This is a genomic window from Paenibacillus sp. AK002 (assembly GCF_053903045.1).
This window is the reverse complement of the sequence record NZ_CP096377.1, coordinates 1802501-2263873: the sequence shown is the minus strand read 5'-3', so window position 1 is coordinate 2263873 and position 461373 is coordinate 1802501. Positions and strand designations below refer to the sequence as shown.

General features: G+C 51.7%; 430 protein-coding genes, 11 tRNA genes, 1 other RNA gene, 3 pseudogenes and 1 other annotated feature (2 of these 446 only partly in view). Of the genes and pseudogenes, 72 read left to right on the top strand and 373 right to left on the bottom strand.

The window, feature by feature from the left end; genetic code table 11:
- Window positions 1–487, top strand: partial view of a 30S ribosomal protein S4 gene (gene rpsD / locus M1D70_RS09890; protein ID WP_009589567.1) — the 3' portion only. The gene continues 116 nt to the left of window position 1, outside the view; 487 of the gene's 603 nt are visible here — the last part of the coding sequence; its start codon lies off the left edge, out of view; the stop codon is at window positions 485–487.
- A 262-nt stretch (window positions 488–749) separates the two neighbouring features.
- The gene (locus M1D70_RS09885; RefSeq protein WP_009589670.1) at window positions 750–3857 is read left to right on the top strand and encodes a transglycosylase domain-containing protein; all 3108 of its coding nucleotides are present in this window, start codon (window positions 750–752) and stop codon (window positions 3855–3857) included.
- 211 nt (window positions 3858–4068) lie between these two features.
- On the opposite strand, the gene acsA is transcribed toward M1D70_RS09885, so the two are convergent.
- A complete protein-coding gene (acsA, locus tag M1D70_RS09880; RefSeq protein ID WP_456289772.1) occupies window positions 4069–5793 on the bottom strand; it encodes an acetate--CoA ligase in 1725 nt (574 codons plus the stop codon).
- A gap of 286 nt (window positions 5794–6079) precedes the next feature.
- On the opposite strand from acsA, the gene M1D70_RS09875 reads away from it, so the two are divergent.
- Complete coding sequence (locus tag M1D70_RS09875) at window positions 6080–6712, top strand: GNAT family N-acetyltransferase (protein WP_009589652.1); 633 nt, start codon at window positions 6080–6082, stop codon at window positions 6710–6712.
- A 104-nt stretch (window positions 6713–6816) separates the two neighbouring features.
- Here M1D70_RS09875 and M1D70_RS09870 read toward each other — a convergent pair whose 3' ends face one another.
- The 4 genes from M1D70_RS09870 to M1D70_RS09855 form a co-directional block, all read right to left on the bottom strand.
- Window positions 6817–7518: a 5'-methylthioadenosine/adenosylhomocysteine nucleosidase gene (locus M1D70_RS09870; protein WP_192569177.1), complete on the bottom strand. Its 702-nt coding sequence runs from the start codon at window positions 7516–7518 to the stop codon at window positions 6817–6819.
- Between the two features lie 118 nt (window positions 7519–7636).
- Entirely contained in the window at window positions 7637–8647 is a 1011-nt protein-coding gene (ccpA, locus tag M1D70_RS09865; RefSeq protein WP_015734310.1) for a catabolite control protein A, read from the bottom strand.
- 93 nt (window positions 8648–8740) lie between these two features.
- Window positions 8741–9088, bottom strand: a complete 348-nt coding sequence (ytxJ, locus tag M1D70_RS09860) for a bacillithiol system redox-active protein YtxJ (protein WP_009589575.1) — start codon at window positions 9086–9088, stop codon at window positions 8741–8743.
- A gap of 95 nt (window positions 9089–9183) precedes the next feature.
- Window positions 9184–9684: a hypothetical protein gene (locus M1D70_RS09855; protein WP_456289771.1), complete on the bottom strand. Its 501-nt coding sequence runs from the start codon at window positions 9682–9684 to the stop codon at window positions 9184–9186.
- A gap of 227 nt (window positions 9685–9911) precedes the next feature.
- Between M1D70_RS09855 and M1D70_RS09850 the strand changes: the two genes are divergently transcribed.
- Window positions 9912–10442 (top strand): type 1 glutamine amidotransferase domain-containing protein, encoded by a 531-nt coding sequence (locus M1D70_RS09850; RefSeq protein WP_456289770.1) that lies wholly within the window; start codon window positions 9912–9914, stop codon window positions 10440–10442.
- A 142-nt stretch (window positions 10443–10584) separates the two neighbouring features.
- Here M1D70_RS09850 and ptsP (M1D70_RS09845) read toward each other — a convergent pair whose 3' ends face one another.
- From ptsP (M1D70_RS09845) to aroA, 4 genes are all read right to left on the bottom strand, one after another.
- A complete protein-coding gene (ptsP, locus tag M1D70_RS09845) occupies window positions 10585–12348 on the bottom strand; it encodes a phosphoenolpyruvate--protein phosphotransferase (protein ID WP_009589643.1) in 1764 nt (587 codons plus the stop codon).
- Entirely contained in the window at window positions 12345–14228 is a 1884-nt protein-coding gene (locus M1D70_RS09840) for a glucose PTS transporter subunit IIA (protein WP_009589653.1), read from the bottom strand. The genes ptsP (M1D70_RS09845) and M1D70_RS09840 overlap by 4 nt, the downstream gene beginning before the upstream one ends.
- Window positions 14229–14417: 189 nt before the next feature.
- Entirely contained in the window at window positions 14418–14840 is a 423-nt protein-coding gene (locus M1D70_RS09835; protein ID WP_009589621.1) for a CoA-binding protein, read from the bottom strand.
- Between the two features lie 52 nt (window positions 14841–14892).
- Window positions 14893–16185 (bottom strand): 3-phosphoshikimate 1-carboxyvinyltransferase, encoded by a 1293-nt coding sequence (aroA, locus tag M1D70_RS09830; RefSeq protein WP_009589640.1) that lies wholly within the window; start codon window positions 16183–16185, stop codon window positions 14893–14895.
- A 165-nt stretch (window positions 16186–16350) separates the two neighbouring features.
- On the opposite strand from aroA, the gene M1D70_RS09825 reads away from it, so the two are divergent.
- Window positions 16351–16659 (top strand): rhodanese-like domain-containing protein, encoded by a 309-nt coding sequence (locus tag M1D70_RS09825; RefSeq protein WP_175320732.1) that lies wholly within the window; start codon window positions 16351–16353, stop codon window positions 16657–16659.
- A 152-nt stretch (window positions 16660–16811) separates the two neighbouring features.
- Here M1D70_RS09825 and M1D70_RS09820 read toward each other — a convergent pair whose 3' ends face one another.
- Window positions 16812–17330, bottom strand: a complete 519-nt coding sequence (locus M1D70_RS09820) for a shikimate kinase (RefSeq protein WP_456289769.1) — start codon at window positions 17328–17330, stop codon at window positions 16812–16814.
- Between the two features lie 190 nt (window positions 17331–17520).
- Between M1D70_RS09820 and M1D70_RS09815 the strand changes: the two genes are divergently transcribed.
- Complete coding sequence (locus M1D70_RS09815) at window positions 17521–17913, top strand: hypothetical protein (RefSeq protein ID WP_009589662.1); 393 nt, start codon at window positions 17521–17523, stop codon at window positions 17911–17913.
- 46 nt (window positions 17914–17959) lie between these two features.
- Here the strand turns inward: M1D70_RS09815 and gndA are convergent, their stop codons facing one another.
- Together gndA and M1D70_RS09805 are read right to left on the bottom strand one after the other, a co-directional pair.
- Complete coding sequence (gene gndA / locus M1D70_RS09810) at window positions 17960–19369, bottom strand: NADP-dependent phosphogluconate dehydrogenase (protein WP_175320731.1); 1410 nt, start codon at window positions 19367–19369, stop codon at window positions 17960–17962.
- 192 nt (window positions 19370–19561) lie between these two features.
- Complete coding sequence (locus M1D70_RS09805; protein WP_009589606.1) at window positions 19562–20158, bottom strand: hypothetical protein; 597 nt, start codon at window positions 20156–20158, stop codon at window positions 19562–19564.
- A gap of 267 nt (window positions 20159–20425) precedes the next feature.
- Here M1D70_RS09805 and M1D70_RS09800 point away from each other — a divergent pair, with 267 nt between their 5' ends.
- Both M1D70_RS09800 and M1D70_RS09795 read left to right on the top strand, forming a co-directional pair.
- Window positions 20426–21049 (top strand): DUF1054 domain-containing protein, encoded by a 624-nt coding sequence (locus tag M1D70_RS09800; RefSeq protein ID WP_009589608.1) that lies wholly within the window; start codon window positions 20426–20428, stop codon window positions 21047–21049.
- A 375-nt stretch (window positions 21050–21424) separates the two neighbouring features.
- Window positions 21425–22900 (top strand): aminotransferase class I/II-fold pyridoxal phosphate-dependent enzyme, encoded by a 1476-nt coding sequence (locus M1D70_RS09795; protein WP_456290410.1) that lies wholly within the window; start codon window positions 21425–21427, stop codon window positions 22898–22900.
- 60 nt (window positions 22901–22960) lie between these two features.
- On the opposite strand, the gene M1D70_RS09790 is transcribed toward M1D70_RS09795, so the two are convergent.
- Together M1D70_RS09790 and M1D70_RS09785 are read right to left on the bottom strand one after the other, a co-directional pair.
- Complete coding sequence (locus tag M1D70_RS09790) at window positions 22961–23284, bottom strand: DUF1292 domain-containing protein (protein ID WP_009589641.1); 324 nt, start codon at window positions 23282–23284, stop codon at window positions 22961–22963.
- Between the two features lie 94 nt (window positions 23285–23378).
- On the bottom strand, window positions 23379–23933 hold the full coding sequence (locus M1D70_RS09785; protein WP_015734300.1) for a copper amine oxidase: 555 nt from the start codon (window positions 23931–23933) through the stop codon (window positions 23379–23381).
- 251 nt (window positions 23934–24184) lie between these two features.
- On the opposite strand from M1D70_RS09785, the gene M1D70_RS09780 reads away from it, so the two are divergent.
- Both M1D70_RS09780 and M1D70_RS09775 read left to right on the top strand, forming a co-directional pair.
- Window positions 24185–24922 (top strand): MBL fold metallo-hydrolase, encoded by a 738-nt coding sequence (locus M1D70_RS09780; RefSeq protein ID WP_009589688.1) that lies wholly within the window; start codon window positions 24185–24187, stop codon window positions 24920–24922.
- Between the two features lie 66 nt (window positions 24923–24988).
- On the top strand, window positions 24989–25222 hold the full coding sequence (locus M1D70_RS09775; protein WP_036665947.1) for a DUF3892 domain-containing protein: 234 nt from the start codon (window positions 24989–24991) through the stop codon (window positions 25220–25222).
- 100 nt (window positions 25223–25322) lie between these two features.
- On the opposite strand, the gene M1D70_RS09770 is transcribed toward M1D70_RS09775, so the two are convergent.
- Entirely contained in the window at window positions 25323–25766 is a 444-nt protein-coding gene (locus tag M1D70_RS09770) for a GNAT family N-acetyltransferase (protein ID WP_009589627.1), read from the bottom strand.
- Window positions 25767–26120: 354 nt separating this feature from the next.
- Complete coding sequence (locus M1D70_RS09765; RefSeq protein ID WP_009589568.1) at window positions 26121–26384, bottom strand: hypothetical protein; 264 nt, start codon at window positions 26382–26384, stop codon at window positions 26121–26123.
- 136 nt (window positions 26385–26520) lie between these two features.
- Between M1D70_RS09765 and M1D70_RS09760 the strand changes: the two genes are divergently transcribed.
- Window positions 26521–26593 (top strand) — tRNA-Val (locus M1D70_RS09760).
- A gap of 144 nt (window positions 26594–26737) precedes the next feature.
- Here the strand turns inward: M1D70_RS09760 and M1D70_RS09755 are convergent.
- From M1D70_RS09755 to M1D70_RS09710, 10 genes are all read right to left on the bottom strand, one after another.
- On the bottom strand, window positions 26738–27151 hold the full coding sequence (locus M1D70_RS09755; RefSeq protein ID WP_456289768.1) for a hypothetical protein: 414 nt from the start codon (window positions 27149–27151) through the stop codon (window positions 26738–26740).
- Between the two features lie 19 nt (window positions 27152–27170).
- Entirely contained in the window at window positions 27171–27434 is a 264-nt protein-coding gene (locus M1D70_RS09750) for a helix-turn-helix domain-containing protein (protein ID WP_015734291.1), read from the bottom strand.
- The gene (locus M1D70_RS09745) at window positions 27424–27630 is read right to left on the bottom strand and encodes a hypothetical protein (protein WP_009589586.1); all 207 of its coding nucleotides are present in this window, start codon (window positions 27628–27630) and stop codon (window positions 27424–27426) included. The genes M1D70_RS09750 and M1D70_RS09745 overlap by 11 nt, the downstream gene beginning before the upstream one ends.
- A gap of 287 nt (window positions 27631–27917) precedes the next feature.
- Window positions 27918–28058, bottom strand: coding sequence for a cyclic lactone autoinducer peptide (locus tag M1D70_RS09740; protein WP_009589655.1), 141 nt, complete (start codon window positions 28056–28058; stop codon window positions 27918–27920).
- Window positions 28042–28584, bottom strand: coding sequence for an accessory gene regulator ArgB-like protein (locus tag M1D70_RS09735; protein WP_433939092.1), 543 nt, complete (start codon window positions 28582–28584; stop codon window positions 28042–28044). Before M1D70_RS09735 ends, M1D70_RS09740 begins: the two co-directional genes overlap by 17 nt.
- On the bottom strand, window positions 28526–29203 hold the full coding sequence (locus M1D70_RS09730; RefSeq protein ID WP_009589614.1) for a hypothetical protein: 678 nt from the start codon (window positions 29201–29203) through the stop codon (window positions 28526–28528). The genes M1D70_RS09735 and M1D70_RS09730 overlap by 59 nt, the downstream gene beginning before the upstream one ends.
- 782 nt (window positions 29204–29985) lie before the next feature.
- Window positions 29986–31617, bottom strand: a complete 1632-nt coding sequence (locus tag M1D70_RS09725; protein ID WP_456289767.1) for a hypothetical protein — start codon at window positions 31615–31617, stop codon at window positions 29986–29988.
- Between the two features lies 1 nt (window position 31618).
- On the bottom strand, window positions 31619–32404 hold the full coding sequence (locus M1D70_RS09720) for an ABC transporter ATP-binding protein (RefSeq protein ID WP_009589665.1): 786 nt from the start codon (window positions 32402–32404) through the stop codon (window positions 31619–31621).
- Window positions 32405–32466: 62 nt separating this feature from the next.
- The gene (locus tag M1D70_RS09715; protein ID WP_456289766.1) at window positions 32467–33006 is read right to left on the bottom strand and encodes a GNAT family N-acetyltransferase; all 540 of its coding nucleotides are present in this window, start codon (window positions 33004–33006) and stop codon (window positions 32467–32469) included.
- A 22-nt stretch (window positions 33007–33028) separates the two neighbouring features.
- A complete protein-coding gene (locus M1D70_RS09710; protein WP_456289765.1) occupies window positions 33029–33655 on the bottom strand; it encodes a TetR family transcriptional regulator in 627 nt (208 codons plus the stop codon).
- A gap of 305 nt (window positions 33656–33960) precedes the next feature.
- Here M1D70_RS09710 and M1D70_RS09705 point away from each other — a divergent pair, with 305 nt between their 5' ends.
- A complete protein-coding gene (locus M1D70_RS09705; RefSeq protein WP_306436885.1) occupies window positions 33961–34467 on the top strand; it encodes a L,D-transpeptidase in 507 nt (168 codons plus the stop codon).
- Between the two features lie 60 nt (window positions 34468–34527).
- On the opposite strand, the gene M1D70_RS09700 is transcribed toward M1D70_RS09705, so the two are convergent.
- Window positions 34528–34911: a VOC family protein gene (locus tag M1D70_RS09700; RefSeq protein ID WP_009589646.1), complete on the bottom strand. Its 384-nt coding sequence runs from the start codon at window positions 34909–34911 to the stop codon at window positions 34528–34530.
- Between the two features lie 88 nt (window positions 34912–34999).
- On the opposite strand from M1D70_RS09700, the gene M1D70_RS09695 reads away from it, so the two are divergent.
- A complete protein-coding gene (locus M1D70_RS09695; protein ID WP_192569190.1) occupies window positions 35000–35161 on the top strand; it encodes a hypothetical protein in 162 nt (53 codons plus the stop codon).
- Between the two features lie 67 nt (window positions 35162–35228).
- Here the strand turns inward: M1D70_RS09695 and M1D70_RS09690 are convergent, their stop codons facing one another.
- The 11 genes from M1D70_RS09690 to M1D70_RS09640 all read right to left on the bottom strand — a co-directional run bounded on the left by M1D70_RS09690 (window position 35229) and on the right by M1D70_RS09640 (window position 56909).
- Window positions 35229–37145, bottom strand: coding sequence for a family 20 glycosylhydrolase (locus M1D70_RS09690; RefSeq protein ID WP_456289764.1), 1917 nt, complete (start codon window positions 37143–37145; stop codon window positions 35229–35231).
- A gap of 135 nt (window positions 37146–37280) precedes the next feature.
- Window positions 37281–40016, bottom strand: a complete 2736-nt coding sequence (locus M1D70_RS09685; RefSeq protein WP_456289763.1) for an alpha-mannosidase — start codon at window positions 40014–40016, stop codon at window positions 37281–37283.
- Window positions 40017–40037: 21 nt separating this feature from the next.
- A complete protein-coding gene (locus M1D70_RS09680; RefSeq protein WP_456289762.1) occupies window positions 40038–43178 on the bottom strand; it encodes a beta-galactosidase in 3141 nt (1046 codons plus the stop codon).
- Complete coding sequence (locus tag M1D70_RS09675) at window positions 43175–44494, bottom strand: glycoside hydrolase family 125 protein (protein WP_433939082.1); 1320 nt, start codon at window positions 44492–44494, stop codon at window positions 43175–43177. Before M1D70_RS09675 ends, M1D70_RS09680 begins: the two co-directional genes overlap by 4 nt.
- 21 nt (window positions 44495–44515) lie before the next feature.
- A complete protein-coding gene (locus M1D70_RS09670) occupies window positions 44516–47629 on the bottom strand; it encodes an alpha-mannosidase (protein WP_456289761.1) in 3114 nt (1037 codons plus the stop codon).
- 3 nt (window positions 47630–47632) lie between these two features.
- Entirely contained in the window at window positions 47633–49930 is a 2298-nt protein-coding gene (locus tag M1D70_RS09665; protein ID WP_456289760.1) for a glycoside hydrolase family 3 N-terminal domain-containing protein, read from the bottom strand.
- Window positions 49931–49956: 26 nt separating this feature from the next.
- Window positions 49957–50853, bottom strand: coding sequence for a carbohydrate ABC transporter permease (locus tag M1D70_RS09660; protein ID WP_036666173.1), 897 nt, complete (start codon window positions 50851–50853; stop codon window positions 49957–49959).
- 52 nt (window positions 50854–50905) lie between these two features.
- Window positions 50906–51835: an ABC transporter permease gene (locus M1D70_RS09655; protein ID WP_175320733.1), complete on the bottom strand. Its 930-nt coding sequence runs from the start codon at window positions 51833–51835 to the stop codon at window positions 50906–50908.
- Window positions 51836–51975: 140 nt separating this feature from the next.
- Window positions 51976–53454, bottom strand: a complete 1479-nt coding sequence (locus M1D70_RS09650) for an ABC transporter substrate-binding protein (protein ID WP_009589669.1) — start codon at window positions 53452–53454, stop codon at window positions 51976–51978.
- 127 nt (window positions 53455–53581) lie between these two features.
- Window positions 53582–55093, bottom strand: coding sequence for a response regulator transcription factor (locus M1D70_RS09645; RefSeq protein WP_009589604.1), 1512 nt, complete (start codon window positions 55091–55093; stop codon window positions 53582–53584).
- Entirely contained in the window at window positions 55086–56909 is a 1824-nt protein-coding gene (locus M1D70_RS09640; protein ID WP_456289759.1) for a sensor histidine kinase, read from the bottom strand. The genes M1D70_RS09645 and M1D70_RS09640 overlap by 8 nt, the downstream gene beginning before the upstream one ends.
- 183 nt (window positions 56910–57092) lie before the next feature.
- On the opposite strand from M1D70_RS09640, the gene M1D70_RS09635 reads away from it, so the two are divergent.
- Both M1D70_RS09635 and M1D70_RS09630 read left to right on the top strand, forming a co-directional pair.
- Entirely contained in the window at window positions 57093–57431 is a 339-nt protein-coding gene (locus M1D70_RS09635; RefSeq protein ID WP_036671045.1) for a L,D-transpeptidase, read from the top strand.
- Between the two features lie 101 nt (window positions 57432–57532).
- Window positions 57533–58609 carry an AI-2E family transporter gene (locus M1D70_RS09630; RefSeq protein WP_009589679.1) on the top strand — a complete coding sequence of 359 codons (1077 nt, stop codon included), beginning with the start codon at window positions 57533–57535 and terminating at the stop codon, window positions 58607–58609.
- Window positions 58610–58683: 74 nt separating this feature from the next.
- On the opposite strand, the gene M1D70_RS09625 is transcribed toward M1D70_RS09630, so the two are convergent.
- From M1D70_RS09625 to M1D70_RS09615, 3 genes and pseudogenes are all read right to left on the bottom strand, one after another.
- A complete protein-coding gene (locus M1D70_RS09625; RefSeq protein ID WP_456289758.1) occupies window positions 58684–59106 on the bottom strand; it encodes a hypothetical protein in 423 nt (140 codons plus the stop codon).
- Window positions 59099–59784 (bottom strand): annotated as a pseudogene (locus M1D70_RS09620) (uracil-DNA glycosylase). The gene M1D70_RS09625 and the pseudogene M1D70_RS09620 overlap by 8 nt, the downstream one beginning before the upstream one ends.
- Window positions 59785–59984: 200 nt before the next feature.
- Window positions 59985–60070 (bottom strand) — tRNA-Leu (locus M1D70_RS09615).
- Window positions 60071–60474: 404 nt separating this feature from the next.
- Here M1D70_RS09615 and M1D70_RS09610 point away from each other — a divergent pair.
- The 3 genes from M1D70_RS09610 (at window position 60475) to M1D70_RS09600 (ending at window position 63345) form a co-directional block, all read left to right on the top strand.
- On the top strand, window positions 60475–61245 hold the full coding sequence (locus M1D70_RS09610; protein ID WP_456289757.1) for a polysaccharide deacetylase family protein: 771 nt from the start codon (window positions 60475–60477) through the stop codon (window positions 61243–61245).
- 190 nt (window positions 61246–61435) lie between these two features.
- Window positions 61436–62035: a TetR/AcrR family transcriptional regulator gene (locus M1D70_RS09605; RefSeq protein ID WP_009589588.1), complete on the top strand. Its 600-nt coding sequence runs from the start codon at window positions 61436–61438 to the stop codon at window positions 62033–62035.
- 104 nt (window positions 62036–62139) lie between these two features.
- Window positions 62140–63345: an MFS transporter gene (locus M1D70_RS09600; RefSeq protein WP_456289756.1), complete on the top strand. Its 1206-nt coding sequence runs from the start codon at window positions 62140–62142 to the stop codon at window positions 63343–63345.
- A 101-nt stretch (window positions 63346–63446) separates the two neighbouring features.
- Here the strand turns inward: M1D70_RS09600 and M1D70_RS09595 are convergent, their stop codons facing one another.
- The gene (locus M1D70_RS09595) at window positions 63447–63704 is read right to left on the bottom strand and encodes a hypothetical protein (protein WP_433939071.1); all 258 of its coding nucleotides are present in this window, start codon (window positions 63702–63704) and stop codon (window positions 63447–63449) included.
- 195 nt (window positions 63705–63899) lie between these two features.
- On the opposite strand from M1D70_RS09595, the gene M1D70_RS09590 reads away from it, so the two are divergent.
- Window positions 63900–65510: a GMC family oxidoreductase gene (locus M1D70_RS09590; RefSeq protein ID WP_456289755.1), complete on the top strand. Its 1611-nt coding sequence runs from the start codon at window positions 63900–63902 to the stop codon at window positions 65508–65510.
- A 109-nt stretch (window positions 65511–65619) separates the two neighbouring features.
- Here the strand turns inward: M1D70_RS09590 and M1D70_RS09585 are convergent, their stop codons facing one another.
- From M1D70_RS09585 to M1D70_RS09570, 4 genes and pseudogenes are all read right to left on the bottom strand, one after another.
- Window positions 65620–66204, bottom strand: coding sequence for a hypothetical protein (locus tag M1D70_RS09585; RefSeq protein ID WP_009589616.1), 585 nt, complete (start codon window positions 66202–66204; stop codon window positions 65620–65622).
- A gap of 270 nt (window positions 66205–66474) precedes the next feature.
- Entirely contained in the window at window positions 66475–66579 is a 105-nt protein-coding gene (locus tag M1D70_RS09580) for a YjcZ family sporulation protein (RefSeq protein ID WP_254663984.1), read from the bottom strand.
- 228 nt (window positions 66580–66807) lie between these two features.
- Window positions 66808–67517 (bottom strand): annotated as a pseudogene (locus tag M1D70_RS09575) (DUF421 domain-containing protein).
- A 180-nt stretch (window positions 67518–67697) separates the two neighbouring features.
- Window positions 67698–67768, bottom strand: a tRNA-Ile gene (locus M1D70_RS09570).
- Window positions 67769–68050: 282 nt separating this feature from the next.
- Between M1D70_RS09570 and M1D70_RS09565 the strand changes: the two genes are divergently transcribed.
- Window positions 68051–68698: a DUF4367 domain-containing protein gene (locus tag M1D70_RS09565; protein ID WP_456289754.1), complete on the top strand. Its 648-nt coding sequence runs from the start codon at window positions 68051–68053 to the stop codon at window positions 68696–68698.
- Between the two features lie 80 nt (window positions 68699–68778).
- Here M1D70_RS09565 and M1D70_RS09560 read toward each other — a convergent pair whose 3' ends face one another.
- The 3 genes from M1D70_RS09560 to M1D70_RS09550 all read right to left on the bottom strand — a co-directional run bounded on the left by M1D70_RS09560 (window position 68779) and on the right by M1D70_RS09550 (window position 72058).
- Complete coding sequence (locus M1D70_RS09560) at window positions 68779–69120, bottom strand: YolD-like family protein (protein WP_456289753.1); 342 nt, start codon at window positions 69118–69120, stop codon at window positions 68779–68781.
- Complete coding sequence (locus M1D70_RS09555) at window positions 69117–70388, bottom strand: DNA polymerase IV (RefSeq protein ID WP_456289752.1); 1272 nt, start codon at window positions 70386–70388, stop codon at window positions 69117–69119. The genes M1D70_RS09560 and M1D70_RS09555 overlap by 4 nt, the downstream gene beginning before the upstream one ends.
- A 932-nt stretch (window positions 70389–71320) precedes the next feature.
- Window positions 71321–72058, bottom strand: a complete 738-nt coding sequence (locus M1D70_RS09550; RefSeq protein ID WP_456289751.1) for a hypothetical protein — start codon at window positions 72056–72058, stop codon at window positions 71321–71323.
- Between the two features lie 177 nt (window positions 72059–72235).
- On the opposite strand from M1D70_RS09550, the gene M1D70_RS09545 reads away from it, so the two are divergent.
- The 3 genes from M1D70_RS09545 (at window position 72236) to M1D70_RS09535 (ending at window position 74680) form a co-directional block, all read left to right on the top strand.
- On the top strand, window positions 72236–73084 hold the full coding sequence (locus tag M1D70_RS09545) for an ATP-dependent DNA ligase (protein WP_456289750.1): 849 nt from the start codon (window positions 72236–72238) through the stop codon (window positions 73082–73084).
- A 135-nt stretch (window positions 73085–73219) separates the two neighbouring features.
- Window positions 73220–73420 (top strand): hypothetical protein, encoded by a 201-nt coding sequence (locus M1D70_RS09540; RefSeq protein WP_456289749.1) that lies wholly within the window; start codon window positions 73220–73222, stop codon window positions 73418–73420.
- Window positions 73421–73600: 180 nt separating this feature from the next.
- Complete coding sequence (locus M1D70_RS09535) at window positions 73601–74680, top strand: beta family protein (protein ID WP_456289748.1); 1080 nt, start codon at window positions 73601–73603, stop codon at window positions 74678–74680.
- Here the strand turns inward: M1D70_RS09535 and M1D70_RS09530 are convergent.
- From M1D70_RS09530 to terS, 33 genes are all read right to left on the bottom strand, one after another.
- On the bottom strand, window positions 74649–75224 hold the full coding sequence (locus M1D70_RS09530) for a sce7726 family protein (RefSeq protein WP_456289747.1): 576 nt from the start codon (window positions 75222–75224) through the stop codon (window positions 74649–74651). The genes M1D70_RS09535 and M1D70_RS09530 overlap by 32 nt on opposite strands.
- Window positions 75225–75375: 151 nt before the next feature.
- Window positions 75376–76104, bottom strand: coding sequence for an N-acetylmuramoyl-L-alanine amidase (locus M1D70_RS09525; protein WP_456289746.1), 729 nt, complete (start codon window positions 76102–76104; stop codon window positions 75376–75378).
- Window positions 76101–76367, bottom strand: a complete 267-nt coding sequence (locus M1D70_RS09520; protein WP_456289745.1) for a phage holin family protein — start codon at window positions 76365–76367, stop codon at window positions 76101–76103. The genes M1D70_RS09525 and M1D70_RS09520 overlap by 4 nt, the downstream gene beginning before the upstream one ends.
- Before the next feature lie 13 nt (window positions 76368–76380).
- On the bottom strand, window positions 76381–76668 hold the full coding sequence (locus tag M1D70_RS09515) for a hypothetical protein (RefSeq protein ID WP_456289744.1): 288 nt from the start codon (window positions 76666–76668) through the stop codon (window positions 76381–76383).
- 75 nt (window positions 76669–76743) lie between these two features.
- Complete coding sequence (locus M1D70_RS09510; RefSeq protein ID WP_456289743.1) at window positions 76744–78204, bottom strand: hypothetical protein; 1461 nt, start codon at window positions 78202–78204, stop codon at window positions 76744–76746.
- Complete coding sequence (locus tag M1D70_RS09505; RefSeq protein WP_456289742.1) at window positions 78205–78489, bottom strand: ketopantoate hydroxymethyltransferase; 285 nt, start codon at window positions 78487–78489, stop codon at window positions 78205–78207. It abuts the gene before it with no gap.
- Window positions 78486–79073, bottom strand: coding sequence for a putative phage tail protein (locus M1D70_RS09500; protein WP_456289741.1), 588 nt, complete (start codon window positions 79071–79073; stop codon window positions 78486–78488). The genes M1D70_RS09505 and M1D70_RS09500 overlap by 4 nt, the downstream gene beginning before the upstream one ends.
- A complete protein-coding gene (locus tag M1D70_RS09495; protein ID WP_456289740.1) occupies window positions 79066–80145 on the bottom strand; it encodes a baseplate J/gp47 family protein in 1080 nt (359 codons plus the stop codon). The genes M1D70_RS09500 and M1D70_RS09495 overlap by 8 nt, the downstream gene beginning before the upstream one ends.
- Window positions 80138–80542 carry a DUF2634 domain-containing protein gene (locus M1D70_RS09490; protein ID WP_456289739.1) on the bottom strand — a complete coding sequence of 135 codons (405 nt, stop codon included), beginning with the start codon at window positions 80540–80542 and terminating at the stop codon, window positions 80138–80140. Before M1D70_RS09490 ends, M1D70_RS09495 begins: the two co-directional genes overlap by 8 nt.
- Window positions 80539–80910, bottom strand: coding sequence for a DUF2577 domain-containing protein (locus tag M1D70_RS09485; protein WP_456289738.1), 372 nt, complete (start codon window positions 80908–80910; stop codon window positions 80539–80541). Before M1D70_RS09485 ends, M1D70_RS09490 begins: the two co-directional genes overlap by 4 nt.
- Before the next feature lies 1 nt (window position 80911).
- Window positions 80912–81877 (bottom strand): XkdQ/YqbQ family protein, encoded by a 966-nt coding sequence (locus tag M1D70_RS09480; RefSeq protein ID WP_456289737.1) that lies wholly within the window; start codon window positions 81875–81877, stop codon window positions 80912–80914.
- An 8-nt stretch (window positions 81878–81885) separates the two neighbouring features.
- A complete protein-coding gene (locus tag M1D70_RS09475; RefSeq protein WP_456289736.1) occupies window positions 81886–82551 on the bottom strand; it encodes a LysM peptidoglycan-binding domain-containing protein in 666 nt (221 codons plus the stop codon).
- 12 nt (window positions 82552–82563) lie between these two features.
- Window positions 82564–85110 (bottom strand): phage tail tape measure protein, encoded by a 2547-nt coding sequence (locus tag M1D70_RS09470; protein ID WP_456289735.1) that lies wholly within the window; start codon window positions 85108–85110, stop codon window positions 82564–82566.
- Between the two features lie 54 nt (window positions 85111–85164).
- Window positions 85165–85725: a hypothetical protein gene (locus M1D70_RS09465; RefSeq protein WP_456289734.1), complete on the bottom strand. Its 561-nt coding sequence runs from the start codon at window positions 85723–85725 to the stop codon at window positions 85165–85167.
- 238 nt (window positions 85726–85963) lie between these two features.
- Window positions 85964–86371, bottom strand: a complete 408-nt coding sequence (locus M1D70_RS09460; protein WP_456289733.1) for a phage tail assembly chaperone — start codon at window positions 86369–86371, stop codon at window positions 85964–85966.
- Between the two features lie 63 nt (window positions 86372–86434).
- On the bottom strand, window positions 86435–86902 hold the full coding sequence (locus tag M1D70_RS09455; protein ID WP_456289732.1) for a phage tail tube protein: 468 nt from the start codon (window positions 86900–86902) through the stop codon (window positions 86435–86437).
- Window position 86903: 1 nt separating this feature from the next.
- Window positions 86904–88235, bottom strand: a complete 1332-nt coding sequence (locus M1D70_RS09450) for a phage tail sheath family protein (RefSeq protein ID WP_456289731.1) — start codon at window positions 88233–88235, stop codon at window positions 86904–86906.
- 1 nt (window position 88236) lies between these two features.
- The gene (locus M1D70_RS09445; RefSeq protein WP_456289730.1) at window positions 88237–88428 is read right to left on the bottom strand and encodes a hypothetical protein; all 192 of its coding nucleotides are present in this window, start codon (window positions 88426–88428) and stop codon (window positions 88237–88239) included.
- On the bottom strand, window positions 88409–88849 hold the full coding sequence (locus M1D70_RS09440; RefSeq protein WP_456289729.1) for a phage tail terminator family protein: 441 nt from the start codon (window positions 88847–88849) through the stop codon (window positions 88409–88411). The genes M1D70_RS09445 and M1D70_RS09440 overlap by 20 nt, the downstream gene beginning before the upstream one ends.
- Before the next feature lie 4 nt (window positions 88850–88853).
- On the bottom strand, window positions 88854–89198 hold the full coding sequence (locus tag M1D70_RS09435; protein ID WP_456289728.1) for an HK97 gp10 family phage protein: 345 nt from the start codon (window positions 89196–89198) through the stop codon (window positions 88854–88856).
- Between the two features lie 62 nt (window positions 89199–89260).
- A complete protein-coding gene (locus M1D70_RS09430) occupies window positions 89261–89632 on the bottom strand; it encodes an ABC transporter ATP-binding protein (RefSeq protein WP_456289727.1) in 372 nt (123 codons plus the stop codon).
- Window positions 89629–90024, bottom strand: coding sequence for a DNA-packaging protein (locus M1D70_RS09425; protein WP_456289726.1), 396 nt, complete (start codon window positions 90022–90024; stop codon window positions 89629–89631). Before M1D70_RS09425 ends, M1D70_RS09430 begins: the two co-directional genes overlap by 4 nt.
- An 11-nt stretch (window positions 90025–90035) precedes the next feature.
- Window positions 90036–90473: a hypothetical protein gene (locus tag M1D70_RS09420; RefSeq protein WP_456289725.1), complete on the bottom strand. Its 438-nt coding sequence runs from the start codon at window positions 90471–90473 to the stop codon at window positions 90036–90038.
- A gap of 52 nt (window positions 90474–90525) precedes the next feature.
- Complete coding sequence (locus tag M1D70_RS09415) at window positions 90526–90846, bottom strand: hypothetical protein (RefSeq protein ID WP_456289724.1); 321 nt, start codon at window positions 90844–90846, stop codon at window positions 90526–90528.
- A 43-nt stretch (window positions 90847–90889) separates the two neighbouring features.
- Complete coding sequence (locus tag M1D70_RS09410) at window positions 90890–91939, bottom strand: major capsid protein (RefSeq protein WP_456289723.1); 1050 nt, start codon at window positions 91937–91939, stop codon at window positions 90890–90892.
- 25 nt (window positions 91940–91964) lie between these two features.
- Window positions 91965–92324 carry a hypothetical protein gene (locus M1D70_RS09405; RefSeq protein WP_456289722.1) on the bottom strand — a complete coding sequence of 120 codons (360 nt, stop codon included), beginning with the start codon at window positions 92322–92324 and terminating at the stop codon, window positions 91965–91967.
- Window positions 92325–92330: 6 nt separating this feature from the next.
- Window positions 92331–92978 (bottom strand): phage scaffolding protein, encoded by a 648-nt coding sequence (locus M1D70_RS09400; protein ID WP_456289721.1) that lies wholly within the window; start codon window positions 92976–92978, stop codon window positions 92331–92333.
- A 110-nt stretch (window positions 92979–93088) separates the two neighbouring features.
- Window positions 93089–93364 carry a hypothetical protein gene (locus tag M1D70_RS09395; protein WP_456289720.1) on the bottom strand — a complete coding sequence of 92 codons (276 nt, stop codon included), beginning with the start codon at window positions 93362–93364 and terminating at the stop codon, window positions 93089–93091.
- Between the two features lie 58 nt (window positions 93365–93422).
- Complete coding sequence (locus tag M1D70_RS09390; RefSeq protein ID WP_456289719.1) at window positions 93423–93587, bottom strand: hypothetical protein; 165 nt, start codon at window positions 93585–93587, stop codon at window positions 93423–93425.
- Entirely contained in the window at window positions 93584–95236 is a 1653-nt protein-coding gene (locus M1D70_RS09385; RefSeq protein ID WP_456289718.1) for a minor capsid protein, read from the bottom strand. Before M1D70_RS09385 ends, M1D70_RS09390 begins: the two co-directional genes overlap by 4 nt.
- Entirely contained in the window at window positions 95233–96726 is a 1494-nt protein-coding gene (locus M1D70_RS09380) for a phage portal protein (RefSeq protein ID WP_456289717.1), read from the bottom strand. The genes M1D70_RS09385 and M1D70_RS09380 overlap by 4 nt, the downstream gene beginning before the upstream one ends.
- Before the next feature lie 13 nt (window positions 96727–96739).
- On the bottom strand, window positions 96740–98023 hold the full coding sequence (locus tag M1D70_RS09375; protein WP_456289716.1) for a PBSX family phage terminase large subunit: 1284 nt from the start codon (window positions 98021–98023) through the stop codon (window positions 96740–96742).
- Window positions 98004–98885, bottom strand: a complete 882-nt coding sequence (terS, locus tag M1D70_RS09370) for a phage terminase small subunit (RefSeq protein WP_456289715.1) — start codon at window positions 98883–98885, stop codon at window positions 98004–98006. Before terS ends, M1D70_RS09375 begins: the two co-directional genes overlap by 20 nt.
- Window positions 98886–98965: 80 nt before the next feature.
- Between terS and M1D70_RS09365 the strand changes: the two genes are divergently transcribed.
- On the top strand, window positions 98966–99391 hold the full coding sequence (locus tag M1D70_RS09365; RefSeq protein ID WP_456289714.1) for a hypothetical protein: 426 nt from the start codon (window positions 98966–98968) through the stop codon (window positions 99389–99391).
- Window positions 99392–99393: 2 nt separating this feature from the next.
- Here the strand turns inward: M1D70_RS09365 and M1D70_RS09360 are convergent, their stop codons facing one another.
- The 6 genes from M1D70_RS09360 to M1D70_RS09335 all read right to left on the bottom strand — a co-directional run bounded on the left by M1D70_RS09360 (window position 99394) and on the right by M1D70_RS09335 (window position 104704).
- On the bottom strand, window positions 99394–99609 hold the full coding sequence (locus M1D70_RS09360) for a hypothetical protein (RefSeq protein WP_456289713.1): 216 nt from the start codon (window positions 99607–99609) through the stop codon (window positions 99394–99396).
- Window positions 99610–99779: 170 nt separating this feature from the next.
- Window positions 99780–99956, bottom strand: a complete 177-nt coding sequence (locus M1D70_RS09355) for a hypothetical protein (protein WP_339292716.1) — start codon at window positions 99954–99956, stop codon at window positions 99780–99782.
- A 73-nt stretch (window positions 99957–100029) separates the two neighbouring features.
- Entirely contained in the window at window positions 100030–101328 is a 1299-nt protein-coding gene (locus tag M1D70_RS09350) for a site-specific DNA-methyltransferase (protein ID WP_456289712.1), read from the bottom strand.
- A 64-nt stretch (window positions 101329–101392) separates the two neighbouring features.
- A complete protein-coding gene (locus M1D70_RS09345; RefSeq protein WP_456289711.1) occupies window positions 101393–102127 on the bottom strand; it encodes a hypothetical protein in 735 nt (244 codons plus the stop codon).
- A gap of 593 nt (window positions 102128–102720) precedes the next feature.
- Window positions 102721–103065, bottom strand: coding sequence for a hypothetical protein (locus M1D70_RS09340; protein WP_456289710.1), 345 nt, complete (start codon window positions 103063–103065; stop codon window positions 102721–102723).
- Window positions 103066–103606: 541 nt separating this feature from the next.
- A complete protein-coding gene (locus M1D70_RS09335; protein ID WP_456289709.1) occupies window positions 103607–104704 on the bottom strand; it encodes a RelA/SpoT domain-containing protein in 1098 nt (365 codons plus the stop codon).
- 759 nt (window positions 104705–105463) lie between these two features.
- Between M1D70_RS09335 and M1D70_RS09330 the strand changes: the two genes are divergently transcribed.
- Complete coding sequence (locus tag M1D70_RS09330) at window positions 105464–106255, top strand: hypothetical protein (RefSeq protein ID WP_456289708.1); 792 nt, start codon at window positions 105464–105466, stop codon at window positions 106253–106255.
- A gap of 125 nt (window positions 106256–106380) precedes the next feature.
- On the opposite strand, the gene M1D70_RS09325 is transcribed toward M1D70_RS09330, so the two are convergent.
- From M1D70_RS09325 to M1D70_RS09220, 22 genes are all read right to left on the bottom strand, one after another.
- Window positions 106381–106872 carry a hypothetical protein gene (locus tag M1D70_RS09325; RefSeq protein WP_456289707.1) on the bottom strand — a complete coding sequence of 164 codons (492 nt, stop codon included), beginning with the start codon at window positions 106870–106872 and terminating at the stop codon, window positions 106381–106383.
- 274 nt (window positions 106873–107146) lie between these two features.
- Entirely contained in the window at window positions 107147–107923 is a 777-nt protein-coding gene (locus M1D70_RS09320; protein ID WP_456289706.1) for a hypothetical protein, read from the bottom strand.
- Window positions 107924–107925: 2 nt separating this feature from the next.
- Entirely contained in the window at window positions 107926–108192 is a 267-nt protein-coding gene (locus M1D70_RS09315) for a hypothetical protein (RefSeq protein ID WP_456289705.1), read from the bottom strand.
- 96 nt (window positions 108193–108288) lie between these two features.
- A complete protein-coding gene (locus M1D70_RS09310; protein WP_456289704.1) occupies window positions 108289–109113 on the bottom strand; it encodes a hypothetical protein in 825 nt (274 codons plus the stop codon).
- A gap of 27 nt (window positions 109114–109140) precedes the next feature.
- The gene (locus M1D70_RS09305) at window positions 109141–109554 is read right to left on the bottom strand and encodes a RusA family crossover junction endodeoxyribonuclease (protein WP_456289702.1); all 414 of its coding nucleotides are present in this window, start codon (window positions 109552–109554) and stop codon (window positions 109141–109143) included.
- Window positions 109555–109661: 107 nt separating this feature from the next.
- Window positions 109662–109829 carry a hypothetical protein gene (locus M1D70_RS09300; protein WP_456289701.1) on the bottom strand — a complete coding sequence of 56 codons (168 nt, stop codon included), beginning with the start codon at window positions 109827–109829 and terminating at the stop codon, window positions 109662–109664.
- 38 nt (window positions 109830–109867) lie between these two features.
- Entirely contained in the window at window positions 109868–110035 is a 168-nt protein-coding gene (locus M1D70_RS09295; protein ID WP_456289700.1) for a DUF6906 family protein, read from the bottom strand.
- A gap of 13 nt (window positions 110036–110048) precedes the next feature.
- Window positions 110049–111482, bottom strand: a complete 1434-nt coding sequence (gene dnaB, locus M1D70_RS09290; RefSeq protein ID WP_456289698.1) for a replicative DNA helicase — start codon at window positions 111480–111482, stop codon at window positions 110049–110051.
- Window positions 111460–111795 (bottom strand): hypothetical protein, encoded by a 336-nt coding sequence (locus M1D70_RS09285; RefSeq protein WP_456289696.1) that lies wholly within the window; start codon window positions 111793–111795, stop codon window positions 111460–111462. The genes dnaB and M1D70_RS09285 overlap by 23 nt, the downstream gene beginning before the upstream one ends.
- On the bottom strand, window positions 111782–112711 hold the full coding sequence (locus M1D70_RS09280; protein WP_456289695.1) for a hypothetical protein: 930 nt from the start codon (window positions 112709–112711) through the stop codon (window positions 111782–111784). Before M1D70_RS09280 ends, M1D70_RS09285 begins: the two co-directional genes overlap by 14 nt.
- A gap of 23 nt (window positions 112712–112734) precedes the next feature.
- Window positions 112735–113007 (bottom strand): hypothetical protein, encoded by a 273-nt coding sequence (locus tag M1D70_RS09275; protein WP_456289694.1) that lies wholly within the window; start codon window positions 113005–113007, stop codon window positions 112735–112737.
- Between the two features lie 5 nt (window positions 113008–113012).
- The gene (locus tag M1D70_RS09270; RefSeq protein WP_456289693.1) at window positions 113013–113207 is read right to left on the bottom strand and encodes a hypothetical protein; all 195 of its coding nucleotides are present in this window, start codon (window positions 113205–113207) and stop codon (window positions 113013–113015) included.
- Between the two features lie 181 nt (window positions 113208–113388).
- Window positions 113389–114096: an MBL fold metallo-hydrolase gene (locus M1D70_RS09265; RefSeq protein WP_456289692.1), complete on the bottom strand. Its 708-nt coding sequence runs from the start codon at window positions 114094–114096 to the stop codon at window positions 113389–113391.
- Window positions 114093–115175 (bottom strand): recombinational DNA repair protein (RecE pathway), encoded by a 1083-nt coding sequence (locus M1D70_RS09260; protein WP_456289691.1) that lies wholly within the window; start codon window positions 115173–115175, stop codon window positions 114093–114095. Before M1D70_RS09260 ends, M1D70_RS09265 begins: the two co-directional genes overlap by 4 nt.
- On the bottom strand, window positions 115176–117167 hold the full coding sequence (locus tag M1D70_RS09255; RefSeq protein WP_456289690.1) for an AAA family ATPase: 1992 nt from the start codon (window positions 117165–117167) through the stop codon (window positions 115176–115178).
- Window positions 117164–117433 carry a hypothetical protein gene (locus M1D70_RS09250; RefSeq protein WP_456289689.1) on the bottom strand — a complete coding sequence of 90 codons (270 nt, stop codon included), beginning with the start codon at window positions 117431–117433 and terminating at the stop codon, window positions 117164–117166. The genes M1D70_RS09255 and M1D70_RS09250 overlap by 4 nt, the downstream gene beginning before the upstream one ends.
- A 49-nt stretch (window positions 117434–117482) precedes the next feature.
- Window positions 117483–117746: a hypothetical protein gene (locus M1D70_RS09245; protein WP_456289688.1), complete on the bottom strand. Its 264-nt coding sequence runs from the start codon at window positions 117744–117746 to the stop codon at window positions 117483–117485.
- A 148-nt stretch (window positions 117747–117894) separates the two neighbouring features.
- Entirely contained in the window at window positions 117895–118260 is a 366-nt protein-coding gene (locus M1D70_RS09240) for a hypothetical protein (RefSeq protein WP_456289687.1), read from the bottom strand.
- Window positions 118261–118541: 281 nt separating this feature from the next.
- Entirely contained in the window at window positions 118542–119057 is a 516-nt protein-coding gene (locus tag M1D70_RS09235) for an XRE family transcriptional regulator (RefSeq protein WP_456289686.1), read from the bottom strand.
- 342 nt (window positions 119058–119399) lie between these two features.
- Entirely contained in the window at window positions 119400–119693 is a 294-nt protein-coding gene (locus M1D70_RS09230; protein WP_456289685.1) for a hypothetical protein, read from the bottom strand.
- A 15-nt stretch (window positions 119694–119708) separates the two neighbouring features.
- Window positions 119709–119852: a hypothetical protein gene (locus M1D70_RS09225; protein ID WP_456289684.1), complete on the bottom strand. Its 144-nt coding sequence runs from the start codon at window positions 119850–119852 to the stop codon at window positions 119709–119711.
- Window positions 119853–120107 carry a helix-turn-helix transcriptional regulator gene (locus tag M1D70_RS09220; protein ID WP_456289683.1) on the bottom strand — a complete coding sequence of 85 codons (255 nt, stop codon included), beginning with the start codon at window positions 120105–120107 and terminating at the stop codon, window positions 119853–119855.
- A 169-nt stretch (window positions 120108–120276) separates the two neighbouring features.
- Here M1D70_RS09220 and M1D70_RS09215 point away from each other — a divergent pair, with 169 nt between their 5' ends.
- The 3 genes from M1D70_RS09215 (at window position 120277) to M1D70_RS09205 (ending at window position 122768) form a co-directional block, all read left to right on the top strand.
- Window positions 120277–120639 carry a helix-turn-helix domain-containing protein gene (locus M1D70_RS09215; protein WP_456289682.1) on the top strand — a complete coding sequence of 121 codons (363 nt, stop codon included), beginning with the start codon at window positions 120277–120279 and terminating at the stop codon, window positions 120637–120639.
- A 70-nt stretch (window positions 120640–120709) separates the two neighbouring features.
- Window positions 120710–121594 (top strand): ImmA/IrrE family metallo-endopeptidase, encoded by an 885-nt coding sequence (locus M1D70_RS09210; protein ID WP_456289681.1) that lies wholly within the window; start codon window positions 120710–120712, stop codon window positions 121592–121594.
- 13 nt (window positions 121595–121607) lie between these two features.
- Complete coding sequence (locus M1D70_RS09205; protein ID WP_456289680.1) at window positions 121608–122768, top strand: site-specific integrase; 1161 nt, start codon at window positions 121608–121610, stop codon at window positions 122766–122768.
- A gap of 119 nt (window positions 122769–122887) precedes the next feature.
- Here the strand turns inward: M1D70_RS09205 and M1D70_RS09200 are convergent.
- The 21 genes from M1D70_RS09200 to lspA form a co-directional block, all read right to left on the bottom strand.
- A tRNA-Ile gene (locus tag M1D70_RS09200) sits at window positions 122888–122961 on the bottom strand.
- Between the two features lie 55 nt (window positions 122962–123016).
- Window positions 123017–123093: transfer RNA gene (locus tag M1D70_RS09195), tRNA-Met, on the bottom strand.
- An 82-nt stretch (window positions 123094–123175) separates the two neighbouring features.
- On the bottom strand, window positions 123176–123340 hold the full coding sequence (locus M1D70_RS09190; RefSeq protein ID WP_009589607.1) for a hypothetical protein: 165 nt from the start codon (window positions 123338–123340) through the stop codon (window positions 123176–123178).
- Between the two features lie 183 nt (window positions 123341–123523).
- Window positions 123524–123796, bottom strand: coding sequence for a WXG100 family type VII secretion target (locus tag M1D70_RS09185; RefSeq protein WP_456289679.1), 273 nt, complete (start codon window positions 123794–123796; stop codon window positions 123524–123526).
- A 38-nt stretch (window positions 123797–123834) separates the two neighbouring features.
- A complete protein-coding gene (locus M1D70_RS09180) occupies window positions 123835–124110 on the bottom strand; it encodes a DUF4176 domain-containing protein (RefSeq protein WP_456289678.1) in 276 nt (91 codons plus the stop codon).
- Window positions 124110–124877 carry a membrane protein gene (locus M1D70_RS09175; RefSeq protein WP_009589650.1) on the bottom strand — a complete coding sequence of 256 codons (768 nt, stop codon included), beginning with the start codon at window positions 124875–124877 and terminating at the stop codon, window positions 124110–124112. Before M1D70_RS09175 ends, M1D70_RS09180 begins: the two co-directional genes overlap by 1 nt.
- A 14-nt stretch (window positions 124878–124891) precedes the next feature.
- On the bottom strand, window positions 124892–125965 hold the full coding sequence (locus tag M1D70_RS09170) for a WXG100 family type VII secretion target (RefSeq protein ID WP_009589658.1): 1074 nt from the start codon (window positions 125963–125965) through the stop codon (window positions 124892–124894).
- Window positions 125966–126037: 72 nt separating this feature from the next.
- Window positions 126038–126823 (bottom strand): hypothetical protein, encoded by a 786-nt coding sequence (locus M1D70_RS09165; protein ID WP_456289677.1) that lies wholly within the window; start codon window positions 126821–126823, stop codon window positions 126038–126040.
- Between the two features lie 218 nt (window positions 126824–127041).
- Window positions 127042–127626 carry a TetR/AcrR family transcriptional regulator gene (locus M1D70_RS09160; RefSeq protein ID WP_456289676.1) on the bottom strand — a complete coding sequence of 195 codons (585 nt, stop codon included), beginning with the start codon at window positions 127624–127626 and terminating at the stop codon, window positions 127042–127044.
- A gap of 189 nt (window positions 127627–127815) precedes the next feature.
- Window positions 127816–128457 (bottom strand): orotate phosphoribosyltransferase, encoded by a 642-nt coding sequence (gene pyrE, locus M1D70_RS09155; protein ID WP_009589603.1) that lies wholly within the window; start codon window positions 128455–128457, stop codon window positions 127816–127818.
- Window positions 128454–129191 carry an orotidine-5'-phosphate decarboxylase gene (gene pyrF, locus M1D70_RS09150; RefSeq protein ID WP_456289675.1) on the bottom strand — a complete coding sequence of 246 codons (738 nt, stop codon included), beginning with the start codon at window positions 129189–129191 and terminating at the stop codon, window positions 128454–128456. The genes pyrE and pyrF overlap by 4 nt, the downstream gene beginning before the upstream one ends.
- Before the next feature lie 21 nt (window positions 129192–129212).
- Window positions 129213–132419, bottom strand: coding sequence for a carbamoyl-phosphate synthase large subunit (gene carB, locus M1D70_RS09145; protein ID WP_145035332.1), 3207 nt, complete (start codon window positions 132417–132419; stop codon window positions 129213–129215).
- A 1-nt stretch (window position 132420) separates the two neighbouring features.
- Window positions 132421–133557 (bottom strand): glutamine-hydrolyzing carbamoyl-phosphate synthase small subunit, encoded by a 1137-nt coding sequence (carA, locus tag M1D70_RS09140; RefSeq protein ID WP_009589632.1) that lies wholly within the window; start codon window positions 133555–133557, stop codon window positions 132421–132423.
- 60 nt (window positions 133558–133617) lie between these two features.
- Complete coding sequence (locus tag M1D70_RS09135; protein WP_009589657.1) at window positions 133618–134919, bottom strand: dihydroorotase; 1302 nt, start codon at window positions 134917–134919, stop codon at window positions 133618–133620.
- A 122-nt stretch (window positions 134920–135041) separates the two neighbouring features.
- A complete protein-coding gene (locus M1D70_RS09130; RefSeq protein ID WP_302621986.1) occupies window positions 135042–135953 on the bottom strand; it encodes an aspartate carbamoyltransferase catalytic subunit in 912 nt (303 codons plus the stop codon).
- On the bottom strand, window positions 135953–136513 hold the full coding sequence (pyrR, locus tag M1D70_RS09125) for a bifunctional pyr operon transcriptional regulator/uracil phosphoribosyltransferase PyrR (protein WP_009589585.1): 561 nt from the start codon (window positions 136511–136513) through the stop codon (window positions 135953–135955). Before pyrR ends, M1D70_RS09130 begins: the two co-directional genes overlap by 1 nt.
- 317 nt (window positions 136514–136830) lie before the next feature.
- Window positions 136831–138084: an LL-diaminopimelate aminotransferase gene (locus tag M1D70_RS09120; protein ID WP_456289674.1), complete on the bottom strand. Its 1254-nt coding sequence runs from the start codon at window positions 138082–138084 to the stop codon at window positions 136831–136833.
- Between the two features lie 150 nt (window positions 138085–138234).
- On the bottom strand, window positions 138235–140196 hold the full coding sequence (gene abc-f, locus M1D70_RS09115; RefSeq protein ID WP_456289673.1) for a ribosomal protection-like ABC-F family protein: 1962 nt from the start codon (window positions 140194–140196) through the stop codon (window positions 138235–138237).
- 144 nt (window positions 140197–140340) lie between these two features.
- The gene (locus tag M1D70_RS09110) at window positions 140341–140496 is read right to left on the bottom strand and encodes an RAxF-45 family protein (RefSeq protein WP_009589583.1); all 156 of its coding nucleotides are present in this window, start codon (window positions 140494–140496) and stop codon (window positions 140341–140343) included.
- A gap of 162 nt (window positions 140497–140658) precedes the next feature.
- Complete coding sequence (locus M1D70_RS09105) at window positions 140659–141633, bottom strand: RluA family pseudouridine synthase (RefSeq protein WP_050802777.1); 975 nt, start codon at window positions 141631–141633, stop codon at window positions 140659–140661.
- The gene (lspA, locus tag M1D70_RS09100) at window positions 141630–142130 is read right to left on the bottom strand and encodes a signal peptidase II (RefSeq protein ID WP_009589639.1); all 501 of its coding nucleotides are present in this window, start codon (window positions 142128–142130) and stop codon (window positions 141630–141632) included. The genes M1D70_RS09105 and lspA overlap by 4 nt, the downstream gene beginning before the upstream one ends.
- 212 nt (window positions 142131–142342) lie before the next feature.
- Here lspA and M1D70_RS09095 point away from each other — a divergent pair, with 212 nt between their 5' ends.
- Complete coding sequence (locus tag M1D70_RS09095; protein WP_009589648.1) at window positions 142343–143083, top strand: TraR/DksA C4-type zinc finger protein; 741 nt, start codon at window positions 142343–142345, stop codon at window positions 143081–143083.
- Between the two features lie 59 nt (window positions 143084–143142).
- On the opposite strand, the gene M1D70_RS09090 is transcribed toward M1D70_RS09095, so the two are convergent.
- The 38 genes from M1D70_RS09090 to M1D70_RS08905 all read right to left on the bottom strand — a co-directional run bounded on the left by M1D70_RS09090 (window position 143143) and on the right by M1D70_RS08905 (window position 185948).
- Complete coding sequence (locus tag M1D70_RS09090) at window positions 143143–143493, bottom strand: DUF5665 domain-containing protein (protein ID WP_456289672.1); 351 nt, start codon at window positions 143491–143493, stop codon at window positions 143143–143145.
- 228 nt (window positions 143494–143721) lie between these two features.
- Window positions 143722–146811, bottom strand: a complete 3090-nt coding sequence (gene ileS / locus M1D70_RS09085) for an isoleucine--tRNA ligase (RefSeq protein WP_456289671.1) — start codon at window positions 146809–146811, stop codon at window positions 143722–143724.
- A 576-nt stretch (window positions 146812–147387) separates the two neighbouring features.
- Window positions 147388–147882 (bottom strand): DivIVA domain-containing protein, encoded by a 495-nt coding sequence (locus M1D70_RS09080; RefSeq protein WP_009589591.1) that lies wholly within the window; start codon window positions 147880–147882, stop codon window positions 147388–147390.
- A gap of 171 nt (window positions 147883–148053) precedes the next feature.
- Window positions 148054–148839 carry a YlmH family RNA-binding protein gene (locus M1D70_RS09075; RefSeq protein WP_009589598.1) on the bottom strand — a complete coding sequence of 262 codons (786 nt, stop codon included), beginning with the start codon at window positions 148837–148839 and terminating at the stop codon, window positions 148054–148056.
- A gap of 11 nt (window positions 148840–148850) precedes the next feature.
- Window positions 148851–149120, bottom strand: coding sequence for a YggT family protein (locus M1D70_RS09070; protein ID WP_009589590.1), 270 nt, complete (start codon window positions 149118–149120; stop codon window positions 148851–148853).
- Between the two features lie 8 nt (window positions 149121–149128).
- Complete coding sequence (locus tag M1D70_RS09065; RefSeq protein ID WP_009589651.1) at window positions 149129–149575, bottom strand: cell division protein SepF; 447 nt, start codon at window positions 149573–149575, stop codon at window positions 149129–149131.
- A gap of 2 nt (window positions 149576–149577) precedes the next feature.
- Entirely contained in the window at window positions 149578–150267 is a 690-nt protein-coding gene (locus M1D70_RS09060; RefSeq protein WP_009589680.1) for a YggS family pyridoxal phosphate-dependent enzyme, read from the bottom strand.
- Between the two features lie 8 nt (window positions 150268–150275).
- Complete coding sequence (gene pgeF, locus M1D70_RS09055; RefSeq protein WP_456289670.1) at window positions 150276–151130, bottom strand: peptidoglycan editing factor PgeF; 855 nt, start codon at window positions 151128–151130, stop codon at window positions 150276–150278.
- A 67-nt stretch (window positions 151131–151197) separates the two neighbouring features.
- A complete protein-coding gene (locus M1D70_RS09050) occupies window positions 151198–151530 on the bottom strand; it encodes a YlmC/YmxH family sporulation protein (RefSeq protein WP_456289669.1) in 333 nt (110 codons plus the stop codon).
- A 163-nt stretch (window positions 151531–151693) separates the two neighbouring features.
- Entirely contained in the window at window positions 151694–152476 is a 783-nt protein-coding gene (sigG, locus tag M1D70_RS09045) for an RNA polymerase sporulation sigma factor SigG (protein WP_006209087.1), read from the bottom strand.
- A 77-nt stretch (window positions 152477–152553) separates the two neighbouring features.
- Window positions 152554–153276, bottom strand: a complete 723-nt coding sequence (gene sigE / locus M1D70_RS09040; protein WP_009589674.1) for an RNA polymerase sporulation sigma factor SigE — start codon at window positions 153274–153276, stop codon at window positions 152554–152556.
- Between the two features lie 169 nt (window positions 153277–153445).
- Entirely contained in the window at window positions 153446–154459 is a 1014-nt protein-coding gene (gene spoIIGA, locus M1D70_RS09035) for a sigma-E processing peptidase SpoIIGA (RefSeq protein WP_050802778.1), read from the bottom strand.
- 389 nt (window positions 154460–154848) lie between these two features.
- Window positions 154849–155976, bottom strand: a complete 1128-nt coding sequence (gene ftsZ, locus M1D70_RS09030) for a cell division protein FtsZ (protein WP_009589569.1) — start codon at window positions 155974–155976, stop codon at window positions 154849–154851.
- 57 nt (window positions 155977–156033) lie between these two features.
- Window positions 156034–157317: a cell division protein FtsA gene (gene ftsA, locus M1D70_RS09025; RefSeq protein ID WP_009589690.1), complete on the bottom strand. Its 1284-nt coding sequence runs from the start codon at window positions 157315–157317 to the stop codon at window positions 156034–156036.
- A gap of 215 nt (window positions 157318–157532) precedes the next feature.
- Window positions 157533–158288, bottom strand: coding sequence for a cell division protein FtsQ/DivIB (locus tag M1D70_RS09020; RefSeq protein WP_456289668.1), 756 nt, complete (start codon window positions 158286–158288; stop codon window positions 157533–157535).
- Between the two features lie 58 nt (window positions 158289–158346).
- Window positions 158347–159630 (bottom strand): UDP-N-acetylglucosamine 1-carboxyvinyltransferase, encoded by a 1284-nt coding sequence (murA, locus tag M1D70_RS09015; RefSeq protein ID WP_009589613.1) that lies wholly within the window; start codon window positions 159628–159630, stop codon window positions 158347–158349.
- A 16-nt stretch (window positions 159631–159646) separates the two neighbouring features.
- Window positions 159647–160552, bottom strand: coding sequence for a UDP-N-acetylmuramate dehydrogenase (gene murB / locus M1D70_RS09010; RefSeq protein ID WP_015734237.1), 906 nt, complete (start codon window positions 160550–160552; stop codon window positions 159647–159649).
- 157 nt (window positions 160553–160709) lie between these two features.
- A complete protein-coding gene (murG, locus tag M1D70_RS09005) occupies window positions 160710–161819 on the bottom strand; it encodes an undecaprenyldiphospho-muramoylpentapeptide beta-N-acetylglucosaminyltransferase (protein WP_009589637.1) in 1110 nt (369 codons plus the stop codon).
- Between the two features lie 5 nt (window positions 161820–161824).
- Window positions 161825–162922: a stage V sporulation protein E gene (spoVE, locus tag M1D70_RS09000; RefSeq protein ID WP_009589659.1), complete on the bottom strand. Its 1098-nt coding sequence runs from the start codon at window positions 162920–162922 to the stop codon at window positions 161825–161827.
- 49 nt (window positions 162923–162971) lie between these two features.
- On the bottom strand, window positions 162972–164405 hold the full coding sequence (murD, locus tag M1D70_RS08995) for a UDP-N-acetylmuramoyl-L-alanine--D-glutamate ligase (RefSeq protein WP_456289667.1): 1434 nt from the start codon (window positions 164403–164405) through the stop codon (window positions 162972–162974).
- Between the two features lie 3 nt (window positions 164406–164408).
- Window positions 164409–165374, bottom strand: a complete 966-nt coding sequence (gene mraY, locus M1D70_RS08990; protein ID WP_009590845.1) for a phospho-N-acetylmuramoyl-pentapeptide-transferase — start codon at window positions 165372–165374, stop codon at window positions 164409–164411.
- 4 nt (window positions 165375–165378) lie between these two features.
- Window positions 165379–166800: a UDP-N-acetylmuramoyl-tripeptide--D-alanyl-D-alanine ligase gene (locus M1D70_RS08985; protein ID WP_456289666.1), complete on the bottom strand. Its 1422-nt coding sequence runs from the start codon at window positions 166798–166800 to the stop codon at window positions 165379–165381.
- A complete protein-coding gene (locus tag M1D70_RS08980) occupies window positions 166800–168284 on the bottom strand; it encodes a UDP-N-acetylmuramoyl-L-alanyl-D-glutamate--2,6-diaminopimelate ligase (protein WP_456289665.1) in 1485 nt (494 codons plus the stop codon). Before M1D70_RS08980 ends, M1D70_RS08985 begins: the two co-directional genes overlap by 1 nt.
- 61 nt (window positions 168285–168345) lie before the next feature.
- Entirely contained in the window at window positions 168346–170289 is a 1944-nt protein-coding gene (locus M1D70_RS08975) for a stage V sporulation protein D (protein ID WP_015734232.1), read from the bottom strand.
- A gap of 86 nt (window positions 170290–170375) precedes the next feature.
- On the bottom strand, window positions 170376–172682 hold the full coding sequence (locus M1D70_RS08970) for a penicillin-binding transpeptidase domain-containing protein (protein WP_456289664.1): 2307 nt from the start codon (window positions 172680–172682) through the stop codon (window positions 170376–170378).
- A gap of 18 nt (window positions 172683–172700) precedes the next feature.
- A complete protein-coding gene (locus M1D70_RS08965; RefSeq protein WP_009590826.1) occupies window positions 172701–173114 on the bottom strand; it encodes a hypothetical protein in 414 nt (137 codons plus the stop codon).
- 33 nt (window positions 173115–173147) lie between these two features.
- Window positions 173148–174101 (bottom strand): 16S rRNA (cytosine(1402)-N(4))-methyltransferase RsmH, encoded by a 954-nt coding sequence (gene rsmH, locus M1D70_RS08960; protein WP_009590838.1) that lies wholly within the window; start codon window positions 174099–174101, stop codon window positions 173148–173150.
- A gap of 79 nt (window positions 174102–174180) precedes the next feature.
- A complete protein-coding gene (gene mraZ, locus M1D70_RS08955) occupies window positions 174181–174618 on the bottom strand; it encodes a division/cell wall cluster transcriptional repressor MraZ (protein ID WP_009590832.1) in 438 nt (145 codons plus the stop codon).
- A gap of 207 nt (window positions 174619–174825) precedes the next feature.
- A complete protein-coding gene (locus M1D70_RS08950; protein ID WP_009590835.1) occupies window positions 174826–176094 on the bottom strand; it encodes an adenosylhomocysteinase in 1269 nt (422 codons plus the stop codon).
- Window positions 176095–176134: 40 nt separating this feature from the next.
- Entirely contained in the window at window positions 176135–177766 is a 1632-nt protein-coding gene (bshC, locus tag M1D70_RS08945) for a bacillithiol biosynthesis cysteine-adding enzyme BshC (protein ID WP_456289663.1), read from the bottom strand.
- A gap of 188 nt (window positions 177767–177954) precedes the next feature.
- On the bottom strand, window positions 177955–178893 hold the full coding sequence (locus M1D70_RS08940; RefSeq protein WP_009590843.1) for an ABC transporter ATP-binding protein: 939 nt from the start codon (window positions 178891–178893) through the stop codon (window positions 177955–177957).
- Window positions 178890–179885, bottom strand: coding sequence for an ABC transporter ATP-binding protein (locus M1D70_RS08935; protein ID WP_009590828.1), 996 nt, complete (start codon window positions 179883–179885; stop codon window positions 178890–178892). The genes M1D70_RS08940 and M1D70_RS08935 overlap by 4 nt, the downstream gene beginning before the upstream one ends.
- 13 nt (window positions 179886–179898) lie before the next feature.
- Window positions 179899–180849 carry an ABC transporter permease gene (locus M1D70_RS08930; RefSeq protein WP_009590830.1) on the bottom strand — a complete coding sequence of 317 codons (951 nt, stop codon included), beginning with the start codon at window positions 180847–180849 and terminating at the stop codon, window positions 179899–179901.
- 2 nt (window positions 180850–180851) lie between these two features.
- Window positions 180852–181784: an ABC transporter permease gene (locus M1D70_RS08925; protein ID WP_009590847.1), complete on the bottom strand. Its 933-nt coding sequence runs from the start codon at window positions 181782–181784 to the stop codon at window positions 180852–180854.
- A 208-nt stretch (window positions 181785–181992) separates the two neighbouring features.
- A complete protein-coding gene (locus M1D70_RS08920) occupies window positions 181993–183651 on the bottom strand; it encodes a peptide ABC transporter substrate-binding protein (RefSeq protein WP_009590840.1) in 1659 nt (552 codons plus the stop codon).
- 149 nt (window positions 183652–183800) lie between these two features.
- Entirely contained in the window at window positions 183801–184187 is a 387-nt protein-coding gene (locus M1D70_RS08915; protein WP_009590849.1) for a DUF3397 domain-containing protein, read from the bottom strand.
- A gap of 11 nt (window positions 184188–184198) precedes the next feature.
- Window positions 184199–185158: a ketopantoate reductase family protein gene (locus M1D70_RS08910; RefSeq protein WP_456289662.1), complete on the bottom strand. Its 960-nt coding sequence runs from the start codon at window positions 185156–185158 to the stop codon at window positions 184199–184201.
- Window positions 185159–185297: 139 nt separating this feature from the next.
- A complete protein-coding gene (locus tag M1D70_RS08905) occupies window positions 185298–185948 on the bottom strand; it encodes an RsfA family transcriptional regulator (protein ID WP_009590829.1) in 651 nt (216 codons plus the stop codon).
- 341 nt (window positions 185949–186289) lie between these two features.
- Between M1D70_RS08905 and M1D70_RS08900 the strand changes: the two genes are divergently transcribed.
- Together M1D70_RS08900 and M1D70_RS08895 are read left to right on the top strand one after the other, a co-directional pair.
- Entirely contained in the window at window positions 186290–186526 is a 237-nt protein-coding gene (locus tag M1D70_RS08900) for a DUF2626 domain-containing protein (RefSeq protein ID WP_006209059.1), read from the top strand.
- A gap of 254 nt (window positions 186527–186780) precedes the next feature.
- Entirely contained in the window at window positions 186781–187893 is a 1113-nt protein-coding gene (locus tag M1D70_RS08895) for a coiled-coil domain-containing protein (protein WP_456289661.1), read from the top strand.
- Window positions 187894–187927: 34 nt separating this feature from the next.
- Here the strand turns inward: M1D70_RS08895 and M1D70_RS08890 are convergent, their stop codons facing one another.
- Both M1D70_RS08890 and M1D70_RS08885 read right to left on the bottom strand, forming a co-directional pair.
- Window positions 187928–189178, bottom strand: coding sequence for an extracellular solute-binding protein (locus tag M1D70_RS08890; RefSeq protein ID WP_456289660.1), 1251 nt, complete (start codon window positions 189176–189178; stop codon window positions 187928–187930).
- A 197-nt stretch (window positions 189179–189375) separates the two neighbouring features.
- Window positions 189376–190707, bottom strand: a complete 1332-nt coding sequence (locus M1D70_RS08885; protein WP_096773061.1) for a PhoH family protein — start codon at window positions 190705–190707, stop codon at window positions 189376–189378.
- A gap of 138 nt (window positions 190708–190845) precedes the next feature.
- Between M1D70_RS08885 and M1D70_RS08880 the strand changes: the two genes are divergently transcribed.
- Entirely contained in the window at window positions 190846–191523 is a 678-nt protein-coding gene (locus tag M1D70_RS08880; RefSeq protein ID WP_456289659.1) for a YhcN/YlaJ family sporulation lipoprotein, read from the top strand.
- A gap of 456 nt (window positions 191524–191979) precedes the next feature.
- Here M1D70_RS08880 and M1D70_RS08875 read toward each other — a convergent pair whose 3' ends face one another.
- The 5 genes from M1D70_RS08875 to M1D70_RS08855 all read right to left on the bottom strand — a co-directional run bounded on the left by M1D70_RS08875 (window position 191980) and on the right by M1D70_RS08855 (window position 197010).
- Window positions 191980–193086, bottom strand: coding sequence for an LCP family glycopolymer transferase (locus tag M1D70_RS08875; RefSeq protein ID WP_456289658.1), 1107 nt, complete (start codon window positions 193084–193086; stop codon window positions 191980–191982).
- A 163-nt stretch (window positions 193087–193249) separates the two neighbouring features.
- Window positions 193250–193543, bottom strand: coding sequence for a YlaH-like family protein (locus M1D70_RS08870; RefSeq protein ID WP_009592386.1), 294 nt, complete (start codon window positions 193541–193543; stop codon window positions 193250–193252).
- Between the two features lie 39 nt (window positions 193544–193582).
- Entirely contained in the window at window positions 193583–195424 is a 1842-nt protein-coding gene (typA, locus tag M1D70_RS08865; protein ID WP_456289657.1) for a translational GTPase TypA, read from the bottom strand.
- A gap of 152 nt (window positions 195425–195576) precedes the next feature.
- Window positions 195577–196089, bottom strand: a complete 513-nt coding sequence (locus M1D70_RS08860; RefSeq protein ID WP_009592385.1) for a hypothetical protein — start codon at window positions 196087–196089, stop codon at window positions 195577–195579.
- Between the two features lie 258 nt (window positions 196090–196347).
- Window positions 196348–197010: a TerC family protein gene (locus M1D70_RS08855; protein ID WP_456289656.1), complete on the bottom strand. Its 663-nt coding sequence runs from the start codon at window positions 197008–197010 to the stop codon at window positions 196348–196350.
- A gap of 128 nt (window positions 197011–197138) precedes the next feature.
- Between M1D70_RS08855 and M1D70_RS08850 the strand changes: the two genes are divergently transcribed.
- Window positions 197139–197831: a TerC family protein gene (locus M1D70_RS08850; protein WP_036666045.1), complete on the top strand. Its 693-nt coding sequence runs from the start codon at window positions 197139–197141 to the stop codon at window positions 197829–197831.
- Window positions 197832–197951: 120 nt separating this feature from the next.
- Here the strand turns inward: M1D70_RS08850 and thiI are convergent, their stop codons facing one another.
- The 6 genes from thiI to M1D70_RS08820 all read right to left on the bottom strand — a co-directional run bounded on the left by thiI (window position 197952) and on the right by M1D70_RS08820 (window position 202663).
- Window positions 197952–199190, bottom strand: a complete 1239-nt coding sequence (thiI, locus tag M1D70_RS08845) for a tRNA uracil 4-sulfurtransferase ThiI (protein ID WP_456289655.1) — start codon at window positions 199188–199190, stop codon at window positions 197952–197954.
- Window positions 199187–200347, bottom strand: coding sequence for a cysteine desulfurase family protein (locus tag M1D70_RS08840; protein ID WP_456289654.1), 1161 nt, complete (start codon window positions 200345–200347; stop codon window positions 199187–199189). The genes thiI and M1D70_RS08840 overlap by 4 nt, the downstream gene beginning before the upstream one ends.
- Before the next feature lie 168 nt (window positions 200348–200515).
- Window positions 200516–201205, bottom strand: coding sequence for a lytic transglycosylase domain-containing protein (locus M1D70_RS08835; protein WP_009592138.1), 690 nt, complete (start codon window positions 201203–201205; stop codon window positions 200516–200518).
- Window positions 201206–201361: 156 nt separating this feature from the next.
- Complete coding sequence (locus M1D70_RS08830; protein ID WP_009592139.1) at window positions 201362–201724, bottom strand: hypothetical protein; 363 nt, start codon at window positions 201722–201724, stop codon at window positions 201362–201364.
- A 69-nt stretch (window positions 201725–201793) separates the two neighbouring features.
- Window positions 201794–202018 carry a DUF1540 domain-containing protein gene (locus tag M1D70_RS08825; protein ID WP_006209042.1) on the bottom strand — a complete coding sequence of 75 codons (225 nt, stop codon included), beginning with the start codon at window positions 202016–202018 and terminating at the stop codon, window positions 201794–201796.
- Between the two features lie 138 nt (window positions 202019–202156).
- Window positions 202157–202663 carry a YpuI family protein gene (locus tag M1D70_RS08820; RefSeq protein ID WP_009592128.1) on the bottom strand — a complete coding sequence of 169 codons (507 nt, stop codon included), beginning with the start codon at window positions 202661–202663 and terminating at the stop codon, window positions 202157–202159.
- 256 nt (window positions 202664–202919) lie between these two features.
- On the opposite strand from M1D70_RS08820, the gene M1D70_RS08815 reads away from it, so the two are divergent.
- Window positions 202920–204848 (top strand): S8 family peptidase, encoded by a 1929-nt coding sequence (locus M1D70_RS08815; protein ID WP_456289653.1) that lies wholly within the window; start codon window positions 202920–202922, stop codon window positions 204846–204848.
- 68 nt (window positions 204849–204916) lie between these two features.
- Here M1D70_RS08815 and M1D70_RS08810 read toward each other — a convergent pair whose 3' ends face one another.
- The 30 genes from M1D70_RS08810 to M1D70_RS08665 all read right to left on the bottom strand — a co-directional run bounded on the left by M1D70_RS08810 (window position 204917) and on the right by M1D70_RS08665 (window position 242281).
- Window positions 204917–205195 (bottom strand): hypothetical protein, encoded by a 279-nt coding sequence (locus tag M1D70_RS08810; protein ID WP_015734209.1) that lies wholly within the window; start codon window positions 205193–205195, stop codon window positions 204917–204919.
- Window positions 205196–205513: 318 nt separating this feature from the next.
- Window positions 205514–205920, bottom strand: an RNA gene (gene rnpB, locus M1D70_RS08805) — RNase P RNA component class A.
- A gap of 88 nt (window positions 205921–206008) precedes the next feature.
- Window positions 206009–207124 carry a Nif3-like dinuclear metal center hexameric protein gene (locus M1D70_RS08800; protein WP_456289652.1) on the bottom strand — a complete coding sequence of 372 codons (1116 nt, stop codon included), beginning with the start codon at window positions 207122–207124 and terminating at the stop codon, window positions 206009–206011.
- Complete coding sequence (locus tag M1D70_RS08795; RefSeq protein WP_456290409.1) at window positions 207100–207858, bottom strand: tRNA (adenine(22)-N(1))-methyltransferase; 759 nt, start codon at window positions 207856–207858, stop codon at window positions 207100–207102. The genes M1D70_RS08800 and M1D70_RS08795 overlap by 25 nt, the downstream gene beginning before the upstream one ends.
- Window positions 207859–208120: 262 nt before the next feature.
- A complete protein-coding gene (gene rpoD, locus M1D70_RS08790; protein ID WP_036666181.1) occupies window positions 208121–209251 on the bottom strand; it encodes an RNA polymerase sigma factor RpoD in 1131 nt (376 codons plus the stop codon).
- A 42-nt stretch (window positions 209252–209293) separates the two neighbouring features.
- Window positions 209294–211111, bottom strand: a complete 1818-nt coding sequence (gene dnaG, locus M1D70_RS08785) for a DNA primase (RefSeq protein WP_009592131.1) — start codon at window positions 211109–211111, stop codon at window positions 209294–209296.
- Window positions 211112–211152: 41 nt separating this feature from the next.
- Window positions 211153–211629, bottom strand: a complete 477-nt coding sequence (locus M1D70_RS08780; RefSeq protein ID WP_009592134.1) for a YaiI/YqxD family protein — start codon at window positions 211627–211629, stop codon at window positions 211153–211155.
- 214 nt (window positions 211630–211843) lie between these two features.
- Window positions 211844–213919: a glycine--tRNA ligase subunit beta gene (glyS, locus tag M1D70_RS08775; RefSeq protein ID WP_456289651.1), complete on the bottom strand. Its 2076-nt coding sequence runs from the start codon at window positions 213917–213919 to the stop codon at window positions 211844–211846.
- A complete protein-coding gene (glyQ, locus tag M1D70_RS08770; protein ID WP_456289650.1) occupies window positions 213912–214799 on the bottom strand; it encodes a glycine--tRNA ligase subunit alpha in 888 nt (295 codons plus the stop codon). Before glyQ ends, glyS begins: the two co-directional genes overlap by 8 nt.
- A 361-nt stretch (window positions 214800–215160) precedes the next feature.
- On the bottom strand, window positions 215161–215916 hold the full coding sequence (gene recO, locus M1D70_RS08765) for a DNA repair protein RecO (protein ID WP_009590819.1): 756 nt from the start codon (window positions 215914–215916) through the stop codon (window positions 215161–215163).
- A gap of 36 nt (window positions 215917–215952) precedes the next feature.
- Window positions 215953–216093: a YqzL family protein gene (locus tag M1D70_RS08760; protein ID WP_009590824.1), complete on the bottom strand. Its 141-nt coding sequence runs from the start codon at window positions 216091–216093 to the stop codon at window positions 215953–215955.
- A gap of 138 nt (window positions 216094–216231) precedes the next feature.
- The gene (gene era / locus M1D70_RS08755; RefSeq protein WP_456289649.1) at window positions 216232–217134 is read right to left on the bottom strand and encodes a GTPase Era; all 903 of its coding nucleotides are present in this window, start codon (window positions 217132–217134) and stop codon (window positions 216232–216234) included.
- Between the two features lie 72 nt (window positions 217135–217206).
- A complete protein-coding gene (gene cdd, locus M1D70_RS08750; RefSeq protein ID WP_009590810.1) occupies window positions 217207–217614 on the bottom strand; it encodes a cytidine deaminase in 408 nt (135 codons plus the stop codon).
- A gap of 21 nt (window positions 217615–217635) precedes the next feature.
- Complete coding sequence (locus tag M1D70_RS08745) at window positions 217636–218019, bottom strand: diacylglycerol kinase family protein (protein WP_456289648.1); 384 nt, start codon at window positions 218017–218019, stop codon at window positions 217636–217638.
- The gene (gene ybeY, locus M1D70_RS08740; RefSeq protein ID WP_009590805.1) at window positions 218019–218516 is read right to left on the bottom strand and encodes an rRNA maturation RNase YbeY; all 498 of its coding nucleotides are present in this window, start codon (window positions 218514–218516) and stop codon (window positions 218019–218021) included. Before ybeY ends, M1D70_RS08745 begins: the two co-directional genes overlap by 1 nt.
- Window positions 218517–218518: 2 nt before the next feature.
- A complete protein-coding gene (locus M1D70_RS08735) occupies window positions 218519–220819 on the bottom strand; it encodes an HD family phosphohydrolase (protein WP_009590791.1) in 2301 nt (766 codons plus the stop codon).
- A 14-nt stretch (window positions 220820–220833) separates the two neighbouring features.
- Window positions 220834–221805 carry a PhoH family protein gene (locus M1D70_RS08730; protein ID WP_009590792.1) on the bottom strand — a complete coding sequence of 324 codons (972 nt, stop codon included), beginning with the start codon at window positions 221803–221805 and terminating at the stop codon, window positions 220834–220836.
- Between the two features lie 6 nt (window positions 221806–221811).
- Window positions 221812–223005 (bottom strand): sporulation protein YqfD, encoded by a 1194-nt coding sequence (yqfD, locus tag M1D70_RS08725; protein WP_456289647.1) that lies wholly within the window; start codon window positions 223003–223005, stop codon window positions 221812–221814.
- Window positions 223002–223295 carry a sporulation protein YqfC gene (gene yqfC, locus M1D70_RS08720; RefSeq protein WP_009590797.1) on the bottom strand — a complete coding sequence of 98 codons (294 nt, stop codon included), beginning with the start codon at window positions 223293–223295 and terminating at the stop codon, window positions 223002–223004. The genes yqfD and yqfC overlap by 4 nt, the downstream gene beginning before the upstream one ends.
- A gap of 193 nt (window positions 223296–223488) precedes the next feature.
- Window positions 223489–223956, bottom strand: coding sequence for a hypothetical protein (locus M1D70_RS08715; protein WP_433939028.1), 468 nt, complete (start codon window positions 223954–223956; stop codon window positions 223489–223491).
- Window positions 223957–224085: 129 nt separating this feature from the next.
- Window positions 224086–225093, bottom strand: a complete 1008-nt coding sequence (gene floA, locus M1D70_RS08710; protein ID WP_009590804.1) for a flotillin-like protein FloA — start codon at window positions 225091–225093, stop codon at window positions 224086–224088.
- A gap of 93 nt (window positions 225094–225186) precedes the next feature.
- Window positions 225187–226548, bottom strand: a complete 1362-nt coding sequence (locus tag M1D70_RS08705; RefSeq protein WP_456289646.1) for an NfeD family protein — start codon at window positions 226546–226548, stop codon at window positions 225187–225189.
- A 266-nt stretch (window positions 226549–226814) separates the two neighbouring features.
- The gene (locus tag M1D70_RS08700) at window positions 226815–227255 is read right to left on the bottom strand and encodes a GatB/YqeY domain-containing protein (RefSeq protein WP_006209020.1); all 441 of its coding nucleotides are present in this window, start codon (window positions 227253–227255) and stop codon (window positions 226815–226817) included.
- Between the two features lie 16 nt (window positions 227256–227271).
- Window positions 227272–227445: a 30S ribosomal protein S21 gene (gene rpsU, locus M1D70_RS08695; protein WP_005547957.1), complete on the bottom strand. Its 174-nt coding sequence runs from the start codon at window positions 227443–227445 to the stop codon at window positions 227272–227274.
- A 184-nt stretch (window positions 227446–227629) separates the two neighbouring features.
- The gene (locus M1D70_RS08690; protein ID WP_009590808.1) at window positions 227630–227989 is read right to left on the bottom strand and encodes a histidine triad nucleotide-binding protein; all 360 of its coding nucleotides are present in this window, start codon (window positions 227987–227989) and stop codon (window positions 227630–227632) included.
- 280 nt (window positions 227990–228269) lie between these two features.
- Complete coding sequence (locus M1D70_RS08685) at window positions 228270–231713, bottom strand: AAA family ATPase (protein WP_456289645.1); 3444 nt, start codon at window positions 231711–231713, stop codon at window positions 228270–228272.
- A 1-nt stretch (window position 231714) separates the two neighbouring features.
- Complete coding sequence (locus M1D70_RS08680; protein ID WP_009590799.1) at window positions 231715–232899, bottom strand: exonuclease SbcCD subunit D; 1185 nt, start codon at window positions 232897–232899, stop codon at window positions 231715–231717.
- A gap of 54 nt (window positions 232900–232953) precedes the next feature.
- Window positions 232954–237066, bottom strand: coding sequence for a helicase-exonuclease AddAB subunit AddA (addA, locus tag M1D70_RS08675; protein ID WP_456290408.1), 4113 nt, complete (start codon window positions 237064–237066; stop codon window positions 232954–232956).
- Between the two features lie 5 nt (window positions 237067–237071).
- Complete coding sequence (gene addB / locus M1D70_RS08670) at window positions 237072–240602, bottom strand: helicase-exonuclease AddAB subunit AddB (RefSeq protein ID WP_456289644.1); 3531 nt, start codon at window positions 240600–240602, stop codon at window positions 237072–237074.
- Between the two features lie 305 nt (window positions 240603–240907).
- Window positions 240908–242281 carry a class I SAM-dependent rRNA methyltransferase gene (locus tag M1D70_RS08665; RefSeq protein WP_456289643.1) on the bottom strand — a complete coding sequence of 458 codons (1374 nt, stop codon included), beginning with the start codon at window positions 242279–242281 and terminating at the stop codon, window positions 240908–240910.
- Window positions 242282–242490: 209 nt separating this feature from the next.
- Between M1D70_RS08665 and M1D70_RS08660 the strand changes: the two genes are divergently transcribed.
- On the top strand, window positions 242491–243462 hold the full coding sequence (locus M1D70_RS08660) for a Na/Pi cotransporter family protein (protein WP_009590802.1): 972 nt from the start codon (window positions 242491–242493) through the stop codon (window positions 243460–243462).
- Here M1D70_RS08660 and M1D70_RS08655 read toward each other — a convergent pair.
- The 18 genes from M1D70_RS08655 to gpr all read right to left on the bottom strand — a co-directional run bounded on the left by M1D70_RS08655 (window position 243459) and on the right by gpr (window position 262229).
- Window positions 243459–243914: an NUDIX hydrolase gene (locus M1D70_RS08655; protein WP_009590811.1), complete on the bottom strand. Its 456-nt coding sequence runs from the start codon at window positions 243912–243914 to the stop codon at window positions 243459–243461. The genes M1D70_RS08660 and M1D70_RS08655 overlap by 4 nt on opposite strands.
- 87 nt (window positions 243915–244001) lie before the next feature.
- On the bottom strand, window positions 244002–245345 hold the full coding sequence (gene mtaB / locus M1D70_RS08650; RefSeq protein WP_009590818.1) for a tRNA (N(6)-L-threonylcarbamoyladenosine(37)-C(2))-methylthiotransferase MtaB: 1344 nt from the start codon (window positions 245343–245345) through the stop codon (window positions 244002–244004).
- Window positions 245346–245347: 2 nt separating this feature from the next.
- The gene (locus tag M1D70_RS08645; RefSeq protein WP_009590785.1) at window positions 245348–246118 is read right to left on the bottom strand and encodes an RsmE family RNA methyltransferase; all 771 of its coding nucleotides are present in this window, start codon (window positions 246116–246118) and stop codon (window positions 245348–245350) included.
- A gap of 72 nt (window positions 246119–246190) precedes the next feature.
- Window positions 246191–246883 carry a site-2 protease family protein gene (locus M1D70_RS08640; RefSeq protein WP_009590815.1) on the bottom strand — a complete coding sequence of 231 codons (693 nt, stop codon included), beginning with the start codon at window positions 246881–246883 and terminating at the stop codon, window positions 246191–246193.
- 2 nt (window positions 246884–246885) lie between these two features.
- Window positions 246886–247863 carry a 50S ribosomal protein L11 methyltransferase gene (gene prmA / locus M1D70_RS08635; protein WP_009590801.1) on the bottom strand — a complete coding sequence of 326 codons (978 nt, stop codon included), beginning with the start codon at window positions 247861–247863 and terminating at the stop codon, window positions 246886–246888.
- A gap of 185 nt (window positions 247864–248048) precedes the next feature.
- Window positions 248049–248249: a YfhD family protein gene (locus tag M1D70_RS08630; RefSeq protein WP_009590798.1), complete on the bottom strand. Its 201-nt coding sequence runs from the start codon at window positions 248247–248249 to the stop codon at window positions 248049–248051.
- Between the two features lie 50 nt (window positions 248250–248299).
- The gene (locus tag M1D70_RS08625; protein WP_036666185.1) at window positions 248300–248671 is read right to left on the bottom strand and encodes a hypothetical protein; all 372 of its coding nucleotides are present in this window, start codon (window positions 248669–248671) and stop codon (window positions 248300–248302) included.
- Window positions 248672–248906: 235 nt separating this feature from the next.
- Complete coding sequence (gene dnaJ, locus M1D70_RS08620; protein ID WP_009590783.1) at window positions 248907–250025, bottom strand: molecular chaperone DnaJ; 1119 nt, start codon at window positions 250023–250025, stop codon at window positions 248907–248909.
- Window positions 250026–250117: 92 nt separating this feature from the next.
- Complete coding sequence (gene dnaK / locus M1D70_RS08615; protein ID WP_009590812.1) at window positions 250118–251956, bottom strand: molecular chaperone DnaK; 1839 nt, start codon at window positions 251954–251956, stop codon at window positions 250118–250120.
- 84 nt (window positions 251957–252040) lie between these two features.
- A complete protein-coding gene (gene grpE / locus M1D70_RS08610) occupies window positions 252041–252655 on the bottom strand; it encodes a nucleotide exchange factor GrpE (protein ID WP_009590786.1) in 615 nt (204 codons plus the stop codon).
- 59 nt (window positions 252656–252714) lie between these two features.
- A complete protein-coding gene (locus M1D70_RS08605; protein ID WP_456289642.1) occupies window positions 252715–254250 on the bottom strand; it encodes a TCP-1/cpn60 chaperonin family protein in 1536 nt (511 codons plus the stop codon).
- A 13-nt stretch (window positions 254251–254263) separates the two neighbouring features.
- Window positions 254264–255298, bottom strand: coding sequence for a heat-inducible transcriptional repressor HrcA (hrcA, locus tag M1D70_RS08600; protein ID WP_009590782.1), 1035 nt, complete (start codon window positions 255296–255298; stop codon window positions 254264–254266).
- 108 nt (window positions 255299–255406) lie between these two features.
- Window positions 255407–255868 (bottom strand): N-acetyltransferase, encoded by a 462-nt coding sequence (locus M1D70_RS08595; RefSeq protein ID WP_009590796.1) that lies wholly within the window; start codon window positions 255866–255868, stop codon window positions 255407–255409.
- 75 nt (window positions 255869–255943) lie between these two features.
- On the bottom strand, window positions 255944–257110 hold the full coding sequence (gene hemW, locus M1D70_RS08590; RefSeq protein ID WP_009590817.1) for a radical SAM family heme chaperone HemW: 1167 nt from the start codon (window positions 257108–257110) through the stop codon (window positions 255944–255946).
- 207 nt (window positions 257111–257317) lie between these two features.
- On the bottom strand, window positions 257318–259135 hold the full coding sequence (lepA, locus tag M1D70_RS08585; RefSeq protein WP_009590787.1) for a translation elongation factor 4: 1818 nt from the start codon (window positions 259133–259135) through the stop codon (window positions 257318–257320).
- An 89-nt stretch (window positions 259136–259224) separates the two neighbouring features.
- Entirely contained in the window at window positions 259225–259638 is a 414-nt protein-coding gene (locus M1D70_RS08580; RefSeq protein ID WP_433939015.1) for a hypothetical protein, read from the bottom strand.
- 53 nt (window positions 259639–259691) lie between these two features.
- Window positions 259692–261065, bottom strand: coding sequence for a stage II sporulation protein P (locus M1D70_RS08575; RefSeq protein WP_456289641.1), 1374 nt, complete (start codon window positions 261063–261065; stop codon window positions 259692–259694).
- A gap of 162 nt (window positions 261066–261227) precedes the next feature.
- Window positions 261228–262229: a GPR endopeptidase gene (gpr, locus tag M1D70_RS08570; RefSeq protein ID WP_009590794.1), complete on the bottom strand. Its 1002-nt coding sequence runs from the start codon at window positions 262227–262229 to the stop codon at window positions 261228–261230.
- A gap of 162 nt (window positions 262230–262391) precedes the next feature.
- On the opposite strand from gpr, the gene rpsT reads away from it, so the two are divergent.
- Complete coding sequence (rpsT, locus tag M1D70_RS08565) at window positions 262392–262664, top strand: 30S ribosomal protein S20 (RefSeq protein ID WP_009590780.1); 273 nt, start codon at window positions 262392–262394, stop codon at window positions 262662–262664.
- A 242-nt stretch (window positions 262665–262906) separates the two neighbouring features.
- On the opposite strand, the gene holA is transcribed toward rpsT, so the two are convergent.
- From holA to M1D70_RS08535, 6 genes are all read right to left on the bottom strand, one after another.
- Window positions 262907–263926 carry a DNA polymerase III subunit delta gene (holA, locus tag M1D70_RS08560; RefSeq protein ID WP_456289640.1) on the bottom strand — a complete coding sequence of 340 codons (1020 nt, stop codon included), beginning with the start codon at window positions 263924–263926 and terminating at the stop codon, window positions 262907–262909.
- Between the two features lie 287 nt (window positions 263927–264213).
- Window positions 264214–265488 carry a zf-HC2 domain-containing protein gene (locus M1D70_RS08555; RefSeq protein WP_456289639.1) on the bottom strand — a complete coding sequence of 425 codons (1275 nt, stop codon included), beginning with the start codon at window positions 265486–265488 and terminating at the stop codon, window positions 264214–264216.
- Entirely contained in the window at window positions 265485–266033 is a 549-nt protein-coding gene (locus M1D70_RS08550) for an RNA polymerase sigma factor (protein ID WP_009590814.1), read from the bottom strand. The genes M1D70_RS08555 and M1D70_RS08550 overlap by 4 nt, the downstream gene beginning before the upstream one ends.
- Window positions 266034–266217: 184 nt before the next feature.
- Window positions 266218–268935 carry a ComEC/Rec2 family competence protein gene (locus M1D70_RS08545; protein ID WP_456289638.1) on the bottom strand — a complete coding sequence of 906 codons (2718 nt, stop codon included), beginning with the start codon at window positions 268933–268935 and terminating at the stop codon, window positions 266218–266220.
- Window positions 268936–269050: 115 nt separating this feature from the next.
- Window positions 269051–269569: a deoxycytidylate deaminase gene (locus M1D70_RS08540; protein WP_009590851.1), complete on the bottom strand. Its 519-nt coding sequence runs from the start codon at window positions 269567–269569 to the stop codon at window positions 269051–269053.
- A 48-nt stretch (window positions 269570–269617) separates the two neighbouring features.
- Window positions 269618–270280: a ComEA family DNA-binding protein gene (locus M1D70_RS08535; protein ID WP_456289637.1), complete on the bottom strand. Its 663-nt coding sequence runs from the start codon at window positions 270278–270280 to the stop codon at window positions 269618–269620.
- A gap of 172 nt (window positions 270281–270452) precedes the next feature.
- Between M1D70_RS08535 and comER the strand changes: the two genes are divergently transcribed.
- On the top strand, window positions 270453–271295 hold the full coding sequence (gene comER / locus M1D70_RS08530) for a late competence protein ComER (RefSeq protein ID WP_009590853.1): 843 nt from the start codon (window positions 270453–270455) through the stop codon (window positions 271293–271295).
- Here the strand turns inward: comER and leuS are convergent.
- The 21 genes from leuS to M1D70_RS08425 form a co-directional block, all read right to left on the bottom strand.
- Complete coding sequence (gene leuS, locus M1D70_RS08525) at window positions 271276–273717, bottom strand: leucine--tRNA ligase (RefSeq protein ID WP_456289636.1); 2442 nt, start codon at window positions 273715–273717, stop codon at window positions 271276–271278. The genes comER and leuS overlap by 20 nt on opposite strands.
- 89 nt (window positions 273718–273806) lie before the next feature.
- Window positions 273807–274067 (bottom strand) — a binding site (T-box leader).
- Window positions 274068–274107: 40 nt separating this feature from the next.
- Window positions 274108–274989: an AraC family transcriptional regulator gene (locus tag M1D70_RS08520; RefSeq protein ID WP_009589236.1), complete on the bottom strand. Its 882-nt coding sequence runs from the start codon at window positions 274987–274989 to the stop codon at window positions 274108–274110.
- Between the two features lie 85 nt (window positions 274990–275074).
- Entirely contained in the window at window positions 275075–276148 is a 1074-nt protein-coding gene (locus tag M1D70_RS08515; RefSeq protein ID WP_009589239.1) for a Gfo/Idh/MocA family protein, read from the bottom strand.
- A gap of 23 nt (window positions 276149–276171) precedes the next feature.
- Window positions 276172–277341: a Gfo/Idh/MocA family protein gene (locus tag M1D70_RS08510; RefSeq protein ID WP_456289635.1), complete on the bottom strand. Its 1170-nt coding sequence runs from the start codon at window positions 277339–277341 to the stop codon at window positions 276172–276174.
- A gap of 25 nt (window positions 277342–277366) precedes the next feature.
- Window positions 277367–278233 carry a sugar phosphate isomerase/epimerase family protein gene (locus M1D70_RS08505; RefSeq protein ID WP_009589241.1) on the bottom strand — a complete coding sequence of 289 codons (867 nt, stop codon included), beginning with the start codon at window positions 278231–278233 and terminating at the stop codon, window positions 277367–277369.
- Window positions 278234–278667: 434 nt separating this feature from the next.
- Window positions 278668–279438, bottom strand: a complete 771-nt coding sequence (locus M1D70_RS08500; protein WP_009589238.1) for a class I SAM-dependent DNA methyltransferase — start codon at window positions 279436–279438, stop codon at window positions 278668–278670.
- 41 nt (window positions 279439–279479) lie between these two features.
- Entirely contained in the window at window positions 279480–280382 is a 903-nt protein-coding gene (locus M1D70_RS08495; protein ID WP_456289634.1) for a CvfB family protein, read from the bottom strand.
- On the bottom strand, window positions 280379–280726 hold the full coding sequence (rsfS, locus tag M1D70_RS08490) for a ribosome silencing factor (protein ID WP_009592160.1): 348 nt from the start codon (window positions 280724–280726) through the stop codon (window positions 280379–280381). The genes M1D70_RS08495 and rsfS overlap by 4 nt, the downstream gene beginning before the upstream one ends.
- Window positions 280723–281301 (bottom strand): bis(5'-nucleosyl)-tetraphosphatase (symmetrical) YqeK, encoded by a 579-nt coding sequence (gene yqeK, locus M1D70_RS08485; protein WP_009592200.1) that lies wholly within the window; start codon window positions 281299–281301, stop codon window positions 280723–280725. Before yqeK ends, rsfS begins: the two co-directional genes overlap by 4 nt.
- On the bottom strand, window positions 281285–281875 hold the full coding sequence (gene nadD, locus M1D70_RS08480) for a nicotinate-nucleotide adenylyltransferase (protein WP_456289633.1): 591 nt from the start codon (window positions 281873–281875) through the stop codon (window positions 281285–281287). Before nadD ends, yqeK begins: the two co-directional genes overlap by 17 nt.
- Before the next feature lie 64 nt (window positions 281876–281939).
- The gene (gene yhbY / locus M1D70_RS08475) at window positions 281940–282230 is read right to left on the bottom strand and encodes a ribosome assembly RNA-binding protein YhbY (RefSeq protein ID WP_009592173.1); all 291 of its coding nucleotides are present in this window, start codon (window positions 282228–282230) and stop codon (window positions 281940–281942) included.
- A gap of 100 nt (window positions 282231–282330) precedes the next feature.
- Window positions 282331–283197: a shikimate dehydrogenase gene (locus M1D70_RS08470; RefSeq protein ID WP_456289632.1), complete on the bottom strand. Its 867-nt coding sequence runs from the start codon at window positions 283195–283197 to the stop codon at window positions 282331–282333.
- A gap of 53 nt (window positions 283198–283250) precedes the next feature.
- Window positions 283251–284378 (bottom strand): ribosome biogenesis GTPase YqeH, encoded by a 1128-nt coding sequence (yqeH, locus tag M1D70_RS08465; RefSeq protein ID WP_456289631.1) that lies wholly within the window; start codon window positions 284376–284378, stop codon window positions 283251–283253.
- Window positions 284375–284905, bottom strand: a complete 531-nt coding sequence (locus tag M1D70_RS08460; RefSeq protein ID WP_009592142.1) for a YqeG family HAD IIIA-type phosphatase — start codon at window positions 284903–284905, stop codon at window positions 284375–284377. The genes yqeH and M1D70_RS08460 overlap by 4 nt, the downstream gene beginning before the upstream one ends.
- Before the next feature lie 235 nt (window positions 284906–285140).
- Entirely contained in the window at window positions 285141–287381 is a 2241-nt protein-coding gene (locus M1D70_RS08455; protein ID WP_456289630.1) for a DUF4129 domain-containing transglutaminase family protein, read from the bottom strand.
- Entirely contained in the window at window positions 287378–288625 is a 1248-nt protein-coding gene (locus M1D70_RS08450; RefSeq protein WP_009592159.1) for a DUF58 domain-containing protein, read from the bottom strand. Before M1D70_RS08450 ends, M1D70_RS08455 begins: the two co-directional genes overlap by 4 nt.
- 2 nt (window positions 288626–288627) lie before the next feature.
- A complete protein-coding gene (locus tag M1D70_RS08445) occupies window positions 288628–289584 on the bottom strand; it encodes an AAA family ATPase (RefSeq protein WP_009592163.1) in 957 nt (318 codons plus the stop codon).
- A gap of 178 nt (window positions 289585–289762) precedes the next feature.
- The gene (gene spoVAE, locus M1D70_RS08440) at window positions 289763–290113 is read right to left on the bottom strand and encodes a stage V sporulation protein AE (protein WP_015734153.1); all 351 of its coding nucleotides are present in this window, start codon (window positions 290111–290113) and stop codon (window positions 289763–289765) included.
- Between the two features lie 4 nt (window positions 290114–290117).
- A complete protein-coding gene (gene spoVAD / locus M1D70_RS08435; protein ID WP_009592199.1) occupies window positions 290118–291131 on the bottom strand; it encodes a stage V sporulation protein AD in 1014 nt (337 codons plus the stop codon).
- A gap of 7 nt (window positions 291132–291138) precedes the next feature.
- The gene (spoVAC, locus tag M1D70_RS08430) at window positions 291139–291627 is read right to left on the bottom strand and encodes a stage V sporulation protein AC (protein ID WP_015734151.1); all 489 of its coding nucleotides are present in this window, start codon (window positions 291625–291627) and stop codon (window positions 291139–291141) included.
- 243 nt (window positions 291628–291870) lie between these two features.
- Window positions 291871–292020 carry a hypothetical protein gene (locus tag M1D70_RS08425; RefSeq protein WP_456289628.1) on the bottom strand — a complete coding sequence of 50 codons (150 nt, stop codon included), beginning with the start codon at window positions 292018–292020 and terminating at the stop codon, window positions 291871–291873.
- A 162-nt stretch (window positions 292021–292182) separates the two neighbouring features.
- Between M1D70_RS08425 and M1D70_RS08420 the strand changes: the two genes are divergently transcribed.
- Window positions 292183–293256, top strand: a complete 1074-nt coding sequence (locus M1D70_RS08420) for a M42 family metallopeptidase (protein WP_456289626.1) — start codon at window positions 292183–292185, stop codon at window positions 293254–293256.
- Between the two features lie 73 nt (window positions 293257–293329).
- On the opposite strand, the gene M1D70_RS08415 is transcribed toward M1D70_RS08420, so the two are convergent.
- The 7 genes from M1D70_RS08415 to M1D70_RS08385 all read right to left on the bottom strand — a co-directional run bounded on the left by M1D70_RS08415 (window position 293330) and on the right by M1D70_RS08385 (window position 300090).
- The gene (locus M1D70_RS08415; RefSeq protein ID WP_456289625.1) at window positions 293330–294733 is read right to left on the bottom strand and encodes an MFS transporter; all 1404 of its coding nucleotides are present in this window, start codon (window positions 294731–294733) and stop codon (window positions 293330–293332) included.
- 100 nt (window positions 294734–294833) lie between these two features.
- Window positions 294834–295478: a cysteine hydrolase family protein gene (locus M1D70_RS08410; protein WP_456289624.1), complete on the bottom strand. Its 645-nt coding sequence runs from the start codon at window positions 295476–295478 to the stop codon at window positions 294834–294836.
- A gap of 47 nt (window positions 295479–295525) precedes the next feature.
- The gene (locus M1D70_RS08405) at window positions 295526–296569 is read right to left on the bottom strand and encodes an ABC transporter substrate-binding protein (protein ID WP_036666116.1); all 1044 of its coding nucleotides are present in this window, start codon (window positions 296567–296569) and stop codon (window positions 295526–295528) included.
- Between the two features lie 53 nt (window positions 296570–296622).
- Window positions 296623–297504, bottom strand: coding sequence for an ABC transporter permease (locus tag M1D70_RS08400; protein ID WP_456289622.1), 882 nt, complete (start codon window positions 297502–297504; stop codon window positions 296623–296625).
- Between the two features lie 27 nt (window positions 297505–297531).
- Entirely contained in the window at window positions 297532–298311 is a 780-nt protein-coding gene (locus tag M1D70_RS08395; RefSeq protein ID WP_009592193.1) for an ABC transporter ATP-binding protein, read from the bottom strand.
- 150 nt (window positions 298312–298461) lie between these two features.
- Entirely contained in the window at window positions 298462–298836 is a 375-nt protein-coding gene (locus tag M1D70_RS08390) for a DUF2294 domain-containing protein (RefSeq protein WP_009592183.1), read from the bottom strand.
- 288 nt (window positions 298837–299124) lie between these two features.
- A complete protein-coding gene (locus tag M1D70_RS08385; RefSeq protein ID WP_456289620.1) occupies window positions 299125–300090 on the bottom strand; it encodes an acetylxylan esterase in 966 nt (321 codons plus the stop codon).
- 301 nt (window positions 300091–300391) lie between these two features.
- Here M1D70_RS08385 and M1D70_RS08380 point away from each other — a divergent pair, with 301 nt between their 5' ends.
- The 3 genes from M1D70_RS08380 (at window position 300392) to M1D70_RS08370 (ending at window position 302084) form a co-directional block, all read left to right on the top strand.
- Window positions 300392–301228, top strand: coding sequence for a sugar phosphate isomerase/epimerase family protein (locus M1D70_RS08380; RefSeq protein ID WP_456290407.1), 837 nt, complete (start codon window positions 300392–300394; stop codon window positions 301226–301228).
- A 101-nt stretch (window positions 301229–301329) separates the two neighbouring features.
- Complete coding sequence (locus M1D70_RS08375; protein ID WP_456289619.1) at window positions 301330–301608, top strand: hypothetical protein; 279 nt, start codon at window positions 301330–301332, stop codon at window positions 301606–301608.
- A gap of 203 nt (window positions 301609–301811) precedes the next feature.
- The gene (locus M1D70_RS08370) at window positions 301812–302084 is read left to right on the top strand and encodes a hypothetical protein (protein ID WP_456289618.1); all 273 of its coding nucleotides are present in this window, start codon (window positions 301812–301814) and stop codon (window positions 302082–302084) included.
- A 178-nt stretch (window positions 302085–302262) separates the two neighbouring features.
- Here M1D70_RS08370 and sigK read toward each other — a convergent pair whose 3' ends face one another.
- Window positions 302263–302964 carry an RNA polymerase sporulation sigma factor SigK gene (gene sigK / locus M1D70_RS08365; RefSeq protein ID WP_006208952.1) on the bottom strand — a complete coding sequence of 234 codons (702 nt, stop codon included), beginning with the start codon at window positions 302962–302964 and terminating at the stop codon, window positions 302263–302265.
- A gap of 523 nt (window positions 302965–303487) precedes the next feature.
- On the opposite strand from sigK, the gene M1D70_RS08360 reads away from it, so the two are divergent.
- From M1D70_RS08360 to M1D70_RS08340, 5 genes are all read left to right on the top strand, one after another.
- Window positions 303488–304819 carry a glycoside hydrolase family 125 protein gene (locus M1D70_RS08360; protein WP_456289617.1) on the top strand — a complete coding sequence of 444 codons (1332 nt, stop codon included), beginning with the start codon at window positions 303488–303490 and terminating at the stop codon, window positions 304817–304819.
- The gene (locus tag M1D70_RS08355; protein ID WP_009592178.1) at window positions 304806–305696 is read left to right on the top strand and encodes a carbohydrate ABC transporter permease; all 891 of its coding nucleotides are present in this window, start codon (window positions 304806–304808) and stop codon (window positions 305694–305696) included. The genes M1D70_RS08360 and M1D70_RS08355 overlap by 14 nt, the downstream gene beginning before the upstream one ends.
- A gap of 14 nt (window positions 305697–305710) precedes the next feature.
- Window positions 305711–306610: a carbohydrate ABC transporter permease gene (locus M1D70_RS08350; RefSeq protein WP_009592205.1), complete on the top strand. Its 900-nt coding sequence runs from the start codon at window positions 305711–305713 to the stop codon at window positions 306608–306610.
- Between the two features lie 98 nt (window positions 306611–306708).
- The gene (locus M1D70_RS08345) at window positions 306709–308058 is read left to right on the top strand and encodes an extracellular solute-binding protein (protein WP_433938987.1); all 1350 of its coding nucleotides are present in this window, start codon (window positions 306709–306711) and stop codon (window positions 308056–308058) included.
- An 81-nt stretch (window positions 308059–308139) separates the two neighbouring features.
- Complete coding sequence (locus tag M1D70_RS08340; RefSeq protein ID WP_456289616.1) at window positions 308140–311391, top strand: carbohydrate-binding protein; 3252 nt, start codon at window positions 308140–308142, stop codon at window positions 311389–311391.
- Between the two features lie 175 nt (window positions 311392–311566).
- Here the strand turns inward: M1D70_RS08340 and M1D70_RS08335 are convergent, their stop codons facing one another.
- The 3 genes from M1D70_RS08335 to M1D70_RS08325 form a co-directional block, all read right to left on the bottom strand.
- The gene (locus M1D70_RS08335; protein WP_456290406.1) at window positions 311567–312598 is read right to left on the bottom strand and encodes a dienelactone hydrolase family protein; all 1032 of its coding nucleotides are present in this window, start codon (window positions 312596–312598) and stop codon (window positions 311567–311569) included.
- 89 nt (window positions 312599–312687) lie between these two features.
- Entirely contained in the window at window positions 312688–313584 is an 897-nt protein-coding gene (locus M1D70_RS08330) for an anti-sigma factor (protein WP_456289615.1), read from the bottom strand.
- A complete protein-coding gene (locus tag M1D70_RS08325) occupies window positions 313565–314164 on the bottom strand; it encodes a sigma-70 family RNA polymerase sigma factor (RefSeq protein ID WP_433938983.1) in 600 nt (199 codons plus the stop codon). Before M1D70_RS08325 ends, M1D70_RS08330 begins: the two co-directional genes overlap by 20 nt.
- Window positions 314165–314398: 234 nt before the next feature.
- Here M1D70_RS08325 and M1D70_RS08320 point away from each other — a divergent pair, with 234 nt between their 5' ends.
- The 3 genes from M1D70_RS08320 to M1D70_RS08310 are packed head-to-tail and all read left to right on the top strand — an operon-like array spanning window position 314399 to window position 317659.
- A complete protein-coding gene (locus M1D70_RS08320; protein ID WP_456289614.1) occupies window positions 314399–315562 on the top strand; it encodes an NEW3 domain-containing protein in 1164 nt (387 codons plus the stop codon).
- A 5-nt stretch (window positions 315563–315567) separates the two neighbouring features.
- Entirely contained in the window at window positions 315568–316590 is a 1023-nt protein-coding gene (locus M1D70_RS08315) for an ATP-binding cassette domain-containing protein (RefSeq protein ID WP_433938981.1), read from the top strand.
- Window positions 316556–317659 (top strand): ABC transporter permease subunit, encoded by a 1104-nt coding sequence (locus M1D70_RS08310; RefSeq protein WP_433938980.1) that lies wholly within the window; start codon window positions 316556–316558, stop codon window positions 317657–317659. The genes M1D70_RS08315 and M1D70_RS08310 overlap by 35 nt, the downstream gene beginning before the upstream one ends.
- 89 nt (window positions 317660–317748) lie before the next feature.
- Here M1D70_RS08310 and M1D70_RS08305 read toward each other — a convergent pair whose 3' ends face one another.
- The 8 genes from M1D70_RS08305 to M1D70_RS08270 form a co-directional block, all read right to left on the bottom strand.
- On the bottom strand, window positions 317749–318558 hold the full coding sequence (locus M1D70_RS08305) for an alpha/beta hydrolase (RefSeq protein WP_456289613.1): 810 nt from the start codon (window positions 318556–318558) through the stop codon (window positions 317749–317751).
- A 56-nt stretch (window positions 318559–318614) separates the two neighbouring features.
- Window positions 318615–318947: a cupin domain-containing protein gene (locus M1D70_RS08300; RefSeq protein ID WP_009592192.1), complete on the bottom strand. Its 333-nt coding sequence runs from the start codon at window positions 318945–318947 to the stop codon at window positions 318615–318617.
- Window positions 318948–319128: 181 nt separating this feature from the next.
- Window positions 319129–320247 carry a hypothetical protein gene (locus M1D70_RS08295; RefSeq protein WP_456289612.1) on the bottom strand — a complete coding sequence of 373 codons (1119 nt, stop codon included), beginning with the start codon at window positions 320245–320247 and terminating at the stop codon, window positions 319129–319131.
- A 14-nt stretch (window positions 320248–320261) separates the two neighbouring features.
- Entirely contained in the window at window positions 320262–321671 is a 1410-nt protein-coding gene (locus M1D70_RS08290; protein WP_456290405.1) for a family 43 glycosylhydrolase, read from the bottom strand.
- A 47-nt stretch (window positions 321672–321718) separates the two neighbouring features.
- On the bottom strand, window positions 321719–322597 hold the full coding sequence (locus tag M1D70_RS08285) for a carbohydrate ABC transporter permease (protein WP_009592190.1): 879 nt from the start codon (window positions 322595–322597) through the stop codon (window positions 321719–321721).
- A gap of 21 nt (window positions 322598–322618) precedes the next feature.
- Window positions 322619–323512 (bottom strand): ABC transporter permease subunit, encoded by an 894-nt coding sequence (locus M1D70_RS08280; RefSeq protein ID WP_397358998.1) that lies wholly within the window; start codon window positions 323510–323512, stop codon window positions 322619–322621.
- A gap of 150 nt (window positions 323513–323662) precedes the next feature.
- The gene (locus tag M1D70_RS08275; protein WP_036672196.1) at window positions 323663–325201 is read right to left on the bottom strand and encodes an extracellular solute-binding protein; all 1539 of its coding nucleotides are present in this window, start codon (window positions 325199–325201) and stop codon (window positions 323663–323665) included.
- Between the two features lie 211 nt (window positions 325202–325412).
- A complete protein-coding gene (locus M1D70_RS08270; protein ID WP_456289611.1) occupies window positions 325413–326951 on the bottom strand; it encodes an extracellular solute-binding protein in 1539 nt (512 codons plus the stop codon).
- Between the two features lie 198 nt (window positions 326952–327149).
- Between M1D70_RS08270 and M1D70_RS08265 the strand changes: the two genes are divergently transcribed.
- Window positions 327150–329462 carry a helix-turn-helix domain-containing protein gene (locus tag M1D70_RS08265; protein ID WP_456289609.1) on the top strand — a complete coding sequence of 771 codons (2313 nt, stop codon included), beginning with the start codon at window positions 327150–327152 and terminating at the stop codon, window positions 329460–329462.
- 145 nt (window positions 329463–329607) lie between these two features.
- Entirely contained in the window at window positions 329608–331182 is a 1575-nt protein-coding gene (locus tag M1D70_RS08260; RefSeq protein ID WP_456289608.1) for an FAD-dependent oxidoreductase, read from the top strand.
- A 78-nt stretch (window positions 331183–331260) separates the two neighbouring features.
- Here the strand turns inward: M1D70_RS08260 and M1D70_RS08255 are convergent, their stop codons facing one another.
- Complete coding sequence (locus tag M1D70_RS08255; protein WP_009592176.1) at window positions 331261–331968, bottom strand: 4'-phosphopantetheinyl transferase family protein; 708 nt, start codon at window positions 331966–331968, stop codon at window positions 331261–331263.
- A gap of 184 nt (window positions 331969–332152) precedes the next feature.
- Between M1D70_RS08255 and M1D70_RS08250 the strand changes: the two genes are divergently transcribed.
- Window positions 332153–332914 carry an aminoglycoside adenylyltransferase domain-containing protein gene (locus M1D70_RS08250; RefSeq protein ID WP_456289607.1) on the top strand — a complete coding sequence of 254 codons (762 nt, stop codon included), beginning with the start codon at window positions 332153–332155 and terminating at the stop codon, window positions 332912–332914.
- 23 nt (window positions 332915–332937) lie between these two features.
- On the opposite strand, the gene M1D70_RS08245 is transcribed toward M1D70_RS08250, so the two are convergent.
- The 11 genes from M1D70_RS08245 to M1D70_RS08195 form a co-directional block, all read right to left on the bottom strand.
- Entirely contained in the window at window positions 332938–333045 is a 108-nt protein-coding gene (locus M1D70_RS08245; protein ID WP_139083963.1) for a YjcZ family sporulation protein, read from the bottom strand.
- 908 nt (window positions 333046–333953) lie between these two features.
- Window positions 333954–338603 carry an S-layer homology domain-containing protein gene (locus M1D70_RS08240; RefSeq protein WP_456289606.1) on the bottom strand — a complete coding sequence of 1550 codons (4650 nt, stop codon included), beginning with the start codon at window positions 338601–338603 and terminating at the stop codon, window positions 333954–333956.
- Window positions 338604–338727: 124 nt separating this feature from the next.
- Complete coding sequence (locus M1D70_RS08235) at window positions 338728–340260, bottom strand: extracellular solute-binding protein (protein WP_456289605.1); 1533 nt, start codon at window positions 340258–340260, stop codon at window positions 338728–338730.
- Between the two features lie 287 nt (window positions 340261–340547).
- A complete protein-coding gene (locus M1D70_RS08230) occupies window positions 340548–341465 on the bottom strand; it encodes a carbohydrate ABC transporter permease (RefSeq protein WP_009592167.1) in 918 nt (305 codons plus the stop codon).
- A 16-nt stretch (window positions 341466–341481) separates the two neighbouring features.
- Window positions 341482–342450 (bottom strand): ABC transporter permease, encoded by a 969-nt coding sequence (locus tag M1D70_RS08225; protein WP_050802821.1) that lies wholly within the window; start codon window positions 342448–342450, stop codon window positions 341482–341484.
- 324 nt (window positions 342451–342774) lie between these two features.
- Window positions 342775–342942 (bottom strand): hypothetical protein, encoded by a 168-nt coding sequence (locus tag M1D70_RS08220; protein ID WP_456289604.1) that lies wholly within the window; start codon window positions 342940–342942, stop codon window positions 342775–342777.
- Window positions 342943–343386: 444 nt separating this feature from the next.
- A complete protein-coding gene (locus tag M1D70_RS08215; protein ID WP_009592150.1) occupies window positions 343387–344997 on the bottom strand; it encodes a response regulator transcription factor in 1611 nt (536 codons plus the stop codon).
- Window positions 344998–345038: 41 nt separating this feature from the next.
- On the bottom strand, window positions 345039–346874 hold the full coding sequence (locus M1D70_RS08210; RefSeq protein WP_456289603.1) for a sensor histidine kinase: 1836 nt from the start codon (window positions 346872–346874) through the stop codon (window positions 345039–345041).
- On the bottom strand, window positions 346856–348415 hold the full coding sequence (locus M1D70_RS08205; RefSeq protein ID WP_456289602.1) for an extracellular solute-binding protein: 1560 nt from the start codon (window positions 348413–348415) through the stop codon (window positions 346856–346858). The genes M1D70_RS08210 and M1D70_RS08205 overlap by 19 nt, the downstream gene beginning before the upstream one ends.
- A gap of 181 nt (window positions 348416–348596) precedes the next feature.
- Window positions 348597–349028 carry a hypothetical protein gene (locus tag M1D70_RS08200; protein ID WP_009591953.1) on the bottom strand — a complete coding sequence of 144 codons (432 nt, stop codon included), beginning with the start codon at window positions 349026–349028 and terminating at the stop codon, window positions 348597–348599.
- A 47-nt stretch (window positions 349029–349075) separates the two neighbouring features.
- Window positions 349076–349705: a stalk domain-containing protein gene (locus M1D70_RS08195; protein ID WP_433938966.1), complete on the bottom strand. Its 630-nt coding sequence runs from the start codon at window positions 349703–349705 to the stop codon at window positions 349076–349078.
- Between the two features lie 206 nt (window positions 349706–349911).
- On the opposite strand from M1D70_RS08195, the gene M1D70_RS08190 reads away from it, so the two are divergent.
- The 5 genes from M1D70_RS08190 (at window position 349912) to M1D70_RS08170 (ending at window position 353452) form a co-directional block, all read left to right on the top strand.
- Window positions 349912–350103 carry a hypothetical protein gene (locus M1D70_RS08190; RefSeq protein ID WP_009591956.1) on the top strand — a complete coding sequence of 64 codons (192 nt, stop codon included), beginning with the start codon at window positions 349912–349914 and terminating at the stop codon, window positions 350101–350103.
- 141 nt (window positions 350104–350244) lie between these two features.
- Window positions 350245–350589, top strand: coding sequence for a hypothetical protein (locus M1D70_RS08185; RefSeq protein WP_036672078.1), 345 nt, complete (start codon window positions 350245–350247; stop codon window positions 350587–350589).
- A gap of 236 nt (window positions 350590–350825) precedes the next feature.
- The gene (locus M1D70_RS08180) at window positions 350826–351317 is read left to right on the top strand and encodes a cation:proton antiporter regulatory subunit (protein ID WP_009591954.1); all 492 of its coding nucleotides are present in this window, start codon (window positions 350826–350828) and stop codon (window positions 351315–351317) included.
- A gap of 3 nt (window positions 351318–351320) precedes the next feature.
- A complete protein-coding gene (locus M1D70_RS08175; protein WP_096772978.1) occupies window positions 351321–352565 on the top strand; it encodes a cation:proton antiporter in 1245 nt (414 codons plus the stop codon).
- A gap of 17 nt (window positions 352566–352582) precedes the next feature.
- Window positions 352583–353452: a YitT family protein gene (locus M1D70_RS08170; protein ID WP_456290404.1), complete on the top strand. Its 870-nt coding sequence runs from the start codon at window positions 352583–352585 to the stop codon at window positions 353450–353452.
- Window positions 353453–353636: 184 nt separating this feature from the next.
- Here M1D70_RS08170 and M1D70_RS08165 read toward each other — a convergent pair whose 3' ends face one another.
- The 5 genes from M1D70_RS08165 to arfA form a co-directional block, all read right to left on the bottom strand.
- Entirely contained in the window at window positions 353637–353852 is a 216-nt protein-coding gene (locus M1D70_RS08165; protein WP_009591958.1) for a DUF2905 domain-containing protein, read from the bottom strand.
- Between the two features lie 105 nt (window positions 353853–353957).
- Window positions 353958–354791, bottom strand: a complete 834-nt coding sequence (locus tag M1D70_RS08160; RefSeq protein WP_009591962.1) for a carbohydrate ABC transporter permease — start codon at window positions 354789–354791, stop codon at window positions 353958–353960.
- 2 nt (window positions 354792–354793) lie between these two features.
- Window positions 354794–355687 (bottom strand): carbohydrate ABC transporter permease, encoded by an 894-nt coding sequence (locus M1D70_RS08155; protein WP_009591951.1) that lies wholly within the window; start codon window positions 355685–355687, stop codon window positions 354794–354796.
- 78 nt (window positions 355688–355765) lie between these two features.
- A complete protein-coding gene (locus M1D70_RS08150; RefSeq protein ID WP_433938963.1) occupies window positions 355766–357094 on the bottom strand; it encodes an extracellular solute-binding protein in 1329 nt (442 codons plus the stop codon).
- A 161-nt stretch (window positions 357095–357255) separates the two neighbouring features.
- A complete protein-coding gene (gene arfA, locus M1D70_RS08145) occupies window positions 357256–358755 on the bottom strand; it encodes an arabinosylfuranosidase ArfA (RefSeq protein ID WP_175320748.1) in 1500 nt (499 codons plus the stop codon).
- A 408-nt stretch (window positions 358756–359163) separates the two neighbouring features.
- Between arfA and M1D70_RS08140 the strand changes: the two genes are divergently transcribed.
- Entirely contained in the window at window positions 359164–360081 is a 918-nt protein-coding gene (locus M1D70_RS08140) for an ArsR/SmtB family transcription factor (RefSeq protein ID WP_009590874.1), read from the top strand.
- A gap of 278 nt (window positions 360082–360359) precedes the next feature.
- Here the strand turns inward: M1D70_RS08140 and M1D70_RS08135 are convergent, their stop codons facing one another.
- The 11 genes from M1D70_RS08135 to M1D70_RS08085 all read right to left on the bottom strand — a co-directional run bounded on the left by M1D70_RS08135 (window position 360360) and on the right by M1D70_RS08085 (window position 373141).
- The gene (locus M1D70_RS08135; protein ID WP_456289601.1) at window positions 360360–361565 is read right to left on the bottom strand and encodes a sn-glycerol-1-phosphate dehydrogenase; all 1206 of its coding nucleotides are present in this window, start codon (window positions 361563–361565) and stop codon (window positions 360360–360362) included.
- 133 nt (window positions 361566–361698) lie between these two features.
- Complete coding sequence (locus M1D70_RS08130; protein WP_456289600.1) at window positions 361699–363369, bottom strand: ribulokinase; 1671 nt, start codon at window positions 363367–363369, stop codon at window positions 361699–361701.
- 45 nt (window positions 363370–363414) lie between these two features.
- On the bottom strand, window positions 363415–364104 hold the full coding sequence (gene araD / locus M1D70_RS08125) for an L-ribulose-5-phosphate 4-epimerase (protein ID WP_009590875.1): 690 nt from the start codon (window positions 364102–364104) through the stop codon (window positions 363415–363417).
- Window positions 364105–364197: 93 nt separating this feature from the next.
- Complete coding sequence (locus tag M1D70_RS08120; RefSeq protein ID WP_456290403.1) at window positions 364198–365286, bottom strand: substrate-binding domain-containing protein; 1089 nt, start codon at window positions 365284–365286, stop codon at window positions 364198–364200.
- Between the two features lie 101 nt (window positions 365287–365387).
- Window positions 365388–366875, bottom strand: coding sequence for an L-arabinose isomerase (gene araA / locus M1D70_RS08115; protein ID WP_456289599.1), 1488 nt, complete (start codon window positions 366873–366875; stop codon window positions 365388–365390).
- A gap of 256 nt (window positions 366876–367131) precedes the next feature.
- A complete protein-coding gene (urtE, locus tag M1D70_RS08110; protein ID WP_009590880.1) occupies window positions 367132–367827 on the bottom strand; it encodes an urea ABC transporter ATP-binding subunit UrtE in 696 nt (231 codons plus the stop codon).
- Entirely contained in the window at window positions 367805–368644 is an 840-nt protein-coding gene (gene urtD / locus M1D70_RS08105; RefSeq protein ID WP_009590879.1) for an urea ABC transporter ATP-binding protein UrtD, read from the bottom strand. Before urtD ends, urtE begins: the two co-directional genes overlap by 23 nt.
- A complete protein-coding gene (gene urtC, locus M1D70_RS08100) occupies window positions 368619–369707 on the bottom strand; it encodes an urea ABC transporter permease subunit UrtC (RefSeq protein ID WP_456289598.1) in 1089 nt (362 codons plus the stop codon). Before urtC ends, urtD begins: the two co-directional genes overlap by 26 nt.
- A 15-nt stretch (window positions 369708–369722) precedes the next feature.
- On the bottom strand, window positions 369723–370628 hold the full coding sequence (urtB, locus tag M1D70_RS08095; RefSeq protein WP_009590878.1) for an urea ABC transporter permease subunit UrtB: 906 nt from the start codon (window positions 370626–370628) through the stop codon (window positions 369723–369725).
- A gap of 58 nt (window positions 370629–370686) precedes the next feature.
- Window positions 370687–371946 (bottom strand): urea ABC transporter substrate-binding protein, encoded by a 1260-nt coding sequence (urtA, locus tag M1D70_RS08090; RefSeq protein ID WP_456289597.1) that lies wholly within the window; start codon window positions 371944–371946, stop codon window positions 370687–370689.
- Between the two features lie 298 nt (window positions 371947–372244).
- A complete protein-coding gene (locus M1D70_RS08085; RefSeq protein ID WP_456289596.1) occupies window positions 372245–373141 on the bottom strand; it encodes a glycerophosphodiester phosphodiesterase in 897 nt (298 codons plus the stop codon).
- A 281-nt stretch (window positions 373142–373422) separates the two neighbouring features.
- Here M1D70_RS08085 and kduI point away from each other — a divergent pair, with 281 nt between their 5' ends.
- The 4 genes from kduI (at window position 373423) to M1D70_RS08065 (ending at window position 377037) form a co-directional block, all read left to right on the top strand.
- Entirely contained in the window at window positions 373423–374256 is an 834-nt protein-coding gene (kduI, locus tag M1D70_RS08080; RefSeq protein ID WP_009591835.1) for a 5-dehydro-4-deoxy-D-glucuronate isomerase, read from the top strand.
- Between the two features lie 40 nt (window positions 374257–374296).
- Window positions 374297–375046, top strand: a complete 750-nt coding sequence (locus M1D70_RS08075) for a DeoR/GlpR family DNA-binding transcription regulator (protein ID WP_009591827.1) — start codon at window positions 374297–374299, stop codon at window positions 375044–375046.
- A gap of 91 nt (window positions 375047–375137) precedes the next feature.
- Window positions 375138–375890 carry a 2-dehydro-3-deoxy-D-gluconate 5-dehydrogenase KduD gene (gene kduD / locus M1D70_RS08070; protein ID WP_009591832.1) on the top strand — a complete coding sequence of 251 codons (753 nt, stop codon included), beginning with the start codon at window positions 375138–375140 and terminating at the stop codon, window positions 375888–375890.
- Between the two features lie 262 nt (window positions 375891–376152).
- A complete protein-coding gene (locus M1D70_RS08065; protein WP_433938951.1) occupies window positions 376153–377037 on the top strand; it encodes a transporter substrate-binding domain-containing protein in 885 nt (294 codons plus the stop codon).
- Window positions 377038–377114: 77 nt separating this feature from the next.
- Here the strand turns inward: M1D70_RS08065 and M1D70_RS08060 are convergent, their stop codons facing one another.
- From M1D70_RS08060 to M1D70_RS08005, 12 genes are all read right to left on the bottom strand, one after another.
- Window positions 377115–377747: a 50S ribosomal protein L25 gene (locus M1D70_RS08060; protein WP_456289595.1), complete on the bottom strand. Its 633-nt coding sequence runs from the start codon at window positions 377745–377747 to the stop codon at window positions 377115–377117.
- A gap of 186 nt (window positions 377748–377933) precedes the next feature.
- Window positions 377934–380288, bottom strand: coding sequence for a type I pullulanase (pulA, locus tag M1D70_RS08055; protein ID WP_456290402.1), 2355 nt, complete (start codon window positions 380286–380288; stop codon window positions 377934–377936).
- 340 nt (window positions 380289–380628) lie between these two features.
- Window positions 380629–382350 carry a phosphoenolpyruvate--protein phosphotransferase gene (gene ptsP / locus M1D70_RS08050; protein WP_456289594.1) on the bottom strand — a complete coding sequence of 574 codons (1722 nt, stop codon included), beginning with the start codon at window positions 382348–382350 and terminating at the stop codon, window positions 380629–380631.
- A complete protein-coding gene (locus tag M1D70_RS08045; RefSeq protein WP_009591829.1) occupies window positions 382343–382618 on the bottom strand; it encodes an HPr family phosphocarrier protein in 276 nt (91 codons plus the stop codon). Before M1D70_RS08045 ends, ptsP (M1D70_RS08050) begins: the two co-directional genes overlap by 8 nt.
- 58 nt (window positions 382619–382676) lie before the next feature.
- On the bottom strand, window positions 382677–384749 hold the full coding sequence (gene ptsG / locus M1D70_RS08040; protein ID WP_456289593.1) for a glucose-specific PTS transporter subunit IIBC: 2073 nt from the start codon (window positions 384747–384749) through the stop codon (window positions 382677–382679).
- Window positions 384750–385031: 282 nt separating this feature from the next.
- Window positions 385032–385889: a glucose PTS transporter transcription antiterminator GlcT gene (gene glcT / locus M1D70_RS08035; RefSeq protein ID WP_456289592.1), complete on the bottom strand. Its 858-nt coding sequence runs from the start codon at window positions 385887–385889 to the stop codon at window positions 385032–385034.
- Window positions 385890–386037: 148 nt separating this feature from the next.
- Window positions 386038–387567 carry a flotillin family protein gene (locus M1D70_RS08030; RefSeq protein ID WP_009591831.1) on the bottom strand — a complete coding sequence of 510 codons (1530 nt, stop codon included), beginning with the start codon at window positions 387565–387567 and terminating at the stop codon, window positions 386038–386040.
- A 4-nt stretch (window positions 387568–387571) separates the two neighbouring features.
- Window positions 387572–388105, bottom strand: a complete 534-nt coding sequence (locus M1D70_RS08025) for a hypothetical protein (protein WP_009591830.1) — start codon at window positions 388103–388105, stop codon at window positions 387572–387574.
- 203 nt (window positions 388106–388308) lie between these two features.
- A complete protein-coding gene (locus tag M1D70_RS08020) occupies window positions 388309–389472 on the bottom strand; it encodes an iron-containing alcohol dehydrogenase (protein ID WP_096772960.1) in 1164 nt (387 codons plus the stop codon).
- Window positions 389473–389650: 178 nt separating this feature from the next.
- The gene (locus M1D70_RS08015; protein WP_456289591.1) at window positions 389651–391240 is read right to left on the bottom strand and encodes a UDP-glucose--hexose-1-phosphate uridylyltransferase; all 1590 of its coding nucleotides are present in this window, start codon (window positions 391238–391240) and stop codon (window positions 389651–389653) included.
- A 19-nt stretch (window positions 391241–391259) separates the two neighbouring features.
- Window positions 391260–392249, bottom strand: a complete 990-nt coding sequence (gene galE, locus M1D70_RS08010) for a UDP-glucose 4-epimerase GalE (protein ID WP_009592759.1) — start codon at window positions 392247–392249, stop codon at window positions 391260–391262.
- 1 nt (window position 392250) lies between these two features.
- Complete coding sequence (locus M1D70_RS08005; protein WP_009592765.1) at window positions 392251–393429, bottom strand: galactokinase; 1179 nt, start codon at window positions 393427–393429, stop codon at window positions 392251–392253.
- Window positions 393430–393616: 187 nt separating this feature from the next.
- On the opposite strand from M1D70_RS08005, the gene M1D70_RS08000 reads away from it, so the two are divergent.
- Complete coding sequence (locus M1D70_RS08000) at window positions 393617–394480, top strand: AraC family ligand binding domain-containing protein (RefSeq protein ID WP_456289590.1); 864 nt, start codon at window positions 393617–393619, stop codon at window positions 394478–394480.
- 115 nt (window positions 394481–394595) lie between these two features.
- Here the strand turns inward: M1D70_RS08000 and mgrA are convergent, their stop codons facing one another.
- The 3 genes from mgrA to M1D70_RS07985 all read right to left on the bottom strand — a co-directional run bounded on the left by mgrA (window position 394596) and on the right by M1D70_RS07985 (window position 397294).
- A complete protein-coding gene (gene mgrA, locus M1D70_RS07995; protein WP_009592780.1) occupies window positions 394596–395612 on the bottom strand; it encodes an L-glyceraldehyde 3-phosphate reductase in 1017 nt (338 codons plus the stop codon).
- A 124-nt stretch (window positions 395613–395736) separates the two neighbouring features.
- A complete protein-coding gene (locus tag M1D70_RS07990; protein WP_009592798.1) occupies window positions 395737–396489 on the bottom strand; it encodes an NAD-dependent protein deacylase in 753 nt (250 codons plus the stop codon).
- A 37-nt stretch (window positions 396490–396526) separates the two neighbouring features.
- Entirely contained in the window at window positions 396527–397294 is a 768-nt protein-coding gene (locus M1D70_RS07985; RefSeq protein WP_456289589.1) for an HAD family hydrolase, read from the bottom strand.
- A gap of 212 nt (window positions 397295–397506) precedes the next feature.
- On the opposite strand from M1D70_RS07985, the pseudogene M1D70_RS07980 reads away from it, so the two are divergent.
- Window positions 397507–397746: pseudogene (locus M1D70_RS07980) on the top strand (KGG domain-containing protein); the annotation flags it as partial.
- Window positions 397747–397983: 237 nt separating this feature from the next.
- Complete coding sequence (gene ilvD / locus M1D70_RS07975; protein WP_009592740.1) at window positions 397984–399672, top strand: dihydroxy-acid dehydratase; 1689 nt, start codon at window positions 397984–397986, stop codon at window positions 399670–399672.
- Window positions 399673–399803: 131 nt separating this feature from the next.
- Here the strand turns inward: ilvD and M1D70_RS07970 are convergent, their stop codons facing one another.
- Window positions 399804–401186, bottom strand: a complete 1383-nt coding sequence (locus M1D70_RS07970) for a polysaccharide deacetylase family protein (RefSeq protein ID WP_456289588.1) — start codon at window positions 401184–401186, stop codon at window positions 399804–399806.
- Window positions 401187–401328: 142 nt separating this feature from the next.
- On the opposite strand from M1D70_RS07970, the gene M1D70_RS07965 reads away from it, so the two are divergent.
- A complete protein-coding gene (locus M1D70_RS07965) occupies window positions 401329–402492 on the top strand; it encodes an AI-2E family transporter (RefSeq protein ID WP_015734070.1) in 1164 nt (387 codons plus the stop codon).
- On the opposite strand, the gene M1D70_RS07960 is transcribed toward M1D70_RS07965, so the two are convergent.
- From M1D70_RS07960 to cymR, 19 genes are all read right to left on the bottom strand, one after another.
- A complete protein-coding gene (locus tag M1D70_RS07960; RefSeq protein ID WP_456289587.1) occupies window positions 402441–404231 on the bottom strand; it encodes a peptidoglycan D,D-transpeptidase FtsI family protein in 1791 nt (596 codons plus the stop codon). The genes M1D70_RS07965 and M1D70_RS07960 overlap by 52 nt on opposite strands.
- 57 nt (window positions 404232–404288) lie before the next feature.
- Window positions 404289–404474: a hypothetical protein gene (locus M1D70_RS07955; RefSeq protein ID WP_456289586.1), complete on the bottom strand. Its 186-nt coding sequence runs from the start codon at window positions 404472–404474 to the stop codon at window positions 404289–404291.
- 13 nt (window positions 404475–404487) lie between these two features.
- Window positions 404488–405639 carry a Ger(x)C family spore germination protein gene (locus M1D70_RS07950; protein ID WP_009592764.1) on the bottom strand — a complete coding sequence of 384 codons (1152 nt, stop codon included), beginning with the start codon at window positions 405637–405639 and terminating at the stop codon, window positions 404488–404490.
- Complete coding sequence (locus M1D70_RS07945) at window positions 405632–406738, bottom strand: GerAB/ArcD/ProY family transporter (protein WP_456289585.1); 1107 nt, start codon at window positions 406736–406738, stop codon at window positions 405632–405634. Before M1D70_RS07945 ends, M1D70_RS07950 begins: the two co-directional genes overlap by 8 nt.
- Window positions 406739–406744: 6 nt before the next feature.
- Window positions 406745–408253: a spore germination protein gene (locus M1D70_RS07940; protein ID WP_009592808.1), complete on the bottom strand. Its 1509-nt coding sequence runs from the start codon at window positions 408251–408253 to the stop codon at window positions 406745–406747.
- 123 nt (window positions 408254–408376) lie between these two features.
- The gene (locus M1D70_RS07935) at window positions 408377–410551 is read right to left on the bottom strand and encodes a methyl-accepting chemotaxis protein (RefSeq protein WP_009592774.1); all 2175 of its coding nucleotides are present in this window, start codon (window positions 410549–410551) and stop codon (window positions 408377–408379) included.
- Window positions 410552–410766: 215 nt separating this feature from the next.
- Window positions 410767–412110, bottom strand: coding sequence for a peptidase U32 family protein (locus M1D70_RS07930; RefSeq protein WP_456289584.1), 1344 nt, complete (start codon window positions 412108–412110; stop codon window positions 410767–410769).
- 12 nt (window positions 412111–412122) lie between these two features.
- Entirely contained in the window at window positions 412123–413055 is a 933-nt protein-coding gene (locus M1D70_RS07925; RefSeq protein WP_456289583.1) for a peptidase U32 family protein, read from the bottom strand.
- Window positions 413056–413157: 102 nt separating this feature from the next.
- Window positions 413158–414201: an endolytic transglycosylase MltG gene (gene mltG / locus M1D70_RS07920; RefSeq protein WP_145036698.1), complete on the bottom strand. Its 1044-nt coding sequence runs from the start codon at window positions 414199–414201 to the stop codon at window positions 413158–413160.
- Between the two features lie 94 nt (window positions 414202–414295).
- Window positions 414296–414607: a DUF1292 domain-containing protein gene (locus M1D70_RS07915; protein WP_175320776.1), complete on the bottom strand. Its 312-nt coding sequence runs from the start codon at window positions 414605–414607 to the stop codon at window positions 414296–414298.
- The gene (locus M1D70_RS07910) at window positions 414607–414909 is read right to left on the bottom strand and encodes a DUF1292 domain-containing protein (protein WP_015734061.1); all 303 of its coding nucleotides are present in this window, start codon (window positions 414907–414909) and stop codon (window positions 414607–414609) included. Before M1D70_RS07910 ends, M1D70_RS07915 begins: the two co-directional genes overlap by 1 nt.
- A 17-nt stretch (window positions 414910–414926) precedes the next feature.
- The gene (gene ruvX, locus M1D70_RS07905; RefSeq protein WP_009592756.1) at window positions 414927–415340 is read right to left on the bottom strand and encodes a Holliday junction resolvase RuvX; all 414 of its coding nucleotides are present in this window, start codon (window positions 415338–415340) and stop codon (window positions 414927–414929) included.
- Between the two features lie 12 nt (window positions 415341–415352).
- A complete protein-coding gene (locus M1D70_RS07900; protein WP_006208869.1) occupies window positions 415353–415613 on the bottom strand; it encodes an IreB family regulatory phosphoprotein in 261 nt (86 codons plus the stop codon).
- A 218-nt stretch (window positions 415614–415831) separates the two neighbouring features.
- Complete coding sequence (gene alaS / locus M1D70_RS07895; RefSeq protein WP_456289582.1) at window positions 415832–418459, bottom strand: alanine--tRNA ligase; 2628 nt, start codon at window positions 418457–418459, stop codon at window positions 415832–415834.
- 419 nt (window positions 418460–418878) lie between these two features.
- Window positions 418879–419946 carry an AI-2E family transporter gene (locus tag M1D70_RS07890; RefSeq protein WP_009592785.1) on the bottom strand — a complete coding sequence of 356 codons (1068 nt, stop codon included), beginning with the start codon at window positions 419944–419946 and terminating at the stop codon, window positions 418879–418881.
- 159 nt (window positions 419947–420105) lie between these two features.
- Window positions 420106–420315: a hypothetical protein gene (locus M1D70_RS07885; RefSeq protein WP_015734058.1), complete on the bottom strand. Its 210-nt coding sequence runs from the start codon at window positions 420313–420315 to the stop codon at window positions 420106–420108.
- Between the two features lie 11 nt (window positions 420316–420326).
- Entirely contained in the window at window positions 420327–420848 is a 522-nt protein-coding gene (locus M1D70_RS07880) for a PRC-barrel domain-containing protein (protein WP_009592754.1), read from the bottom strand.
- Between the two features lie 138 nt (window positions 420849–420986).
- Window positions 420987–422132 carry a cysteine desulfurase family protein gene (locus M1D70_RS07875; protein ID WP_456289581.1) on the bottom strand — a complete coding sequence of 382 codons (1146 nt, stop codon included), beginning with the start codon at window positions 422130–422132 and terminating at the stop codon, window positions 420987–420989.
- 14 nt (window positions 422133–422146) lie between these two features.
- Entirely contained in the window at window positions 422147–422566 is a 420-nt protein-coding gene (gene cymR, locus M1D70_RS07870) for a cysteine metabolism transcriptional regulator CymR (protein WP_009592789.1), read from the bottom strand.
- A gap of 298 nt (window positions 422567–422864) precedes the next feature.
- Here cymR and mnmA point away from each other — a divergent pair, with 298 nt between their 5' ends.
- On the top strand, window positions 422865–423974 hold the full coding sequence (mnmA, locus tag M1D70_RS07865) for a tRNA 2-thiouridine(34) synthase MnmA (RefSeq protein WP_456289580.1): 1110 nt from the start codon (window positions 422865–422867) through the stop codon (window positions 423972–423974).
- 75 nt (window positions 423975–424049) lie between these two features.
- On the opposite strand, the gene nrdG is transcribed toward mnmA, so the two are convergent.
- The 4 genes from nrdG to M1D70_RS07845 form a co-directional block, all read right to left on the bottom strand.
- Window positions 424050–424553, bottom strand: a complete 504-nt coding sequence (nrdG, locus tag M1D70_RS07860; RefSeq protein ID WP_009592775.1) for an anaerobic ribonucleoside-triphosphate reductase activating protein — start codon at window positions 424551–424553, stop codon at window positions 424050–424052.
- Window positions 424550–426784 (bottom strand): anaerobic ribonucleoside triphosphate reductase, encoded by a 2235-nt coding sequence (locus tag M1D70_RS07855; protein WP_456289579.1) that lies wholly within the window; start codon window positions 426782–426784, stop codon window positions 424550–424552. Before M1D70_RS07855 ends, nrdG begins: the two co-directional genes overlap by 4 nt.
- A gap of 235 nt (window positions 426785–427019) precedes the next feature.
- Complete coding sequence (locus tag M1D70_RS07850) at window positions 427020–427559, bottom strand: PCYCGC domain-containing protein (protein ID WP_456289578.1); 540 nt, start codon at window positions 427557–427559, stop codon at window positions 427020–427022.
- Window positions 427560–427614: 55 nt separating this feature from the next.
- On the bottom strand, window positions 427615–428922 hold the full coding sequence (locus M1D70_RS07845; RefSeq protein ID WP_009592786.1) for a replication-associated recombination protein A: 1308 nt from the start codon (window positions 428920–428922) through the stop codon (window positions 427615–427617).
- Between the two features lie 241 nt (window positions 428923–429163).
- Between M1D70_RS07845 and M1D70_RS07840 the strand changes: the two genes are divergently transcribed.
- Window positions 429164–429445, top strand: coding sequence for a hypothetical protein (locus M1D70_RS07840; protein ID WP_009592779.1), 282 nt, complete (start codon window positions 429164–429166; stop codon window positions 429443–429445).
- Window positions 429446–429745: 300 nt separating this feature from the next.
- On the opposite strand, the gene M1D70_RS07835 is transcribed toward M1D70_RS07840, so the two are convergent.
- The 6 genes from M1D70_RS07835 to M1D70_RS07810 form a co-directional block, all read right to left on the bottom strand.
- The gene (locus M1D70_RS07835) at window positions 429746–431923 is read right to left on the bottom strand and encodes a HelD family protein (protein ID WP_456289577.1); all 2178 of its coding nucleotides are present in this window, start codon (window positions 431921–431923) and stop codon (window positions 429746–429748) included.
- Window positions 431924–432228: 305 nt separating this feature from the next.
- Complete coding sequence (locus M1D70_RS07830) at window positions 432229–432984, bottom strand: tRNA threonylcarbamoyladenosine dehydratase (protein ID WP_009592791.1); 756 nt, start codon at window positions 432982–432984, stop codon at window positions 432229–432231.
- Window positions 432985–433019: 35 nt separating this feature from the next.
- A complete protein-coding gene (gene aspS / locus M1D70_RS07825; RefSeq protein WP_009592809.1) occupies window positions 433020–434798 on the bottom strand; it encodes an aspartate--tRNA ligase in 1779 nt (592 codons plus the stop codon).
- A 44-nt stretch (window positions 434799–434842) separates the two neighbouring features.
- Window positions 434843–436096 (bottom strand): histidine--tRNA ligase, encoded by a 1254-nt coding sequence (gene hisS, locus M1D70_RS07820; RefSeq protein ID WP_009592773.1) that lies wholly within the window; start codon window positions 436094–436096, stop codon window positions 434843–434845.
- A 784-nt stretch (window positions 436097–436880) separates the two neighbouring features.
- Window positions 436881–437330: a hypothetical protein gene (locus M1D70_RS07815; RefSeq protein ID WP_009592790.1), complete on the bottom strand. Its 450-nt coding sequence runs from the start codon at window positions 437328–437330 to the stop codon at window positions 436881–436883.
- 77 nt (window positions 437331–437407) lie between these two features.
- Window positions 437408–437914 carry a type 1 glutamine amidotransferase domain-containing protein gene (locus M1D70_RS07810; protein WP_009592768.1) on the bottom strand — a complete coding sequence of 169 codons (507 nt, stop codon included), beginning with the start codon at window positions 437912–437914 and terminating at the stop codon, window positions 437408–437410.
- 74 nt (window positions 437915–437988) lie between these two features.
- Between M1D70_RS07810 and M1D70_RS07805 the strand changes: the two genes are divergently transcribed.
- A complete protein-coding gene (locus M1D70_RS07805) occupies window positions 437989–438126 on the top strand; it encodes a hypothetical protein (RefSeq protein WP_009592787.1) in 138 nt (45 codons plus the stop codon).
- A 20-nt stretch (window positions 438127–438146) separates the two neighbouring features.
- On the opposite strand, the gene M1D70_RS07800 is transcribed toward M1D70_RS07805, so the two are convergent.
- The 3 genes from M1D70_RS07800 to M1D70_RS07790 form a co-directional block, all read right to left on the bottom strand.
- Window positions 438147–438314, bottom strand: coding sequence for a hypothetical protein (locus M1D70_RS07800; protein ID WP_009592793.1), 168 nt, complete (start codon window positions 438312–438314; stop codon window positions 438147–438149).
- Window positions 438315–438414: 100 nt separating this feature from the next.
- On the bottom strand, window positions 438415–438858 hold the full coding sequence (gene dtd, locus M1D70_RS07795; RefSeq protein ID WP_036666281.1) for a D-aminoacyl-tRNA deacylase: 444 nt from the start codon (window positions 438856–438858) through the stop codon (window positions 438415–438417).
- Window positions 438859–438983: 125 nt separating this feature from the next.
- Complete coding sequence (locus M1D70_RS07790; protein WP_009592739.1) at window positions 438984–441161, bottom strand: RelA/SpoT family protein; 2178 nt, start codon at window positions 441159–441161, stop codon at window positions 438984–438986.
- A 302-nt stretch (window positions 441162–441463) separates the two neighbouring features.
- Here M1D70_RS07790 and uraA point away from each other — a divergent pair, with 302 nt between their 5' ends.
- The gene (gene uraA, locus M1D70_RS07785; protein ID WP_456289576.1) at window positions 441464–442762 is read left to right on the top strand and encodes a uracil permease; all 1299 of its coding nucleotides are present in this window, start codon (window positions 441464–441466) and stop codon (window positions 442760–442762) included.
- 94 nt (window positions 442763–442856) lie between these two features.
- Here the strand turns inward: uraA and M1D70_RS07780 are convergent, their stop codons facing one another.
- The 6 genes from M1D70_RS07780 to M1D70_RS07755 form a co-directional block, all read right to left on the bottom strand.
- The gene (locus M1D70_RS07780; protein WP_009592753.1) at window positions 442857–443372 is read right to left on the bottom strand and encodes an adenine phosphoribosyltransferase; all 516 of its coding nucleotides are present in this window, start codon (window positions 443370–443372) and stop codon (window positions 442857–442859) included.
- A 26-nt stretch (window positions 443373–443398) separates the two neighbouring features.
- On the bottom strand, window positions 443399–445801 hold the full coding sequence (gene recJ, locus M1D70_RS07775) for a single-stranded-DNA-specific exonuclease RecJ (RefSeq protein WP_456289575.1): 2403 nt from the start codon (window positions 445799–445801) through the stop codon (window positions 443399–443401).
- 55 nt (window positions 445802–445856) lie between these two features.
- Window positions 445857–446822 (bottom strand): cation diffusion facilitator family transporter, encoded by a 966-nt coding sequence (locus M1D70_RS07770; protein ID WP_009592801.1) that lies wholly within the window; start codon window positions 446820–446822, stop codon window positions 445857–445859.
- Window positions 446823–446971: 149 nt separating this feature from the next.
- Window positions 446972–447889 (bottom strand): protein translocase subunit SecF, encoded by a 918-nt coding sequence (gene secF, locus M1D70_RS07765; protein ID WP_456289574.1) that lies wholly within the window; start codon window positions 447887–447889, stop codon window positions 446972–446974.
- Window positions 447879–449129: a protein translocase subunit SecD gene (secD, locus tag M1D70_RS07760; protein ID WP_009592810.1), complete on the bottom strand. Its 1251-nt coding sequence runs from the start codon at window positions 449127–449129 to the stop codon at window positions 447879–447881. The genes secF and secD overlap by 11 nt, the downstream gene beginning before the upstream one ends.
- A 131-nt stretch (window positions 449130–449260) precedes the next feature.
- The gene (locus tag M1D70_RS07755; protein WP_009592794.1) at window positions 449261–449518 is read right to left on the bottom strand and encodes a post-transcriptional regulator; all 258 of its coding nucleotides are present in this window, start codon (window positions 449516–449518) and stop codon (window positions 449261–449263) included.
- A gap of 188 nt (window positions 449519–449706) precedes the next feature.
- Here M1D70_RS07755 and spoVB point away from each other — a divergent pair, with 188 nt between their 5' ends.
- Window positions 449707–451308 carry a stage V sporulation protein B gene (gene spoVB, locus M1D70_RS07750; protein ID WP_456289573.1) on the top strand — a complete coding sequence of 534 codons (1602 nt, stop codon included), beginning with the start codon at window positions 449707–449709 and terminating at the stop codon, window positions 451306–451308.
- Here the strand turns inward: spoVB and M1D70_RS07745 are convergent.
- Window positions 451305–452090, bottom strand: a complete 786-nt coding sequence (locus M1D70_RS07745; protein WP_009592807.1) for a DUF421 domain-containing protein — start codon at window positions 452088–452090, stop codon at window positions 451305–451307. The two genes, spoVB and M1D70_RS07745, sit on opposite strands and share 4 nt — an antisense overlap.
- Window positions 452091–452283: 193 nt before the next feature.
- On the opposite strand from M1D70_RS07745, the gene M1D70_RS07740 reads away from it, so the two are divergent.
- Entirely contained in the window at window positions 452284–452673 is a 390-nt protein-coding gene (locus tag M1D70_RS07740; RefSeq protein WP_015734038.1) for a TIGR04086 family membrane protein, read from the top strand.
- Between the two features lie 120 nt (window positions 452674–452793).
- Here the strand turns inward: M1D70_RS07740 and yajC are convergent, their stop codons facing one another.
- The 14 genes from yajC to M1D70_RS07670 all read right to left on the bottom strand — a co-directional run.
- The gene (yajC, locus tag M1D70_RS07735) at window positions 452794–453105 is read right to left on the bottom strand and encodes a preprotein translocase subunit YajC (RefSeq protein WP_009592738.1); all 312 of its coding nucleotides are present in this window, start codon (window positions 453103–453105) and stop codon (window positions 452794–452796) included.
- Between the two features lie 47 nt (window positions 453106–453152).
- Window positions 453153–454292 (bottom strand): tRNA guanosine(34) transglycosylase Tgt, encoded by a 1140-nt coding sequence (gene tgt, locus M1D70_RS07730; RefSeq protein WP_009592784.1) that lies wholly within the window; start codon window positions 454290–454292, stop codon window positions 453153–453155.
- A gap of 21 nt (window positions 454293–454313) precedes the next feature.
- Entirely contained in the window at window positions 454314–455345 is a 1032-nt protein-coding gene (gene queA, locus M1D70_RS07725) for a tRNA preQ1(34) S-adenosylmethionine ribosyltransferase-isomerase QueA (RefSeq protein WP_009592748.1), read from the bottom strand.
- 5 nt (window positions 455346–455350) lie between these two features.
- Window positions 455351–457441, bottom strand: a complete 2091-nt coding sequence (locus M1D70_RS07720; RefSeq protein ID WP_456289572.1) for a SpoIID/LytB domain-containing protein — start codon at window positions 457439–457441, stop codon at window positions 455351–455353.
- A gap of 64 nt (window positions 457442–457505) precedes the next feature.
- Complete coding sequence (ruvB, locus tag M1D70_RS07715; protein ID WP_009592741.1) at window positions 457506–458513, bottom strand: Holliday junction branch migration DNA helicase RuvB; 1008 nt, start codon at window positions 458511–458513, stop codon at window positions 457506–457508.
- Window positions 458514–458546: 33 nt separating this feature from the next.
- On the bottom strand, window positions 458547–459164 hold the full coding sequence (gene ruvA, locus M1D70_RS07710) for a Holliday junction branch migration protein RuvA (RefSeq protein ID WP_456289571.1): 618 nt from the start codon (window positions 459162–459164) through the stop codon (window positions 458547–458549).
- Complete coding sequence (ruvC, locus tag M1D70_RS07705) at window positions 459161–459664, bottom strand: crossover junction endodeoxyribonuclease RuvC (protein ID WP_009592782.1); 504 nt, start codon at window positions 459662–459664, stop codon at window positions 459161–459163. The genes ruvA and ruvC overlap by 4 nt, the downstream gene beginning before the upstream one ends.
- 212 nt (window positions 459665–459876) lie before the next feature.
- A complete protein-coding gene (locus M1D70_RS07700) occupies window positions 459877–460590 on the bottom strand; it encodes a BofC C-terminal domain-containing protein (protein ID WP_036672502.1) in 714 nt (237 codons plus the stop codon).
- Between the two features lie 138 nt (window positions 460591–460728).
- Window positions 460729–460802: transfer RNA gene (locus tag M1D70_RS07695), tRNA-Pro, on the bottom strand.
- A gap of 8 nt (window positions 460803–460810) precedes the next feature.
- Window positions 460811–460890, bottom strand: a tRNA-Leu gene (locus tag M1D70_RS07690).
- A gap of 39 nt (window positions 460891–460929) precedes the next feature.
- A tRNA-Arg gene (locus M1D70_RS07685) sits at window positions 460930–461006 on the bottom strand.
- A gap of 4 nt (window positions 461007–461010) precedes the next feature.
- Window positions 461011–461085 (bottom strand) — tRNA-Gly (locus M1D70_RS07680).
- A gap of 41 nt (window positions 461086–461126) precedes the next feature.
- Window positions 461127–461202 (bottom strand) — tRNA-Lys (locus M1D70_RS07675).
- Between the two features lie 132 nt (window positions 461203–461334).
- Window positions 461335–461373, bottom strand: a tRNA-Asp gene (locus M1D70_RS07670); it runs 38 nt beyond the window's last position.

Here is a 461373-nt window from a genome sequence, read left to right as displayed (position 1 = left end):
CCAACGGAGAAAAGTAAGCAACTACGGTATGCAGCTTCAAGAAAAGCAAAAGCTGCGTCACATGTACGGCTTGGGCGAGAAGCAATTCCGCACCCTGTTTAACAAAGCTACCAGCATGAAAGGTATCGCGGGTGAGAACTTCATGTTCCTGCTTGAGAGCCGTCTGGACAACCTGGTATACCGTCTTGGCTTCAGCAACTCCCGTGCGGGCGCTCGTCAATTGGTAGCTCACGGTCACGTGACTGTGAACGGCAAGAAAGTCGATATCGCTTCTTATGCTGTAAGCACTGGCGATGTAATCGGCCTTCGTGAAAGAAGCCGCAGCCTCTCTTCCATCAAGGAAGCTTTGGCTAACCGCGTGCATCTTCCAGCTTACCTCGAGTTTGACGAAGCAGCAATGGAAGGGAAATACATCCGTCTTCCAGAACGTTCCGAGCTTTCCCAAGACATCGACGAGAAACAAATCGTCGAATTCTACAACCGTTAAGATTCATTCGGAACCCAAAAAACCTGAAGGCCCCGGCCTTCAGGTTTTTTTTGTCGGTCGCGGCTCTCTCCGAAACGAAAGGCTCCGCCATAAACCAAGGGCCTTCAAAGCTTTTTTCCCCTATGAACTTGGCGTCATGTGTATTGAACCCTCCCCAAAAAAGTCATTCTTCCTCAAAAAAGGACACGCTATATAGGTACACATGATTCAAAACCTTCGATTTATGCTATAATAGGTGCGTTAAAAGGAGGAGTATACATTCATGGTTGAGGAGAAAAAACAAGAGCCTGAACAACAGAAAAAACCGCGAAAACGGTCCTTTCTGCGGGTACTGGGATCCGTCATCGGATGGCTCTTTGTGGTAGGTCTGATGGGCGTTTTGTTCGCCGGAGGAGCCGTAGCCGGTTATGTAACCTCTATTGTTGAGAATGAGCCGGTAAGATCACGTGCCCTCATCGAGAACACGGTGAACGATAATGCCATAACGGGCTTTGCCTACTTCGCGGATGGCTCACCGATCGGACAGCTTAGAACCGAAGAAGACAGACGACCTGTGGAGTTCAAGGAGATTCCCCAGCTTGTTAAAGATGCCGTCGTATCCATAGAAGACAACCGTTTTTATACACATAAGGGTGTTGACATAAAAGGTACCGCTCGCGCCGTGAAGGAACGCGTGTTGAATGAGCCGGTTCAAACCGGCGGCAGCACATTGACGCAGCAGCTGGCCAGGCTTACTTTTTTAAGTCGTGACAAAACGGATAACCGTAAGGTAAAAGAAATGCTGCTGGCGATGCGGATGGAGCGCTTCTTAAGTAAAGACCAGATATTGACGGCCTACTTGAACAAGGTTCCATACGGCAACGGCTCGAGCGGATACCAGCTGTTCGGGATCAAGGCAGCGGCAAGAGGAATATTCAACATCAACAATCTGAATGATCTGAATGTGGCCCAAGCTGCATACTTGGCAGGTCTTCCGCAGCTGCCTTCCTCCTACTCGGCCTTCAACGGCAAAGGGGAATTTGATGAGAAATCGTTCAACCGGGCCATAAACCGCCAGCACCGCGTGCTGGCAAGCATGCTGGATGAAGGTAAAATAACGCAAGCCGAATACGATGAGGCCAAAGCATTCGATATCAAAGAATCGCTGGCTCCTCGCACGCAGAAAGCCTATGTGACTTATCCTTATCTCATGATGGAAGTCGAACGTCAAGCATCGAACATTCTGATGCAGCTAAGCCAGGAAGCTGAAGAGAACGCAAAAGGCAAGCAAGCGAACTCCGATCTGATGGATGCTTCCCGTGCTCAGCTGAGCACCGGCGGTTACCGCGTGTACACCACCATCGACCGGACGCTCTACAAGACCATGCGTTCCATTGCAGAGGATGACAGCAACTACTTGCCTGACAGCGCCGAAAAAGGAATGGAGCAAACCGCCGCGATGATGATCGACAACAAAACCGGCGCCATTCTCGGCATGATTGAGGGCAGGGATTTCAACACGGAACAAATGAATTATGCTACGCAAATGAAACGGCAGCCCGGATCTGCCATGAAACCTATTGCCGCCTACTTACCGGCACTTGATACGGGGGCGATTCAGCCTGCCAGCGTGGTGGACGATTCACCGATCATCTTAAAGGACTACAGCAAAGTATTCCATATCCCTAAAAACTCGTACACCGGGTACAGAGGATTGATGACGGCAAGACAGGCGCTGAACGATTCGACCAATACGGTGGCACTCAAGCTGTTTAACAACACGGTCGGCATTGAGAAGGCCTGGGAGTTTTCCAAGAAGCTGGGCATCACTACCTTGGAGGAAGACGATTATAATGCTTCAACCGGCGTACTGGGCGGATTGCATTACGGCGTGACCGTGGAAGAGCTGACGAATGCCTACAGTTCCATCGGCAATCAAGGCAAATTCACGGATGCATTCATGATCGAGAAAATCGTGGACTCCAAAGGCAATATTGTTTACAAACACGAAGTAAAACCGGAGCAGGTATTCTCCGAGCAGACAGCGTATCTCATGACGGATATGCTGCGTACCGTCATTACGAACGGAACCGCCAGCAAGGTCCGGGATACGTACAAGAAATTCAATGAGGTTCCCGTCGTGGGTAAAACCGGCTCCACCCAGAACTACGGGGATGTTTGGTTCATGGGGTACTCGCCGGATGTTACGCTTGGCGTATGGGTCGGATACAAGGAGCAAAAAAATACGCTTGTTGGCGATCAGCGCAAGCACGCCCAGGCCATCTGGGCCAGAATCATGAACGAAGCGACGGACGTTAAGCCGGAGCTGTTCCCAACCAAAACGTTTGAAAAGCCGGAAGGCATAACGTCCAAGACGGTCTCCGCTTACAGCGGCAAGCTGCCGACTTCCTTAACGGATAAATTCGTAACGGATCTGTTCAACGCGAAGTTCGTGCCTACCGAAAGCGATGACGGCATCGCCAAAGCAAAATACATTACCTATCGTGGCGTAAATTATATTCCACAGGAAGCAACGCCTTTGGATATGTTGAGAGAACAAATCGTAATCAAGCGCGAAAAGCCGATTGACGAGCTGATTGTGGAACTCCAGAACGCCTTGAAGGTTATGAAAGGTGAAAAGAAAGCGCTGGAATCCTATCTCCCGCAGGATGCGAAAAAAGGAATGCCAAGCAAGGTCGACCCGAGAACGGACGACGGCAAGGCTCCTACTCCACCGAAAAACGTACACTATTCGGTGGGCAGCGGCTCCATCAGCTTTAATGCCAGCGGATCGCCTGATGTTGTCGGATACCGGCTCTTTAAGTCCGTGAACGGCAGCCCGTACACTCATCAAGGTCAGGTCATTCTTGGCGACGAGAGCCTTGTCTTCTCAGGTCTTGGAGCTGACGGTGTATTTACGACCTATTACGTCGTCGCCGTTGACGTAGCCGGCAAGACGTCTGAGCCAAGCGCTATTGTGGGCGGCACAACATCGGGATTCCCATTACCGGGCGACACTGAAACGAACCCGGATGACACCATCGATCAGCCAGATGACGGCATCACCGAGGAAGAGCCCGATATCGATCCCGGATTTGGGAATGAAGGCGCCACGACTGTACCGTCTGCACCAGGCCAGCCGACACTCACAGCTACTCCGGAGGGTTTCCAGGCCACTTGGAGCGGAAACGCCCCAGAAGAAGAGGTCATGGTCTACAATATCTATATCAGCCCGAACAGTGACGGGAACTACCAGATTCTGGGCTCCAGCAAGAGCACGGAGTTCTACTACACCTCGGGCAACCCGATTGGCGGCACCTTTAGAATAACTGCCGTCAATCCGATTGGTGAATCTGCAGCTTCGCCAGCCGTATATTTTGAGAAAAAATAGATTGTTTACGTAAAAAACAGCCCTTCTACAGACATTACTCTGTGGAAGGGCTGTTTTTATTTTTAGCTGGAGATGGGTCGATACGGTTGTTTATTCCTCTTGTTAAAAGAAAACGTTTAGGACGTACAGATAACGCTCTGAAATAAAAAAGAGCCGGCCACGAACATGGCGGTTAGCCATCTTCATTGCCAGCTCTGTTATGATCTGCTTATTAATCCTCGATCGTGGACAGATCGCCAGTCGGCAGATCCAGTTCCCAGGCTTTCAATACGCGCCGCATGATCTTACCGGAGCGCGTCTTCGGAAGTTTATCCTTAAACTCGATTTCACGCGGGGCGGCATGGGCGGATAGACCTTCCTTCACGAAACGATAGATTTCATCCTTGAGCTCCTGAGAAGGCGTATAGCCCTCACGCAGGGAGATAAAGGCCTTAATGATCTCGCCTCGTGTTACATCAGGCTTACCGATAACGCCGGCTTCGGCTACGGCCGGATGCTCAACAAGCTTGCTCTCCACCTCGAATGGGCCGATTCGCTCCCCGGACGAATTGATCACATCGTCGATTCTGCCCTGGAACCAGAAGTATCCATCCTCGTCCATATAGGCCGAGTCCCCGGAAATGTACCAGCCCGGAATACGGAAATATTCTTGATACTTCGCCTCGTTATTCCAGATGGTTCTCATCATGGACGGCCAAGGTGTCTTGATGGCCAGGTTCCCCATCGTATATGGAGCAACTTCTTTCCCGTGATCGTCCAGGATCGCCGCCGTAATGCCCGGCAGCGGACGCCCCATGGATCCCGGCTTGATCGCCATCCCCGGATAGTTACAGATCAGCTGCCCCCCGGTCTCCGTCATCCACCATGTATCATGGATACGCTGCTTGTAAGCCTTGTGTCCCCAACGCACCACCTCGGGGTTGAGCGGCTCGCCAACGGACAGTACATGCCGTACATGGCTCAAATCATATTGGTCGATAAGATCGGAACCTGCCCCCATCAACATCCGGAAGGCAGTCGGCGCGCTGTACCATACCGTTACTTTGTTGTTTACCAATGTGCTGTACCAGTCCTGCGGGCTAAAGCGGCCTCCGCGAATGACATTGGTCACGCCGTTCAACCATGGCGCAAAAATACCGTATGACGTACCGGTTACCCAACCCGGGTCCGCCGTACACCAATATATATCGTCTTCCCTTAAATCCAAAACAACCTTGCCTGTATAATAATGCTGCACCATAGCGTTCTGAACGTGATATACGCCCTTCGGTTTCCCGGTTGAGCCTGATGTATAGTGCATGATCAATCCGTCTTCCCGCTCGAGCCATTCAATCTCCAGCTCGCTGGATGCGGCTTCAACTTCCTCATGATAGTTTACTAGACGCGGATCCTCTTCTTCCACTTCGCCAACGACAAAGACATGCTTCAGTTCGGGGAGCTCATCCCGTTTCACGCGCGACAACAGCGCAGGCGTCGTAATCAGCGCAACCGCTCCGCTATCCTCCAAGCGATCCTTTACCGCCGTCTCCATGAACGCCTCGAACAATGGGCCTACCACGGCACCTACCTTCAAAATACCAAGCAAACCGGCATAGAGCTCAGGGCCGCGCGGCATAAAGATAAATACCCGATCGCCTTTGCCCACGCCATATTTGCGCAGCACATTGCCGAACTTGTCGGATTTCTCTTTCAATTGCGCAAAAGTAAGAGTCTCCTCGCGGGCGGCGTCACTGTACAAGAGTGCTACCTTGTCTCCTCGTCCCTCCGCTACATGACGATCGATTGCCTCGTACGCCATGTTTACTTTACCCGTCTCATACCAAGTAAAATGTCTCTCGATTTCGTCCCATGAAAACTCGGAGCGTGCTTGCTCGTAACTCTTCATATTGGAATGTGATACTTCACTTGGCAATATTTCGCTATGCGTTTGATTCATGATAACATCCTCCTCATTCTCAAATCGGTCTCCTCATAGTGGACAGCGCTTACAAAATGATTGAATGAAACATACATTTTACACATTGCGGCGGGTTATCACGTTGTCACAGTCATCGAGTCATTAACCCTTGGAATTCGCAAGGAAACATATCGTTAAGTACGATACAATTGTGAAGGTTTTATGTCGAAAAGATTATATCATAGCTTTTGTTTGCCTGTCATTGCTTTTCATTTTTTTATTTTTTTGCTATAAGTAGGGTATGGAATTGAAAGGAGCGTAACGGATGGAACACTGCAAGGTATACCAGTCTCATGTTTTGTTCCCTGAAGACCGCCGCCTGATCATCGAAGGACCTGTACCTCCCGAGCAGCTATCCGAACTGACCATGCACCCTGATCTCAAGGCTTTTCGTCGTCCTGCGGAGCAGCATGAGGCATTGGTGGAAATTGCAGGCCTGCCCGAAGGCAGAATCATCATCACGAGAGACCGAGATATGATCGTAGGATACGTAACGTTTCATCACCCGGATGAGCAGGAGCGCTGGTCTGAGGGCAATATGGAAGATTTGATCGAGCTAGGTGCCATCGAGGTAGCGAAAGATTACCGTTCCTTAGGCCTTGGGCAGCGGATGATCAAAACCGCATTCGAGGAAGGCCAGATGGAACGCTACATCGTGTTTACGACCGAATACTACTGGCATTGGGACCTAAAAGGCAGCGGCCTTAACGTGTGGGATTACCGCAAAATGATGGAGCGCTTAATGAAAGTCGTGGATATGGAATGGTACGCAACCGACGATCCGGAAATCTGCTCCCATCCCGCCAACTGCCTCATGGTCAGAATCGGTCGGCATGTGCCGCTTTCATCGCAAGAACAATTCGACCGGATCCGTTTCAGACAGCGGTTTATGTATTAATTCGATTCTCAATAAAACAAACTCCCCTGGGATTGCTCAGGGGAGTTTGTGTATCTTTCGCTTATGCCGGATTAAGCATAACGAGCGCTTCCTATCATTTGCTGCTAGAGTTTGCCCAGCATATAGTTCACGATTTCATGAGAACGCTTGGAAGCCTTTACTGTAAACTCGGGGAAGTTGACATGCGCAGAACCGTCGGCCTTATCCGACATGGATCGGATCACCACATAAGGCACGCCGTTCATGTAACATACCTGGGCAACGGCAGAGCCTTCCATTTCCGCGCAGGCCCCGTTCAATTCCTCGTAGAGCGTCTGCACCGTATCGCGGCTGGCAATGAACTGGTCCCCGGACAGAACCTTCCCTACGATGTAATGATTCACTGCCTGCTCTTTACAGGCCTCCTCCGCCAGCTGGATCAAAGAGGCGTCTGCGGGAAAATCGGACAGCTCCTGATACGGGATGACCCCGCGCGCAAAGCCTAACGGCGTCACGTCCATATCATGCTGCATGCATGAAGAGGAGATCACGATATCGCCGATGTTGAGCTCCGGATGCAGCGCGCCCGCTACGCCGGTAAATAATATTTTGGAAACGCCGAAGAAGTCGATCAAGATCTGCGTGGTGACCGCTGCATTGACCTTGCCCACCCCGCTCTTGCATACGACGACCTGCTTGCCATGGATCGTTCCCGATGCATAGGTAACACCTGCCCTAACGGTTGTTTCTTTATTCTCCAGTTGACCGAGCAGCAGCTCCACTTCTTCGTCCATAGCCCCGATAAGGCCGATCACCTGTGTTGTCATGTCGATATCCCCCCTGATTGTAAGAGCGCATAAAAAATCCCACCAGAAAAAAGCCCCTTAAAACCAGGAGCTTTTCTCGAATCCATCTTGTTCATCTAAACGTTTGGTTTCACGCAGCCTATTCGTTCACATGGCTGACCGAGAGGCGAAGAATCGTTTCATGCGGCAGAATCACGCGAGGATTCTCCACATTTTCCTTTTTCATCAGCTTGGTAAGCAAACGCATCGCTACGGCTCCCAGATCATACATTGGTTGGGCCACCGTTGTCAGCTGTGGACGAACCATCGAAGCCATCCGGATATTGTCTACGCTGATGATCGAGAAGTCATCCGGCACTTTATAGCCTTCATCCTGAATGCTATGAATAGCGCCAATCGCCATCTCGTCGGTAGCGGCAAATATAGCGGTTGGTTTCTTCTTGAGGCCCAGGAAGTACTTCATCGCTTCCACGCCGGACTCATAACGATAGTTACCGATCCGCACCAAATCCTCTTGATACTCGATGCCTGCTGCTTCCAGCGCTTTTTTGTAGCCTTGGAAACGAGCATAGCCGTTTGCCGGATCCTGCAGCGTGCCGCTGATCATAGCGATCTCGCGGTGTCCGTGCCGAATCAGCGTGTTGACCGCATCAAACGCAGCCTGTTCATGATCGATGTCGACCGAAGGATAAGAACCTCTCTCATCACTGGTCGCACAGAGAACAATCGGCACAGCCGATGTCTGGAACGCCTGGATATGCTCGTCCGTCACCGTTCCACCCATAAACAACAGCCCGTCCACTTGCTTCTCGAGCAAGGTGTTGATTACGCGGATTTCCTTTTCCTTACGTTTGTCGGCATTACACAAAATTATATTATAGTGATACATGTTAGCAATATCCTCAATACCACGGGCAATCTCCGCAAAGATCGAGTTTGAAATGTCAGGGATCACAACGCCGACGGTTGTGGTCTTCTTGCTGGCCAGGCCTCTGGCTACCGCATTCGGACGATACCCTAAACGTTCAATCGCTTCGTATACTTTTTTCCGGGTCTGAGGCTTAACGTTCGGGTTATTGTTTACAACCCGGGATACCGTCGCCATGGAAACGCCTGCTTCGCGCGCAACATCGTAAATGGTTACCGTCAAATTCCTTCTCTCCATTGCCAATAGATTTTCATTCGTTCAATACCAATTGAATTTATGATACGACAAATTACTGCTTTGTGCAACGACACGGCATCATATGCCGTCCAATTGAGCTTTCAGCGCTTCAGCCGTAATATGGGAATGGGATGTATGCCAGACTGGCGCTCCTTCTTTTACAAGTATAACTTGCGGCGATTCGTGTTGGATGTTCAGAGTTTCGGCAGCCTGACTCGACACCGGTCGGTCCGCAATGACATCGATCCACACATAGTCGATCCCCTCGTTCGGCTGGTCCTCAAGGTAAGCTTGCACTTCCCTGTAGGCTCCGGCACTAATTGGGCATCTGGTACTATGTTTGAACAAAAGCAAGTGCTTCCGATCGGAAGATTCCAGCGTGCTGCGCAGCTCTTCTATAGTAGTCATTTTCGTCAACGTCGCCATAGGATATACATTCCCTTCATTGTATTGAAGTTCCTATCCTCTATCCTAACAAAAAGTGCGTGAAAAATCCAACAACCACGAAAATTTTCTGAAAATTATCTTGCATAATTGCTCGAATTTTCAGGAATGAGAGATTTTATGGTGCTTAATTGCTCGAGACGCCCCTCCATTTGTCTCATCCAGTCGCCGTCGGCCAGGCTCTGGGCATAACGGAATAGATCCAACAGCATATTAATGCGCTCGTCAAATACTTCCATGCAGCGCGCCTGCCATTCTGCCGACGAATCATCATCGTATGTACGGAACACTTCACGAAGAACATATGCGGCTTCATTGACATCTGCGAACGAAACGCGTATTCGCTCGGTCTCATTGTTAATCGATGCGAGATAGCGAAGCAAATCCGGTTTAATAAGAGGCAGAAGCTCATACTTCTTGCAGGCCTGACAGGCATAAACAGGAACATCACATATCCGAGTTTTTCTTTCATGAATCAGCTTTCTTAATTCCAATTTCATACTTTGTCCGCAGTTGCAGGTTTTGAACAAAATGCCCACCCCAAATCCTATCACGTAATCTAAAACCAACAGTCCCATGTCACAAATCTGTCACCTGAATTAGTTCTATTCGACTATCATACCAGAGAATCCTGCAAATTTGTGATGATGCTTTATTTACCAGAAATGTTGTCAAATGTTCCTTCTTCGGACGCTTCCATGAAACTCCTCTCCATATTTGTTACAATGAATACAGTCTTAAAGGACCGAATGCGCAGCGTTACGGTTATATCAAAATTTTTGCGGAGAAAGGAGCTAGGCCAATTATGCGATTGACTGGAAAAAAGGTTATAGCGCTTGTTGATGAAGAATTCGAGGATTTGGAGCTATGGTATCCCGTTTACCGGGTCCGCGAGGAAGGAGCGGAAGTCCATCTCGCCGGGCTGGAAAAGGGTAAAACTTACACCGGCAAATATGGCGTTCCGGCTCAGGCCGAGTATTCGTTTGAAGAGCTGAACAGCAAGGATTATGACGGAATACTCGTACCGGGCGGTTGGGCGCCGGACAAGCTTCGCCGATATGATAAAGTGCTTCAACTGGTTAAAGAAATGAACGAGGACCTGAAGCCGATCGGACAGATCTGCCACGCAGGATGGGTGCTGATCTCCGCCAAAATCCTGGACGGAGTTACCGTTACTTCCACGCCGGGAATCCGCGACGATATGGAAAATGCCGGTGCGATCTGGAAGGATGAGGCGGTCGTGACCGACGGGCATATTATTTCCGCACGCCGGCCTCCCGATCTTCCGCCATACGGCAAAGCCTTCTGCGATGCGCTGGCACGGCAAGGCCAATAATTGCTCCTTGCCCCAATATACAGAAACAGCCGCCTTTGTCACCAGGGCTCCTGGTGAGATAGGCGGCTGTTTTTTTGTGCTCATATAGCTTGTCCTTTAAAAAAAGAAGCCTGAAAAAAGTCGATGATCCCTATCTTACCGGTTAAGACGCCGTGCTGTCCGTTCCGTTGGTTCCGTTCAGATAACTGCTCCGTTCGGCAAAAGCGCTAAGACGTTCTTCGACAGCGGAGCTGGTACGCAGCTTGAAGCAAGCCGCCGCCTCTCCTTTCGCTTCTGCCGCATTCGTATTCAAAATGCGATGCTTCACGCGGAGCAGGGATTGCGGAGACATGCTCAAATCCTTAACGCCGAGCTCAAGCCAAAGCGGAATCGCTCTTTCGTCTCCGGCCAGTTCTCCGCACACGCTGACTGGAATCCCTGCCCCATGGGCAGCCTCCACCGTCGTCCGGAGCATGCGCAAAATGGCAGGATGAAACGGATGATACATATGCGCGATCTGCTCGTTCATCCGGTCCACGGCCAGAACATACTGAACCAGGTCATTGGTCCCGATGCTGAAGAAATCGGCCTCTTCGGCCAGCAAATCCGAGATCGTGACCGCCGCAGGCACCTCGATCATGATGCCGACCTTGATGTTCGGATCATAGGCGATGCCGCGTCGGTCCAAATCGGCCATGGCACGCCGCAGCACGGCATTGGCCTGCTTGACTTCATCTACCGATGAAATCATCGGATACATGATTTTGACGCTGCCGTATGCGCTGGCTCTCAGAATCGCGGTAAGCTGGGTCTGGAACGGTTCGGTTCGGTCCAAGCTGATGCGGATGGCGCGGTACCCGAGGAAGGGGTTTTCTTCTTCCGGAAGCGCGAAATAATCCAGCTGCTTATCGCCGCCAATATCCAGCGTACGAATCACGACGGACGCCTTGCCTGCGTTCTCCGCAACCAGTTTATACACTTCGAACTGCTCTTCCTCCGTCGGGAAGTTGTGCCGGTCCATATACAAAAACTCCGTTCGGAACAATCCAACTCCCTGCGCGCCGTTCTTCAGCGCAATCTCCATTTCCTTAACGGAGTTCATGTTCGCGGCCAGGTTAAAGTATGTTCCGTCCTTCGTTACCGCATCAACGGCTGCCAGGAGCTGGAGCTGCTCTTTCTTTTTCCGCTGCTGGTCCCGAATGCCTTCATACCGCTCCACGATGAGCGTGTCAGGCTCCAAATAGAGCAACCCCTCATCTCCGTCCACCACCAGCTGCTGTCCGGTCTGGATCGGTTTATCCAGCTTGTTCTCGATTCCCGAAACGAGCGGTATGCCCAGCGCGCGGGCCATGATCGCCGAATGAGAGGTCTTGCCGCCGGTCATCGTCACGATACCAAGAACGTGGGAAGGGTTCAGATGAACGAGCTGCGACGGGGAGAGCTCCTTCGCAACCAATATATAAGGCTGCGTATCGGCCGGGAGCTTCACTTCGGGAGCACCAAGAAGATGCTTCAGCAGCCGATTGCCGACATCCTTAATATCAAGCGCCCGCTCCTTCATATACTCATCGTCCAGCAGATCGAACATGGATACGAAATGATCGATCGCCTCTTTTACCGCCACCTCGGCAGCCTTGTACTGGCGCTCGATGATCCCTTGAATTTCGTTCATGAACACGGGATCCTCCAGTATGGCCAGATGCGCGTCAAAAATCTGCGACTCCTCGTGCCCCACCATTTCCTTGAATTCGTTCTTGATGTATTCAATTTCATTCTTGGAGGTTCGTATGCCTTCATATAAGCGCTCGAACTCTTTGGCTAAATCGACAGCGTCCATTTCGGAATCCGGAAGATCCAGCTCCCAATGCGGCAGTACGAAAGCCTTACCGATAGCTACGCCTGTTGCTGCGCCAATGCCTTGTATCATGATTCTCTACCCCCAGCATTACTCTCATTTAATACGACGGACATGACAGATGACTGTCCTCTTTTCACGGTCTTGAACGGAGCATAGCTCCAGGCTCTTACTTTATCGGGATTGGTGATTACCATTGGCGTGGCCAGCGATGCGGCATGTGTCTTTAAATACGCCAAATCGAACTTGACCAGCAGTTGCCCCGGTTCAACGGTATCCCCTTCGCTGACCACAGCCGTAAACGGTCCTTTCAGCTGGGAAGTGTCGATCCCGATATGAATCAATACCTCAAGCCCTTCCGGCGTTGAAATCCCGATGGCATGCATCGTCGGATACACGTGCATGACCGTGCCGTATACCGGTGATACAAGCTCTCCTTTTTCCGGTATGAAGGCGACGCCGTTGCCGACCAGCTTCGCCGCAAAAATATCATCCGGCACTTCGTCAATCGGAAGCATGCGTCCCTGTACGGGCGCGCTGAACAGAACGCGCGGCAAATCCTGCTGCATCAGCTTGTTTATCTCTTCGCGGATGAGCTCGGAATACGTCCCGAACACCACTTGCACGTTCCCTCCGCCCAGCTTGATAATGCCGGCTGAACCGAGCAATTTCAGTGCGTCAGAATCAATCTGACGATCATTGTATACGGTCAATCGCAGACGCGTCATGCAGGACTGCACCTGAACGATGTTGTCTTTGCCTCCAAGCGCCTCCAGAATGAGCGGCGCCTGATAGGGAATATCGCCTGCCCGGCCTTCCAGCGCCGAGCCCTCCTCGCGCCCCGGCGTGGGGATTTCGAAGGTGCGTATCGCCCAGCGGAACAGAAAGTAGTAGACGATGCCATACACGGCCCCGATCGGTATGATGATCCAGGCGTTCTGCGATAAATGGAAGTTGAGCACGTAATCGATGAATCCAGCCGAATACGAAAAACCGTGATGGATGTCAAATGCATAGGTAAGGACCATCGCGAAACCGGCCATCAAGGCGTGGAGCACATACAGATATGGAGACGCAAATAAAAACGCGAACTCGATCTGCTCCGAAACCCCGGTCAAAAAACAGACAAGCGCGGACCGCATAAACGTCTTTTTCACTTTCGGTTTCAGATCTTCACGTGCTTCCTGGATAATGGCAAACGCGATCGCCGGCAGGGCAAACATCATGATCGGGAACAAACCGGCCATGAAGTCGCCAGCCGTGGGATCCCCCGCGAAGAACCGGGGCAGATCCCCCTGCACGACGGTACCATCCTCCGTCTCGTAGGAGCCCAGCTGAAACCAATACACATTGTTTAACAAATGATGCAGACCGAAGGCCGTGAGTACGCGGTACAAAATTCCGTATAGAAACAAACCGAAAGCTCCCATATGTACGGTAAGATCATAAAAAGCATCTAACCCGCGCTGCACAAGGGGTGCTGTCCCCAGCATGATCCAAGCGAATATCGTTGAGAACAATCCCATGAACAGCAGTACAAATCTGGAGCCTCCAAAAAACTGTATGGCTTCGGGAAGCTTAATATGTTTGAACCGGTTATACACGTAACCGGACATTACCCCAAATATAATACCGATCAAGGTCGAGGGCTGTACGCTCCCGTCTCCCAGACGGGATATGACCTGATCATAGATGAACATGCCGGCCAGGGCGGCGAGCCCGGCGGGACCTCCCTGATTCGAGAGTCCCCATGCGACGCCAATGGCAAATAAATACGGCATGTAATAAAACACCCCGTGCCCCGCTGCCTGAGCGATTTCGCCTAAGGTTCCGAAGCCCCACGCCGACCATGGCAAACTCCCCACGCTAAGCAGGAGAGCTGCCGCCGGAAGCGCCATTGTAGGGAGCATGACTGCTCTGCCCAGCTGTTGCAACGATCCCAACCAATTCAAGGCGAGCCCTCCTTTCTATCCTTGATGGTAAGCGCTGCGCCTGTTTTTGTCAAAAAGAATTAAGGTCAAATGCCCACAGCAAAAGCAAGCCCTGCAAACAGAACGGCGACAGAACCGGACCATGTCCAGTCTGCCACCGGCTGTTTTCTACGCAAGACTTGCCTATTCTTCCAATATGCGCTTTGAAGTTTAACGGCCGCCCAATGCGATGGAATCCTCGACCTTGATGCAGCGGTCCATAATCGCGATCATGCCGCTGCTTTCGGCGATGGCCGCCGCCTCCTCGCTGATAATTCCCTGCTGCAGCCAGAGCACCTTCGCACCGATCTCGGCGGCTTCCCGTGCTACATCGGCGCAGTATTCGCTGCGCCGGAACACATTGACGATATGGATCGGCTCGGGAATGTCCTTCAGGGAAGGGTAACTTTTCTCGCCGAGGATTTCGGCTGCACCAGGGTTTACCGGGATAATCCGGTATCCGCGTTGCTGCATCGCGGCAGAAACCATATGGGATGTGCGGTCCGGCCGATCGGACAGGCCAACGACAGCAATATTGCCCGCATTACGTAAAATATCCGCGATTTCTTCGCGCGTAGGATTTTCAAATGCCATGGTTCATGACCACCTTTCCGTTCCTTATCGATGAGAATCTTGGCCTATTCCTCTATTTTACCCATTCTACATCGGCGCCAAGCGCCTTCATGTGATCAAAATATTGCGGGTACGACTTGGCTACATGGTGGGCGTCCTTGATCCGGATCGGCTGTCCTGCGCGCAGCCCGACCACCGTGAGGGCCATGATCACCCGGTGATCGTAATGGGCATTGATCTCAACCCCGCCCTCGACGCCGTCCGGACGGCCATGAACGATAATCTCGGCCTGGCGCTCCTCCACGTTGGCCCCTGCTTTACGCAGTTCGGTCAAATAATCCGTAATCCGATCGCATTCCTTATAACGGAGATTCTCCACGTTGTAGAACCGGGAGGTCCCTTCGGCAAACACGGCTGCCGCCACCATCGCGAGCACCGCGTCCGTCGCCGCATCTCCGTCGAATTCCAGCGCCTTTAGCGTGCGGTTGCCCTGCACATGGACATTTCCGTTCTCATGCGTGAGCGGAACCTCCATCATTCGCAGAACGTCGATAATGGCGCGCTCGCCCTGCTTGCTGTCCTCCGACAGATTGCGGATCGTCACATCGGACTGCGTAACAGCGGCAGCCGCTAGCACGGCAGCAGAGCCCGGATAATCGCCTTGAACCGTATAGGTCTTGGCTTCGTAGGATTGCCCCCCGGGAACCCGGAAGAACGTATAGTCGTCCGCTGCGTGAATCGTAATGCCGGCCTGCTCCAGCACTTCCAGGGTCTGACCGATCACGACCTTGGATTTCAGATCTCCGGTAACGGTGATTTCGCTGTCTTCGGCAAGCAATGGGGTCAAGAACAACAGTGCGCTTAAATACTGCGAGCTTACTTCGCCTGAAACGGTGAGCTTGCCGCCCTTCGGCTGGCCGCCGCGAATCGTGATGGGCAGCCTGCCTTCGTTATGCTCCACTTCCACACCCAGTTGGCCAAGGGCCTCGATGAGATCGTCATGCGGACGCTTGCCCAGTGATTCCGGGTACGCATTGACGAAGGTAACCTCTTTAGATAATGCCGTTACGCCCATCAAGAAGCGGAGAACGGCACCGGCGTTGCCGACATTCAGCTCCTTCACATCCCGCGGCGATTTGCCAAAGCCCGTAATCACGGCTTTTTCCTCGTCCTCCTCGATCACGGCTCCGAGATCCCGGATACAGCGTCTCATCGCGTCGCTATCCTCGCTGTGGGCAGGGTAATAAATCGTGCTCGTTCCTTCCGCTAGGGCAGCCACAAGCAGGTAACGGGTGGTATAGTTCTTGGAGGACAGCGCTCCGATCTCCCCTTTTAAAATAGGCGTAGGCCTGACGATAACATCCATCGTATGAATCTCTCCCTTGTATATAGTGTTGCGATTACCAGCAATACAATCTCCCTAGGATAAATTGACAGGGAAAGAACCGCTTGGTTATCATAGTTCATGTGAACCGGAAAATCAGATCGTTTGCGATCTTACTCATTTATGATAAGAAAAGAGGTCTATATGATGAAACCGATCCCTCAGATGGAAACTTCGGAGCTTAGAAGCCGGCTTCAAAACGGCGAACAGGTGTACATGATTGATGTCCGCGAAGATGAAGAGGTTGCCGCCGGGATGATCAGCGGTGCCAAGCATATCCCGATGGGCGAGATTCCGAACCGCCTGGACGAAATTCCGCGCGACCAAGAGGTTGTCTTTATCTGCCGCAGCGGCGGACGCAGTCAACACGTATGCGAATTTCTCAATCACCAGGGCTTGAACAACGTGATCAACATGAAGGGCGGCATGCTGCAGTGGCATGACGATGAAGTATAGGCAAGCCGTAAAGAAGGTGCGGGATGAAGGTGATCCCCGCCTTTTTTTGCTTGTGCTTGTGCTTGTGCTTGAGTTGATCCCGCTCACAAGCTCCCTTGGTCAAACCCTCAGGTCTCATCTATCTCCATGCCAAGCCGGGTTCGCTTATCATCTTAGCCGCGGTAATGCGTTAAAATGTCAGCCGCCACTTCATCCGCGGATCGGCCAACCGTATCCACCATCACGTCCGCAAACCGGTATTTGTCCTTTCGCTCATCGAGGATGCGCCGAACCCTCTCTTCGACATCGCCCGCAAGCAGCGGCCGGTTGGCATCGCCCCGTACGCGTCCCACGATGCTGGCTGCATCCGCTGTGAGGGCAACGACCCAGCCGCCGCGTTTCATTACGTCGCAATTGTCGGAACGAAGGACAGCTCCGCCGCCGGATGCCAGGACGATTCCATCCCGGAGCAAAACGCTGCGCAATGCAGCGGATTCAGCCTCGCGGAAATACGGCTCTCCATCCTTTTCAAACATCTCGGAAATCGTTCTGCCTTCCATTCTCTCAATTTCCGCATCCAGATCTATCAAGTTGTAGCCGAGCGAGTCCGCCACGAGACGCCCCACGGTTGACTTGCCCGTACCCATCATCCCGATCAGAATGATGTTTCTACCCAGCTTATCCAATTTCACACCCCATTCGCTGCTTCACTGTAAAGGTTGTTCATATCATACCACAGCCCCAAATCTTTCGACAATGGACCCGACTCTCTAAATTGTAATCCAAATGCCTCAAGCCAAGCCCCTATTTATGGAGTCTATCTTGTTCCCAAGCATCATACACTGTTACAAGAATGCAAGATTAGAAGAAAGGAATGAACCCATGGTGCCATTTCATCCAACCGGACTCTCTTCCTCGGCCAAGCGGATCCGCCGGATGCTCGATCCATCTTACCCGCTATGCCGCGAGGACGTGATGTGGGTGCTTCATTTTGTCCAAAAAAAAGTGGCTCTGAAGGATCCTGCGCTGCAAGATCTTTCAAAGCCACGGTTGCTGCAAAATTTCAACAGTTATTGCGAAGCCGCGCTGCTCTTGCTCGGAAGCGGAAACCACTTTCACACAAAGAACGGCGACATCCGCACCTGTCTCTTAGAAGCCATGCACGGGCTTCCCGAGCTGGCGGAGGCTATCTCCCCTGCTCAAGCCCGCACGTTTGAATCGATGCCCTCGATCCCTGAGGACGGTATCCATCCTGCTGCAAGAGAGCAGAATTAGTCCATCCGGGAAGCGTCGAATTCACGCTGCTGATAAAAAAGCAGGATTACTCCATCCAGTTGTAGTGGAAGGTTCCTTCTTTGTCAACGCGTTTAAAGGTGTGCGCTCCGAAGTAGTCGCGCTGAGCCTGCAGCAGGTTCGCTGGCAGGTTCGCCGTACGGTAGCTGTCGTAGTATGCAAGCGCACTGGAGAATCCAGGCACCGGAATACCCAAGGATACCGCGGAAGCTACAACTTTACGCCATGCATCTTGATAGGATTCGATTATATCGGTAAAGAACGGATCCAGCAGCAGGTTCTTAAGCTCCGGATTGTTCTCATACGCATCGGTGATGTTCTGCAGGAAGCGGGAACGGATAATGCAGCCGCCGCGCCAGATTTTAGCGAGGTTGCCGTATTGCAGGTTCCAGCCGTATTCATCGGATGCTACGCGAAGCTGTGCGAAGCCTTGAGCGTAGGATACGATCTTGCTCGCAAACAGCGCTTTGCGCACATTTTCGATGAACTCGGCTTTGTCGCCGTCAAATGCAGCCGTTTTTGGACCATTCAGGATTTTGCTTGCCGCAACGCGCTCTTCTTTCATCGCGGAGAGGAAACGGGAGAATACGGATTCGGTGATCATGGAAAGCGGCACGCCCAGATCCAGGGAGCTTTGGCTTGTCCATTTGCCTGTTCCTTTTTGACCCGCCGTATCCAGGATGACGTCAACCATCGGCTTGCCGGTTTCTTCGTCGTATTTGGAGAAAATGTCAGCCGTGATCTCGATCAGGTAGCTGTCGAGCTCGCCTTGGTTCCACTCCGTGAAGATTCCGTGAAGATCCTTCGCATCGAGGCCGAGTACGTCTTTCAGCAATTGATACGCTTCGCAAATGAGCTGCATATCGCCGTATTCGATACCGTTGTGAACCATTTTTACATAATGGCCGGCACCGTCCGGTCCGATATATGTACAGCAAGGCTCTTCGTTAACCTTCGCGGAAATGGCCGTCAGAATAGGCTCAACCAGCTTATAAGCACTTTCTTGTCCGCCAGGCATGATCGATGGGCCTTTCAATGCGCCTTCTTCGCCGCCGGAAACGCCTGCACCGATAAAGTTAAAGCCTTTTTCAGCCAACTCTTTGCTGCGGCGCTGCGTATCAGGGAAATAAGCGTTACCTCCATCGATGATGATATCGCCTTGGTCCAAATGCGGAATCAGCTGTTCAATCGTAGCGTCCGTAGCTTGTCCTGCCTGTACCATGATCAGGATTTTGCGAGGAGTTTCAAGGGAATCCACGAATTCTTCGATCGAGAACGTTCCTTTCACTTGCTTGCCTTCGGTTTCCTTCAGCATATCTTCCGTTTTTTGCGGAGAGCGGTTATATACGGAAACGGTGAAGCCTTTGCTTTCGATGTTCAGGGCCAGGTTTTTTCCCATTACAGCAAGGCCAATCACACCGATTTGTTGTTTTGACATCTGGTTCTCCATCCTTTGCTCCAATATATTTTTAAACAACCCATCCCTACGAGATGATTTGCAATAATCTTATATTAACGTTTTTCATTTGACAAGTGAACCCCTGTCACAAAATGAGAACACGCGCGAAAACACCCCTTCGGTTTCGGAGTGTTGTTCGTGCTTTACTCTTGTATCGTTCGATGAAGTGAATTACCACTCCAGCCTCATCAGCTCCAAGGAAAGCTCGCGGAGTCTTTGCTTGCAGGCCGCGATTTTGTCCTGATTCCCCTCTTGCAGGGCGGCATGGAGCTTCTCAAGCTCATCATCGGTTTCCAGCCTGGATAGAAGGAGCCGCTGTTCCCCCTCATCCGATTCGAACAACCGCACCATTTCCTGCTCCGTCATCGGCGTCCCCTTCTGAAACAGCACCCGCTGCCGGTAACCGGATATTTCCACCAGCCTTATAACCTCGCCAAACAAAATATTCTCGATCAATATCTGCCGGTCCTTGAAACGTTTGACGACAGCGTGACCACGGGTATTCTCGATCAATTTCTCCATCCATTCCGCAAGCTTGGGATCGCGGATCATATAATCGCCTACCAGCTTAAAACCGCTTCCTGTCCGTTGAAACCGCAGCTTTACCAGCTTGCGTCCGGTTCGGATCGAAATGACAAACTGCGTATCATTCTCGCTCCAGTAAAGCGAATATCCTTCCTGGATCAATTCCTTGATTAGGTCCTGGATATGCCGGCGATCAAACCGGAGCTCCAGGTTGCAATACTCCACTTCCTCGCTCTTATTCACGGCACTCCCTCCTCCGGTTTACTACCGATCTGAAAAACGACGGTGAAGATTTCCCCCATGGCTGCTTTTGATGTTGTCTTATCTATATCTTATACTCCATCTTATGTAACGGTAACTTGGTTTATTGACTATTTTTAACCCGCATGAAAATACGGTGAAACTTTCCTGGGTCATGCCTGACGTCCACTCGCCTTATGGTATAATGGGTTATCCAAAAGCCGAGTTTAGTAAGTGTTCATCATAAACAACAGGGAGGCCATCACATTCATGACGGTTACCGGATTTAAAGATCAGGATTTCGACGTATTCTCCGTTCCAGGGCTCGAAGCCCGTATGGAGGTTCTCATTGAACGGGTAAGACCCAAGCTTGAGACGCTGGGGGCCGAGCTTGCCCCCTATGTGTCCGCGCTGGTCGGGGAAGAGATGTTCGTGCATGTGGCCAAGCATGCCAGACGAACCGTTAATCCCCCGATTGACACCTGGGTCGCATGGGCTGCCAGCAAACGGGGCTACAAAGCGCTGCCTCATTTTGAGGTGGGCATGTTCGGAACCCATCTGTTTGTTATCTTCGCGATTATTTACGAAAGCCCCAACAAAACCGTATTTGCCGGCAACCTGGAAGCCAAGCTGAAGAAAACAGCGAAGGCGCTGCCTAAACATTTCTATTGGTCCATGGATCATATGAATCCGGCCGGCACCCCTCACCAGGACATGAGCGAGGAGGATTTCGTTCGCCTCATTGAGAAGCTGAAACAGGTGAAAAAGGCTGAGGTCATGTGCGGACTGCGCATTCCGCGCGAGGAAGCCGTCAAGCTTGAAGGGGACGAGCTGGTGCAAAAGGTGCAGGAGACGTTTGAGACGCTGCTGCCGCTTTATAAAATGGCGTTTTAAACTGGCGTGGGATATTTACGAAAATGGGCTGCGGATGCAGCTCTTTTTTTAAGATTATAGAATTTATAAATTTTCAGCGAAGCTGAACAATTCTATAATCGCAAGAAAAACTTCCTTTAACCGCGGTCTGTCTTCTGAGAAAGTACGTCGATAGACGTTTATCTTATGGATGATATTTTAATGAAGGAACGATGAAGAACATATCCCTCCGCCTTTATATGTCTAAAGTATGAAGCGCTGCCGGGCCGTGCAAAAAAAGCCGGTCATTCTTCTTGCATTCCCCCCCTATTTTGCTATACTCAATTTTGTTTATATAAAAACAGAAATCGACAAACCATAAGAAAATAAACATAAGGAAAGGTTGTGACAACGTCCATGGACCACAGTCGTACACCGCTCTTCACCGCGCTTAAAGAACACGCGGCCAAAAACCCCGTGCAATTTCACATTCCGGGACATAAGAAGGGCCTCGGCACCGATGCCGAATTCAGGGAATTTATAGGGGATAACGCCTTTTCTATAGATTTGATCAATATTGCGCCGCTGGATGATTTGCATCAGCCTACAGGCGTCATTGAAGAAGCCCAGAAGCTGGCCGCCGACGCATTCGGTGCCGACCACACTTACTTCAGTGTCCAAGGGACAAGCGGAGCGATCATGACCATGATCATGTCGGTATGCTCGCCCGGCGATAAAATCATCGTACCGCGCAACGTTCATAAATCCGTGCTTTCCGCCATCATCTTCACCGGTGCCAAGCCTGTGTTCGTATCGCCTGCCCAGGATTCCAATGTGGGGATCGATCACGGGATCACGATCAGCTCCGTACGGAAAGCGCTAAAGCGTCACCCTGACGTCAAGGCCGTACTGGTCATCAATCCGACATACTTCGGGGTGAGCGCCAACCTGAAGGAAATCGTCGATTTGGCCCACAGCTACAACGTTCCCGTGCTTGTGGACGAAGCACACGGGGTTCTGATCCATTTTCATGAAGAACTTCCGATGTCGGCGATGGAAGCCGGTGCCGATATGGCTGCCACCAGCGTTCATAAACTCGGCGGATCGATGACCCAAAGCTCCGTGCTGAACGTGAACACCAAGAACGGATACATCAATCCTTACCGCGTGCAGACCATCATCAGTATGCTGACCACAACGTCGACCTCCTACATCCTGCTGGCATCGCTGGATACTTCTCGCCGGAGCCTGGCGCTGCATGGACGGGAAATGGCTGCAAGGACGATTGAATTGGCGCAATATGCACGAAACGAAGTCAATAAAATCGAAGGCCTGTACTGCTTCGGGCAGGAAATACTGGGCGGAGAAGCAACGCACTCCTATGATCCGACCAAGCTGACGGTTCATGTACGCCATCTTGGCATCACGGGATATGAAACCGAGAACTGGCTGCGGGACCACTACAATATTGAAGTGGAGCTCAGCGATATGTACAACATTTTGTGCCTCATTACACCGGGGGACAACCGGGAGACAATCGATATTTTGCTGACGGCGCTCCGCGAGCTTTCGGACCAGTACATGCACGTGAACGAAATTAATGAGCTGGTCGTGAAAACGCCGGAAATTCCGCAGCTGTCGCTCATTCCCCGCGATGCGTTTTATGGGGATACGGAGGTCGTGCCGTTCAAGGAATCGGCCGGACGCATTATTGCCGAATTCATCTATGTCTACCCGCCGGGGATTCCGATCTTGCTTCCGGGCGAAGTTATTTCCCAGGAAAACATCGATTACATTACCGATCATGTCGATGTCGGCCTTCCTGTCAAAGGTCCTGAGGACCGCAGCATTCAGAACGTGAAAGTTATCGTGGAAACGGATCCTATATTCTAAGGCAGCAACTACAAAAAACCCGGTGCGAGTGGTTCGCACCGGGTTTTTCGTTAGGGAGTGTTACTCCTGGTTTGCAGCAGCGACCAGTTCGTTGTAAACCGCCTCTACTTCATTCCATTCGTCTTCGTCCTCAATATTGTAAAGAACCATTTCCTCGTTCTCTTCTTCCATACGTAGAATGACGCCGTCCGCTTCCGGATTCTCGCGTTCAAGCAAAAGCGCGTAAAGCTTCTCGCCGACATCAAATGTCTCCACGAGAACCATCTCTACTTCTTTTCCTTCTTCATCCGTCAATGTCAGCACAAACTCTTCATGTTCGTGATCGTGGTCATGATCGTGACCGCAGCCGCAAGCATCTCCGTGTTCATGTTTGTGTTCGCTCATTGAAAAAACCTCACTTCGGTTAAATTATCATACTTTCGTATCGTATCACGGATAGCTTCTTCAGGTCAATTTTTGCCAAGCGGCTATGGACCCATCAATTTAGGGCGGTAATCACTTTCTCCGCAACCTTCACAAAACCGTCATCCGATTTGACTTTTACATAAAAGCCTACCGAGTATTTTCCGGCCGTTTTGAAATCATAAGTGAAATCATAGGTTCGGAACCAGAAGTTATCCTTGCGGTCCTTCACTTCCTGGGACTGGATGTCCTTGATATTGCCCGAAGGATCCTCAATCGCTACTTTCACGGCATGAATATTGTTGTTTAAGCTGTCTACCTGGCTAAATACATTGAATTTCAGCTTGCCTTTGTTTACGTTGCCGAATACAGTATCTCCTTTAAAGAGAAAAATATGCACATTCGGCTTGACGACCTGGACTTGTCCATTCGCCGAATTCCAGTCCACAGCCCCGTCAAATTCCCGGACCGGCACATAGGTTTTGCCATCAATCAAATATCCGCCATCCTTCAATTCGCGTCCGTTCAGCCAAACACGAACACGTTCATTGACGGAATCCGCAAACAAAAGGGTGCTGCCACCCATTAAAGAGAGCACTAGCATACATGCCATCACTTTTTTCCACTTCATTTCATACGTTCCCTCCATTGGCTCTTCTTGTTGTTATATGTGTATACTACATGTCAAAAAACAAGTTGCGGACAATTTTGCACTTTGTGGTAAAATTTTTTTCTCGTGCTTCAAGGCTTGATCCTATCACGATTTTTGCAGCATTACGGCTCCGTTTCGAGCATATACTCCGTGTAAATACACAAGAAATTCGTTAAAATACACATAAGCATACTTGGACTATACATCATTTCATCAGGAGGTTTCATCCATTGACACTGACATTGCAAATGCTTGGCACCGGCAGTGCGTTTGCCAAGAACTACTATAACAATAACGCACTGATACATGACGGAAATTTCACGTTGCTCATCGACTGCGGAATCACTGCACCGTTGGCGCTGCATCAGATGAACAAAACGTTTAACGATGTGGACGCCGTGCTCATTACGCATATCCATGCCGACCATGTTGGCGGGTTGGAGGAGCTTGCGTTTATTATGAAGATGAAATACAATCGCAAACTTCCGCTCTATATTGCTGACGCGCTGGTGGAACCGATATGGGAACATACACTCAAGGGCGGATTATATCAGCACGGGCATATCTCTTCCCTTCAGGATGTATTTGACGTGCATCCTTTGAAACCGGGCGTGAAGGCCGCTATTTCATCCGGAATCTCGGTGGAGCTGATTCATACGCAGCATATTCCGGGCAAAGACAGCTATTCGCTTTATTTGAACGATCGGATTTTTTACAGCGCGGACATGGTATTCGACCCCATCCTGCTGAAGCAATTGGTAAATGAACGGGATTGCGAAGTGATTCTGCATGAATGCCAGCTGCAGGGTCCGGGCGAGGTGCATACGACACTCGATGAACTGCTCAGCCTGCCTCAAGAAATTCAGGAGCGTACCTATCTGATGCATTACAGCGATGAGGTCGAAGCTTTCATCGGCAAGACCGGAAACATGGAATTCGTGGAGCAGCAGCGGGTATACGAATTGTAGTTCAATATGCGTCAATGCATAGTTTACGAGGGTTCCCGGGAATAATAAGGCCGGGAGGCGATTCATATGGATCAAGGACAACAAGAAGTTGTAGGCGTACGTAAAAATGGTGATGGCGACATCATCGAACTTAAGCTGGATAACGGCAGCGTCGTGGATTACAAGACGGCCCAACAGATGGCCAAGAATAAGGAAATCAAGAACCTGAACGTATTCCGTGGACGTGATGGAGACGAACATCTTCGTTCCAATGCGGATGGCGATCCCAGCAACAACCTGGACAATTTGCCGACGTTCTAATTTATGCGCAAAAAAGACCTCGAGGCGATGCTCTAGGTCTTTCCTTTTTTTGGGGACGATGCGTTAATGACCGGCATCTTATTTGGTTTGGTTTGCGGCCTTACAATTCCTTTTTCATGCGAACATGGGGAATGCCTGCATCATCAAACGGCTCGTCCGAAATCGTCTCATACCCCAGCTTGCGGTAAAAAGCCTCTGCCTGCACCTGTGCATCGAGCACGGAATATTGCAGCTTTAGTTCACGAGCCTGCGCTTCCAGCGCCATCATCAGCACACGGCCAATCCCTTTGGAACGGAACGGCTTCCGCACCGCGATCCGCTGCATTTTGGCGGAATCCTTATTGTAATAGGTAATACGCCCGGTTGCGGCGTACTGCCCCTCCGACTTGATCAAGACATGGTGTGCATCCGATTCCAGGCGGTCGTAAGCATCGATCTCCAAATCGATCGGCACCTTCTGTTCTAGGACAAACACATCCTTTCGGATATCCAGCGCCTGCTGCAACTGCTCTTCCGTTGATACATTGATGATTTCTGCTGCCATTTCAACACCTCTTTATGTAGAATCAATTCCTCGTGATATCGCAGGTCGAGATATTATACAAAATATTCGTTTTCCTGTATAGTAGTAGAAGCTAACGTCTTCATGAAAGGAGCATTGCCTTTATGAGCATGGGAGCCACGATATTTTGGGCTGTGGTCATTGCTGCCCTGATCATCTATCCCACCTTCTGGACGATCAAAAAAGGTTATTCCCGCAAATGGGATGAGGAATAGCATCGGCCGACTTACGACAAACCGCCAGCCTGCCAGCCGGCGGTTTGTTCTGCTCACTGTTCATGCAGAGATCATCATAATGGTTGGCGCCGCTTTAAGCACAAAGCCGTCCTGGAGCTCTTTATGGATGGAGATCCCTTAACGTGTCCTCCGCATCCATCGGGGATACCGGCTCCAGCACCCCGCTTCCCTGCTTGGAATATACGTCCTGATCCACGGAACGCCCGTACACATCCAGCATCACGGGCGCTGCAGGGGCATGCAGCGGCTCCAATTGCACCGATGTTCTTTCCGGGACACTGCAGCCGCCGCCCACAATAGATACCGCCAATAACGAGAGCACCAGTCCCGCTCGCTTGAAACGATGGGATATTCCACCTGTCATGCCATTCTCGCTCCTTCATTGGCAAATTCATGCTGTATTTAGTCTGAACCGGAACGTGATATTTTATAACGTAGAAAACCATTGACAGCCGCCTTGTCTGCTGGTAATATATGAATTACCTTTTTAAATATTTCATGATCTGTTAGCTCAGCTGGGAGAGCACTATCTTGACAGGGTAGGGGTCAGTGGTTCGAGCCCACTACAGATCATCACGAAGAGTCCTTGCGTAGCAAGGGCTCCTTTCTTTTTATGCTTTTGACTACCTTTGCGAGTTTCACCTTTTGGGGACGAATTGGGGGAAACTAAAGAGGGCCAAGTACCCACAATTTTGCCCTTCCCTAAGACGCAAAAAATCAATCGAATATCGGTGCTTGATCCCATTCCAACTTAAATTGAGAACCAAACTTTCTGACAGAGTCTATATCAGTAGTAAGCGTGAAGTCTTGATCAGACCCAAAAAAGCCCAACTCATAAATACCTTCCGATTGGCTTCTTTTCCAGCTTAATTGATAAAGATGTTTTTCGAATGACATATATAATCCATCTAATTTGAATCCATTCAGTGTGTCCAACGGAAATTCCGTAGTTACTGTAATATAATTATGAATCGTTAGATTCGTCCAACCGAAATTCAAATCATAGATGAATCGGTTGGAATCATAAAATTTAAAGTTGATTTGGCATCCTTCGTACTTTCCAGGGATACGGGATATAAAATGAAATTCGGCTCGTGTCCCCTCATCCGTGCAATCTCTAAGCACAGGCATTTCTATACCTCCTGCCGACTCAATGTGTCGTCCAGTAATCCGCAGCTCTTTCCACTCTTTGAACGGGCTGTGCCTCTTCCTTCAGCACAATCAGGCTCTGCAATTCCCGCTTGTTCTTAAACATAATATAGCCTTGTTCCTCCAATGAAGCTATGCCCTCCATAATTTCGTTCGGTTTACGTCCCGTTAGATACTTAAGTAACCGTAAGGTCGGGACACGGCTGCGATGCGCCGGATAGTTGATCAAAATTCGGAGCAGTTTTCGTTCCAGATCAGGAAGCATGCGAACCTCTTCCTTTCTGGGGCCTCCAGGACAGGATATTGTTTTCATTGAATACCCGAGGCTTTCCCGTCTCCAGGCACGTTGCCCGAATCCGCTGATCCTTAATGCTGTGTATCTGTATTTTGCGCTGGGTAATGTTGCCCTTACGGTCTTCGTATATGATTTCTACGGTTTGCTCCAGGTATTTCTCAAACATGATGCACCCACCTCTGATAAGAACGTTTGTTTGTATTATATGCGAACACCCGTTCTTTCATCAATGTCAATTTTACCCTAATTGGCTTGGCATCCATTACTAAAAAACTCGCAATCATTGGGGCATCGATGGAACCGACCGTTATGGGCTCAGCTGCAGCTTCCTTAGTCATAATAAAAACCGGCGCCAACAGGCACCGGCTACTACGGCCCATATCTCATTCAACAACCATGAACCTACCACAAATTTTTGGAGTACCCCAGTCCCCGTATCAATTGGATCAAGATTTATTTCAAAAGTTCTTCCGGCGTCTCTCCGCTGTACACAAATACGGGACTTGCAGTATTAACGACAAATACGGCTACCAACGTCAGTGCAGATGCGATGAACGAAAAAAAACGATGACGAATCTTATGGATCCATAACATGAGCTTGTCCTCCTTTCCAGCGTAATAAACTTATGGCCTGGATTAAAAATATGACAGCCAATGTTGGGGACTGAAGGACAAAATTGAACATCACGATGAAGCAGCTAATCAAGCGGAGTTTAGAGTAATGCTTGCTCGGTATCCGGGATTGTCTCTCGATACGGCTGGGAGCAAACAGCATAACCAGCAACAGACTAAGTGCATTCATAACGAGCACAGCTGCATTCCCCATATCAACAAAAGTCACCAAGGTGAACAGTGCTGTCGTGAATGCAATACAGCCGGCCCCCGTCTTAAGGTGATACCCTCCCGAGAATTGCCTCAGTACGGCGAAGCCCGTCAAGGCTATGACCGCCTCTCTCACGTTACCCGAGAAGATCGAAATCAGCAGCGTGAATACGACAATGAACATCACGTTGAATAGAATGGCGAGCGCGTGTTTCAAAACAGGAACGGAGGACGGATGATCAGGAACCTGACGTTTGATCCTCTCCGCTATCCGCTCTGACAGTCCTTCTATGATCATAAGACTCCCGCTCCTCTGTATTGATGGCATAATACAAGAAGATTCCAAATGTGATTCCAAAGAAGAGAAGATGCAGCCACAGGCGGTTGAGGTAAAACAGAATGGCAATTAATATCAGCACTACGATAATTAAAGCGATTAACAGAATATGTTCAAATTTAATGCGCAGCTTCTCCAGGTCGTACTTAAACCCAATACCGAACCTGTACATCAACCAGGATATCAGCAGTCCCGTCGCTCCTGACAGAACTTGAAGAATGTAACCTTTGGCAGGATCGGTCTGAATGGCATCGATCGATCCGAACACCGTTGTCAAATAGGCGGTTTGAATCAACGCGTAAAACATGTAGCCTATAATGGTGCAAATCGCCGACCAAATGACAGGGATTTTAATGATGGCCGAGAACAAGAACACAAAAATCATTACCGTAATAAGCGGGGCAAGAAAATCGAGCGAGAGTTCATTCCGCATGATGTAACTCTGTAGATTGGCAAGGATCATAACCAGCAGGGCCTGCCATATGTACTCCGTTGTTTTAAATCTAAGCAATGTCATGATCAGTGAATAAATCGCCAGTGTTTCAAAAGTCGAAAACACCATAAACCAAATAGCTTCCATTCAAAGATTTCCTCCCTACACCGTAAAGAAATGGTTTAATGTGTACAACGCCACTTCCCGATTCATCCTGATTGCGCTGAATGATTATAACGTCCATAAGAAACGTATATCTTCAGCCCCTCAGTTTCTATCGAGTCGTCCCTGAATGATGCATGTTCTTGAGGTCAATTCCGATGGCGCCTGCCATTTCTTATATGCCTGGAAGCTCTGATGAAAAATGCAATAACATCGAACGGCGTCAATAGCTCCGGCTTGTATACAACTACCAAGCACAACGGCCCGGAGCTTATAACGCCAAAGACGAAGCAAACCACTGCAACGTTCAATCCGCAAAACAAAAAACGAGCATCAATGATCAAGAATCCACGACCTTATGAACATGACTAAGCCAGAATAAACTCGTGTCGCACGATGCGTAACATCCTGACATCATCATCTATGTCGATTATATAAGGCCATGTAGCCATAACAACAGGTAATTAAATACATATGTGGGGGAATCCATCATGGATCTATGAAGTGTAGAGTTAATAAAAGGAGATAACTAGCTATAACTCTATTATATACGAACCTACGTTCCTGTTCAACTATTTAGGAAAGACAGTATTTATTTATTTCTGACATAAACCTTACGCGATTAGAAATTAAGATAGGATTAACTAATCTGTATTCCAAGAAGAGGCATCCGCCGGATGCCCCTTCCTATTTTCTATTCTTGTCCCCAACCCTTCAAAAGGATGAGACTTGTTAGACGGGAATGTTATTGTGTATAAGTAAAGCAGTCACTTATACAGCCTGGTCCAAGCCAAACCATTGGCGGCAAGCAGCGCGACGATATAGGCCGATATACCGTAGGTAACCGTGCTGCTAAAATAGTGCAAGCCGCATAGCCCGCCGACAACGATAATGAACAGCAGCACCCACCAGCCGTCTTTTTGCTGAGCCATATTAAAGGCTTGAGAGAACGGCGGATGGCGCAGCATTACCTTGGCCGACACAGGAATCAGCACCAAGCCGGTAAGAAGGATGATGAGAACGTCCGGGAGGATCCGAATACCGAATAAGATCAGGAATACGATCGCATTCACAGTGAACAACGGCAGGAACATTTTTATGGCAAAAGCCTTTAAAGCTCCTTGATATAAGGGACTCATGCTTGGCATCGGAGCCGCCCCAAACAGCCAGAAGGCCTTGGGTTTGCCGGAGAATTTCAACATCATCACGACGGTGACAATCATGATGAGCATGACGTGCAGCACATAGTAGGACGATCCCCTGCCGATTTCCGCCAGGGAGGAATTACGGATCGTGGAGAAAAAGAACAGGTAGGGCAGCAGAACGGACAACCCGAGCGTAGGATACACCTTCAGCTTGAATTCTCTCTCGTTCTTCAGCATGCTGGCAGATAAGCGGAAACATGCCTGTTCCGTGCGGGACCGGCATACGATTTTGGCCAAAAACCTGTCAAACCGACCGCGTTCCCGCCCTTTTCCCGCTTCGCTGTGCGCCAGCTTTTCCAGATACTGCTCGAAGGATGGAATATAACGAAGGTACACCACCATAAGCAGAATCGGAACGAGCACGGCCAGTAAGGAGAGGACAATCAGCCACCCGCTCCCCTCGCCGAACATCCATTCAAATGGAGCCGCAAACCATACGGGCGGAAGCAGAACCTGCCACCAGGCCGGCGTAAATACCAAATTGAAATCAATCAGATCAAACGAACGGATCACGAACTGATAGCCGATGGCCAGCGTGGCGGAAAGCCCAATCTGTACATAATTGATCAGATCCTTCAGTTTCTCTCCGTCCCAATATTTCAGCAGCACCAGATAAATCATGGAGGTGCCCACCAGTATGAGCATATTCATGAGAATAAGCTCAAGGATGCAGGTCAGAAAGAACAGCACGCCATGCTTAAACAGCCCCACGGCAAGTGAAGCAGCCGATAGCGCTCCGGTCAGCAGCAGCAAATAAATGCCGGCATGAATCGATCTGGCCACGCCGACCGTGCGGCCGTCGATCGGTTTCGTCATCAGAATGCTGCGGTCGCGCACATCCAAAAGCACGGATGAGAAATCCGAAATCATGGAGGTCATGATCAGGAACATGAGGATGGCGGACAGGATGCTCATCGGCATCAGATATTCCGGATCGCTCCAGAACACAAACGGCGTCAGGACAAGCCCGATTAAGCCATACAGCCAGAGGGAACTGACAAACAGGTTTTTGTCCTGCTCTTCAGCCTTCCGGCTGTTTGAAGATAATATGACGGGTGCCCGCCTCGAGTCCATCAGCAGCTTGACATGCAGGATCCGCCGCAGCGTTTCATAGTCGACGCCCATTCTCGAGATAACCCCTTGAAACCGATCCAGCAGCTTCAGCATTCGAAATGAAACTTCCGGGCCCGCCATATCAGCTTCCCTCCCGAACGATCGATACGAACCGCTCCGCGATGCTGGCATGGTCATTGAAGCCCGTCAGCTGATTGAACACCTCTTCCAGCGACCCTTCATGGGAATGCTGCTGCAGCTCTTTGAACGTTCCGTCCGCCACCACCCGGCTGTCTGCGAGCAGAACGATCCGGCTGCTGATTTTCTCGACGACGTCCATGATATGCGAGGAATAAAAAATCGTCTTGCCCTGTGCCGACAGCTGCGCCAGCACCTCCTTGACCACCATCACGCTGTTTGCATCCAGCCCGCTTAAGGGCTCATCAAGGAACAAAAGATCCGGATCATGCAGGAGACTCGAGATGAGCAGCACCTTTTGCCGCATTCCTTTTGAAAACGTGGCGATCCGAGCATGGTAAGCCTTTTCCAAGTCAAAGCAGTCCATCAAATGTTTGGCCTTATAATCCGCAGCATCGTATGTAAGTCCGTACAATTCGCCAATAAAAGTCAGATATTCCGCGGCCGTTAACTGATCGTATAATTCCGCCACCTCGGGCACATACCCGATTCTCCGTTTATAATCGATATTCCCGTCGGAAATATCCTGGCCGAATATGCGGACCGTTCCTGTATACCCTTCAACCAGCCCAAGCATAATTTTAACCGTCGTGCTCTTTCCCGCCCCGTTCGGACCGATATATCCTATCATCTCGCCGCGGTTGACCTTCAGATCGATCCCGTTCAATACATAACGGTTATCATATTTCATGCGCAGGTCTTCAATCGATAACACTTCATTTTCGGACATGATTGATTCTCCCATTCCCTCTTTTGTCGTCATACCTACCTTATTATGGAAGCGCGGGAAAATCAACCGTTGGCGGTATACTCGCTCTGCAAAAGCCCCATGTGCACAATGTCATGCCAGGCACCGTTCCGGTACAAGCTCTGTCTGGAGCTGCCTTCGTGGACGAAGCCGATTTTTTCATACAGCTTGATCGCTTTATGGTTAAAGGAGAACACCCGCAGGCTTACCCGGTGCAGATTCAGCTCCGAAAAGGCATAATCCAGCAGCAGCTCCATCGCTTCCGAGCCGTATCCCCTGCCCCAATAATTTTTATCGCCGATGTCGATGATGCACTCCGCATTGCGATTCTTGAAATCGATGCCGACCAACGACATGATGCCGATCGGTTGGCCTGATTCCTTCGCCTGGATCAGATAGCTCTTCGAGGACGGAGTGCCGAGGATCACATGCTGAACGAAGTCCTTGGTCTCCTCCATTTGGTAAGTATCCAAGCTGGGACTGGTGGATTGCATCACTTCCAGGTCATTTCGCCAGGTATGATACAGCTCCGCGTCATCCATGGTCATTTTTCGACAAGACAATCTAGCAGAATCAAACAGCATTGCTATGAGCCCCTTTCTGTCATCATGATTCAATGGTTATCGGATTTAGCATTTCGCCGAGAGAGTAGAGGAAAGACTCCAGCTGCTCCGGCACGCAAGTCACCCCAGCCCCAAGCTGGAAGGTATCCAGCATGAGTCCGTTGAGAAACGAGATCATGTACCGTGCGATGGCTTCCGGTTCCAGACGCGGCCGAAACTCCCCTTGCTCCTGCCCCTTCCGGATGACCCCGCACAGAGCCTCAACCGTAATCTGATAGCGCTCGGTAATATAGGGATCTCCTTGCTTCGCATGATCATAAGAGGAAGACAGGAAGTATTCCGCCCTGGCGAGTACAAGCGAGTGATGGATCAGCGAGATGTCCTCCTGCTGTTTCTTGATCCAGTCCAACATTTGCTTCCATATCGAATGTGGCGAATCCGGTTCAAAAAAACGGAGCGCCTCCTGATCGTCATAACGCAGAACCTCCAGAAAAACATGCTCCACATTGCCAAAATACGCGTACACGGCACCGCGGGACATGCCGGCTTCCTCCATGATGTCCTGCATCACGGTGCGGGTATAGCCCTTCCTAATAAAGACGCGCCTGGCTGCTCCCAAGATTTCAAGCTTTTTCTGCTGCTTGTATTCGTCGCTGACCCTTGGACACATAATCCTCCCCACCCTCGACCTTAAACTGACACTGGTGTCGTTTTTCACACCATATTATAAACGACACTCATGTCGTTTTCAAATACCATCCAGTAATTTACGCTGATCCCTTACAGCAAAGCCCTTTAAAAGGACAAATTGAGCGCAGCCATGACACTATCATTTTTTAGATGGAATGTCCCATAATGCCCCTGTCGCTTGATCTTTGAAAACAACTTGTTCTATTTTCCGGCAGCTGCACATTTCCGTCAACATTCGCGGATCCCCGCATATATATGGGGGAGAACGAAAAGAGGTGATCGGACATCATTAAGGGCATCGGCCGCATACTGGTCTTCGCCTTACTGCTCGTATTCTTTCTCCCCTCCGTTACCCAAGGCGCGGCAGCAGGACAGAAGCTGGACAGTAAGTACACCAAGTACGCACAGTTTATCGTCATTGACAAATCCACCAACAAGCTGACGTATTACGAAAAAGGCAAGGTCATAAAAACATTCCCCGTGGCCACCGGCAAAAAACCCTCCTATACGCCGGAAGGACTGTTCAAAATCCACGAAAAAGTGAAGAACAGACCGTACTACAAGGAAGGCATCAAGGGAGGAGATCCGCGCAACCCGCTTGGGGACCGCTGGCTCGGCATTAATGTGAAAGTGAACGGCCGAACCAGTTACGCTTATGCCATCCACGGCAACAACAACGCGAATTCGATCGGAAAGTACGTATCCGCGGGTTGTATCCGGATGCACAACAAGGACGTGCGATGGCTCTACGACAAAGTAAAAATGAACACCCCCGTCCTCATCCAAAAATAAGGCGCGACCATGAAAAAGCCAAACACTGCACAAGTGTTTGGCTTTTTTAGGTTTAACGTTTTACGAGCCGTACTCGGCTCCGAATTCAATAATGTTGCGGTCCGGATCGAGCACGAATATCTGGGCGAAGCCCGCTACGCTGTCGGGTTTGGCTACATACTCGACGTTCATCCGGTCCAGCCATTCCTTGGTTTCGCGGTAGCTCTTCACCCAGATCGAGAAATGTCCGTCCGTTGTATCGATGCCCCGTTCCCGCAGTGTATCGCTGATGGGATGCTCCAGCAGATGGAGCTGCTGGTTCCCGACGGCATACCATACCCCTTTCGAATCAAACGGCGGGCGCGGCAGCTCCCGAAACTTGAGAACGTCCGAGTAAAAAAACTTCGCCTTCTCCAAGTCGCGCACCGCCAAGCTCACATGGTGCAGTCCTTCAAATTGAATCATGAATCCCACCCCCAGGTATGTAACTGTATTGTAAAGGATACCTTATCATTATATAACATGAATTAACCAGCCAAGGGGGGAGTTCACCATGGATATCCATTCGAATGAATACAAAATCGCTGCGCTCAACGGAAATGAAGGCACTTTGAAGGCAATTGAAGACGCCGAAACCAAAATTGCCGAGCTGACGGGCAAAGAGATCACGCTGATTGCCTACGAGAAAGAACAAACACAAGGGGAGAAGCCATAACCAAGCCCCTTAGAAAAAAGGCTGCCCTCCACGCGTCTACAGTGACCTTGGAAGAGCAGCTTTTTCATTAGATGAAGCTCGACGCCGTCACGGCCGCCTGATAGGTTACATTAACCTCAAGCGGTCTGTCGGTTAGACCATTCTGGTCGAAGAGCATCCGGTCGGCTTCCAGTTCCTCGATTTCCTCGACTACGCCTCCCACATAATCCGAAAGGCGGTCCTGCGTAGAGGAGATTCGCGCGAGAAGCCCGCCGTAGCGGAGATCCAGCACTTCCCAGCCAAATGGCTTATACGTGCTCATCCAAAGCGCCCTGTGGGATAAACGCAATGTCTCGATGCGCCGCTTCAGGTCGTTTAACGGAGAATCCGCTGCGGAAGCAAGCTCAGCAAGCCGGTCTTTGTTGCCTGTGTCGTAGAGCCTTTTCAACTTAACGCCCAGGGTGCTCTTGATAACGAGGACCGAGGCCAATTTTTCATAGAAATCATAAAGGCGGTTAAACGGTGCCGGGTACTGTTCCTTGCAGTCCCGCCATCTCTGCTCCAGCTCGGCGTAATGTCCAGGCAGCACGGAGTCCGCTTCCCCCTCCACATGCTTGTCCAGCAGTCCCAGCAAAGGATCCTGCCACAACAAATACTTCGAGGGATTGGCCATCCAGTGATTTCCCTCCGACACGCCGGGAACCTCATCCATATATTTCAGCGCGTTCAGCGATCCGAACAAATCGATGCCCGTGCAAGCCGCGAGCCTTCTTGCCAGAAGCTCGTCGCTGATACCGTCTCCGTACCCATGCTCGGCAAACAGCTGGAGGCCCGCCAGGATGACCAGGTGATTGGTTTCGTTTCCGTTATCCCCCCAGGCGGTGGCGATGACTTCGCGGATCCCTTTCGTTTTGGCGGCGCGCAGGGCAGGATGGCTGGTCATCCAGGTCTTGCCGTTGTTCGGACTGATGCTGTTCCACATATGAATGCCGCCAGCAAAAATCGGCTTGGAGCCCAGCTTCATATGCTTATCATACAGCCGCTCATACCCCTCTTCATCCCTGCGTCCGTAATCCCAATATACGAATTGGACGCCTTGGGGAATGCGGCTCATATTGTCGTCGGAAAAATCCGCATCCAGATTGTACAGCGAACCTTGATAATCGTTGGCCAGCAAATTAAAATACATGTCGCTCCAGATCATCGGCCGGAGTCCGAGACGCTCGGTAATGGCAAGCACCCGGCTGACATGGTCATTCATAATCTGAAACCGGTCCTGGACCCCGTTCAATTTTAAATACTTGCCAAGGCCGACCTGAAACGCCTCGTCCATCCCGATGTGAATCCGCTTGGAACGGAACATCCGGGATGCGGTGGTGATCATCTGTTCGATGAAAGCATACGTCTTGGGCTCACCTGCGAGCAAAATATCCGCATGATCCTTCATATCCGCGGCATAGCCCCATTTCAACGCTTGCTGCAGATGCCCCAAGGTCTGGATGCACGGAATCATCTCGATGCCGAACAGGTCCGCGTAATCGTCGCATTCCCTCATTTCCGAAGCCGTGTACCGGCCGCGCATATAACCGAAATACGGCTGCTCTTTCACCTCGTACGTATCCTCGGTATACATCATCAGCCCGTTCAGCCCCATCAAAGCCATATAGCGGATAAACTGCTTGATCACCGGAACCTTAAGCACGCCATTGCGCGAAACGTCAAGCATCGTGCCGTTGAAGTCAAACCTGGGCTCCTCGGTCAGCTCGAACCGGTCACGCTCCCTCGCCTGCTCCAGAAACACCCCTAAAGCACGAAAAAAATGAATCTTCTCCTGGTATCGGATCGTCCCCTGCCCATCCTTTAATGATAACTGGATCGGTCCTGGAGCCTGTATGACCCGAATCTTTAGGCCCTCTCCCTCCGTAATTCGGATATCCAATATGTCCGAGAGCTCGCCAACCCCTTCAAGCAGCTTCTCCGGCAGGTTATCAAAATAAATCTTCATCTCCATACCTCCATCCCGTTTTTGAGATGATGCCTATCACATTGCAAGACAGCAAAGCCCGATCCCTGTCATTTCGGAATCGGGCTTTTGCTAGCCGGGATGGATCACCATGCCCGGCGTATATTTGATCGAAACTTACTCGGCCGAAACTTTAACGCCCAGCGTCAAGATCTCATAAGGTTTCACCGGCAGCGTAAAGCTTCCATGATTGTCAAAGCTTTGAACCGCTCCCTCTTCCTCCAGGATATTGCTCTTGTACACGCCCTGGGACGGAAGGGAAGATGTCAGCGCGAGCTCAGCATCTGTGCCTGCCAAATTGAACCAGCGCAGCATCAAGTCCCCAGTGTTCGGATTCACTTTCAGGGAAGAGAATGCAAGCTCTTCGCGGCTCCATGCCAGCGGCGCGGAGGTGGAAGCCACCTGTCCGGTATGAACGCCGGTCTGGGCAGCCGTCCATGGAATCTGGAACTGGTAAGCCTCGGCATAAGCGCCGGAAGCGATGCCGTCGCCCTGATGCGGAATGACCTCCATACGTACCGTATGAACGCCGATGCACTGGGCTTCAGGCGTCGGGAAGTAACCCCAATCGCCGAGCTCGCCTACGGAGCGAAGCAGCGTAACGGCAATCGTATTCCGACCGTCCCGCAGGACTTCGTACTCGTTTAAGCCCTGGTTGGCCACCGTCAGTCCTGCCGCAGCCGCCGTAACGTCCACGAAGGCCTGTTGATGAGCCGTGTAGCTCGGGTTCTCCCATTCGGCAGCCGGTTCATTATCCCGTTTCGCCACTTCGAACATGGAATCCACGTAATGGGAAGATGCCTCCAGATCGGTCGGGAACAAAGCACGCACCCGATGATCCTTCGCCTGATTATCCAACGTGGCTTCGATCTCCACGCCTTTGCCGCTGCGGTTCAAGCTGACCACGGTACGTATGCGCATCGGCACCATCTCGCTCGATCTTTGCGCTTTGCGGTTCGGATAATACACAAGCTCATGCTGCTCTTCATCCAGCTTACTGTCCGCCATAGCCGGAATGGACCAGTTATGAACGATTTCAACGGATGCCCGGTAAGGCGTGTCTTCCAGAACCGTAATTTCGGCGGTCAGTCCTTTGGTTGTCAATGGAACTTCACCGTCCGGCTGTTTGTACATATATTCGTTACCGATGTCTCCGGTATTTTCATAAACGCCCAGATCGCGGTATACTTGTCCGTTCTTTTTATCCGTCAGGGAGAAGGAACCGTCCGCTTGGATTTCGACCTTGATCAGGTCATTTTCCAACACGTTCGACTGGCTGATCAGGGATCCCGTCTCGGCAGGCTTCACTTCGCTCTTCACCCAAGCATAGGCAGTCAAGCCCATGGCAGGAATGTCGCTTGCCTCGAAAGTCAGTCTCACGCGGCGGCACATGTACGGCTGGCGGAAACGGTCGTCCGGCAGATCGTACCCGAACTGAAGTCCCAGGTCCTCTACGGTGCAAGGCACGGCTTGACCTTGAGCGTTAACCAGCACGCGGCCGGACAAGTCGACTTCCTTCATCCGGCGGCTGGTTTCCTCAAGCGAATAGCCTTCCCGGAAATAGAGGCGTTTCGCGTCCAGCTCGATGCTGACCGTACCGCTGCGTTCCCATCCGGTCGTATTGAATACGACCAGCGGCAGCGGATCGGTGCCCCATTGCTCGAATGCGGTTGTGTCCACCGCATCCGCGATGACGCGCACGCTGTCGTCCACGATATTTTCCGCCACGTGGGCGCTTTTCTCGAAGCGGGTGACCATCTCGCGGTGAACTTCGTCCACGCTGCAGCCGCAGATGCTGTCATGCGGATGATTCTGCATCAGCGTCTTCCACGCATAGGTGAACAGATGATGCGGATACTCCTTGCCAAGCAGGCTGGCGTAGGATGCCAGCGGCTCGGCCACTTTTTCCAGCAGAGTCTGGCCGCGCTGGTTCATCTGCTTCAGGTATACGCGCGCCGAAGCGGTGTTCACGAGCGTTCCCCATCCATCGGTGCGCTGGCTGCGGAGCTCTCCTTTGACGGAGGAAAGATCCTGCGGCAGCTTCTCGCGGACCGCTTTCAGGTAATCGTCGAAATTGGAGTGGATAAACTCCGTATCCGGATACAGCTTCTTCGCTGTACGAATGCCTTCCGGAAGATCGGTCTGAATCGGCTGATGATCGCAACCGTTCATGTACAGCAGCTCAGGCGTCGAAGCGTACTTCTCGGCATCCGCCAGCTTGCGGTCCCAGAACGCCTTCGCCTCGGCTTCATCCACGGGTACCTCGTTGCCGTTGCTGTACCAGTTGGCAAACAGGATGCCCAGCACCTTGGAGCCGTCCGGACCTTCCCACATCAGCTCGGAGAACGAAGATTCATAGCCGCTGTCGGAGACGGTATTGTTAAAGCCCGTCGGCTTCACGCCCCGTCCGAAAAAGGCGTTATCGATGCCGGACTGGAGCATCAGCTGCGGGATTTGGCCCGTAAGTCCAAACGTATCCGGGAAATACCCGATTTTGGCAACCGTGCCGTACCGCTTCGCATCCTGGTGCCCGATCTGCATATTTCTCACGTTGGCTTCGCTGCTCGTCAGGTACGCATCCTGCAGGATGTACCAAGGACCGATGATGATGCGGCCGTCCGTGATCAGCTTCTCCAGCTGTTCTTTTTTCTCAGGTCTTACCTGTAAATAATCTTCGATAATAATCGTCTGGCCATCAAGGAAAAAGCTGCGGTATTCCGAGTCCTTTTCCATCGTCTCAAGCAAGCTGTCCATCAGCTCGATTAACCGCACATGGTGCTTTTCGTACGGCAAATACCACTCGCGGTCCCAGTGAGTATGAGAAATGATATGTGCCTTTCTGGATTGGTCCATCTCTACTTAGTCCCCCTTATGTTAGCCTTTCGATACGGTGATTTCGACTTCATCCGGACGGTACACCGATAACAGGTCGCCGCTCGCATCCACTGCGAACAAGATCGAACGATCCGCCTCGAGCACGAATGAATAGATAAGGCCGGTTGAAGGATCCTTCACCTCGACGTTCGCATCCCACGATTGCTCTGAGCCGAAGACGAAGAGGGCTCCTTCTTCAAACGTTACTTTGCGCCCGTATACGCCGGAATGTTCTCCGCCTTGATTCCAGATCAGTCCCGTGTCGGCTGCGGACAACTCCAATGCATGCCGGTACAAAGCGGAAATGGCGTCGATCCGGTCGTTCAGTTCCACCGGAAGCGGGCTCCAGAGCAGACGTCCTTCTCCAAGCTTCACGTCCACGAGCGAGTCGCCGGCTGCGTCTGCCGGTTTAGCCCCGCTGCCTGCCGGAATTTCTTTGCTCAGCTCGGCAATCTTGCGATGACCATATGAAACGGGCCATGCACGATCCCCTAAGCGCAAGCTTTCTTCCCGGCGCACATTTGCCAGCTTGCGTTCGCCCAGCTCTGCGGCCATGCGATCAACCGGATGCCAGTAAGCATCCAGACCGATCGGACCGGTCAGGAGCAGCGTGGCTCCCGTTTCCTCTACGATCGTTATCAATTCGGCGAACGCCTGATCATCCACATTGTGGGCGCTCGGCAGAATGATGAATTTCGCCGGATTGCTGCGCAGCGAGCTTAAATCATATTCCCCAACGGCACGGAACGGCACGTTCAGCTCGTAAGCAAGCGCGCGCGTCGCCTTCGTCGTCGCTTCAAAAGCAAGCTTCCGGTTGGAGAAATCGTTGGAATAAGGGAAGATGACCGCGGTCTCTTCAAGCTTCCGGCCTGCAAACAAATCCCGGATGCCTTCCATGAAGGAGCCGAAATCATACGATACATCCGCTTCCGGTTTCTCCGTGCCATCGGCGCGGACAGCTCCGATATGCGATTCATTGGCATTATCCATGTAGAAGTTGGTGTTCCAGATCCAATGAATGGCTCCTGCGCCACCGGTAGAGAAGGCGTAAGCATATTTGCGCTCCAGCAGGTTCCGAAGCTCGGCTTCGCTCCGCTTCGCCCGGCCGTCCGGTGTTTCCACGTACATAATGCCCGTTTCCTGAATCAGGTTCGGTTTATCCGGCGTTTTGGCAAAGATGCCGTCCCAGATCAAATAGTCGTTGAACCACCAGGAGTGAACCGTCGTATAGTCCACGGCTTCGGCATAGAAGAACGGGGATGGACGCTGTGCGCCAAGCGCCTCGTCTTGTCCGACGGTCACCATATGGTCCGGGCACACCGCCTTGATATCTTCATATAATTCCTTGGCCCAGCGGTTATGAATATCCATGGAGAACAATACATAATCGAGCCATTGCCCGCCTTTTTTCCCCTGGTGCATGTCTTGAACGTCAAAATTAATGGCTTGAGGCTCCGGAGGAACCACGGAGTCAAAACCCGGCAGCTGATCGGCCGTCATGTTCCAGCGTTCCTGTAAACGCTCAATCGAGCCGTGACGCTTCTTCAGCCAATCGACATAAGCCTGCCGCTCGAACGGATCCTTCGCCGAACGCGGACCGTCCGAGAAAATTTGCGGCGGATCGAACATGGAAGGCTCGTTGATCAGGTCCCAGTCCACATTCTTTGTGTCTTTGTGCCTTGTCACGATGGAACGTATGAAACGCTTCTGCGCTTCCACGCTTCGCGGATCGAGGTAAGGATTCTGGCCTTCCCATGTCTCCGGCGTGAAGGAGAAGAAGGTAAACGTTACCTGCAGATCATGCTTCTTCGCCGTTAACAGGAAGGCGTCAATCGAACGCATAACCTCCTCGGATGCATGCCCGTCCACCTGCATAATATTGCGATAAGCGGTCCAAATGCCGGTGCGGATCCAGTTGATGCCGGCCCCCCGCATTTGCGCCATATCACGATCCCATACATCCGTATTCGGAAGGAACAGGAATTTACGCGCGACATCGGACGTCATGTACGTCATGCCGACAACCGGCAGCGGACGGCCGTCCTTGATGAAGTAATCCCGGTTGCAGGTTACGGGCGAGCCTGCCTGCAGCAGCTGCGGATCAGCTCCCCAGAAGCCTTGTCTCAGCCTGCGGATTTCTCCGTCCGGCCCTTCGGCTTCGCACACCACGCGATAAGCTCCCGGCTTGATATCGAGTGCAACCGGGATGCGCTGTACATAAAATTGCCCGTTCACGTCCACGGTAACGGTATGATTCCATTCGGAAGATTCATCCCCGTCGTGCTTGACAGAGATGCGGAACGTCCAGCTCTGCGGCTCATGAACCGGCAGGCCCCGGCCAAGCCTTTGCGCCTGCAGGGTCAGAATCGCGCGCTCGCCGGACTCGTAGGTCGCATAATTCGGCTTGATCCACAGCTCGGTAATCCCCTTCGCGCAGAATGCCGCCCAGCGGCGCACCTCTGCTCCTCCATCCTGTTCCCAGAAGGAAGCGGTGAGTGGCTGATTCACAAACAGCCAGCGTCCGCCCAAGAAAGGTCCGCCGACATTTTCCCATAGAACAACCGGAGCGGCGACCTCTCTCCCGTTCGCCGTGCTTCCCTTAAGGAGCGGATAAATCCGGGTATCCATCGGCCCGGCCGATCCCATTTGGTGAGGCAGATCACTGCTCTTGGTGACATGCGGAACCAAATTCCATGTATCGCTGACGGTTAACCGTTCCCGGCTGCTCTCCATCAGCGGTATAACGTCGCTTGCAATCAAATGATCGACACGCCCGCTGTCCACAGGCAGCACCTCATGAATATGAAGCTGCTGGTGATACGCCGTCTGTTCGTGCTCCACCACCCAAGCGCCGTCCTCTTTGCGGACAGGACGCTTGAAGGGTGCGCCGCCAACGCTGACCAGGCCGCCGCCGTTTCTCAGGAAGTCCAGAATCGCTCTCCAGGCGGATTTCGGAAAATAAGGCGCGTGCAAATTGACAAAGCTTGCACCTTGTCCGCCTGACGATGCCAGCGCTTCAGCGAGGTCCTCGGCGCTGCATACCGCATCAAATGCATTCAGAGCCGCGGCGCTAGCCGGCAAACCGGCAGCTTCTGCTGCCGGAAAGGACGGATCATAGAATACAATCAGGCGCCCGCTCATAGAATCCCTGCTTTCATCGCCTGATACACCAATTGCGAGAACAGGCTGTTGGACCAGGCAAACCACGATCTGGTGAAGACTTTCGGATCGTCGGCATGGAATCCTTCATGCATGAAGCCGGTATCGGCATCGGTCGCTTCCAGCAGCGCAATCATCTCCAGCTTCTCTTCTGCCGTCTGTGCCGTAATTCCCTGCATGGACAAGGCCATATGCCAGATATAATCCGGCGGCGTATGCGGACTGCCGATGCCTTTGGCAACAGCGCCCTCGTAGTAGAAAGGATTCTCTTTGCTGAGCGCGAACCGTCTGGTGTTTTGGTAGATTGGATCATCCGCGGAGCAATACCCCAGATAAGGAATGGACATCAATCCTGGAGTGCCCGCATCATCCATCAGGCAGTAATTTCCGTAACCGTCCGTTTCATAGGCGTAGATCGGTCCGAACTCCGGATGACGATAGATGCCGTACAGCTGAATTCCGTGATCCACGTCAGCTTCAAGTCGTTTCAATTCATCCAGCAGCTTCATGTCACGGAATACCCATTCCGCGAATTCCTGCATTTGACGAAGGGCCACAACGGCGAACATGTTCCCCGGAATGTTGTAGTGGAAATCACAGGCATCGTCGCTTGAACGGAAGCCCGACCAGATCATGCCCGTATAATTCACCGGCATGCCGAGACCGTTGTTGCGCAAGGAATCGGTTGGAATTCCGTTATCCCGCGTGAAACGGTAAGGCGATTTCTCGAAATGGTGCTGTTCGGTTTTAAACAGCTCGATGATTTTGATCATAGCCGACTTAAAGTTGGCGTCGAACACATCCGTCAGGCCGGTTTCCTTCCAGTACAGGTAGGCCAGGCGAACGGAGAAGCACAGCGAATCGATCTCGAATTTGCGCTCCCATACCCATGGCGACATGTCCGTTTCGTCGGTCGTGTTCCAGTGCCAGTCGTTGGCCGATTCATTGAAGGCATTGGCATAAGGATCGATATGAATATATTGAAAATGGCGTTTGATCAACCCGCTTAGAATCCGCTGAAGCTGCGGATCGTTCTTGGCAAACGGAATGTAATGGATCACTTGCTCTACCGAATCGCGCAGCCACATGGCCGGAATATCGCCGGTGATCACAAATGTCGTGCCATCCTCCATCAATTTGGTGGTTGTTTCCAGCGTGTTCGGGAACGTGTTCTTGAACAGCTGAAGCAGCTTGGGACGGTGCGCCAGCTTTTCTTCGGCCTCTTGCAAAACCGCCTGAATGGATTGCGGCAGCTCTAGCTCCGGCATTGGTATTTTGGGGAGTCTGAATTGTTCCATGATTTGTTCTGGCTCCTTTGACTAAGTATGTTGTGTGGTCAATTTGATGGTTTTGATCTCGTACGGCAGGAATTGAAGGGTTAGCCTTCCTTCCGCGATATCCAGTTGTTCGAGTTCTTCTTCCAAGGCGTTGGATCGATGGACCCTTTCGCAAGGATAAGGCCAGCTCACTGTTGCCGCATCCCGGCCGCCCGCGGACTCATACATCCGAAGGACGTACCCCGTGCCGTCTTCTGCCGGCTTAACGGTATCCAGGATAACGTGATCGCTCTCGAAAGGAATAAACGAATGCACGGCAGGCTGCGAACCCTTCTTCGAACCTGTTCTCACCCATGGCAGATCATGATTAAGCTCGGCTGCTTTGCGGACGATTCCGGCGCTTCTCCAGTCTCCGTTATGCGGATAGAGGGAATACGTGAACTCATGCTCTCCCAAATCCGCCGTGACATCCGGCCATTTCGGCGCGCGCAGCAGCGACAGCCGGATCGTGCTGTCCTGAACATCATATCCGTATTTGCAGTCGTTGATCAGGCTGACGCCGTATCCATGCTCCGACACATCCGCGAAGCGGTGTCCGCAGACTTCATATTGCGCCTGCTCCCAGCTCGTATTGCGATGAGTCGGTCTCTCAATGGTTCCGAACGGAATCTCGTAAGTGGCCTTCTCGGCAACGACGCCGATCGGGAAACCGACTTTCAGCAATTTATGCGATTCGTTCCAGCTGACAAACGTCTTGAAGTCGATCCGTCGGTCATGATGATAAAAAATCATATCCTGCGTGATCTCCGACTGATGAATGCGCCAGCGGAAACGCAGCACATCCTGGACTTCGCCCGCAGACACCAGCTTCTTCTCGATCAACTCGGCATCGCCGGCGGATTGCTCCTCGTAGCGGGTATCGATATCCCACGCATCCCACAGCGTCGGACGGTCATGGAAGAAGTGGAAACGATTCGCGGCTTCGCCCGGCTTGATTACTTCCCGTTGTGCTTCTTTATCCCACAGGCTCGTGATTTCGCCGCGCTCGTTAAAGCTGACCTTATAGAAATCCGTTTCCCAAGAATCTGCGAACACTGTAGTAGACTTCTCCGCTGCCTTTCCGTTTCCTGCCGAAGGCTTCAACCAGATGGTTGTGTATCCCAAAGCCGGGATGCCTTGAACATGAACGTTTAAGCGCTGCGAGGTTTCGCCGTTCTCTCCGGATAAGGCATCGAATGGCAGCGGCGAGCCATCCGAATCGTACGGTGTAAGACCATGCTCTACTTCTAGCGAGATGACGGCGTCTCTTCTCCATCCAAGTCCGTTAAAGATAACATACGGAACGCCTTCCCCTTCTGTATCGGCCTGGTCCGCCAATACCTGAAGCCCGAGATTCAGGCTATGATTTCCTTTTTGGAATACCTCTTTGTATTCCTTCTCGGAGGTCACGTAAGATTCCGTTATCGCGGAACCCGGAATAATATCGTGGAATTGATTCAGCAAAATCAGCTTCCAGCCGTCATGCAGCTCGCTGGCGATGCCCTGCTTCTTCTCGTTGTCCATCGACGGGAAAGCTACCGAGTTCCATAGCTCCGCCTCGCGGAACAGGATTTCCGCTTTCCGGTTATGGCGCTTGTTTCGTGCATGCGTCGTATAGGTGCCGCGATGAAGCTCCAGGTATAAATCCCCGCGCCATTTGGGCAGCTTCGGCTGAGCTGCGTCGATCCCGTCAAAAAACTCGGCAGCCGTGCTGTATTTGCTGGCAGGCTGGCCTACCATCAGCTCGGCCCGGTTGATGTATTCCAGCATCTCGCGAGTTACGCCTCCGCCGCCGTCGCCGTGTCCATACAGCAGCATCTGCTCCGGATGAACGGCCTTTTGACGGTACGACTGCCAATGCTCGTGAACGTCCTTCGGCAGCGTGTTCTCGTTCACGCCATGGTTCAGATAGGAGAGCATCGGCGTTCCATCGATCCCGACCCAATGGAATAGATCGTACGGGAACACATTCGTATCGTTCCAGCCAAGCTTGGTAGTCATGAAATAATGAATGCCGCCATGCTTCAAGATTTGAGGCAGGGATGCACAGTATCCGAACGTATCCGGCAGCCATTCGATTTGCGATGTCAGGCCAAACTCTTCTTGATAGAAGCGCTGCCCGTACAGCATTTGACGCATGAGGGATTCCCCGCTCGGAATGTTCAGGTCCGGTTCGACCCACATCCCGCCGACCAGCTCCCAGCGCCCTTCCTTGATTCTGGCCTTCACTCTCTCGTACAGCTCGGGATCGTGATCCTTCAGGAATTGGTACAGCAGCGGCTGACTCTGAGCGTACTTGAATTCGGGATATTCGTTCATCAGCGCATCCATCGTGGAGAAGGTGCGGCTTGTTTTTCGTACGGTTTCGCGAACGGGCCACAGCCAGGCGATGTCGATATGGGACTGGCCCACCATATGCTCGGTGCCTTCAGCATGGCCGCCTATGGCTGCGACCGACTGTTTCAGATCATGCTCAATCGCGGTTACCTCGGCACCATCCCGAATGGCAGCGTCATTCAAGCCTACGAAGCGATCCATGGCCTGATACAGCGCCTCCATCAAACGGATGCGCCGCATATCGGTATCCGGCAGCAGGATAAGCGAATCCCGGATCACGGTAGCGGTGTACATCAGGCTCTGGACAGGCACGTTTACGCGGACAAGCAAACTTTGTACGCGGGTAATCGGTGGCTGAATGACAGCCTGCTGATTCAGCGGGTCGACCGGCTCCGGAATCGGATCGAACAATTCGATCTCAAGCTCCATGTTCATTCCGGTGCGCTTCGGATCCAGCGTAACGAAAGTATGATTCCGGTCCAATCCCTGATAAGACGCGCCATTAATGCGCAGCAGCCCCTCGCCCCCGGATTGAAACACGAGCCCAAGCGCTCCATCTGCCCATTGCGGGAGTAACTCAAGATTCCTCCTAAAGAAATAGGTTGTCCCCTGCGTGCTCGGAAACCTGTTGAAGTTCTGCCCCTCCGGATAAGGGGCCGTCTCTTCGTACACGCCCGGAACCATGTAAGTGGACCGGGTAATGTTCCAATCTCGAAGCTCCGTCGATTCGAGCCACTGCCGCTCCGACAGTTCGCGTATAAAGCGTCGAATACGTTCCATTGATTAATCCTCCTGTACGGTCAGATCTGCACTAAGCGTATCGTTCACATGCCTGCCTAGCATAACACGGAACAGCCCGGGTTCAACCACCTGCCGGTAATCTTGACCGATATATTGAAGCTGTTCCGGACCGATAGTGAATTCCACCTTGCGCCGCTCTCCGGGCTGCAGGGAAATTTTCTGGAAGCCCTTCAGTTCACGGGCGGGTCTTGTATATTTGCTGGCGGCATCGCTTACGTATAATTGTACAACCTCGGACCCTTCACAGTCACCGCTATTTGTAACGTTCACGGAAACAACGGCCGTACCGTCCGTTCCGATCACTTCTGGAGTCATTTGAATATCCGAATAACTGAATTCGGTATAGCTTAGCCCGTATCCGAACGGATAACGCGGCTGGGAATCCTCTTCAAGGTAACGCTTACCGCGCGACCGCTTGCCGTTATAGTAAACCGGCAGCTGCCCGACATGCTTCGGTATCGACATCGTCAGCTTGCCGGACGGATTCACGTCCCCGAACAAAATGTCCGCTATCGCATGTCCGCCTTCCTGTCCAGGATACCATGCTTCCAGAATCGCATCGGCATGCTCGTCGATCCACGGCTCCGCGATCGGACGGCCGTTGATGTACACCACGATCATCCGCTTGCCAAGCTTATGGATCTCCTGCGCCAAATCCAATTGAACGCCGGATAGCTGCAGCGTCATCCGGTCAATGCCTTCGCCGCAATCCATGTCGCTTAAAGCATCGTCCGTGACCTTCGAGGCCCCTGTGCGCAAATCAATCGTGCCTTCGCCAAAATCGCGGGCGCTGGAACCGCCAAGCACCATAACCACGGTATCGGCCTGTTCCGCACAAGTCAATGCGAATTCAAAGCCCTCCCTGGAATCGTCCTTAATGCGGCATCCCGGAGCGTACAATACGCGCTGCGCTTCCTCTCCCAGTTTCGCGCGAATTCCGCCAAGCACGGTGGTCACGGCTGCCGGCGGCTGAGGAGAGGTGTAGTCTCCAAGCTGATTGTATCCCTGATCGGCATTAGGTCCAATGACGGCAATCACGCCGCCTTCCTTGGATAACGGCAGAGCCTTTGCTTCGTTCTTAAGGAGAACGATGCCTTCTGCCGCAAGCTGCCTGGCAAGCCCGACATGCTGCTCGCTGCCGATCACGTTCTCGGCTGTCTGGGGATCCACGTAAGGATTCTCGAACAATCCGAGCTTGAATTTTAACGTCAATACACGGCGTACGGCCTCGTCCAATACGGAGACCTCCAGCTTGTTTGACTCGACAGCCTTCTGAAGATGCTTGCCGAACATCTCGCCAGACATCTCCATATCGATGCCGGCGCGGATGGCCTGCACAGCGGCATCCATTCCGTCTTCGGCGGTATCGTGGCCGCTGGCCAGCATATCGATGGCGCCGCAGTCCGTGATTACCATGCCGTCAAAACCCCACTCCTTGCGGAGAATGCCGTCAAGCAGCTCCGTATTGACGGTGCATGGCACGCCGTCAATCTCGTTATAGGCGGGCATAATGGAGGCCGCTCCCGCTTCCACGGCCTTCTTGAACGGCAGCATGTCCACTTCCATCAGCTCACGCGTGCCCATGTGCACGGGTCCGGCATTTCTCCCGCCTTCCGAGCTGCCATAGCCAACGAAATGCTTCAAGGTCGCCGCAACGCTGCTAGGGCTGTCCAGGGACTCGCCCTGAAGGCCTTCAACCGATGCGACCGCATATTCGCTGATCAGGTACGGGTCTTCACCGAAGCATTCCTCGGTACGTCCCCATCTTGGATCGCGCACGACGTCGAGCACCGGCGAATAGGTGACCGCGCCGCCCTGGCTGCGTGTTTCCAGCGCGACGGCCCGGCACATGTCGCGGTATAAATCCAAGTTCCACGTGCTCCCGATGGACAACGGCACCGGAAAGACCGTGCCGCCGATGGCCATGTGACCATGCGAGCATTCTTCCCCGATCAGGATCGGAATGCCAAGTCGGGACTGCTCAATGGCGTACCGCTGGATGTGATTGACGGCTTCCGCTCCTTCACGCGGAGAAAGACCGGTCTCAAGTGTTACACCGGTCCATGGATCGGCGCGAAGGGTCCCGTAAAGGGATCCGACGCCGCCATTTTTAACTTGCTCTTTAAATGAATCCGTTAATGTAATCTGACCTTCATTCACCTCATAGGTCTTCCAGCCGAACGGCTGGATCAGCTGCCCCACCTTTTCCTCCAGGTTCATCAGGCCAAGCAGATGTTCCACTCTTTCCGCAATGGGTTTACGGGGATCTTTATAAGTCATCTTATACCCTCCGGTACTTGAAGAATTTATTCTTTAACCGCGCCGATGGTCAGACCTTGAATGAAGTAGCGCTGGAAGAACGGATAGGCCAGAATAATCGGACCGGTTGCCAGAACGACCATTGCCATCCGCGAAGTATCCTGCGGCATGCTCTGAAGAGCGGCCATGCTAAGGGATGAGTTCTGCGAGTTCTGCAGGATGAACTGCATGCTGGTTTCGATCCGCATGAGCATGGATTGCAGCGGAACCAGGTTCGGATCGTCGATGTAGAGCAATGCGTTGAACCAATCGTTCCAATACCCAAGCGTGCTGAACAAACCGATGGTAGCCAGACCCGGCAGGGATAGCGGCAATACCAGCTTGTAGAAAATCTTAAACTCGCTCGCACCGTCGATTTTACCGGATTCGATGATGGCGTCCGGAACGCTGGTGCTGTAGAACGTACGCAGAATCATGATATAGAAGGCATTGAGCGCCAAAGGCAGAATCAAAGCCCAGATGGAATCTTTCAGACCCAGCAATTGCGTTGCTACGATATAAGTCGGTACCAGACCCCCGTTGAACAGCATCGTGAAAAATGCGAAGAACGAGAAGAAGTTCCGGTATCTGAACCCTTTGCGGGAGATGGCATAAGCATAAAGCGAAATGATAAACAGACTGAGCAGCGTACCTACGACCGTGACAAAGATCGTTACGCCGTAAGAACGAAGAAGCGTGTCGCCTGTCTGGAATACGTATTTGTAAGCTTCAAGACTCCATTTCTCCGGCCAGATTTGGTATCCGTTTCGGGCCAGTGAGCCTTCGTCTGTAAATGAGATGATCATAACGAACAGGAACGGAAATACACACAGGAACGAGAAAATACCGGCAATCAGGTTGAATACGACATTCCACCCGGATGAAAGCTGATGGAAATCTTTCATCTTGCTTTTCGATTTGAACACATCACATACCCCCTTCTTGATGATTGATCGATTAGAACAATGCGTTATCCTTGTCGTATTTACGAACGATATAGTTGGATACCATAACCAGAATAAATCCGACAACCGACTGGTACAGACCCGCAGCCGTACTCATGCCGATCTCGCCCGTTGTTTTCAGACCGCGATATACATAGGTATCAATGACGTTCGTTACGGAATACAAGGTTCCCGAATCCCTTGGCACTTGATAGAAGAGACCAAAGTCAGCGTAGAAGATTTTACCGATCGCAAGAAGAGTCAAAATGGTCATCAGCGGTTTCAGCATCGGAAGCGTGATGGCTTTAATCTGCTGCCATTTGTTCGCTCCGTCAATCATCGCCGCCTCGTACAAGGATTTGTCGATCCCCATGATCGCCGCCAGGTAGACGACGCTGTTATAACCTACGGATTTCCACAAACTGATCAACGTCAGGAATATCGGCCAATACTTGGCTTCGGAATACCACTGAACCGGCTCCATGCCGAACCAGCCCAGAATCTGATTCAGCATCCCTTTATCCATGCTCAGGAAACTGAATGCGAAATAACCTACGATAACCCAGGACAGGAAGTACGGCAGAAACATGCCGGTTTGATAGACTTTCGCCAATTTCTTGTTCACGATTTCAGACAATACGATAGCCAGCGCTACGGATAGAATGAGACCTAATATGATGAACACGAAATTATAAAGAACGGTGTTGCGCGTAATGATGTAAGCATCGTTGGTACTGAACAGGAATTTAAAGTTTTGGAATCCTACCCATTCACTATTAACGATACTTGCCCAGAACCCGTCTCGGCTAAAGCGGTATTCCTTAAATGCAATAATGGTCCCGAACATGGGCAAATATGAGAATAAGAGAAACCACAGGGTCCCCGGCAAAACCATGAACAGCATGGCCTTATTCGTCATAATATTTTTGAAAAACTGTCCGATTGCTCTCACGCTTACCCCTCCTCGTGATGTGCATGAAATGAACAAAAGAAGGGCGGTGAACATCCGCCGCCCCGTCCTTGTTCATGCTGCAGCGGCATCTGCTGCCCCTTAGGGCAGGCAGGCCGCTTCATGCATTGTTATTACTTGCTTGCTTTCCAAGCATCAATTTGGCTTTGTGCTTCAGCGATGATCTTATCCAGACCAGCAGCTTTCAGCTTTTCATTCGCTTTTGGCAGGAACTCCTCAGGATTGACGGTACCTGTCATCAGCGGCGCCCAGAACTCTTCTTTTACGTTGTTGACAGCAGCGAGCTCTGTGGATACTTTGGTTGGATCGAAGTTGAAGCCGAGAAGCGGAGCAGGCTGGCCGGACTCGTTAAACTTCTTGAACTCTTCCCATTTGTTCTCAGGATCTTCAGGATTCAAGTAAGTCAGCATGACATTGCCAAGCGCAAAGGTAGGCATGTCGTAGTTTTTCGATTCTGGCAAGTTTTCCATTACGTTCTCGCTAAGCTTCTTGTAGTGCACGCCTTCGATGCCGGAGTCAACCAGGTTACGAAGATATACGTCGGTGTTCAGCAGGTTCAGGAACTCCATTGCTTTCTCAGGGTATTTCGAGTTTGCGGAAATCGCTTGCATCGAACCCATAACCGACCAGTTAAAGATGTTTGCATCGCCGGCAGGAGTAGATACGACCGGATAGCCGTAGCTTTGGCTCCACAGGTTGTCCGCGAATGGCTGTGTAGCCGCACGGTCCGTGAACCAGTTGCCGGATGTCATCAGATCTTGCGTCGAAGTTGTTGTTGCAGCTTCTGGGGAGATGTATCCCGCTTTGTAGTACTTGTTCATCAACTTAAGCATATCCAACGTTTCCGGCATTTCGAGGAAGTTCACGACTTTCAGTTCTTCCTTGTCGTCCAGGTATACGGCCATTGGCATTTTTTCGATGATGTAGTCAAATGGAAGCAATGGTCCGAAGTCTTTGCTGATGGCCAAAGGAACGACGTTCGGTTCGTTTTCCTTGATCGTTTTCAGCAGCGGCTCCAAGCTTTCCATCGATCTTACGTTCGAAATATCGAGATTGTATTTATCGAGCAATGTTTTGTTAAAGCGCCATGCTTCTTGAGCAGGAAGTTCTTTGTTGGCCGGAATCGCATAGTTGTGTCCGTCAACCTTGGAACCTTCCAGGAACGCCGGATCGATTGCTTCTTTAATGCCTTTTCCGTGGCTTTCGATCAGCTCGTCCAATTCCATGAATGCGCCTTTACGTGCGTTCTGCACATAATCGAACGCCCATGAGCTCGTGAACAGGATATCCATCGGTTCGCCGGAAGCTGCCATAACCTGCATCTTCTGGTTGTAATCCCCGAAGTCGATCATTTTCATGTCAACGGTTACACCAATCTTCTCAGCAGTGTATTTATTGATTTCTGCCTCAACCTTGTCAACATCCTTTTGAGGTGTTCCGATGGTGTACCAGATCAGCTCAACCGGTTTCTCGGCAGTTCCCCCGCCGTTTCCTGCACTCTCTTCTTTATTGCCTCCGCATGCAGACAACAGCATGGACGCGGACAATAAAAGCGTTAGCGGCAGGAGCCATTTCTTTTTCGATTTACTCATGTTTATCCTCCCTTTTGAATCCTTGTGTCTCTACACATATAAGGTTATCCCATGAAAGCAGTTTCACATAGGCGAAAAATTAAAGGTATTATGGTGAAAATAAAGAAAAAAACTCTGATTCTATCAATCAGAGCATTCCTCTAAAATCCCTCGGCGATACGCCGACGAATTTTTTGAACTGTTTATAGAAATAACCGGTTTCCCAATAACCGACATTTTTTGCGATATCCTGTACTTTTGTCGAAGAGTTCCGAAGCAGCTCCTTGGCCCGCTCAATCCGGTACCGGTTAATGTACTCCGTGAAGTTTTCTCCCGTCTCTTTATGGAACAGATGACCCAGATAGACCGGATGGATATGATAGTTAGCTCCCAGCACCTTCAACGACAAATCCTCGTTGTAATGGTGCTGGATATGATTCAGAATCTGCTGGATGACAGGACTCTTCACGTCATTGTTGAGCGAATCGACCAGCCCGCCGACCCCATCCTTTACCGCAGTGATCAGATCGTCGATCGATACGGAATCCATAATATCGGTAATTGTATTTTTCACGAAATCAGGGGCGGCCGTATACTGGATATCGTTCAGCTCCAGTTTCAGGCGAATGACCATTTCGACCGCGATGCTCTTCAAGGTTGTCGGGTTCATTCCCTGGGTGTGGCGAAGCCGGTCAAAATCGCTGTCGATCAGATCGAACAGCACCTGCTTGTCCCTTCCAGCGATGCCTTTGGCATACTCGGGCCACTGTACCGAATAGGATTCCGCCGCTTCTCCCTTTTTGGCCTGAACATCAACATAATCCACGTAGGAGGGCTGCTCCAGAACAAGATAGTATTCCTGGGCTTCCTTGGCATGGAGATAACTGTCCTTGTAATTCCCGCCGAGGCTCTCCACGCTGCCGAGCGAGATGCTCAGCTCTTCTTCATAGCACTGCTCCCGCACCTGCTGCAGCAGGCGGATTGCCCTCGCTTTTTCCGTATCCGGGTCTTTCATCATGAAGATGACCACATGGTCGCCGTCGTTGTCCCGGAAATACAGAACGCCCGGCTCCTGGTCCATTAATTGATACAGGCAGTTCTCCAGCGGCGTGAAGTCCGCTCTCAGGATAGATGCCATAACATAGGGCAAATTGAGATTCAATCCCAGAAGGGTCGCCCGCTCCTCCAGCTCCTCCGGCTCGATCCGGTCGGTGATCCAGCGATACAGGATGTTGCTCCGCAAAATATTGATGTCATACTCGTCCAGTCTCATTTCCCTTCTGGATTTGTTCATTTTATCCGTTGTGCTTGCAATCGTTTCTTCCAGCTCCTTGAGGTTGATCGGCTTGAGCAGATAATTCTCGATCCCGAGCCGCATGCCTTCCTTCAAATAGGCAAAGTCGTCGAAACCGCTCAGGATAATCACCTTCAGATTACGGTTTAATTTGCGTGCGCCCTCAATCAATTCAAGCCCCGTCATCACCGGCATCGATATATCCGTTATAAGAATGTCGACCGGAACGACCGCCATCTTCTCCAGTGCCTGACGGCCGTTCTCCGCATGACCGACCACCTCGATGCCATACTTCGACCAATCCACGACATCAACCAATCCCTCTATAATGAACGGCTCATCGTCCACGATAAATACCTTATACATCGTTATTCAGCTTCCTCTCTGTCACCGGAAATTTCACTGTCACCGTCGTTCCGTTACCCGGCTCACTCTGGATGTCCATTCCGTACGAACTTCCATATGTCAGCTTTAATCGCTCATTCACGCTCCGCAGACCAAACGATTCTCCGCTCGACTCGGCCACATCCAGCCGGGATTTGATTTCCTCGAGCCGCTGCGGCGGGATCCCTTTCCCGTTGTCCTTGATCTCGATATGAACCTCGTCATCCTCCTGCGTCGCGTTGATGGTCAGCCAGTTATCGTCCTGATCGCTGCGCAGGCCGTGAACGATATAATTCTCAATCAGCGGCTGCAGCGACATTTTGATCATCGGCACATGCTTGATTTGATCGTCGCAGTGCATTTTGTAAATATACTTGTCCTTATAGCGAATGCGAAACAGCTCCAGATAAAGCCTGCACGCTTCCAGCTCATCCTTCAGCGTATAGTGGGACTTATGCTGAACGATATTCTTGAACAGCATCGACAAGCTGTAGATCATATCGCCGACGTCCTGCGCCCCTTGCGAGAGAGCCCTCATTCGAATCACTTCAAGCGTGTTGTATAAAAAATGCGGGTTGATTCTCGCCTGCAGCGCGGACAGCTCCGCGTTCTTCTGGTTAATCTCCGCTTTATACACCTTATCGATGTAACGGGAAAGCTCATCCAGCATTTCATTGAAGCTGCCTGCGATTTGCCCCAGCTGATCGTCCTTGGTATCCTGCATCCGGGCCACGAACTCTCCCTTCTCGACCTTGCGCATAAAACGGATAATGTTATCGGTTCTTCTGGAGTAATTGACGATCATCAGGGAAGGGATGGACACCGCTATCACGATGCATAGCAGGGCCGCAATGATAATGGTGCTCTGCAAGCCATGGAACGATTCCGCGATTTCGCGCTTGGGCGTGATGCCCACCACCGTATAGCCTGCCTGATTATGGGCTGCCGTTGTAATATAGGATTCCTCATCGAGGGTCACCGTTTCCTTGGAATTCAGAAGCTGGTCGGCATACGGATACTTCTCGCCGTAATATTTGCCGGAGGAGTCAAACATCACGCGGCCGTCGCCCGACAACACCAGAACGGAGCCCTTCAGGGAATCGTCGCTGTTGTTCAGCACGGCATCCAGCGCATCCGTTCGATACAAAATAAGCAGCTGTCCCAAATTTTTGTAAGTGGTCATATCATTAATCGGGCTTCGGATCGAGAACAACGGCAATGTCACGTCTCCGGCCAGCTTGCGTATCCATAGATTCGGCAACGTGACGCTCTGGCTTTCGAGCGCCATCACGTCGGGAATGTAGGAATGCGTGGCATTCGCCTGATACAGCCTTGTCATGCTGCCCTGCTTGTACACGTAGACATACTGCTTCTCCGCGCTGTACAGCATGATGTTCTCTATATCCGGATCATCGTCAAGCCTCTGCTTGAAATAAGCGACTACGCTGTCCGAATTGGACTGCCCCCCGCCCGCGATCCGATTCATTCGCTTGGCCATATACTCGTTGAACGAGTTCATGAGAAAATAGGAAGTGTCAATGCCCAAAGAGCTGTTGCGGTATAAGTCGTTCACATAGGACTGGGCATTCTCGTATTTTTGATTCAGGTGTCGTTCCACCCGCTCCACCGCACTCCGCTGGATGTCCAGCTCGCTGCGGACGGCCGATTGAAACAAGAAGTAATACATAAGAAACGATAAGGTGACGATGGTAACTACTGCAATCAGGGCGATTAACAGCAGCATCTTGGTAAACATATTATTTTTAATATATTTTAGATATAGCCTTGCGGGAGACATCGGCTTCCCCTTCCTGGTGTAAACGTTGTAACTGCTTAACATATTAAATATAACATCGGCCGACCGTCCTCAACGGATGAAATTTCTACCAAGTCATGAAGGTGTAATTTGCCTATTTTAGACCATTTTGGGGCCGATCTCCCCCCTGTTTCATAGCATGAATCTTGAAGGAGATGGATGATCATGCCTCAATACCGCATTATTGTCGATTTGTCCGACTTTCAGCTGCACCTGCTCGACGGCAACATCGTGGTACGCACGTTCCCGGTCGCCATCGGCAAAATGGCTACGCAATCGCCGCCCGGCAATTACACCATTGTCAACAAACAACCGAATCCCGGCGGTCCTTTCGGGGCTTACTGGTTAGGTTTGTCCAAACCCCACTACGGCATCCATGGCACGAATGACCCTTCATCCATCGGACGCTCCGTTTCCCATGGCTGCATTCGGATGTATAACGAGGACGTGGTGGAGCTCGCTTCCCTCGTGCCCATCCATACCAGGGTCACCATACGAAACTAATAACATAAACTGGTGATTTCAAATCCCTCTAAATTGGTTAAATACAAATGTTACATGGTACCCGTGTATTTTACCTACTCGTTGTTATGGAGGGATTGCCCATGATGCAGAGCAAATATTTCAGGACATGCTTTGGCATAATCGCGCTGCTCTTAATCATCTACCTCGGAGCCGAAATCAGCTTTTTGTTTCGCCCCATCGTCTCCATGTTCAACATGCTGATCGTTCCGGTGGCCATGGCCGGCTTCTTCTATTATCTGCTCAGGCCGATCGTGGACTACCTGGAGCGACGCAAAATCAAACGATCCATCGGCGTCCTGATGCTGTATTTCGTGTTTGCCGGTCTCTGCGCGATCTTTGGCATCGTCGTATGGCCGACGCTCCGTGAACAGATCGAAAACTTCATCAGCAACGCCCCCTTCCTGGTTGAGGGCGTGGAGGAGCAGATCGACCAGCTTCAACAAAATCAATTCTGGTCCCGCTATATACCAACGGAATCCGAATTGTCGACCTCCCTGACGGAATACATGAACCGCATCATCACCTGGATCAGCAATTCCATCAATAATCTGATTTCCGTTGTATCCGGCGTCGTTGTCATTATCGCTACGATTCCGATCATTTTGTACTACATGCTGAAGGAAGGCAGCAAGCTCCCGCCAAGACTGCTCAGCGTCCTGCCCAGACGATACCGCCGCGACGGCCAGGAGGTGCTGGGCGAGATCGATACGGCACTCAGCAATTTTATTATCGGCAAAGTGATCCTGAATCTTATACTTAGCGTCATGATCTATATCGGATTTTTGATTATCGGACTGCCCTATTCCCTGCTCTTGACGGTGATTTCCTTCTTCTTGAATTTCATTCCGTACATCGGTGCGCTGCTGGCGACCATTCCAGTCGTCATCATCGGATTTATCGAATCGCCCTCCATCGCGATATGGTCCGTCGTGGTCATTGTCATCGCCCAGCAGATTCAAGATAATATCCTGACGCCCGTCATCTACGGGAAACAGCTGGATATTCACCCACTGACTACGGTTGTCCTCATTCTTGTAGGCGGCGACTTCTTCGGACTGCTCGGCATCCTGCTGGCCATTCCGGCCTACATGATCATCAAAATTATCGCGGTGCGAATTTACGAGCTGTTCCTCGCCGAAAAAGTAGAGGACGCATGATGGCGCCTCACAGCAAAAAGGATGTCCCCGCCAACTTTGCGATGGCTAGTGGGACATCCTTTATTTTAAAAGAATCACGCATTGCCGCGCAGGGACCGAACCACGAAATCATGCTCGTCCTTACGCAATATCGTGCCATTCGACAGTGTGACGGTATCCTCATCGTGAGATGTCAGGATGGCCTGGGAAGACACCAGCTGGTTGCCCCTCCATACCATGACGCAGGATCCAAAATAAACGGCATTATCGAATTGAATGGTATGACTCACGATATAACCGATGGAGTTCAGGGCCGGATAGGAGTTCCTCGGCATAATTCTATGAATGGCTCGAAACGGAATGATAAGCTCGCCCGGGCCTAGAACCACTTTTTCCTGAACGGGATCCCACCCTTTCAGCACACCTTCAACCGTGCTTTTCGCCCCGTCTAGACGCTGAATGACAACATGACGACCAATCCAATGCTTCATGAAGGTCACCTCTCGCGGATTATTCATCTCCATCGTCCGGCGTGTTCGGGATGTCCCACTTCACCGGATCCATACCCTCTTGCATTAAAAAAGCATTCGATGCTGAAAATGGACGGCTGCCGAAGAATCCTTTGTGCGCTGCAAACGGGCTCGGATGACTGGACTCAAGCACCTTGTGACGGCTTCGGTCTATGAAGGAACCTTTCTTCTGTGCATAACTGCCCCATAATATAAACACCATGGGCCTTTCACGTTCATTCAGTTTCGAGATGACCTTATCGGTGAAGGTCTCCCACCCGATGCCTTTATGCGAGTTCGGCTCGCCCTCGCGAACCGTCAGCACAGCATTGAGCAGCAGAACTCCCTGGTCCGCCCATGATTGCAAGGATCCATGATTCGGGGCCGAAATCCCCAGTCCGATGAAAGCTCCTTATGTATATTGCGTAAAGACGGAGGAATCGCAACCCCGGGCGAGACGGAGAAACTCAGTCCCTGCGCCTGCCGGCGACCGTGATAAGGGTCTTGCCCCAAAATAACGACCTTCGTCGATTGGTACGATGTTTGCTGCAGAGCCCGAAATATATCTTCCTTAGGAGGATACACCGTACTGCGCCGGTACTCTTCTTCCACCCGTTCCAACAAAGCTTGAAAATAAGGCTTATCCACTTCTCCCTGCAGGATAAGGTCCCAATCATTGTTAAACATCCGCATGTCTCCTCTCCCTTCTCCTCACGCAGGTCAGCATGGAATCATAAAAGAAATGCGATCACTTTAATCGGGACGCGGCATCTTCCGCTTAGGTCTGCAGGAACAACGCCCGCTGATGAATTTGCGTCGATTTAAAAAATAAGCCGGCACCCATACAGGGGCCGACTTATTTTGCATCATACCAGACGCCGTTATAATGCCGAGGACGGGGGTCGAACCCGTACGGTAGTCACCTACCGCAGGATTTTAAGTCCTGTGCGTCTGCCAATTCCGCCACCCCGGCATATTGTATCCGCGCATGTTCCTAGCGTCGTTCACGTTCACTTGAAAAGCCCGAAGGTACGCGTGGAATTCGCAATATTTTGCGAGATCATCCCGAAATCTAGGTGTGCACATTTCGTCTTAGCGACAAAATCGATAATACCATGTACAACCATATGATGTCAATATATGAAACTCATAATTTTTCGCATCACCCCGGGCCAAGCATTCATCTCGATGAACTAGCGCCATCGCTCTGCTTGTAGGTACTGACAGCAAATCAAGGGGCTCCTTCGCAATCGGCGCGCGTGCTTTCCCAGCTGGAGCTTCCTATAGAATAATTTCTCGGTTACCGTGCATCCTAAATGAAGCTCGCGTGCTTACATGCGGAGACTAGAACAACAGAAGAAAAGGAAACCCATCGACATGAAAAAACGAACATGCTCAGCCTTCTCATTGCTTGCCCTTGCGCTGATTCTTGGTTATCCCGGCCATGTGCATGCGGAGCACGCGCCTTCCGCCTCCAAAGGCAGAGATTATTATGAGGAGCGCGGCGAGATCGTGTGGGAAGTGCCCACGCAGAACAAGGTGATCGCCCTCACTTTTGACGACGGCCCGGACGAGCATAATACCGTTCAAATTCTGGATCTGTTAAAGCGGTATGACGCTAAAGCCACCTTCTTCGTTGTAGGCAGCCGGGTGGAGAAACATCCCGACATCGTCGCACGGGAGCTGCAGGAAGGACATGAAATCGGCAACCACTCCTATACGCATCCGCCCTTTCACAATATTAACGTCACGAAGTTATCAAGTGAACTGAATCAAACGCAGGATGCGATCTATCAAGCCACCGGCATGAAGACCGTACTGTTCCGCCCGCCCGGGGGCAGCTATAATGAAGCCATTGTGAGGACGAGCAAGGATTTGGGCATGCTGACCGTATTGTGGTCATGGCACCAGGATACCCTCGACTGGCGAAAGCCCGGCGTCAACCGCATCGTCCGAAAGGTACTGGATAACGCCCGGAACGGCGACATCGTACTTATGCACGATTTTGTACCCAGCAGTACGCAGACGGTTGAAGCCCTGAAGATGATTTTGCCGGAGCTGCAAAAAAGGGGTTATTCATTTGTTACCGTATCCGAGCTGATGTCCTACCATGAGAAATCACGCAAGTTCATCGAAGTCAACCATTAATAAGCCGTTCGCATGTAAGACAATGACCGCTGCCTTTTGGAGGTAACGGTTATTTTTTTAGGCAGGCTTCGATCCCGGAGCGCCGGATAGAATTTTCACTTGAATATTTTAAACCCATTTGTTAAGATACAGAACGAACGTTCAGTATATACAATTTTGACGATAGCCTAGGGGATAAGGGGGTGCATGCGTGAACAAAAAACAACAACAAACCGAAGATACCAAGCGACGCATTGCCGAAGCCGCCAAGGCGCTATTTATGCAGAAGGGATACAAATCAACGTCGATCGAGGAAATCGTCGAAGCCACCGGCAGCAGCAAAGGGAATATCTATTATCACTTTAAAAGCAAGGAAGGGCTGTTTCTGTATTTGATCGAGGAATGGGACCTCGAGTGGGAACAGAAATGGAGCAGTAAGGAGCAGCAATACACCACAACCGTTGATAAATTGTACGGAATTGCCGACCAACTGGTGTTTGATGATCTGAACCACCCCTTCTCCAAAGCTCTGGACGAATTCATGAACAACAATGGAGACGTGTCCGAGGAAGTAGAGCAGCGAATCGTCCGGATTATCCGAAGCCACCTGGAATTCAATCAGAAGTTGCTGCAGCAAGGGATTGATCAAGGGGAGTTTGAGAATCATAACGTGGAGCAGCTCTCCCTCATTTTTGAAAGCCTCATCGTGGGCTTAAGCCAGATGTCCCGCATTACGAAGGTAAAAAATCCGCTTGCCCTTTATCATACGGCCATTCAAGTATTCCTGCACGGCATCGAAAAGAAATCGTAAATGACACGTTCTCTTTTTTATGCTCTATTATAAACCGAACGTTCAGTATAGAAAGAAAACCGTACACCATCATTAAATCGTTGTTTATCTTTGGAGGAATCATCATGTCATTACTATTGCGAAACAATGGAGCCATTCTGCTCCTCATGTTCAATATATTTTTAGTTTTCACCGGCATCGGGCTTGTCATCCCCATTATGCCTACCTATATGACGGAGCTGCATATCAGCGGAAGCACGGTGGGCATGCTCGTTGCCGCCTTTTCATTAACGCAGCTGCTATTCTCTCCGCTTGCGGGGAGATTGTCCGATATCATGGGCCGCAAAAAAATCATCATCTCCGGCATGATTGTATTCGCCATATCGGAATGGTTATTCGGAGCGGCCAGCACGCCGACGCTGTTGTTCGCGGCAAGAATGCTTGGCGGCATCGGCGCCGCCCTCATCATGCCCGCCGTCATGGCCTATACGGCTGACGTCACTTCCAACGAGGAACGTGCCCGGGGCATGGGATTCATTAATGCAGCGATTACGACAGGCTTCATTATCGGACCCGGCATCGGGGGGTTCATCGCCGAGTTTGGCATTCGTGTTCCTTTCTACGCTGCAGCCGTAGCCGGGGGCATTGCCGCTTTGGTGACGCTGCTGCTGCTTCCGGAATCATCAGCCAAGCAAGAAGCACCTACCGTGCTGGGACGGAAACAGGAGAGCCTGGCGGTCCAGCTGGCCCGTTCGTTCAGGGAGCCGTATTTCCTTAGTCTGATCATCGTATTTGTTCTGTCGTTCGGTCTTGCCAATTATGAAACGGTGTTCGGCCTGTTCGTGGATCATAAATTCGGATTCACCCCTAAAGATATCGCCATGATCATTACGTTTGGCTCCATTGCGGGCGCTGTCGTGCAGGCAACGATATTCGGCTGGATCCTGAACCGGTTCGGCGAGAAAAGGGTCATTACGCTCAGCTTGCTCACAGCGGGAATCTGCATTCTGTTAACGCTGTTTGTGCATAAATATTGGCTAATCTTCCTTGTGACGTTCCTTGTCTTCCTGTCGATCGACATCCTGCGTCCTGCCATCGGCACGCAAATGTCCAAGCTGGCAAAGGATCAGCAAGGCTACGTCGCCGGCCTGAACTCGGCTTATACCAGTCTGGGGAACATCGCGGGGCCCCTTATCGCAGGTTATCTGTTTGATTTGGACATCAACTTCCCATACATCTCTGCATCGATCGTCCTCATCCTCTGCTTTTTCTTGGCCATGCGTGCCGGCAGAGCCTGGGCTGCTACGGAAGCTGTCACGAATGAGCGGTAATCATACGCTGAAACAACATACTCTCTCGTCTTAGACAATGACAGCACAAGACCCTGCCGGAAACTTCCGGCAGGGTCTTTAGGTTTCGTTGTTGTTATGTATTAATAAGCCACCAGGACAATAATCGCCAATAAAGCCACCAGCGCAAACAATAGGGCCCATCCCAGTTCAAAACGTCTTTTTTCTTGATATGCCTTAAAAGCTTTCCTTGACTCGAATACGAATACGATCACTAAGAAGGCAAGCAACACGGGCAGTCCCCAGGACTGATTCAATACCCACTCTGACACCTTGATCCCCCATCCTATGTAAGAAAATGAGCTGCATCCCACCAGCAGCCTCAGCGTTTGGAAGTACATGTCCCTAACGACTCCATTAAAATGTACCGTAAGTTGCTCCCGATTACAAATCTCGTTGATCGGGTCCTCTGATGGATCTTTTAGGCTCCTCTGGATTTGAGCCCCACTTGAATCATGATCATATTGCGGAATTAGGCACAGTTGTCAGAGCAAATTAATATTCTGAATTAGTTCATTTCCAAAAGGAGTGCTTTAATGGAGAAAAAATCAACTTATGATTACATCGTTGTAGGCACAGGTCCTGCTGGGGCCGTGATTGCGAAGACACTTACTGACGACATGCGAACCTCCGTGCTTGTTTTAGAATCGGGCGGAAACCATGACAAAGACAAACCGATTAAGGATTCAACCTTTGCACTTGAATTGGAAGAAAGTTTCTTTCCGAATTACTTTTGGCAGGGAGAAGGCATCCCCCAAGAGGAACTTGATGAACGCGCATTCGAATGGACAACAGGTCGACTCTCGGGAGGCGGTTCCTCAATCAACGGAGAACAATATGTTAGACCGACATCCGCCGTGCTCCGAAAGTGGGAACGGCTGCTTGGACCTCTATGGTCACCTGATAAAGCGATTCGACGATTCAAAGCATTGGAGAATTATAACGGAGAAACCACAGATATCAATGCACACGGGTATCGAGGAAGAATTAACATTCGGCAAGCACCCGAAACTCCAACGCCGATGGCTCACAAGCTGACAACTGCGATCGAGCGGGCAACAGGTTATCCGACCATTCTTGACTATAATGATCCGAATACTCCCATGGGACCGTTCACCCGTTGGCAATTATACCAACAGCCTGATGGTCGCAGGGAGAGCTCCTCCACGGCCTTCCTGTCTCGCGATATTATGACGGCAACAGGTCGGGGAGTGAATAACAGAAAACTAACTGTGAAGTTTCGAACAACGGTTCTCCGTATTCTTTTCTCCGGCAAGCGGGCCATTGGCGTTGAATATTTGAAGGATGGCAAGTGCTGCTATGCATATTCCCGTAAAAAGGTTATTATTTCGGCGGGGATCAACAGCCCTCAGTTGTTGATGTTGTCAGGAATCGGACCCGCCAAAATGCTGAAAAAGGCTGGAATCCCTGTCATCTTCGACAATCCAAACGTAGGGCAAAGGTTAAAAAACCATACGTTAAATTTCGCAGTATTTGCTACCAATTCACAAGATCGTCCCCTCCCTCCCTTAGACCCCAACGCTCTGTATACGGGAGGAGCTTTCTTGCCAGATCCATCTGGTATCGATCCGGATGAGCGGGCTGTTCAACTCGTTGGCATTGGATCCGATGAAGAATTGACAATAGCGATTCTGTACTTGCGACCCAAGAGCAATGGGACGATCCGCATACAAAGCAAAGATCCGCTGAATATCGTATTGGCAGATGAGGGTTTTCTCTCAAATCCGGACGACATGGAGGCGGTAAAAAGAATTTATAGAACGTATATCAAAGATATTGCCATAGAGTTGGAACAGATTGATTCTTCATATCGTCTCGTATCCCCTACATTTGATATTATCGATGACGATGACAGGCTTGAGGAATTTATTAAGGAAAATTTCGATCACAATCACCATCAGCAAGGATTTCTGCGGATGGCTCCTTTATCCGAAGGAGGAGTCGTTAACCGTAAAGGAAAGGTACACGGAGTTCAAGATTTGATCGTTGCAGATGCGTCCTTAGTTCCATATACAGTCGACGGAAACACCTCTTCTGCTGCATACCTTATCGGATACACCATCGCAAAGCAATTAAGTAAACGCAAAAAAAAGCAACGATCACATCCGGAATCGGGGGAAGAATGAAAACTCCCCGCGGTTCCGTTATGATGGAATGCTAATATAGCGAAAGGAGCTCATTGCCGCGCTCGACCGGCCGCTTCTCAGCCGGTGGATGCTTTGAGCTACTACCGGACTAATCTTCTAGTTCAATCTCGATACGGGCAAGGACGCCAGCTGGATTATCTCCGCTTCTGTTTGCATTGGACGGGAAGTTAAAAGCGGCGATCACGATATCGTTTGTACCTCTCCGAAGGAAGCGTCTGATATTAAAAGTTCTTCCCGGATTAAAGAATGAAACATTGCCCTGCGGGTTGTCGATAACGACCGGCCGTCCATTGATTAAAACGATGGCAAAGTTATCCACGGACAGGAACAAGCTGGCTCTCTCAATATTGTCTCTAATCGTAAATCTTCTGGCGACCACGGCAGCAGGACCGTTAGGGTCATTTCTTCCCCAAACGTACGATTCACCAGCTTGCGGCGCAACCCATGCCGGATTTCGCTCGATTTCTAGTGCATTTACCCAATTTCGATTCGTACTTATTCTTCTAGTTCGTTGGCTAATAACAACCGGATTTTGTGCATTCAATGATCTCTGTGCGGCAATCATCGTTCTCATTGCTTTTGCAACGCTACCCGCCCAGATTCCGCTATGTCTTCTAGGCTTTTGTTGTTTGACCGTATTTTTTGCCTTTCCTGATACTGTGCTTTTGTGCATTGTGCTTCCTCCTTTTTATCAACGAAATCCTTAACATATATATGAGTCCAGCGAATTAATGGATATGGACAATAGATTAGTCACAATCACTCAATTTTCTCACGGGTGTCGTTGTTTAATGTTCAGTTTATGTACAATGAAAAATGCTAAAAACGGGGACGGTAAGTTGCCGTCCCCGTTTATCGTAATTGGGGATACCACATGGGTGCAGTATCGTAATTTGATAAATTAAATTAAATCAATGAATGAATGCTTCATTAAGGAGCTTCGTTATATCCAAAACGTTCCCAAGATAATAACCAGGAGAATGAATAAAACCAGAACAGTTCCTACTGGACTACCGTATCCGTTGTAACCACCTTTTTCGCAGCTCACCGATTTAACCTCCTTGCTTTGTGGAATGGTACAGTTTATGTACATAGACGGTCTTAGTCTGGACATTTCGGCAATCATGATCAGATTGTGCTAATGCTAAGGGTATTACCCATGCTTTCAGTGCCTTCAGGCGTCTGCCAAACCGTCTTGTAAACAGCAAAAAACCCTTGCATCGCAAGGGTTTTAGCTTCTCCTATTATATAAATTCCGGCTGTATGTGATGCGTCATTACTCTACATCAACGGGATGCTGTATTTTATCCCGATACAGATCGATGTACAGCTGACCGTAGGTTCCTTTCACTGCATAAAAAACATCTGCAATTTCTTTGTTCCGGACTTTTAATTTTTCTTTAATCCACTCTGGGGACAGATCATTAATTTTTAGATTATTTTCTAAAAGTTGGCCATCCATGATAAGCTCAATCGGAAACTGCTGATTCCCTTTCAAGCCCTTTTTCATATCTTTTAAAGTTACATTCTGGTATTCCTTTTTCTTCATTACAGATATCTTTCCATTGATCTCTAATACGCCGTACTCCACTTCCGAGATGTCAAATATATCCTTTTGCCGCAACATCTGATTGATCGTATCTAAAGTTAACTTATTTTTCCTTAGATTCTCTTCCAGGATCTTGCCACCTTCTATAACTACGCTCGGCGTCCCTTCAGCCCACATGCGGAATTTACGATTCTTCACCACGATCTTTGATAAAAAATATGATGTAAATGTAAATACGGCAAGCGAGATTAGCAGGTGTATGACTTCCATTTTTTCATTGAAAGCAAAGTTCGCAGCAATTGCCCTAATATCACGGCCGTAACAAATTCATGAAAATTCATGTTAGACAACGTTTGTTTGCCCAAAAACCGCGTAATAATCAACAAAATGACGAATGCTGATATACTACGAAGTAAAATAACCATGTGCTCTAGCATGAAGGCCCATACCCTCCTTTCTACCGTATATCTTATGTATGGGCAATTTTTCTAAAAATAAACCGATAAGCTTAGATGCCTTCAGCAGCAATCCGACCTTATCATAAAATCTCATATCGTTCGGTCTAAACAGTCCTGTAAACAGCAAAAAACCCTTGCATCGCAAGGGTTTTCATAAAGTGGGCCCTGAGGGACTCGAACCCCCGACCAGTCGGTTATGAGCCGACCGCTCTAACCAACTGAGCTAAGGGAAACGTTTTTGTGGGGTATAGCCTGTTTAATTTCTTCATTATATATAGGTTTAGATCTGCACATGTTTTCCTGTGTTTTTAAGTTTTTGTTAGCAATTGCGTTAGCAATTTGTGACTTTCGAAAGACTTACTTTTCTCACAAAAAGCATATACAAAATCACAGTTCTTTACAACCCTCCAAAGAATTGAAATCCAGTAATGCTATTTTAATTTCCAACCTTTTTGTTTCTGTGGGGTTTTATATATGAGAGTAAAAATACAGAACAAAAGGATGATCAAAAAATGAAAAAACAAGTTGCTGTTACGGCCTTAGCTTGTGCGCTTGTTCTTGGTGGCGGAGGGTTTGCATACTATTCTTACGCTGCTGGTGCTGAACAAACCGTTATTCCGGTTGTTGCGTCGTCTTTAGAACCACAGCAAAATGAGGAAAGTCATGTGCTTGAAACTTCATCGCCAGACCAAGAAACGTTTGAAATAAAGCCAGAAACAACAGTGGGCCCTGGCGTTCAGGATCCTGAAAATATCGATTTAGCTGATGTACCGGAGGCAGATATACATATTCCGCTTTTAAAAGATAATGCTGCTGCATTACTCAGTTCCTTGGGACTAACTAAACAAAATATTCAAGCGTTGCAAAGGGAGTATGGACTTCACCTTAGATCCTTATTAACAACCACAGATGGTGATGAGATTCGTATAAATCAAGTCGATGCAAATATGGGAGTGTCAGATGCTATTGAGAGCCTGAAGACAGATTATTACCCTGAGACTTCTGAATTAACAGAGGTTAATGGTCTTAAAGCATTGTATGTTGATGGGGAAGTGAGAAAAGTTGTACATTTGATCTCTGATGATCACCTCTTTACTATTTCAGCTAATACGGCCTCGCTTGAAGAATTGATGGATATCGCAAAACAAATTCGTGAATAATGTCCATAATAAAAACAGCTCATAATTGAGCTGTTTTTATGTAGACTTATACACTGTTTTTCATTTGCTATTGTAAAACATCATCCAACTGATATTATTTCATCGATCTTAATCCATTGCCAGTCACCTTCAGCCATAGACAATTTGATCTCCCGTCTGAACGTGTGGATCAGCACGACAATACCCGTTAACTCTGTATCTTCATACTCATCAAACAGTCTTACTGTAACTACACGGTGTTCATGAAAAGACTCGGCCAACGCTTGTTCAATCAATTCCATTTCCTGCGGATCAAGCGTTGGACGGTCTTTTCTCCCCTCTTCGAGCTGCCGACGAATTATTGTCTCCTTATGTTCAGGCAGCATCATACGACTTGACTCCCAAAGGCCGTTACCCTCCAGTTTTTTTCGTGTTGTTGTCATTTATAATGACCTCCTATCTTAGCCGATCGATCGAGTGCCTGACCCGCTGCCGTCATTGAGACCGCCCGAATCAAAATTGAATTTCCATATTTGTTTTTTAGAGCATCAGTTGTCCGTTCTAATGCCATTTGTTTCTCACGGCCAGTATCAAACAGAGACATCTGGTATTCGTTATCGGGAGTGAGCTGCGTCAAGCTAATGCCAACCCGCCGGATCGGCAAGCCATCCCAATGCTCTTCCAGCAGCTTGGAGGCCCAGCGGTAAACTTGCATAGTGATGTTAGATGGGTCCTCCATCTTCATTTGCCTGGAGAAGCCGGTGGGGCGATCAAAGTCTGCTCCCATACACCCGACCGATACAACTTGACCCATGAAACCAAGTGACCTGCAACGCTGACAAACCAACTCTGTTAGTTCTAGCAGCACGACCTTAATCTCTTCGATGGTGCCGTAATCCCGCGGCAAGGTCATCATGTGGCCGACGGATTTAGGAGCGACCTGGTGCGTCCCCGGCAGTACAGGGCTGTCATCGATGCCGTTTGCGATCCTCCAGTATAACTCGGCCTGGATGTCTGAGTTTTTTCCAAACTTGCGCCGCATCATCTGCTTGAGCTTTCCAAGAGGCGTCTGAGCTATACTTCCGATCGTAGGCAATCCCATCACGGTGAAGTGACGAGTCATCCGGCGTCCCACCATGTACATTTCGCTCACCGGAAGCTTCCATAATGTTTCAGGCAACATCTCTTTTGTGAGAGTGTATATACCGGATGGATTTTTCTTGGCGTAATTGTCACAAGCAGTCTTCGCAAGTATCTTGTTCTCAGCAATCCCGAAGCGAATATATACCCCTGTCGCCGCCTTGACATGTGTTTGGATCAGATGAGCCAATTCCTCAGGAGTGTCAGCATGGAGATGCATAGACCCAGTTACGTCCAAAAACTGCTCATCAATACTGAACGTTTCTACAAGGTCGGTATACTGCTTGTAAATGTCCGTGATGAGCATCGCCACATCAATATACCTCTGCATGCGTGGTCGTATCACTACAAGCTCAGGGCACTTTGCATAAGCTTCACCCAGTCTATCCTCCGTCTTAACCCCTTTGGATTTGGCTATAGGGCATGCAGCCAGAACAACGCCTGAGCGCCTTTCTGGATCACCAGCAACCACCAAAGGACGGTTTTTATATTCCGGATGCTCGGCTTTTTCCACACTGGCATAAAAAGATTGGCAGTCCACCAACATAACAACACGCTGCCGTGACTTCAATCCATACCCCTCCTTCGATAAAACAGGAACATTTGTTTGTATTATATGCGAACACCCGTTCTTTTATCAATGTAAAATTAATGTAATGAAATGGGTTATACCTTATCACCGTCCGCGTAACAATGAATACGTGTTATGTTTGGCGGAAAGTTCAATCCAGACGGAGAGTATCGCGCAAAGCAGGAGCGCTTAACCTGACCGCATTGGAGTATCGGTTTGTCGATAAGACTGCTCAATCCAAAAACCTGAAGAGAAACGATCAGAACAAGCAAGATACTTCGTTAGGTAGTATAATTTGCTTGATCCCGGCGGCTTACGGAGTTTTTCATGCGATGTTTCGTATAGGAGAAAATTGCGACTGGAGTGTTGATTCAGTCATACAACAAGAGGAAACCTAATAATCATAATTCGATAAAATCACACGAACTAAGTATGGATGAGAAATACAGCGCACGTAATTCTTTGCCGAAGCAAAGGTATAGTGTACAATAGTGAAAATTAAATATTATAAATTTATACTGACCTGTAAAAACATATCAATTAGAATGGAAGAAAGCTCTTTTACCTCAAGAGAGGAGGAAGTTAATGTTTATTGATAAGTTGCTAGGAGTTTTCGGTGGATTGTGTAGCGTTGTGATTTATATTATCGTTTGTTTTTTCAGTCCTACCGAAATGTTGAATTGGGGTACTATTACGATCTTACTCTTTATGTTGTTTATCCCTGGTTGTTTGGCAGTTTTTTCAGCCATAGTACGTAGAAGAGGACTCATGCTAATTTCTATAGTTTGGTTATTACCTGTAGTTCTTTATTTCTCTGGGGGAAATGGAGTATATAGATATACGTGGATTATAATCGTGTTGTTATCTGTTAGCTTCATCTTAATGAACTTTAAGAAACCGACTACCCATAGTAGGTAGTCGGTCAATTTCACTTAATATATTTCGATTGTACTCCACAACAATAGTTCGCCTTCGCCAGTTATGTCCTGAATCGCATCATAGTCAAAAGCAGCATTGTTTTCTCCCCAAACGTAGACATTGTGAGTAACCCATGTTCCTTTATTATGGTCACCAAAATCATAATTATGAAAACTACCATACGCTGCTTGTCCTACTGCAGTGCCATCTTGCCTATCATTTCTCCATGATTGTTCAAGATCAACGTACCAATTAGTTTCGAGTGGAGAATTTTTAACAGCCCAAGTTGCAGATCCGCCAGTACTATACGCAGGATACCCATTCTGTGAATACCAGTATAGCAGAGCTTTTGTATAGACAATATCCCAATTCGCGGGATCTTTTGTTAACAACTTAATTTGCTTGTTCCACAAAGGAGCGAAAGGCTCAATCGTTTTTTGGTATCTGGGGTCATTAGACAGGTCAGTTCTAATAACGTTATATGTATTATTCTCGGAGTTCACTTTAATGTCTAATCGAACTGGGTTATCAGCAGCATTACCTGAGCCACTAAAAATCCTTCTCTGTGTTCCATCAGAAAGTTGTTGAATGGTCACCTTCAAACTCTCATTCTTTTCGACCGGTGACAGAATAGTCTCCTTAACAACAGCCTTAGGACTTTCTTTTACTTCTTCTGCAGACGCTACCCCAGAAAATAAACCAGCTACTAGTGTCAGAGAAAACAAAATACTTAATACTCTTCTTTTCTTCATTGTTACTCCCTCCCATTTATAGTGTTTAATTACCTTTATATAGTAATATATGTATATAAAAGATGTCTATGGATTCTAATAAATTATTTTTCATAATTGATAGAATATTCATATAATAGAATAAAACACTTCTCTTTACCTTACTAACTAGCTGTATAATTGATTAGAGGTGTTTTTATGTTTATTGATCCGATGTTACTCGCAACAGCGCCAGCTCCGTTTTCCGATCCCCATTATATCTTTGAACCAAAGATTGACGGACACAGGCTCCTTTTCTCCCAAAAGTCCGGTCGGATCCGACTCTATACTCGTCATGAGACAGAATGTACTCAACAATACCCTGAATTATTGGTTCCGTTTGATGATGACATTCTTCTGGATGGTGAAGTGGCATGTGCCGGGCCCGACGGCGTGGATTTTGAGGAAGTCATGATCCGGTTTAAAGCAAGTAAGGACCAACGCATCAAACAGCTGGTCATGTCTTCTCCAGTTACGTTTGTTGTGTTCGACATATTGCAATACAAAGGGCAAGACCTTCGGAAGATGCCATTGCTGAAGCGCAAAGAGATCCTTGCCGGCATAAAAATGCCAAATCAGAAATTTGGCATCATTCCCTTCGTCGAAGGTGTGGGAGAGGCGTTGTTTGAACAGATGGTATCCCGAAAGCTTGAAGGGATGGTCGGCAAGCGAAAGAATAGCCTTTATGTAAGCCGCCGATCGACAGCCTGGCAGAAGGTCATTAATTGGTCTTATACGGACGTGATCATAACTGGGTATCGTAAGGACGAATTCGGATGGCTCGCCGCTGTCCCTGATGAGTCCGGGCAGCTTCGTCCAGCTGGAATTGTGGAGTACGTAACACAAGCAGTTCGAAAAGAGTTTTATTCGAAGAGTCAATCCCTTGTAATAGGCGAGGACAAAAATTTTGTGCATTTGACGCCAGTTACCCGGGGGCGGGTGAAATTTAGAAACTGGTTCAAATCGGGGATGTTGCGAACGCCAGTATTAACGGAATTCATAAAATGAGAAAATGAGTTGAAATAAAAAAAGGACCTTGCATGCAATTAAGCGGCAGGGTCCTTTTACCGATGCTATCGGATTACTATATTGCAAAGGTTAGACCGAAATAATCAATAGATAAATCAAAAGGAGGAGAAACACATGTTAAAGGAACTAATGATTGCTATAGAAAAACACCAACAGGTAAGTGTCAAGACAAAAGACGGGAATATAACAGTGGGCCTACCTAAACATTCTACTGATCCAGGGAGAGTGAAAATTTATACAAAAAATGAGGTCGTATCTTTACCTTTAAATGATATAAATCATGTAATGAGGATCATAGGTTTTCCGACTAAATAACGAAGTTTAAATGAATCTGTATGAATGAATTTGGAACGAAGACCCAATACCACCTAACCGGTAAGGTCATATTTAATTTTCCACATATCGCCAAACCAGGGCATATGGTGTAATATTAAAAACATAAGACATAAGACCTAGGACTAATACTTCAGCCGATGAAGATATCAGGAGGTTAATATGCAAAGGGAGATCAAGTACACGCCTGTTTTAAAGTGGAAGCAAGGAGAGCAGAAGGCTATTGAGGAATTGGAAATATCTGTAAAACAAGATTTAACTCCAATGATAGAAATTCCTCCAATTGACTGGGATTTCGAAAATGAAGTACCTAAGAAAACGATTGACGAACATCTATCTAAAGTAGGAGAGTCACTTGAGAAATCATGGGGATTAGAAGATTATCCTGTTTTTGTTGATCTGAATTATATAGAAGCCACTGATCGATTACAAAATGGTCAACACCCTCTAAATTTTGTCCTAGAAGAAGCTAGAGCCCGTAATATAAATGTGATACCAGTTACTAGCAGTTCACGGGACCAGGCTTACCAAAATGAGATCAGATCAGCTCATGGTCAAGATAGAAACGGAATTTGTTTTAGATTAAAAGAGGACGACTTCTCAGACATACAGGCGAATATTGATAATTTGTTAAACGAACTAACTGTAAGCCCTGCTGAGGTAGATTTAGTACTTGATTATGAATATGTAAATCCTAATGATCAAACTAGGACTTTTTTATTTCTAACAAGCATTATTAACTCTACCCCTTATCTACATCAATGGAGGAACCTTGTGCTTATTGGGACATCGTTTCCTAGCGATTTATCGGCTGTTGGATCTAACTCAATAGATACAATCGAAAGAACAGAAAGGTTAATATGGAGGAGGCTACACTCATCATCAATTGGTAGAATCCCGTCTTATGGAGATTATGGGATATCCAATCCCGCACCATTTGAAGCTGATCCTCGCTTCATCAACATGAGTGCAAACATTCGATATACCGCAGCTGATAAATACATCATTTTTAAAGGTCGCATGATTAAAAGATACGGAGGAACCCAGTATTATCAATTAGCCAACCAAGTTGTTTCGCATCCGGAATATTCAGGTCATGGATTCAGCGCCGGGGACTTGTACATACGAGAAGTCGCTAGCAATAATGATGGTCCCGGCAATGCAACCAGTTGGCGCAAATCCGGGACCAATCATCATTTAACTTATGTAGTCAATGAACTCTCCAGTGTGTCCTTGCCTTAAGAGCTTTACGCACTTCATTCTGCAGTACATTAAGAGGTAAGTTTTTTGCCAATGCATCCCAAAGAACGTTTCGAGGCTTGCTCATTAAACCCTTTTGCAAGCCTTTTTCTTTTAGTATCAATAGAGCTTCATCTCTCCATAAAAGCTGTGCTACAGAAAGTGCATCTACTTCTTGATTTTTTTGAGGCTCTCTTAGAACAAAAAAATGGACCATGCCGTCCTCTTCTTTCTCCGCCTGTGTAATACCCCACCATTCAGGAATAATATCTTTTATACCATCTACAAATTTTGAGGCAGTTAATATCGTCACATTATCGAAGACTTTATTATAGAAGGATGACTGAATTGGCAGCCTTGAAAGGGTATCACTTTCACTTTTGATCTCATAGCCATTTATTGCTCCATTTACAACAGCAACATCTATTCGAGCATCACCTTGGCAAAGAGCAAGCTCATCCAAGATCAAAGTATCCGGCTCATCCTTGTGTTCATTATGGAGTGAAAAATGAAGAGATCTCCGGATATCGATATCCTTAGTTTTCATAATTGCACCTCCATTCAGTAAATAGAAAAATATAACTTAAACAAGTTTAGCACATGGTCATAGGTTGTCAAACAGAAAAAAACACCCCATTAGTATCAACTAACGGGGTGTTTTACATTACACTAATCCCAGTTAAAATCATCTATAGAGCTTATTTGGTTATAACTGTAGCTATTTTAGTCTTATTATCCCAGCCTATTTTTGCCCCCAGTGCCTCGCCAACAGCCCGGAGAGGTACATAGGTCACTCCGTCCATTAGCTTACCGTCTTTTATTTGCTTGCCGTTTACGATGACATTTACCTTGTCGCTCACCGTAGCTGCACTCCCCTTCTTTTTAAGGCCTAAGTATTTCGCGATTCCGGCGACATGCCCGGCAATCAAAGCATCAATGACTTCCTGACGTTTAAGCTTTGCCGCATCAGCAGCAACATCGATAAAAAGGTTTTCAGTCAGGACGGCAGGCATCTTAGATTCACGACACATGTGCAGATTCGCTGCCTTCTGGCCACGATCAATTACATTGAATGGCTTCAAGGCTGTCATGATCTCGGTGTGGAGCACGTTTTGCAGGGACCGTGAAGCAGTTGAAGCATTAGTATACCGGAAAGACTCAAAGCCACCAGCCCCGCCGCCGGCATTGCAATGGATGGAAACTAGGAGGTCCGCATCGGCTTTGTTGGCCGCGTCGGTCCGCTCTTTGAGCTCAAGGAATACATCTGATGACCTAGAGAGTTCTACCTGTACTCCAATGTAATCACGTTCCAGCTGCTTTTTGATTTCAAGTGAAAGAGTTAGAGCTAAATCCTTTTCTTGTAGCCCGTTCCCGCATGCTCCCGGATCCTTACCACCATGGCCGCCATCAATCCGTACCTTTTTCATGACTCAATTCCTTCCCTTGTCTGTTTCACTGCCTGGTGACCAAACACAGCAAAAGCGCCGGCGAGAATTCCCTGAATGACAGCCTCAACTGAAAAACCGAGAAGTCCAATAGTGAGCCACACAGCAATGGCAATGACAATATAGACGATGCTCCAATTTGCAACCCTTGGGGTTTTCTTCATAACCCACCCAACAACCCAACATGCCGCCACTACGATGAGCAGCCGAGGATCGATCAATTCAAAAATCACGTTCCATTCCATATACATTCATCTCCTATTCTTTCATCTCATCAATTCGTTTGTGCGCTTGCTTGGCCGACTCTTCGACTCGAGTCAAACGTTCGGCAAAACCATCCATACGCTGTCCTTGGATACGGACGTCTACCTTAATGTCATCGATACCACGCTTGATGTAAGACACATCGGTATGCAACGATGCGTCCGCTGTGGCTTCTTGTACCACCTCAGCCTTATAAGCCTTCGTCTTGCCAACCCAGCCAAGCACGATGCCGCTGATGGCTGCGGTGACAGAAATGATTGCTGTGAGCACGGTCCAGTCCACCCTTCTTCCCCCTGTCTTTGTGAAATGATCGAGAACCAAACCCAAGAGAAAAAAAGCCCCTCTAGGCATGGGGGCTTAGTTGTATTCGACTACCTGATAATGCCATAGTTCTGATGTCGTTACTCCCGGCTTGTTAGCTATCGAACCTTGAATAGCTATCGTGCTCTCAGTAAGAAACCAAATACGAGGATCAGCAACACCCCAATTCCAATCTTCGGCAGCGTCTGTTTCGTATGACCCAACCAGAAAACACTTTGTCATGTCCGTCACAGGGGTAGGAAGGTTAACGACCGTTGCTCCCGCACCTACCTCTCTGTTTGCGCTTCCTCGTATAATTTGTTTTACATTTTCGTACTCAACCACTTGATATTGCACAGTCACAGGAGTAGTAGAGGTTGGGGGATAATTAACACTGAAATTCACCCAAGATGGCCCATTAATAAACCCCCGAACCTTATTCCGTCGGGGTTTGTCCGTCAATCCCGTGACAGTAAAGAATAACACTGCTTTGTTCACATCCACGTCTGGGATTGGAGAGGTATATGAGTTGCTGCCTGTCATCGTTACTTGTCCTTTGGATATTCTCGATATTGACCCGCCTGGCATTGTTCCAGTCACGCCCAGTATTTTAACTCCTGACCTGATGTTCGATGGGATCATTGTTGGGACGGAAATGAATAATGAAGTGCGTGGATCGACAAACCCCCCTGCTGGAATATAAGCCTTGAAACTAGGTTCACCAAGAAAATTCTCGACACGCACCCCCGCATCGAACACCCGATTTCGATTGTCCGGCATTGATCCCGTTAGTTTTTTCCCTTTTACATACGCCGTTTTGTTTATCAACATATAATCAGCTTTCTGACCCGGAACCTCACCTAACGTTGCGTCGGAAGTGTCCACCACATTCGAGTCCCCATCCACACCAAAAACTTCAGCACCCGCTCGGATGTTTTTTGAATCAAGGTTTGGATCGTATGCCTGAATTGTCATCTGCGTTCCTGGCGGGTAATAACCACCGTCTATATTGACGTAAGTATCTACAAAGGCATCTCCGTCTGGGTTCGACCATAAACCGGATTTAAACTGATTTCCTTGTGTTGGTATGGTTCCTGTTACTATTCCCTCGTCCGTCCCGAACGTTTTAGGTGCTAATACGTCGGCCGCTGTAGCCGTACCATATTCACCCCCTTCACCCTGTAAGATAAAAGACGCTGCTGAGTAAACTGCCGTGTACACTCCATCCGCATCAAGTTTTACCGCACGTCCATTAGGTTTTTTCAGTGGTACAGCGCCTAAGACGTTAATTTGTAGGGTGGGGTTTGCTCCACTGGCTACATGTGCCCGAAAAGACACTCGCAACCCATCGAACAAACTCGACACTTTGTCGCTATCCACGGTGTATTCCGTTCCGGACCCCTCTGTCGTCCCAAGCCAAACCGTAGCTCTCAATTCTAGTTCGTTGATCTCCCGTCCAATTTCATTCATATCCGCTGGTTTAACCTCATCTTCAGGATCCCAGTCAGTTCTCGCCATTTATTGCGCCTCCTTTACCTCGATTGTTTGTAGCATCAAATGATCTGCTGTAATCGGGACATTAACCGGATCAGATGTCAGCACATTGTCGGAAGCGTCTTTCAGCTCGACAAGTGTGATCAAGGAAACCTCCGCCACCGGGACAATGTAATTAAGTGCCAGCACGTTGTCGGTAACAGCCTTAACCTCAAAATCCGTAATGGTATAGGTCCCGTTAATGACCACCTTTGCGATACGGTTATTTACGTATTCCGCCACACCATGCAAAAGTCCCGCTGTTATCATTTAATAGACACCTCCGGTCCATAAGAAAGAAATGGCTTTTCCCCGAGCTTCCAGGAACCGTCGAGCTTATAGTTCCAAATCATTTCTTTCATCTTCAAATAGCTTTGTATTTCAATCCCACCTTCAAGCGCAGTATTTTGCTGGTAGACCATGTTGGCCGGCTTGATCGTCTCGATGGTGTGAAGGACTTCCCGGAATACACTAGCGTTATCGATGTTTGCCGTCACCGTCAGCACACGGTTTTCGTAGTCCACCGAAACGATTGTCATCCCGGGACCCACGAGCATATCCAGCTGCTGCTGAAGGTAACGGATCGTAAACGGCGGCTTTGTTTGGTACCGGTTTAAGATCCGGCGCCGACGAAAATCAAGGATCTCCGTTGTCGGGTCCGCTTTGATATCTAGCATTTGCTCCCGCCGTTTAATCGCCTGCAGGCCGGATGTCTCTACAAACTGGTCGTCAAAGAGCTGATTAATCGCATCCCTCATCAGGTTAAGCTCGATGGTTTCGGTTTCAGCCAGTTCTTTAAAATCCTCGATACTTCCGTAATACTCTGGCAGGTGAATCAGGATCCGATCAGCCATGGATCGTCACCGTCCCTGGCTGCGGCACCTCGTCTGCCTCGAGGGTGAGGTTGGCCGCCGATCCGTTAACCGTCGTGCTTGCAACGTCCTCGATGCCGGTTACCGTCAGTATACGCGCATCGATCTGGGCAGTCCGGACGATCAGCTGCTGCTGATTGGCCCAATCCCGCCGAAGCTCAAGGAGGTAGGATGTGATCGCCGCCTCCACATCTGCCTGGACCTGTCCGGGCGTTATGCCGGCCGCCAGTGTCAGCGTCGTCTCGACGTTGATCGTAACCCCGGTCACGCCAAAGATCGTAACCTGATGATCGATCGGCGCCTGGCCGATTCCCTGCCCGCTGTTAACCGTAGGATCCATAATGGTCTGAACCTCATTGACGAGCGTCGTCGATGGCGGTTCCCAGTCCGCGGCAATAATGGTGCATTTGACGGTTCCGCCGCCCTTCCAGACCGGGTAAACCTTTGTTGCCCCAACGCCTGGTATAGCGTTGATCCGCTGCTTGTAGTCAGCGACATTGCCACCAAAGGCCGGCTCATTGACAGCAGCATAAAAACGCTGCCGGAGCTCGCCGTCTGGCTCCTCATCCTCACCAGGAACTAGAACTTCGGCCAAAACTGCCCTTGAGAGGTTCGCCACGTAATCGATCGGCAAAAGCGCTCCAAATTGCTCATTGCCGACAGTCCCTGGTGTCTCACAGGACAGTTTATATGTTCCGGTGCTGATCTTTTCTTTGGCGACAAAGCTCAGGTCTCCAATTGAATAGCGGCTACCAAGCGGCACGTCCATAAGCGCATTGGCGGAGTTGTAAAACAGCCCCTTACGTTCGGCAGGCGTCGCCCCGGCCCGGTTCACACCGAACTCGGCCGTCCTACGGCTGAGGTACTCGCCAGACGCGGTGTCCGCAAAATACAGGATATCGTTTATATCCAACTCGATATACATTTGCGCCAGCTCGGCCGCTGCCGGCGAACAGGCGTCGTAAATGACGCTACCCTCCCGTTTGTCGATCGTATCCGGCACCCGGGAAAGCATCCGCTGCAATATAAAGTCATAGGTCATGTGCTCATACATTTTGGCTCACCTCCTGCTCAAAACTGCCGTAGACCGTGACCACCGTGAACCGGATGGTGATCTGGTCACCGTTTATTTCGGCTTCCACGTTTTCTACGGAGTCGATCCGGTCATCCGGCAGCAGCGCCTCCTGAATCATCCGTGTTGCTTCGGATTGTACGAATTCCGGACTGCTGCCAAGCAACAACGTAAGCTCATGGCCGTAGTCGAAGCTGTAAATGTCATACCAGAACCGATCCGTCTGGAACACCTTAAATACGGCCTGTTGGATGGCGATAAGGCCATCGGTCTTACCGATGATCCTCCCTTTATCAAAATCGATATGCCAGGTCAAGGAGGGCTGTGGCTGATCCTCCAGCGACTCGTCCAGCAGGTTTTCGTCCGTTTCAGGTATCACGCGTCCACCACCCTATCTAAAATAATGTATTTCTGACCGCCCTGGACCCGAAGCATGAGCAGTTTGTCACCTTCCTCCAGCCCGCGGCGGATGACGATCGGCTTCACCGGCAGTGCAGGCTCGGTTTGCTTCGTGCTGGATCCGGTTCCGCTGTCATCCGTGTATTCGTGGGTATGGTGAAAATCGATTTCAAAATGAATCAGCGATTCCGGAATAACCAAAAAATCCGCAGGAAGGGTAAACCGTTGATCAACGATTACCTCTAGCGGATTCGCACTGCTCACCGTACCGAACATGACCGAGGTTGGATTCCCCGCAGCCACGGCAGCAACAGCAGCTTTTTTAAACGTATTCAGTAGATCAGCCATCTTACACCACCCTTAAATCCAATGACATGGTATGCGCAGCTCCATCGAAGTCGTGCGAACACTCATCGACCAATAGGGCCTGATCAACCCCGTACTCCGATATGACGATTCGGACACGCATGCCGGCACGCACACGAATATCACCCAAAGCGTTAACCTTGAGTGATTTCGTTTCCCGGTTTTTTAGCGTGGCCAGTTTACTTAGCAGGGCATTGATTTGGGCCTTGTTCATGTCCTCGTCCACGCCTTGATAGAGTTGCAGCAGGCCCCAGCGTTTGATATTCACACTGTCCTTGGCCAGATAAATCTCACGATTACCTGTGTCCTTGTTATCCTTATACAGCTTAATTTGGTTATACGTATCGCTGTCTATGGAACGCTTGATTTCATAGTCATACATTAAGCTGCCATCTCCAACGATCAAGTCCAACTGTACATCGTTAATCCCCCGGAGACACAGCGCGCCGAAGTCATCGTAAAGGCAATAGTCCCTGCCGGTGTTGGAGAAGGTTAACGTAATTCCTTTAGTGACGATATCGAGCAGCTTCTGACTATCCTCGGACATCGTCGGGATCTTGTATCCAGTATCCGCGACGGTGCCGAGCTTAAGGCCGAAGTCCTTGGCGATCCGCTGCAGAATCTCCGTTGCCGTAACGCCCTTAAAGACGTATGTGTCCACATTCATCAAGTAACGAATCTGATCGTATGCCGTGATGGTGACGGCCTCATCCCTGCCTTCGTCAATCGAGAAGATATAACCATGAAACATATTCGATTTATCCACTCGAACCCGAACGATATCACCGTTGTTGTACGTAAAATCGGACGACTCAAACGGGGATCCCTTCACCAGTTTGAAAGAAACACTGCCAGCCTTGCCGATCCGGGATGTCTTCCAGCTTAAACCCTCAACGATTTCGCTGACATCCCACTCCCCACCGGTGCCCTGCCGATTCAAGATTTTCACATCCAGCTTCATGGCAACTTCAACACCTTCCCAATCGGTAGCCGTTTGATTTCGGCGTCTTTGATTCCGTTCAGCTGCTGGATTTCCTTCCAGCGTGCTCCATTCCCGAGCTTCATCTGTGCGACTTTCCATAGGCTGTCGCCGGCAACCATGGTGTACGTCTTCGGCTGCTGTTTGTCATTTGGACGTGCCGCCGTTTTCTTCTTCTGCACGCGGCCACCTCCATTGGTGGATTCCTTGACGATCTTCCGCGCCGCGTAGAACACGTATTTCTTAAGCTGAAGCGAATACTCGATATCTCCACCGCCGCCGGCTACTTCTTTCCATGTGAAGGACTCTATACTGGCTGGCGTGTTGATGTCATAGGTGTCGGAAGTAAAAATGAAACGGATGGGCCGTTTGGTCGTCATCCACTTCTCAATCATCTTGATGTATTCCACCGGATGTAAGAGGTCATCCGTTGTTACAAACGGGTACCATTGCGCGGGAAACAAACCATTAAAGCTGTACGTAGTAAGCTGCCTATCCTTAATCACGTTGATCTCACCGAGGCCGACCACATCATACGTGTTTCCACGGCCAGTTTCATCAACTTCCATTTCGGAAGGGTTGATCGGCAGCTGGAGCACTTCTTCTTTATTGTTGAAGCTCAGCTCGACACCATAGACTCGCATGTCTAGCCCTCCTTACGTGTACGCAGCATCCACCGAGGAAGCAATGTCTTGCTCCAGTTTCTCGGTAATGTGTGCAACGATGGTATTAATATCGCTTTCCTTGCGGACGTGTGTATCGCCGAAGCTAATCGACGGTTGCAGAGTGACATTGTTCTGGATGTTCTTCATCTCAGCAAGTTCCCGCATCATCTTGAGGTCCTCGCTGGAGATATCCACCTTATCCTTGATCTTATCGACCTGGCCCACCTTGCCCACTTTGCCGATGTCCTTGTCACCAACACCAATGGTAGGCAACTTTGGCGTTGTTACCCTGTTTGGCAAGCTAGTACCTGCGCCTAGCATGCTGCCTGGTTGCTGGTTCCTTGCTGCATCTGCTGCTAGTTTAGCAGCTTCCTCTGCGGCTTTTAGCGACGCCTCCTGAGCAGCTTTTTCGGCAGCTTCTTTGGCGCGCTTGGATTGACGATCATCTAAAAACTTTTGCACCTGTGCTTCGCGCTCAGCTGCCTTTTCCGCAGCTCCTTGTCGCATCTCTTCTAAACTCGCTGCCCTAGCCTGCTTGGCTGCCTCAGCTTCTACTGCAGCGGAACCAGCTAAATTCAATTGATCTATCGCATTAATGCTCACTCCTGGTATCTTATTCAACTTATCGATTAACCAGTTAATCCGATGAATAACGCCGTTGGCCAACGAATCAACAATTTTGAGAGTTTCGACCTTCGCCCAGTCAAAGGCATTAGCAATTCCGTTGCCGACCCAGGTAAAAAAGATCGGAATCTGGTCGAAGAAATTTAGGATTCCATTCCAAGCTCTTAAGAAGCCAGCAGCAAACTGGTCATTCGTCTTCCATAGTGCGACTAAGGCAGTAATGATTCCGATGATTAGTGTGGCTACAAGAACATATGGATTCATGCTCATGGCTGCATTGAAAGCGATCTGAGCTACTTTGGCAATCTGCAGAGCAATTGAAACTCCACGAGTCATCAGCAAGTACGCACCCATAGCAGCAACAACACCCATAACAATCGGACTGATCCAGGACCAATTCTCAATTATCGTGTCTGAGAGCCATATGGCGTTCTCCACAAGGAAACTAATCAGCTCGGTTGTAAATGTTAAAGCGTTAGACAGCCCATCGAAAAACGGCTGAAACTTCCCAGCCTGGAAAGCTTCGTTAAGCATCGTAATTAAGGGGGCTAGCCCTTCGATAGAGCCTTGCCCAGCCTCAGCAAAGCCCAAAGCAAAGTTACGTTTAAACTGCTCAAATTGGAATACGAGTTTATTCTGCAACGCATCGGCTGCCCGCGCCGTTGCTCCTTCAAACTCACCAAGTCCAGCTTGCCCAGCTTGCATAGCCAGAACCACGCTATCTTCGAGATCCTCCCACATGGTTCCGAACAATTTAACCCCGACGGTGTTACGATCCGTGGCATTTTCCATATTTCCGAGCGCGAGTAATGTTGCCTGATATGCTCGATTAGCTGCATCGCCGCCGGCTGCGATATCTGCAGCTACCTGATTAGCATCCAAACCAAGCGCTTGAAGTCCTTCCCTGCTGGAATCGGAGAGATCTTGCAGGCGAATAAAGCTTTCTTTCGCAGCATCCCCTACTTTATCCAGATTCCAAGCCCCCTCCTCGCTGGCGGCAATCAGAGTGGCAAACATCTGCTCGGCACTCATTCCGAGACCGGAGAAATGAACAGCATACTCGTTAACAGTATCCAACAAGTCATTAGCGTAGTCCCCACCGCGCTGATAGCCTGTCGCGATTAGGTCTAGGGTTTGAATTTCACCAAGCCCCTCAAAATTAGCCATTAATGTTCGGGTTACTTTAGACAGCTCTCGGACATCCGTTTGCCCTTTTGCTACCTGCTGGACAGCATACGCTGATTGGGTATAGGCCTTGGTGGCATCTTGAGATAAACCACTAAGGTTTTGACGGACAGTAGCCATATCATTATTGACCATGGCAAGAGATTCGCCCCACCCTGAGGACCAAACGTCTTGCACCTGTTGCACCATAAAAGCTGCTTGCTGATCATCTATGCCAACTTGAGCTTGGAGGGATCCCTGAAGCTGTTGCTGTTCCATTGCTCCCCCAACAGTACCACTAACAAGAGCGCCGGTACCTAAAATCCCTGCTAAAGCAGTAACAAATCCGCCCGAGCCAAGGAGAAAACCACCACCGTCTGATCCTCCACTGCCTGATGACGGCTGATTCTGTGATTGTAAAACATCAGCTAACCGGTCAATTTCTGAGCGTACACGATTGATTGGACCGTCAAGCTGCCCGATGGCGTTAGTAACTTGAGTCGTTACTTCTAGTTCAACCTCACTCGTTATAGTTCCTAATCGTCTCTCTACTTCTTGGTTCAACTGACGTACTTCTTGCATGGCCTGCGAAGAGTCCAAAGTAACATCAATATCTGCATGTGTTGGACGCTCCACTACTCGCCTCAAATTTTCCATAGCTGAAATGGCTGTATTGGTCTGGCGAATCGCCGCCTTGAGAGGACCACTAAAGTTATTCATCATATTCAAATGTGTTGCAATAGTCGGCACTGGACAACCTCCTTCACCAACAAAAAAAGACGCCTTAGGAGGCGCCTTATCGAACTATAAGTCAATTACTTGACCGTACGATTGCGATGATAATTTATCATTAACCGTTTTTGTAAAAGAGGTGAGACGAGTTATGTTTAAATCATCCTGAAATGTTACTCCTTTTAATTCCCCACTAGCATCAACATAGTTAATGATTAAATAAAAACTTTTCCCACCCTTCTTTTTCTTTTTATTCTTCAATCCGGACATTCCACCAACAATAGTCCCCAATCCAGGAACCAATAAGGTACCCACAACAGCTCTTCCAACGACGCTCCTATCTACATCCTCAAATTCTTGTTGGCTTTTTGTGACAAAAGCTCTTACACGCTCAATCGGAATTCTAAACGAAGATTTATTAGCAGCCTCAATTTGAATTTCATTTTCAAAGGCTAGTATATTACATGATTTATCACCAATCCCTAGGCCTTCGATATGTTTACAAGCAACGCCATCGTATGCCCCACGGTCTATCGCTTCTTGTTTGATCTTCTTGTTGTTTCTTGCTTGATTCACAAGAACGACTATAGCCCCGATAAAAATTGCAACTATGAAAAGCAATAACCACACCATTACCACGCTCCTATTTATATGGGAATATTTACCCATATCGTACATCATAATGGTGAATAATTCTATTTTTTTCTTCTCATTCTCTGTTGTTCTTTTTTCTCCTTATCAATTCGAACCGAGATCATGGCATAAATCGTAGCCCGTTCTCGATCAGTCATAGCCATCAAATGGTGGGGAAGAATATGCAACTCATGGAGGGCGTAGTACGCATAATTCGCGTCAGCATCGCCCTCAATGATTAGTTTTTTACTTCTTCTACCAAATCGTTCATCGCTACATCAAAACCACTAAGTTCGTTGATTTTCTGTACGAGTGTTGACAACTCGCCGGCAAGCAGCACCTTTTGAACATAATCCTCAGGAGTGGCCAGACCAAGCTTCTTAATGGATTCGGCATTTCGGAAATCCGGGTTAACCGTATGATTAATCGCAATGCTGAGATTAAACAATTGATTATCAAATTCAACCTTTTTTCCTTTTTTAATTTGCGTGGATTTTTTTCGAATGTCCTCGAATTCAGCTGGAGACATCGCTCTAATAGTAAATTTCAAGGGATTGCCTTTCTCATCCTTAAATCGCGGAGAGATAGCCACTTCTTCAGTCAAGTTGTCCACCGGGTTAGCATTCAAAAAGTCCTGCAGGTTCATATATCATCATCCTCCATAGTTTTAGAATAAGAGTGGCGCAACCTTATCGGCTGCGCCTTATTGTCATCTACCTGTGATCAAATTGAACTGATCTTGCAGATCGTAATCATGGAAAGTGAACGGGATTTCTTCTTCCAGCATATCATCGCTGGTAGCATCGAATTGTGCAGCGACTACGCTGTCCACGTTGCAACCAAGCAGCATAGCCGTTTGCTTTCCTGTCGAGCTCCCTGGCTGCTCATTGGTGACCATCAAGTCAAACCAAAAGTCCTCGCCGGTCTGAATGTATGTGCGCATAAGTTGCCGGAATACAGAACTCACATAGTAAACAGTCATCGTTCCTGTTCCAGACCATCCTGCAGCTCGCTGCGGCGTATTGGTCTTGCCCAAGACCGGGACGTCCACCTTATTTTTTTCGATGGTCGCTTCAAGAGATTTTGCATAAAACAATTCCTCGACCCGACCATCGATCGTCGCATACGCCTTGGCATATTTGCCGCTAATTGCGTCCTGTTCACGGAAAAAGGCCATCTTATACCACCTCCACGGTCATGTAAATTTTCTCGATGCTGTCTACTGGCTTGATACTCAGCTCGACAAGAACGGAATCCACATCGTTGCCTGGGGCGACAGAGATATCGGTTTGACTGTCGAAGTTTTGAATCGCTCCGATCCCCTGCAGCGAAAGTAAATAGGAAACGACTTCCGCCTTCAACAGTGCCCGGCCGTCGTCGTTGTTGGACACCTTCCCAATGTAAAACTGGTCGAAGATCCGCTTAATATCGTTGCCGATGCTGTCCAGCACCCGAATGACCCGGTTCTTGCTAAAGGAACGGCTCCGATCCGGTGTGAAGCTCGTCAATGTGTTGATGTCCTGCTCAATGACCGCGGACCCGTTAACAGCCGTGATAACGAGCTCTCCGTTTTTGAGCGCTGCGATCGTTTCACTGTTGGTCAAGCGAGGATAGGCGTCGACGGCGTTCGGAATGACCGTATAGGTGAGGGACTCGTTCACGTTTGCCGCCGCCTCCATCGCCGCGATTTCCCAAAGCAGCATTTCAGGAGGAACCTTAAGACCGTCCGACGTGATGATGCTGTTTTTCAGACTGATGATCCCCTCGTAATCCGCCGACGAGTAATCCACGAGCACCGCCTGAACCTTCTTTCCTTCCTCTTCCCGTTGCCGGCGTACGTAAGCTGCGGCCAGCTGCTTGCTCGATGAATCGGTCAAAGGAACGCCCAAGACATTGAACTGATACGCTTCAAAGGCGCTAAGGGCCGCCGAGAAGTCTGCACCGCTCGCTGTACCGTCGGCCCCTGCGGTGAGCCTGATGCCGGCCGTCGTTGTCGGCGTGCCTGATCCGCTCCAATCGATAAAGGCGCTAGGTTGCAACTCCTCAATCACAGTGACCGTCTGCAGGTCGACCTCTTCCCCATCCAAAAGCGTGACCACGTCGAACGCTGCCGGATCATCGATATTGCTCTGCACCACGATCTGCAGATCGTTCCCGCGGGTGCCGCCCCACTTGGCCGTCGCCGTCAATGGTCCTTCCGTCGCCTTGGCTTTGACCGCTCCCGTCCCGCCGAGGCGGTACAGCAATACGGTGCTGGCATTGTTAACCGCCGCTGTTATATGGCGAATGCGTGGATCGGTCGGACGGAAGCCGATCAGTGCGAGGGACTTATCCATATATTCGGATGCCTCCACCACGATCACGCTGGCCGGGTCCCCCCACGGCAGCGCCGCAGGATACGCCGCGATTCCTCGGTCGCCCAGGGAGCCGAGCGGCTGCGGGCGTGCCTTGAAATTGATGTACGTGCCCGGTCTGACTTTGTTTTGAGCTGTCCATGTTCCACCGGCCATCTTACTTCACACTCCTTTTCAGGTATGCTTGCAGGGCCTTCTCGGCATCTGCAAACGTGTAGGTTTTACCGTCCTCCAGCACAGCGGCCAGGATATCCCTTTCGTGGCCCGGGCGCTGTCTGGACTTCAAAAATTGCTCCTTCGTAAAAGCCGGAACTGCAGGAGCCCGGCTTCTATCTGCCTTGTCTGTCATGCACATATCCCTCCTGTTCAAGCATCTGCATCTTCGGATCATCCGGCGGCAGCTCCCAGACAAGCAGGCTGTACGTCACGAAGAAATGCAGGACCTCATCAATAATCTTAAAATCCATCCCCTGCCCCGGCCATTTGCGACCGCCGACCGTGATCCATTTGAGGGCATCGGTCAGTTGCTCTGCCATATCGTACATGTCATCATTTGACCGTTCCGGCGCAAAGTAACGAACCACAAATGGATGGTCGCGGCGGTACCGGCGGCCGAGCTCCTGCGTATGGGCGGGCTCCAACAAGCGAACAAAAAAACGAGGTGGATCAAGATTCTGCTTGATCTCCTCGCCGGAAATGGGGATGGCCGGGAAGGCTTTGTCCAGGGCAGCCTGCACCGCATACCGCACGTCATTATAGGTAACCTGCACGGCACTACCTCCCAATGTATTTTTTGAGGAATTTATCAAGCTTGCGCTCCAAGATCCCAGGTATTTCACACTCCAACTTTTGAGCGGAAAGAGTCATCATGAACCTGCCTTCCACCCATCCTTGATGGTTCGGGGTCCGATGGCCGTACTCGATGTAAGCCGAGTAATACACAGGGTTGAACACCTCGAGCTCAGCCCCGCCATCAGCCTTCATCGTCACCTGCCCGATCGTCCAGCTGCGGCGAAGCTCCCCCTCCTGGACCGGTGTCCGAGGGACAACCTCGGCGAGCAAACGGTTCGCGAGCTCCTCCACGCATTCCTTGATGAATTTCGGCCATGCCTTTTTCATCGCCTTGAGCTGGTCCCTGAATTCCTCCATTTCCGAGAAATCGAATGAGCCGAAGCGACTCATTATGCCCAGTCCTTTGCCGTCAGGTTAATTTCCTGGTGGCTCGGATATGGCGGAAATGGTTCGCCCGCCGCGTATGTCTCCATACGCCCCGTAGCCTTTCTGGTGACGAAAATGGCGTCGCCCTGTCGGATCTCAAGCTCCGGGGCGATAAACAGCTTGGCGTCATACCTGATGTCGTTTTGCGCTTCGGTCTGACCGTTACGAGGGAGCCCTGTTTGCGAAAGCATGCAAGGCTGGTCCTCGTACAGCGGCTGCAACACCTGCTTGGTCTCCCTCGTAACCGGGTCCTTGACGTCGGCATATCGGCTAACCGTGGCCCTGTCCTCATACATTCGCTCAATCTGCCGCCGGTGACGTCGGTAATTGATCATCTGCTACGCCCCCATGTCATCCGGCGGTAATGATGCAAATCCGCCCGGTAATTAAACACGACCTGATCGATTACGGCCTTCGACGAATTGGTAAGCCCGCCGCCGGAACCTCCCCCGCCGGATACCGATGTGTCGCCGACCTTAACGCTGCCGGCCTGACCACCAACGGTATCGTCGATCTCGTCCACATTAGGAAGATCAACCCGAACGGCGTCGATGACCATACTGGCCCAAACGTACAGCAGATCGTCCGGAAGACTGCTGATGTTGCAATAATGCTTGATTCTGCGCTCGATCTCGGCAATGTACGTGTTAATCAGCGGCTGCAGGGCCTCGTCAGCCAACTCCAGGCGTGCCTTGATGATCCCCCAAACGTCTGTTGACGTAATCATGGCAATCCCTCCTACGCCTTGAGCGCTGCAATCACAGCGTTAAGCAGCGTGGCCACAGTGGGAGCATCGGCTGTTGATGGATCCGCGATAGGTGTAAGTGCGGCAATCTGCGCTTTACCTTTGGTGCGCTCGTTAATTGCACCGGCTAGCACCGCAGCTGTAATAGCCCTAGCCGTTGTGGCCGTCCCTGTTGTCGCCTCCGCTGCAGTAAGGGCTGACAAGTTCTGATTGCTGGTGCCTGCGCCGATCACCGTGCGAGCTGCAGCGGCATCCGCCGCCTTCAAAAAGGACTTACCGACAGTAGTCGCATCCGAAATCGAGTTTGTAGTGACAGCATCCGAAGCAAGCTTCTCGGCTGTTACAGCTCCGTCAGCCAACTGATCTGTGGTAATCGATCCCGGAGACAGAGCACTTGGGGGGCCGGTAGGCAGTGGATTTGACGGTGTCACAGTTACCGGCTTTTTTAATTTGTCGTCCCAATACCGCATGATCATAAATCAATCACTCCTCAAGTGGGCGAATGGCTTTTGCAGCCAGAAGAATTTCGAAGTCCTCTTTTGAAAACTCTTCTTTCTGTCCGATTTGATACCGCGTCGTGTTGTGCTTAACATTTTTGATAATGATGCCCTTCACCATGTCGGCTTGCTTTTCTTCCGGAGATGATTCCAACATCTTTTCCAGTGTTGCAATCAGGGTCTTCCTGTTCTTTCCCTCGATTTCAATCTCAAGGGCTTGTGCTGGGGTCAGATCGCCGATTTCGATCATTTCCAACACCTCTTCAATACTCTTGTCTTCAAACGGATTGTTTTGTTGGTCTGACATCCATTACACCTCCAAATATAAATAGGAGAGGCCGAGCCTCTCCTTAATCAAACACCTTGGCAATGAATATGGTATCGATCGTTTCGAAGCTCGGAAGCACGATCTCGGAGACGAGCGTCTCGACATTCACCGGATGTGGTTCCTTGATTGACGTGATTGCCACGCCAGTATTGACGATCGAAACTTCTGCAGCCGTTGCTCCGGCCATCAGATCAGCTTCCTCCGGCGTCGTGCCAAACCACGTGCTGCCAAGATTACCCTCCGGAATGAGTGTGAAATATCCCGCTGGATAGAACAGGTGCGAAGATCCGTCCTGAAGGGCGTACTGCTTCGTATACGGGGCAACGCTGATGCCGAGTTTAGCACGAAGGTACTGGCGCAACATCTCATCCGTCATGATGACGTTCTGGCCACCCAACGGATTCATGTCAAGACGAATAGATGGATGTACGAGAAGAGCATCCCATACGTCTTGAGAGCAGATTGCGCGCGTCGGCTTCGTGCCAGTATCTGCCTCAACTTGCTTCTGCCAACGTTGGATGTCCTGAATAGGCGTGGAATCGGGATTTCTCCAAACGGCCGTGCCGGTCAGTGTCTCCATGTGGCTCGGATCCATCTTGTAATCATAATCATAGTCCTGACGCGTCTCCGCAGATGTGATACGAATTCTGCCGCTTGACAGCAGCTGCATGATCATACGTTCTGGTACAACATCAGCGCCGGAAACTAGAGATGCAACATCGTCAAAAATTTGATTGATCAACGGCATGACGTATTGATCAGCAGACTCCTGCAGCTTAAGTAGTTCTTGGCGATCTTTCTCACCAATTCTCATCGATTCGCGGAAGAACGGCATTTCCGTTTCGATTTTGCTAAGGCCGATACGGTCCCGAAGCGTTGCTTTGGCGTCAAATGCAGACGGCTGCAACGATACAGGAAGACCGCGAGAACCTTTGATCCAGGACAAATCGAGTCCGAGCTTCTTTCGACGCGGAAATAGAGTGGCTCCGAGGTAAGCGATTCTGTTGGATGGATTGTTAGTCACATATGCAGCAATAGCCTTTGCATTGACCATATCAAAAATTGTAGGCATATAATTTCAATCTCCTTTCCGCCGATTAGGCGATGAATGTGATTTGTTTCAAAGCTGCGACAGCTTCATCAGCCGGTGCTTCCGGCAACTTGGCTAAATCGATGAAGCCATGAATCAGAAGTGCTCCCGGGGCCGGACCATACGTTACATCAACGTCATAAAACAGCACGCCTTCTGCCGTGCCGTCGTTCGCTTTTTTGGCAAGCTTCGACGTATCTGTCAGCACGCCGCCGCCCAAGATCGTCCCGGCTGGCACGACTTTCTTGCCGTCTGCATCCGGGGTTACCCCTGTGGCATCGACAGTAATCGGCATATTCACGTAGTGATCCGGGAATTTCAGAATTTCTTTCCGGTTACCGTAGTCGGTTTGTACAAACTTGCTCATGTGCAATCACTCTCCAAAATATGATTTTTGTGCCTCCGCAGTGGAAGAGTTTTGTTTGGCGAATTCGGCCAACCTCTTCCCAAATTCAGCAGCCTTGTCCTGACCAGACCCGCCGGCACCGCCTGCTCCTCCGCCTTCTGGCGGATTGGCCCCGCGGAACTGGAACTGACCGCCGCCTTTGTCCTCTGGGACAAACAAAAAAGCCTTGCTCGTTTGCAGGGCTTTAATCTGGTCATCCAAGCCAGTTTTGATATTTCCGCTGTCGTCCAGTTCGATTTTTGTTTTATCCAGCAGGTTTGTCACGATGTCCGGATCATGGACTTTGCCAGCAAGGGCCAGCTTGAGCGCTCCTGTTAGCTGCAGGTCTTTCAACTCAGCCTCGTACTTATCTTTGGCCGCCTTGTTGTCGTCTTGAAGTTTCTGTATCTGCTGCTTCAGCGCTTCGGCGTCACCGCTGGATTTTTTCAAATCCTCCAGCTGTTTGTCGCGATCGGTGACTTCCTTCTCTGCCTTCTTGCGGGCTTCGGCAGCCTCGTTGTACTTGTCCTTCGGCACGAAGTGTTTCGGCAGCTCCTTGTTCACGTCACCGATCAAGGCATCGATCTTTGATTCATTCAACCCGGCATTCTTCAGCAATTCCTTCAACCAATCCATTTATCATCAGCCTCCATAGATTTTTATAGCTGCTCTCCAGCTAAGGGAGCCGGCCGATATACTCCAGCCGCAAGTATGCCTAGTTTTAAGCCATTCGACAGGGCAAGAGCTTAGCCAGCCTCTTCGACTAGGGTGTACCCCTCGGCCTCAAGTGACTCTTTAGTCCGAACACTTAAGGTACCAGCACTATCTTTCACGATGCACTCCCCCAACTTGGCCACCAGGACGCTGTAGGCTCCACGAATCACCCGGAGCTGCACACCGTCACTGGTGTACTCGACGCTGATAGGCAAGCCGGTAAAATCAATGATGTCTTGGTGGTTCTCAGGCGTATTGCTGAATTCAAGGACGTCAATAAAAACGCTCTTCTTATATCGCTTGGGCATAGGCTACCTCCTCCAGGCATAATAAAAAGGCACCCTCGCAAATCCATGCGTAAGTGCCTTAATCATGATCCTTTTTCATAACTCCCGATTTCCGTAAAAAGTCATCCAGCTGTTTCTTGTATTTTTTCTGTTCTTCCGGAGGGATCTCCCGGTACCCGATAATCTTCGGTTTCGAAGTATCATTCCATCGTGGATCCGAAAATGGTTTTTTGTTCTGACTCATTGCCCAACCTCCCTCATGAGGATGATGTACACGCCGTCCACATACCGCACCTCGGTAACCTCAAACCCGAAATTCCTCCAATACAGAATTTCTTGTTCTCCCGGGTTGTACATCGTGATGTTACGACCCTGACGGGCACCCAAAATGATCATTTGAACCTGACCATCCGGATTGTAAATAGGGCCAGCCGTTGTCGAGATGTACTGCGGATATTGTATCACGGCTCCGGGCCGGATGTCTGCCATAAACTCCTCGAGGGATTCCTCTGAAGTGAACTGCAGCGACCTCGATACATCCCCTTCATATGGAGGAAGCTTGTTAAGGGCCTTATCTAGTTCCTCGATCCATTCCATTTCCCGACTTTCTAGCGGTTGCCCGCGGCGTAGCTTGTCATTTAGTACGTAAGACTCGCCTCCGATGTATCGCGTGACGGCCGCCTCTTCGTCTCTCGTCAGATCCAGCTGATTGGATGGCAAAGACGGCTGCGACGGGCTTGAAGGTTGAGCCGTTGGCGCTGCCGATGGTGGCTTCGCATCAGGCTCAGTCGTCTTAACCGGTGGTGGTTCAACTGCCGGCGGTTCTGAAACCGCTGGCGGCTTTTCAGAATCCTTCGGCGCGTATTTCGCAGCCCACTCCTTATAAGACATGTTACCGGGCACGCTGAAGGTTTTGCCGTCCTTCCCGCGCGCAGCTCGTTCGCCGGGCTCTGCCTCCCCCACGTCCTCGTAAACGGGAATCGTCGTCGAGCGGCAATAGGCATGCAACGGCGGATAGTTGACTCCCGGCTTCGCCTCCGACAGCGGAATGACCTCCCCGTCCATCTCCCGGCAATCTTTGGACGTCCGCTTATCCAATGTGGCTACAAACTTATAGGCCGTAACCCCCTGGGTCTTATACCCATCGATCCGAGACTGACCGGAGAAATACGCCGCCTCCGTTAAGATAAGCCGCTCAGCCGCACGCTTGCTGACGCTCATCCGCTCCGCAAAATCGGAGATCACCTTATCTGACGGCTCGCTGCGGGTCAAGTCCTGCGTCAGTACCGTCTGCAGCTCCGACAGCAGCTTATCCCGATCTCCCCAGATCCTCGAACTGAAGTTCCGGCCGTCTGGCGCCCAGGGCTTCGCCAAGACCTTGTCAATCTGGCGGGCATCCAGCCCAGCAAACGGCACGCCCTCGCCGACGCCGCGCTGTACTTCGAAGATCCCTTTGTAATACCCTTCCTTGTATATATCGCCGAGGACTTCGGTCGAACCCTTGGCCCGCCGGGCCGTCAGCAGTTCGACTTCTTGCTGCAACTTCAGCTCCAGTTCCTCCAGCCGGCTGATGTGGGCTTTGGCACTCGCATTTTCAAGTTGCTTCATCCATCGCTGATCGATTGCATTTTCCCGGCCGACCTTGATGTAATCCTCTACCGACCAATGGAACTCCTTGAGCTCATTGTCTGTCAGGAGCTTGCGAGCAGCTGCCATAGAGATTTCACCGTTGTTCTTGGCAAGCCGAGCATACCAGGCTTCCGTCTCCTTCCGGATCCGGGCCAACGCCTTGTCATACTCAGCGTTCTGCGCCTTGATATACGCCTCTCCCTTTCGAAGCTCCGCCTCGTTCAGGTCCTCCATCCGGCGCGCCCAGTAATCTTCCGATTTCATTCATCATCGCCATCCTCACTGGTAGCATCAGGCGGTGTATTCGGTGGAAGCCCGCCGTATGCGGCCATGCGCTCAAGAGACTCCTCTTTTTGCTTCTGAATGCGGTCCAGTTCAGCCTGAACAACACGAACCCACGGATGTTGCGCAACAAGCGTTTCGTCTGACAAAATACCGATGCTGTCTTTTATCCCGCGAATGATGCTTTCCTCATCAATCGGCATATCTCGATTGAAGATAAACTCAATATCCTCTTCGCTGTAATCAACCTTTGTCGTGTTATACAGGTGCGTATCGACGAACCACCGAAGCTGCTCAAGAGATGCCTGAAACTCGGTCTCCATGAGACTGGCATCGAGATCAAGGTCTGAATAAAGAAACTTCAGTGCGATTCCTGAGGGTGCGCTGCCGATTTCGACACCTTGCGTATCGACGCCTCGACCGAACTCATAAATATCCTTCCGTGCCTGTTCCATATGAGTCTTGTAGGTTTCAACATTGAGGGCAAGGGACAACGTATCCAGATCGCCATCACCATCAACAAAGGCGGTCCGAAATAGTGCAAGATTTTTACGAAACTCGGCCGGATCCGTCCCGCTGTAATTTTTGACCTTGTAGATCGATTCAGGTAAATCCTCCAGGTTGTTGCTGTTATCGGATTTGTTACGGTCATAGTCGTCTACCAGGGATTTGATGATCTCGACAAGAGGCTGCTCTTCCTCGTTATACTTCCAGCAAATGAACGGTACGCGTTCCCAATTCATCGGTTGTTCCTTACCACCAGAAATCACTGAGAAATGTGATCCGATCGGCCCGGCTTCTACATCTGGTACCAAGCCCGTTCCATCCACAACATAACGGCGAACACCTTGTGTATCCCACCATTCAATTTTTCGGACAGTCTTGCGTTGCATGCCCTCGTATACAATGACCTCATAATCACGTATGATCGCATCCAAAACAGTGTGCGCCTCGTCTGCCCAAAGTGGAATGATTTCTTCTGATCGCATCTTCCGAAATTGAAGTTCACCTGTTTCATCGTAGTACACGAACCACCAGGCAATCCCTTTATTGACAGCTTCCTTCCCTGTAGACTGGATTCTCCGGGACATGGTGCTGTCGAAAACTTCATCCAACGCTTCCGCGTACTTTGAATTATCTGTCTGGATACTTATTGGCTTCCCGAGCAGATAGCCGACCTTCTGGTCCACTAGTTTCCGTACAAATGCATTAGCCAGTTTGTTATTAGCCAGGTTACCGACCGGCTCCCGAGCTCCAGAAGCACCTATTGCAGTCCGCTGCCGCTCCAAGATGTCCGTTTTATTACGGTAATAGAGGTCACCAATCTCCATCCATTTCCGCTTAGGGGAGGCCCTCCACCCGCCGATCTCAAGCTGGATGATTTGCTCCAGCGTGGCCGCCGTTTTAGCTCCCCGGATGATAATGTCTTCAATTTCCTTTTGATATTCATCTGTCGGCCACAGTAATGACACGGTCTTCCTCCTTTCACGCTTGCCCCGGGAAGAATACACCGCCCCGACGCTTCACGATGGTATGCACAAAATAACGATCACCGTCCATCTGGTGATCGTTCTCTTTAACCGGCTTGTCTTCGCCGCGAGCTGCTGCCTTCTCGTCCCAAACATAGGAACTGAATTCCCGGAACGTCTCCTTGCAGCAATCGTTATATTTGATCAAACCTTCAACCAACGCCGACGCGACGTCGCGGATCCCGTTTACTACCTCATTGGCAGCCTTAATGACGCGCAGCACGCCACGCTTCTTGATGGCTGCAATAAAAGAAGCTGCCGAAGGGTCGATAATGACGCCCTTGATCGGCAGCTTGCCTACAAATTCTATGAGATCGTCGCAGTATTCCTCGTCTGTCTTCTGCCGGCTGCGAGCCCGGCCATCGTAATGATACTCCTTGATTTTGTACCAAGTACCTTCGCATTGTCCCCAAAGCCCAAACGTGGTCGGGTTCTGAGTCCCGTAGTCGCAGCTGACATAATATTGCGTGTATGGTCGATCCTTGGTCGGGACGACGTGCTTGTCCTTATCGAACATATCGTATATGACACCCTCAGCAAGCACCCACAGACCGAGAATATACCGCTTGTAGAACACGCCGCTGAACAATCGACGGTAGCCGTCTTTGATCTGTTCGGACAGCGACAGATTATCGTCCATCGTGAAATGCAGGTGCAGCACGCGCTTCTCGACGGCTTGATCCAACCATTCGACCTTGAACCAGTGATAAGGGCCGGCTGGATTGCAGTTGAACCAATATTTCCGGCCTTCGACGGAGCAGCGTGCCACCGCTTGGTTCACAAACGATTGTGGCATTAGGGCAACCTCGTCGAAGAACATCCCGGCCAGCGTAATCCCTTGAATCAGATCCTGGCTTCGTTCGTCCTTTCCGCCGAACAGGAAGAAATAGTTTGCCACAAGCCCGCGGCTAATCGTCAGGACGTTATCTGTCAGGTTGTCGTGAACGCTATAACCCCGGCTCGTCAACATGCGCTTGAGCGGCCCGATCACGTTACGGCGCAGCGCGCCGATGGTCTTGCCGGACATGCCGAATTGTTCACCGTTGAAGCTCTCCATGGCCCAAAAAACATAGCTTAGCGACATGGCCACCGTCTTCCCCGCCCGGACAGAACCGTCACATATCAGGCCGTCCATATCATGATGCGGGCTCTCCGGCATCCACCAAGTCAGAACACGGATCTGCTTCTCGGAAAAGGGTCTCCATTTGAAAGGTGGCGGCTTAAGCTTCAGTCTTGCCATCAGCCCACACCTCCGCTGCTTTTCCTCTTAGAGCTTCAATGAATCCATCATCTTTAACGTCATCGGCTTCGCCGCCGCGGAGCATTTGAAGCTCAAACTTGAGCTTTTCAATGCGAACCTGCCGCTCTTCATCCAGCAGCTTGTTTTTCAGTTCAATTGCCTTCAACTTTTTGTCCTGAACTCGAGTCAATGCCTCCTCCAAAGCAATGATGTCATCAATTTGACGGAAGGTCTTTTCCTCAATCTCGGACTCTACCAGTTCGGTCCGAGTGACGGGGATCGTCTTGGTCAGGCCGGATTTCTCGTCATGTACCGTCATCGCTTCCTTTACCGACTTGAGCTCATACAGGACCCGTCGTTCCTTTTCAGTCAGGCCGTCGATCAGCCGCTTGATTCGAAGCAGCATACGCCGCTCGCGGATCTCAAATTTGAGAATTGATTCATCCACCTGCAGGATAGGATCCGTGTCGATCCGGTTCACTAAATCAAGCTCGTCGTCTTCCAACGCATCAAGCCATATCGTTTCATATTCCCCCGTGGTAACTGCTTTCTTATTTTTTAGCGGCCCACCGGGGCCGCCCTTATTGCCAACAGCTCGTTTATTACCTTCAGGAGCTCCCCCACGGTTACCGACTGCGTTTTTGTTCCCTTTGGGGGCACCTCGTTTAGTAACGTTACCTTTCGATTCATTGGTAACGTTACTATTCAAATCAGCAGCCCACTTATCTTGGGATTTCCACTTTCGGACCTGTGTCTCCCCAATAGAAAGAGAGGCGGCGATGTCTTTAAGCTTCATCGTTCCGCCGCTCTCCAGCCACATACGTTTTGCCTTGTCCCGGTCTGGACTTCTTTCTCTAGCCATGCTACACCATCACCACCTCCATATTTATTTTGTGCTTTGGCAGACCGATAATAAATATAAATCACAGGAGGTTGTTATCTATGACCTATAATCAGATTAAAAAGCTAGAAAAGTATCTGGACTCAATAAAGGGTAAAACTCCCGAAGATGTTAAATTCGTAAAATCCTCCATACAACAAATAATGAATGACGCAATTAAAAGAGAAGAGAACTTTAAGGATGATTTGAAAAATATTAGAATTCACTATCAAGCTCAATTAGCTCTTTCAAATGCCATGGGAAATTATATTGGTATATCAGCAATTTTAATTGCATTAGTAATTGGAATGTTTAGCGTAAGTTCCTCAATGGATAACGTGAGTTTACTTTATTCAATTTCTACACTTCTATTTTTCATTTTCGTAGGGTATATGCTCATTAACACAGGGCGTATTAACAAAAAATTGGTTTCGTATACAATCATCATACAAATAATCGATGAACTATTAGAAAATCCAAGTATTTAATCTCAAAGCTCATCCCTCTGTAACTCAATATCTATTTCAATCAGCTTTTTCAGGTCGTCCACCGTATTGATCTCAATCCGGCCTTCCTGAAAATCCTTCACCCACTTGGCTATACCCGCTTTGACGATCTTCCGGTATTGTTCCTTGCTCTCGAGGATACCTTCCATGACTTGAAGCTCATGCTGCATAAGCAAATCTTTATTCTCAGGTGTTCCCATTGTCGTTCCCCTCGGCTTTCCGTTATGATGGAATGCGAGATAGCGGATGTCAGCTAAATGCCGCGCGCGGCGGGCCGCTATCTCAGCCGGGGGATACCCTGGTCTATGAGGAGGACGTTACCGCGTCCTCCTTTATTATGGACAAAGAAAAGACCGCCCCTTTGCGGTCTTTATCCTGCGTTCACAAATTGGATTATCCCAATAAGAACTAACAATAGATAAACAACAATTATAATTAAAAAACCTAAGTTCAAACCCTTTGAACCACCATGTGGTCTCTTCCCAACTTTCCTCTCCACTGAATCAAGTCGATCTTTAAGTTCTTGTATTTCTTTCTCTAGATCCATTCTAGCCTCCTTAAAGCGTTCTTCAACCCATATATATCCATTCAATAAATACGAACTATATCCTCTTTCTATACTAAGAATTGATACGAGAAATGAGGACTGGCTCTATGCCGGTAGCTTCCTTGTACCGTTTTTTAATGACGTCGCAGAACTTCGGATCGATCTCCATGGTACGGCAGGGCCTATCCAGTTGGTCGCAAGTCATCAATGTGGACCCGCTTCCGCTGAAGAAATCCACAACAGTGTTACCTGGACGACTGCTATTCTTGATCGGTATGGCCAGTAGTTCTAGCGGCTTCTGTGTCGGATGAACATACTTGCCGACGTTACCACGGGACACTTCCCAGACCGTGGATGGTTCAGGTTCCTCCAAAGGGAGGCCAGCGCGCCATACCGTTGTCTGTCGGCGGTCGCCGTACCAAGCTGGGGTCTTTCCCTTTATATGAGCATAGAATACCGGCTCATGCTGCCAACGGTACTGCGACCAACCGAATGAAGCCGCGTTCTTCACCCATACGCATTGACTCCGGATGACAATGCCTGCTGCGTTCATGGCGTCCTCGAACTGGCGCTGGTAAGAAGATGGATGAAAGACGTATATCGCCGCCGTCGGCGCCATATGTTCGGCATACCTCTCAAATACGGAATGCAAAAAGCCCGCAAATTCCTCTGCAGGCATGTCGTCGTTCATTATTGACTCCCGGCCGTCAGCGGCCAGACGGGAAGAGTCACTTTCAACTGCCACGTTATATGGTGGGTCTGTAACCACCAGCGCAGCCAGTTCACCATCCATCAAGTAGCTTACATCCTCAATGCTGGTTGAATCACCACACATCAATCGGTGAGGGCCTAGCTGCCAAATATCTCCCCGTTTCGTCTCCGGCTCCCGGATGTCATCAAACGCCCCTTGGACGTCGAAATCATCCTCCACAACCGGCTCCTCAATCTCCGTATCAGGCATGGTACCGAAATCGACCATCAGGTCACTGAGCTCTTCCTCTTCAAAACCCGATAACGTCAAATCCGCCCCGCTCGTTTGCAAATCAGCCAATAGCCTGGCCAATGCTTCGTCATCCCAGCGGCCGGATACTTTGTTTAACGCAATGTTCAGAAGCCGTTCTTGCTGGTCGTCCAAATCGACAACGCTGACGGCCAACTCTGTATGCCCTTGCTCATGGACCATGATCTTATACCGTTGATGCCCGCCGACCATGTTGCCGGTACGCTCATTCCAAACGATCGGCTCCACATAGCCGAATTCCTCAATACTACGCTTTAGCTTTTCATATTCCGGATCTCCCGGCTGCAGGTCCACTCTTGGGTTGTAGGCAGCTGCATTTATCTGATCGATCGGGACGACTCTGATGTTCATCTTCACTACCTCCAATGATTTTAATAGCATCAAAAAAAGCACCCGTAGTAGGTGCTTAAAGCTTCTATGTTCTCTTTTTTAAACCATACCTTCCATTGTTGTTTTGTACTATCCCTTGCTCTACTAAGCGAGTTAGTTCATTTTTCAAAGCTGATCGTTTAATGCCTAAAGAAGATACTGCAGGACTTTCTAATAATTCAGTAATTGAGAATTCTTTCCTTGTTTTAAGCACTAATAGAATCCTATCCCTTATTTCAAAACGATTCTTATATTCATTTATATCATTCTGGCGATTTACAACACGAACATGTGATGGTATAATCACTGCTTTATTCTTTAATAATTCCAGTTGATCAACCAGCTTTTCTTTATCTATTGCTTCCCCAGATCCAAAAGAGTGCTGTATTTTTGAGATTCCATGTTGAAGTTCCTGCTGGCTTTTAAGAATACTTTCCATTGTTTCAGTCAACTGGTTTTCCAGTGTAGCTACCGTTTCAAGGCTCTTGTTAGTTTGAATGAGGTTTTCTTCCAGGGTCTCGGCTGTGTCCCTTAAATCGGAGACGGTTTTACGCTGACCAGCTATGTCAACTATTGTCATCACAATTGCAACAACTGCTAATACGATTGAGGAAGCAGTAGCAGCATTATTTAATCCAACACCTGCAGCCTCGTTGTCCCATATTGTATAAGCCAATATTGCAAGAATTACTATTACAAGACAAATAATAATGTATATAAAGTGTAATTTATTTATATACCCTTTCGGGGTTTTATTCGGATTTTCTTCTTTATTTTTCATAACTACCTCCACTCCCTCGAAGTATCATACTTCATTTTCCAAATTACGACAATGATATTTTGTATACGATTGAATATTTCCAAATTGAGTTGAGTTGGTTTCTAATTTGGATGCACGACAAATAGGGGCATACGCCAACGCTATGCCCCTTCTCTGCTGTTTTCCAGACCTGTTCCTCTATTCGTCCGTGATCAATCACAGATGCTTTAAATCGACTTAAATTTTTGTCGTTTAGAGCGACATTCTCTAAATTTATGTACAAACTTGTCTAAACCACGAACTATCTATCAAAGATTACAGCTATTATAACGTCTACAAATATTAAAGCAACAAGTAAAACAGGCATACTTTTAGCTACTTTTTCGCTTTGTTTATCTGGCAAATATTTAATTAAAAGAGGCACTATTGTGAAAAATAATATGAATGAGACAAGTATAATTGCGAACGAGAAAGTACTTGTATCATCAATATCAATAAACCAGACCGCGCTGCTAGTGTAAATCGATCCCACCACCTTTCCTATATCTTCAATAAAACCAATTTCGACATTAGGAAGGTTTTTCCTTTTCCAAAAGAAAAGCACCCGAGGGTGCTCATCCTGGATCGACAGAATTTTTAACTTTTTCCAAAATAATATCCTTTATTGCCCCGTCCAAGTCATCAGGAAACTTGGGAATCCAGTTTCCGATCTCATCATACGAACCACCAGCTTCGTAAATTTCAGAATAACTAATGCTAAACTCTACTCTTCCAACAGAGGGTATATTAATAATAACATTCCATTCTATTGGCGAAAGCGCGGTTTGCTTCGCGTCAACTCCGTAACCAAGGCCACTTTTCAATTCAGTCAAGACTGACACGATTGATTTGTGGACAGTGGTTTTTGAGTCAACATACGAAGCAACGTGAGCTTTTATTTGTTCTTTCCATTCTGACAAAGTGCTCACCTCCCTTCGACATCACATTTCGACATCAGGAAGGTTTTTCCTCCTTCACACAAGGACGTCTGCTACAGAACTGACTCGTGCCGGTCCATTCACCCCACACACATCGTTTACACCTGTATGGTTGCTTTGGCTTAGAGCGTCGTCGCTGAAGCTTATTACGTTTTCCGGCCATGTCGTCGTACCTTTCTATTTCTTAGTGAGTTGCCCGCTGTCACTTTAACCAACCATTGAATCCATTTCATAATAAGTTCACGCTCCTTAGAGAAAATAAAAAAGCCGCTCCAGAAAGGAACGACTTCAGATTATATATTCAGCATTTATCTGCAGAGAGATCCGCGAGAGCATTGCGTCCGTGCCGGCCGGAGCAAAAACGCTACGCTCTTTGCTTTAAAAGAATCTGTACTTTGTATCTAGAGAGGAAGAACAAGAACATTTTATCTTGATGTGAAAAAATGTGTCAAAATAACAATTAATCAAATTAAACGGAAAACTCAATAATATCTTAAACATACTTTCTTTTTCTTATTATTAACTAGCCCGCTCTTTCCTTGCTATCTTTCTTCACTTCTTTGCTTATTCTCCGCAAAACATTTAAAAATTCATGTGTATCCAAAAAGTAGTTCGGATATGCCTTTTTAAGCGATTCTACAGAAGATGCTTTTACAAGTACAACTTGTCTTTTGTTATCACCATCGCTTATTTGTTCCTCTTTCAAGTAATGTTCCGTGGCTTCCTCAAGTCTATCTCTTCCATAAGCAGTATATGTTAACTTCTTCTCTTCAGGTTCTAAAACCATGAGATAGTAACTACCTGTTCCATCACTACTTATAGTTTTTAGGGCATTTCTAAATACATTCAATTTTTCAGAAATCTTTAATCTCTTTTCTTCAAGCACTAGAGTTCGGAATGTTTCTTCTCTTGATAGGTGTTCGTAGCCAGGAATCAAACTCTTCCCTTCTAAATATGCAAATGCCGAACTGGCCAGTGAAAAAAACGATAGCCATTCATCTGGCCCTTCACTAGATTTTAGTGAGGAATTGAGAAAAGTCCCCATTGTTTCTACAGCTGTGGCCCAGGCATGTTGCAGACGAGTTCGTATTTGTAGTTCGATCATAAGGCCATTATAGATTTCAGGATTATTTTTATAGTAGCGATAAACCAAATGAATCCCTCTATATCCAGACGGTTTAGGGTTATCAATGTAATTTTTCTCATTCACAAGTTGATGCTTCCACTTACTATTACTGCTCTTGTAATAATCATAGAGTGCTTCTACTTGACTTAGGTCCTCGACAACAGCTCTCAAACCACCTATATCTTGCATTCTTGATAGTTTCATTCCCCTAAATCTCGCTAGTTTACTTATAATCGAAGGGGTTCGTTTTAATCTTTGAGCTACAACTGCGTTCGGGTCAATGCTCTTTAACTTGTTTCTTAAAGTCGCTTGAAAAGTATTGATTGGATAACCATGAACAGCTCTCCAATTATTAAGCGTTTCGTAGGCATCAATTATCTCCTTCGAGCTTACTTCTGTATTTTCATCGAAGAATACTTCGCTTAACATTTTTGAGAAAAAATCACCAGCTCTGTCAACAGCTTTTTTTGAATATTTCAATTCCACTTTCTTCATTTGTTTACGACCCACTTTCATAGCATCCTTTCGTCTAATTTATCACATCATGTAATATTTTGGAATGAGAATGGGGAAGAAGAAAAAGCGAGAAGAGTTACGCCCCGGTCATATGCCGCATTCATGCAGCCGTGCGTGTCATTCTCGCCTTTTTCTATGGTTACATCCTATCACGGGAAAACCGCCATGTGGTGCTCAACTTAGTGTCATTTTACAATCAGACTGTGCTCACTTTAGAGTCAAATTCATTTTTGGAGTTCGCCGTTTGCTTCCCCCCGAAATGGGGCCTTCTAATTTAGAGTGTGGCAACTATTGTGCAAAAAAGGCATTGTCTGTGATAATGACAATGCCTTTTTTCTTTATTCTATTTTAGTTACTTCAGTTCCTTTGTTGTCAGCCCTTCTATCGTCTATCACATATACTCGTCATTTTTTATTATCTCTGAGATAAAGTCTTATAAATTGATAGGCCCCAAATAGCATCAATACTATCCCTATTACATCTACCAGTTTTTTCAACAAACTCCCATAATTAATAATTGAATTTAAGAATAGTAATTCAGGAGTGAATAAGAAAAGAAAGCCCATAAAAAAAATTACAACGGTAGCAAAATATCTATTAATACAAACCACTCCCTTCGAAGTCACTTAAACATTATACTACTATAATTCCATTTTAATGTAAATAATAAATATTTTGGTTGACATTACCATTTTCCATATATTATCATCAAATTACATTTATTAGGGAGGTATTATAATGACAGTAAAAAAGAAGATTAAGAGTTTATTTGTGATCGCTTCTGTTCTAGCACTGACTACAAGTAGTTTGGGTTCGGCAACAGCAGCACCAATCGAATCAAAGCCTGACTTTATTGAGAAGGCAGACCAGGTTCTTATTTCCACAAAAAATAATGAAGACAGAATAAATCAGTTAGAAGAATTGGGCTGGGAAGTTGTTGAGACATCATCGGATGATCGTATTATGACGCCTTTTTCACCATCTGGTTGTGGATCAGTGATAAATGAGAATGTTCTAAAACAATGGGACGCAGTTAACTCTCGTTATATGTATCTTATCCAGGCAGGATGGGACTTTAATGATTCCTGCTCGGATTTTGATGACACTTCAGGGAACGCCCCAGACATTCTGGCGATTGCAGTAGTAAATGGACAAGGTAAGTCTGTAGGAGTTCAAGGAGAGTTTGCTCAAATATATGTTAGAGATGAAGATGGCGATGATCATCCTACTAGAGGTAACGTTTCAGGACCAAGTGGATCTGGAATAGTTTATACAATCGATGATCAAGATGGATTTACAGATAACATCGGAGATAATGGGGACGCGTGGTTCTACATTCAAAAACCAAGTGGGACTGGACCGTTCTACGTACAATCTAAATGGCGTCATACTTGGACATCTACACAATCCACTTTAACAGGTGTAGGTATTACATATGGTACTGGGTCGATTGGACTCAATGCCACATGGAATACAACTACAACTCCTCTTTCATGGGATGCATTTGATTCGAGTTTAGCCTCATTCTAAATACAAGATGCACGAGACAACAACTGTTTATTCTGACAGCATATTAACAACGTTAGTATAATAAAAATAGCGGTAAACTAAGACCTTTCGCTTCTTAGTTTGCCGCTTTTTTAGTTGCCAACTCTTTAAAACTCGACATTATCTTGTTCAAAGAATCCCATCAGTTTTAACGTGTTAGCCATGCTCTCAGTACCTTCAGCTATCTTACGGCGAATAGTGCTGTCACTCAGGCCATGCCTGAAAAACAGCAATGTCTCCTTATAAGAATAACCCTGCATGTACCTGTAATCGACAGCCTTCCTTTCATCATCGTCTTGAATCAATCCGAATGCCCTCTGAAGCTGTTGTGTGTAAAATTTGTACTGCTGATACACCCAACGTTGCTTTTCAATCAAAATCGTAGCGTTGGCCGTCTTATCGGCGTGTAAATCCTCTTGATCGATTCGACGAGCTGCTTCGCCATCAACGGCCACTTGTTTAAGGTCCTGTTCGAATTTTTCAAAATCCTGCATAAGCATCGTCATCTCTTTATATTTTCCGAGCAGGAATTTTGTGCGCTGGATCTCCGATTCAGTTGCTTTTGGAAAGAGCTCTCCTTGTCCCCATGCCATCGCCATTCCCCTCAATCCCCTTTATGATATAATTATTGAGAGGAATAAATTGTTTATTGACCCCCGCCCCGGCCAAGGATGTGGGGGTCTCATTCATCCGTACTATCTCCTTATGGGTTAAATATCTGATATAATTCTTTCGAGGTGAAAATGATGAATGGTAAGAAATTTGTTATTATCATGGTTCTTGTTTTGCTTGTAATATGCGGTTGCTCTTTAGTCGTAGCACAACTCCTGAACTCACTTGGTCGCCCAGACATATAAAAATCAGTTTTACCTTTCAATTTGCTGTCTCTTTTAACCGCCGACGTTTAAAGTCAAACCCCATTCGCTCCAACTTCCCTCGGACACCGAGCGCACTTTTTCCTAACACCGCACCTATTGTTTCGTAACTGTATCCTTCCTGAGCCATACGCAGCAACGTCTGGACTTCATCGGGTGTATATTTGATCAGGTTATTCAGGCGGACCGGCCGCATTTTGAGGTTAAGATCATGGATTCGTCGTTTTATGGACGATTCCGATCGGTTAAACATGCGGGCTAATTCCGGATAAGTAATTTCGGTTTTCAGGATCTGAGCAAGCCTCTGGTCCTCTGCAGGCGTCCAGTCAACAGATTGCCATGTTTTCTGAGACCTTAATTGATCTGCTTTTCGTTTTACTTTCGCCCATTCAGGCTCCGGCCCGATTGTTCCTGGCTCCATTTTGGCTAGATTCAGCAGCTCTTTATGTTTCTCAGCCCATTTCCAGAAGTCGGAATAAGCTATAACCAAAACCCTCGCGCTTTGAGCAAACAACTTCCTCTTGGCGGGCATCCCATAACGATTGATCCAGTTTTTCATGGTGGAGTATTCACGACCAAGCGCTTTGCCAAGCTGGCAAACGGTTATACCGTCAAAGTTCATCCTGGCATCAGATAACCCTATTCGCTGAGCCTTAAGCTTTACGGCATTGATGCTTTTACACAGCCGAGTTGACATCCCCTTTATACTGGTTACTCCCCACTGATCCTGAAGGTACTCAACCTCCTCTTTCGTCCAGTTAGGAAATCTCGCCATACCTACACCCCCAGTGAATGGAATTCAGCACCCTCAGTATCGTCAATCGTTACCGTAGACATCCCGTCCCATTTCTCGCGGATTTCGATTGCCTTTGACTTTACTGCAGCTGCTTGTTTCGGTTGCAGCACGATCCCCATCGCTTCTTCATAATGCTGTGCTGCCTTTGCATAGGCTCTACTGTGCATGTAGTTCATCCAGTTCCAGAATTTATGATTGCTGAAGGTCTTCACCTTCTGAAATACTCGTCTACGGGTCTGCTCATCCACCGTTAATTCCTCCCCAATTTTAAGAACTGACGTTCTGTTAAACGCATGTATTTAGGTACCCCGGTCTGCTTCGACCGGGGTTGTGACACTGCAATATTAAGCGGCTCCGCCGTCCTTCATCATCTTGGTGACCATTTCCTTGTACTTTCTCCACTTCGGCTGTAATTGGCTCGATGTAATGCCTGCAATCCTTGAAATTTCACTCCATGTTTTGCCCTCATTTAGGCGTTTTTCCAAGAACATAGGAAAATCAAATGGAAGCTCGTCGAAGGTAGGACGTTCGATTAAAATGAACTGTTCAAGATCTTCCTTGCTGATCTCTTCATCGCTAGATACCTGGCCTTCCTCAGTTTCAGAGTTCCCGTTCGCTGCTGGCTCTTGATCAGCACCCTCGAAGGTCATCTCATTTCCATCCGGTTTATCCGCTTGCTGCTGTTCCTGCATCCATTCCGGAAGATCGGGACCTCCTTGTGTTGAACCCTCGCCCATGATTTCCTTTTCGTAATCGTTCAGCTCGTCGCTTTCCTCTGGTGGAGGGTCCCCTGCAGGATCCTCAGCTTGTCCATCACTGTGTTCAGCGGATCCCTCTGATCCGGACTCATCGAGGTCCAGCTCAGCCTGATTCTCATCCTTCTGCTCATCTGGTTGCTCAACCGTTGTGACCACACCAGAGGCATCTGCTGTTACGCGACGGCCACCTTGGTAAAGCTTGTAGGCATCGTCTTCATCCTCTTCGAAGTCGAATGCCATTTGCGGATTTCCTACAAAGATATTTACTTCGTTACCTTGACTGTTGCTTAGAAAATTCAGGTATGGTTGAGCAGCTTTCAACGGAATTAATAATTTCATTTCCACATCTGAACCTTTGATGTTGATCCCTTTTTGAATTTCAGCAGTAAATTTTGCGTAGTTTTTAACCATCCCTATCACTTTCCCCTCGTAATATTTTTAGGATAATTCCTTGATCTTGACCTCGATGCGCGGCCGACCGCTGTATTTCTTCTGGGTAAACACTTCAACGACTTGGCTGTCGTCTTTCCAGATGACACCTTTCAGGGCGTCCTTTACACCCTTTAGATAATTGTCAACGTCTGGTTTGGTTGTCGGCCGTATCTCGCCGGCTTCAGCTGCAGCTGCCTTCTTCTTGCTGAAGCTTTTAGGTATCGATCGGTAAACGGTGAGCATCATTCCGACCGGCCCTTCCAAAAGGCTTTTCGGTGCATGTTGAGCGGCTGCGAGCCGGACATAATCCTTGTAATTCCGAGACTTCGCCGGGTCATAAGCCTTTACGAAGCCGCCGGCGGTGCTGAACTTTGGCCTTCCCTGCGCGACGGGTTCGCCGTAAACGGTGAACTGGATCATATGGCGTCGCCTCCTTTCTCGATTCCCCGAAGAGCATGAACACTTCCCCTATCTGCCGGCCGTCGTCGTCGTAAATGATTTCCCACGGGGACTCTTGAAAATATGGGTCAATCAATTTCCGTTGCATGCTGCATCTCCATTCCGTGCCATCCAGCAGCGATTGTGTCGAACTCAGCAATCCCCTCTTGGAGCTCAGTTTGATCAATCCCCGCGAATTCAGCTTGCAGCTCGTCCTGATCAGGCACCTGGCCAGTCCGGACGAAACGGTGCTTCATGTATTCGTAGACGCTCCATCTACTCCAAGGACTCCCCATCAGGCACCTCGGCGGATGGAGCGTTTCTTTAATCCGCTCTTGCTAATCAGAAGCAACTCCGTCGGGGTATCTTGGACGACTAGCCAGGAATCCGGAACAAGCTTCCATGCCTTCATTTCTTCCTTCTGCTTACGGGTAGGTTTTGTTGGCCTCGTTTGTTTCCCCAATGTTATTCCTCCCTCATGCCCATTGGCGTTTATCTATATTGACCACCTTGTTTTGTTTTGGTGGATTTGGTGGCTTTGGACCGGGATCTGAATGAATCCGGTCGTAATTGACAAATTTATTGAACTGCTTCAGGAACACCAGCTCCACAGTACCCACAGGGCCGTTCCGCTGTTTAGCGATAATGATTTCGATGATGTTCTTTTTCTCGGATTCTTTGTCGTAATAATCATCCCGGTATAAGAAGGCCACAATGTCAGCATCCTGTTCGATCGATCCGGATTCTCGAAGGTCGCTCATCATTGGACGCTTATCCTGCCGTTGCTCCACGCCGCGGCTAAGCTGGGAAAGCGCGATAATCGGAACATCCAACTCTTTGGCCAGCTGTTTCAATGTCCGGGAGATCTCCGAGACCTCCTGCTGCCGGTTCTCTGGCCCACGACCCTTGCTGCGGCCGACGATCAGTTGCAGATAATCGATTACGATAAGTCCAAGTCCTTCCTGCTTCTTAAGGCGCCGGCATTTCGACTGTATATCATGCACCGTGATTCCAGCTGAGTCGTCGATCAAAATATTCGTACCACCGAGGACACCAGCAGCCGCGGACATTTTGCTCCAATCATCTTCCGCCATATCACCCATCCGGAGTTTACTGGCTTCCAGATTCCCCTCAGCACTGACCATTCGGGTGACCAATTGAGCAGCCGACATCTCCAAACTAAATATCGCTACAGGTTCCCTACTCAGAAGTGCTACATTCTGCGCAATGTTGAGAGCAAAAGCTGTCTTCCCAACAGATGGCCGGGCAGCGACAATGATTAAATCGCTACATTGTAGACCGGCTGTGATTAAATCCAAATCTGTGTACCCAGTTTGAAGTCCCGTAACATTACCTGTCTTATACGCCTCTGATTTAACCTCTGTCGTCTCAATGACTTCCACCAGGACGTCATTGATTCGTTTGAAATCCTTCTTAGGAGCTGCTTGATCTGCCAGTGTTGTCGCAACTTGCTGAGCTGATGTGACTAGGTGTCGTATATCCTCACCGGCCATAGCAGCCTGTATCCCGGCCATGCTTGACCGAATATATTCACGCAACGTGTACTTGGTTAGGACTGACTTGACGTAAGATTCTATATTTGCTGTCGTCGGAACTGAGCGAGCCAGATTTGACAAGTAGCTGACGCCACCTGTATCTTCAAGCTCTTTCTGATCTTGCAGACGAGAAGCCAACGTCACCAGGTCGATCGGCTGCCCTTCCTCGGCAAGTTCCATCATTCTGCTAAAGATAAGCCGATGCTCTGCGCGATAAAAGGCGTTCGGGACCAGTGCTTCAACGTACTCGTACACATCCGGATTGACCAGGATAGCACCGAGTACCGAGCACTCAGCGGCCAAATCATGCGGCATCTCGGGTAGGATCATGTCAGGCACGTTTGAGCTTTGCATATACTGCCTCTTTCCAACCTGGCGGAGGTGGGCACGCTTCTTCTCGAGCACGGGCGCGTTCAGCGAAATACTCCTGGGTAAAGGATTTCATTCGGTCGCGCTCGATCTGTTCCCCCAAGCTTCCTCGGATCTCTGATATGCCAGGTGGCCATTTCTTTGTCTTGATGTGCTGCTCGACATTATGCAAAGCTGCTTCAAACGGGAAATCTTTGAGATATTTCAAGTGGCGATCAATCTCTTCGTCACTATCGTTAAATTGCGGGTACTCTTGCTTGATTTCGATGAAAAGGTCGATTACCTCAGCTCTGTTCACGCTGCCGTTCCTCCCTTGCTCGTCTTCGTAAGTTTTCAAGCGCCTGCTGCTGCTTGCTCATTCGTTTCGGTTGCTCTGGCGCTCCCTGGGCGACTCCAGCCATCGACGGACTGGTAGTTTGGGAGTTCTGCCAAGCTTCGTGAATTCCGTCCACGTAGTACAAAAAGCTGGTTGGGTATTTAAAACCTTCTCCCTCCCGTTCACGCTTTGCCTGAAGCAGGCCCTCCATAGTTCGGATGGTAAAGGGTACCGGCATCCCCCCGGCGACCATCTTACCCATGGCTTCGCGCTCTTTTTGTCTAACGTGGAAATCAAGCTTGTTATTCAATTTGCAATAAGCGTTTAAAATGGCAATCATTCCGTCTATCTGAGGGTCAGCATCTTCCTCATGCCATTCCCTAGTAGTAGGAGTAGTAGTAATAAGATCTTTAATATCTTTTAGATCAGACATATTTGTCCGATCACTACCCGAAAATGACGTCTGATCGGACATTTTTGTCTGATCAGTTTGCTTGTGATCAGACAAATTTGTCTTATCACCGTCGATGTGATCGGACATTTTTGTCTGTTCACTTCCGGGTGATCGGACATTTTTGTCCGGTCTCTTTTTGGAATTTCTGACCCAAAGTATTAAGCCTCTTGGAGCCCTGGTCACTCGTATGTATTGATGAATCTCTAAGGTGTCCAACCAGCGGCTCACAGTTTTGTCGTTGACTCCGAACCTTTCGGAGATCTCTGACAGCTTCATAGGCTTGTTCCCAAGGACGATGCCCCAGACCGTTCCTTCTTCGTCTTTCTCCGCCGTCGTGGAGCTTACGCACCAGAGGAAAAGCCATATCGCGCTGCCTATTCGTTTGTAATGTTCTGGCTCAAGTAATCCGGAGTAAATCGGAAAAGAGTAACTTCCCTCGGGCATCGACTCATCCCCTTAAATTGCTATTAATCCCGCACGATTTTGATAAAGGTTCCATTTACTCCCTTGCCCTGGGCTGCTGTCTGCAACCCGTCTGTAAGGGATTCAATCACTGTTGCGATAATTGGGCCGTATCCTTCAGGCTTCAAGTCAAATCCGATCAATGATCCTAATGTAAAGGCAACGGAAGTATAGAAATGGCCGTGCTGATCAATCCCCGCCATCTTCGCTTCCTCGTTTTTTCCGGAAAGAAAATCGACAATTTCCTTCGTACGCTGGTTTAATTCTTCCTTTGTCATTTGGCTCATATCGCACGCTCCCTTATAATTCGTTCTTTCCATTCCTTATCACCAAGACATCGGCCAGGCGTTATTTCAAAGTGCCGCCTGCCGAGAACATAGGAGACAAACTTACCTGAAGACCGTTCGTAGTACATGCCGTTTAAAACCGTCTGCGCATCCTGCTCTTCGAACAGATCCAACTGTATGGGTTCACTCATGTTTTACGCCCCCTGTCATCCCGCAGGAACACGATTGGATATATCACTCGGACAACTGTCCACCCAGGATACCCTCGTGCAAAGTAGGCCCGAGTCTCCCGTTTAAATGCTTCCGGATCCGACTGCATTAGCCTCCAGATCCGATCGCCCATCATACTGCGCATCAATGGCTTATCATCGATCATCGTTCAGCCACACGGACCATCTTACCGGTCACTTCCTGAATCTCTCGCTTAAAACGTTCCTCATCGCTGTTGCCATCCGATAAGTGCAGGAGCCAGATCTCTTGGACGTTTCGGGTATCATTGGCTTTCAAGAAATCTTTTACATGTTCCAGACCAAAGTGCGACTTCAGCAGCCGCTTCATTTGTGCTGGATGCAGGCGGCCGGATGTCACCCGTTCCTTTACGATGTCCATCGAATAATTGCATTCCACCATGATGTGGGTTAGATCCCGGAAGCGATGCCGGCAGTAGTAGGTGTCCGTCAAAAAGACCAGTTTGTCCCCGGCCGTATTGGCCAGAAGGAACCCTAGTGGCTCCTCGACGTCGTGCTGTATGTCAAAGGGGAGAATAGACCAGGTGCCAACTTGAAACGGCTCCATTGCCTTGATGACCTTCAAACGATGCCCTGCGAGGCCTCTGGCGTCCGCTGTGCCTTGACTGGTATACACGTCCACACCAGCCTTCATGATGTCCTTGGCGGCCTTGCTATGGTCCTGATGTTCATGGGTGATCAGGCAGCCCGCAATCTTCGTCATTCGAAACTTCAAAGCCCGCTGCAGTGATTTGAAAGGAAATCCGGCCTCCAGAAGGAGAGCCGTTTTCCCATCGCTAATCCGGTATGCATTGCCCGCACTGCTGGAGCCTAGACATTGAATATCGATCACCAGGACTCAGGGCCGCTACCAGCCGACTCCATTTGAGGTACATCACCTGAGAAATCCTCAAAGTCCATCGCTTGTTGATCAGCAGGATCTGGCTTGGATTTAGCAGTACTGCCTGAAGAGGTTTCTTTCTTTGCTTGGGCTGGATCAGGTTCCGGATCTGTGTCGATTGGTGGTGTAATGTCGATGACATTCTTGTTCGCGTTCTCACTGATTTCCTGATTCACCTCAGATTCCGCGAAGTCACTCTCCATTTGTTTCAAACGGAGATAATCATCATCGATCTTCTGGCTGTCAATGGTGATATCGCTATGCGCAGCCCGATATACCGTCTTCCAGCACATCTTATCGAACCAGCCTTCAACAGACTCCTTGCCTACCTTTTTACCGTTCTCCCACTTGTCCCTTTCACCGCCCCAGAACTCAGGACTTGCGTGGTCAGGCTTGCGCTTCTCGATTTCTTTAATCGTCATCATGACGAGCTTGTTTTTTTCAGGGGTCTTTGTGTATGAATGAAAGTAAAAGCCACCAAGGATGGATCCACGATCAAAGGGGTTCTTAATTTCAAACTCATACCCCTCATGTGGATGATTAGCATCTTTTTTGATTGGAACGAAATAATCATTGGAGTAAACAAGCTCAACTGTTACGTGATCTGGAATATCCAAACCATATTTCACGGACTTTAGTTCAAGTCCGCGGTATCCTTCAATGAAGACAATGTCATACTTATTGGTATTGTTATTTTTAAAAGGGATTAGGTTGATGTGATTCGGTTGTGATGGATCAAATCCAATTCGTGCGTAAGCAACAACATCGCGGGCAAGCTTGTCCATATTCACGTTCGCCCAAGTGACGGCTAAGGCATCTCGATATCTTTCGGATTTCTTCAAGCGCTTCTCTTCCGTGGACTTGAGAACGGAATCTAAGGCAACGAAGTAATTTTGAGCGAGTCGCTTTTGAAAGTTTGTTAATGCAACTTCGCCAACACTTGAACCAAATTCTGATATAACTTTGGTCATGAAGCGTTCAGACTGGGTCGGCTCTTTTTTTGCAATAGCCTGCTGATTTTCTGTGGTCAATTAGATCGCCTCCTGCATGCTTTTATTCTTCGTCTCGATCCGGAGCTTCTTGTCAGTTTCGGAAACGATCAACCGGATCACTTGGGCATCTGTATCAATCAACTGCGTTACAGCCTCAGCATTGTCGATAAATATCGGCGCCGAAAATCCATAATGCTCAGAGAGGGTGTTGATTATGTCCAGGCCAACGTTTATACGAGCTGCGTTGTTGAGCCCGCCGTCATAAGGTACACCATTGTAGAGGGTGTCACAAACTTCTTTCAGCCCCCCATTGATCTGCTCCTCAAACAATCGGAAACGTGCATATTTGAATTTGGAATTGATCTTCGAATCCAGTAGAGCAACCTTAGAACGGGTGAACTCCTCTGTGAGAAACAGTTCCTCTTGTAACTGCTCATATTCGGCAGCTAGGACTCTCTCCTGCTTCTCGAGCTCGGCGATCCTTTGCTCTGTCTTCCGTACCTGAGCAAAATTTGCTTTATCCTCTTCCAGCTTTCGAAGCTCAGCCTGAATATCGTTTATATCTTGCTGTACCCGCCAGCATTCTTCCTTAGCATAATCGCTTAGACGAATGATCTCCTCTTGAATGGTCTCCTTCTCTGTAAGAAGTTGCTGATATTCCGGATCTGCCTTGGGATCCTGAATGCCGGAACGTAATCTTTCGAGTTCTGTCTCGGCTGCCTTCAGATCAGCTTGCATGATAGCTGATTTGTCGCTTAACTGATTAATCTCATCCAGTAGTCGAGAATTGACTTGCTCCAAACGACGAATCTCTTCTTTAGCCGCTTTTCCTTTCTTGCTGATCTGCTCCAGTCTCTCAGCTTTGGAGCGATTAAACGCTGCCTCAGCCTTGGTGTGAGCCTCTTGAATTTGCTCAGCCGAAAGGGCTTGTCCGCAACTCGGACATTTTTCATCATGTTGATGGCCTTCAAACTCTCTTTCGTTAACCTCTGCCCATTCAGCCCCTAAGCGAGAAACCTCATGTTTATTAGCATCAATGGTTCTTTCACCTTGCTCGATCCGATGAAGTTTATCATCAATCTGCCGACGCAAAGCGTCATGCTCTCCTTGTAACCGGCCAGTTTCATTGCGCTTGATGGCCACTTGATCCAGCGCATCTGACTGCAATCGATTTTGTATTTTAAGAATCTCGGCTTCAATTTCGCGGATTCGCTTTTCTTTGACTGCTGATTCCCCGCCGTTTTGGATGCGGAGCTTCTCTTCCTCTTTGGCTTTCAATCGGGACCGAAGCGTATCGATATCCTCCTGAAGCAGCTCCTCGTCTAGATCAGAAATGTCTGGCTGACTGAGTTGAGCCTCGCTGATTCGAACCGGAAGCTCTTCGATTTCTTTGTTGATTGCCTTGCACCGAGCAGCTACCATCTTCCGATGACTTTCCACGGCCCTATCACCCAGAATAGCAGGCAGTCGACTAAGAGCCGGATTTGAGTGAATAACCTCTGCATCTGTGATATCACCGCAGATTTCCAACAGTACCTTGCGGCGCTCTTCTTTCTTCAATTGCTCGTTGAAATAAGTCGGATTGGTCAGAAGCTTGAACAGATCCTCTTTAATCAAGGAATCAATCTCATCCTTGAATTCACCAGCTTTAACTGGTATACCGTCGATATAATAGTCAGTGGTATGTCCCTCGAAGGAATCAGTCACTGAACCGCGCTTCTTCGTCCATTTTTCCGAGAGGACTCTTCGGAAGGTTCGGCGTCGACCGTTGACAAGAAGATCAGCTTCGACTTCATGCTCAATCTTGTGTTTGCGAACCTTTCCGGTGGTATCGAGTTCTTTGATTTCGAAGTCTGAGCGGTTGAAACTGTCCTTACCGAATGGCAGCCAGGTGAAACCATCGAAAATCGTTGTCTTACCTGTTCCGTTATCACCAAAGATGTCTACGTCCCCACCATTGGTGGCAAGAGCATATTCGCGGAACCCCTTAAAATTACGAAACTTCAGACGCTCAAGTACAATCCTATTCAAGCGATTCCCTCCTCAATGGATGATTTCATTTCATGGTTTAAAATAACTTGTTGATCTGGCGTCTCCGGATAGCGATTACCATTCAGAAATGTCCGGAGTTTGTATTCCAGTTCCGCTAGCTGCTCCGGATCTGCATGCAGCTGGAATGAACCTGCTTGTTGCCGGATAGTCAGTACGGGCGGAGAATATTGTGTAGCCGGCTGAATCTCCACATCGATTGTCCGACCAGATACGTCAGCCGAAAAAGCAGTTGACAATTCAATCACTCCCTCTTGTGTGATTCGCCCCCATCTGCTAATATGGGGGCAACAAAATTTATTTTTTGGCACCAGATATGACCCGTTCCTGCGGGTCATTTTCTGTTTGATCATGTTCAGCGATGTTCTGCCATTCCACAATGACCGGGCAGTTCTCTACACTGGCAATAACCTGTTCGTTCTCATCGATCACCCAGAACTCGGAAATGTTGTCATCACCCACTTGTTTGATCTCAATTACTTCCCGGCTGTTGACCTCAGTACCGACTTCAAAAATTCTTGTTGGGTTACTGACTACGGTCAGTTTTTGAATAACCTGCATAGTTCTCTTCCTCCCTTCGTATGTACTTTTCAAGGTGGTCCGGCGGTTGGCACCACCTTGGATGCGTTAGCCGCATCTCTCGACGCCGAACAGGAGAATAGGTTAGAAAACTGTCCGACGCCGAGAGACAGGGCTGACAGCCCTGAAACTATCGATTGAACTCTGCCCAAAATGGGCCTGAAATCTCTCGAGGTAATGAATCGATAACGTTCTGAAAGAGTTTGTAATTTGAGATGGCTTTCTCGTCTCCTGGCTTTGATACAATCCATGCATCCATAACTTGTTTGTATCGAAAGGCAAGTGCCTGAACGAATTCCTGAATATCCTCAGCTGTCATCGTTTGTGCCCTTGCCACAACATGCGCTTGCCTACCATTTTCATAAGCTGAATAAATAAGTCTTGCGACGGTGTTGCTGGTATCGGAATTCCAGCCATTAAGCCAGTCCACTATCCGGGATTCTTGCTCCGACAAATCCCTACCGACTTGCTCCATAACTAAACCTTTATCAATCATGTCGTACCCTCCTTGCGCTTCCGTTGTTCGTCAGCTACAATAGACGACAAGAGACTCATTAGACGTGTTCTCAACCGAGACTGCCCTGGCCGGCGGTCTTTTTTTTCTATTTCTTTTTCCGCGAATCTGATCATGTTGTTCAAATAGTCGATTCCATCAACCAATTTGTTGGGGTGAATCATCCTATCTGGATTCCGGACGATGACCTGCAGATTATGTTCAGCATTTCTTCCAGCCTGTAGAGCTTGTTTTACCAACTCGTTTCTCAACATATCGAAACCTCACTTCATGTATTTTTTTGCTTTAAGATCGGCGCGGTGCTCTTTCCACGTGGCAAACCAACTGAATGAATATTCCTTACAGAGGACCGCTGCAAAGTGAGTCAACGCCGTTATCGCTTCGACCGTTTCCATCAGCAGCCGTTTCATGATCTTTCTTTCTGATTCGTTGAGTTGATCTGCCGTCTTGCTGATCGGCGCCTCGGATGTGAGCACTAAGACTTCCTTGATTTCCTCGACCGTTTTGAAAAGAACTGATGCTCTATGTAAATCCACATTGTTGAGCCAGGGGGCAAAAGCGCCGCCAGTAACCTCCCCGGCTGCTGCAATGTAAAGCTGACCATCATCGTAATGCTTAGTCGTGGAAGCCATAACTTCCTTAGAAGGTTTCCTTGTTCCCTTTACGATCTTCCCGATCAGGGAAGCATCTACGTGAGCTGCGGCGCCGGCCGTCCCTCGCGTCTCTCCTTTTCGTTTCAGCACTTCGTCGAGTGCTGGTCCAAACTGTCCGATTGCCATTGCTTTATCGATCTCCTTTGTCCGATTTATTGGGAGATGACGGACAAGGATCTGATGTATTATGAAGTTGTAAGAAAACCTTCCCCACTCGTCATCCCCTTCGCCGCTGGCAGCTGGTACCGCTCCGGCGGCTTTCTTCTATCCTCTTCAAATCTTCTTGCGCTTCCTTCAAGACTCGCTTCCTTTCAAGCTTCGATAGCTTTTCCGGATTTATAGCGTACTTCGGAAGCGACATGTCCAGAGCGATCTCGACATCAATGTTTTTGAGCAGGCTTCTTGTTACTGTTGCTGAAACACAGGCAGTTCTGGAAGTTTGGCGCATCCATCGAAACCGTATGTTCTTCACCTCCGCGATTTAAGCCAGTCGTAAAAATCCCATTTCAAACACCGAATTGCATCACCTTTCTTTCTGGATCCATCCAGATGCGGAAACGTTGGATCATTTGCCGCAAATGTCAAAGTTGATTTTGACCACCCCATCAATTCAAGAATATGCTTTGATTGAAGTACCTCAGGAAACTGGGATGTTTGCAATTCCACTAGCTGTTTCTCCAGTTCCTCATTTCGTTCAGCGAGATCAGCAGCCAAACGTAAAGCTTCCGCCAATGTTGAAGGGGTTGTAAGTGCTCTTGCCATGCTCTCTCCTCCCTATCAAAATTTCACGAGTACATAACGTGTCTTACTTTGATCTGGCCACATGCTGTGTAATGTCCACCCTAGTGAAAGCAATTCGTTCACTTTAGAAAAATCATAGGTTTCGTTAACTGCCTTCGCTTCTGATAATTGTTGTTCCACCTACCCCACCTCCTTTCGATCAGATGATGCTGTCTGTACATCGTCACGAAACATTTCGTTTCCATCATCTACAAAAAAAATAGTCCATTCAAATCCTAAGGACGAAGCGATTCGTTTCGCTAGATCTACGCTTGGATTTCTAACTCCTGACTCAATCATCCCATAATATTGACGACTAACTTCAACTTGATTTGCAACATCATCATGGGTTTTATTACTGGCAATTCTAAGTTTGGCTAACCATTCTCTAGCCATTACATCCACCTCCTTAAGCAACGTTTTGTTTCCTGTTATCTCTCATTATAAGCAACATTTTGTTTCTGTCAACTCTTTTATGCAACTTTTTGTTTCGGTGCTTTTAGGCAACATATAGTTGCGTTATACTTTCTTCATAAGAAGAGGTGATATGGTGCGCTTAGATCGATTGAAGAGCCACAGATTAGAAAAAAAACTTACCCATGAAGATATGGCAAGCAAATTGGGGATTACCCGACAAGGGTACGGAAATTATGAATCAGGGAAAAGAGATTTGGATACAGCTACCTTAACTCTTATAGCTGACATACTTGATGTTGATACCGATTATCTTCTAGGTCGAACAGATATCCCTCGCTCAAACAATGAAGATTCAGAGCTTGAGAAACTGCTTGAGAACCCAGTACACGGAGCTTTCTTCAAGGGATATCTGGATGCCCCAGAACAGAAAAAGGCAGAGATGCGTCAGTTTTTAAAGTTCATTTTGGAGCAAGAGAAAGATCGTAAACCTGGTCAACAACAAGGAGAATGAAATAGCCATTATTGGCTTTTCTTTTTACCTTAAAACCGAACATATATTCCTATAATTGAGGGGGTGCAGCATGTTTAGATTTTATGAAACCACTCTTTTAGAGCAGTTTGTCGAAGACTTATATAAAAAACACGGAATACTTACTCCACAACAACTGAATATTGAAGAATTAGCCAGGCGCCTAAACGTATGGGTTTATTATTCGGAGCTAGGTAGTGAAGCGGTGGAAATAAAGAGCGGGTTAGGATCCATTAACATTTATAAGAATCAGTCAAGGGCAAGGCAATGGATCGATTTTCTGCATGAACTATGCCATATATTACGCCATTCTGGTGATCAGAGAATCATGCCCGAGCAATTCACCAGAGCTCAAGAAGCTGAAGCAGATAATTTTGTTCTTTATGCAGCAATGCCGATTTCAATGATCTCACAACTTCGATTACCTGTAAGAAAGAATGATGCTATTCATTTCTTAGCCTCTATTTTCAAAGTCCCGTTGTATCTAGCTAAAAAGAGACTTGAACAAATCCAACATAGATTGTGCCAAGGGAAGTTGTTAACGGAGACTGTTAAACAGGTTGAAGACAGCGATCATGTTAGTAATGGAGATCATGACCATATGAGAGAGACTAAAGTCTACGCATATTACGATCCCGCTGATGATTTGATCGCACCTTCACAATTTATCATTCATGTAGACCATGAAACTTTACATACTCAAGAAGAACTCATTTTCTCCATAGATGGCCCATTTGAGGTAGTCGAGGATGGCCAGCTTGAGAATTTTACAGACAGTAAACCAGTAAAGTTTTTCGATTTGGATTATACCAGAGAAGGAAAAGTCAGTTTAAAGCTGAGCCATCTGGCAAGCAGATATTATAACTCTGCAAATAAGTTTGTAATTCAGAAAAAAGATATTGAGGAATTACTAAGGTTTTATGGAGATGAATTTTAAGGAGGGCTAATATATGAAAGGCCATGTATATCCAAGAGGAAAAACATATACGTATGTAATCGATCTACCACCTGATCCAATGACAGGTGGTCGAAGGCAAAAATCAAAAGGCGGTTTTAAAACCGAAAAGGAAGCCTGGACAGCGTGCCACTTAAAAATTGCTGAGATTGAGAAAGGTCTGCATGTCGATGACTCAAAAATAACCCTTCGGGAATACCTGCTGGAATATCTCGAAACCCATGCTAAGCCAAATTTTAAGCCTACTTCATATGATACTGAGAAAACGGTTATTGAAGCTCGAATTATTCCTGTTCTCGGTAAAGTAAGACTTCAAGCATTAACTCCTCGAGCAATCAAAACATTCTACGCCGAGCTACGAAAAACCTATTCAAAGGAGTATGTAAAGACTATTCACGGCATTCTGAAGCGTGCACTGAGGATCGCTTACACCGAATCAGGGCTCTTGTCAGAGGATATTATGAGCAAGGTATCCATGAGAAGCAAGGTTAATGCAAACGAGCAAAAGGAAATGAAGTTCTGGTCTGTTGAAGAATTCAACCAGTTTCTAAAATCATCGAAAGGTCATGTTCACTATATTGTTTTCTCACTCGCAATTTATACTGGCATGCGTCGCGGTGAGATTCTGGGTCTTCGCTGGAAGGATGTCGATTTTGAGCGCAAGGAGCTGCTGGTTACTCAAACAGCCAATTGGACCCGTTCAGGATTGGTCATACAGCGCCCTAAGACGAATGATTCAATCCGTAGGGTAAAGCTATTCCAGTTTATCTTAGACGACCTTCAGGAACGCTATCAGCAGATTCAGAAGAATAAATCTGAGTACGGCGATGGGTATGAGGATAATGATCTCGTATGCTGCTACCCGAACGGCGGTTATATAAAACCGAAACGTATAACAGAAGGAATGGACGTTTTGGTCCGGAAGGCAGGAGTAAAGAAGATTCGATTCCACGATTTAAGACATACCCACGCGTCGTTTTTACTCCGGATTGGCATAAACCCCAAAGTGGCAGCTGAACGTCTTGGTATGACCCCAGCAATGTTCAATGAGCGATACTCTCACTTACTCCCTACAATGCAAGATGAAGCCATTGACAGAATCGAAGCAGAGCTCAATAAGTACTCTGAAAAGATGCGAGATCCTGTGGATAAATAGCTGCCGTTAGCAAATACGTTAGCAAATTGAAGTTCCTGCTTTTTCACCATTGTTTTTTATGCAACTAAACAGTCCTGTAAACAGCAAAAAACCCTTGCATCGCAAGGGTTTTCATAAAGTGGGCCCTGAGGGACTCGAACCCCCGACCAGTCGGTTATGAGCCGACCGCTCTAACCAACTGAGCTAAGGGCCCTGAACATACATGTACACATTAACATAAGGACGTCATACATACATCGTTTAAAAATTGGTTGCGGGGGCAGGATTTGAACCTGCGGCCTTCGGGTTATGAGCCCGACGAGCTACCGAACTGCTCCACCCCGCGTCAATGCTGTATCAAACAGCGACAAGAATAAATATACACCATTCCCCTGCATCAAGTCAAGTGCTGTTTTAATGGAATTTCCTCAAGGCAGGAATCGCACGCCATAACGCCCCTTCTTGGAACGATAAACCTCCACCATCCGCGGATCATGATACCCGAACAGCCAGCCATCCTGCTCCAGACGTTTAGCGAAGCACCCAGCCTGAAATTTGGTTGTATAGAGCTTGCCGTAATATACCCAGTTCATCCTATGCGACTCCTTACCGAAATGATAATGTAATGCTGTCATATTATGTCCAAACTTCCACAAAAAAAAACGCCGTCCCCCAAAGTTCTCCTCTCCTCCCCATAATAAAAACAATCAGCCATGCCGTATACCGTGCCGGGATACGCATATGCTGATTGTTGTCTCGGGTTATAACCCATTCGCTTATTGGCCGTCGGCCTCTGCAAACCGGGCAGCGATGCTCATCAGCTCCTGCTCCATCAAATGCATCATCTGGATGAAATTCATCAGCTGCGCCTTCGTCTCCTCGGCCTCTGTGCGAAAACGCTGCTGGGAAACGCCTTCCCATTCGGCATTCAGCGTTTCAATGACCTGGGACAGCCTCGCGACCAATTCCCCGCCGTAGTCACTCCCGCTGCGAATGTCTGCCGCCGCGCGGCGCAGCTCCTCGGGCGATACCTCTATACGTCCTGACATAGAATCCGCCTCACGCTCCTCCCTTAATCCCTGGCAAGCTAAGTTGCCTTCGTCTCAGCCAGTACGGCCTGAAAATGTTCTTCCTCTTCGTCCTGGTAACCCGTAAAAATAATCTCTTGGATATCCTCATGGTTAAACACGTAAGCAAACTCCGGGCTGACATACCCTTCCGGATACGGACAAGCCAGATAGTCGAACAATTGCGGCTGCTCAAGCGCCAAAATTTGCTTGCGTCCATAGATCACCAGCTTTTTCTCGCCTTCCTTCAAAATGACGATCGATCCGTTTGGCAGCAGCTGCTGTTGTTGCGTCATTACGATCCTCTCCTTTTCTTGCTATGACGATGCGGTGCGGCCGGCGTGCGGCCCTGATTCATTTTGTTCAGAAACGCGGCGTTCCGCTGCTCCTTCGGCAATCCCAATACGGGGTAATGGGCCTTCAGCTTTTCCATATTGTTCTGGATGAACCGATATCGAGGGATGAACACAACGGCCAGGTACAGGCCGAGAATCAACAATACGGAAAAAGCCGCCATGCCCATGACGAATCCGCCAAGGTCACCGGTAACCGCAACCACGACGTAATACCCTGTGTAACCGATGCCTGCCAACAGCAAGGCCGCTTTGCCTGCTTTGCCGATGCCGCCTTTGCGTTCCATGGATTGGTACGTCCCTTGCCGCAGCGCTCTTGCATGCAGAACATAAAACGCAACGAGCAGCAGGAGCATCACTGCGATCGAGCTAAGCCCATATCCCATCGACTCGACACCGGCCATGTCATACATCATTTTCAAGATAGCCAGCTGGCAAGTGACCGCCAGCGCCAATCCGTAAATCCCCAAGTACAGCACAAAACCGACCTCAGACCGGTACGGATTAACGCTCAGGCCAATTCCCCACAGCAGCATGGCCGCCCACACTGCCGCCGCCGCATAAAAATAAACCGACATCATCGGCGCCGCCAGCGTGACCAGCGCGGGGATGAGCATAATGAATAAAAAGCATACGATGCCGCCCCGAATTTGCTCGGCGGGGATTAGCCGGAAATGAAACTGTTCTTCCTCTGAAATCTTCGTGCTCATCTATGACACTCCCTTTATTTGAACCATCCGGCTATCGTAGAACCTATCTTCTCCGCCCCCATTTTCAATCCTTCGGTTACGGTATCTTTCTTCCCGTCCCCGTCAAAATCGGCGAACTTGATGCCGTCCATGACATAGGAAGCACCGACCGACACGCCGAAGCCGATGGCCGCACCCGCCAGGGTGCCGATCGGACCGCCCACCGCCGTGCCGATAAGCGCGCCGGCTTTAGCGCCAGCCGCCGCGGAAGCGACCACGGTTCCCACGCCGACGCCAACATCGACGACGGCGTCTCCGGCTATTTTCGCCCCGCTCTTGTTTTCATTGATATTCGTAACCAGATTTCCCACCGTTTGCATGGCGATGCCCGCATAACCAAGCTTGCCGCCCTTCCAGCTGAGCGAGTCCTTCACGGCTGCGCCGGGCAGGACGTATTTCGGAATTCGGGGGTGATTCCGCCAATTGTACTCGGCATAGGATTTTTTGCGGATATTGGCAAGCATGCCGTTCGTCACGTTGGCACGCATGTTGCCGCGCTTGTCTTTCTCAAGCCATACACCGAAGCCGTTCCGGTACATATCCCAGTATTTGTACATCGTGCCCGATGCGGTTACCGTTCCGAACAATACTCCTGCGGCCGCAAGCGGATTGCCCTTCCATTGATCCGCCGTGCCGCCGAATGGCGCGAGCGCATTGAATTCGACGCCCGCCGCCGTCACGGGCGGATCCGTCTTCTTATTTCCGTTCTGTGCCATACTCGCCTGAAGCAGCAGATGCGGACTCACCTGGGCGACCGATTGTTTGCCGAAATTCAGATTGTTCCCGAGCGATTGGTCGGTCTGCGAAAAATCCCCCGCTTTCTTCACAAGCTGGCCGCGATTCTGCTCCAGACGGCCTACAACCGATTGGCACGCGGCCCTGCATTGCGCAAGGCGCTGCTCTACCTGGGCGCGATGGCGCGATTCCCAGGACATGCTCTGGATGCGCTGCTGCATCCGCTCCTGAAGCGCTTGGACTTCCCGTGCAATATCAGATACCGCTGCGCCCTGCTGGTTCAGCATTTCAGGTACCACACGTATTTTGGTCATAGCTAACAATCCTCCATGTCATTGATCGAGAAGGCAAAAATCTGAGTATGCGGGATCAGGATGCAACGTCTCTCACTTAATACGCTCGATGACCGCGCCGAGTTCCCGGATGATCTCGGTTACCGTAGCACCCCATATTTGGTCCTGTTCGCCTTCGTTGCGAATCAGCCAATTGGATTGCGCTCCTCTTAACAGCTCGATTCCCTGAATCCGGCAGTTCAGATCCGGACAATAATACGCCGTGAAGGTGGCATATCTCTCCGGATGGCTGACGCAATCAGCCAAGGCAGCAACGACCGTTTCCGGATAGCCTTGAGCAAGCAGGTGCTTCCGAGGCTCCTGCCCCCCTTGCTCGGCGTTCATCCATTGCTGGAACCAGCCTTTAGGCAAGGCCAGTGTGCCTGTATCGCGATTTTTTCGATCCTCCAGCTGCAGGTAACCGATGATCTTCAGCCAAGCCTCCGAAGGGGTTCCCAGCTCTTCCAGCACATAAAGCCTTTCGCCGCCTGGCCCGATTTCGATATCTGCCTTCACGACAAGGCTGGAACTGTAATAAATGAAACACTCCTTCGACGTTTCCTCCGAACCGGCCACCCTCATATGAATCGTTAACAAGGTCCGGCTGCATACTTCTATGTATTCCAGGAGCTCCTGCACAAGAACCGGCTCGTTATCGGCCGTTTGAATCAAACCCTTCTCCAGCAGTTCCTGCTCTATCTTGGCTACTTCAACAGGCATCTCTTCCGTGAGCGTTCCGCGAAAAGGGTCCTCCAACCCGATGACAGCCCGCGCACCGACAATGCCGGTTAATACAAAGAATTGCTTGCCGGTCAGTTGGATCCTGGACGGAATTTCCAAAGATCTCTCCTCCTTACGGTCAGTCCCGCCTATTTTATGTTTGTTTTCGAAGTGATCATTACTATTATAGGTGAGACGTATCCTTCCCCTCTACCAAATCCTGGCCCTAAATTTATAGGAACATATACCCAAATCAGACGGCTCCCAAACTATCAAGCTGCAAAAACATAAAAAAACATTCCCGGGCTTTGGCAATCACCTCTGGAATGTTTGAGCGGTTATGTTGGATTAAGCGGCTCATCCTTCCGGATAATGCCGTGATATAGAACCGTCATCAGTTGTTCGCTGACCGCATTCAGGCTGCCCAGACCATGGTACCATTCCGTTCGCGCCGTAAATTCCTTGATGAAAGTCAAAAACGCGACCAGTACCTGCGGTGAAATGTCTTTGCGGATCTGTCCCAGCTGCTGGCCTTTAAAAATCAGCATTTCGAATTCCGGCACAACGTATTTCTGATTGAACTCAATCAGCTTGTCCATCTGTTCCGGAAACTTGGCCAGATCCGACACAAATTGCTGCGAGACGAGCGCCGAAAACTTCTCCTGATCCCTGTAGAACACGGTTAAGGCCTCCAGCGGATCTTTTGCCTGCTCCATGATCCCGCGATAGATCGCCATCAGCTCCTCGACCATGCGATCCACCACATGATCCAGTAAGCCCTCTTTGCTCTGATAATAGTTATAAATCGTCATCTTGGAAACGGGGACAGCTTCGGCAATCTGCTCCATGCTGGTTTGCACAATCCCATGCTTCAGAAACAACCGCTTTGTGGCCTCAAGCACCGCTTCTTTTTTTGCGTTCATCGGTAGATTAGATCCCTTCTATTCGGCTTACGGATGTCTATGGCTAAATCAGCCGCTTACAGTCCTAATGTAACGATCCGTCCTTCGACTGTCAACCCGCGGCCGACATTACGTTTATCTTGTTTCAGGGAACCAAAAAGCCGCCTCTGTGTCAGTTCACAGAGACGGCAGCCTGAGAATGAAGAATATCTATACGCCAAAGGAGGTTGGATTCGATCTCCAGGATTGAAGGAGCTCCACGTCCTCTGCTTGAATCCGGTTCTCCGATAACGCTACATCAATGAGTGCACCATAATTGGAAAGGCTCTGCAGCGGAATTCCCGCTTCGGCGAAGGCTTGTACCGCTTTATCCAGCTGATAGCTGAATATGGCGAGCACCGCGAGCGGCTCCGCTCCTGCGTCCTTGACCGCTTGCGCCGCCTTCAGGGAGCTGCCGCCCGTGGAGATCAGATCCTCGATGACAACGACCTTCTGGCCGGGCTTGATCAAACCTTCGATCAGGTTTTCCTTGCCGTGGCCTTTGGCTTTGTCCCGAATATAGGACATCGGCAGGTTCATCTTCTGGGATACGAAGGCCGCGTGCGGGATCCCTGCGGTGGCCGTTCCGGCAATGGCCTCGGCTTCCGGATATTGCTCCCGAATGACGGCCGCGAACGATTCAGCAATGTAATCGCGAATGTCGGGATAGGACATGGTCAGGCGATTGTCGCAGTAGATCGGAGACTTGATGCCCGACGTCCATGTAAACGGCTGATGAGGTCTTAGGGAAACGGCCTCGATCTTAAGCAAATAAGATGCGATCTGATGCGGAATATTCGCGATGGTACTCATGCTTGAATCATCTCCTCAATAATCTGTTCAGCAGCTTGTCTCGGGTTATGGGACTCGGTGATCGGGCGGCCGACAACCAGGTAATGACTCCCCTTGCGGATCGCTTCCCCAGGTGTAAGCACCCGCGCTTGGTCACCGATATCCGCGCCGGCAGGGCGGATACCCGGAATGACGGTTTTGAAATCCTTGCCGCAGGCGGATCGAATGGCTTCCACTTCCAGGGAGGATGCCACGACGCCGTGAAGCCCGGACTGCCGGGCCAGCTCAGCATAACGCACGACGGTATCCTCCACCTGGCCTGGAATGCCGATTTCGTTATTCATGACATCCTGATTCGTGCTGGTCAACTGCGTTACCGCAATGATTGTAGGCATGGCAAGACCCCGGGTGTCCGCCACTGCGGCTTCCGCCCCGGCTTTTGCCGCCTGCATCATGAGCGCGCCGCCGCCGGCATGGACATTAAACATGTCCACGCCCAGCCGCGTTACGCTGTGCGAGCCGCCTTTGACCGTATTCGGAATATCATGCATCTTCACATCCAGGAACACGGAATAGCCTTTCGCTTTCAATTCTTTCACAAAGTCAGGACCGGCCGCATAGAACAGCTGCATGCCGACCTTCATATAACACGGGATGCCCTCCAGCTGACGAACCAATGCTTGTGCACGCTCGGCATCCGGGTAATCCAGGGCCACCATCAGGCGGCCCGCCATTTCATTGTAGCTGGCGTTCATCTGTACCCCTCCTTCTCGATTTTAAACCGGCATCGCTTCAGAGGAGAAGTTGATGGTCTCCAGCATCGTCAGAAGCTCGCGAACCGTATCGAGCGAGGTCATGCATACAACGCCATTCTCTACCGCTTCACGGCGGATTCGGAATCCGTCGCGCTGCGGCGTTTTGCCTTTGGTCAATGTGTTGAAGACAAAGTTCGCTTCGCCTGTGCGGATCATATCGAGAATGTTCGGCGTGCCTTCGGACAGCTTGTTGATGGTCGTCACGTCAAGACCCGCTTCTTTGAGCGCTGCCGCCGTACCGCCGGTTGCGATGATTTTATACCCCAGCTTATGGAAGCCCTTCAGCAGCGCAGCCGCTTCGGCTTTGTCTTTATCCGCTATGGTGGCGATGATCGCGCCCGTTGAAGGAATCTTCATGCCTGCACCGATGAGGCCTTTATACAGTGCCTTGGCATACTTCACGTCGCGGCCCATAACCTCGCCAGTCGATTTCATTTCCGGTCCGAGGGTCGGCTCAACGCGGCGAAGCTTCGCGAAGGAGAAGACCGGCACTTTAACCGATACATGCTCGCTTTCCGGCCACATGCCTTCCTCGTATCCGAGATCCTTCAGCTTGCCGCCCATAATGGCCTGCGTAGCCAGGTTCGCCATCGGGATGCCCGTCACCTTGCTCAGGAACGGCACCGTCCGGGAAGAACGCGGATTCACTTCGATTACGTACACTTCGTTTTTATAGATAACGAACTGGATGTTGACAAGTCCGCGTGTATTCAGCTCTTTGGCAATCTTGATCGTAATTTCCGCAATCTTGTCTTTCAGATCCTGGGACAAGTACTGAGGAGGATATACCGCAATCGAGTCTCCGGAGTGAACGCCTGCACGTTCTACATGCTCCATGATGCCTGGAATCAGCACCGTCTCGCCATCACAGATCGCGTCAACCTCCACTTCTTTACCCATCATGTAACGGTCGATCAGAACCGGGTGATCCGGGTTGATCTTAACCGCCTCTTTCATGTAGCTCAGAAGCTCGCTGTCGGAGTATACAATCTCCATGGCGCGTCCACCCAGTACATACGAAGGTCTTACGAGCACGGGGTAGCCCAGCGATTGTGCTGTTTCTACGGCATCATCGACCGACGTTACGGTTTTACCTTTCGGCTGGGCGATCTCCAATCGGGACAGAAGCGCTTCGAATTTCTTGCGGTCCTCGGCTTCGTCAATGCTCTCCAGGCTTGTGCCCAGAATCTTCACGCCCGCTTTGCTGAGCGGCTCCGCGAGGTTGATCGCCGTCTGCCCGCCGAACTGTACGATGACGCCGATCGGCTTCTCCTGCTCGATGACATTCATGACATCTTCGAAGAACAGAGGTTCGAAGTAGAGACGGTCCGATGTATTAAAGTCGGTGGATACGGTCTCCGGGTTGTTGTTGATGATAACCGCTTCATATCCCGCCTTCTGGATGGCCCATACGGCATGCACCGTGGAGTAGTCGAATTCGATCCCTTGACCGATCCGAATCGGACCGGAGCCGAGCACGATGACTTTCTCCTTCGCGGATTCGATGACTTCATTCTCCGTTTCGTAGGTGGAGTAGTAGTACGGCGTCGTTGCTTCAAACTCCGCTGCGCAGGTATCCACCATTTTGTATACCGGACGCAATCCGTGCTCGCGGCGGAGGAATCCGATCGACTCCTCGGTCGTGTGCGTGCTGGCCTTGCCTTCTGCGCGGAGCTCGGCGATGGCACGATCCGTAAAGCCGAGACGCTTCGCTTCGTACAGCGTTTCGTAAGTCAGCGACGCTTCGCTGCGAATATGGTCTTCATACTTGATCAGGCGTTCGATTTTGTCCAGGAACCACCAGTCGATCTTCGTCAGGTCCTGAATCTGCTGCAGATCATAGCCACGGCGGAACGCTTCCGCGATCAGGAACATCCGCTCATCGTCGGCTTTGATCAGGCGCTGCTGGAGCACTTCATCGCTCAGCTCGTTCGCGCCTTTCAGGTATAGACGATGCACGCCGATTTCCAGGGAGCGGACCGCTTTATGGATCGATTCTTCGAAGGTGCGGCCGATTGCCATCACTTCGCCGGTTGCCTTCATCTGGGTGCCCAGCTTCCGGTTGGCATGGATGAACTTGTCGAACGGCCAGCGCGGAATTTTGCTGACGATGTAATCCAGCGTAGGCTCGAAGCAAGCATACGTCTGGCCCGTTACCGGGTTAACAATCTCGTCCAGGGTGTAACCCATCGCGATTTTTGCTGCCATCTTCGCGATCGGGTAGCCCGTTGCTTTGGAAGCCAGCGCGGATGAGCGGCTGACCCGTGGGTTTACCTCGATGACGTAATATTGATAGCTGTTCGGATCCAGCGCGAACTGCACGTTGCATCCGCCTTCGATGTTCAGGGCGCGGATGATTTTCAGCGATGCGGATCTGAGCATTTGATACTCGCGGTCAGACAGCGTTTGGCTTGGCGCCACGACGATGCTGTCGCCGGTATGAACGCCGACCGGATCGAAGTTCTCCATGTTACATACCACGATGCAGTTATCGTTGGCGTCGCGCATCACCTCGTACTCGACTTCTTTCATTCCCGCAATGCTCTTCTCGATCAGGCACTGCGTGATCGGGCTGTAGCGAAGTCCGGAGCTGACCGTTTCGCGCAGTTCCTCTTCGGTTGCGCAAATGCCGCCGCCGGTGCCGCCAAGCGTGTAGGCCGGGCGCACGATCACCGGATAACCGATCTCATTCGCGAACTCAAGCGCCTCTTCCAGGGTCGTTACGATCGTGCTCTCCGGCACGGGCTGATCCAATTCGCGCATCAGCTCACGGAACAAGTCGCGGTCTTCGGCTTTTTCGATCGATTCCAGCTGCGTTCCGAGCAGTTTGACGTTTTCCTGCTCCAGGATTCCGGCGCGGGCAAGCTCAACCGCCATGTTCAGCCCTGTTTGTCCTCCAAGCGTCGGGAGCAGTCCGTCCGGACGCTCTTGACGGATGATCTGGGTAACGAAGTCCAGCGTGATCGGCTCGATATATACTTTATCCGCCATGTTGGTGTCGGTCATGATGGTCGCCGGGTTGCTGTTGATCAGCACGACCTCCATGCCTTCTTCTTTCAGTGCCTGGCAGGCTTGGGTTCCAGCGTAGTCGAATTCCGCTGCTTGCCCGATGACGATCGGACCGGAGCCGATGACGAGAATTTTTTTCAATGTATCATGTTTAGGCATATTATTGAGCTCCTTTCACGGCTGCGGCCAGAACCGCCTGGCGCGGTTTCCGGATTTCATTCTGTTTATGGTCTCTTATCATTTCAAGGAATTGATCAAACAGATAGCTGCTGTCGTGCGGGCCAGGCGCAGCTTCAGGATGGTATTGCACGGAGAAGGCCGGGAATTTCGAGTGCTTCAAGCCTTCGATCGTTTTATCGTTGTTGTTGATATGCGTAACTTCCAGATCCGTCCCTTTGACGGATTCTTCGTTTACGGTGTATCCATGGTTTTGGGAAGTGATGTAGCAGCGTCCGCTGGCAAGCTCTTTTACCGGATGGTTTCCGCCGCGGTGTCCGAATTTCAGCTTCTCGGTGTCCGCGCCCGCAGCCAGCGCAAACAATTGGTGGCCAAGGCAGATGCCGAAGATCGGATATTCGCCGAGCAGTTCTTTGACCATGTTGACTGCGTAAGGCACGTCTTTCGGATCCCCAGGGCCGTTGGACAACTGAATGCCGTCCGGGTGAAGTCTGCGGATTTCATCGGCCGTCGTGTCATGCGGAACGACCATGACGTCACATCCGCGGGACGTCAATTCGCGCAGAATCCCGCTTTTTGCACCGAAGTCGACCAGAACGATCCGTTCCTTTGAACCTGGACTCGTAAACATTTGCGGCGTTGAGGTTTTTGCCACCTGGTTGCGGAGTTCAGCGATCGTCGTATCGCCGAGCATCTCCTTAAGCTCTTCCACCGGTTTGTTGGAAGTGGTCAGGATGCCCTTCATCGTACCGTAATGACGGATGATACGGGTTAACATCCGCGTATCGATCTCGCTGATCCCCGGAATTCCGTATTCCTTCAACAGGCTGTCAACGCTGTATTCTGCACGCCAGTTGCTGGGAACAGGCTCATGACGACGAACGACGAATCCGTGAACGAACGGCCGAATGGATTCAAAGTCATCCCGCGTGATGCCGTAGTTGCCGATCAAAGGGTACGTCATGGTTACGATCTGTCCGCAGTAGGACGGGTCGCTCAGCACCTCTTGATATCCTGTAATCCCTGTATTGAAAACAACCTCTCCGGTCATTTCAGCATCCGCGCCGAAGGATTTTCCGCTGAACAGCGTTCCGTCCTCCAGTAACAATCTTGCCTGCATCCCGATCACTCCTGTCATCTATGTGTAATTTATTTTATAAGTCTTTTGCCTATTTGTTACTTAGAATCCGTTTTGTTCGGACCATTTCACTTCGCCGTCCACCCAAGTCATCACGGGCCAGCCTTTCAGCTTCCAGCCTGTAAATGGCGTGTTGCGGCCTTTTGTTGCGAACTCTTCCGGGTTCACTTCTTTCTCCGCTTCGAGATCGATCATGGTCAGGTCCGCTGCTTTACCGGCTTCCAGCACACCCGTTGCAAGACCGAATACTCTTGCCGGATCGCTTGTCATCCGTTTTACGAGCAGGGCGAGATCCCATTTTCCTGTGGCGACAAACTTGGTGTAGAGCAGCGGGAACGCTGTTTCGAATCCCACGATGCCGAAGGGAGCCAGCTCCATGCCTTTTGCTTTCTCTTCCGCGCTATGCGGTGCATGATCCGTTACGATCATATCAAGCGTTCCATCCAGCAGACCTTCTATACAAGCCTCCACATCACGCGGTGTGCGCAGCGGCGGGTTCATCTTCCAGTTTGCATCAAGGCCGGGAATGTCTTCGTCGGAGAGAACCAGATGATGGGGGCATACCTCGGCCGTTACCGAGATGCCGATCGCTTTTGCCTGGCGGATCAATCTTACGGACTGCTCCGTGCTCACATGGCATACATGGTAATGCACGCCGGTGGCTTCGGTCAGTAGAATGTCGCGCCCGACATGGATCGCTTCCGACTCGTTCGGTATTCCTTTCAGGCCGTGCTGCTGAGCGAATTTGCCCTCGGTCACGCAAGCTCCCTTTACCAGCGAGTCATCCTCGCAGTGCGCAATGACCGGCATGCCCAGCGCTTTTGCTTTATTCATGGCATCTTTCATCATCTGTGCGTTCTGCACACCGACGCCGTCGTCCGTAAATCCGATCGCACCCGCGGCCTTCAAGGCCTCAAAGTCCGTCAGTTCGCGGCCCAGCTCGTTCTTCGTAATGGCTGCATATGGCAGCACCTTCGCAAGATTCGCCTCGCTGGCCTTATCCAGCACGAGCTTCACCGTTTCCGGCGTATCGGTCACCGGTCTTGTGTTCGGCATGCAGGCGATGGTTGTAAAACCGCCTTTGACTGCCGAGCGGCTGCCGCTCTCGATGGTTTCCTTGTGCTCATAACCCGGCTCTCTCAAGTGCACATGCATATCGATGAATCCCGGCGTGACCAGCTTGCCCTCGGCATCGATGATCTGAACGTGATCGCCCGGTTCCGGCAAGGCTGCGATATCGCTCGCAACCGACTGAATCAATCCGTCTGCAATGACGATATGTTTATCTTCGAGCTGTCCTTGTTCATTGATCACTTTGGCATTCTTTATCACTTGCATTTGCATCTTGGTTCCCCTCCGCAGCAGAAGCACCGTTCGCTTCTTTGTATATTGTATAATAAAAATTCATGTTTGTGTATAATTATTAATATTTATTCATTCTGTAAACCGTATTCCGCATGTTCGAATCAGACCATCGCCCGTTCCATGACCGCCATGCGAATGGGCACTCCGTTCGCCATCTGCTTGAATATCATCGATCTCGGGCTTTCCACGACCGCGTCGTCGATTTCGACGTTGCGGTTCACCGGTGCCGGATGCATAATCATGGTGTGCCCCGACAGCTTGGCCGCCCGCTCTTCCGTCAAGCCGTACTGCTCCCGGTACTCCGCGCTGGATTTGAACACCCCTTCGTTATGGCGTTCCAGCTGAACTCTCAGCATCATCACCACATCGGCCTTGAGCGCCTTTTCCATCGATACGTAAGGCGCATACTGAGCCAGCTCCGGAGCCTGCATCGATTCCGGCGCGCAGAACTGCACATGGGCTCCGAACTTCTGCAGGGCCCACAGATCCGAACGAGCAACCCGGCTGTGCTTGATGTCCCCGATGATGGATACCGTTAATCCCTTAAGCTCGCCGAAGCTTTTCTTCATCGTGTATAGATCAAGCAGCGCCTGCGTGGGATGCTCATTGTTGCCGTCGCCCGCATTGACCAGCGGAATCGAGATCCGCTCCGCCAGCTCCTGCAGCACGCCGGATGGCTTCAGCCGGATGACGCCCGCGTCGATTCCCATGGATTCCAGCGTTCTGACGGTATCGTAGATCGACTCGCCTTTCTCGACGCTGGATGCTGCCGCCGCAAAGTTCATGACCTCGGCACCGAGTCTTTTCTCAGCCATTTCAAACGAGAATCTCGTCCTGGTGCTGTTCTCGAAGAACATATTTACCGCAAATTTCGATTGAAGTACCGGCACCACTTTCTCGGACTGCGCTTCCCAATATGCTGCCCGATTCAGGATGGATCCGATTTCGTCTCTGCTAATATCCTTCAAACCTAAGAGGCTGCGTTCTTTCAATGAAATGGCTGTTGTCATGATTATCGTTCCTCTCTTTGGCTAATGGTCACTTCGTCCTTGCCGTCGATTTCGGTTAATGCCACCGTAATTTCCTCTTGTTTGGAGGTAGGAACGTTCTTTCCGATATAATCCGGCCGGATCGGCAGCTCGCGATGCCCCCGGTCTGCCAAAACCGCAAGCTGTATCATTCTAGGCCGTCCACAGTCCATCAGGGCGTCCATCGCTGCCCGAATCGTCCGGCCGGTGTACAGCACGTCATCAAACAAAATAACCTTCTTGTCATGGATGTTCAGGTGCGCTAGGCTGTGCTTCGCTCCCTCAGCCCGTTCCGCAGCGGCTCCCTTGCTGTCCCGGTCATCGCGGTAGGAGGTCACGTCGATCTCTCCCCAAGGAATCGGAGTACCTTCGATCTCGTTCATTCGCTCCGCGATTCTCTGGGCAAGAAACACGCCGCGCGTGCGGATCCCGACCAATACGCAATCCTCGATCCCTTTATTTTTTTCCAATATTTCATGGGCAATTCTCGTTAGCGCGCGGCGGATGGCCGTCTCGTCCATAATCACATGCTGTTCGTTGCTCATCCTCTTGTCCTCCTTCTAAACGTTTGATTAGCCCTTTATCGTTCCTGACGATCCGTGGTTTCATTCCACACAAAAAAACTCCTTGCCCGGCTGGACAAGGAGTTGATCTCATAGAGATGGTGTGGAAAGCGCAGCATCTATCCGCAGACAGAGCCATGCCTCCTGTTAATGAACCTCGGTTCACGTTACCTTGCCAGCCTCACGGGACTGATTTAAAGGTGCTATTCGATTGATCCCATTATGACAGACCCTACAAGAGATGTCAACAGCAATCATGTCGAACGTTGTCGCGTTCCAAGCACGTTCATAGCCTTTTTTTAGAACTCAAATTCCACATCGCTGAGTCTTCTGCGAATTTCGGAAATGACGCGTTTCTCTTCCTCCTCGCCGTCGGCAATGAAGGTAACGGAGAATCGAACGAAGTGTCCTGCATCATCCCAAGGGACGGTGGAGATCAATTTCTCGCGAATCAGGTACTGGGAGAAGTCTTCCCCGGATTCAAAACGGCGTCCGCCTTTGACGCCTTTCGGAGCCTCCACATACAGGAAGAAGGAGCCTTTGGGCTTCTCCGCCGTAAAACCGAGTCCGTTCAGCACGTCGACCAGCATGTTGTGGCGGCGGGAATACTTCTCGGCAATCTTCTCCGTAATTTCCGGATGATCCAGACCGTAAGCGGCAGCCTTTTGAATGGCGATGAATTGTCCGGAATCGTTGTTGTCCTTCACGTCGCCAAACGCTTTAACCACCAGCGGGTTCCCGGCGATGAAGCCAATGCGCCACCCCGTCATGTTGTAGGATTTGGACAGGGAGTGAAGCTCCACGCCGACGTCCTTCGCTCCAGGAACGGATAGGAAGCTCAGCGGCTTCAAACCATCGTAAGTGAGCGCAGCATAAGGTGCGTCATGAACAACCACCACGCCATATTTGCGGGCCCACTCGACAACCTCGGCGAAGAATTCGGCCGTTGCGCTGGCCCCCGTCGGGTTGTTCGGATAGTTCAGGTAGAGCAGTTTGGCACGGCGGGCAATGTCCTCAGGGATCGAGCCGAGATCCGGCAGAAATGCATTCTCTTTTTTCAGCTCCACATTGTGGACTTCGCCGCCCAAATACTTGGTATGCGTTCCGAGCACAGGATATCCGGGAACCGTCATGATCGTGATGTCGCCCGGGTTGATGAAACAGGACGGCAGCATCGCCAGTGCCGGCTTGGAGCCGATGGAGTGCAGCACTTCCGTGGACGCATCGATGCCTTCGACGCCGAATACGTTGTTCAAATAGCGAACAGCCGCTTCCTTGAACTCGGGAATCCCGTTATCCGCATATCCGCGGTTTTCCCGCTTCGCCGCCTCTTCCGCCAGCTTTGCCACGATGCCTGCATCCGCCATCTCATCCGGCTCGCCTACTCCCATATCGATCAATTCGGTATCAGGATGCTCCTGCTTCGCAGCCGCCTTTGCTCTCTTGATCTTCTCGAATTTATAAATGGCCGTATCTTTACCGTAATTAGCACCGCCAATCCGATCGGCAAAGCTCTGTTGAATGTACGTTTCCTGATATTTATCCATGCTCATGATTTGTATTCATCTCCTACTCTAGCTTTGTTACACATCCTAAATATGCAGGAAAATCACGACTGGAGCCATGCATTATATATCAGATGATTTGTACTTTTTAGGTTGAGTCGGAGCTGATAGACACCATGGCCTCCCTGCACGAAGTGGTTAAGACAGCTCCAGCCATTCCGCTAGGAGCTCGTCGCGGCTCGCTGCCAGCGACTCCCGCTCGTTCCAATGCTCTTCGAGCAGCGTCATGTCCGAATTGCCGCTTATCGAGCCTTCCGTTTCAAGCCAGCCGTCCAGCTGCCGGATGCGGGTCTCCAAACGGGCGATCTCCTCTTCCAGCCATTTGGATCTTTCCGCAGCAGAGCGATCAGGATGGTTGCGTTCGAATTTCTGGCCGGGCTTTTCGTTGGATTTGGACGGCGGCGTCCCCTTTTGTAAAGAAACGGCATTCGCACCAGCTCTGAGTTCTCTTACCTGCAATGCGGCTTCAAGCTGGTCTTTCTTGGCCCGGAAATCATCATAATTTCCATGAAAGACGGTCAGCGTTCCTTGGTTCAAATCCCACACTTTGCCTGACACTTGGTTTACGAAATAACGGTCGTGGGAAATGGCAAGAACGGTCCCCTGATACCCCTGCAGCGCATCCTCCAAGGCCTCCCGGGAAGCAATATCCAGATGGTTCGTAGGTTCATCCAGGAGCAGCAGGTTCGGCTTTTGATGGATAAGGAGCGCCAGCCTCAATCGTGTCCATTCACCGCCTGACAGCTGGCCCACCGATCGGAACACGACCGCGCCATAGAACAGATATCTTGCCAAAATCCCGCGGGCCTCTCCCTCTTCAACCCCGGCGTTCTCCCGAAAATATTGGAGCACCGTTTCCTTCGGATTATCCGGCTCCTCCTGCTGGGCCAGATAACCCACGTCGACGCGCGCGCCCCATTCAAGGGACCCGGCGTCGGGCATAAGCTCACCCACCAGCACTTTGAACAGCGTCGTTTTTCCGCTGCCGTTCGGACCCATCAGCGCAATTTTTTCGCCGAATTCGATAAGCCCGGAAGCCCCTCCCAGCACCGCCTGATTCCCGTAGCGAACCTCAACTTGTTCAAAGTATGCCACGCGGCGGCCGGAACGATCCTGAGGATGAAGCTCGAAATCGGCCTGTCTTCGATCCAGCACAGGTCGCTTGACCTTCTCCATCCGTTCCAGCGCTCGCCGCATGGAAGCCGCCCGCTTAAAAAATTTCTCGTTGCCGCCGATCCGGCCGAATTCCTCCAGCTGCTTGATGGATTCCTTCATCTTCTTGATCACTTTCTGCTGCTCCTGGTAATCGGCGAACTGCTGCAGCAGCCGTTCTTCCTTGTCTTTCATGAATGCGGTATAACCACCCTGGGCAGAGAAAGCCTCTCCGTCCTCGAGCTCTATCGTCTTGGTCACCACCCGATCGAGAAAATACCGGTCGTGAGAAATAATGACGCAGGTTCCCGGGTATTCCCGCAAAAATTCCTCCAGCCATTCCGTGCGTGCCAAATCCAGATGATTCGTCGGTTCATCGAGCAGGAGCAGATCCGGCTGTACGATCAGCTGCGATGCCAGTACGACGCGGGTTTGCTCTCCCCCCGACAACGAGCCGAATGACAGTCCGTACTCGCTCTTGGGTATTTGCAGCCCGGTAGCGATTCTGTCGATGCTGGCTTCCAGCTCATAACCGCCTTCTGTTTCAAACCGTTCCTGGAGCGCCGAGTAACGACGCAGCACACGATCGAGCAGCTCTGCATTCCCGGCGATTCCCGGATCACTCATTCTCTTCTCCAGTTCCGTCATCTCCGCGCGGTATTCCTTCAAGTGAATCAATCCATGGGACAGTACATCCAGCACCGTCCAGGAATCCATATGGCTCGGAATCTGCTCCACATACCCGATTTTCGTATCCTTCTTGATGGCAAGCTGCCCTTCGTTCGGCTGATCCAATCCGGCAAGCAGGCGCATCAGCGTGGACTTGCCGCTTCCGTTTCTGCCGATTAGCGCTACCTTCTCGCCTTCCTGTATTTCAAACGATATCCCGTCCAATACCAGCTGGGCCCCGTGGTATTGCGTCAGTTTCTGTACATTGATCATATTCATTCTTGGTTTCCTCCTGTATGCTGCGAACATTCCCCATACTCTGTTCGATAGCATGAATTAGGGAGAAGAACCGGACTGCAAACGCAAAAAGGGTCCACAGAGCAAGCTCCGCGGACCCTTAAGAATCGTAAGCCTTAAATCGGCTTAATCCGTGCAGGCAGGCAGGTGACTTCTCGCGATGGTACAACTCGTATCATTAAAATTGGACAGACCTCTCCCGTTGTTGAGAAATGCATGAACAATGCCAGCCATAGCGATAGGCAGCTGGCTAATACGGTTGTTGACCATCTCGATATTCATCCTGCTCACCTCCTTCATCAAAGTTATCGTCACTATACCATATCCATGGTTTGGAAGGCAAGAAAAATAGCCCCGCAAAGTGGAGCCCATGGAGCCCATGCTTTGATGCTTAACCCAAATCCTTTGTGGGACCCCACAACTAATAAATGCGAAAAGGGACCGCTAGCGGCCCCTTAAAATCGTCAACAGCTCATTCATATCGCTCGGCATCGGTGCCGAAAACTCCATATACTCCCCGGTCGAAGGATGGACAAAACCCAAAACGGCCGCATGAAGCGCTTGTCCGTTCAATTTGATCCCCTTGCTCTTGCCGTAAACGGGATCCCCTACGAGAGGATGCCCGATATACTTCATATGCACGCGAATCTGATGGGTTCGTCCCGTCTCCAGCTTAAGCTCGAGGAGACTGTAATCCCCGAACCGCTCCACGACGGTAAAATGCGTCACCGCATGTTTGCTGTTCCGGTCCGTGACGGTATACAGTTTGCGATCCTGCGCGTCCCGTCCGATCGGTGCGTCAATGGTTCCCTGATCATGGCTGATATTGCCGTGCACCAACGCCAAATAACGGCGGTTCACGCTGTGCTCCTTCAACTGGGCGGCCAGCGAAGCATGGGCTTTATCATTCTTCGCGGCCATGATCAGGCCCGTAGTATCCTTATCGATCCGATGGACGATGCCGGGGCGAAGCTCTCCATTGATTCCCGACAAATCCTTGCAGTGAAACATCAATGCATTCACTAGCGTGCCGGACGAATGCCCCGGAGCCGGATGGACAACCATCCCTCTCGGCTTGTTTACGACAATCACGTCTCCGTCTTCAAACGCGATCTCAAGCGGGATGTCCTCGGGAATGATTTCGACGGCCGATGGCTCGGGAACCTTCAGCACGATGCGGTCACCCTGACTTACTTTGTAATTGGACTTGATCGGGCCATCGTTCACGCTCACATGTCCGTCCGCAATCCATAACTGCACTTGGGAACGCGACACATCTTCCCCAAGATTCTCCGTTATGTATTTATCGATACGGGTTTTGGCAGCGTCGGCCTCCACCGTCCATTCGCTGGCTTCCGTTTCCCGACCGTTCTCATCTGTCCAATCCGTATCTGTATCCTTACCGTCTTGCACTATCATTCAGTCCCTTCTGTGCCAGAAACTTCACTTGTTGTCTGCATCTTCTCGCGTCTTCCTTCCAGAAGCGTATCCAATATGATCAGTCCCACGCCGATCACGATGCAAGAATCGGCAATATTAAAGATCGGGAAGGTGTAGCTGCCAAAATTAAACTGCAGGAAATCGACGACCTCTCCCATTATCAATCGATCGATGAAGTTTCCGAGTGCCCCTCCAAGTACAAGCGCAAGCGCGGTCGGCAGCAGCTTGCGTCCTTCTTTGGATACCTTCCGCAGGTACCAGACGATTCCGCCCACAACGATTATTGTCACAATGATGAAGAACCATAACTGGTCCTGAAGTATGCCGAACGCGGCTCCCCGGTTCCGGCTGGACGTGATCAGGAAGAAATCCCCGATGACCGGTATCTGTTCATAAAGCTCGAGCCTGGTAGCAATCAAGTACTTGGTTCCCTGATCGATTAGAAATAAAACAAATGCAATCAAATAATATACCACTTGTTTATGTCACTCCGTTCTTGTCTTCTCCAATCAGGCGAACTTCTTCGCCGATCGGTCCGTAACTCGTCTTATTGTAGCACAGCGGCTCAGAAACCGTCCATTCCTGTCCAGCGGCGAGAACATTTTCCGTCAGTAAAACCTTATCGATGGGTGCACTCTATACCTATGAACCAAGAAGGTCAACTTCGGGACCATGAAAGGAGCCTGACATGTCGCATCTCACTCAGGAGCAACTTCATAATTTGCAACAAAAGCTGATGGATCGAAAGGTTGAACTTGAACGGCGCATGGTCAATAACGACCAACACGGGCTGGGAGAATCGGAGCGAGATATGACCGGCGAGCTGTCCCATATTGATAATCATCCTGGCGATGTGGGAACCGAGGTGTTTGAAAGAGGAAAAGACCTCGCGCTTCAGGACAGGGTGGATCAGGAGCTGCAACGGGTAATTTTTTCGCTGGAAGCCATTCATCATGGCCGTTACGGCGTCTGCCTTACCTGCGGCCAGCCCATTCCGTACGAGCGGTTGGAGGTTATCCCGGATACGCAATATTGCGTAGAACATACGCCTCGGGAGCGCGTGTCCCGCGACCGTCCGATCGAGGAGGACGTTCTAGCTCCCGCTTTCGGAAAATCCAGTATGGATGAGCACGAATATGCTGCATTTGACGGCGAGGACGCCTGGCAGATCGTTGAGAGCTGGGGGAACTCCAATTCCCCGGCTTTGGCGGAAGGTAACGAAATTGACAGCTATAACGAAATGGATATCGAGAATGGCGACGATCAAGGCGGGTTCGTGGAGGTATACGAAAACTTCGTTGCCACCAATATCGATGGCTCGGAAGTGTTTATCGTACGCAGTCCCCAATATGTCGATTACCTGAACCGGGGCGAAGGAAGCTATCTCCTTGACCCCCATGGCGACCCGGATGATGAATCATTCAGCTGATTAAGCGTCTTACCCGGCAGCATATGACTTGCAGCGGCTGCCGGGCATTACATAATCCATTACGTCAGTTCAAGCTGGCGCTGGACAATCCGGACAATATCCGCAATGTAATCGCCGATAATAGGCAAATTCAGCGCGCCAAGCGCCTGCAGGGCATATATGATGGTTGCCGCAAAAAAAGTAAACCCGATCGCGATTCCCACGCCGCGTGCCGACCCGGCCAACAGATTGGTCCAGATCAATTTCCAGGGGCGGTTCAACAGCTGGGTGTATTCCGCGATCCGGGCCTTCTCCAGCTGCTGCGCGATGTCCGTGGTCATGCGGTGTATGGCGCTCAACTGGTCCCGTTCAGCTTCCACAAGCGATTTATTCTTTTCGGTTGATAACGCATTTTCCGGCGTCTCTGCCATATTCACCGCCCCCTTGCCACTATACTAGGCAGACTCTGGAAAAAACAGATCAGGATCCGCTTTCTTCCTGCTTGAAACCTTACATAACATGCATGAGAATTCGCTGATTATTATGCATCTGTTGAAAGCATCTCATTCGCACGGAATCCCCCGAACAGAGCCGGTGCTTATTAGCACGTTAAAAAACCACCGCCATGCAATGGCGGTGGTTTAAAATATCAACGATTCTCAGGCGATATGGATGCCAATGGTTTTGCCGCCAAGCTCAACCCGCTCCATGCCTTCGCTTTGTCCGTATTGCAAATCGTTAACCAGAACATTTTCGCGCAGCACATCTTCAAATGCGGTGATCGCAGCTTGAAGCTCATCATCCGTATCGAGGGTCAGATTGACCCGCTTCTCGATCGGCAGGTCCAGCTTCTTGCGCGTATCCTGCACGGCACGCACCACTTCGCGAACCCAGCCTTCCTGCTCCAGCTCCGGCGTGATATCCGTATTGAGCGCAACGGTTAACCCGTAACCCGAAGCGGATGCAAAGCCTGCCTTCGCCTTCTTCTCTACCAGCAGCTCTTCGGACGTGATCTGCAATTCTTCGCCTTCCGGTGAAGTTACGTTCACGCCGCCCGATTGGACCACCTTGCGGGTTTCGTCACTGCTCATTCCCTTCAGGAAACCTTGCAGGAAGCCAATATTTTTACCGTATTTCTTGCCTGCAACCTTCAGGTGCATTTTGAGCGTGAAATCAACGAACCCGCTGTCGCTGGTCTCCACCTCAATTGCTTTGACGTTGATCTCATCCTTGATGATGTCTTCATACCCCGCGAGATCGAACTCGCGATCCATGGATACGATGAGCTCGGACAGCGGCTGACGCGTCTTGATTCCTGTCTCGTTGCGGACGTTGCGCGCAAGCTCTACGATCTGTCTTGCCGTTTCCATGTCCTGCTCGAGCGCTTTGTCGATCAACGCTTCGTCGGCTTGCGGGAAGTCGGCCAGATGCACGCTCTCGCCGCCGCCCAGGTTGACGAAGATATCTTCGGACAGCATCGGCGTGAATGGTGCCATCAGCTTGGATAGCGTCAACAGCACGTGCGTAAGCGTCCCGTATGCGGCCAGCTTATCTTCCCCGAGTCCGCTGCCCCAGAAACGATCGCGCGAACGACGGATATACCAGTTGCTCAGCTCATCCACATAAGCTTCGATGGCTTTGGCCGCGTTAAGGAAATCATTGACGGCCAATCCCTTGTCAACCACTTGAATCAAGCTGTTCAGGCGGGAGAGAATCCAGCGGTCCAGCTTGTGGTCCGATCCCTTGAAGTCATGCTCCTTCGGATCATAGCCGTCGATGCCGGCATACAATGTCAGGAACGCATGGGTGTTCACCAGCGTGTCCACAACCTTGGATTTAGCTTCGCCGACGATTCCTTTCGAGAAACGCTTGCTGTTCCATGGCGCACTGTCGGCGAGCAGCGCCCAACGGAACGCATCCGTGCCGTACTCCTCGATGATTTCCCAAGGATCGATGACGTTGCCCTTGGATTTGGACATCTTCTGTCCGTTCTCATCGAGAATATGGCCCGTGGCCATGACCGCTTTATAAGGCGCTTTACCGGTGAAGAGGGTCGATACGGCGAGTAAGCTGTAGAACCATCCGCGCGTCTGGTCGATCCCTTCGCAGATCATATCGGCAGGATACTGCTGTTCGAACTTCTCCTTGTCCTCGAATGGATAATGGTATTGCGCATACGGCATCGATCCGCTGTCAAACCATACGTCAATGACTTCCGAGGTCCGTTCCATCACGCCGCCTTCACAATGCGGGCATTTGACTTTCACTTCATCCACATATGGCTTGTGCAGCTCCAGATCCTCTGCTACCTCGCCTACGGCGTTAGCCCGAAGCTCCCCAATGCTGTGCGGCGAGAACTGCCCTTCACAAGAATCGCAGACCCATACGTTAAGCGGCGTTCCCCAGTAACGGTTCCGGCTGATATTCCAATCGACCAGATCTTCAAGGAACTTGCCGAAGCGGCCTTCACGCACATGGCCTGGGTACCAGGTTACCTCGTTGTTGTTCGCGATCAGCTGATCCTTAACCGCCGTCGTTTCGATAAACCAGCTCTCCATCGCATAATAGAGCAGCGGGGATTTACAGCGCCAGCAGAATGGATAACTGTGCTCGTATTTCTCCTTGCTGTACAGAAGTCCTTTTTCGGACAATGCCTTCACGATGTCCAGATCGCAATCCTTGACGAAGCGTCCGGCAAAATCCGTCACTTCATCGGTATAACGGCCTTGGCCGTTCACGACACTCACGAAGCTGATGCCATTCTCGCGGCATACGCGGTAGTCGTCTTCACCGTGCGCAGGAGCCATGTGTACAATCCCCGTACCGCTTGCATCGGTAACAAAGGATGCGCCGACAACGATGTTCGATTTTTCCGCTTTTACATAAGGGAATGGAGGGTCGTAAGTCTTGCCGACCAGCTCGGAGCCTTTCAGCGTCGATAGAACGGTAAAGTCGCCTTTCATGACATCCTCTACCAGATTTTTAGCCACGATATAGATGCCGTCCTCCTGCTTGACGCGAGCGTAATCCATATCCGGATTCACGGCGAGCGCCACGTGGGATGGCAGCGTCCAAGGCGTCGTCGTCCATGCCAGCACATACTCTCCGCTGTCATGCAGCTTAAACTTCGCCGTTGCGCTCAGGTCTTTAACATCCTCGTAACCCTGTGCCACTTCGTGGGAGCTCAGTGTCGTCTGACAGCAAGGGCAGTACGGGCTTACGCGGTGACCACGGTACAGAAGGCCCTTGTCATGAATCGTCGCCAAAATGTTCCAAACACTCTCGATATAGTTGTTCTCAAGCGTGATGTACGGATGATCCAGGTCGGTCCAATAAGCAATCGCTTCGGTCAGCTCGCGCCATTTATGCTCATATTCAAATACGCTGGCTTTACACTTTTTGATAAAGGCCTCCACGCCATAATTCTCGATTTCCTGCTTGCCGGAGATGCCCAGCTGCTTCTCTACGCCCAGCTCTACCGGAAGCCCGTGCGTATCCCAGCCCGCTTTCCGGACGACATGGTAGCCCTTCATCGTCTGATAGCGGCCCACAAAATCCTTGATGACCCGGCCGAGCACATGGCCGATATGAGGCGCGCCATTCGCGGTCGGCGGACCTTCGTAAAATACATAATTCGGCTTGCCTGCCCGCAGCTCGATTGATTTCTTGAACGTGTTCTCCTCGTTCCATTTGTTCAAGATGCGCAGCTCTCTTGCCCGCGCCTTCTCCTTGACGTCTACTCTGTTCATGCAGATCTTCCTTTCACCCTTTTTCGAGGTTGTTCAAAAAGTCCGATTTTGATCACGAAGTGAATCAAGAATCAACTCGGCATCGAATCTTGAATTCAGCCGGGCCTTCCGGTGCTCACGTACAAACTACGTACGCTCCGCTCCTCACTCCCTAGCTTCATTGCTGAAAACCGACCTTTTTGAACTCGCCCTTTTTCGTAAATGTTCTGTGAACATAAAAAAAGGCCCCGTCCCCCAAGGGACGAGAACCTGTTCTCGCGATACCACCCTAATTTCGCCCGGCCGACTTCTAATGGAAGCCTGCACAAGCGACACCTCAATGTCCATGCCTGTTCGAAAGGCAAGGTCCGATATAACGTTCGGCAGACGGCTTAGCTTACGCACGCGGTCACACGCTTCAGCTTCACTTCTCCGGGATGATCTTCTGCTAGGCCTGAACGCCGGGCTTTCAGCAACTGCCGGCTCTCTGGGGGACAGATCCTTCGCGTACTATTCCCATCAACGAATTACGGTATGAATCAACAATATGTTATTAGTTATAGACGACTTCTCGGAAAAAGTCAACCGGATACCCGCCTAGTATACCTCTTTCGGCTCCAGACTCGGTTCGCGGTTCTCCAACGTCTCCCAGCCTTCCTGCTTCAGAAGCTCCAGCTGAGCCTCTACCAAGGAGCGGAAACGGGTGCGGTAGATGGAGGCCTGCTTCTTCAGCTCTTCAACCTCCAGCGCGATTTTGCGTGATTTCCCGAGCGCATCGTTAATGATCCGGTCCGCATTCTTCTCGGATTCCTTAACGATCAGCTGAGCTTCCTTCTTCGCGTTGTTCTTCAGCTCATCCGCCGCCTCCTGGGCGACAATGATGGTCTTTGATAAGGTTTCCTCAATATTCGAAAAATGATCCAGTCTTTCTTGCATCGCCATTAGCTGGTTGCCTAATTCTTTATTCTCCCGGATCACACTTTCATAATCCTTAATAATCTGATCCAAAAACTCGTTGACCTCGTCCTCATCATAACCGCGAATTCGACGGGCGAATTCCTTGTTATGTATATCAAGCGGTGTCAATGGCATGGTGTGCACCTCCTAAATATATGGGCCTTACAGGACGGTCCGTCCGCTGTGTTAGCCAAACCACCCGTCCGTGAAGACAATAGCGGTCATTTACGATTTATCGGCAAATCCATTGTCATTTTGAATGTTCCCTGTATGGTTTCGACAAAAAAACGGCAATTCCTTCAAAGGTCAAGCATATTTCCCAACCTTGATACGGTACCGCCCTTTTTTCGTCAGGCCGCCCGTCTCCAGTACTTTAAACCGTCCAAATCCTTGGATGGAGACGACATCGCCTTCTTTTAAATTCGTGGAGGGATCCTCTTCCACTTTCCAGTTGACGCGGCACCGGCCAGCCTTGATCGGCACGACGATTTTTGTGCGGCTGATTCGGTAGGCATCACTGGCGATTCCGTCCAGTCTCATGGAAGATACCGTAATGTCCATCGCCTCGAAATTCGTGCGGGCCACCTGAAGCTTGTCCAGCGGCAGCAGATCCGTCATGACATGCACCCGGTGGACCTGGCTGAGATTCAGATGCAGGAAGGCGCTGATATCGTCGGCAACGACCGCATGGCAGCCGTCCGCAAGCACATGGATATCACCGATCTTGGATCTCTTAATGCCCAGACCCAGTATCGAACCCATATAATCGCCATGCTCCAGCTCCAGAAACTTCTGATCTCCGGAAGAGATGCTGAGCACCTTCATCATCAGATCCTCGCCTTCAAGCGCCCGGTAATCCGGAGCAATCATCGCCCGCACGCGTTCGGCATCAGCATGTCCGCCATCAAACACGGCATGCACGTCCGGATGACGATTCACGAGCGATTCCAGAATGAACCGCTGCCGGGGATCCAGGAAATCCGTCAGCTTGGTTTCATGATATTGTCCGGCATTGACCACCCATTCCCAAGCCCGGTCCACAAATTCCCGTTCGTCCTTGTGAAAATGATCGTAGATGTCCAGTTTCATCATTCATTCACCTGCTACAGGATATATCCGAGAATAGCGTATACGCCGCGCTCAGCCAGCTGCAGCACGAACAGCGCGATAATCGGGGAAATATCGATCATGCCCATAATCGGCGGAATGAACCGGCGAAAAGGTGCCAGATAAGGCTCTACCAGCTTGCCAAGCAGCTCCCCGACAAAGCTTTCCCTCACATTCGGAAGCCAGGACATCAAGACATAAACCAAAATCATGTAGAAGTAAATACGGAATAGCGTGCTAACAACGCTAATAATTTCGTAGGTCAAAGCCTAAATCACCTCATTCTGTTATATTCATGTTCGTCTGCTAGAATCTCCGAGATCGAACCTTGGATCTCTACGGTATCCGGCGTGCATAGGAAGATGTTCCCGCCCACCTTCGAGATTCCGCCGCTAAGCGCATAAACGGTTCCGCTAAGAAAATCGATAATGCGCAGCGCCTGATCATTCCTCACGCGCTGAAGGTTGACCACAACCGTTCGGAATGACCGCAGATGATCTGCAATCTCCTGTGCTTCATCATATGAACGAGGCTCGACTAATACAACCTTAACGTTCTTCTGCGAATGAATGCTAACGATATTGCCGCTCTTTTGGTTTTTCCGATGATCAAACGGCGTTGCCTCCACCGGCTCTTCCTGCGAGGCCAGAACCTCGCGTTCCACAACTTCTTCTTCCTCTTGCAGTCCCAAGAAATTCATAAACCGGTTCATCACGCCCATCGTCAATCCTCCTCTTTCCCTACTAAAATTGAGCCGAGACGCACCCAGGTCGCCCCTTCCTCTATGGCAACTTCAAAGTCATTGGACATGCCCATGGACAATTCGGTCAATGGCTCCGCCGTAAGCGCCTGCTCGTTCAGCTCATCTCTTAGTTGTCTTAAACCACGAAATACAGGACGCGTCTGCTCCGCCGACGATTCGTATGGAGCCATGGTCATGAGTCCGGTAACCTTTACGTGCGAAAGACTGTTGATTTCCTTCAAAAACTCAGCTGCTTGCTCGGGAGGCAAGCCGTACTTGGATTCCTCACCCGAGATATTGACCTGCATCAAGGCGGATACCTGCAGATTCAGCGCAGCCGCCCGCTTCTCCAGCTCATGGGCCAAAGACAAGCGGTCGAGCGAATGAATATATTGAAATTTATCAATGACATCCCGGACCTTATTGGTCTGAAGATGGCCGATGAAATGCCATGTGCCGCGGCTGCCGAGTGCATTCCACTTCGCCTGGGCATCCTGCCAGCGGTTCTCGCCGATATGCAAAAGTCCGTGATCCAGTACCGAAGCCGTCATATCCAAGGAGACATATTTCGTGACCGCAATCATATTCACATCATTCCGGTCCCTGCCGCTTCTTGCGCATGCCTCCGTTATTCGCTGTTCCACTTGATCGATACGTTCCTTCAAACTCAAGGGACGACTCACCTCTTTCTCATCCCGATCCAACTCGCCATCCGACCCGTAGTCCCTCCATCTTTGCGATAGGAGAAGAACAGATCGTGATTGCAGCTTGTACACCATGATGTACATTCGATATGTTCCGCCAATATTCCTGCTTTAATCATAATGTGTCTGTTTATTTCTTTCAAGTTCAGCATGTATTTCCCGTGTCCTTTGTCGATATAAAAAGCTGAATTTGTAACTTTATCGACTGGGAATCCTTCAATTCCGAGTTCGCGGACACGATCCATGACCCGATCGTCCACCTCGTAACAGCATTCGCCGATCGACGGACCGATGGCTGCATGGAGGTTCCCAGGCAAGCTTCCGTATTCCGCAGACAGCCTGACCACCATTTGTTCGGCTATGCCTCCCACGGTTCCCTTCCAGCCTGCGTGGGCCAGACCGACGGCGCCCGTGACCGGGTCCCAGAAATACAGCGGCACGCAGTCCGCATAGAAGGAAGTCAGCAACACGCCGGGAACATCGGTTACAAGCCCGTCCGTATCTTGATAGGCCGAGGCCCGCTCCAAGCTCCCTCTGCCCCTGTCCTTATCATGAACGACGCCAATCCGGACGCCGTGCACCTGCTCGCCGCACGTCCAGTCTTCGAGAGAAAAGCCAAGCGCCGCGGCGATCCGCTTCCGGTTCTCGACAATGTCGCCCGGCTCGTCTCCGACATGAAAGGCCAAATTCAAACTGTCATAGGGTATCCGGCTCACGCCGCCATGCCGGCCCGTGAACCCGGCCGTAAGTGCGGCCGTTGATTTCCCTTCCCATTTTTCGAGCACAAACAGACTCGGTGTCTGCCGATCTTGACTAACAAACGGTTCCATGAACATTCACCTCTATGACCAGTGTAACAGAAAACATACGCCGGAGACATATGAACCCGCCGTTTGGTTAGAAGGATCGACGGTCAGGACGATCCAGATACTCCATCGTTTCCTGATCATCCGGCGTTCTCCGCAGTTCCTCCATTTTGACAAGGACCACGTCCGAGCCGATCTTGACGATATTCCGCCACGGTATGATCAGATCGCTTCCGCCGCCGAACAGCCCCATGAATTTGCCGTAGCTCGGCACCACGATCGCTTCAATCCGGCCCTGCCGCAAATCCAGCTCCAAATCGCTGATTTGCCCGAGCCGCTTGCCGTCGATGATATTAATAACATCCTTTGTTTGAAAATCGGAAATTTTCATCTTTTTCCCCACCATTTGATTATCAGGTATCATGAGCATCACACCTTAGATGTATTTGAAGGTTATCCGTCCATCCCTGTTCATTCCGCATCCCTCTGTTCAATATATGATCCGCTTGGGTAAAATAGCTTATTTAAAACGAAAAAAACGACCCCATAAACGGGATCGTTGTCTGTTCGTTTGATTGCTGGCCTTCTTAAGTTTTGACGTGCTTCTGCATCTGCTTGATCGCCGACTTCTCCAGGCGCGACACTTGGGCTTGGGAGATACCGATTTCATCGGCAACTTCCATCTGGGTTTTGCCTTCGTAAAACCGCATGGACAGAATCATTTTTTCGCGCTGCCCGAGCTTGTGCATCGCTTCCCGGAGAGCGATTTCCTCAATCCAGGACACATCCTTGTTCTTGTCATCACTGATTTGATCCATCACATATATCGGATCGCCACCGTCATGATAAATCGGCTCAAACAGCGAAACGGGATCTTGAATGGCATCGAGTGCAAAAACAACGTCTTCCTTGGGCACATTCAGCGCTTCGGAAATTTCAAAAATCGTTGGTTCACGCGAATTCGCATTGGTCAGCTGATCCCGGACCTGAAGTGCCTTGTAGGCAATATCGCGCAGTGATCGGGAGACGCGAATCGGGTTATTGTCCCTTAAGTATCGACGTATTTCTCCGATAATCATCGGTACGGCATAAGTGGAAAATTTAACATTTTGCGATAAATCAAAATTGTCGATTGCCTTCATCAATCCGATGCAGCCTACCTGAAACAGATCATCAACGAACTCTCCCCGATTGTTAAACCTTTGGATGACGCTGAGCACCAGTCTCAGATTGCCGTTCACCAATTTTTCTCGGGCAGACCGTTCATTGTTCTGCTGCAGATTATGAAACAGCTCCCTCATTTCCACGTTCGTCAGAACAGGCAGTTTTGACGTATCCACACCACAAATTTCAACTTTGTTTCGCGTCATGATGACTAACCTCCCAAGGAGAAACATTACTGTACATTATCTCCGAGGGGGGTTATTTTATTCCTTGCGATTTCCAGTTACACCATCTTGTTGAATTCTTTGCGGAGCCGTTTAATGATTCTCTTCTCCAATCGGGAAATGTAGGATTGCGAGATTCCAAGCAGGTCTGCCACGTCTTTTTGCGTCTTTTCTTCCCCGTCCTGCAGGCCGAAACGAAGCTCCATAATCATGCGTTCCCGGTCGCTCAATTTATCGAGTGCTTTTTGCAGCAGCTTCCGGTCGACCTGCTCCTCGATGTTGCGGTAGATGGTGTCGTTCTCGGTGCCCAATACGTCGGACAGGAGCAATTCATTGCCGTCCCAATCGATATTCAGCGGCTCGTCGAAAGAGACCTCGCTTCGCGTTTTGTTATTCCGGCGCAGGTACATCAAAATTTCGTTTTCAATGCAGCGCGAGGCATACGTGGCCAGCTTGATTTTTTTCTCGGGGTCAAACGTATTCACCGCCTTAATCAGTCCGATGGCACCGATCGATACCAAATCTTCGATGTTAATGCCGGTGTTCTCGAATTTGCGGGCGATATAAACGACCAGGCGCAGATTACGTTCGATCAGCATGGCCCGGGTGGCCGCATCGCCGGTAGGCAGCTTTTTGAGCAAGAACTCCTCTTCCTCTTTCGTTAGCGGAGGCGGAAGCGCCTCGCTTCCTCCGATATAGTAGATTTCCTGACTCTTCAAACCCAGCATAAAAAGTACGCGGTAATACTGCAGCTGCAATGCTAATCTCCATTTAACGGGCATCTCTTATCCTCCTAATGCGTTTTCCCGAAGGTTTAACTGACTTCATAAACATCATCTTTAGGCTCCTAATCCGGAATGGATGGATTTTCATGAAGATTTTCAAAGACTTATCCATCGCTCGAACGTTGGATCACAGACTCGAACACTATGAAAATGGCTACGCCTGTCATTATCCTGCAGTCTTGGCTTCGCCTGATTTCAGACCGGTCGCCTCATGATTCTGAGAATCGCCCGTTATGGCAGGTTGTGCATTCTTCGGCGTCCCCTCACCTTCCGTCAACGCCGGATGGATGATGGCCCTGTATGCCCTGTCTCCCGAAAGCGTCCCGCCGTCAAGACCAATCAGCACCTTGGATGCCGTGTATTCAAATCCCCCCAGCTCGACTCGTACCATGTCAGGCTTCAGCGCAAGCATGAATGCAGCCCCCCGGTTGACGCCGCGATACGGAACAAGCCGCAGGCGGTCCTGCCATTCGAATTCCTCTGCCGCCAGCCCCATGATTAATTTGTCCGGTTCCCCCTCCATCAGCTGTTTGCTCCATCCCTGGGGCAGGTAGGCTTCCCATAGTTCTGCTTCCATCACCATAACCGGCGTGCGCGTCAAGGGATCGCTCAATTGGTTACCTGTATCAAGCAGACCCACACAGCCTATCTTGACGCTGCCGATCCATACGGACACTTCTCCCAACAAGGCTTCCCGGTTCTCGGTTTTTCGTTTCGTGGTCTGAACGGCTTTAAACGCGAATACAACTACAAAAAAGGTAATGCACGCAAACCAGAATCCCACCTTCAATTCAAAGGATAGCCCGCCCGATGTCGTATACCATATCCCGCTGAACAACTCTCCCGAATTTTGGACCAAGTAATGAAAACCGATAATGCCCCCGGCTGCGGCAAAATTCACCATATAGAAAGCTCCCAAATTCCGAAGATAACTCTGCAAGCTCACAAAGCCGAAAGCCACCCACAGCATGATCAACGATAGTCCAAACTTGATGAGAAAGGTAAACAAAAACGACAATTGCGGGACAAACATCATGACGACATACAGAGCGCCGATCACAGAGGATAATGCAAGCCTCCACCATGTTGGCTTCACTCTCCGCATCCAGGCGGTCAAAGCCAGCAAAACGGCGTCAATGACGAGGTTTGCCAAAAATATAAGATCAATATAAACAACCAGGTTGTTCACCTGCCTAGTCGAAGAATCCTCTACCGTTATCCTTCTGTTGATTTCTGGGCTATGGGAGATGTTACTAGTATAAGAAGAATAGAATTCAAAGTCTGTCTAAACCTGTGGGCGGATTTCAGACTTTTTTTGTCGATGAAGGGCAGTTTTTAGAGACCTGTACCAAGAGCAGCCTCTTAGCGTTATCGGCGATCTCTATCTTGGCAGGAAGGCTCGGGGAATATCCGTAATTTCCCCAGTAATTGCTGATTGGGCTTTCATTCGTGAAAGTGTGACAGCATCAGCTGTTGGCCTTGTAAGTGAAATAAAAAGGAAGATGACGAGGCTTGGATATAAAAATAAGCCTGTCTTCATCATGATGACGAAGCACAGGCTTACCGTTATTAATCATTATTACGGGTACGATTGCGAAGAAAAGTAGGAATATCAAGCTGATCATTGCTCTGATTGCCAAACGGCTTCAGATTCACATTACTCTTGTCCGTTTCCGGCTGCTGTTGTTGCTGTTGTTCCCCTTGCGGCATTGCAGGACGACGTCCCGGCGGGATTGGAGAAGGCTTGCTCTCAAAGCCGGTAGCGATAACCGTGACCTTGATTTCATCCTTCATGCTTTCCTCAATGATTGCACCGAAGATCATGTTCACTTCCGGATCGGAAGCAGATGTTACAATCTCGGCCGCTTCATTCACTTCATATAAGGAAAGATTGGTTCCTCCCGTAATATTCATGATCACACCGCGGGCACCCTCGATTGAGGTTTCAAGCAGCGGGCTCATGATCGCCTTGCGGGCAGCCTCGGAGGCACGGTTTTCACCAGTAGCCAGTCCAATACCCATCAGAGCCGAGCCGCGTTCTGTCATGATCGTTTTCACATCGGCAAAGTCAAGGTTGATCAGACCCGGCACTTGGATCAGATCAGAAATGCCCTGAACGGCCTGACGCAATACGTTATCAGCTTCTCGGAACGCTTCCAGCATCGGTGTCTTCTTATCCACGATCTCCAGCAAGCGATCATTCGGAATGACGATGAGTGTGTCCACTTTCTCTTTCAATGCTTCAATGCCAAGCTCCGCTTGGGAAGCACGCTTGCGTCCTTCGAACGTAAACGGACGAGTGACAACCCCAACCGTTAATGCCCCGCACTCCTTAGCAATTTCAGCGATGACAGGCGCAGCTCCAGTACCTGTACCGCCACCCATACCGGCTGTAACGAATACCATATCGGCACCCTTCAGGGTGTTCATGATCAAATCACGGGATTCTTCCGCAGCCTTCTTGCCTACGTCAGGATTGGCGCCGGCACCAAGACCGCGAGTCAGCTTGTCCCCGATTTGCAGTTTATGTTCGGATTTTGCAAGGTGGAGTGCCTGAGCATCCGTATTGACCGTAATAAATTCAACGCCCTGCACACCATTTTCAATCATTCGGTTAACGGCGTTGCTTCCGCCGCCGCCTACTCCGATTACTTTTATTTGAGCTAAGCTCTCCATTTCAAAATCAAATTCCAACATCTAATCCATCTCCCCCTCAATGTGCGTGGATGGCACGTCCACAGTCGAATGAATCCGCTATATAAACTCGCTGAACATCTTTTTCAGGCGTTCAATAAATCCCGGCTTCTGGCTGGTCTCCTGAGTTGCTGCGACAGGATTTTGCTGCTTAGCGCGGTTCACCGGTTTCTTGCTATTTCCGCTGCTGTTGTTGCTTCCTCCTGTATTCCGTACGCGTACGTTCCGGATTGCATTATGGAGGATGCCGACTCCGCTGCAGTATCCCGGATCACGAACACCGATAAAATCGGGAACCGCAATCCGTACGGAAGTCGCCAGCTCATTTTGTGCCACCTGCAGCACACCAGGCATGGACATAGTGCCCCCAGTAAGTATATAACCACCAGGAAGCTCACTGTAACCCAAGCGCTTGATTTCTTGGCGCACTAATTGGAATATTTCCTGAACGCGAGGTTCTATGATAGCTGCCAGATCCTCTTGAGTGAACTCCTTGTCCACATTGCTTCCAATTCTCGTTACCTTGAACGTTACTTCGTGTGCGGCACTCTCGATCAGCGCGCACCCGTACTTCAGTTTAACCTTCTCTGCTTGATCCGTCAGCGTTCGCAGGCCGTATGCGATATCATTCGTCACGAAATCTCCGCCTACCGGAAGCGTGGAGGTTGCGGCAATGCTGCCCCCCTCGAACACAGCCAGCGTGGTTGAGCCCGCTCCGACGTCGACCAGCACGGACCCCATCGTTTTCTCGTCCTTGGACAAGGCCAGCTGTCCAGCACCAAGCGGAATCAGCACCAGATCCTTCACTTTCAGACCTGATTTCTCCACGCAGCGTAACAGGTTATGTATTGCCGTTTTGGCGCCAGTTATAATCGTCGCTTCCACTTCCAGCCTTACGCCGATCATTCCTCGCGGATCAGAGATTCCTTCCAAACCGTCAACTACAAACTGTTTAGCAACCACATCGATAATTTCACGATCGGGAGGAAGTGCAACGACTTCCGCCGCCTTCAGCACGCGGTCAATGTCCTCTTCACCAATTTCGCGATCCTCGTTCGATACTGCCACAACGCCGTGGCTGGATTGAAGTCCGATATGATTTCCAGATATGCCGACATAAACTTCGGATATTTGAATACCGACCATACGCTCCGCATGATCTACAGCGCTGCGAATGGATTGTACGGTCTGGTCGATATCTACAATTGCACCTTTGCGAATTCCCTCCGAGTCGGCAGATCCAACTCCAATAATATTAAAGGTTCCATTATTAACTTCCCCAATAATAGCACGAACTTTGGATGTACCGATGTCCAAACTAACAATGATGTCATTGTTGCTCAAGCCCTGGCACCTCCTGTTTTTAGCAAATTAATTTTGATTATAAAGAATACATTTCTACTTATTCAACACTCGCGGGTCTTTCCCTCTTTTTTCAACATTTTTTTTACTGCCAACATTTGCTATAACAGGCCGTAAAAGTCATTCAAAAAAGAAGAGCCGAAACAAGTTGTCAATACTTTCAATTGTACCATTTATTCCTATGCCTGAGTAGGGGTTTATTGCCCTTCCTCGGCGTCTTCTCCAACTTCTTCTTCAAACGGCACGTAAGAATCGGCTTCCAGCATCGTAATCACACCCGGCCGCTCTATTTCGGTAACCTGATTCAAGTACTCCACCTTGTCATGGAGCAAGGAAACCGATGTGATGACCTCGAATTTGGAACGCGTGTACATCTTGATCCGGTCCGGAAAAGATAACGTTGGCGACGGCATGATCTCCGAAATGTCTGAAGTCAGGCTTCCCGGAATCTCGGCAAGTACTTTGCTGAGCTTGGCCTTGTTGGGGTCGTTTGCATCCCAATTGGTCAGAATCGGCTTCTCCACGGCAATGCCGCTTGCCGTGACGGGAACCGAGGTACCGCTCGACAGAATCGCTTGGAGCTCGCCGCTGTCGGACAGCTCATAGGCAACCGTAGGATGTTCCGTCACCACGATACTGATGTCGCCCGGAAAGCTCTTGACCACTTCGGCCGTCTTAATCGTGCCCAGCTCCATCAGGCGCTCCTGCACGAGTGTGGGGTCGACGCCAAAGTACTGGTCTCCGATGTGGAGTCCGCTTTGCTTGGTAAGCTGCTCATTTGTATTAAACGTATTGCCTGTAAAATGAATCTCGGTAACTTGGCTGACCGACGACCGGAAAAACAAGATCGTCAGCAGAGCTGCGAACAGCAGCAAAAGAATCCATATGATTTTTTTGGCCGTTTTCGGTTTGGGCTTGTCCTGCTTCAGGACAGGCATATGTGTCTTGGACATATCCACTCTCTCCATAAAGACCTGTTATCCCCTCCTCCTGGAGGGGATGCTCAGGACCTCAATTGGCTAAATCAAGCGGCTTTGGCACCGGGGACTGACGATAGATCCGTGCGCCTAAACCTTGGAACATGTTTTCAATACGATCATAACCGCGATCAATATGGTGAACTTGCTCCACCACGGTCGTTCCCTGCGCGGCCAAACCGGCAATGACGAGCGCCGCTCCAGCCCGAAGATCGGTTGCTTCCACGGTGGCTCCGTAAATTCTCTGCACGCCGCGTATGAACGCATAGTTCAGATCCGTGGAAATGTCCGCCCCCATGCGGGAGAGTTCCTCTACATGCTTGAACCGTCCTTCGAATACCGTCTCTTTCATCACGCTAAACCCGTCCGCCAAGGACAGCAAGACCATAACCTGGGATTGCAAATCAGTCGGGAAAGAAGGATACGGCGAAGTCACGATTCGTTCCACAGCTTTAGGACGGCTCATGCAGCTTATATTTATTATATCATTGCATATACTGGTTTGAACACCGGCGCGCTTCAGCACATGTATAAGGGAAGTTAAATGGGACGGATTGGTCTTTGTAAGCGTTACGCTGCCGCGGGTAACCGCTGCTGCGATCATGACGGTTCCGGCTACGATCCGGTCCGGAATGATCTCATACTCGCAAGGCTCCAGGCGCTCCACGCCATGGATCGTTATGGTATCCGTTCCTGCACCGATAATGTTCGCTCCCATTTTGTTCAGGAAATGCTGAAGGTCCTGAATTTCAGGCTCTCTCGCGGCATTGGTGAGCACTGTCGTGCCGAGCGCCGTTGCTGCTGCCATCATGATATTCTCCGTCGCCCCCACGCTGGCAAAATCCAGATGAATATCGGTTCCGATCAAACGGCTGGCCCTGCAATGGATTTTATCGTTGCTCTCCTCGATTTCCGCACCAAGCGCCTGCAATCCTTTAAGATGGAGGTCGATCTTGCGTTCTCCGATCGCGCAGCCTCCGGGCTGGTAGATCGTCACTTCGCCAAAACGGGCCAGCAGAGGTCCCATCAAAAAGATGGAGGATCGCATCTGCTTCATTAAATCTTCCGGGACATGAAACGAATTGGCCGACGAGGTATCCACGGTCACCGTCTCCAGCTCATGCTTGCATTTGGAGCCGAGACGGCCGAGAATGCTGAGCATCACTTCAATATCCAGCAGATGCGGGACATTGCTTAATCTTACAGTCCCTTCTGCAAGAAGACTTGCTGCTAGAATAGGTAAAGCTGCATTTTTTGCTCCATGGATACGTATGGTTCCTGATAGGGGCCTTCCGCCCTCAATCACCAATTTGTCCAATGTATCACCTCCGAGTTTACCGCTCGCCCAGAACGTACACCTCAGGCACCATTTGAATTCCGTTCTTCTCCGATATGGTTTCCTTGATGCGTTCCATCAAAGCGAGCACGTCCTCTGCTGTCGCTTGACCGGTGTTCTCGATGAAATTGGCATGCTGTAAAGAAACTTCTGCGCCTCCGATCCGCAGGCCCTTGAGACCGGCAGCCTCGATCAACCTCGCCGCATGGTCGCCGGGCGGGTTGCGAAATACGCTGCCTGCCGTTGCGGATTGGAGTGGCTGCGTACGCCGGCGACGGTCCTTATAGGAGGCCATAACGGCTGTAATCTCCTTGCGGTCTCCTTGACGGAGCTCAAATACCGCTTCAGTCACAATCCCTTTCCGTTCATGCAGAATGGAGTGTCGGTAATCAAACGCCATATCTTTCGCAGCATACGTAACCAATTCCCCTGTTTCCAGTACAATGTCAGCGGACTTGAATATGCGTGACACATCAGACCCATGGGCACCCGCATTCATGTAGACGGCCCCTCCGACCGATCCAGGAATGCCTCCGGCAAATTCGAGCCCGGATAATCCTTGTTTTCCGGCCAGAACACTAAGTTTGACAAAAGACAGACTGCCGCCTGCAGTTACCGTCTCTCCGTCAAAACGAAGCTCCTCAAAACCCTGGCCCAGCTTGATGACCGCTCCCCGAATTCCTTTATCGGCAACCAGCATGTTTGAACCGCGGCCCAGCTGTGTCCAAGGTATGTGATGGGCATGGAGAAGAGTGACCAGTTCCTTGAGCTGTTCCTTGTTCTCAGGAACAATCAGGCAATCGGCTGGTCCGCCTATTTTCCATGTCGTATATTTTGCCAGCGGTTCATTCCATAACACTGCTCCGACATTGGCCTCTGATAGTAGCGATTTCCACTGCTGCATTTTAAATAAACCTCCCTTGACTTTCAAAACCAAAAGGCCATTCCTTCAACTGGATGAAGAGATGGCCGCTGTCAGTAATGCCGGCCTCATGGGTGTGTCACGATTATAGAGTATCTTATGTCAGGCTCCATAGGTGTGTGACAATCGCCCAGCCGTTTTAGCGTTTGCCGGTTAACCGGCGGATTTCTTGGGTTATGACGGCCGCCGAGTCCGGTTTGCCGAGCTCTTTCGAAGCCGCAGACATCAACTCTCTTGCAGAGCGGTTGGTCATGATCTCCTCAAGCTTCCGGAACAGCGATTCAGCCGTCAAGTCCTTTTCTAAAATCATGCTGGATGCTCCCGCTTCCTCCAATTGCCTCGCATTCGCCTCCTGGTGGTTATTGGTGACGTTAGGTGATGGTATAAGGACGGATGGGATGCCAAGCGATGTAATTTCCGCCAGGAATGAGGCTCCCGCACGGTTTACGATCAGCGAAGTAGCCGCAAGCACTTCCGGCATATTATGAATATAGGGCAAAATATGAAGATGATTCGGCATGGTGCCGAGCTGGGACCGAATGGATTCCCGCGTATTCTCGAAATACGTATCGCCCGTAACAAATACAAAATGGACGTTCGGCAGCTTGTGAATGAACGGCGCCATCCCGATCATCGCGTTATTGATCGCCTTGGCTCCCCGGCTTCCGCCGACGATCAGAACGACCTGGCTGTCCACCGGAATGCCGAGCGTAGCAAATCCACGTTCACGATTGGCGGATAAAACCGTTGTCGCACGTGGATTTCCTGTATATACCGTTCTTTTGGCTTTAGGAAAAGAAGACTCCGTTCCTTCAAAACTGACGGCAACCGTATCCGCATATCGGCTGAGGAATTGGTTGGTCAGGCCCGGAATCGCGTTCTGCTCATGAATCATGGTCGGTATTCCCAGCTTGGCGGCGGCGTAAACGACCGGGCCGCACACATATCCGCCCGTCCCGATCACGACGTCCGGTTTAAACTCCTTCAGAAGGGCCTTCGATCGCTTCACGCCTTTGAAAAAACGCATGATCGTCTTCACGTTGTCCATCGACAGCTTGCGCCGGAACCCCGTGATATCGATGCTCTCGAACGGCAGCTTCTCTTGGGGTACCAGCTTGCTTTCGAGGCCTCGCTCGCCTCCGATATATAAAAACTCCGTCTTCGGATCTTCCTTCTCACATTGTCTTGCTATGGCAACGGCGGGGTAAATATGCCCCCCCGTTCCGCCGCCGGTCAAAACGACACGCATACCCTTCACCTCGCATAACGGGAAATATTTAATAGAATGCCGAGCGCCGTCAGCATCAGCGTCAGCGAGCTGCCTCCATAACTGATGAGCGGCAGCGTAATCCCTGTCACCGGCATCAAACCGATAACGACGCCGATATTGATGACGACCTGGATGGCGACCATGCCTACGATCCCTACGGCCAGCAGACTGCCAAAGCCGTCGGTGACCGTCATGGCCACCCTCATGCCCCGCCACACCAAGGCGGCGAACAAGAGCAATACAATCAAGCCGCCGATGAACCCCAACTCTTCGGCCAGGATCGAAAAAATAAAATCAGTCTGCGGTTCAGGCACATAAGCGTACTTCTGACGGCTCATGCCTAGTCCGAGTCCGCCGAGTCCGCCCGGCCCTATCGCATAGAGGGATTGGATGATCTGGTAGCCTGCGCCGAGCGGATCGGACCATGGATCGAGAAAGCCGGTTATCCGCTTCAGCCGGTAGGGCGCCGTCAGAATCAAGCCTATGAATCCGGCTATCCCGCCTAAAGCGAGAAAGCCCAGATGCTTCATCCGTGCTCCTGCCGTAAATACGATCATCATCGCAGCACCGAGCATGACGGCGCCCGTACCCAAATCAGGCTGAAGCATGATCAGCCCGAATGCCAGTCCGATCAAACCTAGCGGCGGCATCAGCCCCCTGGTAAATGATGTAATATCATAGTCTTGCTTGCTAAGCCAGCGCGATAGAAACAGAATCATGCCCAGCTTCATGAACTCGGAGGGCTGAATGCCGAACGAGCTGATGCCGAGCCAGCTTCTGGCTCCGCCGCGAACAACGCCGATGCCTGGAATTAGTACGATAATCAGCAAAAAAAAGCAGACCAGCAGCGCAATCTTGCTGTATTTCTTCCAAACCCGAAAATCGATCCTCGATGTGAAGTACATGGCAGCAAGCCCCAGACAGGCAAAAAACAGCTGACGCTTCACAAAATAAAACTTATCGCCATAGTCATGAAAAGCGAGGACGGAGCCTGCACTGTATACCATGACGATTCCGATGGCCAGCAGGGCCAAAATACAGATAAGCAGCCACAGATCGGGCGCCTGGCGGTTCTTGTTCATGGAAAGGCCACCTCGTACATCCTTAGTAGGGGCTTTTCCACCCCCCTACTTAAAGGTTATGCACCGCCTCTTTAAAAATGCGTCCTCGCGTCTCATAGGAAGGAAACATGTCCCAGCTCGCGCACGCGGGGGACAGGAGAACGATGTCTCCACTCTCCGCCAGCCCCGCAGCCTTCCGGACAGCCGAGGTCAATGTCGAAGCGGCGTCCTCCCCATTATCGACGAGGATGATGTCCTTTAATCCGGCCTTGGCGGCAGCGTTCGCGATTTTCTCCCTGGTTTCGCCAAGAAGCACGACCGCTTTCACCCGCCCTTGCATGGATGGGATCAGCTCCTCGTAATCCGAGCCCCGGTCAAGCCCCCCCGCGATCAAAACGACAGGTTCCTTGAACGAGGTCAAAGCCATATGCGTCGCCTTGGAATTGGTTGCCTTGGAATTGTTGTAATAGGATACGCCTTGAAGTTCCGCCACAAATTCCAGGCGGTGCTCAACGCCGCGGAAGCTGGACAAAGCTTCCTCCAGCTTATCGGGGGCAACGCCCGCCGCTATGGCGATGGCACAAGCCGCCATGGCGTTCCCCACATTGAATCTTCCCGGCAGTCCGATGTTCTCCACACGGATGATCTCATGGGTAAACCCTTCGCCGTCTGTATAAATGATTCTGCGCCCCTGATCGTCTTCGTCCGAATCCTGGGCACCGGGAGCATATGGCGGCGTGATGTGAACCCCTTCACGAAGGCTCTCGCTCATCGAAAAAGGCACGATGTGCGCCTTGATATACGGGACAAGGTTTCTGCACACGGGATCATCCCAATTGAGCACAGCGGTATCCTCCGAAGTCTGGTTGGCAAACAGCTTGGCTTTGGATGCCACATAATCATCCATTCCGCCATGGTAATCCAGATGCGTTTCCGTCACGTTGAGGAGGCAGGCAATGCGCGGCCGGAACGCCTCCGTTCCTTTTAGCTGAAAACTGCTCAGTTCAACGACCATCCAGTCATTTTCCGTTGCTGTCGCTGCGGCCTCGGATAGGGGCGTGCCGATATTGCCGGCAACGATCGGCGAAAGGCCCGCGCTTTCCAGCATCTCGCCTACCCAAGTCGTGGTGGTTGTTTTGCCGTTCGAGCCCGTGATGCCGATCATGGGAGCTTCGCACAGGTGATAGGCGATTTCGACTTCGGTCACGATAGGAATTTCAAGCTCGATCGCCTTTTGGACAGGCGGGACCGAATACGGAATTCCCGGGTTTTTGACAAGGAGCGCCACGCCGGGATGAATGAGGTCATCGGGATGCCCGCCGCAAATAACAGAAATACCCAAAGCCTCGAGCTCCGAGGCTTCAGGACACTGTTCTCTTTCCTTTCGATCATTCACGATGACGGAGGCTCCGGCTTGATGCAGCACCTTCGCTACCTGCACTCCGCTTTTGGCAAGACCCAACACGACGATATGCTTATCCCGATAAACATCTAGCTGCTTCATATGTTACAACCCCTTGTTGATATAGAGTCCGAGTCCCGCAAGTACCAGTCCCACGGCCCAAAATGTAAAAACAACGCGCCACTCCGACCACCCGGACAATTCGTAATGGTGGTGGATCGGGCTCATTTTGAATATTCGTTTGCCCCGGGTTTTGAAGGAGATCACCTGAAGCACAACAGATAGCATCTCGATGACGAAGACCCCTCCAATGATCAGGAACAGCAGCTCGCTCTTGGTTACGATGGCAATCGCGCCGATGGCACCGCCGATGCCTAAAGAACCCGTATCTCCCATGAACACCTTCGCGGGATGAGCGTTAAATACCAGAAACCCGAGCACCGCGCCGATCATGGCAGCCGCGCAGAACGCCGCCGCGAACGAGGTGGACTGGATCGCGACGATGGCATACGCGCCAAAGGCAATCGCGCTGACGCCGGACAGCAGGCCGTCCAATCCGTCGGTGAAATTGACCGCGTTGCTGATTGCAAGCATCATGACCACGATGAACGGATAATAGAACCATGGGCCCCAATCAAAGGACCAATCCATGCCCGGCACGCTGATTGCCGTGCTGTGGCCGTTGGAAATCAACAGCCAGCACATAATACCGGAAAACAGAAGCTGTCCAAACAGCTTCTGCCGGGCCGTAAGTCCTAATGATCTGCGAAACACGATCTTGATGTAATCGTCAAGAAAGCCGATCAAACCGAAACCGAGCGTGGCTACGATCAGCACGTAGAAATCGGTATCGACAGGCGAAAATTTAATATAAGTCAGCGTAAAAGCTAGAAGAATGACGACGCCGCCCATCGTTGGCGTCCCGGCTTTTTTCAAGTGGCTCTGCGGACCGTCGTTCCTGACCTGCTGGCCGAACTTCATACGCCGCAGCAGCGGAATGAGCAGCGGAGCCGATATCACCGCAAGCACAAACGCTACACCGATTGTCAATAACAGCAATTGAAAGTCCATCAGCTCACCCCCTCGCTCCGTTGTTGCTGCCCGGCAGTGCCTTCAAGGCATCAACCACGTGCTCCAGCCTCATGCCGCGCGAGGCTTTCACCAATACGATATCCTTCTCCGTTACCTGCTCCAGCAGGGCTTCGATCAGCTTCTCTTTATCCGTAAATGAAAGCACGGCCCCTTCCGGGAAGCGGGCTTTCGCTTTATTCGCCGTATGAAGAGACAACGGACCGTAGGTGAATACCAGATCCGCATTGTCCGGAGATAAATAATCTCCGATCTCGGCATGAAATGACTCTTCCCGCTGACCAAGTTCCAGCATGTCCCCGAGCACGGCGATCCGGCGGCGATAGCCCTTCATATCGCCAAGCACGTCTACAGCCGCCTTCACCGCCGTCGGGCTGGAATTGTAGGCATCGTTCAGCACGGTTACCCCAAGCGCGGTCTCTACGGCTTCGATCCGCATGCTCGACAGCTTCAGATGGGCGAACCCGCTGCGAATGGCTTCATCGCCGATGCCCAGATGGGCCGCCACCGCCATGGCTGCCAGGGCGTTCACCACATTGTGGCGGCCGAGGAGCGGCAGGCTGAAGCCTTCGCCTGCATGCAGTCTCGAAGTAAATATGATTCCTCTGGCATGGAACATGAGTCCCGTCGGATAATCGTCATTGGTATCTTGATTTCCGAACGTATACGTTCGCAGCCCCTCCGGCTTCACCGTTGCTTCTTCAGCAAGCACCTGACGGATCAGCGGTTCGTCCCCATGATAGATCAGCAAACCGCCCGGCTTCATGCCGCTGATAATCTCAAGCTTGGCCCGTGCGATTTCTTCCCGGGAACCGAGCTGCAGCAAATGCGCTTCCCCGACATTGGTGATCACGGTTAAATCCGGGCGGGCTATGTTCGAGAGCAGCTCGATCTCATGACGTCCGCTCATGCCCATCTCAAGCACGATAATGTCGGTGTCTTCCTTCATTGCCAGCACGGTTAACGGAAGCCCGATATGATTATTATAATTGCCTTGCGTTTTGTGAACGTTATACGTGGTTTCAAGCAGTGCCGACACCATGTCCTTCACGGTGGTTTTGCCGTTGCTGCCGGTTATGCCCACCACCTTGGCTCTGCTCTCGGACAAATAGGCCGCCGCAAGCGACTGGAGCGCCTTTAACGTATCCTCCACGAGAATGAGCGGGAGGTCGGCGGGAACCGGCTGATGATCCCTCTGCCAGAATGCCGCGCCGGCTCCACTGGCGAGCACGCTCTCCACGAATTCATGCCCGTCAAACTTCTCGCCGACAATCGGAACAAACAGGTTGCCCGGCTGTATGGTTCGGGAGTCGGTACCGACTCCTTGAATGATGATGTTGTCATCTTGGTTACGTGAGAGCGTACCGCCGCACATGTCGGCGATGCTCTTTAATGATTTATGGATCACTATTGTCTGCCCCTTATCGCGTCTTTGGCTACGATGCGGTCGTCAAAATCAAGCACTTCGCCCGCAATCAGCTGATAGGTCTCATGACCTTTCCCCGCAATCAATACTACATCGCCCGGGCTTGCCATTTCAATAGCCTTTTCGATCGCTTTCCGGCGATCGACGATGAGCTTGTAGCTTTCGGTTGCCACACCGTCCTCAACCAATCCGGCCTCGATATCCTTCAATATCAACTCCGGATCCTCGGTACGGGGATTATCGGAAGTTACCAATACAACATCGCTGTATTTCGCAGCGATTTTACCCATGATCGGCCGTTTGGTCCGGTCCCGGTCGCCACCGCAGCCGAATACGGTGATCACCCGGCCTTCCGCGAATTCATTGACGGTGCGGAGCACATTTTCAAGTCCGTCCGGCGTATGGGCGTAATCCACGATCACGGCATACGGCTGGCCTTCATCCACGACCTCTACGCGGCCATCGACTCCGGGCACGGATTCCAGGCTGTTCTTGATATCTTCGAGCGGCACACCTTCCAGGAGCGCTGCCGCGATCGCGGCCATAGCGTTATACACGTTGAATTTTCCTACCATTCGAATCGAAATGTCCGCACTGCCGCGGAACGTATCCACATGGAACGAAGTGCCTTGCGCGGTGATCGATATATTGCTCGCCCGCACATCCGCATCTTCACCCAAACCGTAGGTTATCACTTCCGCCGCGGTCTGCTTGGCGAAATATGCCGAAGCATCGTCATCCGCATTCAGGACGGCATATTTGCGCGCGGATTCATCCTTGGCAAAAGCGTTGCCCAGCCGGGAGAAAAATAACCCTTTTGCGCCGCGGTATTCTTCCATCGTGTGATGATAGTCCAGATGGTCCTGGGTCAGATTCGTGAAGATGGCCGTCCGGAAATCCGTTCCCTTCACGCGCCCCTGTTCGAGCGCATGCGAGGATACCTCCATCACGCAGCACTCGGTGCCTGCATTGGCCATATCGTTCAAGTAACGCTGAAGCTCCAGCGCCTCGGGCGTCGTTCTCGGCATCGGGAAGGACTGGCCGCCGTATTTCATCTGAATCGTTCCGATCAATCCGGTTTTCAACCCGAAATCGTTCATGATCGTCTCGATCAAATACGTTGTCGTTGTCTTGCCGTTCGTACCGGTTACGCCGATCATCTTCATTCGGGAGCTCGGCTGATGATAAAAGGCGTTCGCCAAACCCGCCATCGCGAAGCGGCTGTCTTTCACGATGACCTGCGGGAGGTCAACCTCCAGCTTGCGTTCAACGACCAGCGCCGCGGCACCTTTGTCGGCGGCCTGGGCTGCAAACTCGTGTCCATCCACCGTATGGCCCGGCAGGCAAATGAACAAATCCCCCGGTTTTACTTGTCTGGAGTCTGTTTCTATCCCCGTAATTTCAACATCTCCGGATCCCTCGATAACAGCAGCGGCCAATACGGATGATAATTGCTTCAAGTTCATTGTTATCCCTCTCTCTATATATCTGCATCATCCGCCCTTCGCTTGCCGACCGGATGATGCCTTAGTGTTCGTGCTTGGATTCCCCCGGGTCTTCGCCCATGTAAATCCGAATGGTGGACCCTCGCTCCACCCGGCTTCCCGGCTTCGGCGCCTGGGAAATTACCGTATTGCCGGTTCCGGACTTGGCCAGCATGAAGTTCATATTCAAGTCTTCATACAGATCCTGAACGGTTGCACCGACCAGGTTCGGTACGGTCACGGTCGGCGTCTCGCCGTACTTGTATTCGCGGGCAAGCTGATCTTTGCGCGGCGGGACGTTCATATAGTGCAGCGCATCCTCCAGGATATTCTGCACGATCGGGGCTGCCACGACGCCGCCGAACTGTATGCCTTTCGGATTATCCACCGCCGTGTACACCACGATTTCCGGGTCATCGGCCGGCGCGAATCCGATGAAGGAGACGATATGCTCGGTTGACGAGTAACGGCCGTTAATCACCTTCTGGGCGGTACCGGTCTTCCCTCCCACACGATAACCGTCGATGAAGGCCGGACGTCCGGTTCCTTTGGCGACGACGCTTTCGAGTGCCTCGCGCACTTGCTTGGAGGTTTCCTCCGAGATTACTTGTCTGACGAGCTCCGGTTTGATTTCCTCCACCGTCTCGCCCGTCTCCGGATTGACCCAAGCCTTGGCGACGTGCGGCTTGAACAGCTTACCGCCGTTAATGGCGGCGGACACGGCCGCAACCTGCTGGATCGGCGTAACCGATACGCCTTGGCCAAACGCCGTTGTGGCCAGCTCCACAGGGCCAACGTTATCGAGCTTGAACAGAATGCCGTTCTCTTCCCCGTTCAAATCGATGCCTGTCTTCGCTCCAAAGCCGAAATCCCGGATATACTGGAACAGGCTTTCCTTACCCAGCTTCTGGCCCAATGCCACAAAGCCCGGGTTGCAGGAGTTCTGCACAACCTCCATGAAGGTTTGACTGCCATGGCCGCCTTTCTTCCAGCAGCGCAGCCTGGCTCCGCCGACCTCTACCGCCCCGCTGTCGAAGAAATGGTCGTTCTTCAGATCGACCTTGTCCTCTTCGAGCGCAGCGGCAAGCGTAATAATCTTGAACGTCGAGCCCGGCTCATAGGTCATCCAGATCGGCAAGTTGCGATTGTATGTTTCCGCTGAAAATTCCTGATAGTTGGCAGGGGAGTACCCCGGCCTGCTGGCCATCGCCAAAATCTCGCCCGTCTTCGGATTCATGGCAATCGACCATGCTCCATTCGCCTGGTATTTCACCATGGCCTGGTCAAGCTCCCGCTCCATGATGGACTGGATCGATTTATCGATCGTCAGCTCCAGATTCAGACCGTCGCGGGGCTCTACGTATTTCTCCGAGGAGCCCGGCATGATTCTTCCGCCTGCATCGGACAAATAGGATATTCCGCCTTCAAAGCCCTTCAGCTTGTCGTCATGCATGGCTTCCAGGCCGGTGAGTCCCTGGCTGTAAGCTCCCGTAAACCCCAAAATATGGGCCGCGAGATCGCCGTAGGGATAATACCGTTTGTTGTCCTCAGCAACAACGATACCCGGCAGCTTCAAATCACGAATTTCCTGAGCCAGCTCCATCGTAATTTTTCGTCCACCGGGATTTATCCGTTCCAACCTCGAACGTTTCGTAATGATCTTCTTGATATCGGCCTTGTCCATGCTGATCAGCCCGGCCAACGTCTCGGCTGTATGGTCCGGATCTTTGATTTGTACAGGAATCGCCCAAATGGTCGGTGTCGTTATATTCGTAACCAATGCGGTTCCGTTACGGTCCAGAATTTCACCCCGCTGTGCCGCGAACGGAATGTCGCGGCGCCAGAGATCCTCCGCTTTCGCCGACAACTCCGCGCCTTTCCCGATCTGCACATAGGCCAGTCTGATGATCAGCGCAGAGAACAGCAGGAGCAGCAGCAGCAGGCTCCAGAGCAGCCTTCTCCGCTGCGATACCTTGGATACTTTCACCTAAGCTTCCCTCCCTGTTTGAACCCGAAAGCTCATGATATGCGTTCTTCACATGAGTATTCGGGACAAACCCGGGTTAGAACAAGCTATTCCCCTTCGGTATCGCCTTGTCCTTGGTCGGTTGCTTCGGCTTCGTTATCGGCGGTTCCTTCCGTCTCATTGTCGCCGGTTTCTTCCCCGTTCGCATTTGCGCTGCCAGCGGAGGAGGTTTCATCGGTACCGCTGCTGCCCGTTATCAGCTCTTGAGCCGATTTCAGCGTTAATTGCACGATCCGCTGGCCATTCTCTTTGGCTTCCAATTGCGATACAACGAAACCCTCGCCCTGAACGTTCACCTTTACTTTCATCAAGGTGAGCACCTCCATGGCATCCCTAAGCGATTCTCCCTCTAAATTAGGAATTTTCATCGATGGGCTGTCCTCTGTAAGAAGATAAATGCGCTGTCCAACGTTAATGATCGAATTTGCGGGCGGATACTGCTCCTTCACGGTGCTTCCATTGCCCAATGTCTCAAACGCAACCCCGTCCTTCAACAGCTTGGCCTTTACTTCGCTGAGCTTCATTCCCGTAAAGTCCGGTGCTTTAAGGGCATCCTTCGGCGCCGTTCCCGGATTCGATTTTTCTTTATCCTGAGTTTCATTCGATTTGGGAACGCCCCAATAGTTTAATGTCTTGGAGACGATTTCCTTGAATATCGGTGCCGCCAGCGCGCCGCCGCCCTTCTCCACGTTCGGCTCGTCGATAATGACCAGCACGGCGATCTTCGGGTTCTCGACGGGAGCGTACCCGATGAACGAAACCACCTGTTTCGAACGGTCTTTATATCCGCCGCCGGATTTAATGGCGGTACCGGTTTTGCCCGCAACGCGGTAGCCGTCGATATACGCAAGCTTCCCTGTGCCGTTTACTTGGTCGGCTACGACCTGCTCAAGGTAAGTCCCTGTTTCTCTTGCGGCTTCGGGAGATATGACCTGACGCACGACCTTCGGCTCGATTTTCTGAACCTCGCCCGTATTGGGGTCCTCGATCTCCTTCACCATATGCGGCTCCATGAGCTTGCCGCCGTTGGCAACGGCGGAAATGGCCGCAATCTGTTGTATAGGCGTAACCGATACGGCGTAACCATAGGTCATGGTTGAAATATCGGAATCATAGGTCATGTTCAGGGTGCCGAGAATTTCCCCGGGCAGGTCAATATTCGTTTTCTCGGTAAAACCGAATTCCCGAATATAATTGGTAAACCGCTCTTTGCCGAGCATCTCGTATCCCAATTTTACGAATGCCACGTTACTGGACTTTTTCACGCCTTCCAGGTAAGTAATCGGCCCCCACCCTACGCTGTTAATATCCCGGTGGGTTCTTCCCCCCGCCCTTATGGATCCGGATTGATAAATATCACCCGGGTTAAACAGCTTTTCCTGCACTGCACTGGCCAGGGTTACAATTTTGAAGGTCGATCCCGGCTCATAGATGGACCGCACGGCATGGTTGATAAAATTCTTTTGATTCCACTTCGAATATGTATTGGGATCAAAAGTCGGCATGTTGGCCATCCCCAGTATTTCCATCGTGTTCGGATCCGCTGCGATCACCGTCATGCTGATTGGTTTATATTGGTTATACGTGTCGCGCATCGCTTCCTCGATATAATACTGGATTGTATCGTCGGTCGTCAGTACTAAATTTTTCCCATTTATTGCAGGCTGATATAAATCATCCTCGCTGGGCAGCTTGACTCCCTTCTTGTCGCTCTTGTAAGAAGCGAATCCGTCGGTCCCCTTCAGCATCTCGTCATAAAACTGCTCAATGCCTCCGATCCCCTGTCCTTGACGATCGGTATAACCCAGCATATGTGCAGCCAATGTCTCTTTGGGATAGAAGCGTTTCTGCTCGCGTTGAAAGCCGATGCCCGAATCGGGAACTTTGCCTGCGGCCTTCAATTTATCATTCAAGCTTTGGCTGAACTCTTTAACCTCTTCCATCTTCTCCTGGCTGATCTTCCATCCTTCGTTGCGGACTTCCACGCCCTTCAGGTATTCCCCATCCTTGCCCTTGGCTTGAACCATTTCACGAAGCTTATCCTCATCCTTGCCGAGAGTTTCGTGCAGCCCTTTAACGACCTCATTCTCCAAGCCGTTAGCCTGGATGACCGCAGGGTTTACTATGACCGTGAAAGCCGGGGCGTCCATGGCCAGGATGTCGCCGTCCCGGTCCATGATCGTACCGCGGGATGCCGGCAAGTCCTGGGTTCTGGACCATTTCGCTAAGGCTTGTTCCTTCCAGAAGTCGTTATCGATCACCTGCAGCCAAAATACCCGACCAATCAATAAAGCAAAAAAGAGGGTTATACATCCCCCTATTAGCACGGTACGCAGTTTGATTTTTTTAATCATCGGTCAAAACCTCACACTTCAATCATTTTGTCCCGAGTCTGAATCCTGTGTCCCGGTTGCTCCCGAGACAGGTGATAGATGGATCATGTTATCGTCCTCAATCGGCACATAACCGAGCTCTTTCGCCTTGTCCAATACCTGCATCTCCAGCGTTTGCTTTTCTACCTGAAGTTGATTGATATTCCGCTTCGCATCCAATATCTTGTTCTCCGTCGCCTGGATCTGCCGGTTCAGGTCATAGGAATGAACATGACTCATGCCGATGACGCCCATGACGGCAACCACGAACACCACGGACAACAAATACAGCAGCTTTTCTTTTTGCGGAAGCTGGGAACGACGTTTAACGACTTTGGTCTTCTCGAGATAAGCGGACTGCTGCGTTTCCTTCTGTCTCTCCTGTACGGCTAAATTGCCGCGCGTGTAAGCCATGGCTGATTCTCCTTCTTCAGGGATTTGATGTTTCTACAGTTTCTCCGCAATCCGCAGCTTCGCCGAACGCGCCCTTGGATTACTCTCAATTTCTTCCGCCGACGGGATAAGCGGTTTACGGTTTACCAGCTTCAGATCGCCTTGGCCGCCTCCGCATACGCACATCGGAAAGTCTGGAGGGCACGTGCACTTGGGAATGTAACTGTTAAAAATCTGCTTGCATATCCGGTCTTCGAGCGAGTGGAAGGTAATCACCGAGACCCTTCCTCCCGGCGCAAGACATCTTACGGCTTGATGAAGCGCATCCTCGAAAGCGCCAAGCTCATCGTTTACCGCGATGCGAAATGCTTGAAAGCTTCGCTTCGCCGGGTGGCCGCCCGTTCTTCGAGCCGCGGCCGGTATCCCTTCCTTAATCATTTCGACAAGCTCTCCGGTTGTCTGAATAGGACTCTGTGCCCTTCTTTCAACGATGACCTTGGCAATCCGCCTTGAGAACTTCTCTTCGCCGTATTGGTACAATATCCGCGCGATTTCCTGTTCCGGCCATTCGTTTACAATCTTGGCTGCTGTAAGCTCGGCGGATTGATCCATCCGCATATCCAGCGGGGCATCATGATTGTAGCTAAACCCTCTCTCCCCTTCATCAAATTGCGGAGAAGATACGCCCAAATCGAACAGTATACCGTCAACTTGCGGCTGCCCGTTCTCGCCAGCCCCCACTTCGCTTCGGAGCACCTCCTCCAAATCGCGAAAATTGGTCTTAACGAGGGTGATCCGGTCCGCATAAGGCTTCATGGCCTCCCGGGCGTTATTCAATGCCCAGTCGTCCTGATCCAAAGCGATCAACCGGCCTTCCGAACTTAGTTGGGAAGCAATGAGCGAGCTGTGCCCCGCCCCCCCGAGCGTACAGTCAACATATATACCGTCTGGTTTGATGCGCAGCCCTTCTGTCGCTTCTTGCTTAAGCACTGTGATGTGATGGAACAAAGCTGCAGCCCTCCATTGTGTCTCTTACATGATTTTTAGTGTAACTTGTCCATTTCGATTACGGGATTTTCCTAGCTGGTCATAAGTCAAAATCAAAGTCTACCAGCTTCTCAGCAATGTCGTTGAACGCTTCCTCCGACTGCTGATAGTAATTCTGCCATTGCTCCTTGCTCCAGATCTCCACGCGGCTCGATACGCCGATGACGACGCATTCCTTCTCGAGCTTGGCGAACTCGCGCAAATTGCCCGGCAAATTTACCCTTCCCTGTTTATCCCATTCACATTCCGTCGCCCCGGAGAAAAAAAACCGGGTGAATGCGCGTGCATCCGACTTCATGAGCGGTAGGGATTTGAGCTTCTGCTCCATGATGGCCCATTCATCTTTGGGGTATACAAAGAGGCAATTGTCCAATCCGCGGGTTACGATAAACGAGGTGCCCAGGAGGTCGCGAAATTTAGCGGGGATGATGATTCTCCCCTTATCGTCGATGCTATGCTGAAACTCCCCCATAAACATCAGGCATTCCACTCCTTAACCCCGATTCCCCACTTTGCACCACTTTCCACCACTTTAGGATAATAGATTCGGCGTCAAGAATCAAATCCCTTCTGACCTGCATTTGTTTTTTTGGAACTTTCTCTCAGAACAACCGCGCAAAAAACCTCCTTTCATCCCGCCGGGGGATGGAAAGGAGGTTTGCAAATGATCTGAAGCTGCTGCGGTTTAATGCTGGGCCCAGCTGTCCAAGTAGGATTTCTGCTCAGCGCTCAGGCTGTCGATATGGATACCTAGACTTTCCAGTTTATATAAAGCAACCTGTTGATCCAGCTCGTACGGAACATTCACGACGCGGTTGCCGATGCCCTGGTACTGATCATTCACGTGTTTGAGCGACAAGGCCTGAAGGGCAAACGTCATATCCATGATTTCTGCCGGATGTCCGTCCCCTGCCGCCAGATTCACCAAACGGCCTTCTGCAAGCAAATAGATCTTACGGCCGTCCTTCAAATGGTATTCTTCGATATTGCGACGAACCGTCCGAACCGACTGGGATCGCTCCGACAGATCCGGTTTGTTGACTTCCACATCGAAGTGCCCGGCATTGGACAAAATGGCGCCATCCTTCATGACATCAAAGTCTTCTCCGCTAATGACGTCGCGGTTGCCCGTGACGGTTACGAAAAAGTCCCCCTGTTTAGCCGCTTCGCGCATCGGCATAACGTGGAAGCCGTCCATGTAAGCCTCAACCGCCTTGATCGGATCAATCTCGGTCACGATGACGTTGGCGCCGAGACCCTTGGCGCGCATCGCCACGCCTTTGCCGCACCAGCCATAGCCGACGACAACGACCGTTTTGCCTGCAACCACCAGGTTTGTCGTTCGGTTAATTCCGTCCCAGACCGATTGCCCCGTACCGTAACGGTTATCGAATAAGTATTTGCAGTAAGCGTCATTCACGGCAACCATCGGGAATTTCAGAGCGCCTTCTTTCTCCAGCGATTTCAGGCGCAGAATGCCCGTCGTTGTCTCTTCGGCGCCGCCCCGCACCCCCTCAAGCAGATCCGTGCGCTCGGAGTGAAGGATCGTTACCAGATCCCCGCCATCGTCGATGATCAGATCCGGTCTCGTTTCCAGCGTTGAGATGAGGTGCTGCTTGTATTCCTCCGGATCCGGGTTGTACTTGGCAAACACCGTTATTCCGTCTTCCACCAACGCCGCGCATACATCATCCTGCGTAGACAGCGGATTGCTGCCGGTAATTGTCACTTCGGCTCCGCCGGCTTGGATGACCTTCGCCAGATACGCGGTCTTCGCTTCCAGATGCAGCGAGATGGCCACTTTCAAGCCTTTGAACGGTTGTTCTTTCTCGAATTGTTCGCGTACCCGGTTCAATACCGGCATGTGCGCCTGCACCCAATCAATTTTGAGATGACCTTCCGGCGCCAGTTTCAGGTCGGCAATATTGCTGGTTTGTATTGATGATGAGCTCATTTAACAGCCTCCTAGGATCTGATGTTTGAATTCCTGATCATTATACGTAAACGACGCGGTGCATGCCCGAAGCATCGTATGGGATTTCCATCAGGCGATCCACCAGATTCAATCCGTAACGATTCATGTATTCCAGTATGTTGTATACCCGCTCCTGAGGCTTCCCTTCCGGGAGCAGCGTCTGTTCGATGCGCTTCCACTGCGCCAAGGCGGCCTCATGCTGCTGTTCCAGGGCATTCCGGGATTTACTTAACAGGTAATCCATCTGCTCCAATATTTTATCCTTATTGGTTAGACCTAATTTTAACAGTCCGCTCTGCATTTTGCCAAGATCTTCTATTAAAGGTTGATATAATGCTTCGAATTGTTTCCGGGTTTCGCTGAAGCGTTCCTCCAGATTCAATTCGTCCTTGCTTGCCAGCCAAGCCTCGCGCTTCTCGGACAAGCGAAGCTGAACATCCTCGAAGGACAATCCGTATTTCTCCATCAGCTTGTGGACGGTGCCGTCCACCATGGAGAAAGACATTCTCGGGATGATTAGCGGCATCTGTAAGCCCATATCGGCAAATGCATAGCGCGTAATCGCCCAGTAAGAGATTTCGCCAGGACCGAGTATCGTCCCCAGCACGGGGAGCAGCGAGTCCTGCATGATCGGGCGGGTCAGCACGTTATTGCTGAAGCGCTCAGGAAACTGATGCAAATCCCGAAGCAATTCTTCCTCCGTGAGAGAAACGATGCCCTTGCGGTCGGAGAACACGCCTCCTTCCCGGTACAGCAGCAGGCGTCTGCCTTCATGCAAGTAGAACAGATTGGCCCCGTTCTCGGATACGTCGGCCTGGACCTCGTAGCCCAGTCCGGCGATATCCCTTGCAGCCTGCTGGTACGAAAGTCCCAGTGTCTCGTTGCGGGTAATCAGCGATTCGAATATGGGCACTTCCAGCGCCCGAAGTCCCGGGTCTGCGGAATCCAGGAGGATCAGTCCATATTTGCCGAACATGCAGCCGATGAGTTTAGCGAATGCCTCGCTTAATCCGGCCGATCCGTCAAACGATTGAGACGCAAGCTTCAGCAAGTCTGCCTTGTATTCGCTGTCCGCCAGCTGCGTCTGAAGCTCTGCCAGCATCATCGACCAGTCCTCTTCAGGAACATCGGTATAACTCACCGATGTCCTGAGCCCGTCCTTGGCATCCAGCTTGATTTTGGACAGCTGCTGATCCGGAGTCAGGAAATACGTGTGATTGACTTCATCCCAGTCATGGTCCTCTCCAGCGATCCAAAATACAGGCACAACGGGACGATTCAAGCGTTCCTCCGCTTCGCGGGCAGCCTGAATCACGGTGATGGCTTTATATATGACAAGCAGGGGGCCGGTAAACAAACCGCTTTGCTGTCCACCAACCATGGTAACAGTTCCGGGCTGCTCCAGCTGTTGAAGTGATTTATGTACGGCGGGATGATCATTGTGTTTCTGGTTATACGTCCGAAGACATGCTGCCAGCGACTTGCGCTGAATTCGTTTGTCTTCCGAAAGATCCAGCCATTGTACCCGCTCGGCATAGCCGTGCTCGCCGCGGTGATCTTCACCGTAGAACCCGCTTACCCGGTCGAAATGGTGAATATAATCATGGGCGAGACGCGAAGCGAGGGATAATGGTTCCGGAACGATATTCATGAGGTATGCCTCCTATTCTACGTCGCAACCAAATCTAGATTGTGCATGCAGGTAAATTTGTTTCTTTATTTTTTGCCTTTCTTGATTGTACCGAATGTTGGCATTGTGCGTCAAAGGAAAAGAATAGCCGCCGGCACGATGCCAGCGGCTATTCTTGAAGCAGCTTCCTATTAACAGGTATCGATGACTTAAGCGTAGGCTTTGGCAACCCAGTGTCCTTTGGACACTTCGACCAGCTCCGAATCCTTCACGTCCAGCTGAACCGTTCCGTCTTCGCCTTTGGCTGCCGAAATCGGCCCCTGCGAATCGTCTTCCAGCTTGAGGCGCTTTTTGTTAGCCTCAATTTCAGGATCCGGAATCGGAATCGCGGACAGCAGGGTTTTCGTGTACGGATGGATCGGGTTCGCATACAGTTCCTCACTGTCTGCCAGCTCCACCATTTTGCCCAAATACATCACCGCTACCCGGTCGCTGATATGCTTAACCATGGACAGGTCATGCGCAATGAAGAGATAAGTTAAACCAAGCCGATCCTGCAGATCTTTCAACAAATTGACAACCTGCGCCTGAATCGAAACGTCAAGCGCCGAGATCGGCTCGTCACAAATGATGAATTTAGGGTTTACCGCAAGGGCGCGGGCAATCCCGATCCGTTGACGCTGACCACCCGAGAATTCGTGAGGGTAACGCGTCGCGTGGTCGCTGTTCAAGCCGACCATATCCAGCAGCTCCTCAATCCGCTTCTTGCGTTCGGCACGGCTGCCTGCCATTCCATGAATATCCAAGGCTTCGCCGATAATGTCCGACACCGTGAATCTTGGATTCAGCGAGGCATACGGATCCTGGAAAATCATCTGCATATCGCGGCGCATCGCCTTCATCTTGCCAGGGGACAGCTTGTAAATGTCCGTTCCGTTAAAATTAACGCTTCCGGCCGTAGGTTCATAGAGGCGAAGAATCGTCCGTCCTGCGGTTGACTTGCCGCAGCCGGACTCACCCACCATACCAAGCGTTTCGCCTTCGCGAATGAAGAAATTCAGGTCGTCAACCGCCTTAAGCACTTGACCTTTGCCAACGTTGAAATACTTCTTCAGGCCTTTTACCTCAATTAAATGGTTATCCTTCATGAGCCCTGCGCCTCCTTCGCCATCGGGTGCAGATTCCAGCAGCGCGCGATGTGCGTATCGCTGAATTCCGTTGCGCCCGGGTCGACCCGTTCGCAAATTCGCATAGCCTCATCACAGCGAGCAGCAAACGGGCAGCCCACCGGCGGCTTAATGAGATCGGGAGGCGTACCGATGATCGGAATCAGCGGCTCGTCCTTCTTCTGATCCAGGCGCGGCATGGAACGAAGCAAGCCTTTGGTATAAGGATGCTGCGGATTTTTGAAAATCTCCCATTTCGTTCCCGTTTCCACCACTTCGCCCGCATACATGACGATCACGCGGTCGCACATACCGGCAACAACGCCGAGATCATGCGTAATCAGAATGATGGATGTGCCCAAACGCTCCTGCATTTCCTTCATCACGTCCATAATCTGCGCCTGAATGGTAACGTCAAGGGCAGTCGTCGGTTCATCCGCAATCAGCAGGGTCGGCTTACATGCAAGGGCGATCGCGATCATCGCGCGCTGGCGCATACCGCCGGAGAATTCATGCGGATACTGGTTGAAGCGCTCTTCCGCGTTTTTGATGCCCACCAGCTTCAGCATTTCAATGGCATGTTTCTTGGCTTCCGAGAATGACATCCCTTGGTGCTTGACCAGCACTTCCGTGATTTGTTTTCCTATTTTAATGGTTGGATTGAGCGAGGTCATCGGATCCTGGAAGATCATCCCGATATCCTTGCCGCGAATCGCTTCCATCTGTTTGTTCGTTTTTTTGAGAAGGTCTTGTCCTTGGAAAATGACCTCTCCTTTTTTAATTTCCGAGGGCGGGGACGGAATCAATCGCATAATGGTCTGGGCGGTAACACTTTTACCGCTTCCGGACTCACCGACGATGGCAACCGTCTCCCCCTTGCCGACTTCAAAATTCATGCCGCGGACTGCCTTTACTTCACCGCCGCGAACACGAAACGATACGTTGAGGTCCTTCACCTGCAAGATCGGTTCCATACCTTCCCACCTCCTATTTTTTCAATTTCGGATCCAGCGCGTCACGCAATCCATCACCGAAAATGTTAAATGCCAACATCGTCAAGCTGATAAATAGAGCAGGGAACAACATCCGCCATGGATAATACATCCATCCGGACAAGGCATCATTAATCATGGAGCCCCATGATGCAACCGGTGCTTGAACGCCAAGACCAAGGAAACTCAGGAAAGCCTCGGCAAAGATTGCGCTTGGAACCGACAAGGTCAAGGTAACGATAATCGGCCCCATCGCATTCGGAATCAAATGCCGGAACAGCAGGCGCGCAGTTCCCGCACCCATCGAGCGTGAAGCGAGCACATACTCTCTGCTCTTCAGCTGCATGATCTCGCCCCGCACGATCCAGGACATGTTAATCCACCCCGTGATGGTTAAGGCGAGTATGATCGTGCCTAAACTTGGCTCGAATACAACCAATAGCAAGATCGTAACGAGCAGGTACGGAATGGAATACAAAATTTCCGCAAACTTATTCATGAACTCATCGACGCGGCCACCGAAATAACCCATGATGCCGCCATATATTACGCCAATCATCAAGTCAATCGCAGCTGCTGCAAGACCAACGGTCAAGGATATCCGAGCTCCCATCCAGGTACGAACAAAAACGTCGCGGCCCAGATCGTCGGTTCCAAACCAATGTTCTGATGAAGGCGGCATATTCGTATTCATCAAATCATTCGTTTCATAATCATATTTAGAGATCATCGGGCCGATGATGGCCATGATGACAATCAGGATCATAATAATCAAGCCTGTCATTGCCAGCTTGTTCTTGCGCAGTCTCTCCCAGGAATCTCTCCAGGAAGACAAGCTTTCACGCTGTATTACCTCGGATTGCTTCTCATCAGGACCAATCTTCTGAAAATCTTCAGGCTTCAAGTTTAGTGCCGCAGGATGAGGCATACGCTGTTCTTTCTCCATGTCTACCTCTCCTTCCCGCCGGTCAATTTAATGCGTGGATCCACAAATACGTACACGATGTCCGTGACAAAACGAGCCAGCATCAGCAGGATGCCGTAGAAAATCGTAATTCCCATGATGACGGTATAATCACGGTTCGTGATACTTTCAACAAACTGCTTGCCTATGCCGCCGATACCGAAAATCTGTTCAATGACGACCGATCCCGTGATAATGTTCGCTGTCATCGGACCGACATAAGTCACGACCGGCAAAATACCGTTACGGATCACATGACGGAACATAATCGCAAACCAGTTAAGGCCCTTGGCCTTCGCCGTCTTGATATAATCCGAATGCAAAACTTCCAGCATGCTGGACCTTGTCAAGCGAGCGATAAATGCAATCGGTTGTGCAGACAGCGCCATGACCGGAAGCACGTAGTCCAGCGGTCCCTCAAAGCCCATGACATTGAATATGCCTGCTTTCTCCGCGAGAACGAATTGCAACAAGGACGCGAGTACAAAACTCGGTACCGCGATGCCCAGAACCGAGATAATCATGGCGATGTTGTCAATCAGCTTGCGGTGATACAAGGCTGCAAGCATCCCCAACAGGACACCGACGATGACGGATACCACAATCGCGATAAGACCCAAACGTAGTGACGGGCCGAACGTGTCTACAATAATATCTGTTACGGATTGTCCCTGTTTCTTCATGGACAAGCCAAAGTCACCCTGGATGATATTGCCCAAGTATTTCGTATACTGCTGAAATACCGGTTTATCCAAATCATACTGCTCCATCAGCCTCGCCAGAATTTCAGGCGATGGCTTTTTCTCTCCCATAAACGGATCGCCCGGTATGGCTTTCATAAGAAAAAAAGTGGCTGAGATCAGTATGAACAACGATACAAGCATATAAAAAAACTTACTCGCCACATACCTCAGCATTTCGCTAGCCTCCTGATCAGTTGTTCTAAACCAAGCCGTCCCTATAATTGTATAATTCCAGGACGGATTGAGCATCCCTTAACTTTCACCAACGGACACAAGATTTGGAAACCTTGCGCTCATACAAAAAAATCGGGATATATATGGGTTTAAAAATGCCCCACATATATATCCCGAAACGTAACCTTTTATAAATACTTACAAAAGACTACTCGATATATGCACGTGTGAAATCGATATCACCTTTATAATCCAGATGAAGGTTCTTCACCCATGGTTTAACCAGGGACACACTGGAATAGTAGTAGATCGGCATAACAACTTGATTGTCCTGAACGAGAATTTTCTCCGCTTGGGACATCAGCTCCATGCGCTTGGCGTTATCGCTAGTCGCATAGGCATCCTTCACAAGTTTGTCATATTCTTCGCTCTTGAATCCAGTGTCGTTGTTTCCGCCATTGGATGTCCACATGTCGATATAAGTCATCGGGTCGTTATAGTCTGCTCCCCAGCCGGAACGTGCAACTTGATAGTTGAGATCCGTACGGTTCTTCAGGAATACGCCCCACTCTTGGTTTTGAACCTTAACAGTAACGCCGAGATTGTTCTTCCACATATCCGCGATGGCAAGCGCAATTTTCTTGTGGTTGTCATCGGAGTTATGGATCAGAGTAACTTCAGGCAACGTGGTATAGCCTTTTTCCTTCATACCTTGCTCGAGCAGTTTCTTAGCTTCTTCAAGATTTTCTTCGAAGTAAGTATCCGGCACCTCTTTACGGTACTCATCGGACTCACCCTTGATGCCCGGAGGAACAAAACCGAATGCAGGAAGTTGTCCGCCCTGCGTAATTTTCTCTACGATAGCCTTACGGTCAATCGCCATCGAGAAGGCTTTACGGATGTTCACATTGTCAAATGGCTCTTGAGTTGTGTTAAAGATATAGAAATAGGTCGACGAAATGCCTTTGATCATCAATTCATCGCCCAGTTCCTTTTTGATCGCCGTAAGTTGATCCGTCGGAATATTGCCTGTTGGATGTCCTGCATAATCCAGTTCGTCATTGCGATAGCTTGAAAGTTCTGTAGCAGAGCTGTTCACGATGCTCATTTGAACTTTCTCAAGTTTGATGGAGTCCTTATCCCAATATTGGTCGTTTTTCACAAGCTCGATTTTTTGACCCTTCGTCATTTGTGAAACTTTGAACGGACCATTGCCAATCAAGGTATCCGGTTTCGTTGCCCAAGAAGCATTACCTTCAACGGAGCTGTGAACCGGGAAGTAGGTTTGGAAAGACATCAAGCTTAGGAAGTATGGCGTCGGGTTTTCCAGCGTTACTTCCAGCGTGTAATCATCGGTTGCTTTTACGCCAACTTCATTAGCGTCTTTAATTTCGCCGAGGTTGTACGCTTCAGCGTTTTTCACGTAATACAGCTGATATGCATAAGGCGATGCTGGCGTAAAGTTCGGATCAAGTACGCGTTTCCATGCATACTCGAAATCTTTAGCCGTTACAGAATCGCCGTTGCTCCATTTGGCATCCTCGCGAAGCGTGAAGACATATTTGAGGCCATCTTCAGAAATTTTCCATTCTTTGGCTACGCCCGGCTCTTCGGAACCATCTGCACCTTTACGAACCAGACCTTCAAACACAGCATTGATTACCGTATTCGACGTATTGTCCTGAGACAATCCCGGATCCAATGTTGGAGGGTCGGAAGCAAGGTTCATGCGGAAGACTTGCTCTTTAGGCTTGTCCGCTGTTCCGCCGTTTGCACCTTCATTCTTATCAGCTCCACACGCTGCCAAAACCGAGCTGAAAGCAAGAATTAGCGTCATGAGAAGCAGTAGTTTCTTTTGTTTCTTCATCTTGCGGTATCCCCCTCATAGATTTTAGGTATATGCTTATCGATTATACAACCAGTGGTCAAAAAAATCCAGAAATCAATAAATTGAAAAATCTGCCTGACCCAATGATCAAACAGATTTCTCATATAATACTAGTTATTAGATTGTGCTTACATCATCTTAATTATGTAGGAGAGTAGACCAAAAAATGTAAAAACTATGTAACCAAAACTCATTGTCACAAAGCCGAGCCTCCACACGGCCCGCAGCAGCCTTTTTCCGTTTACCTTGCCTTTCCAGCGGTTTTGCGCGCTCCCGATCAGCCCCGCCGCGATAAGCAGCATCAGGAGTATCAGATAAAATCCGAATTTGGTCTGGAACGTAGTATTAAACAAGGCGGAAACCGAGAACAGCATAAAAAAGGTGGTGATATCCATGGCCAGCTCCAGCGCTTGTTTTCGATTCTTATTTCTTTGGAGCACTATGATATACACCATCAGAAACGGAATGAACGGAAAAAGACTCAATGTGTTAAACAGCCCCTGTAAAAACCCCATACTAAGACCCCCTATAGATTCATCCCCTCGATGAGCTGCGTGATCAGCTCGTGTTTTGGCACTGAAACGCCATATTTGTGTCCAAGCTGGACAATGCTTCCGTTAATCCAGGCAACTTCCGTCGCTCGGCCGTCCATCACGTCCTTTAGCATGGAGGACGTGTTACCTGAAGTGGATTGGCAGACGCTTACAATCCATTCCCACAGCTTGTTTCCATACGGAATTCCGGCAGCTTCATATACAAGGATTCCTTCATGATACAGCTGCTTCATAAGCCCGGCCCGTTCAGGGGAGGATAACAGCGCTCCGTTAGGAATCCGCCACAATGCAGTCAAAGGGTTAATGACCGCATTCATCAGCAGTTTACGATAGATCATCTCATCCATCTCATTCGACAATAAAGCTTCAAATCCTGCTCTATTCAGCTCTTTAACCAGCTCAATATCATGATCTTCATGGGATGTAGCCCCTATAAAGCTCGCAGCAGGCATCATTTTGCCGATTGTCGTCGTTCCATGGCCGGCGTGCAGAACCGAGGAACTGCTTGTACGCTTGGCCCCTTCCGTGGTAATCGCTGCATAGAGCTTCCACATGGGCAGCAGCTCCCGAAGCCGTTCCAAATGGCCTGTACCGTTCTGAAAGCATATGAGATTGCGGCGATGGTGTCCGAATGGTGCCAGCACTTCCCTGGCCATCTCTTCGATCCCTTGCTGCTTCAACATGAGAAAGAGATAATCCGCATCCGCTGCCGCTCCCGACTCGGCAAAGGCATCCCATGCACGGACCGAAAAAGCATTGGGGGCAACGGTCTGAGGCTTCCCCTCCGTCTTCTCGATCGTGATGCCGGTAGTCCGGAGCTTGCTCGCCTGCTCCTCGCTGCGGCACCATACCGTGACTCTGCAGCCTGAGCCCGCAAGTTTGCCGGCATATAACAGGCCCAAAGATCCGGCCCCGATGATATGTATATTCATGATCATCCCCCATTACTGTCATTAAACATGATGTGCTAGTCTTAGTATATATCAGAATAATCTTCAATACGCACAAATAACCCGCCAAAGCGCATGAAATGCACTAGTGCGGGTTACGGCGGATCAGGATAACCTTTACCTATTCGATTCGTTCCAGATTACCGTTGGCATCCATTTTGAAGCGGGTCTTCAGTTCCTCGTCCTCTTCATTCAAAAAAGCCAGTCTCCGTGCCCGATCCATAATCTGAATCAGTGCCTTATAATCGTCATTGACCACATGGTAGTCGGTTTTCACTTCGCTTACTTCCTTCAACAACCGTTGATTCTCGCTGCGGAGCCTTGCAAGCTCATCCTCTTTTTCACGCAAATTCTTCTCAAGCAGTTTATACTGGCGTGAACTTTCCTGCAGCCCGCCCTTCCACTGGCGAAGGAAACGGATAACCGCATCGATGGACAACGTCTCTTCGCTTGCGCCATCATGTTTATAAACATCGTGCTCCATTTCCGGAGCTGCCAATCCTGCAACTTGTGGTCCGCTGGCGGAAGGCTGTTTTTTATAATAACTTCTCTTTTGACGCTGAGATTTCGCCAAGCTGATAGCATCCTCATATTTCTTGCGAACACAGCTGTTCCAACGAAATCCGCAAGCCGCCGATGTCCGGCCTATTCTTTCTCCGACTTCCTCAAAGGCAGCCAATTGGGTGCTGCCCTCACGAATATGACGCAGGGTCACCTCCGCCAGTATTAGGTCGTCCTCTGCGCTCCATGCATCCTGTCTCACTGCTGACATACCATAAAACCCTCCTAACGACATCCTAAAATAACCGTCTTCAATACCGTAAATCGGCTGCTGAATAGGGTATAAAAACTGCTTAGTTCATTTCTATGCCTCTCATAGAGTTCATAGAATCTATTTGATACTAAAATGTATTTCCATTTTGATTACAGATCATACTCTTACGGAGGGAAAAGGGGCGTTTCACCCAAATTGTTCCCGAATTCAATGTCCTGCTTCTGGTTAATAATAAAAAATAAAGGGTTTTCTTGAGTTAGGCGTTTACACGTTTTTCCCATAACGCTATAATGTTCATAGCAGCATTATGTGCGTACATACGAGAGGAGGATATAATCGTGGCACGGATGTTTCGAGTCCTTGGCTTTTTCACCCTGACCATCGGGTTGATGGCCTTTGCCGGAGATCATATTGAAATGGCACTGCTTTTCTTCCTGCAGACCGCATTTTTCGTGATCCTGGGATATTTGAAATTCACGGAGAGAACCTATATTCTTCTCTTCTGGGCTTATATGATCGTGACCTTCACAGGCTTTAGCTACTGGACGGTCTTCATTATGGGCAAACCACTCTAATATGTAAACCATGCAAGCGATATTCGAGATCCGCCGGCGGTCAACCTGGACAACCTGAGGCTGCGCTGGTGGATTTTCCTTGCGATTAGAGAACAAGTACTTAAAAGAGCGATCGGGTGCTTTAGCTGCCGGATCGCTTTTTTAGTGCCTAAAGGTTGATAATTGAGTCGTACGCGTCATATATTGGTTAAAATGAAGGGACAGACCGTGGTTGGTATCCTTTCGACTAACAACCATGCAAGGAGGACTCCCGTTTGAAAGTACGAGTAAAATACCCACTCCTCCCGGTCTTGCTGTGTTTAACCCTGTTCTTCTGCTTCATTGGTGCTCCCGCTGCGGTTTATTCCCAGCAGGATGTCAGCCCCGTCATGCCTGACTCGGAAGAGGCGCGCAAGCTTCTGGAGGACAGCCTCTCCATCGTGGAAATCGATCATGAAATCGAACGGATAACCAAACGCATGGAGGAATTGCAGACTCTTCAGAGCGAGCTGCAAACCCAAATCCAGGATATGGGCATGCGTATTGAAGACCGGCGAGATCGGGCGGCTGCCGTCCTTCGGTCATATTACATGGGTGAGCGGGATAACTTATTTTTCATGCTGCTGTCTGCTAAAGACTTAGCCGGCTTTTTCCGCGTCATGGACTTTTACGATATTATTATTCAGAACGACCGGGATACGCTTACCGTGTATAACAATCAGTACCGCTCCCTTGCTTCCGCTCAGGCTGAAGCAGCACGGAATGCGTCCCGGCTCGCCGAAGTAAAGGACAGCCTGGTGAAGCAGCGCGAACGGGTGCTTGCGCTTGAGCAGCAGGTAGATGGAGCACTCACAGCCAGCAGCAATCCGGATGCCATGAAGAGGCTGATCGAGGAGTTTACCCTCTATTGGGAGAATGTAGGGCTGTACGAGGTGAAGCGTCATTTCCAGGCCCTGGCTAGCGCCATGGAAAATCTGCCGTCGTTCGTCCAAGGCAGCAAGAATATGCTGAAGACCAACGGAAAGGTATATACCATCGACATCCATGAAGATGATCTCAACACGTTTTTAAGATCCGAAGACGAAATCTTTAATAGCTTTGCGTTTCATTTTGACGATGGAAAAGTAATAGCTTCCGGCGAAAGCGGAAATTTGTCGCTGCTGATTGAAGGGAAATACACCGTCATTAACGAACCGGAGAATGCCATTATGTTTGAAGTCGACAAACTTGTGTTCAACCGTCTGGAATTGCCCGACACAACGCGCAGAGCGCTGCAGGAAGAATTCGACATGAACTTTTATCCCAAGCAGCTGGTTTCTTTCTTGAAAGCGACGGAGGTTGCAAGCGATGATCAACGATTAGTGGTCAAAATGGAGCTGGATCTATAGAAAAAGCTGCCCGAGAGGGCAGCTTTTTTTCTTGTTATGGTTGAGCAGGCGTGTACAATTTCATATATTCTTCAACCGTTATTTCGCCATGCAGCAATCGATATGCTGATTCGCTATAAGTCTGGAAACCTTCTGAATCGCCAAAATCCAAGGCGGCCGGCTCATTCCGGGAGAGCAGCACCTGGGCGGGGACCGCCGCTTTTTGCCAAATGCCCCGATCCCTCAGGTTCGTGCCCGTGACATACATTTCGGGTACGACGGGGAGTGTTCCTGACGTTTTGCTCCATTCCTGCTGCATCTCTTTGCTTGTCATATACGTAATCCATTTCATGGCAAGCGCAGACGACTCCGTCTGTGCGGCTACCGCAAAACTTCTCGCTCGCACAACCGGCGTATTCAAATGACTCTTTCCCATGGCCAATGCGGAAGACAATCCGCTTACCTCTCGGTCCGCGAAGCTCGAATACGGCTCAACGGCCACGGAAGCCTCCTCTGTGCCAGAGGAAGGTTCCTGCCCCGTTTCTATCGTATCTGCTGCGCCGCGGGACGATTCCGGCGTTCCAAGGTGATTGCGGATTAACATTTCAAGTACTTCTTGATCCGGCTTGGAAGGATCGCCTTCAAGCAAATGCACCGCCGCGCCGAATGCGTAAGGATCCTTCGGATCAAATGAGAGGACGGGGCTCGTCTTATGAAGCTCCATATATTCCTGCCAAGCCTGTCGGCTCTCCGGCATGTTAAATGAGGCGCCGTCCTTCCCTTTGGTCTGCCAGGTCACGATATAGGGATCTATATCAAAAGGCATTCCCCATTGATACCCGTTCCATTGCAGCTGCGGCAGAAGACCATTCAGGGTATCCTCGCCGGTCACCGTTGTCTGTGATGCATCGACGGGCAGAAGATATCCCGTCATTGCAAGCGCTTTAATGTAATGAGAATCCGTTAATATAATGTCCGGTCCTTCGCCAAGGGACATATGAAGCAAAAACGATTCTTTCTCCGTATCGGCCGTTTCTAGAGGCGTGATTTCGATCTCGGCTCCGGTCTCTTCCATAAAGCGTTCGTTGAGCGCTTTCAGGTGCCTCAGCTCGTCCGGATTCAAATGGACGCCGACCTTGATGGGGCCCAGGTCGCTCTCTGGTACCTCCGGCCTCTGCTGCGGAGGAATCGGTTCATCCCCGGGCGGTTCCCGTCTCGTATGATGAGTGAAGTCAAAGCTGGGAGATAAACTGGATAAGGATAATAATAAAATGGCGAATAAGAACCAATATTTCTTCCGCTTCATATCCCCTCTTCACTCCTCCCATAGTCGCATGCCCTTATTTTACCAAACTTATAGTGCTCTTGTCCTATCTTTTTTTATAATTTACCAGTCCATATTTTACTAATAGGACCCGATCGCTAAAAGGACTGTCCTATGAATTTCGGACAGTCCTTCTCGTACGAATTACTTTGTGAGATCATTTCTCGGGAAATATAATGCTACAGCAAATCGGCCGCCAGCTGTGCCAGCTTGGAACGCTCCCCTTTAGTCAGCGTAATATGTCCGCTTAAACCTTCCTGCTTAAATCGTTCAACCACATAGGTCAGCCCATTGCTAACGGCATCCAGGTAGGGATGGTCAATCTGTTCGGGGTCCCCCATCAGTATCACCTTGCTCCCTTCTCCCGCCCGGGAAACAATCGTCTTGACCTCATGGCGTGATAAGTTCTGAGCCTCGTCAACGATGATGAACTGACCTGGAATGGAGCGACCGCGGATGTAAGTCAGTGCTTCTACCTGGATGCTTCCCAGACCCATCAATATTTTATCGATATCGCCGGATTTCTTGGTGTCGAACAAATACTCCAGGTTGTCATAGATCGGCTGCATCCACGGTCTCAGCTTCTCTTCCTTTTCTCCCGGCAAATATCCGATATCTTTCCCCATCGGAACGACCGGACGCGCAATGAGCAGTTTTTTGTATTTGTGCTCATCCTCCACCTTGGATAGTCCTGCTGCCAATGCCAGCAAGGTTTTGCCCGTACCGGCTTTTCCCGTAATGGTAACCAGCGGAATGTCGTCATTCAGGAGAAGCTCAATCGCCATGCGCTGTTGAGCATTCCGGGCACTGATGCCCCATACGGGCTCGTTGCTTAGATGAAGGGGCTCTAGTCGGGTTGCATCCTCATTCACATGAAGCAGGGCAGACTTGCCGGATCCCATCTCGTCCTTCAGAATAACGAATTCGTGCGGATAAAGCGGATAAGAGAGTTGAAGTGGTTTAATCGGCAAATAACGATAGCTGTAGAATTCATCGATCACGGAAGGATGCACCTTGATCGTTGAGAATCCCGGATATAATTCGCTTGGATCCGCCGTGCGGTCAGATAGATAATCCTGTGTCGTTAGCCCAAGCACATCCGCTTTTATTCGAACGAGGACATCCTTGCTGACAAGAACAACGGGTCTTCCGTCCTCCTTCGGCTCCTCCTCCAATTTATAATTTAACGCGACAGCCAAAATACGATTGTCGTTCGATGCTTCGCTAAATAACTCCTGTACCTTGACGAAGCTGCGATGATTAAGCTCAACCTTCAACGTCCCGCCGTTCTCCAGAAGAACTCCGTCGTGAAGATGACCTTGTTCTCTAAGCCCATCAAGCAATCGGGAGACCATACGGGCATTGCGGCCGATTTCATCGGCATTTCGCTTCTTGGAATCAATCTCTTCAAGAACCACCGCAGGAATGATGACTTCATGCTCCTCGAATGCATAAATCGATTGAGGATCATGCAGCAGTACGTTCGTATCCAGTACAAATATTTTTTTCATCTTATCCCTCCACTGCTTCTTCATCAGGTACACACATAAACCTTTCCGTCCCGGACATAATAAGCGTAGCGACTGGAGTAATTTAGCGAATTCTATTACGAAAGGACAGATCAATCCATGAGAGCTGCTCTATCCATCATGCTGGCGGTGTTGTTGCTCGCAGGCTGCGGGACCGCCAATAACCATGCATCACCCTCTCCTCGTAATCAAACCGATGGAACCACTGCTAACAGTGTTCGCAACATGAATGGGAACAGAGGTTATACCACCAACAATGTAGACGGTTGGACACCGGATAACCCCAATACGGGGCGTGTCGGTAACGTAAATGATAACAACGGACGAGTTGACGCCACAACCGCAAATCACCTGAAATCACTGGCTGAGAGCGTGCCTGGCGTTAAAAACGCGAACTGTGTTGTCATGGGCAAAACGGCTGTCGTCGGGCTGAATGTAGATGGAAATTTAGATCGTGCAGAAGTTGGAACCATTAAATACACGGTCGCGGAAGCCCTTCAAACCGATCCGGCAGGCGCCAATGCACTGGTTACCGCCGATTTGGACGTAGCCAACCGGATTGCCGACCTTGGTCGGCACATTCAGGAGGGACATCCTGTTTCCGGACTTGCCAGTGAACTTGCAGACATCGTTGGCCGTATCATCCCTCAATTGCCGAAAGACGTAACGCCGCGAGACGGGAATGCACAGCGAAACGGGAATGGGCAGCAAGACGGAAATGTGCAGCAAAACGGTGCTAAAACAGTAAAACCAAATCATCGCAGTCATGCACCGGCCCATCCACAAAACGGGAAATAAACTTGAGGATGAATTCGGTCTTACTCGCGGACATATCCCGTCATGACCCGAGTTTGTCCGTCACAAGTCTCCAAATTTCATACAAAAAAAGCCCAGTGAAACTCACTGGGCTTTTTTTAAGGTCATAACAACACCACTAACCGACATAACGGCTTCGCTAGGGACATGACCGTTAACATATTTGGAGTATGACTGCTTATTCGGTGCAACATGGACACCCATGTCGAAAGAACCCGTCATGAGCGACATGGAATCAGAAGGACGACATCCGAAGGATTCCCATTCCCTAATGGAATCCGCCCGCACCGATGCAGGGGCAGGGCAACCCGTCTGCCGACTATGGATCAATGGGTGTGTCGTATGCATCATGAGGTAGGACATTCCTTCGGCCTCCTGTACAATGATCTCCATCTGATACATTGTATTATAACATACGATAAAACTTGCCTTCAATTGTCACGGAGCCGTTGCAGAATCCGCTTCTGTTCCTTGATCGCCGGCGTTGTGTTTCCCTGCTAGCTCATCTTGCAGCGCTTGTTTGGCTGCATCCAGCTCGCTGCTGCTAATATATACATAAGGGCTCTTCCAATTGCCTGTAACCGGCATGAATTTCACATCATCTTTTCCGATATCATAATAAGTCGCAATCAAATTCCGGATCTGCTCCTGCTCGAAATCGGTGGTCATGTTGTCGCTGACCGCATCCAGCGCATTTCCCACCTTCGCAACGCCTCCGAGCGATTTCATCTTGTCGAGCAAGGAATGCAATACTTCGCTTTGGCGGGCATTACGCTCAAAATCGCTTGACTCCTTCGTTCTCGGCGAACAGCTGTTACTGGATTTACGGTAACGAACATAATCCAGCGCCTTCTTGCCATCCAGCTTCTGAGGACCCACAGTGAGATTAATGTCGGTCCCGTCGGCAGTATCGCGGTAACACATATTATATTGAACATTGACATCTACGCCGCCAAAGGTGTCCACAACGTCACGGAATCCCTGGAAATCGATAACCGTTACATAGTCGATATTAACGCCAAGATATTTGCTCATCATGACTTTCATTTCTTCTTCAGCCTGAATGCCGCTCCCCGGTTCCTTTTTCTCGGCAGCATTGTAGGCCGCTTTAAACCTCGGGTAATAAGCATTCAGCTTCGTCGCCTTGTATCCTTCAAGTTCAATCAGCGTATCCCGGGGTAGAGAAACCAGCGTCGACGTATTGGTTTCCGGATGCATGGAGGCGACCATCACCACGTCCGTCAGATACGTCCCTGTCTCCGGACGATGATCGGTTCCTAAGAGCAGCACGGTAATCGGTTTTTCTTTTGCAGAATGGCCCGGAGCTACCGGTTTGTCGATCCCGCTTTTCTCGATAACCTCATTCCCCTTGAAGAACAGGTACCCGGCGTAACCTGCGGCAGTCAATACTGCAATTAGCAGTACGATTAATATAAATTTAAAGAATGATTTCCATGGGCTTTTCTTCTTTTTAGGAACTGGCTGTTTCTTGCCCTTCCCCCCACTTTTGGCTCTTGGAGGGAGATTGGTATGAGTAGGATTCATATCATAACACCTGATTTCATTCAAATTAGATGAATGTCCGATAAACGCTTCACATTTCGAAGCATTTACCGGACCATGGTTGACTTCTCTCTCTTATAAACGATGGGGACTGACAAAAAGTTGCCGTATGGTTGTTGCCTGAATTGCTAAATTTCTACAAACCTTATGACTTCGGCTCGGCTTGAGCCTTCTTCTTCTGACGATCTTCAACAAAGTATCGAATACGCACCATCAGCATCAACGCCACGGCGACCAACAAGCATTGGATAATCGGCAGCTTATCGATCTGAAACACAAGCAGTATCGCCGAACCCAGGGCCATCAAGATATACAGGAGAATCTCCTTCAAGAGAGGAAGCTTCTGCTTCACTCGGAATACCTTGTTGTAAACGTAGGTGATCAGCACAAAAATGACGATATACGAAACGAGCGGGTGCGCGGCAAACCATTCCTGCATGATAGGTTCACTCCTTTTGGGCAAGTAGATCTCTATCTATTATAGATTTGCTTGCGCCATTTTACGATGTTTTTCTGCGCGTTCGCGCTCACTCTTGTTCAAAATCTTCTTGCGGAGACGAACGGACTTCGGCGTAATCTCGCAATACTCGTCGTCGTTCAGGTACTCCAGAGCTTGCTCAAGCGAGAAGATGACCGGTGTTTTCAATTTCACCGTATCGTCCTTCGTTGCCGAACGAACGTTGGTCAATTGCTTCTCTTTACAAATATTGACGACGATATCGTTGTCGCGGGTATGCTCCCCGACGATCATGCCTTCATAAATCTCGGTCCCCGGTTCCAGGAACAGGGTTCCGCGGTCTTCAACCGACATCATGCCGTAGAACGTCGAAGATCCGTTTTCCGTGGAAACCAGCACGCCTTGATGGCGTCCGCCCACTTGGCCGCCAACCAGCGGGCCATAGCTGTCGAACGCATGGTTCATAATGCCGTAGCCGCGTGTCAGCGTCAAGAAATGGGTGCGGTAGCCGATAAGCCCGCGAGCCGGAATCAGGAATTCCAGACGTACCTGACCGTTTCCGTTGTTCACCATGTTGACCATTTCGGCCTTACGTGTTCCAAGGCTTTCCATAACAGCGCCCATGCTCTCTTCCGGCACGTCAATCAGGAGGCGTTCGATCGGCTCCATTCTGACGCCATCGATTTCTCTTACGATAACTTCAGGCTTGGATACTTGAAGCTCATAGCCTTCACGACGCATATTCTCAATCAGGATACTGAGGTGAAGCTCGCCGCGTCCCGAAACGATATAGGCATCCGGGCTGTCCGTCTCATCCACTCTCAAGCTGACGTCCGTTTCCAGTTCTTTAAAGAGACGGTCGCGAAGCTTGCGGGATGTCACCCATTTGCCTTCGCGTCCGGCAAAAGGACTGTTGTTCACCAGGAACGTCATTTGCAGGGTAGGCTCGTCAATTTTGAGAACCGGGAGGGCTTCCGGATGCTGTGGATCCGCAATGGTTTCTCCGATGTTGATGTCTTTGATGCCTGCGATCGCCACGATGTCGCCAGCGCCTGCTTCAGCGACCTCGATCCGCTTCAGTCCTTGGAAACCGAACAGCTTCTCGATACGGGCATTCTTCGTGGAACCGTCTCTAAGCATAACAGCAACCGGTTGGCCTTGCTTAATGACACCGCGATTCACGCGGCCGACGGCGATACGGCCCAGATATTCATTGTAATCCATCAAGGTAACGAGGAACTGCAGAGGCTCGTCCACTTTCTCGGTAGGGGAAGGGATATGGTCGATAATGGTTTCGTAAAGAGCAAGCATGTTATCGTCTTGCTTCTCCGGATCCATGCTAGAAGTACCGTTTAGGGCAGATGCATATACTACGGGGAAGTCCAACTGGTCGTCGTTCGCTCCAAGCTCAATGAACAGGTCAAGCACTTCATCGATCACTTCAGCTGGACGAGCAGCCGGACGGTCGATCTTGTTTACAACGACGATTGGCGTCAAGTTATGGGCAAGCGCTTTGCCCAGAACGAACTTGGTCTGAGGCATGCAGCCTTCGTATGCGTCAACAACGAGCAGAACGCCGTCGACCATTTTCATGATACGTTCGACTTCACCGCCGAAATCGGCGTGTCCAGGCGTATCCACAATGTTAATCAAGAAATCTTTATACGTAATAGCCGTATTTTTGGCTAGGATGGTAATACCGCGTTCGCGCTCCAAATCATTGGAGTCCATCGCGCGCTCCTGCAGCGTCTCATGCTCCCGGAAAATACCGGACTGCTGCAGCAGTTGGTCTACAAGTGTTGTTTTGCCATGGTCAACGTGAGCAATAATGGCAATGTTGCGAATCTGATCTCTTGATTGCATAAATATATCTCAAATCCCTTCTATTCGAATGAGCCACAAAGAAAGCGCCGGACGACATGCCGACGCTTCAACATACATCCTATAATATAGGTAAACGAGCGGGAAAATCAAGTCTTTTCAGAAAACTTCCAGCAACTTTTACCTCTTCCCGATTACCAGCCTCGGCTCCATTTATTATTGCGTCTCGAACGATTGCGGCCGAAGATCATCCAAGCGCCCGCCGCGATCAAGATCAGCGCAATAATGTAGAACGCTCCTGTCTGAAGCCAGGTGAAGATGAATATCACAACGGAAAGCGCCGTCAGACCAAGCGCAATCGGCAGTGCAGCGCCGGGACGCGGGCTCTCGTACAGATAATACTCAAACAGGCCTACGGCCACACCGAGAATGAGAACAGGCCATAATGAGGCCATTAGTCCCCAGCCGCCGATATTGCATATGAGGAACAGAAGCCCGTATACCGTCAGAATACCGCCCGGTATCAGTATAGCGGCAGAAGCCCGGCGACCAAAAAACAGGATATGCAAAAAAACACCCGGCAGCAGCAGGACGAGCGGCCATAACGTTCTGCCCAGAAATCCGAATACGCCAAGCTTGCCGAGCAAAATAACGACTCCAGCGACAACGATGAAAATACCCAATGCCAAATCTTTTCTGGAGGACATTTGATCACCCTCTCTTCAATATATGTATCACCATAAACAGCGGTTTCTAACAGAAGCAGTTACGTTAATTTTAGCCCAAACCGACAAAAAAAACCATATCCCGAGCTTGTTCCGCTTAAAAATTGCCCCGCCCGGTCAATGAGGCATCGGCCTAGCATCACAAGAAATGGACGACTGCGCGAGACAGTCGTCCATTTCTCCGATTTACAGCTTCCGCATGAGTATGTCCAACACCGCAGCCTGCAGAAATGTCCCCGTTTACGTGCCGGTCCGTCTTACCGTCTGCAATCCGCCGATGAGAACGACGAAACCTGCAACGATAATCGGCAGCAAGCTGTGCGCATAGGGCATCCAATAAGCCAGCAGCAAGCCGACGCGAGAATCCTGTATGAGCATTTCGCCTGCTGTAAAAGCTAGAATACCGGCACCTATATAGAGCAGTACGGGAAACTTTTGAAGCAGCCTGGAGATCATCCCGCTTCCCCATACAACAATTGGAATGCTTAATATAATCCCGATGACAATCAGTGAGAGATCGCCATTGGCAAGCCCCGCGATTGCCAAGACATTGTCCAGGCTCATGACAAAATCGGCGATCAGAATCGTATTGACCGCGCCCCATATCGTGGAAGCCCTGGTCATGCTCGAAGGATCATGTTCCTTTTGCATCATCAGTTTGACCGCGATCCAGATGAGCAGCAATGCGCCGCCAGCCTGCAGAAACGGAATTTTCAACAGCAGAACGGCCACAAAAGTCAGAATGCAGCGCAAAAGTACAGCCCCCGCCGTCCCGATCCAAACGGCCCGTTTGCGGTGTATTTCCGGAAGATCCTTGCTGGCCATAGCAATGACCAAGGCATTGTCGCCGCTGAGTACAAGATTGATCACTAATATTTGTCCCAACAAAAAAATCGTCTCCACCAGAACAACACCCCCACTCTACACATATGTGGTTTTTGTCCAGGCTATGCTTGCACATCAGGAAAAATAGGCCTATAATAAATCCACTTTGTTTAATGGTGGAACGTATTCTAAGAGGAGTGACATTCATGGAAACCACAGCCGCTGAATTTTTTCTTGCATTAATCAACATTGTGTTTTTGGATTTGATATTGGCCGGGGACAACGCCATCGTAATCGGCCTTGCGGCACGCAATCTTCCGAAGGAAACCCAGAAAAAAGCCATTATCTACGGTACGGCAGGTGCTGTAATTCTCCGCATCATAGCCACCATCCTGGTCGTCTGGCTGCTCAACATCCCTTGGCTGCTGCTTGTGGGAGGCGTGCTCCTGATCGGCATTGCTTACAAGCTGTTGACCGACGACAATAATGATCACGGCAATATCAAGGCTGGCAACAACCTGGGTGCGGCCATCCGCACCATCATTGTAGCCGATGCCGCCATGGGTCTGGACAACGTCATTGCCGTTGCCGGCGCGGCCAAACATAACATGATCCTTGTAACCCTGGGCCTGCTCATCAGCGTTCCCATCGTGGTATGGGGCAGCACCCTGTTCATCAAGCTGATCAACCGCTTCCCGTGGATTATCTATGTAGGTTCTGCGGTGCTTGCATATACGGCATCCTCCATGATTACCGAGGAGAAGCATTTTATGGGGTACTTTGAAGGGCACCAGATTATAAAATATCTGTTCATTGCCGCCATCATCGTCGGCGTGCTGACGGCAGGACATCTGAAAAAAAAATCAGCCGCTCGCCGTCAGTCGTCCACTCTGTCCTAGCGGTCTCAACATATTATAGAAACGCCCCGAGGCTTACGATAAGCCTCGGGGCGTTTTTATAATCAAATGCATAAGACACTCTGCCGGCGGCGCCATGACGGCCACCGCTTCATACCTGATTTAGAACCAGTCTTCGTTGACTACGGGCTCCTCACGCTTCTCGCCAAGCTCGCCGATCTTACTGTCCGGCGTGATGGTCACGGTCTCCGTGCCTTCAATCGCCGCTTGAATCAAGGCAGGCAGCTCGGTAAGCGAAGCCTCCACCTTCTCGATAATCTTCAGATTCGGATTGGTGGTCGGCGATTTAGGAACAAACAATGTGCAGCAATCCTCATACGGCAGAATCGACGTGTCAAATGTGCCGATGTCCATCGCAATGTTGATGATGTCGTTCTTATCCATCATGACGAGCGGCCGGAGCAGCGGCAGCTCGGTAGCTCTTCCGATCACATTCATGCTCGGCAGCGTTTGGCTGGCCACTTGTCCTAGGCTATCCCCGGTCACGATCGCCAGTGCACCTTCCCGCTCAGCAAGCGAGGAAGCAATCCGTAACATGGCTCTGCGCATAAAAGTAATGATCAGATTGTCCTGGCCGATACCGACAAAGGAGGTCTGCACATCGGTAAACGGCACCAGGTGAAGCTTGATTTTTCCTGTATAGCCCGATAACAGCCTCGTTAACTCCATGACCTTTTCCTTCGCAAGCTGGCTGGTGTAGGGGAAGCTGTAGAAGTGGACGCACTCAAGTTCAAGTCCCCTGCGCATCGCTGACCAGCCCGCTACAGGACTGTCAATTCCTCCGGAGAGGAGCAGCATTGCCTTCCCGTTCGTACCAAGGGGGTAACCGCCGGCGCCGGGAATCACTTCATAGTACAAATACGTCTCGTTCTCCCGAATTTCCACGCGCAGCTCCATATCGGGCTGCTTCACTTTCACTTTTAGCTGGGGATAGGTCCGCAGCAATGGCGAACCGACCAAATGATTCATCTCTTGCGAGGAATGAGGGAATTGCTTCCATACTCTTCTGGCATTGACCTTGAAGGTTACCGTGCCTTCCAGTTCCTTCTGCCCCACAAAATCAACCGCTGTTTCGATAATGCGGTCAGGTTCCGAAGAGCATACGCGAACAGGACTGATGGAAACCAGGCCAAACACCTTCTTCAGCACTTGAATCAGCGCCTCGGGAGACTCTCCGTTAAGCTCGACGTACAGGCGGCCGTATTCCTTGATGATTTTCGCGCCTGGATACGGTCTGAGCACGCTTCGAATATGATTCAGCACCGATCTCTCGAACCGGTTGCGGTTTTTGCCTTTCAGGGTAAACTCGCCAAAGCGAAGCAGCAGTTTATCGTAAGTCATCTCCGATTACCCTCTCTTTCTATGATGGGACGCAGGTTCCCGCAAACTTTCGCCAATACCTCGACCAGCCGCGCTGCATCGCCCAGCTGATGCTCCTTGCCAAGACTGATACGAATTCCGGAGGAAGCTGCTTCCAAGTCTTTTCCCATCGCTAACAGTACCCGGCTGGGCTCGCTGAATTTCGACGAACAAGCCGATTTGGTCGATACGAGCATGCCCATCTCTTCCAGAGCATGGACCATCACCTCGGGTTTTAATCCCGGATACGAAAAATGAATGATGTGCGGCGCGCTCTGTTCGCTGCTGTTTAACACCAAGCCCGGAATTTTGCGGATGCCCTGAAACAGCAGCTCCCTGATCTCCGTCATCCTGACATAAAGCTCAGGCTGATTTTCCCTGGACAATCGCATGGCCTTAGACATCGCTACCGCTCCGGCAACATTCTCCGTGCCCGCCCGATGCCCGCTCTCCTGGGATCCGCCGGATATCAAGGGAAAGAGCTGGACGCCTCGCCTGATGTACAGCACCCCCATTCCCCTTGGACCGTTGAACTTATGTGCGGACAAGCTGTACAAATCGGCCTGCCACCCGGATAGCGAGACCGGGACCTTGCCGAATCCTTGTACGCCATCGACATGCAGCAGCGTGCGCGGGTTCCGCTCCTTCACGATACGCCCCACTTCCTCAAGCGGCTGTACGGCCCCCGTTTCATTATTCACATGCATGATGCTGACCAGCACCGTATCTTTACGGACCGCTTCGCTTAAGGCAGCCAGATCCACCATGCCTTCGGCATCCACGGGAAGGTATGTCACTTCCCAGCCCAGCGTTTCCAGCTGTCTGCAGCATTCATATACGGATGGATGCTCGATTCCTGTCGTGATGATATGCTTGCCCCGGCTGCTGTACTGCATCGCAGCCCCTTTTATCGCCATGTTATTGCCCTCGGTTGCCCCGGACGTAAATACGATCTCATCCGGCTGAACGTCCAGCGCGGCTGCGCACACCTCTCTTGCCCTTTTCTGCAATTTGGCGGCCGCTTCGCCTGAACGGTGAAGGGCTGACGGGTTAGCATAATGAAGCTTCATGACTTCCGCCATCGTGTCCACTACTTCATCAAAAGGAGGGGTCGTTGCAGCGTGATCCCAATATATCAAGGTCATTTCCCCTTTCCATCTTACGCATCGCAGATTAAATAGCTTATGATTCCAGACCTTTATATTTACACAAAAAGACCAAACGGTAAAGCCGCACTCCATCTTGCCTTGGACAAGGCGGCGCTTATCGTTTGATCCTCTATCAGATTACTATTCGCCCCAGTCGGACTACAATGCGTATTTCGACTGGGCGTTCATGACTTTGCTAATGTATGCCTGGGTTTCCTTGGGCAATTCATGGGCCACGGACATCAGCTCTTCATCGCTGGATACACCCAAACCCGCGACGCGTGTCGGCCCTGCATTATAGGCAGCAAGCACCATGGCTATCTCTCCGCCAAACCGTTGGATCAGATTGGACAAATATTTGGTACCGCCCTCGATGTTCTGAGCCGGATCAAAAGGGTTGCTTACCCCGAGTCCTCTCGCCGTACCGTCCATGAGCTGCATCAGTCCCTTGGCACCTGCAGACGAGACCGCATGCGGATTAAACGAGGATTCCGCGTCGATGACCGCTTTGATCAACGATACCGGCACGCCATAGCGTTCCCCTGCCGCCGTAATTAAATCCTCAAAAGTCGTAGGCTTTGTTGCCCCGGTGTCGTTGACCTCTGCTTCTATCGAGGTGCTCGACGATACGGACTCATTCACAACGCCTAACTGCTGCCACAACAGCCCGTCCTTAAAGGTGACGCCGGGCGCCAGCTGTGTCATGGAACGTTCAACCGGTTTGGAAGTGGATTCTTCGTTAAGCAGGCTGCTCAGCACATTGACAAATCCGGCTGACGATTCGGTGGAATTCGTATTCATCTGTGATACATCCGTCATTTGCTTCCATGATATCGGATCTATTTGCATCGTTTAACTCACTTTCTGCCGTTAAATTTCAAACTTGTCCTTATTTTATCACGGAACTGGAACAATCTGCTATACCTATTCGACAAAAAAATAGGCGGAGCAACCCTTCTTCCCGGTTGACCCGCCCATATTGAACGATGATAAATAAATCAATCATTATCTGCTGAAAGGAATCAAGATAAAATAACTGAGCGTCGCCAGAATGCCGAGTCCTATGGACCAAGCACCTGTCGTTCTGCTGCCTTTGCTGTAAGCGTAATAACCCACGACAGCCGCGATAGGTCCGAGAATGACCGACCACATGAACAAGGAGGCTATTCCTAATACCAGGCCTACGTATCCGACCGCCCGGCCGGTGGACAGATCCGTCTTATCCTCGTCTGCATGGCGTACCGAAGTTTCCATTGGCGGAGCCACCTCGGCTGCATATTCCTCGCGGTGGTCCTTCCGCGGGAAGTCTACCCGGTTTCGCTTGCCTTGAACAACCTTCATTTTATTTTTGCGATGTTTTTTATCCATAGCTCGCTTCCTCCATTTCCATCATCCTAAAGTGCCCGGAACCCGGACTTTATCCGGGGCTTCTGCCCGTCAGCCCTTCGGCTTGAAGGTCAGACAGCAGGTCTCGGAAGACTTGTCAGCAACATCCTGATGATCGTCTACGTAAGGCTCTGCCCCATACTCTTCGTTAAGTTTCACATTCGCATGACGGTCAATCTCGATCATAATCATCTCGGCATGACATAAATTTTGTTCTCCCCAGTAATGGCAATTGCTGACACTGCACTTCACTAATGGTTTGGCTTCGTTGGCCATTTTAGCATCACCTCGTCAACATTTTTTCCTATGTTTATGGCCGGTATGCACGAGAACGATTGTCAGTTGGTGCCTTAGGCGCATAACGCAAAAAAGAGATGCCAACAGTTGGCATCTCTTGAGTCTTCCATAATTATACTAAGCGTGGCTTCTCTCGGATTGCATCCGGCGCTCCGTCAAATAATCGCTCTCGTAATAAGCAAGATCGTCGCGAAGCTCTTCATAAATCTTGGTAATGTTCATGATGACGTCACGTGCGGGACGTACCGGCTTCTTCCGGAAACGGATGGCATCCTGTCCGGTGTAGGCGTAACGACCATCTTCGGAATAACTTTCGTTTTTGGGATAGAAGAAGCTGTTCACGCAGCGATGATACAAATTATACAAAGCCTTCTCGGCAAAATCGATATCAAAATTAGGGCGACGCTGTACAACGCCTAGCTTCTCATAGGAAACTTCAGAAAATACGAGCAAATGGCGAACATCCGACAGAAATCCTTTGTAAAAGTGAACGGTTTCCTCGTCCTGTTCCGTTACCAATTGAGATAAAGCATGTTCATTCAAAAACGTTTCCATAATCGAAATAGCAGATTTCAACTTTTCTCTGGATTCTGAGCATAATTTCTGAAGATTGTCTGCTGGCATTACGATAGATCCCCCTTAAATGGTCGTGACCCTGCGGGCCAAAATGGCCTGACGGTCATGCTAATATGTACTATCCTAACACAAATTTTGGGATAACGAAATCCCTATCATGAATACACTTACAAGGTTATTTTTAGTACATTTTTTTGGCGTATTCACTCTTATTGGCTAAAGATTTCTTGCACGCATAAAAAGGATACACTCTTCCCACGCTAAGATTACTTACAATCCTGAAATGCGGCGAGGAGGAAAATATGTGAAATCTCGTACCTTTTGGAGCATTATAGGGGCAGCGTCAGTTATTGGCGCGCTTTTGATCTTGCTGTTCATCCCCGGATCGAAACAGCCGGCTCCAACGGCTGAACCGTCACGGCCCTTAAAACCCCAGCAGGAGAACAAGGCCAAGCATTTTACCATGCTGGGCGATATCCAGGCAACGGATCAATTAAACCGTCTCGATGCCAGGGGACACCTCCGCAAAATGCTGAGCAATGACGCTTTGCGCAGTGCGGGGCAAGTCAAGGCGTATACGCAGAAAGAGCAAAAAATGCACAAGCATTTTCAGCAAGTACGCTGGTATAACCTCAAGGAAAATAAAATGGCGGACATTCAAGGCCAGCTTCCCAAAATGAGCAAAACAGACAAAAATCGGATCGCCCATCATTTTCAACTGGCGCAGCAGAAACTGAAACGCGGGGAAGCTTACGATTCCCCCAAATTCAACGCGGCAGGGCAGCCTTATTTTGTTGTGGCCGAACCGTCCAAGGATGGCAGATATGGCGCTGCCGCCCTGGTCAATCAAGCCGTGCTCCAAGAGGTAAGCAATCACCAGAAGCGGAATCTCCGCTTAATTCCGTATCCGAAGGAAGGCAAATTCCGGGTCGAGTCCATCCATGCGGATACCCTCTCCGACATCACCGTCAAAACCGGCCATGATAATGAAAAGGCCAGTCATTTTTACGAAAATGAAATCGTGGTGTCCTTTCAAAATGAACCGTCAAAGCAGCAGCTGCTGGATATCTCCAGGGAAATATCATGCGAAACGCCAAGGAAACTGGGTTATGCCTATGTTTTCCGTTCCAAAGAAATGGATTACCAGAAGCTTCGCTCCTATTTCCAGCAAAAGTGGAAAATCAAATACACGGAGCCTCACTACATTTATTTAACCAATGATCGCAGCCCTCAATCCCGGGTTAACTCGGATTTCACGGATGGGGCGAATGCCCAAGTCAATATTCCGAATGATCTCCTGTTTTCGGAATATCAATGGAATCTGCCCGTCATCGAGACAAACCGGGGCTGGGATCTGTCCAAAGGCAGCGAAGATGTCATCATCGCCGTAATTGACACTGGGGTGGATCTTCAGCATTCCGATTTGGACGGACAATTGGTGGAAGGGTACAACATTGTCGAGAAAGACAAACAGCCGCTGGATGATGTGGGGCACGGGACGCACGTAGCCGGCATCATCGGTGCCCTGGTCAACAACGGCGAAGGCGTTGCGGGCGTTAGCTGGTACAACAAAATCATGCCGGTTAAGGCGCTTGACGGATCCGGATCGGGAACAACCTATGCCGTCGCGGAGGGCATTATTTGGGCCACGGATCACGGAGCCAAGGTGATCAATATGAGTCTTGGCAACTATGCGGACTCCCAGTTCCTGCATGATGCCGTCAAATACGCGTATGATCGCGACGTTGTGCTTGTTGCCGCATCAGGCAACGACAACACGGAGCGTCCCGGCTATCCTGCCGCCTATCCGGAGGTGCTGGCTGTCGCCGCAACGGATTCCAATCAGAAGCGGGCGGAATATTCCAACTACGGCGATTACATCGATGTGGCCGCTCCAGGGACCAATATCGCAAGCACCTTCCCGGGAAATCAATATGCCGCTCTGTCCGGGACCTCCATGGCAAGTCCCCATGCAGCCGCCATGGCGGGGCTTATCCGTTCCCTTAACCCTGACCTGACCAATCAAGAGGTCATGGACGTCATGATCAACCAAGCGGTGGATCTCGGCGACAAGGGAAGGGATAAATATTACGGTCACGGTCAGATCGATATCTTCCAGTCCTTGAAAGCGGTTGGCGCCCCTGAAGTGCCTCTTCAAATGTGGCCCGGCCGTACCCTTCGCAATCTGGAACAAGAGCTCCGCAAATTAAACGGCTCAACGAATAAAAGATAAAGAATAAAGCAGCTTCCGCCCTCTCGCGTTGGCTGCTTTATTCATGATCCGAGGCAATGCCGCCTTGTTTATTTCTTCCGGCGGGTACGGCTGGTACGCACTGTAGCTTTCTTGGAACGCTTGCCGGATACCGTAACGCCGCCATAGCCTCCATTTTCGGTTACGACTTCCTCTTCGCTGTACGTGTACAGATGTTTTTCTACCGGGACGCAGTGAATCTTATCCACCACTTTTATAGGATGAATAACCGGTACGATTTGCGGTACATAGTGGTCTCTCACGACTACAATCGGATCGCACACAATCGGGGACACCGGAGGACATGGATAATCGTTATGACAAGACATGTGTTTGCATCTCCTTTCCGTTGATGATTATAGCTTATTATCCCAAGGGCTTTTTGGTATGGACGATTATCCGTACAGGGCACATGATCTCCCAATATTTTCACAAATCCAGAAGAAAAACGTCTATCGACGTACTTTTTCAGAAGACAGACCGCGGTTAGCGGTTAGAGGAAGTTTTTCTTGCGATATCTGGAAGACCCAAGCTTCGAAGTTTATACTTTCTGATGCTTGAAAAAACGCGCATTTCCTGTACACCCCGCAAAGAGTGAAAAGAAAATACGCGTTTGTACCATAGCATATTCATAAACGTTGTGCAGTTGGGAAAGTTTTCCGTAAGCCGGGTTCTGTGCTCTTCGTGGTCATAGCGGGAACTACCCTGCCACCATAAGCGACAATCATCTATCTAGGCCGATCATTGCTAATCGGCTCAAGCGACCAACCCGGACGCGCCTCGGGCTAAGGCTGTCTCCTCGAAGGAGACTGCGTCCCATTAGGTCTTGCTCCAGGTGGGGTTTACCAGGAACGAAGTCACCAGCGTTCCTCGGGGTCTCTTACACCTCGGTTCCATCCTTGCCTGTGCCGCCCTAAGGCGGCCATCGGCGGTCCATTTCTGTGGCACTATCCTTCAACTCGCGCTGACTGGACGTTATCCAGCACCCTGCCCTATGGAGCCCGGACTTTCCTCTCGCGGCTTTGAGGCCGCCAGCGATTGTCTGTCAAACTTTCCGGACAACATTACATATTATATCGTGATTCCATGCGGTACACAACCATTAAACATTAACAACAGCTGATTATTTTCCCATTCCGAAATCAAACAAACTGGAACGGCTCCGTATTGATGCGGGAAGCCACGACCCGGGTTTCGTACTTATGCTCCTGCAGCTTCTGCTCCATCCACTCGGCAACTTTGACTTTCATGATCTTCTCGGCATTGTGGCCCGGATCAATGATGGTAAGTCCTGCGGCCAGCGCGTCCTGTGCCGTATGATAATCCACATCCCCCGTTACCAGCACGTCTGCTCCCCGGAACAGCGCCTTCATCATGTAGCGTCCTCCAGATCCGCCTATAACGGCTGCCTTGCGTAGGGTACGGCCGAGTTCTCCTACTACGCGAACATGAGGGACCTCCAGCTTCACTTTTACCACGTCGACCAGCTCAGCCAGCGTCAGGGGCTCCTTCAGCTTTCCGACACGTCCAAGACCGAGGGATCTTCCCTTCAAGTCCATGTTATACAGATCGTAGGCAACCTCTTCATAAGGATGCGCCTTGAGCATAGCCTGGATGACCTTGTTCTTAATCGTGTGGGGAACGATCGTTTCGATCCGGACCTCGTCTGCCCGTTCCATCTTCCCTTCCTTGCCTTGATAAGGGGTGCTGCCTTCTCTTGGAACGAAGGTGCCGAAGCCCTCGATATTGAAGCTGCAGTGGCTGTAATTTCCGATCCAGCCTGCGCCGGCTCCGAGCACGGCATCCAGCACCTCTTGATGGTGGCTCTTCGGAACAAACACCACCAGCTTGGACAGCTGCTCGTTATGCATGTCATGGATGGGCGACGTGTCCTCGATGCCCAGCGCCTCCGCCATCCAATCGTTCATGCCGCCCTCGGTTACGTCCAGATTCGTATGGCTTACATAGACCGCGATGTCGTGTTTGATCAGCTTCTCGTATACCTTGCCCATCGGCGTATCCGTCTGCAGCTGCTTCAGCGGACGGTAGATAATCGCATGATGCGCGATAATCAGGTCGGCCCCAAGCTCAATGGCTTCATCCACCACTTCGTCATTCACGTCCAGTGCAATCAGCACCGTGCGGATGTCCTTTTGCAAAGTTCCAAGCTGGAGCCCGATCCGGTCATCGGGTTCGGCCACGTGCTTGGGGGCCAGTTGTTCCATGAATTGAATTACGGTTTGTCCTTTGGCAAGCATGCCAGCACCTCCTGAATAAACTCGATATCCGATCGAATCTCGCTCGCCTTATCGGCCGCCGCGGGCAGATCCGAACGCGATAGCGACTGAAGTATATACCCCATCTTCTCCATCTCCGACGTCCACTTATCATGGAAAACCGGACTCGGGGATTGCGTCAACCAAGGTCCCATACGGAACAGCCAGTCCGCGGAAAGCCGGACACCGTCTCCGATCGTCCTTTCCTTGTATACCTGTTCATTCGTCAGGCCGGTTGTATCCGAAGGCTCGGCGACCAGCACCTCGTAAATTTTCCCGTCTTCCTCCAGGATCCATTCCTCGATCAGCACCCAGCCATGGGAATGCAGCCATCTGCGCAAAATGTCCTCTCCCACGTTCGGCTGTAAAACAAGCCTGCGAACGCCGGCCAGCTTCTCGATCCCGCGATCCAGAATCGCTGCAATCAGGCTGCCGCCCATGCCGGCAATGGTAATAACGTCCGCCTCACCGGCCGAGAGCACATTCAATCCGTCCCCTTTTCGCACGCTGATGACATCGGTCATCCCTGATTCGATGACCTGCTTGACGGCCGCATCATATGGGCCTGGATTTACCTCACCGGCGACAGCTTGAACCGCAGCTCCGCACTCCACGGCAGCTACGGGCAGCAAGGCATGATCCGAACCGATATCTGCAAGTTTGCTGCCGCGAGGAATCTTCTCCAGAATTTTCGTTAATCTTCTTGATAATTTCAATGCTGACACCCTTACATTCCATATTTTCGTTCCATCCACGATCTATCCATTACCCTAACAGACACGATACCAAACTGCAAACCCGCAAATCCGGCAAACCAACCTGGTGCCAGGTCATTTGCAATGGGTCTGGAAAAGAGCTAAAATAAAGACCAATACAACAAATGCAGGAAGAAATTCCAGAACCAAGAAACGTCATTCACCCTGCTTGCATTCGAAAAAAAGGACCTGCTGCGTTACTGCAGAAGGTCCGTGGATTAAGCTATTCGAGAAAATCCTTTAACCGTTTGCTGCGGCTCGGGTGACGAAGCTTACGGAGCGCTTTGGCTTCGATCTGCCGTATCCGCTCACGCGTAACGCCGAATACTTTGCCGACCTCTTCCAGCGTTCTTGTGCGGCCGTCATCGAGTCCGAAACGAAGGCGAAGGACATTCTCCTCGCGCTCTGTCAGCGTATCCAGCACGTCCTCGAGCTGTTCCTTCAGGAGCTCGTAGGCAGCCGCGTCAGCAGGAGCGAGTGCTTCCTGATCCTCGATGAAATCCCCAAGATGGGAATCGTCCTCTTCGCCGATCGGCGTTTCCAGCGAAACCGGCTCCTGGGCAATCTTCATGATCTCCCGGACCTTCTCAACGCTGAGTTCCATCTCTGCAGCAATTTCCTCCGGCGAAGGCTCACGTCCAAGCTCCTGCAGAAGCTGTCTGGATACACGTATCAGCTTGTTGATGGTCTCTACCATATGCACGGGAATACGGATGGTACGGGCCTGGTCCGCGATCGCGCGCGTGATCGCTTGGCGAATCCACCAAGTCGCATACGTACTGAATTTGAAGCCTTTTTTGTAATCGAATTTCTCCACGGCTTTGATCAAACCCATGTTGCCCTCCTGGATCAAATCCAGGAACAGCATTCCACGACCCACATAACGCTTCGCAATACTTACGACGAGACGCAGGTTGGCTTCGGCCAGACGGCGCTTGGCTTCTTCATCTCCCTGTTCAATCCGGTTGGCTAGCTCAATCTCATCATCCGCGGACAACAGCGGAACCCGTCCAATTTCCTTCAGGTACATCCGAACCGGGTCGTTAATCTTGATCCCCGGAGGCAGTGAAAGATCGTCGTCAAATCCAAAATCCTCATTATCATGGGATTCGGAATCTCCCGATTGCCGGTGAGGGCCCTCTTCGTCATTTTCATTTACCACATCGATACCCAGGTCGGCCAGCTGCTCATAGAACTCTTCCATCTGCTCCGTGTCCTGATCAAATGGCGACAATTTCTCCATAATATCTTTATAGCTTAATACGGATCTCTTTTTACCCTGTTCAATCAACTGATCCTTGACTTGATCCAGCGTAAATTCCGTTTCTAGTTCAGTATGCTGATCATTCGCCATCATTCGACTCCCTCCTCCCTAGAAACAGCAATGCGCGGGGCTTCATTGTCTTTCTAGGGCGATAATCTCACTTGCAATTTGCGCGGCTCGCAAAAAATCACCTGAGCGCTCCGCTTTTATCATTTCTTCTTTTTTCTGGTCGATCTCTCTCTGCTGCGGAAATTTCAGCACCTCGCGTATGCAATCATCGAGCACTTGAACGTTCCACTCGGCGGGTGCTTCCATCATCATGATCGAGCTGACCGTCATTTCCAAACGATCGTCTTGGAGCGATGACATGAAACGGCTGATATCCGGAGATTTGCCCTGTGCGTAAAAAGCATATAGATAAGCAGCGATTGCCGCATGATCTTCAATATTAAACGCTTCTCCCAGGCGATCGCCAACGTATCGCGCGGCCTCCGCATCCTGCAGCATCAGCGACAGCAGCCGCCGTTCTGCAGCATGGTAAGCAGGCAGAAGTGCCGGGGCGGGCTGGCGCCCTTTTTTATGCCTACCATTATTCCACCTTTTTTCCTTATTATCCCCATCGCCCATCTTTTTTTGCATCGATTGCCGAAGCAGATTGCAATCCTGCTTAAGACTTTCGTAGGAAAGATGAAGCTCGGAGGATAATTCCCTCAAATAAACCTCCCGTTCGGTTGAGGAATTCAGTACGGCGATAATGGGCAGTGCCTCTTTGGCGTACGCAATTTTACCATCTTCTTCTAGCAGTATATGGTTTTTCTTCAGATATATAAGTTTAAATTTTGTTGTTGAAACGGCTGTTTCCACCACATGCCTGAAACGCTCGGGACCGAACTTGCGGATATAATCATCCGGGTCCATTCCTTCGTTCACCAAAGCGATTCGTACCTTGAGACCAACGCCTTCCAGCATTGGAATGACTTTTGACGCGGCGGCCATGCCGGCTTTATCGCCATCATAGACAACAACAACTTCTTCAGCCACCGATTTCATGATTGCCACTTGGTTTTCCGTTAGAGAGGTTCCCATCGTTGCCACGCCGTTGTGCAGTCCTGCTTCCCATGACGAAATGACATCGCCGTATCCTTCGAATAATAGGATTTGACGCAATTTGCGTATGGATGTTTTGGCCTGGTGCAGGTTGTACAATGTGCGGCTCTTATTAAATAGAAGTGTCTCCGGGGAATTCAGGTACTTCGGTTGACCGTCCCCCAGTATTCTGCCAGCAAACGCGATGACCTTGCCGCTGCGGTCATGTATCGGAAACATGATTCGTCCGCGAAAACGGTCGAGATAGCCTTCTTGTTCATGTCTTGCGGATAATAAACCGCCTCTTTCCATCTCTTTCAAGTCAAAGGAGCGTTTGGTCAGGAACTGAACCAGCGTGTCCCAACGATCTGGCGCATAACCGATTTGAAACTGATCAATCATCTTGTCGTTCATTCCGCGGGCTCTTAAATACTTCATGGCTTCCGTACCATGTTCCGTATTCTTCAGCAGGAAATGGTACAGCTTGGCGCTAAGCTCATACGCTTCAATCAAACGTTCTTTTTCCGGATTACGAGGAATTACGGGAACTCCTTGACCTTCCGGCAACGAGATATCATTCTCTTCTGCCATTGTCTTGACGGCTTCGGGAAAAGAAAATCCTTCGATTTCCATTCTAAACTTAATGGCGTTTCCGCCCTTACCGCAGCCATAGCAGTAAAAGATTTGGCGTTCCGGTGTAACCGTAAAGGAAGGAGTCTTCTCTGAGTGAAACGGGCATAAGCCCTTCAGGTATTTCCCCTGTTTGGTAAGATGCACGTATTTGCTGACCGTATCCACAATATCGCTTTTGGCCAGTACTTCCTCAATGACATCATCCGGAATATTGCCTTGTCCGGTACTCATCCAAACCACCTTCATCTCTTTTGGCACGTAAATAGTATTCGCTACGGGTGGACATTCTCCTGCAATTCACGCAAAAGTTTTGTCAGTTTATGTTGAAAAAACCTCCGGTCTTCGTCAAGCAGTTTCTTGGGCCCTTTGCCATACCTTCCTTGTTTCCTCGCCTTCGCCTGATGATGACGGGAATCCAGCATGAAATCAATATCCGTATTATGGAAAATACGTCCGCGAAAGGAGATCACGTGGCATGATTTGGCAAGCGCTAGCGCAGCCAGTCCATAATCCTGCGTCACCACGATATCCCCCCTGGATATGTGGTTGGCGATGTAGAGGTCCGCACTTTGATCACTCCGGTCCACCTGGATCGTCGTAACCCCTTCTTCGGCTTGCAGCAGATGATCATAGGAAGAAACAAGCAGCACCGGCACACGGAATGCACGAGCAGTCTCTGCGATTTCCTTCTTGACTGGACAAGCATCCCCGTCAACCACGATCGAAATGGAGCTTTCGTTCATACGCATCACCGGCTCTTATCTTTAATCTTGGGTCCTTATTATGCTGTATATTATTATATACGTCTTTGGCCGATTAAAATCCTGCTGCCCAAATAAACAATGACCTTGCCCATGCTTGAATCCGTCCGTTCATAGCGAAAGCGCCATCCCGCGCTGAACCGCGGGCTGTCGCTTTCACTGAACAATACATTATACCATTTGCAAAATCATGCTGTCACTACTACCACACCAATTTCGTGAAATCGGCATACTGCTTCAGATCACCGTCGATTCCAGAGAGCAGCGCAAGGCGATTGGCCCGAACCGCTTCGTCTTCAGCCATCACCATCACCGAATCAAAGAACCCGGTAATCGGCTCCCTTAGTCCACTCAGCAAGGACAGCGAACGTTCGCCCTCCGCTGCCTGCAGCGCGGCATGGTAATCTGCGCGAATCGCGTTCCAAGCTTCATAAAGCTTGTTTTCTTCCGATTCCGTGAACAGTTCGGCGTTGACAGCGGCCTTACCCGCTTTGGCAGCCAAATTGCTGACCCGGTTGAAGGACTCTACCGTCGTTTTGAAATCCTGGACGCTCTCCACGGCATTCATCAGCGCATGGCCGCGGGATACGACGGACACCACATGATCGAATCCGGCCGTAATAACCGCATCCACCACATCATAACGCTGGTCTTCGGACAACAGCTTCTTCACGCGAAGCCCGAAGAACTCCTTAAGGTCTTTGCGGATTTCGTCCGTCGATCGCTTCAATACGCGAATGTTCTCGTGAACCTCGAGCGCCACGCCGAACACGTCGGATAAAGTCACCGGAAGTTTGTGCTCCAAAATGATCTGAACGATGCCCGCAGCCTGACGCCGAAGTGCGTAAGGATCCTGGGAGCCAGTCGGAATAATACCGATGGAGAAGCATCCCACGATGGTGTCGATTTTATCCGCGATGCTCACGATGGAACCCACCATCGTGGAAGGCACCGAATCGCCGGCAAAGCGAGGCTGGTAATGCTCAAACACCGCTTTGGCTACATGCTCCTTCTCACCGGCTTTTCTTGCGTAATCCTCTCCCATGACCCCTTGCAATTCAGGGAATTCATAGACCATCTGCGTCACCAGATCGAATTTGCAAATATCGGCCGCACGGCTCACGGAATCCGCTGCGTCTGCAGAAACGTTAAGCTTCGCGGACAACTGATCCGAAATCCGGCGGATTCTGCGGACTTTATCGCCGATCGTCCCCAGCTCTTCATGGAAAACGATGCTCTCCAGCTTCGACAGGGCATCCTTGATCTGAAGCTTCTGGTCTTCCTCATAGAAGAATTTCGCATCCGATAACCGGGCCCGCAGCACCTTCTCGTTTCCTCTCGCAATCACGTCGAGGGAGCGGCTGTCCCCGCTGCGAACCGTTACGAAATACGGAAGCAATTGTCCCTGCTTATCCAGCACCGGGAAATACCGCTGATGCTCACGCATGGACGTAATCAATACTTCCTGCGGAATATGAAGGAATGAGGAGTCGAACGATCCGTACAGCACGGTTGGAGTTTCAACCAGGAACAATACCTCCTCAAGCAGGTCATCCTTGATCGCGATATTCCAGTCCTTCTCCTGGGCCAGCGCCTGGATTTGCGAAACGATCATCTCTTGGCGCTCATCCACATCGACGATAACATGCTGTTCGCGAAGCACGTCGCGGTAAGCAGATGCTTCCGGAATTACGGCTTCTCCGCCAAGGAAACGATGCCCGCGAGTTACGTTACCGGCCTTCACGCCCGTAATTTCCAGATCTACCGTCTCGCTGCCGAGCATCGCGACCATCCACTTAATCGGACGGACGAATTTGAATTCGTGCGCTCCCCAGCGCATGTTTTTCGGGAATGTCATCGAAGTCAGTATTCCAAGCAACCCTTCGGACAGGATGGACTTCGTATCCACGCCGACGCTATTCTTCGTCACGTAAATATACTCGACTCCGCCGAGCTCCTTAAACGTAAAGCTCTCGGGATCAACGCCCTGGCTTTTGGCAAAACCAAGAGCCGCCTTGCTCCACTGCCCGCTGTCATCAAGAGCGATCTTGCGGGAAGGCCCTTTCACTTCCTCGCTGACGTCCTCTTGTTTATCCGCAACGTTCTGAACCCATACCGCCAAGCGGCGCGGGGTAGCAAATGCCGTGACTTCGCCATGCGCGATTCTGGAAGCATCCAGCCATTTGACCAACTTGTCCTGAAGCTGCTCCATCGCGGCGCGCAGAAATCTCGCCGGCACTTCTTCCAGGCCGATTTCAAACAATAAATCCTTAGACATGCTCTGCGCCCCCTTTCTTAATCAGCGGGAAGCCCAGCTTCTCGCGCTCCTCCAAATACGTGGCAGCTACCTGACGAGCCAGGTTGCGCACGCGCATGATGTATCCCGTTCTCTCCGTTACGCTGATCGCGCCTCTGGCATCCAGAAGGTTGAACGTGTGCGAGCATTTCAGAACATAATCATAAGCGGGGAACACCAGATGCTGGTTCATCGCTTTATTCGCTTCTTCCTCGTACATGTTAAACAGCGTAAACAGCATCTTCACGTCGGACACTTCAAAGGTATACTTCGAATGCTCGAATTCCGGCTGATGGAACACGTCTCCGTAGGTAATGCCGTTTACCCACTCCAGATCGAACACGTTCTCTTTATCCTGGATGTAGGATGCAAGGCGCTCCATGCCGTAGGTAATCTCCACAGCCACCGGATTGGCGTCAATGCCGCCAACCTGCTGGAAGTACGTAAACTGCGTGATCTCCATACCATCGAGCCATACTTCCCAGCCCAAGCCCCATGCACCGAGCGTTGGCGCTTCCCAGTTGTCCTCAACAAAACGGATGTCATGATCAAGCGGATTGATGCCAAGACGCTTCAAGCTCTCCAAATACAGCTCCTGGATATTGTCAGGGGAAGGTTTGAGAATGACCTGGAATTGGTGATGCTGATACAAACGGTTCGGGTTCTCCCCATAGCGGCCATCGGCCGGGCGACGGGAAGGCTCAACATAAGCCACGTTCCACGGCTCGGGCCCGATCGAACGCAAATACGTCATCGGGTTCATCGTACCGGCGCCTTTTTCCGTGTCGTACGGCTGCACGATGATGCAATTCTGTTCCGCCCAAAATTGCTGCAGCGTCAAAATCATCTGCTGGAAATTCATGATTTTAGCTCCTTTGTTTTCTTTTTCGAATCCAATCCATCATGCTTGCATTTCTCTGTACAACAAAAAGCTCTCGTCCTACGCCTGTTGTACAGACATAGGGACGAGAGCTGTAGCTTCCCGCGGTTCCACCCTACTTGGCCTTGCTTTCGCTGCCGACGATCTCCGGCGATAAGCAAAACCCACTTTATCGTTACACCATGCTCCCGAGTGCCCTGTTCATGAATATCTCCCGCCAGGCTTCCACCGCCCCCGGCTCGCTATCATTGGATCGATTATTCACTACTTTCCCGTTCAATGCATGTCAGTATTCAAAAAACTAATAAACTGATAAATATAATACCTCATTCGATACTATACGTCAAATGTTGTACTTGTCCATTTGGTCCAAAAAGTTTTGCGATTTCAAACGCAGCCCCAGCTGCATATCCATCAACGCTCGCATGACTTTTTTGAGCTCGGCCTTCGTTTCGTCCTTTACGTCTACATTGCCCAGCCGCCTCAGGTCCAGGCGTCCAAACAGGCGCAGCAGCTTCAGCGTTCTGGGCGAGATGGCCATCGCCGGCGGATCCAGATGTTTGCAGTAACGGCACAGCACGCCGCCAAGGCGGGGGCTCACCAGCATATCTTCGTCTTTTCTGGATTGATTGCATGAAATGCAAACATCCAGCTCCGGCCCGTACCCTGCAGCCTGCAAAATTTTCATCTCATACAGATTGATGATAATTTGGGGGTCCTTATCCTCCTGAAGGGCTTCCAGGCAGGCCTTGAGCTGATGAAACCAAAAAGCGCCCGTCTCCTCATCCTGCAGCACCCGATCCAAGAGCTCGCAGGCATAAGAAGCATAGGCGGCTTTTACAAGGTCCTCCCTGAGCCCGTGGTGAGATTCCATAATCTCGCCGGCGTTCAAGTTGCCAAGCCCGGTACCATTCCGGAAGAACACATATTCTCCATAAGTAAACAGCTGCGTCAGAGCAGCATGACGGCTTTTCACCTTCTTTGCTCCTCTGACCAGCACGCCTACCTTGCCCGATTCTTTGGTGCAAAGTGTAATGATTTTGTTCCCTTCACCGTAGTCCATGCTGCGGATGACAATCCCTTCCGCCCGATATAGCATGCGCTTTCCCCCAACCATTCCTGGAACAACCAATGATTACTCGTCTTCTTCATTCGGGGCCGCCTCGTCTTCAACGGATGCAGCTGCAAGGACCGATTCACCCTCGGCTTCCTTATACAGCAAATACGCATCGACATCTCCAGTCATCGCAAAATACTTCCACGAAAAATCTCGCATTCGTATTCATCCTCTCTTCGGAAATGACGTCTGCATCATCTACGAAAATTAGGATGTGCCTCTAGAGCAGATTTATGAAATGCAATTGTTGGCAGGCGGCTGCCGCGTATGATTTTCCTCGAATCTGCACCGGCTTCATTATTCCCCGCGGTGAAATCCGAGATCGCGAAGAACGCGTTCTTGATTGCGCCAATCTTTTTTTACTTTAACCCAGAGCTCCAAGAAAATCTTGGACCCCAGCAGCCTTTGAATATCCTGGCGGGCCTGTCTGCCCACTTCTTTAAGCAGCGCCCCCTGCTTGCCGATAATGATGCCCTTCTGGGAATCGCGTTCTACGAAAATAACGGCGGAAATATAGACGGTACCGTTCTCTTCGACCCGCATATCCTCGATGGTGACTGCGATGGAATGAGGCACTTCCTCCCTGGTCATGTGCAAAATTTTCTCGCGAATCAGCTCGGCGCATACGAATTGCTCCGGATGATCCGTCACTTGGTCCTCAGGATAGTACTGCGGACCTGGCGGCAAATACTTCTGGATCTGCTCGAGCAGCGTGTTCACATTGCTGCCGAGCTTCGCGGAAATCGGGACGATCTCTGCAAAATCATGCAGCTTCCGATATTGCTCGATCAGAGGCAGCAGAGCGGGCGGCTCAATCTTGTCGATTTTGTTCATCACCAGGATGATCGGCGTCTTGATTTTCTGCAGCTGCTCGGCGATATACCGGTCTCCCCCGCCGATGCCCTCGGACGCGTCAACCAGGAACAATGCCGCTTCAACCTCACCCAATGTGCTCAAAGCGGTCTGGTTCATATAATCTCCGAGCTTGGACTGACGCTTATGGATGCCCGGCGTATCCAGAAAGACCACTTGGGAATCCGAGGTCGTATAAACGCCATGGATTTTGTTTCTTGTCGTTTGCGGCTTGTCCGACATGATGGCGATTTTCTGGCCGATCACTTGGTTCATCAGCGTCGATTTGCCTACGTTAGGTCTACCGATAATTGCCACAAAACCGGATTTAAATTGTTTTTTTTTCATACCATGCCTCCGTTACGGTTCCGTATCTGCGTGTTGTGTACTACATGATTCCATACAATATGATTTGGAGTCTTACTGCTTGTTTAAATCCCATGGACCGAACGCCCCCGGCAGCAGTTCGCTGACGGTCGTCTCCTTGATGTCGCCCTTCATGTTGCCCATAATGACCTTCATATCCGGCTTGCACAGCTCCACCAGCACTTGTCGGCATACGCCGCACGGCGTGCACGGGCCGTCCGTATCCGCAACGATGGCAATCGCTTGGAAGCTCCCCGCTTCATGACCGTCGGCAATCGCCCGGAACAATGCCGTGCGCTCCGCGCAATTGGTCGGTCCGTAGGCGGCATTCTCCACGTTGCAGCCCAAATGCACCTGTCCGCGAGAATCCAGCAGGGCCGCTCCCACGCCGAATTTCGAATAAGGAATGTACGCCCGCGTGCGCGCTTTAATCGCTTCTTGCATCAACAAACCTGCATCCATATCTAGTTCCTCCTATATCGTTCAGCTTGTTAAAGATTGTATCCATTCCCATACCGGTTCATAGAAGACCAGAATGCCGATCACGACGGCAAACGCCGCTGCAACGAATGCTGCACCGGCTGCCGTATCCTTAGCCACCCGGGCTAACTCATGTTCATCTGGCGAGATCAAATCGATGATGGCCTCCACCGCGGTATTGACCAGCTCCGCAATGAATACAATGGAAACCGCCAATAGCAAAAATAACCAGCTGATTCGATCCAATTGCAGCAAAGCTGCTGCGATGAACACGATCAAGGCAGCAGCAATGTGGATTTTCATATTGCGTTCCGTTTGTACAGCCGTCAAGATGCCTCGTATAGCGCATCTAAAAGCCCTGTATAACGATTGTCTGTGCGGCTTCACTATCTTGTCAATCCTACTTCGGCAAGTACGGCTTCCTGTTTGCCCATCATTTCGGCTTCGCTTGCCTCATCCTGATGGTCATATCCGAGCAAGTGAAGAAATCCGTGAACAAACAGAAAACCCAGCTCACGCTCCAAGGAGTGACCGTATTCTTCGCTTTGCAGCTTCGCCCGGGGGACCGAAATAATGATATCGCCCAGTACATCCGGCACGCTCTCCAGCTCTTCTCCCTCTTCCAGCTCATAAATGATCTCGAGCTCATCGTTCGTTATTTCATTCATTGCAAAGGAGAGCACGTCGGTCGGACGATCGATTCCCCGGTACTCCCGGTTCAATTCATGGATCCCTTCATCATCGACAAAGGTCAGATCAACCTCGCCATCGGTTACGCCTTCAGCCTCTCCGGCCTTCTGCAGAATCGCTTCAAGCAGGGCGATCAATTCCTCGCTAATCTGAAAATCCTCTTGTTCATTATTCCATGCCAGCTGCAGGCTCATTCTTATACGCTCCTTCTCTGTTCCTCACTCGTTGCGGACGTCTCCGATGCGGTCGAGCCTTCGCCGTTCGGCGCGGGCAGTTTGGGACGCTTCACATCCTCCGGATATTCGATCCGGGAATGGAAAATCCCCATCACCGTCTCCTTTAACGTCTTGGCGATGATGTCCAGTTCCTTCATCGTTAAATCGCAATCATTAAACTGATGGTCATCCAGACGCCCCTTGATAATCTTCTCGATCATCGATTCGACCTGTTCGACCGTTGGCTTACGCAATGATCGGACGGCCGCTTCCACGCTGTCGGCGATGCCGACAATCGCAGACTCCTTGGATTGGGCCTTCGGCCCCGGATAGCGGAAATCATCCTCCGTGAAATCCGGCTCGACGCCCTGCTCTTCCGCCTGGCGAACCGCCTTATGATAGAAATAGTGTAAAAACGTGGTGCCATGATGCTGCTCCGCAATATCCCTTATCGGTTTGGGCAGCTTGTACTCCTTGAGCATCTCCACGCCATCCCTTGCATGCGCTACGATAATGGATTTGCTCAGCTTCGGTTCTATGGAATCATGCGGATTCTCCATATTGTTCTGATTCTCGATGAAATAGATCGGGCGCTTGGTTTTTCCGATATCGTGATAATAAGAACCGACGCGGCACAGCAGTCCGTTGGCGCCAATCGCTTCCGCAGCAGCCTCGGATAAGTTACCGACCATGACGCTGTGATGGTATGTGCCCGGCGTCTCTGTCAGCAGTTTACGGAGCAGCGGATGGTTCGGATTTGACAATTCAACCAGCTTCAGCGCCGAGAGAATGCCGAAGGTGACTTCAAAGAACGGCATGAGCCCGATAACCAGGATCGCCGTTAACAGTCCGCCCGCGATGGCAAAGCCGATCGAATACAGCGTTTCCGTCGTAGTCCACGTGTCGTTATTGAGCAGCAGCATAATGAACACGATCAAGGCGCCGAAGAGAGAAGCCATGATGCCGCCCTTCAGCATCGTCGACCTCTGGCTTGCGCGGTGGATCGAGAAGATTGCCACGCAGGAAGTCACGGCTGCGAATAACCCGAACTTGAAGTCGAACAGTTCCCCTTGAACGTTCAATATGACGCTTGCCATGATGCTGAAGATAATGACGCTGAAATAGGCAAGCGAGGTCTCCAGCAGCAGGGTAACCAGAATCGCGCCGATCGCGACAGGCGCCAAATACCCCACGTACATCTGGGAATCGCTCTGCAGAAATGCGGTCAAATGCATGGTGATCAGCGTGATGACGTACACCAGGACCAGCATCAGCAGCTGCGAGTTGTTGTATTTGAATTTGCCCGGCTCCGACTGCCGGATGAACGTCAGTATGCCGAGGGACAGCAAAACGGACAGGAGCAAAACGCCAAGCTCCGGCCAATAGTTGATGTCGTCCTTCAGCAGCCCGTTCTTGCCGAGCAGCTCGTACAGCTCCGGCGTGATGAGCTGACCCTTTGCCACAAGGATGTCCCCTTGTTTGATAAAGACGGGCGGGGTATTCTCGCGAGCTTCAACCTTCGCATTCTTCGTGGCGACCTCGTCATAGAACTTGTTGGCCGTAATCGTTAAGCTCGCCAGTTCCTGAACGACTTCCCTGGCGGTCCGATCGTTCAACGAGCTGGTGTTCACTCGTTCCGCCACGCGGGTGCGGGCCGTGTCGGCATCCACGATCTCGTTCAGCATCAGCCTGGAGACGATCTCGCGGGCTACGGGCTTCATCTGGATAATATCTTCCGAATTCAACCGCGGTATCTTAATGAACGTTTCCTCGGGAATCCGATAGGTTTGTTCTTCGATAACCCGCTGCATTTCCTGAAGCAGCTCTTTGGAGTAGGCTTCATTCGTGCTGTTGGCCGACACGAAATTTTGCACGAATTCTCTGGCCATCCGCGGAATTTCTTTGCGATAAATTTCCACCTTTTCGGCGGAGCTGATATCCACGTCCTGGTTCAACCGTTCAATGCGGTCAAGGATCTGCGTAACCAGAACGTCGTTCCGCAGCGGGACGAGAGGGTAAATCGGCTGGACGTTCTCCGCCGCCGCCTCCTGTGCCTTCAGCGTCGCCTTGCTGTCCTCGATTTGAACGGGCGCCACGATATTCTTTTCGCTTTTCGTATTGACCTGGATGTCATAGCGTTCCGGCAAAAGCTTGGATGCTAGACTGATATAAAAGAGCAAAGCAAGCAGCAGAAACAGAATATAGCGTGTTGCCACGCTATATTTCCATCCGCTGTTTTTACTCCACATGGACTTGTCCGTCGATGGTTCTTTGGAGGCCATTGCGACAATCCCCTTTAATCTTGGTTTTCTGCTGCTTTATCATAAGCGACGATGATTTTTTGTACTAAGGAATGACGTACAACATCCTGTTCGGCGAAATAGACGAATCCGACTTCCTCAATTCCGCTTAATATCGTTTTAGCTTCGATAAGTCCTGATTTTTTCCCCCGCGGCAGGTCAATCTGGGTCACGTCCCCTGTAATGACCATCTTCGAACCGAATCCGAGCCGTGTCAGAAACATCTTCATCTGTTCCGGCGTGGTGTTCTGTGCTTCATCCAAAATAATAAACGAGTCGTCCAGCGTCCGTCCGCGCATGTACGCGAGCGGCGCGATTTCGATCAACCCGCGCTCCAGCGCCTTGGCCGTTTGATCCGGGCCCATAACGTCGTATAAGGCATCGTACAAAGGTCTCAGATAAGGGTCAACCTTCTCTTGCAGGTCTCCAGGCAGGAAGCCCAGGCTCTCTCCGGCCTCCACTGCGGGCCTTGTCAGAATGATCCTTTTGACGGATCCTTCCTTCAGCGCGGCTACGGCCAGAACGACGGCCAAATAGGTCTTCCCTGTTCCGGCAGGACCGATGCCGAATACGATGTCCCGCTTCTTGATGGTGGTCACATAGTGCTTCTGGCCGATGGTTTTTACTCGAATAGGCTTACCTTTGAAGGTTGTCGTAATCTCGCCCTTGTACAGATCCAGCAGCTGATCGGCTCTCAGATCCTTGGCAAGTTCTACAGCATAAAGAATATCGCGCTCGGTCAAAATGTAGCCGTTGCGCACAAGCTGGAGCAGCACTTCAAACAGCTGCTGAAGACTCTCCACATTTCGATGTTGTCCCCGAATCGTGATGACGGCTTCCCGTGAATCGATCGTCGCAGGAATCTCTTTTTCGATTAATTTTAGAAATGTATCTTGTGGTCCGAATAAGGACAGACCTTCTGACGCGCTTTGAAGTAAAATTTGAATGCTGGTCGTTTGCTGTGACAAATAGCCTCATTCTCCTTGATCGTATACTATGGGAAGTTCTTTCGCGATGGTCTCTTCCACCTCAAAAAGCACTTTCATATAAACTTTACCATTCTCTTTCTTATCATGCAAAATTTTTTGGCTTACGAATCTTGAATCGGTCCCATATTTCGCCAAAATATCACGGCGCGCCCCCTCGATTCCCTCTTTTTTGGCTTCATCCTCGGTAATGGTCCGCTGGACCTCGGTGACCTCCATGATTTTTTCCGTCATCCAGCCGAGCGGCAGCACGCGCGTCCTCCAAGTCAGCGGATCATAGAAGGTCAGGGTCTCCTGCTGCGAATACGGGATCTCCCCGTAGCCCCACAACTGAACGGCACGATCCCCGAACACGATATAGGAGCGCTTCTTTCCTTCGCCCGTATAGACCTTATGCGTTTTTACCAACGGAATTTCGATATCGTATTCATGCCATACCAGGCCCCTTACTTCCCCTTTGGCTACGACTCTCTCCGAATTCTCCTCATCCCCAAGAACCCCGGAGATCAGAATGTCGCCCTTCTTCACGCGGCTGTTGATCCCTACTTTAGGAACCCCCTTCTCTGCGTACATTTGAGTAATTACCGCGTCCTGGGTACTGATCAGATGCCTTGGGCTCTGGAGAGGCGGTTTCTCCGGCACGGCTGCCTCGACGATCTGAATGCGTATGCGCGTCCCGTTGCGTTCCACCCCTACCCAAGAGGTTCCCGGAAGACGGACGGTCAAATTGCCGGACAGCTTGTCCATCGATTGCAGCTTAAATATCCATTGAAACGGATAAATGCCCTCCTGTTTGGCCGCATCCAGTACATCTTCCGACGCAATCGTTTCATTGCCCTCGACCTCCACGTTCCATACCATGGACGAAAGCGTCAGCAGAATCATAAAAAACGCAACGACGCCGATAACAAAAGCTTTGCGTTTGAACAAACGTCGTGCTTGAAAAGGATAACCAAACCGCTCCTTGATGCGCGTACGGCAGCCTGTCCGTTTTAACAGCGGACGGAGCCCTTTGAAATCTTTCAGCAGCAGCTTAAACTCTGCTGAATGCGCCGCTGTCGGTGTTACGTCCCAAACCGGGATCCCGGCCTCCGCCAATGAATTGATGAATGCTTCCACATGCTCACCGCGAACGGCGAGCTTCAAATATCCTCGAAGATGGATCATCGTCGGAATCTTCACGGTTTCTCCCCCAATCCTATGTATTGAATATTATGAATGGTGCCAATGATGGTCACTTCGTGGCTTTGAATGGCCTGAATCGCAAGCCCGGTCCCGGAAATCTCCAAAGAACCTTGCGTTAATGACAACACAAGTCGTTCCTCGGAAAAATGCCGGACTCCGCGATGGTTTTCGATATGCAGCTCTTTATTGCCAATCAGGGTCAACCGCGGTAAATCAAATAACAGGTCCTGTGGCAAATCAAGCATTTCTTGGGTCCATTTCTGCAGCTTGCGGCTGATGCGGGACATATGGAGACTTTCCCCCTTCCTGTACTGTACACCTTATGCCCCAGGCAGCCGTTTTATGAGATGAAAAGTAAAAAGACCGCCCCGTCAAAAATCTGACGAGGCGGTCTCCCGCTTCTATGAATCTATTAACAGCAGCCAATTTCGTAAAACTCACCCAATCTTAGTTTCTGAAACCCCTCAAAGCGTCCGAAGATTACCGGCGAGAGTTCATGGAGCGTTTGGCACGCGGGGGTCCCAAAATTTCGGCCCAAACAATGCCGTTTCGAGCCTGTTCTGCAAGATTCGATCGACTGCTCCTAGTCTGTTCGCGATCTTCATCTTGGCTTTCGACAACAGTTTCAGGTAAAGCGATGGTCATCCGATTCAAATTAGAGTGAATCCGGTTCAAGTCCTTCTCCATCATCTCGATTCTATGATCTATGCTGTCAGGGTGGAACCTCATCTCTTCCTCACGTCTCGCTCGATCAATCTCTTGATGTTCAAGAGAGTATCCGTTCCCGGTATCCGTTTCTTCTTCATCCAACCGCTCGATCCGGGTGCTTTCCTGAACAGGCGGACGGGAGACTTGTGGAGCCGTCTGTACCCGTCTTGCTTCAGGCCGCTGTGACCGCTGCTGCCCCGGTCTTGCAGGACGGTCCCCTTCGCCGCCGAAGGATGGCATACGAGGGTTTTTCCCCTCCTCGGGGTTCTTTCCCCTTCTTCCGAGGGCGGAGATAATGAAGAAGCCTATAACAGCTACAATGTAAAAATTTTCGATTAACCAGCTCACTATAGGCTCACCTCATCGTGGTTACTTGGTTTTGTTGTCTCCGGAGTTGTCATTATTCTCACCCATCTTACCGAAGGAACCTCTCATTTGCGTATCGGCTTCGATATTCTTCAGGTTCATATAATCCATCACGCCCAGCTGGCCGCTGCGAAGCGCTTCTGCCATCGCCAGCGGAACTTGAGATTCCGATTCCACGACGCGTGCTCTCATCTCTACGACGCGAGCCTTCATCTCCTGCTCTTGGGCTACTGCCATAGCGCGGCGTTCTTCCGCCTTCGCTTGGGCAATGCGCTTGTCGGCTTCGGCCTGCTCGGTCTGCAGGTAAGCACCGATGTTTTTGCCTACATCCACGTCCGCGATATCAATAGACAGAATCTCAAACGCTGTTCCTGCGTCGAGTCCCTTGGACAGAACCGTTCTTGAGATCAGGTCCGGATTTTCAAGAACATCTTTATGCGAATTACTGGAACCTACCGTCGTTACGATACCTTCACCGACACGAGCAATAATCGTCTCTTCGCCAGCACCCCCGACCAAACGGTCAATGTTGGCACGTACCGTTACACGTGCTTTAACTTTGACTTCAATACCGTCTTTTGCTACGGCTGCTACTACCGGCGTTTCGATCACGCGCGGGTTAACGCTCATTTGCACCGCCTGCAGTACATCGCGTCCGGCAAGGTCGATCGCAGCAGCCCTTTCAAACTCGAGCGGAATATTCGCACGTTGGGCTGCAATCAAGGCATTGACCACCCGGTCTACGTTACCACCTGCTAGATAGTGACTCTCCAGCTGGTTGATGTTAAGACCAAGTCCTGCCTTGGTTGCCTTGATGAGCGGATTCACAATCCGGCTTGGCGTTACGCGCCGCAGGCGCATGGCCACCAATGTAATAATCCCGATGCGCACGCCGGAAGCGAGCGCCGAGATCCAGAGCATTAACGGGAAAAAACTGAAAAACACGCTAAGCAGGATAATCGCGACAACCCCGATTAGAAGAATCGGTACCAAAGAACCATCCAATTCCATATTCGTTTACCCTCCAATATTGAATATTTGCCTTCATCACGTAGAACGTTTAAACACGGGCTCTTTTAATACTACACAATTCCGCGCAGAGGTTCACCCTTTTTCTTCCTCTACCACAATTCGGGTGCCGTCCGTCTTGATGACGCGGACCGGTCGGCCGGAATCGATGAATCCGCCAAGGGTAACCACATCAAGGCGCCGTCCCTCAAGTTCCATCGTTCCAGCCGGCCGAAGCGGCGTAATCGAAGTTCCAACCAGGCCGATCAGCACATCCCTGTCTTCATTCGGAACATACCCCTGTTCCTTCGATAAGCTGTCACTGAGTATGAACTTGCGCCATACTCCCCGTTCCTTGAATACGAGGGCAACCACAATGATGGCCACCAGGGCCGATGCCGCTGCAACCCCGAGGGACAGAGCAACATGAGAGGTGCTATAGGCCGCCATGACGACGCCGGCAATCAAGCTGGCTGAGCCTATGATGCCCAGTATCCCGAAGCTTGGCACAAACAGCTCCATCGCCAGCATCACGATACCGATCACAAACAGCAGCCAGGTCTCCCAACCGGCAAATCCGGCCACCTGGTTGCCGAAGAAATAAAGCACGAATGCAACCACGCCAAGAATCCCCGGCACGCCGAATCCAGGAACAATGACTTCGATAATCACGCCGGCGATACCGATGAACAACAGCAGCGTCATGACCCCGGGATGCGTAAGAAATGTAGCCAGCTTCTCCGAAAACGTCGGCTCCATCCGGAATACGTCCTGCTTGGAGTAGTCCATCCATGTGATGACCTCTTCGGTGCTGTTCGCAATCGTGTCCGCATAACCTGTCTTCAGCGCTTCATCATGCGTCAAGGAAATAATCTCTCCAGGCTGCTTCGTCAAACCGATTTCAGGCATGTCGACCTTCAGATTGATATCTGCCATGCCCATCGCGATTTCTTTGTTTCGACCACCCGCTTCGGCAGCTCCTGCCATTTTGCTTTTCCACCAGGAAACCAGCTTGGCATCCTCGATCCGATTGCCTCTGGCATCCACCATATAAGCCGCGCCAATCATGCTGCCCTCGGACATGGCAATCTTGTCTGCATTGAGTGCGATGTAACTGCCGGCCGATGCCGCATCGCCCGTAATGTAAGCCACGATCGGAATCTCGCTGTCCTTCATCAGGGTGGCAATTTCACCCGCTTGGTCGACAAGACCGCCCGGCGTATCGATTTCCAGGACGATGAGTCCTGCCGCCATTTCCTTGGCTTCCTTAAAACCGCGCTCCATAAAGCTGGTTAAGCCGCGTTCGATCGGCTGCTTCACCGGAATGACGTACACCGACCCGATGTTAGCCGCCATCGCGGATTTCATCGGTGCTGCATACATTCCGATCGATATCAGCATCATCACGACGGCTGCCGTTAACGTCAGAAATCTGCGCATCCACAACTTTCCACTCATTTTTCCCCCTCCTTTTCGACTTCATTCGGCCACCCCTACCCTCATTTCGACAAAACGGGTTCAGCGGCCTGCCTCTTGCATAAGCATATGTATCTACTTGCACTCATATGGTAGTTAATACGAACCAGAAACGATTTCGTTTCAAAAAGTATGCCCATCCATGGAAAAAACCATCGATCAAGGCGCTTCGGCTTCTCCAAGCCCTGCTCCTTCACGGCAAAGAAAAAACACCCCTTGAGAAAACAAGGGGTGTTTCACTTATGTTGTTACAGAAATTGTTGAACAACTTGATTGACAAGCTTTCCGTCTGCACGCCCTTTAACTTTCGGCATGAGAGCGCTCATTACTTTACCCATCTCGGCTTTTGAAGAAGCACCGGTTTCCTGGATGGTCTGCTGTACAATGACTTTAATTTCTTCTTCAGTAAGCTGTTCCGGGAGGTAGGCGCTAAGGAGCTCAATTTCTGCTTTTGCATCGGCGGCAAGATCGTCGCGTCCCGCTTTTTCAAATTCTTGGAGGGCATCTTTGCGCTGTTTGATTTCACGACTAAAAATATCAAGCACTTCGTTGTCATCCAAACTTCGTTTCAAATCTATTTCAAGATTTTTTATCGTCGAACGAACCATTCGAATCGTTGAGAGTTTGAACTTGTCCTTACTCTTCATCGCTTGCTTCATATCTTCGTTCAATCGTTCGCTAAGATTCATGCTAGTTCAGATCCTCCTAAAACTTTCTCTTACGAGCAGCCTCGGACTTTTTCTTGCGCTTTACGCTTGGCTTTTCATAATGCTTGCGTTTCTTCACTTCAGCCAATACGCCATCTTTAGCAATGGAACGCTTGAAGCGACGAAGTGCAGCATCAATTGTCTCGTTTTTGCGAACTTTAGTTTCAGACACCAGTTTTCCCTCCCTCCGACCAGACCGTCCAAGAGCATTAACACGGTTCATCAAACTTCATTATAGGGCAAACCGAAATAGGGTGTCAACCTTGGGCGTTTAATTTACGATAGTCCGTGCAATTGAAACACCCCCGCGGCGGCCATGCGCTGCGAGGCTGATATATTTCTTCCTATGCAAGAAATTATGTATGAGCCGGGGAAATGCCGGTTAATGCGCCTAATCGGCGTCCGCCCATCAGGTGATAGTGCACGTGGAACACCGTTTGTTCCCCATCGCGACCGCAGTTGTTAATTAACCGATAACCGCTCTCCGCAATGCCGAGCTTGGCCGCGGCCTCTTTAGCCGCTTTGTGCATCTCGCCAATCAGCAGCAGGTCCTCATCCTCGATATCGTTCATGGAAGCGATATGCTTCTTTGGAATGATCAAGACATGAACCGGCGCTTCCGGGTTGATGTTTTGAAATACGAGCACCTTATCATTCTCGAGTATCTTCGTGGAAGGAAGCTCACCCTCTACGATTTTACAAAAAACACAATCCATTCGCGGTTACCCCTTTCATACGTGTACATGCTTTTATCATATAAGAAAACGGGCAGTGCGTCCAATCGATGGAAGATGATCCATATAAAAAAAGAGAAGCACCCCTGGAACGCAGCTGTCCAGTAAGGAGGCGCTTCATCACGAGAGCAAGGGAAAAGAAAGGAATCTCTCATGATCAAGCGCCAGCCCGGTGCTTCTTCTATATGTCGGCTTATCTGTACTATAACAGTGCCTTGTTGCTGTTTCCGTGATTTAAATCACACCGCCTTGTGTTTTGCGGCTACATCGATTCAATTGTTATCCGGGATCCCGCACCCGCCTGTTCCGCCGGCTGTACCACCAGCTTGCGCGGCAGGCGGGCCCGAAGCTCGGGCACATGGCTGATGATGCCGACGGTTAGCTTATCGGTATGGAGGCGCTCAAGCGCGGTGATGACCGTCTCCAGCAGCTCCGGATCCAGCGTGCCGAACCCTTCGTCGAGGAAAAAGAATTGCAGCGGATATTGCCCGCGCAGCTGGATTTGGGCGGAGAGCGCCAAAGCCAAGGCCAATGAGGTCAGGAACGTCTCGCCGCCGGATAAAGTGGATACCGGACGCCGGACGCCGCCGTTGGCATCGTCCCGAATGACAAAGCCTCCGCCGGAATCCACCTCAAGCGAGTAGCGTTGCTTGGTCAAATAGCGAAGACGCTGGGAGGCCGACTGGCTCACCTGCATCAGCTGTTCTTCCGCAATATATTCAACAAACGCGTTGCCGCGCAAGCAGGACTGCAATTTGGACAAGCGCTCGCTCTCTCGCTGGAGGTTTAGACGCCGCTCTTCCAATTCCATGAACCGGACGTGACGCTGGTTCAAGTCTTCCAAATCCCGCTCCGCCCGGGCTCTCGCCTGCAGCGCTTCCTCATCGGATGCACGGGCCGCCTGAAGCTCGGCTGTGCACCGTTCCCAGTCCTCTTCTTGGAACGGGCGGGAGCCAAGCTTCAGTTCGACGTCGCGAAGCCTCAGCGTCCATTCCCGCTGCCCGTCCCGATGCGCTTTCACGAGCTGGGCACATCGTTCGCTTTCTTCCGGGGTCAAGCAGGCTTCCATGACGGCATGCTCCGTAGCGAACGGAGAGGCGGCCAGCTGGTTCTTCCAGGCAAGCTTGGCAGCCCCGTGCTGCTCCTGCGCGGCTATTTCCGCCTGTTCCGCAAGCGCCGCTTCCTTGGCTGCATGCCGAGCCGTCTCCTCTGCCTTCCTGCATTCGCTCCTAGCTTGTTCCGCGGACTCCTTCAGCAGCTTCATCCTGGTCCTGCACTCGCCCAGCATTTCCTCGGCCGACCGGTCTCCGATCCAAGCCTGAAGCCGCTCTTCTTTATCCTTCAGGCCATCCGCCTTTCCTTCCCGCTGCGCATCCCATTGAATCAGCAGCTTTTCGAGCTCAAGCAGCTGCTGCTCCAAGCGGAGGACGGCCTCCTTTTTCTCTTCGATGAATGGAACGCTGCGCTCGAGCCCTTCCTTAATCGATTCGGATTCCGCGTCCTTCTCCTGCATGAGCTGAAAACGGGCAGCTGCCTCTTCCAAAGGAAATTCCGGATTGCTTTCCTGCCAGGAAGCCAAAATGTCCGCAGCTTCGATTTCCAATCCGGCTAACTGATCCCGCATCTGGTGCTCTGCCGCTTGTCCATTCTCCAGCGCGGCGCTCTGTTTCATAAGCTCCTGCCGACATGCCAGAAGACTCTGTTGTGCCTTGGAAACTTCAGCTCGGCATTGCCCGATGGCAGCAGCTTGAACATCAGCCGCTTCTATAAGCCAGGCTGTATCCGAAGCAAGCTTTTCCGCGTCATACGGCCCTTCAGCGACAGGCATGGCGGATACCGCCGCTTCCATCGATCCGCTCTGCCTGAAGGAACTCGCGTCAATCAATTCGCCGTCTGCGAAAGTGTCGATCTGCGAACGCGATTGACTCGCCAGCGACTCCGCTTCGTTATGCTGCCCCCGCAGGGTCAATCTGGCTTCCTGAATTTGATGCGTGATCCGCGTCAGCCGGTCCATGCCCTCATCCAAAGTCTCTTCAGGCTGTCCTGCCGAAACGGCCGGTTGCGGATGATGCTGACTTCCGCACACGGGACAAGGCTCGCCTTCCCGGAGCTCGGCGGCCAGCGAAAGGGACAACGCATGAAGCTGTCTGTCCCGAAGCGATCGGCTCATCGCCTGGCTTACCTCGACTGCGGCAGCGGCGATCCGATCGGCAAATGCCGATGCTTCGGCTGCGTCACGCTGCAAGCTGTCAGCCTGCATGGAGAGCTGTATGTAGTCGCGCTGCAGCTCCTGCTCCTGCTTCTGCATGGTGCCCACTCTGGCCTCGAGCTCCCTCAGCTTGCCCTCCTGCGATTTCAGTTCAAGCTCGGACTTTTGCTTCTGCCTGCGGACAGCCTCAAGGGCTTGAACCTTCTGCATCGCCAGATGAAGCGCCTGGCGCTCCCCTGAACGGGTCTCCAGCCCTTTCAGCTTGCCCTGCAGCTCCTCCTGCCGCCTGCGGCCTCGTTCAAGCAGCTCCTGCTCCTTATGAAGCAGAGCGGTTATCCCTTCGCGCTCTTGGCGCGCTTTCGTTCGCTGCGCATCCAGCTTGGCCAGTTCTTCCCGTAATGCATCACGTTCCCGCTGCAATAAAACGGCCTGCTCCAGCTGCTGCTCCCGAAGCACCAGCTTCGGTTCCTCGGCCCGAAGCGCAGCTTGGGCGGCTTCATCCGCCTTCACAGCCTGCTCGGCTGCCTGCTGGGCGGACGCGGCTTGCGCCAGGAGCCCTTCGGCAGTCCGCCGCCGCTGATCCCATGCCTTGCCGGATTCGCGCCATGCCTCAAGCGCGGGGAGAACGGCGGCCGCAGCCCCTGTCAGCTCAAGGCGGCGTTCCAACCGCTGCATCTCTTCCTCATGCTGGGCAAGCTCGTCCAGCTTCCCCTGCAGCCGCCGCTTTTCCATATCCAGCTCGCGAATTTTTCCCATTGCTTCATGGGCTTCCATGGCGGCTTGGAGATGATTGCGGGAAAGCATCGCGTGTTTCTTGGCATGTTCCAGCACCGCCGTCGCTTCCGCCAAAGCTTCCTTGCCTGCACTTCCAAGACCCTGCTGTTCCGCTTCGACCGATTTCAGAGAACCCTCCGTATCCTTAACACGGCGGCTGAGCTTGATCGCAAGCTGATCCCCGTACCGTTCCAAATGGAACAACCGCTGCAGCATCTGCCGGCGTTCGCTCCCCTTCAGGGAAAGGAATTCGGCGAACTTTCCCTGCGGAAGCACGACCGCCCGGGTAAAATCGTCCATTTTGAGCCCGATTTTCTCTTCGACGCAGCGGGTGACCTCGGCCAATTTATCCGCCACCACCTGATCCCCTTCGGGGGTAACGCGAATGAAACGGCTCACCGTATTGCTGATGGAAAGCTCATTAACCCGTTTGAACCTGCGCTCTACCCGGTATCGCTCCAGCCCGGCTGCGGAAGACAACTCAAACGTAAAGGAGACGGACAGGCCGTCCTCCGAGTGGTTCATGATGCCCTGGGTTCCGTTAACCGCGCGCTCCACTTTTCCGTACATGGCTAAGGTAATCGCATCCAGCAGCGTGGATTTCCCGCTGCCCGTCGGTCCGAAAATACCGAAGAGCCCGGTTTCGCACAACGTTTCGAAATCAATCTCCTGCGTGCTTCGGTAGCTCTGCAGTCCGGATAACTTCAACAAAATCGGCTTCATTCTAAGACTTCACCTCCGTTCCGTCAGACTCAGACTCCTCTTCCTCAACCAGCTCCAGAAACAAATCGACCAGGTGATCCTCAGGCTCAGCCCCCCCGGTTTGCCGTTGGTAGAACTTTCGGAACAGTTCCGGCAGCGGCAGCCTTGAGCGCTCGCTCTCCAGCTCCAACGCTTCCATCTCCGGGTATACCGGACGAATGTGGACGATGCCGTCCCGGCTCTTGCGCAGCCGCTGAATATCCGCAAGCCCCATGGCCTCCGTTAAGGATACCTCCAGATCAATGAAGGCCTCGGGATCGCGCCCCTCATCCAGCCAGCGGTAGACTTCATCCAAGCCGCCTTTGGCTTTCCATCGGACAAGCGGGCGGCCGCTGCTGAGAAACAGCTCCTCAATCACGGGAGCTCCTCCCGGCGATACGTCAACCATGGTCACCGATTTCGCCTGTCCCGCTTCCGAGAAGCTGTAGGCCAGCGGAGATCCGCTGTAGCGGATCATCCCCTCCCCTTTCACAGCCTGGGAACGATGCAGGTGACCCAGCGCCGTATAGGCAGCGCCGACAGCGAGCGCCGACGGATCGACCGTGTACGCTCCCCCGACTTGAATCGGACGCTCGGAATCGCTCTCGACGCCGCCAAGGACATAGATATGGCTCATCGCCAGATTGACCGTCTGCGGAGAAAATTCCCTTGCCATCATCCTCATCAGTTTTCCGACTCTGTCGCTGTAGGCGCGGCGAAGCTGATCCTCATCCCCGTCGACCGATAACAGCTCGTTGAGCCTGGCCTCTGACGGGTAGGGCAGAGCTGCGATCTTGGCCGTTTCTCCGGTACGGGCTGTGGCAACCGTTACTGCATCGGCGATAGGTGTCCCTATCAGCGTGATGCCTCTGGCTGCAACAAGCGGCGTAACGGATGCAACCCGCTCCGGCTGATCATGGTTGCCTGCAATGACCACCATGGGGCGGCCTCCCTCCGTAAGTCTGGCGGCCGCTTCGTAAAACAGCTGCTCGGCTGACGCAGGCGGATTCACGGAATCATAAACATCCCCCGCCATGAGGATCAGGTCCGCCTGCTGATCGTCCGCCAGCTTAACCAGTTCATCCAGAAAGCGCTCCTGCTCGGCAAGCCGGCTTCGGCCTTCGAGCGTGCGCCCCAGATGCCAGTCCCCGGTATGCAAAATACGCATCGATAATCTCCTCTCCCGCTTCAAACGTCTAACAAAACATAACTTACCGAAGGGTTATACCTGTACGGCATGTCCCCCATCAAAAAAGTACAGCCATTTCTCATGCACAGGTTCGCCTAAAATATCCTCCAAAGCCTTTGCATACAGGTCCAGCTGAAAACGATACTGGTCAGCCAAGGCCGTCAGGCCGCCGCGATGCTCCAGCACCCGGTCGGTCTTATAATCAAGCAGCACAAGGCGGCCGTTATGCCTGAACATGCAGTCCACAACCCCTTGGATCAGCACCGTTTCGTCCCGCAGCAGCTCCATCTCGGGCAATCCTTGGGCCGAGTGTTCCGATATCGGGTCCAGAAAAGCCAGCCCCTGATAAGCTTCTGCCGCTGGGAGTGCATAGGAAAACGGCATCTCGCGCCAGACATCTTCTGCTGACAGCACCCGTTTTCCAAGGTCGCAATCAAAAAGGCTGCTAATCTCGGCTGCTTCCACCGCGGAAGCCTGCTCACCGGTGATGATCTCCTTTTCCACCAGGTAACGGATGGTCTCTTCGATCTCCGCTGTCGGTTCTGCAGCGTCTTCCAGCCGTTGAAGCGGCAGATGCTGCATGATGGTATGATATACGGTTCCCCGCTCGGCGGGCGTCAGCTTCGTGGACTCCATAAATTTCGGCCGCCGCAGGCTCAGCGTGAAGGAGGTGCTTGCGTCGATACTTTCCCTGCTCTGGCTTTTCACGGCCCGTTCCTCCAACAAATCCAAGGAGGGGCTGTCCTGCAGGGCAAGCAGCTTTTTCATCTCCGTTACGGACGTTTTGGCCGATATTTGACTGACCGCTTCATAACGATAATTCCACGACAACCGCTGATCGATGGAAGCCCGCTGAACATCTGTCCCCTCCTCTTCCGCTTCGGCAATCGCAGATTCCGGAACAGGCTCGAGCCTGCGCAGGGCATTCAGCTTCATCATCCGATTTTCGCTGTCCGCCTGAACGTCATCGCTCATGCCGGTCATGCCCTGCGCCAGGGATTCCGGCGTTTCAATCGAGAATATCCATTGCGATCGGTCTGCCGCTAACGCGCGCGAGCTCGTCTCCTCCGGCAATCCCGCCTGTCCGCGGAGCGGGCCCGCAGACGGATGCCGTATCACGGCCGGACCGATCCAATCGAGGTAGCTCCGTCCCCGGGCAAGGACGTAATCCGGCAGAAGCAGCTCCGGGTTAAAATCGGCCTGTGCCCAAGCGGACACCTTTTTCGGCAAATCCTTCACCGTGCCGACCAGGATCATCTTCTCTTTCGGCCGTGTAAGCGCAACGTAGAGCACCCGCATCTCCTCGGCCAGCAGCTCCAGCTGCGATCTGCGCCGAATCGCCAGGTTTGGCAGCGTCGGGTAGCTTACGCGCATGCCTTCATCCACGAACTTCGGTCCGAAGCCAAGCTCCTTATGCATCAGGAAGGGGGCGTTCAAATCCTGTTGATTGAAATTTTTGGACAATCCCGCCACGAACACGACCGGAAACTCCAGGCCCTTGCTCTTGTGAATGGTCATCAGGCGCACCGCGTTGCCCTGGCTTTCTGTGCCTCCGGCGGTGCCAAGATCCCCGCCGCGCTCGCGGAGACGCGAGATAAAGGTCAGAAAACGGAAGAGCCCTCTGGAGGCCGTGTCCTGTTCATACTGCACGGCCCGGTCATATAGGGCGGTCAGATTGCCCTGACGCTGCTTGCCGCCGGGCAAGCCGCCAACCCAATCCAAATATCCGGTTTCGCTGTAGATCCCCCAGATCAGATCGCTCAGGCTTCCCTGACGCGCTTCCTGCCGCCAGCGCTGCAGCCGATCCATAAACAATCCAAGTTTGGCGCCAAGCTCCGCCGATATTTCGATAGCATGGCCTTCCGCCGTTAGCGGGGCATCCGAAAGATGGCTGCCTGCTACGAGTTCATGACCGGCGGCGGCTTCGGCCAGGCCTTCCAGTCCTGCGCCCGGCGTCCATTTTCCGTCGACGAAGCCCCTAGGGCGTGCCGAATCCATGACCGGCGGCGCGACGCTTAACGAGACCGCCGCCTTCAGCGCATCGTAATAAGTCCCTTTCGCGCACAGGCGCACCTGTGCCATCTCTTCCTCGGATAATCCGAGAATGGGCGAGCGCAATACCGAAGCCAAAGGAATGTCCTGCCGCGGATTATCGATCACCTGCAGCAGCGATAAGATGATCTCCACTTCCGTAGCCTGAAAGTATCCCTTGTTCTGCTCGCCGAATGCCGGTATTCCCTCCTGCCTTAACTCCTCAATAATTAACGGTGCCCAAACCATGGCGGAGCGCAGCAAAATGACCATGTCTCCATACCCGGCGGGCCGCATCGTTTTCAACCCTTTATCGTAAACCATGAGCGGCTTTCCGCTTTCGCCTGTAATTTCGCGGATTTTGCGGGCAATGGCACGGGCTTCCAGCTGGGCGGTTTCCATTTCGAGCGCCTCAGCCTCAAGCTGAACCCCGTCCTCTTCGGAAGCCGATTCATCGGACTGCTCCTCCGGACCTTTTCCGGCACGGTCGATCAGCAGCATTTCGGGCATGTAGGGATTCGCGCCTCCGTTCGTTTCCCGTTCCGGAAAAGAAGCTCCGCATACAAGCTCGGCCCGTTCATCATAGGCAATCTCGGCTACCGATTCGTTCATGATCTGCCGGAACAGCAAATTGACGGCGTCCACCACTTCCATCCGACTGCGGAAATTACGGGCCAGATCAATTCGGATGCCCGTTTGGGACGTGCCTGTCCCGGAAGAAAACGTCTTGTACTTATCGAGAAACAGTCCCGGTTCCGCCAGACGGAACCGATAAATACTCTGCTTCACGTCGCCGACCATAAACCGGTTGCCCGGCATTTCCCGGGAGATCAATCGTACGATGTCTTCCTGCACGCTGTTCGTATCTTGATATTCGTCCAGCAGCACTTCATCAAACTGCTCGCGGTATTCCATCGCCGCATCGGAAGGCATCATATGTCCCGGCACGGAATCGGGATGGCGAAGTATATGGAGGCAGTAATGCTCAAGGTCATTAAAGTCGACCATGCCTTTGGCCGCCTTGGCCTCCCGGTATCGCTCGCCAAAGGCGATAACCGTCTCGGACAGCTCCATCATCAGCGGCGCTGCCGTGTGAAGCTCCCGCAAAAACTCCGATGCCGGACGGCCGAACAATGCATTTTTCAGCTCATTTACGATTTTCTTCACGTTGTCGCGCAGTTCCTTGACCTGCTCCTGCAGCTCCGGCAGCACCTCATCCTTTCGAACGGATTTAAGCTTGCCAAAAGACGCCTCGCGGAAAATGCCGTACAACGATTCCCACGGCGAAGTATCGATGGCCTCCAGCAGGGAAGCCACCATTCGCAAGTCCTCATCGAGATTGTCCGCATACGGTGTTGGCCCTCCCGGCTGCATGGCAATTGCCTTGGCTTGCTGCAGCAGCCCTGCCGCTCCGTTCAAAGCCAAGCGTGCATCAGCCAAGATGCTCTGGACCCATGGCGTGTTACCAAGGGCTTCCGTATCGGCCACCTGAAAGCCGGCGGCTGTCTCCCTAAGCCAGTGTGACGGCCATGAATGGCTGCGGGAGAAATCGTATAGACGCTGCACGAGACGGTACAGCGCATCGTCCGTTCGCTCGCCGCTGAACCAGTCCGCCAAGCGCAGAAACCGACTTTCCGGGTCCCCCTCCGCCTCTCCGTATTTCTCCTCGAACAGCTCCTCCAGCATATCCTGCCGCATTAAATCCGCCTCATGTTCGTTCAGGATGCGGAATCCCGGATCCAGCGGTATTAACTGATAATATCGCCGAATGACTTCCATGCAGAAGGAGTGCAGCGTTGTAATCGACGCTCTTCCAAGCAAAGCGAGCTGACGCCGGATATGCTCATTGTCCGGATCCCGGTCCAGCTCACGGTCCAGCGCTTCCCGGATCCGTCCCCGCATTTCGGCAGCGGCGGCTTTCGTGAAGGTAGCCACAAGCAGCCGATCTACGCTGAACCCGGCGGCATCGTCCAGGATTTTGCGAATGATCCGTTCAACCAGCACGGCGGTTTTCCCTGAACCTGCCGCAGCTGCAACCAGCATATCGTCGCCCGACATCGCAATGGCTTTCCACTGGTCGTCGCTCCACATGCTTCCCTCGGGTTTTGCTATCATCTCTCTCACCGGCTCTCTCCTCCCTTCGGATGTCCAAGCATATCCCACACCTGATCTTTGCCCGGTTTGCCCAGCAGCTGGTATTCGCTGCCCTCAATCGCGTCGTCGAACTGACATACCGGCCGGAAAGAACAGAACGTGCAGGCGGTCTCCTGCTGTATCCGGTACGGTTTAATCGCGACATCGCCGCCTGTGATCCGGGAGCCGATGTTCAGCATGTTCTCCCGCACGGCGGACAACAGGGTCTCCCACTGGTCAGGCGTTGCCACGGCCGCGCTGCTGTAGAAGCTGCCGTCCGTTTTGACGGCGACGGGCAGGATGGCAGAGTGCCCTTTTTCAAGGAACGAATCCATGAGGGACACCGCTTCGCGGTCTGCCAGGAGCAGGCCTTTCATTTTGTAGCGCTTGAGCAGCTCCTCCGCCGCCTGCTCCGGCGTCATGCCGTTGGCGGACTGCAATACCGGATCATGCACGTGGAAGTACAAGGTTCCCGCAGGCAGGGCCTGCTCGCCCAGCCATTCCTCCGCAAACGTCAGCAGCACGTCCAGATAGGTCAGCATCTGCAGGGATAGGCCGTAATAGACCTCATGCAGCCGCAGATCCTTCTGGCTCGATTTATAATCGATGACCCGAAGCATGATGCCATGCTCGCCTCGGGCCATGTCGACCCGGTCTATGCGCCCGACAATCTCCATCTTGGTCCCGTTCGGCAATTCAAACGCCAGGGGTGGCAGCGGCTTTCCGGGACCGAAATCAAGCTCAAGGCCGATCGGCTCGAATTTGCCGCGCCTCGCCTGCTCTCCCAATATGACCGACGCTCTGCCCACGATGTTTTTAAGCTTGCGCGAAATATAGCCGTACCGCTTGGAGCTGAGCAGGATTTCACCCTGCAGCATGGGTGCGAGCCGATCCACGGTCGCTTCCGCTTCGCGAAGGCATTCCTCGGCGGTCAGGTCTCCCCAGCTTCGATGCTGCGATTGGAACTTGACGGCCATGCTGCTCAAGGCAGCATGGAACAGCTGTCCGATGTCGGGAGCCTGAAGCCTGTACAGCTGCCGCTCTTTCAGCTTCAAGCCATGGGAGGCAAAATGGGAGAACGGGCAGGCAACAAAGCGCTCCATCCGGGATACGCTTGTCTGCAGCTTCGTTCCGTACAACTGTCTGCTGGTTTCCAGCTTGAGAGGCCGGGCTTCATTCCGGTAAGACAAGGAGGAGAGCATGGTCGTAAGGCGGGGCCGCAAACCCGGCTGCTCCGCATACCAGTTGTAAACATGCCACCACAAATCCGGGATCTCCTCCCCATTCCTCCAGTCGCGAAGCCGGCCCGCTAAATAAGCAAGCGTCTTGCCCGGACGGACCGCATAACCCCCCTGCTCAAGGGCCGATTGCCCGGCATGCGGTCTTGGAAACAAAGGCTCCTCTTCCAGCTGGAACATCAGCTTCAGATGCCGCACCACCTCGGATGGCAGTAACGGCTTGCCTTCATCATCCGCTGCAGGGTAGCTGACCCACAGCTGTTTGCTGGCCGAAGTCAGCGCATTGTAGATCAGAAACCGTTCATCCAGCAGTCTTCGGGATATGCTCGGGGCAAGCTCCAGCCCGCGGTCTTCAAGACGAACTCGTTCCGGCTCGGTCAGGATGCCGTCATCCTGGAACTGGGCCGGGAGCACGCCGTCGTTAATGCCGAGAAGAAAAGCATATTTCACCCCGCCCGTCCGCGTCCGGTCCATGCTGCCGATGAGCACCTGGTCCAGAGACGGAGGCACAAGAGCCATTTTCATTTCCGTAAGTCCCGTACCCAGCACGCCGGTAAACAATTCGGTGCTTAGCTTCTCCGCGCCCATCATCTCGACGATTTGGTCGAGCAGGCCGAGCACGGCTCCCCATACCTGGCGATGTTCCCGGGCTTCCTCAGGGCGCCCGGCATCCAGTGCAGCCCGGCTTAACAGCTCCAGCTTCTCGGGCACAGCGCACTCCTCCAGCAGCCGATAGACCGCGGTGCTCTGATCCATCGCGCTCGCAGCCTTTTTCATCCGCTTCTCGAACGCATGCAGCGGTTCCGTTATCACCTTCCTGGCGTACTCGATCGCGGCCATGCCGTCCTGATTGCGGATCTCGCTTTCCCCCTCTTCTAAAGAGAGGCTCGGAATTCCCTTCCAGGGACGGCCATCCGTCCAGCGCGTGCCCTGGATCCCGGAGGCCAGCACATGGTTTTCCAGACGATCCATGTCCTCACGGGTAAGCGAACCGTCCAGCGGCAGCAGCAGATCCGTCTTCACGCAGCGGAATACGTCCTCATAACGCCACCGGCGACCGATGACATCAAGCGCAGAGCGAATGAACTCGACCAGCGGATGGTGAAGCTCGCTCCGCTTCTGATCGAGAAAATAAGGAACGCCGTATTCCCTGAACAAAGGACCCATCAGATGCTCATAGTCCCCCATATTCCGGACGAAAACAGCCATTTCGCGGTATCTTGCCCCTTCCTCCTGTGCCAGCCGCAGCATTTCGCGCAGAGCTCCTTCGATTTCGGCCCGGCGATGGCTGGCAGCGTGTAAAAGCAGACCTTTCCTCCCGCGGTTTGGACTGCTCGCTGTGTCTGGGCCTTCATCCGGTTCCGCCCAGCGTCTCTTCCGATCATAACCGCGCTCGAGATGGGCAAGCATGGAAGATTCCTGAAACCGCGGCAGAACATCGGGATGAAGAATGCGGTGCTCCGCCTCCAGCCCGATCTCATCGATAATCCCTTTGAGCTTTATGTACGTCACCGCAGTAGGATGAAAGAGATCCAGCTCATGCGGAACCGTCCCGTTCTTGTAAGGCTTATCCAGCGTCAGCGCGATCGTCACACGCTTGGCGTGTGCGATGATCTCCCGCAGCACCCGGTACTCCTGCGGCGTAAAGCCGTGGAAGCCGTCGATCCAGATGTCGGCACGCTTGATATATTCCGATTCGGTCACACCCTCAGCCAATGAGACCAGCGTGTCTTCCTCATCCATGTAAAACCGTGAAATTTCAAGCTCGAAATCGCGAAAGACCGTCACGATGTCCTCCAGCTTCCGCCGCAGCATCGGTGAATTCCCGGAGCCGGATACCATCTGTCCCAGCTGCTCCTCCACGCATGAGGCGTCAATGCAATAGCGCTTCATTTCCGTGTACAGCTCGCTCAGCTTGCCGACAAAGCCATGCTGCTCTCCCGAGGCGCCGAACATGTGGAGCTCTTCCTTGCGCCTCCGCAGAATTTTATACAGGAGCATACGCTTTCCTTCCTCGCTGATCGCCACTTTCGCGGCTCCGCCGGTTTCCTGCATGACCCGGTAAGCCAAACGGCGGAAGCTAAGCACCTGCGCGCGCATCATTCCGCGAATGCCTCCCGCATTGACGAGCGCGTGCTCTGCTTCATAGGACCCTTGCTCCGGAACGATCAGGATCATCGGATCCCCCTTGGGATTATGCTCCAACCGTTCGATCATCTCTTGGCGGATCGACGTGCTCTTGCCGCTGCCCGACCTGCCGATAACAAATTGAACGCCCATGCTATGCCTCCTTTACATCTTGCCGAAAGAGACTCATTCACCTTCAAAACCAGCTGCTTATCAGGTGAAATCATGCCCTTTGAATCTAGTAGTTCAAGATCAAAAATGTATGTCAAATCTTGCGTGATGGTTCGACCCTATCAAAAAAGATGCTGATTACTAGTATAACATAAGTCCTGATTGGTGGAACATACGTTTGGATTTCATTCCCATTCCCAACGATTTCGGACATATAAAAAAGGACCCTGCCATCGTGGTTATCCACCATTGCAAGATCCTTTACATGAACCGCCAAACTGGGGTGTCTACAGTTTTGATTTGCTGCGCACTTCAAAGACGGCGAATTTCAAATAATGTCCCTCGTCGACCCCGAGAATTTGCGGATGGTCCTTGCCGGCCGCACGCCATTCCACCAATCTCAGAATTTTGCCGGCATCCTTCGCCGCATCCTGGATCGTCTCCAGGAACAAATCCGGCCGCATATGGTACGAGCAGCTTGCCGTAACCAGATATCCACCCTCGTTGACCAGCTTCATGCCGTGGAGGTTGATGTCCTTGTACCCGCGGCAAGCCCCCTTGACGGCCGACCTGGTTTTGGCAAACGCCGGCGGGTCCAGAATGACCACGTCCCAGGATCGCCCCCCGCCCGCGGTCAACGGTTTCGAGGTATCCACTTTCTGGTCCCCTTGGGCACGCAGCTCGCGCTCTTCCAAACCCTTTACCTGGCTGCGCAAATATTGGAAGGCGTCATCCACCACAAATTCCACGCGATCCTGGAATCCGTTCAATTCCACGTTCTCTTTGGCGCTTTCGATGGCATGCTCCGATATGTCGAGACAGGTGACTTTCTTGGCGCCGTATTTGCATGCATGCAGCGTGAAGCTGCCCGTATGCGAAAAGCATTCCAGCACCGTTGCGCCGTCCCAATACGGGAACGTAACTTCTTTTCCGCTTTTGTTCACCGGCAGGGTCTTCGTCTCGCCATCCCGCTCCACGGGCTGAAGCGTAATCCCGCTGCGGCTTCCCCAACCGGTCATTAACGGTTTGATGGATGCCCGGTTCTCCCGCTGATCAAAGAAATATCCGGTCTTCTGACCTTCTTCGATATCCACTTTGATCTTCAAGCCGTTCTCCGTCACGATGACGTGGCGGGGACACTCCCCGTAAAGAGTTCCCTTGCGCTGTTCCAGCCCTTCCAGTTCCCGGATGGAAACGTCGCTGCGCTCGTAAATTCCTTTCGGCTGTACCACTTCGACAAGCGCCTCCACGATGTCCGCACGGCATCGATCCATGCCCAGCGTCAGTAGCTGCACGACCAGCACGTCGGCAAAACGGTCCACGATCAGCCCCGGCAGAAAATCAGCCTCGCCGTATACCAGCCGGTAAGCATTCTCGTCTCCGATAAACCGCTCCCGGTGTTTCAGGCATTCCTGGAATCTGGCTGCGAAAAAAGCCTTGTCCATCGCCTCGACCGGCTCATACGAAACGGTGCGCACGGTGATTTGTGATAACGGATTGTAATACCCGGAGGCAAGAAAACGGCCTTGGTGGTTGAACACCGATACGATATCGCCCGGCTCGGGCTCGCCCTCGACAGAAGCAATCTCGCTTTTATACACCCAAGGGTGCCCCTGCTCCAGTCTCTTTTTTCGACTGCGCTCCAAAATAACCGATGGCACTGTATTTCACTCCTTAAAGTTATCCCCTGGTTTATTGCAATAGGCATGCATGTCCGCCAAGGGTCATATACGTAATTAAGAAAAACGTCGACCGACGTGCTTTCACAGTTACCCGACCGCGTGAAGAGATCGTTTTCTTGCGATGATCGATGACTTTCGGCTTTGCTGGAAACTCCGCTCCCACCTTATTTTACAAAAAGGAGAACATCATGCTATCCACGCTCTGGTTTCCCGTCTGTTATGGTCTTGTCCTGTTTCTGTTCGGCATGAAGGTCATGGAGGTCGCCCTCCAACGCTGGGCCGGACCGCTCTTGCATAAGTGGCTCCATAAAGCGACATCCACGCCCCTGAAAGGCATGATTGCCAGCACGGCGGTCACGGCCCTGCTGCAGAGCAGCACCGCCGTAACCGTGCTGGCGATAGGCTTTGCCAATGCCGGATTGTTAAGCCTGTCCGGTACCTTGGGCGTTATTCTCGGCACGAACATCGGCACGACGGTAACCACCGAACTCATCAGCCTGCAGATCGGACAAGCCGCCATGCCTCTGCTTGTCCTCTCGCTGATGCTGTGGGTCGGAGCCGTTCTTGTCAGCGAGCGCGTACCTGCGAGTCACGACAAGTTAAAAAACCAGTTGATCCGCAGCCAATTTTTATGCCTCGCTGTCGCCGGATTTTCGCTGGTGCTGCTCGCGATACAAATCATGCAATCCATTGGGCCGACCCTTCAAAGCCTCGGGTTGTTCCAATGGTTTCTTGACCACGCCTCGCAAAGCGTCCTCTGGGGCATTGCAGCCGGTGCGATCCTGACGGCTTTGATGCACAGCAGCGCCGCCGTCATCGCCATGGCTATGGGGCTCGCTGCCAGCGGAGCGCTGCCTCCCGAGATCGGCGTCGCGATCGTGCTGGGCTCCAATGTCGGCACCTGCGTGACGGCGCTCATCGCAGCGATTGGCAGCAGCCGTGCCGGACGATTCGTGGCTTGGTCCCATTTGGGGCTTAATATCGGCGGAGTCCTGCTCTTTATTCCGTTCACAGCGGGATTAACCGCCGTATCCGGATGGTTAGCCGCAGATCCGGCCGGACAAATCGCCCATGCGCAAACCCTGTTTAACATCGTATGCTCGCTGATCGCGCTACCTCTATGCTATCTGCCTTTCTGGAATAAGCGGTTGCAGTCCTAAAATTTCATATCTTCATCCGCCGGAATAGCGACTTCAAGCAGCATCAGCGCTTTACGCAGGATGATATCGTTGTTATTGTACCCGTTGCTCCGCTGCTTCCTCCATGCGGCAAGAGGCTCGAACCAGTCCACCCCGTTGATTTCCTCGATTTGGGGTTTTAGGATGCCTCCTTCTGCCTTAACCAGGTAGTAGTGAACTTCCTTGTCGACCTGGCCGAATTCGGGATGATGGTATTTATATGCAATAATGTCCACTGGAGAAGTGATGGATCCGACTATACCTGTCTCCTCGCGTATTTCTCGGAGAGCCGTCTGCTCGACGGATTCACCGGCTTCCATCTTGCCTTTGGGAAGCGAGGTTTTTCCATAACGGTCCAAAATGAGCTGGATCTGAAGCGCCCCTTCATGATAACGGTATACAACGCCGCCCGCGGAAATTTGTGTATATGCCATGTCCTGTTCCTCCTTCATGTACAACAAGGACTCCACTTCCGGTAGCCAGGAAATGAAATCCTTGTCTGGTATGGCCGCTATGGAATATTACTGGGCAGCTGCCTTTAATCCATGATCCATGACGCTGAGGAGTTCGCCCTCGCATTCATTTACACCGGCTTTGGTTACTTTTACGCGGCACAGCTTGCCTTCGAGATCAGGCGATCCGTTGAATACAAGCTGCAGGTAGTTGTCGCTGTAACCCTGCATCTTTCCGCCTTTGGGAGCACCCTTGTATTCGCGCTCCGGTATCACGTTCAGAATCTGGCCCACGAAACGCTCGGCATAAGCAAGCTGGAGCTGCTCCGACAAGTCGATCAGATCGTGCACACGCGCATTCTTCACTTCCTCGTCCACCTGATCCTCCATTCGTGCCGCCGGCGTGCCGGTACGCTTCGAATACGGGAATACATGCATTTCCGAGAACTGAATCGCCTTCATCAGGTCATATCCGTTCCGGAACATTTCCTCCGTTTCGCCAGGGAAGCCGACGATGACGTCCGTCGTAATGCCCACATCCGGCATCGCTTGACGAATCAGGCCCATCTTGTTATAGAACTCTTCCGTCGTATATTTACGGCGCATCCGTTTCAGTACCGTATCATCCCCCGCTTGGAGCGGAATGTGAAGATGGCGGCACATTTTACTGGAGCGGTTCAGCACGTCCAGCATCTTCTCATCGATCTGGCTTGCCTCAATGGAGCTGATGCGGATCCGTTCCAAACCGTCAACCCGGTCAAGGTCCCACAGCAAATCGGACAATCTGTAATCCTCGAGATCATCCCCATATCCGCCGGTGTGGATACCGGTCAGCACGATTTCCTTATAACCCGCTCCGACCAGCTGATGCGCCTGCTTGATGATGCTCTTCGGATCACGGCTTCGCGACAAACCGCGGGACCAAGGGATGATGCAGAACGTGCAGAAGTTGTTGCATCCGTCCTGAATTTTCAGAAATGCGCGAGTACGTTCCGCGAAATCCGGTACGTCCATTTCCTCGAATACCCGGGTCTTCATGATATTGCGCACGGCGTTAATCGGCTGGCGCGTCTTTTCGATGTCATGAATGAAATCCATGATTTTCTCGCGATCCTGGTTCCCGATGACAAGATCCACGCCCGGGATATCCAGAATTTCCGCTGGCGAGGTTTGGGCATAACAGCCCGTTACGGCCACGATCGCCTCGGGATTTCGGCGAACCGCGCGCCGGATCATCTGGCGGCTCTTCTTATCCCCTGTGTTGGTAACGTGGCAGGTGTTAATCAAATAAACATCAGCGGTTTGTTCGAAGTCCACCTGGTCGTAGCCTTCATTCTTGAAGTATTGCCAGATGGCCTCGGTATCGTAAAAATTGACTTTGCAACCCAACGTATAAAACGCTACGGATGGCATGTTCAAACGCCCCCCATTTCTCCAGATTCGTATAGTGCGCAGGCCAGCGCCGTCATGCCGGCGGTCTCGCAGCGAAGGATCCGCCTTCCGAGTCCAACGGCTACGGCTCCCGCAGCTTCGGCCGCTCGGCATTCCTCTTCCGTAAAGCCGCCCTCGGGCCCAACGACCAGCAGCAAGCTGGCAGGCTTGGCCGATTCACGCAGCGCCTGCTCTGCAAAAGGCTTCAGCACGTCCCTCAGCTGGGAGCCCTGCTCTTTTTCATAACAAAAATATACGGCATCATAGCCGGAAAACGCTGCAAGCAGATTTTTCCACGTCAGAGGCTGTTCAACAGACGGAATCCGGTTGCGATGCGCCTGTTCAGCCGCCTCCTTCGCGATTTTGCGCCAGCGCTCCAGCCGCTTTCCTTCCTTTTTGGCATCGTACTGAACGATCGTTCTTTCCGACAGGAAGGGAACAAAGGACACCGCGCCGATCTCGGTGCACTTTTGGATGACGGTCTCCATCTTGTCGCCTTTCGGCAAACTCTGGGCAATGCTCACTTGCAGACGCGGTTCCTGCGACATCTCCATGGGTTCAATCACAACGGCAAACACGCTGCCTGCATCGATGCGCTCAATCTCCATCAAGGCCTCGCGGGATACCCCGTCGCTCACGATCAATTTATCGCCAAGCCTGCCTCGCATGACCTTGGCAATATGACGGGCATCGTCGCCCGTAATCTCAACACGGTCTCCCTCGAATTGTGCGGGAGTCACAAAATATCGCTGCATCTCTATCCTCACCTAACTCAAAAATCGCCAAACCCCATCATACAACTTTTCGCGCAAACTGACCAGAGTAAATCAGAGCCGGTAACCGCCGGTCATCATAATGAACATGTCCAAAAATTTGGAAGACAGTGCATGTGCCGCATCGTACAGGGGTTTGATCGTATAATCCTGGAACACAGGCAACAGTATGATCAACAGGAAGAAAAGGATCGACCATTGCTCAAACTTCTGAATCCTCGCGCTAAGACGCGGCGGCAGCGCATTCTCCAGAATCCGGTAGCCGTCCAGCGGAGGCAGTGGAACCAGATTGAACAGGCATAGAAAGAAATTGAGCAATATAAAAATATTAAAGAACAAATGCACCGCTTGATCCGTCTTGGTTAATCCGACAGGAGGAATCATCCCTGTTTGATACAAAATGGCATAAATGAGCGCCCCCAGTATTCCCAAGAGAAGGTTGCTCAGCGGACCGACCGCAGCCACAATGATGCTCATGCGGCGCGGGTTGCTGAAGTTCTCCCGATTGACCGGCACCGGCCGTGCCCAGCCGAAACCTGCAATCAGCAGAAGAAGAATCCCCAGAAAATCGAAATGCACCGCCGGATTCAGCGTGACCCTGCCCAGCAGCTTGGCCGTCGGGTCTCCGAATTTATTGGCAAAATAGGCATGCGAGAACTCATGCACGGTAAATGCGATGATCAAAGCAATCAGGTAAAAAGGAAGCTGCTCCAACGGGTAAAATAGCAGTTGGTCCAAAAAATCCATAATCAGTTCTTCCTCGCCACGAATGCAACCCAATCATCCTCGCGGCAAATATCCGCAATTTCGAAACCGGAAGCAATCAATGCCTTCTCCACGATCTCTTCCTTGTTCTTGTAAATGCCCGAAGCGATATAAGCCCCTCCCGGCTGAAGAGCCTGGTATACGTCGTCCACGAACAGCAGAATAACCTCGGCCAAGATGTTTGCCACCACGATTTGTACCGGCAGCGTCACGCCCAGATCCGAGTCATCGGACGAATCCGTGAGTACGGAGAGCAGATCGCTTTCCTTCACCGTAATCCGGTCTTCCAGGCCGTTCAGGCGGGTGTTCTCCGTCGCGCTGGATACCGCGACCGGATCGAGGTCAAGAGCCAGAATTCGTGAAGCGCCCAGATGCGCTGCGCCGATGGAGAGTATGCCTGAGCCTGTCCCGACATCGATGACTTCCTCTCCGCCCTTGATCACCATCTCCAATGTACGCAAGCATAACGAAGTCGTCGGATGCGTTCCTGTGCCGAAGGCCATGCCCGGGTCCAGCTCGATGATGGACTCGTGCTCGGATTCCGGGGTGTACTCTTCCCACGTCGGTTTGATGGTCAGCCTGTCGGAGACGCGGATCGGTTTGAAATACTGCTTCCAGGCCGTAGCCCAATCATTCTCGTCCACCGTCTTCATCTCATACCGCACTTCGCCCGTTTCGATACCGAATTCCTTCAGCTCATTGACGCGCGGCGTTATTTCATCGCGGATCGCTTCCAGCGTCACCGTCTCGTCGAAGTAACCTTTGATGACGGCCTGGCCTTCAGGAATATCGTTAAACGGAACGATCTCGTCAAACCACTGTCCCAGAGAGGTGTCCCGCTTTTTGTTCGTAGTACCGGACTCCTCGATCGAAACGCCCCCGGCTCCCGCTTCATGCAGGAAATTCGTAATCATCTCCACGGCTTCCTCCGTGGTATGTATCGTTAATTCACGCCATAACATGTGCAATTGTTCCTCCTCTTTCATACGTAAGTATCATTGTACTATATTGAGGACCCCGGATACAAAGTTTGCACTAAAATACCATGAAAACTTTTCAAAGTCATTCATCAAATTCAAAAAAGCCCTGCTATAACCTCCATTAAAAGAAGGCAAGAGGGCTTTTCCACATTCCACATCGGTAGCGATTAATCTACATTTTTGCTGGTTTCATCCAAAATTTTCTTCAATTGGCGTTCATCCGCTGCCTCGCTTCTGCGAAGCGCTTCCACATCATCGTGATCGGCTTCCATAGCCGAAAACTCAACATCCTCCGCCTTGGCAGACTGCAGCGCAATCATCTTCTCGGTTTTGCTCGAGATCTTCCCTTTTTTTACGCGTCTCATCATGGGTGTTATTCTCCTTTCCGATATAAACACTCAGAGCGGCGACTGGAACCTTAAATCATGCCGCCGGATTCTTCGATTAACCGCATGGCTTGCGGGAAGACGCTTTCGTCCAGTACAACCGTCAGCAAAATATCCCGGCCTTCGGTTCCATCCTCACCGCCGGTGCTCATCCCGCTGGCCGATGGGTCCGCAGCTCCGAGAATTCCGGCCCCCGGCCCCGAAATATCCGCATTTAAGGTCATCGTTGTTAAGCTTGCGATGTTGCCTGTCAACGGATTCATCGGATTGTTGAGCTCCCCGCCGGGATCGGCGCTAAACCGGTCGATGGACATATCGGCAACGCGCAGCGACTGCAATTTGCGGGCCGCATGCCGGGCTTCTTCCGGACTTTTGAAATAAGCCAATATGTTTTTCTCTGCCACTTCATTCACCTGCATTTCCTATTCAAGATTGCATCTTCCGAGATGGAACTATCCTAGGTTGCTTCATTGTCAAACCTTTTATTCTTGAGCGATACGAACCTGTAAAGCAGTGGGATATCCCTGCTGCTTCTTCTGCCACAAACCAAAAAGCAGCAGGCCAAAGGTAGGGAAACCTTTAGAGCCTGCTGCTTTTTGCTATTTTGCTATGCTATGAGGGAATTACCCCTATCGTGGATTAATCACCGCGGAAAGCTTTTTTTACACGGTCAAAAAAGGACTGTTCCTGTTCATGGGTCTGTTCGCCATCAAGCGAAGCGAATTGACGAAGCAGCTCTTTCTGTTCATCGCTGAGCTTGCTTGGCGTAATGACCACAACCTTGACATGCTGGTCACCCTGTCCCATACCGCGCAGCCGCGGCACCCCTTTGCCTTTCAAGCGGAAGAAAGTCCCCGTCTGCGTGCCGGCCGGTATCTTCAGCTTCACTTTCTCGGTGAGCGTCGGAATCTCGATCTCGTCGCCAAGCGCGGCTTGGGCAAAGGTAAGCGGCACTTCGCAATAAATGTCGTCCCCTTCGCGTTCAAAGAAGTCATGCGGCTTCACGCGGATTACGATATACAGGTCGCCGGCCGGACCGCCGCGGAATCCGCCTTCGCCTTCGCCCGTCATGCGCAGCTGAGCTCCGTCATCCACGCCTGCAGGTACACGAACATGAATCTTGCGCTGTTTCTTCACCTTGCCGTTGCCGTTACAAGTCGAGCAGCGGTCTTTGATGATCTTCCCGGTTCCGTTACAGTTCGAGCAGGCGCGGCGGTTCACCATACGTCCAAACGGCGTATTTTGCACGACCTCCTGCTGCCCGCTGCCGTTACACACCGAGCAGGTATGCGGCTGCGTGCCCGGCTTCGCTCCTGAGCCGTGACATGTATCGCATGTCTCCGTTCTCGGAATGGTAATGTCCGTTTCCTTGCCGAATACGGCTTCCTTGAATTCAACCGTCATCGTGTATTGCAGATCGTTTCCCCGCTGAGGCGCGTTCGGATCACGGCGTCCATTGCCGCCAAAGAACATATCGAATATATCTCCAAAACCGCCGAAATCACCGGAGAAACCGCCTCCGCCCATGCCTTGGTTCGGATCTATATGACCGTACTGGTCATAACGCGCACGCTTCTGACCATCGCTCAATACATCGTAAGCCTCTTTCACTTCCTTGAATTTGGCTTCCGCGTCCGCCGCTTTGTTCACGTCCGGATGATACTGGCGGGCCATTTTGCGGTACGCCTTCTTGATCTCATCGTCCGATGCATCCTTGCCGACACCGAGCACCTCATAATAATCACGCTTATCAGCCACGGTTTCACCCCAATCTCTTTATTACTCTTTACATAAGGAAAGCCAAAGTGCGAAGATGCGCAGCTTTGACCTTCCCATACAATCTATTCAGATTAACCTTTGTTTTTATCTTCGTCAACAACCTCGTAATCTGCATCCACGACGTTGTCTTTCTTAGGAGCGCCGGACTCGGCACCTTCAGCACCTTGTTGTTCTTGTGCCGCTTGCTCATACAGCTTCACGGACAGCTGCTGTACGATTTGAGTAAGCTCCTCTACCGAAGCGTTAATCTCTTCCAGGTTATCGGATTCAAGCGCCTTCTTCACTTTGTCTTTCGCTTCGTTTGCTTTTTCCACTTCGGAAGCATCGACTTTGTCGCCCAGGTCCTTGAGTGTTTTCTCGGTCGTGTACACGAGTTGGTCGGCATTGTTGCGAGCCTCCACCAGCTCTTTGCGTTTACGGTCTTCTTCGGCATGAAGCTCAGCGTCTTTCATCATTTGTTCAACTTCAGCGTCGCTCAGGCCGCTGGAGGACGTGATGGTGATCTTCTGGCTCTTGCCTGTACCTTTATCCGTTGCGGACACGTTTACGATCCCGTTGGCATCGATATCGAAGGTAACTTCGATTTGCGGAACGCCGCGCGGTGCAGGAGGAATGTCTCCGAGCATGAAGCGTCCCAGCGTTTTGTTGCCGGCTGCCATTTCGCGCTCGCCTTGCAGCACGTGAATTTCCACGCTCGGCTGGTTATCCGCATAAGTGGAGAACACTTGGGATTTGCTTGTAGGAATCGTCGTGTTGCGGTCGATCATTTTGGTGAATACGCCGCCTGCGGTTTCGATACCGAGGGACAGCGGGGTCACGTCGAGCAATACGACGTCTTTAACGTCACCGGTCAATACGCCGGCTTGAACCGCTGCTCCAAGCGCAACCACTTCATCCGGGTTTACGCCTTTATGAGGCTCTTTGCCCGTCAATTTCTTGATCGCTTCCTGCACGGCAGGAATACGAGTGGAACCGCCGACAAGGACGATTTTATGAATATCGTTCGCTGTCAAGCCTGCATCGCTGAGCGCTTGACGAGTCGGTCCAAGCGTACGCTCTACAAGGGAAGCGGACAATTCTTCGAATTTGGCGCGAGTCAGGTTGATCTCAAGGTGCTGAGGAACGCCGTCTGCAACCGTGATGAACGGCAGCGAGATCGTTGTTGTCAGTACGCCGGACAATTCCTTTTTCGCTTTTTCCGCTGCGTCTTTCAAACGTTGAACGGCTGCTTTGTCTTTGCTCAGATCGATGCCTTGCTCTTTCTTGAATTCGGCTACCAGGTAGTCAATGATCACTTGGTCGAAGTCGTCGCCGCCCAGTTGGTTGTCCCCGCTGGTTGCTTTTACTTCGAAGAAGCCGTCGCCCAGTTCCAGAATGGAAACGTCGAATGTACCGCCGCCAAGGTCATATACCAGGATGGTTTGGTCTTCGGATTTCTCCATGCCGTAAGCCAATGCCGCAGCCGTCGGCTCGTTGACGATACGCAGAACTTCAAGGCCCGCGATTTTGCCGGCATCCTTGGTTGCCTGACGCTGGCTGTCATTAAAGTATGCGGGTACCGTAATAACTGCCTGAGTTACAGGCTGGCCCAGGTATGCTTCCGCATCGGATTTCAGCTTCTGCAGAATGATGGCGGAGATTTCTTGCGGCGTGTAGTCTTTGCCGTCGATGGATTCTTTGTGATTCGTACCCATATGGCGTTTAATGGAGATGATCGTGCGATCCGGGTTGGTGATCGCTTGACGTTTAGCTGTATCCCCAACGATGCGCTCGCCGTCTTTCTTAAATCCGACAACCGACGGGGTTGTGCGGGCACCCTCCGGATTCGGGATAACTACCGCTTCCCCACCCTCCATGACGGCTACGCAGGAGTTGGTTGTTCCTAAGTCGATACCAATAACTTTGCTCATGTAAAATTTTCCTCCTTATTCATTCATGCGAATCCCCGCATGACATTCATCATTTTTATATGATAAACGACTATCGAAAGTCGTTTACATGCTCACTTTAACCATGGCAGGTCTCAACACTTTATCTTTTAACATGTACCCTTTCTGCACTTCCTCAACCACGATGCCTTCCTCGTACTCATCGCTCTCCACCTGCATGATCGCTTGGTGGTACTCCGGATTGAACGGCTCGCCCACACTCTTCATTGCGCTCAAGCCTTCGGTAGCAAGAACGGATTCCAATTGACGGAAAATCATGCTGACGCCCTTGGAGAAGGATTCAAATTCCGGGTTCTCCTCGGATGCCTGGAGGGCACGCTCAAAGTTGTCGATGACGGGCAGAAGCTCCGTAATCAGTTTGGAGGAAGCATATTTGCCCAGATCCTCTTTCTCCTTCTGCGTGCGGCGGCGGAAATTATCGAAATCCGCCTGTACCCGCAGGGTACGCTGCTGCTGCTCCTGCAGCTCGGCCTGAAGCTTCTCAAGCTCGGCCGAACCTGCGGCTTCATCAGCCGATTCCGTTACGGGAATCTCCTGCTCTGGATTCACGGCCTCCTCCGAAGACCCGCTCTCACCCGTGTTTGGCGTGTTTTCCAAAGTTTCTTCGATCGTTTCTTCTGTAACTGTATCTTGAACAGCATCCTTGTGCTCATTATTCAAGACGCCTTCACCTCCTTCATATTCTAAACCAGACGGTCTATAACTCATCTATCTTAGCGTTATTCGCCTATTTCCTTCATCTTGATCACGTGATGAATCCGCAGCACGGCAGCCGCAACCTCACCGGCTGCCCGCAGGCCGTGAAGTTTGACCGGGGCCGGATCCAGCACGCCCAGCTCTTCATAGTCGACAACCCGCCCGCTGTCGCAGTCAATGCCCATGCAGTCGGAGTCGGCTCGGATTTGTGCGGCTCGGACCTCTTCCATCTTCTCAAGCGGATTATAACCGGCATTCAGAAGAATCTGCGACATCGGCTTTCGCAGCGCAGCGGAAACTGCCTCCATGCCGAAGGCTTCCATGCCTTTCTGGGCTTCCCGGATCCGTTCCAGTTCATAAGACACGGCCAGTTCGCTTGTCCCGCCGCCTGGAAGCACCCCGCCGGATACGGCAGCCTGCAGTGCCGAAGCGGCATCGCCCGCAATCCTGGCGGCCTCCCCTACCACTTCCGAAGTGCTTGCCCCGACGATCACCGTCACAATGCGGTCCTTGCTGCCGCAGGACAGGCGGATTTTTTCGATGCCTTCATCATAAGCGACGCGCGGGGTATGACCCAGAAGGGCCGCAAGCTCTTTCGAGTCTTTATGTAACGCCTTGCGGCGTATCGGTGTAGCTCCCGTCATGTCGCTTACCTTGCGAAGATCCGCACGCGATACGCGCGGTACCACCATCATCCCGTGATCCAGGCAAAACTGCTCCGCATCCGGATGAATGCCCTTTTCGAGCAGGATCAGTTTTACGGATAGTTCGGACAATCTGTCCAAATCCGACGCGAACACTTTTCGCAGATCCATATACTGCGCGAATCCGGCTTCGGTTGTAAGCGCCTCTTCGTCGATGTCGTCGGGCTCCAGGGAATCATACAGCACCAGCACTTTGGCATCGTCGTAGGACTTGGACTCCCTGGCGAAGATCGGCCGCTGCCGGAGCAGAACCCCCTCGAACACTTCATTCTCGGCATTCTCTAGGGCAATTATACTGTCTGCGAGCGAGTAGGAAGGATCCTGCAGACGGCCGATTCCGGCTTTTCGCGCGGCTTGCATAACCAGCTCCACGATGTCCTTCCGTTCACGCCCGGCGACATGCACCGTCCGTTCCAGCAGCGGATCATCCAATCCGCCGATCAGCCGGACGCGCTTCGACAAGAGCTGCATCGACTTCTCGATTCCCTGGCGCAGGCCCTCAACCACCTTGGAAGCGGGCACCCCGCGCGTGATGCGGGATACCCCTTCCTGCACGAGGGCGCCCGCGAGCACGGTTGCCGTTGTAGTGCCGTCGCCGATTTTCTCCTGCTGCGCCCGAGCCACCTGTATCAGAAGGCGCGCGGCGGGATGGGTGACATCCATTTTATCCAGAATCGTCACTCCGTCATTGGTGATGACCACTTCGCCGCGCGGGCCAACCAGCATGACGTCGAGCCCCTTGGGGCCAAGCGTGCCTTCTACGGCAGACGTAACTGCGCGGACGGCATTGCTGTTGTTCAGCAGCGTGGAATATCGCTCGTCTCCGTCCACTTGGCTATGTTGTCCTTGGCTCATCTGTCTCACTCCTTTATTTGTACCAGTGTGACAGCAGCTTCGTCAGGTCATGGGATAACACATTCAAGATGCCGATCACCCGTGCATATTCCATTCTTGTAGGACCGAGAATGCCGATCGAACCAAGCGCTTTGCCGTCGATCGAATACGTCGCAGTGATCAAACTGCAGTTCGAAATGGCCTCATGCGTATTCTCTGTGCCGATCTTCACTTGTACACCGTGCTCCCCGGGAGCAGGTGCCATGAGCTTCATCAGTGCGGGAGTCTGCTCAAGAAGCTCGAATATTTCCCTTACCTTATCAACATCCTTGAACTCCGGCTGGTTCAGCATGTGGGTCGTGCCGCTCAGATATACCCCCCGGTGATCCGGTTCGTTGTTGAGAGCGATATCCAGCATACTCATCAGATCCTCATAATGTGAAATATGCCGCTGCATTTCCTCGGCAATTTCCGAATACAAACGAGTCTTGAGTTTATATAGAGGCACATTGACCAGCTTCTTGTTCAGAAGATTTACCACTTGCTCCAGTTCCGTTACGGACACGCCCTGCGGAATCGAAACAACCTTGTTCTCGACTTGCCCTGTGCTGGTAACGATGATGGCCACCGCTTGATCCTCATGGAGAGGAAGAAGCTGGAAATGGCGCAAAGACGTATGAAAAACTTCCGGTCCCAGCAGGATGGAAGTGTAATTAGTCATTTGAGACAGAATGCCGGCTGTATGCTGTATCATCTGCTCCATCACGTTCAGCTTTTCTGCAAAAAATGATTTCATCATATGCAGTTCCGCAGGGTTCAAGGAAAACGACGACGTGAGATGATCAACATAATATCGATATCCTTTATGCGACGGTATTCGTCCGGCTGAAGTATGGGGCTGCTCCAGAAACCCGAGCTCCTCCAGATCAGCCATCTCGTTACGAATGGTTGCCGGGCTGTAGCCGACGTCCCCTCGCTTGGAAATGCTTCTTGAACCTACCGGCTCGGCAGAACGGATATAGTCATCCACAATGGCATTCAAAATCATGCGCTGACGATCTGTTAACATGTCGCTTCCCTCCTTGCTGACTGCTCATTTTCGCTTTCGTTAGCACTCATCGTCATCGAGTGCTAACCAATATAACAAAAATACCAAACCGACCTGAGGATTGTCAAGTCAGTTCAGTACTTTAAGAACAGCTATTTCGTCACAAGCATGCTGCTTCTTGCAGTGGATGCAGTCGGTCCATACCTTCTCCGGAAAAATCTCCTTCTCTACGACGGCAAAGCCGTTTTTGATGAAAAAGGATACCTCATACGTCAAGGCCATCACTTTCGGAAGCTCGCGGCGTTTCGCTTCTTCCAGAAGGCTATCCACCAGCATGGAGCCGATGCCTTGCCCTTTATATCCTTCCGAGATGCCGAGCGAACGGATCTCGACCAAATCGCTTCCCAGCTGACACAATGAACCGCAGCCAATGACGTGCCCTTCGGATTCAGCTACAACGAATTCTCCGATTTGTTTCTCCAGCACTTTTTTGGACCGGGGGAGCATAATCCCCTTCTCGGCATAACCCTGAATCATCTGATACAGCGGCTCGACATCCTCTAACTTTGCTTTTCTGCATACCGCCGACATGTTGTCCGTCTCCCCTTTACACGCTCCGTCATGTTATGAATAAATATACAACAGAGCGCATATAAGTTCAATAGATTAATTTGTCGTCAGGCTTCCTATGAATTCGCCAAACACATCGTTGCCAAACAAAATTCCTTTGCTGCTCAGCTTATACCCGTCTTCGGTGGCATCGAGTAGGCCCGCGCCTACCATTTTATTCAGCGGACCGGCAAAAACCTCCTCCATGGTGATCCCAAACTGCTCCCGGAAGCGGCTGCGCGAGACGCCGTCCAGCACGCGCAGCCCGACCATCAGGAAATCCTCCATCGCTTCTTCCCTAGATATCTCAAAGCTCTCCAATCTTGGAAGGCCTTTATTGGCTGCTTCATTATAGGGATTGACCCCTTTGATGTTCACATGGCGCTGACGGCCGACATATCCGTGCGCTCCCGCGCCTAGGCCGTAATAGTCTTCGTTGCGCCAATACGTCATATTATGCCGGCTCTCGAAGCCGGGTTTCGCAAAATTGCTGATTTCGTACTGTTTATATCCGGCAGCCTTCATCCGTTCCATTAAAAGAAGGTACATATTCAGCTCATCCTCCTCATCCGGAAGCGGAAGCTGGTTTCGTTGGTACATCGTATGGAACAGCGTATTCTCTTCAACCTTCAGGCTGTAGATTGAATAGTGCGGAAGTTCGAGCTCCAATGCTTTATCCACGCTTTCCGCAAGCATGTCCAAGGTTTGATTCGGGAGACCGAACATCAGATCGATGGACATGTTGTCAAAGCCTGCTCTTCTGGCGTTATCGAGACTCCGGTATACGTCATCCGTATCGTGAATTCTGCCGATGCCGGTCAGCAATGTGTTCTGGAAGGCCTGCACCCCGAAGCTGATCCGGTTCACCCCGCCTTGGCGCATGACGGACAGCTTCTCCAGATCCGTGGTGCCGGGATTCGCCTCCATTGAAAATTCGATGCTATCGGACCATTCCGGAAAATGGCGCTTCACGCTCTGCAAGAAGTATTCCATTTCGTTCGGCTTCAGTACGGTAGGAGTCCCGCCGCCTACAAAGATGCTTTTGATTCGTCCCGGCGGATTAGCCTGAACGGTCAGCTCCATTTCCTTATCCAGCGCTCGCAGATAATCCATTACCGGCTGATCCTTTAACACGTAGGAATTGAAGTCGCAGTAAAAACATTTATTGGTACAGAACGGAATGTGGATGTACACCGCTTCCGTCCGCTGATCGTTTGCCGTCATTCTTTTCTTGCCCCCTCATATACCGCTCTGGCATGACTTACTTTAAGTAACTTCTTGAAAGTTCCTTCTCTACTATAACGCTATGCCTCTTGGAATGAAAGAAAGGAAAGCCGAGAATCGGCTTTCCCATCATTTACATCGTGAAGGCTATACACGCAAGGAGCGGCTCTTTAACTCAAAGGCCTTCCCCTGCCATTGGCTTCCTAATTACTTGTCGTCGATTTTCAGAACGGCCATGAAGGCTTCCTGCGGCACTTCGACGCTGCCCACCTGCTTCATCCGCTTCTTACCTTCCTTCTGCTTCTCCAGAAGCTTCCGTTTACGGGAGATGTCGCCGCCGTAACATTTGGCAAGCACGTTCTTGCGCATCGCTTTAACCGTTTCGCGGGCCACAACCTTGGTACCGACCGATGCCTGAATTGGCACCTCGAACATTTGGCGAGGAATCAGCTCGCGCAGCTTCTCGCAAATCGCCCGGCCGCGGTGGTATGCGCGGTCCTTGTGCACGATAAAGGACAGGGCATCCACCTGCTCGGCATTAAGCAGAATGTCCATTTTGACCAGATTGGACCGGCGGTATCCGGACAGCTCATAGTCGAATGAAGCATATCCTTTGGTGCTCGATTTCAACTGATCGAAGAAATCGTACACGATTTCCGACAGCGGAATTTCATAGGTAATGGTGACGCGCGTCGTGTCCAGGTATTCCATGTTGACGAATTCGCCGCGTTTGTTTTGGCAAAGCTCCATGATCGCTCCGACATAATCATTCGGCACGATAATGGCTGCTTTAACATAAGGCTCTTCGACATAATCGACCTTGCCGACCTCAGGATAGTGGGAAGGGTTATCGATTTGAATCTGCTCTCCGTTCGTCTGCGTAATGCGGTAAATCACGCTCGGCGCGGTCGTAATCAGCGGTATGTTAAACTCGCGTTCGATCCGCTCCTGAATGACGTCCATGTGAAGGAGGCCCAGGAATCCGCAGCGGAAGCCGAATCCGAGCGCGCTGGACGTCTCCGGCTCAAAGCTGAGCGATGCATCGTTCAGCTGCAGCTTCTCGAGCGCCTCGCGCAGATCGTTGTAGTCCGATGTTTCGATTGGATACAATCCGCAGAACACCATCGGATTGATTTTGCGGTAACCCGGGAGCGGCTCGGCCGTCGGACGCTTGGCATCCGTTACCGTATCCCCGACCTGCGTATCGCCAACGCTCTTGATGCCCGCCACGATGAAACCGACATCGCCGACGTTAAGCTCGTCCACGATGGACATGCGCGGCTTAAAGGCACCCACCTCGATCACCTCGAAGGTTTTGCCGGTGGCCATCATCTTGATCTTGGAACCGGCCTTGATGCTGCCGTCAATGACGCGGACATATACGATGACGCCCTTGTAAGGATCATAATGGGAGTCGAAAATCAGCGCTTTCAGCGGATCTTCGGAATTGCCCGTTGGCGCAGGCACTTTCTGAACCACCTGCTCCAGGATCTCCTTGATTCCGATGCCCGCTTTCGCGGAAGCCAAAACGGCATCGCTGGCATCGAGCCCGATCACATCCTCGACCTCCTGCTTCACCCGTTCGGGATCGGCGCTCGGCAGGTCGATTTTGTTAATGACAGGCAAAATTTCAAGATTGTTATCCAATGCCAGATATACGTTGGCCAATGTCTGCGCTTCGATTCCCTGCGCGGCATCCACAACGAGCAGCGCGCCTTCGCAAGCGGCCAGGCTTCGGGATACCTCATACGTGAAGTCGACGTGTCCCGGAGTATCGATCAGGTTCAATATATACTCCTCGCCGTCATCGGCTTTGTAGTTCAGGCGAACCGCCTGCAGCTTGATGGTAATTCCGCGCTCTCGCTCCAGATCCATCTGATCCAGTACCTGCTCCTGCATTTCACGCGAAGTTAATGCGCCCGTAAATTCCAAAATACGGTCGGCAAGCGTCGATTTCCCATGGTCTATATGTGCAATGATACAGAAATTACGAATTTTTTGTTGTCTTACTTGTACGTCTGTCATGCCTAACCCCCAACAACCACCAGATGTTTGAATCAACTTATTATACCAGTTGAGGGGATGCACAGCAATGCTGAGAATAAAGGCGAAATTTATTCCGTAATCGATCCGAACATCGACACGACCCAGCGGATGCTTTGGTCAGAGAGCTGCTGAAGCAGTCCGGCCGTTTTGTCGGCAAGCACATCGGCAGGCGGTTGGGAGCGTTCGGGGAGCAGAATGTCGCTGGGCGACGGCTCGTATTCGGGCACAGCCGTCTTACGGGCGTCTGGTTCCTGTTCGACGGATTCAGGGGTGGGAGGATGCTTGCGCGTCCCTCCCCATCCATTCCCCTGAGACGTTCCGCCTTGAGGATCCTGAACTTGGCCTTGCACCACGGTCTGCGTTCCCCCGGTACCGTCGGCCGGCACCGGCCCTTTGGCCCCTCCAAGCTGCATGCCGACCAATATGCCGATGCCTGTCCATATGATAAGCGCCACAAACCGTTTTCCCAATCTCGACATCATAAGCCCCTCCTTGATTTACCCCTTCATTCCTGCTCCGTTATGACCCCTTACCTTCAACCTGCTTTGGACGCTTTATCCTCCGCACCTTTTTCGCTGCCGTCCTTGGCTGCTGAAGCCGACTGCTTCTTCGCTGGATCACTCTCTTTTTTCACGCTGGCCTTCTCGGCTTCTTGTTCCTGCCAGTACACGTCGGCGATGATGTCGGCCAGCGCCTCGGCCGTTCGCTGCAATTCTTCCTTCGTATTGTCGATGCCGCCGATTTCGATCAGGATGCTGTTCGGAGACAAGGATTGGTTGTACTCTCCGTTCCCTTGGTCCGCCGATTTGCCCCACACGCCCCGGGAAACGCCGGGATAGGACTTCTCCAGCTTGGCATTGATTTTGCTTGCAAACGCCTCGTTCTGTCTCCAGTTCTCGTTCGCATGTCCGATGATGAAGTACACCTTGGCGTAATTGACGCCGTTTACGGTAGCCGTCGTTTTGTTGTAGCGCTGCGAATCCCGGTGGATATCGATCAGATAGTTGATGCCGTCGTTCTGGGACATGGCCTCCATGGCCATCTGGCGCGAGTATTTATAAGAATAGTTATAGTTATATCCTTCCACGGTAGATTGATAGTCGCTCTTGTCGTGAAGGGTGCCGATTCCGTTGGCTTCAAGCCTTTTGCTCAGGAAGCTGCCCACCAGCATGACGTTCTTGGTCGGGGATGTCGCCCCCGGATTATCGGATGGATGCGAGAGCAGCGGGTTATACGCTTCCTGCGGGTGGGAATGATAGATGAGGACGGATTTCTTCCCGTTCGTTGTCTTTCCGTCCTTGGAGGTGCTTCCGGGTTCATTCTTGCTGCCGGGCTCGTCCTTCGCGCCCTGATCCGGAGCATCCTCGCCCTTTCCTTCATTGCCGCTGTTCCCTTGTTCGCCTTGCGTCGGCTCTTCCCCGGTCTCGGCGGGCTCTCCCTCTGCCTGCCCTTCCGCCGGGTCCGGCCGGTAATCGGCCGGCGCCTCGCCATCCTCGTTACCGGAGCCGTGCGATAGCTGAACCGGTTGATTAGCCTTCATGCCGGGAAGCTCTCCCGCAAGGAGGCTCTTCGGATCCTTCGGGTTTACGCTCGTCAGGAGCTCAAAGACGAACGTGGACATTTTCTCGCCGGAGAAGCTCGAGGTCTCTTTGGAAGCCGTCATATGCGGCATCTCCATGCCGATCATATCGATGAAAAAATGGCTGGATAACGAAGCGGCCAATCCTTTCATCGACGACACGGGCGAGGAATTCATCCGCTGTTCCGCCATTCCCCCGAGCCCTAGCAAAATAAAAAATATAAGAGAGCCTAGCATCAGTATAATTAACGTTCGCCCCATGCTCAGACCTTCCATGACCTTCCGTTTCATTCTGGCAATATTCCAGATGCGGAACTTGCGATTGTTCATAGCGATGTCCTCCTCGGTTCGCCGGGAGATGCCGACCTCATCCAGCCGTTCCCGCGACTCTGTAATCTCTTATACTTCAAATCTATGAACCGGGGAGATTCGATAGAACTAGATCCTGGAAAAATATAAAAGCTCCGATAGATTCGGAGCTTTTACTATGGGTCAGTGGGTATACGCGCCTACATTGCCGGGATCCACGGCTTCATGGAGCGCCGCGTTCAGGCCGGTCGCCACGATGTTGGCGATATCTTCTATAAATTCGTCAATCTCCTTAGGCGTTACGATAAGGTCATGGCCCAGCGGCTCCAGAACCTCCTTCACCAGGGCGAGGCGCTCGCCTTCGGGGATATCGTGCAGCATTCCCATAATCTTGCCCGTCTCCGGCGCGCCTTCCCCGAAGTGGGATTTCATCAGCTCTATCGCATTATTGACGATGGTGGAAGCGTAGCAGACGGTCGGAACGCCGATCGCAATACACGGCACCCCAAGAATTTCTTGGGTCAACCCTTTGCGCTTGTTGCCAACGCCGGAGCCGGGATGGATGCCGATATCCGCGATCTGAATGGTCGTATTCACACGCTCCAGCGAACGAGAAGCCAAGGCGTCGATGGCGATGATCAGATCGGGACGGATTTGTTCCACGATCCCTTGGACCGTTTCGCTCGACTCAATCCCTGTCAGGCCGAGAACGCCCGGCGCTACGGCACTGACCTGACGGTAGCCTGGCGCCACCCGATCCGGCATGAGCTCGAAATACTGGCGGGTCACCATCACGTTCTCCACCACGAGCGGTCCCAGCGAATCCGGCGTCACGTTCCAATTGCCGAGCCCGACAATGAGCACGCTTGCCTTGGGTCCAATCCCGATCCGGGACATGAACGCTTCAAACTCGCGGGCGAAGACAACGGACACCTGATCCTGAAGCCCCGTATCGCCCTTGCGAAGATCGGGTACCTCCAACGTGACGTAATGCCCCTTCACCCTTCCGATCTGCTGAGAGGCAGCATCGTTCTCCACATCCAGCCTTGTAATCTTGATTCCGTCCTCCTGCACCACATCCTCCATAACCCCGGGAATGGGCGCGCTTCCTGTGCCTCCAGCCAGTTCTCTTGATTCCACGGCCAGATCCGTTCGGACCGAGTATTTTTGCAGATCCAGATCCATCTAAATTCACACTCCTCCTCATATTGTTAGTAGTGTGCGAGAGTATGGGAGAGATTATGCAGAAGTCCGAATGAGTATTGCTTTTTGTCCACCCCCATGCTAAAATATTTTAAGTTGTGAATCATTTCGCTCTATTGAAATGCCTTACAGGAGGTGAATGTAATGCCAAACATCAAATCCGCGATTAAACGTGTAAAGACAAATGACAAACGCCACGCGCTTAACATTTCTCAAAAATCCGCGCTTCGCACAGCTGTTAAAACTGCTGACGTAGCGTTGAACGGTACAGAAATCGAAGCTGCTAAAGTAGCTTTCCAAGCTGCTTCCAAGAAGCTTGATAAAGCCGTAACGAAGGGCCTGATCCATAAGAACGCAGCTGCCCGCAAGAAATCCCGTCTGGCGAAAAGACTAAACGCTCTTACGTCCCAAGCGTAAGAAACGTTTGTTGAATACGACATGGAAAAAGCCCTGAACAGTTCAAGCTGCTCAGGGCTTTTTGTGATTAGAAAACGTTCATCGATGCACACTCTTCTGAGGATTGACCGCTTATAGCGGATGTTTTTTCTTGCGAGATCAAGATGGTTTACCTCTGCCGGTCATACTTTCTGATCTCCAGATGAAAAAGAGCGTACGGCCGCTCGCGCGTCCCCGTACGCTCTTGAGTTATTTCGGTTCGCTTACGCGCCAAGCCGCAGCAGAAACAACTCGATTCCGAGCACCTTATCCACGGCCCCGGTCTTCATCTGGTAATCCAGATTGGCGAGATGGTTCAATATGCCTTCAAGACGTGCCGTCTGAAACTTGCGGGCCTGCTCGCCAGCAATCTTCACCGCATAAGGATGCACCCCGATTTGGGAAGCAATCTGCTGCTGCGAGTAGCTCTGGGTGGATAACGTCTTCACCTGCAGAATGATTCGGAACTGTCTGGTAATCAGGGCCGCAATCTTGATGGGCTCCTCACGCTGCTTCAGCAGCTCATAATAGATCCCGAGCGCCTTGTCCAATCGGAGATTGGCGATATCCTCCACGAGCGCAAACACATTCTGTTCCGTGCTGCGCGCCACCAGCATATCCACGGTTGCAACATCAATGGCTCCGTCGGCTCCCGCATACAAACACAGCTTCTCGATTTCACCCGATAAAGACTGAAGACTGGTTCCCGCATTCCGAACAAGCGCTTCCGCCGCGCCTGCGCGCAACGTGCAGCCGCCTTTCTTCACCTGCTTGTCCACCCAGCGAAGAAGTTCATCCCCGCCCAAAGGCATGAAGGAGAGGGCAACCCCCGACTTCTTGACCGCCTTGACTACCTTCTTGCGCTCATCCAGCTTTTCCTGCCCCACCATAAAGACAATCACGCTATAATCTGCGGGATCGGTCAAATAATCCAGCAAAGCCTCTGGACGATGATCCACTTTCCCGTTATCTTTTGCAGCCGTAAAAAAAGCCGTATCCCGGACGAATATCAGTTTTTTCTGAACCATAAAAGGAACCGTCTCCGCTTCCTCTACCACGGTTTGTATCGGAACTTCCCCTAAATCCATGTGAACCAGCGCAAAATCCCGGTCTTCTTTCGGGATCAGCTGAGCTTCCAGAAATTCGGCGAACTCCTTCATCTGGAATTTCTCGCTGCCGTACAGCAAATAGACGGAAGACACATCTCCCTGCTTGACCGCCTTGGCCGCCGCTTTGGCATCCATCGGCGTCCCCCCTTTCTACTCTGTACACTATACCAAAAAACAGTGCCCGAATGCGATAGACGTCAAACATAAAAAACGAAATCGCCCACGCGAAAACAAAGAGACCTCGGCTGTAGGCAGCGGCAAGGTCCCTTCGTCCCAACACATCTATATAAACGCCGGCAAGCATGCTCTAGAAACACCTCGCCGCCGGTCATACGACTGTAGTTGGTATATTGCTCTCTCTAATATATTGTATTCATATCTCCCGGCATTGGTGCGCCGAATGTATTTATATCTGTATAATTCTATGGTTTAGGCTGCTTCTGCCCCGCAGACGCCGGCGGCTGAGCCTTCTCTATGGAGTAGACGGATTCAACCAGCTCTTTGTTCGTCTGTACCTTGTACTTGAACGTTAAGCCGTCCTCGGACCATTGACCGGATACCCAGCTTCCGCCAAGCGGAATCCTCTCGACCGTTTCGACCGCTTCAGCTGAAGTCTGGTCTCCCGACGGCAGGCGATAGATCACCAGATATTCGGCCTCCAGGGAGGCTCTGTACAGACCATCCGGGGACGGCCATTGCTCCGGCACCATCGCCAGCCCTTGGTACGATCCGGTGGAACGGTCGGAAGATTCCGCGCTTCCAGCGCCTGCATCGCCGGCAGGGTCGCTGATCGGCGGCACCATCTCGGTTTGGACGTCCATTGCTTCATGATTATTAGGCGAAGTCTGGATGCTCATGCTCTCCGAGTTCTGCCCAGGCTCGTCGGCCGGAGGGTTCGAAGGGCTTGCGTCATTTTTTTTGGGTACCTCATTGCTGCTTGTTGCAGGTTGGTCTGGCGCTTGAGGCTCCCCGTCATTGTTCTTCTTAACCGGAGCATCGGGGGCTGCTGCATCTTCCCTGGTGTCTTTAGGCCCATCCGATGGCTCTGTCTTCTCCTTCGATTCGTCGTTCGGGCCCGGATTCGGATCGGATTCCGACGATTCCGGCGGCGAACTCCGCAAACCTGCGGAAGGATCGCTCCCCTCGTTCGCCGTACTGCCAGTCTCCGCGCCGCCATCGGCGGCAAACGGCTGAACCATATCCTGAATCTCCGTCTCGGCCGAATCCTCATTCGCTCCCGCGCTGGTCGTGCTCGCCTCTTCGTACGGAATCTCCGCATCGGACAACATCTTCGGTTCATAATTAAAAATAGCGACGCCGAGAATAAGTACAGCGGCGGCAGCCCCGATCGCCGTTCTTCCGCCAACCGTGCTCCACCAGCTGCCCGCACGCCGCGGACGCCGAATGTCCGGCATCATTTCGGCAGGCTCCTGGCTTTTCACGGCCGGAGGTGCGATAAGGCTCTCGCGATCACGGTCGATGGCATCCAGTTTAGGCATGATAGCGTCTACCAGACTGACAGGCGGGGTAACGGCCGGAAGATCTTCAAGCTCTCTGTTTAATGACTTTAATATGTTAAAGGTCTCCGCACACTCGGGACACACGGCAATATGCTGATACATTTGGGCCGTCTCATCGGAAGTAAGGTCCCGGTCCAAATAGCGGTGCATGCGTTCCACCACCTCTTGGCAATTCATCCTGATACACCACCTTTCTGATGCTCTTGGAGCATATTCTGCAGCTGCTGCCTGGCCCTGAACAAATAGGATTTCACCGTATTGAGCGGGAGGTTCAGACAATCAGCGATTTCGTTGTAGGACAGGTCCTGCAAATACCTTAAGACAATGACCGTGCGATGATGATCCGGCAGTTGGTTAATGGCCTCCTGGATATCCTGGGCCAGATAGCCCGACATCACTTCCCTTTCCACGTCGAGATGATCCCGAAACACCATGTCATGCTCATCGATGGAAACCGTCGGCTTCGTTCTGCGGAATTTATCGATGCATATGTTGGTAACGATCCGCTGGACCCAAGTCTTGAACTGGGCTTTCTCCTCATAGGAGTTGATCTTCGTATATACACGTATCAGTGCTTCCTGGGCTGCATCCATGGCATCCTGTTCATTGTTTAAAATGTAATAAGCAGTTCGGTAAACATGTTGCTCAATTTCTCGCAATAGGGTGATTAGAGCGTCGCGATCGCCCGATTGAGCGGCTCTTATGAGTCCCTGCTCCACCACAGTGGATCCCCCTCTCCCTGCATACATACAGACGGATAGAATTAAAAAATGTTGCAGTATGTAACCTATTAATTTTTTCAGGAAACTTCATCTAACTATACCAAATATAAAGATTATAGTCATCCGCTGCATTTTCCTATAAAGATCATACTACGAAACCCGGTCCCAGGAACAGCGGGCGTCTTCATTGAATCTTCGTTCGCGTCTCAATATGCCCGTTCTTGATCCTCATCTGGATTTCGCCATGAAGATTGGTTTGATAGATGATGGACCGAAAACGTTCCAAGCGGCCGACCACGTCCGGATGAGGGTGGCCGTACATATTGTTGACGCCGGCAGAAATTACCGCAGCCTTCGGCTTCCATGCATTCAGCCATGGCGCGGATGTGGATGTCTTGCTTCCGTGATGGGCCACCTTCATGACGTCGATCCGATCTTCGGCAGCTGTAAGCCGTGAGGCAGCATCATCTTGGGATTGCCCCTCCAGGTGCTGCAGTATTTTCCGTTCGGCTGCTTGATCCGTATCCCCCGTAAATAAGACCCGGCTGCCGTTTATCTGAAGAACAAATACTAGTGAAGCATGATTTTGCTCCTTAATCAACGGTAATGGTTTGATGACTTCTCCACTTTCTGGGTAAAGAGGGGATAAAAATCGGATCTCCGTATGACCGTCAAGTCTCCATACGGAATCCGCTCCTGCCTGATATACGGGAATGCGCTGTTCAACCGCGGATAACATCAGCTTTCGGAAGGAGGCGGATTCGGTCAAGGTCCCATTAAACACGACGGATTTCACGGGGATTTCCTGCAATACAGCCAGGAGTCCCCCTATGTGGTCCTGATCCCCATGGGTCATGATGACGGCTTCAAGCTGGTGCACGCCCCGTTTTTTCAACAAAGGCACCACCACTTTCGCTCCTACCTCGTACGGAGCTTTCCTTTCCTTCCAGGCGTCCTTCTCCTTGCGAAAATTCACCGTCCCGCCACCGTCAATGAGCACATGCTTGCCCGAAGGCGTTGTTACCAATATCGAATCTCCCTGTCCCACATCCAGGAATTGCACCAGTCCAGCCCCTTGTGTAGACGGTGACTGATAGCCTCCGTACAGCAAAACAATTAAAACCCCGGACAGCAGGGCTATCGCAGCTCCCGGGGCATACCGTTCGATATCATCACTGACGCGAAGGAACCCTCTCCATCGCAATACACCGGCCAAACGGCCCACGATCGGCAGCGTGCCCACGCCGGACAAATTTGCTCTATCGCCCCATGGCGGGCGTCCGTCCAACGGCTCCGTATCATTCGAAGCGTTCTGCCCTCCCTCGGGATTCTTGAATCTTTTGTTCAGGATGGACAGCAATGCATACAGGACAACGAAATAACACAGGATCCAGGCTAACGACGGAGACGGCCACAATGTCATAAAAACCGAGGAACCATTCATCCATTCAACGATCCGGAACGTGATATGGTTTAACCATTCGGTCACGGCGGCCAGCCAGCCCGCCCCGCGCATCCATACCCACCCCATCAACAGAGACACCATGCCTAAAGGCAGGACGACCAGGCTAATGACCGGAACGAGGATCAGATTGGCGAAAACGGAGATAAGCGAGACCTGGTTGAAGTAATAGATGGTGAGCGGAAATGAAATCAGCTGCGCCACGACTGTTATGCCGACGGTTCCCCCCAGCCAGCGGGGCAAGAATGTCAGCAGCGGCATCAGCTTCGGCACGAATATCATCAAGCCCGCCGTCACGATGAAGGACAGCTGAAAGCTGACGTTCACGAGAAAATACGGATTCCACACCAGCATGGCAAGCGCGGCCACGCTGAGGATATGCAGCCCATCCTTCAAAAGCCGCCGCCGCGCAGCATACAAACCGATCATTCCCATGATGCCTGCGCGCACTATGGAAGGACTCGCCCCGGTCAGCAGGACATATACGGGAATCAGCCACATCACCACAGTCAGCGAGGCCTCCCTCGTCATTCGAAGGGTTGTGCATACGAATAGCAGGCAACCTACAACCACGGCCACATGCATGCCCGATATCGCAAGAATATGAGTCAATCCCAAACGCGAGAACTCCATGAATGTATCGGGATCCAGATCATCCTGATTGCCAATGACGAGTCCCTTCATATAACCCGCATGGATGCCGCCGTACAATTGATCCAGCTTGCTTCCAAGCTTGTCGCGAAGGGCATCATTCCATCTGAGAACATGGCTTAATTTCCAGCTGTCGGGCGGTTCGACCACCGCTTGGTCTGAGCCCTTCACTTTGACGATCCAATGAATCTTCTGAGTACGCAAATACTGAAGGTAATCAAATCCGCCAAAATTGCGGGCCACTCCAGGCTTTTGCATTTCCCCGCTCAGCTGTATGCGGTCCCCGCGCTGCCATTGGTTTACAATCTCCAGCTCCGTTTTATCCAGCAGTTTTACTTGGACCATAATGATATCGTTTGTATTCAGCATCATGCTGCCATTCGGATCGGCTTGTTTTTGCACCGCCGGGTGCTTGTTTTTGACCAGATCAGCCCGCTGTAAGGTTACCTGGAAATCAGCCCGGTCGCCATCCACCTCGACAGGAGAAGAAATCACCCCGAACGCAGTAACAGGCATGGGTTCAGTCGACTCTTCCGCTGCAAGGACCGACTCGAAATCACTTACATTCGCCGCATCATGCCATTCCCAGTACGAGCCCGATACGCACAATGAGAATAGCATGCAGATCGTAAAAAGGCGCCCTGCGCCCACCCACTGGCATACAGCTAATAATAGAAGAATTAGTCCGACCCCAATCACGGCGAGCTTCCATCCGTCATACAGGCATGCAGCACCGCTGCCGATCACCCATAACACGGTAAACACAAGTAATGGCCTTCGTTTCATCATCGAATGTATCCCCTTCTTGACGAAATAAAAAAAGAACCCTTGCCTGCAAATCGCAGTCAAAGGTTCTTCCTCCATAACTTCCTATTCCTATCATTCACAATCGTCAATGCATGATTTATTCCGCTACCGTCATCAAGGTTTCGCGCGGCGGCTCGTATGCTTCAAGCTGCCGGAACGAAATCCCCTTCTGTTCCATCATGCGGGACACCTTGCCGGAGTCCTTGGGATAAGGACGATGGAACACAACCTCGACAATGCCGCTGTTGGCAAGCATGTTCGCACAGGTCCAGCAAGGCTCGTCTGTCACGTACACCGTACTGCCCTCCCTGTCGATCCGGTCCGTGAACAGCAGCAGATTCTGCTCGGCATGAATCGTGCGGATGCAGCGCTGCTTCTTCACCATGCTTTCCTTGCCGTCCTGCACGACCAATTCATAATCCTCCGCGATCATACAACCTGCTTCCGAGCAATCCGGCACCCCCATCGGCGCGCCGTTATAAGCCGTCCCGAGCAGCTTCTTGCCCTGCACCAGCACCGCTCCCACATGACGCCGAGGGCATTGAGAACGGGTAGATACCATAAAGGCAATATCCATGAAATAAGTATCCCAATCTTTACGTTGATCTGCACTCATCTTCTGTCACCTGTTCCTTGTCAATATCTCCTTTATTGTAGCACATAGCTAAAGTCCTACGTAAGGCTTCATCTTCTCCAGCATTTTGGGCCCGATGCCCTTTACGTTCATCAAGTCGGCCTGAGTTCGAAACGGGCCGAACTGATTCCGGTAATCGATAATAGCCTTGGCCTTGGCCTCGCCAATGCCGGGCAGCTCCATCAGCGTGGCTGCATCCGCCGTATTCACATTGATCAATCCGGACGGATCCGGAATGGACGGCGGCAGCGCTGGAGATTCATTGGCAGAGACCGGTTCCCCGACAGGCTCCGTAGGGGATGAAGCCGGAGAAACGACTGCCTGTGCAGAAGCTGAAGATGGGTAGGGTTCCGCTGCTTGGCCGTTCCCGGCCGCAGCAGCCGGGTCCAGACTTGCCATCGGTTCCTTCGCGTTCGTAGCGGGCTCGCCTTGTCCACCCTGAGCGGTCTTTGCAGCATCAGAAAAATCCGTTCGAGTGTCGGCAGGGGCTGCAGCCCCTCCCGCATCCTTATCCCGGGAATCGGAAGCAAGCGCCTTCGGACCGGCGCTCTCCTCCATGGTCATGACTTGCTCCAGCTGTTCGTTTAACGGCTGCCAGCCCTCGATTCCCTGTTCCGTGCCGCCGGCAAACAAGATGAGTCCGCAGCCCGCAAGCGTTGCGGCAAGGCTCCAACCTAAAGATATCCGTTTCATCAAAAGACCTCTCCTTAACTTCAAAGTTCAATTCGTACAAACTCTGGAATAATCTTCGGCTTCCCCCCCGAAATCGCATGAAAAACCGTCATGAATCGGCATCTTCCCCGCATACATTAAACGTAAGGACGGTACATTTCTGCCGTAAAGCGCGAAAGGAGGGAACTTACACATGAAGGTCGGTTTTATCGGTACGGGCAGCATGGGTAGTCTGTTGATCGATGCCTTCATTCAATCGGGCGCACTCCTGCCTGAGCAGATTCGGGTCAGCAACCGAAGCCCTGAAAAGCCGCTGCAGCTGGCAAAACGTCATCCCGGTCTGACGGTATGCAGCTCTAACACGGAGACGGCTTCTCAAAGCGACCTGCTGTTTTTATGTATCAAGCCGCTGGAATTCAAAACGGTCATCGGCGAAATCAAGGATCGGCTCGAAACCCGGCAAATCGCCATATCCATCACGAGTCCGGTCCAACTGATCCATCTGGAATCATCGCTGCCTTGCAAGGTAGCGAAAATCATACCGAGCATCACTAACATCACCGGAGGCGGAGCATCGTTATGCATGTATGGTTCCCGAATAAAAGAAGAAGACAGGCAGCTTATAGAAAGCCTCCTGTCTTATATCAGCAGGCCGCTCAAGATACTGGAATCGCACACGCGAATCACTTCCGATTTCTCCAGCTGCGGGCCTGCTTTTTTAAGTTTATTCATGGAAAAATGGATCGACGCTGCCGTTGAAATGACCGGAATCGACCGCAGGTCCCTCAATGCACTAGCCGGCGAAATGCTGCTTGGCACCGGCAAGCTGCTAACGGAGGAGGGCTTCTCCCCCGAAGAGCTGCAAAAGCGGGTGGCGGTTCCCGGAGGCATCACGGCCCAGGCTCTGGCACTGCTGGAATCGAACCTGAACGGGTTGTTCTACCAATTGATCCAAACCACACACGACAAGTATGAGGAGGATTTGGCCAAACTGGATGCTGCCTTCGGTTTTACGATTAACCGGCCACGATATTGACCAGTTTACCCGGCACGGCAATGATTTTGCGAATACTCTTGCCTTCCAGCGCCTGCTTGACATTTGGAAGGGAGAGGCTATGTTGTTGCATGGCTTCTTGGTCCATGTCTTTCGCGATTTTGGCGCGTTCCACGATTTTGCCGTTGACTTGCACCACGATCTCGACTTCTGCCTCTACGGTCCAAGCCTCGTCAAACTCAGGCCAAGGCACGTAGGTTACGCTCTCCGTGTAGCCTAAACGGCTCCACAGCTCTTCAGCCAGGTGAGGGGCAAGCGGGGAAAGCAGTTGGACGAAGTTCTCCATCGCCTTGCGAGGAAGCACTTCCGTTTTGTACCCCTCGTTGATGAATATCATCAACTGGCTGATCGCTGTGTTAAAGCGCAGATGCTCAAAGTCGTCGGTCACTTTCTTAATCGTTTTGTGCAGCGTGCGTTTGAATTCGTCCGTACCCTCGCCATCCACGATTTTAGGATTCAATTGACCGTCGTCTCCGATGAACAGGCGCCATACGCGGGAAAGGAAACGGTGCGTTCCTTCAACGCCGTTGGTGTTCCATGGCTTCGTCGCTTCCAGCGGCCCCATGAACATCTCGTATACGCGCAGCGTGTCAGCGCCATACTCGTTCACGATATCGTCCGGATTGATGACGTTGCCGCGGGATTTACTCATTTTCTCATTGTTGTTCCCCAGGATCATGCCCTGATTGACCAGCTTCTGGAAAGGCTCCTTCGTATCGACGACGCCCAGGTCATACAATACTTTGTGCCAGAAGCGCGCATACAGCAAGTGAAGCACAGCATGCTCCACGCCGCCGATGTACAGGTCAACCGGCAGCCATTCCTTCTGCTTCTCCTTGGAGCACAGTTCATCATGGTTATCCGGATCGATGTAACGCAGGTAGTACCAGCAGCTGCCGGCCCATTGCGGCATCGTATTGGTTTCGCGGCGGGCTTTCATACCCGTTTCGGGATCAACCGTTTCGACCCACTCCGTCACGTTGGCCAGCGGCGATTCGCCGGTGCCGGACGGTTTAATCTGATCCACATCTGGCAGAAGCAATGGAAGCTGATCTTCCGGCACGGTTTTCATCGTTCCGTCTTCCAGATGCAGAATCGGAATCGGCTCGCCCCAATAGCGTTGACGGCTGAACAGCCAGTCGCGCAGACGGTAGGTCACCTTCTTCTTGCCCTTGCCCTCTTTCTCCAGCCATTCATTCATCGCCAGAATAGCCTCTTCATTATCCAGCCCGTTCAGGAAGCCGGAATTTACGTGCGCGCCGCTGCCGGTATATGCTTCCTCCTCGACGTTTCCGCCTTGAACGACTTCAATGATCGGAAGACCGAATTGCTTCGCAAACTCCCAGTCCCGGCTGTCATGTCCCGGAACCGCCATAATGGCCCCCGTGCCGTAGCCGGCAAGCACGTAATCCGCGATCCAGATCGGCACCTTGGCGCCGTTGACCGGGTTGATGGCATACGCACCCGTGAATACGCCGGTTTTATCCTTGGCCAGATCCGTCCGCTCCAGGTCGCTTTTACGTGCTGCCTGATCCTGATAAGCCTTCACCGCATCGCGCTGATCGGCTGTCGCAATTTTGTCCACGAGGTCATGCTCCGGTGCCAGGACGCAGTAGCTTGCCCCGAACAGCGTATCCGGACGAGTGGTGAACACCTCCAGATGACCATCATACCCTTCGATGTCAAAACGGACCTCGGCGCCCGTGGATTTGCCGATCCAGTTGCGCTGCATATCCTTCAGGCTTTCGCTCCAGTCCAGCTCGTCCAGATCCTCCAGCAGGCGATCCGCATATTCGGTAATGCGCAGGATCCATTGGCGCATCGGCTTGCGTACGACCGGATGGCCTCCGCGTTCGCTCTTGCCGTCGATGACCTCTTCGTTCGCCAGCACGGTGCCGAGCGCTTCGCACCAGTTTACCGGAACCTCGGCCACATAGGCCAAGCCGCGTTTATAGAGCTGGATAAAGATCCACTGCGTCCATTTGTAATATTCCGGATCGGTGGTGCTGATCTCGCGGTCCCAGTCATACGAGAACCCGAGGGATTTGATCTGGCGGCGGAACGTATCGATATTCTGCACGGTGAACTCACGAGGATGTTTGCCCGTGTCCATCGCATACTGCTCTGCCGGCAGGCCGAAGGCGTCCCATCCCATCGGATGAAGAACGTTGTATCCGCGCATCCGCTTGTAGCGGGACACGATGTCCGTTGCCGTGTATCCCTCCGGGTGTCCTACGTGCAGGCCTGCGCCCGATGGGTACGGAAACATATCCAGCGCGTAAAATTTCGGTTTGGACGAGGCATCTTCCGTTTTAAAGGTTTTGTTCTCATCCCAGTATTGCTGCCACTTCGGTTCGATGGCCTGCGGCTGGTAGCCGTGGCCGGTTGGTTGATTGTCCGTCATACTTCATTGCTCCTCCTTCACAGTCGAGAGGCAAGGCCTGCGCCATTGCCCAAAAAAACAAAAAAACCTCATCATCCATAGCGTTGATCGCTAGGGACGAGAGGTTTGATTCCCGTGGTACCACCCTAGTTAGCCAAAGGCATGCTTTGCCTTTCGCTCCCTTTGCATCCTTATCGCGGATAAGACGACGATGCTTCATCGGCCGATGCTGCCGGAATACAGCCCTCCGACGGCCGGGTTAACACCATTGCTCCGAGGCGAGTTCATCCCTATCGTCAACCGGTTTTCACCAGACACCGGCTCTCTGCATGATCGAAATTGGAACGATTGATCCTCATCATCGCGTTCATATTACCGTTTTAATGTGGCTATTATACCCAAAAAGCGCGGTCAAGTCAACGAAAGCTCTTCTCCGCTTCTGCGGTAATATTCCGGCGTCGTCCCGACCATGGCCTTGAACATCCGGCTGAAATGGGCCAAATGCTTGAAACCGGACGCCTGGCTGATCTCCGTTATGCTCAGATGGGGGTGGAGCCTAAGCATGATTTTTGCCTGGTTGATCCGCCGGTGATACACATATTTGAACACCGTCGTTCCGGTCACTTCCTTGAATAAGGAGGATAAGTAGTGCTTCGTGATATGCATGTCGCGGGCGATTCCCTCCAGCGTCAGATCCAGCATATAATTTTCCTCGACAAACGAGACGACATGCTGGACATGCCGCTCCTTCTCCGAGATCGCGTCGTGATCCTGCACGGCGGCCTGACACCAATCGGCGATGACGTACATCATCTCCTGGATTCGAAGGGTCATCCGCTCCTGGCGAAACCTGGCCGTGGAGGACGACAGGCGGTGTATGTCGGCCAGCATCCCTTCGAATTCTTCCCGGTTCTCCCCCGTCAGCGTCATGCGGTGATTCCGCAGCGTTTCGAAGGGGTCCAGCAATATCGATTTGGCCGTCTCCGAAAGCCCCTTGCAGATCCAGGCCGGATCAAAATGCAGAATGCTCCTGACATATCTGGAATCGGGTTCAACATTCGGACAGTGCAGCGTAAGCCCGTTCATCAGGAGCAGATCCCCCGGTTTCAGGGTAAACACGGAATCGCCTATCAAATACGTGCAGCGTCCCTCATGGAAATAATAGATTTCATAAAAAGCATGCGAGTGAAACTGCCCTCCCGACAGCGGCTGTTCATTGTAATAGGTCAGATCGAACGGCGCTTGAAGCTGCATGCGGTCAAAGCCTGGCATCATATCGACAGATGAGGTCATTTTAGAGAATCGCCCCTTTAGCGATTTTGGAGTTGTCTAACCCCCAACCCTCAACGTAACGGGGTTTTCTCTATTATAAATGATTTTACGGAATGCGCACGGCTTCATTTTGGGCAATCACGCACAATTCTCCGGCCTTGAAGGCATGCTCCTGGGACATGGCATGTTCCGTGCGTTCCAGGCAGTCCAGAATAAGCTCCCCGAAAAACGGATAGCCCACTTTCCCCTGAAGTTCCATATGAAACTCTCCTTCGCCGTTAACCAAGTACAGATGATCCCCCTGCGGATGCCTTGCGATATCGATGTATTTGCGAAGCTCGATGTATCCTTCCGTTCCCAGAATAAAGGTTCTGCCATCGCCCCAAGTGCCAAGTCCTCCGGGCGTCAGCCAATCGACGCGGAAATAATTGGTGGCTCCATTGTCTCCCACCAGCGTTGCATCTCCAAAATCCTCCAGCTCGGGGTATTCCGGATTCGCATAATTGCCCACCTTGCTGCTGATCACCTTGGCATCGCGGCATCCCGCATAAAACAAAAATTGTTCGATCTGGTGGGAGCCGATGTCACACAGGATGCCCCCGTACTGTTGATGACGGAAAAACCAGTCCGGGCGGGAGGACGCATTCAAACGGTGCGGTCCTGTTCCCATCACTTGAACCACTCGCCCGATCGCCCCGTCCTGAATCAGCTTCCCGGCATGGACGGCACTCTCCACATGCAGCCGTTCACTGTAATAGACCATGTATTTCTTGCCCGTCTCCGCGGCTTTCGCGCGTGCAGCGTTCACCTGCTCCAGCGTGGTGAACGGCGTTTTATCCGTGAAATAATCCTTGCCGTGCGACATGACCTTCAGGCCGAGCTCGCACCTCTCCGAAGGAATGGCGGCAGCCGCCACCAGATGAACTTCGGCATCTTCCAGCACCTGGGCCTCGGAGGAAGCCGCGGCTGCCCCCGGGTATGCCTTGCAAAAAGCCGCAACCTTGGCGGGGTCTGGGTCATACACCCACTTCAGCGTCGCCCCGGCCTCAATCAAGCCGTTGCACATGCCGTATATATGGCCATGCTCCAGCGACATGGCTGCAAAAATAAATTCTCCGGGCTTGCACACCGGCTGGGCCTTGCCCACCGGCGCATAGAGCATTCCATTGCTGCGGTCCATACCAAGAGCCTCCCGATTGTAATTTAATAAGCGCCAAACGTCTTGCTCATATCCACCGGCCCGATCTCCTTGACCGTTTTCCTGGTGGACGAATTCGCTATCCGTTCTTGCAGCATCTCGTAATACAGATCTTCATCCAAAGGCAGGTCTACCCAATTGTCGGTCCAAGTGGACAGGTGCATGGCATTGGATAGGGTCAATCCGTGGATTCCCTCTTCGCCCGGCGCAATCAATGGCGTTCCGTGCAAAATGGCGTCCGCAAAGTTCTGGATGATGCCATTATGCTGAGGATTGTCTCCCGAGATCGGCACCTCGCATTTCCAGCATTCCGGTTCGCCGAAGCCCCCGGTATACTGCTGATTGAACTCCGGTTCAGGCACCCGAAGACGCCAGAAGGTAAGCTTGCCGTCCTCGATGACGATTTTACCGCGGTCTCCCGTCACTTCATACCGGTTCGTGCCCGGCGCTTCCCCCGTTGTCGTTATGAAGACGGCCGTGGCGCCGTTCTCGTATTCGGCATAAGCCGTCACGTCGTCTTCCACTTCAATGTTCCGGTACTTGCCGAAGGAACAAAATGCGCGGATTCGCTTCGGCATCATGCCGGTCGTCCACTGCCACAGATCCAGCTGGTGCGGAGATTGGTTAATCAGGACGCCTCCGCCTTCTCCCGCCCAGGTAGCGCGCCATCCGCCCGAATCGTAATAACTCTGTGAGCGGTACCAATTCGTGACGATCCAATTCATCCGCCGGACTTCGCCGAGCTCGCCGGCCTCAATGAGCTCTCTAAGCTTTTTATACAGCGGATTGCAGCGCTGATTGTACATGATCGAGAACACTTTGCCGCTGGCTTCGGCCGCGCGGTTCATTTCCCGCACCTGCTTCGTATACACGCCCGCCGGCTTCTCAATCAGGACGTGGAGTCCTTGATTCAGGCACGCGATCGCCACTTGAGGATGGGCATAATGGGGCGTTGCAATAATCACCGCATCGATCTCTCCCGAAGAGATCATAGCATCCGCGTCACTCCAAATTTTCACGTCCGATGGGAGCGTAGCCCGCGCTTCTTCCTGCTTGGCCGCGTTGAGGTCGCATATGGCGCTAAGCCGCGCCCCCGAAATCCGCCCCGCTGCAAGCGATCTGGCATGCGAAAAACCCATCCCCAGTCCGATAACCCCTACTCTTACCTGTTCCATATCTATCGCCTCCTTCATAAGTGTCCTATACGCTTTGTTTATGGTCTGCCCACATTTTCATCTGCTCGGCAAAACGAAGCAGCATCTCCCTGGATTCAAACGTCCCGCTAAAATCCTCGATTCCGTAGTAACCTTCGTAGCCGACCGATTGCAAGTCCTGTATGACCTGCTTCCATGGGACGGCCCCTTGGTCAAGCGAGACCCATTCTCCGGACCAGGATGCCGAGCTTCCATCCTCGGAAGGCGTTTTTCGATAACCCCCGTTTTTCACATGGACATGAGCCACGTAGGGACCGAGAAGCTCCAAGCCCATCCGGTAGTTCTCGTAACCTTCATGGACCATGTTGCCCGGATCATATAGCACGCCGATATGCTGCGGATTGAAGTGGGATACGAGCCGGTGCGTCAGTCCGGCGCTCGGAGTGATCGTAAGATGATGGGTTTCCACCACGGCTTTAACCCCGTAAGCGGCAGCAAGATCCTGCACCTCATGAAGGTAACGGACCGCCTGGTCGTACAGCTCGTTGTAATTGCGCGTTCGGTTATATCCCGGAATCCCCACACGAATGAAAGAGGCTCCGATCAGCTTGGCCGCTTGCATGACCTTCTCCGTCGCTTCCACGTCGCCGCAGGTCAGATAAGGAACGACCGCAAGACTGCGCCGGCCATGCTTGTCGGCTGCTTGCTTAAACCTGAGCCAATCTTCCTGCGTGCCGTTCGGATCGATGGAGCAGCGGTTATGCCCCCAGAAGGAAGGCTTCTCTTCGGCAGCCTCTGCCGGAATTTCCTTGAAGCGCCACTCGATCCCTTCGATACCGGCATCCGCCGCCGCTTGGGCCAATTCCTCCGGCAGTAAATCAGGGGTGGCGACCGTAAATACGGACAGTTTCATGATCATTCATCCTCTCTCGACCAAATTTATTAGCTTATGCATCATTTGACCAACGTTGAACTCATATGATGTCATTCAGTGCGTTCCGGCAGGTCAAAAGCCTCCCGAAAGATAGCGCTCTCATATCTGCTCATCCTATCTATCCCCCATCGTAGCACAGTCCCGAAAGCAAACCCATATCCCTTCCCATGAACCTTAACCACAGTCAAATAAAGCCGAAAAGAAATGTCTTTGAATATAATGAGTCGCCCATTGACGCAAGAACTGAGTCTATCGACGTGTTTCTCTTGAGAACAGACCGCGATGAGCCGTCGCATCCGCAGCGATTTTTGAAAAATTCCGGACTCGAAGTATAGGCACTCTTATATAACCAAAAAGGCACCTCCTCCGTCCTGAATAGACGAAGAAGCGTGCCTTCTCCTAAGGGTATTCGTTTATTTTACGGCAACGTAGAACAGCCTGGATGCATCCTGACCCGCTTCCGTCCACTCAAAATCGGCATAGCATTTCACGTCCCGGAATCCGGCCTTGATCAGCTCAACCTTCATCCATTCCGGGTCATATCCCCGCTGGACATGCGTTTCTTCAAAGCGGCGGTAGATCGTTCGGTCTTGGTCATCCCGTGCAAAAATGGAGAGGTGATGTTCAATCTCCATCCGGCGTTCATCCAGGTCGCATGTCCATATATAGGACACTTCCCGTTCATCCAGAACAAATGGCTGCTCTTCGTCGTATCGCAGCAGCGTATTGGGGTGATGCACGTCAAACAGGAACGTGCCGCCTTCCTTGAGACCGTTGTAGGTCCTTGCAAAAGCGGAGCGGATGTCCTTCTCCTCCAGCAGGTAGTTCACACAATCACAAAATGAAATGACGGAATCCACCTGCTCGGGCAGCTCCCAGGAACGCATATCCTGCTGCACCCAGCGAACGCTCCCTTCACGGAACAAGCGATGTCCCTGAGGCGTGCCCTCCAGCTTGCGTCTGGCAACCGACAGCATATCCGCTGACAGGTCAATCCCCGTTACTTCAAAACCGGAGTTGACGAGCGGTATGGTGATGCTGCCTGTCCCGCATCCGAGCTCGACGACGCTTTTTGGCATTCCGTGCTTCTCCCAGGCGGTTCTCGCAAAGCGGATCCAGTCCGGGTACGGCATGTCTTCCATGAGTTGATCATATACGTAAGCAAACTTGCGGTAAGACAACATGATGACACCACTTTCTTAGAAGCTTCCCCTGCGTTGCCGGGTTATTCGTTTGAACCGGAGTTCTCCTCTTTTTTGACCATATACGTCCAGCTGTCCTTCTGCGTAACCAGCCCGTCCTTCATCAGCTTGCCAAGGGCGCGTTTAAAGGCGGATTTGCTGATGCCGAAACGCTGCTTGATGATGTCGGGCGGCGTTTCATCCGAATACGGCATCGCATGGCCGGGACGCTCCTGCAGAAAAGCAAGCAGCCGGTCTGCATCATCCGTCCGTCCGATCTCTTTTTGCGGTACCATGGACAGGTTGACCCTGCCATCCTCCCGAATATGGCTGACCCGAACCTTTACCTCTTCGCCAAGACGCAGCATACGCGTCCGTTCCGAGGAATGGATCATGCCGATCGCGCCGAAGCCGACCACGCCGCCGTCGATGATGACAAACGTGCCCATCTGGAGCGGTTTATACACCAGGGCAGTGAACCATTGGCCCCTCCACGAATCCGGCGCATGGAACGCAAGCGGAGCAAGCTCTTGTTCTCCGGCGAGTTTCGCTCGCAGCCGGCCTTGCTTATCATGCTCCATGATCACAAACACGTGGTCTCCCACTTGCGGGTGAAGCTCCCGCAGCTCCGGCAATTCCCGGATCGGAAGCAACAGCTGCCTGCCAAGTCCCATCTCGAGGAAACAGCCGAGGCGCGGATGGACGTCGGCCACTTCAAGCTTCGCCGTTTCGCCCAGTGTTAGGTACGGCTTCTTCATCGTTGCGGCCAGGCGGTCTTCCGTATCGAAGAATATAAAGACCTCTATCGTATCCCCCGGCTCGATCTTACCCGTAAGCTCCGAATAGTGAAGAAGCACATCCCGATCTCCGCCATCCAGAAAATAACCGTAAGGGGACACTTCCCTGGATACAACGAGTTTCGTTAATGTGCCGGCAATCAGACTCATACGTTCTCCACCACTTTGGCATCCGACCACAGACGCTCGATGTTGTAGTATTCCCGCTCATCGCGGTGGAAAATATGAACGATCACGTCGCCAAGGTCCATCAGCACCCAACGGGCAGCGTCCATTCCTTCCAGTCCGCGCAATGCCACGCCCTCGTCATGAGCCCGTTTGCGGACCTCGGTTGCGATCGCTTGAACCTGGGTATCCGAGTTACCGTGGCAAATGACAAAATAGTCGGCGATCAGGGAAATCCCTCTGAGATCCAGGACCACGATATCCATCGCTTTTTTATCTTCAGCGGCAGCTACGGCCACATTTAACAATTCATTCGGTTTCAACGTCATGAATTCGCCTCCAATTGCTTAATTAGATCGTTGCGGGCTAGCACCGTCAACGGAAAAATGATTTGTCTGCGCGAGAGCAGATATCCAATCGTCGAATCAAAACCGGCTGCAAGCGCCTCTTCAAGGCTATGGTTGGCCAGTTCGCGAATATTATTCACGCCGGGGAAATCCCGCCCCGGTTCCATATAATCCGCCAGGCAGACCACCTTGTCAAGGAGCGTCATGCCGATGCGCCCCGACGTATGGTACCGGATGGCGTCAAGCACTTCGGCATCCGTTACGCCATATTCGTGCTCCGCTACGAATGCCCCGACTTCAGCATGCCAAAGCTGTTTGTCGTAATGGAGCAGCTCGTCGGAGAGCTTATGCTCCACCATCATCTGATGAAGCTTTTGCACGGGCCAGTATTTGGCCACGTCATGCAGGATGGCGGCCAATTCGGCCTTAACCGGGTCGGCTCCGAACCTGCCGGCAAGGATGACCGCGGTTTCCATGACGCCTTTGGTGTGCTCCCAGCGCTTGGCCGGCATCTGGGAGGATACGGCTTCTATGAGTTCATCACGGCTGTAATCCATAAATACCGCTCCTAACAATATAATCGTATACTCGGTCCGGCACCATATAACGGATGGACGAACCTGATGCCGCTCGGCTCCGAATGATGGTGGAGGAGATTTCGATCAGCGGCATCTCAGCCGTGACAACCGCCTTTTGCAGAAAATCAGGCAGATCATCCACCGATAGTTTGGTTCCGGGACGGTTAAGCCCGATAAAAGTCAGCATTTCCGCCAGTTCGCCGATCCGGTTCCACTTGGGAAGATACGCAACCATATCCGCACCGATAATGAAGTAGAAGTCATGCTCGGGGTACGCATCGCGCAGCTCTCTGACCGTATCTACCGTGTAGGAGACGCCGCCGCGTTTCACTTCCCAATCCAACGTACGAAACGACGGATGGTCGGCTACGGCTTCAGCGGTCATCTCCAGCCTCATCAGGCCCGTTACGCCGGCATCTTCCTTGTGCGGCGGGATGTGGCTTGGCATAAACCACACCTCTTCCAGATCGTAAGCGTCCCGCGCGCATTCCGCTGCGAGCATATGCCCGATATGAATGGGATCGAAGGTTCCGCCCATTATCCCTACCTTCATCCGGGTTCACCTCCCCTAATAAGAGAGTTATTAATATCCGCTAAGTTGGAGCCGTCCGGCTCCCTTACGGCAGCTCGATGGTTTTGTGGTCTTTCGATTCTTTATAAAGCACGATCGTCTTGCCGATAACCTGCACCAGCTCGGCTCCGGCTCCTTCAGCAAGCTCCTGGGCGATTTCGCGCGGGTCTTCAAGACAGTTGTTGAGCACGGATACCTTCATGAGTTCCCGCTTCTCGATCGCCTCGGAGATATGACGGATCAGATGCTCGTTGCTGCCTCCCTTGCCTACCTGGAACAGCGGATCCAGATGATGGGCGAGCGAGCGTAAATGTCGTTTTTGCTTTCCTGTTAACATGCTTGGTCATTACTCCTTAAACATTCAATTATTAAAACCTGGCGCTTGTCGAAAGCTATATTGTAGCTTTTGCATAAGCATTAATCAATAAACAAAGATATTAAGCCTCGGATTGGAAGCTGGTCAGAACGGCTTCCTTCATGGCCTGCACGGGTGCCGTCAGACCCGTCCAATATTCGAATGCATAGGCGCCTTGATTAATGAACATTCCAAGCCCGCCGTGTATGGTGCATCGCCGAAGCTCCCCTTGCCGCAGCAGCTCGGTCTTCAACGGATTGTAGATCAAATCGCTGACAATGATCCCTTCGCGTATGGACTCCGGCGGAATGGGAAGCTCCGAAATCCGGGGAAACATGCCCACAGAGGTCGTGTTAATGATTACATCGGCATCCGACAACGCCTCTCCGGCATCTTCCTCTCCGTACCCTCTCAAGTCCGCAAGCGAGCTCCACTCCTCGGCAAGCGCCAATGCTTTGGCGGACGTCCGATTTACAATGGATATCTTCTCGGGCCCTTCGCCGATGAGGGCATAGATGATGCCTCTTGCGGCGCCGCCCGCACCGATGACAACGATGCGCTTTCCCTTCAGGTCGGGACAGGCTTCATCCTTTAATGAACGAACATATCCGATGCCGTCCGTATTGTAACCCGTCAATTTGCCGTTGTCATTGACGATGGTGTTCACGGCACCGATGCGCTGTGCCCCTTCATCGACGACGTCCAAATACTTCATGACTTCCACCTTGTGCGGGATCGTTACGTTCACCCCTCGAAATCCCAGTGCTTTGACGGCCTGAATGGCGTCGCCCAGGCCCTGCGGACGAATATGAAGGGGGACGTACGCTCCTGACAAACCCAGGGCGTTAATCGCCGCATCATGCATGGCCGGCGATTTCGAGTGGCCGATGGGATCCCCCATTACGCCAAGGAGCAAATAATCACGCTCGTTCATTGGATTCACTTTCATTTCTCCTCTGCCTCTCCCATGATAGCCGGACGGTTACCATGGGGATATATCACTTATATCAGGGATGGACGCGACAGGACTTTGATTCCTTTAGGTACATGAATCGCTACAAGCGCTCCATGCTCACCGTTGATCTTGATCCAGCCGATTCCCGAGATAAACACGTCTTGACGCGCACCTTTAGGAATACGGATTTCGTGTCTCGTCCATTCCGGAAGCTCTTCAAGCCGTTCCTTGGTCGGCGGGGACAGCAGCTCCCCGGCATGCTCCGCAAATAGCGAATCCGCCCGTTCCAGCTTGGTCCGATGAATGCCGAGCCGGCCGCTGATGAAACAAGTAAAGGATTGATGCTCCCCTTGCAGAAAATCAAAGCGGGCGAAACCGCCGAAGAAGAGGGTCTGCCCTTCGTTCAGCTGGTATACCATCGGCTTCAGCGGATTCTCCGGCATGACCGTCCCCAGATCCTCACGGCTCACGAGTTCGCTGTAGCGCCATGGGTACACAATGCCCGGCGTATCAATAATATACCGGCCGTCATCCAGCGGAATATTGACCATATCGAGCGTCGTTCCGGGATAACGGGAAACGGTCAGCTCCTGGTCCAGATCGCTGTAGTCGCGGATCAGGCGATTGATCAAGCTGGATTTCCCCACGTTCGTGGCGCCGACCACGTAGACGTCCCGGTCGCCCCTGTAATGCGCAACCGTCTCCAGCAGCCGCTCAAAGCCTTGGTTCTTCTTCGCGCTGCAGAGCACGATCTCTTCCGTTCTCAGGCCATGCTCCTTGCACTGCTTCTGCACCCAATTCAGAACCTTGTTCCAATTGGTCACCTTCGGCAGAAGATCGGTTTTGTTAACCGCCAGAATCACCGGATTGTTGCCGACAAACCGCTGCAGCCCTGAAATCAGGCTTCCTTCAAAATCGAAAAGATCCACGATGTGAATGACCAGCGCATTCTTGCCGCCGATCTGTCCGAGCAGCCGTAAAAATTCATCCTGGTCTACGGCGACCGAAGAAGCCTCGTTGTAATTCTTGATACGGAAACAGCGCTGGCAAATCACCGGGTCGCGGTCCCAAGCCTTCTCCGGCAAATAGCCCGGCTTGTCCTGTGCAGCGCTCTGAAGCTGTATGCCGCAGCCGCTGCACTTCTTGATGTCATCTCCGCCTGTAGGCAACGTCATGATTTCGGTTCCTCCTCCATCCATAATCCTTTTTTGCGCAAACGGGTCAAGGCGATGCGTTCCACCCGACGATTGACAAGGCGGGTAAACCATCCTTCATCGTTGATGGCGATTGGCATAACCAGAACCGTATACAAGCCGAGCCGATTCCCGCCGTATACGTCGGTCAGCATCTGGTCGCCGACAACAACCGTTTTCTCCGGAGTAAGCTCCATCATTTTCATCGCTTTGCGAAACGGAGTATTGCTTGGCTTGCGGGCTTCATGCACATACTGGATGTCCAGCGGCGTCGCGAATTTAGATACGCGCTCGAGCTGATTATTCGAGACGATGATGAGCTGGAAACCGATCTCCTTCACTCTTTTGAACCAAACGACCAATTCCGGCGTGGCCAGCGGCGCCTTGGCCCCAACAAGGGTATTGTCCAAATCGGTAATGATTCCACGATACCCCTGCTCATATAATTCCTCCAGGTTAATATCAAAAACCGTGTTGACACGGAGCTTTGGAATTAACATTTCAAACAAATTCGTCACCTCAATTTCATACGAAAAACTATACCATATTCCGGTTCCTTAGTAAAAATAATCACGGCCGGTGCCTTCCTTCTTTCCGGATTGCAATCTTTACCAGCAAAAGACCACCCGGCAGCCGTCGAAGCGGACCGGGCGGTCTTGAAATGACCGATATCAGAACGTATTCATATCAAGCTATCCTGATATCGCAAGAACAACCACTGATGACGCGGTCTGTCTTCTTGGATTACGTTGATAGACGTTTGTCCGGCACAACGCGGACCTTCTTGACGGACTTCTTCAGCTTCTCGGCATCATGTTGGACCGAGCGCCACTGCTCTTCCTTCACTTCCGCAGGGCTGTAACGGGCAGCCTCGAACTGCTGCAGCAGCGGCCTCAGCTCTGCTTCCAGCTCAGGATGTGCATGTGCCCAGCGGCGAACCGATTCACGGAGGGTTTCATGTTCCTGCCTTACCAATCCCTTGCGCTGCACGGAACGGATCCAGCGTTCCGTCTCGGCAATCACCTTATCCGCTGCCGTCAGCGGCTTGCCTGCCCGAATCCGTGCCCCGGCGAAGCGCAGGCTGATGCGCATTCTCCACAAGATATACAGAATCCACAGCCCGATGACAACCACCGCTGCCGTTACTATGACTTTAACCCATCCGGATGATGGATTATCAGAAGTTTGGGCAGGAGTTACCTCGTCCTCGGCCTTCTCTTCCTCTTCGACTTCCTCCTCGATGACGGGCTCAGCCTCGGCGTCGGCCGTTAGAATCGGCATGCTGAATCCCGGAGTCGCTTCGATCGGAACCCAGCCGTACTCGCCGAAGTATACTTCAACCCAGGAATGAGCGTCGGCGTTCGTGACGGTATAGTTATCAGGCTCGATCGAGGTTTGGCCGTCGACCGGAACGTATTCCGAAGCCGTCATCCTGCCGGGGGCGTAACCCTTGACCCAGCGTGCAGGAATATCCAGCGACCGAGTCATCATCACCATGGACGTGGAGAAGTAATCGCAATACCCTTCCATGATTTCAAACAAAAAGGCATCTACGAAATCGTCGCTCTTTTTGAGCGTAAGGTCAGGGGTGTTGGTATAGGTATAGTTGCTCGTTAAATATTGTTGCAAAAGCATGACCTTCTCATACGGCGTGTTACCGTCCGCCGTAATTTCTTCGGCCAGATCCGATACGCGGTCCGGGAAATTTCTCGGCATCTGGACATACGCTTCGTCGAACGAGCCGGAGTACAGCTCATCATACGTTCTGGCGCTCAGCTCATCGATCGGGATGACGGGAACTTCGGACGTTATGGTATAACTCTTCGGATAGTCCGCATCGCGAACGTCGTCCAGATGCATCTCCGCGCCTTCGTTCACCCAGCTGAGACGGTCCGGATCGATGTCCTCATCCAGGCTATCCAGCTGACGAACGCTGTAAGCCCCGAACAATACCGGATACACCGTGTCGCTCAGCATCGTTACCGATTGTTCCAGCTTTTTGGTAGGTACGGATGTGCCGGCTTCCTCCGGCAAGGGGTCACCGATGTCGACTCCCGTCCCGGATCGACGGCTGCTGGCTCCGTCAGCCCAGCCCGTGCCCGAGTATACGGCTCTGGTTTCGCCGCGCCAATAGCTGCGTTCTTCCGAGGTGATCGACATCACCGGCGAATAATCAAAATTAAAACCGCCGCCAAGATCGTTATCCTCTCTTCCGTAACCGGACATGCTTTCGGACGCCGACTCGATAAGGGTTCCGGTCCCCGATGTGCCGACGCCGGATAACGGCACCCCGTTCCACTCTCTCCAGGCCGTATAAGGATCGGTCAGCGTCGGCTTCACGTGGGGCATGTTCACGCCGGCCACGATAATCAATGAAAAAATGACCAGAATATTGGCAATAATCTTAAACGGATACTTCGATAGATTGACCCATCCTTGAGGAAAGCGTCTACGGAACCGGTTGAAATGGCTGGATACGAGCCAGCCCATTCCGGCCCCGACAACCCAAGCAATCTCATCCCACAGCACGATTTTCGTGAAGGAATCCAAAATGGCAAAACTGATGACGTGGATCCCGACTACCAGAAGCACGCGTCCCTTGGTTTTGGCCCAGCGGGCAAGAAAGAGGAACATGGCCCAAGCAGCGATAGCAAACCATAAATAAGGAAAGAGATACAGGAGTTCCTCGGTCAGGAAACCTTCCGCTCCGAAGACAGGAACCGGATTGCCGGAAGTTTTCAGCAAACTGTATACGCAATACAGGATCAATAGAAACTGGAGCACCACTCGGTAACCCCGCTTGATCGGCAGCAGCGCTTCGGTAACCGCCGTAATGGTTAAAGCCGCGATAACGATCGCGGTCGTTTCCGACAGCCATATCGTTTCCGTGAAGGATACCCACTGCATCCCCATAATCCAGATCCACAGCATCGTTAACGTGCTGAAGAAGGTCGTCGATAGTTTGTCCAGCCATAACTTCATCATGCACCACCTCCCAGCGCAGCCGGAAGCTCGTCGAGGGAAGCAACCGAATAACTTGAGATCCCCCGGGATTGCAGGAGCGAAATCGATTCATCGCGTTTTGTCGTTTCATTGGAAGGAGCGATTTGCAAGAAGCAAGGGTTCATCCCCCTGGTCTCCACCCAGCGCATGATCTCTGAAGCCTCTTTGCCGCTCATCGGGCTGATCAGCAGGAACAAGGCTCCTTTTGGGAAATGGCGATAGGATTTCTCAAGGGACGCAATCAGCTTGCTCTTCCGGTTATAATCCACGTCAACCAGATGCTGAATCATGCGCATCCGTTCCCCGGCGTGATCGGCCGGAGCGAACATCTGGGCTTCCTGGGCAGCCGTGAACAGCCCCGTCCCCGCATGCTCCTTGGCCCCGTATTCGATCAGCGAAGCGGCTGCCGATACGGCAAGCTCGAATTGCTGGGCATTGTCGTATCCGTCGGCGGCGCAATCCAGAACGATCATCGTTCGGGGGAAGGACTCATGCTCGAATTCCTTCGATTTCCAAGAGCCGGTCTTCGCCGTTGCATTCCAGTGAATCCGGGAGATCCGGTCTCCATATACATAATCGCGGACGCCGTTAATCTGCGTGGTTTCCCGCCTTGAAGCCGACACCGTGGTTTGCGTCCCGCCCAATCTGGAGTTCCGTATGTTCCGCTGCCACTTCGGTATATAAATGGTTCTCGGCAGAACGCGGAAATCCGTTTGAACCTCGATGCGTCCCTTATGCTCCATCAATCCGAAGATATCTTCGCTTATGCATTCCGTCTTGGAAAAAACATATCGCCCGCGTTCGAGCGGAGGAGTCTGGAATACAAGCTTGCCTGCCCCCCGGAGGTTCGGAATGACGCTGTCTTCAAAGGACCAGGAGTCGCCGTTATGCCTCTGCAGCACTTCACGCACGATCATATAGGGCATCGGCAGCAACCCCGGGACATGGACCTCGAGCTTAACGCGCACCTGCTCGCCGGCATGAAGCTGTTCTCCACCGCGCTCCGTTCCCCCAAGGACGACCCGGTGCGCTTTGACGCGATTGACCCCGCCAAAACCCGCGCCGATCAGATAGACCGTCAGAAGGCTGACCATGGAGAAGAGCATGAGCGAGGTTTTCCCTCCCTGGAATAGAACATACAAAAGACACAGGCACCATACCGCCAATACCGCTGCCAGTCTGGACGGCTGCATGCCATTCAAAAATAACGAAACCGCGCGGCGCATGCCTATCTCCCCATCTGAACAGGCACTTTAACCTGACGGAGTATAAACTCAAGCACCGACTCCGGACTCGCATTGTCGAGCCTGGCTTCCGGACGCAGCATGATCCGGTGCGAAAGTACGTAGGGAGCAAGCGTCTTCACGTCATCTGGCAGAACGTAATCCCGCTCTTGCAGGAAGGCATAGGCTTTAACCGCATTCATGAAGGACAGGGTGGCCCGTGGACTTGCGCCCAGCATGACGGAAGGGTGCTCACGGGTCGAGCGGGTGATATTCAGCAGGTAATCGGCAACGGGCTCACCGATGAATACCTCGCGAATCTCGCGCTGAATGGATGAAATCTTATCCATATGCGTCACGGGCTGAAGCTTGTCCGACAGTTGCCCGTCGCGCGAACGGTACATCAGCTGCTTCTCCGTGGCGGCATCAGGGTAACCCAGGCTCAGCTTCAGCATGAACCGGTCCAGCTGCGCTTCCGGAAGCATATAGGTGCCTTCAAAATCAATCGGGTTCTGGGTCGCGCACAGCATGAAAGGATGCGGGAGTTCGTGGGTAGCCCCGTCCACCGTTACGCTGCGCTCCTCCATCACTTCCAGCAGGGCCGACTGCGTTTTGGTTGTGGCCCGGTTGATTTCGTCCGCCAGCAAAATATTGGTCATGACCGGACCTGGCCGGAAGTAAAACATTTCATCTCGAGGGTGGAATACGGAAACGCCTGTTATATCACTCGGGAGGATATCCGGGTTGCATTGAATGCGGCGGTAATCCCCCTGCATGGATTTCGCTAGAGCTTTGATCAGTTGGGTCTTTCCCGTGCCGGGCACATCTTCGATCAGTACATGTCCGCCAGCGAGCAGCGCCGTAAGGAGCAATTGGATCTCAAATTCTTTGCCTAGCAGGCACGACTCCAGATTGGTTCGTACCGAGGTAATGATTTTCATGGATTCTTGGCTTACGGGCATGTATGACTAACCTCCTGTAAGGGAATAAATACTTAATTTATTACTATTGTACATGATCGAAGTCCCGGAGTACATTCGTAGAGATATTTTGGTTGTTCTCCTTCTTACAGGCCCTTTAGACAGAAAAAAAAGACCCCGGCATAAAGCCGAGATCTTTTGCTTCTGGATGTTCAAGATGTTATCCCTTCGGGCGAACGAACAGCGCTGCCAGGAAGGAGAAAATGATCGCCGAGGATATCCCCGCGCTGGTTACTTCGAATATCCCCGTCACGACCCCGATCCAGCCGTCCCTCCCCAGCTCCGTCAACGCACCGTGCACAAGCGAGTTGCCAAAGCTCGTGATCGGCACGGAGGCTCCCGCTCCCGCGAATTTCACCAGCGGCTCGTATAATCCGAAGCCGTCCGCGATGGCCCCTGCAACCACCAGCGTACTCATCGTATGCGCCGGCGTCAGTTTAATAACGTCCATCATGATTTGCCCAATGACGCAAATCAATCCGCCAATAATAAACGCCCATAAAAACTGCATCATGTTATCCTCCCATCTCTAAGGCTACGGCGTGAGCGATACACGGAATGCTCTCACCCTGCTGGTAAGAAAGGGGCGACAGCAAGGCGCCGGTAGCAACGACCAGCACTTTTTTCAATTCGCCTTTGCGCATCCGTTTCAAAATATGGCCGTAGGTGACAACCGCCGAGCAGCCGCAGCCGCTGCCCCCTGCGTTGACGTATTTCTGTTTTTCCATGTCGTAGATCATTAAGCCGCAATCGGCAAATACCGTGCCGTCCATGATGACATCATTCTGCTGTAGGAGGTCCTTCGCAATGGGAAGCCCGACCGAGGCCAGGTCGCCCGTGACGATCAGATCATAATCCTTTGCCTGCCGGCCCGTGTCCTTAAAGTGCTTCGTGATCGTGTCGGCCGCCGCCGGAGCCATCGCCGCCCCCATGTTGAACGGATCCTTGATGCCCAGATCGACCACCTTGCCGATGGTGGCATACGTCACGGCAGGTCCGTCTCCCTTGTCCGAAACGACGGAGCAGCCTGCTCCCGTGATCGTATATTGCGCATAAGGCGGTTTCTGCGATCCGTATTCCGTCGGATACCGGAACTGCTTCTCGACGGTACAGTTATGGCTGGCCGTACCAGCCATGACATACTGGGCTCCGCCCGAATCGACGAGCATGGAGGCGACCGCAAGGCTCTCCATCGATGTCGAGCAAGCACCGAACACGCCGATATACGGCACGCCCATCTGTCTGGCGGCAAACGAACTGCTGATGATCTGGTTCATCAAATCCCCGCCCACGAAAAACTGCAGCTGGTCTTCCTTGATGCCCGCCTTTTCGACGGCTTTTCTCGACGCGTCCTCCAGCAGCTTCCGTTCTGCCTTTTCCCATGTTTTTTCGTTGATCTCGATATTGTCGTAGACATAGTCGAAATCGTTAGCCAGCGGACCTTCCCCTTCTTCAGGCCCAACGATCGTTCCCGTGCCGATGATGACGGGTTTGTTCTCGAACTGCCATGTTTGACCGATCACCTTCATGATCGCGTTACCTCCCCTCGATGCCGAAAATAGCGTAAATGATACCGATAATGAACGCAGCCACGGTACCAAATACGATCACGGAGCCCGCCAGCTTAAACATGCTGGCTCCGACCCCGAGGACCAATCCCTCTGCACGATGTTCAAGCGCAGCGGAACACATGGAGTTGGCAAACCCCGTGACCGGCACGGCGCTGCCCGCTCCGGCCCATTGCGCGATTTTGTCATATACGCCGAAGCTCGTCAGAATGACGGAGAGGATGATCAATACGGCGACCGTAGGATTGCTCGCTTCGGTGGTGCTCATATCGAATACGGACATAAAAAAACGCTGAATGCATTGGCCGATCAAACAGATGAGGCCTCCCACCAAAAAAGCGCGCAAGCAATTTTTAAGCACGGCGCGGGGAGGCTCATGCTTTTTGGCAATCGTCTGATATTCCGCCGAGCTCATTGTGGTGATATCAGACTTAGGCTTTTGGTTGGAGCCTGACATTTCAATACACCTCCGCAATTGGTTAAGTATGGAATCCCTTGAACAAACGCTGAAAAGCCGCTATGGATATCACTCACATATCATTATGCTTTGAATGATCTCCCTTTATGTTTGGAAAATCATCCTTCTCGCCTGCATCATGGCTTGTCCGGTCATAGTGACGTCAACGCGAAAATCAGCTTCCAGGAGCATCCTGAAAGCTGAAATTCAAACTCGCTGACTTGATTCGTTTGGAGCCGGGCGTTATACAAGAATGTATTTCAATAAAATGACGAGTAGGATGAACAAGACCATAATGAGCAGAAGTTCTCGGACTTCGGCATGATAGTCGTATCCATCAATCCCATGGCGGTTCATATACTGCCCCTTCCCGCTGACAACAAACATCCACATGTTTTTCTATATCGTATTCCCGTCCAGGATAGGGGGTGCTTGTTCCAGTTACATTTATATAATGCAGCCTGACGAAGCCGCTTTGTAGACTTTTCGGATATATGGGGGCATACTAGAAAAGGAAAAACTCTTACATACCTTTTCTAAAGGAGCGATTTCGTCATGAATGAATCAACACTGGAATTATTCCGCACATTAACGGAATTCCCTGCTGCACCGGGCTTTGAGAGGGAACTCCGTTCTTGGGTGAAGGATGCCCTCTCTCCATATACAGATGAGTTCGTGCAGGATCGGCTGGGCAGTTTGTTCGCCGTCCTTCGCGGTAACGATGAAGGTCCGAAAGTCATGGTGGCCGGGCACATGGATGAAGTCGGCTTCATGGTAACCGGCATTACCGAAGCGGGCATGGTTCGTTTCCAGCCGCTCGGCGGCTGGTGGAGCCAAGCCGTGCTTGCCCAGCGCCTGCAGATCATCACGGACAACGGCCCGGTCGTCGGGGTTGTCGGCTCCATTCCTACGCATCTGCTGGATGAAGCGCAGCGAAGCAAACCGGTCGACATCAAAACGATGTATATCGATATCGGCGCCGACAACAAGGCCGAAGCGGAGTCGTTCGGCATTCGTCCCGGCCTGCAAGTCGTTCCGGTCTGCGAATTCACGCCGCTCGCCAATCCGAAAAAAATCATGGCCAAGGCATGGGATAACCGCTACGGCGTAGGCCTTGCCATCGAGCTGGTCCAGGCGCTCCATGGCGAGAAGCTTCCCAACACGGTATACGCCGGTGCGACCGTGCAGGAAGAGCTGGGCCTTCGCGGAGCCCGTACTTCGGCAAACCTGATTCAGCCGGATATTTTCTTCGGTCTGGACGCCAGCGCAGCGAACGACATGATGGGCGACAAGAGCCAGTTCGGCCAATTGGGTCAAGGCGCGCTGCTTCGCATCTTCGATCCGACGATGCTGACCCATCGCGGCATGGTCGAGTACGTTCAGGATACGGCAGAGACAAACAAAATCAAATACCAATACTTTGTGTCGCCGGGCGGCACGGACGCTGGCCAAGTGCATTTAAGCGGCATCGGCGTTCCGTCCACCATCATCGGCATTTGCTCCCGATACATCCACACCTCTTCGTCCATCATCCATACGGACGACTACGAGGCAGCCAAAGAGCTTCTGATCAAGCTCGTGAAAGGCTTGGACCGCACGACGCTCCAGACGATACTGGACCGCGCATAAGCCAAACGGGAATGGAAAAGGGTATCCTGCAGGTCTTGAACAGACTGCGGGATACCCTTTTTTCTTTCTGCCTTTACGAAGATAACGTCTCCTTATGCCTGGCGAAGCGAAACGATATGAGCATCGTGACATAAACGATGACAACCAGGGCCGTATTCAGCACAAATATCATGCGAAATCCGATAAGCCCCCCTGCCGCTTGACCCGGAAGCGCGAGCATGGCACCTCCCGCCGCCGTGCCAAACATCATCCCCAGATTTCGCGACAGCGCCAAAATGCTGCTGATCAGTCCGAGGTCTGTTTTGGACGTCCTGCCCATCACCAGGGAATTGTTCGGCGGCGTGATCAAGCCCATGGAACCGCCGAGCAGGACGATAAGCAGGATCAGGAAGAAGATCGGATACGCAGGCGATACAAAGCCCAGCACGATTAGCGCCGCCGTCATGGCCAGCAAGCCGGCAGACAATAACGGGAATGTCCCCAGCTTGTCCGACAAGCTTCCGCTTAAGGGAGAGAATATGATCAGCGACAACGGGTACCCCATCATGATCAGCCCTGCCGTCGCAGGTTCGATGCCCAGCTCGCTGAGCAAAAACACCGGCAGTACAAGCTGCGCGGAGAAAGCGGCCATATAGGTGATGATGGTAATGAGGATCCCGACGCTAACGCCTGCATCCCGAAACAGATCCAGCTTCATAAACGGAAGATGGTCCTTACCTTTTCGCTCCCAGCGCGAAGACAGGCACCACCCGATGAATGCGATGGCTCCGGCTCCGAACATCATGAACAGCAGTGTAACCTGCCAGGAGCCCCATCCCCACTGAGCCCCCAAATTCACGGCCGTGACCAGTCCGGTCAAGGATATCGCAAAAAAGGCAGCCCCGGGCACGTCCAGCCGGCTCACGCCTTGATCCGGCTCGTCCTTCGGAATGAAACGCTGCGCGAATATCCATGCAACCAGCGAGATCGCTGTTAGCAGCCAAAAGTTGCTCCGCCACGAAAACCATTGAATCAATATGCCGCCAAGGCTCGGACCGATCATGGAGCCCGCAGCCACGAAGGTGCTGATTAAACCCAGCGCTTTGCCGCGCTGTTCCTTCGGAAACACGGAGATGATGAGTGCCATATTCGTGGCTTGATACATGGCCGCTCCGATGCCTTGAAGAATGCGGGAAGATATCAGCCCGTTTAATGAAGGAGACAATGCGCAGCATAGCGCACCGGCCATAAACACGAAATAGCCGATATTGTGGATCCTCCGCCTGCCCAGCATGTCCCCAAGCTTACCCATGACCGGGAGCAGGATGGAGATGACGAGCAAATATGCGGTCACGATCCACTGTGCCCCGGGGATGGCGGAATCGAATGTTCTTGCGATATCTACAAGCGCGATGTTGAACATGCCGGCCGACAGATTGGACAGAAATGCCCCTAAACATATGGTGTATTGGACGATCATCCTTGATTTGCTGTTCATGCAGGACTCACCCGCTTTATTCATGAATTTCGGTGCCGCTCAGAGAAAAAGCCCCCCATGCGGAGAGCTCCACCCTGCTTGAACCTGCGTACCTTGCAAGCTAACCGATGGCCGGCTGCGCCGGTTCCTCGGCTTTTTTATCCATCCAAATATCGATAAGCCGCGCCACCTCACTAACTTTCCCGAAATAACCCTCGATATTCTCGAGTGTCATGTCATGGGCCGTTTGCGAATACGACGCGCAGGCATCCGACGCAAGCACGATATGATAATCCAGCATGAAGCCGTCCCGGGCCGTCGATTCCACGCACACATTGGTGCTGACCCCCGTCATGATCAAGGTCTCGATCTTCAGCGTCTTTAATACCGAATCCAGCCTAGTATTCACAAATGCGCTGTACCGGTGTTTATTGACAATGATATCGTCCGCCTCGGGCGTGATCTCGTAAAATTCCGCTCCCCAGCTTCCCCTCCGGCACACATGAGCCGAGCGTCCGGAGGACCTGGTCGCCCAAGCCTCGGAATCCGTCGCTCTCTCATGCAGCGTTTGGATGAAGATAATCGGCACATTCAGCTCTCTGGCGGAATGAAGCAGCTTATGCAGCTGCGGCATCATCTCCGCCACCCCGCTAACATCGCAGCCTGCTCTAGGCAATGCCCCCTCCGGATGGCAATAATCGTTCTGCACATCCACCACGATCACCGCCGCTTTGCTTTCCAGCATCAGTCGATTCAAAGATTTCATCGTGACACTCTCCCCTTCAAGCCCGTATATTTGGAATCTTCTTACGCTTACTTCTTGGATTGGTTCACAAACTGCATATCCACCAGGGCATCATAGGTATAATCCCCTTTAAAAATTCCGGTCTCTATCATGACATCCATATCATGCTTCAAAGCTTCTTCCGAAATCATCCCGTCCAAGCTCCACAGATTGTCCGCATAGGCACGGTCAAGCGCAGCTTGTATCGCATCCTCGGATAATGTGGGGAATTCGGCTTTCAGATTCTTCTTGGCCAGCTCCTTATCCGACTGGACGACTTCAAGCGCTTCGATGATGGCATCGGTAAAGCTTTGCACGGCTTCCGGATCCTTCTCGATGGTAGACTTCTTCACACTGAGTACCGAATACGAGAAATCCCCGAGATCATGAAATTTGTAAAACGGCTCCTCCCACACGTTCTTCGAAATTCCGTCGCTGATTTGCGGTTCGGCTCCATTGGCGATATCGGCTGCGCCCTGTTGAACCATCGTCACCACCGTGGAGCCGTCGGCCGGCTCCAGCAGCTGCACATCCTTTTCCGGATCGAGCCCCAGCTGAATCAGAAGATAGCGGGTTAAGAGATTCGGTGTCCCTCCATGGCGGCCGGCGTTAATCTTTTTCCCTTGCAAAAATGCCTTCAGGTCTTCGGGGGAATCGCTTGCAGGCGCGGTGCCTTTCTTAGCCATTAAATACACGTTCGCCCGATTGACGACATTGACGACCGAGATGATCGGGTCGGAATTGTTGTTGTTGGCCAAGGCATTGGACTCCGTCCCGCCGATAACGCCCCAGGCATCACCGCTGACCACGGCGGTTACGTGCGCTCCCCCTGCCGCTTGGATAACCTCGACGTCCAGCCCTCTTTTCTCGAAATAGCCCTCGCGCTGTGCGACGTACAGGGGAAGATAGCCCGTGGAGTGGAGCGGCTCGGCGATCACGATTTTCTTGAGCTTCCCGTCGCCGGAAGCGGAGACGGTGCTGCCGTCGCTTTTCTCGTTGCCGCAGGCGCCAAGCAGGGCGGTGACCATGACCAGTGCGAACAGCAGTGAACGTTTCCTCATTTTTTTGTTCATATGAATTCCCCTTTTTAATAGAAATAGTTCGTTTTTGGTGGATGTGTCTAGTGCTATTGCTTGGTCAAGCCCTTGGATAACCACTTCTCCAGGACGACGACGCCCCAGTACATCACCATGGACAGCAGCGACAGGACGACGACGCCCACCCACACGAGGTTGATATCCAATATCGTTCCTGCATACATAATCATCCGGCCGACGCCCTGGCTTGAGGCGATGAACTCGCCCACGATGGCACCTGCCAGCGCAAGGGCGATATTGATCCGTAAACTGCTGATGATCCAGGGCATGGACCACGGTACAACGACCTTGGTAAAGACCTGATGCCGCTTGGCGCCCAGGGAGTACATCAGCTTTTCCATATCCGGGTCCACGCTCTTCACGCCGCTGTATGCCGACAGGGCCGACACGACAACCGTCATGGAGAACGCCAGAGCCACCTTCGAGAAGAATCCGATTCCGAGCAGAATGACGAGTACGGGCGCTAAGGCGAGTTTGGGCAATGCATTCAGTATGATTAGGTATGGCTCGCTGATCCCTGCATACGATTTCGACCACCAGAATGATAGTCCGAGCAGTGCACCGAGGAAGGTGCCGAACACAAACCCGAGTATGGTTGAGCCGGACGTGTACGTAATATCCCTTAACAAGGTCCCCTCGGTGATTTGGGTCCAGGTTGTGCGAAGGATCGCGCTGGGGCTGCTCCAATAATAGGAGTCCAGCAGGCCGATTCGCGTGAACACTTCCCATACCAGAAAAACAAGCACGGCTACAGCGGCCCTTCCCCAAACGATCCGCCGGCTCCTGCGGCGCTCCAGTCCCTCTTCATCCAATATGTACGGCACTACCTCCGGCCGTTTGGACGAACCCGCGGCAGAATCCGAGGGTGTCACGGCATGTACGATAAAAGCCTCTTTGCGTGCAGTTTCCATCAGGCTCACTCTCCTTTCGTTCTCGCTTTACGATATTTGCTCTTCCTCATGCCCAGCCGACAGCAGGTCCATGAGATGATGCTTCAACTCCATGAATGCCGGCGACGTCATGTCTTCCGTTTTGCGCGGACGCTCCATCGTCACGGTGATTTTGGACTTGATCCGGCCGGGCCTGGACGAGAACACGTAGATGTCATCCGACAGGTAAATCGCTTCATCAATGTCGTGGGTGACAAACAGCACCGTTTTGCCAAAGTCCTCCCAGATCTGCAGCAGCCAGTTCTGCATGGTCAACCGGGTCTGTGCATCAAGCGCACCGAACGGCTCGTCCAGCAAAATGATGTCCCTGTCGTAGAGCAGCGTCCGCAGCAGCGCGGCACGCTGTTTCATCCCTCCCGAGAGTTCCTTCGGATAATGCTTGTCAAAGCCCTTCAGACCGTATTTTTCCATCAAGGGCAGCGCCCTCTCCACGGCTTCCTTGTAGGGAACTCCCCGAACCTCCATGCCCAGAATGATGTTATCGAGGATGGTGCGCCATGGCAGAAGCATGTCCTTTTGCAGCATATAGCCCACATAACCAGTCGTACCGACGATATCCTTTCCGTCCGCCATCACTTTGCCCGTGGAAGGAGGCATCAGGCCGGCGATAATGTTGAACAGGGTGGATTTGCCGCAACCGCTGGGACCGATTATGCTGACAAAACGCCCCTCCTCGATCGCCAGACTCGTCTCCCGCATGGCCGGAATCTCTTCCCCGTTTCTGCGAAACCATTTGCTGACGCCCGAAATTTCGATTTTGTGAGTCATGGCCCTTCCTCCTCTTCTTTGAGTTTCATGTTCTTTTCAGTAACAACACACATTTATTTTCAAAAGCGGATGTAACAAAAAATCGCCAGTCCAGCCCCAAGCCGCACACCAACGTGTACCTTGGTACCAAACTGACGATCGGCCCGCTCTCTACCCGAGTTCCGGCATGTCGTTCAGATATGTTTCTATCTCCTTCTCCAAGAATACGATGGTACCGGAAAACTCGGTCTCTGCATCATAATCTTTAAGAATGGAGATGATTTTAAACGGAAACTTCTCTTCCAGGCTGGTTTTAATCTCCTGCTTGAACACCTGGAATAAAAGGTGGTCCAACTGCCGGGTAGAGAGGGGGTAATTCTCATCCAGCAGTTTTAGGACGGGGACTCTACTATTCCTCGACACAATGATGATTTTGTTGCCAACGAAATCGACTTTTTGCTGCTTTACACCCACGTTAAATATTTTCTTATTTATCGCGTTGTAAACCCTCAAAAGATCCTGTTTGAGTTCGCCTGCTGTCATCATGGCTCAACATCCCTTTGTGTAAATTATTATTACATTGACCGGGGTAGGTATAGGGTGTTTATCGAGTTCGTTGTGTCCTTGGGTTTAATTATAGGCAAACGCAGAGAATTGTCAATACATTTACGTTAAAAAAGTTAACAAAACTATATTATATGTTAATTTATATAACATATATATAACACTAAAATCTGTGTTATACCGTTCGTGCGCAATCTCTTTTCACACCTTTACACTTGCTTGACCGGAACAAAAGCCCCATCTTCCCATCTTCACGTCCCGTTCATTTGTCTATCTCCGGTTAAATACCCGTTCCAGGAACAAGACACCCTCCCGCTTCTGGTACTCACTGACTTCATGGCCGGAGAACGGATAATCCCTGATTTCTTTTGCCGCCTCAATCCGGTTGTAAGCCGCATAGATAGTCTCGGGCATGCAAACCGTATCCTTCCATCCGACGGACACCATGATCGGGGCCTGGATTCTCGGCGCGAGATTCAGCATGTCAAAATGCGCGAGATGTGCCAAAATCTGATCCAGCTGCTCCGGGTACCGCTTTATGTATTGGGCGATTTCGTTCAGCGAGCTGACCGAATACAAAATGCCGTAATCCATCCTGCACATGTTGGGAATGTCGGCTACGATGGCCGCAACCTTGGGATTCAGCGCCCCTGCCAGCATCGACAGGCCGCCGCCCTGGCTCCCGCCCACCACGGCGATTTTTGCAGGGTCTACTCCCGGCTGCCGTGATGCCGCATCCACGGCTCTCACGGCATCCATGGCAATGGCCATGTAATAGGAGCGATGGATATCCGTAATCCCCTGCGACACCCAGCCTTTAACCACGCCGCTGTCCAGCGGCAGCAAATTCCCCGTCTCCCCGCCCTGACCCCTGACGTCAACGGCAAATACCGTATACCCCAGCATCAGCCAATGAGCATACCGTTCAGGAAATCCGCGGTCTCCGGTATAACCCGGGAAGGTTACGATACACGGCCTAGTCTCTGCTTTCGATGAATGATTAGCCGGCGCTATATACCAAGCGTTGATAGGAGTATCATCATATCCATGATAGGATACCCGAGATACCTCCATATGGGGATATGGCGTAATTTCCGGTTTACTAACCATGCGAAGCGGTCTGTCCCCATGCGACTTTAGCGCCCCCTCCCAAAAAACATTCAAAGCCTGCTCGTCGATCGTTGGTTCCGGACGCAAGTTGCCAAGCTCTTTCTTACGCTGCTCAATAGTATTCATTCTGTGTTAAATCTCCTTTTCGCGTGTAAAGTGAAAGTTCATCGACATGGTTATTTCGGCATAACGTGCTTCATCCCCTTCGAAACGGCAGGAATTCATGCCGGTTTATTACAAAATCCTCTCATAATAACGAATCAACTGCGGCCACCATCGTTATCTTTCTTCAAAAAATTAAAAAGCGATCATAGATTTATAGAGCCGAACATATCATAATAGAAACTATGAAATGCCAAACGGGTTGATATAAACAAGCACCCGCTTCTAGCAATACGACATCATATAGCGAATGGAGACGATGAATATGCTGCAAGGTTTAACAGGCGCAGGGCTCGGAAAACTTGAAAGCGATTTACAGTTTATCGAGCTTGCGGCCAAATATGAATTCCAATGCGTCGATATCGATGCCAAAGGTCTTGTGGACCGGCTTGGCGCGGAAGCGGCTGCCGAAATGCTGCAATCCCGCCAACTGGAAATCGGGGCGATCGGTCTCCCGGTGGAATGGAGAGGGTCGAACGAGCAGTTTCTAAGCGGACTCGAGAAGCTGCCGGCCGCCGCGGCCGCCGCCAAGGCGCTTGGCTGCACTCGCTGCTGTACATACATTCTTCCTTCCACGGACGCGCCTGCAGCCCATTTCATGGCGCTGGCCACTTCCAGGCTGCGGGCCTGCGCCAGCATTCTGGGAGCATACGGAATCCGATTGGGCCTGGAGTTCGTCGGTCCGCACCATCTGCGCACCCAATGGAAGAACCCGTTCATATGGACGGTACAAGAGACGTTGGATTGGATCGATGCCATCGGGGAGCCGAATGTCGGGCTGCTGTATGATGCCTATCACTGGTACACCAACGAGATGACAACCGACGATATCCGGCAGCTGCGCGCAGACCAGATTGTTCATGTCCACATCAACGATGCCAAGGACATTCCAATTCGGGACGTACTCGATAATGACCGCCTTTACCCGGGTGAGGGCGTGATTGATTTGCCAGGCTTCCTTCAGGCCCTGAACGATATCGGCTATAAGGGCCCGGTAACGCAAGAAATTTTGACGCCTTCCACACCGGCGGGTGCTCCAGAGGAGCTGGCTGCCAAATCGCGCCAAGCCTTCAACAGCGTATTCGGCGCTGCAGGTCTGTAATATTTAGTTTGCACTCGGTGCCACGCAGATATCGGAATGATTCCTCTAATACAGGGTACACTGAAAGGGTACGTTAAGTACCTTTTCGGGAGGTCTTTAGCATGAACGGGTTTGAGAAAGAAAAACGAGCGAAGTCTACGGATTTGTCTACCGTCGAGTCCCAACGGAACGATCTGGTGGCAGAGGAATTTCCCGAGGGGCCCTACGGTTCCGATCTTCGCAGCGATTCCCTCGGCAAGAGCACGCCTTGGCGCAAGGATCAGCGGCCTCCGAATCGGTTCGATTATGAGGATCGCCAGCTGCACATGGGCATCGAGCGGGAGTATCCCGGCGAAGACGAGAGCATGCAAGCAGATCCGGGACAAAAGAAACCTGAGTAGGAATTTATAACCAACCGTCATTCTTTGGACAAGACGGTTGGTTTTTGTCGTAACAAGGCTTGTATTCACCCGCACCGGAAGCATAATGGCCTATAAAAATACATAAAATGGCATGTAAAAAAACGCGGATCTAACACACGATCCCCAGGAAGAAACACCTTTGGCTGGGGTGTTAAAAGACATGAGGGAGCGGGGAGTATACCATGCACTTTATGAAAGAGAAGAATGAATTCGTGATTTATGTCGTCTCGTTATCCAACATCAAGCGCTACATGTCCATCGAATTTATCGGCGGTTCTTGCGGGTATATCATCGCTCAAAGAGCGCTTCAATCCGATCTGCTCGGCATGGTCGGCAGCATCATCGCCCCGATGGCGATCCGCCGCGTGCTGCAATGGCAGCAGCTCAAATCCGAGCGTCATGCGCACCTGGATCTGCGCTCACTCTTCAAGCAGAGCGCGCCGAACCCTACATAACACCTGCATCATGATAGTATTGACTGAGCACACCTAATTTCCGAAACCCCTAGCCGAACATCGTTTTTTCTAACCCGAAACAACTAAGATAAAGCCACTTCCATCATGTGGAAGTGGCTTTATCTTTCTTTATATAGACAATCCTCTTCAATCCTTTTGATGTGAGAACAGCCGCTTCTTATCGTTTCTGCTTATAAAACTCATGATACAGCTTCATCAGTGCCCGCTTCTCAATGCGCGACACGTAGCTGCGCGAAATTCCCAGTTCTTTGGCGATTTCCCGCTGCGTCCGTTCTTCTCCCCCGGCTTCCAATCCAAACCGTCCTATGACAACTTCCTTCTCGCGGTCGTCCAATATGTCCAGATTTCGATAAATTTTGCTCTTTTCGATTTTCAGCTGCACGGCATCCACAATGTCATCCGCTTCCGTCCCGAGGATATCTATTAGAGTAATCTCATTCCCCTCTTTGTCCGTTCCGATCGGATCATGCAGGGATACGTCCTTGCGCGTTTTCTTAAGCGAACGCAAGTGCATCAATATTTCGTTTTCTATACAACGGGCAGCAAACGTCGCCAGCTTCGTCCCCTTGTTGGGCCGAAAGCTTTCAATGGCTTTGATCAGACCGATGGTGCCGATGGATATGAGATCTTCCAGATCCTCGCCGGTGTTATCGAACTTTTTGACGATGTGCGCGACCAGCCGAAGATTATGCTCAATCAGTTTATTCCGCGACTGAGGATCGCCTTCGGCCATTCGCTGCAGATGTTTAGCTTCCTCCTCCTCGGTCAGAGGCTGGGGAAACGCGTTGTTTTTCACATACGAAACGAGCAGGGTCAACTCTTTAATGAACAAAGCAATTGCGGTAAACAATCCAGGCACTTTAGGACACCTCCTGCGAAGTTACAATGCAACCGGCCCTTATCGCGCTCGGTTTCTCGGTCTTCTCATTGTATGTAGGCAGCGGCCCAGAAGTGCCTGTACGGGGGAAACTGATGCGTAAAAACGTTAAATGCGCTATCGCTTTCCCGTGAATTTCAACGCCATTTGACTCCTGGGCCAATCGAGTTTCTGCGGATCTAATGGATCCGGCTGACAAACATAAACGATCCGAAACACGAAAATCCAAAGGTATGCCCCATATCAATATAACATGATATTAATATAAAGGTCTGTAAAATTCACATCTTGAAACCAAAGAGATCCCACTTCAATGCAAAGCAAACGACCCAAAGAACCACCATCAACTCGTGCAGTACAATAAAATAATATAATAGCATAAAATTTATTAAATATAATATATTGACATTAAATTGGTATGTAATTATATTGAATGTAAGCGTTTTATATATGGGCATGACAGCAACGATCGACACCCGGAACTATGGAAGGGAGAAGAGCTAACATGTTTACGTTGGACTATTTTGCTGTTTTGCACGATTTGCACCGCACGGTATCCGAAGGCACCCCGGATGATCCGAAACTTGGGCATATGTTCAGGAGCATGCTGGACAACACGCTGGGATCGACCATCCGAAGACAGCCAGACGGCACTACCTTTGTTATTACCGGCGATATTCCGGCCATGTGGCTGAGGGATTCGGCGGCGCAAATCCGGCCGTTCCTCGTTCCGGCAGGCCAAGACCCCAGACTGGCCGATCTGATCGAAGGGCTCGTACGGAGGCAGTCGGCATTCATCCTGCTGGATCCGTACGCCAACGCGTTTAATGATTCGCCTTCCGGTCAAGGCCATCAGAACGATCGCACCGCCATGAACCCCTGGCTTTGGGAGCGCAAATATGAGGTCGATTCATTGTGTTACCCCCTCCAGCTTGCTTACCTGTTGTGGAAAGAAACCGGCAGAACCTCTCACCTCGATCACACATTCCATTCAGCTGCCAAGGCGATTCTTGCCCTCTGGCGAACCGAACAGCATCATGAATCGAAATCGCCGTATTACTTCGAACGCTTTAACTGTCCTCCAAGCGACACGCTGCCCCGCGGCGGTAAAGGCACGGAAGTGGCTTATACCGGAATGACCTGGTCCGGCTTCCGTCCGAGCGACGACGCCTGCGCCTATGGATACCTGATTCCGTCGAATATGTTCGCCGTCGTCGTGCTCGGTTATCTGGCGGAAATTTGCCGAGAGGTCCTGCGAGATCCCGAGATGGAGGCGGAAGCGGCGAAACTGGCGGATGAAATCCGGCATGGCATCGAGATGTACGGCGTGCTCGACCATCCCGAATACGGAAGAATTTACGCCTATGAGACGGACGGAATGGGAAACCACCTGCTTATGGATGACGCTAACGTCCCCAGCCTGCTGTCCATCCCCTATTTGGGTTATGCAAGCGCCGATGACCCGGTCTATCAAAATACCCGCAGGTTCGTGCTGAGCCAGGCCAATCCGTATTATTACCAAGGCACTGCCGCCTCCGGCATCGGCAGCCCCCATACGCCGGACCGTTATATATGGCCGATTGGGCTGGCCATTCAGGGCTTGACGACCACCGATCAAGAGGAGAAGCTTCGGCTGCTTCGGTTAATGGCGGATACCGATGCCGGCACCGGCATGATGCATGAAGGATTTCTGGTCGACGACCCTGCCCGTTATACCCGCCCATGGTTTTCTTGGGCAAATATGATGTTCTGCGAGCTGATCATGGACTATAACGGCATTCGGGTCAAAGCGAATGAACGCCTAGGAGGTCATCGGGATCATCATGGGAACCAATAGAAAGCTACGCGGCTGGGTCATCGGCTATCTGTTCATTTTGCCGTCCATTATCGGCTTCAGTGTTTTTGTCGGATATCCCCTGCTTTCGTCCATGTATTATGCCTTGACGGAATGGAGCGGGTACGACACCCCACGTTTTATCGGCTTCGAGAACTTTAGATACCTGTTCACGGAGGATCCGGCTTTCTGGCCATCGATCCGCGCGACGTTTTATTTCGTAATCCTGAGTGTTCCGTTATCGCTGATCCTAGGTTTGTTGTTGGCGATGATGCTGAACAAAAACCTGACCGGCATCAAATGGTTTCGCACCATCTTTTATCTTCCGGTCGTCGTTCCCTCCATCGCTACGCTCACGTTGTGGCAGTTCATATATGAGCCGCAATACGGGCTGGCGAATTCCCTGCTAAGGGAGTTCGGGCTGGCGCCGGGCACATGGCTGACGAGCGAAACGACAGCGCTTCCATCCATCGTGTTGATCGGTTTATGGCAGGTCGGTTCCAGCGTCATCATCTTTCTGAGCGGGCTGCAGTCCGTTCCGCAGGACATGTATGAAGCCGCCGAAGTCGACGGCGCCTCCCGATGGCGAATGTCGATCAATATTACGCTTCCGATGATCACGCCCATCCTGTTTCTGCAGCTTATACTCGGCATCATCGGCGCATTCCAGGCGTTTAACCAGGTTCAGGTGCTGACCGGAGGCGGACCGAATTTCTCCACTTCCTTGCTGAATTACAAAATCTATACCGATGCCTTCAACGGAAGAATGTTTGGTTATGCCATCGCGGAGGTATGGGTTCTCTTCGTTATCATCATGATTTTTACCGTGATTTCTTACCGGTACTCCAACCGGTTCGTTTATTACGAAAGCGACAAATAAGGGGGTAAGAAGCGATGCAAGCGGAAGTACGGCCGGAACTAAGAGGAAACCTGAATCCAGCGGACATACGCGTGAAGCGGAGAGCAAGATTCAATTGGATTGACGCCTTTCGATTTATCATCCTGGCCATCGGCGCCATAGCGATGCTGTTCCCCCTCTTCTGGATGGTCACCATTGCGCTGAAGAGCAACAATGACGTGTTCAAAATTCCGCCTGAATGGTTTCCGCGGGAATTTCATTGGTCCAATTTTGTGACCGGAACGAAGGAAATCAACTTTTGGCAAACATTCGGGAACTCCCTGTTCATTGCCATCACCTGCACGATCGGGCAGATTATCAGCTCGGTGCTGGTCGGGTACGGGCTCGCACGGCTGAAGTTCCCGGGCCGGAAGCTGTGGTTCTCGCTATTCATAGGAAGCCTCATGCTTCCCGGATTCGTAGGCATGATTCCCATGTTTAATCTGTACACCAGCATCGGATGGTACGATTCGTGGCTGCCTATCATCGTGCCCGCTTTTTTTGGAAACGCCACGTTCTCGTTCCTGTTCGTCCAGTATTTAAGAACGATTTCCGTTTCGTTTGACGAGGCGGCCAAAATCGACGGGGCTTCGGACCTTTATGTGCTGCTTAAAGTATTGGTGCCCATGTCGATGCCGGTGATCATGACCATGGTGATCTTTGCGTTCCAAGGCGCATGGAATCAATATTTGGAACCCCTGCTCTATATTATCGACCCAAGCAAATGGACGCTGTCTCTGGCAATGGCTACCTATACAGGCACCTATGCGACCGCCTGGAATTTGTTCATGGCCGCGGATCTGATTTATATCCTGCCGATGCTGCTGCTCTTCTTCTTTGGCCAGAAATTTTTTATGCAGGGGCTCGGCTCCATGAATTCCGCAGGCTTGAAGTAAGTCGTCCTCACGGATGGGAGGTGATGCAGACCGGGTTGGCTCCAAGCGATAACAGGTGATGTTCAGTTCATTAAATTTACCTTTGGGGAGGTCTTTCAATGAGACAGGGTGCAAAAGGGTGGGCCAGCGCAATCATCGCTTTATTGTTCTTCTCAAGTCTGCTGGCCGCATGCGGCGGGAACGGCGGCGGAGGCTCCGGTTCGGCAGACTCCGGGAACGCGCCGTCCGGACAGGATAACGCGGGATCCAGCAAACCCGTCGAAGTCACGATGATTACTTGGGAGTCGGCGGCCATGAACGAAAAAATCATGGCATCCATGAAAAAATTCGAAGAGGAAAACCCCGACATCAAAGTAAAACTCATCCCTACGCCATTGGATAATTACGGCGTCAAGATCAACGGAATGATCACAGCCAAGAAAGCGCCGGACATCTTCATGACCGGCAACGACATGCTGCTCGATAATGCCGGCAAGGGACTTCTCTACGACTGGACGGAGCTTGCCACCCAGGACAAAGCGTTCATGGAGGGCTTTTACGACGGCGTGGTGGACAGCTGGTACTATGAGGGCAAATTGGTTGGCTTACCGGGTCTCTTGAACACGTACGGCATTTTTTACAATAAAAAGTCCTTCCAGGAGGCAGGCCTTCCGGAACCGAAAATCGGCTGGACCTATGACGAATTTTTTGCGGCGATGGAGAAACTTTCGAGCAATCAAGGCGGCGTGCAGCAATTCGGTTATTATGCCCCCCTTGATCCCTTCCACGTCTCACTCTATTCGGTTTCCGCGGGCGGCGCTCCCTTTGCCGACGCCATTATCAACCCGACGAAGGTCGAAATCAGCGACCCGTTCAGGGAAGGCGTCGAAAAGTATAAGTCCGCGATTGCAAACGGCTACATGAATCCCCCTACCTTTGATTTAACGAATGCCATGAGCTCGTTCAAACAAGGCAAAGTTCCGATGACCCTGCAAGGACAGTGGGTAGCGGACGATCTGATCCGCACGGCTCCCAAGGAATTGGAATGGGGCTACGCGCCGATGCCGGTGGTGAACAGCCAGACCGAAATTTATGACGCCGTAGGCTGGTCCAGCCCTGCAACGCTCAAAAATCCGGAAGCGGTATGGAAAGTGCTCAAGTACCTGGACTCCAAAATGTATGAAGAGGTCCTCCCATCGACCCCGGTCGCTCCTGCGGCTTATCAAGCATCTTCCGCAGCTTATTACGATGCGCTGAAAGCGGCGGGCCATCCGGAAGTGGGCGAAGGCCTCGACCATATTCTGAAATCCCCGAATACGCAGCCGGTTCGTTTCCTGTCGACGTGGGCGGGCAAAGCGTACCCGTTCATAGAGGCCTCTTGGAAAAACATACTGATGGGCAAAGCGCCGATCACCGAACTGGATGTGATGGCTGAAAAAATCAATAACGTGATAACCACCGGCAAATAGCCGGGAAACGTTAACCACTCATGAAGCCGATCTCGATTCTGCCCGGATCGGCTTCGAATTGAAAATGAAGGAGGAATATTTATGTCACGAAGATCAGGCAAATGGTTCAGGTTATTGTCGGTGCCTCTGGTTCTCGCATTCTTGCTTGGCTCCATGCCGGGGATCGGATCATCCAAAGCCTATGCCTATACCGCATCGGATGGGGATACGGCGATGAAAGCTTATAACGAAACATTCTGGGACCCTAACGCCAAGATGTTCTGGAAGGACACCAAACGCGACAAGCACCAGGACTTCTGGGTGGAGGCAGAGCTGTGGGAATTGGTCATGGATGCGTACCAGCATACTTCCGACCCTGCTTTGAAGGCTGAACTCAAAACGCAGATCGACGATGTTTATGACGGCACCGTAGCCAAGTACGGCGAAGACTGGACGAATAATCCGTTCAATGACGATATCATGTGGTGGGCGATGGGCAGCGCCAGAGCCTACCAAATCACCGGGAACCCAAGATACTTGGAAGCAGCGAGGTTTCATTTCGATTTCGTGTACGATACGCAGTGGGACGAAGAGTTCGCAAGCGGCGGCATTTGGTGGCTGAACAGCGACCACAACACCAAGAACGCATGCATCAATTTCCCGGCGGCTCAAGCAGCATTGTATCTTTACGATATTACGAAGGATGAGCATTATCTAAACGCGGCAACCCAAATATTCAGATGGGGCAAAACGATGCTGACGGACGGAAACGGAAAAGTATTCGACCGGATCGAGCTCGAACGCGGTGCGGTTCCGGACGCCACTCACTACAACCAGGGTACATACATCGGAGCGGCCGTCGGATTGTATAAAGCGACCGGAAATCCGGTTTACCTCGACGATGCGGTCAAAGCCGCAGAGTTTACCAAGAGCCGTCTGGTGGATGCAAACGGCGTGTTGAACTATGAAGGTCCCAACGGGGATCTGAAGGGTGGCAAAACGATCCTGATGCGCAATTTGGCCCACCTGCAAAAAACACTCGATGAGACCGGGCAGCACTCGGAGTTCAGCGCTGAATTCGACGAATGGCTTGCATTCAATGTCGAAATGGCCTGGAGCCACCGCAATCCGGAACAGATCGTGGATGGAAACTGGGCGGGACAGCTGCTGTCCGGAACCTATGAGTCCTGGTCCTCGGCTGCTGCCGTTCAAGCTCTGAACGTCATCAAGCCGATGGAAGCAGATCTTCATTATGGCGTTAAGAACCCATTCGATAAAATCGAAGCGGAACGCTATAATATCGGTTCCGGTTTCGTGCTGGAGGGTGCGTTTGAAGGCACGCTCCAACTGGGAGGAATTCAGCACGGCTCTTATGCCGCATACAAAAATGTGGATTTCGGATCTGAAGGGGCGATCGGCTTTATTGCCAGGGCGTCCAGCGGAACGGGCGGAGGCCATATCGAGATCCGGCTCGACTCCAAGGACGGCCCCAAGGTTGGGACCTTGAACGTAGAGGGAACGGGCGGCTGGAATAACTATATCGATGCCGTTACCCTCCTTAAGGACGACCAGGGATCGCCGAGCTCCATTACCGGCGTCCATGATGTGTATCTTGTCTTCAGCAAAACGAATGACGATTATTTGTTCAATTTGAACTGGATTAAATTCACGACGACCGATCCGACCGAAACCGATGCCTATGCCAAGCTTAAGGCTGGAAATTACGACAGCAGCGAAGGTCTCAGCAAACATGCCGAGCTTGGGTACTTAGACGGTATCCATCACAATGCTTATGCGGCTTATGAAGGAATCGACTTTGGATCGGGCGCGGCAGGCGTGACCGTCCATGTGGCGAGCGGCAATCAGGGCGGAACGATCGAAGTCAGGTTGGACAGTCTGGATGGGCCTACCGCAGGCGTCATCCCCGTTCCGGCGCTCGGAAGCTGGGATCGTTGGGTCGATATTATGGCGAATATCGATGACACCCTGGCCGTGGGGGTCCACGATGTATACCTGGTTTTCAAGGGAGCGAACGGCAGCGACTATCCCCTTAATCTGGAGTGGTTCACCTTTACAACCATGAAAGGAAAAGCCAGGGATGCTTACGGCAAGCTGGAGGCCGAAAACTATACGAACGGAGTAGGCTTCGGCAATGAAACCGGAGGCGGGGAAACCTACCTGGCCGGCATGTTTGGACCGAATAATCCTTATGCCATGTACAATTACATCGATTTCGGCAGCGAAAGCCCAACCCAATTCCATGTCAATGCGGCCAGCGACACTAACGGCGGGACAATCGAGGTCCGACTGGACAGCCTTAACGGTCCGGTTATTGCTGCCGGAACCGTCTCGGGAACCGGAGGCTGGCAAAATTTCAAGGTTTTCTCGACGGACGTAACGACTCCCGTAACGGGAAAACACATCGTATTCATGTCTTTTAAAGGCGGAGACTGGTTATACAACTTCGATAAATTCACCTTTGGCGACCCAGCTGTATTCACGGAGCCTGCCCCTCCTACGATACCCGAAGAGGACGATGTTGCTCCGGGCGAGGTAGAGAACGTGCAGGTGAAGCGCGGAGAAGGCAGTGTGACGCTGTATTGGGACGGTCCTTACGATATCGATGCTCAAAAAGTGCAAATTACGCTGCGGAGCGATGGGCAGCAGGTCGGAGAAGTCCTCGAGGTCAATCGCGGAATTCAAACAGCGGTGATACAAGGAATCGAAGCTGGCAAGGATTATTCGCTTTTCATCCGGTCCAAGGATCTGTCCGGCAATGTTTCGCAAGGGATCACCCTTGAGGTAACCGACTCTCCGGCCTTCTCTCTATCTGTGAACGGCAAGAGCTTGAAAGACGGCGATTCCATGGAGGATTACACGCCCCTCAGCTTCAAAATTCTGGACTCTTCCATCCGTTTTGCCGAGATCACCATCGACGGAAAGGCATACACCATCGATCCGGTGACCATGGATCCAATCGACATTGATTTGGCCGGCAACTTGGGCGATAAAACCGCCACGATTACGACCGAGGACCGCTCAGGAAACAAGCTTCAGAAAAACCTCCGGTTCCGGGTCATCACCAGCGTGAATTCCATGAAACAATTAGTCGAGCGATTCACGGATTCAGGCGATGTACGCGGTCCACTCGTTCCCCAGCTGAGCAATGCCCTTAACCAGGTCCAGCATCATCTGGATAAGGGAAGACGCGATCAGGCCTTGAAACATATGCAGAATTTCACCAAGCACCTGAATAAAGAGGCTATGGGCCGCAACGTCAACGAGCAAGCCAAGGCGATATTGAATACGGATGCCAACTTCCTGATCCATGATTGGCAGGATGACCTGGAGTAAACCGGAAGCGCCTTAGCCCCCTGATGACATGTAAAAAAGATGACTCCCGGTCACTCGGGAGTCATCTTTTTCGGCTTTTATCTCCTGTGTGTGCGCCACTCTTCCAAGTTCAGACCTCAATCAATGCGAGATCGAACCCTATTTCTGTGCTGATCAGCGCCAGCAGGGGAATTCTTCAATTCTCCGGGCTGCTTAACCGTTCGAACAGCCAATCGTACGAATGACGGCCGCTAATTTCGTGCGCTCCAGGAAACAGGTCGGCTTGAAGTCTATCCTCCGCGCCGGCACGCCGATAGGTTACCCTGAGCTGTTCAACCGCCGAGTTAAAACCCGCAGCCGGAAATATCCGATCATCGGCTCCCGACTCCAGATACAAGGATCTGGGAGCGATCAGCCCTATCCATTCCGGCAGCTCGGCATGGTTCAGGATACCCGGAATGTAATTGCATATACAGTGCTGCATCGCCATAATGCTGTCCATGAAGGTGTTGGGATAACCGGCAAGCACCGCAGCCCGGATCCGTTCATCCAGCGCCGCGCACAGGAACGAGATCAGGCCGCCTCCCGAAAAACCCATGATGCCGATTCTGCCAGGCTGGACTTCGGGACGCTCGGCCAGATAGTCCAGTGCCCTTAGCGTTTCGGCTGCGCGGAGACCGGCGAGCGTCTTGCCATGCATCAGCAGCTGGGTGGACAGCCGGTGGCAGGAGTTCGCGGCTTCCGGGTTCCGTGCAAGATCGGCGGCTAGGCGGCGCTCTCCGAAACCGGCCACATCCGGAGCGATCACCACCATGCCTCGCCGCACCAACTGAACCGCGAAATGCCGATGTATACCTGGCGGATCCGGATCGCTGGATCCGTCCTGCCTCAGCCCTATAATCTCCCGGCTTCCATAGCCATGGCCATGAACGGCGACGGCTGCGGGCATCGGCTTCCGCTGATCTTCCGGGATTAGGATATAAGCCGCAAAGGATACGCCCGGTACGGCTGATAATTCTACCCTTTCGCGAATATAACCGTCGCATGATTCCTGTTCGAGCAGGACGGGCTTGTGATTTTCGTTGGCCTCGAACTCGCCGATCAATCGCCGAAGCGCTTGCTTCAAATACCGATTGCGCTCTTCGGCGCTCATGGCAGCCTGACTGTCTTTCGTTTTATTCACAGCCTCGTTATACATGGATTCCAATAAAGCATCTGCACGCCACATCCGAAAACTCACCGCCTTCGATAAAGTCACTATTGTAGACCAGGTGTTCCTTGGATCATCTCATTTCCCTGCACCTCAACCACAGGGCATCAAGGCCCCATATTCACCAGGACGGCTTCGGGCCCGGTCGGGCTCCGGCTCCCCCCTTTGGGTTCCATGCTGACCACGATCCGCTTCGCGTTCTCAGCGCCGAACCCGTAATAATAACTCTTTCCCTGCGGACCCTGAACCAGCATAAAGCCGGCGCTCGACAGCCGCTCCTCATCCTGCAGCCATACCTGATAGTCTGTTTCCTGCAAGGAATGCAGACCGTTCACAACGATCAGCATTTCTCCCGAGCCGCGTTTGAGCCATACCGAGCCGCTGCCGTAAAACGGCTCTACGGGCTGTATGACGTACCGCTCGGTATCATCGCTCTGCATATCGGCAATCCGCTGGCTCACGGTATGTTCGAAGGCCGCCTGGGTCTGGACGTCGTTCCCTTTCAAGGTGAATAAACCGGCTATCAACAGGATGAGCAGCGCTCCGGATATCGCATGGAAGGCAGCATGCTTCCTGATTCGGACCTTGCTTCGGAAGGACCGGATATAAGCCGCTCGCATGAGCCTGCGGCGCAGCCGATCGGGAGGTATGGGTCCATCATTCGGAGCTTGATCCTGCACGGCCCCCCGTATGGCCGGCTCCGTACCTGCCGGCTGAGTCGATCCGAGCTGTTCGCCGTCCATATCACGGCTTCGAAACAGCTCCTGCCCGAAGACATCGGATTCATGGAATGGCATTGCGAGATCTTCTGCTCCCATAAGGTCGGCCCATTCCGCCGCCGTGCCGGAGCACGCCTCGCATTCCTTGAGATGGAGCTCCAGATTCCTGCTCTCCGCGTACGGCAAACGCTTCATCACGTAATCGACAAGCTTCTCCTCGGGATAGGCCCTGCAGCCGATGTCACCTTGAACAAGATGTTCAAGGTTATGCTTTGAAAGTTTCATGCTGCGCGCTTCCCCCTTCCTTCCCGTTCATCGCATCGAGCCGCCGCCTGACATTGAGGATCCCGTACCGGATTAAGGATTTGACGGTGCCGACCGGCCGGTTTAACAATTCCGCCATTTCCCGGTGGGACCGCTGCTCGACGTAGCTTCCGTAAACCGCCATCCGCTGAAGGGGCGGAATGCCTTGCAGCGCCTCCTTTACCTGCTCCAGCTCCACCCGTCGCAAGGCGGCCAGCTCAACCGACTCCTGTTCTTCGCTCCATACCGTCTCCGGCAGCGCCTCCCCGTTCCATTCGGCCGTAGCGATGCGCTGCCGCTTGCGCAGGCGATCCATCGCCCTGCACCTTGTTCTCACCGCCAGCCAAGCCTCGACGCTTCCGCGGGCGGGATCGTACTGATCCGCCTTATGCAGCACCTCCATGAAGATATCCTGGCATACATCCTCCGCCTCGGCCGGGTCCTTCGTCATCTGTAAAGCCAACCGGTACACCAGACGGGCATAGGCATCATAGAAGCGTCTGAATGCTGCGGCGGAGCCCTCGGCAATCTCCTCCAACCATAACGCGGAATGATCGTTCATTCCCACAACTCCCCCCTAACCTGATCTCCTCTCCAAAAATGAAGGATGGCTCGCCTGCATACGGCCATTTTCGATTCAATATTTTAGCAAACCGACCTTGGCTTTTGAATAAACCGGGACGCTTTTCAGGTTCCTTTAATGAATTTTTTAGGTAATTTTAATCTTTCCGATAAATCCAATCCCGGTCGTTCCAACGTACTCTTTGTGACAAAAAAATTTAGGAGGGGTAGTGTCATGAAATCATGTAGACAACGAGCCAAGCAGCTGTGCCTGCTGCTCTTGTTCATCCTGGGTACTTGCTTGTACGGCGGAAGTAACACCGCATTGGCGGCCGGAGAAATCACGTTATACACGCCATATACGTCGATTTCCGTTCCGCCTGGAGAAGTCATCAATTACCCGCTAGAGGTCAAAAACAATACGAATAGCGTCATTACGGTTCCGCTGCAAATCAACAGCCTCCCGAGCGGCTGGAGCACCAAGCTAAACGGTGGAGGCTGGCAGCTGAGGGAGGTATCGGTGAAGCCCGGCGAATCCGAATCGGTGACCCTGGAGGTAACTGTGCCGCTTAAGGTAGATAAAGGCTCCTACCGGTTTCAATTAACCGCGGGCTCGATGGCCAGTCTGCAGTTAACCGTGGATATCACGGAAAAAGGAACCTATCAAACCGAGCTCACAACCGATCAGGCCAATCTGGAAGGGCACGCCGATTCCACGTTCACCTACACGGTGAATCTGCAAAACCGAACGGCCAATAAGCAAAACTATGCCCTGAACGCCGATGCCCAGGCGGGTTGGGACGTTACATTCACGTCAGGCGGCAAGCAGGTATCCTCCGTCGAAATCGAAGCAGGCGCAAGCCAATCCATTACCGTCGATGTCAAGCCGCCTGCGGAGGTGACGGAAGGCTCCTTCTCCATTCCGATCCGCGCCTCCAATTCATCGACGTCCTCCGAGCTTGCGCTGGAAGCCGTCATTACAGGGTCTTACGGGCTGGAGCTTACAACGCCAAGCGGCTTGCTCAGCACGAATGTCAATGCAGGCGGAAGCAAAACCATTGAGCTTCTGGTGAAGAATACGGGCACCGCACCACTCTCGGACATTAATCTCAGCGCCGATACGCCGGTGGACTGGGAGGTCAGCTTTAATCCGAAAACGATCGAGAATCTGCCTGCAGGCAAATCCACAACGGTAGAAGCCAAGCTCACTTCAAGCGACAAAGCCATCGCCGGCGATTATGTCACAAGCCTGAAAGCCGCTGCGGCCGAAGCAAGCTCCGACGCCCAATTCCGCGTAGCCGTCAAAGGTTCCATGCTATGGGGCTGGATCGGCGTGCTTGTCATATTAGCCATTCTGGGAGGCATCTATGTCCTCATTCGCAAATACGGAAGGAGATGACCCTGATGGATACGGTCATTGACATTCAGGAACTGACGAAGAGTTACCACGACACGAGAGCGGTGGACCGTTTATCCCTTCAAATTAGGCGGGGCGAGATCTTCGGCCTGCTCGGTCCGAACGGTGCGGGCAAATCCACCACGATCCTGATGCTGCTGGGGCTGAGCGAACCGGATTCGGGATCGATAAGCGTGCTTGGCATCAATCCGACAAGAGAGCCGATTCCGGTGAAACGGCGGGTTGGGTACCTTCCGGATGACGTCGGCTTTTACGAGGACCGTACCGGCATGGAAAACCTGATGTTAACCGCGCGGTTGAATCGAATTCCGGATAACCAGGCCCGCGAAAGGGCATTGGAGCTGCTGGAGCAGGTAGGGCTCACGCATGCTGCCCACAAGAAGACGGGGGCTTATTCCCGCGGGATGCGGCAGCGGCTCGGACTTGCCGACGTCTTAATGAAATCCCCCGAAATCATCATTCTTGACGAACCGACCCTGGGCATCGATCCGACAGGTATGGAAGAGCTGCTGCGGTTGATACGGAAGCTCAGCCGCGAGCAAGGATTGACCGTGCTGTTATCGTCCCATCAGCTGCACCAGGTTCAGCAGATTTGCGACCGCGTCGGCTTGTTCGTACGGGGACGACTCCTCGCCGAAGGCGATGTCGGGAGTCTGTCCCGAACTCTGTTTGCGGATGATCCCATTATGATCACGGCGGAGGTGGATGAGCTTGTGCCCGAACTGCGGGATGCCGTCGGCAGCATCCCAGGGGTTCACCAAATCGAAGTTCCGCCTGCCGTGAGCGGTCCGGCTGAATCAAACGACACGCTGACCAGAGACCTGCCAATTAAGGTTCTGATTCGGGCCGATAGGGATTGCAGCCCGGAGATTGCCCGAACGGTCGTAAATGCAGGCGTTCGGCTGTTCTCGCTAAATCGCCAGCAGCACGGCCTGGACGAAATCTACCACCGTTATTTTGCAGGAGGTGAGGAGCATGGCAGAACGAACGACGCCAAGCATACCGGCTAAGCTGACCGGCATGGGCCGCCGGCTGCAAGCCTTATTCGAAAGCAGGAAAAAGGGATCTGCCAAGCCCACCCGGGTCCCCGGAGAAACGGCAGCCGAAAAATCCACCCAACCCTCCATGCCCTCGGCATTCGGCGTGCTTGTCCGCAAAGAAATAGCGGACCATATCCGCAGCTGGCGCTTCATCCTGCTGCTAGGCATCATTGCCTTAACCTGCGTAGCCTCGCTGTATACCGCTATGAACAGCATCCGGGAAGCCCTCGGATCGGAGAACGGGGTCCATGATTTTGTCATTCTGAAGCTGTTCACCATCTCGGACGGCACCCTTCCGACCTTCATCGGATTTGTCGGTTTCCTGGGTCCGTTGCTCGGAATCGGCATGGGTTTTGATGCCATCAACAGTGAACGGAACAAAGGCACGCTCAGCCGAATCATGGCCCAGCCGATTCATCGCGACGATCTGCTCAATGCGAAATTCGCGGCTTCCCTGATCGTCATCAGCATCATGTTTATCACGCTCGGGCTGTTGACCATGGCACTGGGCACCCTGATTATCGGGATTCCGCCTACCTTTGAGGAATTTTTACGGATCATCAGTTTTCTGGTCGTGACGATCTGTTACGTCGGCTTCTGGCTTAATCTGTCCATTACGTTCTCCGTAAGGTTCCGACAGCCGGCCACCTCCGCCCTGTCGAGCATCGCCGTCTGGCTGTTCTTCAGCTTTTTCTTTGACATGATCCTGCAGCTGCTGTCGCGGGGACTGGCTCCCAGTACTGCCTCGGCGACGGTCCAAGATGTCATGAGCTATCAGAATCTGATGCTGTGGCTAAGTCGGCTGTCGCCGTATACCCTGTTCAATGAAGCGACGACCACCCTGCTGATGCCATCCATCCGCAATCTCGGTCCGCTCACGCAGGAGCAGGTGTATGGAGCCATTGCCAGTCCGCTGCCGTTCGGCCAAAGCCTGCTGCTCGTCTGGCCGCAAATTATCGGGCTGGCCGCAGCCACGCTGATCTGCTTTGCCATCTCCTACGTCCTGTTCCTCCGCCAGGAGATTCGAGGCCGGTCCTGATCTTCAGGCTATACGAACAAGCTCATCTGAAGGATTCTTCAGATGAGCTTGTTTTTTTTATCAAGCGTTCTCAAGTTATATGATTTGTTCTACCTTCCTTGCACAACGGCTTGCGACAGGAACCCAATCTTCTGCAGCCAACCCTCGCACAGGCGCGTCCATTGCGAAACACTGGCATCTTCTTCCGCAAGGCCAAGGCCATGCCGGCCTTCCGGGAAAACATGCAATTCGAACGGGATTTGCTGCTTGCTCAGCGATCCGGCATACATCAGGCTGTTCTCGACCGGGACCGCGCCGTCATCCGCGGTATGCCACAGAAAGGAAGGCGGGGTGTCCGGTTTTACCGACCATTCGAGCGACATCGCATTTCTTAAGTCTTCCGCCGGGTCCTCCCCCAACAAATTGGTCATGGAGCCCTCATGGAAGTATTCCTTAAATGAAATGACCGGGTAACAGAGAATGGATGCGTTCGGACGGCAGCCCTGCCGCTCAACGCGATCTTCGGCCTCCGGATTTCCTTCATCGAAATAGGTGCTTGCACTGGCCGCGAGATGTCCGCCGGCGGAGAATCCGAGAATTCCGATGCGTTCCGGATCGATGTTCCATTCCTTGGCATGATGCCTTACGAGCCGAATTGCCCGCTGGGCATCATACAGTGGATAAGGATGCCGGTACGGGGCAACCCGGTAATGAACGACAAATGCCGATAAGCCGATCGAATTCAGCCACAGGGCAACCGGATCGCCCTCATGATCTGCCCGCCGTCCATATCCGCCGCCCGGCAGAACGAGCACGGCTCCGTGTGGTGTTTCTTTTTGTAGAAGATAAGGTGTCATATAGGGCGTGAACGACTCTTCCACCGACGCATATCCTGGTGTATCCTGTTCCCAAAGCTTCATTCTATCCATTCCTTTCCGACTTCATATGATGTCGTTGTCCTTTGAATCGATTTCTTTCAATTGCTGCTCTCTTCGGGTCCAAGCAAATCTAGTCTCAACGGTGTAAACGTATCCAAAAGAGCGGATGGCTCAAGTGCCTTCACGCCATGCTCCGCTCCACCGGGAATGACGATGGTGTCTCCCTGGCGTACAAGGGTTGTCTCGCCGTTGATATAGAATTCAATGGCTCCCTTCAGGCAATAACTCATCTGCTCATGGGGATGACTGTGGAGTGCCCCTTCCGCTCCTGCTTCAAAGTGAACCTCCATCATCATCAGACCGGCACCAGGTTTAAATACCTTCCTCGTCACTCCAGGCTCCGCTTGCTCCCAAACCCCGATCTCCGCCATCCTCGTTCTCCTCTCCTGTGCCAAGCGGCTTATTTTCGCGCCATCGATTCTTCCGTAAACGACCTTTCTACTTCTTCGGCGAAGAGCATGGATTTTCCTATGGCCATCACCAAAAAAATTGAAATGTCCGCACGAAGATGGGTCTTTCTTAATGAGAAGGTCCTTGCCTTCAAACCCGCAACTATATATCTGCAGCTGCCCGAAGATTGGAGAACGCGGAATCGGTCGTATCCAGCTTTCGCTCCTGCAGCCCGACCAGCTCCCGCAGCGAATAGCGGATCAGAATCGCCTGGGTTCCCGCATTCATATCCCCCTCTACCTCTCCTTTGCCCAGCGGAACCGCCTCCGGCATGTCGGGATAATACTCTCCGGGCTTCACCTGGGCCACATTCGGCGACGGCGGGGAATGATCGATTTCCCGTGAAAATCCGCCGTCCGCGCGTTTGAGACGCGCCATATTCTGCAAGGTGATTTCCGCGATGATCCGAACATCCTCCTCCGGGATGCGCAGCTTCATCGATGTCAGGAGACTGATCGGGTTCCGGATATAACACATATCAACGGCCTTCTCGCTTTGCAGCGCACGCATCAACGAATGGTATATTTCCGATATCCGCGGCAAGGGAGCTTGAAACCGATTATAGAACGTCAGCAGCTTGAAGGTTCCCGATATTCGGACATAAGGCGTGCCTTCGCCCCACAGCCCCGTCGCCGGATCTTGTAAACTCGCAAAATACGACAGCGCCTCACGCAAAAACGGCTCCCTCTCATCCTGCGGCATTTGGGATAAATAAGGGGCTGAATTACACAGACGATCGCAGCCGCGCCAGCTGTTCACCAGACTGATCGAGCGCAGCCACTCCGCGTATTCCTCGGGAGAGCGGCAGTATGCCGGAGCCATATGCCGATTGCCCGGCAGCGGGTGCAAGGGGGCTGCACCCAACTTGCGGAGTGCTCCCACGCTGTACCCAAGCGCTCGTCCCACCATCACATCGTCTGTTCTCATATTGGGATCGGCATCATAAAAGTAACCCGTCGCGGGGTCTTGTTTGGACTGAAAAAACCGCACGAGCCCCGCCTTGATGCCATCGGACAGTCTTTGCAGAAGCCCGCATCGCTCGATAATGCCCAATGCCTGCGCGGTCGACTCGATGTCCGGAACGAACGCCTCGGAATCCCGTGAACTGAGGGCATAATAGAAACCGCCCGAAGCCGCGTCGTATTGCCCCTCGAGCCATTCGAAGAAGCCTTCAAACAGCCTGTCGCCGCCTGCCAGAATATCCTCTAACCGCTGTGCCATTTCTACCCCTTCTTTCAGCTGCTTATGACGTTATATGAAAAATTCCGAAAAATCACCCTGCCTTTACCGATGGCATCCAATCCGACGCGGAGACTCTGAAATCCGCCAAACGTGTTATGATGGAACCCTGAAACATCCGCGACCTTGTCGTACCGGATCCACTGCGTCCCCTCGAAGCTGTAATAGAACGAAACGATATGCGCATCGTTAACCAACCGCAGAAATGCCCTGCGAGTATGGTTCGGCATCGTGCCGTATCCCTTGAATGACCGGAAATGCCGGACTCCGCGCTCGTTGACTCCCATGCCGAGATATGCCGCATCGTTGTAATAGAGCAGCAGTCGGCCCTCCGCCGGACCCTCCACGATAATCTCGACCTCTGCTGAGTAACGCTTATGGCCCGCCATGTAGAGCAGCGGAGAAGCTTTGGCTTCCTCGGGTGCTGCTTCGGCTGCCAACTCATGATTCCCCGGACGGAACCGGGTGGAAGGCTCCACGCCTTCGCACTGCCAATGAAGGCCCAGTTCAGATCCGGCAAAGGTATCCCTGAATGAAACGCTTTGATTCACCACATTGATTTCTTCTTTGTCATGCGGCCCATCATGCCGGTCAAGCCTCTCATGGTCTTCCGCAGCATGAAACCACCCGTCCGAGGTCCATTCGATGGGTTCGAGCAACGTCTGCCGACCGAGCGAATGAAATCCGCCCGCATATGCATGGTAGACCATCCACCACTGGCCGTCAGGACTGTCGATCAGCGAGGCATGTCCCTTGGACCACCAGGGCTCCTCCCTGGATTCCGTATGAACGACCGGGTTGTAAGGCGAATGCTCCCACGGCCCCCATGGCGTTCGGGATCTCGACGATACGGCCATATGGCTTGTAGGCGGTCCTGCCGTCCCTCCGACAGCTACCGTCAGATAATAATATCCGTCGCGAACGGTCATCTTCGGCCCTTCCAGGCTGTATGCCTCTACGACCCAATCCTCCGGATACCGCCAGCCGTTATACACATGCCTTACTTCGCCGGCGACCGCGAGCCCGTCTGCCGTAAGCTCTACAAAATCACCGCCCGACATATGCAAATAACGCTTTCCGTCCGGTCCTGCCGTATGCCCCGGATCAATTCCCTTGATCCCCAGATTGATCGGCTTGCTCCAAGGTCCCGCCGGACTGGATGCCGTAACGACCCAATTCGTCCGCCCTGCCGGATAATAGATATAATACCTCCCGTTATGCGCGACGAAATCCGGCGCCCACACATCCCCCTCGTAATGGGGCAGTGCGGCCCCGACCCGGCTCCAATTCAGCAAATCACGCGAATGCCAGATGACGAGCCCGGGCGTCAGCTTGTAGGATGAATGCGTCATGTAATAATCCTCGCCGACCCGGATGACAGACGGGTCCGCATAATTGCCGGCCATGATAGGTGCATGCCGTTTCTTTTCCAACACGCTCCTTCGCCCCCCCTCTATCCCTTGATGGATCCCAGCAGCGCGCCCTTCGCAAAATGCTTCTGCAGGAACGGATACACGCACAGTATCGGCAGCGTGGCAATGACGATGACCGCCATTTTCACCGTCTGCTCCGGCGGCCGGACGAATTCGTCCATGCCGGACGTATCGGCCGTCAAGCCGCTGGCAAGAATGACGATCTGCCGCAGGATGACCTGCACAGGCCACTTGGCCGCGTCATTCAGGTACAGAATCGCCGACATATACGTATTCCAGTAGGTTACCGCATAAAAGAGCGATATCGTTGCAATGGCAGGCATCGACAGCGGAATCACGATTCGGAACAGGATGCCCCAATCGCCGGCCCCGTCGATTTTTGCGGATTCCTCCAGCCCCTCGGGCAGGTTCTGAAAAAAGTTTCGCATGATGATGAGGTTGAAGGCATTGATTGCCGTCGGGACAATCAAGGCCGCATACGTATCGATGAGCCCCATCTCCTTCACCACGAGGAACGTCGGTATCATGCCCCCGCTGAAGAGCATCGTGAACAAGACCATGAACATGATGAAATTTCGGCCATCCAGATCCCTGCGCGACAGCCCGTAGGCCATCAGGCAGGTTAACAGCATGCTGAACAAAGTGCCCAGGAAGGTTACTCCAACGGAAACGCCTAGCGAACGAAAAACCGTATTGGTCGAAAACACGTACTTGTAAGCGTCAAGGGACCATACGGTCGGAAACAGGACGAACTGCTTCTGCGCCAGCTCCGTCACCGTCGTGAACGATCCGGCGATGACGTGAAGGAAAGGCAGAATGGTAACGAGGCCGATGATCGACAGCAGCGTGTAGTTCACGATATCGAAGATTCGGCTCGATATCGTTTTATCTTGTACCATAACGGTCCACCTTTCTCATAATTAATAGATGCCTTCTTCTCCGGCCTTTTTGGCCAGCCAATTGGCCAGCATCACCAGAATGAGACCGATCAGCGATTTAAAGAACCCGACCGCCGTGCTGAAGCTGAACTGTCCTTGCTTCAGACCCGCGGTGTACACATACGTATCGAAAATCTCCGCAACATCCCGATTCATCGAGTTTAAGAGGAGATAGATATGTTCGAACCCAAGCTCCAGCACGTCGCCGATTTTCAAAATCAATAAAACGACGATCACGCTTCGAATCGAAGGGAGCGTGATATGCCACATTTGCCGAAAGCGGCTGGCCCCGTCAATTCGGGACGCTTCGTATAAACCCGGATCGATCGCGGCCATGGCGGCCAAATAAATGATGGTCCCCCAGCCGGCCTCACGCCAGATGATCTGCAGGACATACATCGGCCTGAACCAATCGCTGCTCATCAGGAAATTGATTTTTTCGAATCCGGCCATAACCAGCAGCTCATTGATAATGCCGCGATCCATCGAGAGCATGACAAACGAAATGGATACGATGATGACCCACGACATGAAATGGGGAATGTACACCAGCGTCTGGATAAAGCGTTTAAAGACTTCGCGCCGGACCTCGTTGAGCATTAAGGCAAGAATGATCGGCACGGGGAAATAAAATGCCAGGTTCAAGAAAAACAGCAGCAGCGTGTTGCCTAATATCGTGAAGAACATCGGCTCGGTAAACAGCCGCTCAAAGTGCTTGAGCCCCACCCAGGGGCTGCCCGTTACGCCGAGATAAGCCTGATAATCCTGGAAGGCTATGATCAGTCCCGACATCGGGATGTATTTAAAGATCAGGAAGTATAAAAATCCCGGAAGTATCATGAGATAGATCGCCCGGTTTTTAACGATTCTTCTCATTCGACCGGACTCCGGTATTGTGGGGGCGTCCTTGCGCATCCCGGTCTTCACTGCGGTTTCGCTCATGATCTCAGACTTCCTTTCTGCCCCGAAGCCTGCCTGAGACTGCAGCATTGCAGTCTCAGGCCGTTCGGGATGCTGGCATGTTCGTTATTTGGAAGATTCGTAGGAAACGTTGAACTCATCGATGATTTGCTGACCGCCGCTCTTAAGCCAGTTGTCCACGACGGCCTGGAATCCTGCTTCGTCGAGATCGCCGAGCATGAACCGATACGTGCCGTCCTTGATCATCTCCTGCAGCTGCACGCCCTTTTCGTTAAACGTCTTGGAGTCCAGGGAAGCCGAAGGATCCTCTATGAGATAATCATTGTTCTCCACGATCATTTCCTCAGCCTTCGCTTTAACAGGAAGCATATGCTTCGGCTCATAGAATCCTTCGATCGTTAACGGCCCGCCCACCTGCATCGCTTGATAAGGCTTCACTTCACGATCGGTCAGCTTGGTGTCCTCCGAAGGAACGACCTTGCCTTCCTCCAGCTGGTGGTGCTGTCCTTCCACTCCCCAATAGATCAGGTTGCCGAGCTCAGGGCTCATCAGCTGATCCATGAAGGCAAGCACTCCTTTCAGTTCTTCCTCCGATTTGATGGCTGTTTTCGGAAAGAGTATCACCGAGCCGTAGCCGGGAACCGACCAGATTCCAAAGCCGTTCGGTCCTCCCTCGATTTTATTCTGAACATCGAGCTCCGCATCCGGATTCACTTCGACGACCTTGGGATGCAGGCTGGATACGTCCCCCATCGCTCCGATATAAACGCCCGATTTGCCGGTAATGAACAAATTTTGCTGATCGGTTTTGCTGGTAACCGGGAAATCCTGATTGATCAACCCTTCCTGATGAAGTTTCTTGAAGAATTTCATCGTCTCCATATATTCGGGGAACATGAACTCGGGAGCCAGCTTGCCGTCCTTCTCGCCCCAGTTATTCGGTGTCCCGAGCCATGAGCTTATCGTTTTGAATGCCCCATAGATCAGATCGTTCCGGTCGGTCAACGGAATGGTGTCGTCTTGGCCGTTGCCGTCAGGATCCTTCTCCTTGAACTGCTTCAGCATATTATAGAACTCGTCAATATTGGTCGGAGCGCTGAGCCCAAGCTTGTCGGCCCAATCCTTGCGATAAATGATGCCTTGGCGCGACAAAGGCACTTCACGGTATAACGCATAGATTTTGCCGTCCACCGCCGTGTTTTTTAACACATCGGGTTTCAGCTTGCTGAGGTTCGGGTATTGATCCAGCAGCGGCCCGATTTCCCAGAATTGCCCGTTGCGGATCGCGTCCCGCATATTCACTAGCGAAGCGGCATTCTTCAGATATGTCACCTGCGGCAGCGTTCCGGTTGCGAAGGATGCATTGACCTTTTCGTCGTAAGTGCCGTCCGGCACCCACTGAATGTCAAGCTTGGTGCCCGTTTTCTCTTCCAGCAGCTTCTCAATCATGTCGGAAGGAACTTCAGGGGTGTGGAGGTTGGCCATGATCGAGATGGCAACCGGTTCGCTTGGTTTCTCGCCTTGCGCCTGACCTCCATTTGTGCTGCTGCCGGTTGCTGCAGGGGCGGAGCCGCCGCCACAGCCCGCCAATACGGATAAAGCGGTTACAATTGCCAGGATGGTACTGGCTTTTTTCTTCTTCATCATCTGACCTCCGTTATAATTGGGTTAGGGACTGACAAGAAACAGCTTAGATGACGGAAGCTCGGTGCGTATATAATCCTTCGATTGGATATGGGGAGTTCGGCCGTGCCCGGCATAAGGAGCCGGGGGAATCAAATCTAATGATTACATAGGCAATGGGATCACCAGGCAAGGCACGACAACAAAAAAAACCGCCGGGGAAATCCATCCCCTAGCGGTATTCCTCATGCAGATACGGTCCCACCGTGCTTCGATACGAAGCATCATATTCCTCGATAATCTGGCTTCCCCCTTCTTCAAGCCAACGGTCGATCTCCGCCTGGAACCCCTTCTCATCGATCATTCCCAGCATGAATTGATAGGTGGCGTCACGCATGCGTTCATTCAATCGGACGCCGATCTCGTTATACAGCGGAGATTCCAGCGGTGCGGTAGGATCATAGATGAGGAAGCTTTCATTATCATAAATCAGCCGCTCGGCTTTATCCTTGACCTTATTCGTGTTAACCGGCTCCAGCATGCCCGGTATGGTGCTGAAGCTTCCGGCCATCAAAGCCTGGTAAGGCTTTACGTCCTTCTCCCTCAGCTCAAAAGCATCCACCGCCACCGCTTTGCCATCCTGTACGGTATAGTGGGTGCCCTCGATTCCCCAATACATCAGGTTCGCAAGCTCGGGACTCATTAGCGCATCGTAGAAGGAGAGCACATTCTTCAATTCCTCTTCCGTGGCGATCGCGGACTTCGGAAACAAGATGACCGTTCCGTATCCCTGGGATGCCCATATCCCGAACCCTTCCGGCCCGCGTACCCGATTCTGAACATCGAGTACGGCCTCAGGGTCATTCGCCAGCAGCCGTGACTGCAGAGACAGGACGTCCCCCATCGCGCCGATATAGACCCCGGCTTTCCCCGTAATGAACAGCTCCTGCTGGTCCGTCTTGCTGGTAATCGGAAAATCTTCATTCACCAGTCCTTCGCTATGCAGCTTCTTGAAAAATCTCATCGTTTCCATATACTGCGGAAAGACGAATTCCGGCTGCAACGAATCGTTGTACCATCCCCAATGATTCGGCGTTCCGTAATACGAGCTGATCGTCTTGAAAGCCCCGTAAATCAAGTCGTTGCGGTCCGTCAAGCCGATGGTATCATCGATGCCGTTGTTGTCCGGATCGTTATATGTAAACCCTTTCAGCATTTCGTATAAATCGTCAAGCGTTTCCGGCGCCGGAAGCCCCAGCCGATCCGCCCAATCCTTCCGGTAAATGATGCCCGAGCGGGCCAAGGCACGCTCCTGATACAGGCTGTACAACTTCCCGTCAATAGCGGTATTCCTTAAAACCTCGGGCTTCAATCGCTTTAAATTCGGATAACTGTCAAGATACGGGCCGATTTCCCAGAACAGCCCGCTTCGTATCTCATCCCTGAAGTAGGACAAGGATGCGGCATTCTTGAGATACAGGACTTGCGGCAAGGTTCCTGTCGCAAGCGCTGCAAACACTTTTTCATCATAACTGCCGTCCGGCACCCACTGGATGTCCAGCTGAACGCCCGTTTTTTCCTCGATCTCTTTCTCGATCCGATCGGATGGAATCTCGGTGGTGTGCAGGTTGGCCATCATCGAAATGCGGGTACTGCGATCAAAAGACGCATTTCCGCCATCCGCCCCCGACGAGCGGGCCATGGTGATGCAAGCAGCCGATACCAATAGGATAGCGAGCGTAAGCATAACATAGTTTGACAGACGGGTCATCAATCCGTTCTACCTCCGTTCCCCCATGTTTCTTGCAGATCCCAAGTGACTGAGACGATCATATCATATGTACATCTTTTTTCATGACAAACCAGGATGATCAAATCCAGTGATTATTCATTTTGAAATGATTATTGAATGTAACGGGGGTTGCCCATACAATGATTATACACTTTGTTAAACAGGAAGGTGTACCTATTGCATCCAAAAAGTAGCTTTTATTCTAAAATGGTCCTGTTCGGCTGCTTCATCAGCATCATTCCTCTTGCGGCCCTCGGCTTCTTCTCGTTCATGAAATCATCCACCTCCGTGCAAAACCATGTCAACAGCAGCAACATCCAGATCATGAATCAAACGAACAGCAATCTTGAACAGGTGCTGAGGACCGTAGACTATACACTGAATTACGTCATCAATTCCAACATGCTGCAAAGCGCCTTGTATCGTCCCCTGTCCTATTATGACTTCCAGTTGTATAACAAACTGAGAGAAGAGATGAGTCTGCTGCAGTCTCCCGAAACCAAAGTAACGGACGTCATTCTTGCGAATGCGACAAGCAACTGGCTGATCAATAACCGGGGCATGTACGAATTTAATGAATACGCTTCCAAAGGGACGCTCCTGAAGCTTCTCGAGCTGCAAGGAAACTCCAATTGGATGATGCTGGAGACCGAATCCCTCGGCTCCAGCGATACGCTCAGTTATGCCTGCCCTTATACGATCGCCCTTGTGAAGAAAATGCCGCTCTCCTCTTCCAGCGCCCGGGGCGTCGCGCTTGCCACCATTCCCAGCTGCAGTCTTGCCGCCATGATGGACAGCCCTTCCGAATCCCGGGAGGTCATGGTGCTGGACCACAATTACCGGATCGTTGTGCATCCGGAGCAAAGGAAACTGGGACTATATCTGACCGATACCGGGTATGCGGAGGCGGAGCTGGACCATTTTGACAGCAAATCGGGGCAGTTCGAGACGAAGATCGACAACAGGCAAGTGTCGGTGACGTACGTCCGTTCCGATTTTAACGGCTGGCTGTATGCCTCCTTCACCGAAATGTCCGCCATCACGAAGGAGTCCCGTTCCATCGGCTGGTTCACGCTGTATATCTGCCTGCTGATGATCGGTTTCAGCGTCCTGATTGTATGGCTTGGAACGCGGAAGATGTATACGCCCATCCGTCACATTTTCGAAAATATCGTGGAGCGTCTCCCGGAAATCCAAGCGAACAAAAAGAGCGAGCTGCAAGTCATCGACGAACATATCCGGGATATGTTCAATTCGAATACCAAGCTCCGCAGCGAGCTTCGGCAGACGAGCCAGCAGGTGCGCACCTTTTTCCTCCATAAACTGTTCCTGGGCAAGATCAATCCGCCCGAAGTGATGGAACAGATCGAGATGTTCGGCTTCAAGGAGCAAGTATCCGCATGGGAACAGCTGGCGGTCTTCACCCTCCAGATCGACATGCTGGACGAAACCCGCTATGAACGAAAAGATCGGGATTTGCTGCTGTTTGCCGTCAACAATATTATTGAGGAGATGATCCCCTCCTCCCATCGGCTCCCCTCCGTCATTATCGATCTTACGCAGGTTACGCTCATCGGACGAGGCGGCATCACGCCTGAGGCATTCAACGATTATGTGTATACCCTATCGGAGGAGATCCAGAAGACGACGCGAAATTTCCTGGATCTGGAGGTCAGCATCGGCATCAGCCTGCCTTACGACAACCTGTCCAAAACGTCGCGCGCCTACCAGGAAGGGCTTGAAGCCCTGAAACACCGCATCAAGCTGGGAACCGGCGTCATCGTCCCTTATTTCAGCCTGAACTCCGGCAAGCATACCCGGGTCTATTTCTATCCGATGCAGGTGGAGAACGAGCTGATCGATGCCATCAAGCTGGCTGACGAGGAACGGGCCGTGGAGCTTCTGAGGCAGTGGCTGGACGAGGTGTTTCGCAAGGACCGGACGCCGCATGAGTATCAAATCTCGCTCATCCGGCTGTTGAATGATCTGATGATTGTGATGCAGGAGAACGGGATCATGCTGGAGCAGCTCGACATCCGGGACAGCTCCCTCGTGGAGGAGCTTCTTCGGCTCTACACCAATCCCGATATCGAGAGCTGGTTCAAATCGCGGATCATCCGGCCGATGGTGAGTGTTTTCCGGGATCGCCAGGACTCTCAATACCAGAATCTCTCCGAGCAGATGATCGAGATGATCAGCAAGGAATTCGACCGCAACATTACGCTTGAGGAATGTGCTTCGCGCCTCCATTACAACAATTTTTATCTAAGCAGCGTGTTCAAGAAAGAAACCAACATGTCCTTCAGCGAATACCTGTCCCAATACCGCTTCAAGATGTCCAAGAAATGGCTTGTCGAAACCGATATGCCCATTAAGGATATTGCGGAGAAACTGAGTTACAACAATTCGCAGAACTTTATCCGGTCCTTCCGCAAGCTGGAGGGGATGACGCCCGGGCAATATCGCAGCAAATACAAAACCGGATCATAAGCCTTGTAAAACGGCATCAGATTACCAAAAAAGGTCACCTGTGTCCCGTACTTTTCCTGAGGATGAGCATCTACAATTAGAATAGTCACTTTTTGTGCTGATTGTTGATCATTTACGAAACCATCCCAAAAGGAGAATCTGTGCCATGATACGAGAAATGCAGGCCGATATCGTCATTCTCGGCGGCGGGACAGGAGGAACAGCCGCTGCGCTTGCCGCCGCCAAATCAGGAAAATCCGTCATCATGACCGAGGAAACGACTTGGATCGGGGGACAGCTGACCAGCCAGGCGGTTCCGCCCGACGAGCATCCGTGGATTGAATCCTTTGGCTGCACGCGCAGCTACCGGCAGTTCCGCGAAGGCGTCCGCCAGTACTATCGCGATAATTTTCCCATGACGCCAAAGGCCAGATCCAACGTGCAGCTGAATCCCGGCAGCGGCATCGTCAGCCGGCTGTGCCATGAGCCCCGCACGGCTCTCGCCGTGCTGCACCAAATGCTGGCCCCGTACATTCACAGCGGGCGGCTTACGATCCTGTATCAATATGCGGCGGAGTCTGCCGACGTTTCAGGGGATCGCGTGGACAGCGTAACCGTGCGTCATCTTGAAACCGAGGATCAAATCGTCCTCCGCGCCCCGTTCTTCGTGGATGCCACCGAGCTAGGAGATCTGCTTCCGCTGGCAGGCATCGAATATGTCACCGGTGCGGAGTCCAAATCCCAGACAGGGGAGCCGCATGCCGTCGACGGCGATCCGCTGCCGCAGGACATGCAGGGCTTTACGTATTGTTTTGCCGTCGACTATCTGGAGGGTGAAGACCATACGATTGAGAAGCCTGAGCTGTATGATTTTTGGCGGGAGTATAAACCCGATTTCTGGCCGGATAAGCTGTTAAGCCTGAGCGCCGTCAAGCCGTCGACGAATGAGCCGGTCGAGTATGAGATTTTCCCGGGACACGGCAAGTTCCCGCTTTATCAATACCGTCAAATCCTGGACCCGAAGCATTTTGCCGAAGGTACGTTCGACAGTTCGGTGTCGCTTGTGAACTGGCCGCAGAACGACTACTGGCTGGGTTCCATTATCGATGTGCCGAAGGAAGAGGCCGACCATCATATTGATCAAGCCAAACAGCTCAGCTTGTCCCTGCTGTACTGGCTTCAAACCGAGGTGCCCCGGCCGGATGGCGGACAGGGTTATCCCGGACTGCGTCTGCGTCCCGATGTGGTTGGAACGGAAGACGGAATGGCCATGTACCCTTACATCCGTGAGTCCAGAAGAATTCAGGCCGAGTTCACGGTCCTGGAGCAGCATGTGGCAACCGAATCGCGCCCTGACGGCGTTGCCGAAACGTTCCACGATTCCGTCGGTATCGGCTGTTACCGGATCGATTTGCACCCGAGCACGGGTGAGCGTCCTTACATTGATATCTCTTCCCTGCCATTCCAAATTCCGCTGGGCAGCTTAATACCGAAGCGGATGAAGAATGTGCTGGCTGCCAGCAAGAACATCGGGGTCACCCACATTACGAACGGCTGCTACCGGCTGCATCCCGTAGAATGGAACATCGGCGAGGCCGCCGGATACTGCATCAGCCACTGCCTGGATCATGACATTCTGCCGACGGATGTTCGGAACGACAAAGATAGACTCGCCAGCTTCCAGCAAAAGCTCGTAAGCGAAGGCATCGAGCTGGCATGGCCGGCACTCCGGCCCGTCTGATTCGCCGCCGCTATAGAACCGCTGCAAAAACCAGCTCAAGGACAACGTCCTGAGCTGGTTTTGGTATTTCCTTCCCGTTCATAACTCATCAGCCGTTACGTATTGAATCTGCTCGGGGAAATGGCGGTCCATGCTGCACACCGACAGCTTGTACCCTTCTTCCAGCGCATACTGCTTAAAATAGTAGGTTCCTCCGTTCTCTCCAACCACGGGTGCCCACTCCCATTCACCGCCTTGCCGCTCCATTACAAAAGAATCCAACGGCAAATGCAGGCCTTTGCCAACGGCCTTGATGTAGCTTTCTTTTAGCGTCCATAAATCAAAGAAGCGGAAAAGCCGTTCGGATGGAGGGCAGTTGAGCAGCGCGTTAAACTCGGTTTTATGGAAATACCGTTTGGCAATATCCATATCGATGTTCTCCATTTTCTCGACGTCGATCCCGAGCGGCTCATAGCCGACGGCGCACACGACCCACTGCCCGGAATGGGAGACGTTAAAATGCAGGTTATCATGATCCTTCAAGAATGGTTTGCCGTAAGCGTTTCTGATGATTTCCATATTCATCCGTTCCCGTCCCAGCTTATCCCGAAGCATGCGATGGACCAAGGCATCGCCAAGCACCGAACGCTGGTAATCGCTCGCCCTTCTGAACTTGGACACATACTCCTGTCGGTCAGGGGACAGCGTCTGGAATAAGGCCCGAAACGTTTCGTCGCGGATATGATCCGAATTCCGGATCGCGTAGACCTCCACAGCGCTAGGCTGATTCTCATTAAAAGTGCCCATAACTCCGCCCTTTCTCTAAACATAGTCCCGTGTTCACTTCGATATGTACGTTCCGTTCCCCTGCTTCTTTCCGCTATCCTGCTGCCTTTTCCTCATATACGGGGGAAGGAATGATCATTGACAACGGAAAGACCACCCTACCATAATGGATAAAAATATCGTTTAAATGAAGGTGGGGGTACGATTGGACACGCAATCGGTTTTGGATCAAGCGGTGGACTTGTTTACGGAGGAGCTTGGCAGCCATTTGGTCGGCGTTTACTTGCATGGCTCCTTGGCTATGGGCTGTTTCAACCCGGAAGCAAGCGACGTGGATCTGCTGGTCGTGGCAGCAAGGCAGCCGTCCCGGGAACAATTGAGGCGGCTTGCCAACAAACTCATAGCCCTCCACGATGGAATGGCCAATCAGCAGGGATTGGAACTGAGCCTGGTCCTGGAGTCCAGTCTCCGGGAGCTCGTTTATCCGCCACCATTCGAATTCCACTACTCCGCCTTCCATCGCGAGAGGTATCTGGCCGATGACGATTACCTATGCGGCGGATTCCAAGACGCGGACCTGGCCGCCCATTATACCGTGATCTATCATCGAGGCATTGCACTGTACGGCAAACCCGTTCGCGAGGTCTTCCCGCCCGTGGACCGTTCCTATTACGTCCAAGCCGTCCTCGAGGATGTAGAGAGTGCGGTACAGGATATTACCGCCTCTCCTGTGTATTACACGCTGAACCTTTGCCGGGTGCTGTACTATCTGAGGGAAGGCGTGGTGTCCTCCAAAAAAGAAGGAGGCGAATGGGGGCTTCGCGCACTTCCCTCGCAGTATCACCCGATGATCGAGCATGCCCTGCATCAATATAGCGGCGGAGCCGGGAAACCCGCGGAATCCGCGCCGGATGGACTCGTCGCGTTTGCCGGCGACATGCTGGAGCGAATCCGAAAGGCATTATGATTGACGAGGATGCTCACCATGACTTAAATCCAAAAGGTGCTTAATACAATCACCAACAGGATAAACAATACCAGAACAATGCCTACCGAAGATCCGTATCCGCCGCCGTAGCAGCATTTGTCGTAGCTCATCGATATAAACCTCCTTGTGTGATGGTATGGTACAGTTTATGTAAACGGATGCCCTTAGACAGGGCATTTCGGCAATGATGATCAGAATGTGCATTAGTCCAATATCCATGGCATGCCATGCCTTCTGAACGCACGAAACAGGGTTCGGTACATCCGCTTACCTCCTATTTATTGGAACCTTGTACAGATTCCTGCGTAATATTTACTTTAAGATGCTGATCTCATTCTGAAGCGAGGTGCTTAATATGAAAAAATTCAGGTTTGGAAGAACCCGTATAGAAAACTGGGCAAACATCGTTACCCTCATATCTGATACCCTGTTATATATCCCGCGACTGATGATGAAGCTATTCAACTGAAGGCTGGGTCGATAGCCGCCGCGATGCACTTATACCCCACTTAGATTTAGAAAGTCTATTACAATCTCACGATCAAACAGGGGGGAATCGGTTGAAGCTTATACTCAAACTGTATTCGGAATATTTAACTATCCCACGTCCTTTTCGTTTATTGATTCTGTGGGGTTGGATCATATTATTTATGTCTGTTGGAATTAGATTGAATTGGTTCTTCTAACTCACTTATACTGAACGACTTATAATTTGGAGAGTTTCTTATGGATAAATTAACGATCATATTGGTTAAGTTTCTGACCGTTGTTATTTTCATCCTTCTATTTATCGGGGTTTTCTTGCTCGGGAGATTCGTCGGTAACGCAACTCCTTGGTATGTAACAACCTCCTTACTGATACTGTTGATTGTTAGATGGGTTTACTTAAGAATAAAAAATAATCACTAACGATACGGATCGATAATAATCTATCCGTATTTAATAGGTCGTTACTTTATGGGCGACTCCCTGGTACATAACAAAGACCCGTTCGATAGGATCGAACGGGTCTTTGGCTTTAACGGTTAATAAATTCTGCCATTTGCAGCATTCTGGTTAATACGACCGCTCCTTCAGCACGGGTGGAATGTGCCTTGGGAACGAACTTGTCAGAAGAACGTCCCTCCATCAGACCTGAATGGACGATGGCCGACACGGCCTCTTCGGACCAGGATCCGATGCGGTCACGATCCTTGAACCCTTCCAATATGGAGCCGGAGTCTCCTGTCTCCAGATCCTTGCCGGCAAGCATCAGCGCCCGAAGCAGCAAGACACTCATCTGCTCACGGGTAATCTCCTCGTCCGGACGGAATGTGCCATTGCTGAAGCCTTCGATCAGCCCATTCTCCACAGCCGTAGCGACAGCGGACGCAAACCAATCGTATGCCTTCACGTCCTGGAAGCCCGTGTCGGCTCCCTGATCCTTCAACCCGAGCGCACGGACGAGCATCGCCGTGAACTGCGCTCTCGTGATCGGCTCGTTCGGACCAAAACGCGTATCGCTCAGTCCTTCAATCAATTTTTTCGAGGCCAGCAGCGATACGTCCTCGCGGGCCCAATGACTGCTTAAATCCTCAAATGTCTTCGCATGGGAGACAACGGAATAAACCCCGCTCTCCCTCCATTTGAACTCCGCTTGGGAGGTACCGTTCGATGTGCGAATGAGCGCCGGTACGAAGACCAGCTGGCCGGATGCCGGATCCATCCGCAGCACCGTCATTTGGGATGGACTGGCGACACGGGATAGAACCTTCGTAAACTTAGCGTAAGGTCCTTTCAGTGCCGGAAGTGTCGACAACTTGTCACCTTGCTTCCACGCCAAGGTTATGGCAAGCGGTGCATCCAGCATGGAGGCTCCATCCTCCAGTGCTGCCTTCATCCGGTCCTCTTCTTCTTTCGAAGCAAACCCGACGCGGATCTGCAAGCTTTCCGCCGTCCCTCGCTGCTGCATGGCTTCCGTCAGCGACTGGAGCGGAATTTCCAATCGGCCTTGGGAGGATTCCAACACGATGGAGCCCCCCGGCAGGTCTTTCACGGCAGCGCTCAGCCCTTGAACCGGCAAGTGAAGAACGACGGAATCCGAAGCGTCAGTTACCTTATACGTAAGCAAGCGTGAAGCCGCCGGCAGCTTGCTAAGCCGTGCCACATCATCGAGCAAAGACTTCTCGTTTGCATCCGCTACGATGACCGTCCTGCCGTCCGGTGCCGTCTCTTTCTTGATGTTCAAGCGCTCGGGTTCGGTCGGTTTTGGAGGTGGCGGCGTCGTTCCTCCACCCGGTGAACCGGATCCTCCGCCCGGAGTTCCCGGATCGGATCCGCCGTCTCCCGTAGAAGTCCGGATGACCTCAAACGTCTTGCTGTTTGTTTTGAAGTTGTCAACGAATACGTCCACGGTGATCGAATTGGCGCCCGTTTGCAGCGGCACGTTCGCTGTAAATTCACCTTTAGCCGACAGGGTCGCATCGGCACCGTTCACCTTCACGGCCGCTTGGCCGGGTCCGAGAACTTCGACCAGCCCTGTTAACGCAAGCTGGCTGGCGCGCGTTTCCTTGCCTTCATCGTCCATCAGCCCGCTTAATACGGCCGAACGAACCTGCTCGCCCGTATTGTAAGCATTGGCCACGAGCTGGCGGAGCGTTCTTGTGCCTGACGGATCCAGAGCGGTTATGACAAAACCTCCCGCAGGTATGACGCTGTTATTCTCTTCCGGGGCTCCCCAGCTCCAGTTGATCGCTTGGTTCCGGTTGACTACGCGCGTCACGTGACCCGTGTTATCCACCACCACTTCAACCCCGAAGCGGTTCGTGCCCGTGGAGTATCCGAAGGCTTCCGTCATCACGTTAACGTTGCCCTCGATCCGGTTGATGTTATAGAAATTGCCTTCAAGGAACGAATCCGGGCTTCCCGGCAAGCTCATGCCGAGCTGGTAGTCCTTCACCCACTCCTTATCTTGGAGAGCGGCAGCCGCGATCGGCCAGTTGACCTGGGATGCATCAAACAGCATCAGGCCGTTCGTGGACTTCAGCCCCGCCTGGAATACTTCGCGCTGGACGGCCGGCGCCTGCACGTTGTTCATGGCAATGCCTGCATACAGCGGAATTTCCCCGTTCGTTACGATATTCCCAAGCGTAATGTATTTCTGGATTTCCTGACTGGTCGTTTGATAAGCCCCGATCATCAGAAAATCCAAATACTCGATGTATCCGGTTTGGTAATATTCCTCCGTATACACCGACTCGTCCGGCATGCCGAGTGCGGGATTGAACCGGAAGTTCTTGCTGCCCCAGTTGACGCCGTTTAGATAATACGTCTCATACCAGGATCCTACATAAGAGGATACCTCGATCTTTCTGCCTTCTGAGACTTCATAGGAATCCACCAGCGCCTTCACTTCGCCGAAGAAGCTCTGAATCGTGCCCGAGCGGAATTCCCACCAGTCCTGAATCAGCGGGCCGTATACCCTTACATTGTTTTCATAGGAGAAGATATCGTTTGGCCAATTGACAAGCTGCTTGCCCCGGGCCTGCAAAAACTGCTCGAATTTCACGCGGGTTTCGTCGCTGAAATCGGCCCCTTCGTTGTCATACCGGCTGCGGTCATGTACAACCCCGTCCACGTCGTAATTCTTGATGATTTCCTCGAACGTTCTAAGCTGGTAATCGCGGACCTCGTCATTGGACGGGTTGACGAAAGCTACCAGGCCCTGCTTTTTGCTTTCGCGCAGACGCTTGATCTCGCCGTTGTTTTCAGGGAAATACACGCGTTCTTCCCAGTCGAGGTGGTCGTTCAGCACCGCATACTCGTTATGGGCGATCGATCCTTCGGCAAACACGTTGATCGCCGCATGGATCTCTAATCCCAGGGCATGGCCATGGTCAATGAACTCCTGCAGCAGGTCCAGATCCGGACTTGCCCCCGCCTTTTCGGGTGCCTTGATCTCGCTGACGTAAGGTCTGCCCGTCAAATCGTTCTTTTTGTACGAAACATAGCCTTCAACGCCCTTCACGTCAAACGCGACCGACGTCACGCCCGTTTCCTTGGCTTTTTGCAGAAATGCCAAAACATCCTCGCTGGTTTTGAACTTTCTCGCATTGGATGCCTGGTCCACCCAGAGAATGACTTCTTTTTCCGGAGAAAAACCAGGTCTGGCAAACACGGCCAAATGACGCACATCCTGCTCGATGTCATTCTTCATCACTTTCACTTCGATATAGTTGGTGCCGTTCGTTAACGTATAATTATGAGTGAAGGTGCCATCCGCTTCAAACGGAATCTCGTTCCCGTTCACCAGCAGCTTGATCGCCGCAACATCGTCTATGTTGTCAATGCGCCCCGTGACGGCGGTGCTGCCTTCCGTTACGGTGTACATCGTCTGGTTATCCAGCGTGAGCCGTGCAATGAGGCCGTTGCCGCTCATGATGTCGCGTACCTGAACCACTTCCCCGTTCTTGCGCAGCTTGATCATGTCGCCGACCTTAAAGTTCTCGGCCAAATACCGCTTGATGTTGTTGCCTGCATAGCTGTTGTCCTGTGCCATCAGCACATAACCGCCTTCGGGTATTTCAAGATCGGTCGGTCCGGTCCACACCGGAGGCTTGCCGTTGATCGAAGGATTGACCACTCGCAATACGCGGTTGTTGGCATCCACCTGCACGGCCACATTGGTCTGGGGAATCGTGATGGAGCTGCCGTAATCCCTCGTAAATACCGCCACGATGTTCGGCACGCCCGTGACATCCTTATCGACGTAATCCAGCTTCTTGCGCGGACCTTCGATGTCGATTGTAATATCCTTCGGCGCCGCCTCGACTTCAATATAATCCTGGTTCTCGATCGGTTCGTACACGATGTTCAGCGTTTGAACGGCCAATTCGCCGTCTCCCTTAAACAGCTTTACCTGAGCCGCGTTCGGACCCGGCTCCAAATACACATTCGTGCGGAACACGCCATCCGCCGTAAGCGCCGTTTCATCGCCATTGACGGTTACGCTTAAATCCAGGTCCGCGGCATAGTTCGCCACAAAACCCGCAATCTCAATGACCGGGATATCCACTGTCGCATCGTTTGGCGTAAGCAGATGCAGCTCCGGCGGCAGCGGATCCGGCCCAGGCCCCGGCTGATCCGGCAGGAAATCGGCTGCTTTCACTTCGACGCCCGCGCGCATCAGCTTCACCGAATCTCCTGTTTGGTTTTGATTAAAGAGAGGCTTTTGATAAGCGGATTGCTCCCACGGAAGCGTCCCGCCTGCCACGACAACATAACCGCCGGCCGGAATCGGCAGCAGCGTGCCCGGATCCCAGGCAGCCGGAGGATCGGCGTCCGGTCCGAGAATGTCCAGCACTTGACCGCCGGCATCCACCGAGACCGCGACATGTAGCGTGGGAACCCATACCTCATCGGTGTACACGGAGCCCGTAACCGAAGCACCGCTCGTGTACAGCGCCAAGTAGTCATTTTGGCTCTTCAGCGCGTCGCCTGCAACGTTGATATCCGTGAATTCCAGACTGTTTCCGCCTTGGGAGACCAGCGTAACCGGCTCGGGAACCGCGCTTTGAGCCGGGGGAATTTCGTTATCCGCGAACGCGGAAGAACCAATCGGCACGATGAGCGATACGATCAGCGACAAACTGAGGAGCAGCGCGATTCGCCTGCGAAATAAACGATACATCAAGGAATACCACCCTTCTTTTATTCAGAATGAACGATCACGTGAATATAAATTCAACAGTCACCCCCTTTACGAATTTTGAAAAAGCAGCTGCTTGCGCAGACTGCTTTTTCGTTTAGGTCATTTACTTCGTGGATTGAAACCATTCATTTGCCGCGGCCACCATATCGGCTCCACCTTCGGCTCTCCATTGAGCCAGGAATTGATCGTAAGCATCAATCGGCTTCGCTCCGGAAATGAATTGCAGCACATTGTCATCGAGCATGGTCGTCAACTTCAGCAGGTTTTTGGATACGGCTTCAATCGGCGGTGCCGTTGACATCGGATCCACAACGATGATGCCTTCGGCATTCTTCTGGAAGGCTTCGAAATGCGCTTGCAGAATCGGATCTTTACGTACGCGTGCCTGCCAGTAGATCGGGTATTTCTCTTCGTCTACCCCTGTCAGGAAGCTGCTTGCATTACTCAATTCATCATTGAAAATCGGCAGAATCGGATAGTATTTTTCGTCTTTCACTTCATAGTGGACGCCTTCTTTACCCAGCGCGATGCCTTTGAAGGTCTCCGGCTCCATCTTCGCGTTCAGGAATTCCATGGCGGCTTCCTTGTTCTTCGAGGATTTCAGGATGGCTACATACCAAGTGGTATTCGCTTTCGCTCCGACCACGGCTTTGCCGTCCTTGCCTTTCAGATAAGGAATGATGGACGTTTTGGCTTCCGGGAAGTTTTTCTCCAGTGCGGCAATCGTCGTGCCTGCGTTCCACCATGCCAGCTTATACATCGCCGCATTGCCGCCCGAGAATTTCTCGATGGACTTTTGCGCGGTATTGATCGGCGTTTCGGTGTCCAGCAGACCCTCTTTGTACAGTTTGTTCATAAAGGTGATGTATTCTTTCATTTCCGGCTGCTCGGCGCGATGCACCAGCTTGCCGTCGACCTCTTTCCAATCGGTCAAAATGCCGAATGTCGTTGCGATATCGCCATACAGGGAGTCCTTGCTCATGGTGAGCGGAATGACTTTTTTCTTCTCTTTGATCGTTTTGAGCACGTTGTACAGCTCATCGGCGGTCGTAGGCGTAGCCAGCCCCAATTCATCCATCCAATCCTGTCTGACCACAAGCTCTTCCCCGATGCTTACGCCCGCGCCGGTTTCAGGAATGCCGTAGATCTTGCCGTCGATTGTTGCACTGCCGAAGGATTCTTGTTTAATGGACTGTTTAATGTAGTTGCCGTGGGCTTCCAACAGCTCATCGATCGGCTCGAGCGCTCCCGCAGAGGCCAGATTGTAGAACTGGGCCGCATTCAATTTCACCAGATCATAGTTATCTTTGCTAGACACGAGCAGGTTCAGCTTCTCGTCCGCGTTCTCGGCCGGCAGCAGCTCGTATTCCACGTTGAATCCGGTTCTTTCCTGGATGTACTTGGCCACGTATTCGGTCTTCGGATCAAACAATCCATATTGCATGATCATGCGCAGACCCGGTTTTTCAGCCGTTGTGTCTTTGTTTCCCTCGTCTTTCGGGGTGCTTGCCGGTGTGTCCGATGGCTGAGCCGCCGGCGTGTTCGTCGTGCCGCCTCCCCCGCCGCCGCATCCGGACAGCGCCAGCGTGAATCCGAGAATCCCGGCCAGTACCGCGGATTTTTTAATCTTGATCATGGATAACCCTCCTTGTGATTGAGAAATTCAATGAATTCTGCCAGCTGAGCAATACGAAGCGCATCACCACCTTTAAGATAACCCCACAAATTGGGGCCTTGCTCCGAAGTCCATTCAGGTACTTTGCGGGGACCCCGGAAATTATAACTTCTATAATGTTAAGAAAAACGTCTATCACGTACTCTCAAAGAAGACAGACCGCGTGAAGCGGTAGTTTTTCTTGCGATACCAGGCTGCAGATCCTCCAAAGTTTATACTTTCTGATATCTTCAGAAAACCTGATGACCCTAACCTTTAACCGAACCCACCAGCACGCCTTTGACAAAATACTTTTGCAGGAACGGATACACCAGCAAAATCGGGATCGTTGCCAGCAGGATCGAGGAAGCTTGTATGGACTGCGGCGTTGCGTTGATCGCGGCGTCGACATTGTCCTTCAGGAAATCCCCGCTGGACGAAACCAGCAGTTCCTTCAGGTACAGCTGCATCGGTTTGATCGCCGGATCGGTAATGTAGATCATCGCTGCAAAATAGTCGTTCCAGAAAGCAACCGCGAAGAACAATCCGATCGTTGCCATGACGGGGAGCGAGAGCGGCACGATGACCGAAACCAAAATGCGGATGTTCCCCGCGCCGTCCAGCTTGGCGGATTCCTCCAGCTCATCCGGAAGACCTTCGAAATAGTTTTTGATGATCAGCATGTTGTACACGTTCACCATCGCCGGCAGGAACAACACCGGGAAGGAGTTCACCAGATTCAAATTCTGCATGAGCAGGTAAGTCGGAATCAGTCCGCCGCTGAAGAGCATCGTGAATACGAAGATCAACAGAAGGCCTTTCCGTCCGCGCAGCCGGTATTTGGACAACGGATAAGCCGTCAGCGTGGTCAAAAACAAACTGCAAGCCGTTCCGACGATCGTCAGAAAGATGGACACCTTGAGCGAATTCAAGAACATGGAATCCTGCAGCACGTACTTGTACGTTTCGAATTGAACCCCGACCGGGAGCAGCCCAACCTGACCCGATATGACGGCTCCCTCGCTGCTCAGGGATTTCGCGATCAGGTTCATGAAAGGCAGCAGGGTCGTTAAACCCATCACGATGAAGAACGTATAATTGAATACCGAGAAGCATTTTTCCGAGAACGACGTTTTGATGACACCTCGGGTGGTGTTTGTTCCTTCCAAAGCTTTTTTGTGATCCATTTGTGCCACCCTTTCTTTACCAGATCCCGCGCTGTAAGTATTTTCTGCTCATGGCATTGCCGAGAATGACCAACGTGAACGATATCACCGCTTCGAACAAGCCGACCGCGGTCGAGAAGCTATAGTCCTGGTTCCCTAAGCCTTGCCGGTAAACATAGGTACCAATGACATCCGACACCTGGTACACCACCGGGTTGTACATGACCAGAATCTGCTCGGTTCCCGCTTCCAGTACATTCCCCAGCCGCAGGATAAACATCAGGACAATGATTGGAGCAATCCCCGGCAGCGTGATGTGCCACAGCTGCTTCCAGCGTCCGGCACCGTCAATCTTCGCCGCTTCATACAGCATTGGATCGATCATTGTAAACGCTGCCAAATATACGATGGTGCTCCAGCCCGTTTCCTTCCAGCCCGCCGACGTGATCAGCACGCTCCGGAACACGCTGTTATCCAGGAAGAACGCAATCTGCTCCATGCCGAGAGACACCAGCAATTTGTTGACGATTCCTCCATTCGTCGAGAGCAAATCGATAAACAATCCGCCAACGATGACCCAGGACAAGAAATGCGGAAGATAGATGACGGTTTGCACCGTGCGTTTAAATACCATATGCCTCAGCTCATTGAGCATCAGTGCGATAATGATAGGGAGCGGAAACAAGATCACGATTTTCAGGAAGCTGATGATGACCGTATTTTTGAATACCTGAGCAAAATCCGGCGACGTGAACAGCTTCTCGAAATGCTTCCATCCTACCCACGGGCTGTCGGCAAATCCGGTGAAGATGTTGAAATCCTTAAATGCGATCGTGATCCCGTACATCGGCGTGTACTTGAACAGTAAAATGAACAAAATGCCCGGCACGAGCAGCAGATAAAGATCCCACTCTTTCCATATATCGGACCCTAAACGCCCCCAATACCCTCGTTTTGGCTTCATCTCTCTATGCGGTGCGGGCGATGGTTCTAACGTGGGTTTCATCGACTCGTCTCCCCCTTTCTATTGATTCAATCTCCTTGGTTACTACAAATTGTAATTCCCTGCGCCGGGACTGAGTAGGCGAGGATCATTACTATTTATGGTAATATGATGTTGTGTTGGGGCACGGACGTCAGTAATTATGCCATGGGGCTGCGGTGGGTATTTCATGGGATGTTAACTTGTGATGATCGGCGAACCGTTGCCAACGAAATTCATACCTGAAATTCAAAGCATTTGCTTTCAAAACCCTAGGAGCTTTTGAACCAACATCAAAAAAAGAGGGTTGTTCATCACTCCGCATGCGGATTGTTCTTCCGATCCCTGTTACCCCCGGATTTCTTCCGAATGGATAGACAATGTGGAAATCCGGTGATAAAGGGGACCGCTGCCGCTTCTCCAGAACAATTCCTCCTGCTCCGTTGAAGCTGATTCAATCGTGGTGTTGGCATTCGAAATACGGCAATGCCGTGCTTCGTCGCCAAGCGAGGCCACCTCTGCTCTGCGCCGAGCGTGGCCTCCCTAGCCCCAACCATTCTGCGCGGGTGATTACTTCCGCCCTGCCGATGGTTGGGGCTGGGGGTAAACGCAAACGAGCCGCTCGGGATATTGGCCCCGAACGGCTCGTTTGCCTGGTTTATGTAACTGCGCACGCACTGCTGCGCTGCGTTTTGCCCCCTCCCCCATCCTAATAGGGGGAGGGTGGGGGACCCCACGCGGACCAGCGGAGCGGACGAATCGATTCCGGAAAAGCGTTAGCGGTCGCCCGAAAGTTTTCCAACGGAAAACTCGCATCGAAAGCATTGACTGGAGCCGAATTTCTTCCGCTGTCATCATCATTCCAGGAAATTCGGCGACAACAGCGATTGGAGGAATGATACGGCCGCGCAGCGGGCTTTCAGATGTGGGCAGCAGTGCCGTACGGCCTCTCCCATATTCTTATCCCTTGAACTCCCCCGGATTCACGCCCCAATACTTCCGAAACACCTTGGTGAAGTAACTGACATCGCGGTATCCGACCAGCCGGGCGGCGTCGTACACCTTGAGTCCGTCCTGCAGCAGCGACTTGGCCCGCTCCATTTTGCGTTCCAGCACGTAAGCGGAGAAGACGACCCCCATTTCCTGCTTGAACAGCCGGCTGAGGTAGGAAGAATTCACGTAAAGCCGGTCCGCTACCGTGTGCAGCGTAATTTCCTGGTCCATCTCCTCCTCGAGCAGGTTCAGAATGTCCTTTACCACCTGATTGCTTGTCGTTTTCCGCTGTTCGCCCATAAACGTGATGATATGTTTCACCGTTCGCTCCAGGAGCGACCAGGTTTGCATTTTGGTGCTCAGCAGCTTGACGTTGTGGAAATATTCGATATCGTCGCCGACGACTCTTTTTACCGTCCAGCCCTGCTTCTGGATCATTCGGGTAAAGAAGCTGTTCATGTAAAGCACCGCCTCCTGGAATTCGTCCGAGGATTCGGACCTCGAGAAGGCTTCCTCCCATAATCCCTTCAGCGCCTCCAGCGCCTTCGTTTCATCCGCCGTTTCCAGTGCGATCTCCAGCGTCTTCTCCAGGTTCTGCTGAACGATCACGCCCTGAATATCCCGCTGGAGCTGCTCCCGGTAAGGAATCGCGAGATCGTGTCCATACACGACGCGCTCCTGAAGCGCCCGGCAAGCCTGCGCATACAAGAGGCTCATCTCCTCGATCGTCCCGATGGATGCACAGATGCCGGCGCTGGCCGTTATCTTCAGCACCTCCCTCGTTTGGGAGAGGAGCTTGGATACGTCCGCATTCAGCCGCAGCATGGCTTCTTTGGCATCCTGGCTTTCCTCCAGGATCAAGACCATCAGGAGCATATTGCCTGAATCCGACGTGATCCAGAGCGATGGATGGGACAGCAGCTCCTTGGCCAGGCACTGCATCGTAAACTGCAGCAGCTCGACATCCCCCCGCTGAAAGCGGGTCTCGCTCTCCGGCAGGGGGTCCAGATCCACCACGGCGACGGCGAAACGGTCATTTTCCTTCAATGAAACATATAATTCCCTGCCCTTGTTAAGGACGTCCTGTTTTGTATATTTGCCGCTGACCCATTGGATAAAAAAGAGATTTTGCAAATGCGGCAAATTGTCCTTCCATTTCTGCTCCAAGGCCGCTTTACGCTGCCACTGCTCCAAGTCCTCCCGCAGCTGCTGCCTCGCTTCAAGCACCGCTTCGAGAATGTCTTCCTCGCCGGCGGGCTTCAATAAATATTTGGACACCCCATATTCCAGCGCCAGCTGCGCAAATTCGAAGTTGTCATGTCCGCTCAGGATGATCATTTTTGTCAATCGGCTGATGTCCTGCCGGCTTCGCAGCTCGCCGAGGAGCGTCAGCCCGTCCATTTCAGGCATCTGTACATCGATCAGCATAATATCGGGTTTTTTTCGGCCTACCAGCTCAAGGGCTTCGATGCCGTTGGACGCCATGCCCACGACTTCAATCCCATGCTTGTCCCACGGGATATTGTAAGCCAGTGCGTTGCGCAGCCGGGGTTCATCTTCCACGATCATGAGATTCATTCGGTTTGTTCCCCTTTCGAGCATCTCTATATAAGTGTCTATTACAGGTTAAATTCCTTGCAGCGCTCCAGCGGGATGGAAATCGTGACGGTGGTGCCTTCCCCTGCCACGCTGTGTACCGTCAGATCCGCTTCTCTGCCATAATACAGCTTCATTCGGCCAAGCACGTTCCGAAGACCGAACAGATCCTTCACATGCTCTTCATCCTGGGAAGACGCGGGTACGCTGCGCGAGCCCATCATCTCCAGCTCATGCTGGATGTAGCGCAGCCGCTCTTCGCTGATCCCGGGCCCGTTATCCTGTACGCTGATAATCACCATGTTCCCTTTTTCAATCCGGCTGGAGATGACCAGGCTCCCTCCGGAGGATTTGCCCTCCATGCCGTGAATGATGGCATTTTCCACCAAAGGCTGAAGCAGGAGCTTGAGAATCGGAACCCCCTTGCTCTCTTCCGAAATTTGATAATCCACAGTGAAATTGTCCATGAAACGAAGCTGCTGGATTCGTAAATAGTAGTGCAGGTGGGTAATGCTCTCCTCAATCGTAAACACCTGTCTGCCCTTGTTCAGGCTCAACCGGAAAAACTTCGACAGGTTCATCACCATCTCGCTGATCTCATCCGCATCGTAGTTTTTGGCCGTCCAATAAATCGAATCGAGGGTGTTATACAGAAAATGCGGATTGATCTGGGATTGCAGAAACTTCAGCTCCGTTGTCGTCAATCGCAGCTGCTGCTCGTAATGATCCTCGATCAGATGTTTCTGCACGACAGCCATTTTGTTAAACGACTGGATGAGAAAACCGAATTCGTCCTTCCGCTTGGTGTCGACATGAATGTTCAGCTCTCCGCTGCTGAGCCGTTTCATCCCGCGCGACAATTTCAACACAGGTGAGGCAATCCCGCTGTACACCACCCATGAAATGATAATGGCCAGCAGGATGCTCAGCCCGATGATCGCAACCGTGAACAGGCGCAGCTGATCGGTCTCTTTGTACAGCTCGCTTTTCGGCTGAACCAGCTCAAGACGCCATGTGGAGTAATCCGAATCAATCGTGACCGTCATCTCCTTGTCGGTAATATCCTCCTGATACACTCTTCCGGTCTCCACCACCACTTCTCCCCTTTCGTTCAGCAGGGCGATGCGGCTGTTCTCGGACGGGAGCAGCGTCTTGATGATATTCAGCAGCTTGCTTTTATTAAAAGACACCACCAGCAGATTCGACTGCCGTTCGCTGTTGTACAGGTCCATGGCCCGAATCAGGGAAATGCTGTCCGTATTGGTCATCTGGCCAAACGTAATGCCCTCCGCCACTGGGGCTTCCGACATGACGTAGGAAATCCCCGTTCCGTTCCGTCGCGCAGCTTCCACCAGCCATTCCTGCTGCGTCTCGCCCGTCAGCTTTTTGCCGCCGTAATGGGTAGAAATGAACATGTTGGAAGCCCGATGATACACCGTAATTTGGGATACGAACCGGTTTACCGATACGGAATTCGACAGCTGCTCCAAAATGTACGAGAAATCCACGATCGATTGAGGGGAGAAGTTGGTGCTGTTTTTGTTAAGAAGCTCGTTCATTCCTGGATCCCCTGCAATCAGGGTCGATATCTCCTCCACGTTTTGCAGCGCCAGATCAAAATGATTCATCGCCGACGACAGCGCCATCTCCGTCCTCCCCACCGCCTGTTCGTAGAGAATATCCCGGGACCGCTCTACGGCGAAGAGGCTGATAATGACCAGCGGCAGCAGGATCAGCAGAAAATAACCGGTCAAGCGGGTTTGAATGTTCTGCGAAAACCGATCCCGGATCCAGCGAAACAAGTCGATCACTCGGTCCCCCGCGCTCTTGGCCGCCAGCATTATTGTTTGGAGTACCATTCATTCACTTCCTTCGTGATTTCATCTCCCCCTTCTTCCTTCCAGGTCTTCACATAGTCGTCGAATGCGTCCAGCGGCTCAAGCCCCATGATGATTTTCGTGAACACATCCTCCAGATTTTTAAGCTTCGTGTTGTATTTCGTCATCCCGGGGGTAGGAACTCCGTAGAATGCATTCGGAATAATATGCTGATTGATCAGCTGCAGATTGTTGTACAGATTGAAGTCCCCGAGCGAATCAAGCCGTTCCTTGAACAGCAATTGATCCGGCACGTCGACAAGGGACTGGTAAATGCCGCGGTATAAATGCTTGTCGTGCAGCCCGAAATCCGTTACGATCGCCCCGTTCTCCCAGCGCCAGATTTCGTTCTCGAAGCCAAGTTTCAGCGTCTTGTAGTCGCTGGCAACGAAGTCTAAAAACTGGATTACTTCGGCAGCCTTCTCCGATTCGGCCGGTATGACGTTATAACCTCGTATGATGTCCTTCCCTTCAACGCCTTTAAATCCGTCCGGTCCCGTCGGATACGGAAGCGGCATCCATTCGGCCTCGGGGTCCTTGCTCATATTGGCCGCAATCGGTGCGCGCGTATCGTACCAAGCCGCGGAGAACAGGCCGACCGTGCCGTTTTCTATTTTTTCGAACAGATTGTTTTGCAGGTTTAAAGGAAATTCCCGATCGAGCAGGTTCTCCTGATACAGCTTGGCAAAAAAAGCGAGGGCTTCCTTCGTTTCCGGCAAAATGCTTCCGTTCACCAGCTGCCCGTCCCGTTCAAACCACGTATTCCGCTGCGTGCCGAAAGCGCCGAAAAACGGCGAAGACCTTCCCAGGCTCGAGGTCAAGGTTAAACCGATCGTATCCTGGACGCCATTACCGTCAGGATCATCCAGGGTGAAGGCACGAATGACTTCGTAATATTCCTCCAGCGTTTCGGGCGGCTGTAAGCCGAGCCGATCGAGCCAGTCCTTCCGGACATACATCAATTCGGCTCCAGTCACCTCATTCAAGCTCGGAACCGCATAGATTTTACCGCCGTATCGGACCCGATCCCAGACCTCCGGCGGAATTTTTTCTTTCAGGTGGGGGCCGTACTCGTCGATTAATTCATCCAGCGGCATAAAGGCCTTCTGCTTAACGTAATTGTCGAACCACACCGGCTCGTACGTATGGAGCATATCCGGCAAATTGCCTGAGGACATAATGACGTCGAGCTTCTCGTTGTATACCTCGGGCGGAGGAAGATTGACTCCGATCTCGAGCCCCGTACGCTCTTCGATGTAATTCAGGTACGGATTGTCATTCTCGTCCATTCCTGCAGGGAACGTCATCCCCAGACTGGAAATGACGATGTTGATGGATGCGCCCTTGGGTAGATTCTCCGGCGGATTCTCCTCCTCCGAAGACCCCGGGCCGTTGCACCCGGCAGCAAGGAGCATCAGAATTACGCATACGGGAAGCAATAGAACGTTACCTTTAAGCAGCCTTGACACCCCTCGATCACCATGTTGACTAAATTCATCATTACAGGCCGTGTTCTTCGGCATATGTCCTCACTCCCTCCAGCTAGTAAGCTAATATTACTATATAACGATTATGTCGTGAGTAAGATCACCTTAATAATCATTCTCCTAATAAAGCGCTGCTTCCTTCACCCCGCACAAAAAGAAAAAGCCGACCCTGGTCATTCCCGAACCAGGGTACGGCTATTCATGAAGCAAACAGCTTCTATTTCGGCTCCTCTTGGTCGCCGCCATCCTCCAGCAGCGGAACCTCTTTGCGCTGCTCTTCCGCTTGAACTTGAATTACTTCGAACGTTCGGCCGCAGTGGGCGCAAAATTTGGCATTCACGGCTGAACTGTTCCCGCACCCTCGGCATATTTTCTCATCCGTAAGGTTGGCAATCTGGAGCAGATTTTGTTCGATTTCGAAATTCAATTGATGAATCTTGGCCACGTAGCTTTGGATGCTCTCCTGATCAGGCGGCCACTTCCCTGCTTCGGTTGAAGCGAATACAACCTTGCCGATTTCCAGGAGCTGTTCGTCGATATCGCTTTTTTTGCCGTTGTTCTGCAGCTTTAACCGATTGATCTCCACCAGCGTTTTAGCTTTGTTTCCGGCGTCCGATACGCCGGCTTTAAATTTATCAAAAAAACTCAAAGCAAACTCTTCCCCTCTCTGTTCGCAAAATGGAACCCGTGTTTATTTTATTCCTTAAACGATATTCTCAGAATTTTATCATGCTCGGTATAGTTCACGCCAGCGCCCAGCCCCCGTGCAAACACCTGAATGGGAACATACGTCACGCCGTCAATCACTTTGGGAGCGACCGCAACGGTTTCCGATTTGCCATTATAATAAACGGTTTTGCTTCCGATCGTGAGCGTGACTTTATGATTGCCTCTCTGCACGCCGATGCTGGCCGCATCGCGATTCCAGTTGACCTTAGCCCCCATGCCCTCCGCAATTTCCCGCAGCGGCACCAGATTGATGTTGTTATACACCAATGGCTCGCTATTAAATTTTACCACGCTGCCGTTGACGTAAACCTTAAGGCCGGACTTAGCATAAGCCGGAGCCGCGGGCTTCGGCGCTGCAGGCTTAGCCGTGCTCTTTTGCGATGATTTCGACTTAGGCGCGGATGAAGACGACTTGCTTCCGGAAGAGCTCCCACCGCCGTTATGATAATGATACTCGCCATATGACAGACCCCAGCGTTCGCAATTGGTTCGGCAGGTATGCCCTCCGTTGGCATCCGTTCGTCCCGGATGCGCAGATACGACAGAGCCGGATACAAGCAATAAAGCAAGGGTGCAGCCTATCCATTTTTTCTTCATGCCTAAATAACCCCCTGGTATAATATTCCTCTACTATTCTAGCATATTCTTATATAGCTGATTGATATATAGAGTTACACTATATAGAAGGTGAATTGTTACCAGGCAACGTTCCTGCATTGTTTCACTTTCATCTCCCGCGTTTATTCGTTACATATAACAGATCCTTTTGTGCCACAATATTGCCAGAAAGGAATGAGAGCCTAATGAGCAAAAAGAAACCTGAATTTGACGGTCAATTCCCCGGCGTGGACCCGATCCCCGAGCCCGACCGGCCGGATCAGGCCGCAACCGATAAACTCGACGATCTTGTCCTCGGCGTTTTGGAAGATAAAGATCAAGCGAAAGCCGATATCGGGCCCGATACGGAAAACTATGATAAGCTACGCAAAAAATAGAAGAAGCATCGCTTCTATATAATGTAAAAAATTGAATCGATCTGTAAAAGTGTTCAAAAATAATTTATCGTTCTCATTTTGAGAACGATTATTTTTATGTTATGATTAACATAGAAGCTTGGGACGAAGGGGGGAGTAACCGTGAACTGTTTCTTAAAAACGGCAAGAATTGCATGGATGCTGGTGCTTGTTCTGGTTACGGCATTTGCCCTATATATTCCCGTCCAGGAGTATTACAGCAACGAAACCCAAGATGAGCGGTATGTTTACAAGCATGACCATCATCTGAAAGCGGCTGTTCTGAAACACTCTCAAATTCTCTCCAAACTTAAGGCAGCCGGCAATACCATAGCGCTGTTCTTATTGATGTCGGCCATTGTGATGCAGCAGGCTCCCAAAACACGTCTGCCCTATCGGCCGATTATTCCGCTTCGACTCCGGCTTTTAGTATTATTCCCCATTAAGTTCACATCGAAGTTCGTCTAGTCCTCCACACTTTTTCGCATTCCAACTGACTGCGGTTTCTTAAATTTGCCAATTTTTCTTTTCCCATGCAACAACATAAACAGCCTGTGCAGATTGACCTGTGCATTAGGGTTTATTAAAGACTGTGCAATTTCATCGTGAATGGATTGTTTTATTTGGCTGCGTGTATTTTTGATATCCGTGTGATCGGTGTGCAAAACAACTAAAAAGTGTATTTCTTAGGAGGACTCTAATCTATGCATGTTCGCGAAACAGATTTGCCTGGAATCGGTAAGAAATTCGTAATTGATACCCGCGGTGGCGATAAACTGGTCATCATCATTCATGACGACGGCCGCCGTGAAATGTACCATTATGAATATGACGATCCGGACGAAAGCATCTCCATGATTTCCCTGGACGATGACGAGGCCCGTCAAATTGCGGCCATCGTCGGCGGTCTCACGTATAAACCGAAGGCGCTCGAAACGATCGACATGGCGCTGGATGAATTGATCATCGAGTGGTACCGCATCGAGCCCCACTATTACGGGGCAGGTAAATCGATTGGCGATCTGGGCGTACGCCAAGCCTCAGGCGCAACCATCATCGCAAGAGTTGACAAAAACAGCAAACAAATCAATCCCGGACCTGACGTTATCATTACACCGGATTCGACGCTCGTCGTCGTAGGTGAACGTCAACAACAGCGGCTATTTAAACAAATCTTGATGAACGGACGTGGTTGATGAATGGATCATTTGGTTTTAGAAGTAGGATTGGCGATTGCCTTGATCGCCCTGGCGGGGTTGCTATCAGCTAAACTCCGGTTTTCCGTCGTCCCTTTCTATATTCTGGTGGGGATGGCGGTTGGGCCTCATGCTTTTCATTTTGGATCTTTCGATTTTCGTTTTATAGAAAGTGCTCCGCTCATCGACTTTATGGGGCGGATCGGCGTACTCTTCCTTCTGTTCTATCTCGGACTCGAGTTCTCGGTCGGCCGATTGATCAAATCGGGCAAGTCCATCGTTGTAGGTGGCAGCATCTACATTGCCATTAACTTTACGCTTGGACTGATGATCGGGATCTTTGCCGGATTTCCCTTGGCGGAGACGCTCATTGTCGCAGGCATAACGACCATCTCCTCGAGCGCTATCGTGGCCAAGGTGCTGGTCGACTTGAGAAGAACAGCGAATCCGGAGACCGAGATGATCCTCGGGATCATCATGTTTGAGGACGTATTCCTCGCTGTATATATCTCGATTCTTTCCGGGCTCGTGCTGAGCGGCTCCTCGTCGCTGGGCGGCGTCCTGATATCTGCCGTGATCGCTCTTGGATTTATGCTGCTAGTCATTATTATCGGGCGTAAAGCCGTACCGCTTCTGAATAAAGCATTGAATATACGGTCTAACGAATTGTTTGCCTTGGTCGTATTCGGCGCGTTGTTCCTGCTCGCAGGATTCGCTGAAACGATTCATGTTGCCGAGGCCATCGGCGCGCTGCTCGTCGGGCTTGTTCTGGCCGAGACCGAGCATCGTGAACGCATTGAGCATTTGATATTACCATTCCGCGATTTCTTTGGAGCCATATTCTTCTTTAGCTTCGGTTTAACGATAGTACCGTCCGAGCTTGGCGGAGCTGTGTGGTTATCGCTGATCGCCGTGATCATCACGCTTCTTGGCAACTTCATTGCAGGCATGCTTGCCGGCCGCAGCGCCGGATTGTCTTCGAAAGCATCCTCCAATATCGGTCTGACGATTGTATCCCGCGGGGAGTTTTCCATCATTCTCGCCAATATGGGGAAAGCCGGCGGGCTTGCAACCTTCATTCAACCGTTCGCAGCCCTGTATGTACTGATACTCGCCATACTCGGACCGCTGCTGACCAAGGAGTCCAAGCACGTCTATAACTTCTTGAACAAGATATTTAAATTTAAAGATCATAAGGAGAAGAAACCGGTTAAACCGAAGCTAAAGGATGAAAGTGCCAGCGGATAAAGGAGGGTACATTGCCTATGGTTCAAGCCCCGGTTCGGACAACGAACGGTGCACAAGAGGCCGCAAGCAAGGCAAGTACACGAAGAAGACTGAGCATGGCTGCCATCGGAGGACTGATCGCAGCGTTCGGTTTGGATTTATTTCTTGTTCCTAGCGGAATCATCGCGGGCGGCGTAACGGGAATCTCTGCGCTCGCTTCGCATCTGACGGGACTTCATACGGGCATGTTTTTGTTTGCATTAAATCTGCCCTTGCTTCTGCTGGCCTATCGCCGGTCGAACCGGGAAAAAGCCGTCATTGCAACCGTCGGGCTGCTGACGTTTTCCGTATGCTCGATCTTGTTCTTTCCGATTCCCGCTCTCATCGACAGCAAGATCGGGAGCGCAGGCATCGGCGGCATTTTCCTCGGTCTCGGCATCGGCATCGGCCTTCGTTACGGCGTCGTCCTGGATACGCTCCAGATGCCGAAGATCCCCCAGCAGCTATCGCAGCTGCTGACCCGGCTGAAACTGCCCTACGTCCATATCATGATCAATCTGTTGGTACTGACTTTGGCGGGGCTCCTCCTCGGCTGGGAACGGGCGATGTATTCGGCCATCGCGTGCCTGATGGCACTGGAGACCGGGCGCGTTACGACTTCAAGCCTTCCGCTTAAACGGGAGGTACGGATTCGAAGCATCAGCGAAGCGGAAATCCGGCACACCATGAAAGCCATCATTGGGTATGATCCCCAATCGGCACAAGACAAGGGTGAAGGCGCGAACCACGGTGAGCCCGCCCATTCGCAGCAGCTGGTCTACCAGGTTCATATTCTGGAAATGCCCAGGTTCAAATCCATCGTGTTTAGCTTGGATCCGAATGCCGAAATCACCATCATCCAAAAATAAAACGGCTTTTCCATTTAAACAGGCCGGTTAGGGGTACCCCTAACCGGCCTGTTTTTTTTAGATATCAGAAAGTATAAACTCCAAAGCTTAGGCGCCTTCCTGATATCGCAAGAAAAACATCCCCTAACCGCGGTCTGTCTTCTGGGAAAGTGCGTCGATAGACGTTTTTCTTATGAAATCCCGACTATTTGCGAAACTGCTGGATCAGAAACAGAATCAACGAGCCCACCACGCTGATGACGAGGCAGGTTACGATCGGAAAATAAATTTTGACATTGGGTTTATCCACGACGATGTCGCCCGGCAGCCGGCCGACGAATCGGCCAATGACAGGCCACAGCAGCCCGATCACGATCAGGGCGCCGCCAATCCATAATAGAGCCTTTGTTACAGGATGCAAGTTACGTCACCTCATTCATCAGAATACGCAGGTTTCCTTGTATCATAATGGATTTGAGGTGCCGTCAGCAAGGGCTGGGCTGGTCCGGTCATACGGACCGAGCCGTCATCCTTTCACCGCTCCCGCCGTCATCCCGTCAATAAAGTATTTCTGAAAAGCCATGAACAAGATGAAAATCGGAATGATCGAGAAAAAAGAGCCGACAATCAATAAATCATAGTTGTTCCCGTAAGGAGTCAACAGCGTCTTCAACCCGATCGGAAGCGTGTACTTGCGATCATCGCTGAGCACCATGAACGGCCACAGGAAATTGTTCCAGCTGTTCATGCCGTTCAGAATCGCCATGGCTGCAAAGGACGGCTTCATCACGGGCAGGATCAACCGTACATAGATCCCGTATTCGCTGGCCCCGTCGACCCGACCTGCCGCAATCATTTCTTTTGGAACCCCTCTTAAATACTGCCTGAAGAAGAAAATCGTGGCCGCGCTTGCGATCCCCGGCAGCACAATCGCCGAGTATGTATTCATGAGGCCCAGATTGTACGTCAGGGAGTATAACGGAAGAAGAAGAATTTCAAAAGGAACCATCATAATCAAAAGCACGCAGATAAACAAGAAGTTCTTACCGATGAAATCATAGGCTGCAAACCCATAGGCAACGGTTGCGCTGACCAGCAGGGTTAACGTGACCTGCACCACCGTGAGGAGCAAGGAGTTAATAAACCACATGAAGTAGGAGTGATCGCCCGTAAACAGGTAGGCGAAATTGTCCAGGCTCATCACCGACAGATCAAATTTCAAATTCAGGCCATACCGAATCAAATCCTCGCCGGGTTTGAAGGAAGCGATGGTAACGGCATAAAAAGGCACCAGGATCAGAAAGCACAGTATGGAGAACAAGATCAAGAGGATTATTTTGACCAGCGTTTCTCTTCTCATCCTCAATCCTCCTTCTTGAACATGCCGGAGAGCTTCAGCTGCGTCAGGTTAATGATCATGGTGATTGCCAGCAGCACGATCCCTACAGCGGCGGCATAACCCAAATTGTTCTTCTCGATGCCTTGACGGTACAGGTAACCGACAATCGTGAGGCCGATATTCTTCGGAGAGTTGTTGCCGTTCCAGAGCATCATGCTTTCGATAAACATGGCAAGCCCCGCATAAATGCTGATCGTTAACACATAAATCGTGGTCGGCTTCAATAACGGCATCGTGATTTTGGTAAACTTCTGAAAGGCCGAGGCCCCGTCGATGGATGCCGCCTCATAGTATTCACCCGGAATGTTCTTGAGTCCCGATAAAAAATAAAGCATATTGACCCCCGTCCACCGCCAAGTGGCGAGAGCCACCAGCGCGATATAGCCGGTGACCTGTCCCTTCAGAAACTTCACCGGATCGATCCCGAACCACCCCAGGATGCTGTTGATCAGGGATCCTTCCATCTCGCCGAACATGAGCCGGAAGATGGTGCCCGCCACAACGACCGACGTCAGTGCAGGGAAGAAAAAAGACGACTTGAAAAACTCCCTCCCCCACATGAACTTGTTGTTGATCAGCACCGCGAACAGCATGGGAAACGGAATCAGGATCAGAAGCGTCAACACCATGTAAATCGCGCTGTTCGTGACTGCCTTCAAAAAGACGCCGTCCCCCATCAGCTTCCCGTAATTAGCCAAGCCGACCCAATCCGCTTCCTGCCCCAGCTGCGTTTTCTGAAAGCTCATGCTGAATGAGCTGCCGAGCGGAAACACCCAGAACACGAGGAATACCAGAATAAACGGCAGGACAAACACGTAAGGAGCAACCTTTTGAGAGTACAGAAATTTTTTAATCATGATTCGACTCCTTTAAATGAGAGCCGCTCACCGACGATCCATGAGCAGCTCTTCGTTTTTGTACCGTATAAGCGAACGTTATTTCAATTCCTGTTCGATTTGCTTCTGGGCGTCATTCAGGGCTTCGGTAATGTCCTTGCCGTCCTCAAAAATCTCGTTGAAGGTGGTTGTGCACAGGACGTTGTTGATGGTGGGCGATGCGGAGGTCGATTTGATTAACCGGATTTCATCCCGGATCTCATTCAGGACATCGAACGGGTTATTGACGAAATATTTCACGAACTGATTCTCGGCATTGTGCGTAACATCCTTCATATCCCAAACGTCCATATTGACCGGATCGAATCCAAGCGTGTTCCAAATTTCTTTATTGGCATCCAGGGACAGCTTGGCGAAGGCCAGAAAATCTTTTGCCAGCTGCACGTCTTTTGCCGTCTTGGTCACGACCGTGCCCGTTCCGCCGCCGCCAACCGACCGGGGCATTCCTTCTTCGATGACCGGAATCGGCGCGATGGCTATTTTTCCCGACAAATCGGACATGTAGTTGGTATATCTGGACATTTGCCATAACGGCATGAAAGCCGTGGCATAATTTCCTGCATTAAACTCGCCGTAGGCCTCTTCGGTGTCAGGCTGACCGCCGGCGATGGTCGCGATGACATTACTGTCCTGCAGATCCTTGAGCAGCGTCATGGCCTTCACCATCGGCTCCGAATTCACGATCGGATTGCCGGAATCGTCCGTCAGATCCGCGCCTTGCTGCGCGAGCAGCATGGAAGCTTGCCAAGCCGCGCTTGTATCGGCCGTCCCCATATATTTGCCGGTTTTTTCATATACCTGAATACCGGCCTGCTTGAAATCCTCCCAAGTCACGATATCCTGATAATTGACCCCGGCCTCCTCCAAAATCTCGGTATTATAGAAGGCGACGGAAGCTCCGACATGAGTCGGGATGCCGTAATTCACATCCTCCTTGCTGTAAAGGTCGATACGGGATTTCACGATGGTATCCCGGTATGGATCAATGACGTCGTTGAGCGGTTCAAGCTGCGGCGTGCCGGCAAGGAAATCCGGAAACTTCCCAAGCTCGATATCCGCAATGTCGGGGGCACCCGTCCCCGATTGAACCGCGATGGATAATTTGTTATGCATGTCGTCATAAGGCATGACCGTTACGTTCAGCTTGATCTGGCGATCGGGATTCTCCGTGTTCCATTTGCCGAGCATTTTCTCGAAGTGCTGGCCGTGCAGCTCAACAAACGTCCAATACGACAGCTCCGTAGCGCTTTCTCCCGCCCCTCCGTCCAGAACCGAGGTTTCGCCGCCGGCATTGTTCGATTTGCCGCATCCCCACAGGAAGAGCGTCATACATAACACCATGAATACAACCATCCATCTTTTCATCATCTTACTGGACCTCCCTTAATTTTCGTTCATACAAACCTACACTTCGAACATCGGTACTTCTGCTATTCCTCAGAAATAAAACGCTTTCATATTGTGTGTAATTTGATATGAGTGTTTGGGAGAAGGGGCAGCCCAATTCGCGAACCGCCCCCTTGCTGTTATTAGGCTTTTTTCAAGCGGATGACGTTCCATGATGCCTTGGCAAGCCTGGCGTTAACCATACCGTTATCGAGTTTCGCGCCCCCCTGATGATGAGGCTTTACTTTTTCCTCGGATGCGGTGTTCACCGCTTTCAGATCCTCATGCTCCAGCACGATATGCTCCAGCAGCCGGTAACCTTCAAAACTGCGAACATCGCATTCGAGCGCCAAGGCTTCCTCCAGATGGCGGTTCACGGCAAAAATCGTAATTTCTTCATCCTCTTCGTTATGAACGACCGCGCTGTCGAGATAAGGAACGTCGGTAAAGTCCTTGGAATCGTATTTCGGCGAGTCGACGATCGGCAGCAGGGATACGCCCCGGCCAAATTTGGAAGCATGAAGATACGGATAAAAGATCGTCTGCTTCCAAGATCGTCCGCCGTTCTCGGTCATGATCGGAGCGATCACGTTCACGAGCTGCGCCAGGCAAGCCATCTTGACCCGGTCCGCATGGCGCAGGAACGTGATCAGCATGCTGCCCACAAGAATCGCATCCTCGAAGTTGTACACATCCTCCAGCTGAGGGGGAGCGATGCTCCATGGATCAATCTGTCTGTCGGCGTCATTGGAATGATACCAAACATTCCACTCATCGAAGCTCAGATACATCGTCTTTTTGCTGCGTTTCTTGGCCTTGATGTAATCGCAGGTGGATTTCACCGTATGAATAAAGTGATCCATATCGAGCGTAAGCGCCAGGTAATTGGCGGTATCGTTATTACGGTTGCCGTAATATTGATGCAGGGATATGTAATCGACCGCCTCATACGTATGATCCAGCGTTACGGCTTCCCATTCAGGGAATGTCGGCATGCCCGTGCTCGAGCTTCCGCAGGAAACCAGCTCGATGGTCGGGTCGACGAGCCGCATGGCTTTTGCCGTCTCAAGCGCAAGCCGGCCGTACTCTTCGGACGTCTTGTGTCCGATCTGCCAAGGTCCGTCCATCTCGTTGCCGAGGCACCAGGTCTTGATCTTGTGCGGCTGTTCATAACCATGGCGGCGGCGTAGATCGCTCCAATACGTGCCTCCCGGATGGTTGGTGTATTCCAGCAAGTTTCTGGCGGCATCGATCCCCCGCGTCCCCAGATTCACGGCCATCATGACATCCGAGCCCACTTCCTTGGCCCAGGATATAAACTCATTCGTGCCGACATCGTTCGGCTCCAGCGTTCTCCAAGCCAGCTCCAGCCGTTTTGGCCGTTCGGCAACAGGCCCCACGCCATCTTCCCAGTTATACCCCGAAACGAAATTCCCGCCGGGATACCTGATAATCGGGACGTCCAGCTCCTTGATCAATTCCTTTACGTCATTCCGAAAACCGTCCGCATCCGCGGTTTCATGGCCGGGCTCGTAAATCCCGCCATATACTGCGCGGCCTAGGTGTTCAATGAATGAACCATAAATGCGGTTATCAACTTGCGCGATCCGAAACGACTTATCCACGATCATTCGTGCTTTCATGTTCTCAGCTGCCAAGTTCTTCACCTTCCGTTTGATATAATTGTAAAACAATTCAAATATAATTAAATGAATTCGTTTTCAGATCTAAAATATCATATGAGGGGGTCTCTGTAAATATACAAATGTAAAATGATTTACATAAACAAAAAATAAATTTTCATAATCAATAAATCAGTGCATTTTCTGTCGAAAATAGCCGAAATCACTTGTTTTATGCAATCCTTATTTAATATAATCCTCAAATAAAAGCGGTTTCAGCATCCGTTTTATTGTTTCACGCACAAGTTTTCTGAAGATTTTGAACGCATCTTTATTTCACGCTCATATTGATTTATAATTGTTTGAAATAAACGTTTGCAAACATCCCATCGTTATAAATCCCTTAATTGGAAGAAGGTTTGAAATAAGATGATCTACATTAAAGATTTAATGAGCGGACTTGATATCTTTAAAGCGCTCAGCTCTGAGATCCGCATTCAAATTTTGGAGCTGCTGGCCAAGAATCAAAGCCTGAACCTGAATGATCTCGCAAACAGGCTGAACCTCAGCAATGGCGCCATTACCATGCATATCAAGAAGCTGGAGGAAAGCGGCCTGATCGAAATCCATACCACGGGCGGGAAACATGGCATCCAGAAGATCTGCTATCTGAATAAAGACACCTTGATGGTCGATTTGCGAAGCAAGGATATTAATAATCTGTACGAGGTGGAAATTCGCGTCGGCCATTACAGCGACTACCAAGCCATCCCGACCTGCGGACTTGCGACCAAGGACAGCATCATCGGGGATTTCGACGATCCGCGCTATTTCGCCGATCCGGAGCGCATCAATTCGGAGATTATTTGGCTGACCGAAGGTTTCCTGGAATATCGGATCCCGAATTATTTGAAATCCAACCAATCGTTCCGCGAGATCCAATTCTCCTTGGAGCTGGGGTCTGAAGCACCGGGACATTGCGATAATTACCCATCGGATATTTTCTTTTACGTCAACGGGATCGAAATCGGCAGCTGGACAAGTCCGGGTGATTTCGGGGACAAACGCGGTACCTTCAACCCTGAATGGTGGCCACCCCACTTGAACCAATACGGCATGCTGAAGCTCATCCGAATCAATAAAGAAGGCAGCTTTATCGACGGGTGCCGTATTTCGGATGTCGGTTTGGACCAAATTCAGCTCGATTACAAGAGCGAGCTTACCTTCAGGATTGCCGTTAACGAGCAGTCGGTGAATAAACGCGGCTTAACCATTTACGGCAAGCATTTCGGCAACTACAGTCAAGATCTGTTGGCCCGCGTGCTGTATGATGTGAAGGAAGGATAAGGGAGCGAATGCATGTGTTTGGCGGGCGGTAGGCATGCGGTGATGTATCATTCTCAAACGGCAGTACAAGCTGCATTCCAACTAACAAGCCATCGATTCGACTGTTTTAGACCCCCTATATCAGGCAGCCAGCTAAAATAGACGAACGCAAAAAAGGACTCTCTATGATCATTCGATCATGTAGAGGCCTTTTTTAGCAAAACGGAATACCTTCTATAACCTTATCAGCAAGCCCATTCTTTAGGGCGGGGGACGGGCATCGCCCGCCCTCTGCTTTGCTATCTGTATGAAGTCACAGGTTGTCCTACCCCGTCAGCCTCGTTCAGCGTCCTCAGGATGGTATGACGGTCGCGCAGCTTATGCGCCTCCCGCAGGCTCTCCCCGAATAGCTCCTCATCAATGCCAAGCTCCTTCAGGCTGGAAGGACCTCCCGCTTGCCGCAGCAGCCCGGCGATCTCCTCCTTCGAAGGAACCTTCCGAAGCCACTCCCGAACCTGCTCTCTGTACGTCTCCCAAAGCTTGGGCTCGGCATAAGGATACACTCCCTGATCAGCCGCAGCATGGTAAAGGCTTGATATCTCGCTGCAGGCAACCCCTACCTTGGCGCCATGAAGCAGCGCCCGGTTGCCGAGGCGCAAGTACTCCATCTCCCAGTAATGCGACAAATGATGCTCTGCCCCGGAGGCAGGATGGGACTGCCCGAACAGCAGCATCGCGATCCCGGATTCAATCAAGGCCGTCATCAGAATGCGGATGCCTTCCTCCGTGCGCTGGCCGATGGCCTCCACGTGCTGGATGCAAGATTCCAGTGCCCGTTCCGTAATTTCTGCCACTTGGTCATCATAGGGCTCGCCGGCCGTGGTCGAGGAGAATCTCCAATCCAGCAGCGACGTATATTTGCCGAGCATATCGCCAAACCCTGCCGCTATAAGCGGCTGCGGCGCTTTCGCAAGGATATCCGGGTCGGCGAATATGGCGATGGGAGCCGTTGCCGCAAAGGTCTGCTTGATCCCCCGAACCACGATCGGCGCCCCGGCCGAAGTAAAGCCGTCTACCGAAGGTGCCGTAGGTACAGAGACGAAAGGCTTCCCGCACCGATGAGCGACAAAGCGGGTAATGTCATGAAGGGTACCGGATCCGGCAGCGATGAGGCATCCTGTCCGCTCCGGCTCCACCTCGATAAAAAGCTGCATCAGCGAGCGTTCATCCGCCACCACGTCGCCTAACTCATCAGGCTTGATCAAGCACAGCCGGGGTTCCAGACCTTCCGCTTCCAGCCCATCCATCAGCGTTTGACCCGCGGCTTCATACGTATTCGCATCGGCCACAACGATCGGTGAATTGAGGCCCTGCCGTTTAAGGTACGCGGGCACAGCTGAAATAGCGCCGGGCTCCAGCTCCATCGTTTCAAGTCCGCGGAACGCCGGCCGGACTTCCCTCATTCGGCTCATTAAACCTTTTGCTTCGTTCAAATAATCCGTCATGCAGCTCCTCCCCTTTCATCCCATCCCATGTTGATGATCCAAGCATCTGGTCTATATTTGTCTCGAAGGACGTCCCGCCCTCTATATGCAGGGCGGTCCGGTCCTCTTCTGGTCTTGCGCTTGCCCGGCTGGCCTATTCTGCCGTCTGCTTAATCCGCTTCAGCCGTTTCATGACGTCGTTTTCCCCACGGCCGAAATAATCATGCAGCTTGCTGTATTCCTGATACAGCTGCTCATACACTTCCACATGCTCCCGTATCGGCTTGAAGGTCTCTTCCTTCACCCGTGCCATTTTCTCGGCCGCATCGATAATGGAATCATATCCGCCTTTGGCCTGACCCGCCGCCACTGCGGCGAACATCGCGGCACCCAGCGCCGGCGTCTGTTTGGAATCAGCCACATAGATTTCACGATTGGTAACGTCCGCATAAATCTGCATCAGGAGACGATTCTTCTGCGGCAGTCCGCCGCATGCATAGAGAACATCCACAGCCACGCCGTTCTCATGAAAGGCGTCCACGATTTTGCGCGTGCCGAAAGCCGTCGCCTCCAGCAAGGCGCGATAAATTTCCTGCGGCTTCGTCAACAGCGTCATCCCTAACATCAATCCGGTCAGATCCGTATCCACCAGCACCGAGCGGTTGCCGTTCCACCAATCCAGCGCCAGCAAACCACTCTGACCCGGCTTGTATGCAGCCGCTTCCCGTTCCAGCCATTGATGCAAGCCGATTCCTTCCTCGGTCGCAGCCTCCTTAACGTACGCGGGAAGCGCTTCCTCAACGTACCATTCAAAAATATCGCCCACCGCCGATTGCCCGGCTTCATAACCGTATAATCCCGGAATGATGCCGTCTTCGACGACGCCGCACATCCCTTCGACCTGCTTCTCTTCCGTGCCGAGCAGCATATGGCAGATCGAGGTTCCCATGGCCATGACCAGCTTGCCCGGTGTTACGACGCCGACCGCCGGTACCGCGGCATGCGCGTCAACGTTGCCGACGGCCACGGCAATGCCAGGCGTTAAGCCCATCATTTCTGCCATCTTCTCGGTCAAGCCGCCGGCGCTGCTCCCAAGGGGACGGACCTCTCCGCGCAGCTTCGTATCGGCCAGATCCTCCAATCTGGGATCCAGCGCTTTAAAGTAATCCTTGCTTGGATATCCGTCCTGCTTATGCCATATCGCCTTGTAACCAGCCGTACAGCTGTTGCGGACTATATGGCCGGTCATTTGGGAGATGACCCAATCCGTGGCCTCCAGGAACCGATCCGCGCGTTCATAGATGGCCGGTGCCTCGTCAAGAATCTGCCAGACTTTGGCTATCATCCATTCGGATGAGATCTTCCCGCCGTAACGGGGCAAAAAAGCTTCTCCGCGCTCAGCGGCGATCGCGTTGATCTTGTCTGCTTCCGGCTGGGCCGCGTGATGCTTCCACAGCTTAACCCAGCTGTGCGGCTGATCGGCCAGCTCCGGGTGGAAGCAGAGCGGCTCGCCAAGCTCGTCAACCGGGAGCATGGTGCAAGCCGTAAAATCGATGCCGATGCCGATCACATCCGCCGGATCAATGCCGGATTGCTGGATGACCGCAGGCACCGATACCTGCAGAACCTCCAGATAATCTCCCGGATGCTGAAGCGCCCAGTCATGCTCCAGCCGCTTTCCGGAACCCGGCAGAAACTCATCAATAACATGGTGCCGATAAGGCGTTACATGATCCGCTACTTCCTGCCCGTTCGCCAGATTAACCAATACCGCACGTCCGGACTGCGTTCCGTAATCGACACCAATGGTGTATTTATTCCCCATCTCATTTCCTCCTACCGATGAAATCATGAATGATGAATATATGCGTTACTTTTGACCGTAATAAGCATTGACTCCATGCTTCCGCAAAAAATGGCGATCCAGCAGCGTCTGATCCATCGGTTCGGTTTCGGGATTGATCTGCTGCATCCGGGCTGCAATCTTGGCGCACTCCTCCAGCACCACCGCATTATGCACGGCGTTATGCGCATCCTTGCCCCACACGAACGGCGCATGGGAATGCACAAGCACGCCTGGCACCATGTTCGGATCCAGATCCGTGAATCGTTCAACGATTACGTTGCCCGTCTCCAGCTCGTAGGCCCCCTCGATTTCTTCCCGGGTCATGGGCCGCGTAACTGGAATCTCCCCGTAAAAATAGTCGGCATGCGTCGTTCCGTAAGCAGGCAGCGCGCGTCCCGCCTGAGCCCAGCTCGTTCCCCATGGAGAGTGGGTGTGCACAATCCCGCCGATCTCTTTAAAATTCTGATACAGCACCAGATGAGTCGGGGTGTCGGAGGAAGGCCGCAAATCCCCTTCAACGACATTCCCCTTCAAATCCAGCACGACCATGTCGGCCGCTTTTAAATCCTCGTATGGCACGCCGCTCGGCTTAATGACAAACAGTCCCCGTTCACGGTCGATGCCGCTGACGTTTCCCCATGTAAAGGTAACGAGCCCGTACTTCGGAAGCTCCAGATTCGCCTCAAGCACCTGCTGCTTCAAATCCTCCAACATGAACAACCGCTCCTCTCCAGCCTTTGAAAATTAATTGTACGTACAAGTTTACAAGCAAGGGTCCGATATATCGGACCTTAAACTCCCTACTCTCTATCGTTTGTCCACCGATTCTCTCTCCACAAGCTCCGGTTGATAAACCGTATCCTCAAATACGGTATGATGCTCGATCATGCTGATCAACTGCCTGGCCGCCATGATCCCCATCTCCGTCTTCGGGTGGGTCATCGTCGTCAGCTTCACGCCGGAAGCAACGGCTAGCGTGGAATCATCGAAGCCGACCATGGATACGTCCTGCGGAATTTGCAGCCCGCATTCCCCGGCCGCCTCCGCCAAAGACACGGCCAGCTCGTCGTTATAACATACGAATCCCGTCGGCCGCTGCCCGATCGGCTGCTTCAGCAATTGGACGGCCTGTTCATAAGGGAAACGGCCCTTCTGTTCCGTTGTATACGTAACCACCCGCTCCGGCGAAACGGGGATGCCCGCCTCCCGATGCGCCCGCAAGAAGCCCTTCAGCCGGTTTACGCCCTGAAGGTCGTCCCGCTTGAAGAATCCGGCAATCGCCGAATGTCCATTCTCGATCAAATGCCGCGTGGCCTTGTAACCGCCAAGCTCATCGTCCAGCTTAAGGCAAGGGCATTCCAGTTCCCGATACTTCTCGTTGATCATCAGAAACGGAATCCCCTTCTCCTGCAGGGACAGGAAATATGTCAGATTCGGATTGCCCTCCGCGCTCTTGGTCGGCTCGATAATCAGCCCGCTCAGCGGCTGGCTGGTCATGAGCTGAAGGCTCTCCATCTCCTTCTCCTTGTTGTTGTCGGTGCTGGAAAGCAGCAGGCGGTATCCCTTGCTGCGCAGCTCCGCCTCCGCTCCCCTGACGATATGCGGGAAAATATAATCCGAGATGTACGTCGTCATGATGCCGATCGTCTTGACCTGCTCGCTTTCCCGCCGCGCCGGGTTGCGGGCAAAGGTTCCTTTGCCTTGAATCCGTTCGAGCCAGCCTTCCTTCTCCAGCTCGCCGAAGGTTTGGCGGACCGTCTGGCGGCTTACGCCGAACTGGTCCGCGATTTCATGCTCCGAAGGAACCTGTTTGCCTGCTTGAAGCCGGCCGGATTCAAACCATGAGAGCAGTTCGTTTTTTAATACAATATATTTGGGTATCCGTCTATTATTCATCATTCACCTCTAGCCTCACGCACTCATTATATTAGGATCCCCTGCAATCCTAAGCTATCTCGCTATTGTAACACAGGCCAGGCGAATGCCGACAGAACCAGTTACCGCAGACGGTATGCGGCTTCGCTCCAACGGAGCTCGTTCTTGAAGCGCGGTATCGTTGTATCCTTGTCGATAACGACCGCTTCAATGCCGGTCATCTCCGCCCAATCGCTTAAGTGTTCGGCCGTCATGGCATAAGAGAGTACGGTATGGTGCGCGCCGCCGGCCAAAATCCACGCTTCCGCAGATTCGCGAAGAGATGGCTGCGGCTTCCACAGCACGCGGGCCACCGGCAGCTTCGGCATCGGCTGCTCCACCTTGACGCCGTCCACCACATTCACCAGCAGTCTGAAGCGGTGCCCGAGATCAATCAGGGAAGCATTGACGGCAGGGCCGTCTTGGCCGTTAAACACGAGTCGCGCCGGATCTCCCTTGCCCCCAATCCCGAGCGGATGAACCTCAAGCGTCGGCTTATCCAGCGCGATGGTCGGGCATACCTCCAGCATGTGCGATCCGAGAATCATATGATTTCCCGGCTCGAAATGATAGGTGTAGTCCTCCATGAAGGATGTGCTTTTATTGTCTGCAAGCACCTTCAACACGCGTGTCAGGGCCGCTGTTTTCCAATCCCCTTCCCCGCCGAAACCGTAACCGGACTCCATCAAGCGCTGCACGGCGAGTCCTGGGAGCTGCTTCATTCCGTGCAGATCCTCGAAGGTCGTCGTGAATGCGCCGAAGCCGCCTTCCTCGAGGAAACGACGCAACGCAATCTCGATCCGGGCTTGGTACGCAATCGAATCGCGCACGGGACCATCGCTAAGCCCTTCCTTGGTAATCGAATACGACTCCGCATATTCGTTCAGGAGCGCCTTGACCTCTTCATCGCCGACTTCGTTCATGGACTGCACAAGGTCGCCGATGCCGTAACCGTTCACGGACCAGCCAAGCTTGATTTGCGCCTCCACTTTGTCCCCTTCGGTTACCGCTACCTGACGCATATTGTCGCCGAAGCGGGCCACCTTCAGCCTGCGGCTTTCGGCATAGGCCGCGGCAGTCCGCATCCAGCCGGCAATGCTGCCGCGAACCTCCCCGTCTTCCCAGTGGCCCACAACGACCTTGCGGGCGATGCCCAGGCGGGCACCGATATGGCCATACTCACGGTCGCCGTGTGCGGACTGGTTCAGGTTCATAAAGTCCATATCAATCGTTTCCCAAGGAATATCCCGGTTGAATTGGGTATGGAAATGAAGAAGCGGCTTCTGCAATTGGGATAGGCCCGCGATCCACATTTTGGCCGGGGAGAACGTATGCATCCACGTCATGATGCCTGCGCAGGACTCATCGTTGTTAGCCTCAAGAATCAGGTTGTATATTTCATCGGGTGTCGTTACGATCGGCTTGAATACAATGGGGTACGTAAATACAGGATCTTTGTCAAACTCCGTTGCCACGATGCGGGAGTGCTCGGCGACCTGCTCCAGCGTTTCGGGACCATACAAGTGCTGGCTTCCGGTGACAAACCAAAAAGTATGCGGTTTCAAATTCATGATTATAACGCCTCCTGTACGAATGATTGCTCACTAACTTGTACATACCTTTACATGTAAATGAATGACCATAAAAAGATGTACGTACAAGTTGAATCACTCACATTCTACCTCCGCATCTCCAAAATAGCAAGATCAAAATTAAAAAAGAGCTGCCCCTATAGGTAACAACGAGCGAACCCATAGAGACAACCTCTATCATTCAATCTCAGTGACGTTCTACCTCCAAATGCGAACCAACTCTCATGAAAAATCTTTAGACCGTCAAATAATGCTCGAACTGCTCCATATCGATGGCATCCTGCACCCCTTCGGCTACGATCGTCCCTTTATCCATGACATAGATATAATCGGCCACGCTTCGGACGAATTCGATGCTCTGCTCCACCAGAATGACCGACGTTTCTCCTTTGGCTTTGATCCCGCGGATGACGTCTTGAATTTCCTCCACGATGGAAGGCTGGATTCCTTCGGTCGGCTCGTCGAGCAGCAGCACTTTGGGCCGGGAGGCAAGCGCCCTCGCGAAAGCAAGCTGCTGCTGCTGTCCTCCGCTTAGATCGCCGCCTTGGCGGTGATACATTTGCGGCAGTACCGGAAACAGGGCTAACACCTCTTCCGGGAATGTCTTCGTACGAGGCACGCATGGCTCAAGGCCGAGCAGCAGATTCTCTTTTACAGTGAGTTGGGGGAAAATCTCGCGCCCTTGCGGGACATACCCGATCCCGCCTCTTGCTCTCTTGACGGAATCCCAGCCGGTAACCTCCTGCTCGCCAAGGCTCATCCGCCCCTGCCGGATTTTCAATTGCCCGGTTATCGTTCGCATCAGCGTGGTTTTTCCGACTCCGTTGCGCCCAACCAGGCATACAATCTTTGCGGGGTCCACGACCATGGACACGCCGCGCAGGACGGCACTCTCCCCATAACCCGATTCAATGCCCTGCAGCTTGAGCATTCGCCTCCCTCCTTTTTCCAAGGTAAACCTCGGCCACCACCGGATCGCGCTGAATCTCCTGCATGGATCCTTCCTTCAGCAGTTTCCCTTCATGCATGACGGTAACCTTGGCGGCAAAAGAACGTACAAACTCCATATCGTGCTCGACCACAACGACGGAGCATTCCTTAGCAATGCCTTGAAGGAGCTCGCCGGTCTTCATCGTTTCCTCGTCCGTCATTCCCGCTACCGGTTCATCCAGCAGCAGAAGCCGCGGCTTCTGAAGCAGCAGCATGCCGATCTCCAGCCACTGCTTCTCTCCATGCGACAGGGAACCTGCCCGAACATGAAGCCGATCGGGAAGTCCGATCAATTCCAGCACCTTCTTCATCTCGAACGTAGTGCATCGATTTCTCCTGACCTTCAGCGCCCGGAGCACGCTTCGGTCCGAATCGACGGTCAGCTCCAGGTTTTCCTTGACGCTCAGGTTGGGGAATATCGACGGTGCCTGGAATTTCCGGCCCACGCCGAGACCCGCGATTTCATAGTCCCGCTTCCTCGTAATCTCAAGACCGTCGCCGAGCAGCACCCGCCCCGTCCCAGGCTTAGTCTTTCCGCAGATCACATCCAGCATCGTGGTCTTCCCTGCCCCGTTCGGGCCGATCAGAAAATGCAGCTCATGCTGGCGAAGCGCCAGATTCATGCCGTTTACCGCTACGAACCCGCCAAAGGCCACCGTTATATTTTCCGCGGACAGCACGGTGGGCGACATGCCGATGCCCCTGACTTCCCCATGTGCGGCTAGCGAAACATCAGCTCTCTTTGCGTACGGCTGCATGGACAGTCCTCCCTCTTTTGGATAATGACGAAGTCGCCTTGCTCCACAATCCCGTCAATCCTTTCGGCATCAAGACCACAACAATGACAAACAAAGCGCCCAATACCAGCAGCCACCCTTCGGGATAAGCTTCGCTGATCCCGGTCTTGGCCGCGTTCAGCAGCACGGCGCCGATTATGGCGCCGATCAGCGTTCCCCTGCCGCCAAGCGCGACCCAGAGCACCATTTCAATAGACGGGACGATGCCCATCATGGACGGCGAAATAATGCCGACCTGAAGCACAAACAGCATGCCGGCTAGCCCGGCCAAGCCCCCCGATACGGCAAACGCAAAGGTTTTGTAGCGGGAAGGATCGAATCCCAGAAACCGCACCCGGTTCTCCCCATCCCTCGACGCTTCCAGCACCTGGCCCACGCGGCTGTTCACAATTCTTCTGCATAGAATATAGGCTCCTGCCAAAGCGGCCAGCGTAATAAAATACAATCCTATTTTCGTGGAGGGCGCATTCAGGTTAAATCCCAAAACGGAGCTGTACCCCGTAATCCCGTTCGTGCCCCCCGTCCACTCCTGCTTGCCGACAAACAGTGTAACCACGATCATGACCAGGGCCTGCGTCAGAATCGTAAAATACACGCCGACGATCCGGTTGCGGAACGTAAAGAATCCAAGTATCAACGCCAGCAGGGCCGGCAGCAGCATCCCGAGTATCAAGGCCGCCGGGAACGACCGGAAAGGCTCCCAGAACCAGGGCAGGGACGCCACCCCGCTCCATCCCATAAAATCAGGCAGGGCCGAGCCGCTGGCGTCCAGCTTCAGATACATGGCCATGGCATAAGCACCCAGCCCGAAGAACACGCCATGTCCAAGGCTCAGAATGCCGCCGTACCCCCAGATCAGGTCAAGCCCGACCGCCAGGATCGCCAAAGCCAAAAATTTCGTTAGCAATCCGAGGCGAAAAGGGGTCGTGAACAAGGGGGCCAAACACATCAGAAGCAGCACCGCGCTCCATAGAATCCGTTTCGATCGGCCGCCGGGGTTTCCTGTCAACCATTTCAGCACCATGCATTCCCCTCCTCTCTAATCCAAACTGCGCGTTCGCAGCGCGACGAGCCCGCGGGGCTTCCACTGCAGGAAAGCCACGATGCAGGCGAACACCAGCACTTTGCCGATGGAAGCCGAAGTATAGGTCTCAAACAGCGTGTTGAACACGCCGATGCCCAGCGCTCCGGCAACCGTGCCGACCAGCTTTCCTACGCCGCCCAGCACCACCACCATGAAAGCATCGACGATATAGTAGGTCCCGATCGATGGTCCGATCGGGCCGAGCAGCGTCAAGGCACAGCCGGCAATACCGGCGATGCCCGAGCCGATCGCAAACGTCAGTCCGTCCACGCGCCGGGTCGAAATGCCGAGACAACCGGCCATGCTTCGGTTCTGCATCACCGCCCGCATTCTTCGGCCTTGAACCGTTCTGTAAATATAAAGATACATCGCCGTCAGGACGACGGCCACAAGCAATACAATGAACAGCCGCTTGTAAGGAAGGATGATGCTTGAGGTGATCGCAAGCCCGCCGTTAAGCCAGGAAGGGCTGGTTACGGCCACGTTCGGTGCGCCGAAGATGAACCTTGCGATCTGCTGCAGCATCATCCCGACGCCCCATGTGGCGAGCAGACTATCCAGCGGTCTGCCGTACAGATGGCGGATAAGCACCATTTCAAGCAGCCAGCCGACCGCAGCGGCAACCATGAAGGATACTAACAATGCGGCGATGAAATAGGTATCGAACCAGGATTTCGGCATATAGGCGGAGAACAAGCCTTGGGTAACGTACGTGGAATAAGCGCCGATCATAATCAGCTCGCCATGGGCCATATTAATGACATTCATTAAGCCGAACGTTACCGCCAAGCCGAGCGCGATCAATAATAATATCGAGCTGACGCTCAGTCCGTTAAACACCTGCAGGATCGTCATATCCATCCGGGATGAACCTCCTTTCACGAAAGGCCCGCAGGCCTTTCATGCATGAGATGAAGTTTTATTCACCGCTCAAACCTTTTGCCCAATCGTATGTTTTCAGATAGGGGTCCGGTTTGACGGGTTCGCCCGAGTTCCAGAGCTCCTTGAACTGTCCGTCAGCCTGCACCTCGCCGATGCGCACCGTTTTATGAATATGCTGATTGTCGCCATCGATGGTCACTTTGCCTTCGGGGGCGGCGAACTCAATGCCTTTGGCCGCTTCCTTCACCTTATCCACGTCCGTGGTTCCCGCCTTCTCTACCGCAGCCTTCCACAAGTACACCGCGGTATAACCAGCCTCGATCGGGTCGGCTGTGACCCGGTCAGCGCCGTATTTCGCTTTGTATTTATCAACAAAAGCTTTGTTTTCCGGAGTATCCGTGGACTGATAGTAGTTCCAGGCTGCCAGATGGCCCTCCAGGATATCGGCGCCGATGCCGCGGATTTCCTCCTCCGCTACGCTTACGGACAGCGTGGTCATGTCCTTGGAGGTAATGCCCGCATCCTTCAGCTGCTTGAAGAAGGCCACATTACTATCGCCGTTCAGCGTGTTATAGACGATATCGGGTTTCGCTTCTTTGATCTTGGCTATAATCGTGCTGAAATCGGTGTGGCCCAGCGGCGTGTATTCCTCTCCCACAAGCTCGCCGCCCTCGGCCGTCAGTTGGGCCTTAATGATCTTGTTGGCCGTTCTTGGGAACACATAATCGGAGCCGAGCAGAAACATTTTTTTGCCGCGGTTCTCGAGCAGCCAGGACACCGAAGGCACGATTTGCTGATTGGTTGTTGCGCCCGTATAGAAAATGTTAGGGGAGGATTCCAGCCCTTCATATTGAACCGGATAGAATAAGAGACCGTGGTTTTGTTCGAAAACAGGGAGCATGGCTTTCCGGCTGGCGGAGGTCCAGCCTCCGAATACGGCGGCAACCTTATCCTGCTGCAGCAATTTGCCCGCCTTCTCCGCGAAGGTCGGCCAATCCGAGGCGCCGTCCTCGATCACGGGTTCGATTTGCTTGCCGAGCACGCCGCCCGCCGCATTGATCTCTTCGATCGCAAGTATCTCGGCATCCTTAACGGACACCTCGCTGATCGCCATCGTTCCGCTGAGCGAGTGAAGAATGCCGACCTTGATCGAATCGCCTGCGGCTTCTACCGGCGGGCTCCCGTTACCCGCTCCGGCGGTTGGAGCGGTTTCCTTTTCCGTCACGCAGCCTGACATTAAAATGGCGCATAATACAAACGAGGCCCATCCTTTAACGATTACGCTTTGTTTTTTCATTGGTTCCCCACTCCCTTTTTCCGTTTCCGAACATTCCGTCTATAACCTCTCTACTCTGTTCGTTATTCCACATTATAGTTGCCTTATATTTCCCGTGTCAATAATTCTTACATAATTTTATTTCGTTTTTTCATTTTTAGTAAAATTGTCGTGCATTTCCGTTATTTTATGTTATATAAAGTAACATTTAATTTGTGTTTATATAATAATAGAATGAATTTTCATTATAATATGTTATTTTTACTAACATAAAATAAAAACAGCCCTTGATTTCTCAAGAGCTGCCGTCGTTCATTATTTATCTGATCATGTTCCTGTTCGAAATCGTAATCGGCACCCGGTCCGGATAATCCGTAATGATGCCGTCCACGTTAATTTGAAGCACGTAAGGTATTTGCAGCATATCCCGAATGGTCCACACCATCGTTTTCATCCCCGATTGATGGATCTTTTGAACCAGTCCCTTGGAGACGAGCCTCATCGAGATACTCACGTATTCCGCGTACTCCTTCATACTATCCAGCCGCTGCTTGGATAAGTCGCCCGAACTGGTGATAACTACGCCAAGCGGAATATCGGGCATCAGCTGGCGGAACCGAACCAGCGAATCCGTATCGGCAGACTGAACGATAATCAGGTCCTTGTACCTTAGTCCATCAGTCTGGGCGGCATATCTTCTCAAATCGCCTGCAACCTTTTGCTCAATGCCCGGGTACCGGGAGGGCGATTTCAATTCGATCAGCAAGCCGATCCGGCCACCGAAGTGCTCAAGCACCTCCGCCAATGTCGGAATGACTTCTCCTTTGAACGACGAATCGTACCACGAACCCGCATCCAGCCGCCGCAGCTCCTCCAGGGTTAGGCCGCCCACTTCTCCTTGCCCGTCCGTGGTTCGCTCAACCGTGGAATCATGGATCACCACGACTTCTCCATCCTTGCTCAGCTGAACATCCAGCTCCAGCATATCCGCTCCCATGTCAAACGCTTTGACAAACGAAGCCATCGTATTCTCAGGCGCATAACCCGACGCCCCCCGATGGGCGATATTGACCCAGGACTGGTCGCGATCATCCCCGGACCTGATCCAGGCCTCCCGTTCCCTGGCTTGATGAAATGGATAATGAGGCACGTCGGCTGCCGTTTGGGAACCGGTTACTGCCAGCAGAGCAGCAAAGATAACCATCATTCGTTTCATAGGGGCTTCCCATCTCCTAGTCCTGCTTTGATCGCTTTATAACTTCTTAAACTAGAGGAGCCTTGTTCGTCCGCTCATCCTTTGTCATATCTTCTCAAGCTAATTCTTCCCTTTCCTCCCCCTTTTCAGTCGGTAAAAATGGGGGAGAACGGCTTTTCAAGACTCAACAATTCGTTCATTTTGGATTTTGGCTATTGTAATATGAACGCAAATGGAGTAATTTGTACTTATATGAACGTTATGAATAGATTATAAAATGACTCTTAAGGAGATGACATGAAATGGAAAGACGTTATGCCTCACATCCGAATGAAGTGAAACAATTTGACACGGAACGGCTTCGCAAGGAATTCCATATACCCGTCCTGTTTACGCCCGACAAGCTGGAGCTGGTCCTGACGCATGAAGACCGTTTGATTATCGGGGGTGCCGCACCCGTACGGGAGCAGGTCAAGCTGGATACCGACCTTAAAGAGCTGGGCGTTTCCTCTTTCCTTGAGCGCCGTGAGCTTGGCATCATCAATATCGGCGGACACGGTACCGTCCTGGTTGACGGGACGGAGCATGAGCTGAACAACAAAGAATGCCTGTACGTTGGCATGGGCACCGAAGAGGTCATTTTCCAAAGCACCGATCCGGCCAATCCGGCCAAATTCTATTTGAATTCGGCGCCGGCCCACCAATCGTTCCCGACGGCCAAAGCCACCCTTGAAGAAGCCGATTCCAGCGCTTTGGGTGACATCAAAAATTCCAATGATCGCGTGATCTATCGCTTCATTCATCAAAAAGGCATTCAGAGTGCCCAGCTTGTCATGGGCATGACCCTGCTGAAGGAAGGGAACATGTGGAACACGATGCCTGCCCATACGCATCCAAGACGCATGGAGGCGTATCTTTATTTTGACTTGCCGGAGGATGCGGTTGCCATCCATCTGATGGGTGAACCAAGCGAAACGCGCCACATCGTCATGCGCAACGAACAGGCCGTGATTTCGCCGAGCTGGTCGATCCACAGCGGAGTGGGCACAAGCAACTATACCTTTATCTGGGGCATGGCCGGGGACAACAAACGTTATGATGATATGGACCCCGTGTCCATGAAGGATTTAAAATAGAGGGGAATATCCATTAACCCACGGAAGAGTTGAGAACCATATGAACCCGTTACGACGTTATGAAAAAATAATGGAGTACCTTCTAACCCATAAAGAAGTGACCGTCGCCGATTTGAGCCAGCAGCTTCAGGTAACCGGAAAAACCATACGCGAGGATTTGACCAAGCTCGAGGAGCAGGGCCTGATCGTCCGCGTGCACGGCGGTGCCGTGCTGGCCCACAGCGACCAATTCGGCATCCTGCCCTCAAAAGAACCGCTGGCCAAGCACCCGGATGAGAAGACCGAAATCGCGCAGAAGGCACTGAAGCATATCAACACGGACGACATCATTGCCCTTGACGGCGGCAGCACCACGCTGGAGATCGCCCGCAGGCTGGAGGATATGCCGTTAACGGTCATTACGAACGATGTCTATATCATCAGCGAGCTGGCGACCAAGAATCATATCCGGCTGGTCGTTCCGGGGGGCTACCGGGTGCGGAACATGCTCGCAGGCCCGGAAGGCGTAGCGTACGTAACGCAGCTGAACATTCAAAAAGCCTTTATATCCGCCACGGGCGTCCATCTTGACCATGGATTGTCCATCTATACCGGGGATTTGATTCCGTTCAAACGGGCCTTAATCGAAACCTCGGCGGAGGTTTATGCCGTCGTCGATCATCATAAATTCGGTCAGACGGCCTTACGGACTTTTTCATCCTTGCAGGAGATCAGCGGCATCATGACCGATGCGGGGCTGTCTCCCGGGACGGTAAAGCAATACGAGGGAGCCGGCGTTACCATGCTGTAACCGCCCGCTTTGAGACTCTTACCTCTATAACGAACCGCCTAGTTTCGTACTGCATCCATTTAGCGAACATATGAGAGGGGAATAACGGAGCATGAACAGGTTTGATTTATCAGGCAAAACGGCGATCGTCACCGGCTCGGCCCGCGGACTGGGGCAAGGCATCGCCATAGCGCTGGCCGAGGCCGGCGCGGATATCGTTGCCGTGTCCATGAATACAAGCGCCGAAACGATTGAAGCCATCAAGGGATTCGGCAGAAAAGCCTCCGAGATTCGGGTTGATTTAAGCGATCAAAGCAAACTTCAGCAGACCTTTGATCAAGCGCTGGAGCTGACCGGGCATGTGGACATTCTGGTAAACAATGCCGGCATTATCCGCCGGACCCCGGCCAAGGATCACGGCGTGCAGGATTGGCTTGACGTGATCGACTTGAATTTGAACACCGTATTTTTGCTGTCCCAACTGGCCGGGAGACATATGATCGAACGCGGCAGCGGCAAGATCATTAACATTTGCTCCATGCTGTCCTACCAAGGCGGAATCAACGTGCCTGGTTACACGGCGAGCAAGCATGGCGTTGCCGGCTTAACCAAGGCTTTGGCCAACGAATGGGCAGCCAGCGGCATCCAGGTGAACGGCATTGCTCCCGGTTACATCGAAACCGATAACACGGCAGCCATCCGTCAGGACGAGGATCGCCGCACGTCCATTACGGACCGCATTCCGGCCGGACGCTGGGGCAAGCCCGAGGATATCGGAGGCCCTGCCGTGTTCCTCGCTTCCGCCGCTTCGGATTACATGAACGGGCATGTGTTATGCGTGGACGGCGGATGGATGGCCCGTTAACCAGGAAACGGCGTTATCTTTAAGTCTTGCCGGAGTGAGCTCCAACCGATTCTAGCGATAAGAGGCCTTGCGCTTTCTGCTGCTGCTGCAGCCGGAGGAGGCAAGGCCTCTTTTGTTCGTTTACTCTTACGTTGAATTAGTACGCTTTATTATGGCCGGGCACTGACATTTCGCGAATATATGAACCATCCTTTGGGACATGCTAACTTTACGAAATGGGCCTCGAAGGACCGTGAATAAAGAAAGGATGGTTTTTGGAGTCATGCGCGGAACAAAATCGATACGTTATGTCAGTCTTGCCTGCTTGCTTTCTCTCTTCGGTTCCATTGTGCTTAGCGGCTGTACGGTGAACAGCAACGACCGGGTCCCGTCCCCGAACATGGGCGTTAATCCATACCGGGTGAACACCGGCTTCCTGCTTCGGAATGCCGTGGAACGCGGAACCCTGCGAATCGCCACGGAACGGGATTATCCCCCTTTCAGTTACCATGGTACAGGCGGAATACTTACGGGATTCGATGTGGAAATCGCTGAAGAGGTTGCCCGTCATATGGAGCTAAAGGCCGAATTCGTTGAGACCGAGTGGGAGAATCTGCTGCCAGGGCTGACGGAAGGTAAATACGACGCCGTCTTCAACCAGATCGAAGACCGGCCGGACCGGCGGGCGCTCTATGATTTTTCCGTCGCTTACTTATCCTCTACCCCCGTCCTCCTGGTTCATTCCTCGGGCAAAGCTCAGATCCGTACCTTCTCGGATATCAAGGGCAAGCGCGTCGGCCTGAACCCAACCGGAATCTATAAGGATATGGCCAAGCGGTACGGAGCGGAAGCGGTCCCGATTAAATATATATCCGACGCCGCTAACAAGCTCGCAAATGGAGACCTGGATGCCGTCATTTCGGACCAGCTATCGGTGACCAACCTGAAGCAGCAGTTCCCGGAAATGCCGGTCGCTGCCGCCGAATCCGCCGATCAAGTATCCGAGATTTCCGCAGCCTTTGTGAAAGGGAATCCGGATCTCGTGGCGGCCGTGGATAATGCCCTGGCTACCATGCAGCAGGATGGAACGTATTTGACCATATGGAACAAATACTTCGGGGACGCTCCGATCAGTTACAAAGGCATTCATGACCGCAAGGTTAAATAAAGCCATTCCTACCTTGCGCCAAAAAAGGCGCTGCCCTGCTGGATACCAGCAAAGCAAGCGCCTTTTTATCATGCTTATTATGATTCTTCGGTTTTGGCCTCTTCCGCATTCGCTTCCTCAGCGTCCGCTTCACCCTCGGTCTCCGCCGCCTCCACCGCGCGAGGCACGATGACCGTGGCTAGAATTTCCTCTTCCGAAGCGTGTAATGTGATACCCTCCGGCACCTTAAGATCAGCTACCGTGAGCTTGTCCCCAATCTCCAGCGCGGATACATCCGCTTCCAGGGTGGTTGGCAGATCGCCCGGCAAACCCTCTACTTCGATTTCCGTGACCTGGGTTTGCAGGATGCCCCCGGACTTCGTTCCGGCAGCAGTACCCTGATAATCCACAGGGATGCTGACACGAACCGGCTTGTTCATGGAGATGCGCAGGAAGTCCACATGGGATACGTTGCCGCGTCTCTTCTGAATATCCTTAATCAACACCGGCACTTTGCCAGAGCCCGGAATATCTAGCTGAAACACCTCGGAACGCCCGGTGTGGAACAGCTTGGCCGTATCCTTGAAATCAACAGCTACGGGGATGCTTTCCTCCCCCGCACCGTATACAACACCGGGAAGTCCGCCGCTTTCGCGAAGCTCTCGGCGAGAAGCCCGGGTAAATTCATCACGCACATTGGCTTTGAGTTGAACTGTGTTTCCTTTTGACATGAGTGACATCCTCCTTTATCGAAAACAAAGTCTATCTCATTATTACCCTATTTACCTGCTAACTAATCATGGAATTTCGATGTTTAAAATGACAATGCAGCGGGTAATAAAGAGTACCCCTTTTGAAAATATGTAAATAAGAGCCCTTTTCACCATGGAAAGGGCTCCTTGTTATTTCATCCTATTTTAACTGGCGATATCCCGCTGCTCTTTAGTGTCGCTGTCTTCGCTTTGACCGCTTCGCAGCGCAATCCGAACCTCTGCTTCATCCGGCGGAATATCGATAAACCAATCCTTCTCGCCTTCCCGGTCCTCCCACTCATTCAGCCTGACGATACAGCCGATCCGATCGGTTCCGGAAGCCGCGTAGAAGACCGCCCGCGCCCTGCCGCTGTCCGTGAGGGAGAATGGAATGCTGCCATCCTTCACGCCCGTTCCCCATACCCATACGTTCCAGCCCTCGTACCCTTGGTCGCGTCTCTCATATTCGATCTCAACGGCCGTCAGCCCCTGTTTCATCTGGGCCAGATCCTCATATAACACCATGAGCGACAGACCTTGAACGACTGCCTTCCCTTGATCCAGCGCCTGGATCGTATCCGTTCCCGCCTGACGATCATTCACCACGATGTTCCAGCGGTAAGGGGTAGGCGGCAGATCCACCGGCATTTCATGTTCATTGCCGTTAACGATGACGACGATTTGCCCCCAGCTGCCTTGTTCGGCTGGCTTCGTAAGGCGGTAAGCGATGATCCGATCGCTGCTTCGCAGCACTTCCATATGGCCTTCGATCTCTTCTCTTGACGCCATCCGGAACGCCGGATGGGCTTTTCGCAGGGCGATAAGACCTCTGTAATAATCGAACACCGGTTTGAAGCGTCGCTTATTGGACCAGCGAATGGCATTGATGGCGTCCCCGCTGCGGTAGCTGTTATGATCGCCGTATTTCGTGCGCAGCAGCTCATCGCCCGCATGCAGCAGCGGAATCCCCTGGGAGAGCAGCACGATGCCGTTAGCCAGCAAGCTCCGGCGCACGGCCGCAGCCGACATCACATCTTCATCGGGTATGCCGGCATAGGGTGTGGACGCAGCGGTTGCCTGCCATACATCTCCTCCGTTAACCAGCTTCCCATCCGTCAAACGGAGAAGCCCTGCCTGCTCTTCCATGCCTTGCGCCACTATAATTTTGTCCCACAGATTCAAATTGTCGTGCACGGTGACATAATTCACCGTTTCCTCCGGGTGGAGCGCAAAATCATGGATCGAGCCCATCATTCCTTCAACGACGGCCCCTTCGTACCATGGCTCGCCCGTAGCAAACCCTCGGCCGCGCCCGTCATTGTCCCCCTTGATGGCATGCCGGAAATGATCATTAAATACGGCGAAGCCTTGACCCTTCTGGCTTCCCTTGACGGTTTGCTCCGTTAACGGGCTCATTCCTCCCGTCCATGGCTCACCATAGAACAAGAGAGAACGGTCGACCTCTCGGCGCAGCTCGCTTACGATCTCTTTTATCGTCGTTGTATCGATCAGAGCCATCAGATCAAACCGGAAACCATCGATATGATATTCCTCGGCCCAGTATTTTAACGAATCCTTGATGTATTTGCGCACCATCGGATTCTCCGTGGCCAGCTCATTCCCTACGCCCGAACCGTTCGATAGATTCCCGTATCCGTCCTTGCGATAGAAGTACCCCGGCGCCAATCGTTCGAACGGGCCGTCGTCCACCGTATACGTATGGTTGTAAACCACATCCATGACGACGCGGATTCCCCTTGCATGGAGGGCCAAAACCATCTCCTTCAGCTCCCGGATGCGCACGATCGGATCCATGGGATCTGTTGCATACGAACCTTCAGGCACATTGTAATTCTGCGGATCGTAGCCCCAATTATACTCGCGGCTTAAGCGCCCGCTTGCATATCCGTCCAGCTCATTGACCGTCCGAAAATCAAATACCGGCAGCAGATGCACATGGGTCACACCCAATTCTTCAAGATGATCCAGACCAAGGGCGTTTCCTTCGGAGTCTCGCAGACCGCCCTCCGTAAATGCCTTGTATTTTCCTCTATATTTCATTCCCGAATCCGTATGAATCGAGAAATCGCGTACATGCAGCTCGTAGAGCACCGAATCCGTAGGCTTTAGCAGGTTGGGTCTAACATCCTGCTCCCACCCCGGCGGATTGCTCTTCGCCAGGTCGACCACCGCGCTGCGGCAGCCATTCGCGGACACAGCGGTTGCATAAGGGTCAACGGCATAACAGACGGCCCCCTCCGCAGATTCGATTCGGTACATATAATAAGTTCCATGAAGATCACGGTTTACCTGAGCCGACCATACGCCGTCCTCATTCCGGACCATCGCATACAGCGTACCGCCCTCGTGATCCGTCACAAGACCCTGCTCGTTATATTCTCCCGGACCATCATATAAAGCCAGCTTTACATTAACCGCATCCGGAGCCCATACCTGAAAGGCCGTTCCCTCTCTTCGGTAGGTCGCTCCCAGCTTAACGCTTGTGCAGCTCTTGATCATGTCCATACTCATCGTCACCGTCACTTATAGTAGATTTACTTCCTAGTATGGGCGCCTGAATCATAAGACAGACCTCTAGCACATGAATTTAGAACGCTTTCATATATCATGGTATGCCAAAAGCCCTGAATTGGTTTGGGTTCCAGGCCAATTCACTATATATTTAGGCTATTATACTAGCAAATATGCCCGGTGTCTTTCTTTTGACAAAAAAACATCTGTCCGCTATGGACAGATGTTGTCAATGTGATGCTATCGTGGAAAAAGATTGGTAGAGTCCCCAGAAACAAACGTAATACGACACTGCAGGGATCGATCAAGTTGTACGTTGTCTTCCTTCTTACTCGGCTGCAGCCTCAATGGATTCCACCAGAGCCACTACTTCCTCTGCGGTACCCATTTCAAGCGCTTTGGCTGAAAGTGCCTGCATATCGCTGCGGGACAGCTTCCCGATCTGGCTGCGAGCCGGCAGAATGGAGGTGGCGCTCATGCTGAACTCATCCAGCCCCAGACCGAGCAGAATCGGAATAGCAGTCGCGTCGCCGGCCATTTCGCCGCACATGCCTACCCAGCGGCCTTCGCGATGGGCGGCATCGATGACCATTTTAACCAGTCGCAGAATCGCCGGATTGTATGGCTGGTATAGATACGCAACCCGTTCATTCATGCGGTCGGCGGCCATCGTGTATTGAATCAGGTCATTGGTTCCGATGCTGAAGAAATCCACCTCTTTGGCAAATTGATCGGCAAGCACGGCGGTAGATGGAATCTCCACCATGATGCCCAGCTGGATTTCTTCGGAAACTGGAATGCCTTCGCTTATAAGCTTAGCCTTTTCTTCCTCCAGAAGTGCTTTGGCTTCGCGGAACTCGCCCAGTGTCGCTATCATGGGAAACATGATTCGCAGGTTTCCGTGGACGCTTGCACGCAGCAGTGCCCGAAGCTGTGTTCTGAAAATATCCTGGCGGTCCAGGCACAATCTGACGGCACGGAATCCGAGGAACGGATTCATTTCCTTGGGAAGATCCAGATACGGCAGCTCCTTATCCCCGCCGATATCAAGCGTGCGAACAACAACCGGCTTGCCTTCCATTTTCTCCAAAACCGATTTGTAAGCGACATACTGGATCTCTTCGGAAGGAAGTTTGTCTCTGCCCATGTACAGGAATTCCGTACGGTACAATCCTACGGCTTCTCCGCCGTTCTCCAGCACGCCGGTCACATCATTCGGTGTCCCGATGTTGGCAGCCAGCTCCACATGGATTCCGTCCTTGGAAACCGTCGGTTCGGAGCGCAGCTTCTTCCACTCCTCCACCTGCTTGGCATAGGCGTCCTGCTTCGCACGGTATTGTTCTACGATGGCTTCCGTAGGATTAACGATGACATCCCCTTCCAATCCGTCAACGATGATCAAATCCCCGTTTTGGACCGCAGAGAGCACGTTCTTCGTCCCGACGACAGCCGGAATTTCAAGTGAACGGGCCATGATGGCGGAGTGCGAGGTACGTCCGCCGATATTCGTCGTGAAGCCCTTAACGTAGTTCCGGTTCAATTGCGCGGTATCCGACGGAGTCAAATCCTCTGCAACCACGATCACTTCTTCGCTGATCTCCGAAGGGCTGACATAATTCAAGCCGAGCAGATGCTTCAGGATGCGCTTGGTGACGTCGCGCATATCCGCTGCTCGCTCCTGCAAGTAGGCGCTCTTCATGTTCTCGAACATTTGAATGAACTGGGTTGCCGTTTCGTTCAACGCATATTCCGCGTTAACCGATTCGGAAGCGATTTTCGCCTTGACCGGTTCAATCAATTCGGGATCATTCAGGATGAGAAGGTGAGATTCGAAAATCTCAGCCTTCTTCTCCCCGAGTTCCTGAAGCGTGCGGGCTTTGATCGCTTCCAGCTCAGCCTGTGACTGGGCCAAAGCCGCATCCAGCTTCGCGAGCTCCGCATCCGTGTCCGTCACTTGCTTCTCCGAGACGGAATAATCCGGATGCTCCAGCGTAAAAACACGTGCTATCGCGATACCTGCGGAAGCCGCGATACCTTTCAAATTATTCATGAAGCTCGCCTAGCCCTTCGTTCACCATCACTTCTTGCAATGCTGTCAGCGCCTCGCTTTCATTGCCGCCTTCCGTGATCAGTGTCAATGTGTCGCCTTGCTCCAATCCGAGGGACAGAACGCCCAGAATCGACTTCAGCGTTACTTTTTTGCCGTTAGCTTCGGCAAAAGAGTTGGTATCCTGGAATTTGTTAGCCGTATTCACCAATGCGGTTGCCGGGCGTGCGTGAATTCCGTCTTCGTCAATAATTCTGAATGTTTGTTGCATGTTCATCATCCTACTTTCGTATATTTTAATTTTTAGAATCCTGGAAACCATCGTGAGGTTAAGGTTTCAATATGGTAATGATCCCTTCCTCGCCGCTTTTTACTTCACCGGTCTTGTTCAGCTTCACGGAAGCTCCCTCCGGCAGATTCGAGAAGATAATAGGAGAAATGATCGATTTGGCATTTTCCTTTACATAATCCAAATCCACTTGCATGATCGGTTGACCCGTGGAGACCAGATCCCCCTCTTGCACAAGGACTTCAAATCCTTGCCCTTTCAGCTTAACGGTATTGACGCCGATATGGACAAGCACTTCCTTGCCGCCATCCGACATAATGCCGACGGCATGCTTGCTGGGGAACACATTGAACACGGTGCCGTTAACGGGAGACACAATCGTTCCGTTATGAGGCACGATCGCAAATCCATCACCTGTCATCCGTTCGGCAAACACGGGGTCAGGCACATGGGAAATATCCATAAGCTCTCCATCGGCCGGCGATACGATTTCCTCCATAACGAGCGTTTCCCCGTCATGTCCGGCCTGCTGTTCCTCTTGAGCTGTCGGCATCGTCTCCGCTTGAGGTGCAGTGGTCGGCGTTATTCCCGACATGATGTCCTGGATTTGCGATTTGATCGTATCGGAACGGGTTCCGAATATCGCCTGGATATTATTCCCCACCTCCAGCACGCCAGACGCACCCAGCTGCTTCAGCCTTGCCTTATCGACATGGCCCTTGTCTTTTACCTCTACGCGCAGACGAGTGATGCATGCATCCAGATGCGCGATGTTAGGCTGGCCGCCCAGTGCAGTCAGGATATTATACGGCAGATCATTTTTACTGCCAGCGCCCGCTGCCCCGGAGCCTGATTCCGGCTCGGTCGTCGTAGCTTCCTCGCGCCCCGGCGTCCTCAGATTGAATTTCCGAATGACAAAACGGAAGCCGAAGTAATAGATTACAGCCATAATAGCACCCACGATGAGAACATTCCACCATGGCGTCCGGTTCGGAATGACACCGAAGATCATGTAGTCGATCAGGCCGCCGGAGAAGGTCATGCCGATTTTGGTGCCCAAAATATGCATGGTCATGAAGGACAGGCCGGCAAACAGCGCATGCACGGCGAACAGGATCGGTGCTACGAACAGGAACGAGAACTCAAGCGGTTCCGTGATCCCGGTCAAGAAGGAAGTCAGCGCCGCAGACCCCATGATGCCGGCCACGAACTTTTTGTTCTCCGGTCTTGCCTCATGATAGATGGCAAGCGCAGCCGCAGGGAGACCGAACATCATGAACGGATACTTACCCGTCATGAAGGTGCCTGCCGTAAACTCGACGCCGTCCCGAAGCTGGGCCATGAATATGTTCTGGTCCCCTCGAACCAATTGTCCTGCCTGGTTCAGGTATTCCCCGAATTCAAACCAGAACGGGGAGTAGAAGATGTGGTGCAGGCCGAACGGAATCAATCCGCGTTCCACGACGCCGAACACAAAAGCGGACAGCGTCAGATTTTGTTCCAGCATGAAATGCGATGCCGTGTTAAGCGCCGACTGGATCGGCGGCCATATAAACACCATCAACAGACCAAGCAAAACGGACGTTGCGGCCGTCATAATCGGAACAAAACGTTTTCCTGCAAAAAAGCCCAGATAGGACGGAAGCTCGATTTTGAAAAACCGTCGGTACATGCTGGCTGCCAATATACCGACGATAATTCCGCCGAATACCCCGGTAGCCAACGTCGGAATGCCAAGCACGCTGGCATATTCGTAATTCGTGCCGACCATGGCCGGCGTCACGCCGATCACGCTGCCCATGGTGACGTTCATGACAAGGTAACCGATGATCGCGGCCAGTCCCGCAACGCCTTCACCTCCGGCCAAACCGACCGCAACCCCCACTGCAAACAGCAAGGATAGGTTCGTGAATACGATTTGTCCCGCATTCATCATGACCGTGGCAGCCGCTTGAACCCAGGCCGCATCCAGCCAAGGTGCATATTGCAGGAAATCGGGGTTGACCAGCATATTTCCAAGACCGAGCAATAGTCCGGCCGCCGGCAATATGGCCACTGGCAGCATCAGAGCTTTACCGACCCTTTGCAGTACGCCAAAAAGCCGCTTAAACATGAAAATTCTCACCCTCTGTCTCTAGTTGTTATCGCAAGCTGCAGGTAGATCATCATAAAACCATCAAACCAAAAAAGGCATGAGTGACCACAGGTAAATGGATGGCTAATCTCATGGATTAGATTACCCAAAAATGGGTAATAACAACCAAATTCCTGCAATACTCATGCCTGATCGAATCAGTTACACGTTGGATTTGAAGTTTTATGGTTCATAACTGTTCGTATTGTAACACCGTTCATTTATCGTTGCAACCACATGGTAAGGGACTTAATAAAATCTTCACATTTGCTCGCCCTGCTCTTTACGCTGGACCAACCGTTCCAAATGAATGGTCAAATAACCGGCCTCAGCGGGATAGACGGGTTTCTTCAGCCGCTGCTCCATCATCTTGGTCAACTTCCATGCCAAGGAATAGGTCTCGGGATATTCACGCTTCAGAAGGCCGTCAAGCGAACTCGTCTCGTTCACCGCTTCTCCCCGCCGAATCCGCTCCAACGCAAACCGGAGGTGCGTCAGCAATCGGGAATAATCCAGCGTATCCCTCGGGATGGCGTACTCCAGCTGCTGCTCGACGGTATGCACCAGGTCCGCGATCAGCTCCGAGTGCTTGCGGACCTCGGAGATATGCTGGTTCGTAAGCGCACCATGAAAATGTAGGGCAATGAATCCGATTTCTTCTTCGCCTAAGTCAACACCGAGCTTCTCCCGAATGGTACGGACGGCATATTCGGCCATCTCGTACTCTTCAGGGTACATCTCTTTGGTTTCGTATAAAAAAGGATTGTGGATATAAAGACCTTGGGCATGGCGTTTAATGGCAAATGCGATATGGTCCGTCAAGGCAATGTGGATATGCTCATTCAGAGGAGCGTCGCTGGACTTGGCGGCATTCAGAATAATATCATTCATCGCCTCAATCAGCTTCTCGTCGATGTGAGGCACCAGCTGCTTATACTGCTCCTGCTCCTCCGGTTTGGTCAAAATGAACATCTTCTCGGCAGCGGCGGCAGGGATACGGTCTTTATTCTTCCGGTTAAAGCCGATGCCCTTGCCGATAACAACAACCTCGCCATGTTGAGGATGCTTCGCTATGATTACATTATTGTTCAACACTTTAGCCACTTGTAAGCTGCTCACGTTCGCACCTCTTTTTGATTCATACGCGTATACTCGGATATCTTATCAGAAATATAAGAGCGCGGCAAAATCATTTGTGGTTGCCAAAGTCTTCAAGGTGCCGTACCGCTGCCTGCCACCATGTATTCCGGCCCTGCTTACGCTTGATCTACTCTTCCTTAGCGGCACTTGTCTCTACAGGGACCGGTACAAGCTCCTGCTCGATTGACACCGGCTTTTGAGCCGTGGCGGATTTTTTCGTTGTTAATCCCTTAATGAGATCCTCCACGTCAATCCCGGACACACTTTTCAGCATCTCAGGCGCCGTGGACATCAGCTCGGTCACATAATTGCTCACGCGAGCCGCTCCTTCGCCTTTGCCCGTATCGACAACCGTCAGCTTGTCGATGGACGAGATCGGCTGAGCAATCTTCCCGGCAAGCTCAGGCAGCATTTTCACGATGATATCGAGCACAGCAGCCTCGCCGAACTTCTGGAACGCTTCGGCCAGCTTCTCTTTGGCATCAGCTTCGGCAATACCGCGCAGGCGGATGACTTCGGCTTCGGCCGTACCTTTCGCGCGCTCGGCATCCGCAACCGCCATACCGTCAAGGCGCTTCTGTTCGGCAGACGCTTTGGCCTGCGTTTCGATGGAGTATTGCACAGCATCCGCTTCGCGCATCTTCCGGGCTTTATCCGCTTCGGCGGCCTGCTCAACGGCATAGCGATCCGCTTCGGCTTTTTTCTTCACGTCCGCGTCATACTGCTTCTCGCGAACCATGATTTCTTTTTCCTGCAGATCGATTTCGCGTTCCTTACGAACGAGCTCAACCTTCATCTGCTCCTCGACCACCGTTTGTCTGGCACGGGCTTCCTGAATATGATAAGCTTGGTCCGCTTCGGCCTTCGCCGTATCCTGCTCCTTCTTAAAGGACGCGACCTTCAGCTCACGTTCCTTCTCGGCTTCCGCGATATTGGTATCGCGTACGACCTCGGCCTTCTGTCCTTCTTCTTCTGCGCGCGCCTTCTGAATCCGAGCATCCCGCATCGCTTCGGCTTCGGCAATCTCCGCATCCCGCTTGACCGTAGCAATCCGCGGTTTACCAAGCGCTTCCAGATATCCGTGCTTATCGCGAACGTCCTTAATGGTAAAGGAGACGATCTGCAGACCCATCTTCTTCAGGTCTCTTGCTGCAACCCCCTGAACTTCCTGCGCGAACTTGTCGCGGTTACGATATACTTCCTCTACTGTCATGGAACCGAGAATGGCGCGAAGATGGCCTTCCAGCACCTCCTGGGCTTCACCCTTCAGCGCTTCAATGGGCTTGCCCATGAATTGCTCGGCTGCAGTCGCCACATCTTCGATCGAGCTTCCCACTTTAATGATGGCCACCCCGTCCGCCATAACCGGCACGCCCTGCTCCGTGTACACTTCAGGCGTCATGACATCCAGTTTATGAGATAAGAGCGATACGAATTCGGAGCGCTGAAACACGGGGAGTATAAAAGCGCCGCCGCCGCGCACGATTTTGATTTTGCGGCCGGATTCGTCCTCCGACAAATTTTTGCTTCCCAAAAAAGAACCGGTGACAATCATCGCTTCATCCGGGCTCACCGTTTTGTAGCGGGCCCAGAACGCAAGTCCTAACACGACAATGACGCCTACAACAATCGACGGAATTACTAAGTACTCTGGCATTGAATCAATCCTCTCCTTTTCGTTCTTCCAGTTCGGACACCCTCAGGACGCCATCAACAATGTCGACAACCACCACGCGGACACCTGCCGGAAGCGTTTGACGATCAAAGCTGGAGGCAATGTGCATCGTGTTGCCTGCGCCGACCTTGACCATCACTTCCCCGAATCCTTCAGCAGGAAGCGGCACCGTGACTACGCCGATCCTGCCCGCAAGCTCCTTGATGGAGAAGCCCGTCGAGTTCTCGCTGTTCTCCATCGGTTTCACGTACCCGAAGTAGACGAGAATCGAAATGACGATGGCCGCCAAGACAGATAGCGTTACATGGGCACCTGCCGCCAAATCCGTGTATTTCGTCAGCATGATTCCGGTTCCGCCGAATACGGTGATTCCCCCAGCGATCACAACCGGATTGAAAAAATCCACTGACAAAAAGTCCAACAATCCGTCAAGCGCCGAGCTAAGTATGTCGCCTAGCACCACGGTTACGATGGCGAAGATCACGCCTCCGATCAGACAGCCCCAATATAACGCTTCCATGTTGATTGCCCCCTCTGGAATTCCTTACTGTGTATAACAAGTAATACGGCAAAATGTTTGCTAAAGTTTCAATTATTTGCCTCAAACGTATGAAAATCTCTTCATATCTATATTCGACGCCCCAGCAAAAAAGCCTGCACGGCTTGAACCGGCAGGCTTTAAAACCATTTTCTATTCCTTGTCAGCTAACGACAGGACAACCCCTATAACGACATCCGATAGATTTCAACGACGTCCTCGCGCTGCAGCTTGCGGAAGTTGCCAAAAGGACCGAAGCGCATCGCTTTATCGGCCATGGACCCGATCTCGCGATCGTCGATATCGTAATCTCCCAGCGTGCTCGGCGCACCGATGGAAGTCCAGAAGCGGCGAAGCGCCTCGATTCCTTCCAGTCCGGCCGCTTCATCGCTTTTTCCGGCTGCATCAACACCGAATACATTCACGGCAAGCGACTTGAAGCGCTGAGGATCCGCGTTCAGATTATATTTCATCCAGTTCGGGAACAGGATCGCCAGGCCCCCGCCGTGCGGAATGTCATATACGGCAGACACCGCGTGCTCGATGTTATGGGTTCCCCAGTCGCCGGCCATACCCATGTTGATCATCCCGTTCAGCGCCATCGTCCCGCAGTACATGATCGTTTCGCGGTGCTCATAGTTCTCCAGGTCCTCAACCAGCTTCGGCGCCGTATCGATAACGGTTCGAAGAATCGTTTCGCAGAACCCGTCCTGTACCGGCGTATTGGTATCTTGGTGGAAGTAGTGCTCCAGTACGTGGGACATGATATCCACGATACCGTACACCGTTTGATCCCGGGGAAGGGAGAATGTATGCACAGGGTCCAGGATCGAAAATGCGGGATAAGCATGCGGGCTGCCCCAGCCCATCTTCTCTTGGGTCACTTCATTGGTGATGACGGAGCCGCCGTTCATCTCCGATCCCGTTGCGGCCATCGTAAGCACCGTTCCAAGCGGCAGACCCGCTTGCGGTACGGCTTTGCGCTCTACGAAATCCCACATATCACCGTCATACTTGGCCCCTACGGCAATCGCTTTGGAGCAGTCGAGGACGCTTCCGCCGCCGACGGCCAAAATGAGGTCAATGTGATGCTCCCGGCACAACTCCACTCCTTTATGTACCGTTGACAGGCGCGGGTTCGGTTCCACCCCGGCAAGCTCCGTCACCACCGCATTCGCTTCTTTCAGCAAGGCGATGACCTGATCGTAAAGGCCGCTGCGCTTGATGCTGCCGCCGCCGTACACCAGCAAAACATTCCGGCCGTATTTGGCCACTTCACCGCTTAAAGCACTCAGCTTGCCCTTGCCAAAAATCAACTGAGTCGGATTATGAAAGACAAAAGGTCTCATGTCACATTACCTCCATCACATCTGGTTTGCATCTAATTCATTCATGCGTGCTTTTTCATTCTATACCATTCCCATTATGCAAAACAAACAGCCGTCCTTCTTTCGGAATGATCGGCTGTTTGAATGATGATCCTGGTTATCGTTAGCTTCAATACATCATATTTCCATCCAAGAATATTTATCTGCTGTCAGGGACGTATCCCATATGGCTCAGGAAGCGCTGAAATGCCTGCTGCCCTTCCGCCGTCTGTTTGTATACCCCGGCATGCTCCAAAATCGTCGTGAATTTGCTGCCGACCTCCAGGCGTACCAGCTGGGTGGCCCCGGCTTTATCGGATGCGGCTATACCCCGGCCCCGCAGCTCCTCGATCCAGTCGCCGTGGACGGCGAGCGGATGGTCAGCAGCCTGGCTGTCCGCATACAGTGCCTCGTTCCCCGCCAGAATCTCGGCGATCTGATCCAGCTCTTCCTTGAGCCTGCCCGGCAGGATCGCCAGCCCCATCACTTCGATCAAGCCGATGTTTTCCTTCTTGATGTGGAACATCTCCCGATGAGGATGAAAGATCCCTTCCGGATGCTGCTCGTTGGTGCGATTGTTCCGAAGAACCAGATCCATCTCATAGATGCCCTCGTCATTACGGCGGGCAATCGGAGTCACCGTATTATGGCGGACCCGTTCGCCGTCCGCTTCGCTAAAGGCCTCAATGTCTGCCGAAGGGTCGCTGTAGGTTTTCCAGCCCTCGTAAATGCCGTTCGCGCATTCAAGCAGCGAATCCCGATCGCTTGAGGATAGCCGGATCACCGACATCGGCCATTTCACGATGGCAACGGATACCCCCGGATAATCCCCGTGCGTAAACCCGGCCACCTTCGGTGCTTTCTGGATCGGGAAGGTATGCCGTCCCCCCTGGAAATGATCATGTGTGAGAATGGAGCCCCCGACAATCGGAAGATCCGCGTTCGATCCGAGAAAATAATGCGGATAAGCATCAACAAAACTCAAGAGGCGGGCAAGCGTCGCCTTGGTCAGCTTCATCGGCACGTGATCGTGGTGGAACACGATGCAGTGCTCGTTATAGTAAACATACGGCGAGTATTGGAAGAACCATGGCTCACCGTTCAACTCCAGCGGGATAATGCGCAGGTTTTGCCGCGCCGGGTGATTGACCCTGCCTGCATAACCCACGTTCTCCCGGCATAGCTGGCATTTCGGATAAATCGGCGGAGGCAGCAGTTTGGCCATGGCGATTTCCTTCGGACTCTTCTCCGGCTTGGATAGATTGATGGTAATCTCAATATCGCCATACGCGCTGGCATGCCGCCAGTATTCGTTTTTGGCTACGCGATCCATCCGAATATAGTTGGAGTCGATGCACAGGTTGTAAAATTGCCGGGTAGCCTCGATGATCCCCTGCTCCTGCTCTACCGTCCGGAACCGAGCGGTTACTTCCGAAGGTCTTGCCATGAGGCGGCCCATGATTTTGGCGTCCAGCAAATCCCGGTACGTATCGGTATTCTCCGGGATCATGCCATGCGCCGCACCGTAATCGATCAGGATGTCGAGCATAGCCTGGGGCCCATCCGGCATCAGGTCGTTCACTTCGTCGCCGTAAGGCTCGCTGAACCCGAAATCCTCCAGCAGCAGGTTGCGGCTGTAATCCGCATCCGCTGCCTGGATCAGGCCTTTATGAAGCGCGAATCGCACCAGCATTTCAATGGCATGCAGAACCTGCTTGGATTCGGGAGTACTTGATGTTGCAGCATTCATGTTCATCGTCCCCCTTGGATTAATTGTCGCCGTAACCGTCCGGACGGCTGCTGTGCCACTTCCATGCGCTCTCGATAATCTCCTCCAGCGTCGTTCTGGACGGCGTCCATCCGAGAACCGTGCGCGCTTTGTCCGAAGACGCCACCAATACCGCAGGGTCACCCGCACGGCGGGCTTCCATGACAACCGGAATGTCGGCACCCGTCACCCGCTTCGATGTCTCGATCACTTCCTTGACCGAGAACCCGAGTCCGTTGCCGAGATTGAACACATTGCTGGACTCGCCGCGACGAAGGTATTCAACCGCGCGCAGATGCGCATTCGCCAGATCGCTGACGTGAATGTAATCGCGGACGCACGTGCCATCGGGAGTTGCGTAATCGTCGCCAAACACCGAAATGCTGGCGCGCTGCTTCAAAGCGGTTTGCAGAACGAGCGGAATCAAGTGGCTCTCCGGCCGGTGATCCTCGCCGATCTTGCCGCTGGCATGCGAGCCGGCCGCGTTGAAGTAACGAAGGGAGACATACTTCACCCCGAGCACGGTATCGAACCAGGACATCATCCGTTCCATCATCAGCTTGGTTTCCCCGTACACGTTCGTCGGCTGGGTCCGGTCCGTTTCCTCGATCGGCACCTTCTCGGGCTCACCGTAGGTCGCGGCCGTTGAAGAGAAGACGATCTTTCGAACGCCCGCCTCATTCATCGCTTCCAGCAGGCACAGCGTGCCGTACACGTTGTTATCGTAATATTTCACCGGATCCTTCATGCTCTCGCCGACCAGAGAATTCGCGGCAAAATGGATAACGGCATCAATATCGTTTTCCGAGAACAGCTGCTTCAGCAGCGCCTTGTCGCGCAGATCGCCGACATACAGTTTTCCGCCCAGCAGCGCTTCGCGATGCCCCGTCTCCAGGCTGTCGATGACAACAACGTCTTCCCCTTGCTCCAGCAGCTCCGCCACGGTATGTGAACCGATATAACCTGCTCCGCCAGTCACTAAAATAGCCATATTATTCGCCCTCCTTTACTTCATGCACGCCTTGACCTACGCCGCATACGTAGAAGTCCGCCTTCAGTCCCGTTCTGGCCTCATACTGCTGTCCCACTTCCGCGATGAAACGTTCCACCGCGTCCTCGTGCACGAGGGATACCGTGCAGCCGCCAAAGCCGGCTCCCGTCATTCTGGAACCGAGCGTACCCGGAATCCGCTGGGCTTCTTCCACCAGAGCATCCAACTCGTCGCCCGTGACTTCGTACAGATAACGCAAAGAGTCATGGGACTGATTCATGTACTGTCCGAAAACTTCCAGATTCCCCTCTTTCAAAGCCTTCACGGAATCAAGCACGCGCTGGTTCTCCTCAACGACATGCTGGGCGCGTCTTCTGACGGTCTCATCCCGGATGCTGTCCCGCAAGGTCGCGAATTGATCCGGATTCAGCTGGGCGAGATACGATAACGCCGGGAGCTCCTTTTGCAAAATTTCCAAAGCGCGGTCGCATTCGCTGCGGCGTTCATTATATTTGGAATCGACGAGTCCGCGCCGTTTGTTGGTATTCGAAATCACGATTTTGTATGCTCCGGTCCGGAAAGGCACCAGCTCATACTCCAGCGTATCGCACATTAACAGAATGGCATGATCCTGCTTGCCGTTGGCTACGGCGAATTGATCCATGATGCCGGAGTTGACGCCGACGAACAGGTTCTCCACCCGCTGCGAAAGCTTGGCGATCTCCACCGTATCCGTCTCCTTGCCCTCCATCTTCAAGAAGGCGTAAGCCGTGACCACTTCGATGGACGCCGAGGACGAGAGGCCTGCCCCGTTCGGGATATCCCCGTGGTACAGCAGGTCATAGCCGCTGCTGAGCCCGCAGCCGATTTTATTCAGCTCGGTAATGACGCCGACCGGGTAATCCGTCCATTGATCGATTTTGTAGCCATAATCCTCGTCCAGACTGATCGTTAATTCATAGGGGATATTGGTGGATGAAAAGCTCACCTTGTTATCGTCACGCGGCCGGATAATCAAGGTTGTACCAAACTCCAGGGCTGCCGGAAGCACATAGCCTCCGTTGTAATCCAGATGCTCCCCGATCAGGTTCACGCGCCCCGGCGCATTAAATATGCGAACCTTATGCTGGCTCTCACCGTGCTTGTCCATAAATCTTTCCATAAGCTGTTGCGTCGTCACTGCCTATCACTCCATCCTGTACATATGGTAGTTTTACTGTCTTCAGTATAATGGAAATCTCGTTTACCGATAATGAAATCTTGTGTGTTACATATGGATTTATGTGACTTATAGAGGTACAATAAATTCATGATCACGAAATCCCTGTAGTTCCTCTTTTTCCCAAACTCATTGTAAAGGAAAATGAATGATGAAACCAACCTATTCTGTTGCTTCCAACCCAGCACAGCAAGGCGGCGGCTGGCTCCACGTGCGATTCGCCGGCGAGAGCCAGACCCTTCCGGAGCATGCGTTGGGGCCGAAAATATTCGATCATTACCTCTTGCACGTCATCGAATCGGGCCATGGCGTATTTCGGACCGAAACCGACAGATACCAGCTCGGGCCCGGCGATTGCTTCCTGATCCATCCCGGCCAGATTGTCAGCTATGTATCCGATGCGAGCCAGCCGTGGCGTTACCGCTGGGTCGCCTTCGACGGAGAACACGCCGATGAAGAGATATCCCGTTTGGGGCTCACACCCGAAAAGCCTGTCCTCCACCTCGTGGAGAACAACCCCATTCCCGGCTATGTATCCCTCATCCAGGGCCATTTTCAATCCAGGGAAGAAAGCTCTCACATGGCCGCCATCGGTTACCTGCATTTAATCTGGGCCGAGATCATGAATCAGAGCGACCGGCCGTCCCGATTGACGCTGTCAGAACCCCAGGTTCAGCGCACGGTGAAGCAGATGATCAGTTACATGGCTTCCCAATACGCCCATCCCGTCTCGATCGAACAGATGTGTACGAGCCTGGGCTACAACCGCGCATACCTGTCACGGATCTTCAAGCAGGAAACGGGCATGACTCCGATCACGTATCTGCTTAAATTAAGAATCGACCAATCCAAACGGCTGCTGCGCGAACGTCCCGATTTGTCCATCGAGCAGGTTTCCGCATCGGTCGGACTGACCGATCCGCTCTATTTCTCGCGCCAATTCAAGCGGCTCGTCGGCCGATCCCCGTCGCGGTACCGCAAGGACATCATCTCTTCATCCGCGCTTACTTAAAGATTGCGCCCATGATATTCCTTAGCAAAAAAAGGAGCGTCCTTCAGGCCGGTTATCAACCTAAAAGCGCTCCTTTTTTTGTATCTATTTCAATGCCACCATGTTTCGTCAGCATCTATCCTTCCGAAGGAGATGCATTCTCCGTTTTGAGAATCGCTTCGATCCGATCCAGCTCTTCCTTCGAGAACTCCAGATTGTTCAAGGCAGCCACGTTGTCTTCAATCTGGCTTACTTTGCTTGCTCCGATCAGGGCAGACGTCACCCGGCCGCCGCGCAGAACCCAGGCGAGCGCGAATTGAGCCAGACTCTGGTTCCGGGCTTGGGCGATTTGGTTCAAGGCTCTGATCTTGCGCAGCACCTCAGGCGTGATATTGCTTTCGTTCAGGAACACGGATGCGCTTGCGGCACGGGAATCGACAGGCACGCCGTTCAAATATTTGTTCGTCAAAAGCCCTTGGGCAAGCGGCGTGAAGGCGATGCTTCCGACCCCGTTCTCTTCCAGGACGTCAAGCAAACCGTTCTCCACCCAGCGGTCCAGCATGGAGTAGCTCGGTTGATGGATGAGCAGCGGGGTACCCAGGCTTTTCAGGATCGATATCGCTTCCCGGGTCTTCTCCGGCGAATAGTTGGAGACTCCGACATACAGCGCCTTGCCGGAACGAACGAGATGATCCAGCGCTGCCATGGTTTCCTCGAGCGGCGTTTCCGGATCCATCCGATGATGATAGAAAATATCCACATAGTCCAGGCCCATTCGCTTCAAGCTCTGGTCGAGGCTTGATACCAGATATTTACGCGATCCGAAATCGCCGTAAGGACCGGGCCACATATAATAGCCGGCTTTGGACGAAACGACGATTTCGTCACGATATGCCTTAAGGTCTCTGGAAAGCACTTTACCGAAAGTCTCCTCGGCAGAGCCTGCAGGAGGTCCGTAATTGTTCGCCAGATCGAAGTGGGTGATGCCCAGATCGAAGGAGCGCGTAATCATGTTCCGCCCGTTCTCGTACGTGTCGACGCCACCGAAATTATGCCATAATCCAAGGGAGATCGCGGGAAGTTTCAGCCCGGACCGCCCCACGCGGTTATACTTCATTCCTTCATAGCGGTCTTCGCTAGCCACATAGGTCACTTGCAATCCCTGCCTCTCTGAGTGAATAGGTCATTGCTAAATTCCATCTTATCGCGTTTGGTCTTCCTTTGACAAGAAAACGATTACAGGGGCAGGTGCCGCAATACGCCGCCTTTTGTCTCCGTCACGTGCTGATCAGTTTATCCACCTGCGTCATGACTTGACCGATCCGATCCGCAATCAGGAGGCCTGCCCGGTGATCGTATGGGGTTGGATCTGCATTCAGCAATGCTACCTTGCTTCCATGAAAATAGGATATCAAACTCGCAGCGGGGTGTACCGTCAGGGAAGTCCCGCCAATAATCAACAAGTCGGCCGTCGATATTTCCTGGATCGAGCGCATGATGACGTTCTGGTCCAATTCCTCTTCATACAGCACGACGTCCGGCCGAACCAGCCCCCCGCAATCCTTGCAGCGCGGGACGATTTCCTTAATGTCCAGAATATCCTGAAGGCTGTAGAATCGGGAGCAATCCATGCAATAATTGCGGTGCACGGAACCGTGAAGCTCCAGCACCTCGGAACATCCCGCCGACTGATGCAGACCATCGATATTCTGCGTGATGACCGCCTTTAGCTTCCCATCATGCTCGAGTCTCGACAATAGGCGGTGACAGCCGTTCGGCTGCGCAAACGGGTGCAGCATCTTGCTCCGGTAAAAGTCGTAAAACACTTCCGGATGCTGCATAAAAAAAGTATGGCTGAGCATGACCTCCGGCGGATACGGAGACTGGTGCTCGCTCTGGTACAGTCCGGCTGCCGAACGGAAGTCCGGAATTCCGCTCTCGGTGGAGGTACCGGCTCCCCCGAAAAAAACAATGTAGTCGCTCGCTTCGATCCATGTTGCCAACTGCTCGATCTTTTCCCTGTTCTCCACTCTTATACACCTCCGTACAGCCCTTAAAATAACACGTCTACCTGTGCACGTCTAATTCATTATAATCGGATATGACAACATCGGCATCTGTCAGATGCGCCGGCTCCCCTTCCTCCGACATTAAACCTACGGCCAGCGCAGCGCCTGCTTGCTTCGCCATCTGCATATCCGCGTTGCTGTCGCCGATGACGACCGCTTCCTCCGGTTTGATCCCGAGCCGGCGGCAGGCCGCCTCGGTCATTTCGGGGTGCGGCTTGCCATTTCGAACCTGATCTCTTCCCATGATGACCGTAAAATACGAGCGAAGCCCCATCCATTCCAACTGCTCCATGGCACCTGAGGTTTGATCCGAAGTCACCACTGCCATCTTCACGGAGGCCATGCTGCATTTTTTCAGGAAATGTTCCAGTCCGGGCATCGGGAATGCCGGCTTTCGCTGGCGGACTTCGTACATGGCATTTTTCGTAATCTGATGGACCTGCACAATCGCCTCGTTCCATGGCATCCCGGCTGCGTACAATTGCCAAGCCAGAAGCCCGTTCGTCTCCTCCACGGTCCCCATGGCGAGCGGACCCCGCAGATCATACCCCGATACGCGTCCGCCGGCATCGTGCTTGGTCCCCAGCACCTGCTCTTTCGGCAGTGTAAAGCCGGATCCCATCAGCTCCAGCCGTTCCTCCATGAACTCGAGCACATAATCGGCCCATCCTCCCCACAGCGCCATGAAATGAAGCAGCGTACCGTCTTTATCAAACAAGATCCCTTGGCAGGGAACGGTTCGTCCTTTCAGTTGAACAAACGGCAACGGTTCAAAACCTCCCTATCCTATTCTTGATCATACTCTTATTAAACCATGAAATAAACTCTGATTTAAGCGTTATTAGCGCATGGGATCAAGAAATCGCTCCGACTTGAAAATTTACCAATCTTTAGTCGAATGTTTTGATTCATGACAAATGGACCGTGGTAAGTAACATATACGCATAGCAAATACGACGGTAAAGGAGTGATTTGTTCATGGCAACCAACAGCAATCGAAAGATGACCCGCGAAGAAGCCGGACGTCTTGGCGGCGAAGCCACCGCCAAAAAACACAGCCGCGAATTCTACCAGGAAATCGGCAAAAAAGGCGGCAAAGCGACGTCCAAAAACCATAGCCGCGAGTTTTACCAGGAAATCGGTCAAAAGGGCGGCGAAGCGACCTCGCGGAATCATAATCGCGAATTCTATCAGGAAATTGGCCGCAAAGGCGGCAAGAAATAGCATACCCAATCCGTAGGAAGCCTGTTCCCGACCAAGGGGGACAGGCTTTTTCTTGGCCGCCACGACAGCCTTCCTTCCATCGCTTCCTATTAATATCATGTAGAAAAACCTGCCTTTTTGTGATAGACTCATTTAAAACCTATTCGCTGTTTACAGGTACCCGGCTGCTTTGCCGGAAGACCGCGCTAAAGCGTAACAATTTTATAATAGATCTGGGGGGAAATCGACATCATGACAACCAAAAAAATGCGTTCAGACATGATCAAGAAAGGCTTTGACCGCGCGCCGCACCGCAGCTTGCTGCGTGCAGCAGGCGTTAAGGAAGAGGATTTCGGCAAACCGTTCATCGCCGTGTGCAACTCTTACATCGATATCGTTCCGGGTCACGTGCATCTTCAGGAATTCGGCAAGATCGTGAAGGATGCGATCCGTGAAGCCGGCGGCGTTCCGTTCGAGTTCAACACCATCGGCGTGGATGACGGAATTGCCATGGGACATATCGGCATGCGCTACTCGCTGCCAAGCCGCGAGATCATTGCGGATTCCCTGGAAACCGTTGTATCCGCCCACTGGTTCGACGGCATGGTGTGTATCCCGAACTGCGACAAAATTACGCCAGGCATGCTGATGGGCGCCCTGCGCGTTAACATCCCGACGGTGTTTGTCAGCGGCGGACCGATGAAGGCCGGCGTGGACAGCAAAGGCCGCAAATTGTCCCTGACTTCCGTATTCGAAGGCGTCGGCGCTCACCAGGTCGGCAAAATCAATGACGATGAGCTCCTGGAATTGGAACAATACGGATGTCCAACCTGCGGATCCTGCTCCGGCATGTTCACCGCCAACTCCATGAACTGCCTCGCCGAAGCGCTGGGTCTGGCTCTGCCGGGCAACGGCACCATTCTTGCCATCGCCGAAGAGCGCAGAGAATTTGTTAAACAATCGGCCAAACAATTGATGGAGCTTGTCAAAATGGACCTGAAGCCGCGTGACATCGTAACCGTGGAAGCGATCGACAACGCGTTTGCGCTCGATATGGCGATGGGCGGCTCCACCAACACGGTGCTTCATACATTGGCGCTTGCCCATGAAGCCGGCCTTGATTACCCGCTGGAGCGGATCAACGAAGTCGCTGACCGCGTTCCTCACATCTCCAAGCTGGCTCCGGCTTCGGATTACTTCATCGAGGATGTGCATTTGGCAGGCGGTGTGAGCGCGGTTCTGCACGAGCTCCTGAAGAAGCCGGGTGCATTGCACGGAGATTGCATTACCGTAACCGGCAAAACGCTGGCCGAGAACGTAGAGGGCTGCGAAATCCAGGATGAGAACGTCATCCATCCGATCGATTCCCCGTATTCCGAGCGCGGCGGACTCGCGGTACTGTACGGTAATCTGGCTCCTGAAGGTTCCATCATCAAAGTCGGTGCGGTCGATCCGTCGGTTGGCGGATACCATAAAGGACCTGCTATCTGCTTTGACTCCCAGGACGAGGCGCTTAGCGGCATTGCCAACGGCAAGGTCAAGGAAGGCCATGTGGTTGTCATTCGATATGAAGGGCCGAAGGGCGGACCGGGCATGCCGGAAATGCTGGCGCCGACCTCGCAGATTGCAGGCATGGGTCTTGGAGCCAAAGTCGGTCTGATCACGGACGGACGCTTCTCCGGCGCTTCCCGCGGCATCAGCATCGGACACATCTCGCCGGAAGCGGCTGAAGGCGGACCTATCGCTTTCGTTGAAGACGGAGATATCATCGAGCTGGACCTGAATAAACGGACGATTCAATTGCTGGACGTTTCCGAAGAGGAAATGGCTGTACGCCGCAGCAAATGGGTTGAGTTCGAACCTAAAGTGAAAACCGGTTACCTTGCCCGCTACTCGAAGCTTGTGACCAACGCCAGCTCTGGCGGCGTATTGAAAATCTAATCCTTAATAAAGCAAAGGGGTTATCCCGCGCAGGCATTAGCAAAAGCCTGCGGGGATAACCCCTTTTTTAATAACCAAAACCATCTAAGAGATAATCCATGCATAATGGCGGAAAGCATCGTTTCGATGAACTACATGCCTTGCGAGACACTGGCAACCGCCAGATCACCCGCGTGCTCCTGTTGAACTTCCTGCTGTTCCTCCGATGGAGGCAAAACCTGCGTTTTCTTTTCCGCATAACGTCCGATCAGAACATCCACCGGCATGATGAGCATTCTCGGCTCCATCATCTGGGTGCCCTCCTTCAGGCGGGCCTGACCTTTCGGGTGAATGACGCTGAGCAGCAGTTTCAGATACAATCTGGACGAACTTGCGAACAGCCCCCGAGGCAAATCCATCACATGGAATCCAAATTGCTCGGGGCCCCGCGAAATCATGGTTACGGCATACAAACCTTTGATATCCTTAAACTCGGGCCGGTCCAGCACCATGTTCGCCAGAGAAGGCAAATCCTTCTGCACGGCACGAATCATTTTGATGGCAAGCTGCACTTCCGAGCGGGAGCGGCTGCCGATCTCGAACAATTTTTTGTTGTCAAAGTGGAGCTCGAGCACCTGGTCACCCTTCTCAAGCCGGCTGCCGTCTTCCATCACGACCGTTTTGCCGGTGAAGGCACGCTTTCGGAAATGCAGCATCGGATCCTCCGGATTAACCGTTTCGAGCGCGAACACCGCATGAAATGCTTTTTCCCACAAGAGCCACAACGAGACGATCAACCGCTTGAGAGGAGACAGCTTCTTCGCTTTCGCTTTGCTTTCCTTAGCCATCATGTCGTCGATTCGGATGCTTCTCATTCCCTTCTGCTCTGCGACTTTCAGTACGCGTTCCAAGGCAATCAGCATTTGCTCCGGCGCATCGGGGTTCGCTCCCATCGTCGTACCGCAGTCATGGAGGAGCATAACCTCGCCGCCGTTCAGCTTGGCCAGCATACGCTGAGTCAGCTTGTCAGCGCCGATCTTGCTTCGCCAATCATTAAACATCGAGGACCATAAGATGATGCGGCAGCCGGTATTCTTGGCAAAATCGAATAAATTCACGATTCCCCAAGGCGGTCTGTAATATCGCGAGCGCTCGCCGGTTATGGCGTAGATGATATCGTCCGTGCGCTTGACTTGCTTGCGGACGGTCACGGGTCGCATTAACCAATTGCTCTTGTGAACATAGTTGTGAATCCCGATCAGATGACCCTCGCTATGAATGCGTTTGACGACTTCCGGATGCTTCTCGGCATGGGAACCGACCAGAAAAAAAGTCGCTTTCATATTATACCGCTTCAATAGATCCAGCAGTCTTGGCGTATAGAACGGATCAGGACCATCATCAAAGGTTAAGGCGAAGTCTTCCAAGCCTGTTCCCCTGCGAAATACTCGAAAACCGAATATCCGGGTCAGGATGCCGGGAATGAATGCATAAAAAGATGAAAGGTAAAACAACCATAGCAGTAACGTTTGCATGCTAACTCCCCGCTTTTTATTTCTTTTTCTAATGAAGACACTATTATTATTTTATCATAGCACTTAAAGAAATAGGCTTTTTTTTCGCAAATCGTGTACAATGATATCTATCAATAAAGTATAAAGGAGCCGATATCCCACTATGCTTCCCTTGTATAAAAAATATTGGAGAACCGCCTTCGATATAGGTTTAATCGTGCTTACGGTTTACTTGATCATGCTCATATTCAGTAAGCTTTACCAGATTGCGGCTCCGGTGTTTTTATCTTTCCTCGTTTTCCTGATTATTGAGCCTTTCTCCAAATTCCTGCACCGCAGGGGGCTTCCGAAGCCTTTCGCCGCCGCGATATCCGTTCTGCTCTTCCTGCTCGTCATCCTTGGCATCCTGTTTGGAGCCGGAGCGCTCATCGTATCGCAATTCATGAATCTGCAGGATAATTTGCCGGCTTACACCCAAACGATCCAGAAACATTTCTCGGAAACCCTGATGTTCCTGCAGACGAAGCTCGACGCGCTGCCGCCGGATCTGACGGACCGCCTGAACGGTTACTTCCAAGACATTACCACCTTTGCCCAGGGCGCTGCAGAGTCGTTCTTCCGTTACATCGTTGGATTTATGGGGTCGTTCTCCTCGTTCATCGCGAATTTCGGGGTTGCGATTATCCTCGCCTTCTTCCTGAGCACGGAAATCGGCAGCTGGCGGAGAATCGCCAAGGACAAGACGCCGAAGACGCTCAAGACGGCTTTCGTTTTCCTGAAGGACAATGTATTCAAGGCAATCGGCTCTTATATTAAAGCCCAGATGAAGCTGGTCAGCATCACCTTTGTCATTGTATACATAGGACTCTTGATATTAGGTACGGGCAATTCCCTGTCCGTTGCGCTTATCTGCGCCGTATTCGATGTATTGCCGCTGCTCGGGGTTCCCGTTATTCTTATTCCGTGGATCACCTATTTGTTCATTGTAGGCAACACCGGGCTTGCGATCGGCTTGATCGTTCTGCTTGCCGTGGTGGTCATTTCCAGACAGCTGCTCGAGCCTAAAATTACGGGAAACTCGATCGGCGTATCCTCCGCCTTTCTGATGCTGTCCTTTATGATGATCTCCCTGTCGATATTTGGGGTTGCCGGTTTGATTCTGGCTCCCATCCTGCTGATTCTCATCAAAGAATTGCTTGCGCAGGGATATCTGAAGCAGTGGATTCATCTGCCGAGCGAAGAATTCGATGTGTCCCCTTGGGATATGTCCCGCTCTTACGCGGAGCCGGAGCCCGCTTCAACCGAGGCCAAGAAATCGGAGACCTGACCGAATATTTCGGTTGCCTGATTGCTGCTGTTCGTGCTCCGATTCTCCACCAATACTGCCACCGCATAACGTGGCTTCTCCACCGGGCCGTACCCGACAAACCACTGGTTGTTTCGGGCGCGGCCCTTTACTTTGACCTGAGCGGTTCCCGATTTGCCTGCAAGGGTCCATTTCCGATGACTCAAAGAGCTTCCTGTTCCCTGTTGAACGACATCCTCCATCCATTCGAGCAGGATCGAAGAGGTTTCCCGGGAAATACCGTTTTCTGATGGGCGTTCGTACAGCGGATTTGTATCCTGAAGCAACTGGCCGTTCGCGTACCGAATCTGCTTCACAATACGCGGCTTGGTCTTCACTCCGCCATGAAGCAGCGTCACCATCGCATTAGCGGCTTGGAGCGGGGATACGGCAGCGTCCCGTTGGCCTATGCCTGTCTGCACTCTCACGCCTGCATCGGAGGCATCTGCGGAGCTGGAAAAGACCGTCCCCTTCTCTTCATGATCCAACGGTGCAAATGAGCGAAGCCCTAAAAACTGCTGTGATTGCCAGCCTACGCTTTGCCCAAAGCCCAGCGCGGATGCCGCTGAGGTTATTTGCTGTGGGGTTAATCTTTCCGCAAGCGTGGCAAATACGACGTTGCAGGATTCCGCAAAGCCCTCGCGCAGATCAATCGTTCCATGCCCGCCCTTTTTCCAGCAGGACAATCCGAACTTGCCAAATTCCCCATCGCAATGAAAATGTTCGTTTGGCGAGCTGAGACCATTCTCCAAAATGGCCGCTGCCGTTACAAGCTTGAACACGGAGCCTGGCGTGGCCGCTTTCAATCCGCGATTCTCCCACTGACCGTCTTTCGGATGTATCTGCTCCGGATTGTAAAACGGTCTGGATACCATCGCCACGATATCGGCATTGCGTGCATCCAGCACGACAACGGCTCCTTCTTTCATGTCCGCTTTATCCGTGATGGCCTCGATCCCCCGCTGAATATCGATATCTATCGTTGTGGATACCCGTAACGGATAGTACCGATTGTCCGGCGCCTTCACCATCGGCTTCATATCCTGAATTACATCATTCGTGCTGTTTACCGGAAAATAGACGATCGTAGGTCCTTCACCCCGGATCAGCGAATCCATCGTCTTCTCCAGGCCGCTGGTTCCCGAAATCTCCGGATAATCCTGAAAGAACAGGCTTTCCTTACGCTGGCCGGATACAAAACCAAGCCACTGCATGCCCGATTGGCGGTTACCGTACCGCTGCTCATAAGGAAGAACCTTGAGTTTGGGGAGCTCAAGCTCGCGAATCTGCTCGATCTGCTCCTTGGACAAGGAACGTGGAATGCGGGAATCCGCTCCATGCCATAGCTGCGGCTCCTTTAGCTTGCCCCAGATTTGCAGCAACTGATTCGTGTCCGTTCCCAGGATGCGGGCCAGCTTGGCAACCTGATGATGGGCGCCCCTCAGCTCCTTCTCGCCGGCCGGAAACAATACGGCGGTCCAGATCAAATTGCCTGTGAGCGGTTTTCCGTTGCGATCCGTAAAATGTCCGCGGCCCGAATCCAGCACGATGCCCCGTTCCCGCTGGATAAGCGATGCCTCAACCATTGTGTGCCGGCTTCCGGGGACCCGTTGATGCTTCATCACGAGCTGCACCCAGGCAAGGCGCATCGTCAAAATGGCAATCAATACCGTCAAAATCAGCCATCCGTATGTAATTCGCTTATTGCGGATTAGCCTCATGGTTCCGCTCCTCCAATTGAGTCTTTGTTTCCTTATTATTTCCATATGGAACCTGACTCAATCATGTTCGCTTCTCTCTGCACCATCATCCGGTTTCTCCGGCTGCTTCCAGGGCGGATCCCCATATTTGTGCAGATACCGGTTTGTTTGGAATAAGGTCAACGGTACGATGATGAGCAGCAGTATACCAATCACGACAAGCGGATTTAACAAAATATCGTAGCGATAATCCATGAATTCCATCAACCTGCCTTCCTTATTCCGTCCCGGTAATGGTTCCAATGGTCCGGACTCTTGCGTCTGCGTGCACATGGATCTTGCATTGCGAAAAAATGTTTTGACCTCGGTCCCAGTCGTCCTTGTAACGGTTCCATGTTTCGTACTCCTGCTCTTGGCATTTCTTCCAGAAGCCCAAAAAGTCCGATTTATAATCGTTCTGGGCCTTTTGAATGACATCCATTGCGATTTCCTTGATCCGTTCCTCCGCCTTGCGTTTGATCTCCCCGTTTAGTTCGCGAACGATTTCGCTCTCTTCCAGCTCAGCTTCCCCAATATTGCCTCTGACCGAAATTTCAACGTCAAACTCGGGAAGTCCGCGATCGTCCAGATGGACTCGAATGATCCGGTTGAATTCCCTGACTTCATAAACGAGCTGTTTGCCGTGAACGACCAGTTCCAGGGATGCGGTTTTTACCGTTCCCTGCATCATGTTCCGGCCCGTGGTTTCATCGTTGTCCAGGAATCCCATGAACCTGTAGTTCTCGCCGTTAAACACAGCTGCGCCGCTGGTGGATACTCTGTCGTCTTGCGTGATCGATACCCGGGGCAGCGCATAACTCGACTTGGACAACAGGAAATGATGCAGTTCCCCCATATTCGTTGGAGGCGTGATGGATTCGCTTTTGTCCTTATTTTCTTGCGTTGAACGAATGTACTGCACAGGCAAGGTTTCAATCTTTGAATGGATCTCCAGGATCTTGCTCGCCTCTCCCTCAGCGACCATAATATTGGAAGCTCGCCGGTTCTCCGGATCCCGGACAAACAAATCCAGTACATCGCCTACGTGCTCCGTTCCGGCCAGCGCTTCGGAGATAATGATCACTTGATTATGGGCCAGGTAAGGAGAGCGGCTGATCTCATTCGACATCTTCCGCGCGGCTTTGAATACGCTGCTCGCGGTTGAGGACAGATTGATAAAAGGGCTCCCTCCCTCACTCTTTTGGCCGCTGGAGCCTTTCATCTGCGTAGGCACGACAATTTGAAACGTAAGCTTAATTTGTCCTTCCTCTGCCGCGTCAAGAGCCGTGCCGACTACAAATCCCCGCTCCTCGATTTCGATGCGGTCCCAGCAGCCCGCTGTCGGCCATAACAGCAGGAGCGCCAGGAGCATCCGGAGTTTTCTAGCCATCCCCCTTCACCCCCCGAACTTTAGCGATCAAGAGCAGCAGTGCCGGAAGCACCCATGCGGATCCGACCCCCATATAACTGATCCATTCCGCAAATACGTTGAGTTCTCGGAGCGTGCTCGGCAATAAACCGAGGATGAACAGTATCGGTGCCAGAACAAGGATCATCGTAAATCTTCGATGTTTAGGGAATACGGATTCCAGCGCCAATAAAGCCACGTCAAACGCCATCGCATTCGTGCTGAACAATGTCATCAACCAGATGACAAAAAAGAAAAATTCAAACCGTTCGAATATTCCTCCCGGAACTTCAACCTCTTTGGCCAATTCGGCTAACGGATACAGCGTATTGGAAACCACCATCGGTCCAAAAACGCCAATGACAAACACGAAAACAACAAAGTATACGCAGATTGGTATCATCAGCCCGCGTAAGATAGAGCCTGGAAGCTTGCTTTTCCTAGCGACATAGATGTTGTAGAACAGCATGATCTCAAGTCCTAGATACGAGAATACGGTATCCTTCGAAGAGGCAACGATTCTTCTCCAGTCCGTTTTAAACACAGGCAGCAGAAAGTGCATGTTTAAGCTTCCAAGATTCAAGAGGACGATCAGCAGCAAAATCGTGATAACGATGGGAAAAAAAATCAGGTTCAAGCGCACCAAAGCGATGCTTGGGCCGGCAACGGCATAGATTAATACCAGCAAGTAAACCAGCCCGATGATTTCCTCCGGCGTGTTATCGAATAAATACAGCCTCGATATCGTAGAAACGCCGCGCACTTGGTAACTGACAAATAACAGAAAGTAGAGGCTCATTAACAGCGTCAACACATGGGCTGCTTTTCGGCTCAAAATCATCGAGGCCATTGCATGATAGTTTTTACCGGGAAACCTCGAAGCCAATACGCCGATGGCCCAAGCAAATACAAATGCGATCATGCCGCCGAGAATGATCGGCATCCAGCCATCCGAGAACTGGGTCTTCTTAGCAATCGTATGGGGGAGCGTGAGGATTCCGAGTCCAATCATCATATTGCTGACAGAGTAAACAATCTCTTTTCTGCCGATCGTTTGACTGCTTCGTTGGTTAAGGTTCATTACGAATCACCGCTTTTTTGCCCGATGGATATCCTGGGGCTTCATAAATAAAGGTCTGAGCGTAAGCCAAGTCACCGGCACGCGGATAAACATATCCTTCCAATCGTGCTGAACAGAGGGGGCAATGGGACTCAGATAAGGGATTCCGAAGCTGTGCAGCCTCATCAAGTGAATACAGATCATGATAAAGGTCAGCACAATTCCATACAGTCCCAGAAAGCTTGCAGCAATCATGATCGCAAAGCGCAGCATTCGAAAAGAAATGCCTGCGCTGTAAGACGGAATGGCAAAGGAGGATATGGCTGTCAGTGCCACGATGATGACCATAATCGGGCTCACGATCCCCGCCTGAACCGCAGCCTCCCCGATTACAAGTCCTCCGACAATGCCGATTGTCTGACCTATCGGTTTCGGCAGGCGAATTCCCGCTTCGCGCAGCAATTCCAGTGTAACTTCCATCAGTAAGGCTTCGATCACTGCAGGAAAGGGCACCCCTTCCCGTGAAGCAGCAATCGAGAATACGAGCTTAAACGGGATCATGCCGGGATGGAAAGACAGGATGGCAATATACAGCGCGGGAAGAAACAAGGTAATTCCGATGGCCACAAGACGCAGCAAACGTATCAGCGAGCCAATGCTCCATCGTTCGTAATAATCCTCCGGGGAATGTAACAGGGAAATGAAAGTAAACGGAAGCAGAAGCACAAAAGGGGTACCGTCCAGCAAAATCGCTACTTTTCCCTGCAGCAGGGCGGAAGTGACTTTATCCGGTCGCTCGGTATTGAGGATCTGGGGAAACGGCGATAAAAAGCTGTCCTCGATCCATTGCTCCACCGTCCCGGATTCAGGGGCATAGTCGAGATCCAGCGACTTCAGCCGGCGGTTGACTTCTTCGATCAGCTCCGGATTCGTCAATCCTTTAATATAGACGACCGCAAGCGACTGGTTCGATCGCCTGCCGATGGTATGGGGGTCAATCGTCAGGTTGGGCTCGCGAATATGTCTTCGCAGCAGGGAGATGTTGGTGTAGATACTTTCCGTAAATCCTACTCTCGGGCCGCGCACCAGCGCTTCGGTTTGAGGCTCCTCAATGCTCCGTCCCGGCCATTTGCGGGTTTTGATCAGCAGGACCTCATCCGAACCCTCCAGCATAAGAATCGTATCGCCCGAAAGAATGACCGGAATGACTTCATCCCAGCGTCTCGTTCGGTTGGTGATCTGGAGGGATATCATCCGATTCTCGATTTCATGGAGAACATTCCGCACATCCTTCATGGATGACGCGTATTGCTCCGGGTTATGCTGAATCGGCTGGATAATCTGCTCCTTAATCAACAACTGATCGGATAATCCTTCCAGGCTGACAATGGCTGAGGTGTATGAACTGCCCCCAACCTGAAGCACTTTCGTGGTGAGGTCGCTGGGGTCATTGAGCAACAGACTTAATGTTTCCAGGTTTTCCTTTAGGTGCGTTGACAGGAATTCAGGCGTTTGGCCAGGCTGCTTCGTCTTCATGTGACCTCGACTCCTTCAACCATATTCTCCGTTATGATACCCTCTGAAAGCCATTTTTATCCGTAACAGAAAAAAGACTGCTCCTACCCGCTTAACGGATGGAACAGCCTATGAAACAACTTCCTATAATCTAAAACGAGACAAGGTCTCTTTCAGCTCATTCGATACATTCTCAAGCTGTGTTGACAGATTAACCAGCTGACTGCTGACGCTTTGCTGCTCTGTGGAGAGAGAAGCCACCTCTTCCGAAGTTGCGGAGGATTCTTCGGCTACCGCGCTCACATTGCTCATCGCTTCCGAAAGTACATTTTGAGATTCATTCAGCTCATCAATCGAATGCGTGACGGAATCCAAGCGATCGATAAATTCTACCATCTGCTGTTGAACGGATACGAAGATATCGTTCGTTTCCTTAACGGCATCCATCTGACCCTTGAAGAGCGGGTTCGCATCGAGCAGTACCTGCACGGTTTCGTTCATCTCGGCCATGATGCGGTCCGTAATTTGGCTGACCATATCGATGGATTGCCTGGATTGGTCTGCCAACTGGCGGATTTCATCGGCCACGACCATGAAGCCTTTACCGGCTGCTCCGGCACGGGCCGCTTCGATCGTTGCATTCAAGGAGAGGATGTTCGTTTGCTTGGTGATGTTCTGAAGCACATCAAGCACTTTGGCAACCGAAGATGTCGTTTCCTTCAAGCCATCAACCTTATGCATCATCGAGCGTGTCATATCCTCGGTCTGATGGGTCTTATCCAGCAAGTCGCTCAAATGCTTCGTTCCCAGCTCACTGGAGCTTTCTACGTGACGGGCCGATTTGCCCATCTCTTCGTTAGCCGTAACAACGATTTGCATCTGCTTCGAGATGTTATTAGTCAGATCGCTGCCGCGCTCTGCTTCAACCGCCAGACTGCTTGCTCCGTTCGCAATTTCCTCGGTAGCTACGGCAATTTCTTTGGCCGAAATCGCCGTCTTCTTCGAGGCATCGCTTAATTCGGCAGCCGTTCGAAGCACTTCCTGGGCGGTATTGCTCGTTTGCTGCACGAGTCCGGTAATCTGCTCCATCATATCGTTGAAGCTGGCCGAAAGCTGACCGATTTCGTCCTGGCTCTTATGGTCTGTACGAACATTCAAATTCCCTTTAGCGCCTTCCTTCATCAGCAGGTTAAGCTTGCCTATCGGACGGGCAATCATTCTTACCATCCAAATACCGATCAGAATGGCAAAAATAACGTCGATGGCTGCCACGATCAGCGTGATGACCAGTATGCTGGAGGCATCCTTCGTGAGCTCGCTGGTTTGGACAGAGCCTACGAGCTTCCAATCGTTCGTGCTCAGCGTATTATAAACCGCCAGTACATTTCTTCCTTCCTCATCCTTCGTTCTTACGTCATCCGTTTTGGTGTCGGCCGGAAACTCTTTCGCAAACGTCCAAGCGGTTTCCGATCCCACGATGGAGGAATCGCTGGAGGAAACAACGATGCCTTCAGGACTGATCAATTGCAGTTGGCCGTTCTCGCCAAGGTTAATTCCCTTCAGCTGGGCATCCAGCACCGAGGCGTTCAGTTCAAACATGACGACATACGTAGACGTCAGGTCGTTCATGGAACCCAAGGAGCGGGCAATCGTGAAATACGGAGCACCGCTGTTCTGCATCGTTGGCAGCCACATAATCTTCTTGTCGCCTTCCTTCAGTTCGGCGTACCAGCTTTGCTCAAGGACGGTTTTGGAGGATTCCGAGGATTGTCCTGCGGATATGATCTTCTCTCCCTTGGAAGGGATCAAATAAATGGCTCTAATGGCCGAGTCCGACGTAATCTGATTGGATAGCTTATCGCGAATGGTCCGCTCCACCGTAAACGCATCGTACTCGCTTAACTTCTTATCCGTGTACTCGGACAACAACTTCTGCAATTCAATGTCATAGAAGATTTGTCTGCCGGCATTCTCGTACTTATCCAGAATGATGTCGATTTTCTCGGAGGTTTGGATAATCGTCTGCTGATTGCCGTTTGCAGCATTCTTCTCAATCGTGTCCTTTGCCTTGTTGTAAGACAAATAACCCAGGACGATCACAAAAAATACAATGGCTGACAAAAAGATCAGGAACAACCGGATTCCGACGGATTTTGCCGGGTTCATCGGCATCCGGCTTATGGCCGTTCCCATGTTAGAAACGAACGACTTGGCAGTATGTATCCCTGATGATGCCGAAGGCGTTTTCTTTTTCTCTTTGTTTCCTCCGGGCTTCTTGTCCTTTTTCGGTTTCTTATCATGCTGCTCAACTTCTGACATTAGCTGTTCACCTACCACAATCATATTATTAATACGCCGGTCCAATCCCCTGAAACGTATTCGTTATTCTTTATTTCGACAATTGGGGGTGTTTTCCTTTGGGTTTTCGCAAAAAAATAATTCTTAAATCCTAATTTTTTTGCAAACAAAAAGAATCCAAGGTCCATCCACAGACCCGGATTCTCAATTGTGTAGTTCCATAGAACTATATTTTGTTATCCTTTGCGTTTTCGCATCATATCAAAATGACGCACCGGCTGATCCACCTTCATGCGAATGAGCTGAAGGGGATGGCGAGCTGCATCCAGTTCGCTTCCATTCTCATCCTGGATAGGCCCTACCGTCTGCTTAAAGAAGGTCCCTTCCGGCCCGAAAAACTCGATTTCATCACCAGGCTTAAAGTGGTTCCGCTGCTGGATGACGGCCGTTCCCGAGCGCTCGTCATATTCCATCACCAATCCGGCGAAATCATAAGGGACCGCCTTCTCTTCCGGTTCATAAATATGATCCTCATGGTCCGGCGTATCATAGAAAAACCCGGTATTCAGCGGTCGGTTGGCCGCTTTATTAATTTCCTCGATCCATTCAGGCTTCAATACATAATGCTCAGGGTTGGCCATGTAAGAATCAATCGCCTGTCTGTACACATTGACCACGGTCGCAACGTAATGGATCGATTTCATCCGTCCCTCAATCTTGAAGCTGTCGATTCCGACCTCGATCAGGTCCGGAATATGCTCCAGCATGCAGAGATCCTTCGACCCCATCGTAAACTGATTATCTTCCGGCTGGAACAGCGGGATCTGGGTAACGCCCGGTTTGAACGGGGATGGAGCAGGGGCAGGCTGTTCCATCAGCTGCTGCTCTTCCGACACCCAATGACCTTGCTCTTCTCTTCCATCCTCGAACAAATCATATTTCCAACGGCAGGATTGGCAGCATCCGCCCCGGTTCGAATCACGGTCCGTAAAATGGTTGGACAATACGCAGCGACCGGAGAACGAGGAGCACATTGCTCCATGGATAAAGGCTTCGATCTCAATGTCAACATTCTCTTTAATCGCTGCGATTTCCTCCAGGCTTGTCTCCCGTCCCAGTACGACCCGCGGCAATCCTTCGTCCTTCCAGAATTTCACCGCCTGCCAATTGAGCGTGGACTGCTGCGTGCTCAGATGTACTTCAAGTTTAGGCGCAGCGCGCTTGGCAACCTCGATAATCGCCGGATCGGCAGCGATGATCGCTGTTATGCCTGCTTCTTCCAGGCTTCGCAGGTAGGATTCAATGCCTTCGATGTCCTCGTTATGCGCATAAATGTTGGTGGCCACAAACACCTTCGCGCCGTATTTCTTGGCGAATTCCACGCCTTCTTTCATTTCTTCGAAGCTGAAGTTGTCCGCATTCGAACGAAGGCCGTATTTCTGCCCTCCGATATATACCGCATCGGCGCCATAATGCACCGCAAATTTCAGTTTTTCCAAATTACCGGCCGGGGCGAGCAATTCCGGCTTGTCCAGGCGATAGCGTTTGCCTTTGTATTTTGGCTGTGCCATTGCTTCCATGCTGTCCACTCCTTAATAAACTTGTTCCTTGTAGAAAAATCCAAACGACAATTCGCGTTCCGGATCCTGAATCGCGCGGATTCCGTCCATCCACTCTTCCTGAAATGCATAAGCTGAAGCGTCTGCAGCGTAGAGATCGATCGCTTTACGATAAGTTCGAATTACAACCTCATTGTAATGGCGCGGCTTCAGCAGCGTCTCCACCTTAAAGCTGTCCACGCCTGCTGCCATCAGCAGATGCAGATCCTCCAGAATGCAGATATCCTCCGAACTCATGATATGGGTGCCATTGATATCCTCATAGATCGGATATTTCTCGTCCTGGCGTTCGGCCTCGATGAGAAACAGGCCTCGCTCTTTGCCCAGGCTGCCGTCATTGACCGGTCTGCCCTGCTGCTGCATGTAACTGTTCACCAGGCGCCGCTTGGAGTGATAGATGTTGGTCATGCCGTGGACCTGGACCTGCGCTTCCAGCTGAAGCTGCGGCTTCATGTCCGTGACTTCGTCCATATTCAATTCACGCGCCAAAATAACCCGGGAGGCGCCTTTGCTTCCCCAGTAATTGGCCGTTGAATAGTTGGTGGCGGTCATTTCCGCATTCCAGTGGAGCTTTAACTGCGGAGCCAAGTCTTTTACGGTAGTTAGCACCGAGGGATCGTTAAATTCCACCGCATCCACTCCGATGTCTCCGAGCGCCTTAACATAAGCAGGAAGCTCCGGCAGCAAATCATTGGTCATTAAGTTGTTCAAGCTTGCGTAGACTTTGCTCCCTTGCCCGTGAGCAAGCTGCACGACTTGCGCAATTTCGTCCAGGGTCAAACTGCCGGGCAATCTCATGCCGAAGCGGTCTTCGCCGACAAGCAGCGCATCGGCTCCGGCTTCCAGGTAAGCAGCAGCATCGGCCACGGAGCCGGCCGCCGCCAATAATTCAGGTTTGATACTCATGATGATTTCCTCCCTATTAGAGGTTGTTCAACAAGCCTCTTTCATGCCGTAGTGCTGAGGCGTCGCCTGCCTGCCGCAATCGGACTTGCTGAACACGTCATATTATTGTTGTGCCATCTTTTTGCTGGCTTCGATGTTTTTTAAATGCTCTTTGTACGTTTTGGCAAAGAGATGTTCCTGCGTACCGTCCTTCTTCGTCACATAGAACAAATAATCGGATTTCTCCGGGTTCAGGGCTGCCTGAATGGACTCCAGGCTCGGGCTCGAGATAGGCCCCGGCGGAAGTCCCTTTTGACGATAAGTGTTATACGGGCTCTCGACCTCCAGGTCGGCGTAAAGCAGCCGCTCCTTCGGCTTATCTAACAGATATTGAACGGTCGCATCGATTTCAAGCCTCATATCCTCGTCCAGCCGGTTATAAATCACGCCGGCTACCAGGGCGCGCTCCTGGTCCGCAACCACTTCACGCTCCACCAGCGAAGCGATGGTCATGAGCTCATGAAACGTCACGCCTCGCGCCTCCAGCTGACTCTCCCAATCCGGAATTTCAGCCAAACGCTTCTCGGTTTCCTTCAGCATGGTCTCTGCGATGCCTTTTGCCGTTAGATCCTTCTTCGGCAGTTCATAGGTCGCCGGGAATAAGTAGCCCTCCAGATGATGCCTCAGATTTGCTTCTGCGGGAATCTCTTCCGTTATGGGCACACTCCAGCCGGATGGCTGATCCACAACCTCCAGGAACTCCTTCTCGTCGATGCCGCTCTCGCGAGCGATGGTTTCCGCCATCTGAAGGATCGTATATCCCTCGGGGATCGTGAAACGGACCATTTCCTCAGGCTTCACTTCGCCGTTGTTCATCTTGGATAACAGCTCCTGGAAGGGAGTGCCCGGCGTTGCTTCATAGGTTCCAGCCATGAGACGGCTGCCTTCGCCGCTAAGCTTCAGATAACCTTTAAGTATAAGAGCATTTTTGATCAGTCCCTTTTCCTCAAGCAGATCGGCGATAGAGGATGTGCTCATGCCGGACTCCACGGTGAATTCGACGGGAGTTTCCGAGCTCTGAACGGGTTGTAAACCATTCCATACGTAGAATACGGCCCCGCCTGCAATGAGGATCAGAACCAATGCTGCTATTGCCAGTTTCTTCAATCTACTCATCCCTTCACACCAAAAGGGGCGGACAGCTCCGCCCCTTCCTGAACTTTCATTTGAAAATTAAGCATGTGCTCCTGCAGGAGGGAGCTTAGTCCTCGTCTCCCTCGGGAAACGTCAGCTCATCGTAGAGCTCGGACACATTCTCCCATTCCTCGTCGTCATCAATGGTGGCCAGCTCCAATCCGCCATCCGCATTCTTCACGATCCGGAGAACCTCGTACTCCTCATCGGTGCGGTCCGGCTGAACCAGAATGGCATACCCTTGACCATCCACTTCAAATTCGGCGGCAATATCATAAACCTCGAGATGGCCTTTATCGTCCTCAAGCTCAACACTCTCACCGAATGCTTCCTTAAGGGCTTGGGTCCATACGATATTCTCAACCGAAAAATCAGACATCATTCGTCTCTCCCGTCCAGCTCTTCCACGAGCGTATTGAAGGTTTCTTCAACAATGGCCCATTCTTCATCGTCTTCGATCATAAACAGTTTCAGGTCTTCTCCGTCTTCCTCATAACGGAAGGCGTAAACCTCGTCAGTCTCTTCTTCTGCAGACTCCCTTGGTACGACCATCATATATTTGGCATCCGAGCCATCCACTTCGAATTTCATGATGACTTCGAACTCTTCCTCGTTGCCTTCATCGTCGGGAATATAAATAATTTCCGGTTCTTCTTCCATACCAATATGCTCATTAGCCATTGTAATCACCCTCACCTTTACCTTTTAGAATCCAAGTAGTTTTGCAAAATCAAGCTTGCCGCCATTTTATCTACAACCTGTTTTCGCTTCTTTCGGCTGACATCGGCTTCAAGCAATGTCCTTTCAGCGGATACTGTTGATAGCCGTTCATCCCAAAGGTGAACGGGTAAGGATAGGGACTCTCGCAACGTGTTTGCGAATTCCATGCAGATTTCGCCCCGCGGACCAATCGTGCCGTTCATATTCTTAGGCAGGCCGACCACAATCTCGCCGACCTCGTTGTCTTTGACGAGTGCGGCAATTCTGTCCAGCTCGCCTTCGTCGCGGCGGCGTTCGATAACTTCAACCCCTTGGGCCGTCCATCCGAACACGTCGCTGATGGCAACACCGATTCTGCGGTCCCCGTAATCTAATCCCATGATCTTCTTCATCCCTGTGTGCTCCTAACGGTGACTGGCTAAGTAGAACCGGACCAGTTCTTCAATCAATTCATCTCGCTCTTTTTTCCGGATCAAACTTCTGGCATTATTGTGCCGAGGTATATAAGCGGGATCCCCGGACAAAAGATACCCTACGATTTGGTTAATCGGATTGTACTCCTTCTCTACCAGCGAATCGTACACCGAAAGTAGAATGTCCTGGGCGGAAGCCTCCTTTTCATCACCTTTTACATTGAACTTGACTGTCTTATCCATGGAGTCCATGTGTGACACACCTCGCTTCTTCAAAGAACATGTTTACCATGCTTCGTCGAATAAATATTTACCAGCTTGATCTAGTTATATCATAACATAATCCTAAGTCTCTACGGAAATCCAAAGCGAAATATTTAGAGAGTGTTCCAAAAAATTCAGGATTGTGTACAGCAAATGCCGCTTCCCGCTTACGGTCGCCTGCCGTACACAATCTGGACAAATCATGTTTACACGCCCCGGGCTACGAGGTCCTCCGCATGCTGCAGCGCCTGGGCAAGCTTGGAAGCATCCTTGCCCCCGGCTTGGGCCATATCCGGACGGCCTCCGCCGCCCCCGCCGCATACCGATGCGACTTCCTTAACCAGCTTGCCGGCATGATAGCCCTGCTTCACCAGCTCCTGCGGAACCGCTACGACGAAATTCACCTTGTCGCCTGCTTTGGAGCCGAGCACAAGAATGGTCTCGGGCAGCTTGCCCTTCAATTCGTCAGCGATGCCGCGGAGTCCGTCCATGCTGCCGGCCTGTACTTCGGCTGCCAGCAGCGACGTGTTTCCGACCTGCTTCACTTTGTCGGTCAGCTGGCTGGCTTCAATGGCTCCCAGCTTGCCTTGCAGGGACTCGTTCTCCCGGGCAAGATCCTTCACCTGTTGGTTCAGGCCTTCGATCCGCTTCGGCACGTCTGCAAGATTGCTCTTCAGCAAGCCGGCAGCCTGCTTGAGCAGGTCCATTTGGCCCTCCAGATGCTCATAAGCGTAACGTCCCGTTACGGCTTCAATGCGGCGAACGCCGGAGCCGATGCCGCTCTCGCCAAGCAGTTTGAAGATTCCGATCTGGGACGTGTTGTCCACATGGCATCCGCCGCACAGCTCGATGCTGTAATCCCCGACCTGAACGACACGGACGATATCGCCGTATTTCTCGCCGAACAAGGCCATGGCGCCCATCGCCTTCGCTTCATCAATGGCCTTGCGCTCGATAACGACCGGAACGCTTTTCCATACCTGTTCATTCACGCGGCGCTCAATATCGGCCAGTTCCTCCTGCGTAATGCTGCCGAAATGGGAGAAGTCGAAGCGCAGACGCTGCGGTTCAACAAGGGAACCTGCCTGATTGACATGATCGCCAAGCACTTCCTTCAAGGCTTTATGCAAAAGGTGAGTCGCTGTATGATTCTTGACGATGTCATTGCGCATGGCGGTGTCGACCTGCGCCTTGACCGTATCGCCCACTTTGAGCTCGCCGAGCTCGACGGTTACGAAATGCACATGCTGTCCATGCGGAGCCTTGAAGAGGCCTTCCACTCGGGCACGCACGGATCCGCCTTCCAACATCCCCTGATCGCTGACCTGGCCGCCGCTTTCCGCATAGAACGGGGTAACGTCCAGAATGACCTGACAGGTCTCGCCTTCACTGACGCTGTCCGCAAAGCTGTCACCGGACACAATGGCGAGCACTTTCGCCTCGCTGACGGTGTCATTATATCCAACAAATTCACTTTTAACCGTATAATCGGAAAGAACGCCGCCTTGGACCTTCATGCTTTCCGTTTCATGACGGGCTGCGCGCGCACGGTCACGCTGTTCCTTCATCGCGGCATCAAAGCCCTCGCGGTCCACGGTCAATCCGTGTTCGGACGCATAATCCTCCGTTAAATCAAACGGGAAGCCGTACGTATCATACAATTTGAACGCGTCGCTGCCGCTGATGACGGATTTGCCCTGCTTCTTCGCTTCGGCGCTGACGTCAGCCAGGATGTTCAAGCCGTCCGAGAGCGTTTTATGGAACTGTTCTTCTTCCGTCGCAATGACCTTCTCGATAAAGGCGCGCTTCTCAACGACCTCTGGGTAGTAAACTCCCATAATATCGCCTACGGTTCCGGTCAAGGTATACATGAACGGTTTTTCCAGTCCGAGCACCTTTCCGTAACGAACCGCGCGGCGGAGCAAACGACGGATGACATAGCCGCGGCCTTCGTTGGAAGGCAGCACGCCATCGCCTACCGCGAATGCAACCGTACGGATGTGGTCTGCAATGACTTTCAGCGCGATATCGTATTCCGTCTTCTCGTTGTATTTTACGCCGGCAAGCTCTGCCGTCTTCTGAATGATCGGCTGGAACAGGTCGGTATCGAAATTGGAAGCCACGTTTTGCAGAATGGAAGCAAAGCGCTCCAGACCCGCACCCGTATCGATGTTCTTGTTCGGGAGCGGTGTGTAGCTGCCGTCCTTGTTGTGGTTGAACTGGGAGAACACGAGGTTCCATACTTCAAGCCAGCGTTCATTCTCGCCGCCGGGGAACATTTCGGATTCGGGTGCCTCCGTGTCGTATCCTTCGCCGCGGTCATAGAAAATCTCGGTGCAAGGTCCGCATGGTCCTTCGCCGATATCCCAGAAGTTATCCTGCAGCTTGATGATGCGCTCCTTCGGGAGACCGATTTTCTCGTTCCACAGTTTATAGGCCTCCTCATCCTCCGGATACACGGTTACGGACAGCTTCTCCGGATCGAAGCCGATCCACTTTTTGTCCGTCAGGAATTCCCAGGCCCAGGTGATCACTTCTTCTTTAAAATAGTCGCCGATGGAGAAATTGCCCAGCATTTCGAAGAATGTATGGTGCCGGCGGGTCTTGCCGACATTCTCGATATCGTTGGTACGAATGCACTTCTGCGAGTTGGCAATTCTCGGATTTTCCGGCTTCACGCGCCCGTCGAAGTAAGGCTTGAGCGGAGCCATGCCTGCATTAATCCAGAGCAGGGACGGGTCATTATGCGGTACAAGCGATGCACTCGGCTCAATATTGTGGCCTTTCTCTGCAAAAAACTCTAGCCATTTGGAACGGATCTCACTAGCTTTCATCTCTACACTTCCTTCAGTCGTAATATAGGGATACGATCATTTGTATCCGAACACAAAAAACGCCCCTGAATATAATTCAGGGACGAATGTTCTCGCGGTACCACCCTGGTTATCGTCCATTCATCCTCCAGCATGTCTTCCTTGGATGACGAATACGACGATCGCCTCGTAACAGCTTGATAACGGGAGCCGCCCGGTGAATTTGAATCACACTCGAAAATTAGCATTCGGCTAGGGACGCTTCCAGGTTCTCGCAGCCAGCCGGAAATTCTCCGGGCAGGAACCTGTTCTCTGGGCAAGGTGCACAAAGCCTACTCGATTTTGTCATCGATTTTAACGGTTATAGGTTTAATTTCAAGTATATATAGGGGGAATCCATCTGTCAATGCATGGACATGCCTGGTTATCGGCCGAAGGGGTCAACCGGATTTCTTCCTGACATAATAAGCGAAAACATGCTGCAGCAGCACTTTGATGACGGCAAAGACCGGAACAGCCAGAATCAGACCCACGGTTCCTGCCACCTGTCCGCCGACAAGGAGCGCAAATATGATCAGAAGCGGATGCATATGCAGCTTCTTGCCGACCACTTGCGGCGAGATGACATTGCTCTCCAGCGTCTGGCAGACCATATTGACCACCGCCACCAGCAGCACCATCCTCCAGGAAATCGTGGATGCCATCACAAGCGCAGGAGCCGCCCCGAGAAAGGGGCCTAGATACGGAATGATGTTGAACACCGCCACGATGCTGGCCAGCAGCAGCGCGTACGGCATGCCCACGATCATGTACCCCACATAAGCGAGAACGCCGATGATCAAGCATACCAGAAATTGTCCGCGGACATAATTCCCGAGGGCCGTGTCGATCTCTTTCAGCAGCGTGACAATCGACTTCCGGCGGCTCCGCGGCAGATAGGATACGGCGGTTCGCTGGAACACCTCAAAATCTTTTAATATGTAGAAGATCAGGAACGGAACAATTAACACATTAAACAGGATGTTGATGGTGTTGCCGATATTGTCCATGAAATCCGAAATTCCACCGGCCAGCCTCGACTCCATCTGCAGGAACCAGCTGTTGACGCCTGTCCTTACTCCCGGGGGCAGCAGCCTGCTGTCCAGATTGGTCATCAGGCTTTGGGCGTTCATCGATAATTCAGGCAAGTGCTCGTTGAGCTCCTCCAGCTGCCGGATCAGCATCGGAATCATATTGATCAGAATGACCGCCAGCGAAGTCAGGAAGACGGCATAAATGAGCAGCACCGCAATGCTCCGCGGAACTTTGCGGTCAGAGAGCGTGCATACTATCGGATTCAACACATACGATATGATCATGGCAACCAAAAATGGCGCCAGGACGGCCTTAAGAAAACGATAGACATCCAGAAACAGCGGGCGCAGCAGCCAGACAAAATAAAGGGAGATGAGTCCAAGCATCAACCAAACCAACAACCGAAACCATTTGTTCTCGGTTAGCTGTTCCACACAGGCACCCTCCTTTTTTCGAAAGCTACCCTGTAGTATATGTACAAGCTTCCAGAAATAAACTAACATTTCCGCCGGCCAAAATGAAAAAGACTCCTGCTATTCAGCCGCACAGGCCTTAAGCAAGGAGTCGTTGTTCTTACGCTATGTACGCGTTCTTCAGGAAGACGCGTGCATCTGAGGAAAATCCGGCTGCATGTCATCGCCGAAGAACAAATCATCCAGCGAGCTGAGCGTGCCGTCCTCTTCTACCTGGTATACGGACATTTTCTCTCCGTTAACCGTCAATTCGATAAAGCAACCCCAGCAATAAAACTGGTGGGAGCCGATTTTTCCGATATCTTTGGAACTACAGTTTGGACATTTCATCCTACCTCACCCTATCCGTTCACAGAATTAATGGCTTTTTCCAGACGCTGTTCGCTCATCGGGGGTACCATGACGGCACTCTCGCCGATAGCCATTTCCGCTGTGCAAGGCAGCCATTTGCGACCTTCGATCAAATCCGAGACAAATCCATCGGATATTTCCAACCCTAGTATTGTATTGCCCTGTTCCTGCTCAAAATAAACATCCGATATACGACCGAGCAGGACACCATCCTCTGTCAGGACCTGCATCTCTTTCAATTTGCGCTTGCCCAAAAGGTACGTAAGCGGTATATCGTTGGCGCCCAATTTGCGGACAGCCTCTTGGCTCCGGATCATGACGGCATCTTCCCCGTAGGCTACGATATCTTCCCATGAGACGCTTTTCACATGCGAGGAAAACAAAGCCTTGCCTTCAAGCTCCAATCCGGTAATCAACCAGTTCTCATCTAGTATAAAATCGTGGATTTTGCCGATTTCCTTACCGTTCTCCACGTCGAATACAGCCAGTCCGATCATTTCTTGAAGTTTCATAACCGTGGACACCTCCTCATCCTTCATGGTTTGAAATCAACCGCGGTTCCCAAAAAACGCTGACCGACGGGCAATTTCCAAGGATGAAATGGACGAACGCATACCCCCTATTCCGTAGAAGGAGAAATCCCTTAACATCTATTTACGTAACCGATTAAGGATGGTTCCAATTTTTTGGGCAGTGTACTCCATTTCTTGAGTAGTATTACCCAAACCGAAACTAAAACGAATCGCGGAGCGCAAAACAGGGTCAGAAAGTTTCATTGCTCGGAGTACATGGGATATTTCCAGGGATCCCGACGTACAAGCCGAACCGCTTGCCGCCGCAATTCCTTCCATATCGAGGTTCATCAGCATCGTCTCCGTATTGGCACCGGGAAAGCTGATATTCAGGATGTGAGGTAGGTGATGTTCCGGGTTTCCATTGATCACAAAAGAATTCTCGCCAATCTCCTGACGAAGCCCGTCAAGGAGGGTCGATCTCAGTTCGCGATAATGCTGGATTCGCGTATCCATATTCTGCACGGTCCATTCCACTGCCGCCGCAAAACCGGCGATTCCGGCCATATTCTCTGTTCCGGCCCGGCGCTTCTTCTCCTGCAGCCCTCCGAACAGACGGGGAGAGACGCTGAGTCCCCTGCGGACGACCAAAGCGCCTACGCCCTGCGGCCCGTTGATTTTGTGGGCGGAAAAGCTCCACATATCCACCGGCAGCTCGCGGCAGTTGATCGCCTCCGAGCCCAATGCCTGAACGGCATCGGTATGGAATACGATTCCGCGGCTCCGGCATAACTCGCCGATTTCGGCGATCGGCTGAACGGTGCCTACTTCATTGTTGCCGTACATGATGGTCACCAGCGCCGTGTTGTCCTGAATCGCGCCCGCAATGTCCTCTGCAGAAACACGCCCTGTAGGGTCCACCGGGACATAGGTAACCTGGCAGCCCCGCCGTTCCAGCTCATGGCAAGTGTGGAGCACCGCATGGTGCTCCACCGCTGACGTAATCACATGTCTGCCTTCCGCGCCCAAGGACTCCAGCAGTCCCAGAACAGCCAGGTTATCGCTCTCGGTCCCGCCTGCGGTAAACACCAGCTCGTCCGAATGGCATCCTAACAAAGACGCTATTCGATCACGCGCCCCGTTCACGATCTTCTTCGCTTCCCGTCCAAAAGCATGGACGCTCGAAGCATTGCCGTATTGGCTCGTCATGACATTCATCATCCGCTCCGCAACCTCCGGATGAACCGGGGTTGATGCGGCATGATCCAAGTATACTGATTTCATCTCCGTCGTCACCCTTAAATGTAAAACATATAGTTGTCTGCAGCAGACTGTTCATGGTAATTGATCAGATAGTCCAGCGTCGTGGAATCCAGCACTTCAGCGATGCTGTCGCGGATTCGGAGCCAGAGGTCACGCTTCGCCGGATCGTCCTCTTCCGTAAAATCGACGGGGGATATCGGCCCTTCCAGCACGCGGATGACGTCCCCTGCCGTGATGGATGCCGGGTCCCGGGAAAGGATATATCCGCCGTATGCACCGCGGATGCTCTTAACCAAGCCCGCATTCCGCAGCGGCGCGATCAGCTGCTCAAGATAATGTTCCGACAGCTGGTTCTTCTCGGCAATGCTCTTCAGCGAAGTCGGCCCTTCGCCGAACCTGGCGGCCAGCTCCATCATAATCGTTAATCCGTATCTTCCTTTTGTTGATATCTTCAAAGGTGACACCTCTTTCGGTAATTTGTATATTATGTCCATCCTGTACATGAATTGTAGGTGGCGGGCGAGCGATAAATACGGCATAATCCATGAGTAAAGCAGCTTATCCTGTATTTTTCTCCGTATTCCGATCATTACCCTTGCTTATCGTAACATATCCTGGACCCCAATGGGTAATATTCCAGCTGGAAACTCGAAAAATGTTCACCCTGAGTGGACAAAATGAAGCGTGTGAACCTTGTTCCAATATGTTAAAATACCTCCATGGGCACAATTCAATATGAAAATGGTGATAACGATGTCAAAAGAAAAACATAACACTCGTATCGTTGTCGGCATGTCGGGAGGAGTCGACTCCTCCGTAACAGCGCTCCTGCTCAAACAGCAGGGCTATGAAGTGATCGGCATCTTTATGAAAAACTGGGATGATACCGATGAGCTTGGCTACTGCACAGCCGAAGCGGACGCTGAAGACGTGCGCCGCGTGTGCGAGCAGCTCGACATTCCCTACTATACCGTCAATTTCGAGAAGGAATACTTCGATAAAGTATTTTCCTATTTCCTCGATGAATATAAAGCCGGGAGAACGCCGAACCCCGATGTCATGTGCAACCGCGAGATCAAATTCGGCGAATTTCTGAACAAGGCCATGGACTTGGGAGCCGACTACGTCGCTACCGGCCATTATGCCCGCGTCATCGAGGAGGACGGACAGTACCGGCTGCTGCGGGGTGTGGACAGCAACAAAGACCAAACCTACTTCCTCAATGCGCTGAGCCAAGAGCAGCTTTCCAAGGCGATGTTCCCGATCGGGCATCTGCCGAAGCCGGAGGTCCGCCGACTAGCTGAGGAGGCCGGGCTGTATACCGCCAAGAAAAAAGACAGCACCGGCGTTTGCTTCATCGGCGAGCGGAATTTCAAGGAGTTCCTCGGACAATACCTCCCCGCCCAATCCGGCGATATGGTGGACATTGTCACCGGTGAAGTAAAGGGCCGCCATGACGGCTTGATGTACTACACGCTGGGGCAACGCCAAGGCCTCGGGATCGGCGGATCCGGCTCCGGTGAGCCTTGGTTCGTAGCCGACAAAGATTTGACCAACAATATTTTGTACGTTGTTCAAGGCGATCATCCGAGCTTGTATTCGACGGGACTCGTTGCCTCCGGAATGAACTGGATTGCAGGACAAGACGCTATGCCCAAAGACGCCTACGCCTGCACCGCCAAATTCCGCTACCGTCAGCCGGACCAGGAAGTAACCATAACCCCGCGCGAAGACGGAACCGTTCATGTCGCGTTTGCGAAGCCGCAAAAAGCGATCACGCCGGGACAAGCCGTCGTCTTCTATCAAGGGGACGAATGCCTTGGCGGGGGAACGATCGAAACGGCGGATAAAGTTCCATATTAATCCGCTGAATGATACGCGAAGAGCACACACTTGATACGGAATGTTCCGTAAAGCGTGTGCTCTTTTTTTTGCGTGCTAGCGAAGAATAAACTCCACGGCAATTCCCTGCTCCATGCTGGCGGCTACATCGATGAAACGCTGATTCGAGCTGCCCCGGAAAGGAAGCGAGACATCCCTGCGCTCCAACTCGAATTTGCCGTCAACGATGACATCGCACAGCAGGGCCAACTCGCGCAGCTTCGGCTGCCTCATCAGCGCTTCGAAGGTGAACCCCGTGTAGGCCCATACGTTTTTTGCGGGACATAGGGTCCTGAGCCTGCGTACGAATGCCGCACATTCTTCCGGGGAGAAGAAGGGGTCTCCACCGCATAAGGTCACGCCATCCAGCAAAGGGTTGTCTAGGATATCCTGCAGTATCGCCGCTGACATTTCTTCGGTAAAGGGCTTCCCCGCTTCAAAGTCCCAGGAATCCGTATTAAAACATCCGGCGCAGGCATGGCGGCAGCCGCTCACGAATAGAACCGCACGAAGTCCGGGGCCTTCATTGATGCTCTCGGGGATGTATCCGCACACATTCACAAATGCTTCACCCGATCCCGAACCTCGGCCTGCTTGGCCGAATTGAAACGCTCCGTATAATTGCCCGTTAAATATCCCGTTACCCGCCGCAGCCGCTGGAAGTTTCCATCCGCCTCCAAGGCGCCGCATCCAGGGCACGCACTTCCGATAATGCCTTCGTAGTTGCATGCCGGGCACCGGTCGACGGGATGGTTAACGGAGAAATATCCGATGTTCTGCTGCAGGGCAAACTGAACGATATCCCGGAAAGCAGCCGTATTCTGCCTTGCGTTGCCGTCCAGCTCCACATACGAAATCGCGCCGGCGTTGCACAGCTCATGGAAAGGAGCTTCGGAACGGATCTTGCGGTAGGCGGCCATCGGATAGTACACGGGTATATGAAAAGAGTTCGTGTAATATTCGCGGTCAGTCACACCCTCGATCACCCCGAAGGTCTGCCGGTCCAGCTTCGTGAATTTCCCGGATAACCCTTCTGCAGGCGTGGCAAACAGCGTGATGTTCAAGTTATACCTTTCACCGGCTGCATCGCAAAACCGGCGCATATGCCGGATGATCTCGATCCCCAGCCCGCGGCTGTCCTCATCCTCGCCGTGATGCCGTCCGGTCAACGCCTTCAGGCATTCGGCCAGCCCGATAAATCCAAGCGCCAGGGTGCCGTGCTTGATCAGCTCGCGCACCTTATCCTCCGGCGCCAGCGCCTCGCCGCCTTCCCACACGCCCTCCCGCATCATGAAATCGGACGCTTTGGCCGGTTGGTCGGCCTGCAGCTCGTAACGGTGAATCAAGCCCTCCACCGCAATTCTCATGTAATGATCCAGCTGTTGATAAAAACGGTTCAGGTCCGGCACTTCCCGCTTCCCTTGGACGATGCCATGTTCAATCCCGAACCGGACCAAATTGATCGTATTAAAGGACAGGTTGCCCTTGCCGCTCAGGCGGTTTCGCCCAAAGCGGTCCGAAATCGTGCGGGTCCTGCAGCCCATGGTGGCAATAATCGTGTCCGGGTCGCCCGGGTTATAATAGACGAGATTAAACGACGCGTCCACGTTGACGAAATTCGGATAGAGCCTGCGGCTGGAGCACTCGACGGCTTTCAGGAACAGGTCGTAATTCGGCTCGCCTTTCGCCTGGTTGACCCCCTGCTTGCACTGGAAAATATGCTGCGGAAATATTGGCGTCTCTCCCCCGCCGAGCCCCTTCATCGTGGCATCCAACAGGGCGTGGGACACCAGCCTTCCTTCGGTTGACGTGCACATGCCGTAATTCAGCGAAGTGAAAGGAATTTGTCCGCCGGCCCGGCTGCTCATCGTATTCAAATTATGGATCAAGGATTCCGCGGCCTGCTTTGCTTCATTCACCGTTTCGCTATAGGCGTAATGATAGATTCGCGGGTATATGTCCTTCAGCTGCTCATTGTCTATGTATATATCGTGATCCTCAAGAGCTCGTTCATACGGCCGATCCTCTCCCAGCCCCGCTTCTTCGAAGTAGGCCAGCCCTTTGCGAAAATGCCGACGAAACGATTTGCCGACATACGGCGCGAGATCCCAATCGATTTTGCTGCCGGACACGCCGCCGAATTGGCTGTTCTGCTGGGATTGAAAGATGATGGCTACCAGCGCCATGGCGGTCATGATGCTCTGCGGCGGCCTGACCGATCCGTTACCGGTATTGAAGCCCTTGGCCAGCAACCGGCCGAACGGGATGAAGATGCAGTTCGTCGTTCCCAGCGCATACTGGTCCAGGTCATGAACGTATACATACCCATCCCTCACCGCTCTCGTGAGCTCTGTGGGGAGGATGAATTTGCTTGCCATCCATTTGGAGTATTCGGAGCCGATCCGGCTCATTTTTCCGCTGAAGGATTCCCCGTTCAGATTCGCGTTCTCCCGCAGCAGGTCCAAATCGGTTACCCCGATCACATCCCTGCTGATCTTATAAAGCTCTCCCCGCCGCATCCGCTCCAGATCGCGGGCCTCCCTGTAATGTTGATAGGCAGCCGCTACCTCGGGATAACCCGTGCTTTGCAAATGCTCCACAACGATATCTTGTATCTCCTCCACGCTAACCTGTTCCATCCCCGCAGTGGCGTGGGCAACCTCATCTCCAATCCGCAAGGAAGCATCCTTGCGGGAAACACCCTCCACCGCCATAAACGCTTTATCCACCGCCTCCACGATCCGGCTTGTCTCAAATTTCACCAGGCATCCGTCTCTCTTCATGACCTTCATGAATAGGAACAACTCCTCTTCTCCATATCGTTAACACACTATATATAGTTTTGTTTTATCAATTTACATCCATATATAGTTTCATGCTGTGATATAGATCACGATGGTCGGTCTTTAAAATTGAATAGGGCTGCACTTACGCTTAACCCCGTAGGGGATAGTGCCCTACAAAAAAAGGCACCTCGGGCGATCCTGGGATCACCATCGGGTACCTTCTTGTTTGACCAATAACAATTTAACTTTCCACAGGCGGCATCGGGGTTGGCGTCGGCTTGGCATAGCCGGTGCTGTATTTCTCGTCGATCGCGGTCCGGATATCCGTTAAGCTCATGCCCTCGCTGCTCATTTTGGCAGATTCCACGGCAATGTCCAAACACACCCCGCAGCGGGTGCCGTGATCGTCCCACACCACCGTGCCGTCCTCCTGAATCTCATCGATAAAACAGTTCAGGTTGCTCTCATGACCGGCACTTTCCCCGCAGCCGCAATAACAAGGAATGTATTTCAGGACATCACTCACCTGCGCGGACAAAGCATAAATCGTTTGGAGCTCGCTGGTCTGGCTCTTCAAAAAGGTCGGCAGCTCATCAATCGAAGCCGTCGCCTCCTGGATATCCCCGTTGGACAGCTGCGTCTGATGTCCGTGCTCATGCGCCGCCTCGGCTGCCTGTCCACTTACGCCTTGCTCCTGGGCGCTTTTTCCCGAACAGCCGCTCAGCATAAGGCCGGCGGTCAGCAGCAGGATGACAAACCGTTGTTTCCCTGTTTTCATCATTCATTTCCTCCATTTAACTTAACTAACGGCCGTGAACCGTTTTCGCTAAAGTTCCTTATTCTTCGCGCCGCAGCCGCTGGTTGTGAGCGATCTTGGCTTCGTTCCCCTGCTCCGTGGCCTGATAGAACACTCGGCGGGAGATCTCCTTCGGCAAATACTCCTGTTTCACGTAATGGCCCGGATAATCGTGCGGGTACTTGTAGCCGACATGTCCCAGCTTCACCGCCCCCGAGTAATGCGCATCGCGCAGATGCAGCGGAACCTCCGCCGATTTCACTTCATCCATGGCGGACATCGCGCGGGATATGGCGGATACAACGCCATCGGATTTCGGGCTCTCCACGGCGAACAGGATCGCCTGGGCGATGTTCAGCTTGGCTTCCGGCCAGCCGTTGTTCCGGTACGCATCCAATGCGCTTACCGCCTGCACCATGGCTTGGGGATTGGCAAGCCCGATATCCTCGCTGCTGGCAGCGATCAGGCGCCGAATGAACACCATCGGGTCCATTCCGAGCTTTTCGACCGCATACAAAAACCAGAACAGCGCCGCATCGCTGGAGCCCCGAATGCTCTTGTGAAAGGCGGACAGCACATCATACTGCGTGGACTCGTCCGCACGCACGGTAGGCCGGCGAATCGATTCCTCCGCCACTTCCAGCGTGATATGGACCGTACCGCTTGCGTCCGGCGGCGTTGTCATCGCGGCCAGCTCCAACGCATTGAGTGCACGCCGGATATCCCCGTTCGCCATGGCTGCAATGTGCTCCAGCGCTTCCTCATCGGCCTTGAGATCCATGAATCCAAGACCCTTGTCTTGATCGGTCAGCGCGCGCCGCATCGCGATCATGGAATGGTCCTTGGTCAGCGGCTGAAGCTGGAATAAAGTGGACCGGCTCATTAGGGCCCCGTTGACGTAATGAAAGGGGTTCTCGGTCGTCGCGCCGATAAATATAATCGTGCCGTTCTCTACGGCAGGCAGCAGCGCGTCCTGTCTGGAGCTGTTGAACCGGTGCACCTCATCCAGGAACAGGATCGTTTTGGTGCCGTACAGGCTGCGGTTGCTCTGGGCCTGCTCAATGACTTCCCTGACGTCCTTAACCGAGGCTTCCACCGCGTTCAACCGAACAAAATGCCCCTTCGTTTGCTGGGAGATGATATGCGCAAGCGTTGTTTTGCCGCATCCCGGCGGGCCGTACAATAAAATCGACGAGACCTGGTCCGCCTCTATGGCCCGCCGGAGCAGTTTGCCCGGTCCGATAATATGCTCTTGTCCTATATATTCATCCAGCGACGAAGGGCGCATCCGATCGGCCAGCAGCCGGGAATCCCGGTCCCCTTCACGCCCGATACTGAATAAATCCATGACAACACTTCCTTGTCTGATATCGATGCAAAAACAAGTCGTTCCAATTCCAATCCATCACGCTCTATCATATCATATTCGAATTCGCCGTGCCTGCGCTGCGGCAACTTCCTGTCCTACGCTTCATTCGTCCCATGGCTCGGATATTGCATCTTATTTTGAACATATCCAACTTTTATCGAACCGGAAGCGTTTCATACAATAGGGAAGCGTTTGAAAAACCTGATCCGGGGAGAATCTTATGACGACTCGCAAAAAATCCGTACGCAAATTGTACAACGCGGCAATAAATATGGCGATCAGTATACTGGGGCTCTACCTTCATGTCAGCACCTATCATCTTTTACAAGAAACATTCGGCCCCGGTTACCTCGACGATGAGAGACTGGCGATAAACCTGCTGTATGCCGTCCTCATCCTGCAGTTCCTGCTCGGCTTGTACGTCTTCATACGTTCAGCCATCATGCTTTACGAGTACAGGCAGGGAATCCGGAGTGAGGACGACGATGAGGTCTTGTTATAAAGCATGTCACTTAACCACTATGCACGAAGGGAGACTATGGAATTGAAACGAAAGCCTAAGCGAAAAATGACCCTCTTCATCCTCCTGGCAGCTGCCTGTTCCATCCTCGCTGTCTGGACGTTAATCCGGTTTATCGAAAATCTCGGCTCCTCCTACCAAATGCTTGGTTAAACCCCTAGCAAGCCCCTGCACAACAAAAAGTCCCGCAGAGGCAAACACATGCTGCCATGTGAATCCCTGCGGGACTTCCGATTCTATCTATTGACACTTCTGGATCCGACAGCCTTTATGCAATCGCACTTACTCCGCAGGCCAGCCGCTCGCCATAATCTCTGAAGCCTCCGCCATGATATACGATGGCAGCGGCTCCCCATGCAGCAGCCACAGCTCATGCAGTGCACGCGTACAGCCTACATACATTAGCTTGGCATCCCAAGCTTTCTCCGCGTAATGCGCCTGGTCCGCATCTGCCACCACAACGGCATCGAACTCAAGACCTTTGGACAAATACACGGGGAGCACGGAATACCCGCCCTGATACGTTCCTTTGCTGCCATCGATCAGATTCAGCATCGGCCAGGACGTGCTTAACTCCTCATGCAGCTCTTTCGCTTCCCGCAAGGTGCGGGTGAGAATGGCTACCGTCCGGTATTCCTTGGCAATGAGCGCACCCATGGCCCGCTCCAAATCCTTCCTTCTGGCGTTCGCGGCATCATAAGGAATGAGGCGAACGGCATCGCCGCTACGGAATACGGGCACGGCCAGCAGGTCGCTTGCGACCCCCTTCTCCAGTATCCCATTAGCAAATTCAATGATCTCCATCGTGGAACGGTAGCTGCGCGTCAGCGCAAAATAAGCCGTTTCCTCTTCCTTGAACAGGGAGCTCATTTCTTCCCACGCATGCACGCCGCGATACGCATGAATGCCCTGCGACAGATCCCCTAGTATGGTGAAGGAATGTCCTCTTACGAACAGATCCAGCACAGCCACCTGAAACGGAGAGAAATCCTGGGCTTCATCGATGACGATGTGGTCAAACCGCTGCTCTGAGGAAATATCGTTCAGCAAGCAGTGGAAATACAGCAGGGCAGGCAAATCCTCCTCCCGGACCACATTCTTCTTCAGATCTTTGCGCGTTGCGGCTAGCACCTCGGACGGAATAAGAGCGGAGAGCTCTTCAAACCACGATCCGGTCACCTTAGCCGCACCAAATAACTGTTTATATAATGAGATTGGCTCAAATTTCGGCCAGCGATTGGCATAAGCCTTTTCGCGTTGTGCAGCTTTTTTCTTCCGTTCTTTCATCACGGCCGCCGATGGTGATTTCTTCAGCTCCATTAAGGCCCAGCGATGTAATCTGGCGAGCAGCCGTTCCTTCCGTTTCGCCAGCGGATAGGGCTTATATTCCTGGTAAAACCATTCCGCCATCGTCTCCTGCTTCAGCACGGCTCCATCCCATGGAGAGAAATCCCCGTCCGGAAGGGCTTCGGCTTCGATGGACTCCACGCAGCGACGCACGATATCCATCAGCCTTAAGGAGCCTTTATAGCGCCCGCTCACATTATCGTCGATATCCGGCGTCCCTTGGCCCGTTTCCGTCTCGAACCACTGATGAAGCGTCTGCGCATGATCCTCCGAGGACAGCTGAATATCAAGCAGCTTCGCCGCCCAATCGCCAAAGGTCCGCTGCTGAATATCGCCAACTCCGAGCTCGGGCAGCACATCGGATATGTAATCCAGGAACATGAGGTTTGGCGCGAATATGATCATTTTCTCGGCCGTTACCTGCTCCTTGTACTGGTAAAGCAAATAAGCCAGCCGATGCAGCGCCACCGTCGTTTTTCCGCTTCCCGCCACCCCTTGGATGATGAGGGCGGTGTTCTTGGCCGCCCGGATGATTTTATCCTGCTCCGCTTGGATCGTGGATACGATATCCCGCAGCCGGTTATCCTTGTTCTCTCCGAGACGGTAGACCAAAAACTCATCGGATACGGCAGGTCCGCCGCTTTCCCGATTGTACGTGTCCGATACGCGCTCCAAAATTTGCTTGCGGATCACGACGTTTCGTTTTAAATACACAAGCCCCTCGATGATTCCTTCAGGTGCTTCGAATGAAGCCGGATCGGTACCGCCCGTAAAGGAGTAGAATAGACTCGCGACCGGAGCCCGCCAATCAATCACCATTGGATGGTCCCCTGCGTCCGCCTTGTCGAAGCCTATCTTCCCGATGTAGAGCGGTTTCTTCGCCCCCGTTCCGTTCTCTTGAAAATCCAGCCTTCCGAAATAAGGCTCCGGCAAGCTTTTGGCGAGGGCCTGCCGTTTCTCTTCCCGGCCTGCCTCGAGCACCTGCTCCGTAAAATCATGGCCCGTGTATACCGGAATACCGCGCAGCCGTTCAAGCTGTCGGTCAATTTCAACGATAACCTCGTTTAGCCTTGACTCTTCTTCTTGATAGGCACTTTGAAAAGATTCTGACACTTTCAGTTACCTCCTAAGAACATATTTTTTCGTATCGAAGTCTGGCTTTAGGGCCGTGACACAAAAAGGAGTTCCATTGTAGCACAACTCGCCGGGATATACTAGCAAAGCGCTGTCACAGGAATTTTATTGTTTGGGTTTGCTGTCCTAATCGCTTGTCCACGGCAGCAAAAAACGCAGCGTCCATTGCTGGACACTGCGTTTGGTTAACCACGCTCAATTTTACCGAAAGGCTGTTCTTTCTTTCAGCCTTCCTTTTGTCTATCGTTTTCTCGATCCGAGTTTAAATGTGTCCGGACACTCCGTTATAACGAGACGCCGCCTTTTTCGAGCAGCTCTTTCACCGTCACGCTAACCATGATCAGGCCCGCCACAGGCGGCACGAACGCATTGCTTGCCGGCGGCTGCTTCGCCTTCCGGATTTCCGGAGCATTCTCGGGCACGATTTTCTCCGTCACGTCCTGGCGGGGCTTCATCGGCTCTTCCAGAGAGAACACGACCTTGACCCCTTTCTTAATGCCGTCCTTGCGCAGCTTGGTGCGCACGATTCGGGCAATCGGGTCCATGGAGGTTTTGGAGATGTCGGCCACCTGGAACTTCGTCGGGTCCATTTTGTTGGCCGCGCCCATGCTCGAGATGATCGGAATGCCGCGACGCAGGCACTCCTTGATTAAATGCACTTTATAAATAATCGTATCCGAGGCATCGATCACATAATCCAGCTCGTACTTAAACAGCTCTTCATACGTTTCTTCGGTGTAGAACATGTTCAGGGCGATCGCTTCACATTCCGGATTGATCAGTTTGACCCGATCGACCATCAAATCCGCTTTCTTCTGACCCACCGTCGTCGTTAACGCGTGGATCTGCCGATTGATGTTCGTGATGTCCACCACGTCTTTGTCGATCAGAATGATGCGGCCGACTCCGGTTCGGGCGAGGGCCTCCACCGCAATGGAACCCACGCCGCCGATACCCAGCACCGCCACGGTGCTGTTCTTCATCACTTCAAGGCCTTCGGGACCGATGGCTAATTCCGTTCGGGAAAATTGGTGCAGCATAATTCAAGCAACCTCCTTTATCAAGAACAACAGGCTTATTTTTTCTCGTCGCCCGGCTTCTTGGCGAGTTTGATATGCAGCTGCTCCAGCTGTCCTCCGTCCACCTGGGAAGGAGCGTCCATCAACAAATCCGTTGCGCTTGCCGTTTTTGGGAACGCAATCGTTTCGCGCAGATTGGTGCGTCCGGCAAGCAGCATGACCAAACGGTCCAACCCGAAGGCGATTCCGCCGTGCGGAGGCGTGCCGTACTCAAAGGCGTCCATAAGATAGCCGAATTTATCGTGCGCCACTTCCGGCGACATGCCAAGAGCCGCAAACATTTTCTCTTGGATCTCGCGTTTGTAAATCCGCATGGAACCGCCGCCTACTTCGTATCCATTCAGAACGATGTCGTAAGCTTCAGCGCGTACGGCAAGCGGATCCGTATCCATCAATTCCAGATCCTCGTCTTTTGGACGGGTGAACGGATGATGCTCGGCCACATAGCGCTTCGCCTCTTCGTCATAACTGAACAGCGGGAAGTCCAGCACCCAAGCGAACTTGTATTCGTTGTCGTTGATCAGGCCAAGCTGGCGCCCGATTTTCAAACGGAGCGCGCCAAGCACGTCGGCAACCACTTTTTTGTTGTCTGCGGAGAACAGCAGTAGGTCTCCGTCTTCGGCTCCCGTGCGTTCTCTTACCGCTTCAATTTCCTGCTCGCTGAAGAATTTCACGATTGGCCCTTTGAATTCGCCCTCTTTCACTTGAATCCAGGCAAGACCCTTCGCTCCGTAACGGGCTGCATACGGTCCCAGATCGTCAATTTCCTTACGGGTCCAGGTGCCGCAGCCTTTAGCGTTCAAACACTTCACTTCGCCGCCTTTTTCAATGACGGAAGAGAATACTTTGACGCCGCTGCTTGCAACGATGTCGTTCATTTCGATCAGTTCCATGCCGAAGCGGAGATCCGGCTTATCAGAGCCGTATTTGCCCATGGCGTCGGCATAACTGATACGCTGGAACGGCGTCGCCAGCTCAACGCCGATGGTTTCCTTGAACAGCTTCACCATCAGCTGCTCCATCATGTTCAGCAGGTCTTCCCGATCCATGAAGGACGTCTCGATGTCGACCTGGGTAAACTCCGGCTGACGGTCGGCCCGCAAGTCTTCGTCACGGAAGCAGCGCGCAATTTGGTAGTAACGCTCAAGCCCGCTCACCATAAGGAGCTGCTTGTAGATTTGCGGGGATTGCGGAAGCGCAAAGAATTCGCCTGCGTGTACTCGGCTCGGTACGAGATAGTCGCGCGCGCCTTCCGGCGAGCTCTTGGTCAGAATTGGCGTCTCCACATCCACGAAGCCCTCATCGTCCAGGAAGTCGCGGAATACTTTCGATGCTTTGGAGCGCAGCATCAGCGTTTTTTGCATCTCCGGACGGCGAAGGTCCAGATAACGATACTTCAGGCGGAGCTGCTCATCCACTTCCACGCCGTCTTCGATAAAGAACGGAGGCGTTTTGGCTGCGTTCAGCACTTCGATGCTGGTTACTTGTACTTCGATTTCGCCTGTCGGCAGGTTCGGGTTGAACGTTTCCGGATCGCGCTTTACGACTTTCCCGGATACGGCCACCACGAATTCGCTGCGGACTTTATCGGCAACGGCCAATGCCTCGCCGGAGAAATCCGGGTTAAATACGATTTGCATGATGCCGCTGCGATCGCGCAGATCGATGAACAGCACGCCGCCCAAGTCCCGGCGGGTTTGTACCCATCCGTTCAGTGTCACAGTTTCTCCAATGTTCGCGGTTGTCAAGTGACCGCAATGATGCGTCCTTTTCATCGGTTATCATTCCCCTTTAGTATAATTAAGCCGCTTTACGGCGATTAAACAAATTCCTGGACCAGGCTATCCAGCCTAACGGTTCGCTGCTCGCCGGTCTCCATCGACTTCAACGCGATTTCGCCGCGTGCCAGCTCGTCGTCGCCCAGAATGGCGGTATAACGGGCTTGCAGACGATCGGCCGATTTCATCTGGGCTTTCATTTTCCGGCCGAGATAATCGCGCTCCGCGGACACGCCTTTGCTGCGGAGATCGTAGATCAATTTCGCCAATTCCCGTTCGGCGGCTTCACCCAGCGCCACCAGATAAACGTCCAGCGGCTTCGAGGCCGACAGATTGACGCCTTGATGCTCCAGAATCAATTGGATACGCTCAAGGCCGATGCCGAACCCGATGCCCGGCTGATCCGGTCCGCCGATCTGGCCGACGAGACCGTTGAAGCGTCCGCCGCCGCCTACCGTATCAATCGCGCCGATGCCTTGGGCCTTGAATTCGAAGGCGGTATGCGTGTAATAGTCCAATCCCCGAACCAGTCTTGGATTGATTTCATACTCGATGCCCATGGCGTCCAGGTGCCCTTTGACTTTCTCGAAATGCGTGCTGCACTCCTCGTCCAGGCTGTCCAGGATCGAAGGCGCATCACCGAACTTCCCTTGGTCCTTCTTGCAATCCAGCACGCGAAGCGGGTTGCGTTCCATGCGCGACTGGCAGTCCGAGCAAAGGCTGTCTTTCATCGGTTCCAGGAAAGCAAGCAGCGCGCTGCGGTAAGCTGCCCTTACCTCGGGCGTTCCCACGGAGTTAATCTCTGCTTTTACCCCGTTCAGTCCAAGTTCCTTGTAGAAGCTGTAACCCAGCGCAATGACCTCGGCATCGATAGCCGGATCCGCGGTGCCGAACACCTCTACGCCGAACTGGTGGAACTGGCGGTATCGGCCCGCCTGCGGCCGCTCATAGCGGAACATGGGCCCCATATAGTACAGCTTCGTGACATCGGGCTCTCCATACAGCTTGTTTTGCACGTAAGCCCGAACGACGCCTGCCGTCCCTTCCGGACGAAGTGTCATGCTGCGATCCCCTTTGTCCTTGAACGTGTACATTTCCTTCTCAACGATATCCGTCGTTTCGCCGACCCCGCGTTCGAACAATTCGGTCTGTTCGAAGATCGGTGTGCGAATTTCGCGGTAGTTGTACCTCCGGCATAGATCCCGTGCCTTCTCCTCGATAAACTGCCATTTCTCGACGGCTCCTGGCAGGATGTCCTGCGTGCCTGTCGGTTTCTCGAATTTCTCGTTTGCCATCTTCATCCCTCCGCGTCCTATGACATACTCACCTTTTGAACATGTCCCTTGCCTAGATCTGTTTAACTATGGAAAAACTCCTAGGGAGTCATTTCTCAACAAGCCGTGAAACTAAAAAATCTCCCGCCCCGCTGTCCTAAGACAACAGGGACGAGAGATGTTTAATTTATCACCCGTGGTACCACCCACATTCCGGCGGCGACACATCCTAACATGTGTTCAACCATCCGCTTCATCCGTATAACGCCCGGCCGCGCAGTTCGGCTACTGTCTATCCCACCGGTTAACCGGTGCTTGCTTCGCCGTCTGTTCTCGGGGAGGTCATTCGTCCACTCATCAAGCGAATCCTTACAGCCAAGGGATTCTTCTCTGGTCTTGTGGGGATGGAGTACTTGTTCCCGTCATGAAATCCGTTATTCATAAATATAGTATACCCAAAACATTATATTTTTAGATTCTAATGAACCGCCGCACTAAAGTCAAGAAACTTTGTAGAAATTTCCCGAAAAAAGAAAAAGACCTACAAACCACTGTTGTAGGTCCAAAACATATATTATATAAAAAAGGGGGTCATGCTGTTATTATAAACAGGGAATATTAAAGAAACATTGAACAAACATTACAGTTATATTACAAGCAAGAAAGCGCTTTTATGTCATAGAGTTGAAAAGGGCTGCTCCACCAAAGGAACAGCCCTTTTTTTGCGTTTCGGCGGATAAGCCCTGCAAATGATAAGCTCCCTCTTAGCAGCTCATCGCCTGCGCGTCTCTTCGCTAATCAGACATTAATCAAATCGCTCCACATAAGCGTTATTCGCCCGCAAATCATGCACGATCTGATCATAGTCCTCGTCCCTTACCTTAACGGACAAGGTGTACCTGAGATCGTCATAGTCCCCGTCGGTCACGTCCGCTTCCCGCCATCCGTCGCCGGGCAGATCATCGCTGTCCGGCCGGTCCTGGGCGATGTCGCGGCTGGTATCCCTTGCCCCCACAATCACCCCGGGAGCCCCGACTACGCCGCCGGGAGCCCCCATCGTTGTTGCCCCTGCCGTAGCACCGCCCGTGCCGGCATTGCCCCATGGCACCAGCGGCACCAGGATATTCCCTCCGCTTCGGACCGAATCCTGAAGCTGTCCTACCTCCAGCTGTTCCGTGTTGTACGTCAGCAGCCTCGTCCTTGCGCCTTCAGCGTCGTCTTCCGTCCTGAAATAAGCTTGAATTTGTCTAGACATGTCCATTCCTCCTTTTTTTCAACCCGTGTGTTTGAAAGATCGGTATTACATGGACAACCATACAGCTAATTTAGCGCCTACAGCGCTTTTAACAGCTCGCGCACGAAGGCCGGCTCGTCTTTCGGAGTCCGGGACGTAATGAAATTCCGATCCACGACGACTTCCTCATCCTTAAAGTTGGCGCCGGCGTTTACCATATCATCCTGAAGCGGAGGATAGGAAGTGATCGTACGCCCCTTCAGCAGGTCGGCGCTTGCCAAAATTTGCGGCCCGTGGCATATCGAGGCAATCGGTTTGCCCGCCTTGTCCGCTGCTGCAACAAACTGCAATATATGGGAATCCAGACGCAAGTTTTCCGGAGAAGAACCGCCTGGAATAACCACCGCATCATAATCGTTTATGTTGACGTCCGCAATGGCTTTATCGGTTGTGTAGGAAGCCTTGCCCTGTTTGCCCTTTACCTCTTGTCCTTGTTTCAATCCAATAATATCAGCCTGATGCCCCGCTTCCTTCACGGCATCGTAAGGAGTTTTCATCTCGGAATCTTCGAATTGGTCGGCTAGTAGAAATGCTACTTTACTCATCTGGCATGTCTCCTTCCTGAAATGTCCTCGATTTGTTATTACCCTGGAATCTCTTTTTTATAACAGCGGAATTCATGAAAAAGGCCAAAGAACGGCGCTTGCCTGCAACAGATGTCTGTCCCGAAGGAAGCTTGAGTATGGCGATGATCGGCGAACGCCAAAAAGAGCCTGAGATCATCTCAGGCTCCGCTTATAAAAAGCCGCTTTCATGACACGCGACGCTGTGCCGAATCTACGATCGGGGCAGCTGCTTCCGCATATTTCCCTTGATGCTGATGAGCTGTGCAGATTCTTCCGGCGCCGAAACCATGCGTTCCGTGCTGGCTGCTTCCCTGACGCCTCCGGTTCCGACCGTCGCAGGCAAACTGCTCCATATCGAAAATTTGGGGGATTGACGCATATCGTACGGCTCCTTTATTTGCGAATAACAACCTTCGATTATTCACTCAGGATGCCCCATCTCTCCAATATGATGCATGCTGCCGTCCTTTTTAGGCAGGTTAGGACCGGCTGTCGATAATTAGCGTCACCGGTCCCCAGTTGGTCAACGACACGTCCATCATCGCTCCGAACACCCCGGTCTCCACCTGCAACCCCTTCGCCGAAAGCTCGCGGTTAAACGACTCGTACAATGCATTCGCTTCGTCCGGTTTTGCGGCAGCCATAAAGTTCGGCCGCTTTCCTTTGCGGGTGTCTCCATAGAGGGTAAATTGGGACACCGACAGAATCGCTCCGCCCACGTCCTGGACGCTGAAATTCATTTTTCCCTGCTCATCCTCAAAAATCCGCAGCCCCGCTACCTTTTCGGCAAGGTATTTGGCATCCTTCTCTTCATCCTCATGCGTCACGCCAACCAGGACCATCAATCCCGCTTCAATCTTGCCGACGATTTCATTATCCACTGCGACTTGCGCATTCTTGCATCGTTGAATGACCACTCTCATAGGGTTAGCTCCTTCATCTTCCAAAAATAAAACGGCCTGTCTCCCGCAGGATTACAGACCGCTTTCGTATCAATCCTCCGGGATCGTCATGAACCCCGGGACCATTCCCTTAGCGCATCGTGCCGTCACTGCATGATCCGATGAACGGTGTACACATCCTTCACCCGCTTGATTCGTTCCACTACGGATTGGAGATGATCCGTATTGCGAATCAGGATGGTCATGTGGATCATGGCCATTTTGTTCTTGTCGGATCGCCCCGTGACGGCGGAAATGTTCGTCTTGCTCTCGGAGACGGCCTGAAGGACTTCGTTCAGCAATCCGTTGCGATCGTGTCCCGTCACTTCAATATCGACGCTGTAATTTGCCTCGACGGCCGTTTCCCATTCCACCTCAATCACGCGTGCCGCATCCTCGCCCTCATCCGTTGTCGGCAGATTCGCACAATCCGAACGATGGACCGATACGCCGCGGCCGCGAGTTACATAGCCTACAATATCATCGCCGGGTACGGGATTGCAGCATCTTGCGAAACGCACGAGCAGGTTATCAATCCCTTTGACGCGGACGCCGTTGGTCGGGCGGCTTCGCTTCTCGGCCGGCTTGATTTCCTTCATCTCGGAGGTTAATTCAAGCTGGTTGGCTTCCTCCTGCTCCTTGCGCAGCTTCTCGGTCACCTTCGTACAGATCTGCGCGGCAGTGATCCCGCCGAAGCCGACCGCCGATAGCATATCCTCGATATCATTAAAAGCGAATTTCTTGGCCGCTTCCATTAATTTATCGTCCGTCGTCCACTCGGACACGTCAAGACCGAGGCGCTTGATTTCGCGCTCCAGCATCTCGCGGCCCTTCTCGACATTCTCTTCGCGCTTTTCTTTCTTGAACCACTGCTTGATTTTACTTCGGGCATGCGAGGATTGGGCAATCTTCAGCCAGTCCTGGCTTGGACCGTAGGAATGCTTCGACGTCAAAATTTCCACGATATCGCCGGTTTTGAGCTGATGGTCCAGCGGAACGATTCTTCCGTTGACCTTGGCACCAATGGTGCGGTTTCCTACTTCGGTATGAATTCGGTAGGCAAAGTCGAGGGGAACGGAGCCGGAAGGCAGCTCGATCACCTCGCCTTTTGGCGTAAACACAAACACCAAATCCGAGAAAAAGTCCATTTTCAAAGATTCTACAAATTCCGACGCATCCTTCGTTTCATGCTGCAGTTCCAATATCTCGCGGAAAAACGTCATCTTGTTGTCGAAGCTGCCCCCGTTGCCTGCGGAGCCTTCTTTATACGCCCAGTGTGCCGCGATACCGAACTCTGCCGTTCGATGCATCTCCCAGGTGCGGATCTGAACCTCCGTCGGCTCCCCATTAGGCCCTACCACCGTTGTGTGGAGGGACTGGTACATATTCGTTTTTGGCATGGCGATATAATCTTTGAAACGGCCAGGCATCGGCTTCCACAGGGTGTGGATGATGCCGAGCGTGGCATAACAATCCTTGATATTGTCCACAATAATGCGGATTGCAAGGAGATCGTAAATTTCGTTGAACTGCTTGTTTTTCACCGTCATTTTCTTGAACACGCTGTAGATATGCTTAGGTCGGCCTGACAAATCGGCTTGAATGCCCATCTCGTCAAGCTTCTCGCGGATGCAGACGATGACGTTGTCGATGTACTGCTCCCGCTCCGCACGCTTCTTGTGCATCAAATTCGCAATGCGGTAATACTGCTGCGGATTCAAGTAACGAAGCGCAATGTCCTCCATCTCCCATTTGATCGCGGAAATACCGAGACGATGGGCTATCGGACAAAAGATTTCCAAGGTTTCATAGGAAATGCGGCGCTGGCTCTCCTCGGACTGGTACTTAAGAGTGCGCATATTATGAAGCCGGTCCGCCAGCTTGATGACGATTACGCGGATATCCCGTGCCATGGCGATAAACATCTTGCGATAATTTTCGTTTTGCTGCTCTTCTTTGGATCGGAATTGGATGCGTTCCAACTTCGTTAAACCATCCACCAGCATTGCGCAGGTATCCCCGAAACGCTCGCGGATCTGCTCGAGCGATACGGTTGTATCCTCAACGACATCGTGAAGCAATGCAGCAATAATGGACAATGTGTCCATCTGCATGTTCACCACGATGTCTGCAACCGCAAGCGGATGAAGAATATAAGGTTCTCCCGATTTCCGCACTTGTCCGTGGTGGGCTTGCTCCGCAAATTCATAAGCTTCCTGGATGCGGAGAAGATCGGGTTCTTTTATATAGGCGCTGGCCTTTTCGAGTAATCGCTCTATGCCCATTTTGGAGTCCTTCTCTTCCCTTTCTATATAAAATGGAACCCGCCCTTGTCAAAACGTGCAGGTTCCCTCGTGATTGTTTTCCTATCATTATGACGCTTGCGGCGTTATACGTCAACATGTGGAGCGTTCGGTCACTTATAGTATGCCCTTTTCCTGCACGGGGACATCAAAACATGACATGAATTGAATATTTTGACGAACTGTAAAAATTATTGTTGAAAAAACGAACGATTGTATTTAATCTATTAAAGATCGTACGCGAACGGTCCTATATTTAAAGTCCTATAGAGGAGTGAAATGGTTTGCAACGTGAAATTCAAGTAGATGAGAAGCTTCCGTTGGGTCCAGGGTTCCTTCTGAGCCTGCAGCATTTGTTCGCCATGTTCGGAAGCACGGTGCTTGTACCGAACATATTCGGCGTGGATCCCGGCATGATCCTGCTGATGAATGGTGTCGGCACGCTGCTCTACATTTTTTTATGTAAAGGAAAGATTCCGGCCTACCTCGGCTCCAGCTTCGCCTTTATAGCCCCGGTGCTGATCGTACTGGAAGGCGACCCGGAAGCCAACTACGGCAAAGCTTTGGGCGCCTTTATCGTGACGGGGATCATCTTCTGTCTTGTGGCGCTCATCGTTAAATATGCGGGAACCAAATGGATCGACTTCGTATTCCCGCCTGCGGTTATGGGTGCTATCATTGCGATGATCGGGCTTGAACTGGTTCCGGTTGCCGCAGGCATGGCTGGTTTTTTGCCGGAAGAAGGGCAGTCCATCGATCCTAAAATCATTACCATCTCGCTCGTTACCCTCGGAGTTACGGTGTTGGGTTCCATCTTGTTCCGCGGCTTCGCCAAAATTATCCACATCCTGATCGGGATCGTTGTCGGATATGCGCTTTCCTTTGCGCTTGGGGTCGTGGACACGGAGAAAATCGCGAACGCGAAGTTCCTGTCGGCTCCGGAGCTGACAACCCCGGTTTTCGATAGCGGGGCGATCTGGACCATCATTCTGGTTTCGCTCGTAGTTATCGTAGAGCACATCGGCCACCTGCTGGTAACCAGCAATATCGTGGGCAAAGACCTTTCCAAGGATCCTGGCCTTCACCGCTCCCTGCTCGGCAACGGTATTTCCACCATCTTGTCCGGATTTGTTGGTTCCACGCCGAATACAACGTACGGCGAAAATATCGGTGTCATGGCTTTGACGAAGGTGTACTCCGTGTTTGTCATCGGAGGCGCCGCCATTATTGCCATTATTCTTTCCTTCTCGGGAACATTTTCCGCCGTTGTAGCGAACATTCCAACACCGGTTATGGGCGGCGTGTCTCTCTTGCTGTTCGGGGTAATCGCAGCTTCCGGCCTTCGAATCTTCGTGGAACAGAAGGTGGATTTCTCCAAAGCAAGCAACATGATCTTGGCTACAATCGTACTGGTAACAGGAATCAGCGGCGTAACCTTGAAGATTAACACGGTCGAGCTGAAGGGCATGGCCCTGGCTACCATCGTAGGTGTTCTCATGGCCCTCCTCTTCAAAGTCTTCGAGATTACCGGCCTCTCCAATGAAAAGAATGATGAGCCGCTCGTGGAAAAAACGCCGGATTGAACCGACAACTTTATTGAAAAACAGAAAAATGCCCTGAGCTGATTGCTCAGGGCATTTTATTATTTCCCGGGTAAATCGGGAAGAATAGTGTCGTTTACTCGTACTGCATCAACGTAAATACATCGATGTCATCCAGCTTCGAGCGGCCGTTCAAATCCGTCAGCTCGATCATGAAAGCAGCGCCAACAACGTTTCCGCCCAATTGACGGATGAGGTTAACCGAAGTCGCAATCGTACCGCCTGTTGCAAGAAGATCATCCGCAATCAATACATTTTGCCCTTTCTCGATTGCATCGGTATGCATCGCCAAGCGATCTTTACCGTATTCGAGGTCATATCCCACTTCAATCGTTTCGTAAGGCAGCTTGCCGCTTTTGCGAATGGGCGCGAATCCCACGCCAAGCGCGTAAGCCAGCGGAGCACCCACGACGAATCCACGAGCTTCGGGACCAGCTATCACATCAATTTTGAGATCGGAAACCAAGACCTTCAGTTCCTCGATGGCTTTGCGATATACCTCACCATTCTTCAGTAGTGTGGTAATATCCTTGAAGCTGATCCCCGCTTGCGGAAAATCGGGAATGACACGAATATAATCTTTAAAATCCAAAATAATCTCCTCCTGTATAGTTGCGGTTAAGATACGCCTTTTGTACGGGACGTCATCCACTGGGTTAACTGTTCGGTACCGGCATGCAGCAGATGCTGCTCCATATCCGCCAAGTCGCTTAATTCCCGGAAGTGACGGGAAGCGTCGAGCGGTTTTTTCTCCGGCTTCGGAACAAAGGTAATTTGTCCCTGGTCTCGCTGAATGAATGCCAATTCTTCAAAGACATCCAGTACTTTGACCAGCATACGCGATGATAACGAAGTCTGCTTCTGTAGACGTGCTAAGACCTCTTTCTCCGGCATGGGAGCGGACGTCAGTCCAGCGAGTGAAACGTACAGCTTCTTAAACTGTTCCCGGTCCGGAATTTGCAGCCGTTCGCGCAGGTTCCGGGTCGGATGTAACATAAATATATTGGGAACGGAATGGAAGGCTGACATGAATGCAGCGAGCTGCTCAGCCGTCTCCGGTACATCCAGTACGAACAAAACGGAAATGTCTTCTTGACTGCCGCTCGCGGCGATTTCATTATCCGGCACGATGCCAGCATTCCTATCATATACCCAAAGGCACATATCATACAATTGACTTTTTATTTCCGGATGTGAATCTTTTGCGTACACCACCGCGGAACGGACAGCCGGGCACCGCAGATGCGGCTCCAGTTCAGCTCTCCACCTCTGGATCTCCCGGATCGGCTCTTTGATCCCGCGGTAATCAAACACCTGCTGATAAGGGGCGCAGATATCCTGAATCATGAGCTGCACTTTACGGCTCCCGTTCCATTCATTGACGGAAAGCTCGCCCAGCACATCCACAACCGAACCCACCGGCAGAATATCGGCAAGATGGCCCCAGCCGAATGAGATCGCATCGATAACCTCCCGCTCCTGCTGCAAACGAAGCTTCAGATGCTTCCCCTCTTTGCCGATCTTGCGGACGTCCTTGACGACAACGTTCCGAAAAACTATCTTCGGTACGGCATTCGCCATGCCGAACGGGCCTAACTGTTCCATCTGTTCCAGAATGGGTACGGATACCTCCGACAAACTGGCTTCCAGGTCCGCTTCGCAAACGGCAATCAGATGCTCTGCTTCGAGCGCATCCTCCGCATATCGATGAAGCCCCTGTTCGAATGCCTCCAAGCGGTCTCGATGGAGGCTCATGCCGGCTGCGGAAGGATGGCCGCCAAAATGGTCCATGACGTCTTTGCAAGAAAGCAGAGCCGCATAGATATCGAATCCGGGAATCGAACGGGCAGAGCCTTTACAGTTTCCCGTTTCGGGATCAATTCCAAGTATTACAACGGGGCGGTAAAAGCGCTCCAGGATTTTGGAAGCCACGATGCCGACCACGCCGACATTCCAGCCCTCGCCCGCCAATACGATAACAGGCGGGATCTCCTGTCCTCCCCAGCGGTTTTGAACCATCCCCAGCGCTTCCTGGACGATGTTTTCGACCACTTGCTGCCGATCCTTGTTCAGCCCGTCCAGCTCCCAAGCAAGGCGCTCTGCCTCTTCCCTGTGTTCCGTAGTAAGCAGCGTCACGGCACGGCCTGCATGATCCAAACGGCCGCTGGCGTTAATCCGTGGTGCCATGGAGAAGGCCACGTTAACGGCCGTCACCTGCTCTACATGAATTCCCGAAACCTCAAGCAAGCTGCGGATGCCTTCATACCGCGTTTTTCGCATCGATTCGATCCCGTGCTTCACAAGCACCCGATTCTCTCCCGTGAGCGGCATCAAGTCAGCGATCGTTCCGATCGAAACGATCTGGAGCCATTCCTCCGGCGGGTCACCCACGAGAGCCTGTGCCAATTTGTAAGCCACGCCTACGCCGGCCAGCCCCTTAAAGGGATACGGGCATGTCGGGATCTTCGGATTGATCAATGCATATGCCTCAGGCAGCAACTCAGGCGGCTCATGATGGTCGGTGACGATGACGTCGATGCCAAGGCTGTTGGCATACGCGATTTGCTCGACCGCACTAATCCCGGTATCTACGGTAATCACCAGACTGACCCCTTGCTGATGGGCCCAATCCAGCGCATGATTATGTAAGCCATAACCTTCATTGGATCGGTGAGGGATATAAATATCATAAGATGCTCCCAAATCACGCATGAGATGAATCATCAATGATGTGCTGGAAACCCCGTCCGCGTCATAATCGCCGTAGATCAGAATATGCTCCCGATCCTCCAGCGCTTTGCGGATACGCGGCACGGCCTCCCGCATTCCCTGCATGAGATAAGGGTCGTGCGTCAGCTCAAACGTTCCATATAAAAATTCCCGGCCATCCTCGGCTGATTGTATCCCCCGGGACGCCATGAGGGAAGCCACGATGGGTGGCAGCGACAAATCATGGGCCAGCCGTTCGGTGATCGTTGACGCTGCCTCTCGTATTCTCCATTCATATTTGGAATACAGCACAGGGATTCACCTTCCTTTTCCTGCCTATTTCCTGCTGTCTTAAAAGCTCCGGCCCTTATTGCGGCAGTGTCGGCATATCGTTGTCCATCAAGTCATAGTTCGATTTATACGGGTAACCGGGTTCATAAGGCACAACGTGAACCTTGGCATCCGTAACCTGAATAAATCGATGGGTCAACAGCTTCCGGATTCGCTCGGCAATTTCCTGAGCTTCCAATACGGACGTTCTCGGATTCACGGTGATTTTCACTTCGATGTTCACGTGGCGAATCTGTCCGTATTCCTGAACCTTCAGCTCCTCGATCGTGATCACGCCGTGCACCCGCTGAATCGTATCCATGAATTCGGCTTCGTGTTCATGGCGTTTCTCCTCCGCAAGCGTTCCGTAAACGGAATGAACGATGAGTATATATCCTTTCCGGACCACGAGACAAGCCACGATAAGAGCCGCTATGGAATCCATGTAGAATAGAGGCGACCATTCAAAATAAGAGCCTGCCATGGATAGCGACACGCCGATCAATACCGTTAACGATGAATATAAGGCAAACCGATGATCAGCCAACAGCATTTCGTACCGGGGATCATGCAGTCTTTTCATCTGCCAGCTTTGATATTGGAATACCGCTTCGTTCACCGCCATCGATATGAAAATCGCAAGAAGCGCCGATGTGGCCGGCGGCTCAAGGTTGTCCGATGCCATGGTCTGGATCGCGGATACCGCAATTTGAATGCCGCCCATGATCAATAACACGGCAAATAAGATCGATATGACGGGCTCCGTCGTATTCGAAACGTTCCGTTTGTCCCGCATCGGACTTTTCGTGCCGAATATACCAAGGCTTGGCAAACGGTCCACCAATAAAGTTACGGCATTCGCCGCAGAATGCAGGGCATCTCCGATGAGAGCCTTGCTGCCGGATAAGTAACCGGCTATCCCTTTGCACAAGGCTAATGCCAAATCCGTTACAATGCCTGTCCATAGGACAGTCTCCGTATGATTCAAGCGTTCATTGCTCACTTGAGGCCCCCCTCAATGTCACTGTCGATCCTGTACTCGTCATGCTGCCTGCTGCTAACTTTAGAAAGCCGCGTCGCCTGCGACGCGGCTTTCACTTGTATAGGATCTTCTGATATCTGGACTGCAAACGCCGCCCTGCAGCGGTTTAATTAAATTTCGATTTTATCTTTGCTTGGCTTCGGCGAATTCGGCTTATTGTTCACATTGCGGCCTTTAAGAAGGAGCCACAACGGACTTGCGATAAAGATCGAAGAGTACGCGCCGAATGCCAAACCGATACAAATAGCCAGCGAGAACATCTGGATCGACTCGCCGCCCAAGAGGAGCATGAAGAATGCAGCGATGAATACGGACAAGGCCGTATAAATCGAGCGCCCGATCGTCTGCGACAAACTTTTGTTAACCAAATCCTTGAGATCCGAGACCCTCTTAATCTTCGCAAACCGCAGGTTCTCCCGGATCCGGTCAAAGATAACGATGGTATCGTTGATCGAATAACCAATGATGGTCAGGACGGCGATGATGAATGTCAGGTCTACCTCTAATCCAAGGATGGAGAAGATACTGATGACAACGAAAGCATCATGCAGGAGCGCTACGATCGCTGCAATCGCAAACCGCCATTCAAAGCGGATGCTGACATAGATGATAATCCCGATACAGGAAATCAATACGGCATAAATGGCGTTTCGGCCCAGCTCTTTGGCCATCTCGGGGTCAACCGTATTAATTTCGAAGGTTGACTTCTCGTCCAGCTTCTCGATGCCGGAACGAAGCTTCTGATCCTGATCCTCGGTCAGCACCTCGCTGAATCGGATGTTGACGCGGTCATTACCCGGTGTAACGCTCGCATCCTCCCCGATTCCGGCATCCTTTAATACGGTATTGATTTGCTCCGTGGTCAACGGTTTGGAGAGTGAAATATCCACGTTCGAGCCGGATTGGAAATCAACTCCGTAGTTAAGTCCGCGAGTCAGGAGAAAAACCAAGCCCAAAATCGTAATTACAATGGATAGTACGTAGAAAATTCTGCTTTTGCCTACGAAATCGAAGTTCTTAAAGCTCACGAATGTCACGCTCCTTTACGCCATAATGGCTCGGTTTGCGGGCCCAACCTATATTCACAAGCAGATTGAGCAGGAAACGGGAGAAATAAACGTTCGTGGCAATACTAACGATGATCTCCAAAATCAATACAAGGGCAAAACCTTTTACCGCACCGGTACCGAATCCGAACATGACAGCGGCAACGAGAATCGTCGTCAAGTTAGAGTCCATAATGGCGCGCAGGGAGGATTTACCGCCTGATTTCACTGCAGATGGCACGCTTTTGCCTGTCTTGATCTCTTCCCGAATGCGTTCATAGGTGATAATGTTGGCATCCACCGCCATACCAATACCTAATATAAATGCCGCAATGCCTGGAAGCGTCAACGTAAAGTCGGCCCATACGAAAATAAGAATCAGCAGCCATGTGTGCAAAATAAGTGCGAAACTTGCCAGCAAGCCCGGTACGCGATATCGGATAATCATGAACAGCAAAATCGCGACGGAAGCGATCAGACCGGCTTCTAAAGTTTTTGTAAGAGATTGCATGCCAAGCGTAGCCCCTACGCTCTGCGAATATTTCTCGACCAGTTTCAGCGGCAGGGCGCCGAGATTAATCGTATCCCGGATCTGCTTCGCTTCATCCAGCGAGTAGTTCCCTGTAATTTGCGCGGTACCGTCCGTTAATACGGCTCGTACCGTCGGAGCTGACAGCAATTGGTCGTCCATGAAGATAGCCAGCTCTTGACCGAGAAGACGTTCTGTAATTTCAGCAAACTTCCCTTTGTCCTTCACTTTAATATCTATCATAGGCTGATTAAGCTGGTCATAGGCTACCGATGCGCCGTTCTCGACGAAATCGTCGCCGCGGAGCTCTATTTTACAGAACTCCTCGCCTTCTTTACAGCCGTCATTGCTTCGGAATGTGAGGTTCGCAGGTTCTTTCATTGTTTTTCGAACTTCGGCCTCATCCGTTACGCCCGCCACCTTCAAGCGAATCCGATTCGCCCCTTCCGGCGTAACCTCAGGCTCCGATGTTCCCATCGCATCCGCACGCTTTTGTAAGCTCTTTGCGGTTTCCTGCAGCGCTTCTTTGGTAACCTGCTGCCCTTCCATCAACGGTTCTGCTTCATAAAGGATTTCGAATCCACCCTTTAGATCCAAACCTAGACGGACGTCTTTCAGCAAGCCTGGAGTTGTAACGGCCATTAAAATAGTGATCACGAGCACGGTTCCGACGAAACTGATAATTCTCTTCATGCCGTCCCTTGTTCCCCCTTTTTACTCAATATTCCTATTATAGCGATGTCATAAAACCCAGTCAATTTATCAAAATTTGTCGGGCTTATGGATGAACCCTTATATCCGCAAGGCAAAAGGGACCTCTTCGATTAATCGAAAGAAGATCCCTTATATGCTGATATTGTCATATAGTTCATCAAGGCTGTTGCTTTCAAGGACAGAATGTCGTTGACCAATTGGTGGAGGGGTGGAACGCCTTCCTTTTGGTACTTGCTGCTGACACAGTTCCAAATATCGTCGCTCGTCACATACTCGTACCCAATCAAATGCATTTCCTCAACCTTGCTCAAGCATACCATCTCAATGGTGCTCATCAATTCTTCCTCGCTCATTTGCTCGAGTTCCATGCATATGGCCTCCTCACTGACTCCCTGTTGTACCTAAGTTACATTCGACATGACATATGGCTTTCCTTCTATTCCTACCATGTCCAGAAAAAAAAGTAAAGTCATCAGATGGGACAGGTAGGGCATATCCATAAGAATAGCCATGTCGTGTCAACGTATTCAGCCTGAACCAGGGAGTGGGATGGACAGTGAACAAGCAATCGTTTATTAAAGGAACGCTGATTTTACTTGCAGCCGGCATATTAAACCGCCTACTCGGTTTTATCCCCCGGATCGCCCTTCCCCGGATCATCGGACCCGAGGGTGTCGGAATTTACCAATTGGGCTACCCCTTCTTTATCGTGCTCGTGACTATCATCACGGGTGGTATTCCGCTAGCCATCGCCAAAATGGTCGCCGAAGCGGAAGGTGCCGGGAAGCAGGATGCTTCCAAGAAAATTCTGCATGTCAGCCTGATGCTGACGATTACGGCGGGAGCCCTCTTCACGGGACTCAGTCTGCTGCTTGCTCCTTGGGTAACCGGTGTCCTTTTGCCGGACGAGCGTGTATATCAAACCTTCATCAGCATGACGCCCATGATGATCATCATTGCCGTTTCGTCGGTCTACCGGGGATATTTCCAGGGCAAACAAAATATGATCCCCTCTGCAAGCTCCTCCGTTATCGAGACGATAGTCCGAATTATATGCATGTTGTGGTTTGCGCATCTCCTGATGCCCAAAGGCATCGCTTACGGGGCAGCCGGGGCCATGCTTGGAACAGCCGTGGGCGAGCTGATTGGCATGATCGCGCTGCTGCTGCAATATTCCGGCGAGGGTCGAAGAACGAACAAACTTTTGCCTAAGCCGCAAAAAGTCGTATCTGAAAAAAAAGCGCCGGAAGACTCTCCTTCGAATAAAGGCATCCTGAAGCGGTTACTCGGCATTGCATTGCCTGTAACGGGCGGAAAGATGGTGGGGTCCTTCTCCTACCTGCTGGAAACGATACTGACCAATCGCAGCCTCGCCATGGCAGGTATCGCGACATCCGTGGCCACCGCCCAATACGGCGCTCTGCAAGGCATGATCATCCCGCTCCTGCTATTGCCCGGTGCGTTGACCGTTTCCCTGGCCATCTCCCTGGTGCCTTCCCTATCGGAGGCAGCAGCCCGCAACGACCGGCCTACCATCCATAAGCGAATGAATCAATCCCTTCGGCTGGCTCTCGTCTCGGGAGCTCCGTTTGCCATCATTATGTTTGTCCTGGCCGAGCCGCTGTGCCTGCTGCTCTACGACAACGCCGAGATTAGCGATATGCTCAAAATCATGGCGCCCTTTGCCTTGTTTCTGTATGTGCAGTCCCCGCTTCAAGCTGCCTTGCAGGCATTGGACCGCCCGGGACGGGCTTTGTTGAATACCTTATTCGGTGCGATCATCAAGATGAGCCTTATCGTGTATTTGGCTTCCAACCCCGCCTTCGGCATCATAGGGGCCGTCATTGCCATCATCGTTAACAGCATCGCGGTTACATTGCTTCACGGTTTTAGTCTCTCCAGGCTGATCGGCTTTCGGTTCCGCCTGCTCGATTATGTCAAAATCGCTGCCGTCATGATCATTATGGGTGCCTGCGTTCTTTACGGATATAGACATCTTCCGTTCTCGACGACCCCCTGGCTGCAGTTTTTGACCTCTATCGTGGTTGGCATTCTGGTCTATTTCATCATGATTTTTATGACCAAGCTGGTAACGCCCCGGGATCTGGAACGCGTCCCTGTCGTCGGTACCTGGTTCAACAAGTTTAGCCGCCGCTAGTCCCTGTCTTTGCGGTCGATGTAAATTCGTCCTTTATGGTCGATGGAGCATAGGAAGATATCTTTAAAATCCTTGGCTCCGTGGTTTTGAATCTCGTTTTTCAGCCAGAACCTTGTTTTTTCAATTAGTTCAAGGTTTTCGTCCTGCACCTTTCCATCCAATATAAGCGGAATGGGCAGTCCTTCGTACGTAATTTTATCGTATGGAATATCAACAACGGTAGGGTTTCCTGTTTCGGATTTGGCCTTGGATAAAGTACCTGAAGAATGAGTGGAGCTTGAGGCGTTGGAAGAACTTGATGAACTATTCGAGCGGTTCGAACCGTTGTCCGCATCTTTTGGAATCACGGTGAGCTGGCCGGAAGTTTCGAGAATCGCAAATTCCACGTCTGCCAAACTGTCGATGTCCTTCCCTCTTAATTGCTGCATCAGATCATCAAGATTGTAGCGAAGCTTTGACATCTCTTTGCGGTGAAGCTTGCCTCGGGATACCAGTATGCTGGGCTTTCCGTCCGCAAACAGCCGTATGCTTCGATTTTTCAGGCCGATGTAGGCAAGTCCTACCTGAATGGCAACCAACACGGCGATAGGAGCTAGTCCGTCCCAAATCGGTTTATGGACATCTTCGAGGACAAAAACGGCGATCTCTGCGATCATGACGGATATGACCAAATCGAAGATAGACAGCTTTCCGATTTCCCGTTTGCCCATGATTCTCATGGTAGCAAAGATGACCACATACATCAGAACGGTCCGCAGAATCAGAATAGTCAGATGAGACATAAACAATCCCTCCCTAGCTTGTCGAACATTCTCATGTACAGCTATTCTGGCCTGCCGCAGCTCTTCCCATTCGATTACAATTGATTAATTAATGGTAATCCTGCAAAACCCGATGCAAAATGTTCAGTTTGTACTATATGTACAGGCTTGGCCATACAATGGAATTATCAAGATTTGTTAAGGGGGATGATTCATGGAACCGATCCGGCGAGTATTCACTTTCAGGATCACCAATCCGATTCTTTCAGGACTATTGTATTCTTATTTCTGGATGTTTCTTGGCGCATTGGCGCTATCCCTGCTGCTGTGGGGCAGCGGACTGGCCGAGGATGATTTATCGTTCTACACGTTTCTGGTACATGCCGTCGCGGCCTTTATTGGTGGCTGCGTGAGCGGCAAACGCGCAGGTAACAAAGGCTGGTATTATGGCTGCCTTACCGGGCTGGTATACGGGATTACGCTGCTCGTCATCGGCTTTCTGGCCTTGGATAGTTCCTTGTCGCTCGGAGATTTGACGCTGATTGCCACGGTTTTTGCTGCCGGCGCCATCGGGGGAATGTTCGGGGTTAACTTAAAAAAATAAAACCTCACAACGAATACTCTTTGGAGCATTTCACGCCCAGTGCTAAAAAACAAAGCCGATTCCTAAAAGGAGTCGGCTTTTGTTTTTGGCGATGACTTTCCATATGTAGGTGAAACGAGATTATGCATCCGTATTCACGCTATGGCTTACCGAGTTGCGGTCGAACGTCAACTTCGTTACGTCGTTCACTTTCAAAACCACGATGTCGTCGGTAATCTCCACGATCGTCCCGTGAAGGCCTCCGATCGTTACCACTTTATCGCCTTTGGACAAGGCGCTAAGCATTGCGTTTCTTGTTTTCTGTTTCTTCTGCTGTGGACGGATAAGCAGAAAATAAAAGATGACGAACATCAGAACGAAAGGCAAAATCAATCCTAAAATGCCTCCGCCGCCTTGAGTCTGTCCTGCTGCGAGTTCAAATGAACCAAACATTTCTTTCCCCCCTTTCACAAACTTATCATGATGGCCATGATCTTGCTTTAGAACCCTTTTTCATTATCGTGTAGGCCGTACTTATCAAAAAACTCATCGCGGAAATCAAGCAGACGGTCTTCCATAATACTCTGACGCACGTTACGCATCAAATTGATCAGGAAATGCAGATTATGATACGTCGTCAATCGCAGTCCGAACGTTTCGTCGCTCTTGATCAGATGACGCAGATAAGCACGCGAGTAGTTACGGCAGGTATAGCAGTCGCATTCCGGATCCAGCGGTCCGTAATCCCTGGCATATTGAGCATTTCGAACGACAAGACGGCCTTGACTTGTCATCGTTGTCCCGTTGCGGGCGATCCGCGTCGGAAGCACGCAATCGAACATATCCACACCACGAATCGAGCCCTCAATCAACGCATCCGGTGATCCGACTCCCATCAAATAGCGAGGCTTATTGTTCGGCAGCAGGGGCACCGTGTAATCCAGCACTTCATACATAAGCTGCTTCGATTCTCCCACACTAAGTCCACCAATAGCATAACCCGGGAAATCCATGGAAGTCAAATCACGGGCGCTCTGACGGCGAAGATCCTCATGCATGCCTCCCTGGACGATGCCGAACAGGGCTTGGTCCTCCGGTCTGGCATGACTCTTCAGGCAGCGTTCAGCCCAGCGGGAAGTCCGCTCGGTTGATTGTTTGACGTACTCATACTCCGCAGGAAAAGGCGGGCATTCATCAAAGGCCATCATAATATCAGATCCCAGCGCGTTCTGAATCTCCATTGCGACCTCCGGAGAGATGAACAGTTTATCTCCGTTCAAATGCGAACGGAAATGTACGCCCTCTTCCGATATTTTTCTCATTTCCGCCAAGCTGAATACCTGGAAACCGCCGCTATCGGTCAATATCGGCCGGTCCCAGTTCATGAATTTGTGCAGTCCGCCTGCTTCCTTCACAATATCATGTCCCGGTCGCAGGAAGAGGTGATAGGTGTTGCTCAAAATAATATGCGCATCCATCGCTTTAAGCTCTTCCGGGCTCATCGTTTTTACGGTTGCCAACGTTCCCACAGGCATGAACGTCGGCGTATCGATCACGCCGTGGGGAGTGTGCACTCTGCCGAGCCTGGCGCCCGATTGTTTGCACGTTTTAATATGTTCATAAGTAACAGCTGCTGCCATTGTAATAACCAACCTCCGAAATTAATAGATAAACATCGCGTCGCCAAAGCTGAAGAAACGGTATTCTTTGTCAACGGCTTCCTTGTACGCATGCATGATGTGTTCGCGTCCGGCCAGTGCGCTGACCAGCATGACCAGCGTGGATTTCGGCAGATGAAAATTCGTAATCAGCGCATCTACCACGGTAAAAGAGTATCCCGGATAAATAAAAATGCTTGTCCAGCCGCTGCTCTCGCGCAGAGGCTCGCCCTTTAACTGTGAGCCTACCGTCTCCAGCGTTCTGCAGGAGGTAGTTCCTACGGCGATAACCCGGCCGCCGCGCCGTTTCGTTTCATTCAGCAGGTCTGCCGTTTCCTGGGATAGGGAATAGTACTCTTCATGCATGACATGGTCCTCGACCTGGTCCACGGACATCGGGCGGAATGTTCCCAGTCCCACATGTAAAGTGATGAAGGCGATGTCCACTCCCTTGGCCCGGATTTGTTCCAGTAGAGCCTCCGTGAAATGAAGGCCGGCCGTCGGCGCGGCTGCGGATCCTTCATGCTTCGCGTATACGGTCTGATAACGATCGCGATCATCCAGCTTTTCCTTAATATAAGGCGGGAGCGGCATTTGGCCCAGTTCATCCAGGATTTCTTGGAAAATCCCCTTATACGAGAAGGACAAGGTGCGAGCACCCATTTCTCCTTCCTCCTCAATGACCGCCTTTAGTTTCCCGTCGCCAAAGGAAATCACGTTTCCCTTTTTCAGCTTCTTGCCGGGTTTTACGAGTGCTTCCCAGCGATCTTCTCCCATATTCTTCAGCAGAAGGACCTCGGCTTTCGCCCCGGTATCCTCCTTTTCGCCGAACAATCGGGCCGGGATTACCTTTGTATCGTTTAATACGAGCGTATCGCCCGGATTCAGGCTGTCTATGATATCCGCAAACGTCTGGTGGCTTATCTGTCCGCTCTCTTTGTTCAGCGTGAGAAGCCTGGAAGAACTTCGGTCCAGCAGCGGCGTCTGCGCAATTAAGTGTTCAGGTAATTCAAAATCATACAAATCCACATTCATGTCGGTCAGTCCTTCGTTATAGTCGTGTCGCGGTAATAGTGTTGGAGTATCTGCTTATAATCATACCCTTCGTCAGCCATTCCTTTGGCACCCCATTGCGACATGCCCAGTCCGTGGCCGAAGCCTTTACCGGTAAATTTAAAGCCCGGAGAGCTTTCGATTACGCGTGCTGTCCCCGTTCCATTCATCACGACGGTGCCGGAGCCTTTGACGTTACCGTTTCCGCTTCCGGAAATGACGGATACCGTTTGACCGCTCGAAACCGTTGATACCGCACCATTCGCGCTCAATACAGTATAACTTCCGGTCGATTCAATATCAAACAACGTGCTTGGCAGACCGTTAAAAGCCGACCGGAACATATCCGGATATTTTACGTCCAGCACTTGGCCGTTGGCTTTTACCGTAAGAGCCCGCCCCGATGGGCCTCGTTCGGTTACATCCAGCGAAGTAATGGAGGCCGGCAGGCTATTGGCGGTTTTTCCTTTTAAAGTGGCCAGCAATTGATCCGAAGTATAAGGGCCTCGAACCCATTCGAAGCTGTTGGATTCCGCGACTTTGTCCAAGACGACGGCCGTTTCTCCCGGATTCATCTTGCTTACGGGCTCAACGTTCGATTGGATCAGCGGCAGCGGGCGCACGTTGGTATCCTTGGCGGTAACAGTCATATAAGGAAGACCTGCCGATGTTGCATTGCCCGTTTCCTTTACATTATCCTCACGCACGTAACCCGTAACGCCACTCGGAAGAAGCACATGATACCAAGCTTTAAGCGCGGCCTGGGATGAGGAGTCACCAGGGCTTTCCACTGCGGCAAACAGATCGTTACGATTGCCCCAGACCTCGGTGGAGTCCGCCGTCATCCCACCGCTGTTGGAGGAAAACACGGTTTCCACGATTTTGCCGTCTTTCATGACGACTTCGCCGTCGGTTGCATCCACTGCCTGAATAATGCTTGGATACTCATAAGCCGTCCCATAATAGGCCTGGCTCAGCGTAGTGTCCACGACATGCGCTACTTCGAACTTATTTCCTTGGAAGAGCGCATAGCTGCGCGCTGCCACGGCCTGTGCCTTCAGAGCCTCGGTTCCCCAAGAAGACGGCACCTCCGCCCCCACGACGGAATATAGGTACTGCTGGAACGGCAATTCGTTGACGAGGTATAATTGACCGTTCTTTTGCCCGATCTCCAAAGCGCCTCGATAGGAGCGATCGGATCGCTCCTTCACATTCGTTCCCGCTCCTGATTTCCCGTCAACCCGCAGAACGGATTGATTACCTGACAGCATGTAATGCGTCACCTCTTGGGGAGCCGCCAGATTCAGGCTTACGTCACTTTTTATGATAAGACCCGGCGTGTTGGCGTTCTGCTCAACCAGGCCGCCGGATACTTTGGCAGCTTCTTTCTTGACGGCAGCGAGATCGGCCGTGTTCGCCGCTTCGCCTACCCACACCTCATAAGCCGAAGCTTCCCCGGTCGGCACCATGACATTGAATGCATCCAGACCGGCATCAGCGTACGCCTTACGCACGGTCTCCGCCTCAGTCTCCGATCCGTACGATCCGGCGGACAGATGCAGCGCGCCTTTAACGGTGGGCGTTTGCCCATTCAGATATGCAGCCGCTGTCTTCGCTGTCCGAGCAGCCGCATCCGCGGCCGCTTTTTCTGTACCGTACATGCCGGCGTACAGCTTGTACATCTTGCCATCCGCAAACAGCATCGGCTTGTCACTTGTCGCCTGCAGCTTTTTGGCTGCTTCGGAAGCGGCTTTCCAATCCGTTGTCTCAAGCACCTTAACGCGGTATGTATCCACGCTCATCCGGACCTGCTGGTTCGCAGGGATACTCATCAGGGTCTGATGAGTACCGGAAGCAAGCAGCGATGCCGTCAAAGCCTCGGCGGATTTCAGCGTTACGGCATTGGTCGTCGATTTATACTGGCTTCCCAGATCCAGGAACATCGCAACCCGAATCGTATCTAACGAAGGGGCGGCTGCTTGCACGACGGGCGCGCTCCATATGCTTCCGGCAACAGCCAGCGACAAGAGTCCTTTGGTGGTCCAACCGAATAATGATTTCGTCCAGTTCCTATCCATGTATGTCTTTCCTCCTGTAACTAATTGGATATGGTATATGGCATAAACGTCATGATTCCATCAGCTAGCGGCGATCCTCAGGAAAGGGAATGCCTAAATGCTGATAAGCTGTAGGCGTTACGACGCGTCCCCGCGGCGTACGCTGCAAATAACCGATCTGCAGCAGATACGGTTCATAAACATCTTCGATGGTTTGGCTTTCTTCCCCGATGGTTGCGGCAATGGTATCCAGTCCCACAGGTCCTCCGCGGAAGCTCTTGATCATGGCGTTCAGCATTTTGTGATCGATAAAATCCAAGCCCATCGGATCGATTTGGAGCATCTTCAGCGCTTCCTGCGCGATGCTTGGCGTGATCATGCCGTCGCCCCGAACCTGTGCATAATCGCGGACCCGTTTCAAGAGGCGGTTCGCAATGCGCGGTGTCCCTCGCGATCTTAGGGCAATCTCTTCTGCGGCCTCCCCCAATATCTCGATCCCCAAAAGATCGGCATTGCGTGACACAATGTAGCTCAGCTCATCTACTGTATAGAATTCCAGACGGCTTACCACACCAAAACGGTCCCTCAGCGGCGCTGAGAGCAAGCCAGCCCGGGTTGTGGCGCCAATAAGGGTGAACGGCGGGAGATCCAGGCGAACGGAGCGTGCGCTTGGCCCTTTCCCGATCATAATATCCAGCGCAAAATCCTCCATGGCCGGATACATCACTTCCTCTACCGTCCGGTGCAGCCGGTGGATCTCGTCAATAAACAGGACGTCTCCTTCCTGCAGATTGGTCAAAAGCGCCGCCAGATCGCCAGGCCGTTCGATGGCCGGGCCGGACGTCGTCCGCAGATTAACGCCAAGCTCATTGGCGATAATATTGGCCAGCGTCGTTTTGCCAAGTCCCGGAGGACCGTACAGCAGCACATGGTCAAGCGCCTCGTTGCGCATTTTTGCAGCCTCGATGTATACCTTCAAATTTTCCTTTACTTGATTCTGTCCTATATATTCAGCCAAATAACGCGGACGCAAACTAAGCTCGACAGCCTGCTCGTCCATCATCAGATTGGCGGAAATAATTCGATCGTCCATCTATATAACTCCTCTCTTGCAGCGATGCTCTATCTATCCAGCGAATAGCTGCTGCAGTGCCCGTTTCATGAGCACATCGACGGATTCGCCGCTTGCGCCGGAATCCTTGATCTTCAGCCAGACTTTATCCAGCTCGCTATCCGTATAACCAAGCGCCTTCAAGCCCTCGCGAGCCTCGGACCATGCCGAGCCGCCATCATCCGCTTCCGGCTCCTGGATGGCAAAAAGACCGGTCATCATGCTCGCATTCCCGAAGCCCTCAAGCTTATCCTTAAGATCCAAAATCATGCGCTGCGCTGTTTTCTTGCCGATTCCCGGAAGTTTGATCAAGAAGGATATATTCTCTTGATAGATCGCGGAAACCACATGATCCGGAGATCCTCCGCCGAGTATGCCGAGCGCCACGCGCGGGCCGATTCCCGAGACCTCGATCAGCTTACGGAACAGCCTCTGCTCCTCCCGCGTCGGAAACCCAAACAGCAGAATGGCATCCTCACGGACGTGATGATGGGTGAAAACCGTCACGGTTCCTTCCGTTTTGGCAAAAGCATACGGATTCGGACAAAACACCCGGTATCCTACGCCTTGAACATCCAGCACAATATATTCACTCTCTAAGTGGACAACCTGTCCCCGTAAAAAATCGATCATTTTCGCAATACCTCATTTAATTTGGAATTAAGTGTATAGGAATGGGCGTGGCAGATTGCCACGGCCAGAGCATCCGCCACATCGTCGGGCTTGGGGATGCTCTGCAGCTTCAGGAACATCCTGACCATTTCCTGTACCTGCTTCTTCTCTGCCTTGCCATAGCCGACGATGGCCTGCTTAACCTGCATAGGCGTATATTCTGCAATCGGGAGTCCGCGCTGGACCGCCGCCAGTATGAGAACTCCTCTCGCCTGGGATACGGACATCGCGGTGGTGACGTTGCGGTTAAAAAACAATTTCTCGAATGCAACGGCCTCCGGCTCATATTTATCGATAAGCTGCAGCATGCCTTCATACACGTGATGCAGCCTCTCTTCATCCGGTGTATGGGCTTCCGTCTGGATGCAGCCATACTGAACCGGCGTAACTTTGCTTCCAACCTTATCGACAAACCCGAAACCCACAATCGCAATTCCCGGGTCGATTCCTAAAATGCGCAAACCAATCTCTCCTCTGATGAAGCGAACATATGTATCGTTCTCCCATTATAACAAAAGTTCGGCCTCAGTTGAGGAAAAACTTTGATCCCATCTGCCACAGTTCTATAACTTCCCTGACGGCACCGCCAATGGAACCGCTAAACACCAAAAAACTGCCCGGAAAAATTCCGGGCAGCTGCGGCTTTGGCGATCAAGCGACAAGCATAGACGTTTCAAGGGCTAGGGCTCATGACATTTTCGGCCATATCCCGTGCATAGTCGCTAAAGGTTGACAGTACACTGTTGTACTCTTCCATATCTTGAATTCGAATACCTTCTTCAAGCTGCTGAATCACGTCTTTAGGCAGAGAGGATTCCATCGAGCCGACATCCAGTTGGAAGAAGGTGCGCATGACCTTCTCTTCTTCCGGCGGGCCGTCAAACAACGTTAAGTTCCCGTTGGCATCGATGCTCATATAAGCTTGCCGCTTGCAGGCGGGTGAAAGGTCGGATACGGTTTGCTCGAGCCAGACATTGCCTTTATTATCCAATCGTCCCTGCCATAAAGGATTTTTATTCATCAGTTCATAAATGCCGTCCGCCGTTAGCTTTCCCATATCCTGCTCTTCAATGCCGCAGACATACGTGATGCGGACATGAACATGCTTCTTTCCCTTCGAGGTATTCAGCTTCTGCATGAATTCCCTCTGATCCTGCCTGCGTTCCTCCTGCTTATCATCCTCGATTTGCAAGTATTGCATCGTTTCCACAGCCAGCGGCGTTTCATCGAAAGTAGCGGTGAGCAGCCTCTTCATCTGATCGGTTATAGTCTGGCCGGACCATACCATGACACCTACGAGCACTACGATCGAACAGGACCAGATCGCGCGTCTCCAACGTCTCCACCGTTTTCTGAACAGTTTCTTGAAGAAATGAAAAACACTCAAGGTTATCCCCTTCTATTCAATGTTTTTCATATTGTGACCGGGATGCTGTCAAAATATTCAGTTCCGCTCTGCCCGTTGGCATCATTAAACAAAAAAAGATCGCCTTCAGATATACTGAAAGCGATCTTTCGGTTCGAATCGGGATGACACGATTTGAACATGCGACCCCCTGGTCCCAAACCAGGTGCTCTACCAAGCTGAGCTACATCCCGTTAATTAATGCCGGTGAAGGGACTCGAACCCCCACGGTTTCCCTCACGATTTTGAGTCGCGCGCGTCTGCCAATTCCGCCACACCGGCACAAAGAAATTTCATAAGTTAAGCATCTGTTTGTAAAAATGGCACGCCCTGAGAGATTCGAACTCCCGACCTTTTGATTCGTAGTCAAACGCTCTATCCAGCTGAGCTAAGGGCGCATAATGGAGCGGACGACGGGAATCGAACCCGCGACCCTCGCCTTGGCAAGGCGATGCTCTACCGCTGAGCCACGTCCGCATATATGTTATGTATTCCGTTTCCAGCTCTCTTGGTAAAGATGGTGAGCCATGAAGGACTCGAACCTTCGACACCCTGATTAAAAGTCAGGTGCTCTACCAACTGAGCTAATGGCTCTTATTACTAAGAGTTAAAGAATGGCGGAACTGACGGGATACTCTCTCTTCGTTCGAGACTGCGAAGTCTATGCTAACGAAGCTAAGCTCCGACGAACCCAATATGGATTCTCATCCCTGAAGCTAATAAGAATGGCGGAACTGACGGGATTCGAACCCGCGATCTCCTGCG

What these genes read in the sequence shown, in the direction of transcription:
- M1D70_RS09885 (WP_009589670.1), top strand. Translation starts at nt 750, where the DNA reads ATGGTTGAGGAGAAAAAACAAGAGCCTGAACAACAGAAAAAACCGCGA.
- acsA (WP_456289772.1), bottom strand. Translation starts at nt 5,793, where the DNA reads ATGAATCAAACGCATAGCGAAATATTGCCAAGTGAAGTATCACATTCC.
- M1D70_RS09875 (WP_009589652.1), top strand. Translation starts at nt 6,080, where the DNA reads ATGGAACACTGCAAGGTATACCAGTCTCATGTTTTGTTCCCTGAAGAC.
- M1D70_RS09870 (WP_192569177.1), bottom strand. Translation starts at nt 7,518, where the DNA reads ATGACAACACAGGTGATCGGCCTTATCGGGGCTATGGACGAAGAAGTG.
- ytxJ (WP_009589575.1), bottom strand. Translation starts at nt 9,088, where the DNA reads ATGGCGACGTTGACGAAAATGACTACTATAGAAGAGCTGCGCAGCACG.
- M1D70_RS09855 (WP_456289771.1), bottom strand. Translation starts at nt 9,684, where the DNA reads ATGGGACTGTTGGTTTTAGATTACGTGATAGGATTTGGGGTGGGCATT.
- M1D70_RS09850 (WP_456289770.1), top strand. Translation starts at nt 9,912, where the DNA reads ATGCGATTGACTGGAAAAAAGGTTATAGCGCTTGTTGATGAAGAATTC.
- ptsP (WP_009589643.1), bottom strand. Translation starts at nt 12,348, where the DNA reads ATGATACAAGGCATTGGCGCAGCAACAGGCGTAGCTATCGGTAAGGCT.
- M1D70_RS09835 (WP_009589621.1), bottom strand. Translation starts at nt 14,840, where the DNA reads ATGGCATTTGAAAATCCTACGCGCGAAGAAATCGCGGATATTTTACGT.
- aroA (WP_009589640.1), bottom strand. Translation starts at nt 16,185, where the DNA reads ATGGATGTTATCGTCAGGCCTACGCCTATTTTAAAAGGGGAGATCGGA.
- M1D70_RS09825 (WP_175320732.1), top strand. Translation starts at nt 16,351, where the DNA reads ATGAAACCGATCCCTCAGATGGAAACTTCGGAGCTTAGAAGCCGGCTT.
- M1D70_RS09815 (WP_009589662.1), top strand. Translation starts at nt 17,521, where the DNA reads ATGGTGCCATTTCATCCAACCGGACTCTCTTCCTCGGCCAAGCGGATC.
- gndA (WP_175320731.1), bottom strand. Translation starts at nt 19,369, where the DNA reads ATGTCAAAACAACAAATCGGTGTGATTGGCCTTGCTGTAATGGGAAAA.
- M1D70_RS09800 (WP_009589608.1), top strand. Translation starts at nt 20,426, where the DNA reads ATGACGGTTACCGGATTTAAAGATCAGGATTTCGACGTATTCTCCGTT.
- M1D70_RS09795 (WP_456290410.1), top strand. Translation starts at nt 21,425, where the DNA reads ATGGACCACAGTCGTACACCGCTCTTCACCGCGCTTAAAGAACACGCG.
- M1D70_RS09790 (WP_009589641.1), bottom strand. Translation starts at nt 23,284, where the DNA reads ATGAGCGAACACAAACATGAACACGGAGATGCTTGCGGCTGCGGTCAC.
- M1D70_RS09785 (WP_015734300.1), bottom strand. Translation starts at nt 23,933, where the DNA reads ATGAAGTGGAAAAAAGTGATGGCATGTATGCTAGTGCTCTCTTTAATG.
- M1D70_RS09775 (WP_036665947.1), top strand. Translation starts at nt 24,989, where the DNA reads ATGGATCAAGGACAACAAGAAGTTGTAGGCGTACGTAAAAATGGTGAT.
- M1D70_RS09770 (WP_009589627.1), bottom strand. Translation starts at nt 25,766, where the DNA reads ATGGCAGCAGAAATCATCAATGTATCAACGGAAGAGCAGTTGCAGCAG.
- M1D70_RS09765 (WP_009589568.1), bottom strand. Translation starts at nt 26,384, where the DNA reads ATGACAGGTGGAATATCCCATCGTTTCAAGCGAGCGGGACTGGTGCTC.
- M1D70_RS09755 (WP_456289768.1), bottom strand. Translation starts at nt 27,151, where the DNA reads ATGCCTGTGCTTAGAGATTGCACGGATGAGGGGACACGAGCCGAATTT.
- M1D70_RS09750 (WP_015734291.1), bottom strand. Translation starts at nt 27,434, where the DNA reads ATGCTTCCTGATCTGGAACGAAAACTGCTCCGAATTTTGATCAACTAT.
- M1D70_RS09745 (WP_009589586.1), bottom strand. Translation starts at nt 27,630, where the DNA reads ATGTTTGAGAAATACCTGGAGCAAACCGTAGAAATCATATACGAAGAC.
- M1D70_RS09740 (WP_009589655.1), bottom strand. Translation starts at nt 28,058, where the DNA reads ATGTTATGGATCCATAAGATTCGTCATCGTTTTTTTTCGTTCATCGCA.
- M1D70_RS09735 (WP_433939092.1), bottom strand. Translation starts at nt 28,584, where the DNA reads ATGATCATAGAAGGACTGTCAGAGCGGATAGCGGAGAGGATCAAACGT.
- M1D70_RS09730 (WP_009589614.1), bottom strand. Translation starts at nt 29,203, where the DNA reads ATGGAAGCTATTTGGTTTATGGTGTTTTCGACTTTTGAAACACTGGCG.
- M1D70_RS09725 (WP_456289767.1), bottom strand. Translation starts at nt 31,617, where the DNA reads ATGGCGGGCCCGGAAGTTTCATTTCGAATGCTGAAGCTGCTGGATCGG.
- M1D70_RS09720 (WP_009589665.1), bottom strand. Translation starts at nt 32,404, where the DNA reads ATGTCCGAAAATGAAGTGTTATCGATTGAAGACCTGCGCATGAAATAT.
- M1D70_RS09715 (WP_456289766.1), bottom strand. Translation starts at nt 33,006, where the DNA reads ATGCTGTTTGATTCTGCTAGATTGTCTTGTCGAAAAATGACCATGGAT.
- M1D70_RS09710 (WP_456289765.1), bottom strand. Translation starts at nt 33,655, where the DNA reads ATGTGTCCAAGGGTCAGCGACGAATACAAGCAGCAGAAAAAGCTTGAA.
- M1D70_RS09700 (WP_009589646.1), bottom strand. Translation starts at nt 34,911, where the DNA reads ATGATTCAATTTGAAGGACTGCACCATGTGAGCTTGGCGGTGCGCGAC.
- M1D70_RS09695 (WP_192569190.1), top strand. Translation starts at nt 35,000, where the DNA reads ATGGATATCCATTCGAATGAATACAAAATCGCTGCGCTCAACGGAAAT.
- M1D70_RS09690 (WP_456289764.1), bottom strand. Translation starts at nt 37,145, where the DNA reads ATGAAGATTTATTTTGATAACCTGCCGGAGAAGCTGCTTGAAGGGGTT.
- M1D70_RS09685 (WP_456289763.1), bottom strand. Translation starts at nt 40,016, where the DNA reads ATGGACCAATCCAGAAAGGCACATATCATTTCTCATACTCACTGGGAC.
- M1D70_RS09680 (WP_456289762.1), bottom strand. Translation starts at nt 43,178, where the DNA reads ATGAGCGGGCGCCTGATTGTATTCTATGATCCGTCCTTTCCGGCAGCA.
- M1D70_RS09675 (WP_433939082.1), bottom strand. Translation starts at nt 44,494, where the DNA reads ATGGAACAATTCAGACTCCCCAAAATACCAATGCCGGAGCTAGAGCTG.
- M1D70_RS09670 (WP_456289761.1), bottom strand. Translation starts at nt 47,629, where the DNA reads ATGGAACGTATTCGACGCTTTATACGCGAACTGTCGGAGCGGCAGTGG.
- M1D70_RS09665 (WP_456289760.1), bottom strand. Translation starts at nt 49,930, where the DNA reads ATGACTTATAAAGATCCCCGTAAACCCATTGCGGAAAGAGTGGAACAT.
- M1D70_RS09660 (WP_036666173.1), bottom strand. Translation starts at nt 50,853, where the DNA reads ATGAAAGATTTCCATCAGCTTTCATCCGGGTGGAATGTCGTATTCAAC.
- M1D70_RS09650 (WP_009589669.1), bottom strand. Translation starts at nt 53,454, where the DNA reads ATGAGTAAATCGAAAAAGAAATGGCTCCTGCCGCTAACGCTTTTATTG.
- M1D70_RS09645 (WP_009589604.1), bottom strand. Translation starts at nt 55,093, where the DNA reads ATGTATAAGGTATTTATCGTGGACGATGAGCCGTTCATTATAGAGGGA.
- M1D70_RS09640 (WP_456289759.1), bottom strand. Translation starts at nt 56,909, where the DNA reads ATGTCTCCCGCAAGGCTATATCTAAAATATATTAAAAATAATATGTTT.
- M1D70_RS09635 (WP_036671045.1), top strand. Translation starts at nt 57,093, where the DNA reads ATGCCTCAATACCGCATTATTGTCGATTTGTCCGACTTTCAGCTGCAC.
- M1D70_RS09630 (WP_009589679.1), top strand. Translation starts at nt 57,533, where the DNA reads ATGATGCAGAGCAAATATTTCAGGACATGCTTTGGCATAATCGCGCTG.
- M1D70_RS09625 (WP_456289758.1), bottom strand. Translation starts at nt 59,106, where the DNA reads ATGAATAATCCGCGAGAGGTGACCTTCATGAAGCATTGGATTGGTCGT.
- M1D70_RS09610 (WP_456289757.1), top strand. Translation starts at nt 60,475, where the DNA reads ATGAAAAAACGAACATGCTCAGCCTTCTCATTGCTTGCCCTTGCGCTG.
- M1D70_RS09600 (WP_456289756.1), top strand. Translation starts at nt 62,140, where the DNA reads ATGTCATTACTATTGCGAAACAATGGAGCCATTCTGCTCCTCATGTTC.
- M1D70_RS09595 (WP_433939071.1), bottom strand. Translation starts at nt 63,704, where the DNA reads ATGTACTTCCAAACGCTGAGGCTGCTGGTGGGATGCAGCTCATTTTCT.
- M1D70_RS09590 (WP_456289755.1), top strand. Translation starts at nt 63,900, where the DNA reads ATGGAGAAAAAATCAACTTATGATTACATCGTTGTAGGCACAGGTCCT.
- M1D70_RS09585 (WP_009589616.1), bottom strand. Translation starts at nt 66,204, where the DNA reads ATGCACAAAAGCACAGTATCAGGAAAGGCAAAAAATACGGTCAAACAA.
- M1D70_RS09565 (WP_456289754.1), top strand. Translation starts at nt 68,051, where the DNA reads ATGAAAAAACAAGTTGCTGTTACGGCCTTAGCTTGTGCGCTTGTTCTT.
- M1D70_RS09560 (WP_456289753.1), bottom strand. Translation starts at nt 69,120, where the DNA reads ATGACAACAACACGAAAAAAACTGGAGGGTAACGGCCTTTGGGAGTCA.
- M1D70_RS09550 (WP_456289751.1), bottom strand. Translation starts at nt 72,058, where the DNA reads ATGAAGAAAAGAAGAGTATTAAGTATTTTGTTTTCTCTGACACTAGTA.
- M1D70_RS09545 (WP_456289750.1), top strand. Translation starts at nt 72,236, where the DNA reads ATGTTTATTGATCCGATGTTACTCGCAACAGCGCCAGCTCCGTTTTCC.
- M1D70_RS09540 (WP_456289749.1), top strand. Translation starts at nt 73,220, where the DNA reads ATGTTAAAGGAACTAATGATTGCTATAGAAAAACACCAACAGGTAAGT.
- M1D70_RS09535 (WP_456289748.1), top strand. Translation starts at nt 73,601, where the DNA reads ATGCAAAGGGAGATCAAGTACACGCCTGTTTTAAAGTGGAAGCAAGGA.
- M1D70_RS09530 (WP_456289747.1), bottom strand. Translation starts at nt 75,224, where the DNA reads ATGAAAACTAAGGATATCGATATCCGGAGATCTCTTCATTTTTCACTC.
- M1D70_RS09525 (WP_456289746.1), bottom strand. Translation starts at nt 76,104, where the DNA reads ATGAAAAAGGTACGGATTGATGGCGGCCATGGTGGTAAGGATCCGGGA.
- M1D70_RS09520 (WP_456289745.1), bottom strand. Translation starts at nt 76,367, where the DNA reads ATGGAATGGAACGTGATTTTTGAATTGATCGATCCTCGGCTGCTCATC.
- M1D70_RS09510 (WP_456289743.1), bottom strand. Translation starts at nt 78,204, where the DNA reads ATGGCGAGAACTGACTGGGATCCTGAAGATGAGGTTAAACCAGCGGAT.
- M1D70_RS09505 (WP_456289742.1), bottom strand. Translation starts at nt 78,489, where the DNA reads ATGATAACAGCGGGACTTTTGCATGGTGTGGCGGAATACGTAAATAAC.
- M1D70_RS09500 (WP_456289741.1), bottom strand. Translation starts at nt 79,073, where the DNA reads ATGGCTGATCGGATCCTGATTCACCTGCCAGAGTATTACGGAAGTATC.
- M1D70_RS09495 (WP_456289740.1), bottom strand. Translation starts at nt 80,145, where the DNA reads ATGTATGAGCACATGACCTATGACTTTATATTGCAGCGGATGCTTTCC.
- M1D70_RS09485 (WP_456289738.1), bottom strand. Translation starts at nt 80,910, where the DNA reads ATGGCTGATCTACTGAATACGTTTAAAAAAGCTGCTGTTGCTGCCGTG.
- M1D70_RS09475 (WP_456289736.1), bottom strand. Translation starts at nt 82,551, where the DNA reads ATGCGAGTCTATGGTGTCGAGCTGAGCTTCAACAATAAAGAAGAAGTG.
- M1D70_RS09465 (WP_456289734.1), bottom strand. Translation starts at nt 85,725, where the DNA reads ATGGTGTGGTTATTGCTTTTCATAGTTGCAATTTTTATCGGGGCTATA.
- M1D70_RS09460 (WP_456289733.1), bottom strand. Translation starts at nt 86,371, where the DNA reads ATGAACCTGCAGGACTTTTTGAATGCTAACCCGGTGGACAACTTGACT.
- M1D70_RS09455 (WP_456289732.1), bottom strand. Translation starts at nt 86,902, where the DNA reads ATGGCCTTTTTCCGTGAACAGGACGCAATTAGCGGCAAATATGCCAAG.
- M1D70_RS09450 (WP_456289731.1), bottom strand. Translation starts at nt 88,235, where the DNA reads ATGGCCGGTGGAACATGGACAGCTCAAAACAAAGTCAGACCGGGCACG.
- M1D70_RS09445 (WP_456289730.1), bottom strand. Translation starts at nt 88,428, where the DNA reads ATGACAGACAAGGCAGATAGAAGCCGGGCTCCTGCAGTTCCGGCTTTT.
- M1D70_RS09435 (WP_456289728.1), bottom strand. Translation starts at nt 89,198, where the DNA reads ATGAAAAAGGCATGGCCGAAATTCATCAAGGAATGCGTGGAGGAGCTC.
- M1D70_RS09430 (WP_456289727.1), bottom strand. Translation starts at nt 89,632, where the DNA reads ATGATCAATTACCGACGTCACCGGCGGCAGATTGAGCGAATGTATGAG.
- M1D70_RS09425 (WP_456289726.1), bottom strand. Translation starts at nt 90,024, where the DNA reads ATGATTACGTCAACAGACGTTTGGGGGATCATCAAGGCACGCCTGGAG.
- M1D70_RS09415 (WP_456289724.1), bottom strand. Translation starts at nt 90,846, where the DNA reads ATGTCAGACCAACAAAACAATCCGTTTGAAGACAAGAGTATTGAAGAG.
- M1D70_RS09410 (WP_456289723.1), bottom strand. Translation starts at nt 91,939, where the DNA reads ATGCCTACAATTTTTGATATGGTCAATGCAAAGGCTATTGCTGCATAT.
- M1D70_RS09405 (WP_456289722.1), bottom strand. Translation starts at nt 92,324, where the DNA reads ATGAGCAAGTTTGTACAAACCGACTACGGTAACCGGAAAGAAATTCTG.
- M1D70_RS09400 (WP_456289721.1), bottom strand. Translation starts at nt 92,978, where the DNA reads ATGGATTGGTTGAAGGAATTGCTGAAGAATGCCGGGTTGAATGAATCA.
- M1D70_RS09395 (WP_456289720.1), bottom strand. Translation starts at nt 93,364, where the DNA reads ATGCCCAAGCGATATAAGAAGAGCGTTTTTATTGACGTCCTTGAATTC.
- M1D70_RS09390 (WP_456289719.1), bottom strand. Translation starts at nt 93,587, where the DNA reads ATGAGTCAGAACAAAAAACCATTTTCGGATCCACGATGGAATGATACT.
- M1D70_RS09385 (WP_456289718.1), bottom strand. Translation starts at nt 95,236, where the DNA reads ATGAAATCGGAAGATTACTGGGCGCGCCGGATGGAGGACCTGAACGAG.
- M1D70_RS09375 (WP_456289716.1), bottom strand. Translation starts at nt 98,023, where the DNA reads ATGGCAAGACTGAAGCTTAAGCCGCCACCTTTCAAATGGAGACCCTTT.
- terS (WP_456289715.1), bottom strand. Translation starts at nt 98,885, where the DNA reads ATGGCTAGAGAAAGAAGTCCAGACCGGGACAAGGCAAAACGTATGTGG.
- M1D70_RS09365 (WP_456289714.1), top strand. Translation starts at nt 98,966, where the DNA reads ATGACCTATAATCAGATTAAAAAGCTAGAAAAGTATCTGGACTCAATA.
- M1D70_RS09360 (WP_456289713.1), bottom strand. Translation starts at nt 99,609, where the DNA reads ATGGGAACACCTGAGAATAAAGATTTGCTTATGCAGCATGAGCTTCAA.
- M1D70_RS09355 (WP_339292716.1), bottom strand. Translation starts at nt 99,956, where the DNA reads ATGGATCTAGAGAAAGAAATACAAGAACTTAAAGATCGACTTGATTCA.
- M1D70_RS09350 (WP_456289712.1), bottom strand. Translation starts at nt 101,328, where the DNA reads ATGAACATCAGAGTCGTCCCGATCGATCAGATAAATGCAGCTGCCTAC.
- M1D70_RS09345 (WP_456289711.1), bottom strand. Translation starts at nt 102,127, where the DNA reads ATGAAAAATAAAGAAGAAAATCCGAATAAAACCCCGAAAGGGTATATA.
- M1D70_RS09335 (WP_456289709.1), bottom strand. Translation starts at nt 104,704, where the DNA reads ATGAAGAAAGTGGAATTGAAATATTCAAAAAAAGCTGTTGACAGAGCT.
- M1D70_RS09330 (WP_456289708.1), top strand. Translation starts at nt 105,464, where the DNA reads ATGACAGTAAAAAAGAAGATTAAGAGTTTATTTGTGATCGCTTCTGTT.
- M1D70_RS09325 (WP_456289707.1), bottom strand. Translation starts at nt 106,872, where the DNA reads ATGGCGATGGCATGGGGACAAGGAGAGCTCTTTCCAAAAGCAACTGAA.
- M1D70_RS09320 (WP_456289706.1), bottom strand. Translation starts at nt 107,923, where the DNA reads ATGGCGAGATTTCCTAACTGGACGAAAGAGGAGGTTGAGTACCTTCAG.
- M1D70_RS09310 (WP_456289704.1), bottom strand. Translation starts at nt 109,113, where the DNA reads ATGGTTAAAAACTACGCAAAATTTACTGCTGAAATTCAAAAAGGGATC.
- M1D70_RS09305 (WP_456289702.1), bottom strand. Translation starts at nt 109,554, where the DNA reads ATGATCCAGTTCACCGTTTACGGCGAACCCGTCGCGCAGGGAAGGCCA.
- M1D70_RS09300 (WP_456289701.1), bottom strand. Translation starts at nt 109,829, where the DNA reads ATGAAGCACCGTTTCGTCCGGACTGGCCAGGTGCCTGATCAGGACGAG.
- dnaB (WP_456289698.1), bottom strand. Translation starts at nt 111,482, where the DNA reads ATGCAAAGCTCAAACGTGCCTGACATGATCCTACCCGAGATGCCGCAT.
- M1D70_RS09280 (WP_456289695.1), bottom strand. Translation starts at nt 112,711, where the DNA reads ATGCCCGAGGGAAGTTACTCTTTTCCGATTTACTCCGGATTACTTGAG.
- M1D70_RS09275 (WP_456289694.1), bottom strand. Translation starts at nt 113,007, where the DNA reads ATGACAAAGGAAGAATTAAACCAGCGTACGAAGGAAATTGTCGATTTT.
- M1D70_RS09270 (WP_456289693.1), bottom strand. Translation starts at nt 113,207, where the DNA reads ATGAGTGAACCCATACAGTTGGATCTGTTCGAAGAGCAGGATGCGCAG.
- M1D70_RS09245 (WP_456289688.1), bottom strand. Translation starts at nt 117,746, where the DNA reads ATGCAGGTTATTCAAAAACTGACCGTAGTCAGTAACCCAACAAGAATT.
- M1D70_RS09240 (WP_456289687.1), bottom strand. Translation starts at nt 118,260, where the DNA reads ATGATTGATAAAGGTTTAGTTATGGAGCAAGTCGGTAGGGATTTGTCG.
- M1D70_RS09235 (WP_456289686.1), bottom strand. Translation starts at nt 119,057, where the DNA reads ATGGCAATCGGACAGTTTGGACCAGCACTCGACGAAGTGCTGAAACGA.
- M1D70_RS09230 (WP_456289685.1), bottom strand. Translation starts at nt 119,693, where the DNA reads ATGGCAAGAGCACTTACAACCCCTTCAACATTGGCGGAAGCTTTACGT.
- M1D70_RS09220 (WP_456289683.1), bottom strand. Translation starts at nt 120,107, where the DNA reads ATGGCTAGAGAATGGTTAGCCAAACTTAGAATTGCCAGTAATAAAACC.
- M1D70_RS09210 (WP_456289681.1), top strand. Translation starts at nt 120,710, where the DNA reads ATGTTTAGATTTTATGAAACCACTCTTTTAGAGCAGTTTGTCGAAGAC.
- M1D70_RS09205 (WP_456289680.1), top strand. Translation starts at nt 121,608, where the DNA reads ATGAAAGGCCATGTATATCCAAGAGGAAAAACATATACGTATGTAATC.
- M1D70_RS09190 (WP_009589607.1), bottom strand. Translation starts at nt 123,340, where the DNA reads ATGAACTGGGTATATTACGGCAAGCTCTATACAACCAAATTTCAGGCT.
- M1D70_RS09185 (WP_456289679.1), bottom strand. Translation starts at nt 123,796, where the DNA reads ATGTCAGGACGTATAGAGGTATCGCCCGAGGAGCTGCGCCGCGCGGCG.
- M1D70_RS09180 (WP_456289678.1), bottom strand. Translation starts at nt 124,110, where the DNA reads ATGACGCAACAACAGCAGCTGCTGCCAAACGGATCGATCGTCATTTTG.
- M1D70_RS09175 (WP_009589650.1), bottom strand. Translation starts at nt 124,877, where the DNA reads ATGAGCACGAAGATTTCAGAGGAAGAACAGTTTCATTTCCGGCTAATC.
- M1D70_RS09170 (WP_009589658.1), bottom strand. Translation starts at nt 125,965, where the DNA reads ATGACCAAAATACGTGTGGTACCTGAAATGCTGAACCAGCAGGGCGCA.
- M1D70_RS09160 (WP_456289676.1), bottom strand. Translation starts at nt 127,626, where the DNA reads ATGAACGCAAAAAAAGAAGCGGTGCTTGAGGCCACAAAGCGGTTGTTT.
- pyrE (WP_009589603.1), bottom strand. Translation starts at nt 128,457, where the DNA reads ATGAGTACCATCGCGAATATTCCGCATCAGATCGCATCTTATTTGCTT.
- pyrF (WP_456289675.1), bottom strand. Translation starts at nt 129,191, where the DNA reads ATGAACGCCAGCTACAATGAAATGGCGGGCCGCCTGATGGTGGCCCTG.
- carB (WP_145035332.1), bottom strand. Translation starts at nt 132,419, where the DNA reads ATGCCTAAACATGATACATTGAAAAAAATTCTCGTCATCGGCTCCGGT.
- carA (WP_009589632.1), bottom strand. Translation starts at nt 133,557, where the DNA reads ATGCAGGCAAGATTGTTACTGGAGGACGGAACGCTGTTCAGCGGAAAA.
- M1D70_RS09135 (WP_009589657.1), bottom strand. Translation starts at nt 134,919, where the DNA reads ATGCAAATGCAAGTGATAAAGAATGCCAAAGTGATCAATGAACAAGGA.
- pyrR (WP_009589585.1), bottom strand. Translation starts at nt 136,513, where the DNA reads ATGAGCAACGAACAGCATGTGATTATGGACGAGACGGCCATCCGCCGC.
- M1D70_RS09120 (WP_456289674.1), bottom strand. Translation starts at nt 138,084, where the DNA reads ATGAGCATGGATAAATATCAGGAAACGTACATTCAACAGAGCTTTGCC.
- abc-f (WP_456289673.1), bottom strand. Translation starts at nt 140,196, where the DNA reads ATGAATATGATCAATGTACAGAAACTGACGCAATACCACGGGGCCCAG.
- M1D70_RS09110 (WP_009589583.1), bottom strand. Translation starts at nt 140,496, where the DNA reads ATGAATATCGAGATGGTCAACAACCGTATTAGCCAGCTGCCTATCGCT.
- M1D70_RS09105 (WP_050802777.1), bottom strand. Translation starts at nt 141,633, where the DNA reads ATGATAGTGCAAGACGGTAAGGATACAGATACGGATTGGACAGATGAG.
- M1D70_RS09095 (WP_009589648.1), top strand. Translation starts at nt 142,343, where the DNA reads ATGTCGCATCTCACTCAGGAGCAACTTCATAATTTGCAACAAAAGCTG.
- M1D70_RS09090 (WP_456289672.1), bottom strand. Translation starts at nt 143,493, where the DNA reads ATGGCAGAGACGCCGGAAAATGCGTTATCAACCGAAAAGAATAAATCG.
- ileS (WP_456289671.1), bottom strand. Translation starts at nt 146,811, where the DNA reads ATGAACAGAGTAGACGTCAAGGAGAAGGCGCGGGCAAGAGAGCTGCGC.
- M1D70_RS09080 (WP_009589591.1), bottom strand. Translation starts at nt 147,882, where the DNA reads ATGCCATTGACACCGCTTGATATACATAACAAGGAATTCGCCCGTCGA.
- M1D70_RS09075 (WP_009589598.1), bottom strand. Translation starts at nt 148,839, where the DNA reads ATGATGAAACTGGACATCTACGATCATTTTCACAAGGACGAACGGGAA.
- M1D70_RS09065 (WP_009589651.1), bottom strand. Translation starts at nt 149,575, where the DNA reads ATGGGCGTGATGAACCGGTTTATGAATTTCTTGGGACTGCAAGAGGAA.
- pgeF (WP_456289670.1), bottom strand. Translation starts at nt 151,130, where the DNA reads ATGGAACCGTTTGTTAGTCAAGATCGGCAGACACCGAGTCTGTTTGTG.
- M1D70_RS09050 (WP_456289669.1), bottom strand. Translation starts at nt 151,530, where the DNA reads ATGATACCTGATAATCAAATGGTGGGGAAAAAGATGAAAATTTCCGAT.
- sigG (WP_006209087.1), bottom strand. Translation starts at nt 152,476, where the DNA reads ATGACGCGAAACAAAGTTGAAATTTGTGGTGTGGATACGTCAAAACTG.
- sigE (WP_009589674.1), bottom strand. Translation starts at nt 153,276, where the DNA reads ATGCCCGTTAAATGGAGATTAGCATTGCAGCTGCAGTATTACCGCGTA.
- ftsZ (WP_009589569.1), bottom strand. Translation starts at nt 155,976, where the DNA reads ATGTTGGAATTTGATTTTGAAATGGAGAGCTTAGCTCAAATAAAAGTA.
- M1D70_RS09020 (WP_456289668.1), bottom strand. Translation starts at nt 158,288, where the DNA reads ATGTCCAAGACACATATGCCTGTCCTGAAGCAGGACAAGCCCAAACCG.
- murB (WP_015734237.1), bottom strand. Translation starts at nt 160,552, where the DNA reads ATGCAGCAGTGGAAATCGCTACTATCAGAGGCCAATGTCGGAGCAGTG.
- murG (WP_009589637.1), bottom strand. Translation starts at nt 161,819, where the DNA reads ATGCGTGTCGTTTTGACCGGCGGCGGAACGGGGGGGCATATTTACCCC.
- spoVE (WP_009589659.1), bottom strand. Translation starts at nt 162,922, where the DNA reads ATGAACAAGAACCGCCAGGCGCCCGATCTGTGGCTGCTTATCTGTATT.
- murD (WP_456289667.1), bottom strand. Translation starts at nt 164,405, where the DNA reads ATGAAGCAGCTAGATGTTTATCGGGATAAGCATATCGTCGTGTTGGGT.
- mraY (WP_009590845.1), bottom strand. Translation starts at nt 165,374, where the DNA reads ATGGACTTTCAATTGCTGTTATTGACAATCGGTGTAGCGTTTGTGCTT.
- M1D70_RS08980 (WP_456289665.1), bottom strand. Translation starts at nt 168,284, where the DNA reads ATGAACTTGAAGCAATTATCATCCGTATTGGCCGCTGCTGTTATCGAG.
- M1D70_RS08970 (WP_456289664.1), bottom strand. Translation starts at nt 172,682, where the DNA reads ATGATTAAAAAAATCAAACTGCGTACCGTGCTAATAGGGGGATGTATA.
- M1D70_RS08965 (WP_009590826.1), bottom strand. Translation starts at nt 173,114, where the DNA reads ATGGCTTACACGCGCGGCAATTTAGCCGTACAGGAGAGACAGAAGGAA.
- mraZ (WP_009590832.1), bottom strand. Translation starts at nt 174,618, where the DNA reads ATGTTTATGGGGGAGTTTCAGCATAGCATCGACGATAAGGGGAGAATC.
- M1D70_RS08950 (WP_009590835.1), bottom strand. Translation starts at nt 176,094, where the DNA reads ATGAGCTCATCATCAATACAAACCAGCAATATTGCCGACCTGAAACTG.
- bshC (WP_456289663.1), bottom strand. Translation starts at nt 177,766, where the DNA reads ATGAATATCGTTCCGGAACCATTATCCCTCGCTTCGCGTCTCGCCCAT.
- M1D70_RS08940 (WP_009590843.1), bottom strand. Translation starts at nt 178,893, where the DNA reads ATGAAGGATAACCATTTAATTGAGGTAAAAGGCCTGAAGAAGTATTTC.
- M1D70_RS08935 (WP_009590828.1), bottom strand. Translation starts at nt 179,885, where the DNA reads ATGGAACCGATCTTGCAGGTGAAGGACCTCAACGTATCGTTTCGTGTT.
- M1D70_RS08930 (WP_009590830.1), bottom strand. Translation starts at nt 180,849, where the DNA reads ATGGAGAAAGAACAGCGTATGCCTCATCCTGCGGCACTAAACTTGAAG.
- M1D70_RS08925 (WP_009590847.1), bottom strand. Translation starts at nt 181,784, where the DNA reads ATGCTGAGGTATGTGGCGAGTAAGTTTTTTTATATGCTTGTATCGTTG.
- M1D70_RS08920 (WP_009590840.1), bottom strand. Translation starts at nt 183,651, where the DNA reads ATGAAGAAACAAAAGAAACTACTGCTTCTCATGACGCTAATTCTTGCT.
- M1D70_RS08915 (WP_009590849.1), bottom strand. Translation starts at nt 184,187, where the DNA reads ATGGGGTTTTTACAGGGGCTGTTTAACACATTGAGTCTTTTTCCGTTC.
- M1D70_RS08910 (WP_456289662.1), bottom strand. Translation starts at nt 185,158, where the DNA reads ATGAATATACATATCATCGGGGCCGGATCTTTGGGCCTGTTATATGCC.
- M1D70_RS08905 (WP_009590829.1), bottom strand. Translation starts at nt 185,948, where the DNA reads ATGTCAGCAGTGAGACAGGATGCATGGAGCGCAGAGGACGACCTAATA.
- M1D70_RS08890 (WP_456289660.1), bottom strand. Translation starts at nt 189,178, where the DNA reads ATGAAGCGGAAGAAATATTGGTTCTTATTCGCCATTTTATTATTATCC.
- M1D70_RS08885 (WP_096773061.1), bottom strand. Translation starts at nt 190,707, where the DNA reads ATGAAAAAAATATTTGTACTGGATACGAACGTACTGCTGCATGATCCT.
- M1D70_RS08880 (WP_456289659.1), top strand. Translation starts at nt 190,846, where the DNA reads ATGCTGGCGGTGTTGTTGCTCGCAGGCTGCGGGACCGCCAATAACCAT.
- M1D70_RS08875 (WP_456289658.1), bottom strand. Translation starts at nt 193,086, where the DNA reads ATGAATCCTACTCATACCAATCTCCCTCCAAGAGCCAAAAGTGGGGGG.
- M1D70_RS08870 (WP_009592386.1), bottom strand. Translation starts at nt 193,543, where the DNA reads ATGCAGGAATGGTTTGCCGCGCACCCGCTCGTTTCGTATATCGTCATT.
- typA (WP_456289657.1), bottom strand. Translation starts at nt 195,424, where the DNA reads ATGCAATCAAGAGATCAGATTCGCAACATTGCCATTATTGCTCACGTT.
- M1D70_RS08860 (WP_009592385.1), bottom strand. Translation starts at nt 196,089, where the DNA reads ATGTCCTCCAGAAAAGATTTGGCATTGGGTATTTTCATCGTTGTCGCT.
- M1D70_RS08850 (WP_036666045.1), top strand. Translation starts at nt 197,139, where the DNA reads ATGGAAACCACAGCCGCTGAATTTTTTCTTGCATTAATCAACATTGTG.
- thiI (WP_456289655.1), bottom strand. Translation starts at nt 199,190, where the DNA reads ATGACTTACGATAAACTGCTGCTTCGCTTTGGCGAGTTTACCCTGAAA.
- M1D70_RS08835 (WP_009592138.1), bottom strand. Translation starts at nt 201,205, where the DNA reads ATGCAAATAGATCCGATATCATGGAAGCAAATGACGGATGTATCACAG.
- M1D70_RS08830 (WP_009592139.1), bottom strand. Translation starts at nt 201,724, where the DNA reads ATGGATAAAAAACATCGCAAAAATAAAATGAAGGTTGTTCAAGGCAAG.
- M1D70_RS08825 (WP_006209042.1), bottom strand. Translation starts at nt 202,018, where the DNA reads ATGGCCAACGAAGCCAAACCATTAGTGAAGTGCAGTGTCAGCAATTGC.
- M1D70_RS08820 (WP_009592128.1), bottom strand. Translation starts at nt 202,663, where the DNA reads ATGCCAGCAGACAATCTTCAGAAATTATGCTCAGAATCCAGAGAAAAG.
- M1D70_RS08810 (WP_015734209.1), bottom strand. Translation starts at nt 205,195, where the DNA reads ATGTCTTGTCATAACGATTATCCATGTCCTCCGGTGTCCCCGATTGTG.
- M1D70_RS08800 (WP_456289652.1), bottom strand. Translation starts at nt 207,124, where the DNA reads ATGCTTGCCAAAGGACAAACCGTAATTCAATTCATGGAACAACTGGCC.
- rpoD (WP_036666181.1), bottom strand. Translation starts at nt 209,251, where the DNA reads ATGGCGAATGATCAGCATACTGAACTAGAAACGGAATTTACGCTGGAT.
- dnaG (WP_009592131.1), bottom strand. Translation starts at nt 211,111, where the DNA reads ATGAGTACCGGACAAGGCAATATTCCGGATGATGTCATTGAGGAAGTA.
- M1D70_RS08780 (WP_009592134.1), bottom strand. Translation starts at nt 211,629, where the DNA reads ATGCGTATGAACGAAAGCTCCATTTCGATCGTGGTTGACGGGGATGCT.
- glyS (WP_456289651.1), bottom strand. Translation starts at nt 213,919, where the DNA reads ATGTCTAAGGATTTATTGTTTGAAATCGGCCTGGAAGAAGTGCCGGCG.
- glyQ (WP_456289650.1), bottom strand. Translation starts at nt 214,799, where the DNA reads ATGAATTTCCAGCAGATGATTTTGACGCTGCAGCAATTTTGGGCGGAA.
- recO (WP_009590819.1), bottom strand. Translation starts at nt 215,916, where the DNA reads ATGCTATATCGGGCGGAAGGGATTGTCATCCGCAGCATGGACTACGGT.
- M1D70_RS08760 (WP_009590824.1), bottom strand. Translation starts at nt 216,093, where the DNA reads ATGCGAGATTTTTCGTGGAAGTATTTTGCGATGACTGGAGATGTCGAT.
- era (WP_456289649.1), bottom strand. Translation starts at nt 217,134, where the DNA reads ATGAAAAAAAAACAATTTAAATCCGGTTTTGTGGCAATTATCGGTAGA.
- cdd (WP_009590810.1), bottom strand. Translation starts at nt 217,614, where the DNA reads ATGGATGCAGGTTTGTTGATGCAAGAAGCGATTAAAGCGCGCACGCGG.
- ybeY (WP_009590805.1), bottom strand. Translation starts at nt 218,516, where the DNA reads ATGAGCCTGCAGCTGGCATGGAATAATGAACAAGAGGATTTTCAGATT.
- M1D70_RS08735 (WP_009590791.1), bottom strand. Translation starts at nt 220,819, where the DNA reads ATGGCCTCCAAAGAACCATCGACGGACAAGTCCATGTGGAGTAAAAAC.
- yqfC (WP_009590797.1), bottom strand. Translation starts at nt 223,295, where the DNA reads ATGTCCCGCATCAGCCGCAAGCTGCAGAAATGGACCCAAGAAATGCTT.
- M1D70_RS08715 (WP_433939028.1), bottom strand. Translation starts at nt 223,956, where the DNA reads ATGCCATCCTTCGGCGGCGAAGGGGACCGTCCTGCAAGACCGGGGCAG.
- floA (WP_009590804.1), bottom strand. Translation starts at nt 225,093, where the DNA reads ATGGAATTGGATGGTTCTTTGGTACCGATTCTTCTAATCGGGGTTGTC.
- M1D70_RS08705 (WP_456289646.1), bottom strand. Translation starts at nt 226,548, where the DNA reads ATGAGTGGAAAGTTGTGGATGCGCAGATTTCTGACGTTAACGGCAGCC.
- M1D70_RS08700 (WP_006209020.1), bottom strand. Translation starts at nt 227,255, where the DNA reads ATGAATCTTAGCGAACGATTGAACGAAGATATGAAGCAAGCGATGAAG.
- M1D70_RS08690 (WP_009590808.1), bottom strand. Translation starts at nt 227,989, where the DNA reads ATGGATTGTGTTTTTTGTAAAATCGTAGAGGGTGAGCTTCCTTCCACG.
- M1D70_RS08685 (WP_456289645.1), bottom strand. Translation starts at nt 231,713, where the DNA reads ATGAAGCCGATTTTGTTGAAGTTATCCGGACTGCAGAGCTACCGAAGC.
- M1D70_RS08680 (WP_009590799.1), bottom strand. Translation starts at nt 232,899, where the DNA reads ATGCGTATTTTGCATACCGGGGACTGGCATCTGGGGCGCACGCTCGAA.
- addA (WP_456290408.1), bottom strand. Translation starts at nt 237,066, where the DNA reads ATGATAGCAAAACCCGAGGGAAGCATGTGGAGCGACGACCAGTGGAAA.
- addB (WP_456289644.1), bottom strand. Translation starts at nt 240,602, where the DNA reads ATGGGCGTTCAATTTGTTATCGGCAGGTCGGGCAGCGGCAAGAGCACG.
- M1D70_RS08660 (WP_009590802.1), top strand. Translation starts at nt 242,491, where the DNA reads ATGCTATCCACGCTCTGGTTTCCCGTCTGTTATGGTCTTGTCCTGTTT.
- M1D70_RS08655 (WP_009590811.1), bottom strand. Translation starts at nt 243,914, where the DNA reads ATGGCATATACACAAATTTCCGCGGGCGGCGTTGTATACCGTTATCAT.
- mtaB (WP_009590818.1), bottom strand. Translation starts at nt 245,345, where the DNA reads ATGCCATCCGTAGCGTTTTATACGTTGGGTTGCAAAGTCAATTTTTAC.
- M1D70_RS08645 (WP_009590785.1), bottom strand. Translation starts at nt 246,118, where the DNA reads ATGCAGCGATATTTTGTGACTCCCGCACAATTCGAGGGAGACCGTGTT.
- M1D70_RS08640 (WP_009590815.1), bottom strand. Translation starts at nt 246,883, where the DNA reads ATGGATTTTTTGGACCAACTGCTATTTTACCCGTTGGAGCAGCTTCCT.
- prmA (WP_009590801.1), bottom strand. Translation starts at nt 247,863, where the DNA reads ATGTTATGGCGTGAATTAACGATACATACCACGGAGGAAGCCGTGGAG.
- M1D70_RS08630 (WP_009590798.1), bottom strand. Translation starts at nt 248,249, where the DNA reads ATGATGAGACGCGTAAAAAAAGGGAAGATCTCGAGCAAAACCGAGAAG.
- dnaK (WP_009590812.1), bottom strand. Translation starts at nt 251,956, where the DNA reads ATGAGCAAAGTTATTGGTATCGACTTAGGAACAACCAACTCCTGCGTA.
- M1D70_RS08605 (WP_456289642.1), bottom strand. Translation starts at nt 254,250, where the DNA reads ATGAGCCAAGGACAACATAGCCAAGTGGACGGAGACGAGCGATATTCC.
- hrcA (WP_009590782.1), bottom strand. Translation starts at nt 255,298, where the DNA reads ATGTTAACAGATCGTCAGCGCATGATTTTGAATGCCATTGTGGATGAC.
- M1D70_RS08595 (WP_009590796.1), bottom strand. Translation starts at nt 255,868, where the DNA reads ATGTCGGCGGTATGCAGAAAAGCAAAGTTAGAGGATGTCGAGCCGCTG.
- hemW (WP_009590817.1), bottom strand. Translation starts at nt 257,110, where the DNA reads ATGACGGCAAACGATCAGCGGACGGAAGCGGTGTACATCCACATTCCG.
- lepA (WP_009590787.1), bottom strand. Translation starts at nt 259,135, where the DNA reads ATGACAGACGTACAAGTAAGACAACAAAAAATTCGTAATTTCTGTATC.
- M1D70_RS08580 (WP_433939015.1), bottom strand. Translation starts at nt 259,638, where the DNA reads ATGATGTCGAGATTGGGAAAACGGTTTGTGGCGCTTATCATATGGACA.
- M1D70_RS08575 (WP_456289641.1), bottom strand. Translation starts at nt 261,065, where the DNA reads ATGAACAATCGCAAGTTCCGCATCTGGAATATTGCCAGAATGAAACGG.
- gpr (WP_009590794.1), bottom strand. Translation starts at nt 262,229, where the DNA reads ATGGATCTGGATCTGCAAAAATACTCGGTCCGAACGGATCTGGCCGTG.
- rpsT (WP_009590780.1), top strand. Translation starts at nt 262,392, where the DNA reads ATGCCAAACATCAAATCCGCGATTAAACGTGTAAAGACAAATGACAAA.
- holA (WP_456289640.1), bottom strand. Translation starts at nt 263,926, where the DNA reads ATGGATGCCAAAGCGGCGGCCAAGGCGGTCAAGCAGGGAGATGTGTCT.
- M1D70_RS08555 (WP_456289639.1), bottom strand. Translation starts at nt 265,488, where the DNA reads ATGAATTGCCAAGAGGTGGTGGAACGCATGCACCGCTATTTGGACCGG.
- M1D70_RS08545 (WP_456289638.1), bottom strand. Translation starts at nt 268,935, where the DNA reads ATGATGAAACGAAGGCCATTACTTGTGTTTACCGTGTTATGGGTGATC.
- M1D70_RS08540 (WP_009590851.1), bottom strand. Translation starts at nt 269,569, where the DNA reads ATGAGTGCAGATCAACGTAAAGATTGGGATACTTATTTCATGGATATT.
- M1D70_RS08535 (WP_456289637.1), bottom strand. Translation starts at nt 270,280, where the DNA reads ATGAAACGGATATCTTTAGGTTGGAGCCTTGCCGCAACGCTTGCGGGC.
- comER (WP_009590853.1), top strand. Translation starts at nt 270,453, where the DNA reads ATGAAGGTCGGTTTTATCGGTACGGGCAGCATGGGTAGTCTGTTGATC.
- leuS (WP_456289636.1), bottom strand. Translation starts at nt 273,717, where the DNA reads ATGACGGACAATCAACCAACCGGCCACGGCTACCAGCCGCAGGCCATC.
- M1D70_RS08520 (WP_009589236.1), bottom strand. Translation starts at nt 274,989, where the DNA reads ATGACCTCATCTGTCGATATGATGCCAGGCTTTGACCGCATGCAGCTT.
- M1D70_RS08515 (WP_009589239.1), bottom strand. Translation starts at nt 276,148, where the DNA reads ATGGACCGCAGCAATGGAATGCTCTATGCGCCGGTGGGCAAGGCCCAG.
- M1D70_RS08510 (WP_456289635.1), bottom strand. Translation starts at nt 277,341, where the DNA reads ATGGAACAGGTAAGAGTAGGGGTTATCGGACTGGGGATGGGTTTTTCG.
- M1D70_RS08505 (WP_009589241.1), bottom strand. Translation starts at nt 278,233, where the DNA reads ATGAAACTGTCCGTATTTACGGTCGCCACCCCTGATTTACTGCCGGAG.
- M1D70_RS08500 (WP_009589238.1), bottom strand. Translation starts at nt 279,438, where the DNA reads ATGTTGTCTTACCGCAAGTTTGCTTACGTATATGATCAACTCATGGAA.
- M1D70_RS08495 (WP_456289634.1), bottom strand. Translation starts at nt 280,382, where the DNA reads ATGAGTCTGATTGCCGGCACATTAACGAAACTCGTTGTATCCAGGGAA.
- rsfS (WP_009592160.1), bottom strand. Translation starts at nt 280,726, where the DNA reads ATGACGTTGAAACCGAATGAATTGTTAAATGTGGCCGTAGCTGCCGCT.
- yqeK (WP_009592200.1), bottom strand. Translation starts at nt 281,301, where the DNA reads ATGGATTACAGCCGTGATGAACTCATAGAAGCCGTATCCTCCCAGATG.
- nadD (WP_456289633.1), bottom strand. Translation starts at nt 281,875, where the DNA reads ATGAAGGTAGGGATAATGGGCGGAACCTTCGATCCCATTCATATCGGG.
- yhbY (WP_009592173.1), bottom strand. Translation starts at nt 282,230, where the DNA reads ATGTTAACAGGAAAGCAAAAACGACATTTACGCTCGCTCGCCCATCAT.
- M1D70_RS08470 (WP_456289632.1), bottom strand. Translation starts at nt 283,197, where the DNA reads ATGAAAGTGAATCCAATGAACGAGCGTGATTATTTGCTCCTTGGCGTA.
- yqeH (WP_456289631.1), bottom strand. Translation starts at nt 284,378, where the DNA reads ATGACGTTGCCTACAGGCGGAGATGACATCAAGAAGTGCAGCGGCTGC.
- M1D70_RS08455 (WP_456289630.1), bottom strand. Translation starts at nt 287,381, where the DNA reads ATGATGAAGTTATGGCTGGACAAACTATCGACGACCTTCTTCAGCACG.
- M1D70_RS08450 (WP_009592159.1), bottom strand. Translation starts at nt 288,625, where the DNA reads ATGCGCCGCGCGGTTTCGTTATTTTTGAATGGCATGCAGCCGTCCAGA.
- M1D70_RS08445 (WP_009592163.1), bottom strand. Translation starts at nt 289,584, where the DNA reads ATGCCCGTAAGCCAAGAATCCATGAAAATCATTACCTCGGTACGAACC.
- spoVAE (WP_015734153.1), bottom strand. Translation starts at nt 290,113, where the DNA reads ATGCAGTTTTTATGGGCGTTTATTATTGGCGGATTGATTTGCGTCATT.
- spoVAD (WP_009592199.1), bottom strand. Translation starts at nt 291,131, where the DNA reads ATGAAGGTGATCGGTCAAACATGGCAGTTCGAGAACAAACCCGTCATC.
- spoVAC (WP_015734151.1), bottom strand. Translation starts at nt 291,627, where the DNA reads ATGTCAGGCTCCAACCAAAAGCCTAAGTCTGATATCACCACAATGAGC.
- M1D70_RS08425 (WP_456289628.1), bottom strand. Translation starts at nt 292,020, where the DNA reads ATGTGGATGTTTGTTGTCAGCGGGAAGGGGCAGTATATGAACCGCCAT.
- M1D70_RS08420 (WP_456289626.1), top strand. Translation starts at nt 292,183, where the DNA reads ATGAATGAATCAACACTGGAATTATTCCGCACATTAACGGAATTCCCT.
- M1D70_RS08415 (WP_456289625.1), bottom strand. Translation starts at nt 294,733, where the DNA reads ATGAACAGCAAATCAAGGATGATCGTCCAATACACCATATGTTTAGGG.
- M1D70_RS08410 (WP_456289624.1), bottom strand. Translation starts at nt 295,478, where the DNA reads ATGAAATCTTTGAATCGACTGATGCTGGAAAGCAAAGCGGCGGTGATC.
- M1D70_RS08405 (WP_036666116.1), bottom strand. Translation starts at nt 296,569, where the DNA reads ATGAACAAAAAAATGAGGAAACGTTCACTGCTGTTCGCACTGGTCATG.
- M1D70_RS08400 (WP_456289622.1), bottom strand. Translation starts at nt 297,504, where the DNA reads ATGGAAACTGCACGCAAAGAGGCTTTTATCGTACATGCCGTGACACCC.
- M1D70_RS08395 (WP_009592193.1), bottom strand. Translation starts at nt 298,311, where the DNA reads ATGACTCACAAAATCGAAATTTCGGGCGTCAGCAAATGGTTTCGCAGA.
- M1D70_RS08390 (WP_009592183.1), bottom strand. Translation starts at nt 298,836, where the DNA reads ATGATGACAGCAGGCGAACTCAAACAGGATCTTTTGAGGGTTTACAAC.
- M1D70_RS08385 (WP_456289620.1), bottom strand. Translation starts at nt 300,090, where the DNA reads ATGAATACTATTGAGCAGCGTAAGAAAGAGCTTGGCAACTTGCGTCCG.
- M1D70_RS08380 (WP_456290407.1), top strand. Translation starts at nt 300,392, where the DNA reads ATGCTGCAAGGTTTAACAGGCGCAGGGCTCGGAAAACTTGAAAGCGAT.
- M1D70_RS08375 (WP_456289619.1), top strand. Translation starts at nt 301,330, where the DNA reads ATGAACGGGTTTGAGAAAGAAAAACGAGCGAAGTCTACGGATTTGTCT.
- M1D70_RS08370 (WP_456289618.1), top strand. Translation starts at nt 301,812, where the DNA reads ATGCACTTTATGAAAGAGAAGAATGAATTCGTGATTTATGTCGTCTCG.
- M1D70_RS08360 (WP_456289617.1), top strand. Translation starts at nt 303,488, where the DNA reads ATGTTTACGTTGGACTATTTTGCTGTTTTGCACGATTTGCACCGCACG.
- M1D70_RS08355 (WP_009592178.1), top strand. Translation starts at nt 304,806, where the DNA reads ATGGGAACCAATAGAAAGCTACGCGGCTGGGTCATCGGCTATCTGTTC.
- M1D70_RS08350 (WP_009592205.1), top strand. Translation starts at nt 305,711, where the DNA reads ATGCAAGCGGAAGTACGGCCGGAACTAAGAGGAAACCTGAATCCAGCG.
- M1D70_RS08345 (WP_433938987.1), top strand. Translation starts at nt 306,709, where the DNA reads ATGAGACAGGGTGCAAAAGGGTGGGCCAGCGCAATCATCGCTTTATTG.
- M1D70_RS08340 (WP_456289616.1), top strand. Translation starts at nt 308,140, where the DNA reads ATGTCACGAAGATCAGGCAAATGGTTCAGGTTATTGTCGGTGCCTCTG.
- M1D70_RS08335 (WP_456290406.1), bottom strand. Translation starts at nt 312,598, where the DNA reads ATGTGGCGTGCAGATGCTTTATTGGAATCCATGTATAACGAGGCTGTG.
- M1D70_RS08330 (WP_456289615.1), bottom strand. Translation starts at nt 313,584, where the DNA reads ATGAAACTTTCAAAGCATAACCTTGAACATCTTGTTCAAGGTGACATC.
- M1D70_RS08325 (WP_433938983.1), bottom strand. Translation starts at nt 314,164, where the DNA reads ATGAACGATCATTCCGCGTTATGGTTGGAGGAGATTGCCGAGGGCTCC.
- M1D70_RS08320 (WP_456289614.1), top strand. Translation starts at nt 314,399, where the DNA reads ATGAAATCATGTAGACAACGAGCCAAGCAGCTGTGCCTGCTGCTCTTG.
- M1D70_RS08315 (WP_433938981.1), top strand. Translation starts at nt 315,568, where the DNA reads ATGGATACGGTCATTGACATTCAGGAACTGACGAAGAGTTACCACGAC.
- M1D70_RS08310 (WP_433938980.1), top strand. Translation starts at nt 316,556, where the DNA reads ATGGCAGAACGAACGACGCCAAGCATACCGGCTAAGCTGACCGGCATG.
- M1D70_RS08305 (WP_456289613.1), bottom strand. Translation starts at nt 318,558, where the DNA reads ATGAAGCTTTGGGAACAGGATACACCAGGATATGCGTCGGTGGAAGAG.
- M1D70_RS08300 (WP_009592192.1), bottom strand. Translation starts at nt 318,947, where the DNA reads ATGGCGGAGATCGGGGTTTGGGAGCAAGCGGAGCCTGGAGTGACGAGG.
- M1D70_RS08295 (WP_456289612.1), bottom strand. Translation starts at nt 320,247, where the DNA reads ATGGCACAGCGGTTAGAGGATATTCTGGCAGGCGGCGACAGGCTGTTT.
- M1D70_RS08290 (WP_456290405.1), bottom strand. Translation starts at nt 321,671, where the DNA reads ATGGCCGGCAATTATGCGGACCCGTCTGTCATCCGGGTCGGCGAGGAT.
- M1D70_RS08285 (WP_009592190.1), bottom strand. Translation starts at nt 322,597, where the DNA reads ATGGTACAAGATAAAACGATATCGAGCCGAATCTTCGATATCGTGAAC.
- M1D70_RS08280 (WP_397358998.1), bottom strand. Translation starts at nt 323,512, where the DNA reads ATGAGAAGAATCGTTAAAAACCGGGCGATCTATCTCATGATACTTCCG.
- M1D70_RS08275 (WP_036672196.1), bottom strand. Translation starts at nt 325,201, where the DNA reads ATGAAGAAGAAAAAAGCCAGTACCATCCTGGCAATTGTAACCGCTTTA.
- M1D70_RS08270 (WP_456289611.1), bottom strand. Translation starts at nt 326,951, where the DNA reads ATGACCCGTCTGTCAAACTATGTTATGCTTACGCTCGCTATCCTATTG.
- M1D70_RS08260 (WP_456289608.1), top strand. Translation starts at nt 329,608, where the DNA reads ATGATACGAGAAATGCAGGCCGATATCGTCATTCTCGGCGGCGGGACA.
- M1D70_RS08255 (WP_009592176.1), bottom strand. Translation starts at nt 331,968, where the DNA reads ATGGGCACTTTTAATGAGAATCAGCCTAGCGCTGTGGAGGTCTACGCG.
- M1D70_RS08245 (WP_139083963.1), bottom strand. Translation starts at nt 333,045, where the DNA reads ATGAGCTACGACAAATGCTGCTACGGCGGCGGATACGGATCTTCGGTA.
- M1D70_RS08240 (WP_456289606.1), bottom strand. Translation starts at nt 338,603, where the DNA reads ATGTATCGTTTATTTCGCAGGCGAATCGCGCTGCTCCTCAGTTTGTCG.
- M1D70_RS08235 (WP_456289605.1), bottom strand. Translation starts at nt 340,260, where the DNA reads ATGATCAAGATTAAAAAATCCGCGGTACTGGCCGGGATTCTCGGATTC.
- M1D70_RS08230 (WP_009592167.1), bottom strand. Translation starts at nt 341,465, where the DNA reads ATGGATCACAAAAAAGCTTTGGAAGGAACAAACACCACCCGAGGTGTC.
- M1D70_RS08225 (WP_050802821.1), bottom strand. Translation starts at nt 342,450, where the DNA reads ATGAAACCCACGTTAGAACCATCGCCCGCACCGCATAGAGAGATGAAG.
- M1D70_RS08215 (WP_009592150.1), bottom strand. Translation starts at nt 344,997, where the DNA reads ATGAATCTCATGATCGTGGAAGATGAACCCCGGCTGCGCAACGCACTG.
- M1D70_RS08210 (WP_456289603.1), bottom strand. Translation starts at nt 346,874, where the DNA reads ATGGTACTCCAAACAATAATGCTGGCGGCCAAGAGCGCGGGGGACCGA.
- M1D70_RS08205 (WP_456289602.1), bottom strand. Translation starts at nt 348,415, where the DNA reads ATGCCGAAGAACACGGCCTGTAATGATGAATTTAGTCAACATGGTGAT.
- M1D70_RS08195 (WP_433938966.1), bottom strand. Translation starts at nt 349,705, where the DNA reads ATGAAGAAAAAATGGATAGGCTGCACCCTTGCTTTATTGCTTGTATCC.
- M1D70_RS08190 (WP_009591956.1), top strand. Translation starts at nt 349,912, where the DNA reads ATGAGCAAAAAGAAACCTGAATTTGACGGTCAATTCCCCGGCGTGGAC.
- M1D70_RS08180 (WP_009591954.1), top strand. Translation starts at nt 350,826, where the DNA reads ATGCATGTTCGCGAAACAGATTTGCCTGGAATCGGTAAGAAATTCGTA.
- M1D70_RS08175 (WP_096772978.1), top strand. Translation starts at nt 351,321, where the DNA reads ATGGATCATTTGGTTTTAGAAGTAGGATTGGCGATTGCCTTGATCGCC.
- M1D70_RS08170 (WP_456290404.1), top strand. Translation starts at nt 352,583, where the DNA reads ATGGTTCAAGCCCCGGTTCGGACAACGAACGGTGCACAAGAGGCCGCA.
- M1D70_RS08160 (WP_009591962.1), bottom strand. Translation starts at nt 354,791, where the DNA reads ATGAGAAGAGAAACGCTGGTCAAAATAATCCTCTTGATCTTGTTCTCC.
- M1D70_RS08155 (WP_009591951.1), bottom strand. Translation starts at nt 355,687, where the DNA reads ATGATTAAAAAATTTCTGTACTCTCAAAAGGTTGCTCCTTACGTGTTT.
- M1D70_RS08150 (WP_433938963.1), bottom strand. Translation starts at nt 357,094, where the DNA reads ATGATGAAAAGATGGATGGTTGTATTCATGGTGTTATGTATGACGCTC.
- arfA (WP_175320748.1), bottom strand. Translation starts at nt 358,755, where the DNA reads ATGAAAGCACGAATGATCGTGGATAAGTCGTTTCGGATCGCGCAAGTT.
- M1D70_RS08140 (WP_009590874.1), top strand. Translation starts at nt 359,164, where the DNA reads ATGATCTACATTAAAGATTTAATGAGCGGACTTGATATCTTTAAAGCG.
- M1D70_RS08135 (WP_456289601.1), bottom strand. Translation starts at nt 361,565, where the DNA reads ATGACGGATTATTTGAACGAAGCAAAAGGTTTAATGAGCCGAATGAGG.
- M1D70_RS08130 (WP_456289600.1), bottom strand. Translation starts at nt 363,369, where the DNA reads ATGGGGAATAAATACACCATTGGTGTCGATTACGGAACGCAGTCCGGA.
- araD (WP_009590875.1), bottom strand. Translation starts at nt 364,104, where the DNA reads ATGTTGGAGGATTTGAAGCAGCAGGTGCTTGAGGCGAATCTGGAGCTT.
- M1D70_RS08120 (WP_456290403.1), bottom strand. Translation starts at nt 365,286, where the DNA reads ATGAATAATAGACGGATACCCAAATATATTGTATTAAAAAACGAACTG.
- araA (WP_456289599.1), bottom strand. Translation starts at nt 366,875, where the DNA reads ATGAATTTGAAACCGCATACTTTTTGGTTTGTCACCGGAAGCCAGCAC.
- urtE (WP_009590880.1), bottom strand. Translation starts at nt 367,827, where the DNA reads ATGCTCAAGCTGCAGGGCATTGAATCGGGTTATGGGGAGAGTGCCGTC.
- urtD (WP_009590879.1), bottom strand. Translation starts at nt 368,644, where the DNA reads ATGCAGCCGTACGCAAAGAGAGCTGATGTTTCGCTAGCCGCACATGGG.
- urtC (WP_456289598.1), bottom strand. Translation starts at nt 369,707, where the DNA reads ATGGTGCTGAAATGGTTGACAGGAAACCCCGGCGGCCGATCGAAACGG.
- urtB (WP_009590878.1), bottom strand. Translation starts at nt 370,628, where the DNA reads ATGGATATGACGATCCTGCAGGTGTTTAACGGACTGAGCGTCAGCTCG.
- urtA (WP_456289597.1), bottom strand. Translation starts at nt 371,946, where the DNA reads ATGAAAAAACAAAGCGTAATCGTTAAAGGATGGGCCTCGTTTGTATTA.
- M1D70_RS08085 (WP_456289596.1), bottom strand. Translation starts at nt 373,141, where the DNA reads ATGAAACGAATGATGGTTATCTTTGCTGCTCTGCTGGCAGTAACCGGT.
- kduI (WP_009591835.1), top strand. Translation starts at nt 373,423, where the DNA reads ATGGAAAGACGTTATGCCTCACATCCGAATGAAGTGAAACAATTTGAC.
- M1D70_RS08075 (WP_009591827.1), top strand. Translation starts at nt 374,297, where the DNA reads ATGAACCCGTTACGACGTTATGAAAAAATAATGGAGTACCTTCTAACC.
- kduD (WP_009591832.1), top strand. Translation starts at nt 375,138, where the DNA reads ATGAACAGGTTTGATTTATCAGGCAAAACGGCGATCGTCACCGGCTCG.
- M1D70_RS08065 (WP_433938951.1), top strand. Translation starts at nt 376,153, where the DNA reads ATGCGCGGAACAAAATCGATACGTTATGTCAGTCTTGCCTGCTTGCTT.
- M1D70_RS08060 (WP_456289595.1), bottom strand. Translation starts at nt 377,747, where the DNA reads ATGTCAAAAGGAAACACAGTTCAACTCAAAGCCAATGTGCGTGATGAA.
- pulA (WP_456290402.1), bottom strand. Translation starts at nt 380,288, where the DNA reads ATGATCAAGAGCTGCACAAGCGTTAAGCTGGGAGCGACCTACCGAAGA.
- ptsP (WP_456289594.1), bottom strand. Translation starts at nt 382,350, where the DNA reads ATGAATAATTTGAAAGGTATCGCGGCTTCCGCAGGTATCGCGATAGCA.
- M1D70_RS08045 (WP_009591829.1), bottom strand. Translation starts at nt 382,618, where the DNA reads ATGCAACAAACATTCAGAATTATTGACGAAGACGGAATTCACGCACGC.
- ptsG (WP_456289593.1), bottom strand. Translation starts at nt 384,749, where the DNA reads ATGTTTAAGCGGCTTTTTGGCGTACTGCAAAGGGTCGGTAAAGCTCTG.
- M1D70_RS08030 (WP_009591831.1), bottom strand. Translation starts at nt 387,567, where the DNA reads ATGCCAGAGTACTTAGTAATTCCGTCGATTGTTGTAGGCGTCATTGTC.
- M1D70_RS08025 (WP_009591830.1), bottom strand. Translation starts at nt 388,105, where the DNA reads ATGGAAGCGTTATATTGGGGCTGTCTGATCGGAGGCGTGATCTTCGCC.
- M1D70_RS08020 (WP_096772960.1), bottom strand. Translation starts at nt 389,472, where the DNA reads ATGAGACCTTTTGTCTTTCATAATCCGACTCAGTTGATTTTTGGCAAG.
- M1D70_RS08015 (WP_456289591.1), bottom strand. Translation starts at nt 391,240, where the DNA reads ATGAATGCTGCAACATCAAGTACTCCCGAATCCAAGCAGGTTCTGCAT.
- galE (WP_009592759.1), bottom strand. Translation starts at nt 392,249, where the DNA reads ATGGCTATTTTAGTGACTGGCGGAGCAGGTTATATCGGTTCACATACC.
- M1D70_RS08000 (WP_456289590.1), top strand. Translation starts at nt 393,617, where the DNA reads ATGATGAAACCAACCTATTCTGTTGCTTCCAACCCAGCACAGCAAGGC.
- ilvD (WP_009592740.1), top strand. Translation starts at nt 397,984, where the DNA reads ATGACAACCAAAAAAATGCGTTCAGACATGATCAAGAAAGGCTTTGAC.
- M1D70_RS07970 (WP_456289588.1), bottom strand. Translation starts at nt 401,186, where the DNA reads ATGCAAACGTTACTGCTATGGTTGTTTTACCTTTCATCTTTTTATGCA.
- M1D70_RS07965 (WP_015734070.1), top strand. Translation starts at nt 401,329, where the DNA reads ATGCTTCCCTTGTATAAAAAATATTGGAGAACCGCCTTCGATATAGGT.
- M1D70_RS07960 (WP_456289587.1), bottom strand. Translation starts at nt 404,231, where the DNA reads ATGAGGCTAATCCGCAATAAGCGAATTACATACGGATGGCTGATTTTG.
- M1D70_RS07955 (WP_456289586.1), bottom strand. Translation starts at nt 404,474, where the DNA reads ATGGAATTCATGGATTATCGCTACGATATTTTGTTAAATCCGCTTGTC.
- M1D70_RS07950 (WP_009592764.1), bottom strand. Translation starts at nt 405,639, where the DNA reads ATGGCTAGAAAACTCCGGATGCTCCTGGCGCTCCTGCTGTTATGGCCG.
- M1D70_RS07945 (WP_456289585.1), bottom strand. Translation starts at nt 406,738, where the DNA reads ATGAACCTTAACCAACGAAGCAGTCAAACGATCGGCAGAAAAGAGATT.
- M1D70_RS07940 (WP_009592808.1), bottom strand. Translation starts at nt 408,253, where the DNA reads ATGAAGACGAAGCAGCCTGGCCAAACGCCTGAATTCCTGTCAACGCAC.
- M1D70_RS07935 (WP_009592774.1), bottom strand. Translation starts at nt 410,551, where the DNA reads ATGTCAGAAGTTGAGCAGCATGATAAGAAACCGAAAAAGGACAAGAAG.
- M1D70_RS07930 (WP_456289584.1), bottom strand. Translation starts at nt 412,110, where the DNA reads ATGGAAGCAATGGCACAGCCAAAATACAAAGGCAAACGCTATCGCCTG.
- M1D70_RS07925 (WP_456289583.1), bottom strand. Translation starts at nt 413,055, where the DNA reads ATGAGTATCAAACCTGAATTATTGGCGGCGGCCGGCTCCGTGGCCGAT.
- M1D70_RS07915 (WP_175320776.1), bottom strand. Translation starts at nt 414,607, where the DNA reads ATGTCTGATTTTTCGGTTGAGAATATCGTATGGACCCAAGCCCTTAAG.
- M1D70_RS07910 (WP_015734061.1), bottom strand. Translation starts at nt 414,909, where the DNA reads ATGGCTAATGAGCATATTGGTATGGAAGAAGAACCGGAAATTATTTAT.
- ruvX (WP_009592756.1), bottom strand. Translation starts at nt 415,340, where the DNA reads ATGAAGAAGATCATGGGATTAGATTACGGGGACCGCAGAATCGGTGTT.
- M1D70_RS07900 (WP_006208869.1), bottom strand. Translation starts at nt 415,613, where the DNA reads ATGGACTCCATGGATAAGACAGTCAAGTTCAATGTAAAAGGTGATGAA.
- alaS (WP_456289582.1), bottom strand. Translation starts at nt 418,459, where the DNA reads ATGAAAGCTAGTGAGATCCGTTCCAAATGGCTAGAGTTTTTTGCAGAG.
- M1D70_RS07885 (WP_015734058.1), bottom strand. Translation starts at nt 420,315, where the DNA reads ATGAAATGTCCAAACTGTAGTTCCAAAGATATCGGAAAAATCGGCTCC.
- M1D70_RS07880 (WP_009592754.1), bottom strand. Translation starts at nt 420,848, where the DNA reads ATGAAACTTCAAGAAATGATCGGACTGGCTGTATTCGACGTGGAGAAC.
- M1D70_RS07875 (WP_456289581.1), bottom strand. Translation starts at nt 422,132, where the DNA reads ATGAAATCAGTATACTTGGATCATGCCGCATCAACCCCGGTTCATCCG.
- mnmA (WP_456289580.1), top strand. Translation starts at nt 422,865, where the DNA reads ATGTCAAAAGAAAAACATAACACTCGTATCGTTGTCGGCATGTCGGGA.
- M1D70_RS07855 (WP_456289579.1), bottom strand. Translation starts at nt 426,784, where the DNA reads ATGAAGGTCATGAAGAGAGACGGATGCCTGGTGAAATTTGAGACAAGC.
- M1D70_RS07850 (WP_456289578.1), bottom strand. Translation starts at nt 427,559, where the DNA reads ATGATGAAAACAGGGAAACAACGGTTTGTCATCCTGCTGCTGACCGCC.
- M1D70_RS07845 (WP_009592786.1), bottom strand. Translation starts at nt 428,922, where the DNA reads ATGGATTTATTCAGTATCGGGCGTGAAGGGGACCGGGATTCCCGGCTG.
- M1D70_RS07840 (WP_009592779.1), top strand. Translation starts at nt 429,164, where the DNA reads ATGACGACTCGCAAAAAATCCGTACGCAAATTGTACAACGCGGCAATA.
- M1D70_RS07830 (WP_009592791.1), bottom strand. Translation starts at nt 432,984, where the DNA reads ATGCTGCACCAATTTTCCCGAACGGAATTAGCCATCGGTCCCGAAGGC.
- aspS (WP_009592809.1), bottom strand. Translation starts at nt 434,798, where the DNA reads ATGAAAAGGACGCATCATTGCGGTCACTTGACAACCGCGAACATTGGA.
- hisS (WP_009592773.1), bottom strand. Translation starts at nt 436,096, where the DNA reads ATGGCAAACGAGAAATTCGAGAAACCGACAGGCACGCAGGACATCCTG.
- M1D70_RS07815 (WP_009592790.1), bottom strand. Translation starts at nt 437,330, where the DNA reads ATGTCTAGACAAATTCAAGCTTATTTCAGGACGGAAGACGACGCTGAA.
- M1D70_RS07810 (WP_009592768.1), bottom strand. Translation starts at nt 437,914, where the DNA reads ATGAGTAAAGTAGCATTTCTACTAGCCGACCAATTCGAAGATTCCGAG.
- M1D70_RS07805 (WP_009592787.1), top strand. Translation starts at nt 437,989, where the DNA reads ATGAAAAAGGCCAAAGAACGGCGCTTGCCTGCAACAGATGTCTGTCCC.
- M1D70_RS07800 (WP_009592793.1), bottom strand. Translation starts at nt 438,314, where the DNA reads ATGCGTCAATCCCCCAAATTTTCGATATGGAGCAGTTTGCCTGCGACG.
- dtd (WP_036666281.1), bottom strand. Translation starts at nt 438,858, where the DNA reads ATGAGAGTGGTCATTCAACGATGCAAGAATGCGCAAGTCGCAGTGGAT.
- M1D70_RS07790 (WP_009592739.1), bottom strand. Translation starts at nt 441,161, where the DNA reads ATGGGCATAGAGCGATTACTCGAAAAGGCCAGCGCCTATATAAAAGAA.
- secD (WP_009592810.1), bottom strand. Translation starts at nt 449,129, where the DNA reads ATGAAGAGAATTATCAGTTTCGTCGGAACCGTGCTCGTGATCACTATT.
- M1D70_RS07755 (WP_009592794.1), bottom strand. Translation starts at nt 449,518, where the DNA reads ATGGAACTCGAGCAAATGAGCGAGGAAGAATTGATGAGCACCATTGAG.
- M1D70_RS07745 (WP_009592807.1), bottom strand. Translation starts at nt 452,090, where the DNA reads ATGTCTCATCTGACTATTCTGATTCTGCGGACCGTTCTGATGTATGTG.
- M1D70_RS07740 (WP_015734038.1), top strand. Translation starts at nt 452,284, where the DNA reads ATGGAACCGATCCGGCGAGTATTCACTTTCAGGATCACCAATCCGATT.
- yajC (WP_009592738.1), bottom strand. Translation starts at nt 453,105, where the DNA reads ATGTTTGGTTCATTTGAACTCGCAGCAGGACAGACTCAAGGCGGCGGA.
- tgt (WP_009592784.1), bottom strand. Translation starts at nt 454,292, where the DNA reads ATGGCAGCAGCTGTTACTTATGAACATATTAAAACGTGCAAACAATCG.
- queA (WP_009592748.1), bottom strand. Translation starts at nt 455,345, where the DNA reads ATGAATGTGGATTTGTATGATTTTGAATTACCTGAACACTTAATTGCG.
- M1D70_RS07720 (WP_456289572.1), bottom strand. Translation starts at nt 457,441, where the DNA reads ATGGATAGGAACTGGACGAAATCATTATTCGGTTGGACCACCAAAGGA.
- ruvB (WP_009592741.1), bottom strand. Translation starts at nt 458,513, where the DNA reads ATGGACGATCGAATTATTTCCGCCAATCTGATGATGGACGAGCAGGCT.
- ruvA (WP_456289571.1), bottom strand. Translation starts at nt 459,164, where the DNA reads ATGATCGATTTTTTACGGGGACAGGTTGTCCACTTAGAGAGTGAATAT.